Origin of the sequence: Bacillus cereus group sp. BfR-BA-01330, from assembly GCF_022663885.1 — a bacterium.
GTDB classification, from domain to species: Bacteria; Bacillota; Bacilli; order Bacillales; family Bacillaceae_G; genus Bacillus_A; species Bacillus_A cereus.
The window spans coordinates 1-438,871 of sequence record NZ_JAKUGK010000005.1; the positions used below are offsets into that span (position 1 = coordinate 1).

Genomic DNA, 438,871 nt, shown 5'->3' on the forward strand with positions numbered 1-438,871 from the left:
GTAAGATCCCTGAAAGATGATCAGGTTGATAGGTTCGAGGTGGAAGCATGGTGACATGTGGAGCTGACGAATACTAATAGATCGAGGACTTAACCATATAATATGTAGCAATGTTATCTAGTTTTGAAAGAATATAAAAAACTTGTTGACTTTAAAAAGTAAATGAGTTACAATAATTCTTGTCTTAAATGAATATAGTCTGGTAATGATGGCAGAGAGGTCACACCCGTTCCCATACCGAACACGGAAGTTAAGCTCTCTAGCGCCGATGGTAGTTGGGACCTTGTCCCTGTGAGAGTAGGACGTTGCCAGGCAAATGGAGGATTAGCTCAGCTGGGAGAGCACCTGCCTTACAAGCAGGGGGTCGGCGGTTCGATCCCGTCATCCTCCACCATTTAGCCGACTTAGCTCAATTGGTAGAGCAACTGACTTGTAATCAGTAGGTTGGGGGTTCAAGTCCTCTAGTCGGCACCAGAAATCATGGCGGTTGTGGCGAAGTGGTTAACGCACCGGATTGTGGCTCCGGCATTCGTGGGTTCGATTCCCATCAGTCGCCCCATTTTTCTTAAATAAATTAATATGCGGGTGTGGCGGAATTGGCAGACGCACCAGACTTAGGATCTGGCGCCTTTGGCGTGGGGGTTCGACTCCCTTCACCCGCACTTTTAATTAAATAACTCATACATGTCTTGCGGAAGTAGTTCAGTGGTAGAATACAACCTTGCCAAGGTTGGGGTCGCGGGTTCGAATCCCGTCTTCCGCTCCAATTTTCAATATGACATGCCGGGGTGGCGGAACAGGCAGACGCACAGGACTTAAAATCCTGCGGTGGGTGACCACCGTGCGGGTTCGACCCCCGCCCTCGGCACCATATGCGCCCGTAGCTCAATTGGATAGAGCGTTTGACTACGGATCAAGAGGTTAGGGGTTCGACTCCTCTCGGGCGCGCTTTTATTAACGGGAAGTGGCTCAGCTTGGTAGAGCACCTGGTTTGGGACCAGGGGGTCGCAGGTTCAAATCCTGTCTTCCCGATATTCCTAAAAAACATGGGGCCTTAGCTCAGCTGGGAGAGCGCCTGCCTTGCACGCAGGAGGTCAGCGGTTCGATCCCGCTAGGCTCCACTTATATTAATATCATTTATGGCGGTGTAGCTCAGCTGGCTAGAGCGTACGGTTCATACCCGTGAGGTCGGGGGTTCGATCCCCTCCGCCGCTACCATAAAGGACCTTTAGCTCAGCTGGTTAGAGCAGACGGCTCATAACCGTCCGGTCGTAGGTTCGAGTCCTACAAGGTCCACCATTAGACGTATATATCTCGGAGGTATACCCAAGTTCGGCTGAAGGGATCGGTCTTGAAAACCGACAGGCGGCGAGAGTCGCGCGGGGGTTCGAATCCCTCTACCTCCTCCATTTTTTCTAAGGTAAATATTTTATCATCGCGGGGTGGAGCAGCACGGTAGCTCGTCGGGCTCATAACCCGAAGGTCGCAGGTTCAAATCCTGTCCCCGCAACCAAATGGTCCCGTGGTGTAGTGGTTAACATGCCTGCCTGTCACGCAGGAGATCGCCGGTTCGACCCCGGTCGGGACCGCCATTTTTACATAAAGGCTCGGTAGCTCAGTCGGTAGAGCAGAGGACTGAAAATCCTCGTGTCGGCGGTTCGATTCCGTCCCGAGCCACCATTTTGAAGTCGCAAGCCGACTTAGCTCAATTGGTAGAGCAACTGACTTGTAATCAGTAGGTTGGGGGTTCAAGTCCTCTAGTCGGCACCACTTTCAAAATGAGCCATTAGCTCAGTTGGTAGAGCATCTGACTTTTAATCAGAGGGTCGAAGGTTCGAGTCCTTCATGGCTCACCATTTACAATTTAATGCGGGTGTAGTTTAGTGGTAAAACAAGAGCCTTCCAAGCTCTGGTCGAGAGTTCGATTCTCTTCACCCGCTTTTCAATTATGGGCCTATAGCTCAGCTGGTTAGAGCGCACGCCTGATAAGCGTGAGGTCGATGGTTCGAGTCCATTTAGGCCCACCATAATTGTTCCGCAGTAGCTCAGTGGTAGAGCTATCGGCTGTTAACCGATCGGTCGTAGGTTCGAGTCCTACCTGCGGAGCCATATTTATAGAGAAGTACCCAAGTGGCTCAAGGGGCTCCCCTGCTAAGGGAGTAGATCGCGAACGCGGTGCGAGGGTTCGAATCCCTTCTTCTCTGCCAGAACTGGCCCGTTGGTCAAGTGGTTAAGACACCGCCCTTTCACGGCGGTAACACGGGTTCGAATCCCGTACGGGTCATACTAAAAGAGATAGCATAATCTGCTATCTCTTTTTTGTTGTATAAAAATGGACTTTGGATAGTCTGCTTTTTTATGCAATAGAAGAAATATGAAGTATTCGCTGTTGCAGTTGGGTACATAGAGAGCCGTAAATACAATCATGTTAATTATTTGGACCTGTATGAATATGAAGGAATTAACTTCAACTTGAACTTTTACCCCAGCTGTATGGCTGTAGCCTCCTACACTTGGAGAAACCGATGAAAATGCATCTGGGAGCTACTGTGGAAAATAAATAATATATAGAAGAAGCTGCTTTCTCTCAATAGCTGTGATCTACTGAAGACAGCTTTTTTATGTTGTCAGTATTGTCGGTAAGTCGATATATTGCAAAAATCGCTGATATAATTTCACTTACCGACAAAAACCACAAGAAAATCCCTTTCACAATCTAAAGAAAACGCCTCCATTGAAATGGATTCCACACCTATTCCAATAACTTTACACTCTATGTGAAAAAGTTCACAAATAGGTCATAATTTGTGAAGTAATTCACAATAATACGTGCTACAATATGAATGTAAAGAAGTTAAACAACATTAAATTAGTATTTTAATTAATTACTTAAACAATCATAAAAAAATATATGTGAACAATAGAGAGGGGAAATTACCATGAAAAAAGGTATCAATCGTGTAGTATTAGTAGGAACAGGAGCTGTAGGTTGTAGTTACGCTTACTCAATGATCAACCAAGGTGTAGCTGAAGAATTCGTATTAGTAGATGTTAATGAAGCAAAAGCAGAAGGGGAAGCAATGGACTTAAGCCATGCGGTACCATTCTCTCCATCACCAACAAAAGTTTGGAGCGGTAGCTATGCAGATTGTAAAGATGCAGATTTAGTAGTTATCACTGCTGGATTACCACAAAAGCCAGGTGAAACTCGTTTAGACTTAGTTGAGAAAAATACAAAGATCTTTAAACAAATCGTTCGCGGTATTATGGATAGCGGATTCGATGGAATCTTCTTAATCGCAACTAACCCAGTTGACATTTTAACTTACGTAACTTGGAAAGAATCTGGTTTACCAAAAGAGCGCGTAATTGGTTCTGGTACTACTTTAGACTCTGCTCGTTTCCGTTACATGTTAGGTGACTACTTAGATGTAGATCCACGTAACGTTCATGCTTACATCGTTGGTGAACACGGTGATACTGAACTTCCAGTATGGAGCCACGCTACTATCGGTGTACAAAAACTAGAAACAATCTTAGCTAACAACGAACAGTACAAACAAGAAGACTTAGATAAAATCTTCGAAAATGTACGTGATGCAGCTTACCATATCATCGAGCGTAAAGGTGCAACTTACTACGGAATCGGTATGTCACTACTTCGTGTAACTAAAGCAATCTTAAACAACGAGAACAGCGTATTAACTGTATCTGCATACCTTGAAGGCCAATACGGTGAGAAAGATGCTTACGTAGGTGTTCCAGCTGTAATTAACCGCGAAGGTGTACGTGAAATCGTAGAGCTTGAGTTAAATGAAGAAGAAAAAGCGAAGTTCGCTCATTCTGTAAAAGTATTAAAAGAAACAATGGCACCAGTACTATAATAATTGCTAAATCATTCAGGGGCGGGACACTGCTTCCTACCTCTGAATTCATATAATTTAATATAAATTCCTTTTCCGGTTTCCCTTGTATATCCCCAATATACCCCTTTTGCTGGATCAGGGTCGTTTATAGAAAAGAGCACCCTACTTTAAGTAGAGTGCTCTTTATTATTATTTTTTAGGCGTTAATCCTAATTTCTTTAAAATATCTGCCAGTGTACCGCTTTTTGATTTTTCAACAGGTGTTTGTGATTTAGATGCATCTGGACCTTTTTTCAAGAAGTTCTTTTCAACGAAGCGAATATCTTTTTCGTCGACAATACCATCTTTGTTAAGGTCGCCGTCTTTCACAGATAGTCCTTTTTTATTATAGTTGCTAGCGATAATTTCAGCATCTTTTATATCAATTACTTTATCGCCATTTACATCACCTGCAAGGTTTTCATCAAGGCGTGCATAATAATATTGGCCAAGTAGCTTGCCGTCTTTTTCAGTACCTAGTTTCGTAGTTAGGCGGCTTGTTAAATGCCCTGGTACTTCTACATATAAGTTGTAGTCGCGTTTATTAACAGGAAGTCCATTTAATTTGAAGTATCCGTATTTATCTAGTGAGCCTTCAAACTTATGACGGTAAGAATCAGTCGCATATACTTTTACGCCAAGCTTTGTATAATCTAACTTTTCATCTAAATATCCACGTTCATTTAAGAATGCACCAGGTTTAATATTTCCTTCTACTAGTGAGTTTAAGGACATTACTGAGAATGATTGATCTTGAAGGACACGCATTCTATTTGGCTCTGTTTCTCCTGGTTTCCAGTATACAAACACTGGTGACTCTAATTGAGCAGTTGCTTCATAAAACTCATCGTTTTCTACTTTGAACGTTACATCAATGAACGGGAAATCACCATCTAATCCAGCGAAGTTTTTGTCATCGATAGCACCGCCAACTGTAACAGAGCCTGCTTCTAGCTTCGGTTCATTTACTTTTGCTGTTACCCCTTTTTCAGAAAGAAGTTTTTCAAAGGCAGGATTCAATTTCGCATTTGCAAATTTGAAGTTCTTCTCTAGGAAGTTTACATTAAATTGCCCAGCAACAAATTGTTTTACGTGTTTCGCGTTTAGTGTTACTGTGAACTCGTCATTTTTATATAATTCTTTTTTATCGTAACTAGTTTTTGCATATTGAGCACCTTGCGGGATAAACCAGTAGTTATTTACACCGTTTGGATAGTCAGGACCTGCAGTTGCATAATCGAAAATATATACGCCTGTGTTCATTGGACCTTCCGTTCTGAAGGAGTCAGGTGTAATGCCAACTTTAAAGTCGCCATTTGCATTAATCGGTAAAAACTTATGCAAGTATGGAGAATAGTCATAGTACATAACGCCATTCGCTTCTTGCGTAATGTTTAATCCTTTTCCTTTTAAGTAATCAACGTTTGAATCGTATACATTTCCTTTAATCCATAGTGCTTTTTTGCCATCTTCTACTGTATAATTTTCTTCATTTAACTCGTAAATACCAGGTTTTAATCCAGTTAATTTCACTTCTGGTGGTGTATTATCAATTACAACATAATCACCTTTTACACGTGCTTTCCCAGCCTTATCATAACCGACAAACTCAATTGTGTAGTCTCCTTCTGGTAAGTTGATTTTCTCATCACCGATTGGTTTTGCAGGATCATTTGTAAAAGGATACACTTTTCCATTAAAGAATGAATCTAAGTAGTAATACACATCAGTTTTTAGGCCACTCGTGTTTAATGTTCCAATGAAGCCAAGAGCTTTATTTGTTTTGGAATCTTTTACGATAAGATCTAACGTTTCAAGTTCGCTGTTTAATTGGAATGCTCCGTGAACATACGATTCACCGTATGGATTGAATTTAGATGTATCAGTTGAAATTGCTTTTCTTGATAGTATTGCATTTTCAATACCAGGCTCTGATACACGAATAGAGAATGGGATTTGATATGTTTCTTCTTTATTTTTTGTGTTCGTAATATGAATGTACCCTTCATATCGGCCTTGTTTCACACCGGCTGGAACATTAATTTTTGCTTCAATTTCACCTGTTTTGCCAGCATCAAGAGTAATTGTTTCTGGAGCAGAGATTTTTACACCGTTTGCGACAGCATCGTTAATAGTAGACGATGCTGGTGTATAAGAAATTTCTGTTTTAAATTCTTTTTTCTCTTGTTTATTATGATTAGTTACTTTTATATTTCGTTTTTGTTCAAGAGCTTCACCGTCTTTTTGATAAAACTTACCGAATGCAATAGATCCAGTTTCTTCGGGTGCTTCAATTACTTCATCATTTACAACAGTTTGTGTCGTATCTAATACTTTAAAGCTTGTTTCTGTACGAACGGCGTTGTAAGCATCTACTCGCCCAGCTCCAACTTCATATACGGAATATTTTTCTTTTAAATCATTAGCTGTGTTCATAAGAGACGCTTTTACATCGAACGGAGAGTAGTCTGGGTGTTCTTGTAAAATTAGAGCAGCAACGCCAGCGATATGAGGAGAAGCCATAGATGTTCCTTGCATACGCTCATAGGAAACAGCGTAGTTTTCACCCTCTTGCGGGTCGTTAATATATTCAGGAACTGTTGAAAGGATAGCGACACCAGGCGCTGTAATATCAGGCTTAATATCATCATTTGCTGTAACAGGACCGCGTGAGCTAAAGTCTGCAAGATGATCGCCTTCTGTTTGAATGTAATTAATTTCATCGAGAGTTAAGGAGGTGCTACCTTGTTCGATTTGAGCTTTTAGTTTTTCACCGTCTTCTTTCGTTAGGCGGAATGCTGGAATGTATTTTGTACTTTCGCCAACGTAGAAAGGAATTTCTCCATCCACATTGTTATAAATAATAACGGCTTTTGCACCTGCTTGTTTTGCATTAGCAATTTTTTCATCAAATGACAGTGTACCGCGTGCAACGAGAGCGATTTTTCCTTTTACATCTTTTTTACTAAACTCGTCAGGCGTACCAATTCCTACAGATTCAATAGGTAAAGTTTGTCCCTTGAAATCTTCTATTTTATCAGTGAAGTTTTTGCCGAATAGAATTAGGTTAGGAAATTGTAATTGTCCAGCATGACCTGATAGTTTCGGTAAGGAAATAGAGCTATCACTTGCTCCAACCGTAATTGCAAATGGCGAAGCACCTGGCGATCCGAGTGTTGATGGATTTGGTCCAGAGTTACCAGCAGCAACGACTGTAACAACGCCTGAAAGCATTGCATTATTAACAGCGATAGATGTTGGATCGAGTGGATTGTTGCTATCATCACCTAACGATAAGTTAATAACATTCATACCGTCAGAAATAGATTTATCAATTGCAGCGATAATACCTGAACTATCTCCACTTCCGTATGGGCCGAGTACACGATAGTTATACAGTTCAATGCCAGGTGCAACACCTTTTACTGCTGAATCAGATTGGTTCTTCTTTTGTGCAGAAACGATACCTGCTACGTGAGTGCCGTGGGCTGTGTAGAAGGAAGAACCACGGCTATCAAATTCAGGAGCACCAGATTGTTGCCATTCTGAATAAGTAGTTTCCATTGGATCTGCATCGTTATTAATAAAGTCCCAACCCTTTACTGAGTTTGGGTCTACTTTGCTAGAGTCCTCACCAGGTTTCGCGCGATAGCCTTTATATACGTCTTTTAAGTCAGGATGATTGTAATCAATACCTGTATCTAATACACCAACTTTAATTCCTTTTCCGGTAATGCCCTCACTATGTAACTTATCTACTCCAATTTGCGGGATGCTATCTGTTAGTTTTTGAGGTGCTTTTTGCTCAGCTTGTTTTGGTAAATTTAATTTCACTTCGTAATCTTTCCAAATGCGTTTTACAACGCCAATCCGTAACAATTCTTCTACTGTATTTGCTGGTAATGTCATCGCAACACCATTTATCGCATGCTTATAAGAACGTTTAATTTGTACAGACTGGAAGTTTCCTGATTTTACTGATGGGCTGAATTGATAAAGACGTTTTAGTCCTTTTTCGAATTCTTCATGTTCTTGATCAATACGTGCTTTTATATTTTCAGGAGCAGACTGTAATCCTTTTTCTTTTTGTTTTAATTCATTAATCTTTACTGGAGCAGTTTGAAATTCTACGATGATATTTACAGGCTCAGAACTACTCGTATTAATATCTGGTGAAATTGTAAAACCAGGGTTGGCATCTACCGTTTGTAATGCCAGGCGTTGTTCTTTAGAAAGCTTAGATAATATAGAATGAGCATTTGAAGATTCAATTTGGTTAATAGGATTTTCAGCAAGTACATTGAACGGAATAGCAGTTGAAAACAAAACGCCAGCTGTTACAATTCCGGTAACAAAACGATTTTTCTTTTTCATTTATAGGCCTCCGGTAATTTATATTTTTAAAAATTATTTCTCCACGCCAGCTGTTTGCTCAGCATGGAATGTCCAGTTTAGCTGCAGGGAATCACCTTGAAATTTATTTTGATCTCGGTCGTTATCTTCAAATGAGAAGAGGACGTGTAAGTAATCTGTTTCACCAGATTTAATACCATCTATTAAGTTATGACGTTCTAGAGACGTAGCGACATCTTCAGGTTTCATAGTTTTTAATTGTGATAGTTTTGTTTCCCACACAATCTCATGATCATCGTTTGGATTAGATGGCTGTCCATCATTTACTAGAAACTTGACGATAATGTGATCACCTAAATCTTCACCGTCATTATTTTGCTTTGCATCTGTAACTTCATATGATGTTTCAAGTGCTACTTTTGCGATATCCAATGTACCTTTATTTTCAAGCTTGAAGTTCCTTTCAATAAAATCACCTGGTTTTAAATCTTTCACATTAACGATTACACTTGGATTAATAGAAAGATCTAGTGTTCCAGCTTGAAATGAGTTACTTGATGTTTCTGAATCACTGAAATAGGCGAATACACCGCCGAATGTAAGGGATAAGCCAAGTGAAGCGGTGATAATTCCCATTCCTACTTTTTGTTTTAATGACATAAGAAAGCCTCCTAGTTAAATTTGTATAGCAACCGTTCGCAACAAGGATAAATAAGTAAACATAGTAGTCCGCTATGAATTATAGTTACGAAAGATCAGAGTTCTTTATTGAGAACAAGTATATGCTTATGAATTTCGCGTTTCAATAAAAATATGACAAAAAATGTTGAGAAACATTTTTTTATTACAGATTATTTTGTTTTGATTTTGAGTGGAAAATAGCATGAAAAATAGTATAAACCTAATAAAATAAAGGTTGAGAAAAAAATAATAGGAGGAAATATAGAAGTAGAATGAAGCGTTTTCAATGAATATTCGTCAAAATTCGATATTTTACACGGAAATGTGGAGAAAAACTAACGTTTTTAAGAAAAAAACGAATATTTTTTATAAATTAACAAGGATATTGCAGTTTTTCGCAGAAATAGTTAAAGTATAAAAAATTCTGTCATCTAAGTGAGGTGAGCATATTGAGTGTAATAAATTGTGAAGAAGTGAAACGAGATGAGTTTCATACAGAAAAGTACTATGAAAGTTATAACATCTTTGGCGCACATGTTGTGACGGAAGATGAGATTCAAGGGGTACGATTTACAGTGTGGGCTCCTCATGCGAAAGCAATGAGTGTTGTTGGAGATTTTAATGAGTGGGATTATGAGCAACATAAAATGCTACAAGTGACAGAAGAAGGCATTTGGTCCTTGTTTATACCGCATATTGAAGAAGGAGAAATATATAAATATGCGATTGAAACGTTGGCTGGTGACGTCATTTTAAAGGCAGATCCGTATGCTGTATATGCAGAAGTAAGACCGAATACGGCATCTGTAGTTTTTGATATAAAGGGATATGAATGGAATGATAAAAACTGGACTCGTAAGAAAAAGAAAAAATCGATTTATAAAGAAGCGATGACAGTTTATGAATTGCATTTTGGTTCTTGGAAAAAGAAAGAAGATGGAACACTGTATTCTTACAGGGAAATGGTAGAAGAACTCATTCCATATGTGGTGGAACATCAATTTACACATATTGAAATTATGCCGCTTGTTGAGCATCCATATGATCGTTCTTGGGGATATCAAGGAACGGGATATTATGCAGCGACGAGTAGATTTGGTACGCCGCATGATTTAATGCATTTTGTCGACGAATGTCATAAATATGGAATCGGTGTCATTTTAGATTGGGTGCCGGGGCATTTTTGTAAAGATGCTCACGGTTTATATTTGTTTGATGGTACACCGACCTATGAATATAAAGATAAAGATGTACAAGAAAATCCAGTATGGGGAACTGTCAATTTTGATTTAGGAAAGAGAGAGGTACGTAATTTCTTAATTTCAAATGCGTTATTTTGGATGAGATATTTCCATATTGATGGTTTCAGAGTTGATGCAGTTGCGAACATGTTGTACTGGAATAAAGAAGGACAAGAGCAAAGTAATGAGCATGCTGTTTCATTTTTAAGGGAGTTAAATGAAGCGGTGTTTGCAGAGGATGAAGATTTTCTTATGACGGCAGAAGATTCAACAGCTTGGCCACTTGTAACAACTCCAACGTATGAAGGTGGGCTTGGATTCAATTACAAATGGAACATGGGCTGGATGAATGACGTGCTGAAATATATGGAGTGTGCGCCTGAATATAGGAAACACATTCATGAGAAAATGACGTTTTCTTTACTATATGCGTACTCTGAAAACTTCATATTACCGCTTTCTCATGATGAAGTCGTTCATGGGAAAAAGTCGTTATTAAATAAAATGCCAGGTGATTACTGGGATAAGTTTGCTCAACTTCGTTTATTATATGGATATTTCTTTACTCACCCAGGAAAGAAGTTACTTTTCATGGGAGGAGAATTCGGACAGTTTGATGAGTGGAAAGACCTTGAAGATTTAGATTGGAATTTACATGATTTTGAAATGCATCGTTATATGCATGATTACTTTAATGAGCTCATAGCATTGTATAAGCGCTCAAAACCACTTTGGCAGCTTGACCATTCACCTGAAGGTTTTCAGTGGATTGATGCTAATAATAATGAGCAAAGTATTTTCTCTTTTATCCGCCAAGGGGATAAACAAGAAGATGCGTTAGTTGTCGTATGTAATTTTACGAAAGCTACATATGAAAACTATAAAGTAGGTGTACCAGATTTCGAGTATTATAACGAGATTTTAAACAGTGATGCACAGCAATATGGCGGTTCGGGGCAAGTGAATAAGAAACGTCTTAAGACAATTCTAGAACCGTACCATAATCAAGCAGCACATGTAGAGATTACAATTCCACCATTTGGCGTATCCATATTACGACCAGTGAAGACGAGAAAGGGGAGCAAAAAACAAGATGGCTCAAAAACAAAAGTGCGTAGCAATGTTACTAGCAGGGGGAAAAGGTAGTCGATTAAGTGCATTAACAAAAAATTTAGCCAAGCCAGCTGTTCCATTTGGTGGTAAATATCGCATTATTGATTTTACGCTAAGTAACTGCGCAAATTCTGGTATTGAAACGGTTGGGATTTTAACGCAATATCAACCACTAGAACTTCATAATTATATCGGAATCGGCAATGCATGGGATTTAGACCGAGTAAGCGGTGGAGTCACAGTATTACCTCCTTATGCGGAGTCTTCAGGTGTGAAGTGGTACACAGGTACGGCAAGTGCCATTTATCAAAACTTAAACTATTTAAGTCAATATGAACCAGAGTATGTTCTTATTTTATCAGGCGACCATATTTATAAAATGGATTACAGTAAGATGCTAGATTACCATATTGAGAAAGAATCGGACGTATCCATTTCTGTTATTGAAGTACCTTGGGATGAAGCGAGTCGCTTTGGCATTATGAATACAAATGAAGAAATGGAGATTGTTGAGTTTGAAGAGAAACCACAATTTCCAAGAAGTAATCTTGCATCAATGGGAATCTATATTTTTAATTGGTCAATTTTGAAAGAGTATTTAGAGATGGATGCAAGAAACCCTGAATCTAGTAACGATTTCGGAAAAGACGTACTTCCGCTTTTATTGGATGAAGGGAAGAAGTTAATGGCGTATCCGTTTGAAGGATATTGGAAAGATGTTGGAACGGTGAAGAGCTTATGGGAAGCGAATATGGATTTGCTTCGCGATGAAACATCACTGAATTTAAACGATCGTAATTGGCGTATTTACTCTGTCAATCCAAACGAACCGCCTCAATATATTGCTGAAAAGGCGAAAGTAGAAGAATCGCTTATTAACGAAGGATGCGTCATTGAAGGGGACGTGAAGCATTCTGTGTTATTCCAAGGAGTGACGGTGGAAGAAGGAAGTATGGTGATTGATTCTGTTGTTATGCCAGGGGCTAAGATTGGTAAAAATGTTGTGATTGAAAGAGCGATTGTTGGATCAGAAATGGTTATCGAAGATGGAACAATCATTCGTCCAGAAAAGAATGTTGACGATGTAGTATTAATTGCTGAAGGGAAATAGAAAAGGGGGATGAAATGAATGGGAGAAAAAATGTTAGGAATTATTAATGCAACGGGAAGTTTTCCTTCCTTAAAGAAAGTAACAGGGCATCGTTCACTAGCGGCGTTACCGTTTGGGGGCCGTTATCGACTCATTGATTTCATGCTTTCAAATATGGTGAATTCTAGTATTCATAGTGTGGCAGTTTTTACAAGCCATAAAAATCGTTCGTTAATGGACCACGTTGGTTCAGGAAAACAGTGGGATTTAGATAGAAAACGAGACGGACTATTTTTATTCCCGCCAAACTGCCAATGTGACCAAGATGAATTTGGGTCTTTTGCACACTTTAGAAGACATATTGATTATTTTCTAAGAAGCAGAGAAGAGTACGTTGTTATTACGAATAGCCATCTCGTAACAGCATTAAATTTTCAAGCGGTGTTAGAGCGACATATACATACGGCAGCTGATATTACAGAAGTTTGCCATGAAGGGGTTTCGCTTCAAACATACGTGTTAAAGAAACAATTATTGTTAGACTTATTTGAGTCATATAAAGGTGTGGAACAATACAGTTTATTTGATGTAGTGAGAGAAAAGCGCGGGAAATCATTACACATTGCTACATATGAACATACTGGATATGTAGCAATTATTGACTCGATTGAAAGTTACTATAAACATAGCTTAGAAATTTTGCAACCTGCTATTTGGAAGCAATTATTTAAGAAAGAAGCACCGATCTTTACGAAAGTAAAAGATGAGCCACCAACTCGTTATTTAAAGGGTGCAGTCGTGAAAAATACAATGATTGCAAATGGCAGTATTATTGAAGGGGAAGTCGAAAACAGTGTTGTTTCCCGTTCGGTTAAAATTGGAAAAGGTTCAATTATTCGTAACAGTATTATTATGCAAAAGAGCCAAATTGGAGATAACTGTATAATAGACGGTGTTATTATTGATAAAGACGTGAAAATTGGCGACGGTGTCGTATTAAAAGGAAGCGCCGATGAGCCGTATGTTGTAGAAAAAGGAAGCGTACAAAACAGTACGATTAATAGTTATTCCTAAAGAATCAGTGGGGGCTTTTTCCTCCACTGATTAAAGTTTTAATTTAAATGAAAACTCGAAGGGAGGAAGCTGCAAGAGGAGTAATAAAAACTTTTCGCGCAGTGGGACAACAAGTGAATATTTTATTTGCAGTATCAGAATGTGTACCGTTTGTGAAATCGGGAGGATTAGCTGATGTAGCGGGTGCGCTCCCAAAAGAGCTAAAAAAATTAGGAGTGGACGTTCGTATTATACTTCCGAATTATAGTCTCATTCCGCAAAAGTTAAGAGATGGATGTACGTTACATAAAGTAATTAACGTCCCTCTTGGGTGGAGAAATCAATATTGTGGAATTTTAAAAGGTGAGCAAGACGGAATTACGTATTACTTAATAGATAATGAATATTATTTTAAGAGAGATTCTCTGTATGGTCATTATGATGACGGAGAGCGTTTTTCTTATTTCTCAAAAGCAGTGTTAGAGTGTATTCCGCACCTTGATTTTGAAGTGGATGTTCTTCATAGCCATGATTGGCATACGGCTATGGTTAATTTCTTACTTCGTGAAAAGTATCAAGATAACCCGTTATATGAGCGTATTAAAACGGTATATACAATTCATAACTTGCAGTTCCAAGGAGTATTTCCTCCTGAAGTGATGTACGACTTGTTAGAGCTTGGTGATGAATATTTTCATAGTGAGCAGCTAGAGTTTTATGGAAACGTAAACTTTATGAAAGGCGGTATTATTGCTTCGGATCAAATTACAGCGGTGAGCCCGACGTATAAGGAAGAAATTCAATATGAATTTTTCGGTGAGAAGTTAGATGGATTACTGCGAAAATATAATGATAAGCTTAGCGGCATTGTAAATGGTATTGATACGAGCGTATATAATCCAGAAACGGATTCGTATATTAAGGCCCAGTATGATGCAGGTTCATTATATGAAAAGAGTGAAAATAAACGCGCCTTGCAGCGTTATTTTGGTTTGCCAGAAAAAGAGGATACACCAATTATTTCAATGGTAACGAGATTAACGAAGCAAAAAGGTCTTGATTTAGTACGTACTGTATTCCGCGAAATAATGGAAGAAGATGTACAATGTATTATTTTAGGTTCAGGTGATTCGGAATATGAGCAATTCTTTGAGTGGATGGCATATGAGTATCCGGAGAAGGTAAAAGTTTATATCGGATTTAATGAAGAATTAGCTCACCAAGTGTATGCGGGAAGCGATTTGTTTTTAATGCCATCGCTGTTTGAACCGTGTGGACTTGGACAACTTATCGCATTAGCATACGGTACGATTCCAATTGTAAGAGAAACAGGTGGGTTAAACGATACGGTACATTCTTATGATGAAGAAACTGGAGAAGGAAATGGTTTCAGTTTCACGAATTTTAATGCACATGACATGCTGCATACGATTCATCGTGCAATTGAATTCTATCATGATAAACCAGTGTGGGAGCAGCTTGTAAAACAAGCGATGACTGAAGATTATAGCTGGGAGCAATCGGCTCTTGCTTATAAGGAATTGTATAAAAGTCTCATGGAATAACATGTAGGTGGTGAAAAAATGTTTACTCATGTTGAAAGTTTTAAATCAACTTTTCTAGAAAAGTTAGAGACGATGTATGGTAAAAGTTTTAAAGATTCTACAACTCGTGATCAATATAATACACTCGGCCATATGGTACGTGAGTATATGAATAGTCAATGGATTGCAACGAACGAGAGTTATCGATCCGGAGAGCAAAAGCAAATGTATTACTTGTCTATTGAGTTTTTGCTTGGACGTTTGCTTGGAAGTAACATCTTGAATTTAGGTATTCGAGATGTATGCGAGCAGGGGTTATCTGAACTAGGGATTTCGTTACAAGAGTTAGAAGAAGTGGAAGCAGATGCAGGCCTTGGTAATGGTGGGCTTGGACGCTTAGCAGCCTGTTTTCTCGATTCACTCGCATCTTTAAACTTACCAGGACATGGCTGTGGAATTCGTTATAAACATGGTTTGTTTGATCAGAAAATTGTTGATGGTTATCAAGTTGAATTTCCAGAACAGTGGCTTCTTCATGAAAACGTATGGGAAGTAAGAAGGTATGATCAAGCTGTAGAAGTAAGTTATTTCGGCAGTGTTGAACCGCTAGAAATTGACGGGCGTTTAGAGTTTAGGCATACAAATGCAGAAGTCATTATGGCCGTGCCATATGATGTGCCGGTAGTTGGCTATGAGACGAGTACTGTAAATACACTTAGACTTTGGAATGCTGAACCAGTTCCTTTCCCGCAAAACTGCAAAGATATTTTGAAATATAAGCGTGAAACAGAGGCTGTATCGGAGTTTTTATATCCAGATGATACGCATGATGAGGGAAAAATACTTCGTTTAAAACAACAGTATTTCCTCGTATCAGCAAGTTTGCAAAATATCGTTCGAATGCATAGAGAAAGATATGGTGACCTTCGTCAACTACATGAAAAAATTGCGATCCACATTAACGATACACATCCGGTTTTAGCAATTCCGGAACTGATGCGTATTTTACTAGACGAAGAAAAGTTAGCATGGGAAGAAGCTTGGCACATAACGACGCAGACGATTTCTTATACGAATCATACGACGTTATCAGAAGCGCTCGAAAAGTGGCCAATTCACATTTTTAAACCGTTATTACCGAGAATTTATATGATTATTGAAGAGATTAATGAACGTTTCTGTCATGAACTGTGGGAACAGTATCCATATGAGTGGGATCGTATTGAAGCAATGGCGATTATTGCACATGGCCTTGTGAAAATGGCTCATTTAGCGATTGTCGGTAGCCATAGCGTAAACGGTGTAGCAAAAATTCATACGGAAATATTAAAGCAGCGGGAAATGCGATTGTTTTATGAATTTTATCCAGATAAGTTTAATAATAAGACGAATGGAATTGCTCATAGGCGCTGGCTTATGAAAGCAAATCCACAGTTAACAAATCTCATTTCAGAGGCGATTGGAACGGAGTGGAAGAAAGAACCGATTAAGCTTCAAGAGCTACAATTAGTTCAATATGATGCGAGTTTCCAAGAGAAATTTGCAGAGGTAAAACAAGAGCGTAAAGAGATTTTAGCGGAGCGTATTCATAATACAATGGGGATTACCATTGATCCAAATTCTATTTTTGATGTGCAAGTGAAAAGATTACATGCTTATAAACGACAATTATTAAATGTTCTTCATATTTTATATTTGTATAACCGTTTGAAAGAGGATGCTAGTTTTACATTTTATCCGCGTACTTTTATTTTTGGAGCGAAAGCATCACCTGGCTATTATTACGCGAAAAAAATTATTAAATTAATAAATGAACTCGCAAGAAAAGTAAATAATGACCCGTATGTCAGTCAATATATGAAAGTTATCTTTCTAGAAAACTATCGAGTTTCTTTAGCTGAAGATATATTCCCAGCAGCGGATGTAAGTGAACAAATTTCAACGGCGAGTAAAGAAGCATCGGGAACAGGTAATATGAAATTTATGATGAATGGTGCGATTACACTCGGAACGCTAGACGGTGCTAACGTTGAAATAAAAGACCGGGTCGGTGAGGATAACTGTTTTATTTTCGGTTTAACAGCGGAAGAGGTTCTTCATTACTATCAAAATGGTGGATATCGTGCAAGTGATTATTATCACCACAATAGGCACATTAAAAAAGTAGTTGATCAATTAACAAATGGTTTCTTTGCACAATCGGGAGCTGAATTTGAAGCGATTTACGATTCTCTCGTTATTCAAAACGATGAATATTTCGTTCTGCGAGATTTTGGTCCGTATGCTGAAAGACAAGAAGCTGTTGGTAGAGCTTATGAGAACCGAACGAAGTGGCTAGAAATGTCTATTTTAAATATTGCACAGTCTGGTCATTTTGCGAGCGATCGAACGATTTTGCAGTACAGTAATGAAATTTGGGGTATCGGTAATGCAGTTAAACAGTTTTAAAGAGGTTGCTATATTGGGAGATATATTATCAATTTACCAACAAAAATGGATATTAATAAATAAAGCGAGCTTAATAAAATTAAGCTCGTTTTATTTATTTTGCTTAAGAAAGAAATGGAACAGTGGTATATATGATACCTGCCCCATCATACTCTCCTGTCGCAAAGTATGAAAATGTAAAGAAACCTGTAACCGTAAAAATTACAATAAGAAAAAGTGCGAAGATAAATTTTAACATGTAAGGTCCCCTCATCCAAAAATAACTTCATACATTATTATAGTATACGAATATTTTATTTCCAATTGTTTACTGGTTAAAAATGAGAAGTCAGACATGTTTTGTATGTTGTAATGGAATGATTATTTGTAATGGATTTTGTGTTTTTTGTAAATGTCATGTTGTGATGGACGTGTGCATACTCCCAATCATGATCATTAAAATTTATGTTTCGGGGAGGGAGAAGTGGGACGACATCGAACAAGTTGACGAAACGAAAGCTACTAGCTACTTGTAGTTTATAATAATTTCGAAAAGCGATATCTCCTACTTTTGGAGAAGCGAATGTATAAAGTCCATACTGTGCGAAGGCAGTATTTATACGTGCATCTAATATGTGTAATGTGGCAAGCGCGCCACCTAGACTATGCCCAGTAGCTAGCAGTTTTTTATGTGCTGGCAATGATACGAGCATATCCATAATAGAATCACGACAAGACTCATAAATAGAGAGAAAACCGTTATGGACATTTCCGCCATTTAAAGCATAAGGATAAGGTTTTTGATTGACGAGAGAATCAATAATCCAATCTGGATCTGTTTGAGTGCCTCTGAAGGCAACAATAATTGTATCCTCAGATTCTAATATAAATCCGAACCATTCTGTTGTTTGAATGGCCTTTCCTTGAAACCCTTGTACATATTGAAAACCATCTGGTATTTCGAAAATGCCATTTTGTTTATATTGTTCATACGTTAACTCACAACAAGAAGCTAACAGTATGGCAGTGTCTTTATCAAAGGATAAAGGAGTACGCATTAAGGAAGCCCTCCTTAAGAAAAAGTATAGTTTAATATATGCAGTGAGGAACTTGATTCATTCTTTTGGAGGTGGGGAATAGCTTGTATCGCTTATCTAAATCAGTGGAGGAAATTATAACGTCAAAATAAAACAGTGCCTGATAAGGGCACTGTTTACTCTTTTTCATCTCAAGGAATCGACTTTTTTAGTTATTCTTAATGAACTGACGCATGCGTTAGTTGCATAAGTAAGAGGTTTGAAAAAATAGCCTGTATATATTTGAACGATGAATAACTTACCTATTTTCTTGTGTTTGTTTACACTATATACAGAAAAATTTGAAAAACAAAACGTATTATTTATCTGTTTGTTTTTGCTTCTTTTTCAAATACTCCGTACGCAATTTTTCAAGTTGTTGCTTTTTATCAAATTTGGCAGGTTTCTGTTTTTCATGGAACTTTGCCACAGCTACCTGACTTTTGGAATCCAATTGATATTTTCCCACTTTGTTCACCTACTTTTCTTGTCTCTAAAGAGAATCTATTCAACAAATATAATATACCTTATTTTCCTGAAGTAAACCTTATTACTTTATTTTAACTGCTTTTTCTCGTTTGTAGACGTAACTTAAAACACCCTTTCACTGCATTACTGCAAGCACGGGTGTTTTAAGTTTATTATTTTATTAGTTGATGGCCATGCCTACATAAGGGCCCTTTTTACTCTTTCCCATCTAATAAACGACCAAGTCCACCTAATACACTACCTTCGCCGGTACTTTGCGCTGCTGGGCTTGTAAGGCGTGCTGCTAATCGGCTAAGTGTTAAGGACTGAATCCAAACTGTTCCAGGACCTTCTAATGTTGCGAAGAATAAACCCTCGCCGCCAAATAGAGCTGTTTTTACTTTACCAACGAATTCGATATCATAGTTAATATCTTTTGTCATGGCAACGAGACAACCTGTATCAATGCGAAGTTTCTCACCAGGTTTTAATTCACGTTTATATACAGTTCCACCTGCGTGCATGAAAGCAAGGCCATCACCTTCAAGTTTCTGCATGATGAAACCTTCACCACCGAAGAAACCAGTTCCTATTTTTTTCGTAAATTCAATTCCGATGGAAACACCTTTTGCGGCACAAAGAAAGGCATCTTTTTGACAAACTACTTTTCCTTGATACTCTGTTAAATCTACAGGAATAATTTTACCAGGATAAGGAGCAGCAAATGAGACGTGGCGTTTGCCGTGACCTGTATTTGTAAATACAGTCATAAACATACTTTCGCCTGTAACGAGACGTTTACCAGCGCCCATTAATTTTCCGAATAAACCTCCAGATGGGCCAGAACCATCACCAAAGATTGTTTCCATTTCTATGTAATCTTCCATCATCATCATTGCACCAGCTTCTGCGATCACGCTTTCTTCTGGATCTAACTCAATTTCAACAAACTGCATATCATCGCCATATAACTTATACTCAATTTCATGTGCTCTCATTTTTTTCACCTCGTATGTAATAGATACTTATATTGTACAGAATTTAGTAGGATTAGAATACTTTAGTTTTGTTAATTTTCAAATAAAGTGGAACCAACCAAAACTGATTATCAGCTCCCGCTAATCAAGCTGTCCGCAAATGGCGGGATAATATATGAATATGGAAATTCAACATTATATTAAAATTATAAAAAAATGGTGGAATGAAAGTGTTCTCATTTGACGTTTTGGATATAGCGTGATATAGTGAAATCACTATTGAGCTACATAATGTGGTACGGAAATAAAGCACGTTGAATTAAAGGCTGTAAGCTTGTTATACATTCATGTCCTTTATATCCACCTTTTCATGTGGATTCATAGTTTCATTTTTATTTAGGAGGTACATGACATGCAAACAGGTAAAGTTAAATGGTTCAACAGCGAAAAAGGTTTCGGTTTCATCGAAGTTGAAGGTGGAGACGATGTATTCGTTCACTTCTCAGCTATCCAAGGTGACGGATTCAAAACTTTAGAAGAAGGTCAAGAAGTTTCTTTCGAAATCGTTGAAGGTAACCGTGGACCACAAGCTGCTAACGTTACAAAAAACTAATTAGCTAGCGATAAAAAGCATTCCGATTTTCGGAATGCTTTTTTTTATTCTTTGGAACTAGATTCATTTGAAGATAATTCACCTTTGAAGGTACGTTCTTCAAAATCATCAAGCATTTGTTCATATTCTTCATGCTCTTCTGTAGCGAAAACTTGTGGGTTTTTCCCGTACATATCCGTACCGATAAAGTTTTCAAAATCCTCCACGTAGCCTACGTTTTCTTCACTATTTACATACATGCCATTATAGTTTTTTGAATCTTGTCTTTCTAAATCAGACGGCGTTTCAGATGTTCCGTAATTTGCGACATCTTGCCACGCATCTTCCGCATCGTACTCAACAGAATTGTCCTCATCATGCTTGTGGAAAGAAGGAGACAACACTTCTTCTTCAACTGGTCGTGTATTCATATTTAACTTATTTGTCGCGTGCTGGATGCATGTTGTAGCAGTCGGCATTGCTTCCAATCTTTCAAATGGAATCTCTTCGCCAGACACTTCGCAAATGCCGTACGTACCCGCTTCTATTTTTTGCAAGGCATGTTTCGTGTCCTCAAGCTGTTTATGCCAAAGTTCAATAAGCCCGAAGTCTTTTTCCCGTTCATATAGCTCTGTAGCCATATCACCTGGATGGTTGTCATAGCTAGACAGTTCTCCTACTGAGTCACGTTCAGAAGCACGATCTGTATTTTCATGAGTTTGTATCGTTTGCTCTAGTTCTTGTTTTTGTTTTTCTAAAATGGATTTAAATTGACCTACTTGTTGTGGAGTTAACATAGTCGTCCACCTTCCTACAATTCAGTTTCTTTACATAGTATGAGCGTTGAGAGTAGGAATTATGAGATGAATTTTAGATATGAAAAAGGAGCCGCATAAGCAGCTCCTTTTATAGAAAGTATCCAAGTAATAATCCGATTCCCATTAGGAAACCGAAGATTGTATTTGTTTTTGCTGTTGCAATCATCGCAGGTACCATTTCCATCGGAATGCTTTTGCCGATAAAGCCTTTCGTCGCTTTAAATGCTTTCGGCGCACTTAAAAATACGATAAGCATCCATGGTGATACGATGCCCACGATAATTAAAGCAATTGTCCAAATGTAGGAAACGATGAACATCGAAGCAAGTACACCAACCGCTCGCTCGCGTCCAACGAGAATTGCTAACGTTTTACGACCGTTTTCTTTATCGCCATCCAAGTCACGAATATTATTGGCTAGTAAAATGGCACCAATTAAAATGGAGCTTGGAATAGATAGTAAAATGACTTCTGATGTTACAGTTCCAGTTTGAATAAAGAATGAAATCCCAATAATAATGACACCCATAAATAATCCGGCTGTCAACTCTCCAAATGGTGTATATGCAATTGGAAGTGGGCCACCTGTATAAAGGTAAGCAACGGCCATACAAACAAGACCGATTGCAGCAAGCCACCAGCTAGAATTTATACAAATATAAACACCTAATAGTATTGCGATGCCGAAAAATCCCAATGCTAAGTTAAGCACTGTTTTTGGCTGAATGCCATCGCGAACGATAGCGCCGCCGATACCAACTGAACCTTCGTGATCGAGTCCTCTTTTATAATCAAAGTATTCATTAAACATGTTTGTTGCTGCTTGAATGAGAAGACAAGCAAGAAGCATCATAAGGAAAAGAGGAAGATGTATTTGATTTATACCTCCGACCTGCATCGAATATGCTGTTCCGATGAAAACAGGTACGAAAGCGGCTGTTAATGTATGGGGACGTAGTAAACTCCACCAGATGCGCCAGCCTGTTTGCTTACTTGGCTTTGGCGCCGTAGGAGAGGAATTCGTTTTGACGTTCATTTCCATGTTGAATCCTCCTTTGGTCACATATTGTACACAACTAAGTGTAGAAAAAGCATCATTTAGTGTCAACGTTTATTTTCTAGGAAGAGAAGGTGAATTTCTCAGAAATGCTAAACGTTGACAGGCCTTTCGTTTGAGGTGTATCTTAAAATCAAGCGTAATTATGACTATTTTTCGCCCATAGGGGGGAGACAATTGTGATTCAAACGAAACAAAAAGGCTTGCAAGAAGTTCTTATTGCAGCTATCAAGCGTGCAACTAACGAAAAAACATTGGTTAGTTTTGTAAAACAAATAGACTGGGTGGATCCGCTTCTGTTCTATGCAGCAGGAAAAAGGATTTCATTCGAAAATAGATGTTATTTTGCAGACCCGGCTCAGCATGTAATATTTGCAGGAATTGGCTCTGTTTTCACTATAACAAATTCTTCTCATAAGCGCTTTCAAACCGCTCGCGACGAGTGGGAGAAAGTAAAAGAGAATGCATTTGTCCAAAGAGATGAATATGAATTTGGAACGGGTCCGCTTTTATTTGGTGGTTTTTCATTTGATCCAGAAAAAGAGAAAACGGACCTATGGAAAGAATTTAAAGATACGACATTTTCACTACCAGCATTTTTATTAACTGTAAAAAATGAAAAAGCATGGTTAACGATGAATACATTTGTTTCAGCAACAGATTGTGCAGAAACTCTTTCTAACGAAATGATTTCTTTAGAAGAGAAGATTTTGGGAGAGATTAAATGTGCGCTAAACGGATCGAAATTGACTGTTATTTCTAAAGTAGAAGTGGATCCGAAAGGCTGGATGAAAGCAATTGAAAAAGTACAAGATGAGATGAAGCAGGGTAACGTGCAGAAGGTTGTATTGGCGAGGGAGCTAAAAGTAGAGATGAATCATTCGATTGATTCTGCTCTTGTTTTAGAAGCACTTCGCATTGGTCAACCGGATTGTTACGTATTTTCTTTTGATTATAAAGGAGCATGCTTCTTAGGAGCGACGCCTGAGAGATTAATTCGCAAAGAAGATGAGAAATTTACATCGATGTGTCTTGCGGGTTCAATCGGTCATGGTCATTCTATAGAAGAAAGTAAGCGAAATAGTAATGCGCTTCTTCATGATGAAAAGAATTTAGCTGAACATGGGTATGTTGTTAACATGATCCGCTCGGTACTAAATGAACATTGCGAATACGTTAATATTCCGGAAAGCCCAGGTTTATTAACAACGAAAAACTTAATTCACTTATATACGCCTGTAGAAGCAAAAGGCGATGCGAGTCTTTTAACAATGGTAGAAGAATTACATCCAACACCAGCTCTTGGCGGGACACCTCGTTTGGAAGCGATGAAACTGATCCGTGATGTTGAATTGTTAGACAGAGGGTTGTATGGTGCACCGATTGGCTGGATAGATGATGAAGGAAATGGTGAATTTGCGGTTGCGCTGCGCTGCGGATTATTAAACGGCGAGAAAGCATCCTTATTTGCCGGTTGTGGTATTGTAATTGATTCAATCCCGCAGCTTGAATATGAAGAAACAAGTTTGAAGTTTAGACCGATGCTTGGTGCTTTGGAGGAATTAATGAAATGAACAATCATATAGAAGCATTATCATATTATTTAGGCGCGTTCGTGGATGAACTGACGCGTCTAGATGTATGTGATGTTGTCATTAGTCCAGGCTCACGGTCAACGCCGATTGCTTTACTAATGGAACAACACGAAGGAATGAACACATATTTACATGTAGATGAAAGATCAGCAGGGTTTTTCGCGCTCGGTATTGCGAAAGCAAAAAAACGCCCAGTAGCATTATTATGTACGTCAGGAACAGCAGCAGCGAACTATTATCCAGCTGTATGTGAAGCTTTTCATTCAAGGATCCCACTTATCGTCTTAACAGCGGATAGACCGCATGAATTAAGAGATGTGGGTGCACCACAAGCAATGAATCAATTTAATTTATACGGTACTTTTGTGAAACAATTTACAGAGATGGCACTGCCAGAAGCAAGTGAAGCGATGTATCATTACGCTCGTATGACGACGCAGCGTATAGTAGCAAATGCTTGTTTAGCACCGCAGGGTCCTGTTCATCTTAATTTTCCAGTTCGCGAGCCACTTATCCCTGATTTCTCACTAGAAAGCTTATGGGATAAAGGACGTAGTGAATATACAGGAGTAGTTCAGCAAGGAAACGCGGTGATGCCGAGTGAATATGTAGATTCTCTTGTAGGGCGCCTTTCACATATGGAAAAGGGGCTTATTATTTGTGGAGATGATAGTCATGCAGAAATCGCAATGTTTGCAACGCAACTAGCTGAAAAAACTGGCTATCCTATATTAGCAGACCCACTTTCTAATATTCGTAGCGGACACCACGATAAAACGATGGTAATTGACTGTTATGATACATTTTTACGAAATGAAAAGTTAAAAGAAACATGGAAACCGGACGTTTTAATTCGCTTTGGTGGTATGCCTGTTTCTAAATCATTAACGCAGTTCATAAAAAAACAAACAAAAGCAGTTCATATCGTTGTCGATGAATCAGGACAATGGAGAGATCCAGCTCTTGTTGCGACAGAAGTTGTGCAAGCAAGTGACATTGAATTCTGCAAGGCATTAATAGAAAAAATGCCAGTTATGAAAAAGAATGATTGGTCCCTAATGTGGCAACATATAAACGAAAAAACGAAGGAAACGCTTCGTGAAATGGAAACATATGAAACTGCATTTGAAGGAAAGGTTATTACAGATATTGTGCGCGTATTACCAGAAGACGCAACGTTATTTGCGAGCAATAGTATGCCAATTCGTGATACAGACTCATTCTTCTTCACATCGGATAAAAACATCCATGTGATGGCAAACCGTGGTGTAAATGGTATTGATGGAATCATTTCGACAGCTCTAGGAGCAAGCGTTATTTGCGATCCACTTGTATTAGTAATTGGTGATTTATCATTTTATCACGATTTAAACGGGCTGTTAGCAGCGAAATTACATGAATTAAACATAACAATTGTCGTTGTAAATAATGATGGTGGGGGTATTTTCTCATTCTTACCACAGTATGAGAAAAAGGAACATTTTGAATCATTATTTGGAACACCAATTGGACTTGATTATGAGCATGTTGTCAAAATGTACGGCGGTTCATTTAGCCGTGTAAATGGTTGGGAGCAATTCCGAGAAGAAGTTCGAAAAGGAACGACGACAGAAGGTTTACACGTTGTGGAAATTTGTACGAATCGTGATGAAAACTTAACATTGCACCGTACGTTATGGGCAAAAACACAGGACGTAATTACTACATCGTTGCAAGGTGAATCAAAATGAACGTAACGCTGCAAGGTGTATCGTATGAATATGAAGTAGTCGGAAGCGGGGAACCACTTCTACTTCTTCATGGTTTTACGGGAAGCATGGAAACGTGGCGTTCTTTTATCTCTTCATGGGGTGAGCAGTTTCAAGTTATTGTAGTGGATCTTGTTGGGCACGGAAAGACGGAGAGTCCTGAAGATGTTGCGCATTATGATATCCGAAATGTGGCATTGCAAATGAAAGAACTACTAGATTACCTTCATATTGAAAAAGCACATATACTTGGCTACTCAATGGGAGGAAGACTGGCGATTACGATGGCATGTCTATATCCAGATTATGTACACTCTCTTTTATTAGAAAATTGTACAGCTGGGCTCGAAGACGAAGCGGATAGAAAAGAACGTCGTGAAAAAGATGATCGACTTGCCGATAAAATTGAGCGAGAAGGCATAGAAATTTTTGTATCCATGTGGGAAAATATTCCGCTTTTTGAAACGCAAAAACGTTTAGCAAAAAACGTACAAGAAGCGGTGCGAAAAGAACGACTTGCTAACAACCCAAAAGGGCTCGCAAATAGCTTGCGCGGCATGGGAACTGGGGCTCAGCCTTCATGGTGGGATGAGCTGAAAAACTTAAAAATACCTGTTCTTTTAATGAACGGAGAATATGATGAAAAGTTCTTCCGCATATTAAAAAACATCGAAAACTGCGTGTCTGATGCGAAATTTGTCAAAATTCATGGTGCTGGCCATGCAATTCATGTGGAACAACCGGAAAAGTTTGATACAATAGTAAAGGGATTTCTAAAAACTATGCAGTGATACTTTTTTCAGTAAGAAGGAAGCCACGCTTATAGGTGAAATCAGAAATATACAAGGAGGTAGTTGTAATGGCTATTGAATGGGTAAAAGAAGGCAATTACGAAGATATTATTTATTCAACATACAATGGTATCGCAAAAATTTCGATTAACCGTCCTGAAGTACATAACGCATTCCGCCCAAAAACGGTAATGGAGTTAATCGATGCTTTTGCACAAGCTCGTGATGATGCAAATGTTGGCGTTATCATTTTAACAGGTGAAGGTGGACGTGCATTCTGTTCTGGCGGCGACCAAAAAGTTCGCGGTCATGGCGGATATGTAGGTGACGACCAAATCCCACGTCTAAACGTATTAGACTTACAACGTCTAATTCGCGCAATTCCTAAACCAGTTATCGCAATGGTAGCAGGTTATGCAATCGGTGGTGGACACGTACTTCATATCGTATGTGACTTAACAATCGCTGCAGACAACGCTGTATTCGGACAAACAGGTCCTAAAGTAGGAAGCTTTGACGGTGGATACGGAGCTGGTTACTTAGCTCGTATGGTAGGCCACAAGAAAGCTCGCGAAATTTGGTACCTATGCCGTCAATACAACGCTCAAGAAGCGCTTGATATGGGCTTAGTAAACACTGTAGTACCATTAGAAGAGCTTGAAGCAGAAACAGTACAATGGGCACAAGAAATTTTAGCAAACAGCCCAATGGCACTTCGTTTCCTAAAAGCTGCATTCAACGCAGACACAGACGGTCTAGCTGGTATTCAACAACTAGCTGGAGATGCAACGTTATTGTACTACACAACTGACGAAGCAAAAGAAGGTCGCGACGCATTCAAAGAAAAACGCAGTCCGGACTTCGGTCAATTCCCTCGTTTCCCGTGATCAAACCAAAAGCGGAAGCGGCTTGCTTAGAACAAGAGGGCGTTGGAACTCCTGACGTAGAGGCGCTTTTTGCCTCGTAGGAAGGCGTGAAACGACCGACTGTTCTAGCCGCTGTAGCTGGATGAAACCAAAAGCGAAAGCAGCTCGTTCAGAATGTGAGGGGGATGGAGCTTCTGACGTAGAGGCGCTTTTTGCCTCGTAGGAAGAAGTGAAGCCACCGAGCATTCTAGCTGCTGTAGCTGGATAAGACCAAACCGGAAACAAAACAACTAAGAGACTTGATATCATATCAAGTCTCTTTCTTTCATGAAAGGAGAATGAATGATGGAGACGATGCCAAATTGGTTAATGCAACGTGCATTTTTAACACCAGATCGCACTGCAATTGAAATAGAGGAAGAGAAAGTTACTTTTATGGAGCTGCATGAAAAAGTAGTATCTGTTTGTGAACACCTCACGCATGTTGGAGTGGAGCGAGGGCAAAAGGTGGCTGTTCTGATGAAAAATGGTATGGAGATGATTACAGTTATTCACGCCCTATCTTATGTAGGTGCAGTAGCTGTGCTTTTAAATACGCGTCTTTCAAGAGAAGAGCTACTTTGGCAAATGGATGATGCTGAAGTTGTTTGTTTAGTAACGGATCAAGATTTTGATGCTAAAGATGTTCCTGTTTATTCATTCGCCGAAGTGATGAATGGACCAAAAGAGGAAGCCTCTATACAAGAAGAGTTTTCTTTAGAAGAAGCGATGACAATTATTTATACGTCTGGGACGACAGGCAAACCGAAAGGCGTTATTTTAACGTACGGCAATCATTGGGCAAGCGCAGTCGGTTCGTCGCTTAATTTAGGACTTCGTGATGATGATTGTTGGTTAGCCTGCATGCCGATGTTCCATGTTGGCGGGCTATCTCTTTTAATGAAAAATATTATGTATGGCATGCGCATTTTACTCGTTCCGAAATATGATGCTGATTTTATTCATAAAGCACTTCAAACGAGAGGAGTAACAATTATTTCTGTCGTTTCTAAAATGTTAACTGATTTATTAGAGCGACTTGGGGCAGAGACATATCCATCTTCTTTACGATGCATGTTACTTGGCGGAGGACCAGCGCCAAAACCACTATTAGAAGCATGTGTAGAAAAAGGAATTCCTGTATATCAAACGTACGGTATGACAGAAACATCTTCGCAAATTTGTACGTTATCCGCAGATTATATGTTAACGAAAGTAGGATCAGCTGGAAAACCACTATTTCAGTGCCGACTTCGTATTGAAAAAGATGGCGTAGTAGTGCCACCATTTGCGGAAGGTGAGATTGTAGTAAAAGGACCGAACGTAACAGGCGGTTACTTTAACCGTGAAGATGCGACGCGAGAGACTATTCAAAACGGATGGCTTCATACCGGCGACCTCGGTTATTTAGACGAAGAAGGGTTTTTATACGTATTAGATCGCCGCAGTGATTTAATTATTTCTGGCGGAGAGAATATATACCCAGCTCAAATTGAAGAAGTGTTACTCTCCCATCCGGCAGTAGCGGAAGCTGGCGTTGTCGGTATGTCTGACGACAAATGGGGACAAGTACCAGCTGCTTTTGTTGTGAAAAGCGGGGCGGTAACAGAAGAAGAAATTCTTCACTTTTGCGAGGAGAAATTAGCGAAATATAAAGTGCCGAAGAAAGCATGTTTCTTAGAGGAATTACCACGTAACGCTTCGAAAAAATTGTTAAGACGAGAGCTAAGACAATTAGTGGAGGAGATGTAGGTGGAAATAAAAAAAGCGACACTGTATATAACAGAAATGCCACTCGTAATCCCGTTTGCTGCAAGCTACGGGACCTACGAAAAGCGTGAGAGTATCGTTATTGAATTAGAGGATACGGACGGGTACATTGGATTTGGGGAAGTCGTTGCATTCTCTGAACCGTGGTATACGGAAGAAACGGTGAAGACAGCGCTGCATGTACTGCAAGACTTTTTAATACCTGATTTATTAAAGGCTGAAATTTCTCATCCGAATGAGGTACCGGGTCTATTTCAACATATAAAAAGAAACCGAATGGCAAAGGCCGGAATTGAAGGGGCTGTTTGGGATTTATATGCGAAACGTCAAAAGAAATCGTTAGCGACATTGCTTGGCGGAACGAAGTCTGAAATTGAAGTCGGCGTTGTAATTGGGATCAATACAATTCCGGTTATGTTAAAACAAATCGAGAAGTACGCAGAAGAAGGATACGAGCGTTTTAAAGTAAAAATAAAACCGGGGCATGATTATGAGTTATTGAAAGAAATTCGTAAAGAGTTTCCGCATATCCCGCTAATGGCAGATGCAAATTCAGCATATACATTAGGGGATACGGAGAGGCTGAAACGACTAGATGAATTCCAATTAATGATGATTGAACAACCGTTAGCGGATTACGATTTTCTCGATCACGCGGAATTGCAAAAGAAAATTGAAACGCCGATTTGTTTAGATGAAAGTATTCATAGTTTAGAAGATGCACGCGTTGCGATTACGCTTGGTAGCTGCCAAATTGTGAACATTAAACCAGGGCGAGTGGGCGGATTAACAGAATCAATCCAAATCCATAATTATTGTATGGAACATAACGTACCCGTTTGGTGCGGTGGTATGGTAGAGATGGGGATTTCACGAGCGCAAAATGTTGCTCTTGCGTCATTGCCTAACTTTACGATTCCAGGGGATATATCTGCTTCTAGTAGACATTGGGAGCAGGATATTATTTGGCCGGAAGTGACGCTTGAGGGCGGGAAAGTGATGGTGCCGCAAAGTGTTGATGCTGAGTATGAAGTAGATCGCGGAAGATTGGCGGAAATCACGAAGCAGCGGATTGTTTTGGAGCGGTAAGTTGAGTTTTTCAAATAGCGGGCGGATTTTGTCGTTCATTGTCGGTAAGTCGATATATTTCAATAATTGCTGATATAATTTGAGTTACGGTCGATATAATTAGAAAATCGCTGATATAATTTTATTTACCAAGGTTACTCTAACGAGTAGCCTTTTTGTATTGTACAAATTGGATAGACTAGTTTACAATCGAGCGTATAAAAATGGAATGAAAAAGGGGGAGTAAAATGAAGCGCATTTCAATTTTAATAGCGGATGACGAGGCAGAAATTGCTGATTTAATTGAGATACATTTAGAAAAAGAAGGGTACCATGTTGTGAAGGCTGCGGATGGGGAAGAGGCGGTTCATATTATTGAAACGCAGCCAATCGACTTGGTAATTTTAGATATTATGATGCCGAAAATGGATGGGTATGAGGTGACGCGTCAAATTCGCACGAAACATCATATGCCGATTATTTTTTTAAGCGCGAAAACTTCGGACTTTGATAAGGTGACAGGTCTTGTACTAGGCGCGGATGATTATATGACGAAGCCTTTCACACCGATTGAATTAGTTGCACGTGTAAATGCACAACTGCGTAGGTTTTTTACGTTAAATCAACCGAAAGTAGCGGAGAGTAAATCTGCTTTAGAAATAGGCGGAGTCGTAATTAATCCCGAGCGTAGGACGGTTGATGTATATGGTGAGCAAATTGAATTAACGCCGAAAGAGTTTGATATTTTATATTTATTAGCGAGTCATCCGAAGAAAGTGTACAATGTAGAAAATATTTTTCAGCACGTATGGGCAGACGATTATTATGAAGGTGGAAATACAGTAATGGTACATATTCGTACGTTGCGGAAGAAACTTGGAGAAGATAAAAGAAAGGATAAATTAATAAAAACAGTGTGGGGAGTAGGTTATACTTTTAATGGCTAATATGATGAAAAGTTTTCGATTTAAAATGATTGCCTTATTTGCGTTAAGTATGGTACTTGCAGCAACTGTAACTTATATAATTTATAAAGGATTGCAGCTGTATTATAAAACGATGGTTCGCTACGAAGAGCCTTTAGCACAATTTAGGTCAATGGTAAGGGAATTTGGAGACATTAATTTCTTTTTAATTTTCTTTATTCCGTTATCTATTATCTTTTTCTTCTTTTTGACAAAATCGTATTTAAAATACTTTGATGAAATTTCTAATGGGATTCATCATCTTGCGAACGGTAACTTTACGAATAAAGTTCAAGTTTCATCAAATGATGAGTTTGGAAATATCGCGCGTGAAATAAATGTTGCAAGTGAAAAGTTAAAAGAAGCTGTTGAAAGAGGAGACTTTGCTGAAAGTAGTAAAGATCAGCTTGTTGTGAATTTAGCTCATGATTTAAGAACACCATTAACATCCGTGTTAGGATATTTAGATTTAATTCTTAAAGATGAAAATTTAACAAAAGAACAAATTAAACATTTCTCCACAATTGCATATACAAAATCGCAAAGACTGGAAAGTTTAATTGATGAGCTATTTGAAATTACACGTATGAATTATGGCATGCTAAAGCTGGATAAAAAGCCGATTGATATAAGTGAGTTGCTTATACAGTTAGAGGAGGAATTGTATCCGTTATTAGAAAAACATCATTTAGAAGCTAGATTGAATGTTGATCCTCATTTACCGATGCACGGTGATGGAAAATTGTTAGCTAGAGTATTTGAAAACTTGTTAACAAATGCCGTTCGTTACGGCTATGATGGACAATTTGTTGATATGAATGGGTATGTTGATAATGGAGAAGTTGTCGTACAAATTATGAATTACGGAGATAGCATCCCGGAAGAAGATTTACCGTATCTTTTTGATATGTTTTATACAGGTGATAAGGCGAGGTCAGAGAACCGTGGCGGGACAGGCCTTGGATTATTCATTGCGAAAAATATTGTCGAGCAACATAACGGTACGATTTCTGCTGAGAGCAATGTAGTTAGAACGATATTTGAAGTACGATTGCCAAAAGACGAGAATGTAACAATTTAATAAAAATTTAAACTTTACCCCACTTTTTATTTTAATAGTTTTTTCTATTCTATACGTAAGTTACGTTAAGGAGGAACTAGAAATGAAAAAGTGGGTATTTATTTCTTTTTTTATAGTATGCACAGTATGTGTAGGCTTTTATATATCACCGTTATTTCAAAAGGAAATCGACGTTAAAATTGTCGGGAAAGATGAGCTAGTAAAGGCGGCAAACACCGATGGGAAAGAGATTACGAAGGAACAAATTTATAAGGGCGATTTATTATTAGTTAACAGGGATTACCCAGTAAAAAAAGATAGTATTAGGTCTGATATTATAAATGTAAATCATAATAGTGAATTAGTGAGAGGCTATGTAATATTTGATAGAAATCTTCGTTTATCAAAGGATGTTGTGAAAAAGTTTTTGAACGTTGTCGATGCGGCTGGAAAAGAAAGTGTTAACCATTTTTTGATTAGTAGTGGCTATAGAGATTTCCAAGAGCAAAAACAGCTATATGAAAAAATGGGATCTGATTATGCACTTCCAGCAGGATATAGTGAACATAATTTAGGATTATCACTGGACATTGGGTCTACTCAAAAGAAAATGGAGAAAGCGCCTGAAGGAAAATGGATTGAAGAGAACGTATGGAAGCATGGCTTTGTATTACGTTATCCGAAAAATAAAAGTAACATTACAGGCATTCAATATGAGCCATGGCATATACGTTATGTAGGCTTACCTCATAGCGCAATTATGCAAAAAAAGAATTTCACACTAGAGGAATATTTAGAGTTTTTAAAAGAGGAAAAAGAGATTTCAACTGAAGTAGAAGGTAAGAAATATACTGTTTCTTATTATAAAATTTCTGAGAATATGAAAGTGAACGTTCCAGCAAACAAGCAGTATGAAATTTCCGGGAACAATATGGATGGGGTTATTGTGACGGTTCAGGAATAGAAAAAGAGGTTGTTCCGTTTGAAGCAACCTCTTCGTATATATAAGAAAGGGATTGATGTTTTTTGTCGGTAAATCGATATTCTTTGTCGAATCGTTAATATATTATAAGTTATGATAGATATAATTGAAAAATCGTTGATATATTGTAAGTTATGATAGATATATTCAAAAAATCGTTGATATAATTTCCTATACTATTAGCATTTTGGAGGAGCATCTTTTTATGTATTTTTAAACATTATAACGTTATATTTACTTCCCCCTTTTTTTGTGTTACGCTAAACGTGTGAAAGAGATATAAAAATGAAACTTTAATGTAAGCGTATTCTTATGGCTTCTTATAGAAAAGGGTGGAAGTACAATGACAGAACGATTCGTACTACGTAATGTGAAACGTGTGAACGGGGAAGAGATTGACATTGTAATTGAAAATAATAAAATCGCACAGGTGACGAAAGCTGGTGCTGGCGAGGGTGGAAGGATTCTTGATTACTCTGGTACTTACGTATCGAGTGGCTGGATTGATTTGCACGTTCACGCTTTTCCAGAGTTTGATCCGTATGGCGATGAAGTGGATGAAATTGGCGTTAAGCAAGGGGTAACGACAATTGTTGATGCGGGTAGCTGCGGTGCTGATTGTATTGCAGATTTAGTAAAAAGTAGAGAGCAGGCAAAAACGAATTTATTTGCCTTTTTGAATATTTCTCGCATCGGTTTAAAACGAATTGATGAATTATCCAATATGGAATGGATAGATAAAGAGAAAGTAATAGAAGCAGTAGAAAAGTATAAAGATGTAATCGTTGGGTTAAAAGCGAGAATGAGTAAAAGCGTCGTTTGTGATAGTGGAATTGAACCGCTTCATGTAGCGCGCTCTTTATCCCGTGAAACATCATTACCGATTATGGTACATATCGGTTCAGCGCCTCCTCGCATTGAGGAAGTTGTACCTCTTTTAGAAAAAGATGATGTTATTACACATTACTTAAACGGGAAAGAAAATAATTTATTTGATGAAGAAGGAAAACCGCTACCTGTGTTACTAGATGCAGTGAATCGCGGCGTACATTTAGATGTTGGTCATGGTAATGCTAGTTTTTCTTTTAAAGTAGCAGAGGCGGCGAAGCGTCACGGTATTGCCTTTCATACAATTAGTACAGATATTTACCGAAAGAATCGTATACACGGTCCAGTATATAGTATGGCTCACGTTCTTTCGAAATTCCTTTACTTAGGTTATCCGCTAGAAGAAGTGATTGATGCGGTTACGAAAAATGCGGCAGAGTGGCTTAAGAAACCAGAGCTTGGCCGTATTCAAGAAGGAGATATTGCAAACTTAACTTTATTTACGGTTAAAGATGAGAAGGTTACGTTAATTGATTCAGAAGGGGATCAGCGCATTGCTGAAAGAAGGATTGATACGAAAGGGGTTGTAATTAATGGGTCATTCATTGAATGCTAAGTACGGATTAAAAAGAGTAATTAATGCGAGCGGTAGAATGAGTATTTTAGGTGTATCTGCTCCTACAGATACAGTAATGGATGCGATGAAACATGGTGGACAAAATTATGTGGAAATTGCTGATTTAGTAGATAAAGCAGGAGACCATATTGCGAGAATTCTAGATTCAGAGGCAGCGGTCGTTGTGAATTCAGCATCGAGCGGAATTGCGCTTTCTATCGCTGGTATCGTTACAGAAGGAAATCGCCGTAAAAGTGAAAGACTTCATCAAGAAGTAATCGCGAAAAACGAAGTGATTATGTTAAAAGGTCATAACGTTCAATACGGTGCTCCTGTTGAAACGATGATTTACTTAGGCGGCGGTAAACTTGTAGAAGTTGGCTATGCAAATGAAGGGAAAGCAGAGCATATTGAAGATGCAATTGGTGAAAATACAGCAGCGATTCTGTATGTGAAATCACATCATGCAGTGCAAAAAAATATGATTTCTGTTGAAGAAGCATGGGAAGTTGCGCAGCGAAATAAAGTACCGCTTATCGTGGATGCAGCAGCTGAAGAAGACATTCAAAAATATGTGAAGTATTCAGATCTTGCTATTTATAGCGGTTCAAAGGCAATTGAAGGACCTACTTCTGGTATTGTGGGCGGTAAAAGAAAGTATATTGAATGGCTGAAAGTGCAATTACATTGTATCGGAAGAAGCATGAAAGTTGGGAAAGAAACAACTTTTGGTTTACTTCAAGCACTTGATGAGTACGGAGTAAAAGAAGATAAGAGCGAGCAAGAAAAAGAATTGCTACAAGTACTTATGCCGCTAAAAGAATTAAATGGTGTAAATGTAACGATCGTTCAAGATGAAGCTGGAAGAGCAATCTTTAGAGCACGTATTCATATTAACGAAAAAGAGTTAAATAAATCGGCAAAAGACGTTGTGGCTGCATTACGCGACGGGGAAATTGCAATTTACACACGTGATTACGGAGTAAGACAAGGGTTCTTTGATATCGATCCACGTCCACTTCAAGGTGATGACATACATGTAATTGAAGAAAAAATGAGAGCAATTGTAGGGGGAAACTAAAATGACAAACATTCAAAAACGTTTTTATAAAGGCCGCGTAGCATTAAATGTATTGGCAAACAATATAGAAAATGCGAAAGATATTTTTGAAGCAGCAGAAGGTTATGTAGTAGTGGGAGTGTTATCAAAAGACTATCCAACAGTAGAAGAAGCTGTTACAGCTATGAAAGCATATGGAAAAGAAATTGATGACGCTGTATCAATCGGACTAGGCGCAGGAGATAATCGCCAAGCGGCAGTTGTGGCTGAAATTGCGAAGCATTATCCTGGTAGCCATATTAACCAAGTGTTTCCTTCAGTTGGAGCGACACGTGCAAATCTTGGCGAAAAAGATAGCTGGATTAATAGTTTAGTATCGCCAACAGGAAAAGTAGGTTACGTAAATATTTCTACTGGCCCAATTAGTGCGGCTGGAGAAGAAAAAGCAATCGTTCCAATTAAAACAGCGATTGCACTTGTACGTGATATGGGCGGAAATTCATTGAAGTACTTCCCGATGAAAGGGCTAGCCCATGAAGAAGAATATCGCGCAGTTGCGAAAGCTTGTGCGGAAGAAGGATTCGCATTAGAGCCAACAGGCGGAATTGATAAAGAAAACTTCGAAACAATTGTACGTATTGCGCTTGAGGCAAATGTAGAGCAAGTTATCCCGCACGTGTACTCTTCTATTATTGATAAAGAAACTGGTAACACGAAAGTAGAAGATGTGCGTGAATTATTAGCAGTCGTGAAGAAGCTAGTTGATCAATATGCGTAAGAAAATTGCAGCGTTCGGCGAAGTAATGATGCGCCTGCAAGTACCTGGATATGAATTGTTGTCGCAAGCTAACACGTTAAATTACTCATTTTCAGGTACAGGTGTGAACGTTGTAGCGGCACTTTCTCACTTAGGGCATGAAGGGCTTCTTATTTCAACTTTACCGGAAAATTCGGTTGGAGATGCAGCTGTATCTTACATTCAAAAGTTAGGAATTCAAACTTCTCTTGTTTCAAGAGGTGGTAAATATGTAGGTATGTATTTTTTAGAAAATGGATTCGGTGCACGTGCAAGCCGCGTTACGTATTCGAATCGACTAGAAAGTAGCTTCAATACGGCGTCTGAAGAGATATACCAATTTGAAGAAATTGCTAAGGAAATTGATATCGTTCATTTTTGCGGTATTACACTTGCGATGAATGATACGGTGCGCCATCATATGAAGTCTTTAGCGAGAGCAGTTAAAGAAAACGGAGGAACCGTCGTTTTTGATTGTAATTATCGTCCATCACTTTGGGGAGAAGACGGATATGAACAGGCAAAACCGCATTATGAAGAAATGCTGGGACTTGCTGATATCGTTATGATGAATGAAAAAGATGCGATGTTCGTTCTTGGGATGAAAACAGAAGAGACGGAGCGTGAGGCACAGCTACTGGATCTCATTCCAAAGGTAGCTGAAACGTATCATATCGCTACAATTGCTGGTACTCATCGCTCTATTAACAGTGATAATACACATTCGCTTCGCGGGTTTATATATAAAGATGGAACGTTCACTTTTGCAAAAACACTTACGTTTACTGTATATGATAGAATAGGTGCTGGAGATGCTTATACGAGCGGAATTATTCATGGCGAGATAAAAGAGTTTGCATCAGAGAAAGCTGTTTCATTTGCGTCAGCAGCTGGAATGCTAGCACATACAATCGTCGGTGATACGCCAATGTCATCAGAGAAAGATATACTTCGGGCGATGACGGCATCAGTAGGTGATGTAGAAAGGTAGTGGGTGTAACAGTGAACGTAACGAGGAAAAAAGGACCATTATATTTACAAATAAAAAATATTATTCGTGATCGAATATTGCATGGCGTATATGCGATTCATACGAATATTCCTTCCGAACCGCAGTTAGAAGAAGAGTTCAAAGTGAGTAAAATTACAGTGCGAAATGCGATTAAAGAACTCGCTCAAGAAGGATATTTGGAAAAGAAAAGCGGTAAAGGAACGAAAGTCATCCGCAATACTTCTGCGACAAAACTGTCAAAGGGTAAGAAATTTACAGAAGTGTTAGTGGAAGAAGGATATAAAGTACAGAAGAAATTGCTAAAAGCAGAAATTGTGCAGAATGAAGAAGGAACAGTGCCATTTCGATTATTCGGTAAGGAAAGTTTTCGTATTGAACGTTTATATACGTTAAATGATGCACCGTACATTCATTATACGCACTATTTCTCAGCAGGAATGGTAAGTTCAGATTTATCGGATTTTGACTTGCAATCGCTTTATGATTTAGTTGAAGACCGAGGTATTCATTTAGAAAACTTCAGAGATGAATTCGCTGTTGGACTCGCGCCTAGTTTCGTTGCAGAAGCGCTAGGTGAAAAAGAGGGGACAGCGCTATTAAAACGCATGCGTTATTCTTACGATGAAGTTGGCGAAGTAATTGAATATAGCGAAGGCTACTACAATACAGAAATGCAGCATTATGTAGTGAATTATGACGTATAAAAAAGAGGGGATTTTCCCTCTTTTTTTATAAAGTAAGGAGAATGGGAGATGGATATATACTTATTAATCGTCACGTTACTTGCGATTGCGATTGTTATTTTAGGGGTATCATGGTGGAAATGGCATGCATTTATTAGTTTAACAGTTGCGAGTTTGTTTTTAGCTATCATGTCTGGACTGAACTTAACGAAAATAGTGACTACCTATGAAACTGGTGTTGGTAGTGTACTAGGGCATTTAGTTGGTATTTTAGCTCTCGGAACAATTTTAGGGAAAATGATGTCCGATTCAGGGGCCGGCATGCAAGTGGCAGATTTCTTTATTCGATTTTTCGGTGTAAAGAAACTACCTTGGGCTATGTTATTTGCAGGATTTGTTATAGGGATTCCAGTGTTTTTTGAAGTGGGGATCGTCATTTTATTACCACTTGTTATTTCCATTCGAAAAACGACGAAGCAAAATATATTATTAATTGCGTTACCTGTCATTGCAGGATTATCTATTGTTCACGGGCTCGTGCCTCCGCATCCAGGGGCGATGACAGCAATCGGTATTTATAACGCGAACTTAGGAAAGGTACTTTTATATTCATTAATTATCGCGTTACCAACAGCCATTATCGCAGGACCGATATTTGCAAAGTGGGTACATAAAAGGGTGATACCTGAAAATGAACCAGAGCTTATTCGGGTTACGACTGTCTCAACTGATTTGCCAAGTCGTAAAGTTTCATTCTTTATTATTTTACTACCAGTTGTATTGATGATTTTATCAGTAGTTGCACCATATATTTCATTACCGAAAAAATTGACTGAATTTTTCGTGTTTATAGGAAGTCCAGTAATCGCCTTACTTATTTCATGTTTCGCAGCATTTTATTTACTTGGTATCAAACAAGGTATTAATAAAAAGATGATTAAAAAATTAACAGATGAAAGTTTATTGCCTGTCGGTTCTATTATTTTAATAATTGGTGCAGGCGGTGGATTTAAACAAATATTAATTGAAAGCGGCGTTGGAACAGCTATTGCACAAATGGCAGAACATATTTCGTTATCACCAATCGTATTAGCTTTCATGGTAGCTGGTTTAATTCGAATTGCAACAGGTTCAGCTACAGTAGCATTAACGACAGCAGCAGGGATTGTTTCACCAGTTATTCAGCACATGTCTGGTGTGAATTTAGAGCTTCTCGTTATTGCAACCGGTGCAGGTTCATTAATGTTTTCTCACGTAAATGATGCAGGGTTCTGGCTTGTAAAAGAGTATTTAGGTTTGACGGTGAAGGAAACGTTTAAAACGTGGACGGTACTCGAGACATTGTTATCATTTATTGCATTTGGTTTTGCTCTTTTGTTGAATATGTTTCTTTAGGAGAGGAGATCAGATTTAAACGAATAAAACCTACAGAGGAAATGTAATTTCTCTGTAGGTTTTATTCGTTTTTTGTGCTTTCTATTACTTAATGGAACGGACATACTGATCTTCTCCATCGTCTTTGACAAAGACTCCTAGCTCATTCAAATCTTTGCGTAAATGCTTCTTTTTTTTCGAGTTTCCTTCTCGAAGGGCATTGCGTCTTTCATACAAAATAGTATTTATGCTTTTATTAAATCGCTCATCCTCTAATTTCCATAAGCTATACTCATGTTTATAAGGATCTTGTTCCACCCAGGGGAAGCCGTGCATTAAGAAAGTATCTTTAATTTTGCTTGGGGTAATGTCAGATGTTTCACGTAACCATTCTCGGTCTTCTTGATCAATGATAACCACTTGACGCTTATCTACAAAAACGGCTTTTACATTTAATCTGGTGATTTGTTTCTTTTGATCGTCCTTATTCACGTGAATGCTTTCCGAAGTAATGTTCATTTTTAAAGCTTCACTATAAATAATTAAAGAAAATAAAATTCCTGCAATAACACCAATTAGCATGAGGATAATAGGAAGCCAGAAGGGATTAATAAAATTTAAAAGTTCTATAATTTTTGAATCAGAAAAGAGAGGAATCTTTTTTATAATCTCTATTAATTTAGGTGAAAAATATCCAATAACGCCTAAAAGGATTGGACTTACTATAGCAAGTAATTTTTCTAAAAAACCTAATCCAATGACAGATGCCTTTTTCATGTGTAGTTCATCCTTTCATATATATTTTTTTAATCAAGGCATGTTTTAAACAGTGAGTTTCTTCACCATTTTTATGAGCTCATCTGAGTAATTTTCTATGGATATAGATGAATTTGCCTTCAGCATTCTTTCTTCGATTGCTCCTAAAATAAATGAAGCTAATGTGTCGGTTTGGAAAGAATCGGAAAACACGCCATTTTGTTGACCAGTCTTCAAAATATCTAATAACATCGTTCTAAGAGCATCCTCCTCTTCGTCGTCTTCGATTCTGTAATAAGGAACGTTCTCTTCATTTCTTGCATTAAAGACAATCTCAATTAAGGCAATATTATTTTTGTAATGAGTTTCTTGATAAGCCAAATGCGCTTCAATAAAAGCCTCTAGTTTATTTATTTCAGATTGAGCTAATAGCACTCGATTACTAATAAATTCATGTTGCTTGGCAACTAAAAATTGTAATGTGCGATTCATAAGGTAAAGCTTATCATTAAAATGATAAGAAATAAGTCCGGTACTAATCTTAGCCTTTTTTGCCACCTTCGTTAAGCTTAAGTTGTTATATCCAACCTCTTCTAATGTATCAATACATGCAAGAATAATTTGTTCACGCCTAGCCTCTGCAATAAAAGAATCAGTCACGCTATTCAACTCCTGATTTATATAATTTGAATGTATAATCAAAAAATTGATTGATCGTTCAATTAAATATTAGTAAGAAATTAAGAGTATGTCAAATGTTTTATGCTTACATCTGGATAAGGCTCATTCGCTTTTTAATAAAGCCCAATTCCTAAAACAAGCCCGTTTTTAGGTAAGCCAAGCTTCCTATTCGCCCTGAAAACATAATATAAATGGAATCCCCTCATTTAGAGCAAGGTGAACTTGTTATGAATGATACTAAAGGAGGAATAGGGTAATGAGCGAAAAGTGTGAACACAGACATGATGATTGTAACCGCAGACATGGTTGCGGAGGCGGTTTTGCGCTTCTAATTGTATTGTTTATTTTATTAATTATCATCGGTGCTAGCTGCTTCGGCGGAGGCGGCGGTTGTGGCTATGGTGGTTATGGCGGTTATGCTGGCGGCTACGGCGGATATTGCTGCTAATTATTAAAAACTATTGAAAATAGCCTTGTGCATATTGCACAAGGCTATTTTATTCATATTTTTATATGCTGTGATAATTTATTAATGTAAAGAGAACGGATTAAGAAGAAGAAAATGATCTCGATAATCCCGAAAAAGGTGAGTATGATACATGTCTCTTTTAATAAGGAGAAAGAAAACATGCTTTGTAAAAACTTAACCGCAAATAATGTGTGAACACCAGCAACGACATAAGGAACGAAAAATAAAATTCCTAATTGAATCGTTGCAGAGCGAAACATTTCTGATTCAGTTAAGCCAAGCTTTGTAATCGTAATATACTTTTGTCTTTCAGTTGTTAAGTCATTATACATACGGAAATATAAAACACTAGCTGCTCCGATAAAGAAAATAAAGCCGAGAAATGCCCAAATAAAGAATTGAGCGACTGCATTTCCTTTACTATGAACGAGTTCATCCGTAGCTGTATAAATATAAAATGGTTTAATGAAATCTTCTTCATTTTTATGTGCTTCATACAAGGTTTCTGCATCATGATTTAAGTTTTTTAATATATTTTTTGTTGGGACAATTGCATTTTCCCAATTTTCCACGAAGTAGTTATAGACTGTAATTGTTTCAATATGAGGAATCATATTTTCAATTACTTCATCTTGCATCACAATTAAGTGAGGTAATGCAAAGGGAGGCTCAATTCCTCTATTAATAAAACCTTTAATTTGAAATTCCTTTTTATTAGAGCCAAGTGTAATCGTGTTCTGCTTCGCAAATGGGTTAGACACGAGATTTAATAACACTGGTGAATAGCGAGAAATATTATAAACTTGTGAAGAATCGAGAGTGATTTTTGGTCTGTTTAATTGCTGTGCTATTGCGTTATAATCACTCATTTTCATAATGGCAATTGATTCTTTTGAAGCTGTATCTTTTAAAACGGTAAATTTATATTTGTCATATTGAAAATTAGCATTTGTAAGTTCAGTTTCAATCGTAGTAATATGCTTTTGTTCAAATGCATTAACACCTTCTGATGTATAGGTGAATGGTATTGGATATCGTTCTAGTATGGGTGCTTTCGTATTATTGTTTGCAGCAAATAACCCGATAATAATTGTAAATGCAAGTGCAGATAGCATAGAAACAATAAAGAGTACATTAATATTACTGCGTGTACGAGAAACTAAATCTGAAATCCATAACATATTTATTTGTTTTAAATAAAACTTTCTTCGTTTCTTTAAAATATAGATAAAGAGAAGAAATGTTTGTGAAAAAAATAAATACGTCCCAACTACTACAAGCGGTAAAATAGATAGCATAATTAAGAATACAGATCCATTTTGTGCATTTTTTTCCGTTATGTAGCCTTGCGGATAACCAGCAATATAATAGCATAGTCCTAAACAAGTTAAAGCAAATAGTGAAATCAGTATAGATGGTTTTTTTTCGCTCTTCTCTTTGTTAACGCCCTTAATAAGCTTCGTTGTTTTTCGAGTACGAATAAACATTGGTGTAAATGTAGAAACGATTAAAAATAAGATGATAAACGTTACGGTTGTAACGATAATCGCTTCTGTTGGCCAATATAAATAGAGACCTTTCGCATTTGTTAATTTCGAAGTGACTAATAAGAAAAAGTTAGAAAATACAAGTCCACCTTGAATGCCGATAAAGATAGACAATATCCCGATTATCATATTTTCAGTAAATAACAGTCTCTTTAATTGTCTCTGTGAGATACCGAGAATGGTGAGTATCCCGAATTGCTGCTTCCGTACATTTAAAAATGTTCCAATTGAATATAAGAGAAAGAAGAACGAGAACATAACAATCACAAGCTGTGCTGTACTAGCTAAATTCATTAGAGGATCCCGATCTTGAAAGCTTTGTACACTCTGTAACCGCGGGTGATACGCGTATACAGTAAATGAAAAGAAAACCATGATAGAAAACGCACTACTTACAAAGTAGGCGAAATATGCTTTCGAATTACGTGAGACATTTTTAAATGCGAATTGCCAAAATGTCATCCACGTCTTCCTCCTAATAATGCTAGAACATCTAATATTTCTTGATAAAATTTCTCGCGATATAATCCGCGGTGTAGTTCATTGTAAAGCTCTCCATCTTTAATAAAAATAACACGGTTACAATAACTTGCTGCAAACGGATCATGGGTAACCATTAAAATCGTTGCATCTTCTTCTTTATTTAATTTCGTAAATAGCTCCATTACGTCAATTGCCGCTTTTGAATCTAAGTTTCCTGTCGGTTCATCGGCAAGTAGAAGTGAAGGATGATGAATGACAGCACGTGCTACTGCGGTACGCTGTGCTTGTCCCCCGGAAACTTCAAAAATACGCTTGTCCAAAATATGATCAATTCCAAGCTTTTTTGAAATGTTATCAAGCTTTTCATCCATTTCTTTTAATGGAACATTATCTAATGTTAAAGGTAGTACGATATTTTCACCGATTGTTAGTGTATCTAGTAGGTTAAAGTTTTGGAAAACAAATCCTAACTCTTGGCGGCGGAAAATAGCTAACTTCTCTCTACGAAATGTGTGCGGTTTTTTTCCGTTAATCACGACATCACCAGAAGTCGGAGAATCGATTGTAGAGATAACGTTTAAAAATGTAGATTTCCCGCTACCAGATGGTCCCATAATGGCAACGAATTCACCTTTATCCACGTGTAAATTTATATTTTTTAAAGCAGTATGAGGGACTTTTCCCTCATATACTTTTGAGACGTTTTTTATGTGTAATACTTCTTCCATAGTAATCACCTTTCTACTTTTTAAAACTTAATGTGTTGTGATAATTTTTGCATATAAAAGGAACGAATTAAAAGGAAAAATAAAATTTCAACTGTTCCAAAAATCATAAGTACGACTGTAATTTCAGCGAAGAACGAGAGATGTAATATTTCTTGTAGCATCTTTGTCGCAAACATCGTATGGATTGATGCCATAATGTAAGGCACGAAGAAAAGAATCGCAAGCTGAATTGTCGCTGAACGTTTCATTTCAGTCTCAGTTAAGCCAATTTTCGTAATCGTTATATATTTTTCTTGCTCATTTGTTAAATCTGTATACATTCGGAAGTAAAGAACACTACCAGCACCGATAAAGAAAATAACACCTAAGAAAGTACCAATTAAGAAGAATGAGGCAACATTTAGTTTTTTCTTATATAGAGAATCGCTCGCTTCACTTGCATGGAAAGGTGGGTGCTCTGCTTGAATTGCTGCATTATCGTTATCAATTTTTGTTATAAACGATGAACCGATATTATGTGCTTTTTCCCAATCTGTAACTTTGAAGTTATATACACTCATTTGTTTGGAAACTGTGGATAAGGATTCTACATTTTCATCAGATAGTATGAGTAATTGGTATATTAAGCTGTTTGGGAATGGGCTATAACTTTTATATTCTTTCACTTGTAGTTGTAAATTGTTTTGAGTAAGTGTAAGAGTATTTTTCTTTTCTTCATTGTGAAGTGTTCCAATAACTTGATCATCTAAGTCTTTCATAAGAATATAAGATTCATTCTTATTTACCGTGAGTTTTTCCAAATTTAATGCTTTAGCAAGTACATTATAGTCACTTTGTTTAATTGCGTAATAGAGCTGCGTGTTATCTTCAGCTGAAGATACCTCATATATATCCGTTTTAAATTTTGTATAAGTAAAGTGCCCTTCATTAAATTTCTGCTCTAACCAGTTTAAATGTTCATCAGCTAATGTATTTTCAGTATGCGATAAATACGTAAACGGGAAAGGGTTTTGTCTAATTGCATCAAACTTTGTAAATTTCCCAAAACCGTATAAGAATGTAATCATTGTAAAAGCGAGTGTTGATAGCATCGCTACAATAAAGAGCATGTTAATGTTTGTCCGAATGCGCGCTGCTAAATCCGAAATCCAAAGCATATTAATTCGTTTCATATAAAACGTTCTTCGCGTTTTTAAAATACGAATAAGTAAAAAACTAATTTGTGAAAAGAAAAAGTATGTTCCAGCTGCAATAAGCGATGGGATGACAAATATACTAGAGACGGCGTATAAAAGCCCAATGATGTCACCTAGCGACATAAAATACAACGGATTTGCGGCTAACGCATATCCACATATTAAACACGTCGCACCAAATAGAGAGATGAGCACGGATGCTTTTCTTTCTTTTTGTTGTGTTCCTTCTTTTAAAAGACGTACGGCTTTTCTCGTACGAATGAGCATCGGTGTAAAAGATGATACGAGAATGAAGAGCCCAAGAAAGATGATGATAGTTAAAACGATAGCACTTGTAGGCGGATATAAATATAAACCAGGTACGTGTGTAATTTTGGCGGTAACTAATAAAAAGAACTGTGAAAAGACAACTCCAAGTTGAATGCCAAAAAATATAGAAAGAGCACCAATTAACATATTTTCTATAAATATGAGTCGCTTTAATTGTTTTTGAGATATGCCAAGTACTGTTAAAATCCCGAACTGTTTTTTTCGTACTTTTAAAAAGGTCCCGATTGAATACAGTAAAAAGAAAAATGAAAAGAACACAATGACAACTTCTGAAATTGTCATTAATATGTTCAGAGAATAATTCACGTCTGTCATATGCAATTTAGGATGAAATAAATAAACTGCAAATGAGAAAAAGATTGCGATGGAGAACGCACTGCTTACAAAATAGGCGAAATAAGCTCTGGCGTTCCGCGTCACGTTTTTAAATGCAAACTGCCAAAATGTCATTCACCTGAACCTCCTGATAGGGTGAAGATGAGAAGAGCATAAGAAATACTCTTTTCATCAAGTTTGTTTTAAATATTTTGTCCACTCGTGTATTGTGATAATTTTTGCATATAAAGTGAACGAATGAATATGAAAAATACGATTTCAACGAATCCAAAAATAATAAGAACGGCTGAAACCTCTTTGAACAGAGATAAACCAATTACATCTTGTAGCATTTTTGTTGCAAACATTGTATGAATGGATGCCATAATGTACGGAATGAAAAATAAAATACTAAGTTGAATGGTTGCAGATCGTTTCATCTCTGTATCTGTTACACCGATTTTAGAAATCGTTATATATTTCTCTTGTTCGTTCGTCAAATCCGTATACATTCTAAAGTAAAGAACGCTACCAGCTCCAATGAAGAAAATAACTCCTAAAAATGTCCCAATTAGGAAAAATGCAGCACTGCCTGATGTTATTTTGTATAACGATCCTGCTGATTCAAAGGAACGAATAAGAGGTCCTTCATACTGGGATTTATTTCGATCTTTTTGCACTTTTTCTATAAAATTATCAGCAATTTCATATGTCTGTTCCCAGTTTTGAATTTTGTAATTGTATGCTGATATATGCTTTACGGTGCTAGGTAAGTTATTTACGATAACATCAGGCAAAACTATCGTTTGATATGAAAAGCCAGATGGAATTGCATTCACATGCTCATAGCCTTTCACTCGTAATTTCGTATTTGTACTAGAGAGTGTAATGTAATCTCTTTTGTAGCTTTGCTCAAATTCGTTGAATATGGTGTTATAAGATGTCCCTGTTAGCACATATGCTTCGTTATCATCCATAAATAGTTGTTTCATTCGTAAAGAATCTGCAAGTTTGTTATAGTCACTTTGCTTAATTGCGTATACGTCATTATAAATAGCTATATCTTTATCTTCTTTTAGTGGTGTTTCATATATATCAGCTTTTATTTTTTGATAGGGGAAATGCTCTTTTTGTAATTGTTGCTCAAGCCAATTTAAATGCTCTGTAACAAAAGGGTTCGCATCATAAGAAAAATAAGAAATTGGAAAAGGAGAAGTTCTATTCACCTCTAGCTTAATAAATTTCCCGAATCCATATAGAAATGTAATCATTGTGAAAGCAATTGTAGATAGCATCGCTACAATAAACAGCATATTAATATTCGTTCGAATACGGCTCGCTAAGTCCGAAATCCAAAGCATATTAATCTGTTTCATATAAAACTTCCTTCTTTTCTTTAAAATATAAATAAGTAAGAAACTAATTTGTGAAAAGAAGAAATATGTTCCAATTGTAACAAGCGTTGGGATAACGAAAATACTTGAAACCATATATATAACACCGATTTGTGGGCTTACTGATACGAAATATTTAGGATTTCCAGCTAACGCATAACCACCAAATAAACAAATCGCACCAAATAATGAAACAAGTATGGATGGTTTTCTTTCTTTTTGTTTTCCACCATTTGTTTTTAAAAGGTGTACTGCTTTTTTTGTACGAATAAGCATTGGTGTGAATGCAGATACAATGATAAAAAGACTAAGGAAAACAATGGTTGTTAAAATAAACGCGTTAGTAGGCCCGTATAAATATATTCCTGGAACATGGGTAAGTTTGGCTGTTACTAATAAGAAAAATTGAGAAAAAACAACTCCAAACTGCATGCCGAAAAAGATAGATAAAATCCCGATTAACATATTCTCCATAAAAATAAGACGATGTAATTGTTTTCTCGATATTCCTAAAATGGTCAAAATACCAAATTGTTTTTTTCTAACTTTTAAAAAAGTACCAATGGAATATAGTAAAAAGAAGAAAGAGAAAAATACAATTACTACTTCTGAAAATATCATTAATCCTGAAATTTCAGAGGTCATGTCAAAGTTTTGTAATTTCGGATGGAATAAGTAAACAGCAAACGAAAAGAACACAGCAATGGAAAAGGAGCTACTTACAAAGTAAGCAAAATAAGCTCTTGAGTTGCGCGTGACGTTTTTAAATGCAAATTGCCAAAATGTCATAGATTATACCTCCGGCTAGAAGATATAGAAGTAGTTGTATTGCAAAAAATGTATGAGAGTGAGTTCTCATACATTTTGCTTGCATATGTTACGATCATGCTTCGGTCACCTTCTCCGTATGTTCTGCTTGATTATTTGCAGCGTTGTGGAAGATGATTTTAATCGTCGTTCCTTTACCAACTTCAGAATCTAGTTTGACAGAGTGACCTAAATAATCACAAATTTTACTTACAATATAAAGGCCCATACCAGTAGATTCTCCGAATGCGCGACCGTTTTTCCCAGTGTAAAATGGTTCAAATACTCTTCGAATATCTTCTTGCGGAATACCAACACCTTCATCGCGAACTTCTAAAATAATATCTTTTCCGTTTCGGTAAGCAGATAAGAATACCTTCTTTCCGCGTTCCCCAGAGTAACGAACAGCATTTGTCATTAACTGATAGATGATAAATTTTAGCCATTTCGCATCAGAAGCAACTTTTAAATCAGAATGGACTTCTAAAACAGGGAAGACACCATTACGAATGAATAGTTCTTTTAATCCGTTAATATTTTTTGTTACCGTATCTTTTAATGAAATCGTCTCGACATGGAAATCTTCATGGAAGTTATTTAACCTAGCCATGTATAAAGCCATATCAAGTCCTTGGTTTAGACGCTCTAATTCTTTTTTAAACTTTGGAATTAAATGCTCGTCTTCCATTTCTAGCACCATAAGCTGCATAACAGAAACAGGTGTCTTCATTTGATGTACCCAATGGTTAATGAATAATTGATGTTCTTGTTGTTTTACTTCATACGATTGTAGTTCTTTTTGGAATAGACGGTACTGCGTACGTACGAGTTCATTGACACCGTGAGGCATCGGAGCAGTTGCTCTTTCAATAAACGCATCTTCCATTTTTTCTGGTTGCTCACTTAATCTATGGTACATTCTACGATTGCGAACGTAACGATAAGCGAGGAAACAAATAAATAAGTATAAACTTAAAACGACGAAGTAAAATTTATTATTTTGAAATCCGTCTACTGCATCATAAAGAACGAAAATGATACCGAAGTTTAATACGTACAGTAGAAAAAATGCAAAATGATCACGTAAAAATAGCTTCATGCTTATTCACTCCAAGTTGCGTTAAAGCGATATCCAAGTCCACGTACTGTTTCAATAGAGTTCTCAATGCCAAGCTCATTAAACTTTTTACGAAGACGTGTAATGTTTACGTTTAATGTATTTTCCTCAACGAAACTTTCGTCATCCCAAAGCGCAGCTAATAAATCTTCACGGCTCGCTGTACGAGGGAATTTAGATAATAACATTTCTGCTAAAATTGCCTCTTTCTTCGTTAAAAGAACTTGTTCAGATCCAAAATGAATTTCTGGACGTTCAGGGAATAGTTTTAAACCTTCTACTTCAACGATACGTTCAGAAATATTTGGTGCATAATCACCGTAAATACGGCGTAATTGTCCTTTAATTTTTGCCATTACAACGTCGTAGTGGAATGGTTTTGTAATGTAATCATCCGCACCGCTTTCAATTGCCATAATTTGTTCCATCTCACCAGCACGCGCTGAAATGAAAATAATTGGACAAGTAGATTCATGACGAATTTGACGGCACCAGTAGAAACCATCGAATTTCGGTAAGTTTACATCAAGTAAAACAAGATGTGGTTTCACTGCGTTAAACGATTCCATAATATCATCGAAATTCTCCGCTACCACAGCCTCATAACCGTACTTCTGAATGTGAGATTGCAGTAATGATGAAATATTTGGATCGTCTTCAACGATTAAAATTTTATACATATGTATATTCCTCCTCAAAAAAACAATTGTAGCTATAGTGTATCATGTGTTTCAAGTCTTTTCATTATGTTGAAAGATAAGCTAGTAAACAGTATAGGTTAAAAGTGAGAAAAGTAAAAAGGGCGCTGGATGAAATTGACAAATAACGGTAATTGGTTTAATATTTAGATAAATATCTAAATGTCTAATTATCGAAAGGAAGAAAGACATTGAATCAAGCATTCAAAGCATTAGCAGATCCAACAAGGCGAAAAATTTTAGACTTATTAAAAGAAGGCGATCTAACCGCTGGTGAGATTGCTGAACATTTCAATATGACAAAACCAAGTATTTCACACCACTTAAATGCACTTAAAAATGCTGAACTTATTCAAGATGAAAAGAAAGGGCAATTCGTTATGTACTCTTTAAACACAACGGTCTTTCAAGATTTATTGACTTGGGTGTTTACATTTACGAATAAGGGGGAAGAGGGGAAATGAAAAAGCATCTTTTTGCAATCTTATTAATTGTTATAACTTGTTTAGCTTGGGCGTTTGCTTGGCCACATTTACCGGATACAATTGCAACGCATTGGAGCGGCGGTAAAGTAGATGGATATTCTTCTAAATTGTATGGAATGCTTTCTATGGTTGGAATTATGATTGTTTTATATATTTTTCTAAACGTGTTACCAAAGATTGATCCAAAGAAAGCGAACTACGAGAAGTTTTCTAAAGCTTTTATGATGATGAATAACGGGATACTACTGCTACTATTTGTAGGGAATATAGATATTATTACAAGTGGATTAGGATACAATTTATTCATTAATCGCGTGCCGGAATTATTAGTGGGTATTTTATTTATAGTCATCGGAAACTATTTACCACAATGTAAACCAAACTACTTTGTAGGTATAAAAACACCGTGGACATTAAGTAACGAAGAAGTGTGGAGAAAAACGCATCGTTTTAGCGGAAAGGTGTTTGTTGCATTGGGGATCATTATGATTTTAAGTGTTTTTGCACCAGTGGCGTGGAAATCTTTCGTAATGGTTGGAATTATTATTGGTGCAGTAGGATTAACGATGGGATATTCATATATTGCTTATAAAAAAGAAATAGGGGCCTAATAAAAAATTATGGGGGAGAGAGGATGAAAAGACACGTATTACCATGGAGTTTAATTAGTGGCATTGCAATTGGATGGTATATTGTATGGCCATATTTACCAGAACAAATTCCACGCCATTATAATGCAGCAGGAGTAGTAGATGGATATTTTTCTAAAATAGAAGCAAGTTCATTCTCGATAGGTAGTATGGTAGTGCTCTATATGATATGGCTAGTTTTTGGATTCATAAAAGATAAGTCTACACAGCAATCCAAAGTTCTTTCAGCGATTAATTATGCCATTCTCTTTATCGGATTTGGATGTAACATATTTGCACTATTAGCAGCGTCTAATTATATTGCATCGGGCTCAATTGCATTTAATTTTGGACTTGGAACATTGTTTCTTGTACTAGGTAATTACATGCAACAAACGAAGCCGAACGGGTTAGTAGGCATTCGAATGGACTGGACATTAGAAAATCCTGTAGTTTGGAGAAAAACACATAGATTTGCTTCGAGGGTATTTGTAATAGGTTCACTTTGTATATATGCCGGGGCTTTGCTTCCAGATCCATTTAATATTTTTATGGGGATTGGAATCATATTAATATGTATTATCGTATCAACAATAAAGTCATATAGTATTTATAAAGAAGAGTTGAAAATGTAAATAAAGCTGCTTTTCCTTTTAGGGAAGAGCAGCTTTGTTTTTTTTTATCACTTCTTCAAAACCGGTATCCAAATTTCACTTTTAAAGTTTGGAGAAGATATATCTTTCTGTTCATTCCACAATATTTCCGGTCCTTCCGCTAGTTCATAGTTCGAAGAAGGGAACCATTCAGAATAAATACGTCCCCATACATTTTGTAGTGCATCAGGAAATGGACCGACAGCTTCGAATATAGCCCATGTTGAAGCTACGACTTCGAGTTGTTTAAACTGCTCTGGACAATCCTTTGTTGTGGCTACTCCAATATAGTGATCAAGTTCTCCTTTTTCCTCCATTCTTCCTTCAGAAAAATTAGTAGAAGCACTAATAATTCCATTCGGTTCCATGTTTGAAAGTGACTTTAACATTTCAATGGACTCTGGGTTTAAACTTTTCCACATAGAAGCAATTTCTTCATTTACACCATTAAAAACGATTGGTACTCGTTTTGTAATACCTATAATTCGAAAGGGCTCTTTTTCTTCAATTCGATAGTTCATTTCATTTCCTCCTTGAATGGATAATTGGAAGGTCATTGGTGAATAAGCCTTCAAAGAATGGCTACTATTTCGGGCCTCTGAAGGTGTTATACCGTGCAAGTTTTGAAATGCACGAGCGAATGAATCTGGTGAGTTGTATCCATATTTTATAGCGATATCAATGACTTTTACATTGCTGTTTTTTAGTTCAAAGGCAGCGAGAGTAAGACGTCTACAGCGAATATATTCTGATAGTGATATGCCAGCTAAAAAAGAAAACATTCTCTTGAAATGATATTCGGAGCAGTAAGCTATTTTTGCGACTTCTTTAAAATCAATTTCATGTGTAAGGTTGTTTTCGATATACTGCATTGCAGCATTCATATTTTTAAGTGAATCCATATTATGACCTCCTCTGTACATAGAATAGCAGGAACGAAATAGCTCCATCCGACATTTCGTGCACAACTTTGTAGGTGCATTTTTTACCTTACAAAATTGTAATGTTCCTGTAAGGAGAATGAATGGATGGTATGATATCCCAATGTTATAGTAACAAAGTACTTTAATTCATTACGTTAACTTTTTGATTTCTTTACTTATGTGCCTTACATAACTGTCATGTTTGTGTAAGAAACATCGATAGTGGCAAGAGTAGAGAGTGTATATAGTTGAAAATAGAGAATAGAAGAAATGAGGGATGTCGAGATGAAAACAGTATTAGAAGCAAAAAATATTGAAAAAGTATATGACACGGGTGGTAATAAATTTGCAGCGTTAAAAGGTATTAACTTACAAGTAAAAGAAGGTGAGTTCGTTGGAATTATGGGACCTTCTGGTTCTGGTAAGACGACTTTACTAAATGTTCTTTCTACAATTGATAATGCGACGAACGGTGAAATTTTAATTGATGGAAAAGATATTGTGAAAATGAATGATGATAAGTTAGCGTTATTCCGCCGCGATCATTTAGGCTTCATTTTCCAAGATTATAACTTATTAGATACGTTAACAGTGAAAGAGAATATTGCTTTACCACTTGCGTTATCAAAGGTGAAAGCGAGTGAGATTGATCGCCGCGTTCTTGAAATCTCAAAGAAATTTGGTATTGATCATATTTTAAGTCAGTTCCCATATCAAGTATCTGGTGGACAGAAGCAGCGCTGCGCAGCATCACGTGCAATCGTTACGAATCCAAGTATGATTTTCGGAGACGAGCCAACTGGAGCGCTTGATTCTAAATCTGCAACAGATTTACTTGAAAGTATGAAGTCGTTAAACGAATATGATAACTCAACAATTTTAATGGTAACGCATGATGCATTTGCAGCAAGTTATTGTAAACGAGTTATTTTCATTAAAGATGGTGAACTATATAAAGAATTGCACCGCGGTGAATCGACGCGTAAACAGTTCTTCCAAAAAATTGTTGATGTAATGTCTTCTATTTCTGGGGGTATGGCTGATGACCTTATCTAGCATTGCCCTCCGCAACATACAGCGGAACTTTAAAGACTACTTTGTATATTTTGCATCTATGATTTTTAGTATCGTTATTTATTTTACATTTAAAGCACTGCAATACAATTCACAAATGGAAAAAGCTGCAGAAGCTTCAAAAAAAATTAGCGGAGCGTTCCAAGTTTCAAGTGTCATGCTTATCATTTTCGTAGCAGTGTTTATTATATATTCGAACGGTTTCTTTACACGTAAACGTAAAAAAGAAGTTGGCTTATATTCGTTATTAGGTATCCGTAAAAGACAAATTGGTAAAATGCTCTTTTATGAAAATATGTTAATGGGATTAATGTCTTTAATTATCGGTATTGCGATTGGTAGTGTCCTTTCAAAATTATTCCTTGAACTGCTAGTAAGCATGATGGGATTAAACTTAAATGTTCATTTTGAAGTACCGATGGCTGCCATTATTGATACAGCACTTATTTTCTTTGTGATTATTTTATATACATCACTTCAAGGATATCGTTTAATTTATCGATTTAAGCTAATTGAACTTTTCCGCGCCGAACGTGAAGGAGAAGCAATGCCAAAAGGATCAGTTATTATGGCATTAATTTCAGTTGTCTTAATTGGTTCAGGTTATTTCTTAGCATTAATGTTCATGAAAGCTGTTAAATATGCAGACTTTATGGTCGTTGCATTATACATTTTATTAGCGACAGTAGCAGGGACTTATTTACTGTTTATGTTCTTCACAGTATTTGTATTGAAACGTGCAAGAAATAATAAGTCAGCGTTTTATAACGGTATGAATATGGTAACGACGTCGCAGCTACTATATCGTATTAAAGGAAATGCAAAATCACTTGCGACAATTTCTATTTTAAGTGCGGTAACATTAACAGCGGTTGGTACGTCAGTTACGATGTATTACAACACATTTACGCAATCAAAAGCAGTTGCACCATATAGCTATTCTTATGAGAAAAAAGATGCAGCGCTTGATAAGAAAGTAAATGCGATTTTTGCAGAAGAGAAGAAAGATCATCCGATTAAAGATCAATTTGAAATTGAGACAGTTCCTGTAAAAGGGAAGTTTGAAGGAGATAAAGTTGATTTCATCTTTAATATGAACTACAGTATCTCAGAGAAATATCAATTTATGTCTCAATCTGAATTTAATAAGCTTGCTAAGAAAATCGACGCAGAAACAGTGAATGTAGCTGCTGATGAAGCATTTATATATGATAGTTCGTATATTGAAGGACATGAGTTTAGTCCACAATATAAAGGAAACAAAGCAGTATTCCAAATTGGGAACGAAACGAAACAATTAAAAATCCAAGGTGCAAATGACGTTGCGATTACAAATTTAGGTGAATTAGTTGTTGTCGTTTCAGATGAAATGTATGAACAAGCGAAACAAGCATTTGGAACACGTATTGTAAAAAATATTGATGTGAAAGATGAGAAAAACAGTAAAGTGTTAACGGAAAAATTAACAAAAGTGATGCCAGCTGGTGAATCAGAAATGGTGTTATCATTTAGAGATTTCTACACTGGTTTCCATATGGGGCTTGAAGGAACAGGATTAATGATGTTTATTGGAATGTTCTTAGGGCTTGTATTCTTACTAGCAACAGGTTCTATCATTTACTTTAAACAATTAACAGAAGCAAATGCTGATCGTGAGCGTTATGTTGTACTTCACAAAATAGGGGTCACAAAACAAGAAATGAAAAAAGCTATTGCAAAACAAGTAAGCTTTATCTTTGCAATCCCGTTAGTAATCGGAATCCTGCACAGCTTGTTTGCATTAAAAGGTTTAGGGAACATATTACCATTTGAAATTATGATTCCGCTTCTAATTAGTATCGGAGTATACGGCGCTATTTATATTGGATATTACTTCTTAACTGTTCGTTCTTATTATAAGATCGTGAGTGCGAAGTAATAAGGGGCAGCTATCGCTACAGGCGATAGCTGTTTTTTTATTCTTCATAAAATCTTAAGAAACTTCCTCAATTTTTATTAAGAAACGATAGTTATACTTAGACACAAGTTAAAAACTACCGAACGAATGAGGAGAGGTTTATATGCAACTCATAACATTCTTACATGAATTTATGAAACATCCGAAACATACTGGTGCAATTGCGCCAAGTTCAAAAATATTAGCAAAGAAAATGGTCGATGTAATTGATTTTAATAAAGCGAAATGTATTGTAGAGTTAGGGCCTGGTACAGGGGTCTTTACGAAAGAGATTATGAAGAGAAAAAAGAAGGAAACAATATTTCTTCTTATTGAAATTAATGAAGTGTTTTGCAAAGAGCTAAAGAGAAAATTTAAAGATGAGCAGAACGTCATTGTTGTGCACGGTTCAGCTGAAAATATAAAGAAGTATATGGAAGAGTTCCATATAGAATGCGTGGATTACGTTTTATCGGGATTACCTTTTACTTCTTTACCAGAAGAAGTTTCAAAACGTATTTTAAACAATGTAATGGAAGCGATACATGAGAATGGTGAATTTATTACATTTCAATATTCACTTGTGAAAAAAGGATTTATACAGCACTTCTTTCCTGAAATTACGCTAGAGAAAGTGTGGCTCAATTTCCCACCAGCGTACGTCTTTAGCTGTAAAAAAGAGCTAAGGAGAGCGTATGCATAATGGAATTACATGAATTATTATCCTATATTGAGCAGTACGGTTATTGGGCATTATTTTTCTGTTTATGGTTAGGTATTATCGGTATGCCAATTCCAGATGAAATGATTGTTATGAGCGGAGGATTTATATCTTCATTAGGTATATTAAATGTTATTCCTGCGTTTTTATTAACGTATTTAGGCGTTGTGTCCGGACTTTCTTTAGGCTATATATTAGGGAAAATATTTGGTACAAAAGTACTTGATAAGCTAATGAAAAAGAAAAAAGCAAAGTATGTTGTGAAATCGCAAGAGATGGTAGAGAAGTATGGTCATTATGCATTAGTTACAAGTTACTTCATACCAGTTGTAAGACATGTTGTACCGTATTTAGTTGGAATGAATAACATGTCATTTAAGACGTATGCTTTGTATTCTTATACGACAGGATTTCTTTGGACACTCGTTTACTTTGTGCTAGGTTCTTTATTTGGACAACATATTGAAAGAATTGTAGCAGTTGCGATAGAGTATGGTGTGTATTTTGGCGGGAGCATTGCATTGATTGTGAGTGTGTTTTATTTTTACAGACAAAAAAGAAATACAGTGATGAGTAAATAAAGGAGGCGGCAGCCTCCTTTTATTATTAATATGGATTTATTTATCGAAGTGCTGATGCAAAGCCCTGTTACATTAAGAAAAAGTTAAGAAACCGTACGAGTTTTTATTAAGAAATGCTCTCTATACTTAGAAAGGTCTTATAGAAAAACATAATGAAAGGCGGAATATAGATGAAAAGATTTATTTTAGGATCATTACTTGTCATCATAGCAGGAGCGGCATATTTGTTAAATGGGAGTGCTACAGTAGATTCCATGAATCCGTTTCTTAAATTAGAATATCGTTATGCGGTAATTGATAACGATGGAAAAGATTTAGGTGGAAATAAAGGCCGTGCATACACAGTGAACACATATGATAAGGATGGAAACGAAAAAGAGATAACAATTGATGGAGTGGATACATTGCAAAAAGGTTCCTACTGGCATGTAATTACGAGAGGAAAGTCTGTGCACGATAAGGTACAAATAGAAGAAGAAATAATTCCTGATGGCGCGAAGGTGAAGTTAGGATTGTAAGTATAAACCCGGTTCTAGATGAGAGAATCGGGTTTGTTATTTTATGGTAAAATGATAAAGGGGGAGGGCGAGAGGTATGCTACTCATTGTTAGCCTTATATTAATTGGGATTATGTGCAGTATGAGAATAGTATCCTTACATATGATAGAGCGACAAATGATAGAAGAGCGATATGTATATTGCCCAAAATGTGATGCGGAAATTAGAAAAGGGAATTCGGCTCCTTTTTGTTCGAAATGTAATTTAATATTTTAGAGAAGGTAAAAAGGCAAAAACGAACATATTTCGGTTCGTTTTTGCCTTTTTTAATGAAGAATAAGAACAATTTTTCATTTCTCACTAATAACTTTTACAGTTACCTCCGCAGGAATAGCGTATTTTTTTAATAAAATCATTTTAAATGAAATTATTTTGGAGCTACATACGTTGAAACGTAAAATTGTTACTTATTTGTATCTATAACACTTTAAAGTGCGTACTTTTTATTGTGTTGTAGATAAGACATAATTACATACGTGAGAGGGAAATGAGTAGTGAGGAGCTAAAAAGCATCTATGTTATTTTTCATAACTATCGTACTTTGATCGGCCAGTCCTTGTCACATTAATTGATATTCATTAAACATTTTTAAATAGATTTTAGGAGGAGATTTTAAATGAAAGATTTATTAAAAGGTACACTTGGTTTTGGTACGGCACCACTAGGTAATATGTACCGCAATATTCCGGAAGAAGAAGCAATCGCAACAGTGGATGCTGCTTGGGATAATGGTGTTCGTTACTTTGATACAGCGCCACTTTATGGATCTGGTTTAGCAGAGATTCGTCTTGGTGAAGCACTATCGAAAAGAAATCGTGATGAGTACTTCTTAAGTACAAAAGTAGGTCGAATTATTTCAGATGAATTAGAAGATCCATCTACACGTGATTTAGGTGAAAAAGGCGGACTGTTCGAATTTGGTCGTAAAAATAAAATTATCAACGACTACAGTGCGGAGGCAACTCTTCGTTCTATTGAAGATAGTTTAAAACGTTTAAAAACAGATCGTCTAGATTTTGTTTATATTCATGACGTAGCACAAGATTTTTATGGAGATGAGTGGATTTCACAATTTGAAATTGCTCGAACAGGAGCATTCCGTGCACTTACTCAATTGCGTGATGAAGGTGTAATTAAAGGCTGGGGCCTTGGAGTAAATAAAGTAGAATCAATTGAACTTATGCTGGACTTAGAAGAAGCAAAACCAAATGTTTCTTTACTAGCTGGTCGCTATTCATTATTAGACCATGAGCGTGCGTTACAACGCGTAATGTCTGCGGCTGTAAAAAACAATATGGACATTGTTGTTGGTGGACCATATAGCTCAGGTGTTCTTGCTGGAGGAGCTCACTTCGAATACCAAAAAGCGTCACCAGAAATCATTGCAAAAGTTAATAAAATGAAAAACCTTGCAGATCGTCATGGAATCAGTATTAAAGCTGCTGCTTTACAATTTGCATTGGCTAATCCAGCAGTTGCTGCTGTTATTCCAGGTGCAAGTAAACCGGAACGAATTGCAGAAGACCAAGCTGAATTAAAAACAGTGATTCCGGCAGCGTTCTGGGAAGAAATGCGTGAACAAAAACTAGTTGCAGCTAATGCACCACTACCAATCAACGTTAAATAAAAAGGAGAGTAATTAACATGGCAAAGACTATTACATCTATTCAAATTCCAGCTTCACCTAAGCAAGTATGGAAATTAATCGGAGGTTTTGATGCACTTCCAGATTGGTTACCGTATATTCCTAGCAGTAAAATAACTGAAGGCGGACGTGTACGCCATTTAGCTAATCCTGATGGCGATGCGATTGTAGAGCGTTTAGAAGCATTTAATGAGAAAGAACGTTACTACACATATTCAATTATGCAAGCACCATTCCCTGTAACTAATTATTTATCTACAATCCGTGTTAAAGAAGGGAAAGATGCTAACACATCATTAGTTGAATGGTCTGGTAGCTTCACTCCTGTAGAGGTTACTGATGAAGAGGCAATTAATCTATTCTATGGAATTTATAAAGATGGTTTAGAGGCGTTACAACAAGCATATTTAGCTTAATTAATTTATTAAACAAAAAAATAGAGTGAGTATTTGAAAGCCTGCAGTGTAACAGCTGCAGGCTTTTTATGAGTATAGAATTTCTTTTTAAGAAAATATATCTATACTCAATGCTGTTACTTAAAGAGAACATCACGAATTATAATAGAATGAAGAAACTGTGGATGTAAAGAGGGCAGAAGCACATATAGATCGAGAGCGTGACATCGTCCTTTGAAAACTCGGTGTCACGAAAAAAGAAATGAAAAAGGCAATCGCAAAACAAATGAGATTTATCTTCTTTATTCCTTTAGTAGTTGGTATAATACACACTTTATTTGCACTAAAAGGATTAGCGACAGTTATTCCGTATGAAATTGCAGTTCCGTTACTAATTAGCATCGGTGTGTATAGTGTTATTTATATTGGTTATTATTACTTAACGGTTCGTTCTTATTTTAGGATTTTTTGTTTATTTCACACTAATAAACAAGGTGGATATTACACTTTGTTTACAATCTATTTTTGTATAAATATATTGTAATTTGTTTTGAGTGATTATGAAATAGAAAATGGAAAAGTGTCGATAAATAGTCGGAGTAGGTATTTTTTCTTTAAAATCTTATGTTCTTTAGTTGAGTTTCTTTTTAGAATTCATTAGATTTTTAATAAAAGTGAGTAGTGCTAATTAATAGGTAGTATAAATCTTGAAGTGGAAATAACTAGAGGTTAACGTAGAGTAATATATATTAGAAACACTTGCTACATATTTCTTAAGAATTTCAAAAAAGATTAGTAGAATGTGCTTAGTCATTCAGCTTTGCTTTTTTATTACCCAAAAATATTGTAGTGATTTAAAGTGAAAAGGGAGCATATTAATGGAGACACAAATCGTTATTGGAGTACCTGGTTTATGGAAATCTAGAACAGAATTAATACAAGAAGTTGTGAGTAAAAGTAACTATATATTAGCGGGAAATGTGATGCACCATAAGGAGAAAGAGATTGGCTTTGAAATTGATATATATGAACAAGACCCTTCTTTGAGAGAGGCTTTCTTCTATGCAGGTGGGGAGCGTTTTGATGAAGAATTGCTTCAGGAGTTGGAGAAGCATACTTATACAGTGTATGTTATTGCAAAAGTTGACGATACAGAGAGATTACAAGAAGTAATTGATGTAGGAATGGAACTTTTAAATGCAGGTGGACTTGCTTTAAAAGTTGAAACAGCAGGTGTGGCTTATTCGAAAGAAGAATGGCAAGAGCTTGCAGAGAATAAGGAAATATTCCCGATGTATTCGCACCTTGTAACTTTAGTTGGAGATGAAGAGGACGGTTACTATTCATGTGGAATGCAAGCATTTAATCTACCAGACGTTGTTTTAGACGGAGGGATAGATCCGGAAGTAGCTGTAGATTTATTAAATGATTTTAACCTACATAATATATTGGAAAAACCTAATTTGAAAGATGGAGATACAATTAGTTTCACAGAAGATGCTCCAGTGTATCTTTTATCTCATTATATAGATAAACGTTATGAACAAGAGGATCCATTTTATAATCCGTGTGGGGTATGGAAGTTAGAGAGTGCTTCGGCAAAGAAATCTATCTTTCAAAAATTGGGGAGTGTGCTAAAAGGATGGAAAAATACATAAAAGAACAGAGGAGTATATGTGATAAATATAAAGCGGAGTATGTAGAATCTCCGAATGACTTGAAATTAGGAATAGCGCAAAATGTGAAAGATGGTATTTTTCCGATTAATGGGTTACGAATGCCTATAGAAAACGGAACGACAGGTTGGTACATTTGGGCTGGTGAAGAAATGGGGACAGAAGAAGATTTCTTTCTTCCTTTACACGTTCAACATATTGATGAATGGGCACCTGAAATAAAGAAGTATTTAGGGTTACCACCTGGTTGGAGATTTTTAATTGCTGGAGATTACGAGGACGTGTGGTATGATCCGAATTTGTTTGATGAAGATTTAGAAGAGGATGCAGATGAATGGGAAGAAAATATGCTAGAAGAGTATGGATGGTACATGCATAGCATATTAGCAGAAGATATTGATGGCATCCATGCTAATTATCATACGAATGGTCTAAGAGAGAACCTTAATCATCAAGATTTACAAATAACATTAAATATGGATCCTGAAGTCGCGCATAGTGTTTTTTGTTCCATAATAGAAGAAATAAAGAGCGGAAAAAAGTTTGAACAAGGGATTGAGTATACGAATATTATTGAAGGATATCCCATTATTATGAAGTCTTTCGCAGAGATGGATCGAGAAGTTTTGAGGGTTTTATTACCTGATGAAAGAGGGATTCTTCCTACGAGTCCAGAGTGTGATAAATGTTATAAGACTCAATTGGATGATATTGAGGAGAGTTGATAAAAAAAGAGCTGAAACTATTCAAGCTCTTTTTTCATGGCTATTTATGTCCTAAAATATGCTCAATCTCATGCAAACTTAATTTACTTGCCTTAGCAATCGTTTCAAGTGGTATACCAAGATCATACATATTTTTAATCATTTGAATTTTTCCCTGTTGAATGCCTTTTTCAATGCCTTTTTCAAGCCCTTTTTCAATGCCTTTTTCAATGCCTTTTTCAAGCCCTTTTTCAATGCCTTTTTCAAGCCCTTTTTCAAGTCCTTTTTTAATTCCTTGTTCCATTCCTCTTTTTATTCCTTCTGTCTCTGCATGGGCGAATTTTGCTGCTTCATCCATTAAAACTTTCTCCCTTGCGTCATAGGCTTGTCGGAAAGAAGAATCCTGACTCATACGTTCCCATTTATTTATTGCTTTTTGTAAAATAGGGTCTTGGTTCATAGCAATATCCTCCAATAGTTTAGTTAAGTGCTCATCCTCATTTGCTGAAAGCAATAAAAGCCAACGAACAAATGGATCTTTCCACGGATTTACTTTTTCTTCATGCCATTGTTCAGTTAACTTTGGAATTTCTATAATGTGGATTTCTATGTCTTCACTCAGGATTTTTTTTTGTTGTGTATTCCATAATACGCTCGTTGTATGGAAGGCTGGGTGTTCCGAAAACATTGCGAAGTTTAGTAAGTTTATGGTGATGGTTTTGTGAAGTGCACTGTAGGGCATCCCTTTTTGTAGTTGAGATGTGTATAGCCTTCCCCAATAATATAAACTGCGTTTAACCATATCGTGATTATTATTGAGTTGTATTTCTACATTAACTTTTGTTCCTGTGTCTAATGTCGCTGAAATGTCTAAAATAGATAACTTATCCTCTTCATATTCCCTGTGTAAATGTGGATCTTCTAGTTGTAGAGAAGCAATGGGCGACTCTAAAGACTCTTGTAACATAGCATTTAAAAATGCAATTAGAATATCTTCGCTACCATTCGTACCAAACAATTGTTTAAATGCAAAATCAATGCGTAAATTAACTAACTGTTGGTTGAACAAAGTTTGTCCTCTCCCTTATATGAAGGTACTTCTTTCCTTCATTGTACATAAAAAGAACTAGAGTATGCAAACAAGCCATTCTTCTATTTTTTAGTAGTTTTATTAGAATGTCACAGGTAAGTATGGTTATGTTATACTCTAGTGAAATTAAAAAAATATTTTTGTTTATATCGGGGTGAAGATGATACATATGCAAAAAGATATTTTAAAACTATTAGATAAAAAGCAAAGTAACTATGAATTTCCTGCCTTTGATAATGAATATATGGATATTTCGCAAGTGAAATTCTCTCTTTTCTTTAAAGATACTAAAGATTGGTTAATGGTGTTTCAACTTGTTGGTGTAGGTTCATTAGGTGTATGTAATGATATTCAAGTATATGGAGATAGAATTACTCATTCAATGGGTGATGATTGCATTTTACAATTAAATGATGGCAATTATGAGTTATTTAATGATGAAGGTGAATTTATGCCGAATATTTATAACGGCAGTTTAAAAATTCGTGAGCAGCATTTTGAATATGAATTTACAGAAGAGGATTATATAAATAATGGAATAGAAGTACAAACGACAGAGCATTATCCAACATACTTTATGCGTATGCTTGCTACTAATGAAGAAGTTAGAACATTATTATGGTGGAGTAAAGAAGAGATTTTAGAAGAGTTCGGTTTAGAAGGTAATTGGGAACTAGCGTATGAAACGGAAGAATGGAAACATGTTGAAGACGAAAAAGTAAGTGAAAATGAATTCTTCCAATCAGTAGCCGCTGCAATAGAGAAGAAAGATCCACGTATTATTGTGAAGAAGGATTCTAACACGCATTGGAGAAATTGGGTAGCGTTTGATTGTGACTGAAAAGGATAGGAGAAAGAATAATAAATGAAAAGAAGAAGAAAATCCGGAGAAAAAGTACAAATGCATCGTTTTGCACTACCTCTATGCTACGGAAGTGAAGCACCATATTATTATTACGAGGTAGCGCCCCATGAAAGAGAGGAACGCTTCCATTTAACATCAGAACTTTGCGTAATGGACGATGAGCATTACTTTATTAGAGGTTGTTTAGAGATTCCTATCATTGACTACCACGAAAACTTCATATGGACTGTTTGGGTATCACTTAGTAAAGAAAGTTATGATGAAGTATTAGAAAAGTGGGATGAGAGAGGCCGAGAAAATAGTGATCCTTATTTTGGGTGGTTATCTGTAGAAATACCAGTTTATCCAGAAACATTAAATTTAAAAACAAATGTACATATAAGAGAAGTTGGAACGGCACCGTATGTTGAATTAGAGCCAACCGAGCATCCTTTAGCAATCGAACAAAGAAATGGAATTACTTTAGAGAGAGTTAAAGAAATACAAGAAATGATTCAAAGACATAGCTAGATTAGAAGAGAAAAAACGAGTGCTAGCACTCGTTTTTTTCTTTACACAACCGCAGGATTATAAATCATCGTAAAGTGTCCTGGTAATAATTCAATGTGACAAGGTGTATGAAGCGAACTTTCTCCATCTGTATCTACTTCTTTTTCTTCTTTCGTTTCAATATGAATGGATTTTGCTTTTACGTGGAAGATGTCATTTTCATTTGAATCCTCGAATAGTTTCTTTCCGATGTAATCTTTAAATGCTTGAATACCTGTTGATTTGACTACGAAAATATCAAGTGTTCCGTCATCACATTTTACGTTCGGAATAAAGGATGGAATACCACCAAGATATTCACCATTTCCAACCATGACAAGGACAGCTTCGTCTTCATATACTTGTCCGTCATAAGTAATTTTTACTGGGAATGTTTCAGCATTTTTTACAGTTCGAATTGTGCTTAAATAGTAACCGATTTTACCAAGCTTTGCTTTTTCATCTGCATCGATATTGTTTGATACTTCAGATACGAGACCAATCCCCCAGAAGTTTAAGAAATGTTGTCCATTTGCTTTTGCAACGTCAACTGGTTTTATATGTTCTTTTGTAATAAGTTTTGCCGCTTCTGCAATGTTTTGCGGAACGCCAAGTGTGCGAGAGAAGTCGTTGCAAGTTCCGCCTGGAATGATTGCAAGTGTAGGTCTAGTTTCAAGAGGTGCTAAGCCATTTGTGCATTCAAATACAGTGCCGTCACCACCAAAGACGATAATTAAATCTACTTTACTAGCAAACTCTTGGCAATATTTTGTTGCATCACCTTGCTTTTTCGTATGAAGGATATGTAAGTCAGGAAAAGCTGCGGCAAGAGGTGGTACGATTTTTGTTAAATTTGTATGTAAGTCACCTTGACCAGCTTTCGGATTTACGATGAGGAGTACTTTTTCAAATTTTGTCTTTGTCATTTTTTTCTCTCCCTTTGTCTTTTACGAATTGTGATAGAAAATAAACTTCCACCAGTAATTGATGAAAGTTTATTTTATTATATTATTCCGTTACAACTGAAGCGATAAATGGTAAGTTACGATATTTTTCCGCACAGTCGATACCGTATCCAACGATGAATTCGTCTGGAATTTGGAAGCCAACATACTCAGCTGTTAAGTCTACTTTACGACGTTCTGGCTTATCAAGTAATGTACAGAACTTGAGTGCCTTTGGTTTATGCATAAAGAAGTGGTCTTTTAGGAAATGAAGTGTTAAACCAGAATCGATAATGTCTTCTACGACAATTACGTTTTTGCCAGTAATGTTTACGTCGATATCTTTTAGTAGTTTCACTTTTCCTGTTGTTTCTGTTTGATTTCCGTAGCTAGATGCAGAAATAAAGTCAATTGTTACATCGTTTTTAATGTGACGAATTAAATCAGCAGCAAATACGAATGAACCTTTTAATACTGCGATAACTACGATTTCTTCTCCTTCAAAGTCACGTTCGATTTGAAGTGCTAATTCTTTAACTTTTGCTTGTAATTGTTCTTCAGAAATTAAAGTGTCTTTTATTTCAATATTCATTGTAATCCTCCTACAGTGTAAAACTTATGAACATTTCGACTGTAAAGGATAGAATAGAAAAAGTCAAAGGAGATAGTAATTTTTTACAAAGATAACGACAAAATCATCTGATGATATGATATACTAAGTATATTAAGAAAACGCTTCCATAAAGGGTGAATATGATGAAGAAGAAACAGTACACAAGTGTAACATTTATAAAAGCATTACTTTTAACAATTGTTTTTGGCCTGTTGGCTTACGTAATTGATGTACCTGCGATTCGTATTTCATTAATTGGAATGACTTTAGTATTAGGAGCAATTTCGCACGGTATGATGTCGCAGCTAAAAGAAGCTGGACTTGATGATATGAGAGATCATATAGATAAAAAGTAAGAAACCTTCATTATATAGAGTGAAGGTTTTTTTGTTTCTTACAAAAATGTAAGGTAGTTGTAAGGCAAATCGATAGTTGCATAATAGCATTTTGGATAAACTATGGGTGTAAGGTAAAAGGCAAGCATATTTTAGGTAAATTAAGTTTTAGGCACTCTATATGTGAAAAAGGAGTAGGAGGGCATGGAGAAACGTTGGACGACCTTTTCTTTTTTAGCGACTAGTAACACCGTAATGCTAGATGGAAAAATGGATTTTTTGCACTTGTTTGATCGTGAAGATGATCATTCTTCTTCTAAATTTACAATGAAATGGAATAAATGGAGCGAGAGTTGTAGGTTTGAAGAAGAGGCCCCTAACGAAGAGCAAAAGATTATTTTAACAAACCCTATTAAAGCGTGGGTTGTTCAACGTCGTAAGTGTAACGTCAAAAATCACTTCAAGAAAACTGAGCCGAGACAATTAGTTATCGCTCCAACCCGTTCTACTTCCAAATCACGCGAAAGTAACATGTAAATAATTGAGACACACACCCGAAAAAAACATCGTACATATTGCGATGTTTTTTTCTTTTTCTACAATGAAATCTTTAAATGAAATATATTTCATCTGCATCTTATATTTATATCTCTTGCTTATTCTAGTAATACATCCGGTGCGAGTTGATGAGAATAAAATATAAGGAGAGAATGAAAATGAAAAAGAGACTATTACCAATTTGTGCAATGGCACTTTTAACAGTAGGATATTCTTCAGTAGCGAGTGCAGATACTGGAACAGTAACAAAGGAAGAAGCGCAAGTGCAACAAGATAAAGCTAAAAAAGAAGAAGCAATTAAGGAACAGCAAAAGAGTGATGAGGAGAAAAAGCAAGCAGCGCAAGTACAAGAAAAAAGTGATATGGCTAAAAAAGAGGAAGCAATAAAAGCTGAGAAAAAAAGTGAAGAAGAGAAAAAGAGAATAGCGCAAGAACAGTTAAAAAACGATATGGCAAAAAAAGAAGCAGCGATAAAAGCCGAGCAAAAGAATGAAGTAGCTAAAAAAGAAGTAGCAAAGCCAGTTGTACAAGGTGAAAAATTACCAAATACAGCATCAAATAATGTAGCAATGATGGGATTAAGTGCATGTCTTGTAGCGGTAGGTACATTATTTGGTTTGAATCGTCGCAATAAGATTAAAGCGTAAATAAAATATTTTCCTATAAAGAATGGGATAATTTCATATATTAAAAATGGTAGGTTACTCCTACCATTTTTGGCATGGAGGAATGAAGAATGAAGTTACTCAATTATATCGGTATCATATTGATGGCTATAGGGCTATTCATGGGATCCTATTATGCTGTGGAATGGTATAAAGGAAGAAGCTCTGCCGGGCAATTAACTGCAGAAGAAATAAAGAGTCTTAAAAATATACAAGATACTCAACTTTCTCGTGAAACACCTGTAACTTCTCAAGTGCCTTCTTCTCAAACAGAACATAAAGAAGGAGAAAAGGTAGCGATGTTAAACATACCAAAAATAAAGAAGAAGTTTTCTATATATTGGGGAGCGGATGATACGACTTTGAAAAAAGGAGTGGGTATGTTCGTTAGTGATTTAACGACAACTCCATCTGGAGGGGGACATACTGTACTAAGTGGGCATCGAGATACTGTATTTACAGATTTAGGAGAGTTGAAAGAAAAGGATACCCTTGTTTTAGAGTATGATAATAAAACGTACACATATGAAATTCAAAAGACATGGATTACTCATGCGGATGATCGTACTGTTATTATAAAAAAAGAAGAACCGATATTAACACTGACAACTTGTTACCCATTTAATTATATAGGGAATGCACCAGATAGATATATTATCGAGGCGAAGTTAACTGGCAGTTATTCAAAGTGAAATTATAGTTTCTGAAAGCGGGAGGGGGATATATAAATTATGTCAAAAAATATTTTAATTGTTGAAGATGAAGACATATTACGTGAAATATTAAAAGATTATTTTTTAAGTGAGCAATATGTAGTGTTTGAAGCGAGGGACGGGAAAGAGGCTTTAGTTGTATTTGAAGAAGAAGAGGTTGATTTAGTTATTTTAGATATTATGTTGCCAGAACTCGATGGATGGTCTGTTTGCCGAAGAATTCGAAAGACGTCCGAGGTGCCTATTATTATGCTGACGGCGCGCGTAGATGAAGACGATACGTTACTCGGTTTTGAACTTGGGGCAGATGACTATGTGACGAAGCCGTATAGTCCGCCAATTTTATTAGCAAGAGCGAAACGATTATTAGAAAGTAGAAAAGCATCGAAGAAACCTTTAGAGAACGAAGATGATACGTTATCGATTCATGGCATCCATGTCCATTTTCCGTCGCGTACTGTTACTGTTGATGAGGCAGATGTTAGTTTAACGCATACGGAGTTTGAAATATTGGTGTATTTCATGAAAAATCAAGGAATCGTTTTAACGCGAGAGCAACTCATTTCAAGAATTTGGGGATATGAATTTGCTGGCGATGATCGAACGGTGAATAGCCATATTCGTAATTTAAGAAATAAATTAGGAGAGAAAGCAAAGTATATTACAACTGTAGTACGCACAGGTTATAAATTTGAGGGCAATGTATGAGGAATGGAATTGTACTAAAATTATTTACTCTTACAACAGCATTATGCATGTTAATTTTAGCGACGATATTTATTGGACAAACGATATTTTTTAAACAATATTATGCGAATCGAAAAGTGGAAGATATTAAAGTGAATTTAAATTCCTTTGAGAAGAACTATTTAAATCATGCAGGAAATGCAGAAGAAATTCAGAAACTAGAGCAAGACTTTTTAAGAGAAAATAATACGTGGATTACGACATTAGATAAGAACGGGAATTTAAAACATGCAGATGATTTTTATTTTGAGGTAACGATAGATCGTAGGCAACAAAAGAGCTTTGGACAACAAATATTTAAAATTCCTTTAGGCAATCTCGTCAATATAGAGGAGATTGATAATAAATTATCGGAGCATTTTTTAGGGCAAGAAATTTATTTTTCTGGAGTGAGAAAAGAAGATAGTTTTATTCCATTCTCTTTTTCTTTATCTAAGCAGAATTTAAGCGGATCTAATAAACCGTTAGAAAAAGCATTTAATGAGAAAATGAGTAAATTAAATGAGGAGAAAAAGAAAGCAGCTGTGGAACAAGTTGGTAAGGAAAAGAAGCCGGCTGTTCGGGAGCAAGCTGCTCAAGAACCAGATGTTTACATAGGAGGGCGTGTTACGAAAGTACAGTTTCCAGATGTAAAAGGCCCCGTAAATCCAATTTATAAAAACACTTTATTTTTGGATAGTATAAAAGAATTTCAAACGGATGTGTTACTAAAAGAGAGTAATCAAATAGAGTATTCAATAAAGACAATGGACTACGAAAAGAATGATATAAAATATAAATTATTAATGAAACCAATAAAAGAAAAAGACGGATCGGTAACATATATTTATGCGATGGCTTCTTTACAGCCGGTAGATGAAGCTGTACAAATGGTGCAAGATTATTATATCTATATCATTGCATTTGTAGTCGTTCTTATTTTTTTAGCTTCGTTCTATTACTCAAAACAAATTGCAAAGCCATTATTGAAAATAAATGATACAACAAAGAAAATAGCGCATTTAGACTTCACAGAAAAAATACCGATTACTTCGAAAGATGAAATTGGAGATTTATCGAAAAATATTAATGTGCTATCAAATAAACTCCATTCGCATATTGGACAGTTAGAAGAAGATATTGAAAAGGAAAGAAAGTTAGAAAAGACGCGAAAAGAATTCATTTCTGGTGTTTCACATGAATTAAAAACACCGCTAAGTATTATGAAAAGCTGTATTTCTATTTTAAAAGACGGGGTAGCTGAACATAAAAAAGAGTATTATTTTCAGGCAATGGAGAGAGAAGTAGACAAAATGGATACGTTAATTTTGGATATGCTTGAGTTAGCTAAATTTGAATCTGGTACATATAAAATGAAAAAAGCTTCGTTTTATATTGATACAGTAATTGAAGGTATATGTGAACATCTATCTGTGGAAATAGAGAAAAAAGAACTTCATATTCATAAAAATATAAGTTCATTTGAAGTGATTGCAAATCAAGGCCGGATTGAACAAGTCATCGTGAACTTCATTACGAATGCTATACGATATACACCAAATAAAGAGGATATTATTATTTCTACAATAGATGAGAAGAATCGTATAAAAGTGTGCATTGAAAATAAAGGTACTCATATTGAAGAAGAGCAATTAGATAAAATTTGGGATCGTTTTTATCGCGTGGATACAGCTCGTCAGCGTTCACAAGGTGGGACGGGGCTTGGGCTTGCTATTTCAAAGAATATTTTAGAACTACATGATGCTGAATATGGGGCAGAAAATACAGAAGATGGTGTATTATTTTATTTCTATTTACCGAAAAAAGCGTAGACAATATGATCTATGCTTTTTTAATTTATTTTCATATTATCTTTACCTAATCTTTATTTTTAATCAGTATAATTTGTTTAGAAAATGAGGTTATGTAAGGAGTCGATGAACCGTGCATAGCAATTGGCTAAGTATAATGGTATTTATTTTCTTTTGCGCATTTATTGTATTTTTAATTGATATTACGATATGAAAAAAGAGCGCTCATTAAGCGCCCTTTTTTTGTGTATTCATTTGATAAGCACTGATGCTCTTGAATAAGCGTGGTGAAGTGATAAATAAAAATATAAGTAAAACGGTACATAAAATAAAAGAACCAAGCATTGTACTTCCATTTACGATTAATGAATATAACACAGCCGATTGACCTTTCGGCGCATATTGTCCCCAGAAAATAATGCCGGCAATAAAGTGGCAGAAATAGCGAGCAAAGCTACCGATAAATGTAGCAAGGATAATATAAGCAAGGACTTTCTTACCCTGATTTTGTTTTGATGAAGGTTTGTCTTTACGGTTACCTAAATTTGATTGTTCTAAGCTATTTTCATTGGATGTTAAAAGTGCTTTTTGAATTGGACGATAGAATAAGCCAGCAAATCCGATAAAAGCAAAGGCAATGAAGTACTCAATGAATGCTTGAACAGGTGTTAAAATATAAGCATCTCCCACGACAATTTGTAATAGTCCCCAAACTAAACCGCCTAAGAAAGCTGATTTAAAGCCCCAGCGGTAAGCAATAATAAAAATAGGAATCATAGCGAATGAGATAGAACCGCCTGTTGGAAGTTTAAGTGATAATGGTAAAATATCGATAATCATGGCGAAGGCTGCAAGAATAGCAGATTCGATCATCGCTTGTAAATTGGTGTTACGCATGTTGTCTCCCCCTAAATCCAAGTTGTACAAAAAAGAATAGATATCATAGGAGGATACGAAATACGTAAATAAAAATGAGGTATGTATTTCGGACGTTTGCACAATCCCTGCGTTAGCATTAACTAACAGGTTCGAAGGGTCGGAACGAAGTGTTCCCTCTCAGCGGCATGGCTCCCCCAGTGATAACGAAATTCTTTATTTGTTATTGTTTATTGTAAGCGAAATGGATGAGAATGGCAAACGAATACAGTATGACAATAATTGAAATAGAATTGTAGCGAAATGTTAATAAATATGAAGCAAAAGGGTATAGTACAAGAGAAATTGGGTGTGGTATAATTTTTTTGAAAATAATTATCATTCTCTTCTGAGGGGGAAGGTTATGAGCTTAGTAGATATTAAAATTGGAGAGAAAGTGTTAGTAAAAAGTATTCAGTCTTTAGATCAGCTATTAAAGCGTAGACTAGCTGCTTTCGGTCTTGCTGAAGGAAGCGAACTTCGCCTGAAACAGAAAGCGATGTTCAAAGGTCCTTGTACATTGGAGTGTCGTGGACAGTTAATTAGTATTCGTCATTGTGACGCGAAAATGATAAAGGTGGAATTAGCGTGAATAAGGTAGCTTTGCTAGGGAATCCGAATACAGGGAAGACATCATTATTTAATGCACTTACTGGTTCTTATGAATACGTAGGAAACTGGAGCGGTGTAACAGTAGAAAAAAAGGTTGGTAAATTAAAAGATAGACAAGGAACATTAATTGATTTACCAGGTGTTTATGATTTAAATCCAGTTTCACGTGATGAAGGTGTTGTAACAAACTTTCTATTAACAGAAGAATTTAATCATATGTTAAATATCGTAGATTCCTCGCAGTTTGAAAGAAATATGCATTTAACGTTGCAGTTACTTGAATTTGGTAAGCCAGTCTCAATTGGTTTAAACATGGTTGATGTGGCGAAGCAAAGAGGAATTGTCATTGATGTAAAACGATTATCAGAGCTATTAGGTGTAACAGTCGTTCCTGTTGTTGCAAGAAGTGGAAAAGGCTGTGAAGAACTGCTTACGACTCTTAAAGAAAATGACAAAAAAGAGAAAAAGCCATTCCTTATTTCATATGGTGTACAAATGGATGAAGGAATTGGAGAAGTAATTGCTCTTTTAGAGACAGCGAATTACGAGCATCCGAGATGGTTAGCACTTCAATTTTTAAGCAATAACGAAGTAGTAGAAAAAGAAATGAAAGCATTACCAATTTATAAGGAACTCATAGCCATTCGATCTCGCTTAGAAGGAAGACTTGATTGTACGTTAGAAGAGCACATTTACAAAACTCGTGAAGCGTATATTGAAAAGTTAAAAACAAATGTTATGAAGCATGAGAAAGAAGGAAAAATTCCTTTTTCAGAAAAAATTGATAGATTAATTACACATAAAATTTTAGGACTTCCAATCTTTTTAGCAGTTATGTTTTTTATTTTTCAGGTTACGTTTACGTGGATTGGTACACCTTTATCGGATATGTTAGATGAGTTTTTTGGTGGCCAGCTTACGGATTGGGTGACGGCTGGACTTACAAGTATTGGAGCTTCTGATTTTATTCAAGCACTAGTTACAGAAGGTATTATTGCCGGTGTTGGTGCTGTATTAGTATTCGTACCACAAATCTTTGCACTATTCTTTTTTATTTCATTATTAGAAGACTCAGGGTATATGGCGCGAATTGCAGTTGTTATGGATAGAATTATGGAGTTTTTCGGCTTAAACGGAAAAGCTTTTATTCCGATGATTATCGGTTTTGGATGTAACGTTCCAGGTATCATGGCTGCGAGAACGATTGAACAGGAAAAAGAACGTTTACTTACCATTTTAGTAACACCATTTATGTCTTGTTCAGCACGATTACCTGTATATGCATTATTTGCGGGCGTATTTTTCCCGCATAGTCAGGCGACTGTTGTATTTTCTTTATATGTTGCAGGGATTGTTCTTGCGTTATTAGTTACAAAAATTATGTCTCTTACAATTTTGAAAGCGGAAAAGTCTATTTTCGTAATTGAATTACCGCCTTACCGTGTGCCACAAGCAAAAACATTATGGCTAAGCACGTGGGAGAAAGGAAAAGGATTTGTTCGTAAAGCTGGTACATTCATCTTTGGTGGTTCGGTTGTCATTTGGTTATTAAACTATGCAGGTCCATCAGGATTTGGTGTTGATATGGGAGACAGTTACTTAGCGATGATTGGTGGATTTATCGCACCACTATTTGCACCGCTCGGCTTCGGAACGTGGCAAGCTGCAGCATCCCTTTTAACAGGATTTTTAGCGAAGGAAGTTGTCGTTTCTACAATGGCAATTATTTATGCAGTTAAAGAAGATGTGCTTGGAAATGTAATGGGAGCACATTATACAGCATTATCAGCTTATGCATTTATGTTCTTTATTTTATTATATGTTCCGTGTTTAGCGACGGTAGCTGTTATTAAACGTGAAACAGGATCAGCGAAGTGGACGATTTTCTCAGTCGTTTATCCACTCGTAGTTGCTTATGTATTAACGCTCATTATATACCAAGTTGGATCCTTACTCGGATTCTAGAAGGAGATGTATTGTGATGATGGTCAATATTATAATTGGAGCTATCATTTTTGGTTATGCAGCATATACGTTAGTTAATTTTGTAAAGAGAAGTAAAAAAGGAAAATGCGCGGCATGTTCTTTAAATAAGTCATGTCAGTCGCAAACTTGTAGCCCGGATATGGAGCAAATTGCTCATAATAAATAGAAAAAAGCTTTGCGAATTTCGCAAAGCTTTTTTGTTTTACTTTTTAATTTTTACAAGTTGAGAAGCTTCTACGCCTTTGTAACCAGGGAATTCTTTACTTGGGTCTTTATCAAATTTTAATACACCTACAGATTTTTCATCACCTTTTACATTGCTGTAAGTTGCGTCATCGACAATCGCATACATATCTGTATATGCACGACCACTTCCGATAATTGTGTTGCCTTCATATTTTAATTTTGCCCCATCAAGTGCAGCATTTTCTACTTTTTCTTTTGCAAATAATACACCTTGTTCTGTTGTTACAGCTGGTAATTTATCAAGTGGTTTCGTGTTGTCTTTTTCATCAACTTTGCTAAGTAACTCTTTTTTCACTAGTTCTTCACCAGTTTTCTTATCCATTACAAGAACTTTTTTACCATCTAATGTTGTCATTTTCATTTTATAGAAGTCTTTTTCTTTCACTTCTTTTTTGTTTTTATCTGTAATTTGCTGAACTTGTTCTTCTGATCCGTACAGTACAAAGCCGTTCGCTTTTTCTCCTAATAAAGAACAACCTGATAATGCTCCAAGTGAAATAGCTGCTGCTAATCCGATTCCTACTAATTTTTTCATGATGATTTCTCCTTTTATATGTTTTATAGTAAATACAATTTTTGTATCGTTGCTTACATGCGAAGAAGCTTGTTTGTTGCTTCTGATATTAGTGTATAAGAAATATCGGAATGCAACTATCGAGTTAGCTTACAGTAACATTACACTTATGTAATTTAGTGAAATTGCACAAAAGTAAGTTAATTTCAAAGAGGGATAATGAGAATATATTAGAAATACAATATTGTATATAGAATGTCATATTATAATGGATGTATTTTGGAAATAACATGTAAGGACATATTAGTTTTGTTATAATAAACACATAGGCTGTAAAATGAATATTCTTTACTGTAAAGGGAGATTTTTCAGTTTTCCAAGTAGTGAATTTGAAATATGAGGTATATCATAGGAGGAATTTAGATGTCTGTATTTAAACGATTAAGAGATTTAACAATGTCAAATGTGTATTCGTTAATTGAAAAAGCGGAAGATCCAGTTAAGATGACTGATCAATATTTACGCGATATGCAAGCCGATGTACAAGAGGCTGAGAAAAGTGTAGCAGCTCAAATCGCACTTGAGAAGAAATTCAAAATATTATTTGAAGAGCAAGAAGCACTTGTGAAAAAACGTGAAGAGCAGGCTCATATGGCTGTTCAAGCTAATAACTTAGATCTTGCGCGTCGTGCATTAGAAGAAAAACAAAATGCAGAGCAAAAAATGAATGAGTATAAAGCAAGCTACGAGCAAAATAAAACTGCTGCTGATAACCTGCGCCTAAAGCTAGAAGAAATGCGTAAGCAATTAACAGAGCTGAAAAATAAACGTGAAACACTTGTAGCACGTGTAAATGCTGCGAAAGCACAGAAAAATATTAATCAGGCGATGTCTGGATTTGATTCAAATTCAGCAAAAGCTGGTTTAAGCCGTATGGAAGAGAAAGCCCTTCAATTAGAGGCTGAAGCGGAAGCAAGCGGTGAAGTTTATAAGAAAGAAAAATCATTAGATGATGAATTCGCAAGCTTAAACAAAAATTCTGCTGTTGACGATGAATTAGCTCGTATTATGAAGCAGTATGAGAAATAATATAGAATAAAGACAAATGAACCGACATGTCTAAATATATTCATGTCGGTTTTCTATTATATTTTAGAGGAGGTTTTGCAATGACATGGATGAATGTAGTTGCCATGCTTGTATGGACTGGAGCGAGTGCAGTACTTTTATTTGCAATTATGTGGGTTGATTCAATTTTTACAAAATACAATGATTTAAAAGAAATCAAAAATGGAAATACAGCTGTAACAACTCGTTTTATTATGAAATTATTTGCACAAGGGTACATTTTATCTCAATCGATAACGAAAGCAAATGATTTATGGCAAGCACTTCTTGCATCAGCAGTTTCTTTCGTTATTTTATTAGTGGTAGAAATGTTTATCGAATTCGTATTAAAGAAAATGTCTGGTCTTGATTTAGAAGAAGGTACGAAAGAAGGTAGCGTTGCACATGCGATGTTAGCCGGATCATTACATATTGTTGGTGCACTAATTTTAGGTGCTTGTTTATAAAGAGAAAAGGAGGGGTAGATCATGAGTTTATTTAAACGAATTAAAAATATAATGAAAAGCCCAGAGCCACCGAAGCCGGAAAAGAGTCTTTTAACGTTAGCTCCTGGCGATATGATTGAAGTTTCATTAGTTATGTATGAATTAATTGGGAAAACGAGTATGCATTCGCGTAAGGAAATTGTTTTGACATTGCAAGATGGAAAAGATATTCGTTATTTAAAAATTGAAGACCGAGAAAATACGTATTACAAATTATATACTCCAATTGATGGTCGCTTAGATTCAATTGATGAAATTCCGACGACAATTGAAATGGATGATACCGAGTATCATATGGAAGAACAATATAACGGACGTGTTGTTGTGATGGGAAAAACTCCATTCTCAGCTTCAGAAGAACAGTATATATGGGAATTCCAATCAGATAATCGGAAATTATTGCGTATTGAATGGCAAAATGGTCGCACAATGATGTATGAGGGAGAAGCAATCATTCCTGCTGATGTACAAATTATAAGAGCAACGTAAGGGGGCGTAATCATGTCAAACCGATTGTTTACCATGATTAAATCGTTTGTGATCCCTATACTTGCTATCGTTATATTACTTGTTGTTGCTGGTTATGCCTTATCAGGTTGTCAAGGCGGGCAGACAAAGTCGATTCAAGACCGTTATCCACTTGAATCTGTTGCCAAGGAAGGTAAACAAGAATCTTACGTGTATAGGGCCGCCAATCGGTCAGTTCCTGAAGTCGCAAAGGAACTCATTAATGAAAGAGAACCGCAGCAAGCATCTAAAGAAGACGAAAATCAAATGTTCCTCGTTTATTCTGATAAGATTTATAACCTGCAAAAGGATAAAGAGAAACCATCTGATACGTTAATTGAAATAAGTAATAAAGAATTTGTCCGTCAAAATTACCAACCGTCCTTCTTGCAAGGATATATTATGGGTAGCATATTAAACGATATATTCGGTTCACGAAAATCATCATACGGTGATTATCGAGGATATAACGATAGACAAAATCATAAACCAGTTATTCCAGAGAGACCACCTACAAAAGAAGAAAAGAAAACCCCACCTCCAATTACGAAGGAAGGGAAAGGGTCTATCATTAAGCGGGGCGATAATGTAGATTCGAAACCATCAGTAGGTGATAAGGGAAGTATTACTGAAAAAGGAAGTAATACGACGCCCCCACCTTCTACTGGAAGCAAGGGTAAGATTACAAAAACACCAGGCGGTTCAAGCGGATCAGATGTGAAGCCAAAATCATCTATTAAAACGCCGCCAAGGAATACATCTCCTCCGAAAACGAGGGTCGGTGGTTCAGGAAAAATTACGAAGAGAAGATAGTGTAGAGACCGAAAAGTGGAATTTGCTTTTTGGTCTTTTTTTGTTATGGGAATTAATTCCTCTCATGTGGTACGATTTAGGCATAAGGGAGGAATTAAAAATATATCAGCGATTATTGAAATATATCGACTTACCGACAAAAACTGACAACGATAGCAACTTAATAATAAAAAGAGGGTGTGCCAAAATTTTGGCACACCCTCTTTTTCATAACGATTAATGAATATCACGTTTCTTAAAGTTACCGCCTTTTACTTCTGCTACGTCATAAACTGTAATAAAGGCGTGTGGATCGATTTCATTAATAAGTTCTTTCATTTTACTTTCTTCTAAACGGTTAATTACACATGAAATTTCTTTAAACTTCTCTCTTGAATAACCACCGTATACTTCGTTATATGTTGCACTTCGGCCTAAACGATCGCGAATTGTTTCTACCATTAATTCAGGCTCTTTTGTAATAATTTTAAATGCTTTTGAACCACTTAAACCAACTTCAACGATATGAATCACTTTCGAAGCGATAAAGTAAGCAATTGCCGAAAGGATAGCTCCTTGCAGGCCGAATACCGTTGATACGAAAATAAATACGAACATGTTTAAGAATAAAATAAGGTCACTCGTTCCAAATGGTAACTTACGAGAAAGCAATACAGCAAGCATATCGATTCCATCTAATGCCCCACCGTTACGTAATGCTAGTCCCATACCAAAACCGATGATAATACCACCAACAACTGTAACTAATAATGTATCGCCTTCAATAATAGCTGGTATTCCGTGCATGACAACGGTACCTACTGCTAATGAAGCAATTCCGATAATAGAATAAATCGCAAAGCTTTTACCGATTTGCTTATACCCTAACCAAACGAAAGGAATGTTAATAACTGCGATTAGAGCTCCTAATGGCAATCCAAATAATCTTGAACTAACGATACTTAAACCAGTTACACCACCGTCTGATACGTTATTTGGAATTAATACTGCTTCTAATCCGTACGCTGTGATAAATGCCCCAATAATAATCATCAAAGCTTTTGAAGCAATTCTTAGCTTATTGGGCTTGTTTTTGATAATTTTCTCCATATAATTTCCTCGTTTCAAACTAGTTTCTTATTTGTTACGTAATTCACACCTAAATTTTATTTTAACATTTAATTTGAAAAAATTCTCCTTTAATGGATGTATGCAGGGAATATTATCACCATATTATCTTTAAAATATTTTTGAAATCAGTATAAGAAATCCCATCCTTTCAAAGGATGGGATGCTATTAAGAAAATATAAAACTAAGTACTGATACGAATAAAGCGAAACCTAAAATAGTTCCACATATTTTCATATGGCGCTTGCGTCCCATTACGACAATCGCAACATATTCACGAATCATTGCGTTAGGCCAGTAATAAAATGCAGTTTTTGACCCGATTCCTTGGCTATTAAGACCAGCTTGTCTAGCGTATATACCAGCGCGGAAAAGGTGGAAATTATTCGTTGTAAAAATACTTTTATATTTACCTTCAGGTTTTAAAGAATCCATAATTTCTTTAGAGAACAACATGTTTTGATATGTGTTTACAGAGCGATTTTCCTGGACTGTATGTTCAAGAGGAATTCCTTTTTCAACAGCATAATTTTGCATTGCCTCTGCTTCCGGAAGACCTTCATCTGGACCTTGTCCACCAGAAAAAATAATTGTTGGTGGTGTATTAACAGCGGCTTGTTTCCAATAGAAGTCAATCGCTTTATTAATGCGGCTTGCAAGTAAGGGTGGTACTTTATCATTAATTAAGCCGCTACCAAGAACGATGATGAAATCTTGATTACGTCTTGGTCTGTTGAATTGGTATAAAAAATATGCACTTAAGAAGTTAGATAAGTGTATAAAGAAATATATGCTTATAAGAGAAATAGCTGCAAAAATAGGCTCTAAATGCGATGAAACCAAACTTGCTGGATTTATAATAGGGAGTAACATAAAGAATAACATCCCTAAAGCAGCAAGGAGTGTTAAACAGTTAGTGAACCGTCGTCCTTCTCGCTTCATTAAAATTCTAGCATTAAGAAATAGCCCAAACATTAAAGCAACAATACCGAAAGGAAGCATAATGAGAAGTGCTAAAAAAGGTAAAAATATAATGTAGCGTAGGACATCACTATCTGAGTTCAATGATACAATCACACAAAAAAGAAGGAAAAAACAGATAAAGGCATTAAATAAAAAGCCGTTTATTATTTTTCGCGGATCTTTTAAATATGAGATAAGAAAAATAATAAATAATATAAGAGGAATAATTCCGAAATACATCATAAATATAGTACACCTCAACTTGTATAAGAATTTGACATACCTTTTATATTACATGATTTTATAAGTGAAAATGAAAGAAAAAGGATTTTGAATTTTCTCAATAAAATATATCGATACGTATGTTACAATATATTCAAAGCGATATATTAAAAGTAAAATGGTTGAAAAGGCACTCAGTAGAGTGCTTTTTCTTTTTGTATGCAATTGTGCATATTATATTTTTTTTCAAATGAAGAGGATTACAATATAAGTTGTAGACAGACTTTATAAAGCAGAATTTCATACAAACATTTCCCTCTACTTTTTGTATCTAACAATCGTATAACAATAAATAATTCTGTTTTATAGTGTCTGTTTTTGAAAGGTGTCTTTTTTGAAGGCACCTTTTTTTATTAGTATAGATAGTTTACACTGTTAGCATAGTGTAAACTATCTATACTAAACATTAGCAATCTTCCGTATAAATATTATCAATTTACTATATATTCCAGTGGTGTTAACCTACATATGAAAGGCTTTCTTTTTCAAAATATTACCCCTAATAAAATTTTGAAGAAGTCAACTGTCTCCAAACTTGTCTTTATGCTTAAAGAAAAAGCACTCAAATTGAGTGCTTTTTCTTATTGAAACATGCTATTTTTCTAGGCGATTTTCATAAAATAAAAGTAAAGAAATGAAAGTGGGTGACAAAATGCCGGCAGTTGTGGAAGGTGTTATTATTGAAAACTGCAATGGAACAATTAATGTAGGTGACAAATATAACGTACAGCCGATTGAAAAGACGAAGGCTTATAATGGATCGGGATCATCAAATACAGGAATGAAAGTACAAACGTTTAGCGGGATTAGTACAGCTGATGTATGGGATAATGATGCGAATGATCAGGGGATACAGTTTACTTTATAGTACAGTATGTAAAATTGCATAAAATGATGAAGTTGCCCTATGATACAATCTAGCTGTGAGCTGTTAATGATTCTTCTGTAGTATAGTTGTTAGATTAGAAATATAACATCTTATCGAAAATCATACGTATAAAAAAGACACTTCAAATGAAGTGTCTTTTTTTACCTTAGTGATACCCTTTAGCAGAGTCTTTATGAATTTTATTTTTAAATATACTGTAGCTCCAAAGCTGATATCCAATAACGATTGGTACCATGATCATTGCAACGAAGAACATAATTTTTAAGTTTAATTGACTACCAGCTGCGTTGTATAACGTTGTACTGTATGCATCGTTAATACGAGATGGTAACATTCTTGGGAACATACCTGCAAAGCCAGTTGTCATAAACATTGCGATTGTTAGGCAAACGAATGTGAATGCAAGGCCAATTTTATGTTTGTACACCATAATTAGTGCGAGTACACTCATTAGCATTGCAAGTACTGGAAGAATGAATAGTACCGGATATTCCGTAAAGTTTTGGAATAAGTTTGTTCGATTAGCAGTCGCTACATAGAAAATAGCTAAAATGATAGCAGCTGCCATTGAAAACGGTCTTGCGATTTTATAAGCACGATCAGATACTTCACCAGTCGTTTTAATCATGACCCAAAGGGCACCGGATACGACAAATATAGCAGTGAAGAAAAGACCACCTAATATACCGTAATGGTTTAGTAAGCTAAGTAAATTTCCTTCATAGCCATTTTTTCCGATTTGTAGTCCGTAATACAAGTTAGCAAATGTAACACCGAATAAAAAGGCGATTAAGAAACTGCCAATTGCAAATGCCCATTTACAAGTTTTTTGCCAAATTGGTGAATCATCTTTATGCATGAATTCCAGTCCAGCGGCACGAGCAAATAGTGCAAGTAATACTAAGAATAACGGTGTATATAAATAACTAAACATATTAGCATATGTGACTGGGAAGGCAGCAAATGTTGCGCCACCAGCTGTAATTAACCATACTTCATTACCGCCCCAGAACGGGCCAATTGCTTCTTGTAATTGATTTCGTTCTTGTCGGTCTTTCGTAACGAAGGGAAAAATCATTCCGTTACCAAGTGCATACCCGTCAAGAATGAAGTAAACTGTCCAAATCACGCCCCATAAACCGAACCAGATGATTGCAAGCATATCATGAGACATGAGCCACACCTCCCTCAGTAGCAGGTTCTTCTAATGCGGCAGGTCCTTTTTTCGCGAACTTCAGCATTAAGTATACGTCTGCGATTAAAAGTAAAGTGTAGAATAAAATTAAACTAATTAATGAGAACCAAATTTGCGGGACAGATATAGGCGATACAGATTCTGCTGTACGCATTAGTTTATATACTGTCCATGGTTGGCGACCTACTTCAGCGACAATCCATCCTGCGTTAATCGCAATATAAGGAAGTAAGACAGACCATATTGTAATTTTTAAATAACGTTTTGAGTTTTCTAGTTTTCCTTTTCGGTTTAAATAGAAGCCATACCAAGTTAATGCCATAAAGAACATACCGAGTGCAACCATTAAGCGGAAGCTATAATACACGAGGTTAACATTTGGACGTTCATCTTTCGGAATATCTTTTAAACCAACAATTTCGCCATCAAATGAATTTGTGTAGAAGAAGCTTCCGAGTTTTGGAATCGTAAGGAATTCAAAGTTCTTCTCATTTTTTACATCAGGAATTTGAACAATTGAGAAGCCTTGTCCTTTTCCAGTTTCCCAAACTGCTTCCATCGCAGCTCCTTTTGCGGGTTGATATTTAGCTGCTGATACACCAGATTGATGTCCCATAAACGGTGTAATTGTTGCGGCGAATAAGCCTAACATTAAGCCGAACTTAAATGATTTTTTGAAGAATTCAACTTCATTTTTACGTAATAAGTGATAGGCACTAATTGCCATAACGAAGAAAGCACCAACAATATAACAACCAACTACAGTATGGAAGAACATATTCCAAGCGTATGGATTCGTAACGAGTGCCCAGAAATCATTTAATTCAGCGCGGCCGTTACGTACTACGTAGCCAACAGGGTTTTGCATAAAGCCGTTTGCTGTAATAATCCAAAGGGCGGAAATATTTGTTCCAAGTGCAACCATCCACATGCAGAAGGCACGGAACTTTGGTGAAATTTTGTCTTTACCGAATAACCATATTCCCATGAAAGTAGATTCTAAGAAGAAGGCAACAAGTGCTTCGATTGCGAGAGGTGATCCGAAAATGTCTCCCATATATTTGGAGTACTCAGACCAGTTTGTTCCAAATTGGAATTCCATTGTAATCCCGGTTATAATCCCCATTACGAAGTTAATTGTAAATAATTTACCCCAGAAATTTGCCATTTTGCGGTATGTTGGATTCAATGTGCGGGCGTATTGAGTTTCCATACATGCCACCAAAATAACAAGTCCGATTGTCAAAGGTACAAATAAAAAGTGATAAAAAATAGTAATTGCAAATTGAAAACGACTCAGTAACAGAACGTCGGACATAATAAATATTCACTCCTTTTTTACATTATCTACAATCAGTTTATAGTGAAAATACGTTTAAAGTATGTGAAACTTGTTACAAAGCTGTGTGTATATTTTGAAAGAATTATGTCGATTATCTGAAAATATCTTATTTTTACTATAAAGCGATATCCTTTTTGAGTTTTTCATATTTTGGTACACTATTTATGTAGTGTAAATGAGAGAAAAGAGGGTTCCTTACTATGAAGTCATTAGAAGAGATTTTGCAGTACAATGAGAAATTTGTTGAAGAGAAAAAGTATGAAGAGTTTGTAGCGGGGAAATTTCCAAACAAAAAGATGGTAATTATTTCTTGTATGGATACACGACTTGTTGAACTATTACCGAAAGCGATGAATATGCGTAACGGCGATGTGAAAATTATTAAAGTAGCAGGCGCTGTTATTTCACATCCATTCGGAAGTATTATGCGTAGTATTTTAGTTGCTGTATATGAACTTGGTGCTGATGAAGTTTGTGTAGTTGGTCACCACGATTGCGGTATGGCAAAAATTCAGGCAAGCAGTACAATTGAGAAGATGAAAGAGCGCGGTATAACAAATGAGAAATTAGATACACTCCGTTATTCTGGAATCGATTTAGAAAGATTCCTACAAGGGTTCTCTAGTGTAGAAGAAAGTGTAGAACATAGCGTATCGATACTTCGCAACCATCCGTTACTTCCAGAAGAAGTACCTGTTCACGGTCTTGTTATCGATCCTGAAACAGGAAAATTAGATTTAGTTGTGAATGGTTACGACAATTAAGAATTTACTTTGTCATCCTTTTTATCTGGGACAGGATCAAATCCTCCCGGGTGGAAAGGGTGACATTTTAATATACGCTTACAAGTAAGCCAAAAACCTTTGAGTGCACCATGTTTTTGAAACGCCTCTAATCCGTAATGAGAACAAGTCGGATAAAAACGGCATGTTGGTGGTGTCATCGGAGAAATGAATTTTTGATAAAAGCGTATAATCCCAATAAAAATCTGTTTCATAACGGTCTCCTTTTCAGCATATTCTTAAAGTATTATAGCACGACTGTACATAATACTTTACTAATGTGCATTTCCGTTATATCATATTGGATATAACGGAATTAAATTAAAAGCGGGAGAGATGTTGTATGCCATCAGTAGAAAGCTTTGAATTAGATCATACGATTGTAAAGGCACCTTATGTAAGACATTGCGGAGTTCACAATGTAGGTAGTGACGGTATTGTAAATAAATTTGATATTCGTTTCTGCCAACCGAATAAACAAGCAATGAAACCAGATGTTATTCATACGTTAGAGCATTTATTAGCATTTAATTTACGTAAATATATTGATCGTTATCCGCATTTTGATATTATCGATATTTCACCGATGGGCTGCCAAACAGGATATTATCTTGTAGTAAGCGGAACACCGACAGTACGAGAAATCATTGATTTATTAGAACTAACATTAAAAGATGCGGTTCAAATTACAGAAATTCCAGCTGCAAATGAAACACAATGTGGTCAAGCGAAGCTTCACGACTTAGAAGGAGCACAACGCTTAATGAACTTCTGGTTAAGCCAAGATAAAGATGAACTTGAGAAAGTGTTTGGATAAAAAGGAAAACTGCCTGTGAAAGGGCAGTTTTTTTATTGTACTAAGAGCGAACATACTCTTCTTTTTTATGAAAATATATTAGATACTCCAACATATAAAACAAAGGCAGAACCGAGAAAATAAACAAATGCTTTTGCTTTTTCCCGTTTCTTCATTTCATCAATTCCAAAAAGGATAAACATAATACTTAAAAGGATAAACACGTAAGGTAAAAGAATAGTGAAGTTTGCAAAGAAGCTAAATAGGGCGAGAGAAAGAGCGATAGTGGCGATTATAATTTGAATGTTTTTTAACATGGAATCCCCCTTAAGTAGAAAGAAATGGTTACTGAGAGAAAATAATTATAAATGCTAAATTGATCGAAATTTTATTCTACATGTAGCGAAAGAGTTTGATATTAAAAAGAAGAATATGAGACTAGAAACGAAAAAAATACGGGATACTCATTAATTCCTAGAAGAATAAAGGAACAACTGAGAATAAATTGTACGTATGGGAGAAGTGAAAAATTATCGGTAAAATGGACATAAGTGCTTAGAGTGAGTAAGAGAAGCATGAAAAATGCTAAAAAAATCCGTAATATAGTTAGAGTTAGCATCGTATAGCCCCCTTTAGACCATTTACTAGAATATTTCTGTGAAACCAATAAATAAAGCAGCGGCTCCTGCTAGTAGAGCGAGCACACTACCTCCTGTTTGCTGTTTTAATATTTCCTCTAAACTTATGGTGAGGGCCATACCTCCTAAAAAGATGAACATATAAGGGATTATTTCTCTATTACCAGTAAAAAATCCATAGATTGCTATAGATAAGGCAATAAGTGATAAAGTAATCCGTCCCCATTTTAGCATAAAAGACCTCCTCTATTTTATGTAGGTAATAATGAGAACAATCCAAATGAAAGCACCGGCAATAATACAAATAAGTCCAGTTGCTGATTCCCTTTTCTTTATTTGTTCAAATGCGATGAGAAACATTAAAGCCCCTAATAGAAATTGTGAAAGAGGTAAAGAATTATTTTGACCTGTATATAATCCAATTGCCGACATAACGATCACAGTGAGTGCTACTATGATGCGAAGTATACGAAGCATATTAGGAATTCTCCTTATTCTTTTTTGTATAAGGATTGTCTTCTAGTTTATCGACGGAATGTTTATAAGCATAGCCTTTATTAATTGTCATGACGGAGAGTACGAGGATGATTAGGACGATGATAATACCGATAATTAATATTTTGAACATAAAATCCCTCCTTTTCTTTATTTTACATAATTTTGTAATTGATGAAAACAATAGAAAATAAAAGGATGAAAGAAGGGTGTTACATGGAGACGAAAAAAACATATTATATATCAATAGGAAACGGTCAAATTTCACAAGTGAAGACGGCGGATACGTATAATTTTGAGATTTCCGCAAATGATGAGGAAATTACGAAATTAAGAGAGCACTTTGATCAAGCATATGTAGAAGATTTAGGGTCATTTGTACGCTCCCACGTTCCATTTGTTGAGTATCATCACGATTCAAATAATGACCGATATGATGAACAACTACAAAAAGCATATAAAATGATTTACGATTTAGGAAATCATGAGACGAAAGAATTAGTCGCACAAATGGGAATAATCAATGGATTGTAATTGGATAATATTATGCAGAAAAGCGAGAATATGCTACAATTTGTGGTAGGAAAAACTTGTAACCATCAATAGGGGAGTAATGGCATGTACAAATTTAAAGATTATTACCACAACACTGTACAATTATCGTTTGAACGTTATCCATTTTCTCCTGAGCCAAAGCATGTTTGGGTTGTATGCCGGTACGGGGATCAATGGTTATTAACGCATCATTTACGTCGCGGTCTTGAATTTCCAGGTGGTAAAGTAGAACTAGGGGAAACACCGGAAGAAGCGGCAGTTCGAGAGGTTCATGAAGAAACCGGCGGCATAGTTTCTGATTTAACTTACTTAGGACAATACAAAGTATCTGGAAAAGACAAAATAATCATTAAAAACATTTATTTTGCAACAATTAGTGCGGTAGAAGAACATACGCATTACGAAGAAACGAAAGGGTCTGTTTTATTAAAAGACATTCCTGACAACATTAAAACGAATAGAAAATTTAGCTTTATAATGCGCGATGACGTATTAGCGCGTACGATGAAACATATAGAAGAAATCGGCTGTTTTACGAAGTAAAGTAGCCGGTTTCTTTTTTTGTATGTAAGAATAAATGTAAACATATCTTTACATTATTTTGGGGATATTATACAATTTTGTAAAGATATATTTACATTTTAGGAGGGGGAAGATGGATAAAAGAAAAGAAACGACTGTTACTGTTTCGATGGTTAAATTAAACTTTTTTTTATTTTTTATAATAATTGCTTTGTCGTTTGGAATTGGTTATTTGCATATATTTCTTTCAGGTGGGGTTCAAGTCGAAGTTACATTATTAACGATGTTTCTTTTTATTATCGCAATGATTGTTCTCGTTTGTATTCATGAAGCGATACATTTAATTGGCTTTCGCTATATCGGAGGTGTTCCGTGGAGTGAACTAAAATGGGGCGTTAATTGGAAATTAGGTGTTGCATATGCTCATTCTAAACAGGCGGTTACAGTAAAGCAAATGAAGAAAGTGTTAATGCTTCCGTTTTTACCAACTGGAATTTTGCCAATTGTATTGGGATTAGCTATGAATCTGGAGCCACTCTCATTTTTAGGAATTCTACTAACAGCAGGGTGTATCGGCGACATTGCCGTATATCAAAAAGTTTCAAAGTTTCCAGATGATGCGCTAGTAAAAGATCATCCGAGTAAACCGCAGTTTACAGTATATGAATAATAAGAGGAGGCGTTTTTGAACAACTGCCTCCTCTTATTATTTTTTGTCGGTAAATCAATATATTGTGAAAATTGTTGATATAATTTAATTACTATTATTGTATTTTTATCTCCACCTCCACCTCTAAAAACGAAAGCACCTCCAACAAATCATCTACGATACGTGAATGCTTAAAATCACCCCAAAACGAATCTTTTTTCCAAACACCAAGAATCCCTACTTGTTCAGAACCAAGCACATCGTTTTCTGGATGATCTCCAATATAAAGACATTCTTCTGCCTTCACATCTAGTCTTTGCAAAGCACGTTCGAAAATTTCAGGATGAGGTTTTTTAATTCCTTCAGCTTCTGAAACGAGAATGGTGTTTGTATACGTATGTATATGTAGTGCTCGAAGGTTGCTCATCTGAAATTCAGTAAAACCGTTTGTGATAATACCAATTTTAATGTTTCGCTGTTTTAACTGTTGAAGTAGTTCATGCGTGTTTTTGAAAGGAATACAATGATGTTGGAAGTTTGTAATATAGTCGTGTAGTAGTTGCTCTTGCGTTAAAGTAGTAATGTTGTATTCGGAAAGGAGAGTAGCATATACTTTATCCTTCCACGTATAGCCATTATTATCGAGTTCAAGAAATCGAGAACAATACTCTGATTTCTCTATACTCATCAAATGTGAGGAGAAGCGATTATATTGCTCATAAATAAATTGTTCTAAAGATTGGCGCCGATCTAATAGTGTTCCATCTAAGTCGAATAAGATTGCACGAATCATGAGAAGCCTCCTTGGAGTTTTTATAATTAATTATCGCATATTCGCAAAAAAATGATTATGATATTTTGTAGAATGGAATAATGGGGGATTGTATGAAGAAACTGTATGGCAAGTTAGTGTGTTGTATTATAGCAAGCAGTTTAGTTGCAGGATGCGATAGTGCTATCGAGGTTACGAAAGAAAAAGAAATTTGTAAAACAGAAGAAGAGTGTACGCAAATAGGAGATAAAACATTACAAAAAGTATATAAAAAGATAGAGGGACTTTCAGAACTTGAAAAAGTAGAAGATTATGACATAGAAGAGTATGAAAGTGTGAATATGAAAGAGGCGGAACAGAAAAAAGAAAAGGATGACAATTATTTCTTTTTAGCTTCTTATTATATCGATGGTGATGAAATTGTAGATCCTTATTTTGAGAAATTGGATCGTAAGAGATTGAATAAAGTTTTTGCAGATGACGAAGTAGCAAAAGATGATTTGTTAAGTCAGCGACAAGATAGAGAATATCATGAAACCTTATGGGACATGTATCGCACTCTCGTCCCAGTGAAATATCGTGAGAATATAACAGGATTTGGTCTAATAACGGATGGTTATGATGGCGTTGTTGCCCATGTCATGCCAAGTATAGATGACCCGAGAGATTGGGTGCTTAGTTTAGACGTGCTTGATTCTGGGGTGAATATAGATGAAGTGATGAAAACATTAATTCATGAAACGGCTCACGTATTAACGATTGGACATAAACAAGTACCAGTGGATAGAAAGTATTTAGAGGCGTTTGATGAAGAGAAAGACATTTCATCATATCGAAATAAATGTAAAACGGTGTTCGTGAAAAATGGATGTGTGAGAAAAAGTTCGTATATTAACCAATTTTATAATGAATTTTGGAAACCAATTGAGCAAGAGTGGACAGAAAAGAAAGTAGAAGAAAGTGAAGAGGCACAAATTGAATTTTATAAAGAAAAGCATGATGATTTTGTATCGCTATATGGAACAACAAATGTAACGGAAGATATCGCAGATACATTTACAGCGTTCATTTTACAAGATTCAAAAAAAGTGAAAGAAGGAACAGAGTTAAAATATAAGAAAATTGCTTTCTTCTATCAGTTCCCTGAGCTTGTAAAAATGAGAGCGGAAGTGCTGTCAGGATTATATGATGTTTCGAAAACGATAGAACAACAAAGTGGAGACTAATGTGAGTTATGCTTTCGGTATAGTTTCGTTAAAGAAAAGCGTGAAGAATTTTTAATTCTTTGCGTTTTTTCTTATGTTGATAAAATTGAAAATTCTGTATTTTTATCAAAAAGAAGAAGGAACTGGAGGCACAAAAGAGAATTAGTATAAAAATGTCACAATTTAGACACAATTATAATGCACGTGTTGTAGGGACTATAAGTTTACTCTCGAGGAGGTAATGAAACGTATGAAAACGATTCTTGCTGTTGCTGGTCTCATTTGGGTAATGTCTCACGGTTTTCCGATTTTTGAAGGGGAGCAAATTCGTAGTGCTTTGAATGAAAAGTTTAATGATTATCATGTGATAGATCGAAAAGATAATGTCGTTACAGTACGTGTGAAAGACTGTTTCCATACAGTTACGGTTGCGGATGGAAACATTACAAATGAAACGAAAATGTGTGATAAAAGGTAAAAGAAAGAAGCTGACTATAGCGCACTGTTTTGAGTCAGCTTCTTTTTCTTTTTCCAATTAGAATTTTTTCAAATGCCTCAACAAATACATACATAAGAGTTGCAAGAACACATGTGAGTAGTACGCTAAGTAAGACGAGTGTGAAGTTAAAGACTTGGAATCCGTAGCTAATTAAGTAGCCAAGTCCTTGTTTGGAAACGAGAAGTTCTCCGAAAATAACACCAACCCAGGATAAACCAACATTTACTTTTAACGTTGAGATAATTGCTGGAAAGGATGCAGGGAGAACGACTTGCTTATAACATTGCCATTTATTTGCGCCAAATGTGTCCATTACTTTTATATAGTTAGAATCGACTTCTTGAAATGCACTGTAAATAACGAGAATGGTAATGATGATGGAAATGATTACTCCCATTGCGATAGAAGATGAAATGTTTGGACCGAAAATAACGATGATGATTGGACCGAGTGCAACTTTTGGCATTGCATTTAGGACGACGAGGTAAGGATCAAGTACGCGGGCTAGAAGTGGCATCCACCAAAGAAACGTGGCAATAATAGCACCGAGTACCGTTCCGAGAATGAAGCCTACTCCTGTTTCCAGCAATGTCGTCCATATGTGGACCCAAAGTGAACCGTCGATCCATTTCGTTAAGAAGAGATCCCAAATACTCGAAGGAGAGCTAAAGAGTAAAGGATCAATCCATTCTTTTTTGCTAGCTATTTCCCATAGTGCAAAGAAAAGAATAAGTAGTAAAAGCTGTAATGAGCGAGCAATCCAAGCACGCCTGCGTTCTTTCTTTCGAAATTGTTCATGTAGTTGTTTTATATTATCCAAGTCGTTCCAGCTCCTTCCATATATCTTGAAAGAGGGCTGGGAAATCGTAGTGATGGCGTGCTTCTAACGGTGATAAAGAACGGATACTTTCCGGGACGATAAAGATTTTCGCGATTTTTCCAGGATTCGCTTGAAGTAAATAAATACGATCACTCATCGCAATCGCCTCTTCAATATCGTGAGTAACAAGTAGTGATGTTTTCTTATATTTATTTAGTAAGTTGAAAACGAGTTCTTCTAGTTTTAATTTCGTTTGATAATCGAGTGCGGAGAATGGTTCATCTAGTAATAAAATTTTCGGATCAGTTGCTAACGTTCGAACGAGAGCGGCACGTTGACGCATACCGCCGGATAGTTCACGAGGATATTGTCCTTCTACCCCATGTAGACCGACTTGCTTTAAAAGGTTTAAAGTATGTTCTTTCATTTGTTCATCATAAATCCTTCGAATATGAAGTCCAAGCATAATATTTTCTTCAATCGTTTTCCACGGGAATAAGTAATCTTGCTGCAACATATATCCCATAGATGATGTTTTCGTTGTAATCGGTTCACCATCTAAAAAGACGATACCGTCAATTGGATCAAGTAGTCCAGCAATGATTGAGAGGAGCGTTGTTTTACCGCAACCACTTGGACCGAGTATAGAAATAAATTCGCCTTCTTCCACTTGTAAGCTCATATCTTCAAGAATAAGTTTGGCATTCTCTTTTGCAAAAAAACAGTGAGAAACGTTACGTATTTGCAAAAAACTCATACACTTCGCCTCTATTTCTTAATAACGCTTTCGGCAATTTTTGTATTGACGAGCGCTTCATGTGGGACTTCTTTTTGTAATTCACCAGCGTTTTTCATAATAGTTTGGAGCTGTTTCCATTCTTCTGCATCTAATAGTGGATTTGTCGCATAAGAATGTTGCTTTTTATACCGTTCAATTACTTTTACTGTAATGTCTTTTGAAGTGTCTTTAAATAGCGGGGAAACAGTATCAGCAATCTCTTCTGGACTATGTGTATCAACCCATTGCTGTGCTTTATAGAGCGCACGTGTGAACTTTTCAGCAGCAGCTTTATCTTTCTTTAAGAAACTTTCTTTTGCCATGAATGTTGTATAAGGAACAGTACCAGATTCATTTCCGAATGAAGCGACGATATAACCTTTACCTTCTTTTTCGAATATGCTTGCAGTCGGTTCAAAGAGCTGGACAAACTCTCCTGTACCAGATGCAAAGGCATTTGCAATATTAGCAAATTCGATATTTTGAATTAAGTTCGTATCTTTGCGAGGATCAATACCATTTTTCTTTAAAACGTATTCCCCAACCATTTGCGGCATGCCGCCTTTACGCTGTCCTAAAAATGTAACACCTTTTACGTCATTCCAATTAAAAGAGTCTAGTTTTTTACGTGAAACTAAAAATGTCCCATCTGTTTGTGTAAGTTGTGCAAAGTTAATGACAGGGTCTTTCGCTCCTTGTTGATGAACGTAAATAGATGTTTCAGAACCGACGAGAGCAATATCAATTCCGCCAGATAATAGGGCGGTCATCGTTTTATCGCCACCAGCTGTTGTTTGTAGGTCAATATTTAGTCCTTCATCTTTAAAAAATCCTTTTTCAATCCCGACATATAATGGGGCATAGAAGAGAGAATGGGTAACTTCGCCGACGCGAATGTTTTGGGTTTGTTCTTTCGTACTTTCTTTTTTACTACTACAAGCAGCAAAAGTAAAAACAGCTAGTAATATGATGCAAAAAATCGCGATTAATTTTTTCACTATATAACACCTCCCAGAAGTCACTCTACAAGCATGATATGTAGGTAAGTGCCCATATGTGAGTGTAGATAGCAGGAATTTTTTTGGAGGTAAAGAAGTACAAATATAAGGGGTGATAAAATGGAGAACGAATACGATGATAGCGTACATTTACATCTTGATTATTTCGGGACAGAATGTGATATGGAATCGATTGCTTATAAGAGAAAGAATGAAGACGTATGGGATGTGTATTTTAATTTTGGAGTATACGGTATTCAGAAAGACGATGTAGAGTTAGGGAGATTTATGGACGAATATGCTGGTCATTACGTTTTTTCTGTACATGCTCGCGATCTTAGCTGGGAATTTGGAAGTGCCCAGTTTGAAGAGTGGGTTTTGAAAAATCGGATAGTAGAAAAAACGCTACAAAAATAGGAGGAATTTTGTGATTGGATTTCTCATCTTATTATTTATTTTTGTGGCCGGATTTTTTATCATGCAAATGCTTATTTACCAATTTGCAAAGAAAAACATCCATAAATATACAAAAATAAAATGGTTTCATATGTGGCTACATATGAATATGAAAAAAGGCCCGATATTAGATTTTTTTGATTTTGTAGTTACAGTACTCGTATGTATCGTATGGAAAATAGGGCTGCTTCCTTGTATATAATACACATGCTAATCATCTTCTCTTTTATCATAAAATAACGAAAAGAACCTGTCTTGTGGCGGGTTCTTTTCGTTATAGTAATAGTTGTAAAAAACTTGCATTTATACATAAAACAGTGAGTAGTGTTGTGAAAGATATTTTGACAAATACAGAAACACATACATACGGAATTAAAGTGTAATTACAGAATGGACAAATTGGCCGTGTGTAAAGTGTGGGGAATAAGAAAGAGGTCGTCCAACGGTGGACGACCTCTTTCTTATTATGCTTGGTTAGTGCGGAAGAATGGAAGTTTCTGCACAATGTGAATTAATCCGTATGCAAGAATTAAGCACATAAGAGGATTAATGAAAAATCCATAGCGATTAATTGCTAAGAATAAGTTTGAGAAGATAATGTAAATAATAGAACTTGCTACTAGCATCATAACGCGTTTATGTTTAAATGAATTTAGCATGAAGCAGAAGCTGCTCAAGAATGTACCGATGATAAACACTCTATGACATAGTTGCATAAAGTTGTGAATACGGTATTGGTCTACAGCAGGAGCTGTTTTGAATAATTCAATTGTTTTACCGACAGTGAACCAAGAGAACCAATAAGTGAAGTCCGTCTTAAATCCGTTCTTGATTAATTCTTTTGCGTATGCACCTTTGTCATCTAAGCCTTTAGCTCTCATTTCATTTACTATATTTTCATATCCAATTTTATTAAATGGATCTGCACCGGCAATTAGTGGATCTGCACCTTGGGTTGAGAATAAAATAAATTGGTTGAGTGCTAAGTAGTTACGAACAACCCATGCGCCAATAATAAAGAAAGGTCCGATAAACCATAACAATCCGATTCGAATGGAGTCTTTAAATCCATATGTAAATAACACAACAAGAACAGGAATGAGCATCATTGGAGCTGGATTTGGACGGAACATAAGTAAAATTGAAACGACAATTCCAAACCATATATGGAATTTCACTTTATTGTATTTCCATGCGAGAACAAATACATATACACATAACGCCAATAAGAATATAGATGGAACTTCTGTTAGCAATGTACGGAAGTATGTATAGTTACTTGGATAAATAGCATATAAAATACTTGCAACAATTCCATAAATGTTTTTTTCGAACAATTCTTTTCCTATTAAGAATACTAATAGCACTGTGCAAAGGTTCATGATCATGTTAATAACAGTTGCTACGTAATAGTAAGGAATTGATGTAATATCAGAAATAATCATAGCGCCAGCTAATAGTAATGGCTGACCTGGTGTAATATATGCATTTTTTCCTGGAACTTCACTAGGTTCTAAATACACATAACCAAATACACCATGTTTTAATAGTTGTTCAGCTGTTAACGAATAGTTAAAGGCATCATTTGCACCATATGTTACTTTGACTAACTCTCCATCTAATCCCGGCTGTTTTACTAAACAAAAAACGTGCAACAGGAAAGAAAGCGCCAAAATTACATATACCGCTTTAGGCAAACTCTTAAACTTAGTAAGCAAAAATGAGCAACTCCTTTTTTATTAATTCTTTCGTATTTTTATGTGAAATCTTTAATAGTATTAAGGATTTCCAAAACATAGTTATTATATCATAAAGTGGAATGCTGAAATTAAGTTTTTCAAGAATGAGTAATTTGTATGCCACAATTTAACTGTTGATTAAGGGAATATTAAGACAATACATTTATGATAGAAACAAGTATGCAGACGAAATATGTAATATATGTTATTTTAATAGAAATAGTTCTTTCGATGCGGGGGAAATTAAGACATAGAAACGAGGGAATGAATTGAAGTATGGTTCTACACTTTTTCATCTTCCAAAAAGAAATATATTAATTTCTAGCATTATAAGTAGTATGGTGACTTTATTAGTAATAACTATGCTGTTTATGATTTTAAAGGTTTTCAATTTAGACATGATGAAAGATCATTTAAATCAAAAGCTTGTTTTAAGTGTTATGATGATTTTCGTATGGGGCATAACGTTTTATATTACGCATTTCAATAAAAAAGAGATGTCTATACTTAGAGCATCCCTACGAGTGCATTTTATATTATTTTTGCTAGCTCATACAGTAGCGTTATTTTATATTGTCATGCAAGTTAATATGAGTTTCATAGAGGCAATGAATTGGATTTACTTTTATAATATGCAGTTTATATTAAGTTTTGTAGTAATTTATGCAATATATATTCTTGTATATAATTTAATAGGTAAGGTTTTTCTAAGTATGGTTTTAACGAGCTGTACGTTAGTCATTTTATGTATTGTGAATTATTTGAAGCTTATTTTCAGAGGTGATCCGTTATATCCTTCTGATTTTACACAAATTACGCATATGCAATCTGTTATACCGATGGTGATGGACTATTTTAGTTGGAGTTATATTTTTGTCATTATCTTAAGTATCGTAGCTTGTATTGTAGCAGGGATATATATGAGAAGGTATATTCAAAATGTAAAGATTCATCTAGGAATAAGAGCCTTATTAGTAGTAGGATCTATTTTTGTTCTATATGCGTACGGTAATTTTGCGAATACATTTATGAATAAAGTATTTCAAAAATCAGGTGTAGATTTTGTTTTGTGGAATCAAAATGAGAACTATGCTTCAAATGGTTTTGTACTTGGGTTTATTAGCAATTTAGATACAACAGTTATGGAAAAACCAAAAAATTATTCTAAAGAAAATATGCTTCAAATAGCAAACGATATAAAAAAACAATATAGTGGAAATATAGGGAGCCAAAAGAAAAAAGAGAAACCGAATATTATTTTTGTAATGAGTGAATCGTTTTGGGATCCGACGAAAGTAACTAACCTTTCTTTTAGTGAAGATCCTGTACCAAATTTACATCATTATATAGAAAACTTTCCTGGTGGACAAACTATTTCTCCTACATTTGGGGGAAATACGGCGAACGTTGAATTTGAGGCATTAACAAGTTATTCAATGAGTTTGTTAAAGCCAGGTTCTATACCATATCAGCAGGTTATTACAAATAAGAAAGAAATTCCATCAATCCCTACGGCGTTGAAAAAAGAAGGTTATTATACAAGTGCAATTCATTCATTTGGTCGCACATTCTTTAAACGTGATGATGTATATAAGGTGTTAGGGTTTGATAAGTTTAATGCAGAGGACACGATGGAAAATGTGGATATTGATGGAGATTATATTAGTGATTTAGCGATGAGTAAAGAGATAATTGCTGAGTTAGAGAAACAAAAACAACCTACATTTATTCATGCAGTTACGATGCAAAATCATTTTCCATTTACAGAGGGCCGATTTGGTGAAAACCTAATCGAAATTAGCGGTCTAGAAAATGAAGACTCAAAGGGAGAATTAGAGACGTATACAGAAGGATTAAGACGTTCAGATGAGGCTCTTCAATATTTAATAGAGCAACTAGATAATTTTGATAGACCTACATTATTAGTATTCTTTGGAGATCATCTTCCATCATTAGGAACAAATAAATCTTTTTATAAAGAAAATGGGTATATAACGAATGAAAAAACACCGAATGAACGTTTAGCCATGGCGCAAACACCGCTATTAATGTATGCAAACTTTGATATGCCAAATGATAATTTAGGTTTAGTAAGCCCAATTCATTTTTCTAATCTTATTTTTGATTATGCAGGATTAAATAAATCCTTATTTTATCAATTTTTATCGGAATTTTACAAGGAAATACCAGTGCTTAGAGATGAATTAAAAGTTGATAAAAATGGAGAAGTAATCAATGATTTAACAAAGAAACAAAAAGAAATGTTAGAGCAATATAAAATGCTCCAATATGATTTACTCGTCGGAAATCAATATAGTAAAGATATCCTCTTTAAATAAAAGAAACAAAAAGAACTTGTATAACGATACAAGTTCTTTTTTCATAGTATTTAACGGGGTAACCAGACAAGCTGGGTTTAGGGAGTATTACCTGTACATTTAGTATATATGAAAATGTAATCGTTTTATTTGTGTATTTGTGAGAAATATGTGAATTTTATGTTTTGTGAAAAATCGATTGTATTAACTTTCGTTCTTGTATTGCAGTTGTTATGCATGTAAAAATTTTATCAGTTCTTTATTTAATTCATCCGCTTGATCGATTGGTGAACCATGACCACTATTTGTAAGAGCATGTAACTGAGAATTTTTAATTCGTTGTTGCGTAAGCTCGGCACTTTTGTAAGGAATTAGTTGGTCGTGAACGCCGTGGAAGATTTTTGTTGGGACGTTAATTTTATTTAAATCTTTCGTTACATCTTCATTTGCAGCTGCTTGTAAAATTTTTATAAGGGCATAAGAAGCGGACTGCATACCGAGATAAGAAAACCATTCAAGGGTTGCAGCCCCTAAGTTTCTATTAAAAAAGGATAAAGATACATCATTTAAAAATTTTGGTAAATTAGCATACATTTGATTAATGAGAGCATCTGCTTGTTCTTTCGGTACACCGTAAGGGGACTCTTGATTTTTAACGAAAGAGGGGGAGACAGCGTCAATTAATGCGAGCTTAGAAATGCGGCGCCCATTATAGCGAGACATATAGCGAATAGAAAGAGCACCACCAACTGAGAAACCGACTAATGTAGCGTTCTCTACTTGAAGTGCTTCCAGAACAATTGCGATATCATCGGCTAATCGATCATACGTGTAACCAGTCCATGGCTTATCAGATTGCCCATTCCCTCGTATATCCATGGCGATACAGCGAAAGCCATGCTCTGGTAAAACATTGAGTTGATATTGATACATTTGATGATTTAAAGGCCATCCGTGAACGAAGAAAACAGTCTTACTACCTGGACCAGGATTAACGTCTTGCACAAAAATATGCACATCTTTCTCGACAGTAACAAACATAAATTTCCCCCTATTTTATGAATATGCTCTATCCCAAAAGCGTTGTTTTGTCATAGCTTTAATAAATTCATTTGCTAGCCTCGTAGGGTCTTGTTCTATTAGAACACCAGGCTTTCCTTCGATATTTAAAGATTGAATAATAGAAGAGCCGTTTTGGAAGGAGCCAATCGGCTTAAAGTGATTATATGATTCTACGACAAATGAACTTGCTTTGTTAAGAAAATGATCATCCATCTCTCCGCCGATAAGAAGTAATCCATCATAAAGGAGTGGTGAGCCTGTTAAGAAAGTATCATTTACTTCCCACTGTCCATTTGGCGTTCCCTGCACTATGCCTAATCGTTCTGAAACGATCACTGGCAGTTAAAGAGTTTTCATCGTTTGAAATTTTAATATCTGTATTTGTTGTCATCTCCTTTCCTTCATTTTCACGCATGAAAGATTGGAGTTGTTCGATCTTTTTATTTTTTTTGCCATCCATAAAAAACACCTCCCATAATATACGTATTAATGATCATAGATTTTATGCTCTGTATATAGTCTAAATATATTGCGTTTTTGGTACGATTTTCCTCAAATGTTCGATTTATCTTTGTTTGTCTATGAAAATCATTTATTATAATAAATGGTATTCTTCGAGATATTATTTTGAAGGGGTGTTGAAGTGAAAGAAAGTTTTCTATCATATAAAGAAGAAGAAAGAAATGCAAAAATCCTTTTATGGGTGTTATATGTCATTGTTATTGTATATCAAATTTTCTATGCAATCGTATTAGAAGATAAATCAATAATGGATAAGGGATACAATATAATATGGCAAGTTATTTGCGGAGTAGCAATACTGTGCGTGAATATATATTTAATGAAAAAAGAGAAGGCAAACCTTGTTAAATATGCATGGATATTTGCATACATAGGGATAGAACTCGCTAATATATTTTCGTATGTTTTTTATAATAAGGCGGCGTTTGATGCGACAAATATAATAGAAATTATTCTCATTTTCTTTGTACCTATATTTTTAAATAAAAAATTCTATGTGTTTTTACTTTCCTCTATTGTAGGAAAATATTTAATTTATTTATTTGTATTAGAGGAAGTAAAAGCATTTATGTTCCTTATTATGTATACACTTATGTTAATAGCTGCATATATCATTTTAAACCGATTTTTACAATATCTTTCAGCTGTAAAGGAAAGTATTGCGATTGCTAGTGAATCACAGAAATTAGCAGTAATCGGAAAAATGGCAGCGACGGTTGGACATGAAATTAAAAATCCACTTGCTTCATTAAAAGGATTTACGCAATTACAACGAGAGAAGCATGAAGAGGATCCTATTTATAAACGTATGATTTTTGAAATAGAAAATATGAATAATATGATAAGTGAGTTAATGGAAGTTTCTACATGCAAACCTTCTATTTATAAGAAACATGATGTAGGAAAAATTGTATTACAAGTAATAACAAGTCTTCGTGAAAAAATAGATGAATTAAACATTCAGTTTATTTCTAATGTGGAAGAAAAAACAATAGAAGTTGAATGTGATGAACGAAAAATAAGAGGAGTCTTTTTATATACGATAAAAAATGCTTTAGAGGCAATGGGACAAGGTGGCATATTACATTTACAATTAGAAAATAAAGGGAAAGAATATGTAATGATCAGTGTGATCGATAATGGTCATGGTATTAAGCAAGAAAACTTACCCCGTGTTACAGAGGCCTTTTATACAACGAAACAAGATAAAATTGGTCTGGGACTGACGGTAGCGAATCGAATTGTCGCCGAGCACCTTGGTGAGTTGCATATTTCAAGTGAAAAAGATACTGGAACGAGAATAGACATCATTCTCCCAAGGAAGTGTGGAAATACTGAAATCCAAGTGGAAGAAAAGCTAGGAGTTACCATATGAATAAAGGCTATATATTTAAAAATGAAGAAATAAAGGCGCTGAAAGCATTTTTAAGTTTATTTTTTATTATATTTTTCGTATATGATCTTGCCTATGAATTTATCGTACCGTTAATCGGTGGAGAGCAAGAAGGTGTAGGAGAGTTTGAAGATGGTTTAGGTTTATGGCTTTACTTTTTGATGGTGGTATTGTTTTGCATTGGAATATACTTTATGAAATGGAAGAATGCTTTTGCGGTAAAGTATATTATTCTAATTGGCTATAATGTATTAGATTGTATCCATAACATTATGATTTATTATGGTAGCGATGCAGAATTTGACGGTGGAAATATAGTAGAAGGATTTTTTATTTTGTTTGCACCAATCTTTGTGAATAAAAGATATTTCTGGTTAGTTCCAGCGATACTTATCGGAAAGTATGCTCTTACAGGAATCATTATTCAATCTTCTCTCGTTTTAATCCCAATGGCATTATATAGCGTATTTACTATCATATGTTGGATTATATTTTTAAGGGTTCAGTCTTACGTTCGTACGCTTGAGATGATGGACAAAGAAATAAAACAGACAGAAAAACTAGCAGCTGTTGGAAAGATGGCAACGGTTATTGGTTATAAGATTAGAAGACCTTTAGCAAACTTAAAAAAACTTGTGAATAAACAAGCAGACAAGCATCCAGAGGATAAAATTTATAGTGATATTATGAAACAAGAAGTAGATCGGATTCATATAATTGCTACAGAACTTAGTGGATTTGAGAAATCTAAATCACTAGAATCAGAAACTCATAACATACAAGAAATTATCTCTTATGTTATTCGAGTTATGGAAAAGCCTGCTTTAAAACAAGGAGTCCACATACAGGGTATTTACAGTAAAGACTTACCATCAATTACATGTGATGAAAAACGATTAAAACAGGTCTTTTTTAATTTAATCAAAAATGCAATTGAAGCAATGTCAGTTGGCGGAACAATTACGATTAAAGTTACTGTAAAAGATGGAATCATCGTTCAAGTGAAAGATGAGGGATGCGGCATTCCGAAAGATAAAATTCCAAAGTTAAATGAAGCCTTTTATACAACGAAAGAAACAGGAACTGGTCTAGGTTTAGTAGTTACAGAAAAAATTATTAAAGACCACAACGGTAAAATGAGTTTTGAAAGTGAAGTTGGGGTTGGAACGACGGTTGAAGTTATGTTACCACTGCATTAACTACAAAAAACATCACTTATTTGGAAGTGATGTTTTTGTGTTCTTCTTAGGTAGACGTTCTAACAAAGAGGGCGATAACGAAAAATAATATATTGATAGTGTAAAAAGAAAATAATGGATGTTTTACTATGAAAAATATATAATGGCTTTGTCTGTTATTTGTTGTAGTTCATTTATATTTCTATTTGTTGACCCGAATCTCGGGTCTTTTTTTTATGAAATGAATTGCTATATGTCAGTGATTAGAAAAATAGAATATATATTCATGCTGTAATACTGGTAGCACCAGTAAACTCGGTGCTACCAGTAGGTTCGTTTTCCGGCACAACGAAAGCATTTACGTTGGTACAGGTGGTGCTTTCGCATTTCTCTATTTTTCTGTGGTCGATTGTATTGTGTATATAAATTTAAAAAATGATAGCGTTAGAGCCACCATTTCTCCTGCGGAAGCAAAATAACATCCACATCAAAATTCTCTTTAAACCAATCATACATCAATGTCTCTTTCACTAAATATTCAGAGGCAGAGTGTGACACACCAATTAGAGACATATTCGTTTCTTTTACATAATCCATAATGAGCGAGTATTTATGTCTGCCGTAATCATTGTCGATATGGCAATGGATTTCTCCTGTAATATATGCTTCAGCACCTTTTTCTTCTGCTTCCTTCATTAAAGATACAACATCGCCACATCCAGCGATAATTGCGATTTTTTTGATGGAATCATGTCGTTTACCTTCGAAGTCTGTGTAAGGAATCTGGAAGAGTTGTTTTAAATGTTTTTGGAGTGCTTCTGTTGATGTTTCATCTATTTCACAAATAAGGCCAACTGGTTCTTGCTCTGGACCTCCATATGCAAAGTCGTCCACTACAGTAGAGTTTAATGCTTTTGCAATTGAAATACTCGTTCCATGTGTTTGATGAAAATCCATTGGTACGTGACATGTATATATAGAAAGTTGTTTTTCTTTTATTCCTTGCAAATATTTTTCAGGAATTGGTATGAAACCGCGGCCTGATCTTCCAAGCGGATCACCGCACTCCATTACAAGGGGATGGTGCATAAAGAGTAAATCACCGGGTGTGGATTGTGAAATGAATGTTTCAAGAACGTCATCTGTAGGGAATACAGCTAAAAATACTTTGTTTACATTTTCAGATCCGTGCATCATAAGGCCGTTACATAAATCTACAAAATTTGCTTCGAAAAATTGTTGCCAAGGAAATTTGATAGGATCATATACGGCTGGGATAAATCGACTAAAGGCACTATCTTTTCCGTATTTTTCAATTTGGAATAAGTGATCGAGTGATTGCTCTATTTTTTTTAAGGCTGGCATGTTTGATAATCCTCCTTAAGATGATTCTTGCTTTATGAGTTGTTTGTATTCTTCGTAGCAAAATAAGAAGCGGATAGGAAACAAATAAAACCTAGAATCCAGCTAATAGAAGGAGAATAGGGAAGTACATGCTGTAATAGCATTCCGCTAGAAATGAAGAAACTACTAAATACACCTAATAACATGGGATATCGTTGTAGTTTGAAGACAGATAGTAAACATCCTTTCTCCTGCATGAACTACTCATAAAAGCTCGATTGCTGAAACTTTATCACATACATTGTATATTAGTCTTAATTTTCTGTATATAACTTTTAAGAAAAATGGTGATACAATATATGAATGATAAGAGAAGAGAGGATGAAGATTAACATATGTACGTTACTGTAACAGAAGCAGCATATAAAAAGATTATGGATACGATTCCAAGTGAAGCGAAATATATAAAGTTATTTTATGATAATGAAGGTTGCGGTTGTGTTATGAGCGGAATCATCGATTTAGTAGCTGTAGCAGAGAAAGATGAGCGCGATGTGGATATTGAATCAAGCACAATGAATTTTATCGCTGATCGTACAAAGCTTGTATTTATGGACGATAAGTTAACGGTTGATTGGCATGAAGGTGGAGGAACTTTTCAGTTGAAGAGCCCAAGCCAGTTTTATAATCCAAATATGAAATTACACGTTCGAGTATAGTAAAGGTGAGTCCAAAATGTATTTTGGACTCACTTTTTTTATTTTATAAGTCGCTATTATTGTCGATAAGTCGATATATTGAAAAAATCGCTGATATAAATGGAGTTGCGCCGATATATTCAGAAAATCGACGATATAATTTCATTTACCAAAACGTTTCATATAATAAAAAGATTTTTTCACATAATGAAATGTACATGTGATTGAATTTTCTGTATAATCTTCTTTGCGGAGGGGATACGCATGAGAAGATGGGGAATTGAGTTATTAATTTTAAGTGTTGTTATTATTTGGGGGATTAACTATACAATTGCGAAGTATGGACTTTTAGAATTTACAGCAATTGAGTTTACTGCACTTCGTATGATGGCGGCGGCACCGCTTCTGTTACTCCTTACCTTTTGTATTGAAAAGTCGGTTTATATGGAGCGAACGGATATACCTAGATTAATTATCGTTAGCGTTGTAGGTATTGTACTGTATCAAACGTTATTTATGGAAACTGTCAAATATACATCCGCTACAAATGCCTCTTTACTCATTTCTATTTCACCTATTTTTACAACTGCATTTGCGATTTTCTTGAAACAAGAAAAGTTTTCTTCTCGAAAGTTAATCGGTTCTATGACTGCCTTTGTTGGTGCAGCCTTAGTTTTAGTAGCAGGACATTCACTTACTAGTTCTTTTTATGGCAATGGAATTGGACTTATTACATCAATATGCTGGGGGCTTTATCCTGTTTTAGCAGGACCATTAATTAAAAAATATTCAGCATTACGTGTTACTGCATGGTCTGCATTAGTGGGTGCGATTCCGCTATTATTGTTAAGTGGTCCACATGTGTTTGTCATGCCATTTCACATTACTCACGGAATGACACTATTTGCTTTACTATATTCTATTTTCTTTGTAACAGTATTTGGTCTAGTAATGTGGTATGTTGGTGTTCAAAAAATTGGGGCGTCACATACGATGGTATATATGTATATAACGCCGCTTGTAGCGGTTCTATTTGCAGCTGTCTGGGCAAATGAATATGTATCGTTTCAACAAATCATCGGTGGAATTATCATTTTTGTCGGTCTATGGTTTGTGAAATCGGAGAAAGTAAAAGTTCATTCTATTGCAGGGGAACCTATATCAAAATAGGAAAACAGATCACCTATGATCTGCTTTCCTATTTTTTTATTTTTGGTAAGAAGATGAGAAACAAGATAGCAGTAATAAGTGGAATTAAGTTTAAAAATGGAATACGGAAGAGTGTAATAAGAATAATACCTGGAAGAAGAACACCGAGGACAGCGTAAAAAATGCTATGATTTTTCGTGTACCAATACAATGAAAGTCCAATAAGTGCAGGGATAATGAGGTGAATGAGAGCCATTAAAAAATAAATCATTAGACGCCCCCTTTATTTGTGTGCTTATTACATCATATCCGTATGTTCATAGATTGATATCATTTTTTTCATAAATGGACGAAAAAAGTTTGAAAAACCGTCACAAAATATGAGAATATGATGTTTGAAATCTTGTATAATATTATTTTCTAAAAACATTTAAACAACATAAACATACTGTTTATGTTGTTTTTAATTTGAATGAAATGAATGTAAGGAATATGAATTTGAAAGAAATTTTTTGTTGGATAGATAAGAACGAATGAAGAGAGGTACAGCATGATTAGTATGTCACTAAGATCATTTAAAATCCAATCGTATTATATACTAGGTATTTTGTTACTAGGTTGGATGTTAACGCCGTTTTCAGCACACTTTTTAGGCGCTGGAATTGGGCTTATTGTAAGTATGTATTGCGTTTGGCTTTTAGGCAGAAGAATTGAGAAGCTTGGAGATAGTATTGTAAAGAAGACGAAAGCACCGACACTCGGTATGTTTAACCGTTTTGCAGCTGCCATTTTGGGTGCTATTATTATGTACGAAATTGAGCACCACATGGTTATGTGGGCGTTTGCAGTAGGGATTATGGGTGGGTATTTCTTAATCGTTGTGAATTTAGGTTACTATAGCATGAAAGATGAGAAAGAACTAACAAAGAGCTAAAAAGATAAAAGACTTCTTTTTAGATGGAATAGATGATCCAGTCACGAATAGAAGCGGTCAGGGCCTTTTTTAGCCCCATACGATGTGAAACCCGAGAGATGTAGTGAGTAGGGATATAATGTATATATTCGAAGCTGTAATTTTATAATCTAGGTCACAGATGAAGAGATTAGCGTTTCACTTTATATAAGATATAGAAAGAAGCTTACGTTTTCACGTAAGCTTCTTTTTTATGTAAGTGTGTGTAACCGTTAAGCCGCATTGGGTTTTGTCGGTGAGTACGCGAAACTTTACGGTTACACGACACTTATTCATATGAGTAAAGGGTTATTCCAACAGAAAGTTTTAATTTAAGCGATTGGACCGCCTAAGTTAATAATGTCTTCAGATACGCTGTCGAACTTTTTGAAGTTAGCTTTGAATTCATTTGCAAGTTCGATTGCTTTTGCTTTGTAAGCAGCTTTATCAGCCCAAGTTTGTTCAGGCATTAACACTTCGTCAGGTACACCTGGTACGTGAAGTGGAACTTCAAGACCGAAGATATCATGTTTAGCTGTTTCAGTTTTTGCAAGTTCACCGTTTAATGCAGCTTGAATCATTGCACGAGTGTAACCTAAGTTCATACGTTTACCAACGCCGTATTCGCCACCAGTCCAGCCAGTGTTTACTAAGAATACTTTCGCATCGTGTTTCTCGATTTTTTCACCAAGCATTTCAGCGTAGCGAGATGCATCAAGTGGTAAGAATGGTGAACCGAAGCAAGTTGAGAATGTAGCTTGCGGAGAAGTAACGCCGCGCTCTGTTCCTGCTAGTTTACTAGTGTAACCACTTAAGAAATGATACATAGCTTGCTCTTTTGATAACTTACTGATTGGAGGCAATACGCCAGATGCATCAGCAGTTAAGAAAATAATTGTATTTGGGTGTCCAGCAACACTTGGCAGTACGATATTGTCGATCGCATGCATAGGGTATGCAGCACGAGTATTTTCTGTTAAAGTAGTATCGTTGTAGTCGGCGATACGTGTTTGGTCATTAATGATAACGTTTTCTAAAACAGATCCAAATGTGATTGCATCGAAAATTTGTGGTTCTTTCTCGTGAGAAAGGTTTACACATTTCGCGTAGCAACCGCCTTCAATATTGAATACACCGTTATCAGACCAACCGTGCTCATCATCACCGATTAGTTTACGGTTTGGATCAGCAGATAATGTTGTTTTACCTGTTCCAGATAAACCGAAGAATAGTGCTACGTCGCCTTCTTCACCTACGTTTGCAGAGCAATGCATAGAAAGAATATCTTGTTCAGGTAATAAGAAGTTCATAATAGAGAAGATTGATTTTTTCATTTCTCCAGCGTATTCTGTACCACCAATTAGTACGATACGTTTTTCGAATGAAACCATAATGAATGCTTCAGAGTTTGTACCGTCAACAGCTGGATCAGCTTTGAAATTCGGTGCAGAAACAATTGTGAACTCTGATTCATGAGTTGTTAATTCTTCTTCAGTTGGACGAATGAATAATTGATGTACAAATAAATTGTGCCATGCATATTCGTTAATAACTTGAATTGGTAGGCGGTAATTGCGGTCAGCGCCTGCAAATCCTTTGAAGACGAATAACTCTTCTTTTTCTTTTAAGTATTCTAAAACTTTAGTATATAATTTATTAAAATGTTCTTCAGAAATCGGTTGGTTCACAGCTCCCCAAGCAATTTTGTCAGCAACCGATGCTTCTTTCACAATAAATTTATCTTTAGGAGAACGTCCTGTATATTTTCCAGTTGAAGCAGAAACGGCACCAGTCGAAGTTAATTTCCCTTCATTTCGCATTAATACTTTTTCCACTAATTGCGGAACACTTAGTTGAATCTGTGCATTGCTTCCGTTCAATAATTCGTGTAAACCAATTTGGACATTCACAGTACTCATATTTATATACCATCCTTTTCATTTAATGAAATATTTCTCGTAATCCCCAACAAGAGTATAACACAATTATATAAATAATGTATACTATTTATTTCTTTTTGTTTGTGTGAATGCATTATTTCCCTATTAATATTTCATTTCAGGCGTATTGAGAAAAACTTTCAGGAAAATGTGAATATTAATTGACAAATGAATATCATTTCTTTAGTATAGGTTGGGACGGATACTCTCTTATCCCGAGCTGGCGGAGGGACAGGCCCGATGAAGCCCAGCAACCTCACTTGTAGTGGTAAATACAGGTGAATAGGTGCTAAAACCTGTGCGAGGCTACAGGTCTCGAACGATAAGAGCGAAGGGCAAAAAGCAGTATGCAAGTAGCAAATTAAACCTTTCCTCTATGTAAAGTAGGAAAGGTTTTTCTGTATGCTTGTGTGGGAGAATAAATGTATGTCGCAGTTTGTGGCAAATTAAGGATGAGTTCCGTACAATATATACAATTACTGTAGGGAGGTTTACCACATGACAAAAAAACGTCATCTGTTCACATCTGAGTCTGTAACTGAAGGACATCCAGATAAAATTTGTGACCAAATTTCTGATTCAATTTTAGATGCGATCTTATCAAAAGACGCAAATGCACGTGTAGCTTGTGAAACAACTGTAACAACTGGTTTAGTATTGGTAGCGGGGGAAATTACGACTTCTACTTACGTAGATATTCCAAAAATCGTTCGTGAAACAATTCAAGGCATTGGTTACACACGCGCAAAATACGGATTCGATGCAGAAACTTGTGCAGTTTTAACATCTATCGATGAGCAATCTGCTGACATCGCTATGGGTGTTGACCAAGCGCTAGAAGCACGCGAAGGTCAAATGACTGACGCTGAGATTGAGGCAATTGGTGCAGGAGACCAAGGTTTAATGTTTGGTTTCGCATGTAATGAAACACAAGAGTTAATGCCACTTCCAATCTCGCTTGCTCACAAATTAGCTCGCCGTTTAACTGAAGTACGTAAAGATGATACATTATCATACTTACGTCCGGATGGAAAAACGCAAGTTACAGTTGAGTATGATGAAAATGGTAAACCAGTACGTGTTGATACTATCGTAATTTCTACACAACATCACCCAGATGTTACATGGGAAGAAATCGATCGCGACTTAAAAGAGCACGTAATTAAAGCTGTAGTACCAGCAGAATTAATGGATGGAGAAACGAAATTCTTCATTAACCCAACTGGCCGCTTCGTAATTGGTGGACCACAAGGTGATGCTGGTTTAACAGGACGTAAAATCATCGTTGATACTTACGGTGGATACGCTCGCCACGGTGGCGGTGCATTCTCTGGTAAAGATGCAACGAAAGTTGACCGTTCTGCAGCATATGCAGCTCGTTATGTTGCGAAAAACATCGTAGCAGCTGGTCTTGCTGAAAAAGCAGAAGTACAACTTGCATACGCAATCGGTGTAGCACAACCAGTATCAATTTCAGTTGATACATTCGGCACTGGTAAAGTATCTGAAGACGTACTAGTAGAGCTAGTTCGTAACAACTTCGATCTTCGCCCAGCTGGTATTATTAAAATGCTAGACTTACGTCGCCCAATTTACAAACAAACAGCAGCTTACGGCCACTTCGGACGTACTGATGTAGATCTATCATGGGAACGTACAGACAAAGCAGCAGCTTTAAAAGAGCAAGCTGGTCTATAATATATGAAAAAAAGCTTTGCGCGGTGAGCGCAAAGCTTTTTTTATTTCGTTTTACTTATAATTTGAATACATGATTTGCAATATACTTCTCCATCTAGCTCAATATACTTTTTCATATTAGTCATGCCACTTGCTGGAAATGGCATATGAATCCATGCCTTTTCATATGCTTATATTTCCTTTTCACATGATTTACAAAGGATTGATTTCTTCTGGAACATATGTAATCAACCTTTCATTTGACGTGCTTTACCTGCGCAAAATGCACTACTTAGTAAAAATAGTGTCGCGAATATAATGCTTACTAATGTAGCGTATGGAATTGCGCCTTTTAAGGAAAAGCCGACAGTGATTGAAGCGATGAATAAGAGGATAAATGTTGTTGTTAATTTTTTATAAAGTTCCATACTATGTAGACCTCCAATTTATTTTTTAGTACAAGTTTTAAAATTGAATTCTATTATGTAGAAAATATAAAGAGTAGCTAAAGAAGTGTAGTCTAGGAGTATAAGAAAGGGCACTTTCCTTTTTGTGGGTTAGTATACTTATATTGTATCATGGCGCATGATTGGCTTCATACATAATTGTGTAAAGGTATGTATGATAAAATGAAGAAAAGTCTTTAAGAAAGGAAAGATAAAAAATGAGTGTAACTGAACATAAAAAACAAGCTCCAAAAGAAGTGCGTTGCAAGATCGTGACGATTTCCGATACACGTACGGAAGAAACAGATAAGAGCGGACAACTATTACATGAATTGTTAAAAGAAGCGGGACATAAAGTAACTTCTTATGAAATTGTAAAAGATGATAAAGAAAGTATTCAGCAAGCAGTGTTAGCTGGTTATCATAAGGAAGATGTAGATGTTGTATTAACAAATGGCGGTACTGGTATTACGAAACGCGATGTCACAATTGAAGCAGTATCAGCGTTATTAGATAAAGAAATTGTTGGATTTGGTGAGCTGTTCCGTATGATTAGTTATTTAGAAGATATCGGAAGCAGCGCAATGTTAAGTAGAGCGATTGGTGGTACAATTGGGCGCAAAGTAGTCTTCTCGATGCCAGGGTCTAGCGGAGCGGTTCGCCTTGCGATGAATAAATTAATTTTACCGGAATTAGGTCATATTACATTTGAGCTGCATCGCCAATGAGTAAGTATGCTGGAATTGTATTAGCAGGTGGTATGTCGAGTAGATTCGGTGAGCCGAAAGCGTTAGCAATTTGGAAGGGAACTACTTTTGTTGAGCATATTGTGAAAGTGATGGGAAATACTTTGCAAGACATTGTAGTAATTAGCCATACTGATATAAAAGAGCGAGTAGAGCAATTCGTACAAGTACCTGTTATAGAAGACATTCCGCACTATAAAGGGAATGGACCGCTGGCCGGCATTGTATCAGGAATGGAATACATAGAAGCAGATTGGTACGCTATTATGCCTTGCGATGCACCAAACGTGTCGCATGAATGGTTTACCATTTTACTAGAGCAAACGAACAATGAATATGATGCGGTTGTACCTATTATTAATGGAAGAAAACAACCGCTACTTGCGGCGTATCATAACCGCGTGAAAGAAAAGATTTATGCTTTACTTCAGGAAGAAAAAAGAAGTATGGGGCAGCTTTTATCACAATGTAATGTGAAGTATGTTTCTGGAGAAGATGTACAAGCGAATGCGGATTGGTTTATAAATGTAAATACGAAAGAAGAATATGTGCAGGCTCAAAAAGACCTTTCAAATGAATGAAAGGTTTTTTTGATATACAGAATTGGGGAACAATTGCTGTATAAAGGTATGTGAGTGAGTTGATTTTAAGGGGAATTCTTAAAATCATTATACAGTTAAAACACTGTATAACCATATATTAATTTTTATGGGTTTTTATTACAAGTCTGTTTAGTTATGTTTATTTTTGATATAATTAATATAGAAATAAAACAATGCTTAACCTTATGTATCATTTATTAAACTAAAATTTATGACCATGTAATAAACTCCCTTCGTTTTTTGAAGGGAGTTTTTCTATTTAAGCAAGCAACTCTGATGCGTTATGCTGAAGGACTTCTTCATATTGGTTAAGCAAGCCACGAAAGATCTCATCCCAGCTCTTTGATTTCGCAAAAGATGAAGCTGCTATTCCCATCTGCTCAAGTTTTTCTTCATTTTGTAATAAAAAATAAATGGATGATAGAAATGCATCTTCATTTTTAGGCGGACAAAGAACTCCCGTTTTTCCATCTGTAATAATATTTTTAACCCCGCCACTATTTGCACCAATAACAGGTGTACCGCATGCGAGTGATTCAAGTACGACATTTCCGAATGTTTCAGTAGCTGATGGAAATACCATTATGTTAGAACAAGCATATGCTTCAGCTAAATCTGCACTTTGTAAATAGCCAGTAAAAGTGATATTTGTTTTCGGAACAGCTTCACGTAAACTTGTTGCTAGAGGACCGTCTCCTGCTATAAGCCAATGAATGTCGCTTCGAGTATGTGCTGATTTAACGATAAGATTTTGCAACGTATCAATATCTTTCTCAGGAGCAATCCGTCCAACATAGGAAAGGACGTACTTCGCTGTAATATTATATTTTTTTCGGAATAGGTCTGTATTGTAAGATGGATGAAAGAGATTGCAATCTACACCACGTCCCCAAATAGAGAGGGCCTGAAAGCCTTTATGTTTTAATTGATGTAATGTTTCAGGAGAGGGTACAAAATTTTTTTGCATATGACTATGAAACCATTTTAAATAGTTCCACAGCATATTGGAGAGGAATTCGATTTTGTAATAACGTAAATAGGCATCGAAATCAGTATGATAAGAACCGACAACTGGGATGTTTAACTTTTTTGCATAATACAATCCACAAAGTCCCATGTTGAAAGGTGTGGCAATGTGAATAATGTCAGGTTTAAAGGAAAGTAGTTCCCGTTTAATGCGCGGAGTAGGAAAAGAAAAACGACATTCTGGATATAATATTGTTAACGGGATACTTCTCATCTTATTCACATTCGCTACAAAATTATCTTCAGCTGTATGCTGAGGGGCGAAAACAGAATAGGCGATCTGTTCTTTCTGAAAATATCGTGTTAATCGCTCTAACGTTTTCGCAACCCCGTTAACTTGTGGCGTAAAAGTATCGGTAAAAATGGCGACTCTCATCATATCACTCCTTTATGTGAAAAGTGGGATGAATTGATAAAAAGAGATGATGCCAGAGCAAGTGCCAAGGCACATACCGACGAATACATCTGACGGATAGTGAAGTCCTAAATAAATACGTGAAATACCAACGCATAATGCTAACGGTAATAGGAAAGCAAGTAAGCTTGGATTATAGCAAATAAATGGAATGAAGACAGAGAAAACGGCTGTTGTATGACCAGACGGGAAAGAGTGGTCTTTTAATGGATGGACTGGATATTTTGCATCCTGAATTGTTAAATAAGGACGTTTTCGTGGATACCATCTTTTTAATATTTGTACAGGAATATGGCTAATTGCTAAAGAAATAGCAGTTGCAATTGCTGCTTGATGTAAAGTACCTTTTGCAAAAATTAAAAAGAAAAGTGTGAGTGCGATGGAGAAAGTCGCGCCACCGATATGAGTAATATTGCTGAAAAAGATATTTAATGTTTTTTGATCAAAGTAGCGATTAATTCCTTTGAAAATGTAACATTCTATTTTATATAATCCACTGACCTTCATGAAAATTCTCCTCCCTCGTTTACATATATATGGAGATATTAGCTTTTATTTTAATAAGATTTTGTTGAGGGAGTAATAATGTTTTGTAAAGAAAAAGTTAGATTTTATATAAAAAAAGCTGCCAATCTTATGGCAGCGGAAATTTACTTCTGTAATGATTTATAATATTGACCTTTTTCAACGTATTGCGTGCGAATACGCTCCATATCTTTACGGTCTTCTGCTGTTAATTCACGAATGACTTTCGCGGGACGACCGAAAGCTAACGTGTTTGGTGGAATTTTCTTTCCTTGTGAAACGAGGCTTCCAGCGCCGATAAAAGCTCCTTCGCCAATTTCAGCACCATCTAATATAATGGATCCCATTCCAATTAAAGCATCTTTTTTAATATGACAACTATGTAAAATAACTTGATGCCCAACTGTAACATCATCTTCTAAGATAAGAGGATACTGAGGGCTTTGGTGGAGTGTACATTGGTCTTGTACATTTACTCGGTCTCCAATGATCGTTGGTGACACATCACCACGGATGACTGTATTAAACCAAATACTTGATTCCTCGCCAACGTAAACATCGCCTGTAATCGTAACATAGTCAGCGATAAAAGCACTACTCGCAATTTTCGGTTTTTTTTCTTTGTAAGGATATATCATGTAAAGTCTTCCTTTCCTAGAGACTAGTTTTAGTGTATCAAATTATGAGAAAGAGTGAAATGGAGGAGAGCCGTATGTGGAATTATGAAGCGGAGGAAGCAAAGGCTGTCATTGTTATTGTGCACGGCGCAATGGAATATCACGGACGTTACGAAGCCGTTGCGGAAATGTGGAATCATATCGGCTATCACGTCGTGATGGGGGATCTTCCGTCACATGGAACGACTTCAAGAAATAGAGGACATATTGATTCATTTGATGAATACATAGAGGAAGTTAAATTATGGGTGAAAGAAGCAAGAAAGTATAGGTTACCTATTTTTCTATTCGGTCATAGTATGGGTGGTCTTATTGTCATTCGTATGATGCAAGAAACGAAGAGAGAAGATGTAGAGGGTATTATTTTGAGTTCGCCTTGTTTAGGGGTAGTGACTGGACCCTCTGCTCCGCTTCAATTTGCTTCAAAAATATTAAATGTTGTGGCTCCAAAATTGCAATTTGCAACGAATCTTACGGTGGAAATGTCAACACGTAACCACGAAGTGAGAGATGCAATGGAGAATGATTCTTTGTTCTTGCGCAAAGTATCAGTACGTTGGTATAGTGAATTGATTAAGTCTATCGAAATTGCTCATAAAAAAATAGATGATTTTCCAGATGTTCCGCTCTTGCTAATGCAAGCTTGTGAGGATAAACTTGTAGATAAAACACGTGTCCGCACTTGGTTTGATAATGTTAAAATAAGTGATAAGGCTTTTAAAGAATGGCCGAATTGTTATCACGAGTTATTAAATGAGTATGAGCGTGATGAAATTTTGAGTTATATTCAGTCATTTACTGAAATGCATGTCAATAATATAGTAAAAACAAACAAATAAATCATTATTTGTACATTTAATAGAGGAGATGAAGGAAGAAGTGAACGTACCGAGTAATCCCATAACGCTCATGGCGAAAGTATACCGTGATGTGTTTCCGGTTGTACACCATGAGCTAGCGATGTGGAAAGAGCGTGCCTACCATATTCCGAATGATGAGCTTCATAGTCAGGCAATCGCAAGTATTGAGCATAAAACGTTTCATTGTGAGGGCGGTGGCATTTTAGCTCTGCTAGCAAATGAACACCGAGAAGAATGTATTCGTTTTATCGTAGCGTATCAAACGATCAGCGACTATTTAGATAATTTATGTGATCGCAGTACATCACTTGATCCAAATGATTTTGCCGCACTGCATGAATCGATGTTAATGGCATTATCACCTGAAGTAGAAGGTGGCGGTAATTATTATCGTTATCGTGATGATCAAGATGATGGTGGTTATTTAGATGAACTTGTTGAAACATGCCAAGATGTTTTAAAGAAAACGAAGCACTATGACAAAATTGCTCCTGTTCTTCATGAACTTGCTTGTTATTATTGTGATTTGCAAATTCATAAACACGTGAAATTAGAAGAAAGAGAGCCGCGCCTGAAAAATTGGTTTGAAGCACATAAAGAAAACTTACCTGAGATGAGTTGGTTTGAATTTTCAGCATGTGCCGGTTCTACACTTGGAATTTTCTGTCTTGTAGCATATGCATTTCATGATGAGTTACATGATGAAGATATTGCGAAAATTAGACAAGGGTACTTCCCTTACGTACAAGGACTTCATATCTTACTTGATTATTTCATTGATCAAGAAGAAGACCGTATAGGCGGAGATTTGAATTTCTGTAGTTATTATGAAAACGAGCAAGCGATATTAGATCGGATGAAACACTTTGTAGAAGAAGCGGAGAAGAGCATTGGTGATTTGCCTCATGCGAAGTTTCATCGCCTTATAAGCCGAGGGTTACTTGGTATTTATTTATCAGATCAAAAAGTATCAGCACAAAAGAATATGCACAAAATGGCACGGCGCATTGTAAAGTACGGAGGCCTCACTTCACGATTCTTCTATTGGAACGGGAAGATGTACCGAAAGAAAACAGCGCAGTGATGAAGAAAACCACTCATGTAGAGTGGTTTTCTTTTCATTATGATCGTATTTTTAAAAATACATATATAAGAAGTTCAATTGCAAAAATAACTAAAACAGATAGTCCAAATAAAGGCATGACAGCGCCTAGTATCACCATCATGATAAAGAAAACGAATATACTTTTCTTATCTCTTTGTTTTGGAGGTGCGGCTAATTTTCCTTTCGGCTTTCTTGCTAACCACATTTTTATTCCGTAATAAATGAGAAGTAGTAGAGATAATGTCGTTAGTAAGCATAATATTTTATTTGGCCATCCGAATAAATGTCCTTCATGAAGCGGGATACCGTAAGTGAACCATTGTGCAAGTAATCCATAATCACGATAGTCCGTTTTTGAAATGAGCTCCCCGCTATATTGGTCAAAGTAAGCTGTTATCTCTTCATTTGGTGCAACATGCATACCTGTAATACCAGAACCGCTCGATTTCGAAACAGTGAATACACCTTTCGGATCAGCTGGTAGTGAAATAACATATGGCTTCTTTATTTCAATTCCTTTTTGTAATTCATCGACAGAAATTGCTTTCGGTTCATTTGAATTTGATTCAGGCGGAGCTTCTTTTCTTGTTGCCCACGGCAATTCTTTTACCTTTGATTCAGGCGGAGCCATGTACAATTTTGGATATCCGAGTGATTCATTTGACGATGCGATTTTATAAATTTGGTTCCCCATAAATCCTGACCATGGCAATCCAGATGCGACTAGCAGAAAGAGAGGAATTGTAAATATAATACCGATAATAGAATGACGTCTTTTTGCTTTTTCTCGCTTATTGGATGATGGTGTGTTTTTGAATTGTCGTATACTCATGTACAATCCGGTTACGATTAAAAAGATTGTCCAGCATGCCGCGAGTTCTACAGTATAGTTTACGACAGTGCCACCAACTAAAAGAGAACTATGTAATTCCCTCATTATATTGGCAAACGTTTCACTTGCATTTTGATCCCCAACAATTTGATTATTGCTGTCTAAATACACATATTTTTGTTGCCCAGTATACTCATTTGCAATGGTAAGTCTCGTATTATAATCCCCATTAAACTCACTAATTTTCGCCACGCTATAATGTGGATATTTTTTCTCTGTTAAGGAAATAGAATCAGACATCGAAATAGATTCTGTTTGAGCACTCTTCCCAAAATATAAATCTTTATAGATGAAATCTTCAACTTCCTCCCGAAATAAATACCCAATTCCGCTCAGTGACAACGTAATAAGAAGCGGCGTAATAAAAAGCCCAGCATAAAAATGCCAACGCCAAAAAATGTAATGAAGCGAACGATTTACTTTCATACTTTCAGTTCCCCTAACCTTCCCTATATGAATAACTACTTATTTAATATAGCGAGATTAAGTGTGATTACTTTGAAAGAATTGTGAAGAAAGTTAAAAGTTTTTAGGATGATTTTCATAAAACATAAAACACATTTCAAAAGGGGTGTTTTCTATGTTTATGAAGATTTCTTTGTATTTGATAGATACATCCTAACAACCGCATTAGCAAGACATTGAGAGGAATCAACAAAATCCTCACTCGCCACCACATTCAAATCGGTGCATGCGATAATTACCGTATCAACTTCCTCTCTCAATTGTAAAACGAGCGCATTCCACAATTCGCGAGCTTCTTCAACCTCCCCAGATTTAATATAAGTAATGATTTGATTAATCATTTCCTGCCATTTTTCATGATGAATGTACTCTATATTACGTTTTGCAATCCCATCTTGGTAAATCCCAGCTTGAACAGTTGCTTCTGTTGCGAGAAGAGCGACTCTTTTTGTATTTTCAGGAATTGCTTGTAACGTTTCATCGACTATATTTAAAATCGGGATAGAAAGCGAACGCTGTAATTCTTCAAAATAAAGATGCGCCGTATTGCACGGCATAGCGATAAAGCTTGCGCCAGTACTTTCAAGTTTTTGTGCTCCTTCAATAATTGCTTTTTTCATCGCTTCGTGATCAATAGGGCGATCCATGTAAAACGGTGTTGGGCACGAATAGATCATCATATGAGGAAAGTCCATATCATACTTTGCTCCGTATATTGTTTGGCACTTTGCTACAACTGTATCGACGAATGGCCCAGTTGATTTTGGTCCCATTCCTGCTAGTATTCCGATCATTGTTTCGTCTCCTTTAAGAATGTTTACATCCATTATATAGGTGAATAACAAAAAGACGTGCAATGAATGCACGTCTTTTTTTGTTATGTTTTGTCGAACAATCGATATATCCGAGAAATCGTTGATATATTGTAAGTTATGATAGATATATCGAAAAAATCGTTGATATATTATCGCTTCTCAATCGCCACAATAAATGGCGGGTTATTTTGTTGATTAATGAAGCCATATCGCAGTACGTGTGCTTGTTTTTGGTCTAGTTCTTCGGCAAATTTAAGTACAGCGTCGCGTTCTACTTGTCCTTCTGGATGTCCGTGGTAAATGACAAGGACGATGATACCTTCAGGCGCCATTACGTCTAATAATTGCTCAATCGCCGAGATTGTTGAGTTCGGTTTTGTGACGATATGCTTGTCTCCGCCTGGAAGGTAACCTAAGTTGAAAATTGCGCCTGTTACTTTTCCTTTTGCATCTTCTGGTAATATGGATAGAAGTGTATCGTGACTATCGTGAACTAAAACAGTACGTTCGAAAAGTTCTTTTTCTTTTAGACGAGTTGTTGAGCTTTCAATTGCCTCTTTTTGAATATCAAATCCAAATACTTTTCCGTTATCTCCAACGATTTCAGCTAGGAAGCAAGTGTCATGGCCGTTTCCTAAAGTTGCATCTACAGCGTAATCGCCTTCTTTTACTGCCGTTTGCAGAAGCGAGCGAGCAAACGGTAATACACGTTCTAATTTCATTTTTGTTTCTCCTCATTTGCATATTTTCCTTGCCAGCTTCCGCGGCGTACAAATTCTGCATCAATGGAATTTAATACTTCCCATTTATTTAAGCTCCACATTGGACCAATAATTAAATCAGGCGGACCGTCACCTGTGATGCGGTGCACAATTACGTCTTCTGGAACCATTTCAAGTTGGTCAACAACGAGACTTACGTAATCCTCAAGAGAAAGGAACTCGAGTTGTCCTTTTTCATATTGCTTCACCATTGGCGTTCCTTTTAATAAGTGAAGTAAGTGGATTTTAATTCCTTGTACATCAAGCTTCGCTACTTCACGAGCTGTTTCCATCATCATGTCGTAATCTTCAAGTGGAAGGCCGTTAATAATATGAGAACAAACTTTAATGCCGTGCTTACGTAATTTATTTACACCTTCAACGTAAGAAGGATAATCGTGAGCACGATTAATAAGATTTGCAGTACGTTCATGGACGGTTTGTAGTCCGAGTTCAACCCAAAGGTAAGTGCGTTTATTTAAGTCCGCTAAATATTCAACAACATCGTCCGGTAAACAATCTGGACGAGTCGCAATAGAAAGACCGACAACGTCTTTTTCTGCTAGAAGCGGTTCGAATTTTTCTTTTAACACTTCAAGTGGTGCATGTGTATTTGTGTACGCCTGGAAATAAGCGATACATTTTCCGTCTTTCCACTTTGAGCGCATTTTTTCTTTCATTTCATGATATTGCGTTATAACATCATCGCGGCGATCGCCAGCGAAGTCACCAGATCCAGCAGCACTGCAAAATGTACAACCGCCATAAGCAACTGTACCGTCACGGTTCGGGCAATCGAAGCCAGCATCTAATGAAACTTTAAAGATTTTTTCACCAAATTCATTTCGTAAATGATAATTCCATGTATGATAACGTTTATTGTCGTTTGTATATGGAAAAGGGTTTTGAACCTTCATTACTTTCCCTCCTAAGCCGAGTCAAAATGAAACAAAATCCATTATAACATACTCATAAGGTTCAGATGGAAGGGACACACTAAAGGGGAATTGAAGCAAGGAGGGACAATTATGGCAGAGCGTCAATCACTTGAATCGTATATTACACAAGCGGAACAAGCGGTGGAATATGCGAAAGAACAATTAGATCTTGGTATGAGACAAGAGCATTATAATACGATGGAGTATTCAGATGCGCAGTTACAATTAGAACAAGCGTATAACGATTTACAAACGATGCAACAACATGCGAATGATGAGCAACGTGAGCAGTTAAATAGAGCACGTATGGCAATTCGCCAATTGCAACATCAAATGATTATTACACCGCACTAATAAGGAGTGAATGTAATGGCGAAACGTTCAGATCAAAATAACCCAGAACAAAAAACGCAAAATGGACATAACGCTGAGTTTTCGAATGAACTTGATCCGATTGTTCAAGTAAAACAGCGTAATAGTAAAAAAGGACAACCTCAAAAATCGAAACAATCAGAGTAGACCAGGTCGCAATATGACCTGGTTTTATTTTGCCATATGACAATAATGTAAGATTTATGTAAGGTTTGTCGATAGTTGTGAGCAGCTTTCTCCAGTAGAGTAAGAAAGGATTAAGTTTTATACAAGGAGTTGCTTTATGGGGAACAATATTATAAACAAGCGAATTGATGAGTTAGATTACATTCGCGGCTTTGCACTACTAGGGATTATTTTAGTAAATATTCTCGCACTACTTAACATTAAAATTCCAGATCCTAGCACAGTGGATGCTAGCTATCAAAGATTTTTATACTTATTTGTAGAAGGTCGTTTCTTCTCAATCTTCTCATTCTTATTTGGAGTGGGATTCTATATCTTTATTTCAAGAGCGATTGCGAAGGGGAAAAATGGCTATGTTTTATTTTTACGCCGCTTAGTTGCACTATTTATTTTTGGTTTAATTCATCAAATGTTTCAGCCTGGAGAAGCACTAGCGTTATACGCAATTTGCGGGTTAATCGTTTTACCGTTTTATAAAGCGAAAAAAGAAGTGAACCTAGTACTAGGACTTATTTTGACAATTGCCTTCAGTGTAATGGGAGTTAAAGAACTATTACCACTTGGTTTAATTTTATTAGGACTTGCTGCAGGACAATATCGTGTATTTGAAAATCTTTCAAAAAACATAAAGCAAGTCGCTATTTTTACAGGTATTATGTTTGTTTTAAGTGTCATAGCTGTATGGTATCAATATGGGCACGTTCCTGCTGATCCATTTGTAAATATGATACTTATGAATGAGGACGGAACAATGGACGCTGCAAGCCAATTTTTAAAAATTGGTGTTACAGTGGGACCAATTATTTCAGCTTTCTATGTTGGAGCATTAATTTTATTACTTCAATTAAAACCAGTTCAAACATTGTTAGCACCACTGAAATATTATGGCCGAATGGCTTTAACGAATTATATTGGACAAACGGCAATGATTTTAATTGCAGGCAGTGTATTTAACTTTGCAGAAAACTTAACTTACATGCAGACTTTATATGTATGTATTGCAATTTATGCAATTCAAATTGTGTTTAGTGTAATTTGGATGAAAATCTTTAAAATGGGTCCATTAGAATGGATTTGGCGAGTTGTTACGTATTGGACGGTAACACCTTTAAAGAAATAAAGAGAGAAGTGGGCTGTTCCTTTTTTGTGGAGCAGCCTATTTTTATTTTCAGCTTTTGTAGTTGCACCGATATATTTGAAAAATCGCCGATATAATTTCATTTACCGATTCAATATGTCACTAATATTCAAAGTAGTAAAAGCCAAACTTACACGCCCACCTTCTTTATATTACAAAAGTGTAAGGTAAATGTAATGTTAACAAATAGCAGTTCACTTCCAAAAGGCGCAAAATAGGTAATGGAAAAACAAGCGTAGGAGGATATATATGACGAAACCAGTTGTAGACGTGAAAAACGTCCAAAAAGTGTACGGTAAAAAAGGTGAGAACCAATCACATGCGTTAAAAGGTGTTTCATTCTCAATTCAAGAGGGTGAGTTTGTAGGGATTATGGGACCATCTGGTTCTGGTAAAACGACATTATTAAACGTAATTTCAACACTTGATAAAGCAACGGGCGGCGTTGTTGAAATTGCGGGTACGGATATTACGAAAATGAAGCAAGGTGAGCTTTCTGATTTCCGTTCACAAAAATTAGGCTTCATCTTCCAAGACTTTAACTTATTAGAAAACTTATCTATTTATGAAAACATCGCACTTCCACTATCTCTTCAAGGTGTCGCGTCACGTAATATTGGACCGAAAGTAGAAAAGGTAGCTGATATGTTAGGAATCTCAGCAATACTTCAAAAGTATCCATCTGAAGTATCTGGTGGACAGAAACAACGTTCAGCAGCAGCGCGTGCTTTAGTGCATGAGCCTGCAATTATTTTAGGGGACGAGCCAACAGGAGCGCTTGATTCTAAAAATGCAACGAGCTTACTTGATGCGATGACAAACTTAAATAAAGATCAAGGCGTATCTATTATGATGGTTACACATGATCCGTACAGTGCAAGTTACTGTCAGCGTATTTTATTCATTCAAGATGGTGAGCTATATAAAGAAATTCACCGCGGCGGTACACGTGAAGAGTTTTATAAAGAAATTTTAGATGTGCTTGCGGACTTAGGCACACAAAAAGCGTAAGAAAGGAGGTTCTAGAGCATGTTATTCAAACTTTCCATGTCAGGGCTAAAGAGTAAGCTAAAAGATTATATCGTCTTACTTGTTGGTCTTGTCATGTCGATCTCAATTTTTTATATGTTTCAAACGTTAGCACTAAATGAATCATTTCTTGAATCTAATTCAGTGATTAAATCAATCGGATTTGTATTCCAAGCAGGTTCATTTTTATTAGCAATCATAACGTTCTTCTATATTTTATATGCGAACTCTTTCTTACTATCTCTTCGTCAAAAAGAGTTTGGTATGTATATGATGTTAGGAGCAAAAAAGCATAAAGTTACATTACTTATGTTTATTGAGACAATTGTATTAGGCGCCGCGTCTCTTGCAATTGGAATTGCAGTTGGTGTAGGACTTGCAGAAGGTATCGGTCAATTATTAATGAAACAATTAGAATTTGCTGGTGAAGGCTATAAAGCATTTTACCTCCCATCTATGACTGTTACTTGCATCTTCTTCTTTGCATTATTTGTACTATCAGCAATTATGAACAGTATTAAATTATCACGTATTTCTGTATTGCAACTTGTACATGCAGATGCACAAACAGAACGTGTTGCAGTAAAAGGGAAAATGACAGGTTTAGTTGCCTTCCTTGCGGTTATTTTATTAGGAATTGGCTATGCATCAATGATTTATATGGAAAAATTAAGAGAGATGGGAATCCTTATTGCATTAATTACAACAACAGCTGGTACTTACATGTTATTTGGATCACTTCTTCCAGTTATTATTAAAAAGTTAAAAAGTAATAAAAAGCGTAGTGAAAAAGGACTTAACGCTTTTACATTTGCACAATTAAATTTCCGTATTAATAGCTTAACAAAGGTACTTGCAACAGTAGCGATGTTAGTTGCTCTTGGAGCTGGTGCAATTTCAGGTGGTATGGCGTTTAAAAATAACGTTATAAAAATGGTTGATGGTTTAGTAATCTATGATTCAGTAGTTCATAATCCGACAGCTGAAGAAAAGAAAATTTTAAACGGTATTACATTTAAAGAGAAAAGCGAATATCGTTACAAAGTAGATGATAAATACGTTTACTATGTAAAAGAAGATTTAGAGAAAAATCGTCCTTTAGTAAAAGATATGGAAAATATGAAGTCGATGAAGGATTTAGTAAATACGAAGAAGGCTTCACAGGAATTACCAGTAGGTGCAGTTTCTAGAGAAATGAATGAAAAAGATGCGAACGCTAAAGAACTTCCAGAAGAATGGGTAGATGCTTTTAGCACAATTCATCCATATTATATATACGAAGATCATGCAATTAAAATTGTAGATCAAAAAATGTACGATGGGATAAGTGGTAAAGAAGGTATAGCATTTATCGGAAAAGCAGATGATTTCTTAACATATACAAAAGAATGGAAAAAACTTGACGAGTTGCAATTAGATAAATATAAAAATGTAACAGCTGAAAGAATGAACAGTAAATATCAATCTTACGACATGTTCTATGGTGTTGCGAGCGGAACAGTGTTTATGGGCTTCTTCCTTGGAATTGCTTTCTTAGCAATGATGGCAAGTTGTTTAATGTTCAAAATTCTTTCTGGTGCATCAAAAGATATTACGCGTTATCAAATGCTTCGTAAAATCGGGGTGCGCCGTGAATTATTAACAAAATCAATTTATAAAGAGTTATTCTTAGTATTCCTATTCCCAGCAATTGTAGGTATTGCTCACGTATTAGTTGGTATGAATATTTTCGGATTTATTTTACTTGATCCGTACTTCCGTATTTGGGTACCAATCGTAATTTTCTTAGTTATTTACACGATTTATTACCTTATTACAGTTCAATTGTATAAAGGAATTGTTCTTCCGAAAGAAGATTAATAATAAAAACCGAGCAAAAACGCTCGGTTTTTATTATTTTCAGAAAAAACACTTTAATGTTACTGAAATATATAATATAATGCAAGTAAGTAACGTAATATAAAAGTAGAAGTAGCTGTATAAGGAAAGGAGGAATCCAATCTGTAGAAAGAAGCTGAACTTTTATCCCCACATTTTTTACCGCAACGTATTTATACAATCGTAAGTTTCCACATTGAAAGTTTTCAGAACCACCTGAGTATATTGTGAAAATAATGGATAACACATGGAAATCTCATAGCATGATAAGGTAAAATGGACAACATAATGAGAAAATTACCGTTCATAAGATGAGGAGAATACATGTATGGAAGTTGTAGAGGCATTAAAAGATATAAGCCAAATTGAGGCTATGAAAAAATATTTAAAAGAGCACTCCCAGCGAGATTATCTTTTATTTGTTATTGGAATTAACACAGGATTAAAAATTACAGAACTACTTAGTATGAAATTTGAAGATGTATTAAATGAAGACGGGACTGTTAAAGAGTTTTATACTCTTCCTGTGAAAGATGAAAAATTTAAACAAGATATTTATTTAAATACAAAAGTAAAAGAAGCGCTTTTAGATTACGTACAATCTATTGGCGTTAAAAGAGAAAATTACGTATTTCAATCTAATAAAACGCCAAATTCAATTACGCGCCAACAAGCGTATCGTGTAATTCATAATGCTGCAGAAGCAGTTGGAGTTGTTGGTAAGATCGGAACAAATTCAATGCGGAAAACGTTTGGATTTCATGCGTACAAAAGAGGGATAGCGATTGCGTTATTGCAAAAACATTTCCATCACGCGACTCCATCAGAGACGCTAAAGTATTTAGGCATCTCAAAGGATGAGACCTTTAAAACGGAGATTGATGTCGATTTATAAAAGCCGTAACTAAAAGAATTAGGAGGCGGAAAATATGAATATTAGAGAGAGTGAACTGCCGGGTATTGGATGTAAGTTTGAAGTGATTACAAAAGGTAATGAAAAGATGGTTATCGTTATTCATGATGATGGCCGAAGAGAAATATACCATTTTGATACTGATCATGAGGAGAGTATTTCAAGCGTCTCTCTTCGTGATTCCGAAGCGAGACAAATTGCAGCTATATTGGGCGGAATGGTATATAGACCACAAGCTTTAGATACGATTGAAATGGCCTTTGAAGGATTATCAATTGAGTGGTTTAAGGTGGAAAATAATGCACCAGTCGTACAAAAAACAATTGGTAGTTTACATGTCCGAAACACATATAATGTAACGATTATTGCCATTTTGAAAAAGAATATGAAGAAGTTCTTTAATCCAGGCCCAGATTCTATCATTGAAGCTGGCGATATGCTTGTATTATCAGGTGAAAGACATGAAGTAAAAAGAATTATTAATGAGTTACTTTCAGTAGGAGGGGATTCATAATCGATGGATACTTTAATCTTTGAAGTTGGGACTGCGTTAGTATTAGTCGCTTTTGCAGCTATTCTCGCTGCAAAGTTAAAGTTCTCGATTATTCCGTTTCTCATTATACTCGGTATGCTAGTGGGGCCACATGCGCCAGATTTAGGGCTTATCGATTTAAGATTTATTGAAAGCGGAGAAGTTATTTCCTTCCTCGGCCGTGTTGGCGTTATATTCCTCTTATTCTATTTAGGCTTAGAATTCTCAATTAAAAAATTAATTAAATCAGGAAAATCAATTGCTTTTGGGGGAACTGTTCATATATCGCTTAATTTTATATTAGGTTTACTTTACGGATATATAATGGGTTTCCCCTTATTAGAAACATTAATTATTGCTGGGATTATAACAATTTCATCGAGTGCAATTGTTGCGAAAGTAATTGTTGATTTAAGAAGATCTGGTAATAAAGAGACGGAGCTAATTTTAGGAATCATTATGTTTGATGATATCTTTTTAGCCGTATATTTATCAGTCGTTTCAGGATTAGTACTCGGAGGGGCAACGTCACTTGTAGGGGCTCTTACATCTATTTTAATCGCAGTAGGGTATATGCTACTATTCTTTGTAGTTGCTAGAAAAGCTACACGATTTTTAAATAAAATGTTAGATATTTCGTCCAATGAAATTTTTATTATCGTAATATTCGCTATTTTGTTCTTTGTAGCAGGATTTTCAGAAACGATTCATGTCGCGGAGGCGATTGGAGCATTATTATTGGGGCTCGTCTTTTCTGAAACAGAGCATAGTGATCGAATTGAACAGCTCGTTGTTCCGTTTCGTGATTTCTTTGGAGCTATATTCTTTTTCAGCTTCGGTTTAAGTATAGACCCATTTTCACTTGGAGGAGCAGTGTGGTTGGCATTAGGAGCAGTTTTCATTACTCTTATCGGTAATTTTACTGCTGGAATGGTTGCGGGGCGTAAAGCTGGGTTATCGCATAAGGCTTCTACGAATATCGGTTTAACACTTGTATCACGCGGAGAATTTTCCATTATCGTCGCGAATATTGGAATTGCGGGCGGCTTAATGGCAACTATTAAACCATTCTCAGCTTTGTATGTTTTAATATTGGCATCGTTAGGACCTTTGTTAACGAAAGAATCTGGGAGAATATATTTCTTATTAGATAAAATATTTAAATGGAGCGCTAAAGAAAGTGCGAAGCGAGAAAAGGAAGTTGGATAGTATAAAGAGGCTGCATGAAGTTCATGCAGCCTCTTTATACATTGTTACTGTTGTCATTTTTTGTCGGTAAGTCGATATATTTTAATAATCGCTGATATAATCCAAGAAGCAATCATTATAATTTCATTAACCGTCGAACCATTATCTGAATTTCATCAACTATTAATCAGTTGCCTTCCTATTTAAAAACGACTACAATTTTACTGTTATATATATGAACGAAAAAAATAGAATAGGAGGGGAAACTATGCCAAGGAAAGTATGGCTATTAGTAGCTGGGATGATTATTAATGTCACGGGTGCTTCTTTTTTATGGCCTTTTAATACAATTTATTTGCATGATCACCTAGGAAAATCTTTATCTGTGGCCGGAATGGTATTAATGATCAATTCGCTTACTGGTGTAATCGGAAACTTGCTCGGCGGTGTTTTATTTGATAAATGGGGCGGTTATAAATCAACTTTAGTAGGGATCGTGATTACACTTGTATCGATTTTAGGTCTTGTGTTCTTCCACGGTTGGCCGTTATATGTTGTGTGGCTAGCGTTAATCGGCTTCGGTTCTGGAATGGTCTTCCCATCGATGTATGCGATGGTTGGTACGGTTTGGCCAGAAGGCGGAAGACGGGCATTTAATGCGATGTACGTTGGACAAAATGTTGGTATTGCAATCGGAACGGCATGTGGTGGATTAGTTGCATCGTATCGTTTTGATTATATTTTCTTAGCGAATTTTATTTTATACTTTGTTTTCTTTTTAATTGCTTTTATTGGATTCCGCGGTATGGAAGACAAGAAAGAGCCAGGAGTGCAAAAAGAAGTCGAAACGAAAAAAGGGTGGTCACTTACACCTGGATTTAAAGCACTTCTTATCGTGTGTGTAGCATATGCTTTATGCTGGGTTACATACGTACAGTGGCAAGGAGCGATTGCAACACATATGCAAGAATTGAATATTAGCCTTCGTCACTATAGTTTACTATGGACGATAAACGGAGCGATGATTGTTTGTGCGCAACCACTTGTTAGTATGCTAATTCGTTGGATGAAGCGTTCTTTAAAACAACAAATTATGATTGGAATCTTCATTTTTGCGGCGTCATTCATTGTGTTAAGTCAAGCGCAGCAATTTACGATGTTCCTCGTTGCGATGGTAACATTAACAATTGGTGAGTTATTTGTATGGCCTGCGGTTCCAACGATTGCAAATATACTTGCACCAAAAGATAAATTAGGATTTTATCAAGGTGTCGTAAATAGTGCGGCGACTGTAGGAAAAATGTTCGGACCGGTCGTTGGCGGAGCAATTGTGGATTTATACAATATGGAAGTATTGTTTATAGCAATCATGGTAATGCTTGTAGTAGCGCTTATAGCAACGAGCATTTATGATAAACGAGTAAAAGTAGAAGAAACAGTTGAAGAAAAAATTGCAGTTTAGTTTGACGGAACATGTAACATGTTTTAGAATATATTTAAATAAAACAACCTTTAGAACAAGGGAGATAGCTCGGCTGTCTTAAGATGAATTCGTTAGTTATTAAGAGTAACGATTAACCGAGAAGTCCTCGCTTTAAGTAAGCTCTTAAGAGATACTAGGTGAAGGATAGTTCACTTAACTTATATGTGTAATAACAGTGAGAAGGAGTAGTAGTAATAGAAGCTGGTTTAGAGAGTTGACGGTCGGTGCAAGTCAATCCACGTTTCGTTATGAACTCGCCTTTGAGTTGCAGTTGTGAAACTAATAGTAGCAATTGCCGTTAATCCACGTTACGGATCTAAGCGAATGTATATTTGTACATTAATTTAGGGTGGTACCGCGGGAATCTATAACCTCTCGTCCCTTTCTAGGGATGAGAGGTTTTTTGTATTTTGGGCGGTGAAAATAAATAGAATTTCAAGGAGGGTATCTCATGAGCTTTAATCATCAAGAAATTGAGAAGAAGTGGCAAGGGTACTGGGAAGAGAATAAAACATTCCGTACGCCAGATGAGACAGAAAAACCAAAATTTTATGCACTAGATATGTTCCCATATCCATCAGGTGCAGGCTTACACGTAGGACATCCAGAAGGTTATACAGCGACAGATATTTTATCTCGTATGAAGCGTATGCAAGGATATAACGTTCTTCATCCAATGGGATGGGATGCATTTGGTCTTCCAGCAGAGCAATATGCACTTGATACTGGAAACAGCCCAGCTGAATTTACAGAGCATAATATTAATACGTTCCGTAACCAAATTAAATCATTAGGTTTCTCTTACGATTGGGACCGTGAAGTAAATACAACAGATCCAAACTACTATAAGTGGACGCAATGGATCTTCCTAAAACTATTTGAAAAAGGCTTAGCTTACGTTGATGAAGTACCTGTAAACTGGTGCCCAGCACTTGGTACAGTACTTGCAAACGAAGAAATCATTGACGGTAAGAGTGAGCGTGGTGGACATCCAGTTGAGCGTCGTCCGATGAGACAGTGGATGTTAAAAATTACAGCTTACGGAGATCGTCTATTAGAAGATCTAGATGAGCTTGATTGGCCTGAAAGCTTAAAAGATATGCAACGTAACTGGATCGGTCGTTCTGAAGGTGCAGAAGTACACTTCAACATCGATGGTACAGACGAGAAATTCACAGTTTTCACAACGCGCCCTGATACATTATTTGGTGCAACATACTGTGTACTAGCTCCAGAACATGCACTTGTTGCAGAAATTACAACAGCAGAACAAAAAGAAGCGGTAGAAGCTTACATTAATGCTGTAAAAATGAAGAGTGACCTAGAGCGTACAGAACTTGCGAAAGAGAAAACTGGTGTATTCACTGGTGCTTACGCAGTTAACCCAGTAAACGGTGAGAAATTACCAATCTGGATCGCTGACTATGTTCTTGCAACTTACGGAACAGGTGCTGTAATGGCAGTTCCAGCTCACGATGAGCGTGACTATGAATTCGCATCAGTATTTAATCTTCCAATGAAGGAAGTTGTAAAAGGCGGAGATATTACGAAAGAAGTGTACACAGGTGATGGGGCACACGTAAACTCAGCATTCCTTGATGGATTAAATAAAGAAGAAGCAATCGCAAAAATGATTGAATGGCTTGAAGCAACGAGCGCAGGAAATCAAAAAGTAACGTACCGTCTACGTGACTGGTTATTCAGCCGTCAACGTTACTGGGGTGAACCAATTCCAGTAATTCACTGGGAAGATGGTACAATGACAGCTGTGAAAGAAGAGGAATTACCATTAGTTCTTCCGAAAACAGAAAACATCCGTCCTTCAGGTACAGGTGAATCACCACTTGCTAACATTGACGAGTGGGTAAATGTTGTTGATCCTGAGACTGGTAAAAAAGGTCGTCGTGAAACGAACACAATGCCGCAATGGGCTGGTAGCTGCTGGTACTACCTACGTTACATCGATCCAAACAATAGCGAAGCACTTGTAGATCCTGAAAAAGTAAAACAATGGCTTCCAGTTGATATTTATATCGGTGGTGCAGAACATGCCGTACTTCACTTACTATATGCTCGTTTCTGGCATAAAGTATTATACGATATCGGTGTAGTTCCAACGAAAGAGCCATTCCAACAATTATTCAACCAAGGTATGATTCTAGGTGAAAACAACGAGAAAATGAGTAAATCAAAAGGTAACGTTGTAAATCCTGATGATATCGTAGCAAGCCACGGTGCAGATACACTTCGTCTATACGAAATGTTCATGGGACCATTAGATGCTTCAATTGCTTGGTCTGAAAATGGTCTTGACGGAGCTCGTCGTTTCCTAGACCGCGTATGGCGTCTATTCGTTCAAGATAACGGTGAATTAAGTGAGAAAATTACTGACGCACCAAATAAAGAGCTTGAAAAAGCTTACCATCAAACAGTGAAGAAAGTAACAGAAGACTATGCAGAGCTTCGCTTCAACACAGCGATTTCTCAAATGATGGTATTCATCAACGATGCATACAAAGCTGAAACACTTCCAAGAGAATATGTAGAAGGTTTCGTAAAAATGATTGCACCAGTTGCACCTCATATCGGGGAAGAGCTATGGAGCAAACTTGGATACAATGAAACAATCACATATGCAAGCTGGCCAACATTTGATGAGTCTAAACTTGTAGAAGATGAAGTTGAAATTGTTGTTCAAGTTATGGGTAAAGTTCGCGCAAAACTAACAATGAGTAAAGACGCATCAAAAGAAGAAATGGAACAACTTGCACTTGAAGCAATTCAAGACCAAATTGAAGGGAAAACAGTTCGTAAAGTAATTGTTGTTCCTGGAAAACTTGTTAATGTTGTTGCAAATTAATTTATTCTAAATAAAAGCTCAGAGTATGTATACTCTGAGCTTTTTTGTGTAGAAAATAATCTCTGGATCACCCTAGTCTAAGTTTTCAATTATTCCAATACGTACAAATAAAAGAGCGGAATTCCAATACAGACAAACACCTATTTTTCTATAGGAAATATGATAAAAAAGGTAGGCTAAATTGAGTAGAAGAGGTGAAAGGAATGAAAGGGATGGACAATAATGCACCACATGGCTTTTTCGGAGGTGGATCGGATAGTTATGAACAAATGATGTTAATGGGAGGCGGACAACAAGGATATGGCGGAATTCCGAGCTGGATGGGTGGAACACCTGGAGGATTTTCCACATCAGTAGCTGGAGCACAAACAGGAATCCCAACATTAACAGGAGGATTTCCATCATCAGTAGCTGGAGTGCAAACAGGAATCCCAACATTTGTAGGCGGAGCAGCCGGAGGAGTACCAGTAGGCGTACCAACTACATTCCCATCTTTCGTTGGAGGAGTACAAACAGGATTTCCGGTACCGGGAGTAGGTGTTGTGGCAGGCGGAGTAGGTGGTTATCCACAAGGTTTTTACGGTCACCATGGCCACCACGACGGTCATCATGGACACCATCATCAAGGTCACCATGGCCATCATGGACATCATCACCACCAAGGTCACCATGGCCATCATGGACACCATCACCACCAAGGTCACCATGGCCATCATGGACATCATCAACAACAAGTACATCACCACGGCCACCATCATATACATCCGCAGGCTGTTCTTTATCAAACTCACCAAGGCCAACATGGTCACCATGGACATCACCACCAAGGCCACCATCATGGACACCAAGGTCACCACCATCACCAAGGTCATCAAGGCCAACACGGTCATCATGGGCACCAAGGCCACCATCATGGACACCAAGGTCAACAGCACCAACAGCACCAACAGCACCAACAATATCAGCAATATCAACAACAACAATCTTCTCCTTGGACAGGTGGAATTGGAGCAGGAGGAGCAGGGGCAGCAGGAGCAGCTAGTATTAGTGGAGCAGCAGGACACGCAGGGCACGTGGGTCATTAATGATTGGCAGAAAAAAAGCCATAATAAAAAACTGCTAGGAAATCCTAGCAGTTTTTTTCAGCTTCTTGACGCTGACGTTCAATTTCAGCACGAAGTTGTGGTTCTGGTGCTTGCCAGCCTTCAGGTTTTAGAATTTTACCGTCACCTTCGCGGAATCGAGGTTTCCCGTCAGGGAATAGTTTTGCCATGTTTGCGTTATTTACAATTTCGAATCCTTTATCAGGACGTACGCCCATTTCGGCAAACGTGCCGAATGCAAAGTAAATAAGGTCAATCAGTGCATCATATTGATCTTCAACAGTCGTTGCTTCTAGAAATTCTTCTAGCTCTTCTTGCATAAAACTCGCACGGATTTTTGCACGTTCTTCTGTTAATTTTGTTGGAGTATTTGTCACAGGATGTCCGAATACTTCATGCATTTTCGCAACAAGTTCGTATCCTTTATCTAAACCTTTTTCGTTTGTCATGTTGTTTCATCCTTTCTTACGTTATGCCGAAGTTTATTGTAACATAAGGTGATTATGAAATGAAAAGAACATCTTATCGAAATAAGATGTTCGCTCGTTATTCTTCTTTTTTTATTAAAAGCGATGAAATAAGATCGATGCCAAAAATACCGACGAGTAACATTGGTATAACGACAAGTAAGTAACGTGTGAAGGAAACATTTTTTAAGTATGTATGAGCAAATAAAAAGACGCCGAGAAATAAAATACCATTTAAAATAGGCTTTACTAATTTTTTAGACATAAGCTCCCCCATAAATATCTTCTCTCTCTATTTGATAATAAAAAACTCCTCTCTCCGTTGTATCATGCTGGAGAGAGGAGTTCAATCATTTCTCATTCAATAACACCAGAATTTGTAATATTTACGGTGTATTTTATATGAACCGGAACATCTTTATACATTTGTCTCCATTCTTCTAATTTGAATGGGCGATAATGTTGTTTATACTTTGCACCTAGCCCGAGAGGATCGACGCCTAAAGATTTAAATTGCTTAATTAACTTAGCAGCTTGTTTATCTAATTGTTTTTGGACATCTTTTTCAATGTTTTTTGTGTTCTTGTTATTTTCTAAGTTAATTTGTTTTGATAGTTCTTGAATACGTGCATCAAGACGAACGTGAATGAAAAAAGAAGGCTTTCCGTTTTTAATTTTTATATCGTAAGTTGGAACAGAACGAATATTATTAATCATTACGTACGCAGAATCTGTTTTAAATTCATGTGAATCTAATTTATGTTTCTCTAATAGTCCTTTAAATATGAACATATCTTTTTCCGCAATTTTACCGATATATTTATCTTTTTTAAAAAGGCCAATTCCGGTAATTTTTATTTTATCACCATGCTTCTTTAGAATGGGAATATAGTAGTCTTTTCCTTCTTGATAATAGCGAAATGCTCCTATATGTAGATTATCCGCTGGTAAAGGTCCGGTCTCCATGTTATGTTCTAGCAATTTTTTTATATAAATTGCAACGTTGTATGAAGTCGAATATTTGCCCTTTAAAAGTTCAGTACCATTCCCATCTAATAAAGCAGCATATAAAGCGTTCCCTATATTCACATCTCGAAGTAATGTATCGAATGAAGTAGACATTCCTGTTTTGGCAAGCCTTATTGTATATAGAGCGACACGCATTTGTCCGCTAGCAAATGGTTGAGAAGACTCTAAAGATGTGTCTGCTTTTACTTGTTTTACTGCATTTGCACTGCCTTCAAAAACTTGAACTTTATTTCCTTTTTTCTGAATGGGACAAACGAATGTCACTTTTACTTTATTATCTTTTGCGACATCAAAAACGCTTCCTTGAATAAGTTGTACATCATCGATAATATTTTTTTGTAAACATCCAATTAGACTGAAGAATGTTATACAAGAAATAAGTATTAATTTGCTTGTGCTTTTGATTTTTTCCATTTTCTTTTCACCCACACAATAATAAATAGGATTGGGATGTATACATAAATGAGCCAAAAACTAACTTTTGATACATTACTAATAAAGTTATTAATATCGTGTCTGTTGGTTAAAAGTTGCGAAACAATGAGAGTGATAAAGATAAAAGCAATTAAAATACCCCTTTGTTTTACACGGAATATTTCATGTGTTCCTCTCATTGACGCCCATAAAGGGAGGATGAAACTTGAAATAATAACGAGTGCATAGCCTGAAATTGCAATATATTCGAGTCTTTCTATAAATGGTAATTGAATGACTTGGGTCATAGAAAGTTGGGCCCATATCGTTTTTAACAATTGTTTTTCACTAAAAAATGCAAAGGCTAAAAGGGTGCTAAATAAATATAGAAGATTTGAAAATAGTGCTCCAAACTGAGCGTATTTATGAGATTGCATAGGCTTTTTCACAAATGGATACACCATGAGGTAAATTTCAAAACCGGTCATACTGTAGATTGACAGTTGAGCGGATTTTAAAATGTCTGAAAAAGAATGTGTGAATATAGGTAGTAAATTATCCCAATGTGAATATTTCAAAACGAATAAGCTTAGAAATAAGTATCCTAATGTACCACCAACAGAGATGACGCAAATACCGGTAATTACACGAAATCCAGAAGAGATAATGTAATAGCTAACTAAGCATAAAAAGAGTGTTAACATAAAGGTGGAAGCGGTAGGAAACATCCATACTTGAATAATTTCAACATATGTTCGGATGACCGAAATACTAACGATTAAAAAATAAGCCATAAAGATGATGCTAATGCCATTTCCTAGCCATTTTCCAAATGTTTGCCGATGTAAATCAACTAAATTCCCATTTGTTTCTTTTAATAAGACATACATCATCCATATAAGAATATGGATGAAAATTCCTGTGATTATAACTCCCATCCATCCGTCGTATCCAGCGGCCTTTGCGATGATTCGAGCGAATCCGAGAACTCCAGCACCAAACTGTGCACCGTGAATTAAGAAGAAAACAAAGATAGGAGATATTTGATATTTTTCTTGAACTTTACTCATCAATGCACCTCATTTCTCAATCATCAAAATCTGATCTATGTTTTGTTGAAATTCCTTTCGCTGCTTTTTTTACATGTTGTGGTCTTGCTTGCACATCTCTCGTATCAATCATTGTTAATGGAAAACGAATCCAAGAATCTTTAACTGATTGTTGCCTTGTCGGATAAAACAAAGCGTACGGCTTACGTAAGGAAGTAAGTCTAAAGAGATGAGTAAATAAAAAGATAAATCCAAGAGAAATTCCGAGCAATCCGCCTATTTCTGCAAACATAAGAAAAGGAAAGCGTAGTAATCGAACAGCGTTTCCCATTTTATAAATAGGTGTAATAAAGGAAGCGAGTGCTGATAGTGCAACGATAATTAATAAAATGTTACTCGTTAAACCTGCTTGTACAGATGCTTGTCCGATTACGATACCCCCTACAATACCGAGCGTTTGACCAACTTTCATCGGTAACCTCGCGCCAGCTTCTCTCAGTAAGTCGATTGCAAGTTCTAAAAAGAGCGCTTCAATTAAAGGTGGGAATGGTACTTGTGCCCTTGATAAAATTAAAGTTTCAAGTAAATCACTTGGAATAAGTTCATAATGATAATTTAAAACTGCAACGTATAACGGTGTAGCGCAAATTGAAAATAGAACGGCAATTAATCTTAAAATCCTTGAAAATGTAGCGTACATCCAGGAGACGTTATAGTCTTCTGGTGAAATGAAAAAATCGAAATAGGATACAGGTGTTAGTAAAACACTTGGAGAACCATCAACGAAAATAGCGATTTTTCCATCAATTAGTGCTTTTGTAACTCTATCAGTGCGTTCTGTATTGATATAGAGAGGGAAAATCGATTTTTCACCCATCAATTCTTGTATATAAGCACTATCATTAATTTGATCATATTCAAGAGCGCGTAATGATTCCTCGAGAAAATCTACATTATCTTTTTCAGCGAGGTTGTCTAAATACATCATGACAACTTTTGTTTTGGAAAACTCGCCAATAATCATTTCTTTTGTTTGTAAATCTAAAACAGGAAGACGCTTTCGAACTAAATTAATGTTTGTATCAATATCCTCTACAAAACCTTCTTGCGGACCAATAACAGTTGATTCGTTTAAAGGAGGGGTTGGTGCACGATAATTATCAATTGCAATGTTTGCTAGCATACATTTTTGATCTTGCTGATTCAATTGAATAATCGCATGCCCCTTTAAAACCATATCCTCAATTTTTTGTAAGTCGTTCGTAATTGTAATGCCGCTCATTGGAATATGTTCTTTCAGCTCTTCTAGTGAAGCATTAGGTCGTTCCAAAAGAGTAGGCATTAAATATTTTTGTAATTTCTCTCCATCAAGCGAAGGACGATAGTAAGAAATCCAATAAGGCATCGTTTCATCGTCGGATGTATGATAATTCACAAAATCACTAGACCTTTTCAGCTTCTCTATTAAATTTTGTAAAGAATGGATACGGTCTTTTTCTGGTTTCGTAAAATCATAAATACTATTACCTTTAGAGTTTTGCTGCTGCTGTCCTTGAGAAGATTCGTCTTGTTTAGCATTTTGTTGTTGATCCTGCTCGGAGCTGTTTTGCTTAGAATGTTGCTGTTGCCCTTGCCCTTGCTCCGAGTTGTCTTGCTTAGAATGTTGCTGTTGTTCTTGAGAAGGTTCGTCTGGTGTAGCACTTTGCTGCTTATCCTGAGAAGAATCCTCTTGTGTAGCGTTTTGTTGCTTATCCTGAGAAGAATCCTCTTGTTTAGCACTTTGTTGCTTATCCTGAGAAGAATCCTCTGGTTTATCGCTTTGTTGCGTATCCTGAGAGGAATCCTCTTGTTTATCGCTTTGTTGTTTATTCTGAGAGGGATCCTCTTGTTTATCGTTTTGTTGCTTACCTTGAGAGGAATCCTCTTGTTTATCGCTTTGTTGTTTATCTTGAGACGAGTCCTCCTGTTTAGCACTTTGTTGCGTATCCTGAGAAGAATCTTTTTGTTCGTGATTTTTACCTTTATTATGTTTCATACTTCTAGTCTGTTCTTTGTTATCATCCTCTTCATTGTTAGAATGCTGCTCCTGATTATCTGTTTCGTTTGCTTCTGGTTTATTTGATTTTTTTTTCTTACGTAACCAATTCCAAATCATGTGTATACCCTCTTTAATCTTGTAATATAGTGCTATTTTGTGGCTAATTTTGTATATTATTCATTTATTTATGAAAAGAAGAAGGAGATTAGTTTGCATGGAAAAAAATCTTTAGTAAGCAGTTCATACTATAACGGGAAGAGGGAGAATCTGTGCAAATTGTAAAAAAGGAGAAGTTTGTTTTAAAAGGGTTTACGTTTGAAAATGGCAGGGAAATTCCTGTTCAAATGGGATACGAGACATATGGTACGGTAAATAGAGAAAGGTCAAATGTGATTTTGGTTTGTCATTATTTTAGTGCAACAAGTCATGCGGCAGGAAAATATACAGTGCATGATGAGGAGTCTGGTTGGTGGGATGGGCTCATTGGACCTGGAAAAGCAATTGATACAAATAAGTATTTTGTTATATGTACAGATAATCTTTGTAATGTGCAGGTGAGAAATCCATATGTGATTACAACAGGACCGAAATCGATTAATCCAGAAACTGGAGAAGAATATGCTATGGATTTTCCGGTTTTTACATTTCTTGATATAGCTCGTATGCAATATGAGTTAATAAAAGGTATGGGAATTTCAAGATTACACGCTGTAATTGGACCGTCGGCAGGGGGAATGATTGCACAACAATGGGCGGTTCACTATCCACATATGGTAGAGCGGATGATTGGCGTTATTACGAACCCACAAAATCCAATTATTACGTCAGTAAACGTAGCGCAAAATGCGATTGAAGCAATTCAACTGGATCCAAGTTGGAAAGGTGGAAAATATGGAGAAGAGCAGCCGATAAAGGGGCTTCATTTAGCAAATAGAATGATGTTTATGAACGCGTTTGATGAGCATTTTTATGAAATGGCATTTCCTCGTAATAGTATAGAGATAAAACCTTATGAAAAGTTTTCTACACTAACATCATTTGAAAAAGAGATAAATAAAGCGACATATAGAAGTATAGAGTTAGTAGATGCAAATTCATGGATGTATACTGCAAAGGCAGTTTTATTGCATGATATTACACATGGTTTTTCTTCATTAGAAGAATCTCTTTCTAACATAGAAGCGAATGTACTTATGATTCCATGTAAACAAGATTTGCTTCAGCCGTCTCGTTACAACTATAAAATGGTAGATATTTTGCAAAAACAAGGGAAGTATGCGGAAGTGTATGAGATAGAAAGTATAAATGGGCATATGGCGGGAGCATTTGATATTCATTTATTTGAAAAGAAAGTTTATGAATTTTTAAATCGGAAAGTATCTAGTTTTGTTTAGAAGACAAATGATGGGGAAAAGGTGCAATGTTTGTAGTAGGCACCTTTTTTTACATGATTTGTAGACGGAAAATATATGTGGCAATTGCTATACCGAAGAATGCGATACTAAGCAATAGAAATAAGAATGACATTTCTTGGGGTGATTTTATTTTTTTAGTATTTTTCATACTAAGAGTAATAATTGCAGCGATTAAGAAAATGATGCCCATTATGAAAAGGGAAAGTGTCATTTTCATTGGCTCCTTTCATAAGACAAGTATATTGAGGATACAATGCAAGAGTTATGTTTGTAAAGAATAAGTTTTGCGAGAAAATTGAGAAATAGTTTTTCGATTCTTTGCGTTCTTTCTTTTGCGTGCTAAAATTGGTAGAGAATGTTTGTGAAAAAGAAACTAAAGGTTTTATTGTATATAAGGAGGAACTACATATGACAGAAGTTAAAACAATTACTACAGAAGAGGTACAAGAGCGTTTAGAAAATGGAGAAACGTTATTTTTAGTAGACGTAAGAGAAGATGAAGAAGTAGCGGCAGGAAAGATTCCAGAAGCTGTACATATTAAAATGGGCGATATCCCACATAAAGTAGATTTCTTTAATAAAGAGAATGAATATATCTTTATTTGTCGTTCAGGAATGCGCAGTGAAAATGTATGTCATTATTTAAATGAGCAAGGATTTAAAACAGTGAATATGGTTGGCGGTATGCTTCAATATGAAGGTGAAACGAAATAGTTAATAGTTAAAAACTTGAAACGAGTCTGTTTCAAGTTTTTTTCTTTTGCATACAGTATAAAAAGGAGGAGGGGTAAATGGGGATTAATTTGCGTAAAGTAAAAATTATTAATAATACAGGAGCTGTTAATGTCGGCGACTGTTATGATATCTCGCCTTTAGCTGTAGCAAAAGTATATGCAGGTGCTGGAGGGTCGAGTGCGGCTATTTTTTTAAATGGGAAAAGACAGCCAGAAGCAGTCATTAGAACATCAGTGTTTCTTCCGCCGTTAGCAACAAGTACACGTACATTAGGTTCATAGAGGAAAGGTAGAGTGTAATTATGCCTGCTCATATAAAAGAATTTGTTATTGTGAATAACACTGGGAATATATTTACCGGTGATAATTTGAGTGATACTTCATTTACTGCTTCGAAATCATATAGTGGTTCAATGGGGTGCACTTGGATTGATGTTGTTACAGTAATAGGGACGGAGACGAAGCTTTGTTTACAGCCGGGTGATTCGGTGACGACAACATATACAAGAGGCACTCCTGCTGGTACTGTAACAGGAACAAATATGGGGCAAAGTGTAAATACATCGGGTATAGCACAAGCTGTCCCTAATACAGATAATATGGATTCAATTGCAGGACTCCCTTAAGGAATTAAGGGAGTTTTTATTATTTAAAATAAAAATAGTCTTGGAAATTATTTTTGTAAATAGATTAAGAAGAGGCTTATTTATTATGAAAAAGACGGTTTGTAGGTGGTGAAAGTGTGAAGAATCGTGATAATAATCGGAAGCAAAATTCGTTAAGCTCTAATTTTAGAATTCCACCAGAACTTATTGGGCCTACTTTCCCCCCTGTTCCAACTGGATTTACAGGTATAGGGATTACTGGTCCAACCGGTCCACAAGGCCCAACAGGACCTCAAGGACCAAGAGGATTACAAGGTCCGATGGGGGAGATGGGCCCGACAGGACCTCAAGGTGTGCAAGGGATACAAGGATCAGTTGGTCCAATAGGTGCAACTGGACCAGAAGGACAGCAGGGGCCACAAGGACTGAGAGGACCACAAGGAGAAACTGGAACGACAGGACCTCAAGGTGTGCAAGGGTTACAAGGTCCGATTGGTCCAACGGGAGCGACTGGGGCACAAGGTATACAAGGGATACAGGGATTACAGGGGCCAATTGGAGCGACGGGACCTGAGGGATCTCAAGGAATTCAAGGCGTCCAAGGGTTACCGGGTGCAACTGGTCCACAAGGAATACAAGGAGCACAAGGGATACAAGGAACACCAGGACCGAGTGGAAATACAGGTGCAACCGGAGCGACTGGAGCAACTGGTCAGGGGATAACAGGCCCGACTGGAATAACAGGTCCAACTGGAATAACTGGACCATCTGGAGGACCTCCTGGTCCGACGGGGCCGACTGGTGCGACAGGTCCGGGTGGCGGACCGAGTGGAAGTACAGGTGCGACTGGAGCAACGGGGAATACTGGGGCTACAGGAAGTACAGGGGTAACAGGAGCAACGGGAAGTACAGGTCCGACTGGAAGTACGGGAGCACAGGGCTTGCAAGGAATCCAAGGGATTCAAGGACTAATTGGGCCAACAGGTCCAGAAGGTTCGCAGGGTATTCAAGGTATTCCGGGTCCGACGGGAGTAACTGGTGAACAAGGAATACAAGGAGTTCAAGGTATTCAAGGGGCAACGGGAGCCACAGGAGATCAAGGTCCACAAGGTATACAGGGGGTTATAGGGCCACAAGGGGTAACAGGGGCCACAGGAGATCAAGGTCCACAAGGTATACAAGGAGTACCAGGGCCATCAGGAGCAACAGGGCCACAGGGAGTTCAAGGGATACAAGGTCCGATGGGTGATATAGGACCAACAGGTCCAGAAGGCCCAGAGGGACTGCAGGGCCCGCAAGGAATACAAGGTGTGCCAGGGCCAGTTGGAGCGACGGGTCCAGAGGGTCCCCAGGGGATACAAGGCATTCAAGGACCGGTAGGAGCAACAGGCCCACAAGGCCCACAAGGAATTCAGGGAATACAAGGTGTGCAAGGGATAACGGGAGCAACAGGAGTACAAGGAGCAACTGGAATTCAAGGGATACAAGGGGAAATAGGAGCAACGGGTCCAGAGGGGCCACAAGGAGTGCAAGGTGCTCAAGGGGCGATTGGTCCAACCGGTCCGATGGGGCCACAAGGAGTGCAAGGAGTACAAGGAATTCAAGGAGCGACGGGTGCACAAGGAGTGCAAGGTCCACAAGGAATTCAAGGAATCCAAGGTCCGACGGGGGCAACAGGAGATATGGGAGCAACTGGGGCGACAGGGGAAGGCACTACAGGCCCAACAGGAGTAACTGGTCCAACAGGGGTAACAGGCCCGTCTGGAGGACCAGCAGGACCGACCGGCCCAACGGGGCCATCAGGTCCGGCGGGAGTAACTGGTCCATCTGGTGGACCACCTGGCCCGACAGGAGCAACCGGGGCGACAGGAGTAACAGGAGATACTGGGGCGACAGGCTCAACTGGAGTGACAGGAGCGACAGGAGAAACGGGAGCAACCGGAGTGACGGGTTTACAGGGTCCGCAAGGAATCCAAGGTGTGCAGGGAGAGATAGGTCCAACAGGGCCACAAGGTGTTCAAGGTCCCCAAGGAATTCAAGGAGTAACGGGGGCCACAGGAGATCAAGGTCCGCAAGGGATTCAAGGCCCACAAGGCGACATAGGTCCAACTGGCCCACAAGGAATTCAAGGCCCACAAGGTTCTCAAGGAATCCAAGGAGCGACAGGGGGAACAGGAGCACAAGGCCCACAGGGAATCCAAGGTCCGCAAGGTGACATAGGTCCGACTGGGTCACAAGGTCCAACTGGAATCCAAGGGATACAAGGAGAGATAGGTCCAACCGGCCCAGAAGGCCCAGAGGGACTGCAGGGCCCGCAAGGAATACAAGGTGTTCAAGGGCCAGTTGGAGCAACGGGTCCAGAGGGTCCTCAGGGAATACAAGGCATTCAAGGAGTGCAAGGAGCAACCGGCCCACAAGGTCCACAAGGAATACAGGGAATACAAGGTGTGCAAGGGATAACGGGAGCAACTGGAGCACAAGGAGCAACTGGAATTCAAGGGATACAAGGGGAAATAGGAGCAACCGGTCCAGAGGGGCCCCAAGGAGTGCAAGGAATACAAGGGGCGATTGGTCCAACCGGTCCGATGGGCGCACAAGGAGTGCAAGGAATACAAGGGATTCAAGGAGCAACAGGTGCACAAGGAGTGCAAGGACCACAAGGAATTCAAGGAGTGCAAGGTCCGACGGGAGCAACAGGAGATACGGGGGCAACCGGAGCGACGGGAGAAGGAACTACCGGTCCAACAGGAGTAACCGGTCCAACAGGGGTGACTGGCCCGTCAGGAGGACCAGCAGGACCGACCGGTCCAACGGGGCCATCAGGTCCGGCAGGAGTGACAGGTCCATCAGGTGGACCACCTGGCCCGACAGGAGCAACAGGTGCGACAGGAGTAACAGGAGATACCGGGGCGACAGGCTCAACTGGAGTGACAGGAGCGACAGGAGCAACGGGAGCAACCGGAGTGACGGGTTTACAGGGCCCGCAAGGAATCCAAGGTGTTCAAGGAGAGATAGGTCCAACCGGTCCACAGGGTATTCAAGGTCCCCAAGGAATCCAAGGAGTAACGGGGGCAACCGGAGCACAAGGTCCCCAAGGAATTCAAGGCCCACAAGGCGACATAGGTCCAACCGGCCCCCAAGGAATTCAAGGTCCACAAGGTCCTCAAGGAATCCAAGGAGCGACAGGGGCAACCGGGGCACAAGGCCCACAGGGAATCCAAGGTCCGCAAGGTGATATAGGCCCGACCGGCCCACAAGGCCCCCAAGGAATTCAAGGCCCGCAAGGAATTCAAGGTCCGACGGGAGCAACAGGATCAACCGGAGCGACAGGCCCACAAGGGATTCAAGGCCCACAAGGAATCCAAGGCCCGCAAGGAATTCAAGGTCCAACGGGAGCAACAGGATCAACCGGAGCGACAGGGCCACAAGGAATTCAAGGGCCACAAGGAATCCAAGGCCCGCAAGGAATTCAAGGTCCAACGGGAGCAACAGGATCAACCGGAGCGACAGGGCCACAAGGAATTCAAGGCCCGCAAGGAATCCAAGGAGTAACGGGGGCAACAGGAGCAACCGGTTCACAAGGTCCAACTGGAGATACAGGTCCAACCGGAGCTGGAGCCACTGGAGCGACCGGGGCGACTGGAGTTAGTACAACTGCAACGTATGCATTTGCGAATAATACATCAGGAACCGCTATTTCCGTTTTATTAGGTGGTACGAATGTACCATTACCGAACAATCAAAATATTGGTCCAGGAATAACCGTTAGTGGTGGAAATACTGTATTTACAGTTGCGAATGCAGGAAATTATTATATAGCTTATACAATTAATTTAACGGCAGGATTAGTTGTAAGTTCTCGTATAACTGTAAATGGCAGTCCGCTTGCGGGAACGATAAACGCTCCGACAGTGGCTACTGGTTCATTTAGTGCAACAATAATCGCTAACTTGCCTGCTGGAGCTGCTGTTAGCTTACAGTTATTTGGAGTAGTTGCAGTAGCTACATTATCTACAGCAACGCCAGGGGCTACCCTAACTATTATTAGATTAAGTTAATAAGCAAAAAACCTTGAAACTTTTATGTTTCAAGGTTTTTTTATCTTTGTATTTGTAAGTAAACCTCGTTAACCAGGGGGGAGTGGATCCCCTCTAATTATTTAAAGTTTCACTTTATTCCCTTGAGCAAAAACATCGTAGTTCGAAAATATATTATAATAGAATGAAAAGAAAGAAATTTGGCAGAAAGGGAGGGTGGCGATGCAGGAGATGGTTAAAGATTTTTTTGGACGCCCACTTCAAGATTTACGTATATCTGTCATTGATCGTTGCAATTTTAGATGTACATATTGTATGCCAGCGGAAATATTTGGGCCAGATTATGCTTTTTTGAAAGATGAGTTTTTACTAACTTTTGATGAAATTGAGCGTTTGGCAAAATTATTTGTTAACATCGGTGTACGAAAAATTAGAATTACTGGTGGTGAGCCACTACTTCGTAAAGATTTAACAAAACTTATTGCACGTCTTGTGAAAATTGATGGGTTAATAGATATAGGGTTAACGACAAATGCTGTACATTTAACGAAACAAGCGAAGGCATTAAAAGAAGCTGGATTACATAGAGTGAATGTTAGTTTAGATGCGATAGATGATGACATATTTAAGAATATTAATGGTCGAAATATTAATACAAAACCGGTAATTAAGGGAATTATAGCAGCTAAAGAGGCGGGGCTGGAAGTAAAGGTAAATATGGTTGTAAAAAAAGGGATGAACGATCATCAAGTACTTCCGATGGCTGCGTATTTTAAAGAGCAAGGAATCACGCTTCGGTTTATTGAGTTTATGGATGTTGGTAGTACAAATGGGTGGAATTTTGATCAAGTCGTTACAAAACGAGAATTGATTGAGATGATTCATAAGATGTATCCACTTGAGCCAGCCGAAGCGCATTACTTTGGTGAAGTTGCGAAGCGATATCGGTACGTTGGAACAAATGTTGAAGTTGGTTTTATTACATCTGTTTCTGAGTCATTTTGTGTCTCTTGTACGAGGGCGAGAATTTCGGCAGATGGAAAGTTTTATACGTGCTTATTTGCGACAGAGGGTTTGGATGTAAGAGAACTTCTTAGAGGAAATCTTTCGGATGAGGAGTTATTAAGTGTTATACAAGATGTATGGATGAATAGAAAAGATAGGTATTCGGATGAACGAACAGAAGAAAGTGCAAAAAATCGTCCGAAAATCGAAATGTCTTATATAGGAGGATAAGAAAGGGGGCTATCGCATGCAGGAGCGATATTCAAGACAAATATTATTTTCTGGTGTTGGAGAAGATGGACAGAGAAAAATAAGAGAGAAGCATGTGCTTATTATTGGTGCTGGTGCTCTCGGTGCGGCAAATGCAGAAGCGATTGTTAGAGCGGGTGTTGGAAAAGTAACGATTGCTGATCGTGATTATGTAGAATGGAGTAATTTACAAAGACAACAACTATATACAGAAGAAGATGCAAAGCAGTATAAACCGAAGGCGGTAGCGGCAGCAGAGCATTTAAGAGCAATTAATTCTGAGGTGGAAATAACTCCTGTTGTGACGGATGTAACGGTGCAAGAAATGGAAGAATTAGTGAATGATGTAGATTTAATATTAGATGCGACAGATAATTTTGAAACGCGTCTTCTTATTAATGATATTTCACAAAAGTATAATATTCCGTGGATATATGGTGGGTGTGTCGGAAGCTACGGAGTAACGTATACAATTTTACCAGGGAAAACACCGTGTTTTCGCTGTTTAATGGAGCATCCAGCGAGCGGTGCAACATGTGACACAGCTGGTATTATACAACCGGCAGTACAATTAGTAGTTGCGCATCAAATTACGGAAGCGCTGAAAATATTAGTAGAAGACTTTGGTGCGCTTCGTGAAACGATGTTATCGTTTGATCTTTGGAATAATCAACAGATGGCATTTAAAGTGAATAGGCAGAAAAAAGATACTTGTTTATCTTGCGGAAGGTTACGTACATATCCGAGTTTAACATTTGAAGGACAAACGAAAACAGAAGTGTTATGTGGGCGGAATACAGTACAAATTCGCCCGGGTGTGCGGAAGAATTTTAATTTAGAAGAAATTAAAAAACGCTTACAAAGAAGCGTAGAGATAAAGGCGACACCTTATTTATTATCATTTCCGGTAGAAGAATATCGTTTTGTTTTATTTACAGATGGCAGGGCGTTCATTCATGGGACGAATGATATGAATGTAGCGAAAAGTTTATATGCAAGATATATAGGTTGAACCTAAAGGAAACCCTTTAGGCTCAACGGAGAGAGGATTATGAATTTCTCGTATAATCTCCACTTTTTCCACCTGTTTTTTCAAGTAAGTACGTTTCGCCGATAATCATACCTTTATCGACAGCTTTACACATATCATACACAGTAAGAGCGGTAGCGGAAGCAGCTGTTAAAGCTTCCATTTCAACACCGGTGCTACCTTCTGTTTTAACTTTTACTTCAATGAGTAAACGATATTGTTCTTCTGATTGTTTCCAATCGAAAGAAACGTCAACACCTTTTAATAATAAAGGATGGCACATTGGGATAATATCAGAAGTACGTTTCGCGGCCATAATGCCTGCGATTTGCGCAACTGCTAATACGTCACCTTTCCCAATTTCATTGTGAGAGATTTTATCGTAAATTTCTTTCGTAACGACAATGCTAGAGCACGCAATTGCTGTTCGAACGGTTGCTTTTTTGTCGCTTATATCAACCATTTTTGCGCGTCCTTGGTCATTGAAATGTGTAAATGAAGACATGGAATTCCTCCTTGAAGTAATTTCTATTGAATATATAAAGTTTAATCGAGATAAAAAAAATTGCAAATATGAGGTGAGAAACGATGGTAGAAAAACGAATTCCAATTCAAGTTGCTAAGGCAGTAGAACGGGTAATGAAATATGCGAAGCATGGTGAAGTAGAAGAAATTTCTATTACGGAAAGTTACGGGAGAATTCTCGGGGAAGATGTTGTCTCAGATCATGACGTTCCTCATTTTGATCGTTCCCCTTACGATGGTTTCGCCATTCGAGCAGAAGATACGAAAGAAGCAACCCAAGAGAATCCAGTTGAATTTGAAGTAATAGGAGAAATCGGGGCGGGTTCCGTTTTTTTAGAGGAAGTAGGAGCTTTTGAAGCAATTCGCATTATGACAGGAGCAGCTATTCCAGAAGATTGCAATGCAGTCGTAATGCTAGAGCTGACAGAAGGGTTTGAGAAGAACGGGAAAACATATATGAAGTTAAAACGCCCTTTTAATAACGGTGACAATGTGTCGTTTAAAGGAGAAGATATAAAACAAAATCAAGTTCTCGTTAAGAAAGGTGTTGCAATTAATCCAGGTGTTGCGGCCTTACTAGCAACGTTTGGATATAGCACGGTGAAAGTTGTAAAACAGCCTGTTGTCGGTATTGTAACGACAGGAAGTGAATTATTAGAAGTACATGAGCCGTTAGAACCGGGGAAAATTAGAAATAGTAACTCGTATATGATCGCAGCTCAAATTATGAAAGCTGGCGGGAAAGTTCGTTATTATGGTCAACTCGCGGATGAGTTAGATGCATGTTTTACAGCTGTTCAATCAGCGATCGATGAGGTCGACATTTTAATTACAACAGGCGGTGTATCAGTAGGAGATTATGACTACTTACCAGCTATTTATGAAAGATTACAGGCAAATGTACTCTTTAATAAGATAGCCATGAGGCCCGGAAGTGTAACGACAGTAGCTGAAGTTGATGGAAAGTTACTCTTTGGTTTATCAGGAAATCCGTCTGCTTGTTATGTAGGCTTTGAATTATTTGTGCATCCAATTATAAAAACGTATTTGTATGCGAAGGAACCTCACGTATATAGAGCGGATGCTATTTTACAAAAAGATTTTCCGAAGCCAAATCCATTTACTCGTTTCGTAAGAGCGAACGTAACAATTGTGGATGGGGCGTTACAAGCGATGCCGGTTGGTTTAGATAAATCGAGTGCGGTATCTTCACTTGCAGATGCGAATGCTTTTATCGTGTTACCCGGAGGAACGAGAGGATTTGAGACCGGAATGAAAGTATCCGTATTATTGTTAGAGCACTCTGAGGGATGTGAGTGGCCATGGGCGAAGCCCCTTCAATCTTACAAATAGTAGGGTATCAAAATAGCGGAAAAACGACACTTGTAGAGAAAATTGTGCATGCATTAGCCGAAAGCGAAATGAAAGTTGCTACAATTAAACATCACGGGCACGGAGGTTTTCCAGAAGTAGCGCAAAAAGATAGCGAAAGACACCGTAAAGCTGGTGCTGTCGTAAGTAGTGTAGAAGGTGCTGGATTACTTTCACTTTCTTCACTAAGAAAGAAATGGTCCTTGCAAGAAATTATTCGCTTATATGAGTTTTTTAAAGTGGATACAATTTTAATAGAGGGCTATAAAAAAGAGAACTACCCGAAAGTAGTGTTACTTCGTTCTGCGGAAGATGCTGAGCTTTTACATAAAGTAGAAAATATAGTGGCGGTTATTACGTGGTATGATGTCCCAGTAAATATACGAGAAGAATATAAAGTATTTCATATAACAGAAGAAGAGTTGTACATAGACTGGTTTTTACAAACGGTTAGGAGTGCGAAATGACAAATACATATTATGAAGTAATTGATACAGAAATCTCGATTGAAGAGGTAACGAAGAAAGTAATTCGACGTGAATGCGGTGCTGTTACAACATTTATTGGAACGGTTAGAGAGTTTACGAAAGGGCGTCGTACATTATACTTAGAATATGTCGCTTATAAAACGATGGCAGAAAAGATGCTAGAGAAAATCGGCCTGGAAGTGAAAGAGAAATGGCCGGGTACATATGTTGCGATTACACATCGCATCGGTACGTTGCAAATTTCTGATATAGCGGTTGTTGTTGCTGTTTCAACACCACACCGTAAAGCGGCTTATGAAGCGAACGAATATATTATGGAACGCATAAAACAAATTGTTCCGATTTGGAAAAAGGAGTTTTGGGAAGATGGTGACTCATGGATTGGTGATCAATTAGAAAAAACACCATATCCGGCGGGAGAGCCTGGGAAGGAGCTATAAGTATGATTCGAGTATTGTTATTTGCGCACTTGCAAGAAGAAGCAGGGACAAGTGAATTACAAATAGAGAAAGAAAATATTACGGTTGCACAGTTAAAAGATGTTGTTGCGAACGAATATAATGTACCAGTTTCAGAGCCAATTATGGTTGCGATTAATGAAGAATATGCAAATGAAGATGACAAGGTCCAATCTGGTGATGTTGTTGCACTAATCCCACCAGTGAGCGGTGGTTAATATTGGATTCATTAAAACGACTTTCCTATATAGGGAAAGTCGTTTTTTTATGGCAGTTTTGAGAACACTAATCTATAGAACAAGGAGGGAATTATGAAAAAAATATGTGTAGTTATGACAATGCTATGTGCGTCTTTTTTCTCTTCTCCAAGTGATTCTTTCGCGAAAGAATCAAGAGAACAGCTTTTAGAGAGTGCATTATCAAATAGGTACTATTCAGTTATTAGACAAGTGACAGAAGATCAATATGAATGTGCTTCAGTCATAAATATAAAGCGTCTCGGCAAGAAAGATGAATTTGTTCCTAGGTATGAAGTGAAGCTACAATTTCTTACATTTCAAGGAGCGCATAATCCCCCGAACGATAAAGTTACGCTTACTTTGGAAGACCATTTAGATCACGTAAAGATAAAGAAAGTGGAGCGAGAAAAGAATGTTTCTGACGCTATTGCAGAAAAAGTTTGTGAACGGGAAAAAGAAAAAATAAAAGCTCACTCTAATGACTTAGAGTGATAACCTATGCATTTAGTAAAGAAAGGTAATGAGTGATGGATATATTTTTAGCGATTTTACCAGCTATATTTTGGGGAAGTATTGTGCTATTTAATGTAAAACTGGGCGGGGGACCGTATAGTCAAACGCTCGGAACAACGTTTGGAGCACTTATTTTCTCAATTGTTGTTTATATTTTTATGAAGCCAGTATTAACACCTACCGTTATCGGAGTTGGAGTTGTGTCAGGTTTATTTTGGGCGCTTGGTCAGGCAAATCAATTGAAAAGTATTGATTTAATGGGTGTTTCGAGGACGATGCCAATTTCAACAGGACTTCAATTAGTCGCGACGACTTTATTTGGCGTTATCGTATTTCATGAATGGTCCACGACAATATCGGTCGTCCTTGGGATTTTAGCGCTCGTTTGTATTATTATCGGTGTTATTTTAACATCGCTTCAAAGTGAAGAAGAAAAGAATGCAGAGCAAGCAGCAAACTTTAAAAGAGGTATCGTAATTTTATTAATTTCAACAGTCGGCTATTTAGTTTACGTAGTAGTGATTAGACTATTTAACGTAGATGGTTGGTCAGCTTTGTTGCCACAAGCAGTTGGTATGGTGTTAGGTGGGATTTTGCTTACCTTTAAACATCATCCATTTAATAAATATGCAATTCGAAATATTATTCCAGGATTAATTTGGGCAGCTGGAAATATGTTTTTATTCATTTCGCAGCCGCGTGTTGGAGTAGCAACAAGTTTCTCGCTATCGCAAATGGGAATTATTATTTCCACGCTTGGTGGGATCCTTATATTAGGTGAAAAGAAAACGAAACGTCAATTAACGGGTATCGTTGTCGGTATTGTTTTTATTATCGCAGCCGGAATTATGTTAGGTATAGCCAAAAGTTAAAGGAGGTATGGAAATGTATAGTGATTTAGCAGGGAAAGTTGTCGTTATTACAGGATCAGCAACTGGTCTTGGAAGAGCGATGGGAGTGAGGTTTGCTAAGGAAAAAGCGAAAGTGGTTATTAATTATCGCTCACGAGAATCAGAAGCGAATGATGTGTTAGAAGAAATTAAAAAGGTAGGCGGCGAAGCGATTGCTGTAAAAGGTGATGTAACCGTCGAATCAGATGTTGTGAATCTCATTCAATCTGCTGTGAAAGAGTTTGGTACGCTTGACGTTATGATTAATAATGCAGGGATAGAAAACGCGGTACCGTCGCATGAAATGCCGCTTGAAGATTGGAATAGGGTAATTAATACAAATTTAACAGGTGCTTTTTTAGGAAGTCGTGAAGCGATTAAATATTTTGTAGAACATGATATTAAAGGTTCTGTCATTAATATGTCTAGTGTTCATGAGAAAATTCCGTGGCCACTATTTGTGCACTATGCAGCGAGTAAGGGTGGTATTAAACTGATGACAGAAACGTTAGCGCTAGAATATGCGCCAAAAGGTATTCGAGTAAATAATATTGGACCAGGTGCAATTAATACGCCGATTAATGCAGAAAAGTTTGCTGATCCTAAAAAACGTGCTGACGTAGAAAGTATGATACCGATGGGCTATATTGGAAACCCTGAAGAAATTGCAGCAGTAGCAACTTGGCTCGCTTCTTCAGAGGCGAGTTATGTAACGGGCATTACGCTATTTGCAGATGGTGGAATGACGTTATATCCATCGTTTCAAGCTGGGCGTGGGTAATAAAAAAGGACGAAGAGATAAAACTCTTCGTCCTTTTTTACAAAAAAAAATAGCGGCCAGCTATTTTAAATTTAGTGATTAATTGTATCTTGAAGAAATTCTGTTGCTTGATGTTCAGAAACATTTTGTACGAGTGCAACTTCACTGATCATCATTTTTCGGGCGTTATCTAGCATTTGTTTTTCACTCGCATTTAAAGTTCTCTCTTTATTGCGGCGAAGTAAATCCCGAACAACTTCTGCGCTATCTTGTAAATTGCCGTTTTTCATTTTTTCCATATTCATTGTATATCTTTGTTTCCATGAGAGTGATGGGTCTGACTCCCCGTTTTGAAATTCAAGAAGTATATCATCTAACGTACCTCGATCAACGATATAACGAATACCTGATTTTTTTAATTGATCCATCGGAAGCATTACTTGCATATCTTTACTAATGATGCGTATCACACAATATTGACGTGAAGTACCTAATATTTCTTTCTCTTCAATTGCTTCGATGATTCCTGCACCGTGCATTGGATAAACGATTTTATCACCAATTTGAAACAAATCATCCACCTCCATATGTGGTAACCACTTTTAATGATAGCATACGTATGTAAAAATGTCAAATTTTATATAATAACATAATATTTATATTCGAGTCAATAAGGTAAAGTGCTTTTTTTGTATTTTTTTCGGGTTTTATTTATAGTGATTTTTTTAGAAAAATAGTACAGGTGAAGAAAGAAGGCATATCCACTTATTTTTAAGCATAAAATGTAAAAGCGCTAATACAATATACCTAAATCCGTTCTTTGCAAAGGAGGGAGAGAAGGTGGGGCGCACAATAAAAATTGATATTACAAATAAAGTTGTAGCTAAATTTAGACCAAATTATTTGGAATTATATACGAGTAAATTTATGATAGGTAAGTTTTATGTCTATACTGAAGATAAAAAATATGTGTTAGAAGACGGATATATATATGAGAATGGAAAGTTTTATCGCATCATAGATACGCACCGTGGCAATAATCAAGCGGCGGAGGGCTGCGATCTAGGATGGTGTTAACATGATTCGTGTGAAAGTTTTTGATGAAAGCCACGAAAAAGACTTAGAAGACGCTGTGAATGTGTTTTTGAAAAAGATTGATGATAGCAACTTTGTAGATATTAAGTATCAAGTTGGTGTTTCTATTAACGACGATGAAAACCAAATTTATTGTTTTTCAGCAATGATCGTTTATAAAGCATAAAAAAGAGCTGGCTCACCCAGCTCTTTTTTATGTTTTATGTTGGGACAACATGTGTCGGTAATACGTTCATAATAGATTGGGTTGTGCCTAATTTCTTTGTCGTTAAAAGAGGCTCCCCTGTTTCATGGTTTTGGGCATCTTTACACATACCAAGGTGATAACGATCACCTAAAAATGGATCAATATAAAAACCGTTTTTGAATACTTTATCATTTGGATGTTTTTCATGATGAATATCAGAACAGTTGATGCAATAGAACATCGCTTTCATCCCCTTTTTATTTTTGTTTGAAAAAAGTGAGTCGGTAGTCATTTCGCTCCTGAGGAAATGTTGAGGAGAAGAGAAATAACTACCTACTCAAATGGTGGGCATATTCCTTCTGACTTTGTCATATCTCGCGTATTGTCCCTTGAGGGAAGGAGGAGAGACGAAGTACGCATGATATAAGTAAGGCGCTTCTTTCAATATGAATGATGGAGTTTCATGTTGAGAGAAGTTTTTATTTTGTATTGCCTTTGTGAGTATATTATGAGGAAATGCTAAGAGGGTGTTTGTCCTGTTGAAAAAATGTTGAGAATTTCTCAACAGTAAAAGAATTAGCGTTGACATGAAACTAAAAGGTGTTATATTATCAAAGTATAACCAAAAGGTGTTATGTTGTAACGCCGAGTAAAGGAGAATGAAAATGGAACAACAAAATACATTAAATGATATTAAACAAACAATCGTTTTTAACGCGTCTATTCAAAAGGTATGGAGTGTAGTATCAACTGCAGAAGGGATTGCGTCATGGTTTATGCCAAATGATTTTGTATTAGAGGTAGGACATGAATTTCATGTGCAATCACCATTTGGGCCATCACCATGTAAAGTATTAGAAATTGATGAACCAAACCATTTATCTTTCTCATGGGATACAGATGGCTGGGTTGTTTCATTTGATTTGAAAGACTTAGGAGATAACAAAACAGAATTTACGTTAATTCACGGCGGCTGGAAACATCCTGATGAAATTCTTCCGAAAGCAAATGCGAAGAGCTCTATTATTCGCGATAGAATGAGCGGTGGTTGGGTAGCGATTGTAAATGAAAAACTGAAAAAGGTTGTCGAAGGCTAAGTGTCCTCGTCAGCAGCGAAATATGATGTATTTCAAGCAATTGCTGATCCAACCCGCCGAGAAGTAATACGGTTATTAAGTGACAAAGAGTTACCGATTTCCAAAATAACGGATCATTTTCCGATGAGTCGTACTGCGGTTGTAAAGCACCTTCATATTCTTTCAGAAGCGAATTTAGTAAGTGGAAGAAAAAGCGGAAGAGAGAAGATATATCGTTTGCATCCAGAACCATTAGAAGAATTACAACAATGGCTCTCGTATTATGAACGTTTTTGGGATAATAAATTATCCATGCTGAAACATATTGTGGAGAATGAAGAATAAAAAGGATGACCAAAATGGTCATCCTTTTATTGTTGCTCACTTGTTTGTGTAGCTGGCTTTAATAAGAGCCAAGCGATAATTAATGTAAATACTGCTAATACGAAAGTGCTCATATAAATGACGTGTACGCTTGATGCTAATGCAGATTGCGATTCGGTTACTACGTTTGCTGTAGTACCGCCGTGTCCGCCAGATACAAGATCAAGGTTTTTAATACCACGTGCGTGAATCATCGTATTGAAGATTGTACCGAATATTGCAGCACCTAACGTTTGACTAAATGTATTAATAAATGTGTTTAAACCAACAGCTGTTCCGCGTGTATGAGCTGGTACAGCTGCTTGAATTGTTACCATGTAAATCGGTGTCACAAGCCCCATTCCTAAGCCGAATAATCCGACTGCTACATAAATAAGGAACGATGGTGAATTTGTTGATAGTGTAAATAATAAGAACGTAGCGACTGATAAAATGCTAGCTCCAAGTAAAATGATTTGTTTCGTTTTTAATTTGCCTACTAAGTTACCAGAGAAAATAGCGCCAAATGTCCACATAACAGGAATTGGCATTAAAATAAGTCCAGCTTCTGTAGCGTTTTTCCCTAATACACCTTGGCTCCAAATTGGAAGGTACATTGTAATACTAATAATCATTGCGCCAGCAATAAGAGTTAATATATTTATCGTAGATAATGTACGGTTAGAGAAAAGTGCTAGCGGAATTAATGGTTCCGGAGATTTCTTCTCGATGAATAAGAAAATAATAAATGAAATAGCGGCAAAGATTAATAGGCCGATAATTGTCATGTCTCCCCAGTTTTGCTTACTGCTACCTGTTAATAATGCATATAGTAGAGCGATTGTACTTAATGAGAAGACTGTTGCACCAAGATAATCGATATGATGCTTAGCAGGTTTAATAGATTCTTTGTAGTAAATTGCAATCATTAAGCAAGCGATAATTCCGAATGGAACGTTTAGGAAGAAAATATAACGCCAAGAAAGGGAATCAACTAAAAATCCACCTACTAACGGTCCGATAACACCGGATACACCCCAAACGGCACTCATCCAACCTTGTGCTTTCGCGCGGTCTTTCGCTTCGCTATATAAGTCTCCAATAATCGTCATTGTGATGGGCATAACAGCACCAGCACCGATACCTTGAAGCGCGCGGAAGAAGATTAATTGTTCCATCGATGTAACGACTCCGCAAAGTGCAGAACCGACTAAAAAGATTGTAGCTCCGATCAGTAAAACTTTTTTACGGCCAAATAAATCAGCGAGCTTTCCGTATATTGGAGTCGAAACAGCTGTTGCAAGCATATAAATTGCATATACCCAACTAACAAGTTCGACGCCTGACAAATCACTCGTTATACGAGGGATTGCTGTACTAACAATCGTTCCTTCTACCGCAGAAAGAAACGTCATTAACATTAAAGACATCATGACTTTTTTTCTCATTTGTTTTCCCCTTACCCTTTTTTAAATATTCAACAATATAAAATATAAAGGTACTAAGGTATATAAAGCAACAAAAAAGCAATGGGAAGTTAAGTGGAGCCTATATTTGTCGTTTCTTGTCGGTAAGTCGATATAAGTTGCAGAATCGCTGATAAATTTGGAAAATAGCCGATATAAGTTGCGGAATCGCTGATATATTTGTGGAATCGCTCATATAATTTCATGTACCTATAAAAAAAGAAACAGGAATCCCTGTTTCTTTTTTTAATACTGCATTTTCGCGTTTTCTCCAGCTGTCGTTCCGGCAATTCTACCAGTAACAAGGGCTGATGTAATATTATAGCCACCAGTATAACCATGAATATCAAGAACTTCTCCGCAGAAATATAAGCCGTTCGTAAATTTAGAAGACATTTCTTTCGGATTAATTTCTTTCACGGATACACCGCCGCCAGTAACGAATGCTTTTTCAATTGACTGCGTACCATTTACATTCACAGTAAACTCTTTAAAGTCTTTCACAAGTGCACGAATCTTTTCGTGAGAAACTTGTCCAGCTTGTTCGCTGCCGTCAATTTCATTTTTTTCTAATAAGAATAGGAAGTAACGTTCAGGAACATAACCTTTTAAAACGTTTTTAATTCCTTTTTTCGGATCTTCTTTCATTTGTTTCAGCATGCGCTGAAATAGTTGTTCACTATTTTCCTCTGGCAATGCATCAATACTCATTTGTATTGTATTCGTTTTAAACTTTTTCAGTGCTTTCACGACGAATTGGCTACAGCGAAGAGCAGCAGGTCCAGATAGGCCGAAATGAGTGAAGAGCATGTCCATTTTGTGAGAAATGATAGCTTTTCCTTTCGGATTTAATACACTTAAGTTTATATCACGTAAAGCAAGACCTTGTAATGAGCGGTCACGTATAAACGGCTCGTTTGAAAGGATAGGTACTTCTGTTGGGAATAATTCTGTGATTGTATGACCCGCTTTTTCAGCCCAAGCATATCCGTCTCCAGTAGATCCAGTTTGAGGAACTGATTTTCCGCCAACGGCGATAACGACGTGATTTGTTTCTAACACTTCGCCTGTTTGCAGTATAACTGCTTTTGTTTGACCATTTTCATATTCAATTGTTTCAACAGGCGTATTTGTACGAATTTTTACACCTAAGTCTTTTAATCGTGTTAAAAGTGCGTCTACAACAGATTGTGCTTTGTTTGACACAGGGAACATGCGACCGTGGTCTTCTTCTTTCAATTTAACACCGAGATTTTCGAAGAATGTAATAATATCTTCATTATTAAAAATAGAAAAAGCGCTGTATAAGAAGCGACCGTTTCCTGGTATATGTTTAACAATTTCATCAAGTGGTAGACGGTTCGTTACGTTACAGCGTCCGCCACCAGAAATTGCAAGTTTACGCCCAAGTTTATTTCCTTTATCAAGAAGTAAGACATTTGCGCCTTCTTCTGCAGCACCAATTGCAGCCATTAGCCCAGAAGGACCGCCGCCGATGACAATAACATCATAATGCATAATATATCGACCTCATTTTCTACATTTCCTGCCTAAAAGAATAGCATGTTTTCCCTTAAAAGAAAAATAGAGTGAAGTACTGCTTAATGAGAGAATTGTGGTACAATACAAAAGTTAGAGTTCAGCACTATCCTGCCATTTGTAGGCGATAAGACTAAAACCTCAAGATTTAGGAGAAGTAAATAGGGAGTCTGTTAGCCTGTAAATGCTCGAATGGTTCAACTAATAAGGAGTAGGAGAGAAGTCTCCAACTAATTATAGTTTCACTTTATGTAGATGTAGGAGGATTTTTGTATGTCCGATTCGAAATTTCTGCGCGGAACGCTTATTGTTACGCTAGGGACATTTTTAGTAAAGTTCTTAGGCATGATTTACGTCTTTCCGTTTCATGCATTAGTAGGAACAGAAGGCGGAACGCTCTATACATATGGATACATTCCATATACGATCTTTTTAAGTATCGCAACGGCAGGTGTGCCACTTGCTGTTTCAAAATTTGTTTCCAAATATAATGCGCTTGGCGATTATAAAACGAGCCGGAGAATGTTCCGCTCGGGAATGGTTATGATGATAGTAACAGGAGTTCTTTCGTTCCTAGTACTGTACATGACGGCGCCATTGTTTGCAGAAGCGATGCTTGGTAAACAAAGTATACACAATAATGTAGGAGAAGTTACGACGATCATTCGTCTTGTAAGCTTCGCGCTTATTGTTGTACCAGCAGCGAGTTTAATTCGTGGTTATTTCCAAGGTCACCAGTCTATGGGACCAACTACCGTTTCACAAATTATTGAACAAATTATTCGTATCGTCTTTTTATTAGCAGGTAGTTTTATCGTTATTAAAGTACTTGGCGGTACAGTTGCAACAGCAGTTGGAGTAGCGACATTTGCTGCGTTCGTTTCAGCGGTTGGAGCACTCGGTGTGTTAATTTGGTACTGGCTAAAACGTAAAAAATATTTGGATCAATATTTAATTGAACAAACTGTACCAGAATCAACAGTAAGCACCGTTCAATTGTTTAAAGAGTTATTTGCATATGCGATTCCTTACGTTGTAATTGGGTTAACAATTCCTTTATATCAACAAATTGATACATTGACATTTAACTCAATTATGCAGGCGATTGGTCAAGGTGATATCGCAGAGCGAGCTCTCGGTATTTTCACAATGTGGACGCATAAGTTAATTATGATTCCTGTATCACTTGCAACAGCGTTTAGTTTAACGCTTGTACCAGCAATCACAAAATCATTTACTGAAAAACAATACCGCTATTTGAAATTACAAATTACACAAACATTCCAGGCAAATATGTTTTTAACATTGCCAGCAGTTGTCGGTATTTCTTCACTTGCATATCCAATTTATACTGCGTTTTACGATTCAGATCCACTAGGTGGACAAGTATTAATGTGGTATGCACCAGTTGCGTTGTTATTCGCTTTATTTACAGTAACAGCAGCAATCCTGCAAGGTATTAACCAGCAGAAGCATGCGATTATTGCGCTTATAATGGGCGTTATTTTGAAATTTGTATGTAACGTAATCTTTATTCGTTATTTCGGTACAGTAGGAGCAATTCTAGCGACAGCAGTTGGTTTCTTAGCTTCTGTTTGGTACACAAATCAACAAATTAAAAAATACGCACACTATTCATTCGGTGTTGTATATAAAAGAACATTCCAAATTGCAGTACTGACACTTATAATGGTCGTTGCTGTAAAACTATCACAATGGATTCTATCCTTCATGATTTCGCCTGATGGCCGTATTGGTGCTCTTATAACAGTTGCGATTTGTGCAGGTATTGGCGGTCTTGTTTACGGATTGTTAGCAATTCGCACAGGAGTACTTGAAAGAGTATTTGGTGGAGAAGCATTAGATAAAATTCAACGTAAACTTGGTAGTAGATTTAAAATAAAGTTGAAATCAAGAGGGGCGTAATTACGTCCCCTTTTCTATGATAAATAAAGAAGGTGAAAAACGTGAGATTAGATAAATTATTAGCAAATATGGGATATGGAAGTAGAAAAGAAGTAAAGAAATTATTGAAAGATGGCGTTGTGAAAATTGATGGAACGCCAGTAAAAGATGCGAAAGTTCATGTAAATGTAGAAGAGCAAGAAGTTATGATTCACGGTGAAGTTGTGGAATACAAAGAATTTGTTTACTTAATGATGCATAAACCACAAGGTGTTATTTCAGCGACGGAAGATGATAATCATGAAACAGTAATAGATTTATTAGAATTAGAAGATGCAATCTTTGATCCGTTCCCAGTTGGACGACTTGATATCGATACGGAAGGCTTCTTATTGATAACAAATGATGGGAAGTTATCACATCAATTATTATCTCCGAAAAAGCATGTGCCGAAAAAATATTATGCACACGTTGCAGGAGTAGTAACAGAAGAGGATGTAAAAGAATTTGCTAAAGGTGTTATTTTAGACGATGGCTATGAAACAAAGCCAGGTGCACTTACAATATTGAAAAGCGATGATATTTCTGAAATTGAGCTTGTGATTACGGAAGGGAAATTCCATCAAGTGAAGCGTATGTTTGAAGCGGTAGGAAAAAAAGTAGTCTACCTAAAGAGAACAGAGATGGGTCCGTTAGTATTAGATGAAGAACTAGAACTTGGACAATACCGAGAGCTAACAGATGAAGAAGTAGAAATGTTAAAAACATATCAAGTAGATACTGAAAAGTAGTACCTTTATAGGCGCAGAAAAGACCCCTTTCTAATTATTAGAAAGGGGTATGTATTTATTTACCATACAATTATTTTTCGTTATGAGGTCATTCTCACTTTCTTTCCTGTTGTTGTCCACTTACCGCGGCAAGGGCTATACACGAGTTCATTAAACTGCAACACATTTAGATCACGTTGTATCGTTCGCGGTGTGATCCCGAACTCATCTACAAGGTCTTTCGTCGTTACCGTTCCGTTTTCATTGATGTACATATAAATTGATTTAATGCGTGTTAGCATACGAGTAGTTGTAGGTTTCAAGAGAAAACCACTCCTCTACTAGTTTTTTTGACCCCATTCAGGAAAGAAGGTCGTTACTACCATTGTACTCTACATGATAAAATTCATGCTTTAATCTACTTAAATTTTACAGAAATTTAACAAATATTCATATAGAAAAATATTGGTAGTTGACATTGTATATATGGTCAGTCAACTAACACATAAAATTCTACGTAAAACGCCAAATTCCTGCAAATTTTTTTGAAAAAACAAAAGAAAAACTAATAAGAAATATCTGAAATATTACAATTGTTCGGTATTTAGTTTTCGTGTATGGCATAAGAGATTTCTGTTTGTTATGATGAAAGAAACAATATAGTGAAGGATGGATGCGTGATGTCAGCGATTAATTGGACAGAAGAAGTTGCAAAACGAAAAGATGATTTAATTCGTGATACACAACAATTTTTACAAATTAAAAGTGTATGGGAAGAAGAATCTGCGAAAGAGGGCGCACCATTCGGTGAAGGTGTAGAAAAAGCTCTATCTTTCATGTTACATAAAGGAGAAGCTGAAGGTTTTGCTTCTAAAAATTTAGAAGGATATGCAGGTCATCTTGAAATGGGACAAGGAGAAGAATTAGTAGGTATTCTTTGTCACGTTGACGTTGTACCAGAAGGAGATGGCTGGACGACTCCCGCATATAGTGCGGATATTCGCGATGGAAAGATTTTTGCACGTGGTGCAATTGACGATAAAGGCCCAACGATGGCAGCATATTATGCAATGAAAATTGTGAAAGAATTAGGCTTACCTCTTTCAAAACGTGTTCGTATGATTATAGGAACAGATGAGGAAAGCAATTGGAAATGTGTAGATCACTACTTTAAAAATGAAGAAATGCCAACAATTGGTTTTGCACCGGATGCAGACTTTCCAATTATTAATGCAGAAAAAGGAATTTCTGATATACAAGTTGTGCAAAATGGTAGTGAAGAGAAAAAAGGTACATATGAACTTGTTTCATTTGATTCAGGGCGCCGTTTAAATATGGTTCCTGATTTTGCAGAAGCAGTTATTACAGGAGAAGATGTAAATGCACTTACAGTAGCATATGAAGAGTATTTACAAACTGCTAAAAAAATAGGGAAATCGACTATAGAAGGAAATACAGTGACGTTGCAAATAGAAGGAATTTCAGCGCATGGATCTACTCCTGAAAAAGGAGAAAATGCAGGTTTATTATTAGCAAACTTCTTAACTACAGTTTCACTTGATGGAAAAGCAACTGCATTTGCGACATTTGCAACAGAAACATTTACTGGTGATATTTTTGGTGAAAAAGCTACTATTGCTTACAAAGATGAAATTAGCGGTCCGTTAACAGTGAATGTCGGTCGCATTTCTTATACGAAAGAAAACGGTGGTAACTTAGGGCTAAACGTACGTTACCCAGTTACAACTAACTTTGAAGAAACAATTGTGAAGTTGAAAGAATATGTTGGTACGCATGGTTTTGAAGTGGCTGACTATTCTAATTCTCGCCCACATCACGTCGATAAAGATCACGTATTAATCCGTACGTTACAACGTGTGTATGAAGAACAAACAGGTGAAAAAGCAGAACTATTAGCAATCGGCGGCGGTACTTATGCTCGTTCATTAAAAGCTGGTGTGGCATTTGGCCCGCTATTCCCTGGAAAAGAAGAACTTGCGCATCAAAAAGATGAGTATATCGAAATTGAAGACTTATTGAAAGCAACAGCAATTTACGCGCAAGCAATTCATGAATTAGCGAAGTAATGGATATATAAATAATGTCCGCTCTCTATTTTGGAGAGCGGCTTCTTTTTACCTGAATGAGATAAGAAAGAAAAGCAACAATAGAAAAGAAGGAGAAGATGTACATGGAACTGCATTATTTTGTCGCAATTACGTTACCGAATCATATAAAAGAAATGCTGTCTAACTATAAAGAGGATATGCAAGAGGAATTACAATTTCGTTCATGGGTACATAAAGAAGACTATCATATTACCCTTTCATTTTTAGGGAGTGCAACGGGGGAACAATTAGAGGGAATAAAGAATGGATTAAAAACAATTGCAGAAACAAAAGAACTATCGTTCACATTACAAGGTTTTTCAACGTTTGGTAGGGAAGATCAGCCTCGTATTTTTTGGGCGAAGGTAAGTGAGAATCACGATTTGTTTCAGTTGCAAAAGCAAATACATGCCATTTGTGAAGAAAATGGATTTTCTCTAGAAACACGCCCATATCACCCGCATATTACCGTTGCTCGTAAATGGATAGGAGAAGAAAAGTTTCGTTTAGAAAGTATAAAAGAAGTGCCTGAAATATCATTTCAAGCAGATACAATTACTTTATACGAATCCCACGTGAAAGAAACCCCGAAGTATAAATCGATTGCTGAAATAAAATTACAAAAATAGAATGTTGAAAACGTTTTTTATGCAGGTGAATATACTATAGAGAAGAATGGAGTTACTGTATAGAGTCTTGTTGATAAGAAAAGCCTTATCATTTGCAGCTCATTTTATCTCGCCTAATTGGTGAAGGCTAATAATAAGTGAGGATGGAGAAATTTTCTCGCTCATTAAAGTTTCACTTTATTTTAACTTTGAGAATGATGGTGATTTTTTTATGTTGAAAGTAAAACGTCCATTTGATGCCTATTTAGATGAAATGAATAAAATTACAATTTTGCTCCCACATGCGTATGGAACAAGTCGGACATTTCGTTTGCAAGAAGGAAGTAATGTGAAAGATTTACCGATTGCTCATACTATTGCGCTTCCAGATGCAACGAAGTATGAGTGCTTTATAGAAGAGCCGCTAGATGTGGGGAAGTATTATACAGTACGAGATGAACGGAATGAAGAAACTGATTTACAAATAGGTGCTGTTATTCGAACAAAAAGTTTCGATGAAAAGTATTATTACGAAGGTACAGATTTAGGTGCTGTTTATCAAAAAGAAGAAACGACATTTAAAGTATGGGCCCCAACTGCAAGGCTTGCGAAAGTAAGAATTTATAAGAGCGATAAAGAATATACCGATCATGAAATGTACAGGGGAGAAAACGGAGTTTGGATTCAAACATTACAAGGTGATTTAGACGGAGCACGCTATACATTTCTTGTTTGTATTAATTTAATATGGAACGAAGCTGTGGATTCTTATGCAAAGTCGGTGACGGTAAATGGAAAACATGGTGTTGTTATCAATTTAGAAAAAACGAATGTAACAAGACGAGAGGGATTACCAACATTACAATCAATGACAGATGCCATATTGTATGAACTGCATATTCGTGATGCGACTATACATCCAAATAGTGGAGTAATTCAAAAGGGAACATATAAAGGATTGATGGAAGAGGGAACAACAGGACGGAATGGGACATTAACAGGGTTGTCCCATATAAAAGATTTAGGTGTTACACATGTTGAACTATTACCTTTATATTGTTTCGGTGGTGTAGATGAGGCGAATCCTTCGTCCGCCTATAATTGGGGATATAATCCATTATATTACAATGCACCAACAGGATATTATGCTACAAACCCCTCTGATCCGTATAACAGGATAGTTGAGTGCAAACAACTAATTGAAACATTTCATGAACAAGGTATTAGGGTGATTATAGATGTTGTCTATAATCATGTTTATGAAAGAGAGCTATCATCATTTGAAAAGCTTGTTCCAGGATACTATTTTCGTCATGGTGAAGATGGTATGCCTTCTAATGGGACGGGAGTCGGAAATGATATAGCGTCTGAACGGAAAATGATGAGGAAATTCATTGTAGAGTCTATTTTATATTGGCTTACTGAATACAATGTCGATGGATTCCGATTCGACTTAATGGGAATTTTAGATGTTGATACGATGAATATGATAGAAAAAGAAGTGCGAAACATAAAACGAGATGCTTTGTTATTAGGAGAAGGATGGGATTTGCAAACACCGCTTCCTCGTGAGGAAAAAGCAACGTTAAATAATGCGAAGAAAATGCCACATATCGCGCAGTTTAATGATCAATTTCGTGATGGGATAAAAGGGAGTACATTTCATATAAATAAGCGTGGTTTTGCATTTGGTGGGCATGTAGACTGTAATCATTTGCAGTATATTGCAGCAGGAAGTCTTTTAAGTATGAAAGAAACAGGGCTGTTTCTAGAGCCAGCGCAAAGCATTAACTATGTAGAATGTCATGATAATATGACGATGTGGGATAAACTAGTGCGCAGTAATGAAGAATCAGAAACGATTTTGAAAAAACGTCACCTGTTAGCGAGCGCAATGGTTATTCTTTCACAAGGCATCCCTTTCTTACACGCAGGGCAAGAGTTTTATCGTACGAAGAAAGGAAATGAAAATAGTTATAATGCAAATGATGAGATCAATCAATTAGATTGGGATCAAAAAGAGAAAGAGATAGAGACCGTTAACTATATAAAAGGTTTAATTGCGATTCGTAAAGAGCATGGGGCATTCCGATTACAAAGCGCAGATCTTATAAAAAAACATATGACTTTTTTACAAACATCTACAGAAGTACTTGCATATCACCTAGAGCATGCAGAAACGTTTGGGCCATGGAAAGAGATTATCGTCTTATTTAATAGCGGTTTAGAAGCTAAAACTGTGCAACTTCCGAATGAAGCAACGTGGCATGTGTTAGTAAACGAAAACGAAGCGAAAATAGAGCCAATTTCTTCATTTAGAGGAAAGGAACTTAAGCTCGCTCCAATTAGCACGTATATATTGACGATAATGTGACAAATCGCTACTTGACGATGAGAATGTAATAAATGTAGAATTGACAAAGGTGACGATTTTGATAAGTTGTCATTCTATGACAGGTTTTGTAAAATAAAATAGAGGATTTTTGGCTTAGGCTAATTTTTCTTTTCATTTACAGTAAAATATATGAATCCACAACATGTGTAGAAATGTTGCGGTTTTTCTTTTCATAACTATAAAAGATAAGGATTTGTTAACGGGTAATGAATATGGAATGGTTGGAACAATTATTAGGAAAAGAGTGGAGTCTTGTACCGGCTGGTGGAGTAACGGGCGATGCATATATTGCGCAAAACGGACAACAGAAGTTATTTTTAAAGCGGAATACATCGCCCTTTTTAGCGGTATTGTCAGCAGAAGGAATTGTTCCAAAATTACTTTGGACAAGAAGGGTAACGAATGGTGATGTAATTTCTGCTCAAAAATGGCTTCCGGGACAGAAGCTAGAGCCAGAGGATATGAAACTAGAACGTGTTGCGAAACTTTTGAAGAAAATACACTCCTCTAAAGCGCTTGTACAGATGATTCAAAGACTTGGGAAGCAGCCGCTTCACGCACAAGAGTTATTACAACAACTGCAACTCGTTTTAAGAGGAGATATAAGGGATGATGAAACAATTCAGCAAGGCCTTCAATATTTAATGGATTCATTAAAAGCTATTGAATACAATGAATTCGTTGTATGCCATTGTGATGTAAATCATAACAACTGGCTATTGTCGGATGAAGATGAATTGTTTTTAATTGATTGGGATGGAGCTGTAATTGCTGACCCAGCTCTAGACCTCGGTATGTTATTATATTGGTACATTCCGCGCCAGGAATGGAGTGAGTGGCTCGGTTACTATGATATTGAAATGGATGAATCGCTGCTTAGGCGTATGAGATGGTATGTGATAGCACAAACGATTTTGTCTATTCAATGGCATACAACAAAAAAACAGCAAGCAGAAGCTGAATATTGGCATCAATATTTACAGCAACTACTTGCTTCAGAATGATACTTAAGAAAAATTGTCCATTCCAGCAATCCACTGAGTAAGTTGTTCTTGATTATTGGAAATATGGTTGTCCAAATTAGAGGAAGATTTACCCGATTGACTATAAGAATATACATCGTTTAGCATTGTTTTAGCGTCACTACTTATATTATCGTTTGCGAGTAACGATTGAATGAGGCGCTCTAATTGCTCGCATTCTGAAACTGTCCCGCAGCAATCACTTTGGTGGTTGACTAAAATATCTTTCAGCACTTCTAATTGATGTTGTTGATTAATTGGCATGAACGGATCATCCTTTCGATTGTTTTTCTCTTCAAATGTAAGAGAAAAAGCTGTTTCGTCATGGAATGTTTAATGCTGTATGTAGTTTTTATCAAAATGGTACATCTTATACTTGAAAGAAACGGACCGAGTGCTCGTACGTACTTGGTTTTTTGTTTGGTAGATTGATTAAAAAAGAAAGAAGGAATTATTCCTTTAAAATAGCTATGTAAAGAGAGGGAAACATCTATGCGTTTAAGACATAAACCGTATGCAATGGATCGAATTAATGAATATTCACATATCGTAATCGGAAACCCAGAGGAGCGCGCTGGTAGCTGGAAAGAAGTATTTGGAAACGAACAACCAATTCACATTGAAGTAGGTACAGGTCGTGGCCGCTTCATGTATGATATGGCGAAAGCGAATCCACATATTAATTATATTGGAATTGAAAAATTCACAAGTGTTGTTGTAGATGCACTTGATAAATTAATTGAAGAAGAATTACCAAACTTAAAGTTAATTAATAAAGATGCTGAAGATTTAACAGTTTTCTTTGCGAAAGGTGAAATTGATCGCGTTTATTTAAACTTCTCAGATCCATGGCCAAAGAAACGTCATACGAAGCGTCGTTTAACGTATAAAACATTTTTACGTAATTACGAAGAAGTGTTAGTAGAAGGCGGAGAAATTCATTTCAAAACAGATAACCAAGGTTTATTTGAATATTCTCTTATGAGTATGGCTGAGTATGGTATGTTACTAACGTACTTAAGCTTAGATCTTCATAACAGCGACTTTGAAGGTAACATCATGACTGAATACGAAGAGAAATTCTCTAGTAAAGGTCATCGTATTTACCGAGTTGAAGCAAAATATCGTACAGAGCCTATGCAGTAATGCGTAGGTTTTTTTACACCTAAAATAATCAGAATTTTATGCTAAGATTAATTAAAAAGGGGGATGTGTAATGGAACAGTTACAAATTGGAGATATAAAAGTAACGTGGTTAAAAGGCGGGAATACACATTTAGATGGAGGAGCAATGTTTGGAGTCGTGCCGAAAGTACTTTGGTCACGTAAATATAAACATAATGATACAAATCATATTTATTTACGAACAGATCCGTTACTTTTGCAAACAAAAGATGGAAATATGCTCATTGATTCCGGGATAGGAAACGGTAAGTTGAATGAGAAGATGAAACGCAATCAAGGTGTAACAGAAGAATCATCGGTTTATGAATCATTAGAAAAATTAGGATTAAAGCCTGAAGATATCGACTACGTCTTGATGACACATCTTCATTTTGATCATGCATCTGGTCTAACAAAATGGGAAGATGATCACCTTGTACCGGCATTTCCAAATGCGAAAGTTTACGTAAGTGAAACAGAATGGAATGAAATGAGGAATCCAAACATTAGATCACGTAATACATATTGGAAGGAAAATTGGGAGCCAATTGTAGATCAAGTTGTTACGTTCCAGCAAGAAATAGAAATTACAGATGAAATCAAGATGGCACATACGGGTGGGCATAGTGATGGACATGCAGTTATTGCTTTAGAAAGCCAAGGAGAAACGATGCTTCATTTAGCAGACCTATTGCCGACGCACGCGCATCAAAATGTATTATGGGTAATGTCATACGATGATTATCCGATGACCTCGATTGAAAATAAGCAAAAGTGGATGAAGTATGGTGCTGAAAAAGAGGCATGGTTTACGTTTTACCATGACGCATATTATCGAGCTGTGAAGTGGAATGAGGAAGGTCATATCGTAGAAAAAATAGAACGGAAAACGAGTATAGAAGCATAAAAATAGGAGGTTGTTCCATCATATTTATTGGAGCAGCTTCTTTTTTATTGTCGGGTTTTGTCGGTAAGTCGATATATTTAAAAAATCGCTGATATAATTTTAATCAATACCCGCAATTTCAAAAAAATAAGAGGTTCACCTAATGGGAACCCTCCGTTTTATGCTGCTATAACCTCTAAAACAGTACCTGTTTTAGCATCAACTAAAAATTCAAATCGTTCTTGTATATCATCTAACATTGTTGTAAGACCGCCGCGATAAACTTCATATGCGACATCATATTTTTCAAATGTCTCTGGAACCATATGTACCCAAGAGCCAGTAATTTCACCTTTATGACTTAATGCTTGTTTCACCATTTTCAATGCTTTTTCTGAAGAAATATGGGATTGTTCTTGTACTTTGTTTGCAACGAGATAACCAGCTGCGAACCCAACGCCAAGACCTGCTACTAAACCTTTCCAGCTCATATATTCACCTCAATTCTATAAAATAAAAATAGTGTACCAATAATAATTATAAAGCAAATACAGCTAAAAAAGAAGAAACTAGAAACATTTCGAAAATTTCGTTACAATAAAAGAGGTATTCTACTAAGGTTTGAAAGAAGGGGACTTCGTGAATAAAGAGACATTGCAATTATTTCGTACGTTAACAGAATTACAAGGTGCATCAGGTTTCGAACATGATGTACGCCGTTTTATGAAACAAGAATTAAGCAAATATGCGGATGAAATTGTACAAGACGGTTTAGGTAGCGTATTTGGTCTGAAAAAAGGGGACGAAACTGGCCCGCGTGTTCTTGTAGCAGGTCATATGGATGAAGTAGGTTTCATGGTTACGCAAATTACGAAAAACGGAATGCTTCGTTTTCAAACGTTAGGCGGCTGGTGGAGCCAAGTTTTATTAGCACAGCGTGTACAAGTTATGACGAAGAATGGTCCTGTTATTGGGGTTGTTGGTTCTATTCCTCCTCATTTATTAAGTGACGCGCAACGTGCAAAACCGATGGATATAAAAAATATGTTAATTGATATAGGTGCAGATAGTTATGAAGATGCGATTGAAATTGGTGTAAAACCAGGACAACAAATCGTGCCGATTTGCCCATTCACACCGATGGCAAATGAGAAGAAAATTATGGCGAAAGCTTGGGACAACCGTTATGGATGTGGTCTTGCAATCGAATTGTTAAAAGAATTAAAAGACGAAACATTACCAAATACATTATATTCTGGTGCTACTGTACAAGAAGAAGTAGGTCTTCGCGGAGCGCAAACCGCTGCAAATATGATTCAACCAGACATTTTCTATGCGCTTGATGCAAGTCCAGCAAACGATGCATCTGGTGACAAAACGCAGTTCGGTCAATTAGGAAAAGGTGCCCTTCTTCGTATTTACGATCGCACGATGGTAACACATAGAGGAATGCGCGAATTCATTTTAGATACAGCAGAAACAAACAACATTCCGTACCAATACTTTATTTCACAAGGTGGTACAGATGCTGGTCGTGTACATACAAGTAACTCTGGTATCCCATCAGCAGTAATTGGTGTTTGTGCACGCTACATTCATACACATGCTTCAATTTTACATGTTGATGATTATGCAGCGGCGAAAGAATTAATTACGAAGCTTGTAAGAACAACAGATAAAACGACGTTAGAGACAATTAAGAATAACGCGTAGAGAGGAAGAAGGGCTGAAGAGCCTTTCTTTTTTTAGCTTGAATAGATGACCCATCCATGAGTGGGAGCGGTCAGTGCCTAATTGGTGCTCGAATGGTGTATTAAGACCCTGGATAGGAAAAGAGAGGAAGGCTGTTTTTGTTTTTGAAGACGGTAATGTTGTTAGAAAAAACCTTCTTTTTTAGATTGAATAGATGACCCAGCGATGAGTGGGAGCGGTCAGTGCTTAATTGGTGTTCGAATGATGTATGAAGACTCCAAGTAGGAAGTGAGAGGAAGGCTGTTTTTGTTTTTGTTTTTGAAGACGGTAATGTTGCTAGAAAAAACCTTCTTTTTTAGGCTGAATAGATGACTTGGTGATATGTGGTAGTGGTTGATGCTTAATTCGTATCTGATAGGGATATTAGAATAGAATGATGAATTTTTATAGAGGTGAACGAAATGAAAGTAGTAGTAGGATCAAAGAATAAAACGAAGGTTGGCGCTGTGGAGAAGGTTTGGAAAGATGCTGAAATTACATCTCTTTCTGTTCCGTCAGGAGTATCAGCTCAGCCTTTCTCAGATGAAGAGACGATGCAAGGAGCGATTAATAGAGCGAAGCGAGCGCTAGAGGAAGGAGAAGCTCCAATTGGTATTGGGCTAGAAGGCGGCGTAATGAAAACGGAGCACGGTTTATTTATGTGTAACTGGGGCGCGCTAGCAACAATGGATGGGAAAGTATTTGTGGCCGGAGGAGCGCGTATTACGTTACCAGACGATTTTTTAGCACCTCTTGAAGATGGTAAGGAATTAAGCGAAGTGATGGAAGAGTTTGTGCAGCGAAAAGATATTCGTAGTCACGAAGGTGCTATCGGTATTTTTACAGATGATTATGTCGACCGCACGGAATTATTTGTACACGTTGTTAAGTTGTTAGTTGGGCAATATAAGTATGACAAAAAGCAAGCATAAACCTTGCACCGTACGCGATGTATGGTAGTATAAAAGAAAGATTATAACATGAAAAATGCACCCGTTAGAGGAGGAAATATAGATGAAGTCATTAGAAAGCATGGAGCAATTCCAACAGTTAAAAAATGAAGAGAATGTAGTCTTTATGTTCTCAGCAGAATGGTGCCCAGACTGCCGCTTTGTAGATCCATTTATGCCAGAAGTAGAAGAGAAATATAGTGATTTCTCATTTTACTATGTAGATCGTGATGAGTTTATTGATCTATGTGTAAAATTAGACGTATTTGGCATTCCGAGCTTTGTAGCGTACAATAAAGGTGAAGAAACTGGTCGCTATGTAAACAAAGATCGTAAAACACAAGAACAAATCGAAGAGTTCATTGAAGGTTTAAAATAAGGCAATTTGCCAATTGAATTGTAAAACAACCTCTACCTTCGCGGGGGAGGTTATTTTTTTGGAAGGGAGGAAAAAAGAGATGAAGATGACAAGTAAAAAGATGAAAGATGAGTTAATAAAGAAATTATCTCGCCCAGAATGGGACTTTCAGTATGATAGTGAGAAAGAAGTTTTACGTATTGAACAAACAGACTCCAAAAAAGGTATTAACGTATCGCTTCCAGGAGTTGTGGCAAAATGGGAAGTGAACAAGGAAAAGGCAATTGAAGAAGTTGCTTATTACGTACAAGAAGCGCTAATTGCGATGCATAAAGAAGAAAATAGCGGAGCGAAAATTTTACCTGTTATTCGCTCTACTTCTTTCCCGAAACAAGCAGAAGAAGGAAATCCGTTTATTATGACGGATCATACGGCGGAAACACGTATTTACTACGCGCTAGATTCGAATAAAACGTATCGACTAATTGATGAGCGTCTATTACAAAAATTAGAACTTACAGAACAGCAAGTGCGTGAAATGGCATTATTCAACGCACGCTCATTAGGTTATGAATTTAAACAAGACACAGTAGCGGGTAATACATTCTACTTTTTAAACACAAATGATGGGTATGACGCGACTCGTATTTTAAACGAATCGTTACTACAATCGATGCGTGAAAAGATTTCTGGTGACATGGTTGTTGCTGTTCCTCACCAAGATGTATTAATTATTGCTGATATCGTCAACGAAATCGGTTATGATATTATTGCACAAATGACAATGAAATTTTTTGCCGAAGGGCATGTTCCGATTACATCACTTTCATTCGTATATGAAGATGGAGAATTTGAACCAATCTTTATTTTAGCGAAAAATCGGAAGAAGACAGATGGAAAAGAGAAAGGATGAACGAAGTGAACGTTTTTTACAACCTTGAAGGAATTGGTGACACTTTAATTGTTGCCTTACAAGATATTACTTTAGAGAACCGTACTTTTGATCGCAAAGGAGATGTTGCACGCGTATATGATCGTGAAAGCAATGTAACAGCAGGATTCAACATCTTTAATGCATCTTCTTACTTAGAAGTAAAAGAAACAGGCAACCTTACATTAACGAAAGAGCTTGTAGAGAAAATCAACGAAATTTTAGCGAAGAATGGCTTTGAAGAAACAGTAGAAGCAGATCTTTCTCCGAAATTTGTTGTAGGCTATGTAGCTGAAAAAGAAAAGCATCCAAATGCTGACAAGCTAAACATCTGTAAAGTAGAAATCGGTACAGAAACATTACAAATCGTATGTGGTGCACCAAACGTTGATGCAGGACAAAAAGTTGTCGTTGCAAAAATTGGTGCTGTAATGCCAAGTGGTATGTTAATTAAACCAGCAGAACTTCGCGGTGTTCCTTCTTCTGGAATGATCTGCTCTGCACGTGAATTAGAGCTTCCAGATGCTCCACAAGAAAAAGGTATTCTTGTATTAGAAGATAGCTTTGAAGTTGGACAAGAGTTTAAATTTTAATTGATATAAGAAAAGAGAGGTTGTCCTTTTGGGCAGCCTCTCTTTTTGTTTTGTCATTTTTTGTTGGTAAGTCGATATTCCGTGTCGAATCGTTGATATATGTAGAGTTACGATAGATATATTTGAAAAATCGTTGATATATGTAGAGTTACGATAGATATATTTGAAAAATCGTTGATATATGTAGAGTTACGATAGATATATTTGAAAAATCGTTGATATATGTAGAGTTACGATAGATATATTTGAAAAATTGTTGATATATTGAGAGTTTTGACAGATATATTCAAAAAATCATTCATATTATAAGGATGTCACCTTTTTTCTTAAAATCTATATTGTATTTTATAAACAAACTAGTTAAAATTTAGAAAAATAGAAGGGGATAGACGTATGAAACAACAAATAAAAATCGCAGAACTTCTAAAACGAATTGAAACTTCAAAACAGCAAGATATTGAGCTAGGTACTTATGAAATATATGTGTTTAGTGAAAGTGAATTAGAAAAAGGACAAATCGGTTACCGATACGATAAACATAAAAATTCATTAATAAGTGAAGAAAACGGAAAGTGGCAAGAAGGATGGATTACAATTGGATATGAAACGGATATGGGCGATCCAGTTTTCGTAAATATAGATGATGACGCTTATCCGGTTTATACTGCAGAACGTGGTACAGAAAAATGGCAGCCAGTTTATATTGGAAATATGGATGAGATTATAGGGCAATTATAAGAAAAACTTTGAATCTGGTGCAAAGTGATGGGAGAGAAGTATGAAGTATATAAAAATAATGAGCATGATTGCATTCATTGGAATATATATGGCCGGTTGTTCACAAGAGCAGCCGAAAAAAGAAACTACATCTTCTATACAAGAGAAAAACAAAGATACCAAAGAAGACGCACCGGTAGAAAAACAGCAAGAACAAGAAATAAACGAAGAATTGCAAGCAATTCAAACGAATGAGCAAGTAGAACATAAGCAAGAGGAAGTATCATCTGAGGAAAAGAAAGAAGAAACTACGCCAGTACAGCCAACTGAGCAACCAGTGCAAAATAATGAACAAAAAGTAGGGAGTAATGAAAAACAAGAGAAGTTTCTCGTCGTTATTGATCCAGGACATCAACAAAAAGCGAATTTAAATTTAGAGCCAATTGGACCAGGGGCAACAACGCAAAAATATAAAGTGACAGACGGTACAACAGGTGTTGTGACGAAAAAGAGAGAGGCTGTACTTGTATTAGAAATGGCTTTTTTATTAAAAGAAAAGCTTGAAGCAAAAGGGATACAAGTATTAATGACGAGAACATCACAAGACGTTGATATAAGTAATAAAGAACGGGCGACATTCGCAAATAATCATAAGGCGAATTTATTTTTACGTCTTCATGCAGATGGTTCTGAAAATCCAAACGAAAGTGGGTTTGCTGTATTGACGCCGGCAGAAGGAAGTCCGTATACGAAAGAGATTTATGCGGAAAGTCTTCAAATCTCTCAAATGATTGTAAATAAAATGAGGGAGAACCAGCAAGTAAAAGTAAATGGAATTAAATTTCGGGATGATCTTTCTGGATTTAATTGGGCAAAGGTTCCTGGTGTGTTATTAGAACTTGGGTTTATGTCAAACCATGAAGAAGATAAAAAATTATCTGACCCGCAGTATGTAAATTCTTTATTGCAAAGTGTAACGGATAGTATAGATGCATATCGGAAGAGTAAAGCTTAAGCGCAGTCTTACATGAAAGGCTGCGTTTTTTCATATGAAACACTCGTAAATTAGAATATTGTGGATAAATATGACATGCTTAATTTTACCTGCACTTTTTGCCGAATGCTGATACAATAAAGGATGTTACTATTTAGTAGAAAGAGTGGTAAGCATGTTAGATTGGATGAAAAAGCTGTTTAACAAAGAGGAAGAACAAACAGCGATGAATAAAGAAGTACCAAAGCAAATTGAAAGTCAGCCGAAAATTCCTCGTGTAAACCACTACACTGAAGCAAGAGAAGCACAAATGGCAAGTAGGAATGCAGGTAAATGCCGTTTTCCTTTAGTACCGGATAATGGGTTCGATGAAGAGGATGAAAGCGAAGTAAATCGCTTCGAAGAACAACCTATTCAAGGAGTAACATATGAAGAACCTACTGCCCAAAGAGGAATAAAGGTGGAAAGAAGCAGACGACCGTATGTGGAAAAGGTAGTTTCTACATATGAAGAGCCGGAAGTGCAATATGAACCGGTGCGGGAGTCTGTCGTTAAAAAGGCATCTGCACCTTCGCAAGAGAGTAACCGTAGACCATTTCGTCCAACAGAAATGATTTCGCCAATTTATGGATATAATCGTCCTTCGGTAGAGAAAAAGGAAGAAAAGCAGGAGGAAGTAAAGGAAAGAGAAGACCTTGAAATATCTGTAGAGGGTAAATCAGTCGTTGATGCATGGTTAGAGAAAAAAGGATATAAATTATCTGATTTCTCAGAAGGACAAGCACCAACTTCTTCTAGTCATAGAGCTGCTAACCAGCAAGGAGAGCAACAATATGAAGAGAATAAAAAGGAAGAAAAGTCAGTAGTTGATCAATGGCTAGAGAAAAACGGTTATGAAATTGAACGCCAAGTGCCTTTAGTAGAAGAAAAAGAAGTGATTCAAGAAATGAGTACACCGCAGGAAGTTTCAGCGGATGAATTACTTCATAAAACAGTAGCTGAGCAGATGGAAAGTGCTAAGCTAGAAAAAGATGTAGTGGTGTTAAACGAAAACAATCTACAAGAAGAATTAGTAGCTTCTAAAGTAGAGCACGAGGATACAATATTATCAGAAGAAATTAAACGTAACACAGAAATAAAACAACCTACTATTGAAGTAGAAAAGCAAGCTCCAGAAGAATCAGTGATTGTCAAAGCAGAAGAAAAACTTGAAGAAACAATCATTGTGGAAATACCAGAAGAAGTGTCAAAAGTAGAAGTAATTGCAGAAACGGAAGAGCTTGAAGAAGTAGTTATGGAAACAGAGGCACCTGAAGAAGTGGAAGCAGAAGGGTCAGAAGAAGTGGAAGCAGAAGGGTCAGAAGAAGTGGAAGTAATTGCGGAAGCGAAAGAGTCAGAAGAAGTGGAAGTAATTGCAGAAACGAAAGAGCCAGAAGAAGTAGAAGTGATTGTAGAAACAGAAGAGTCAGAAGAAGTGGAAGTAATTGCGGAAGCGAAAGAGTCAGAAGAAGTGGAAGTAATTGCGGAAGCGAAAGAGTCAGAAGAAGTGGAAGTAATTGCGGAAGCGAAAGAGCTAGAAGAAGTGGAAGTAATTGCGGAAGCAGAAGAAACAGAAGTGATTGCAGAAACAAAAGCGCCTGTAGTAGAGACATTTGTAGCACTTGAGGAAATTCAGCAAGAAGATGAAGCAATTGAACAAAAGAGTGAATTCATACATGTTGCTGAGGCTGATGAACAAACGAAGAAAGATGTTCAAAGCTTTGCGAATGTTTTAATTGCAGAAACAGAGGAAAATAGACGAGTTGTAGAAGAAGCACAGGTCGCAGAAGAGCAACGAGTTGTAGAAGAAGCGCCAGTCGTAGAAGAGCAACGAGTTGTAGAAGAAACACCAATCGCAGAAGAGCAACCAGTTGTACAAAAAGAAGAACCAAAACGTGAGAAAAAGCGCCATGTACCATTTAATGTTGTTATGTTGAAACAAGATAGAACACGATTAATGGAAAGACATGCAGCTAGAGCAAATGCAATGCAGCCTTCTGCTAATGTACGAGTAGAGAATAAGCCAGTACAACAAGAGGTAGCAGAACCACAAGTGGAAGAACGCCCAGTGCAGCAAGTAGTAGCAGAACCACAAGTGGAAGAACGCCCAGTGCAGCAAGTAGTAGCAGAACCACAAGTGGAAGAAAACCCAATGCAGCAGGTGGTAGTAGAACCACAAGTGGAAGAACGTCCAGTGCAGCAGGTGGTAGTAGAACCACAAGTGGAAGAGCGCCCAGTGCAGCAGGTGGTAGTAGAACCACAAGTGGAAGAGCGCCCAGTGCAGCAAGTAGCAGAACCACAAGTGGAAGAACGCCCAGTGCAGCAAGTAGTAGCAGAACCACAAGTGGAAGAGCAACCAATGCAGCAAGTAGTGGTAGAGCAAGTACAAAAGCCAATTTCAAGTACGGAAGTACAAGAGAAAGCATATGTTGTAAATCAAAGAGAGAACGATATGCGAAATGTATTGCATACACCACTGACATATACTGTTCCACCATTAGCGCTGTTGTCGATTCCACAGCAATCAGCGTTAGATAATACAGAATGGTTAGAGGAGCAGAAAGAATTATTAGATACAACGTTTAATAATTTTCACGTTGGCGCACATGTTATTAATGTATCGCAAGGGCCAGCGGTAACTCGTTTTGAAGTACAGCCAGACCCAGGTGTGAAAGTAAATAAAATTACAAACTTAAGTGATGATATTAAGTTAAGTTTAGCTGCGAAAGATATTCGTATTGAAGCGCCGATTCCAGGGAAGAGTGCAATTGGAATTGAAGTTCCAAATAAAGAAAGCAAGCCAGTATTTCTTCGCGAAATTTTAAGAAGTCCTGTATTCACAAAGAGTGAATCACCGCTTACTGTTGCGCTTGGACTTGATATTTCAGGGGACCCAATTGTAACGGATATTCGAAAAATGCCGCACGGACTTATTGCGGGTGCAACGGGTTCAGGTAAAAGTGTGTGTATTAACGCGATTTTAACGAGTATTTTATATAAAGCGAAACCACATGAAGTGAAGTTAATGTTAATTGATCCGAAGATGGTTGAGCTTGCACCATACAATTCTGTTCCGCATCTTGTAGCACCTGTTATTACGGATGTAAAAGCAGCGACAGCTGCATTAAAATGGGCAGTTGAGGAAATGGAACGCCGTTATGAATTGTTTGCACACGCAGGTGCTCGTGATTTAACTCGCTACAATACGATTGTAAGTGAGCGAGAAATTCCAGGAGAGACATTACCTTATATCGTTATTGTCATTGACGAGTTAGCCGATTTAATGATGGTAGCACCTGGTGATGTTGAGGAAGCGATTTGTCGTATTGCGCAAAAAGCACGTGCTTGTGGTATTCATTTATTAGTAGCGACGCAGCGTCCATCTGTAGATGTTATTACAGGTTTAATTAAGTCAAACATTCCAACGCGTATTGCGTTTACTGTATCATCTCAAGTTGATTCGCGTACGATTATTGATATTGGGGGCGCGGAGAAATTACTTGGCCGTGGTGATATGTTATTCTTAGGGAACGGTACATCTAAACCAGTTCGTGTACAAGGTGTATACGTATCGGATGATGAGATTGAAAAAACAGTTGATCATGTGAAAAAGCAAATGAAGCCGAATTACTTATTTAAGCAAGAGGATTTATTAGCGAAAACAGAACAAGCTGAGTCGGAAGACGAATTGTTCCTTGATGCATGTCAATTTGTTGTAGAACAAGGGGGAGCGTCCACATCTTCTGTACAGCGAAAATTCCGCATCGGTTATAATCGCGCGGCACGTCTCATTGAAGAGATGGAATCGCAAGGAATTATTTCTGAAGGTAGAGGAACGAAACCGAGAGATGTCCTTATTTCTGAGGATGAATTTGCCGCTATGCAGGAAACAAATGTATAGTAAACGGTTTTGCTGTATACTAAGAGAAAATGTTGGATAGTAAAGTAGGGAGTAAAGCGACATGAAAGAAATTGAATTAAAATTAAAAGGTGAAATAAATAGACTAACAAATAAAACATTTAAATTTGACGAACGTGTTGGAGAAGGTTGGTTCTCTGCCGTTTACTTTTTAAAGACTAGAGAAATCATCGAAGAATTTCGCCCGAAAAGTGTTGTAACGATGCAATTTTTCCAAAAGGAAAATGCAGTTCTTTGCGGAACGGATGAAGTAATTGCATTGCTACAAACATTCGCTAAAAATCCTGAGGAACTTGAGATTAACTCTTTAAAAGATGGCGATAAAATTAGTCCATTTGAAACAGTGTTAACAATTCATGGCCCTTATGAAAATTTCGGATTTTTAGAAGGTGTCATTGATGGGATTTTAGCTCGTCGTACATCGGTTGCGACAAACGTATATAACGTTGTCCAAGCTGCGCGTAGCGTAGATAAAGAAAAACCAGTTATTTTCATGGGAGACCGTGATGATCATTATACACAACAAGCTGGTGACGGTTATGCAGCATACATCGGAGGTATGAGCGCACAAGCGACGCATGCGATGAATGAATGGTGGGGCAAAAGTGGTATGGGGACGATGCCTCACGCATTAATTCAAATGTTTAATGGTGATGTTGTGGAAGCGGCAAAAGCATATCATAAGAAATTCCCAGAAGATGAATTAGTTGTATTAATTGATTACAACAATGATGTCATTACAGATGCACTTCGCGTAGCGCGTGAATTTGGATCAACATTAAAAGGTGTACGTGTAGATACGTCCCGCACGATGATTGATCAATACTTTATTCGCCACCCAGAAGTACTTGGAACATTCGATCCACGCGGTGTAAACCCATCGCTTGTATTCGCACTTCGTAAAGCACTTGATGAAGAAGGATTCCAGCATGTAGACATCGTTGTAACTGGTGGATTTGATGAGAAGCGTATTCGTGAATTTGAAGCTCAAAACGTACCTGTTGACATATACGGGGTAGGAAGTAGCTTATTAAAAATGAATATTGGCTTTACTGGTGATAATGTAGAACTAAATGGGAAACCAGAAGCAAAAGCTGGTCGTAAATATCGTCCAAACCCACGTTTAGAGCGTGTTCAATTAGAAAAAAGAGAAGAGATGTAAAAGAGAGAAAAACTGATAGGTGATTGACCCTATCAGTTTTTCTGTTATCATAGTATAGCGGCTTCTTTTTTGCTATAATGGACTTATTATGGACATATAAAGAAGTACGTACGAGTTTATCCTGATAAGTGAAGGGAAAGAATAACTTCACTACATCAAAAATGTATGATGATTACCAAAATAAGAAAAGATTCATATACTGTCTTATAGATAGGCCGTTGTATTAGTTCGAAATGTTGGAGGTTCTTTAAGATGACAGTTTACCATTTTGTAGGAATTAAAGGAACAGGAATGAGTTCATTAGCGCAAATTCTTCATGATATGAAGCATACTGTTCAAGGGTCTGATTATGAAAAGCGTTTCTTTACACAAACAGCGTTGGAAAAGCGTAGTATCTCGATCCTTCCTTTTGATAAGAATAATGTAGAAGAAGGACAAGTGATTATTGCAGGAAATGCATTTCCTGATACGCATGAAGAAATCGTAGCAGCAAAAGAATTAAACATCCCAGTCCATCGTTACCATCATTTCTTAGGTGACCTGATGAGCCAATACACAAGTGTTGCTGTAACTGGTGCACACGGAAAAACATCAACAACAGGTTTGTTAGCCCATGTAATGCAAGGTGCACACCCAACATCTTACCTTATTGGAGATGGAACAGGGCATGGGGTAGAAAATAGTAAGTATTTTGTATTTGAAGCTTGTGAGTATCGTCGTCATTTCTTGTCTTATAATCCAGACTATGCAATTATGACGAATATTGATTTTGATCATCCAGATTATTTTGCAGACATCAATGATGTATTCAGTGCATTCCAAGAGATGGCATTGCAAGTGAAAAAAGGCATTATTGCATGTGGAGATGATGAAGAACTTCAAAAAATTCAAGCGAAAGTACCTGTTATTTTCTATGGATTTGGAGAAGATAATGATTTCCAAGCACGCAACATTCAAAAGAGAACAGATGGTACGATATTTGATGTATTCGTTCGTAACACGTACTATGATACGTTCAAAATTACAGGATACGGCAATCACAGCGTATTAAATGCGTTAGCAGTAATCGCGCTTTGCCATTATGAAAATGTTGATGTAGAAGCAGTAAAACATCAATTAACAACTTTTGAAGGCGTAAAACGTCGCTTTAATGAAAAGCCGATGGGAGAGCAAGTAATCATCGATGACTACGCACACCATCCGACAGAGATTAATGCAACGATTGAAGCTGCTCGTCAAAAACATCCAGAGCGTGAAATTGTCGCTGTATTCCAGCCACATACATTCTCACGTACAGAAAAGTTCTTAGATGAGTTCGCAGAAAGCCTAAGCAAAGCTGACCAAGTATACTTATGTGATATTTTCGGATCAGCACGTGAAAACAAAGGTGAATTAACAATCGAAGATCTGCAAAAGCGTATTGACGGTGCAGAATTAATTACAGATACAACAACGGATGTATTAAAGAAACATAAAAACGGCGTTCTAATTTTCATGGGCGCAGGTGACATCCAAAAATTCGAAGCGGCTTACGTAAAAGAAGTTCAAGTTGCAGAGAAATAATAGAAAAGACGCATAGCTTGGCTGTGCGTCTTTTTTATGTTGTCGTGGTTGTGCATTAATGTTGAAACGTCGATATATATGGAGTTGTGTTCGATATATTTCAAAAATCGTTGATATATTGGTACGCGTTTTGAAATATAAATGTTAGAATAATAAGAAAACTAAAAAGGGGACTAAAAAACATGTTCACACTCCGAGTAGATGACGAAATCGAACTACAATTACTAGAAAAACATCATAAAGAGGAATTATATCAATTATTAGATCAAAACCGTAATCATTTACGGAAATGGCTCCCTTGGGTAGATGGGACAAAATCTGCTGATGCTTATGATGAAATTTTTCCGATGTGGTTAAAGAAGTTTGCAGAGGGAGACGGTTTTGAAAGTGGTATACGTTACAAAGGAAAGCTCGTTGGGATGGTAGGCATTCATCCAGTGAGCTGGGGGAAGAAAGCGACGAGTCTTGGGTATTATCTTGCAGAAGATGCTGGCGGGAAAGGTATTATGACGCGTAGCGTAAAGGCTGTACTTCACTATGCATTTGAAAATTTAAAGCTGAATAAAATTGAAATTCGGTGCGGTGTTGGAAATGCGAAAAGCCGCGCAATTCCAGAACGTTTAGGATTTAAGTTAGATGGTATTTTACGAGATGAAGAATGGCTATATGATCATTTTCATGATATCGCTGTATATAGTTTACTAGCTTCAGAATGGAAAGAGATTCGATGAACGAGAAGATTCGTATTGTTCCATATGAAAGTACGTTTCAAGAGGAAGTAGTAGATCTTATCGTTCATATTCAGCAAAAAGAGTATAATGTTTCAATTACGAAAGAAGAGCAACCTGATTTACTTGAAATAGGAACATTCTATCAAAAGGATCACGGAAACTTTTGGGTAGCAATTTATGATGGTAAAGTAGTTGGAACAGTAGCTTTATTAGATATTGAGAATCATCAAGTAGCGCTAAGAAAAATGTTCGTACAAAAAGAGTTTCGCGGAAAAGAATGGGGTGCATCACATATGTTGCTTCAAACAGCAATTTCATGGGCTGAGGATAAAAAATTGAAAGATATTTACTTAGGAACAACAGTAAAATTTTTAGCGGCACATCGTTTTTATGAAAAGAATGGTTTTCAAAGTGTGAGTATAGACGAGTTGCCGAAAAACTTTCCGGTGCTACAGGTAGATAAGAAATTTTATAGGTACATTGTGTAAAAGGTCATTTAGAAATGGCCTTTTTCTATGAACTAAAATGGAAATAGTGGTATAATTTGGATTAGGGGGGTGTAGGTATGAACTTTCCAATTCAAAGAAGTAAGTCAGTAGTCATTTTCGTTTGCCTTACGTTAGTTTTTATGTTTATATATCCAATTGTCATGCTTTTCACTAATAAAGCGCATTGGATGTCAGCGTTGATTGGGATGGGTTTATGCTTCATTGTAAATGTACCACTCGTTTGGGAAGTATTTATTAAAAAACATAAAGTAGAAAATGGCGTATTAAAGTACGGTATTTTAAATGATGATATTGTATTAAAAGATGTGAGAATTATACGTCAGGTCGGAAAGTCTCTTGAAATTACGACGAATGCATATAAAGTACATATGGTTGCGATGCCGCAAAATATGGATGAATTCTTGGCGCTTATAGAGAAAGAAAATCCACATGTGAAAATAGAAATGGTAGGAAAGAAATGAAATATGTAAAACCTTTGTTTTGTTTAGAAATATTATTTGTGCTTGTTGGTTGCACTAGAGTATATATGAAATGGGATCTTCCTTTATATGTTCCGATATCAATCGGTACTATCGCAGTGGCACTTTTATATTATTTTCATTTTCAGCAAACAAAAAGTAAGAACAGTAGCTCGATATAGAGTGAGGATAATAAAAAAACGCTCGGATATAATTCTAACGGGTTCGGATTAGGAGTACAATAACTTAAATAGCGTAATAATTTTAGGTTCAAATCGTATATGATTTGAACCTTTTGTTTTTGTTGATTTAATAAGGTTTATTGGTAATTAACGTATTGACAATAGCCAATATCATATGTTTGGAAATCATGCTAAAATAGATTCCGATATTGTTGCTACACCTGCTCAGAGGCTTCGTATAAGTAGAAAAAAATATGAGTTAAATGATATTATCTATTTAAGAAAATCATTTCTTTCAAAAAGAAGGGGGATTGAGATGAACACAATGAAAAAAATAATAAAAAAACTATTTTTTAGCGATTTGGAAAAGTTTAGCCAAAGTCTTGGATATTCTACTTGGAATGAGTTAATGGACAATTCCTTTCACATATTCATTATCCCTCCCGATGCAGAATGGTTTGCAACCCAATTACCTAATAAAAATTGGGCAGTATGGAATGATGAAGGACAACCTCCTTTCGAATATAAAGAGTTCGTGAAATGGGCAGAAGCTATACGGTATTTAAGAGATATTTTTGAAAAGAATGGCTACCCAGAGGAGAATTGGGAACCAGAAGGTTTTGAACAAAATGACGACTGTTATTCTCAAGAACCTGGTAAAAACAAACGTATAGAGGATTAAAAAGACATCTTGTTATGTTGTCTTGAAAACAGAAAAAAGCATCTGAAATTGATGCTTTTTTCTATGCTATTAAATGTATTAGTTTAGGTACAAAATTCAAGCTAAATCAGTTGTTTTTTGCATTGCTTTTTCTGATTTTGTACCTCAAAACCGAACCCGTTAACATAATTCCGAGTGTTTTTTATTATTTTAAGTTCTCTGGGTTTAAAGCTTCTAATTCAGGTACAACGAAGCGCCCGTCTTTACGGATTAGTACGTCGTCAAAGTAAATTTCGCCGCCGCCGTATTCAGGGCGTTGGATACATACTAAGTCCCAATGGATGTTCGAGTTGTTACCGTTCCATGCATCGTCGTAAGCTTGTCCAGGAGTGAAGTGGAAGCTGCCATCGATTTTTTCATCGAATAGGATGTCTCCCATTGGATGTAAGATGTATGGGTTTACGCCGATTGCGAACTCACCAACGTAGCGTGCGCCTTCGTCTGTATCGAAGATTTTGTTAATGCGTTCTGAATCGTTTGCAGTTGCTTCAACGATTTGGCCGTTCTCGAACTTAAGTTGTACATTTTCAAATGTATAACCGTTGTAAGGAGATGGTGTGTTGTAAGAAACTGTACCGTTAACAGAATCACGAACTGGTGCAGAGTATACTTCACCGTCTGGAATGTTTAAATGACCGGAGCATTTAATTGCTGGAATGTCTTTAATAGAGAATGTTAAGTCAGTTCCAGGACCAGTTAAACGAACTTTATCTGTTTTATTCATTAATGTAACAAGGCTGTCCATCGCCTTATCCATTTTACCGTAGTCTAAGTTACATACTTCAAAGTAGAAGTCTTCGAAAGCTTCTGTACTCATTTTAGCAAGCTGTGCCATAGAAGCATTTGGGTAGCGAAGAACAACCCAGCGTGTTTTTGGAACGCGAATGTCTCTATGAACTTTTTTACCAACTGTTTGGCCATGAACTTTCATACGCTCACTTGGAACGTCAGCTTGTTCATTAATATTATCGCCAGAGCGAAGGCCGATATAAGCGTCCATGTCTTTCATTACGCTTGCTTCATATGCAGCGATTTGTTCGAAATGTTCTTCAGTAGCACCCATTAATAAAGAGCGATCTACTTGATGATCTTTTAAAGAGACGAATGGGAAACCACCAGCTGCATATGCTTCTTTTACAAGTGCAGTTACAAGTTCTTTTTGTAAGCCAAAGTTTTCAATTAATACTTTTTCACCTTTTTGTAAGCGGATAGAGTAGTTAATTAAATTGTATGCTAACTTTTCAATACGTGGATCTTTCATATGTAAAGCCTCCCTACTAATTATGTATCCTCTCCTATTGTAACCTACTTAGTGGAATTTGTTGAATGATTTATGTTACAGTTAACGAATAAGTATGAAAATTCTAATGATGAGATAGGGATTAGAATGAAACGGAAAATGATTGTATAATAGGGGAAAGTATGAAAAAGATAAAGGAAGTGATGAAATGCAAGTTCTTTTATATGTAAGTGCGGCTATTATCGCGGTTGCTTTCGCAGTATTAGTAGTGTATGTATGTAGAACGTTGTTATCGGTTCAGAAGACGTTAGAAAACGTTGCAAGCACGTTAGAAGGTTTAGAAAAACAAATGCAAGGAATTAGCGTAGAGACAGAGCAATTATTACATAAAACGAATGCGTTAGCTGATGATATTCAACAGAAGTCACAGTCATTAAATAAAGTGGTAGCGGGTGTAGATGGGATTGGAACGACAATCCAATCTTTAAATACGAAGCTTCGTAATGTATCAGACTCTGTAACGGACGAAATTGAAAATAACGCTGATAAAGTAGCGCAAGTTGTACAGTGGAGCAGTGCGGCGATTGAAGTATACAATCATTACCGTGCGTCGAGACAAGAGAAGAAGGTTGAAAAAGAAGAGCGTAAATTAGAAAGAATTGAGAAAAAAGCTGAAAAGAAAGAGAAACGCTCTAGATTTCGTATGAGAGGTGAATCGTGATGAATATGACAAAACTTGAAACAATTGAAGAGCTTGAAGTCTTAGTAGAAAAGAACGAGCCGTATGTTCTTTTTAAACACAGTACGACATGCCCAATTAGTCACGGTGCATACACAGAATTTCAAGCGTATTGCAGCGAAGAAAGAGAAGTACCAGCGTATTACTTATACGTACAAGATGCGAGAGATGTGTCAAATCGTGTTGCAGAACAATACAGTATTAGACATGAATCACCGCAAGTGTTATACATAAAAGATGGGATGGTAGTATGGAATACATCTCATTGGAATATTAAAAAAGATGCTTTAGAAGAGAATATAAAGTAAAAAGAAGCAAGCTAAAGGTGCTTGCTTCTTTTTTTTGTTTTTGTTGAAATATATTTAGTGGTACACTATTAATAGTTCAAACTAAATAACTAGATTGTTGAAAGTAGGTTTTAAGTAATGAAGAAAATGGCATTATCCTTCGCAGTCGTAAGTTTATTACTGGGAGCTTGTAGTAACAATAGTAATACGATTAGTAAGAAGGATGAAGTTATACAAAAAGATACAAAAGAAAAAAGTATGATTCCGAGAACTGCTGTTTCTAAAGATTATTATAGAACTGTTATTCCTTTAAAAGAACAAAAGGTTATTAATACAGCTAATATAAAAACAAATTCTAAATTAGATTTAGCAGAGTATGAAAATGGTTTAATAAATATTGCAACGCAGCAATTTGATACAGAGAGTCACGTACTGCAATTAAACCAGTATATTCCAGAGAAACTAATTGATGAACTAGTTGCGAAAGTAGAAGCGCCAGTTTTGACAAATATTATAGAACAAGATTATTTCGGAAAACAGAATTCAAATGAATTAAGTTTATCTGGTGTTATGATTGGCTTAGCTATGTCTTCAAGTGTATCGAATGAAGAGGCTATGTCTAAAGGGACTGAAGTTGCTAAACAACTTATTGAAGCTATTAACAAAAATGATAAATATAACAAATCTCCAATTACGTTTGCTATCTTTAAGCAAGAAAGTACAAGTTCTTTAAAAAATGGTACGTATATTGCTAGTGCTACTGTTCAAAAGAATGATACGAACCTTGGAAATTGGAGTACGATCGATGAAAAGTCGTATTCATATCCTTCTGATGAATTTACACAAGCACATGGAGAAGATAATACAAAAATAAATAACTTTGCTAAGGAAATAAAAGGTTTTTCTAATGGAGATTTTATTCCAGTCAACGCTAAAGTTTCTTATAAGAAAGATCAAATGGATACATTAAATATGAATATTGTTATTAAATATAACGGTAAAACAGAATTAATGGCTCTTACCCAATTGGCTGCTCAAGGCATGTTAGACAAATTGCCTAAAGATGCGAAAGTACAATTACAGATCAAGTCTGAGAGTAAAATTGAGGCCGTTATTATAAAAGAGAAAAACAGTGATAAACCGTTTGTTTCCTTCTTGTAAAAAAAGACAGTATGTAAACTGTCTTTTTTTTATTTTAAATGAAAATATATAATGTTTTTTGATAGTAATTCCTTGCTGTATATCGTGTGACAATCGTATATGTATCAGCTATAATAAATTATCTTAAAAAAGTAACATATAGGAATTTGAAAGAGGTGGCTTTCTTATGGCATCACAACAATTAGGTCGTTTACGTTCTGAAATTGATCAACTTAATTTACAAATATTAGAGTTACTAAACGAAAGAGGTCGTCTCGTACAAGAAGTTGGTAATTTAAAAGAAGTACAAGGTGTGAAACGTTTTGATCCTGTACGTGAAAGAAATATGCTGGATTTAATTGCAGAGAATAATAATGGTCCATTTGAAACTTCGACTTTACAACATATTTTCAAACAAATTTTTCAAGCTGGTTTAGAATTACAAGAAGACGATCATCGTAAAGCATTACTTGTTTCTCGTAAGAAAAAAACAGAAGATACGATTGTTGAAATTAATGGTGAAAAAATTGGTGACGGAAATCAGCATTTTATTATGGGACCGTGTGCAGTGGAAAGTTATGAACAAGTACGTCAAGTTGCTGAAGCAATGAAAGGGCAAGGTCTGAAATTAATGCGTGGTGGTGCGTTCAAACCACGTACTTCACCGTATGATTTTCAAGGTCTTGGATTAGAGGGATTACAAATTTTGCGCCAGGTAGCAGATGAATATGGTTTGGCTGTCATTAGTGAAATTTTAAATCCGAATGATATTGAGATGTCATTAGATTACGTTGATGTTATTCAAATTGGTGCTCGCAATATGCAAAATTTTGATTTGCTAAGGGCAGCTGGTGCTGTGAATAAACCAGTATTATTAAAACGTGGTCTATCAGCAACGATTGAAGAATTCATTAATGCGGCAGAATATATTATGGCAAAGGGAAATGGGAACATTATTTTATGTGAACGAGGTATTCGCACGTATGAAAGAGCGACGCGTAATACGCTTGATATTTCCGCTGTGCCGATTTTAAAGAAAGAAACACATTTACCTGTCGTTGTCGATGTAACGCATTCTACAGGGCGACGTGACCTTCTCTTACCAACTGCAAAAGCAGCGATGGCAATTGGTGCAGACGCAATTATGGCTGAAGTACATCCAGATCCAGCTGTAGCTTTATCTGATGCAGCGCAACAAATGAATATACCGCAGTTCAATGATTTTATGAATGAATTAAAATCATTTGGAAGTAAATTATAAAAACTTTTAATGAGCTGTTCCAAAAAGGCATTTTGGAACAGCTTTCTCCTATTGTATAGCGACTGTCATTGTCGATTTTTGTTGGTAAGTTGATATATTTAAAAAATCGCTGATATAATTAGAGTTGCGGTCGATATATTTGGAAAATCGCTGATATATTTCGAGTTACAGTCGATATATTCGAAAAATCGCCGATATAAATTTCATTTACTATCGTACTGCTTAAAATAAGATTTCTACTAAGGAAACATCTATTTTTTTACAAAAAATGCCCTTTTTTCATAAAAAATACGAAAATACGAGAAAAGAAGCGAATTTTTTCGAAACTTTTGCGGGAAAATATTGTATGAGCCTGCGTTTTTATCGTATCATTAGTAAAAGGAAGAACTCGGGACGATTGGTGGCATCTGCAAATAGAGTTGATGTCTTTTTTTCATTCAAGTAACCGATACATAAAAATAGATAACAAAAATAGAAGGAGTGTGCGATGAGATGAACGTAACAATATATGATGTAGCGCGTGAAGCGAACGTTTCAATGGCTACCGTATCACGCGTTGTGAACGGTAACCCAAATGTAAAGCCTACAACAAGAAAGAAAGTATTAGAAGCAATTGATCGTTTAGGATACCGCCCAAATGCGGTAGCACGTGGACTAGCAAGTAAGAAGACAACTACAGTAGGTGTTATTATTCCTGATATCTCAAATACGTTTTATGCAGAACTAGCTCGTGGAATTGAAGATATCGCAACAATGTACAAATATAACATCATTTTAAGTAACTCTGACCAAAACAAAGAGAAAGAGTTCCATTTATTAAATACGATGCTTGGAAAACAAGTGGACGGAATTGTTTTCATGGGTGAAGATATTACAGACATTCACATTGAAGAATTTAAAAAATCTCCAGTACCAATTGTATTAGCAGCATCATTTGATGAGCAAAATGAAACGCCATCAGTAAATATTGATTATACACAAGCAGCTTATGATGCAATGAAGCACTTTATCGAGCAAGGACATAAACGTATCGGTTTCGTCTCTGGTCCTTTCATTGATAAAGCGGGAAGCGCGAAGAAGTTACAAGGTTACAAAAAAGCTTTAGAAGAAGCAGGTATTTCATATGATGAAAATCTTGTAATCGATGGAGATTACACATATGACTCAGGTATCGAAGCATTCGAAAAGCTTTGGAGCAATGATGAAAAGCCAACAGCAATCTTCGTATCTTCTGATGAAATGGCACTAGGTGTAATCCATGCAGCACAAGACGCTGGATTAAACGTACCAACTGACGTAGAAGTACTTGGTTTCGATAATACACGCCTTGCATTAATGGTTCGTCCGCAGCTTTCAACAGTTGTTCAACCGATGTATGATATCGGTGCAGTAGCAATGCGTCTATTAACAAAGTATATGAACAAAGAAAAAGTGGAAGATCACACTGTTATCTTACCTCACCGTATCCAATTTAGAGATTCAACGAAGTAAGTATAAAAAAGCTCACAGCGATTGCTGTGAGCTTTTATTCGTATTCAGGATAGTATTTTTGTACGACTGCATTTACCATTTCGTCTTTCTTAACGTGTAAAAATCTTGCATACAATTCTTTTCCGGTTTCAAATGGGGTATCGTCTAATTCAAACACATGCAATAGTTTTCGAAACGTCCATGTTATTTGCTCGCCGTACATATTATCGTACGTATGCTCAGACTGTATAGCAATTTGTTCACCTAGTGCATGAGCTTCTTCCAAACTGTTTGCTTTAACAAGAATAATACTTTCTTCAAAAAGTGTATCGTGATTCTCTTCATAATGCTCATCAATTTTCGTAGAATCAGGCTCACTAGAATGAACAGACTCAAGCAATAATTTTACAGCGTACATATTATGCTGCATGGTTCACTTTATAAATAATACTTGCGACAAGCGAAGCAGGTATTGTAAATACGTTACTTTGATAATGGTAATGTACTTGGGATTCTTCATAAGACATGTTGTCATATAGTTCATTTTGTAAGACACTCATTTTTTTCTGTTTTTCTTTGAGCATTTTAATGTAGTTGTACTGTATTGGGACGAGAATGATGAAATAAGCTAATACGATTAGTGAAATCCAAATCATTATGAACACTCCCTTATAAAGAATATTTCTATATAACAATTATATCAATAAAAAGAAAAAATAACCATTTTTTTGTTAGAGCTAATTTTCTTCTAAAAATGCAAACAGTTCCTTTTGATTTTTTAAATTGTGATCAATACATGTTCGAGCAACATATTTCAATCCTTGTAATAATGCATCTACGTGAAAAGTATCATAATGAATTATATTTCCCTCTACCATCGTTTCGTCTTTTTGCAAGTTAATTGATATTTTTAGTACAGTTATATTACTTTGTAAATTTACAACTTCGATGTAAAAAAACTGTTTGTCTAAGTCAATCGTAACATAATCGAATCGTTCGGATAGCTCTAATTTATATGCAGTAGTATATTCCAAATGAAAGCCTCCTTATTGTATAAGTGTATGTTATAATGCCTTCGCTATAGATGGGGCTATTCCTTGTTATATGTCACATAAGTGCAAATTTAACTATTATAGGGCAATGTCATGTATAATAGAAAGAAAAGGCTTGTGAGGGGGGAAAAGAGATGATCGTTCTTTGGATAATTACGCTTTGTATGACTGCTATTTTTGCATATATGACGTTAAAACAAAATGGTTTAAAGCGATTTGTTCCAGGAAGTATTCTTGCAGGAATTGCCCTTATCACGTATGTAATTTCTATTTTTATTGAAAGTGTATCAGTAGATATGAGCACAAGTTTAATGTTTATTGGTATTACACTATTTGCAGGTAGCATTATGGTACTTATGGTTGCTGGTATTATTTTATTTATTCATATGAATTCGGAAACGTTATAGCATATAGAAAAGGCATGTCCCGAGGGGACATGCCTTTTTATCCGTTCAATTATGCTCTATCTTTAGAAGAGTTTTGCTGTTTTAGTAAGTCGCGAATTTCGCCAAGAAGTTCTTCTTCTTTTGTTGGTTCTGGAATTTCTTCCTCTTTTTCTTCTTCTTTTTTAGATGTTAGTTTGTTGAAAACTTTAACAAACATAAAGATAGAAGCTGCGATAATTAAGAAGTCAAAAATTGTTTGGATGAAGTTACCATACATAACAGCAGATTTACCGTATCCAAAGTGTAAACTTGTAAAGTCAACGCCACCTAATACCATACCAAGTAATGGTGTGATGATATCTTTTACTAAAGAACTAACGATTTTACCGAATGCAGCACCGATTACAACCCCGACAGCTAAATCAACGACATTCCCTTTGAAAGCGAATTTTTTAAACTCGTTCCACATGTGTTAATCCCATCCTTTCCACGATTCATTATGAAATTTATAATTCCTATCAACATATTCTATAGAAATTTACGAGAGAAATAAAGAGGGAATGGGAATGAAAGTAAATTCTGAAAAATGTATCCGTTTTAATTTTTGTTTACATCATCTAGTAAAGATTGTAGCATTTGCTGCGTTTTTAATCCTTCTAATCCATCTACAACAGGCTTTGTATCGCCTTGTACACACTCAATAAAATGATGAACAGCATCTTCAAAACCACGTTGTTTTAACGTCGTATCCCATGATGGGGAACCACTTTGTGAAACTGAGTTTTCCTGTTCAATTTCAAATGTATTCATATTTTTTACGCGAATGATTTTCCCTGGCGTTACAAGTTCAATTTGTTCTAAATTTGTACCGGCATGGCGATGCATTGCAGTAGAAAGTAACAGTCCACTTGGAGTTGTATATGTATGATGTCCGTAAAGAAGTTCATTCTTTTCATTGATTTGCATCATATTGTGAACGGCGTTAAGGTCATCATTAGCTAACCAGCGAGCGGTATCTACAATGTGTAAATAATCATCTAACATAGTGAAGTCGTACGTATATGGCCCGACTTTATTTGTACGATGCTTTTCAATTCGAATCCATGAAATATCATTAGCCTGTTCTTTGGCAGCGACATACATAGGAACGAATCTGCGATTAAATCCGACCATTAATTTTCGGTTATACTGCTTGCTTAACTCGACTAGTTGCTCAGCTTGTTCCACTGTAGCTGCTAGCGGTTTATCAACATAAACGTCGATCCCTTTTTTTAGAAGTTCAGAAACGATTTCATAATGCGATGCAGTTGAACTATGAACGAAGATTGCATCGCATTCCGAAGCTAACATTTCAATAGAATGAAAGTCTTGAATTCGGTATTGCTGGCAAACTTGTTTTCTTTTCTCTGCGTTAGGTGTAAACGCCCCTACAAAATTCCAATCAGTTTCTTTTGTAAGTGTTGGAAGATAGGCCTTTTGCGCAATACTTCCAAGTCCAATCATCCCAATTTTAGGTTTGTTCATGTTTATTCCCCCCACCCTATTAATAGTAATGTAACGGCTTAAATGTAGCATAGGGTGGGGGAGGAAGGCAAAAATTAGCTTTTTACTTACGGCCTTCTAACAAAATCTTCTCTATCTCTTCAAAGTGATGAGTGCGAGCATGCTCTAACGGGGTAACACCATCATTGTCTGGAATATTTACATCTGCACCGTGCTCAATAAGAAGGCGAATGACTTGTTGCTGTGTTTCGTTTCCGTTACTTAGTACGATGGCTTCCATTAAAGCTGTCCATCCCAGGTTATTTACATGATTTACATCAATATTTGTTCGAGTGAGGAGTTCTTTTATAACGTCAATATAGCCATGTTCTGAAGCTGGGATAAGAGCTGTACCGCCGTAACGATTTGTAATCGTAGGATCTGCACCAGCATCAATTGTTAGCTTTAAAATGTCTAAGTAACCTTCCGCACCGGCGTATAGAAAGGGATTGTTTTTCATGTCATCTTGGATATTTACGTCAGCACCAGCTTCGATAAGCGCTTTTGCGGTTTTTACATCATTTTTGTATGTAGCAATCATAAGCGGAGTGCGTCCTTGACTATCCGTCGCATTTATATTTGCGCCTTTTTTTAGTAAAGATATAACAGTATTCGTTTCATTTTTTTCAGTAGCTGCTAGTAGTGCAGTCTCCATGTTTGTCATCTCCTTTTTTACTTCTTGTTCTTGCGAGCATCCTTGTAAAAAAATTACGCAACATATGATACTGAATGTTTTTTTGAACATGGAATTTCAACCTCCTAATTTCAACTGTAAAATAGGAACATTAAATTTTTATAAACTGGCGCTAAAATTACTATAAAATCGCTTGAGTAATTGAACATATATTTTTATGCTTATAAATAATAAGGTTTGATAAAGTGAGGATTTAAGATATGTCTATTAAAACAAGGTTTTTATTTTCTTATATTGCTGTTATCCTCGTTTCCATTACGCTTATATTAGTCGCGGGATTTTTAATCGTTTTTTCGATAACAGGTGACTTGGAAGCAGTGAAAAATTTCTATAAAAGTTCTTACATTCAAAAGCCGCTTACACCAGAAGAAGAGAATGCCTATCTTGAGTTGAAGTCAGCAGCCAAACAGCATCAATCTCAATTGTTAGATGAGTCGTTTGTCTCAGCAATAGAAAAAGAGGGTGTGAAAATAGTAGTAAGAAAAGGAGAAACACTTTCATATGCTTCAAACGTATTTGAAAGTGTATCTTTAAAAGAAGCCCTTCCGAAATTTGAATCAGCAAATATTAATAGTCGTGGTACAACGGAACTAGGCGATACATTTTATCGATATGTAAAGTTTGATTTTTATTTTCCTCAGGAAGAAGAGGGAAGTATATTTGTATTAAAAAGGCAAAGTTCATTTGTAGATCTTACACAAAAATTATTTCCGATTTTGTTCGTATCACTTTTACTGTTAGCCATCTTGCTTATTGGATTATTAAGTTACCTCGTTTCAAGAAGTGTAATAAAACCAATTTTTGTATTGAAAGGCGCAACGGAGAAAATTAAAGAAGGAAATTTAGATTTTCAAATACCAGTTACATCACACGATGAAATAGGGCAATTAAATCAAGGATTTGAGGAAATGAGGAAGAGATTAAAAGAATCGATAGAGATGCAAACGCAGTATGAAGAAAATCGAAAAGAGCTTATTTCAAACATCTCTCATGATTTAAAAACACCGATTACATCAATTATCGGATATGTAGAAGGAATAAAGGACGGAGTAGCAAATACGCCAGAAAAAATGGATAAGTATTTAACAACTATCCATACGAAGGCAAAACATATGGACACACTCATTGATGAACTCTTTTTGTTTTCGAAGCTCGATTTGAATCGAGTTCCCTTTCAGTTTGAAACGGTTGAATTAAATATGTTTATGCAAGAGTTAATCGAAGAGATGCAAATGGATTTAAGTAAAGAAGGTATAGAAGTTAACTTGCAATTACATGCATCACCACTATATGTAACGGCTGATTGCGAAAAGATAAATAGAGTTATATCAAATTTAATTCATAATAGTGTGAAATACATGGATAAAGAAGAGAAGAAAATTACTGTAACAGTATCGAGTAATAATAATAAAGTTATTGTGAAAGTGATGGACAATGGATCAGGTATAGAATCTGATACGCTACCTTATATCTTTGAACGTTTTTATCGTGCAGAACAATCGCGGAATTCTAGCACAGGTGGAAGTGGACTTGGTTTAGCAATAGCGAAGCAAATTGTTGAAGAACATGGCGGGAAAATTTGGGCGGAAAGCGAGCTTGGTAAAGGCACAAGCATTTTCTTCTCATTGGAAAAAGTAGAGGAATGTGGTGAGTAAATTGAAAAGAATTTTATTAATAGAAGATGAAGTAAGTATTGCAGAATTACAGCGAGATTATTTAGAAATTAATGATTTCCAAGTTGATGTAGAGCATTCAGGAGAAATAGGTTTACAAACAGCCTTGCAAGAAGACTATGATTTAATTATTTTAGATATTATGCTTCCGAAAATGAACGGATTCGAAATTTGTAAACAAATACGTGCTGTAAAAGATATTCCGATTCTACTTGTTTCAGCAAAAAAAGAAGATATAGATAAAATTCGCGGACTCGGATTAGGAGCGGATGATTATATAACGAAACCGTTTAGTCCGAGTGAATTAGTCGCAAGAGTAAAAGCGCATATTGCCCGTTATGAAAGATTATTAGGAAATGTAAGTAAGCAACGTGATACGTTATATATTCACGGAATTTCTATCGATCAACGAGCGAGAAAAGTTTTTATAAACAATGAAGAAGTGGCATTTACAACGAAGGAATTTGATTTATTAACATTCTTTGTCACACATCCAAACCAAGTATTAAATAAAGAACAGTTATTTGAACGCATTTGGGGATTAGATTCCGCTGGTGATTTAGCCACTGTTGTCGTCCACATTAGAAAGCTACGTGAAAAAATTGAAAGAGATCCTGCTCACCCGCAATATATTGAAACTGTATGGGGAGCTGGTTATCGTTTTAACGTGTAATATACCTGCCGAGTAATTGGCAGGTTTTTTGTATGTTATTCGAATGAAAAGGAAGAAATAGGTAATTTGTGTTAAAATGTAAAGAGAAACAAAACAGAGGAGAGCATAGGGAGCGAGCTATATGTTGGGGGATATATTAAAAGATAATAAATCAAATAAGACTTTAAAGATTGGAACTAATATCGTACTTATCTTATTGATTATTGGTGCAATACAAATGTTTTATGATGAAGATTCTACGAATGATCATTTCGGTTGGTTCTTTTTTGCGATCTTTTGGGTAATTAAAAGCATTTCTAGCTCTAAGGTAAGTTTAAAAGATAGAGATAAAAAGTCGGTATTACTTGATGTGGGTTTAGTGGTTATTTCTTTTGTTTTTTTAGTTGTTTTTAGTGTGAAATATTTCTTTTGAAAAAAGCTCATAGTCGTATAGAGGCTATGAGCTTTTTATCAGTGTTTAGGTTTTCTTAATAATAATGGTACTAACGATTTATAAAATGTTTGAGTAGTAGAAGTAAACTGAGCAGCTTCTTCTAAAAAAGGATAATGGTTGCTGTTTTCGAATGGAATGAAGATAGAATTACGTATCCCATCATGTATCTCGATAGAATATTGAATTGGGCACTGTACATCATATCTTCCGCATATAATAAGTGTCTTTGTTTGGATGGAAGGTAAATTCTCTCTTAAATCAAATGAAGGATATTCATTGGCGAAAGCATTCATCCGGCTAATGGACATTGTTTTATTGATTGGTTTACAAAAATAAGAGTTGTAGTTTTCTGGTTTATACAATGATAATTTTGTTCTCTTAGTAGATAGTTCTTTCCGTTCTTCATTTGTAAGGTGAGGGCTTTTTAAGTTTTCGATGAGTCTTTGCATATAATGAAACTGTGGATGTGCTGGGTGATAAATGCAGAATGGTGTTTCGGTATAGTTACTTGCTGCAGCTCCTGCTACGACTAATGATTGTAAGGAATGTGGATATGTAATTGCATATAAAAGTCCAAGCATACCACCTGTTGAATGGCCAGCGAAATGCCATGTTGGAAGTTGTAATGCTTCTCGTATGGCTTCCAAGTCGTGGATTGTTTCAATCATGCTTAATTCTTTTTCTGAATTGGCTTTTAACGAGTTACCAGCGTCTCGTAAATTAATGAGAAATACACGATGCGTAGCAGTAAAAACATCCGCAAAGTAATCACCAGTTTCATTAAATTGTGAATAGTGATGTGTAATACAAAGCGATTCGCCATCTCCTTTTGTAAAGAGTTCAAATGTACCACGTTTCGTGTGGATCATTTGTCGTTTCCACATAATATCACTACCTTTTCTCATAAAAGTTGGGCCAGGCTGTTATGAAATGAAAATATATCGGCGCATTTCGAAATATATCAGCGATTATTAAAATATATCGACTTACCGACAGAAACCGACAATAAATAAAAGGAGGCTATTCAAAAACGAGCCTCCTTTTCGTTTAGTACAAAGATTTTGTCATATTATTCCGAATAATTTCAAGGGATTTCGCTACAGTTAATGCGTTTTTTTCTTCAATTTCTGGTTTACGGGGGATAGGTTTATACATGTTGTCTGGATCTTCCCATGTGAGGGGAAGTTCTGTTTCTGCTTGTCCTTTCCAAGCTTCAATCCATTCTGGAGGGAGATAACCTGAGATGTTTTGGATGTTGTTCATTTCGAGCCAAATGAGTGCCCAAGCTCTTGGAACGACGCGCCAGTGATCATAGCCACCGCCACCGACAGCGATCCAGCGACCGTCGCAATATTCATTTGCAATTTCACGAGCGAGCTTCGGTATTTCACGGTAAATATTCATTGTCGCACAAAGATGCGTAAGTGGGTCATAATAATGTGCGTCAGCACCATTTTGCGTTAAAATAATATCCGGTTTAAAGTACGCTGCAACTTCTTTTACAACAGTTCGATATGATTCTAAGAACGATTCATCTTCTGTAAAAGCATCGAGTGGAACGTTAAAAGAATAACTATAACCATTACCTTGTCCACGTTCGTTTACAGCGCCAGTTCCAGGGAATAAATAGCGACCAGTTTCATGCAGTGAAATGGTGCATACGTTAGGGTCATCATAAAACGACCACTGTACGCCATCACCGTGATGAGCATCTGTATCAATATATAAGACGCGTAAACCGTATTTCTTTTGAATATATTTCATTGCGATAGAACTGTCGTTATAAATACAAAAGCCAGATGCTTTGCCGCGAAAGCCGTGATGTAAGCCGCCACCTAAATTGAGAGCGTGCTTTACTTTCCCAGAAAGAACAGCATCGACAGCTGTTAATGTACCACCAACGAGCAATGCGCTTGCTTCGTGCATATTTGGGAACATCGGTGTATCTTCTGTTCCGAGTCCATATGTCATTGCAATTGATTTTTCTAACTTTCCTTCTCCAGCACGTTTTACCGCATTTATGTACTCCTCTGTATGAACGTAGGCGATTTCTTCATCTGTAGCCGTCCGTGGTGAGATGATTTGAGAGGGAGAGATGAAACCGCCCTTTTGTAATAAATCATACGTAAGTGTGACGCGCAGTTGGTTAAAAGGATGATCAGGGCTAAATGAATAGCCCCGGAAGTCATCCGAATAAATAAACGCGCTACTCATGCCTGCATCCCCATGATGTTTGGCCATAATACGCGGTAGCCTTCTGCTTCAAGTGCATCAATCACTTTTAGAGGATTCATCGTTTGAATGCGGAAAACGAGTACTTTATCATTCTCATCTTTTGCTGGATAGACGAGAACGCTCACGATATTTATTTGTAAATCACTAAAAATAGCAACGACTTTTCCAAGAATACCAGGTTCGTTTTTTACTTGAATTTCAATTTGCGAACTTGGTTGATGTGCTCCTGTTAATTTTACTAACGTGTGTAATACTGTAGATTCAGAAATGATTCCAACTAACTTCCCGGCCTTTGTAACAGGAAGACAGCCAATTTTATTTTCAAAAAATAAAGTAGCAATTTCCTCAACAAAATCGAGAGGATGGCAAGTCATAACAGGATGTTTCATAATAAGTTCGAGCGGTTGCTGTAGCATATCGAGTGAAACTTGTTCATCTAGAATAGACGGACTTGCATCTCTTACATCCCGATCAGAAATAATGCCTACGACGTGATTATTTTGATCGACAATTGGAATGTGCCGAATGCCTTTCGTGCGTATCGTTCGGATTGCTGTTTCGATTGTATCGTTTGGATGTAATGTAACTACATTTTGATTCATAATTTCTTCTACAATCATTCCAGTTGCCCCCTTTATTAATACATAAAACGATTGTGAAAACGTAGACGATCAAAAGCTTGAATAGAATCCGTATCAACGCGTTTACCGATGCGGACCATTAAACAGTTGGCAGGATGTGAACAAATTTCAGGATCGTCTGTAGCCATCCATTGTAACCCGCCAGCATTCATCATCTTCTCCATTACTTTTCGGTATTCCCACACATTCAATCCTGTTTGTTTCAAATCCCAGTGCCAATAATATTCAGTCGTCAATATAATGTAATCTTCCATATAATCGTCCATCATAGAAACCTCTAGTAAGTTCTTTCCGACAGAACTCCCACGGAAGGCTGGGACTACTTCAATTGCCCCAAGCTCAATTAAGTTTTCCATTTTTCCTTCTGACCATCGTTCAAGTGGATCAGGATACAAGTATGTAACATATCCAACAATTGTTTGGTCATGTCTAGCAATAATGAGACGAGCTTCTGGTAATTTAGAAATTTCGACAATTGCTTTATATTGTTGCTCGGCAGGACGAAACGCAATTAAGTCTGGATGAAACTCATACATTTCTAAGTTATGTGTAGAGACAGGACCTTCAATAATTAAAGTGCCTTTCGCTGTTTTTAAGTTTCTAGCATTATATATTTTTTTATGAATCAATGTATTGCTCACCACCTTGAGGGTTTGTGAATCTATTAATATCGTACTTTATAATATATGCGATGTGAATCGAAATTTGTCATTAAAAATTTGTCTAAAAATCAACAAATATACTGAAAATTTTAAATAATGTCATTATAATAGATAATAGAATACATAGGAGGGGGATGTAAAGTATGAAAGTAGAAACGCTTCCTGTCATTAAAGGAGAAAATAATTTGCCGAATTATGATGAGGCATACGCGAATTTTAACTGGGAAGAGGTTAATAAAAACTTTACTTGGAATGAAACAGGCCGAGTAAATATGGCGTATGAGGCAATTGATAAGCATGCGAAATCCGATCGAAAGAATAAAGTAGCTCTTTATTATCAAGATGGATCGCGAAAAGAGAAATATACATTTAAGGAAATGAAGGATTTTTCTAATAAAGCAGGAAACGTCCTTAAGAATTATGGCGATGTAGAAAAAGGCGATCGCGTTTTTATTTTTATGCCACGTTCTCCAGAGTTATATTTCGCACTTTTAGGTGCAGTGAAATTAGGAGCAATTGTTGGACCGCTATTTGAAGCATTTATGGAAGGCGCAGTTCGCGATCGCTTAGAAGATAGCGAAGCAAAGGTGTTAATTACAACGCCTGAATTATTAGAGCGCGTACCATTAAATGATTTACCGGCTTTAAAAACAGTTTTCCTTGTTGGAGATAATGTAGAAGAAGGCGGTAAAACGGTAGCGTTCAATCCGTTATTTGAACAAGCTTCAAAAGAATTACATATTGAATGGTTAGGCCGTGAAGACGGTTTGATTCTACATTACACGTCTGGTTCTACTGGTAAGCCAAAAGGTGTGCTTCATGCGCAAAACGCAATGGTTCAGCACTATCAAACGGCGAAGTGGGTATTAGATTTAAAAGAAGACGATGTATATTGGTGTACTGCTGACCCGGGCTGGGTAACTGGAACAGCTTACGGTATTTTCGCACCGTGGTTAGTTGGAGCGTCAAACGTTATTTTAGGTGGACGCTTTAGTCCAGAAGCTTGGTATGAAGCACTGCAAGATTATGGTGTGACGGTTTGGTACAGCGCACCAACAGCATTCCGTATGTTAATGGGAGCTGGACAAGACGTAATTAAAAAATATGACTTATCACAAGTTCGTCACGTATTAAGCGTTGGTGAGCCGTTAAATCCAGAAGTAATTCGCTGGGGTATGAATGCATTTGGACTTCGTATTCATGATACGTGGTGGATGACAGAAACAGGTGGACAAGTAATTTGTAACTACCCTTGTATGGAAATCCGTCCAGGTTCAATGGGGAAACCAATTCCAGGTGTGAAAGCAGCGATTGTTGATAATGAAGGAAATGAAGTGCCTCCTTACACAATGGGTAACTTAGCAATTGCGAAAGGTTGGCCATCTATGATGCGCGGGATCTGGAATAACCAGCAAAAATATGAATCTTATTTCATGCCGGGAGATTGGTACGTATCAGGTGACTCTGCTTATATGGATGAAGATGGATACTTCTGGTTCCAAGGACGTATTGACGATGTAATTATGACGTCAGGTGAGCGCGTTGGTCCGTTTGAAGTAGAAAGTAAATTAATCGAGCATGCTGCTGTTGCAGAAGCTGGTGTAATTGGTATTCCTGATCCGGTGCGCGGCGAAATTATTAAAGCATTTATCGCACTTCGAGCAGGATACGAACCATCTGATGAATTAAAAGAAGAAATTCGTCAATTTGTAAAGAAAGGCCTAGCAGCTCATGCAGCGCCACGACAAATTGAATTTAGAGATAAATTACCGAAAACGAGAAGTGGTAAAATTATGCGCCGCGTATTAAAAGCGTGGGAGCTGAATTTACCAACAGGTGACTTATCAACGATGGAAGATTAAGAGAGAAAGGTCTGAACGAAAAATGTTCAGGCCTTTCTTTTTTATGATATCATGAACTCATATATATAAGTTAAAGGGGATAGTATGATGAAAACAGAAAAGGAAAAGATGATACTAGGAGAAATGTACATACCGGCTGATCCAGTTTTAGTACAAGAAAGAGAGCAAGCACGTATATTAACGAGAAAATTAAATGATACGCCAGAAGAGCAATTGAAAGAGCGTAGCGAAATCGTAAAAGAATTATTCGGAACGACAGGAGATAATATTCATCTTGAATCTTCTTTTAGATGTGATTACGGCTATAACATTCATGTCGGTGAAAATTTTTACGCGAACTTTGACTGTACGATTTTAGACGTATGCCCGGTAACAATCGGAGTGAACTGTATGTTAGCTCCAGGTGTTCACATTTATACAGCAACGCACCCGCTTGATCCGGTAGAGCGTATAAGCGGATCAGAATACGGAAAACCAGTTACAATTGGCGATAACGTATGGATTGGCGGAAGAGCAATTATTAATCCAGGTGTAACAATTGGAGACAATGCGGTGATCGCATCTGGTGCTGTCGTAACGAAAGATGTGCCTAATAATGTAGTAGTTGGCGGGAATCCTGCAAAGATTATAAAAAAACTAAAATAATATTTGAACGAAGTGCCTTCCTCGTCTGTATACATTTATGAAAGAATAGATGAGGGAGGCTTTTTTATGTCTAATAAATTACTTCTTGCTTTTGCTTTAATTGGAATTATAGTTGTATTTTCTTGTGGTCTTTTCTTACCGATACCAATTGGATATAGAGTATCAATGCTTACAGCTGGAGTTATAATGGGTGTTCTGTTTTCAATCATTATTCCATTTGATAGAAAACATATAGTACGGAAAAATGGATATAAAATTGATTTTACAAAAACAAAAGTGTATTTTCGCTGGAATGTATTTGACACTATTTCTGTCTGCCTTGCGTTGTATGCATGCATATGTGTGCAAGCGTTAAATACTTTAGTTGCAATGGGATTTACGATTCAAAACCCATATGTGCAATTTTTTACAAATCAATCACAATTGTGGATTTTTATTGCGATTGCATATTTAATTTCCCGTATTTCATTAACGTTAAAAGGAATAAAGGAGATCAAAAATCATGGCGCAGATTGGGATTGAGGAGGAGCTCATGCTTGCGTATCAAAGTGGGGATAAGCAGGCTGGGGAAAAACTATACGTTTTAATCAAACCAGCGCTATACACATTTTTATATCGATTTAACCGAGATGAACAATTAAGTATCGATCTTGTGCAAGATACGTTTTTGACGCTAGAGCGTAAGAAACATATGTATGAACTTGAAAAAGGTAAAATAAAAACGTATTTATTTCAAATTGGTTATCGTCTTATGATTAATAAATTAAATAGGAGAAAAAAGTGGCGTACGCTTTTGCCATTTTTAGTGCCGATTCCGGAAAAAGAATTTTCTCACGAAGATCGGCTCACAGTAAGAGAAGCAATTTTGAAAGTTCCAGAAGAGCAAAGAGCGGTCCTAATCCTTTCTTATTATCATGACATGCAGCAAAAAGAAATTGCAGAGATATTAAACATTCCGATTGGAACCGTGAAATCGAGACTTCATAACGGGATAAAGAAATTGAAACAATTGCTGGAGGTGGACGAAATTGAGCGAAAATCCCTTTAAGAGTGAATATAAGTTAAAACAACATTTAGATAGTGATCATGTAGAAATACCAGACTTTCCAAAAACGGTAAGTCGATTCGATCGATTAATCGGGTTTCTTGGTTCCCCGGCGAAAGATCCTGTGGAGGCGACCATTGGGAATGATTTATCGGTTGTGTTTCATGTATCGTTATTAGTTGGGGTTCCAATTCTTTCTCTTATTACGATACTCTTTATGGCGTTGTAAAGGATTGGCAAGGAGGGAAACCCGACCTCTATTTGACACGCCTATATAAATGATGGTATAAAGAAAAGTATATGAATAATTGAGCGTGGAAAGGGAGAAGTAGTGATCATTTCCCTGTTTTAGAGAGCTGATGGCCGGTGAAAATCAGCACATAGATGATCGCGAATTACGCCCCTAGAGCATCTTTTTTCGATTGAATTGTATTCAAAAGGGAAAAGACGGTGCTAAGCCGTTATGTAAATAAGGTGGTAGGCTTTTTTTTGCTTGCAACTAGGGTGGTAACGCGATAATCAAAATCGTCCCTTATTTGAAGGGGCGATTTTTTTATGTTTTCAACCTTCACGCCAGTAATGAACTTAAAGGAGAGTATGTAGGATATGGGTATTTTACAAGATCTTGAATTTCGCGGTCTAATTAATCAGCAAACAGATGCTGAGGGCCTTGAGCAATTATTAGAAAAAGAAAGCGTTAAATTATACTGTGGTTTCGACCCGACAGCAGATAGCTTACACATTGGCCATATGTTACCAGTATTAATGTTACGTCGTTTCCAATTAGCTGGTCACCAACCAATCGCACTTGTTGGCGGTGGTACTGGTATGATCGGTGATCCAAGTGGTAAAAAAGCAGAGCGTACATTAAATACGAAAGATACAGTTGCTTACTACACAGAAAGCATTAAAAACCAACTTTCAAACTTCTTAGAGTTTGAAAACGTGGACAACCCAGCAACGATGGCTAACAACTATGACTGGCTTGGTAGCTTAGATGTCATTTCATTCTTACGCGATATTGGTAAAAACTTCGGTTTAAACTATATGTTAGCAAAAGATACGGTAGCATCTCGTTTAGAAACTGGTATTTCATTCACTGAGTTCAGTTACATGATTTTACAATCATACGACTTTTTAAACTTATACCAACAACATAATTGCCGTCTGCAAATCGGTGGTAGTGACCAATGGGGTAACATTACAGCTGGTCTTGAATTAATCCGTAAATCAGAAGAAGATGCGAAAGCATTCGGTTTAACAATTCCACTAGTTACTAAATCTGACGGTACGAAGTTTGGTAAAACAGAAGGCGGCGCAATTTGGTTAGACCCAGAGAAAACAACTCCTTACGAGTTCTACCAATTCTGGATTAACACAGATGACCGCGACGTTGTTAAATACTTAAAATACTTCACATTCTTATCTCATGAAGAAATTCTTGAGCTTGAAAAGCAAGTAGCTGAAGCGCCAGAAAAACGTGCAGCACAAAAAGCGTTAGGTTCTGAAATGACAAAACTTGTTCACGGTGAAGAAGCATTAGAGCAAGCGATTAAAATTTCAGCTGCATTATTCAGCGGTTCTGTAGCAGAACTAACTGCAAGCGAAATCGAGCAAGGATTCAAAGACGTACCATCTGTAGAACGTACTGCAGAAGATACAGTATTAATCGACTTACTTGTAGAAAGCAAAATCTCTCCATCAAAACGTCAAGCACGTGAAGATGTAACGAACGGCGCAATCTATGTAAACGGTGAGCGTACACAAGCATTAGACTACGTTGTAACAGAAAAAGACCGCATCGAAGGTAAATTCACAATCATTCGCCGCGGTAAAAAGAAATATTTCTTAATTCGTTACTAATCCGAAACGAATATAAACAAATAGTACCCCGAATTGTAGGCTGAAAAGTTTATGATTCGGGGTTTTTATGTATGGATTTAAAACGCCACATCTTTTCTTTTGAATAGAATATAAAGAATTAATATGAGCATATAAAGTAAACTCACTAGCATAACGATAAATGCTGTTGGATAAAATTTTGCTGCATATATAAAGAAGTCGATTTGATAAATATCTTCGTAATTTGAAACGGTACCTTTAAAGTAATTCGTAAATTTAGCGCTATATTTCCATTCATCAGGATCATCTATTAAATTACTTCCCTGATACCAATTAATAAGTGCGGAAGTAATAAATAGCATAAATGAACTTCCGAGTTGAACCATTTGATTTATTGTCAAAAAGAATCCACCTCCCATTTTATGGTTAATATAGCGTGCATTCATATGCTTGTAACCATTTTGTTGTAATCTCCTTTTCGAGTTCATACGGAAATCACATGTAAGCGGTATGATAAATGTATAACAACTAGAAAGGAGTGGTAAAACAAAATGTCACTAGAAGCGCTCATTATTTTTTCTTTGCTAAATGCGGGTCAGCTTGCAGAGAATTCGAAGGTGGATGTACATAAAGAGCAGAAAGATGCTTATGTATATGTTCAGAAAGAGGAAAATAAATAATTTTATTTTATATATAAACGAAAAAAGCCAATCCACAGGATTGGCTTTTTGTCATTAACGAGAGTAGAACTCTACGATTAATGCTTCGTTGATTTCAGCTGGTAACTCAGCACGCTCAGCGTGACGAGTGTAAGTAGCTTCTAATTTGTCAGCATCGAAAGTTAAGTATTCTGGTACGAAGTTGTTAACTTCGATCGCTTCTTTAACAACAACAAGGCTGTTAGATTTTTCGCGAACGCTGATAGTTTGACCAGGTTTTACACGGTAAGATGGGATATCTACGCGAGCGCCATCAACCATGATGTGACCGTGGTTTACTAATTGGCGAGCTGCACGACGAGTGCGAGCTAAGCCCATACGGTAAACTAAGTTGTCAAGACGAGCTTCAAGAAGGATCATGAAGTTTTCGCCGTGCTTACCAGGCATTTTACCTGCTTGGTCAAATGTGCGACGGAATTGACGCTCAGTCATGCCGTACATGTGACGAAGTTTTTGTTTCTCTTGTAATTGTAAACCGTATTCTGAAAGTTTCTTACGTTGGTTAGGACCGTGAGGACCTGGTGCGTAAGGGCGTTTTTCTAATTCTTTTCCTGTGCCGCTTAGAGAGATTCCAAGACGACGAGACAGTTTCCAAGCTGGACCTGTATAACGAGCCATAGTTGACTCCTCCTTTAAAAATGTTTTTATTTACGTAAAATAAAAACAGACGTAATCGATATTTACGGGCATTTTGTTTTCATGTACCTTCGCTCCAGCAGCAGGGAGTTACGAGATACACCTCCGTAGAGGAACAAAATACAAACGATAAACTCACATTACAAGGCTGCCTTTTTATTTTACACAAACGCTATTATATCTTTTACCCAGAGTTTCGTCAAGCGAGTACGTTTTTGTTTTATGCATATAAATTTTGGAAATTAATATAAGAAGGAATTTAAAACAATATAGAAGAAGAGATAGAAACACAAATAAAACGCTTACATAAAATGAAGTAAAACGTTCATCAAATTTTTATGGATGAATATGCGGCAATAAAAACATAAGGGGGATGTTTTTATGAAAAAGAAGCATATGGAGACAGCGTTAATTCATCACGGTTATACACCTGAGGAACATAAAGGAAGTTTAACACCACCTTTATTTCAAACTTCTACATTTACATTTGAGACTGCGCAGCAAGGAGAGGCGAGTTTTGCGGGAGTGGATCCATCTTATATTTACTCACGGCTTGGAAATCCAACTGTGAAATTATTTGAAGAACGTATGGCGGTGTTAGAAGAAGGAGAAGAGGCACTTGCCTTCGGATCTGGTATGGCAGCTATTTCAGCGACTTTAATCGGTTTTTTAAAGGCTGGAGATCATATTATTTGTTCAAATGGATTATACGGATGCACGTACGGTTTTTTAGAAGTGTTAGAAGAAAAATTTATGATTACGCATTCGTTTTGTGATATGGAAACAGAGGTTGATATTGAAAATAAAATTCGCCCAAATACAAAGCTTATTTTCGTTGAAACACCAATTAATCCGACAATGAAATTAATTGATTTAAAACAAGTGATTCGGGTTGCAAAGCGAAATGGCTTACTTGTTATTGTTGATAATACATTTTGTTCACCTTATTTACAAAAACCGCTTGAGCTTGGCTGTGACGCTGTTGTGCATAGTGCGACAAAATATATTGGTGGTCACGGTGACGTTGTAGCGGGCGTAACAATTTGTAAAACGAAAGCATTAGCTGAAAAGATTCGCCTGATGCGAAAGGATATTGGCGGTATTATGGCACCGTTTGATGCGTGGTTATTATTACGCGGGTTAAAGACGTTAGCAGTAAGAATGGATCGTCATTGTGATAATGCAGAAAAAATTGTATCGTTCCTAAGAAAACATGATGCGGTAGAAGGTGTTTGGTATCCAGAAGGGGAGTTAGCATCTCGTCAAATGAAACGCGGGGGCGGTGTTATTTCTTTTTCAGTAAAAGGCGGAAAAGAAGAGACGCAAGCGTTTATTAATGATCTTCACTTTATTACAATTGCGGTGAGTTTAGGAGATACAGAAACGTTAATTCAGCATCCAGCAACGATGACGCACGCTGCGATTCCAGCTGAACTAAGAAAAGAAATGGGCATTTTCGATAATTTAATACGCTTATCAGTCGGTTTAGAATCGTGGGAGGATATCGTTTCTGATTTAGAGCAGGCATTAAAGAAAATATCTACTGTAAATCAATGAAAAAAGAGTGAGCTATCGGTTTTGTACAGGGCGTACTAAATCGATAACTCGCTCTTTTCTTTTTACATATGTTTTAGGAGTGTTTCCACAAACTTTTCTAAATAGCGCTGATCTACTTCATCAAAACGATTCTTTTCAGGACTATCAATGTCAAGTACACCAATGACAGCTCCTTCTTTCACAATCGGTACAACGATTTCTGAATTAGAAGCACTATCGCAAGCGATGTGACCTGGGAATTGGTGAACGTCTGCTACAAGCTGTGTTGTTTTCGTTTCAGCTGCTACGCCGCAAACGCCTCGTCCAAATGGAATGCGTACGCAAGCAGGCATTCCTTGGAACGGTCCAAGGACAAGCTGATTTCCTTCTGTTACGTAAAAGCCAACCCAATTAACGCGATCTAAAAATTGGTTTAATAATGCGGACGCATTTGATAAGTTTGCGACTACGTTTGATTCGCCAGTTAATAACGCATCCAGTTGTTTAATTACTGTCTCATATTGCTGCACGCGAGATCCTGCATAACTTTCTTTAGTAAACATGGAAACAGCTCCTTTTTTATCGAGATGTGTAAAATATTAGCAAAATACGATGTATTTCACATGACTTTGTCGATAGAAAATTAAAGGAATTTGTCTTAAAAGTCAAGAAATTTAAACTATAGCTGTTCAGTGAGGGGAAGTGAGCGCATGAAGCAGACGAAACAAAAAGTAATTGATGCGGCAATATCGTTGTTTAATACGAAAGGGTATGATGGAACATCGGTGCGAGACATTGCAAAGCGAGCGGATGTTAATGTAGCGAATATTTCATATTATTTTGCTGGGAAGCAAGGTTTATTAGAACAGCTTATTACTGATTTTTTAGAAGGATATATTCATGTGATTGAAATGTCGTTTGAACAGAGAGAGTATTTGTCGGCTAAAGATGTGATGGTGCAAATGATGCGCGGGATTTTACGATATCAATTTGAAAATAGAGAACTAACACGTTTCTTCTACCGAGAGCTTTCGCTTGATACGACATTAATTCGTGAAGTGATGACCGTTTATTTTTCTAAAGAAAGATATTATATAGAACAAATGATTAGACAAGGACAAATGAAAAAAGAATTTCAGAAAGTATCATTTACAATGTTTATGACGCAATTAAAAGGTATGATAAATATGCCGTTTTTATATCCACAATATATATCAGAAGTACTGCATTCTTTCCCGTCTGAGACATTTTTCATAGAAATGTACACGAAAGAGATTGAGCAATGGATGGAACAAGCATTATGTAAGGCGAATATGTACCATGAATGGCCAAGAGCTGTTCATATGTGAAGAATCCCCACCTAACGAACTGAGGTGGGGGTTTTTATGTTTACTTTTCTTTGCCATAAATTGTTACATAATAGCGCTATAATTGTTAATGCAGCTCCAGCGATTTCAATTTTATCGACTGTATAACCTCGAAAGATAGAACCGATCAGTGCAAGGATAGGAACTAAATTCATAAATAATATGCCGTTAATAGATGAAATATAGCGATTTCCCATATTCCAGCAAAATACAGCGATAACGCCTGCGATAATCGACATATAAAAGAGCTCAAAACGAACGCTCACAACTGTACGCAGTGACGGCATAGTAACTATATTTGTGTACGTTAAGAAAGTAACAATAACGATGAGTGAAATGGAGCCAAATAAACAAGTTAATGTCGTGTACCTAAGTGGTGACCAAGATTGAAAACGAGCACCCCCGTTTGTATAAATGACCCAGCAAGTAACGCCGCATAGCATCAATATGTTTGTTGATAAGTGGCTTGCAGCTCCAAATAATAAGTGAATATTTCCTTTTGAAATGACAAGCATAACACCAAGTAATGCAACAAACATACAAAGGAATGTATAGTTTTGTGGGCGGCGATTTTTCGTTATCCATTGCAGTGATAAGGCAATCAGTGGCATAAGGGATTGAATCATAGCTGCATGGATTGCTCCGGAAGGTCCGGCAAGTTGTTGTCCGTAGAAAACGAGAAAACCATACCCCGCGAAACCGACTGTCCCGTAAAAGAATAGAGAAAGTGTTCTTTTTTCTAAGCGGAGTGAAGTCTTTCCTTCAGTAATTAATAGCAAAATAAGAAAAATAATAGCTGCTGATCCATAGCGAATCGTTGTGAAGAAGAATGGATCGATAAATTGCAGAGCATTTGCCATTACAGGAAACATAAATCCCCAGGCAGTGACAGCGAGTAAGCATAGAAAGGATCCGAGTAGCATTTGTTTTTTGTTCAAGAGTATCTTTCCCCTTTACATTTCGTTATAGTAAGTTGATGAAATAAGTATAAAGAGTAATTGTTTATAGGAGGAAATATCGATTTCTTATAACGGTTATAACTTTTTGTTAGAGGTGTGTACGATGGATTTGGAGGCAGTACGATCGTTTATTGAAGTGAAGCATACGCGAAGTTTATCAAAGGCAAGTAAGATTTTACATATATCGCAACCAGCGCTTAGTAAACAAATTCAAAAGTTAGAAGCGGATTTAGAGGTTACGTTACTTAAGCGTTCTGCGCAAGGAGTAGAGTTAACGGAGGCAGGAGAGTTATTTATAAAAAGAATGTTACCGATTTTGGAGCAAATAAATGAAGTGAAAACAGAAATGAGGGGGTATCAAGAGAACCGGAAGTTTTCAATTGGTATACTACCGAGTTTAGCGGAGCATTACATATCAGAATGTAAAGATATATTAGGTGGTGAGTTCGAAGTGGAATGGCAAATCGGGCATACGGAAGTATTAAGAGATTTATTTAAAGCGCGGGAGATTGACGCGATGTTCATCGATTCAGTAGTAGAAGGTGCTACGTATATAAAAGAAGTGCAACAAGAGAAAATTGTTTGTGCCGTTTCAAATAATCATCCGTACAAAGAGAAGATAGTCATTCAAATAGAAGAGCTACACAATGAAAAATTAATTGTATATCCAGAAATATGTGATGTAAGGAAAATGATTATGAACATGTTTCATGAAATAGGTGTAAAACCAACTATAGCTGTGGAAACATCTTACGCAGAACCGATGCTTGCAATGGTAAAAGCTGGCCTTGGTATCACGTTACTTCCAGAAAGGGCAGTGGAGCAATCTGTAAGGCAAGGAAATGTACATGTAATTTCTGTTGAACCACCACTCATGCGGAAAATTTATTTCGTATCCCATACGAAAGATTGTTTGTTATTACAATCATTTGAGGATAGGTAGTGAGGTAGGCGGAATATTGAGAAAGATTACAATCACATTGAAAGAAACATGAAATTTTAAAAAAAACTAGGTCAAAAACAAACCATTACATGGTATGATTAGTACATTGTTAGTTGTTAAATATAGGGGAATTCCCTTTTTATACATAATGCCTTCCATTTCATAAACGGAACGGACAAAAAAAGAGATATAACTAGGAGGCTTTTTTGCATGGATTCTATCCTGACGATCGTTATCATTGTAGTAAGCTCTATTCTAGTGCTGCTCATGATAGAGCTTGTGATAAGAAATCGTTCATATAAAGATATTGAAGCACTGGAGCAGTGGAAACAAGAGATAAAAGATAAACCTGTGGCAGATGAACTAAAACGGGTAAAAGATTTAAACATGACGGGTCAAACAGAAGAACTGTTTGGTAAATGGCGTGAAGAATGGGATGAAATTGTATCAACAACCCTTCCGAAAGCTGACAAAGATTTAGCGCAAGCGCGAAAATTCGCCTCGCAATTCTCCTTCCGAAAAGCAAAGCATGCGATGAACGAATCCATAAGTGGTTTAGATGACGCTGATAATCGTATTACTGACATTTTAAATGAATTACAGCAATTGTTAGAAAGCCATGAGAAAAATAGCTCGGAAATTGAAGGGTTACGTGATACATATCGTAGTATGAAAAAGAGTGTTCTTGCTCATAGACATATGTATGGAGCAGCAGAGCAGAAAATCGAAGAGATGCTAGACGCTGAATCTGAGAAATTTAAAACCTTTGAAGAAGCAACAAACAATGGCGACTATTTAAAAGCGAGAGAAATTGTTATTAGTTTGGAAGAAGGTTTAGCAGATTTAGAAATCATTATTCACCAAATTCCAGATTTATTGGTAGAGTGTCAAGCGACGTTACCAGTTCAGCTGGAAGATTTATTACACGGACATAATGATATGGTAAGACAAGGTTATGTATTAGATTATTTGGAAGTCCCTAAAGAAGTTCGCGATATGACGAAACAACTACAAACATGTTTAATGGATATACAGGAGCTTCATATAACAGAAGCGGCTGAAAAAGTAGAAAATTTAAAAACACGTTTAGATGGCTTCTACGATCAATTGGAACAAGAAGTACATGCGAGACATTATGTGGAGCAAAAAACACTTTCTGTTTACGATGACTTAGAAGAAATGCGTATCGAAACGATTGAAACGAAAACAGAAACACAACTTGTGAAACAAAGCTATCAGTTACAAGATAAAGACATTGAGTCTCAAAAAGTAATTGAAAAGCAAATGCACATTTTAACGAAACGTTTTGAAATGCTACAATTACGCGTTGCAGAACAAGATATTGCCTTCTCTATTATTCGTGAGGAACTAGAAGAGGTTTATGAGCAATGTGAAACGTTAAAAGTACTTCATGCAGAATATAAAGAAATGCTGCAAGCGATGCGCAAAGAAGAATTTGAAGCACGTGAGAAGTTACAAGAAATGCGAAATACTATTTTCGAAACGAAACGCTTTATGCAAAAGTCGAATTTGCCAGGTCTTCCAGAGAGTATTATGGAAGATTTAAAAAGAGGGCAAATGGCAATGCAAGCTGTATATGAACAATTAGAAGTGAAGCCGTTAAATATGAACGCTGTAAATAGCAGTTTAGAAGAAGCATACACAACTGTGAACGGTGTGGCTGAAATGACAGAAGAGTTAATTGGACAAGCATATTTAGTGGAAAAATTAATTCAGTACGGTAACCGTTACCGTAGTCATGATGAAAACCTAGCAGAAAGTTTAAATTATGCTGAGAAATTATTCCGTGAATATCAATATGATGCAGCTTTAGAACAAGCGGCTTCAGTATTAGAGCAACTTGAACCTGGCGTTGTTCAAAAAATAGCTGAATATGTAGACAATGAACAAACCCTTTCATAAAAGGGTTTGTTTTTTTGTGTAATTTTGCAGACGATGTTGCTATAATGAATAGCGGAATACAGCAAGGTTATTCGTTTCAAAATAAAGTGAAACTGTAATCAGTAGGAGGATTCATCCCCATTGATTACTAGCCTTCACCAATCGGGCATTTACGGACAGCCCGACTCCTACCTAACTTCTTTGCTCTAACTGGATTTTAAGGTGAGAGTCTTATTGCCTGTTCATGCGGGATAAAGTGAAACTGTAATAGGAGGGCATCCTCGACAATTATTAGCCTTCACCAATCGAGATAAAACGGAACCTTTGCGTAGTCTTAGCGTAATGACACGTATTTATGATATGATTATACGATGTGATAGCGCTGAAAGGGGAAGAACGATGATCTATTTTGATAATAGTGCGACGACGAAGCCATATCCAGAAGCTCTTCAATCGTACGTGACGGTTGCTGGGAAATATTTTGGTAATCCTTCTTCTATTCATTCGCTTGGAGGAGAGGCAGAGCGTCTATTAACACAATCAAGAACGATTGCAGCGCAGCTTCTTCGTGTTAAACCTTCTGAAATTATTTTCACATCAGGTGGAACAGAAGGGAATAACCTTGCGATTAAAGGGATAGCGATGAGGAATCGTTCGCGTGGCAAACATATCATTACAACAAATATTGAACACGCGTCTGTGTTTGAGGCATATAAGCAATTAGAAGAACTCGGGTTTGATGTAACATATTTACCGGTTAACGAGCATGGTGTTGTGTCGGTAGAAGATGTGAAACGAGCACTTCGTGAAGATACGATTCTTGTGTCAATTATTCATGTGAACAACGAAACTGGAGCAATTCAGCCCGTTGCTGAAATTGGAACGTTATTATCGAATCATCCGAAAATAAGATTCCATGTAGATCATGTACAAGGGATAGGGAAAGTACCGCTTGATTTATATGCGTCTCATATTGATCTTTGCTCAATATCTGGACATAAATTCCACAGTGTAAAAGGAACGGGTCTTCTATATGTACGCGATGGCGTAAGATTAGATCCGATTTTATCAGGTGGTCAACAAGAGCTTAAGTATCGCTCTGGTACAGAGAATTTACCTGGCATTGTAGCGATGGTGAAAGCACTTCGCATGACAATGGAACAAGTGAAAGAAAAGGTAGCTCATTTGCAAAGTTTACAAGCAGAGCTTGTTCGTTTCTTTAAAGAGATGGAAGATGTAACGATTAACACGTCGCTTGCATATGCAGCACCGCACATTTTAAATGTATCATTTGTTGGTTTAAAACCAGAAGTAGTCGTTCATGCTTTAGAAGAACACGGTGTATATGTGTCAACGAAATCTGCTTGTTCTTCAAAAGCAAATGAAGTGAGCAGAGTGTTAGTGTCAATGGGAGTGCCGCATGCAGCAGCTGCAAGCGCTATTCGTATTAGTTTGGCACCAGAAAACACAATGGAAGAAGTAAAACAATTTGAAGGTATTGTAAAAGAGACGATGCCAAAATTATATGAAGTGATGAGGTAAAGAAATTATGTTGAAATATGAATATATTTTAGTGCGTTACGGAGAAATGACGACAAAAGGTAAGAACCGTTCTAAGTTTGTAAGCACATTAAAAGATAACGTGAAGTTCAAACTGAAAAAATTCCCAAATATTAAAATCGATGCAACACATGATCGTATGTACATCCAGTTAAATGGTGAAGATCATGAAGCAGTCTCTGAAAGATTGAAGGATGTATTTGGTATTCATAAGTTTAACTTAGCGATGAAAGTACCATCAGAATTAGAAGACATTAAAGAAGGTGCATTAGCAGCTTTCTTACAAGTAAAAGGTGATGTGAAAACATTTAAAATTACTGTACACCGTTCTTATAAGCATTTCCCAATGAGAACGATGGAATTATTACCTGAGATTGGCGGACACATTCTAGAAAATACAGAAGATATTACAGTAGATGTTCATAATCCAGATGTAAATGTACGCGTAGAGATCCGCAGTGGCTATAGCTATATCATGTGCGATGAGCGTATGGGAGCTGGCGGTTTACCAGTTGGCGTTGGCGGAAAAGTAATGGTACTTCTTTCTGGTGGTATTGATAGCCCAGTAGCAGCTTACTTAACGATGAAACGCGGCGTATCTGTGGAAGCAGTTCACTTCCATAGTCCACCTTTCACAAGTGAGCGTGCAAAACAAAAAGTAATCGATTTAGCACAAGAGTTAACGAAGTATTGTAAACGAGTAACGCTTCACCTTGTTCCGTTTACAGAAGTGCAAAAAACGATTAATAAAGAAATCCCATCTAGCTATTCAATGACGGTTATGCGCCGTATGATGATGCGTATTACAGAACGTATTGCTGAGGAGCGTAACGCACTTGCAATTACGACTGGTGAAAGTCTTGGACAAGTAGCAAGCCAAACGTTAGATAGTATGCATACGATTAACGAAGTAACAAACTACCCAGTTATTCGTCCGCTTATTACGATGGATAAATTAGAGATTATTAAAATCGCTGAAGAAATCGGCACGTATGATATTTCAATTCGTCCATATGAAGATTGCTGTACTGTATTCACACCAGCAAGCCCAGCGACGAAGCCGAAACGTGAAAAAGCAAATCGTTTTGAAGCGAAATACGATTTCACACCATTAATCGATGAAGCTGTAGCGAACAAAGAAACAATGGTATTACAAACGGTAGAAGTAGTGGCGGAAGAAGAAAAATTTGAAGAACTTTTCTAAAACCATAAATTACCATATCTAAAACGTGTATGAAGTCATGTTATTTATCACACTCTATACTCACAAGGAGGTGATATAACATGTCACGTAGCACAAATAAATTAGCGGTTCCTGGTGCTGAATCAGCATTAGACCAAATGAAATACGAAATCGCTCAAGAGTTTGGTGTTCAACTTGGAGCTGATGCAACAGCTCGCGCTAACGGTTCTGTTGGTGGTGAAATCACTAAACGTCTAGTTTCACTAGCTGAGCAACAATTAGGCGGTTACCAAAAATAATCCCATATGATGGCTTAGAAAGAGCGGGTTCTCCCGCTCTTTCTTTTTTGTGTTGTGTCGCTATTTGTCGGTAAGTCGATGTAATTTCGTTTACTAATTCGACAGAACTGAAAAATTTGTCAAAAGAAGAGGGTTCAAAATTAACTGAAAATTCTTTATTATATAAAGGAGGCATAAAGAAAAGGGAGGATATTTTATGAAGCGAGAAGAATTGTTGGCGCCACCGTCTTATAATTTAGTTTCTGAAATAGAGAAATATACAGGTGATAAAGGGAAGTTAGCTTTAATTTGGCAAGATGATAAAGGGAATCGAAGGGAAGTTACATACGCTGAATTAATGCAAGGTGCGAATAAAATTGGAAACGCTTTTATAAAAAGTGGTTTGCAAAAAGGGGACAAGCTTCTCATTATGATGCCGCGTTTAATTGAAGCGTACATGACGTATATTGCTGCTATTAAAGCAGGATTTGTCGTAATTCCAAGCTCGGAAATGTTACGTAAAAAAGATATAGAATATCGAATTGGACATGGAGAAGTAAAAGCGATAGTAAGCTATGAGCCGTATATTAGGCAGTTTGATGATATAGAAGCGATGGAATCTCTTCGAAAATTTGTCCTGAGCGAGCAGTCAGTAGATGGATGGATTAATTTAAAAACAGCGTTAGAAACAGAGAGTGACATGTTAGAAATGGCGAAGACAGATAAAGAAGATATGGTCTTTTTATCTTACACGTCAGGAACGACAGGAAATCCAAAAGGTGTCGTTCATACACATGCGTGGGCATACGCTCATTTACGTACGAGCGCTCCAAATTGGCTGGGAATTGAAGAGAATGATATTGTATGGGCAACAGCTAGTCCAGGCTGGCAAAAGTGGATTTGGAGCCCGTTTTTAGCAACTTTAGGATCAGGGGCAACAGGGTTTGTATATCACGGTAAGTTTGAACCGAAAACGTACCTAAACTTATTAGACGATAATAAGGTGAATGTACTTTGTTGTACACCGACTGAGTATAGATTAATGGCAAAGGTAGAAGATTTAAGCCAGTACAATTTAGAGGCATTACATAGCGCTGTATCGGCAGGTGAGCCGTTAAATAGAGAAGTCATTGAAACGTTCAAAAAGCACTTTCATATTACAGTGAGAGACGGCTATGGGCAAACGGAAAACACATTACTTGTTGGTGTAATGAAAGGGATGGATATTAGACCAGGATCAATGGGGAAACCAACGCCAGGTAACCATGTCGATATCGTAAATGAGGAAGGTACTCCAGTTAAAGTAGGCGAAGTTGGTGATATTGCAGTTCACATTGAAACGCCGGCCCTCTTTAAACAATATTACAAAGACGATGAGCGTACAGCGATGCAATTTCGCGGTGATTATTATATTACAGGTGATAAAGCGAAGAAAGATGAAGACGGCTACTTCTGGTTTGAAGGGCGCGGCGATGATATCATTATTAGCTCTGGTTATACAATCGGGCCGTTTGAAGTAGAGGATGCACTTGTAAAACATCCTTACGTAAGAGAATGTGCAGTTGTCGCAAGTCCTGATGAAATTCGTGGAAGTGTCGTGAAGGCATTTATCGTATTAAGAGAGAATATAGAAAAGAACGAAGAAACACTAATTCCAACACTCCAACAACACGTCAAAGAACTCACTGCACCATATAAATACCCTCGCAAAATTGAATTTGTAGATGAACTACCAAAAACGATTTCTGGGAAAATTCGCCGTATTGAACTTAGAAAACAAGAGATGGAGATTCCGTCAAAATAATTTTGAAAACAGTGAAGTAAATAGTTGAATGAAATGTAAATCAATGATAAAATAAAAACGAACACAAGTTCGATTTTATAAATTTAAAAAAGAGGTGTCCGTATGATTTTAGGTATTAATCCGTACTTAGTTTTAGATGGTAGTGGGCAAGAAGCTGTACAGTTTTATAAAGAGGCTTTAGATGCAAAAGTAGAAGTCATGCAAACTTTTAGTGACATGCCTGAAAATCCAGAATACCCGATTCCAGCTGAAGCGAAAGAGCGCGTTTTACACGCTACTTTAAAAGTTGGTAATACGGATCTTATGATTTCTGATACATTCCCAGGTCAAGGGCATGCAATCGGATCTCAAGTAACAATCGCAATTCAAATTAGTAATGCAGAAAAAGCAAAAGAAGTATTCGATAAGTTACAAGAAGGTGGAGAAGTTATCATGCCACTTCAAGAAACATTCTGGAGCCCAGCATACGGACAAGTGAAAGATAAATTTAATATTGAATGGCAAGTTACAACGTCTACTACTGAACAAAAGTAATTTTTAGAAAAGCACCATGTTTTGAAATGGTGCTTTTTTTTATACAATAAAAAATAAAGGAGATGGGATATATGGGAGAAATTTGGTATGGCGGCACCATTTACACAATGAGAGAAGAAAATGAAAAAGTGGACGCTGTTTACATTGAAAACGGTACGATCGTTGATGTTGGAAGTAAAGAAGAGTTAGAAAACCAATATGCCGCGGTTACATTGTACGATTTAAAAGGCAAAACAATGATCCCAGGTCTCGTTGATAGTCATATGCATCTTATTGGGCATGGAGAGAGATTACTCCGTCTAGATTTATCAAATTGTACATCTTATGGCGAAGTGCTTACTCTTGTTCAGAAGCGAGTGGAAGAAGCTCCTAAGGGCTCTTGGATTATTGGAGAAGGATGGAATGAAAATAACTTTACAGATACGAAAGATGTTCACGCGCGTGATTTAGATGAAATTTCGAAAGAACATCCCATTTTATTAAAGAGAGTTTGTCGTCACGTTACATGGGTGAATGCATACATACTGCAAGAAGCGAATATAACAGCAGCGACAGAAGATCCAAAAGGCGGGAAAATTGGTAGGGATTCATCAAATAAGTTAACAGGGCTTTTATATGAACAAGGGCAAGAATTAATTAAACATGTTCAGCCAGAAATTGATGAAGCTTATTTACAAAGAGCTCTGCAAACAGCGATTAAAGATTGCTGGAAATACGGACTTGTTGGCGGGCATACGGAAGATTTAAATTATTATGGTGGTTTTAGAAAAACATATAATGCGTTTTCTCACGTTATAAAAGAAATGCCATTTAAAGCCCATTTGCTCGTTCACCATGAAGTAGCACATGAACGAAAAGAATATGAAAATGAACATTATATTGAATTTGGAGCAATGAAAATTTTCTCTGACGGTTCTTTTGGCGGAAGAACAGCATTATTAAGTGAACCGTATGAAGATGCGAAGGAAACAAATGGAGTTGCGATTTTCTCACGTGAAGAACTTGCGGAATTAGTAAAGAAAGCACGAGATTTACATATGCCAGTTGCGATTCATACTATCGGTGACTTATCGCTTGAATATGTCATTGATGCACTCGAATTATATCCACCAGCAGAAGGGTTACGTGACCGCATTATTCATTGTCAGCTTGCTCGTGAAGAGTTGATAGAAAGAATGAAAAACTTGCAAGCCATTATCGATATACAGCCAGTCTTTCTTTCATCAGATTTTCCGTCAGTCATTGAAAAACTAGGCGAGCACCGTCTTCGTTATGCGTACGCTTGGAAGACGTTACTGGAAGCAGGATTACACTGCAACGGTGGCTCAGATGCTCCCATTGAACAAGTAAATCCGTTTCTAGGCATATATAGCGCTGTTACACGTAGAAGTTTTATTGACGGTGTATGCTATATGCCTGAGGAGAGATTAATGGTATATGAGGCTGTTTCTTTATTTACAACAGGAAGTGCCTATGCAATTGGAAAAGAAGCGAAGCGAGGGCAAATTACAAAAGGATATGAAGCAGACTTTACAATATTAGACCGCAATATTTTTGAAATTGAGGCAGAAGAAATAAAAGAAGTACAAGCAGAAATGACCGTAATAGATGGCCAAGTTGTCTATAGAAAAGATGCGTAAAAATATATGAGCGGTTTTCGGAATATATCGAATTACCGACAAAAACTGACAAGAATAACGGCCGGATAGTAAGAGAGTATTGTTCGCGTCAATCGGGGTAAATAAATAACCGCAGAATTATGGAATTCCATAATTCTGCGGTTATTTTAATCTTATAAAAACGTTCTCTGTACTTTTTCCCAGAAAGAATTGTTTTTTAATTTAACTGTTTTAATTTGTTTATCGCTTAAGCGTACAACAGCTTTTTCCACTTGTTTAATGCTAAGCGCTTCGTTATCCATGCCGATAACAGGATAATCGTTACCGTCTGGTCTTAGTTTTAAAGTTAATGTACGTTCGTGATTTAAAATGAAAGGTGAACCGAGCGTACGGTAAGTGTTGTTGTTTAAAGATGCTAGTTCGCTTACTTGGAAACATGGGATAAGCGGGTCAACAACTGCACCATGCAATGATTTATTGTAAGCAGTACTTCCTGTTGGGGTAGAAACTACTAAACCGTCCCCTCTAAATGTTTCGAAATATAAATCATCAACATGAACATCTACAACGAATGTTTTAATAATGCTAGAACGTAATGAGAACTCATTTAAACAATGGAAAGATGTACTGTGATCTACATCTACCTGAATTGTTGGATATTTTCGCACTTCAATTTCATTTTTTGTAATTTCTTGAAGGGCTGTATCAACGTGATCAATATGGAAATCGCAGTAGAACGAAATTTCATCTTTCGTAGAAATCCCTGCATATAAGCAATCTTCCCTAAAACCAGTTTTACGAACGGCTTGTAAGAAGGTTGCATCATCTCCAACACTGACGATAGCGTTTGCATTTTTTGGATGATCTAATATGGTAAATCCATTCTCTTCTAAAATACGATAGATTGGTTTCATTTTTTCAACGAGCGTTGCTTTGTCATCACCATAAAAGAAAAATAAATTGCGACGATCTGCCATTATGTATCCCTCCACTGCAGTTAAATTTTCTGTTTTTCGTGCTACATATCATTAGAGTCCGTTCCCTGATGATATGTTCAAATAATATATTTCGATATAAATTGTCAAAATACCTTTTTATTTTTAGAAAAATTTTTATATTCAATCTTATAGAACTCTGTTTAACGATGAATAAACTTGTCGATAATGGGTACGGAGTGAAAGGATGATACGTATGAAGTGGCTCGTAATTGGAATAATAATTCTTCTTCTTTTTATTTTGTTTATACTATTGTCGAAAATAAAGCTTAAGGTGACATTTTTATATTCAGAAATGGAAAAGCAATGTTTGCTTCAAGTGAAAATATGGATGATTCGATATACATTTGATGTGTTGGAAAGAATTGAAAAACAGCAGAAAAAGACAGGACAGAAAATCGAAAAAGCTGAAGAGGACGGCGGACTCGATAATAAAATTATGGCGCAACTTGACAGCATTGGTGAACTGATAAAAAAGCTTCAAGAAGTTCATACTATTGTTAAAGATTTTCTCAAACGAGTGAAAATCAATGGTTGGAAATGGCATACACAAATTGGAGCAGGCGATGCAGCTAGTACTGGAATTGTCACTGGATATGCATGGGGGACAAAAGGTATGGCTGCTGGAGTTGTCGGACAATATATGCATATTGTCGACGTACCAGAATTTGAAATTACCCCAGTTTTTCAAGGGAAAGGATTTGCATCAAGATGCGAGTTAACAGCATCTTTTCGTATATTCCGCGCTATAAAAACTGGCGTCAAATTACTCGTATTTATGAGAAGACAAAGATCTGGTATGACAGAAAAATCTGTTCAAGCATAGGGGGGATATAGAATGGACCATCCAATTCAAGGTTTAATGACAACAGCAATGCAGCATTTAAAACAAATGACTGATGTAAATACAATTGTTGGTGACCCAATTAAAGCGGCAGATGGAAGCGTAATTCTTACAGTTTCGAAAGTAAGTTTCGGATTTGCTGCTGGTGGAAGTGAATTTGGTAAAGTAGAACATTCAGGTCGTCATCCATTTGGCGGGGGAAGTGGTGGAGGAGTTTCTATTAATCCTGTTGCCTTTCTTGTTATAAATGGAGATGGTGTGAAAGTATTGCACTTAGATAAACAAACACACGTCATCGATAAAATAATTGAATTAGCGCCACAAGCTGTTGATAAAGTGAAAGAAATGATGGATAAACGAAAAGAAGATGATCCTGAATTTCAAATTTAACGAATAAAGAAGCTAATCAATAGGTTAGCTTCTTTAATTTTTTTGTAAATAAAGCGATTTTATTTGCATTATCGATAGGGACAAACTATTATTTACATTGTACATATTTTGTTTAAATAAGGGAGGATTTTCAAGTGGCAAACGTAACTTTTAAAGGTAATCCAATGACTTTAGTTGGAACAGAAGTTAAAGTTGGCGATCAAGCGCCAAACTTCCAAGTATTAGCAAACGACTTATCTCCAGTAAGTTTAGAAACATACAAAGGCGAAGTGAAATTAATTAGTGTTGTACCTTCAATCGACACAGGTGTGTGTGATGCACAAACACGTCGTTTTAACCAAGATGCAGCAGGTATTGAAAACGCGAAAGTATTAACAATTAGCGCTGATTTACCATTCGCTCAAAAACGCTGGTGTGCAGCAAACGGTTTAGAAAATGTTGTTACACTTTCTGACCACCGCGACCTTTCATTCGGTGAAGCTTATGGCTTAGTAATGAAAGAGCTTCGTTTACTTGCTCGTGCAGTATTCGTAGTAGATAGCAATGACAAAGTAGTTTACGCAGAATACGTAAGCGAAGGTACAAGCCATCCAAACTATGAAGAAGCATTAGAAGCAGCTAAATCTGCGAAGTAATGTGAAGAGAATGACCTCTTATAAAGAGGTCGTTTTTTCTCATATATTGCTCTGTAACAGCATCGATATATGAGAAAAAACGTTATATCATATATAACTAAAGGGGAGCTCTTTACAGGAGGTCGCTTTTTCTTTTTGGAAAAAATCACTTTGTGGTATGATATAAGTTATGTGTAAAAGAGAGAAGGAGGAATGTACGTGAGTCAGACAGTAGAAACATTATTTTCTATTTTTGATTCTTCTGCGGTAGTTTTACGTAAAGAATTAGATGTAACATATTTAGAGGCGCTTGTAGAAACAGGTGATAACTTGTTTGAGGGAGCGATTTTACAAGAGGAATTATCCGAATCAGCAATTGAAAGGCTGAATCGTGAATATAGTACGTTTAATGAAGAAACATATAAAGGTGAAGAAATTCGTAAAGCATTTCAGTTAGCCATCTTAAAAGGAATGAAAGAAGGCGTACAAGCGAATCATGAAATGACGCCTGATGCAGTTGGAATGTTCATGAGTTACTTATTCCATAAATTTATGCAAGGTCAAAACGAGATCACAGTTTTAGATCCTGCAATTGGAACAGGTAATTTAATGACTACAGTGTTTAATAGCGCCAAAGAAGGACTAACAATGAGTGGATTTGGTGTAGAAGTGGATGAAGTGCTAATTAAACTTGCTTTAGTAAATGCAAATTTACAAAAGCATGCAATCGAATTCTTCCATCAAGATGGACTAGCACCACTTTATATCGATCCAGTTGATGCAGTCGTTTCAGACTTACCGGTTGGTTATTATCCAAACGAAATCGGTGCAAGTGAATATAAATTAAAAGCAGATGAAGGAATGTCGTATGCCCATCACTTATTTATTGAACAAAGTGTGAAACATACGAAAGAGGGCGGTTACTTATTCTTCTTAGTACCAAACTTCATTTTTGAAAGTGACCAGGCACCAAAATTACATGCATTTATTAAAGAAACATGCTTTATTCAAGGGTTATTACAGCTTCCTGTTTCCATGTTTAAAAACGAGAAAAATGCAAAAAGTATATTTGTTCTCCAAAAGAAAGGCGCTAATGTAACAATGCCAAAACAGGCATTATTAGTGGAGTTGCCTAAATTCTCTAACATGAAGGCGATGGAAGACATTATGGATCAATTAAATACTTGGTTTGCAACACATAAATAAAGCTGGGTATATGTAACAGCATTAGTGATTCATGTAGTACAGTTTTATATAATATGTCATATTTTTAAATATATACAAGATTTAACTGAATTTTTTTGAAATCTGTAATATATATTTTTTCTTGGTGTTACAATTTTTTCACTTGAAATATATGTCGGACGATGTTTAAATTAAAATCGTGAGTATAAAATTTGCTAATGATGAAACGTTTTCATATTTGGTGAATTTGATCAGATAAAATCGAGCGGTTTGTGGAAACATCCACACAACTACCAAGAGAAAAAGGGGCGAAAGACTAGATGTCAAAAATCATCGCGATTAACGCAGGAAGCTCTTCCTTAAAATTCCAATTATTTGAAATGCCAAGTGAAACAGTATTAACAAAAGGTTTAGTAGAACGTATCGGTTTAGAAGATAGTATCTTCACTATTACTGTAGATGGCGAAAAACAAAAAGAAATTACAAACATTCCAGATCACGCAGTAGCAGTTAATATGCTTCTTAAAAAGTTAACTGAAAACGGAATCGTTAAATCTCTAGATGAGATTGGCGGTATCGGTCACCGTGTTGTTCACGGCGGCGAAAAATTTGCTGACTCTGTTTTAATTACTGATGAAGTATTAGCTGATATCGAAGAATTAAGCGATTTAGCACCACTTCATAACCCAGCAAACGTTGTTGGTATTAAAGCATTCCAAGAAGTATTACCAAACGTACCAGCAGTAGCAGTATTCGATACAGCATTCCACCAAACAATGCCGGAATCTGCATTCCTATACAGCTTACCATATGAGTACTATGAAAAATTCGGCATCCGTAAATACGGTTTCCACGGAACTTCTCATAAATATGTAACTGAGCGTGCGGCTGAATTATTAGGTCGTCCAATTGAAAGCTTAAGCTTACTTTCTTGTCACTTAGGTAACGGTGCAAGTATCGCAGCAGTAGAAGGCGGTAAATCTATCGATACTTCTATGGGCTTCACACCACTTGCTGGTGTAACAATGGGTACACGTTCTGGTAACCTTGACCCTGCGTTAATTCCATACATCATGGAAAAAACAGGCCAAACAGTAGAAGAAGTAGTTAACGTATTAAACAAGAAGAGTGGTATGTTAGGTCTTACTGGTTACTCTAGTGACCTACGTGACATCATTGCGAAAGAAGAAGAAGGCGACCACCGTGCGAAAGTAGCACTTGATGTATTCGTAAGCCGTATCCACAAATACATCGGTTCTTACACTGCTCGTATGAAAGGTGTAGACGCAATCATCTTCACAGCTGGTGTAGGTGAAAACAGTGCGATTATTCGTGAGCGTGTATTAGAAGGCCTTGAGTACATGGGCGTATACTTCGATGCAAAACGTAATAACGTATTCGGTGAAGAAGCATTCATCAGCTTCCCACACTCTCCAGTAAAAATTATCGTAATTCCAACTGACGAAGAAGTTATGATTGCTCGTGACGTACTACGTCTTGGAGATATTGGTTAATATATGAAAAGAAAGACGAGATCCTATAGGATTTCGTCTTTTTTCTTTTGGATGTATTTTAAAACTCCATCTGGATATAATATTTTTTCTTTCTGAATGAATGCCGTAATAGGAATCCATTTCGCATACGCTACTGTTTCTTCATCTTGTATATTTAATATTTTCATTTCATATAGTGACGTGTCTAATAAACGCAAAGAATATAGTTGAATGATTTCATGACCAATGTCTCCATCGAGATGAAAGACATTTTCTAAACACCCTAAATAATTGGTGATTTCTATCTCCGTATGAAGCTCTTCTTTAAACTCCCGAATAACAGTATGTGCTGATTTTTCACCAAGTTCAATTGAACCGCCAAGAGGACGATAATATATTTCGCCTTCTGTATAATATTCTTGTACGAGAAGGCGATCTTGATGTATAGCAAGACCGAAAGCTTTTGCACGTGGATACATATAGAATCACTCCTTATTTGTTTTGTATAAGGACGATTATAATGTATGGTGTGATAAAAGTATCGTGTATTTAAGTGTGCGGTCTAATTGTAATTCCATCAAATAAGTCTTTCCAAAATGCTTCATTGTATTGGTATACATCCATAATAGGACATTTCATAACGCAAATACGTTGTAATCCCCAATCTTCTTGGGTGATAGTTGGTATATCGGCAGGAATTAGTAACAGGACAGAGAATGTATGTGTAACGATTTGAGATAAAATTTGTTCTAGGGAACATGCTTCTTCATATGTTCCTCCAGTTCGAATAAATAATATGGATTCTGCCGTTTCAATTGTAGCTAGAAAACGATTAATACGATGTTCATAGTTTAACTTAATTTCTGTATAAGAAGGCCAAGAAGTTGGTGTATTTACATCTGTTTTAAAGTCATGACAGGAGTCAATTTCATAAAGGTTGTCCCTTAATCTTAATTTTGCATCATCATCCCAAAATGAGATGAAGGATAAATTTTCGAAATTTAAAAAGCGGTCAAATCGATTTTGTAATAATACATTCACTTTTTCTAATGAGGGACTTAGCATAAAATCAATAACGCCAAAAAATGGTGATAATTCTAATTGATATAATGCCCAAGCGGGCCAGCAGTTTTGTCCTAAGCTGAATACCGCATTATATTCTTTTTTTATATCGGATAGATTCATGTGATTTATCTCATCCTTTTTGTTAATATTTTATGCCATTCAAAAATGGTATGTGAATAAAGATAGACAAGCATATTTGCAAAGAATAAGCAGAAATATGTTACAATAGAAAAAAATCGAACGAGGTGGTTGTTACGATGCGATCGAAGCGAGAACAAGCCATTTTAGACAATATAAAAGAATGGGAAGCGCAATTAGTTGAGCAAGAAGCGACCGATTTTCAAAAAGTGTTTGATAAATGGTTACATGCTACAGTTGCGAAATTACCTGAGAAAAAGCGAAAAGAATTCTTCACGAAAGCAGATGGATGGCTCTTTCATTTGCATGCATTTATTCAAAGTTCACAAGCACAGTTAGATGCACGTAATCGGATTTTAGGAACATCAAGGTTATTTGATGAATCGATTGAACAGCTTGAAGATTTGAAAGCATTATCTATTGATCAATTAACATACATAGCAGAGCAGCAAACAGCACGTCATCGTCTATATTCATTTGTACAAGGTGGGGCAACAGGTGCTGGAGGTTTATTATTATTAACGGCGGATTTTCCGGTTATGATCGCGTTAAATGTGAAGGCAGTCCAACTTATTGCAACATCATTTGGACATGATGTGAACAAGCCGTATGAAATGATGCTTGCGTTAAAGGTGTTTCATGCGTCATTACTACCAGGAAGACTTCAGCAATATGCATGGTACAATTTATTGCAAGAGCTGGAGCAAGAAGATTCGTTCTTTTACGAAGGAGACGAAGCAGTGCTACAAACAGCTTCTACTGAGGTTGTGTTAAAACAAATTTTGAAGACATTTTCGATTTATGCTCTTCGTCGTAAATTATTCCAAGGTATACCGGTAATTGGAATGGCAATTGGATCTACAGTGAATTATCGTTTAACAAGAAACGTTACTGAATTTGCAAATAGATTTTATCAAGTGCGCCATATAGTCGAGAAAGAAAAAAGAGCATAAAAAAAGCGAGAGGCCGAAGCCTTTCGCTTTTTTAATTCGTTGCATGTTTTTTGGACATTGGAACAGATACTGGCTGCTTTTCTGCTGTTTTTTCTGTTTTTGGATAATAAATTAAATCCAATGTTTTTGCCTGTACGGCAATCGAAAGAATAGTAAAAGCAATTTCTGTCCAATTTAAATAATATAATGAAAGCGCAAGAACAATCGCGTCAAAGACGAAGAAAATTTGCCCAATTGTAAAACGAGTTCGTTTACTTAATACAATTGTTAAAATATCGTCTCCACCGGTTGCACCGCCAAATCGTAATATAAAACCGAGTCCAATACCAGCTAACGCACCGCCAACTACTGCAGCTATAAATAAGTTATTTGATAAATCTACCGTAAATGGAGAATAATTTTCCATAAAGGAATAAAATACTCCGAATGAAATTGAACCTAGGAATGAATAACCAACCATTTTTCTACCTAAAAATGAAGCGCACAGTAAAATAATTGGGATATCCATTAATACAGTTGAAATAGATGGTGAAATATCATAAAAGTTTTGAATGAATAGTGCAATTCCTACAAAGCCACCTTCTGTTAAGTGGTTTTGGAAGTGAATGTGATATAGCGCTGCTGCTAAAATAAATGAACCGATTAAAACCATAAAAATTTCTTTAATAATTTGCCGACTTTGGATGTTCCTCATCGTTATTCCTTCTTTCCGTAGTTAGTAGTCCTTTTTGTGTTGTAAACTAACTACGAGCTCACATGTAGCTTTCAGTTAGTTTACGAAAAAACTAACTACGCTATATGTCGCTGAAGAAATAACGAATAATCCTCTCGTCCATCAATTCTCCCTACCTTCGTTTTAGTTTAAGTCTTAAAACGACTAAACAAAACGTGGAGTAGGATTCGTCATTTAGCAATCCTGCTCTTCTTTGTTTTGTTTAGTTAGTAACAATTAAGTCCTAAACAAAACGCTATGTGTAAGAAGAGTCTTTTTTTTGCCAAATTATCCTTCGGGCAATCATAATTTCCCCACTCTCGTATTTTTTTCGCTAGACTAAAGTATCTGAGCTAAAAAATACGCTACGTGTATGATTCGTCAATACGATGCCACATGCTCCTTCGAGCGATCATGATATCAAAATCCCTTCCTTCAAGATTTATACTATTATATCATACTTTTAAAAAATGTATGCGGATGGAAACCGACAATAAACGGAGGGAATCTACAAAAAATGTTATGTTTAAATATTTTTGTAGAAAAGCCTAAGTTATTTCGGAGGATTGGACAGTTTGTAACGGTTTGTCCAATAAGTAAGAAAAAAAGGGTTTTATTCAGTTGTATTCTTTTCATCACTTTTATCTTTAAAAAACGCATCCCAACTAATCACACTTAAAAAAGTTAAAGCAATAATAACGAAAGCACGCATAAGCTTTAGACCCCCCTTTGTACATAGTATATGAATCATTCGATTCGGAATGTGTCATTTTTTTACAAGTCTTAACTGTTATGAGATTATATTAATATAGATAGATGAAGGGGAGAGTGAAGGTATGCTAAAAGACATGTTCAAAAGAAAAGAATTAATATGCATTTCATGTCAGAAAAAAATTCAATATGAAGAAGAGCTTGTTGCTTTTGTAAAGTTGCCGGAAGAAAGAAGTATATTAGTTGGTCCATTCGATGTATGTTTGGCGAAAACAGCACAAGAAATATATTGTAAATCATGTTACGACAAAAAAGCATGACCCAAAGTAATTGAGGGGCATGCTTTTTTCATTGGTGTGCTTTCCCCTCAGATACATTTTGAGTGAGTCGATACCAAAGCCAAAGGTCATTAATGATGGAAGCGAGATCGGCAATTTCTGAATTCAATTTGCAAGAAATTTCGAAGTCTTCTTCGTTATTTAAATGATGCTGTTTTGCATTAATAGAGTGCTCGAGTTCTTTTATTCGATCAGGAATCTTTCCGCGAACTTGTTCCCACCTTAGTAAAATAGCATGCTGCATTTTTTCGGGGATATCTTCCCAATCTTCTTGTAAATGAGGAATTTCAATTCCTAGATGATCATCGTATAAGAAATACTTTTCCATAAGTTCACCCCCGTTGTCCTGCTTATATTGTACAGAAAAACAGAAAGAAGTTCGACGAAATTGTTTGAAAAAATTTGAAAATGACTCTTGATACATTTTGTGAAAGGTGGTAAAGTGTGAATTATTATAAAAGAAAATGAATATTTATTCTTAGGGGGATGCAAAATGGAGAAGAAAAAAGTTGTATTAGCATATTCCGGAGGTCTTGATACTTCCGTTGCAATTAAATGGTTACAAGAGAAGAATTATGATATTATCGCGCTTTGTTTAGACTTAGGGGAAGGTAAAGACTTAGCATTTGTAAAAGAAAAGGCACTTTCAGTAGGTGCAATTAAATCATATATGATTGATGTTCAAGAAGAATTCGCGAATGAATATGCATTGATGGCGATGCAAGCACACACATTATACGAAGGGAAATACCCTCTTGTCTCTGCATTATCTCGTCCGCTTATTGCGAAGAAATTAGTAGAAATCGCAGAACAAGAAGGCGCAACTGCAGTTGCACACGGATGTACAGGGAAAGGAAATGATCAAGTTCGTTTTGAAGTTTCTATTCAAGCATTAAATCCTTACTTAGAAGTGATTGCACCTGTACGTGAATGGAAGTGGTCACGTGAAGAAGAAATTGCCTATGCAAAAGAAAACGATGTACCAATTCCGATTAATTTAGATAGCCCGTTTTCAATCGATCAAAACTTATGGGGACGCAGCAACGAATGTGGAATTTTAGAAGATCCATGGGCAGCGCCGCCAGAAGATGCATATGAGATGACATTGGCATTAGAAGATACACCGAATAAACCAGAGTTTGTAGAAATCGGATTTGAAGCAGGCGTACCGACTACTTTAAATGGCACTGCATATTCACTTGCAGAATTAATTAAAACGTTAAATGCGCTTGCTGGAAAACACGGCGTTGGACGTATTGATCACGTAGAAAATCGTCTTGTCGGTATTAAATCTCGTGAAGTATACGAATGCCCAGCAGCAATGACGTTAATCACTGCGCATAAAGAGTTGGAAGATTTAACACACGTAAAAGAAGTAGCACATTTTAAACCAGTGATTGAACAGAAAATAACAGAACTTATTTATAATGGTTTATGGTTCTCGCCTTTAAAACAAGCGCTTCATGCATTTTTACAAGAAACGCAAAAGAATGTAACAGGTACAGTGCGTGTGAAATTATTTAAAGGTCATGCGATTGTAGAAGGACGTAAATCTGAATACTCTTTATACGATGAAAAATTAGCAACATATACTGCTCAAGATGAATTTAATCATGATGCAGCAGTTGGATTCATTTCATTATTCGGTTTACCGACGAAAGTATACAGCCAAGTGAATCAAAAGAAGGTGGAAGCGTGAGCAAACTTTGGGGCGGACGTTTTACAGAAGAAGCGGAAGCATGGGTTGAAGAGTTCGGAGCATCCATCTCCTTCGATCAACAATTAGTAAATCAAGATATAAAAGGAAGTATTGCGCACGTCACGATGCTAGCAAAGCAAGGCATCGTGACGCAAGAAGAAGCAGAGAAAATAAAGATAGGTCTTCAATATTTATTGAAAGAAGCAAAAGAGAATAAGCTACAATTTTCAGTAGAAGCAGAAGATATTCATTTAAACATCGAAAAAATGTTAATTGAACAAATTGGCGAAGTAGGAGGAAAACTTCACACTGGCCGAAGTCGTAATGATCAAGTAGCGACAGATATGCATTTGTATTTAAAAGAAAAGGTAGAACATATTATAAAAGCTACAAAGCAATTGCAAACTGTTCTTGTTCATCAAGCAGAAAATAATATTGAAACCATTATGCCTGGCTATACGCATTTGCAGCGTGCTCAGCCGATTTCATTTGCTCATCATATTCTCGCTTACTTTTGGATGTTAGAGCGTGATGTGAATCGTTATGAAGATTCGTTAAAACGTATTAACATTTCGCCATTAGGAGCAGGAGCGTTAGCTGGAACGACATTCCCCATTGACCGAGAGTATAGTGCGGAGCTTCTTGGATTTAATGGAATCTATGAAAATAGTTTAGATGCAGTAAGCGATCGTGATTTCATACTGGAGTTCCTAAGTAACTCCTCTATGCTTATGATGCACTTATCACGCTTTTGCGAAGAACTTATTTTATGGAGTAGCCAAGAGTTTCAATTTATTGAAATGAGCGATCAATATGCAACGGGAAGCAGCATTATGCCGCAAAAGAAAAACCCGGATATGGCGGAACTAATCCGTGGTAAAACAGGCAGAGTATACGGTAATTTATTCAGTTTACTCACAGTAATGAAAGGATTACCGCTCGCTTACAATAAAGACTTACAAGAAGATAAAGAAGGAATGTTTGATACAGTTAAAACAGTAGAAGGATGCCTTCATATTATGGCGGGCATGCTTGAAACGATGACTGTAAACAAAGAAAAAATGGGGCAAGCTGTGACGCAAGATTTCTCCAACGCAACAGAAATTGCTGACTATTTAGCGAACAAAGGACTACCATTCCGTCAAGCTCATGAAATTGTTGGAAAGTTAGTGCTATATTGCACACAAAAAGGAATTTATTTATTAGATGTCTCTCTTGAAACATATAAAGAAATGAGCTCCTTATTTGAAGAAGATTTGTATGAAGTGCTGTCACCATATGCAGCTGTAAAGCGTCGTAACAGTGCTGGCGGGACTGGGTTTGAACAAATCAAAAACGCTTTGGAGAAGGCGAAGGGGTTAACGAAAGAAGTTATTAAGAATTGAGTTGGGAAGTACGCCAGTCTAGTAAAGTCTGGCGTACTTTATTTTTTACTAGCATTTAAGTTACAATGTAGTAAAAAATAACAATTTAGGGGAAGTCTATGAAAAAAATAGTGTTTATCATTGTACTGTTAATTAGTTTAATTGCAAATGCTAAAGTGTTTCTTTTGGACAAATATATGTATGTTGGTGAAAAAGAAAAGCGAGAAGAAGCGGTTATCGCAACGATGTGGCATTTACAAGATAAAGGATATAAAGAAAGTGATATTTTATATATAAAACCGGCCTTTTATAGCAAAATGGATTCGTATGGTATGAATGTACAGTTTAAAGATGAACCAAATGAATCATATACATATAGAGTTTTAAAAGATGCGAAAACAAATAAACTAACTGTACACCAAGATAGCAATGAGTCTGGTGGTATGGGCGGGAAACATCAAGAGCTTAAATAAAGAAAGAAAACGACTGATGGCATTCGCCTGCAGTCGTTTTCTTTTAATCATACTTATGTCGATCTTCCGTAATTCGAATATACTCAATATCCATCAAATCACGAAGTAATGCACCATTACTTAGTTCAACGCCGTGCTTCTCTTTAAAATGAGTGCGAATCGTATCTAGCATTTCAATTTCTTTGCCGTTCACATCTAAAATAATACGTTCAGAATCATCCATATAGCATCCTCCTTCTTTACACATATATATTTTGTCCGTCTATTTCTAAAAAATGTATGTTAACGTAATGTTAGGAAATAAGAAAGGGATGGAAAATGAGACGTATTTATTTTATAGGGCTAATTTTGTACACATTCATTGTATTACATGTTGCATTCCCAAATATCTTTTCATTTGAGGATTTAGAAACAGTACACGTTGCGATATTTATTTTTGCTCTATTTGTAGTAGATTGCTTTATTTCTATATGGCTTTCGAAAAGAAAAGATATACAAGGCAAAAAAGAAATGGAACGGAAAAAGAGAAAACGTTCCTTTTGGATGATGACATACTGTTTGTCTTTAGTGCTTACTGCTGCTTTTTTTAGTGAACATATTCCATTAGAAAGAGTAAATATTGGATTTGGAGCATTCGTATTCGCATACTATTTTTTTATGCACTTTCTTCCTTATATGAAAGAAAAGCGAGGAGAAGAGGAAAATCCGCTTGTAGAAGAAGCGAAAGAACAAGAGCATAAGAGAATAGAAGGGGATATAAAGAAACTTGGAGAACAAAAGTGGTATTTAAAATCAAAAATCATATACGTTCTTTGCTTTATTACGCCGCCAATTGGTTATTTGTATGTTTTCTTATTTCGTAAAAAAATGACAGAAGGTGCAAGGCGAACGTACTTAACGGTTGCGACGATTATGATGGCATTATGGTCTTTGAAGTTTCTTCCGCCTTATGTGTTGGCAATTACCGTTGTTGTCGTAGCATGTCTTTTGTTTATAGTGAAGTTTATAAAATGAAAAACACCAAGCCTATGTGGACTTGGTGTTTTATCTATAAATTAAAGCTCACCTTGCTCTTCATCACCACGAACAACAAGGACATCGCATTTCGCATAGCGAATAATATGTTCAGAGACGCTACCAATTAGGAAACGCTCAACAGCATTTAAACCAGTCGCACCACACATAATTAAATCTACTTTATGGTTTGGAGCGATTTCTTTTGAAATTTTTGATTTAGGATTACCGAATTCTAATACAGTTTCAATTTTTTCAAGACCAGCTTCAAGCGCAGTTTTTTTGTAGTCTTCTAATAGGTCTTCTGCAAATAGATTTGCACGTTCCGCAATTGCACGGCTATAAGCTTCTACTGCTGAGTATGCTTTTACATCAACGATATGAGCAATTGTTAATGTTGCATTGTTGCGCTTTGCGACTTGAATTGCTTTTTTAAAGGCTTTTTCTGCTTCTTTAGAACCATCCACCGCGATTAAAATATTTGTATATGTATTATTCATAGTAAATTCCTCCCAATCTGTTTTATAACTGTTTACAACTTAATTATAAAACAAATTTTGGTAACGTGCTTGCCAGAAACGTTACAGAATTTTGAAAACTCTGTTTCGATTCATTTTAGTTGTAATTGGAGCGAGAACTTGTTACATATGAAGTATAGCAATTTAAAAGGGGGCAGTTTTGTGAGACATGCGCTCATTACAGCCGGTACGAAAGGTTTAGGAAAGCAAGTAACAGAAAAGTTATTGGCTAAAGGCTATTCAGTAACAGTAACGTACCATAGCGATATCACGGCTATGGAAACGATGAAAGAAACATATAAAGATGTGGAAGAGCGTCTACAATTCGTGCAAGCGGATGTCACGAAAAAGGAAGATTTACATAAAATAGTAGAAGAAGCGATGAGCCGTTTTGGCAAAATTGACTTTTTAATTAATAATGCTGGTCCATATGTATTTGAACGAAAAAAGTTAGTTGATTATGAAGAAGATGAATGGAATGAAATGATTCAGGGAAATTTAACAGCGGTATTTCATTTATTAAAACTTGTCGTTCCGGTCATGAGAAAACAGAACTTTGGCCGTATTATTAATTACGGATTTCAAGGGGCGGATAGTGCACCGGGATGGATTTATCGTTCAGCTTTTGCCGCAGCGAAAGTAGGACTTGTTTCATTAACGAAAACAGTTGCTTATGAAGAAGCGGAGTATGGTATCACTGCGAACATGGTATGTCCTGGTGATATTATTGGCGATATGAAAGAGGCAACTATTCAAGAAGCACGTCAGCTGAAAGAGCATAACACACCGATTGGTAGATCTGGAACAGGTGAAGATATTGCAAGAACCATTTCGTTTTTATGTGAGGACGATTCCGATATGATTACCGGTACAATTATTGAAGTGACTGGTGCAGTGGATGTTATTCATAGACATCGATAGAATAAAATAAGATGAAGTTTCGAATAATTGGACAGTTTATCTATTGTGCTGAGAGGTGCGGATAATACTGTCCTTTAATATAAAATTAAATCTATCGGAAAACTCGTGTTATTTTTTTGTCAAATATTGAGATATTATGTTAAAATATAAGAGCGTAGAAAGCGCTTTAAAAAATGATTCAGGGGTCATTTCATAACTCAAGGGGGAACTAATCATGCGTATCGGTATTCCAACAGAAATTAAAAACAATGAAAACCGTGTGGCAATGACGCCAGCGGGAGCAGTACATTTAGTACAAAATGGTCACGAAGTTTTTGTTCAAAAAGGAGCAGGTTTAGGATCTGGCTTTACAGATGAAGAATACGTACAAGCTGGTGCGAAACTTGTAGAAACTGCTGAAGAAGCATGGAATCAAGATATGGTTATGAAGGTAAAAGAGCCAGTAGCAAGTGAATACGGCTATTTCCGTGAAGGCTTAATCTTATTCACATACTTACACTTAGCTCCAGAACCAGAATTAACGAAAGCATTAATCGATAACAAAGTTGCATCAATCGCATACGAAACAGTACAATTAGACAATCGTTCTTTACCATTACTTGCACCTATGAGTGAAGTGGCTGGTCGTATGTCTGCACAAATCGGTGCACAATTCCTTGAGAAAAACAAAGGCGGTAAAGGTATTTTACTTGCAGGCGTTCCAGGGGTAAAACGCGGCAAAGTAACAATCATTGGCGGTGGTCAAGCTGGTACAAACGCAGCTAAGATTGCAGTAGGTTTAGGTGCAGATGTAACAATCATTGACTTAAGTGCAGAACGTCTTCGTCAATTAGATGATATTTTCGGTAACCAAGTAAAAACATTAATGTCTAATCCATACAATATTGCAGAAGCTGTTAAAGAATCTGACCTTGTTATTGGAGCAGTATTAATTCCGGGTGCAAAAGCGCCAAAACTTGTAACTGAAGAAATGATTCAATCAATGGAACCAGGTTCTGTCGTTGTAGATATCGCGATTGACCAAGGTGGTATTTTCGAAACAACTGATCGTATTACAACTCATGACAACCCAACTTACGAAAAACATGGCGTTGTTCATTATGCAGTTGCTAATATGCCAGGTGCAGTTCCACGTACGTCAACTCTTGCATTAACAAACGTAACAGTACCATATGCAGTACAAATTGCTAACAAGGGCTACAAAGAAGCTTGCTTAGGCAACACTGCATTATTAAAAGGTATTAACACATTAGATGGTTATGTAACATTCGAAGCAGTTGCGGAAGCTCACGGCTTACAATACGCTGATGCAAAAGAGCTTCTTGAAAAAGCTCCTGCTTTATCATAATAGAAATACATTTGAGACCTTCCTTTTCGTGAGGAGGGTCTTTTTTATATGGAGAAATAACATGTGAATAATTGTTATTTATTGGTGTAAATCGATTTTTATTATGATAATTTAGAATTATATAATAAAAAGAGGGGATTCGATGGGGAGCAAAAAGAGGAAGAAAAAACAGGCAAAGAGACAAAGGTATATAAAGAACAAAAAGGAACAGAACATACCTTTTTCACAAAAAGTAGTCATTACGATAGAGAAAACATTTCGGTATATTTGTATGGCTCTGTATGTAATTTTGTGTATGTATTCATTTGGAGTGTTTTACAGTTTTGGGATAACTCCCAATATTATTGAGAGCATTCTAGAATTTATACTTGTTGTAATAGAATTAGCCTTATTCGTTATACTCTTTGCTACAGTATGGCCTAGTCATGAAAGTAAAAAAGATAGAAAAAGAAGCAAAAAATCTTCATACGCTTCAAGCTCATCAAGTGGATTCGGTGACTACAGTAGCAATGACTGTAGTAGCTCAAGTGATGGTGGAGGAGATTGCGGAGGTGGTGGAGATTAAGTTAGTTTTTTAGAAGAACGACTAATGAAAGGATGGGACGAAAGATGGAGACTGTGAACTTAATAGAATTAACAAAGGATATTAAAGATCAACATAAAAACTTCGTCGTTTCAAATATAAACAGTCATTGCTTACGAATCGCTGTATTTACTGGTGAATATGATTGGCACTATCATTCTAATTCGGATGAATTATTTATTGTGTTAGAGGGAGAATTACTTATTGATTTTGAAGATGGAGAAACAGCGGTTTTAAAGCCAAATGATTCAATCTTAATTCCAGCATGTAAGATTCATAGAACGAGAGCATTAAAGAGAACTGTAAATCTTTGTTTTGAACATATAGAGGCGGATACGATTAAAGTGGAGCAATTATGAAAAAATTATCCGTAGCCGAGTATAGAAAAATCCTTCCGATTTTAGAAAGTCATACAAAAACGACGACGTTTGCTTATGCGGTATGTGATCAAGTGATAGATGGTGAGGTTTTTGCAAACGAGAAATTAACAGCAGGACTAATTCGTACAGCTAACGGTATTTATTATTTATTTGGTGATACTGATGATCAAAATTATAACGAAGATTTATTTTCTTTTATAAAAAAGGCTATTGAAAAAACAGAGAAGAGATTTACATTGTTCTCTTCGAGTAACGAGTGGGAAATGATGATAGAAGAACGTTTTAGTCATGTACTTCGAAACATTCCGCGAATGAAATTTCAAAGCGTAACCTTTGAAGAGAGAAAACGAGATTGTAACAAAAATACATATGAAGTGAAGCGTATTGATAGAAGAGATATAGAACGAAGCAGTGAATTTACAGAGGAGTACTACAAAGAATATTGGGGATCAAAAGAAACGTTTTTAAACGGTGGTTTTGGATTTTGTATAGAACTAGAAGGAATGATTGTAGCGGAATGTGTTTCAATATTTAGTGGGAACGGATTTGCTGAAATTGATATTGTGACGCATAAAGCATATCAAGGGAAAGGATTAGCCCAAGCTGTTGCAGCAAGGTTTATTGAACATTGCATACAAAATGATATTATACCGTGCTGGGATTGTTATGTAGACAATATTCCTTCGCAAAAATTAGCTAGTAAATTAAGTTTTTATCATCCAATAGAATATAGATTGTTTGTACGTAAGAAAACGGGGGAATAAAAATGAATGTGGAGTTAACGAGATTTAAAGTGAAACAAGATAAAAGTCATCGTGTAGATGAATGGATGCAGCTTCTGAATGACAATATGAAAGAAGTACTTTTGACATTAAACGACGAAAAGATGTACGTTGAGACAATTTTCCGGGAAATAAGAGATGGAGAAGAGTACTTATATTGGTATTCTATGCAAGGAGAAGCTGGTATTTTTGTCGAAAATTCGCATCATGAAATTGATAAAAAGCACTTAGCATTTTGGTATGAATGTATCGATGAAGAAGCACCGTCTATTGATATGAAAACAGAAGTTGTTATGATTCAAGATGTTGTGAAGGACGCGATGAAATAATAGATTGGTATTTTATAACCGTAAAATGGTCATCTTTTTGGTTGGAATATATATTATTGGAGATGCTGTAGGATGAGAATTAGTAATAAATATATCACTCTCGATGAAATAGAAGTAATAAGAGAACCTTTAAATAAATTGCATGAATATCATAATAATACATCAAGGCATTTTTCTGGTGACTATCCAAGAATGACATTTGAGGAACGTATTGAAATTTATAAACAAAATTCAAAGTATGGAGAGTATAGAATTGAATTATTAGTTGAGGCGGAAACAGATAATATATTAGGATGTTGTATAGCGTATAGCAAAAGTGTAAACGGAAAGATTGAAGTTTTATTCGTTGATGAAAGATACCGAAGAAACGGATTTGGTTTGAAATTAATGAATAGTGCAGTGGAATGGTTTAAAGCGAAGAAGATAGATGAAATTGAATTAACAGTAGTGTACGGAAATGAAGCTGTATCGTTTTATGAAAAGCTGGGGTTTTATCCTCGTTCAATTATTATGGAAACTAAGTCATAACGATAGTATGGAGAGAGATGAGTGAGAGTTTTTGTTTCAAAAAAGTGATTTATATGTTAATAAAATATATGTGAAGGGCGCATCAAAATAGATGTGCTTTTTATTATGATAAAAATGTAGAACAGCTGTATTTGGATATCTTTAAGTAAAAATAAAAGGGATATTAGAATCTTTTAGGACAAACTATAAAGAAATAAAAAACACCAAACCAAAAGACCTACCAATATACGGTGTAGTCGTAACAGGCAAAACAGAGGATTTACAAAGTTTACAAGGAGCACCATATATTAAGGCTGCTGTAAGAGGTGTAACAGTTGAGAAATATTGATTACAAGCAATTAATGTGAATAATCAGAAAATTTATGTTATAATATGGGAAAAGGAGGTTTATATGAGGCAAATACATGGAGCAATTTATATTTACATAACAATGTTTTTCGTGGCGGTATCCTATGGATTGGGGCACGTGTATTCGCATCCTATACTAACTTTTTTAAGCGGAGCATGTATGGCGTTTGCGCTTCTTGTCCACCTTTTCTCAGTTTGGATCGTGAAATTTCAATTAAATATTAGTGAAATAGAAGAAGGCACTTTTTGAGTGGCCTTCTTTTTTTAATAATATTTTGGAAGTTCTTGTAGCAATTTTTCAATTTCGCATTCTGTTTCTTCACATATAGAAAGCTTGCGCAGTCTGAAAAATAAGCTGCGTAAGAAAGATTTTATATTTCCGTATAGAAACTCGTATGATTCAATATGTAATGTTTGTTTTTGAACGGGTAATTGAGCTACTAAATCACGAAGGGCTAATATGAGTGCTTCTTCCTTTAAGCCATTTTGTAGCATTGCGACAATCGGATAAACGATACGTTCATCTTCTTCATATTTGTAATAGATGGAATGAACACAAACTTTGTTTAATAAAGTTTGTAATATTTCTTGGTAATATAAAGTTTCCAGTTTAGGACTATTCACAAGCGCCTCAAATGTATCAGAAGCATGAGCGATACTATGTGCCCAGCCGTGTTTTTGCACATATCCCCGGAAATCATGTTCGTTGTTCATATATAGAATTAGTTGATCTTTTACATTTGAAATATCAGTCTGTGATAAGAAATTATGATTTGTATCAGCATCAATAAGGAGGGCAATTAATAATGTTGTAAATGCTCGGGTAAATACCGCATCTTCATCATCTGAATGAATCTTATACAATAAATATTTTTCACCGATGCTTTCTAATAATAGTTTCTGTAATTGTGTGTGTGAAAGATATTCCTTCTTGATGAGATGAAAAAAAGTAGAGTAGATGAGTTTGTCCCTTAAATAGCTATCAGTATCGCCAATTTGCTCAAGCATATTGGAACTTAAAGAATCAATGTTAAGTGTGTTATCCAGTATGTAATTATTATTACGAATTTCTTCTAACTGTTGTTGTGACATATAAACCCCCTATTTTAGAAAATTCTGTATTTTAATAGTATAATAGAAGGAAGAAATAGACAATAAATAAGTGCATTTGAATGGAGGGGCATGATGAAGAGAGCGTTATTCTTTTTCATTAGTATTTTCTTTTTAGGAAGCTGCTCGATTTGGTATTTTACTTTTTCTAGCGAGAGCAAAAGTTGGACTGGACAATATAAAGGGCATATTAAGGATGACAGTGAAGATGGAATGTTTACGTTTCAATATAAGGGCGGGGATGGAAAGACAGAATTTAAAAACTTAGAGATTGCTATTAATGGAGCCTTTAGTACAATGACACAAACGTCAGAAGTTCATAGAGGAGCAAAGGTTGAAATGAAGTCTTCTTGTGTAAGTTGCGCGCCTATCTCTAAAGATGAACCTATAGAAGTTGTGATTAAATGGGATGATAAGTATGAGGAGAAGATGGTGTTAAATTTGAAATAGCCTAGAGTAAGGAGTTAAAAATGAATAGGCATATGAAAATTGTTATGTTTTTAAGTGTATTTCTAGTCGTATTATCAGCGTGTGATACAAAACAAGTAGAGCAAGTAACGGTAAAAGAAGTACCTAAAGAAGGGTATATCATATTAAGAAATGACACGATGTTTTTTGCCGATGATAAAACGGTTGAAACAAAAGTAGAGTTGCAACATTATATAGAACAACAAATGAATAAAGAGCATCCAGCACATATAGTCTTGAGCTTTAAGGACAAAGACGCATATAAACAGTTAAAAACAGGGGATAAAATAAAAGTATGGTTTTCTCAAATACTTGAAAGTTATCCAGCAAAAATGATTGTAGAGAAATTTGAAATAGTAGGGAAATAGAAAAAGGCAGCACTCCCGCTGCCTTTTTCTATTATTTTACAAATTGTAACTCTTTCGGGAATTTCGTTAAAATTTCTGATCCGTCTTTTGTGATGTAAATATCATCTTCAATACGAACGCCACCTACGTTTGGTACGTAAATACCAGGTTCGATTGTGAAGACCATACCTTCTTTTAATGGAGACTCGTTACCAGCTTTTACATCTGGATATTCGTGTACGCTAATTCCAAGTCCGTGACCAAGTCGGTGTGGGAAGAAGTCTCCGTAACCTGCATCTGCGATAACAGAACGAGCAGCGTTGTCGATTGCGCCAAGTGTAACACCTGGTTTACATGCTTCAACTGCTTGTAGTTGTCCAGCAAGTACAGTGTTGTAAATACGAGTTTGTTCTTCAGAAATCTCGCCGAATGCCACTGTACGTGTAATATCAGAGCAATAACCGTCAATGATTACGCCTAAATCAAATAGTACGAAATCACCGCGTTTCATTTTGTTTGCGCCAGGAATACCGTGTGGAAGAGCTGAGTTCGCACCTGCTAATACCATCGTATCAAATGACATTTTATGTATGCCTTTTGTTTTTAATTCGTGTTCAATAATTGCTAATACTTCTAGTTCACTACGATCTTCTTTAATTGCATTTACACCAACTTCAACAGCATAGTCCGCCATTTTAGCTGCTTCGCGTAAAATAGAAAGTTCTTTTTCATCTTTAATTAAACGAAGTTCGCGAACTTTCTCCTCAGCTGATTTGAAAGCTGCATTTGGGAATAATTTCGTTAATTCTTCGTAGCGCTCTACGTTTAAATGTTCTTTTTCAATTGCAACTGCATTTGCATTGATGCCGCGGTCTTTAATTGCTTTTGCAATCATATCCCATGGTCTGTCAGTATCAGTAAATCCGATAATTTCATGTGCCCAGCCAGCGTTACGTGCTTGACCTTCTTCCATTTTAGGGCAAATTAAAATAGGTTCTTTTTCTTGGAATACAAACATACCAAGTAATCTTTCGTGTGGTTCACAGTGGAAGTTTGTCATGTAGAAGACGTTTGGTGTAGAAGTTAAGAACGCAGCTTCTACGTTTTTTTCTTTTAGCCATTGCATTAAATTTTCTAATCTAGCATTCATCGATTGGCACCCCCGAGATATTTAATTACAAATATAACTTTAACTCGGAAGAAAGTGTTATGACAAGTAAATAGATGTTAGAAAAGACAGGGAATTGAAAAATCATGTAGAATAAAAAGTGAGAATGTGAATAGGGGAGGAATGTAATAATGAAAGTATCTTATCATGGACATTCAGTTGTGAAAATTGAGGCGAATGAAAAAGTTATTTTAATTGACCCGTTTTTAACAGGTAATCCGAAAACAGATTTAAAAGCTGAAGATGTAAAAGTGGATGCAATTCTTTTATCGCATGGACACGGTGATCATGTTGGAGATACAGTAGAGCTTGCGAAGAAAAATAATGCAGTTGTTGTAGCGCCATTTGAACTAGCAACATTTTTAAGTTGGCAAGGTGTAAATACACACCCGATGCATATTGGGGGTTCACATGAATTTGACTTCGGAAAAGTGAAGTTTACACAAGCATTCCACGGTTCTAGTTATATTGATGAAGCAAATAAGACGATTACATATACAGGTATGCCAGCAGGTATTTTATTTACAGCAGAAGAGAAAACTGTATACCACGCAGGAGATACTGCACTATTCTCTGATATGAAGTTAATTGGGGAATTAAATAAAGTTGATCTAGCATTTTTACCAATTGGTGATAATTTCACAATGGGGCCAGAAGATGCTGTACTAGCGGCAAAATGGATTAATGCGAAAACTGTTGTACCGATGCATTACAATACGTTCCCAGTTATTGAACAAGATCCATATCAATTTGTAGAAAAGCTACAAAATTGTACAGGGAAAGTATTAGAAGCTGGAGAAAGTATTACACTATAGAAAAGAAACCCTTCATTTGAAAAGAAAAGTGAAGGGTTTTTTACGTGTGTAGGACAGCTTTTAATGCTTGTATTTGTTTTGGTGATTCTTCTCTTTTGGTACGTGGTTGTTCAGGTGTTTCATTCAATTCCATTGCAACTTTTTTCCCATCTACGAAAGCTAAAAATACAGCACCTACAACCTCTAAAAGTTTTTTCATCATGTGTTCGCTCCTCTGTTTTATTTCTTGTCTTAATTGTATAGGCAATTAAGTGGGCGAACTATCGAATGAGATGACAATAGCATTACATTGTTGTAATAGAATGACTGGTGGAATGTAAGTGTCATTTTGTTATAAAAAAAATAGTACAGGTATGCAAAGAGAGAGTGTAACAGTTTTGAAAATATAGTATACTGAAAGTACAACACATGAAGAATTTAGGGAAAAGAAAGTATGGTGAAACCATTTGGCTACCAAGCATAACCAAATTTTAGAACATATTAATAGCCTGCCAGTAGGCCATAAAATTTCTGTAAGACAAATTGCGAAAGATTTGAGTGTAAGTGAAGGTACCGCTTACCGTGCAATTAAAGATGCAGAAAATAAAGGATATGTTAGTACAATTGAACGTGTCGGAACAATTCGAATTGAACAAAAGAAGAAAGAGAATATCGAAAAACTGACATATGCAGAAGTCGTTAACATTGTCGACGGTCAAGTACTTGGGGGCAGAGAAGGACTACATAAAACATTAAATAAATTCGTAATCGGAGCTATGAAATTAGAAGCGATGATGCGCTATACAGAAGCTGGGAATTTACTCATTATTGGTAACCGTACCAATGCACATGAATTAGCGCTAGAAACTGGAGCCGCTGTATTAATTACGGGCGGATTTGATACGGAAGATCATGTGAAGAAATTAGCAGACGAATTAAAGCTGCCGATCATTTCAAGTAGCTACGATACATTTACGGTCGCAACGTTAATTAATCGTGCAATTTATGACCAACTTATTAAGAAAGAAATTGTACTCGTTGAAGATATTTTAACGCCAATTGAAGAAACGTTATATTTAAAGCCGAGTGATACAGTACAGCAATGGCATGCATATAACGAAGAGACAATGCACGGAAGATATCCAATTGTCGATGAAAGTAACAAAGTACTAGGAATCGTAACTTCAAAAGATATGATCGGAGTAGCGAAAGAAACACCAATTGATAAAGTAATGACAAAACACCCAATTACAGTGAACGGTAAAATGTCTGTCGCAGCTGCGGCACGTATGATGGTGTGGGAAGGAATTGAATTACTTCCTGTCGTTGAGGAAGGAAACAAACTGCAAGGTATTATTAGCCGTCAAGATGTACTTCAGGCACTGCAAATGATTCAACGTCAGCCACAAGTTGGAGAAACCATTGATGATATTGTAACGAATCAATTTATGACACCAAAAGAAGCGAAGAATGAGCATCTATATCAATTTTCGGTGACGCCGCAAATGACGAACTCAATCGGGACGTTATCGTACGGTGTATTTGCAACAATTGTGACAGAAGCGACAAATCGCGTCATTCGTGCGCAAAAGAAGAGTGATTTAATTGTTGAAAACTTAACGATTTATTTCGTAAAGCCGGTTCAAATTGATAATGTTGTATCTGTTCATCCGAAAGTATTAGAAATTGGACGTAAATTTGGTAAGGTCGATGTAGAGGTGCATCATGAAGGTAATGTTGTTGGAAAAGCATTACTTATGGTTCAGTTAATCGATAAATAAAAAGATGGAACAAATCGTTTTGATTTGTTCCATCTTTTTTTGTTGTTTTAAATTTGAAAGGCATGATTTTAGATGGGAGTTTTAGTGAAATATGTATGGGATGGAGTGGAAAAGTAATGTGAGAAAAGACGGAATAATAATTCAATTTAGTTGTATATTGTGTTATGATTATATTGTAAGAAAATGGAATCGTGAGAGGTGGTATGCATTATGTCGTCAGCCGTACTCTTTTTTGGTAGTATCGCACTATTTTACTTTCTTGTAATGATACCGATTCAATATTTATATTTACAAGGTTTACATGAAAAAAAGGAAAAGACAGGATTATCTCAGCGAGAGCTATATGAAAAAATGTCTTTTGGAGAAGAACAATTACATTTTCACGTACAAGGGAACCCATTTAATATACCATCTGCGTTTGTTGCGTATATGATTTTGAAAGTTAAGGGACGTAAAAAAGCATCACAATATTGATGCTTTTTTACGTTGCTTCATAGACTTCAGCTTCTTTAACTGCTAATGGCAAGAAATGTTTGTATTGGCGAAACCCGTTAAATACACTTGCACTACCAAATAGAACGAATAAAACACCAACGATAATACGAGCGGTTGAAAGTTCTAAAAAGAATTGGTTTATCCCGAAAAATAAAACGAATGAACCGAGTGCCATTGCGGATTTTCCTGAGAGCCAACCTTTCTCCATTGGGCGGTTTGTACGAAAGTATTTTGTTTTGTAAAAGAGGTACAACATAAATGAGACGATAATACAGAAGACTAATACTGGCATAATGAACACTCCCATCGCTTTGTGAAAAATAATAGAAAAGAAAAAGAAATATCTAAACTTTCTAACTTTTATTATAAAGCAATTGTTCGCATGTATGAAATACTTTCCGTTATAATGGAGGATAAAGTGAAGAAGTTGATTAAAAAGGAGATTATACATATGCATGAGCAAATTTTAGGAGCAATTAAAGAGTTTGATACAATTATTATTCATCGCCACGTGCGTCCGGATCCAGATGCGTTAGGTTCACAGGGTGGTCTTGGTACAATTCTACAAGAATCGTTTCCAGAGAAAAATATTTATACGGTTGGGTACAATGAGCCGTCACTAGCATACTTACGAGTAATGGATGATATTGAAGATAGTGTATACGAAAATGCGCTTGTTATTGTTTGTGATACTGCGAATCAAGAACGTGTTGACGATCAACGCTATACAAAAGGGAAGATGTTAATTAAAATTGATCATCATCCAAATGAAGATCCATATGGAGATATTACGTGGGTAGATACGACAGCGAGTTCTACAAGTGAAATGATTTATGAGTTTTATAACTATGGGAAAGATAAAGGATTAAAAATAACAAAAGAAGCAGCCCGCCTTATTTTAGCAGGAATTGTTGGAGATACAGGTCGTTTCTTATTCCCGAATACGACAGCAAAAACACTTCGTTACGTAAGTGAGCTTGTTGACATGGGTGTGAAATTCACAGATTTATACAATGAGATGTATAAGACAAAAGAAAAAATTGCTCGTTTAAACGGTTATATTTTACAAAACTTTACGATGGTAGAAGAAGGAGCAGCTTACATTAAATTAACGAAAGAAGTATTAGAAGAGTTTGATGTACTTCCTTCTGAAGCATCTGGTGTTGTTGGAGCGCTTGGCAATATTGATGGATTAAAGGCGTGGGTTCTATTTTTAGAGGAAGACGACGTAATTCGTGTTCGTCTTCGTTCAAAAGGACCAGTTATAAACAAATTAGCAATGCAATATAACGGCGGGGGGCATCCGATGGCTTCTGGTGCGAAGGCATCTTCTTGGGAAGAAGCGGATCGTCTTTTTGCTGATTTACGTGAGATTTGTAAATAAGAGACTATATGTTAGAACGAAAAGAAGGAGCGGCGCTAAAGCCCTCCTTCTTTATTTTTCTTTCTCTATAGTAATGCTAATTTCAAGCACTGTATCAAAAGATATTGTATCGACTTTAAAACGGTATAGCCGATCGTAATGTTTGTACGTTTTATTTTCGATTACCTTTTTAAGTAGGTCTTTATTTTTTGCGATACTTTGAATGTTTTTCGTTAAAAGATGTTGGAGGTCATTATGGATAGATGTAGTCATATTTTCGAGTGTGAGATTGTCTAAATCGTATTTTTCTCGATTGATAAGTTTTATTTTAATCTCTTGAATGGTTAAGAGCCGTTTATTTTCAGTGTTCAATTTTTCTTGATCTTCGAGAAGGACGTGGAGCTTTGCTTCTTGTTTTTCTATAATTTCTCTTTGTTCTGCTATTTTACTAGCTTGTTCTTCTTGAAAAACACCGTATATGTACAAAAAAATAAACCAGCTCAACACGCCTCCAACAGCAGCCCCAGCTAATACTAAGTACCATCTTTTTGCTGTATTGGCACTTGGTACTCTCATACATGTTCCTGAGTTAGCCATTTAATAATAATGAGACCTGTTTGCATACCACCAGTTGCGAAAAAAATAAGGAGAATTTGCTTTACGATATCTTTCATATCTCCGCCAAAGAAACTTCTTTCAAAGCTATAAAAGGTATCGAATGTTCCGCCGATTGCTGCAACGAGTGCCCAAATTCTTAAATTTTGGGCGAATTGATTAATGTAAGTTAGAGCTGGTTTTCCGATAAGAAACGCACCAAATCCACCAATTAATGAACCGCCAAGTATAACCCCAAAGGCAATAAAATAACTAATAATAAGCAGAGAGAAAAAAGTATGTTCTCTTACATCCATCGTCATTCCCCTTTCTTCTTCATATATATGGACAAAGTATAAGAAGTATGTTTTGATTTCCGCTTTCCTCATCACCTATAATAAAAGTAGTCAAATAGGTAAAGAGAGGGTACAACAGTGAAGTTTGTGCATTTACAATGTCAAACCGTTTTTAGTTTATTAAAAAGTGCTTGTAAAATTGATGAGCTTGTAGTCAGGGCGAAAGAACTCGGTTTTTCATCGCTGGCTATTACGGATGAAAATGTTATGTATGGCGTTATTCCGTTTTATAAAGCATGTAAGAAACATGGTATACAGCCTGTTATTGGATTAACCGCTTCTATTTTTAGTGAAGAAGAAGAAAGGTCTTATCCGCTTGTATTACTTGCTGAGAATGAAATAGGCTACCAAAATTTATTAAAGATTTCTAGCAGTATTATGACAAAGTCCAAAGAAGGTATTCCTAAGAAGTGGCTTGCGCATTATGCGAAAGGATTAATTGCAATTTCACCAGGTAAAGATGGCGAAATTGAGCAATTATTACTAGAAGACAATGAGAGTCAGGCTGAAGAAGTAGCTCGCACATATCAAAATATGTTTGGCCATTTTTATATGAGTTTGCAGCATCATGCGATTCAAGATGAGTTGCTTTTACAAGAGAAACTACCTGAATTTATTAGTAGGGTTAATATTCCAGTCGTTGCAACAAACGATGTGCGCTATATCAATCAAAGTGACGCGCTTGTTCACGAATGTTTACTATCTGTTGAAAGTGGAACGAAAATGACTGATCCAGATAGGCCGAGGCTGAAAACAGATCAGTATTATTTAAAGTCATCGGATGAAATGGAAGCACTATTTTCCCATGCGCCGGAAGCAATCCAAAATACAATAAAAATTGCAGAGCGTTGCCAAGTAGAAATACCGTTCCATGTAAATCAACTTCCGAAGTTTCCTGTTCCGTCTAATGAAACGAGTGATATATACTTGCGTCGTGTTTGTGAAGAAGGTTTGCGGAAACGATATGGTGAACCGAAAGAAGTGCATATAAAGCGTTTGGATCATGAATTAAATGTTATTTCTCGTATGGGATTTAGTGATTATTTCCTCATCGTATGGGATTTTATGAAGTATGCACATGAAAATCATATTCTAACAGGACCAGGTCGTGGATCGGCAGCTGGTTCACTCGTTTCATACGTATTAGAAATTACAGATATTGATCCAATTGAATACGATCTATTATTTGAAAGGTTTTTAAATCCTGAACGTGTGACGCTTCCCGATATTGATATTGATTTTCCAGACGTAAGACGTGATGAGATGATTCGCTATGTGAAAGATAAATACGGTCAGCTCCGTGTTGCGCAAATTGTAACGTTTGGTACGCTTGCAGCAAAAGCGGCAATTAGAGACATTGCCCGCGTAATGGGGCTTCCGCCGCGAGATATTGATATATTTTCAAAACTTATCCCATCAAAGCTTGGTATAACGTTAAAAGATGCATATGAAGAATCACAATCACTTCGTGAGTTTATACAAGGGAATCTTCTGCATGAGCGTGTATTTGAAATCGCAAAACGTGTAGAAGGTTTACCACGTCATACGTCTATTCATGCGGCTGGTGTTATTATGAGTCAAGAACCGCTAACAGGAAGTGTAGCAATTCAAGAAGGACATAACGATGTTTATGTTACGCAATATCCAGCCGATGCGCTAGAAGAACTTGGGTTGCTTAAGATGGACTTTTTAGGATTACGTAATTTAACGTTACTTGAAAATATTATAAAATTTATCGCGAACAAAACAGGGAAAGAAATCGATATAAGAAACTTACCTCTTCAAGATGAAAAGACGTTCCAATTATTAGGGAGAGGGGATACAACGGGTGTATTCCAACTTGAGTCGGGTGGTATGCGAAATGTACTTCGCGGGTTAAAACCGAATGAGTTTGAAGATATCGTAGCTGTTAACTCGTTATACAGACCAGGACCGATGGAACAGATACCGACTTTTATTGAATCGAAACATGGAAAAAGAAAAATTGAATATTTACATCCGGATTTAAAGCCAATTTTAGAAAGAACATACGGCGTCATTGTATACCAAGAACAAATTATGCAAATTGCATCGAAGTTAGCTGGTTTTTCGCTCGGAGAAGCAGATTTACTGCGCCGTGCGGTGAGTAAAAAAAATCGTGATATTTTAGATCAGGAACGTAAGCATTTCGTCCAAGGATGTTTGCGAAATGGTTATGATGAGACATCCGCAGAGAAAATTTATGATTTAATTGTAAGATTTGCGAATTACGGTTTTAACCGAAGTCACGCTGTAGCTTACAGTATGATCGGATATCAGCTTGCCTATTTGAAAGCGAATTATACGCTGGAATTTATGACGGCATTATTATCAAGCGCAATTGGAAATGAAGATAAGATTGTACAGTATATACGAGAAACGAAGCGGAAAGGTTTTCACGTTTTGCCACCGTCTCTTCAGAGGAGTGGCTACAACTTCCAAATAGAAGGGAATGCGATACGTTACAGTTTACTTTCGATCCGAAATATTGGAATGGCTACAGTGACGGCATTATTAGAAGAACGAGAGAAAAAAATGTTCGAAGATTTATTTGAATTTTGTCTTCGTATGCCGTCAAAGTTCGTAACGGAGCGTAATTTAGAAGCTTTCGTCTGGTCGGGATGTTTTGACGATTTTGGTGTTTCGAGAACGAATTTATGGAAAAGTATTAAAGGGGCGTTAGAGTACGCGAATCTCGCACGTGATTTAGGAGATGCTGTTCCAAAATCAAAATATGTACAAGGAGAAGAGTTATCTTTTATTGAACAACTAAATAAAGAGAAGGAAGCACTTGGCTTTTATTTATCAAGTTATCCGACAGCGCAATATGTGAAGTTAGCAAAAGAATTAGAAATTCCATCTCTCGCTCAGGCGATGCGACACAAGAAAAAAGTACAAAGAGCTATTGTGTATATAACAAGTGTGAGAGTGATTCGTACGAAAAAGTTTCAAAAGATGGCATTTATTACATTCTGTGATCAAAATGATGAAATGGAAGCGGTCCTCTTCCCGGAAACGTATATACATTTCTCGCATAAGTTGCAAGAAGGAGCAATTGTTTTAGTTGACGGTACGATTGAGCTAAGAAATCATAAGCTGCAATGGATTGTAAATGGACTATATCCGCTAGAGGAAATGGATGTTTATGAAGAAAAGAAAGACGCATCTGTTTACGTGAAATTGCCGTCTCAGTATGAGAAAAAGCTTTTAAATCAGGTTACGAAAATATTGTTCGACTATTCAGGTTTTGCGAAAGTACTAATTTATTATGAAAAGGAACATAAAATGGTACAATTATCTCGGAGTTTATCGATTCATCCAAGTGAAGAATGTTTAGGAGCACTTCGTGAAATTGTCGGGGAAGAAAATGTAGTTGTGAAAATATAATGGACAATTTCCCTACACTTCGATTATTATAGTAGTAGTGTTCGTGGTCAGACCACTTGGAGAAATTGATATCAGCAAGAATAATTTGAGGAGAGTGGATAGTTTGTCAACACTTCGTGAAGAAGCACTTCACATGCATAAAGTGCATCAAGGAAAATTAGAAACTGTATCAAAAGTAAAAGTAGAAAATGCAAAAGATTTAAGTCTTGCATATTCTCCAGGGGTTGCAGAACCTTGTAAAGAAATTTATGACGATAAAAGTAAGGTATATGAATATACGATGAAGGGAAATATGGTAGCAGTTGTGACAGATGGAACAGCTGTACTTGGTCTTGGTAACATTGGACCTGAAGCATCTCTTCCAGTAATGGAAGGTAAAGCTGTATTATTCAAGAGCTTTGCTGGTGTAGATGCATTCCCAATTGCCTTAAATACAAACGATGTAGATAAAATTGTTGAAACTGTAAAATTAATGGAGCCAACTTTTGGCGGCGTTAACTTAGAAGATATCGCAGCACCAAACTGCTTCATTATTGAAGAGCGTTTGAAAAAAGAAACAAATATTCCTATCTTCCATGATGATCAACACGGAACAGCTATTGTAACAGTAGCAGGTCTTGTAAATGCACTGAAATTAGTTGGAAAGAAAATGTCTGACATTAAAGTTGTCGCAAATGGCGCAGGTGCAGCAGGTATTGCAATTATTAAACTTTTATATCGCTATGGTGTACGCGACATTATTATGTGTGACCGTAAAGGCGCAATCTATGATGGTCGTCCTACAGGTATGAATCCGGTGAAGGATGAAGTTGCAAAATATACAAATAAGAATCGTATAGAAGGTTCTTTAGCTGATGTTGTACAAGGTGCGGACGTATTCATTGGTGTATCTGCAGAAGGTGCATTAACAGAAGAGATGGTTCGTACAATGAATGACGATGCGATTATTTTTGCAATGGCGAATCCAGTTCCAGAAATTATGCCAGAATTGGCAAAAGCAGCGGGCGCAGCTGTTGTTGGAACAGGTCGTTCTGACTTCCCGAACCAAGTAAATAATGTACTGGCGTTCCCTGGTATTTTCCGCGGTGCACTTGACGTACATGCGACACAAATTAACGAAGAAATGAAGATGGCAGCTGTACAGGCTATTGCTGAGCTTGTAGCAGAAGATGAGTTAAATGCAGACTATATCATTCCGGCACCATTTGACGCGCGTGTAGCGCCTCAAGTAGCGGCTTACGTTGCAAAAGCAGCAATGGAGACAGGAGTAGCTCGCCGTCAAGTAGATCCAAATGAGATCGCTGAAAAAACAAAACAATTAGCGCTGATTGGTAAAGAATAAGCGAGGAATTTCCATTGACATCATCAAATACAAAAGTATATCTCGAAATTGTAAAAAAAATCCGTTCCATTATGGAAGAGGATGGTTTGGTGGCGGGGGATCGTTTGCCGTCTGAGCGTGAGTTAAGTTCACGCTTAAACGTAGGACGTTCCTCTGTAAGAGAAGCATTGCGTGCTTTAGAACTGGTAGGATTGATTGAAACGAGACGTGGTGAAGGGACGTTTATTCGAAACTTTTATGATAACGGTCTTGTACAATTAATTGCTCCGTTCTTATTGCAAGATGAGAAAACAATTCGTGATTTATTACAAACGAAACGATTACTTGAGAAAGATATGATTCGAATTGTATGTAATTTACCGAAAGAAACGTTTTCTAAAGTACTAAGTAGATTACACCAAGTACTTGAAGGAAATGAAAGCTCAGTCCCAACGCTTCATCAAACGTTCTTTAAAACACTTATTGAACAAGTCGATAATTATTTACTATATCGCATTTGGATGATCGTAAATGATTACGTAGCAACTCTTTCTTGTAAAGTTTCAAGAGATTCTATCGATATGTATAGAAAGCTTTATGCTACTTTGGAAGAAAAACAAGAAAATGATGCACTAAAAATTTACGATGAATTAGTAGAGAATATACAGTTTCACTCGTAATGTATAAAATTTGTCGAAATGACCATGACACGTTATGACAAACATTCTACCGCGTAGCGGTTAAAGTTAAACGTAAAGAGTGAGGTTATTAGACAGATTGAGAAGATAAGGCTAACATCAAACTTTGGTGTTAGCCCCATTTTCTTCTTACGCTAACCTTAGCTCTCAACGAAGGGGGTCAAATTGTGCTAAGAGATTTATTCGTGAAAAAGAAAAAGTACGCTGCAATACCTTCAGAACAAGTACGAAAAGATGTACCAGATGGCGTTATGACAAAATGTCCGGAATGTAAAAAAATCATGTATACGAAAGAACTTCTAAAAAATTTAAAAGTATGTGTGAATTGTGGATATCATCATCCTATGAATGCATGGGAACGTCTTGATAGTATATTGGACGAAGGGTCATTCCGTGAGTATGACAAAGAAATGGTTTCATTAAATCCACTCGAGTTTCCAGGTTATGAAGAGAAACTAGAGAGCGATCGTAAGAAGACTGAATTGAACGAAGCGGTTGTAACTGGTGAAGGAACAATTGATGACATGCTTGTTGTTGTTGCAGTAATGGATTCTCGTTTTCGAATGGGGAGCATGGGCTCTGTAGTAGGAGAAAAAATCGCCCGTGCGGTTGAAAAGGCGTACGACTTACAAGTTCCATTTATTATCTTTACTGCTTCGGGTGGTGCCCGTATGCAAGAAGGTATATTAAGTTTAATGCAAATGGCAAAAACAAGCGTAGCTTTGAAAAAGCATAGTAATGCAGGAGGATTATTTATTTCTGTTATGACTCACCCAACGACGGGCGGGGTTTCAGCGAGTTTCGCTTCACTTGGTGATTATAATCTTGCAGAACCAGGTGCACTTATCGGATTTGCTGGTAGACGTGTAATTGAACAAACGGTGCGTGAGAAACTACCAGAAGATTTCCAAACGGCAGAATTCTTACTAGATCATGGTCAATTAGATGCGGTGGTGCATCGTGATGATATGAGAGAATCACTTCGCAAGATTTTAGAAGTTCATCAAGGAGGGGAAATGGCTGTATGGCAGAGCTAGAATTTGAAAAACCAGTTGTTGAGCTAAGAAATAAGATTCGTGAACTGAAAGACTATACGAAAAACAGCCAGATGGACTTCAGTGAGGAGATTCGTATTTTGGAAGAAAAGCTAGAAAATTTAGAGGAAGATATATACGGCAATCTGAAAGTATGGGACCGTGTTCAAATTGCTCGTCATGCTGAACGACCGACAACGCTCGATTATATTGAGCACTTATTTACTGATTTTTTCGAATGTCATGGAGATCGTCTATTTGGCGATGATGCAGCGATTGTCGGCGGCATTGCGAAATATAAAGGGATGCCTGTAACTGTAATTGGGCATCAGCGCGGAAAAGATACGAAAGAAAATATTCGCCGTAACTTTGGAATGCCTCATCCAGAAGGATATCGAAAAGCATTACGTTTAATGAAGCAGGCGGAAAAGTTCAATCGTCCTATTATTTGTTTTATTGATACGAAAGGAGCTTATCCTGGTAAAGCTGCTGAAGAACGTGGTCAAAGTGAAGCTATCGCCCGCAATTTATTTGAAATGGCAGGTTTAACGGTACCTGTTATTTGTATCGTTATCGGCGAAGGTGGTAGTGGTGGTGCGCTAGGCCTTGGAGTTGGAGATTACATTCATATGCTAGAAAATTCCACTTATTCTGTTATTACACCAGAGGGTGCAGCGGCAATTCTTTGGAAAGATGCAGGAAAAGCAAAGGAAGCTGCAGAGGCAATGAAAATTACAGCAGCAGATTTGAAAGAATTAGGTGTAATTGACGAAATTATTCCAGAAGCAAGAGGCGGAGCTCACCGTAATATTTTGAAACAGTCAGAAAATATAGACTTAATGATTCGAAAAACTTTTGAACAATTAAACGGAATTTCGAAAGATGAATTAATCGAAAAACGTTATGAAAAATATATGAAAATTGGGCAAGTTTCGTTTTCAAACGCTTCCATTTGGATAAAATAAGAAAAGCGTGCGTTCCACTTCGCGAATGCACGTTTTTATTATGAAAAGACACATCTTCTCCATTGTATTTTTATATTTTTTCGTGTTATTTTATTATAAGGCAAATAATCTTTATGAGGTGAGTACAAATGAAACGTATTGGTGTATTAACAAGTGGTGGAGATTCACCTGGTATGAATGCTGCCATTCGTGCAGTTGTTCGTAAAGCGATTTTCCATGATATTGAAGTATATGGTATTTACCATGGATACGCTGGATTAATTTCTGGTCACATTGAAAAATTAGAACTTGGTTCTGTTGGCGATATTATCCACCGCGGTGGTACAAAATTATATACAGCAAGATGTCCTGAGTTTAAAGATCCAGAAGTACGACTAAAAGGTATCGAGCAATTAAAGAAACACGGTATCGAAGGACTTGTTGTTATTGGTGGAGATGGTTCTTACCAAGGCGCTAAAAAATTAACTGAACAAGGATTCCCATGTGTTGGTGTACCAGGTACAATCGACAATGATATCCCTGGAACAGACTTCACAATTGGTTTCGATACAGCTTTAAACACTGTTATTGATGCAATTGATAAAATTCGTGACACAGCTACATCTCATGAACGTACATATGTTATCGAAGTAATGGGACGTCACGCTGGTGATATCGCATTATGGGCTGGTTTAGCTGATGGTGCGGAAACAATCTTAATTCCAGAAGAAGAGTATGACATGGATGATGTTATCGCTCGTCTGAAGCGTGGTAGTGAACGTGGTAAAAAACACAGTATTATCGTTGTAGCTGAAGGTGTTGGAAGTGCAATTGACATCGGTAAGCACATTGAAGAAGCAACAAACTTTGATACTCGTGTAACTGTATTAGGTCACGTACAACGTGGTGGATCACCGAGTGCACAAGACCGTGTATTAGCAAGTCGTCTTGGCGCAAGAGCAGTTGAATTGTTAATTGCTGGTAAAGGCGGACGTTGTGTAGGTATTCAAGATAACAAACTTGTTGATCATGACATTATCGAAGCGTTAGCTCAAAAGCATACAATCGATAAAGATATGTATCAATTATCTAAAGAATTATCCATCTAATCGGCGTAATGTCAGATATTTGGGAACGGTTTCATAATTTTCGGAGGTGCAATATGCGTAAAACTAAAATTGTATGTACTATAGGTCCTGCTAGTGAAAGTATTGAAAAATTAGAGCAATTAATCGAAGCAGGTATGAACGTTGCTCGTTTAAACTTCTCTCATGGTAGCCATGAAGAGCACGGAGCTCGTATTAAAAACATTCGTGAAGCTTCAAAGAAAACTGGTAAAACAGTTGGTATCTTACTTGATACAAAAGGTCCAGAAATCCGTACTCACGACTTCGTAGACGGACAAGCTGAGCTTGTAACAGGTGCAGAAGTAGTTCTTTCTACTGAGCAAGTATTAGGTACTGCAGAGAAGTTCTCTGTATCTTATGCTGGTCTTTATGATGATGTAGACCCAGGTTCTCGTATTCTAATCGATGACGGTCTTATCGAACTAGAAGTAATCGAAAAAGCTGATGGAAACATCCGTACAAAAGTTCTTAACAGCGGAACTGTAAAAAATAAAAAAGGTGTTAACGTACCAAACGTAAGCATTAAGCTTCCTGGTATCACTGAAAAAGACGTAAAAGATATCATCTTCGGTATCGAGCAAAAAGTTGATTTCATTGCAGCTTCATTCGTACGTAAAGCGTCTGACGTATTAGAAATCCGTGAATTATTAGAAGAACATAACGCTCAATACATCCAAATCGTACCAAAAATCGAAAACCAAGAAGGTATCGACAACATCGATTCAATCTTAGAAGTTTCTGACGGTTTAATGGTAGCTCGTGGTGATATGGGTGTGGAAATTCCACCAGAAGAAGTACCGTTAGTACAAAAACGTCTAATTAAAAAATGTAACGTGTTAGGTAAACCAGTTATTACTGCAACACAAATGTTAGATTCTATGCAACGTAACCCACGTCCAACTCGTGCGGAAGCAAGTGACGTAGCTAATGCAATCTTCGATGGTACAGATGCAATCATGCTTTCAGGTGAAACAGCTGCTGGACAATACCCAGTAGAAGCAGTAACAATGATGGCTAACATTGCGGTACGTGTTGAAAAATCATTACAATATGAAGATATGTTCAAAAAACGTATTAAAGAGTTCACTCCAACAATTACAGATGCAATTAGCCAATCTGTTGCACATACAGCACTTGCTCTTGATGTAGCTGCAATCGTAGCTCCAACAGAAAGTGGATATACTGCGAAAATGATCTCTAAATACCGTCCAAAATCTCCAATCGTAGCTGTAACATCTGACGAGCAAGTAGGACGTCGTCTTGCACTTGTTTGGGGTGTACAAGCATTTATGGCTGAGAAGCGCGCAGCTTCAACTGACGAAATGTTAGATACAGCAATTCAAACAGGTATGGATGCAGGTCTAATCGGACTTGGAGATACTGTAGTGATTACTGCTGGTGTACCAGTTGCTGAAACTGGTACAACAAACTTAATGAAAATCCACGTTGTTGGTGAAGAAATTGCTAAAGGACAAGGAATCGGTCGTAAAGCTGCAAAAGGTAAAGTAGTTGTAGCGAAAACAGCTGCTGAAGCTGTAGCGAACGTAAACGAAGGTGATATCCTTGTTACAACAAGCACTGATAAAGATATGATTCCTGCAATCGAAAAAGCTGCAGCTTTAGTTGTAGAAGAAGGTGGCTTAACAAGCCATGCAGCTGTTGTAGGTGTATCAATCGGTATTCCTGTTATCGTTGGTGTAAACGGCGTAACAGCAACTTTAAAAAATGGCCAAGAAGTAACAGTTGATGCAGCACGCGGAATTGTTTATAATGGACATGCGGAAGTGCTATAAGTAATACGGAGAGAAGGATCGGAGTCCTTCTCTTTTTTTTTACACAAAAACGAGATAAAATTAGCTTAAAGCGCCTAGAATTGCTTTTAAAAGCTGTTTGTTATGGGTTTTAATATGAAAGGGTATCTATATTTCATGTGATGTATATAGGCATTGTGAGGGCGTTAAAAGTGAGATGTGAGAGAGGTGTAGAACTATGAAGTGGTTACTATTCTTGTTTATTTTAATACCGGCGATTGAGATTACGGTCTTAATTGGATCAAGTCATGTAATAGGTTTATGGTCTACGTTCGCTATGATTGTATTTACAGGTGTTGTAGGTGTGTATTTGGCCAAAAGACAAGGGTTTAAAGTGCTTGGAGAGATTCAATCTAAGTTGAATAGAGGGGAAATGCCAGGTGAGGCGGTACTAGATGGTATTTTTGTATTTGTAGGAGGTATTCTCTTAGTGCTTCCTGGGTATGTGACAGATATGCTAGGGTTTATCTGCGTGATCCCTATTACGAGAGCTTTATTGAAGCCGCTTGTTATGAAGTGGATGGAATGGAAATTTAGAAAGAATTCTACTATTATTATTCAGAAATAGCACTTAGATTGTAGAAATCTAAGTGCTATTTTTTTGTCTTGTAAAAGGAGAGGAACTTGCTGATTGAAGCTTTGTTTTACCGCGCTATTTGTGGGGTGGAATTTCTATCTCAAAGCTGGGCTGCTCGTAAGTGTCTGATGTGGGGCGAATGATGAGTGGGGATGAACAAAACGTTCGCTTATTATATTTGCTATATAATTTTCGTTTGAACTCTTGTGTGTACTTCGATTAAACTTGTGATTTTTTAGTGCTATTAATTTAGATGAATAAGATGGAGGGAAACACTGCTAAATTAAAGTTTTGCTTTCTTATATAGAGGAACGATTGGTGTAAAAAATTCATATAAAAGGCGGAGATTGTTAGTTGAAGTCTTATTTTATGCTATTTTGTATATTTATTCATTTACATAAAAAGTAATAAATGTAAATGATAATTATAAAATAAATAGAATAAATATGTAAAAACACCACGGAATATGCGTTTTTCATGCAAAAAAACAAGAGAATTATCTTTTTTGAGTGCAATTCTCTTGTTTTATGTAATAAGTATGAAAAATAAGTACAAGGAATAATCAGTGGGAATTTCCCACTGATTACATGTAAGTTTTTTGTTGTGTATGAATTAGAAACTATTATTTTGAAGGTGAACCTTTAATATATTTCCACAAGTCATGGAAGACATTAGCTTTGTGTAATGTATTAAGTAGTACTAAGGTGACTGGGCCGATGATTAATCCTAAAAAGCCAAAAAGTTTAAAGCCGACAAATAGAGCGACGAGTGTTGCTAATGGATCGAGACCGATGTTAGATGAAAGTACTTTCGGCTCCATAATTTGTCTTTGGACAATCACGACGATGTATAAAATGAGAAGACCAATGGCGAATGCGGTATCGCCAGTGAAAAATACGTATATAACCCATGGAACAAAGACTGCGCCTGTTCCTAAATATGGTAGTAAATCTACAACCCCTGTAATAATCGCGATAGTAATGGCGTATGGTACGCGTAATATTAAAAGCCCGATTAGTACAATGACAGTTGTCATAGATACGAGTGTAAGTTGTGCTTTCACAAAACCAAACAAAGCTTTTCTTAAGTCGACAAAAATAGTTTTTCCATAGCCATGTACACGATTCGGTAGCAATTTTCTTGCTTTCTGAGCAAGACGGTGCCAATCGTAACTAATGAAGAAAGTGGCTAATAAAATGAATACAAGGACAGTTAAAGTTGTTGGCAGTGCACTAATGAAATTCGTTAACCCGCTTATAATGGCGGTTAAAAGTTCTTTCATTTGTGTTGTCGCTTCTGTTCCTAAGTTTTGAATGTTTTGTGTAATTGTATAGCGCTGTGGTTCTCCAAGATGATTAAATTTAGAGATTAAATCATCGTAGAGAGGCATAATATGATTAAGTGCAAATTGCTGAGCGAATGTAACGATATCTGGAAACTTTACTGTAACAAGTTGTAGTAAGTATGTTGTGGCAGATATTGCTTCAGTCACAAGATATGTAACAAGTCCAACGATAGCTCCAAATACGAGAATTAAGCTAACGAGTACTGCTAGTGCGCGAGGAAATTGTAGTTTTTGATTAAGGAAATTGACGACAGGATTAATCAAATAAGCAAATGCAAAAGCGATAATAAAAGGATAGATAAGCCCTGACATGTATAGTAATACATAGAACCCAGCTACCGTTGCTACAATGACAAATATGAGTCGCAATATCATATATAGTAAGTTTCGGTTCAAAGATGTATACCTCCCATTCCAATTTGGATTATCCTAATTCGTTCAACTTATAACGAGTGTGCCCCACTGATTAAAGTTTCACTTTATGTTATAGTGGAATGATGGATTTTTCCTGCTTTTTCAGTATGTGAGTGACTGTGAAAGCTTGGTGTTGATGCTTCTACTATATGGTAAAAAATTCATTTTCTCTTCTTTTTATTTTACCTGTTTCTAATTAGAAAAGAAAGAAGAGACGCCTGTTTTTTAAAATGTATACACGCTTAAATTTTTATGGTGAAAGTCTCAATTTATCATTTTAAAATACATAAAAAATGAAGTGATTCATGTTGAATAGGCATCGATATATCATGTATAACGATAGGTTTAAAGGTATTTTTGTTTGGAAATGAGTTCATTATTTTCAGAAAGGAAGTGCAAACATGATTAGTCAGTCAACGTTATTTTTATTCATACTACTTATTATAGGACTTATTGCGAAAAACCAATCGCTTACTGTGGCTATTGGTGTGTTATTTTTATTGAAGTTTACGTTTTTAGGAGATAAGGTCTTTCCTTATTTACAAACGAAAGGAATTAACCTAGGTGTAACGGTCATTACAATAGCGGTGCTCGTACCGATTGCGACGGGGGAAATAGGTTTTAAACAACTTGGAGAAGCGGCAAAATCTTATTATGCGTGGATTGCTTTAGCTTCAGGTGTAGCGGTCGCTTTGTTAGCGAAAGGCGGCGTACAATTGTTGACAACGGATCCTCACATTACAACTGCGCTTGTTTTTGGGACAATTATAGCGGTTGCGCTATTTAATGGGGTTGCTGTTGGTCCGTTAATTGGGGCTGGAATTGCCTATGCGGTTATGAGTATTATACAAATGTTTAAATAAGGAATTTTATAGTAATATAAAATTTTTGAATTCTTTCTGTTCACAAAAGTCAGATAATTGTTTATAATAGGATTAGAAACTTTGAAAAGTTACATAACAGCAGAGACTTTACACCAGATAAAATAAAAACAACATAAAACAATTTTATAATGATATTGTTTTATGTTGTTTTTATCATAAAACTCTTCGGAATGTATTTTCCTCACTAACTTGTTGTTTTGAGCGTGAGGATTCGGGGAGACATTCACGCTCATGCTTTCCATGTAAACAATGGACAATAAGAGGGGAACATCGCAACAAATTTGCATGATCGTGCATTTTGCTTGCCTAAAGAGTGAACGGGCGTTCATAATTCATAAGGGGAGCAAATAGATATAAGGAGCAAGGTTGGGAGAATTTTCAGGAAAAGGAGAGAATGTCATGACTGTTATTCGAGGTTTAGAAGGGGTAGTAGCAACAACATCATCTGTGAGCTCTATTATTGATGATACATTAACTTATGTTGGGTATAATATTGATGATTTAGCTGAGAATGCTACGTTTGAAGAAGTAGTGTACTTATTATGGCACCGCAAGCTTCCTAATGAAAAAGAACTAGCGGAATTTAATGAAATTGTATCAGAATACTATAAAGTTCCAGGTGAGATTTTAACATATTTGAAACAAGTAGATTTAAAAATTGCACATCCGATGTCTGTTTTACGAACTGCAATTTCCATGCTATCATTATACGATGAGAGCGCTGAAATTATGGACGAAAAGTCCAATTATTTGAAAGCGGTTAAATTACAGGCGCAAGTGGGAACTTTAGTTGCTGCTTACGCGAGAATCCGTAAAGGTTTAGATATTGTTGAGCCAAGAAAGGATTTATCATTAGCTGCAAACTTCTTGTACATGTTAAATGATCGCGAGCCAAATGAAGTTGAAATTGAAGCTTTTGATAAGGCGCTTGTACTTCATGCAGATCATGAGTTAAACGCTTCTACATTTACTGCACGTGTTTGCGTAGCTACACTTTCAGATGTATATTCTGGTATTACAGCAGCAATCGGTGCATTAAAAGGTCCTCTTCACGGTGGGGCAAATGAGAATGTAATGAAGATGTTAACTGAGATTGGTGAAGAAGAAAATGTGGAGTCATATATTCATAATGCTCTTCAAAATAAAGTGAAAATCATGGGCTTTGGCCACCGTGTGTATGAGCAGGGTGATCCACGTGCAAAACACTTACGTGAAATGTCTAAGAGATTATGCGTGCTTTTAGGAGAAGAGAAATGGTATAATATGTCTATCAAAATTGAAGACATTGTAACAAAAGAAAAAGGTCTTCCACCAAATGTTGATTTCTATTCAGCTTCTGTATACCATTGTTTAGGAATTGACCATGACTTATTTACACCTATTTTTGCAATTAGCCGTATGTCAGGCTGGTTAGCTCATATTCTAGAACAATATGAAAACAACCGTTTAATTCGTCCGCGTGCTGATTATAATGGACCAACGCATCAAGTGTATGTTCCAATTGCACAACGATAAGCGAATAACACTATTTTGATAGTGAAAATACGCTTTCAAAAGTCTGATTTTTTCGGAAAGATGTAATGATTAGAATATTTTAATTTGACTAACGGTTTGAACTGAGGGGTTATTCCCTCAGTTTCATACATATGAAATTTCAAACATGGGGGTTATCACATTGACGACAGGTGAAAAAATTACTGTAACTAATGGTGTTATGAATGTACCAAACAATCCGATTATTCCATTTATCGAGGGAGATGGAATTGGTCCTGATATTTGGGCAGCTGCATCTCGCGTACTAGAAGCAGCAGTTGAAAAAGCTTATGATGGTGAGAAGAAAATCGTTTGGAAAGAAGTGCTTGCAGGGGAAAAAGCATTCAACCAAACAGGCGAGTGGTTACCAGAAGAAACTTTAAACTTAATTCGTGAATATTTAATCGCGATTAAAGGTCCACTTACAACTCCAGTTGGCGGTGGTATTCGTTCTCTAAACGTAGCACTTCGTCAAGAATTAGATTTATATGTATGTCTACGTCCAGTTCGTTATTTTGAAGGTGTTCCTTCACCTGTAAAACGTCCGGAAGATACTGATATGGTTATTTTCCGTGAAAATACAGAAGACATTTATGCTGGAATTGAATATGCGCAAGGATCTCCAGAAGCAGAAAAAGTTCTTGCTTTCTTAAAAGAAGCAATGGGTGTTAATAAAATCCGCTTCCCAGAAACATCTGGTATTGGTATTAAGCCAATTTCAGAAGAAGGGACAAAGCGTCTTGTTCGTGCTGCAATTCAATATGCAATTAACGAAAAACGCTCTTCTGTTACATTAGTTCATAAAGGAAACATTATGAAATTTACAGAAGGTGCTTTCAAAAACTGGGGTTACGAAGTAGCGGAACAAGAATTCGGCGACAAAGTATTTACTTGGGCTGAATACGATCGTATCGTTGAAAAAGATGGTAAAGATGCAGCGAATAAAGCGATGGCAGACGCTGAAGTGGCTGGAAAAATCATCGTAAAAGATTCTATTGCAGACATCTTCTTACAACAAATTTTAACTCGTCCACGTGAGTTCGATGTTGTTGCAACAATGAACTTAAATGGTGACTATATCTCTGATGCACTTGCTGCACAAGTAGGTGGAATTGGTATTGCACCTGGTGCAAACATTAACTATGTGACTGGACATGCTATCTTTGAAGCTACACACGGTACAGCTCCAAAATATGCAGGTTTAGATAAAGTAAACCCATCTTCTGTTCTTCTTTCAGGTGTATTATTATTAGAACACTTAGGATGGAACGAAGCTGCGAAATTAGTAACTGCTTCTGTTGAGAAAACAATTGCTTCAAAAGTAGTAACTTATGATTTCGCACGCTTAATGGAAGGTGCAACAGAAGTGAAATGTTCTGAGTTCGCTAATGAACTTATTAAAAACATGGATGTAGCGATAATCAAAAACGCATAATTAAAGCGGGGGGTAAATTATGACAATCAAACGCAAGAAGGTTTCAGTCATCGGTGCAGGGTTTACAGGGGCAACAACGGCATTCTTATTAGCACAAAAAGAACTTGCAGATGTTGTATTAGTGGACATTCCACAACTGGAAAATCCAACAAAAGGGAAAGCGTTAGATATGTTAGAAGCGAGCCCAGTACAAGGTTTTGATGCTAACATTATTGGAACATCTGATTACGCAGATACTGCTGATTCTGACGTTGTCGTTATTACAGCAGGTATTGCACGTAAGCCTGGTATGAGCCGTGATGACTTAGTAGCAACAAACTCTAAAATTATGAAAAGTATTACGCGCGACATTGCAAAACATTCACCAAATGCAATTATTGTTGTGTTAACAAATCCAGTTGATGCAATGACATATTCTGTATTTAAAGAAGCAGGATTCCCGAAAGAGCGTGTAATCGGCCAATCGGGTGTATTAGATACAGCTCGTTTCCGTACATTCATCGCACAAGAATTAAATCTTTCTGTAAAAGACATTACAGGATTTGTTCTTGGCGGACACGGTGACGACATGGTACCTCTTGTGCGTTATTCTTATGCAGGCGGTATTCCGTTAGAAACGTTAATTCCGAAAGAGCGTTTAGAAGCAATCGTAGAACGTACACGTAAAGGTGGCGGTGAGATTGTAGGCTTATTAGGAAACGGTAGTGCATATTACGCACCAGCAGCTTCTTTAGTTGAAATGACAGAAGCAATCTTAAAAGATCAACGCCGTATATTACCAGCTATTGCGTACCTTGAAGGTGAGTATGGTTATAGTGACCTTTACTTAGGGGTACCAGTAATTCTAGGTGGTAACGGAATTGAAAAAATTATTGAATTAGAACTTCTTGCAGATGAAAAAGAAGCGTTAGATCGCTCTGTAGAATCTGTACGTAATGTAATGAAAGTTCTTGTTTAATAATTGAATAGTAGTGAAAAAGATTCGGGATTCCGAATCTTTTTCTACTATTTACCGAATTGTTTTTTTGAAATAATATGAAAACGCTATCATTTGTAATATCCTATAATGAAACTGTAGATTTATACTATACATTGCCCTCATCATAGTAAATTTCGGATAAGGTATCGCTTTTAGTAGGATAATAAGGTGAAAAAATCGGAGGGGGTTGTAACATGTTAAAGAAAAAAGTTCAAATTGGTCGTAAAATGGATGAAATTACAGTAGGAGAGAAATTATCTATCACTGAAAAAATTGAGGATAAAGATTTGTTATTGTACTTAGGGTTAACGAATGATGCCAATCCATTATATATTCAGCATGATTACGCATCCCAAACTCCGTATGAAAAGCCGATTGTACCAAGCATTATGCTAACGGGAATGATTACAACGGCGGTTACGAAATATTTACCGGGTCCAGGAAGTCATATTACGAGAAAGGACCTTACATTCGTGAAACATGTTCACCATTATGAAACGTTACAAATCCACTTTGAAGTTGTGGCTGTTTCTGAGGAGGAACATACAATTGATATGCTTGTATCTGCTCATGATGAAAAAGGAGAAACTGTTGTGGAAGGTTCATTAACAGTAACGCCACCTTTTAAATCAGTCTCTATTATGGAAAAAGCATTAGATAATTTTTAAAAGATGAAAATATGAATAGCGCTAGCATACCTTTAATAAGGATGCTAGCGCTATTTTTAGTTGAAGAATCCTTCTTTGAACCCTTCAGCAAATTCTGAGCACCCCGTTTTAATCGTATCCCAGCTCGGAGCGTTAAAAGCAAGGATACATGTGACTGCTAAAGATAGAATGGATAGTATTAGTCGCATAATAGACCTCTTCATATTATTGATTTATATATTAAGATTAATAATATAATTATCGGTAATTGAAGTCAATTAAAGGAGTGTTTTTTAGGTGAGGTGGAAAAGAGAAGACGTGATCTTTGAAACGGTAAGAGAAGCTGAAGTGTGGGCAGACGGGGTTGCGAATGAAATGTACGGGAGAGTATTTGATGGATATGAAACACCAGATTATAAAATAGCGTATGCTCTTTCGTTTTTCCTAGCACAAAATCAAGATTTTATAGTTCATACGGAAGTGAGCTTTAAAGAAGAGAGAGCAATCTATAAAGTTTGGCAAAATCCTGTGTAGTTGCAGGTGAATCGTAATTACTTCTATTTTCTCAATTCTACACAAACGATCTCCATGAATAGACAATTATATTGAGAGGGACCTTGTTTTCTAGTATGATGAGAATAACGGGGAAAATACTAGGATGAAGAAGGTTTCAAGTCTATAACTTGGAGGAAAAGAATGAACAATCGTATTTTAGTAGTTGATGATGAGGAATTTATCTTAACTTTAATCGAATTTAATTTACAACAAGCTGGGTTTGAAGTTATAACAGCGATGGATGGAGAAATGGCGCTTCAAAAAGCGACAACAGAACGCCCAGATTTAATTATATTAGATTTAATGCTTCCGAAAATGGATGGTATGGAAGTGTGTAAAGAATTACGATTGCAGCGCGTTATGACGCCGATTTTAATGTTAACGGCAAAAGATGATGAGTTTGATAAGGTGCTAGGCCTTGAACTTGGGGCGGATGATTATATGACAAAGCCATTTAGTCCAAGAGAAGTTGTTGCTCGTGTGAAGGCGATTTTGCGTCGTACGAAATTACAACAAGAAGAACAAGTTGCAGAAGCGCCAGATGAAGATAGCATCACAATTGCAGAACTTAAAATTTTACCGGAATTTTATGAGGCTTATTTCCAAGGAAGAAAGCTTGAATTAACACCAAAAGAATTTGAACTACTTGTGTATCTTGCGAAAAATAAAAGTCGCGTGTTAACACGTGATCAATTACTAAGTGCTGTATGGAATTACGATTTTGCTGGTGATACACGAATTGTTGATGTTCATATTAGCCATTTGCGCGATAAAATTGAACAAAATACGAAAAAACCGACGTACATTAAAACGATACGTGGTTTAGGATATAAATTAGAGGAGCCAAAAGGGAATGAATAAATTTCGTTCCAGGCTTCTTTTTACATTTGTTTCTCTTATTGTATTTATTTTAGTTGGACTAGGTTTATTACTAGAAACTGTGTTTGAAAACTACTATATAGATCATGCTAAAGAGAGAATGGTAAAAGAGACAGAGTATGTTGCGACGTTAGCAGAAGAGCAAGGGTTTGATAATGTCTTAAAAAATCCATACGTATTTGAAAAGTTAGAAGAAAAAATACCAGCTTCTATCGTATTTTTGGATGAAAAAAAGAAAGTTCAATATAGAAAAGGACAAGAATTGGCATTTAGTCCAGAGACGATTAAAGAACTTTCTTCGGAAGTGGCAAAACAACGAAGTAAAGTGATTACGAAAGAAACGGATCGAAAGAATGAATTTTATCATGCGGTGTTCGTTCAAGATGTAGAAGGAAAACAAGGATACATTTTGGTGAAAAGTATAATTGATCCTTTGAGAGACGTACATCAAAAAACGTGGGGATTATTAATTATCGGATTTGTCATTGCTTGTCTCGTAGTTGTATTTTTAGGTATGAAAATTACAGGGCAATATATTAGGCCAATTGAATCGGTTACGAAAGTTGCAATTGAATTGGCAAAGGGTAATTATAAAGCACGTGCATACGAAAGTCATTCGGATGAAACAGGGATGCTGAGTAAAGCGATTAATATTTTAGCTCGAAATTTACAAGAAATGACACTTGAACAAGAAATGCAGCAAGATCGTCTGCATACGTTAATTGAAAATATGGGAAGCGGAATGATTTTAATTGATAGCCGAGGATATATAAACCTTGTAAACCGCTCTTATAAGGAAACTTTCCACGTAACAGATGAAGAATATTTAGATCGCTTATATTATGAATCGTTTCATCATACAGAAATTATTGAGCTTGTAGAAGAAATCTTTATGACAGAAGTGAAAGTGCGTAAACAAATGTTATTGCCACTTGGAATTGAACGGAAGCATTTCGAAGTATATGGAGCGCCGATTATCGGGACAAACCATGAATGGAAAGGGATTGTTCTCGTATTCCATGACATAACAGAGTTAAAGAAATTAGAACAAATGAGAAAAGACTTTTTAGCGAATGTTTCTCATGAATTAAAGACACCGATTACTTCTATTAAAGGTTTTTCAGAAACACTCTTAGACGGAGCGATGGATAATAAAAAATTCTGCGAACATTTCTTGCACATTATTTTAAAAGAAAGTGAGCGCATGCAAGGATTAATTGAAGATTTATTAGATTTGTCGAAGATCGAACAACAAGGATTTAAATTAAATATGGGAACCGTTGATATGAAGGGGCTGCTTGAAGATATTCATATGGTACTTGATAATAAAGCAGGAGAAAAAGAAATCTCTTTACAAGTTAATGTATTAAAACGTGCCTCTGTTATTGGAGATCCAAGTCGTTTGAAACAAATCTTTATTAATTTAATTAATAACGCAATCGTATATACACCGGCTGGAGGCGTTGTTTCAGTAGAGTTAGCGGAAGATAAATATAATGCTTATATAAAAGTATCGGATACTGGAATTGGTATTAGTAAAGAGGAAATTCCGCGTATTTTTGAACGTTTCTACCGGGTGGATAAAGCAAGAAGTAGAAATACTGGTGGTACCGGCCTTGGATTGTCGATCGTAAAGCATTTAGTTGAGGCGCATCAAGGTACGATTACAGTAGATAGTGAAGTTGGAGAAGGGACAACGTTTACAGTTGTTTTACCGAAATCAGCAACTGAAAAATAGGATGAAGGATGTTTACAATATATTAACAATGGCTTAATTAAATATTAATAAAGCTCTGTTAATATAATACATGAAAACCCCTTCATCCAAGGAGTAATTTTGGACGAGAATAGTTAAGCTGTTCTCGTCACTTCCCTTTATGCCAATATAAGTCTGTTTTATATATGAAAGAAAATAGCCGTTATTTTTCTTCTCTCTATTAGTCATGTTAATATAGAGAGAGGAAAGGAACGGTTTTTTTCTGTGAAAAAAATCATTTCAAATTTGTATGGGGAGGTTTCAATTTTGGAAAAAAAGGTCGTATTAGTAGATGGTAATAATATCGCGTATCGTGCTTTCTTTGCACTACCGCTTTTAAATAACGACAAAGGTATACATACGAACGCAATTTACGGTTTTACAATGATGTTAATGAGAATATTAGAGGAAGAAAAGCCAACTCATATGTTAGTGGCGTTTGATGCAGGCAAAACAACGTTCCGTCATAAAACGTATAGTGAGTATAAAGGAGGACGTCAAAAGACTCCACCTGAATTATCAGAGCAGTTCCCGTTTATTCGTGAGATGCTGGATGCGTTCAATGTACCGCGTTATGAATTAGAAAATTATGAAGCGGATGACATCATGGGAACGTTAGCGAAAGAAGCGAGTGAGCAAGGGGCAAGTGTAAAAGTTATTTCAGGAGATAAAGATTTACTTCAACTTGTTTCTGATAACACGCTTGTATGTATTCCGCGAAAAGGGATTACAGAAGTGGATGAATATACGAAAGAAGCTTTATTTGAAAAATACAGCTTATCACCAAAGCAAATTATCGATATGAAAGGTTTAATGGGAGACCAGTCAGATAATATACCGGGTGTACCAGGAGTTGGTGAAAAAACGGCAATTAAATTGTTAACACAGTTTGGAACGGTTGAAGCGGTGTATGAAAATATAGATCAAGTAAGTGGGAAGAAATTAAAAGAAAAACTGGAAGAAAATAAAGAACAAGCTCTTATGAGTAAGGATCTTGCAACTATTATTACAGATGCGCCGATTACAGTTCATGTGGATGATATGGCGTATAAAGGATATGAAGCAAGTGATGTCATTCCAATGTTCGAGAGTTTAGGATTTACATCTCTTTTAAATAAATTAGGCGTTACGCCAGAAGAAACAGCTCCAGCTGAATTAGATGATATTACATTTGATATTGTGGAAGAAGTTACAGAAGAAATGCTTCAGCAAGATAGTGCGCTTATCGTTGAAGTACAAGAAGATAACTATCATAAAGCAGACATTCAAGGTTTCGGTATTCAAAATGAAAATGGATGTTACTTTATTCAGACAGACATTGCTCTTAAGTCAGATGCTTTTAAAGAGTGGCTTGCAGATGGAGAGATGAGAAAGCATACATTTGATGCGAAGCGTGCAATCGTTGCACTGAAATGGAATGGGATAGATATGCAAGGGATTGACTTTGATCTATTAATCGCTGCTTATTTACTTGACCCGGCTGATACAGATAAAGATTTCCGTACTGTAGCGAAAATGAAAGAAACGCATGCTGTGAAATCAGATGAAGAAGTTTACGGAAAAGGTGCGAAGCGTGCTGTTCCAGAGTTAAAGGTAGTCGCGGAGCATGTGGCTCGTAAAGTGCATGTATTATATGATGTAAAGCAAACATTCGTTGAAGAGTTAAAGAAGAATGAGCAATATGAACTGTTTACAGAGTTAGAATTGCCGCTTGCACGTGTATTAGCTGATATGGAAGTAAAGGGTGTAAAAGTTGATACAGAGCGTCTTCGTAATATGGGAGAAGAACTTGCGGGTAGATTAAAGGAAATGGAACAGGAAATCTATAAGCTTGCGGGAACAGAGTTTAATATTAATTCACCGAAGCAGCTTGGTGTTATTCTGTTTGAGAACTTAAACTTACCGGTTATTAAAAAGACGAAAACAGGTTATTCTACGTCAGCTGATGTACTAGATAAGCTTATGAATCACCATGAAATTATTCCAAATATTTTACATTATCGTCAATTAGGGAAACTAAATTCAACTTACATTGAAGGTTTACTGAAAGTTGTACATGAAGATTCATCTAAAATTCATACTCGCTTTAATCAAGTGTTAACGCAAACAGGTCGATTAAGTTCAACGGATCCGAACTTGCAAAATATCCCGATTCGATTAGAAGAAGGAAGAAAGATTCGTCAGGCATTTGTTCCATCAGAAGAAGGATGGATTATGTATGCGGCTGATTATTCACAAATCGAACTGCGTGTATTAGCTCATATTGCAAATGATAAAGGGCTAGTTGAAGCGTTCCAACATGACATGGATATTCATACGAAAACAGCTATGGATGTATTTGGCGTTGAAAAAGATGAAGTAACTTCAAATATGAGACGACAAGCGAAAGCTGTTAACTTCGGAATTGTGTATGGTATTAGTGATTATGGTCTTTCACAAAACTTAGGAATTACAAGAAAAGCAGCAGCGGAATTTATTGAAAAGTATTTAGAAAGTTTCCCTGGTGTACAAGAATACATGGAGGACATCGTAAAAGATGCGAAACAAAAAGGATATGTAGCTACATTATTAAATCGTCGCCGTTATATTCCAGAAATTACGAGTCGTAATTTTAACTTGCGTAGCTTCGCTGAGCGTACAGCGATGAATACACCAATTCAAGGTACTGCAGCAGATATTATTAAAAAAGCGATGATTATTATGGCAGATCGTTTAGAAGAAGAAGGATTACAAGCGCGTCTTCTTCTGCAAGTACACGATGAATTAATATTTGAAGCACCAAAAGAAGAAATCGAAAAATTAGAGCAGCTTGTACCTGAAGTAATGGAACATGCGATTGAACTTGCAGTTCCGCTGAAAGTTGATTATTCTTACGGTCCAACTTGGTACGACGCAAAATAAGGAAGTGATGAAATGCCTGAATTACCAGAGGTTGAAAACGTCAGACGGACACTTGAAAATCTTGTAACAGGAAAAACGATTGAAGATGTTATTGTTACTTATCCAAAAATAGTGAAACGACCGGATGATGCAGAAATCTTTAAAGAAATGCTAAAAGGCGAGAAGATTGAAAATATAAAGCGAAGAGGAAAGTTTTTGCTTTTATATGTAACGAATTATGTCATTGTTTCACATTTGCGTATGGAAGGTAAGTTTTTATTACATCAAGAGGATGAGCCGATTGATAAACATACGCACGTCCGTTTCTTATTTACAGATGGAACGGAATTACATTATAAAGATGTGAGAAAGTTTGGTACGATGCATCTCTTTAAGAAAGGTGAAGAAATGAACCAAATGCCTCTTGCTGACTTAGGTCCGGAGCCATTTGATGCTGAAATGACACCGCAGTATTTACAAGAAAGATTACAAAAGACAAATCGTAAAATAAAAGTTGTGCTACTGGACCAGCGTCTTTTAGTAGGGCTTGGAAATATATATGTAGATGAAGTTTTATTCCGTTCTCAAATCCATCCAGAACGAGAAGCTTCGTCTTTAACAGTAGAAGAAATTGAGCGAATTTATGAGGCTACCGTTACAACGCTAGGCGAAGCAGTAAAGCGTGGCGGAAGTACAATTCGGACGTATATCAACTCACAAGGGCAAATTGGTTCGTTCCAAGAACTCCTAAATGTATATGGGAAAAAAGGAGAGCCGTGCGTAACTTGTGGCACGATATTAGAAAAAACAGTTGTTGGCGGGCGAGGAACGCATTACTGCCCAATTTGTCAGCCTAGAATATAGAAAAGAGATAACATCGGATAGGCATTTGTCATATACATACAGCAGAGCTATGTATAAGGGAGGAGCTTACCGATGTACCTTTATTTATCTCTTATTTTATTAGCTTTTACATTAAGCTTAGATAGCTGTAGTGTAGGGCTAACATATGGTTTAAGAAGCGTAAGAATTCCACTAAGATCAATTATAATTATCGGAATGTGTTCAGCGGCTGTTATGCTTGTTTCAATGGGAATTGGACATATGATCGCGAAAGTATTTTCACCTGTTATCGCAACGCGTATCGGTGGGCTTGTTCTTATTGGAATAGGGATTTGGGTATTATATCAATTTTTTCGAAGTGAGAGAAAAGAAGAACCGAAGCAAGAGGAGAAGGTCTGGAAATTAGAGATTGCCTCGCTAGGCCTAGTGATTCAAATTTTACGGAAACCGACTGTTGCAGATTTTGATAAATCAGGCACCATTTCTGCAGGAGAAGCATTACTTCTTGGTATAGCTCTTTCTGTAGATTCATTTGGTGCCGGAATTGGTGCATCTTTATTAGGGTATGCACCCGCTATGATGGCGATATTAGTTGCAGTTATGAGTTCTTTGTTTTTATTTATTGGAATGAAACTTGGAACGGTTTTATCAAATATGAAGTGGTTACAAAAATTTACATTCCTGCCTGGAGTATTACTCATCATTATTGGAATTTGGAAAATGTAAGTATGGGCGTGGAACATTAGTTTCGCGCCTTTTATTATGAGGAGGATTATTATGACAGTAGTAATTGGATTAACGGGAGGCATTGCAAGCGGAAAAAGTACAGTGTCTCAAATGTTTCGTGAACTGAGCATACCGGTTATTGATGCAGATATTATCGCAAGAGAAGTTGTAGAGCGAGGAAAACCAGCATATAACAAAATAGTAGAAGTATTTGGAACGGAAGTGTTACAAGAGGATGGAGAACTAGATCGTCCAAAACTAGGAAGTGTCGTTTTCTATAATGAAGAAAAACGATTGCAGTTAAATAAAATTGTTCATCCTGCAGTGCGTGAGGAAATGAATAGGCAAAAGGAAATGTACATAAAAGAAGGTATGCAAGCGGTTGTGTTAGATATTCCTCTCTTATTTGAAAGTAAATTAACAAGTCTCGTTGACCGCATTTTAGTTGTAGCGGTTAAGCCGCATACGCAATTAGAACGTTTAATGAAACGAAATAACTTTTTAGAAGAAGAAGCAACAGCTCGTATTCAATCTCAAATGCCGTTAGAAGAAAAAGTGAAAAATGCAGATGAAGTGATAAATAATGATGGCACAATTATGGGAACGAAAACACAATTGCAGGTAATTTTAAAAAAGTGGAACATTATTGACTAAAAAATTGTGAAATTAATGAAAATGCTTAGTGACATATCCCCTTTTTGTGTTATACTATTATTGGGATTGGAGATAAATAGTATAACGCATTCAAGGGGGATAACATATTATGACTCGTGTGGCAATTAATGGATTTGGACGTATTGGGAGAATGGTATTTCGTCAAGCAATAAAAGAAAGCGCATTCGAAATTGTAGCAATCAATGCAAGCTATCCATCTGAAACGTTAGCACACTTAATTAAATATGATACAGTTCATGGCAAGTTTGACGGAACAGTAGAAGCATTTGAAGATCACTTATTAGTTGATGGAAAAATGATTCGCCTTTTAAACAACCGCGATCCAAAGGAATTGCCTTGGACAGATTTAGGTGTTGAAGTTGTAATTGAAGCAACTGGTAAATTTAATTCGAAAGAAAAAGCAATTCTTCACGTTGAAGCTGGAGCGAAAAAAGTTATTTTAACAGCGCCTGGTAAAAATGAAGATGTAACAATTGTAGTTGGTGTGAACGAAGACCAATTAGATATTACAAAACATACTGTTATTTCAAATGCATCTTGTACAACAAATTGTTTAGCGCCTGTTGTGAAGGTGTTAGATGAGCAGTTTGGAATTGAAAACGGTTTAATGACGACAGTTCACGCTTATACAAATGACCAAAAAAATATTGATAACCCACATAAAGATTTAAGAAGAGCACGTGCTTGCGGACAATCAATCATTCCGACAACGACAGGTGCTGCGAAAGCGCTAGCAAAAGTTCTTCCACATTTAAACGGAAAACTTCATGGTATGGCACTTCGTGTACCAACACCAAACGTGTCTCTTGTTGATTTAGTAGTAGATGTAAAACGCGATGTGACAGTTGAAGCTATTAACGATGCATTCAAAACTGTTGCAAACGGTGCGTTAAAAGGTATTGTAGAATTCAGCGAAGAGCCTTTAGTATCTATCGACTTTAATACAAATACACACTCAGCTATTATCGATGGTTTATCTACAATGGTAATGGGTGATCGTAAAGTGAAAGTACTTGCTTGGTATGATAACGAGTGGGGTTACTCTCGTCGTGTTGTAGATCTTGTAACGTTAGTTGTTGAAGAGTTAGCGAAACAAGAAAATGTGCAACACATTTAAGTGAATAAGGGAGGAGAGGGCAAGGCGATATTTGCCCTCTTTTTTTAATTTTTTCTGAAAAGGAAAAAAATTATATAAGTATATTTTAAAAAGTGGACATACCACGAAACGTTGTGATTACTGCATTTGTGAATCGTTTATTTTTTTTAGGGAAAAGTAAAGAGGAAAATATGACAGAAAATCGAAAAAACTGTTGTTGCAAAATGAAAATAAACAAAGTATACTAACACTCGTAAACTTAAGAGCTGAGGTACGTAGTCACTACTTAAAGGGTTAGGACCTCTCTGGACTAACTTTCCCCCGTGGTAGTGGAGCAAGCCAAATTGCAAATTAGTTTTCAATTCGAACAGTTAGAATAAATTTACAAGGGGGAACTGTAGAATGGATACTATGGATACGATGGGTCGTCACGTGATCGCTGAACTTTGGGATTGCGATTTCGACAAGCTTAATGACATGCCGTATATTGAACAATTATTTGTGGATGCAGCACTAAGAGCTGGTGCTGAAGTGCGTGAGGTTGCTTTCCATAAATTTGCACCACAAGGTGTAAGTGGAGTAGTAATTATCTCAGAATCACATTTAACAATTCATAGCTTTCCGGAGCACGGTTACGCAAGTATTGATGTTTATACTTGTGGGGATCGTATTGATCCAAATGTTGCTGCAGAATATATTGCAGAAGGTTTAAACGCGAAAACGCGTGAGAGCATCGAGCTTCCTCGAGGCACTGGTAGCTTCGAAATTAAGCAGAGAGAAACAAAAGCTCTTTAAAAAAGAACATAATTGATTTAAAATGTAAAGAGGTGTATAATGCACCTCTTTTTTAGTTTATAAAAAAGGGAAAATATAACGTACTCGTTAGTTGAATAAATTGGACTCTTGCAAATGAGGTAGTGCCCTATATACCATCTTATTTTTAAGGATGAGATGATAAAGTGATGCGCTGGAACTTAAAGTGGTAAGAGAGTTAGAATGAGTTATATAATATTGTATATATATTTTAGGTGAAGTGAGTAGAGAAAAATAAAGAGTATAGTGTAAAGGAGTGAATGAATTGCGTTGTCCATCCTGTTCTCATAATGGTACAAGAGTGTTAGATTCGCGTCCGGTAGACGAGGGGCGCTCTATTCGAAGAAGGAGAGAGTGTGAAAGCTGCTTAAGTCGCTTTACGACCTTTGAAAGGGTAGAAGAGTCACCTCTTATCGTTGTAAAAAAAGAAGGCACACGAGAAGAGTTTAATAAAGAAAAGATTTTACGCGGTTTAATTAAAGCGTGTGAAAAAAGACCAGTATCTTTAAGACAATTAGAAGAAGTAACACAAAGCGTGGAACGTGAACTGCGTAATTTAGGTATATCAGAAGTGAAAAGTGATATGATTGGTGAAATTGTTATGGAAGAACTTCGCGATATTGATGATGTTGCTTACGTACGTTTTGCTTCTGTATATCGTCAATTTAAAGATTTAAATGTATTTATTGAAGAATTAAAAGATATACTGCAAAAAGAAAGAGAGTAGAAGTTGTATTTTATTCTCTTTACATACCGTAAGTAATAGGATAAGAGAGCTAGAAGCGCAAGCTAATAGCTCTTTTTCACTAAGAATTTATATAATGAAGATAGAACGAATGAAGTAGAGGATAGATTGGATGAGAGAAAGGAAAAGCAAGAATGGAAAAACAGTCATGGATGGAGCTATTGCCGATTGATCGTTATAAAGTAAGTGCGAAAGGACTACTGCACAATTACGACCGAAAAGTGTTAACGATGTTGTATCAGCCGTTAATAGGTAGTAGAGCTTTTAGCTTATACATGACACTATGGGGAGAGCTTGAGCAAGATCGTGTATTTGGAAAAGAGAATACGCATCATTCCCTTATGGTGACTATGCAAATGCAACTTCCTGAAGTATATGAGGAACGAGTAAAGTTAGAGGCAATTGGGCTTTTGAAGGTATATATTAAGAAAGAAAAAGATATTCGAATGTTCATATATGAGTTGCAACCACCTTTATCTCCGAAGCAGTTTTTTGATGATATTGTTTTAAGTATCTTTTTATACAATCGATTGAGCAGGACAAAATATAATCAAGTAAAGCAATATTTCTTAGAAGAAGAATTTGATTTTGCTTCTTATGAAAATGTTACGCGTTCTTTCAATGATGTGTTTGGTTCGTTTAATCCAGGACAACTTGAGCATGCGCAAGAAGACCTTCGTATTCCAAAAACGACAACTATGCCAAGTAACGAGAAGGGAGACGCTCCGAAAGTTTGGAATGATTTCTTTGATTTCTCTTTATTTGTAGATGGATTGTCCGCTCTTGTTCCTAAAAAGGCGATTACAGATCAAGTGAGAGACTGCGTTATAACACTTGCTTACGTGTATGGTGTAGATGTGTTATCGATGCAAAATATCGTTCTTGGTGCAGTGACAGAGATGCAAACAATTGATATGGAAAGGCTTAGAAAAGGAGCGCGCGATTGGTATCAATTTGAAAATGGTCAAGCATTACCGGTATTAAGTGAAAGAGTACAGCCTCATGCTGCACGTACGATGAAAGAGAAAGAGCCTTCATCGCAAGAGGAGATGCTAATAAAGCAGCTAGAGGAAATCTCACCAAAACAACTATTGAAAGAGATTTCTGGTGGTGCAGAGGCAACGAAAGCGGACTTGCAAATCGTTGAAGATGTCATGATTAATCAAAAATTGACACCAGGAGTTGTGAATGTACTTATTTATTACGTTATGCTACGCTCAGATATGAAACTTGCGAAAACGTATGTCGAGAAGATTGCTGGGCATTGGGCACGTAAAAAGGTCGGTACAGTAGCGGACGCGATGGCGTTAGCGAAAGAAGAGAACCGTCAATATCAAGAGTGGGCTGAGACGAAGAAAAAAGGCCGTACGGCGAAGAAAACGGTGCGGAAAGAAATGGTGCCAGATTGGCTTAAGGAAGAAGAGCCGAAAGAACAAGAGAAAGAAACAGTGAAGAAAGATGTAAGTGTAGAAAAAGATGCAAGTACGCTAGAAGATGAACGAAAACGACTAGAAGAAGTGTTAAAAAAATATAAGCGTGATTAATAGAAGAGAATGAACGCTCTTTGAGGTGAGAAAATGGAGCATATTCAAAATTCATTTGCAAAATTAATGGAAAATGAAAACTTTAAAAATAGATATGAAGTATTAAAGGCAGAAGTAATGGCGCATCCGCGTGTGAAAGAATTTATAGATGAACATAAGGGTGAAGTAACGACTTCTATGATTGAGCGCAGTCTTGTGAAGTTATATGAATATATTGGACAAAGTGTAGGTTGCGTGGATTGTCCGGATTTAGGCTCATGTAAAAATATGCTACAAGGGTACGAGCCAAAGCTTGTTATTCAAGGGAAGATGATTGATATTCAATACGATCGCTGCGTTAGAAAAGTAGCGCATGACGAGAGAAAGAAATATGAAAAACTTGTTCAAAGTGTATATATGCCAACGGATATTTTACAGGCAACTATGGAAAACTTAGATCCTTCTGATTTAAATGCACGTATCGATGCGATTGGTGCAGCGAATGAATTTTTAAGTACATATGAACCAGGTAAAAAAGCACAAGGTTTATATTTGTACGGTAAATTTGGTGTAGGAAAAACGTATTTGTTAGGAGCAATAGCGAACGAGCTTGCTCGAAAGAAAATAAGTTCGATGCTCGTATACTTCCCGGAATTTTTACGTGAAATTAAAAGTTCAATTCAAGATAATTCGATTGGTGAGAAGATTGATGCGGTTAAACGCGTACAAGTTTTAATGTTAGATGATATCGGGGCAGAAGCGATGTCAAGCTTTGTCCGTGACGATGTACTCGGTGCAATCTTACAATTCCGTATGTTAGAAAACTTACCGACGTTCTTTACGTCTAATTTTGATTTTAAACAACTGGAACACCATTTAACGTATACGCAGCGTGGCGAGGCTGAAGAAATGAAGGCAGCACGTATTATGGAACGAATTAAATATTTAGCGAAACCAATTCCGATTGGTGGGAAAAACCGTCGTCATAAGTAAAAGAGCAAGCTGAGAAGCTTGCTCTTTTGTATTATAGTGATATTTTCTTTTCAAATATGAGGTCGAAATATTCAGGTTGTCCAGAACTGCCAAACGTAGGGGCAACAATCTGTACGAACCTCCAGCCATCTCTAGCATGTTCTTGAATAATTTCTTGGTAGTCTTCAGCTGGTTTTGAGCGAGTGAACCCCCAATGTAATTCGACTTTTACGAATTTATATTCAAACATTCAGATACCCCCTTTTATTGATAAGTAAAGTATACAATAAAAATTCATAGTAGCTTGTATCATTTTTTTCTCCCTCCCTTAATATATATAAAATTAGCAAGCCATATTGAGTGGATTTTCTAACGATAGGAAATGTGATTCTACTAAGAGTGAAATTCACGCGGGACGGACTCTTATAGGATTTGTAACGTATAGATACAGTCCTTTAGAGCGGGGATAAAAGGGGGGACAAAAGTGATTGAAATTTGCTTCGAAGAAAAAAATGATGCTATGCACGTATATAGACAATTGCTGAAAAGAGCGGAAGTGTTATATAAGGAAACGAGTGTGTATTTACAGGAACAAAAAGTGGTGATTCACATACCAGTACGTGAATCGAATTATATTGAAAAAATCTTATTGCCAGTAATGGTGTATTTCATTGTGAATGTGAAACAAAATGAGTGGATTTATACGATTTTAAAAGAAAAGTTTTTTTATGAAGAACAAGAAGAGTGTCATCAAATATTGCACATGGCACATGAGATTTTAAAGGGAAGAAGAAAAGGTGTAGCTCAGGATTTAACGCGTAACGCATTTGAGTCATATATTAAGTCTTCTTTAAATAATTGGCTTTGTGATCCGCTCTCATTCTCGTTTTCATCATATATCCGTTTTCGTCTTCGTACATATAGGGAAATGGTGGCTAAACTTGCGGAAGTGGCAATTGATGAATATAAGATGGAGCAAGAATACCAAATGTTCATTGAGACGCTTCGGCAACAAGTAAGTAGCCGTAAATCACGTTTGTCTTGCGTGCATCTTATTTTTGATGAAAGCTTTATCTTTTATGATGATAAAGGTAGACGTTTAAAACAGGAGAAGTTGGTCCAATATATAGATGAGGAATTATTAAAGCAAAATGATGTATATATTGATACGAAAGTAATTGCGCCGCTTCTTTCTATTTCGCCTAAAAAGATTTATTTATATACGAAAGAACAAGACCATAATATGATTATTACTTTGCGAAATGTGTTCCAAGAACGGGTCCAATTACATGGATTACATGATTTTGAGCGCAATGTGAAAAATTTAAAAAATAAAGGTAACGCCCTTGATTTTCTAAGTTTTTGAGCATATAATTACCTACATAAATGAAATATATTGAAATGTTATGATGAGGACATGAGTAGTTTTCTACGATTTTCAGAGAGGGAAGCCTTAGGGTGTGAGCTTCCTAGTACGGGATTATTACTTACCACCTCTAAACTTTAGCAGTGAACGGTTTTTCTAGTAATTGCTAACGGACAACACCGTTATGTTGAACTTGAGCAATTAACAATTATGTTAATTGGAACAAGGGTGGAACCACGAATTCAACACTCGTCCCTTTTTACGGGATGAGTGTTTTTTATTTTGAGAAAAAGAGGAGTGACCAGTGATGGCAGATGTAGTTAAAATTACTTTCCCTGATGGAGCTGTGAAGGAGTTTCCAAAAGGCGTAACAACTGAAGAAATCGCAGCTTCTATTAGCCCAGGCTTAAAGAAAAAAGCTGTAGCTGGAAAATTAAACGATGAGATGATCGATCTTGTTACACCAATCGAAGAAGATGGTGCAGTTTCTATCATTACATTAGATTCTGAAGATGGCCTATATATTTTACGCCATTCAACAGCCCACCTTTTAGCACAAGCGTTAAAACGTTTATATAAAGATGTTAAGGTTGAGCTCGGCATTGGTCCAGTAATTGAAAATGGCTTCTACTACGATATTGATATGGAAGAAGCAATTACAGTTGAAGACTTCAAGAAAATCGAAAAAGAAATGCAAAAAATCGTGAACGAGAACTTAGAAATCGTTCGTCATGAAGTACCACGTGCAGAAGCAATTCGTCGCTTTGAAGAAATCGGCGATGAGTTAAAATTAGATTTAATTAACGATCTTCCAGAAGATGCAGTTATTTCAATCTATGAGCAAGGCGAATTCTTCGACCTTTGTCGTGGTGTTCACCTTCCATCTACAGGGAAAATTAAAGTGTTTAAATTATTAAGCGTTGCAGGTGCTTACTGGCGCGGCGATAGCAATAATAAAATGCTACAACGTATTTACGGTACTGCATTCGTTAAAAAAGCGGAATTAGATGAGCACTTACGTATGCTTGAAGAAGCGAAAGAGCGCGATCACCGTAAATTAGGTAAAGAATTAAAACTATTTACTAATAGCCAAAAAGTAGGACAAGGTTTACCACTTTGGTTACCAAAGGGTGCAACAATTCGTCGTATTATCGAGCGTTATATCGTTGATAAAGAAGCAAGCTTAGGCTATGATCACGTATATACTCCAGTACTAGGAAGCAGAGAGCTTTATGAAACTTCTGGTCACTGGAACCACTACCGTGATGGCATGTTCCCATCAATGGAAATGGATAACGAAGAATTAGTTCTTCGTCCAATGAACTGTCCTCATCATATGATGGTTTATAAAAATGATATTCACAGCTACCGTGAATTACCAATCCGTATTGCGGAACTTGGAACAATGCACCGTTATGAAATGTCAGGTGCGTTATCTGGATTACAACGTGTACGCGGAATGACTTTAAACGATGCGCATATTTTCGTTCGTCCAGATCAAATTAAAGAAGAGTTAAAACGTGTTGTAAACTTAACTCTAGAAGTGTACAAAGATTTCGGTTTAGAGAACTACTCATTCCGTCTATCTTACCGCGACCCAGCAGATACTAAAAAGTATTATGCGGATGATGAGATGTGGGAAAAAGCACAAGGTATGTTAAAAGAAGCTATGGATGAAATGGGTCTTGATTACTATGAAGCTGAAGGTGAAGCGGCATTCTACGGTCCAAAACTTGACGTTCAAGTTCGTACTGCTCTTGGAAAAGACGAAACACTTTCAACTGTACAATTAGACTTCTTGCTTCCAGAACGCTTTGAATTATCATACGTCGGTGAAGACGGTAAACAACATCGTCCAGTTGTAATTCACCGTGGTGTTGTATCAACTATGGAACGTTTTGTAGCCTTCTTAATTGAAGAATACAAAGGTGCATTCCCAACATGGTTAGCTCCAGTTCAAGTACAAGTAATTCCAGTTTCTCCGCAAGTACATTTAGACTATGCGAAGAAAGTACAAGACGAATTGCGTCGTGCTGGTATCCGTGTTGAATTAGACACTCGTGAAGAGAAAATCGGTTACAAAATCCGTGAAGCACAAATGCAAAAAATTCCGTACATGCTTGTAGTAGGTGACAATGAAGTAACTGAAAACGGCGTAAACGTACGTAAATATGGTGAACAAAAATCAGAAACAATCGCATTAGATGCTTTTGTTGACATGATTAAAGTAGAAGGAAAACGATAAGAAAAAGCCGCGGTATACCGCGGCTTTTTTATGTAATATACTTGAGAAAAATTAGAAAAAATAACCATGTAATACTTATCATAAAAAAGTATTGCAAGTATGTTAGTTGTTTGTTACAATATTTCTTGTTGTTAGTAAAACACATCGCGTCTTCTTGACAGACGTCATGTCCTATGATAAACTCATCAAGGATAATAGAATATTGTTTTGTGGAACAAGTAGAAGCACCCGCTTCTCACCTGATGGACGCATTCGCAGTTAACAGGTAAATGTATTTCTTACTTAAGATTTTACAAGTGTGGGTGTCGTATGCCCGCACTTTTTTTGTTCGGGTTCTATGACTACAAAATATGTTCTGAGAAAACCTTGGAGGTGGCTTACTATTAGCAAGGATATGATGATTAACGAGCAAATTCGTGCACGTGAAGTACGTTTAGTTGGCGCAAATGGCGATCAACTTGGAATCAAGTCTCGTAATGACGCTTTAGACTTAGCTGCAAATCTTAATCTTGATTTAGTATTAGTTGCTCCAAATGCGAAACCGCCAGTATGCCGCATTATGGACTACGGTAAATTCCGCTTTGAGCAACAGAAGAAAGAAAAAGAGCAGCGCAAAAATCAAAAAGTAATTAGCATGAAAGAAGTTCGTTTAAGTCCAACAATTGATGAACACGACTTTAACACAAAACTTCGTAATGCTATCAAGTTTTTAGAGAAAGGCGACAAGGTTAAAGCATCAATTCGCTTTAAAGGACGTGCCATTACTCATAAAGAAATCGGTCAACGTGTTTTAGATCGCTTCTCAGAAGCTTGTGCTGAAGTTAGCACAGTTGAATCTAAGCCTAAAATGGAAGGACGCAGTATGTTCTTAGTTTTAGCACCGAAAAACGATAAGTAATAGATAGAGGAGGAAATACCTATGCCTAAACAAAAAACTCATCGCGGCGCTGCAAAGCGTTTCAAAAAGACTGGATCAGGTAAACTGAAACGTTCTCACGCTTACACAAGCCATTTATTCGCTAACAAATCTACAAAAGCTAAACGTAAACTACGTAAAGCTGGTGTAGTAAGCGCTGGTGACTTCAAACGCATTCGTCAAATGCTTGACAACTTAAAATAAGTTCGGCTGATATATAGAACAATTAGGAGGTAATATTATGCCAAGAGTAAAAGGTGGTACAGTTACTCGTCAACGTCGTAAAAAAGTAATTAAATTAGCAAAAGGTTACTACGGTTCAAAAAATACATTATTCAAGGTTGCTAACCAACAGGTTATGAAATCTCTAATGTATGCATTCCGTGACCGCCGTCAAAAGAAACGTGACTTCCGTAAATTATGGATTACACGTATCAACGCAGCAGCTCGTATGAATGGTCTTTCTTACAGCCGCTTAATGCACGGTCTTAAAAATGCTGGCATCGAAGTTAACCGCAAGATGCTTGCTGACTTAGCTGTTCATGACGAAAAAGCTTTCGCTGAATTAGCAACAGTTGCAAAAAACAACATTAACTAATTAATTAGTTGAAACCTTAGAAGAATTTTCTTCTAAGGTTTTTTTATTTGTATTCAAATAGAAGTTAGAAGTGAAAGAAATTCTAAAGATTAACGGCTATGTTGTTATCAATATGACAAAATCAATATAAAAGTTATAGCAGTATAGAAGAATATACATATGAAGTCAGGAGAATACTCCTGGCTTTTTTCAATTCTGCTCGTTTGGAAAGAAGAGTATCTTTCCTAGCTGAAACGACACTGCTATAATGGAAAGATGATATGGAACTTTCATCAGATGAACAATTTAAGAGCGATGACTGAAACGTATTTGTAAATTAAGGACAAGCTATTTTATAAAGAGTTAGATAGCTGACTTATTCATAAGAACTGAAACATAATAATGAACTTTGAGATGAAACAACATTGTTGCGTAAAATGCGATGTTGGAGGAGGACAATAGAATGGACTTACTACAACTATTTAAATTACAAAAAGAATTAGATGACCGTATTGCAAAAGAACATGACTTACAACCGAAAAAATTGTTAAAAGAAAAAATGTTAGCTCTTCTTGTAGAAATTGGAGAACTTGCAAATGAAACACGTTGTTTTAAATATTGGAGCAACAAACCAGCATCAGAACGTGAAGTAATATTAGAAGAATACGTAGATGGTTTGCATTTTATTTTATCAATCGGAATTGATTTAGGTATTGATAAAAACTTCCTATTCTATAAATGTGCACAGACGAATAAAACACAAGTGGAAATTTTCTTAGACACATATGCGAAAGTAATTCGTTTTACAGATCAACCATCTATTACAAACTATATTGAATTATTTACGAGCTATCTTCGACTTGGACAAGCACTTGAATTTGAACAAGAAGAGATTGAAAAAGCATATTTAGATAAAAATGAAGTAAATCATCAGCGTCAAACACAAGGATACTAATTTAATTTTTGAATATTTCAATTTAATTATTGTATAATGAATTGACTGAAGAAAAAGGAGGGTGTTGGCAATGACAAAATTAGACGCGACATTGACAATGCTAAAAGAATTAACAGATGCACGTGGTATTGCTGGTAATGAGCGTGAACCACGTGAAGTAATGAAGAAATATATTGAGCCGTTTGCGGACGAACTTTCTACTGATAATTTAGGGAGTTTAGTTGCGAAAAAAGTAGGGGAAGAAAACGGCCCGAAAATTATGGTTGCAGGTCATTTAGATGAAGTTGGATTTATGATTACACAAATCGATGACAAAGGTTTCCTTCGCTTCCAAACGGTTGGTGGCTGGTGGTCACAAGTTATGCTTGCGCAACGCGTGACGATTGTAACGCGTAAAGGAGATGTAACAGGTGTAATTGGTTCAAAACCACCGCACATTTTACCTCCAGAAGCTCGTAAAAAGCCAGTTGAAATTAAAGACATGTTCATCGATATCGGTGCTTCTAGCCAAGAAGAAGCGATGGAGTGGGGCGTACGACCAGGAGATCAAGTTGTACCTTACTTTGAATTCCAAGTGATGAAGAATGAAAAAATGTTACTTGCAAAGGCATGGGATAACCGAATCGGTTGTGCAATTGCAATTGACGTATTAAAACAATTAAAAGATGAAAAGCATCCAAACGTTGTATATGGCGTTGGAACTGTACAAGAAGAAGTTGGTCTTCGTGGCGCAAAAACATCTGCGAATTATATTAAACCAGATATCGCGTTCGCAGTAGATGTTGGTATCGCTGGAGATACACCGGGTGTAACGTCAAAAGAAGCACAAAGTAAAATGGGCGATGGGCCACAAATCATTTTATATGATGCTTCTGTTATTGGACATACAGGTTTACGTGATTTCGTAGTTGATGTTGCTGATGAATTACAAATCCCGTATCAATATGATTCAGTAGCAGGCGGAGGAACGGATGCGGGTGCGATTCACATTGCTGTAAATGGTATTCCTTCTATGGCAATTACAATTGCAACGCGCTATATCCATTCTCATGCGGCAATGTTACATCGTGATGATTATGAAAATGCAGTGAAGTTAATTGTAGAAGTTATTAAACGTCTTGATAAAGAGGCTGTACATAACATTACATTTAATTAATAGAAAAAGCGAAGGAGCTTCTCCTTCGCTTTTTTATGTTTTAAAAAGGCCTTTCTAATCCTGCAGCAGTATGAGCCCCTAAAATAATTAAACGAGTTAATTGCATCGCCATAAAATGCGGGGTATATATCATTCCTCTTTTTAACCATGACATAATCATTCCGATGTGAGCCCCTGTCACATAACTAATCAAAATATCACGAGGAACCATAAGATCTTCATCATCTGGTTGTGAAATAGACAAGCTTAATGTTAAATGCACTTGTATTGTTTTCATCATTTTATAAGAGTAGTTTCCGGCAGCTTTATCCCCAAGCATAACGTTATAAAAGTTTACATTTTCTGCGATATGTTCGAATAAAGCCAAAAATGTAGGATGAGGTGAATCAAATGTAAGTTGAAAATCTTCTTTATTTCTATTTTTCGGTTTAATTACTTCTGCTAGCTTCTCTAACATTTCTTCAATGCTTTTGTCTAATAGGTCATATTTATCATGGTAATGGCTATAAAATGTAGCGCGGTTTACAGGAGCGCGTTCTGCGATATGTTGCACAGTTACATTTTCAAAGCCTTTTTCGCCTACTAAAGCGACAAAAGCATCCTGAATGAGTTGTCTCGTTCGCTTTACACGTGGATCATTTGTATTTTTAATAGACATTTTCCTTCTCCTCGTTTAATTTTCTATACTTAAACAACATATTGGTATTATATTGTTGTTTAAGCAACATTTCATACGTAAATTGTCGGTTGTAGATTCAAAATAATTATTTATAATTATAAACGATAGTCCTTCAGAAATCAGCACCGCTCGCAGGTAGATAAATTTCGATTTACGCTGCAGATGGTGTGATTTTTTTGTTAAAAGGTTAATATAATTAACAATTAAACAATCTAAACAATAAGGACATAAATAGTTTAGAAAAAAATTATATGCGATATAAGGAGAGGAATGCAATGAATCAGTTTCGAAGAATGGTAATTATCAACATTATCACATTAATTGTACTAGTTGGCGGCGGTATTGGCGGTTATTACTATTACAATCAAACGGAAAATTACTTAAAAACAGACAATGCAAAGATTGATGGAAAGGTAATTCCGGTTGCTTCACCAGTAGCAGGTAAACTAACTGACTGGAAAGCTGAAGTAGGAAAAAATTATAATGAGAACGATAAATTAGGTACTGTTACTGTAGCGGCAGCTAATGGAGAACAAACAGTAGATGTAACAATTCCACAAAATGCAACAGTTGTACAATCAAACGCGACAACAAATGCTTTCGTTGGAGCGGGTAGCCCAATTGCTTATGCATTTGATATGAACAATTTATGGGTAACAGCAAACATTGAAGAAACAGATGTTGATGATGTTCAAAAAGGTCAAGATGTAGATGTGTATGTAGATGCATACCCAGATACAACGTTAACAGGAAAAGTAGAACAAGTTGGCTTAACAACAGCGAATACATTCTCTATGTTGCCATCAAGCAACGCAACAGCGAACTATACGAAAGTAACACAAGTAGTACCAGTTAAAATTTCTTTAGATCATAGCAAATCAGTAAATATTGTTCCTGGCATGAATGTGACAGTTCGTATTCATAAGTAAGGGGGAGATGAGATGTCCTCAATTGTAATTGCAGGATATGCACTATTTTGTATAATCGTCTTCTTCCTTGTAAATCGTCTTTTACGAAAGAAAAAAACGAAAATGGGAGAAGAACAAGTCCCAGCCGTAAGTAAAATAGAAGTAAGTAAAGTTGAAACAAAAGAGAAAGAAATTGAACGAAAGCAAGAATCGGAAATTTCTAATGTAGTTGAGTTAGAAACAGGAAAGCAAGAAGAAGTAAAACAAGAAAAAGAAGTGCCGAAAAAACAAATGTCTATGCCTGTAGAGAATGTGAACGTAAAAGCAGTTGTAGCTGTATTAATTCTAGGCATGTTCGTTTCTATTTTAAACCAAACAATCATTAATGTTGCATTACCTCCGTTAATGAATGAATTTAATGTATCAACTTCAACAGCACAATGGTTAATTACAGGCTTCATGCTTGTAAATGGTATTTTAGTACCGATTAGTGCCTTTTTAGTTTCACGATTTACGTATCGTAAATTATTCGTAGCAGCAATGTTATTCTTCACGGTAGGATCTATCATTTGTGCTACTTCAGGAAACTTTACAATGATGATGACAGGTCGCGTAATTCAAGCAGTTGGTGCGGGTATTTTAATGCCGGTTGGTATGAATATCTTCATGACGTTATTCCCGCCTCATAAACGCGGAGCGGCGATGGGATTACTAGGTGTAGCGATGATTTTAGCACCAGCTATCGGACCAACTGTAACAGGTTGGGTGATTGAAAACTATAGCTGGAACTTAATGTTCTATGCGATGTTTATTATTGGTTTAATTATTACGTTCCTATCTTTAAAATTCTTTACACTAGCTCAGCCGGTGTCTAAAACGAAATTAGATATATTCGGTGTGGTTAGTTCAAGTATTGGACTAGGAAGCTTATTGTACGGATTTAGTGAAGCTGGAAATAATAGTTGGACTAGTGCAGAAGTCATTATTTCACTTGTTATCGGTGTAATTGGTTTAGCGTTATTTATTTGGAGAGAGTTAACAACGGACAATAAAATGCTTGATTTACAAGTATTTAAATATCCAGTATTTACTTTTACTTTAGTAATTAATGCAATCGTTACGATGGCATTATTCGGAGGTATGTTATTGCTTCCAGTATATCTGCAAAACATTCGTGGCTTTACGCCAATTGAATCTGGTTTACTACTTCTTCCAGGATCATTAATTATGGGGATCATGGGACCAGTAGCGGGTAAATTATTCGATAAATATGGTATTCGTCCATTAGCGATAATTGGATTGGCAATTACGACGTATGCGACATATGAATTTACAAAATTATCGATGGATACGCCGTATAGCGTTATTATGACGGATTACATTATACGTTCAATTGGTATGTCATTCATTATGATGCCAATTATGACAGCTGGTATGAACGCGCTGCCGATGAAATTAATTTCTCACGGTACAGCAACGCAAAATACGTCAAGACAAGTAGCGGGTTCAATCGGAACAGCTATTTTAATTACACTTATGACGCAACAAACGACTGCTCACGTAGCTGATTACGGCAACATGTTAACAACATCAAACCCAATTTTAGTTGATAAAGTACACGGCATGGGTCAAAGCTTAGCGGCCTTAGCTGGATCAGCTCAAGCAGGAGACGCGATGAGCACACAACTATTATATGGACAAATTTCAAAGCTATCTGCAATTAACGGTATTAACGATGCCTTCTTAATCGCAACGATACTAGCAGGTATCGCTTGGGTGTTATCGTTCTTCTTACAATCAGGCAATAAACCAAATAGAAAAGCAGGGAATTAATTTCCCTGCTTTTTTGTTTTCTTATACAAGGATTCAATTAGATATAGAATGAATCACCTGCAGACATGAGAACCCAGAAAATAACCCCCAGTAGTCCCGCAATAAAAATAATAAATCCTATGTTGTGTATACTTTTACATTGTGCTTGTAATCCATTTATCCTCGCTAATAAGACAATTAAAGAAATTAAAATTAGTATAAAGAAGTTGTTATAAAAAGAGTAAAGAGAGGTATCATCATGATACCTCTCTTTATCCTAAGAATGCTAACATATTATTCATAATATGAAATAACATAGCTGGAATAATGGATTTTGTTTTCAGGCGTAATATTTAAATATTACATATAAAGGTGTATTTTCCATAAAATAATAAAAGAGGTATCACCCTGTAGTGATGCCTCTTTCTCATTGATAACTATGTTCTGTCTTGTTATTCAATTTTGCTTGCTCTATTTGCAATTCACGCTCTACCAATCGATCTAATTGCTGAATTGCTTTAAGTGCTTTTTCATAAGAAATTGTTCGATAATGATGCGCTCCGCCCGGTTCTTCATCTGCTTCGTCTGCCCATTTAATAATATTTTGAAGAGATGTTCTTTCAATTTCTTGTTCCACTAAGAAAGAATCTGTATGAAGAAGAATTGCAATAGAAATTTCTTTTGCTAGTTTTGGATGTTCTCCTAATCTAATAAGTAATTTATGTGCTCTTTCAGCGCCTTTAATTGCATGGATATCATTCTTTTTATATAAGTCATAATCCCATTCGCCGCCTGTGTACCACGTATGATGTCCGATATCATGAAGGAAGCCAGCTTTTGTGGCAGCATCGACTGAGGCGTGATGCTTTTTGGCTAGGTGAAACGCATGGTAAGCGACAGCGATCGCGTGGACCATTCCAGAACGGTTTACGTATTTTTGTGTAATGTGGTGTTTAAAAATTTGTTCAAGCGTAATACGGTGCATAAAACATTCACTCCTTTTATCTTATGGTGTATATGAAGAAAAATCGATCGGTTTAAATGTATTTTGAACATTGTACTCCATCATAGTTCGTTAGTAAAGTAGAAATGTTTAGGAGAAGAAAAAATTTTTCTGCAAAAAAATCACCTTAGCTTATGCAAAGGTGATTTTCAAATTGCTTATTTTTTTAATCCTTGCTCTAGTGTTTCTAACATTTCGTGCTTTTCATTTTCATCAGCGTTTTTCCAAATGACTTCAAATAAAACGCCAAGACCTGGAAGCATTTTTTCTTCACCGCTTTGAATTGCATCGACGATTGTTTCTTGTAATTGATCTTGTGAATTTCCAGATACATTCGCTAATACGGCACCGCGTAAATTAAAACTCATTGCTTTCACCTCTTCTTCAGAATTGAAACTGACGTTAGTTTTTGTTCTTTTTTATGTAAATATGTATGAAAAATAGGCTATAATGATAAGACAAGAAGAGAGGGAAATACATATTATGAAAAACATTGATTCAGTACAAAATCCGCGTGTAAAGCAGTGGAAAAAGCTGCAAACGAAAAAAGAACGCGATAAAAAAGGTTTATTTTTTGTAGAAGGATTCCACTTAGTCGAGGAAGCTTTGAAGACAGGAATTGTAACAGAACTTATCGTTTCAGATCAGACAGACCTTCCGAAAGATTGGACAGTTAATGATGTGGAAATGTACATCGTACCTGAGGCGATTGTAAAAATACTTCGTGAAACAGAAACGACGCAAGGTGTATTTGCTGTTTGTGAGAAGCATGAGAAAGAAGTAGCTCTTACTGATGGGAAATTCCTTTTATTAGATGGCCTGCAAGACCCAGGTAATTTAGGAACAATTATTCGTACAGCTGATGCAGCTGGTATTCACGCCGTTGTGCTTGGAGAAGGTTGTGTTGATGTTTACAATAGTAAAGTACTCCGCTCTACACAAGGCTCTATTTTCCACTTACCAATTGTAAAAGGGAACTTAGAAGAATGGGTAGACAAGTTAAAAGAAAATAACGTTCCTGTATATGGAACAGCTCTTGAAAATGGAGTTCCGTATGGTGAAGTAACGCCGGCTGGCAGTTTTGCATTAATTGTAGGAAATGAAGGAAATGGCGTACGCCAAGAAATTCTTGCAAAAACGGATCAAAACTTGTATATTCCGATTTACGGCGGGGCAGAATCATTAAATGTTGCGGTTGCAGCAGGGATTTTAACGTATTATTTGCAAAGCCCGGTTGCGAACAAATAAAAAACTTCTTATAATAAGTTGAAGTACATTATATTAAAAGTTAAATAACGAAAAACGTTGATAGAGAAGAGTAGCTTACAAAATCGCCATATAGGGAGAGAGTGCCGTAGACTGAAAGCATTCTTATGGTAGACGGAAGTGAATTCACCTCTGGAGTTGACGCCAGGACCATGTATATGTAAAGGCGTTCCGGTCAGAATTGATCGTTATAACTAATGAGTGGGCAGACTTGTTCTGTCAATTTAGGGTGGTACCGCGAATTTACCTCGTCCCTTTTTGGGAGCGAGGTTTTTTTATTTTTAAAATTAGGAGGGTTCCAAAATGGAAGCACGTTTAAAAGAGCTAAAGCAAAAAGCGTTAGAGCTTATTGAAGAAGCGAAAGAGCTAAAGGGCTTAAACGACGTACGCGTAGCGTATTTAGGAAAAAAAGGCCCAATTACAGAAGTATTACGCGGCATGGGAAAATTATCAGCAGAAGAGCGTCCACGTATGGGAGCATTAGTAAATGAAGTACGTGAAGCGATTCAAACGCGTCTAGACGACAAAATTAGTAACTTAGAAAAAGCAGTAATTGAAGCGAAATTAGCTACTGAAACAATTGATGTTACATTGCCAGGTCGTCCTGTTGAAACAGGTTGTCACCATCCGTTAACAGCTGTTGTTGAGCAAATTGAAGATGTATTCATCGGTATGGGTTATGAAGTAGCTGAAGGAACAGAAGTAGAAAAAGACTACTACAACTTCGAAGCACTAAACTTACCGAAAGATCACCCAGCGCGTGATATGCAAGATACATTCTACATCACAGAAGAAACGTTACTACGTACACATACATCTTCTGTGCAAGCACGTACGATGGAAAATAATAAAGAAAAAGGCCCAATTAAAATTATTTGTCCTGGTAAAGTGTATCGCCGTGATGACGACGATGCGACGCATTCACATCAGTTCATGCAAATTGAAGGTCTTGTAATTGATAAAAACATTCGTATGAGTGACTTAAAAGGTACACTGCAAGTATTCGTGAAAAAGATGTTCGGTGAAGATCGTGAAATCCGTCTTCGTCCAAGTTTCTTCCCATTCACAGAGCCATCTGTAGAGATGGATATTTCTTGTATGATGTGTCATGGCAAAGGTTGCGGCACTTGTAAAGGAACTGGCTGGATTGAAATTCTAGGCGCAGGTATGGTTCACCCGAACGTACTTGAAATGGCTGGTTATGATTCAAAAGAATATCAAGGCTTCGCATTCGGTATGGGCGCAGAGCGTATCGCAATGTTGAAATACGGAGTAGATGACATTCGTCATTTCTATACAAATGATGTACGTTTCTTACAACAATTCAAACGAGCGTAAGGGAAGGAGAGGATAGGTATGTTCGTATCATATCGTTGGTTACAAGAGTATGTAGATATTAAAGATGTAACAGCACAAGAACTAGCAGACAAAATCACGAAAAGTGGTATTGAAGTAGAAGGCGTTGAAGTATTAAATAAAGGTGTAAAAGGTGTTGTAGTTGGTCACGTATTAGAATGTGAAAAACACCCAGAAGCTGATAAATTAAGCAAATGCTTAATCGATATCGGTGAAGAAGAGCCAGTTCAAATTATTTGTGGAGCTGCTAACATTGCAAAAGGCTTAAAAGTACCAGTTGCAAAAGTTGGAGCTGTACTTCCTGGTAACTTCAAAATCAAAAAAGCAAAACTACGCGGTGAAGCTTCTCACGGTATGGTTTGTGCTCTTCAAGAGCTTGGTATTGATGGAAAGTTAGTTTCAAAAGAATACGCAGATGGTATCTTCATCTTCCCAAGTGACGCTGAAGTTGGTGCAGATGCACTTGAAATTTTAAACTTACACGATGAAGTACTTGAGCTTGGCTTAACACCAAACCGTGCAGATTGCTTAAACATGTTAGGTGTTGCTTACGAAGTAGCTGCTATTTATGGCCGCGAAGTAAAACTTCCAGCTATCGACTTACAAGAAACAGCAGAAAAAACTTCTGATTATATTTCTGTAAGTGTAGAAGCGAAAGAAGAAAACCCATTATACATTGCGAAAATGGTTAAAAACGTAAAGATTGGTCCATCACCAATGTGGATGCAAACTCGTCTTATGGCAGCTGGCATTCGTCCAATTAGCAACGTAGTTGATATTACAAACTACATTTTAATGGAATACGGTCAACCGTTACATGCATTCGATTACGATAAATTAGGTTCAAAAGAAATCGTTGTTCGTCTTGCAAAAGAAGGCGAAAAAATTGAAACGTTAGATGATCAAGAGCGTACATTACAAAGCCACCACCTTGTAATTACAAACGGCACGAAAGCTTTAGCTGTTGCTGGTGTAATGGGCGGGGCGGATTCTGAAGTTACAAATGAGACAGTAAACGTTCTAATTGAGTCTGCATACTTTGCAGGTCAAACAGTACGTCGTACATCAAAAGACTTAGGTCTTCGTAGTGAATCAAGTGCACGTTTCGAAAAAGGAATCGACCCAACACGTACATTTGAAGCAATTCAACACGCAGCTGCTTTAATGGCGAAATATGCTGGCGGTGAAGCACTTGAAGGTGTAGTAGAAGCTGACAACTTACAAGTACAAGAGCGTACAGTATCTGTTACTGCTGAAAAAGTAAACCGTGTATTAGGTACAAATATTTCTGCGAGTGAAATGGGTACAATGTTCACAAACTTGAAATTCCCATTCACAGAAGTAGAAGGAACATTCCACGTGAATGTACCAGCACGTCGTCCTGATATTACAATTTCAGAAGACTTAGTAGAAGAAGTGGGCCGTCTATACGGTTATGACCACATTCCAGTTACATTACCTTCTGGAACGATGACTCGTGGTAAATTAACATCAGCACAAACGAAACGTCGTAAAGTACGCCGCTTCTTAGAGGGTGCTGGTTTATATGAAGCAATCACATATTCATTAACAAGCGCTGATAAAGCGAAACAATATATGGTTGAGCCAAACGAAAAGGCGCCTGTAGGTCTTGCACTTCCAATGAGTGAAGAACGTAGCCAACTTCGTTTAAGCTTAGTACCGCAATTACTAGAAGCAGTTTCATACAATGTCGCTCGTAAAAACGACAGCGTTGCTTTATACGAAGTAGGTTCTATCTTCTTACCGACAGAAGAAGGAGAACTTCCGAAAGAAGAACAACATCTTGCAGGTGTTATGACAGGTCTTGCTCTTCACCATGCATGGCAAGGTGAGAAGAAAGTAGTAGACTTCTTCGTTGTGAAAGGTGTACTAGAAGGACTATTCGACGTACTTGGCGTTGCAAATCAAATCACATATGCACCAGCAAAACGTGGAGGTATGCACCCAGGTCGTACAGCTGACATCGTATTAGATGGCGAAGTAATTGGTTTCATCGGTCAATTGCACCCAGAAGCAGAAAAACAATTAGATGTGAAAAATACATTCGTATTCGAACTATCTCTTGTAAAAGTATTCGGTGCAGACGCAGAAGAAACTTACTACTCAGCGATTCCACGTTTCCCATCTATGACACGTGATATGGCTGTTGTCGTAACGAAAGAAACAAAAGCTGGCGAAATGAAGCAAGTTATTGCTGAAGCTGGTGGAGAACTTCTGAAAGATGTAACACTATTTGACTTATACGAAGGTGAAAAAATGGAAGAAGGCAAGAAATCACTTGCATTCTCTATGAACTACTTCGATGCAGAGCGTACGTTAACAGACGAAGAAGTAACAGAAGCACATAACCGTGTATTAACAGCGGTAGAAGAGAAATTTGGTGCGGAGTTACGTAAGTAATTTAAAAATAAAAAGGTTGAGTACCCATTGAAGGGGACTCAACCTTTTTATTTTTAATTACATTGTATCTGTTTTTCGTTCTGTAAATACTTCGGTAGCAACCGTTAAAATGGTGTTTAATGCTACAGGAAATCCGGCATATATAATCATTTGCATCATTACTTCAATGATTTCTTCTTCTGTCCATCCGACGTTTAAAGCTCCGTTTATATAAAATTTCAGTTGTTCAGTATTCCCTAAAGCTGTTAATCCAGCAACGGTCGCAAGTAATCGAGATTTCAAGTCAAGACCTGGTCTGGCAAAAATTTGACCGTAGTTAAATTCTACAGCTAATGTTCCTAAATCAGGTGCAACAGAATCTGCAAGGTTATTTACGATGTTTTGGTAATGTTCAGGAGAGATTTTTGCTAAAATTCCCATCCCTTTTTCATAATTCACACTAGTTTCTTTCATTACATACATCTTCCCTTCTAGTATAATTGGGCATTTTTATAAATGAGATTAGTGTAATACTTATCATGGAAATTCCAAGAATACATACTCCGGTCCACTGCCATTTGCTCCAGACGAGCAGTCCGAAGTAAGAGCCTATAGACCCACCGAGAAATGTTGCCACCATGTATATGCCGTTCAAACTACTTCGTTTCTCAGGATGTAATTGGAAAAGGTGTGCTTGACAAGCTACTTGATTTGCTTGAGTGCCAGCTGTAAGTAAAAGAGCCCCTACAATGAGTCCTGGTAACCAGTACCCTGAAAACAAAAATAGTAAAAAAGAAAAAAATGAAATAGACGTACATAAAGCGTTTGCAAATATGGCTCCTTTTTTATCTATAATGCGCCCGATAATAGGTGTTGCAAATGCTCCTACTATTCCTACTAAACCGATTAATCCAACAGTAGAGCTTCCGTAATGATAAGGATGTGTAGTTAATAAGAAAATAAGTGTAGTCCAAAAAACACTGAAAGCTCCAAATACCATCCCTTGACTTAAACAAGCCTTTCGTAACATTTTCTCTTGCAACAAGAGTGGAATGAAAGAAAAGAGAAGCTTTTTATATTGCATGTGATGAGTCTGATCTCCTTTAGGGAAATACATTTTCACTAATAACATAAGAATGAAAGTACTTATGAAAAAAATCCCATAAACAGTTCGCCATCCGAAGTGAATATCAATTAATCCGCTAATTAATCGAGCTCCTAAAATGCCGCAAACTAGACCGATAGATACATTTCCTAAAATTTGACCTCTATTTTGATCAGTGGCGTATTGAGAGACGAAAGGGATTACAATCTGGGGGATGATTGTAACAAATCCAAGAATAAAATTAGCTGCAATTAGCCAAGTCATATCTGTTGAGAAAGCGGCTAAAGCTAAGTTAATACAAATGAGAGACAATAAAATTAAAATTAATTTTTTTCTCTCAAGTATATCCCCTAAAGGAACTATGAAAAGATTTCCTAATGCATATCCGACTTGGGTTACGGTAGCAACAATACCGATTCTAGTTTCTGAAACATGAAAAGTATGGGCTATGCTTACTAAAAGGGTTTGATTTATATACACGTTTGCTACTGTAAAACCACATATTACCGCCATAAATAAAACAAATCGCTGTGTTAGTTCAAAAGAATGTGTTTCTATATTTTTTATTATCATAAAATTCACCTCCTTTACTCATTAAGATAAAGGTAGGTTTATAATGAAAATAGGAGTGTATTTATACTGGTATAAAAACTACCACTAATAAAGGGGAATATTATATGTTAAGCGATGCAGATAGAAGGAAGGAACTAGCAGATTTTTTGAAAAGCCGCCGAGCTAGGTTGACTCCTGAGCAATTTAATTTACCAATTGGTCAGCGAAGAAAAACAAAAGGATTAAGACGGGAAGAAGTTGCACAATTAACTGGAATTGGATTGACATGGTATACATGGTTAGAACAAGGGCGTGATATCCAAGTTTCTCAAGAAGTTATAGAGTCAATTTCTCGTGTGTTTCGGTTGGAGGGAGAAGAAAGAAATCATTTGATTTTATTGGCAAATCTTTCACTACCTTCTCAAATAAGGAAGCCGATTGCTGGACATATAAATGGGGTTTTAGAGGGGTTACTAGATCAATTACAATTTTGTCCTGCTTATGTAATTGATGAAAAACTTAACATTGTTCATTGGAATAAGGCTGCTAGTGTTGTATTTGGTGATTTTGGTGAAATGGATGAGAGAAATCGAAATGCGGTTTGGCGTTGTTTTACATCAAAAGAATACCGTAAACTATTTGAAAACTGGGAAAATCATGCACAACGTTTAATTGCACAGTTCCGTGCTACATATACACAATTTATTGGGGATGAGTGGTTTAAAAATGTGATTGAGGAACTTACGGAAAGAAGTAGCGAATTTCGTATGTGGTGGTCAAATCATGAAGTGCAAGGAACACCTATTGGTCGGAAAGTACTTTTACATCCTGCCATAGGGACGTTGGTCATGGATCATGTTACACTCCAGGTTTATGATGCACCTGAATTAAAGCTTACAATTTATCAGCCACGTATAGAGGAAGATACAAAAATGAAGATGAAAGAATTATTAAAAGGAAATTAGGATAATACAGTAGGGAATTAATCTCTCATGGAAATCGTTTAAATATATGTTGTTGAAAAAAGAAAAATACTGATATATTTTCCGACATCTTGCATCTTTCTCTCGAATGTAGTACATTAATTTTAGTTTAACAAAATGAAAGACGATGATAAGGAAAAGTAGTATATACTATAATCCAAAGCGAGTCAGGGACGGTGAGAGCCTGATGAGGCGGTATATGTGAAGAACACCTTGGAGTTGCTAACCGAAATTGAATCTCGTATTCAAGAGTAGACTTAGACGGGAATCCGGCCTGTTACAAACCGGGAAGTATGTATTACATACGAGTTAAAGTTGGTCTTTATGACAAATTGGGTGGTACCGCGAAGTTTAACCTTTCGTCCCTTTATGGATGAAAGGTTTTTTTGTATTTAAATATATGAGCAAAGGAGAATTTCACTATGGAAAACACATTAGTAAAAAGTCTGTATAGAGATACAGAAAAGTATGCAGATCAAACAGTACAAGTATCAGGGTGGATTCGTAACTTACGTGATTCAAAAGCATTTGGTTTCATCGAATTAAACGACGGTAGCTTCTTCAAAAGCGTTCAAATCGTTTTCGATACAGAATTAGAGAACTTCAAAGAAATTGCAAAACTTCCACTTAGCTCTTCAGTTAAAGTAGAAGGTAAAGTAATTGCAACGCCTGGAGCGAAGCAACCATTTGAAATTAAAGCAGAAAAAATTGATATCGAGGGCTTATCAGATTCTGATTACCCACTTCAAAAGAAACGTCATACATTTGAATACTTACGTACAATCGCTCACTTACGTCCAAGAACAAATGCATTCTCTGCAACGTTCCGCGTACGTTCTATCGCAGCATTTGCGATTCACCAATTCTTCCAAGAGCGTGGATTCGTACATGTTCATACACCTATCATCACTGGTAGTGATACAGAAGGTGCTGGCGAAATGTTCCGCGTAACAACGCAAGATTTAAATAACCTACCAAAAGGTGAAGACGGAAAAGTTGATGAGTCAAAAGACTTCTTCGGTAAAGAAACAAACCTAACAGTAAGTGGACAGCTGAACGCTGAAGCTTATGCATTAGCATTCCGTGATGTATACACATTCGGACCTACATTCCGTGCAGAAAACTCAAACACAACTCGCCACGCTGCTGAGTTCTGGATGGTTGAGCCTGAGATTGCATTCGCGGAACTAGGGGATGTAATGAACCTTACAGAAGATATGCTGAAATATGCAATGAAATACGTATTAGAGCATGCACCAGAAGAAATGGAATTCTTCAACAGCTTCGTTGATAAAACAGTTCTTGAGCGCATGAACAACGTAATTAACTCAGACTTCGGTCGCATCACTTATACAGAAGCAATTAAAGTACTTCAAGAATCAGGTGCTGACTTCAAATACCCAGTAGAATGGGGAATTGACTTACAAACAGAACACGAAAGATACTTATCAGAAGAAATCTTCAAACGCCCTGTATTCGTAACTGACTATCCGAAAGACATTAAAGCATTCTACATGCGTTTGAATGAAGACGGTAAAACAGTAGCTGCTACTGACCTTCTAGTTCCTGGCATCGGCGAATTAATCGGCGGAAGTCAACGTGAAGAAAGAATGGACGTTTTAGTAGACAGAATTAAAGAATTAGGTATGAACGAAGAGGACTACTGGTGGTACTTAGAACTTAGAAAATACGGCGGTACAAAACACGCTGGATTCGGTCTAGGTTTCGAGCGCTTCCTAATGTACATCACTGGCATGGCTAACATCCGTGACGTAATTCCATTCCCAAGAACTCCAGGTTCTTCTGAGTTTTAAGATATAAAAAAAGCGAGAGCAACTGCTCTCGCTTTTTTTATTGAGAAAGGTTGTAATTGCAACCTGAACTTTATAAAGTATTTCACGACTAGAAAAGATGTTGTTCATAGTTCAATTCCCACTTCATATATAAGTAAAACGAATGCGACATTTATATAGGGAAGGGGTTTTTATACAATGGGGGAAATTCCAAGTCATACAAAGTGGACATTGCGTGACAAGTATATAGTAATCACTGGTGCAACAAGTGGTATTGGATTAGCGGCAGCTAAGATGTTTGCAAAAAGCGGTGCTAAGCTAGGAATCATTGCACGTAATGAAGCAAAAGCGAATGATGTTATGACTCAACTTGAAAATATAACGGATGGGAATGCAGTGGTAGATATATTTTTCGCTGATATGTCTTCCCAACAATCTATACGCCAGGTAGCTACCGATATTTTAGAAAGATGTCCGAGAATTGATATATTAGTAAATAATGCGGGTGCTTTATTTCAAACAAGACAAATTACAGAGGACGGTTTGGAGATGACCTGGGCGGTAAACCATTTAGGTCCATTCTTACTTACAGATTTGTTGTTGGAGCGTTTAAAAGAAAGTGCTCCTGCTCGCGTCATTACCACTGCATCTCACGGTCATAAAATGGCTAAAAAGGGAATTGATTTCGATGATCTAGATGCAGAACAACTGTATCGCGGTATTAAGAAGTTCATGGGCGGTCCTACAATGCGTTATGCACAAACAAAACTAGCTAACATTTTATTCACCTCTGAATTGGCACAGCGGTTGGAGGGAACGGGTGTTAGTGCTTATAGCTTTGACCCGGGGCTAGTGAATACAAATTTTAACCAGGATAATGGTCTAGCTGCTCGCTTAACTATGGCAGCAATGAAACCTTTCTCCCGTACGCCGGAGAAAGGTGCTGAAACTTTAGTATGGCTAGCAGAATCAACTGGATTTACTAATCAGAGTGGTTATTACTATGCCGATAAACAAGTAGGGGAAATGTCTGAAGCTGCCTTGGATAAGGATGCAGCAAAGCGGCTATGGGACATAAGCGAAAACCAAACACGAGAGTAAAAGAGTAGCGAGTATATGTTCAGATTATTATGTTGAATAGTTTTTTACCCTTAAGTAAAAAGTAACCTTGGGGGTGAGTGCAATGAGTAAAAAAGTGAAAAAAGACCATTCAAGATCAATCCTAGGTTCTCCAGAAGTGGAAGGACAAGGGACAACAACACATGAAACGGGTTCTCATAAAGTATCTTCATCAAATAAGAAGCAGAAACGAAGCTAATATAAAAAAGGGAGAGTCTTGGCGGCTCTCCTTTTTTATAGGGGAATTACTAAAAATGAGTTAATTTAGCGATATAGTTAGAAGAGGAAAATAGTAAATGCAATTACATTGAATCGAGAACACATGAAACAAAAAACAGGAGTTTGTAGGCTCCTGTTTTTGTCGATACTATCTTAATAAGCGAAGCGCCTTCTCCGTATTAGCGAAATGCAGTTTCACAAACTCAGGTAATCGTTCTTTACCAAGCTTTTGAATTAATTTAGCAGCAGCGATATCAACTTGTTTACCAGCACCTTTTGGAAGTGGCATACCAGCTTTTTTACTTAGTTCGTCAAACTGTTTTACGAATGAGTAGCGAGCTAAAATGGAAGCGGCGGCAACAGCTAAATGAACACTTTCACCTTTCGTAGCGAAGTAAACATTTTCACGCTGTACCTGTTTTTGTTTTGCTAAATATTTATAGTATGTATCAGGTTGTGTGAATTGATCGATTAAGACGCCTTCAGGTTTTGTAGGTGCCATTTTAGCTAATAAGTTTGTAATAGCTTTATTGTGTAGTAAAGCTTTTAACTTACCTTGGTTGTTTCCTTTATCAAATAGCTCGTTATATTTTTCGTTATGAAGGACAAGAGAGCTATAAGGAACAACGTGTAGAAGTTGTTTCGCAATGGCAGTAATTTGATCGTCATTTAAGTTTTTAGAGTCTTTTACATCAAGTTCTTTTAGTAGTGGAATTTGCTTTGCATCCACATATACAGCAACGACTGTCATCGGTCCGAAGAAATCACCAGTACCAACTTCATCAGACCCTACAATAGACATTGTACCGATGGAAGCAGGCGGTGCATAACGGTGTGAATCAACAGATTTTTTTGCAGCTGTTTTCGGTGTTTGAGAGACAGTTTGCCAACGAGAAGCTTCTGCTTCAGCGCGGCCTCCTTGGAACATTACTTTTCCAGATTTATACGCTGTAATCGTGCAAGATGGTACCTTTGCCATGAAGATCCCGCCTTGCGGAGTTTTCGGGCTAAGCGAATGTTTATATTGTTGTTTCATGTCTTCAATTACTGTAGAATTTGTTTGAATTACGATAGAATTTGACATAATGGTCGCCCCTTTTTTTATATTGTTATTTTTATCATATCGGATTGTTCTTTCTGTTTCCATATTATGAAGGTTCATGGTATGATAAACTTTAGGATTCTGTACGTGATTGGAGGCCGGTGAGTTGTCACAACAAAAGGGAAAGAAAAGTCGAATTAATGTAGAAATCTATGGTCAGCAATATTCAGTTGTTGGCGATGAAAGTACAAGTCATATCCGCATGGTAGCAGCGATTGTGGATGATAAAATGCGCGAACTCAATGCCAAGAATCCTTCGCTTGACACGAGTAGACTAGCGGTATTGACGGCGGTAAACGTCATACACGATTACATAAAATTAAAAGAAGAACATGAGAAATTGAAAGAAAGTATGACAAAAAAAGGAATGGAATAACATGATTGATATTATTATCATTTTACTGCTTGTTATGGGATTTTTCCTCGGCTTACGCAGAGGGTTTATTCTGCAACTTGTAAAGTTAACAAGCTTTATTATCGCATACCTTGTTGCATACTGGTACTGTAAAGATTTAGCGCCAGCACTTGCGAAATTTATTCCGTATCCATTTGATAAAAACGTATCTGTTCCAGAATGGATTGATGCAAATAATATTGAGACAGTATTTTATCAAGCGCTTGCGTTTATCATATTGTTTATTATCACTAAAATTGCACTTTCATTACTTGGTAATTTGTTAAATATGTTTGCAGAAATACCGGTTTTAAAGCAAGTAAATGCGTTTGCGGGGGCAATCCTCGGATTTTTAGAAGTATATATTATTTTGTTTGTCTTAATTATCATTGGAAATATTCTTCCGATTGAACAAGTACAAACACCATTACAAAAATCATCAATTAGCAAAATAATTGTAGACGATACACCGATTCTATCTGAAAAGGTGAAGGAACTATGGCAGACAGGTAGCAGAGTATAACTTCTCTTTTTTCGGAAAGAGAAGTTTTTTTCTATGAAAGAAAGGCGGGGCAATGATGAAAGTAAATAAAAAACAAGTGATCAAATTATTAGAGACAATCGGGCTTTTTATGGAACTAAAGGGTGCGAATCCATTTAAAATATCTGCATTTCGTAAAGCGGCAGCAGCATTAGAAAGTGACGATCGTAGTCTTTCTGAAATTGAAGATTTCACAAAGATTCCAGGAATCGGAAAAGGAACAGCAGCCGTTATACAAGAATATATAGAATCGGGAACATCTGAAGTATTACAAGAACTTGAAAAAGAAGTACCAAGTAGCTTATTGCCGTTATTAAAACTACCAGGTCTTGGTGGTAAAAAGGTGGCTAAGTTATATAAAGAGCTAGGCGTTATTGATATGGAGACGTTAAAAGCTGCTTGTGAGGAAAATAAAGTACAAGCTTTAGCTGGTTTCGGTAAGAAGACAGAAGAGAAAATATTAGAAGCAATCGATCAAGTAGGCTCTCGTCCAGAGCGTTTACCAATTGCGATGGTATTGCCTATTGCCGGGGAAATAGAGGAGAAATTGTCGAATATTGCTGAAGTAATTCGTTTCTCTCGCGCTGGTAGTTTGCGCCGTGTTCGTGAAACAGTGAAAGATTTAGATTTTATCATTGCAACGACAGAACCAGCAGCGGTACGTGAGCATTTACTACAATTTGATAATATGATTGAAGTAATAGCAAGTGGAGATACGAAAGTTTCTGTCCGTCTTCAATATGAATATGATATTTCAATTGATTTCCGTTTAGTAAAACCAGAAGAGTTTATTACAACTCTTCACCATTTCACAGGATCAAAAGATCATAACGTAAAAATGCGTCAAATCGCAAAAGATAAAGGCGAGAAAATTAGTGAGTACGGTGTAGAGAACTTGGAAACAGGTGAAGTGAAAACATTTGAGACTGAAGAAGACTTCTTTGCTCATTTCGGTTTGCCATTTATTCCGCCAGAAGTGCGTGAAGATGGAAAAGAAATTGAATTAATTAAAGAGTATCCGAACTTAATTCAGTTTTCCGATATACAAGGTGATTTACATATGCATACAACTTGGAGTGACGGTGCTTTTTCTATTGAAGAAATGGTACAAGCGTGCCGTGCTCGTGGATATAAGTTTATGGCGATTACTGATCACTCGCAATACTTAAAAGTGGCGAACGGTTTAACGAAAGAGCGTCTTCGTGAGCAAGCGAAAGAAATTGAACGTATGAATGAAAAGTATCCAGACATTACAATTTTACGCGGAATTGAAATGGACATTTTACCAGATGCCTCGCTTGATTTTGATGATGAAGTATTAGCAGAATTAGATTATGTCATTGGAGCGATTCACTCTAGCTTCTCACAAGACCGTGAAACGATTATGAAGCGTCTACGTACTGCACTTGAGAATAAACATGTCACAATGATTGCCCATCCTACAGGACGTCTTCTCGGGCGTCGTGAGGGTTATGATGTAGATACAGATTTATTAATCGAACTAGCAAAAGAGACAAATACAGTTTTAGAATTAAATGCGAATCCGAACCGTCTAGATTTAAGCGCGAAATTATTAAAACAAGCACAAGATGCTGGTGTGAAAGTAGCGATTAATACGGATGCTCATACGCTTGAAATGTTAGAAGATATGGAAACAGGTGTAGCAGCAGCACGTAAAGGTTGGATTCAAAAAGATAACGTGATTAACACGTGGGATATTGAACGTTTATTAGACTATATTAAACGTAATAAGTAATACAAGGGGGACCTGCAACATGTTAGAAAGAACGTTGCGTGTATTAGAATACAATAAAGTAAAAGAACAATTACTTGAACATACAGCATCTTCACTTGGTCGTGACAAAGTGAAGCATTTAGTGCCGAGCACTGATTTTGAAGAAATTGTAGAAATGCAAGATACAACGGATGAAGCAGCGAAAGTTATTCGTTTAAAAGGTAGTGCACCATTAGGTGGTATTACGGATATTCGCTCAAATGTGAAGCGTGCAAAAATTGGGAGTATGTTAAGTCCAAATGAATTACTTGATATTGCAAATACGATGTATGGTAGTCGTAATATGAAACGCTTCATTGAAGATATGGCTGATAACGGTGTCGAGCTTCCGATTTTAGAAACTCACGTCGCTCAAATTGTATCTTTATATGATTTAGAAAAGAAAATTACAAATTGCATCGGTGACGGCGGTGAAGTAGTCGATAGCGCAAGTGATAAACTGCGTGGTATTCGTACTCAAATTCGTACTGCGGAAAGTCGTATTCGTGAAAAGTTAGAAAATATGACGCGCTCTTCAAACGCGCAAAAGATGCTGTCTGATTCGATTGTAACGATTCGTAACGAACGTTACGTAATCCCAGTAAAACAAGAATATCGCGGCGTATATGGTGGTATTGTTCACGATCAATCGGCTTCTGGACAAACGTTATTTATTGAGCCACAAGTCATTGTAGAATTAAATAATGCACTGCAAGAAGCACGTGTGAAAGAAAAACAAGAAATCGAACGCATCTTATTAATGTTAACAGAAGAAGTGGCAGTAGAAGCGGATATCGTTTTATCAAACGTAGAAGTAGTTGCAAATCTTGATTTCATCTTTGCGAAAGCTTTTTATGCGAAGCGAATTAAAGCGACAAAGCCGATTGTAAATAACGAGCGTTACATGGACTTAAGACAAGCACGCCATCCGCTTATCGATCCAGAAATAATCGTGCCAAATAACATTATGTTAGGTAAAGATTTCACGACAATTGTTATTACAGGACCGAATACAGGTGGTAAAACAGTTACGCTGAAAACAGTTGGTATTTGTGTGTTAATGGCGCAATCTGGCCTTCACATTCCAGTAATGGATGAGTCAGAGATTTGTGTATTCAAAAATATCTTTGCTGATATCGGTGATGAGCAATCGATTGAACAGAGTTTAAGTACGTTCTCCTCACATATGGTGAACATCGTTGATATTTTAGAAAAAGCTGATTTTGAAAGCTTAGTTTTATTCGATGAATTAGGTGCTGGAACAGACCCACAGGAAGGGGCTGCACTTGCCATTTCAATTTTAGATGAAGTATGTAATCGCGGTGCTCGCGTTGTTGCAACGACGCATTATCCAGAATTAAAAGCATACGGATATAACCGTGAGCAAGTTATTAATGCGAGTGTTGAGTTTGATGTAAATACATTAAGTCCAACTTATAAATTATTAATCGGTGTACCAGGCCGTAGTAATGCCTTTGAAATTTCGAAACGTCTTGGATTATCTGATCGCGTTATTGAGCAAGCACGCAATCACATTAGTACAGATACGAATAAAATTGAAAATATGATTGCGAAGTTAGAAGAAAGCCAGAAGAACGCAGAGCGTGACTGGAACGAAGCAGAAGCGCTTCGCAAACAATCTGAAAAACTGCATCGTGAATTACAACGTCAAATTATTGAATTTAACGAAGATCGTGATGAACGATTATTAAAAGCGCAAAAAGAAGGAGAAGAAAAAGTCGAAGCTGCAAAGAAAGAAGCAGAAGGCATTATTCAAGAACTTCGTCAATTGCGTAAAGCACAGCTTGCAAATGTGAAAGACCACGAGCTAATTGAAGCGAAGAGTCGTCTAGAAGGCGCAGCGCCAGAGCTTGTTAAGAAACAAAAAGTAAATGTGAAAAATACTGCACCGAAACAACAGTTACGTGCAGGTGATGAAGTGAAAGTATTAACGTTCGGTCAAAAAGGTCAACTACTTGAAAAAGTAAGCGATACAGAGTGGAGCGTACAAATCGGTATTCTGAAGATGAAAGTGAAAGAATCTAATATGGAATACATTAACACACCGAAGCAAACAGAGAAAAAAGCAGTTGCAACGGTAAAAGGTAGAGACTATCACGTTTCATTAGAACTTGATCTTCGTGGTGAACGATTTGAAAATGCAATGGCGCGCGTTGAGAAATACTTAGACGATGCCCAGCTTGCAAGCTATCCTCGCGTATCAATCATTCACGGTAAAGGGACAGGAGCACTTCGCCAAGGTGTACAAGATTACTTGAAGAAGCATCGCGGTGTAAAAACCTTCCGTTACGGTGACATGGGCGAGGGAGGCCTAGGCGTAACAGTTGTCGAATTAAAATAGAAAACAACGAAACAAAGGGGAAACCATTATATGTTTATGGACAAACTTGCAAAAGTATTGTTAGCTTGTTGTGGAATATTTTTGGTGATTGGGGTTATTTATTTAGTTGTTTTTGCGAAGTGAAAAAGCGTCAATCGTGGCAGAATGATATTGCCATAGATTGACGCTTTTAATATATGTGAAAAGGAATAGAACATGAAAATCAACCAATACATAAGCGAAGCAAAATTATGCTCCAGACGTGAAACAGATCGTCTCATTAAAGCTGGACGCGTGGCTATTAACGGCGAAATATGTACGCACGGTGCACTCGTAAGCGATGGTGATAGGGTAACGATTGATGGGCAAGTTATTGTAAAAGAAGAGAAAGAAAAAGTGTATATCGCATTTCATAAACCAGTCGGAATTACTTGTACAGCAGCCGATCATATTGAAGATAATATTATTGATTATATCAATTACCCAGAGCGAATCTTTCCAGTTGGGCGATTAGATAAAGCATCAGAAGGACTTATCTTATTAACGAATGACGGCGGCATTGCGAATCAAATTTTACATGGTGATCATGAGCACGAGAAAGAATATGTTGTCACAGTCGATAAACCTTTTACGGACTGGTTTATTGATGAGATGTCCCGCGGTGTAAAGATTAAAGATGGAATGACGAAGCCGTGCAAAGTGACAAGAGTCGATCAATCAACATTTCGTATCGTTTTAACGCAAGGAATGAACAGGCAAATTCGTAGAATGAGTCGTGCTTTCGGATTTACTGTAATAAAGCTAAAGCGAGTACGCATTATGAATATAGAGCTAAATGAGCTTGAAGTTGGAAAGTGGCGGAGCGTTACAGCTGAAGAGTTAGAAATTTTAATAGGGCAGTTATAGGGAGGAAAAATTTTCTCCCTATATTTTTTTGTCAGAAAAAATAAAACTATTGATTTTTTAAAAAATAGCCCATATAATAAAAAACAACAAGTTTCGACAAGATATTTTATAAAAGTAATGATGAGGACATGAGTTGTATTTTACGATTCTCAGAGAGGGAAGCCTTAGGCTGTGAGCTTCCTAATACGAAAAGACAAGCTTACCACCTCTAAACTTCAAGAGTGAACTGCATACATGATGCATTGTAATTCTTGGCGGATAAAACCGTTATCAATTTACACGAGCTATAAAATGAGCTTATTTCGTTATAAATTCATTTTATTAGAATAAGGGTGGAACCACGATTTCAACACTCGTCCCTTTATTAGGGACGGGTGTTTTTTGCGTTCTTTTACGGGGAAGTATGCTTGAAAGAGGATATGTGACGGATTTTAATTCAGAATATTTTGTTAATTTATTATTTTAGGAGGTTAGTAGAAATGAAATCATCTTTAAAGTTTTCAGAGATGTTTGCAATAAGTTTAATGTTATTTGCACTGTTTTTTGGTGCGGGTAATATGATTTTTCCACCAGCATTAGGACAAGGCGCTGGAACAGACGTATGGATTGCGTTGTTTGGTTTTATCGTAACAGGCGTTGGACTACCTTTATTAGGAGTAATTGTTATAGCTTTAAAGGGAGATATTAATGAGCTAGCAGGACGTGTACATCCTATATTCGCACTTGTTTTTATCACTGCAATTTATTTATGTTTAGGCGTATTCGTAAGTGTGCCGCGTACAGGAACAGTAGCTTATGAGATGAGTGTTGCACCGTTTTTACCAAGTGAGATAGCTGGTCAGTCATATCCACTTGTTATCTTTACACTTATTTTTTTTGCAGTCACTTTCTATTTAGCTTTAAATCCTTCGAAATTAGTGGGTCGTATTGGTAAAGTGCTAACTCCAATACTATTAGCTGTTATTGCAATTATCGTAGGTAAAGCACTTATTACACCAATTGGAGAATTTGGTGCACCGACAGAAGCGTATAGTGCTCCTCTCTTTAAAGGATTTATTGATGGATATTTAACTTTAGATGGACTTGCAGCACTGGTATTCGGAAATGTTGTAATTCATGCGTTAAAAGAAAAAGGCATTACAAATAAAAACAGTATTGCAAAAGTAACAATCTTTGCAGGATTTATTGCAGCGCTTGGTCTACTACTTGTGTATTTAGCACTTGCTTATCTTGGAGCTTCTAGTGTGTCACTTGGAATGGGCGCAAACGGAGGAATTATTTTAACAAATGTCGTGAATCATTTATTTGGTAGCTACGGAACTTTATTACTAGGGATCGCAATTACAGCAGCATGTTTAACAACTTCTGTAGGTATTGTTGCAGCTTGTGGTGATTACTTCTCTTCTTTATTACCAAAGCTTTCTTATCAAAAAGTCGTTTTCATTTTCTGTGTATTAGCATTTATGGTAGCAAACCTTGGGTTAACTCAGTTAAATGCATTAGCATTACCAATCTTAATCGCAATTTATCCAATTGGAATCGTACTTATCGTATTATCACTTGTTGAAAACTACGTTCGTCTTCCATTAGCAATGTATGTGGGCGGGATTGTAGGAGCATTTGCAATAAGTTTCTTTGATGGGTTACACAATGCAAACCTTCAAATTGCAGCGCTAGCACCTATTTTAGATAAGATTCCATTATATAGTGTAGGAATTGGTTGGTTAGTTCCAGGCATAATCGGTATAGGATTTGGTTATATAGTTTCTAAGTTTCAAAAGCAGGAAATTGCTGTAGAAAAATAGAGAAAAGAGGCTTTCTATAATAGAAAGTCTCTTTTTTTGTAAAAAAAGCCGCATATAGAGAAATTTAGATATTAAAAATTTTATACGTAATATAGTTGACAAAAAATTTATGAGTAGGCTAAGATTGACTTAGTTGTGGAAATATTGGAAGGGAAGTGAGGGAAACGGGGTTTCTATAACTATAGTGTTGTTATGGGAAGAGGTGAGAGAAGAGGAGAAGAGAAAGTTTATTTTTTTTGACCTACATTGAGAATGATAATCAATAAATACGTTTAATAATTTTTTCTCAGTTTCTATGCCTTCGTATAAGGAATAGGGTGAGATATTATTTTTAATATTAAATGAGAATGATAATCAATAACGCTTATGTTACATAAAAGAATGCTAATTAAATAATAGGTAGAAGAGATTATTTTTTTCTTATGAATTGAGAATAATTATCATTTTCGTAAAAAGTGAAATGAAAGATAACCAAGGAGGAAACAAAAAAAATGAAAAAGGTTTCTGTATTACCCGCTTTTATTATAACGTTCGTATGTATGCTAGCTTTTCTTGTAATGCCATACGGGAATGCTTCAGCAAAACTAGCTGATGGTACTTACGATATTAATTATGTAATTCAAAAAGCGGAAAATGATTCAGCTTCAATGGCAAATGACTATTTTGAAAAGCCGGCAAAATTAATAGTGAAAAACGGTGAGATGAGAGTACAAGTTCCGATGAATCATAGTGCTTGGATTACAGAATTTAAAGCACCAGAGAACGGAAATTTTGTTGATGCGAAAGTTGTTAATAAAGATGAATCGGCAGATAAAAGAACAGTAGAGTTTAAAGTAGATGATTTATCCAAACCGGCAGCTGTAAAAATTCATGTTGTTGTACCAAGTGCAAACTATGACCACCACTACACAATTCGTTTTGCTTTTGATGCAAATGTAAAAGCTGTAGGTGGCGATAATGGCGTAGCTGCTACAACAAAAAATAATGATCAAGCGAAAACAGATACACAAGTAAAAGAAGAAAAAACAAAAGTAGAGAGTAAGGAAACAGCTAAAGAAGTGAATAAAGAAACAAAAAATGAAAATGGAAAAGCTGAAAAAACAGATAACCCAAAAACAGGCGATGAAGCACGTATTGGATTGTTTGCAGCGTTAATTCTTATTTCAGGTGCTTTCTTAATTCGTAAAGTGAAATTGAGTAAATAAATCTTTTGAAGGGTGATGAATATATGTTTAAACAATTTAAAATGATTATTGCCGTATTTGCTGTTTTATTTACATTTATCGCAACACTAGGTTTACAAGATGCAAAGGCTGCTACAAAACTAGCTGATGGAAAATATAATATTGCTTTTACTGTATGGAAAGGCGATAAAGATGAATCGTCTAGAATGAATAGTTATTTTGAAAGCCCAGCAACATTAACAGTTAAAAATGGAAAACAATATGTTTCATTTAAAGTGAAAGATAGTGCTTCTATTAAAAGTTTCCAAGTAGAAAAAGATGGTCAATTTGTAGAAACAACCGTGTTAAGTGAAAACAAAAAAGATAATACTAGAGTTGTAGAATTTGAAGTTGCTGACTTGTCAAAAAAACTAAATGGCAAGGTGAAAATTAATATTCCAATTATTAATTATAATGCTTCGTATGATATTCGCTTTGTATTTGATGGGAACAGTATTAAATAATTTTCAAAAGGGAGAGTCGTTCCATTGAACAGGTATACAAAAATTATTGTTGCTATGTTTTTAATGATATTTACATTCGTATCAACATTACAACCACTTGCAGTTCAAGCAGCTACCAAGTTGGCTGACGGTGAATATTCAATTGGCTTCAAAGTTTTAAAAGATACATCAGATGAAGAATCGATGATGAATCAATATTCAGTAAGTCCGGGAACTTTAAAAGTGAAGGATGGGAAAAAGAAAGTATCCTTTACATTAACAAATAGTTCATGGATTACGAAATTTGAAACAGAAAAAGCAGGTAAGCTAGTTGCGACAAATGTAATTAGTGAAGATAAAGAAAAAGATACAAGAGTAGTAGAATTTGATGTAGAAGATGTAGAGAAGGTATTAAATGCAAAAGTAAAAGTAGATATTGATTTTTTAAATTATCATCATGAGTACGACGTTCGTATTGCATTTGATCAAAATAGCATTACACCAATTCATGTAGAAAAACCAAATGAAAAAGAGGACCCAGCTAATAAGCCAGATCCAAATGAAACTACCGATCCAGGTCAGAAGCCCGACCAAAAGCCTGACCCAGATCAACAACCAAATTCTAACACAATTACAGATGGTGCGTACAGCATTCCATTTAAAGTGTTAAAAGATCAAACAGATGAAGAATCTAAGATGAATAGTTACATGGTAAATCCAGGAGTATTAAAAGTAGAAAACGGTAAGAAAAAAGCAATTGTAACACTAAAAAGTAGCTCATTAATTAAAAATTTCCAAACGGAAAAAGATGGCGCATTTGTTGATGCAAAAGTAGTGAGTGAGGATAAGGAAAAAGATACAAGAGTAGTAGAGTTTGAAGTAAACGATTTATCTAAAAAACTAAATACAAAAGTATTTATCGAAATGGCATCAAGAAATTATAAGCAAATGCATGATGTACAACTTTTATTTGAACAAGATAAACTTGAACAAATTAAAAATGAAGAGAAACAACCGGAAGCAGAAAAACCGGAAGCAGAAAAACCAGAAGTAGAAAAACCAGATGAAAATAAAAAAACAGATGCTGAAACAATTAAAGATGGTGAATACAGCATCAATTTTAAAGCATTAAAAGATCAAACAGACGAAATTTCAATGATGAACACATATACAAAAAGTCCAGGTGTGCTAAAAGTAAAAGATGGTAAGAAGTATGTATCATTTACGTTAACGAACAGTTCTTGGATTACAAAATTTGAATTTGAGAAAAATGGTTCGTTTGTTGATGCAAATGTAATAAGTGAAGATAAAAAAACTGATACACGCGTAGTGGAAGTAGAAGTACCAGATTTATCGAAAAAGTTAAATGCAAAAGTAAAAGTAGATATCGATTCAATGAATTATCACCATTTTTACGATATTCAATTTGCATTTGATAAAGGTAGCATTAAGTCGTTAGATAACCAAGGTGAAAACAACAACCAAGGTGAAAACAACAACCAAGGTGGAAACAACAACCAAGGTGGAAACAACAACCAAGATAATAACACAACAATTGATCCAAAAGCTCTTAAAGATGGTGAATACAGAATTGGCTTTAAAGTGTTAAAAGATCAAACAGATGAAATCTCAATGATGAACACATACACAAAAAGCCCAGGTGTATTAAAAGTAAAAGATGGTAAGAAATACGTATCGTTTACATTAAAAAATAGTACATGGATTACGAAATTTGAATTTGAGAAAAATGGTTCTTTCGTTAATGCAAAAGTGTTAAGTGAAAATAAAGAACAAAATACAAGAGTAGTAGAAGTAGAAGTAAACGATTTGTCTAAAAAATTAAATGCAAAAGTAAAAGTAGATATTGATTCAATGAATTATCACCATTTCTATGATGTTCAATTTGTATTTGATCAAGACAGTATTAAAGCCTTAGGGAACCAAGGCGGAAACGACAACCAAGGCGGAAGCGACAACCAAGGCGGAAACGACAACCAAGGCGGAAGCGACAACCAAGGCGGAAACGACAACCAAGGCGGAAGCGACAACCAAGGCGGAAACGACAACCAAGGTGGAAATAATAACCCGAAAGTAATAGTTGATCCGAAAAATTTAGTAGATGGCCAATATGATATTACATTTAAAGTATTAAAAGATAAAACAGATGAGATTTCAAAGATGAATGACTATGTTGTAAATCCAGCGAAATTAATCGTAAAAGATGGTAAAAAATATATTGAGATGACGCTGAAAAATAGTGCGTGGATTACGAAATTCCAAACGGAAAACAATGAACTATTCGCTGATGCGAAAGTAGTAAGCGAAGATAAAAATGTAAATACGCGAGTAGTACAGTTTGAAGTAGAAGATCTATTTAAAAAATTAAACGCAAAAGTAAAGGTAGACATCGATGAGATGAACTACCATCATTTCTACGATGTGCAAATTCAATTTGATACAAATAATATCGGCGCGTTAGGAACTCTTAAAGAGGAACCGAAAAATGAACCGAAAAATCCAGTGACTACACCGAAAGTAGATAATGTAAAAACAGTAGGTACTCCTGATTTTAACCGAAATGCAGATGGTCAGAAGAAAAAAGAAGATACAAAAAATGATTCGAAAAAAGAGAAAAACTCAAAAACTGCAGATACAGCACAACTTGGTTTATATATGGTGTTACTGCTAGGTTCACTTGCTTTACTAGTTCGTAAATATAGAGCAGGTAGATTGTAATTTTTGGAGTCTTGATGCATATTCGCGTGCATCAAGACTTGTTTCATATTGTATGGAAAGGAGTGGTGATTGAGAGTGAAGAAAATTGCAAGTGTACTAATGGCTATCATTTTGTTAATGAGTATAGCTGGGTGCTCATCACCAAAAAAAGAAACAGCAAAGCAGGTAAAGAGTGAGAGTAAAGAGCGCGTTGTTGCAACAACAGTGGCTGTTACTGAAATTATGGATGCGTTAGAAGTAGATTTAGTTGGCGTTCCAACAAGCTCTAAAACTTTACCGAAGCGATATAAAGGTTTACCTGAAGTTGGGAATCCAATGAGTCCAGATATGGAAAAGGTAAAGTCATTAAAGCCTTCAGAAGTGTTATCTGTGACAACACTTGAATATGAATTAAAGCCAGTTTTTGATGGTGTGGGTATGAAAGCAAACTTTTTAGATTTAACGAGTTTGAAAAATATGCAAAGTTCTATTAGCGATTTAGGTAAGAAATATGGGCGTGAAAAACAGGCCGAAGCAGTAGTAACTAAATTAGATAAAAAGGTTGCTAGCATTCAAAAAGAAGTAAAAGGAAAGAAAGAACCGACAGTACTTATTTTATTAGGTGTGCCGGGAAGTTATTTAGTAGCAACAGAGCATTCTTATATTGGAGATTTAGTGAAACAACTAGGTGGTAAAAATATTGTGCAAGGTGAACAAGTAGAATATTTAGCTTCTAATACAGAGTATTTAAAGAAAGCTGATCCAGATATTATTTTACGAGCAGCTCATGGTATGCCTGATGAAGTTGTAAAAATGTTTGATAAAGAATTTAAAACAAATGATATTTGGAAACACTTTGCTGCGGTTAAAAATAACCGTGTTTACGATTTAGAAGAGCGTTTATTTGGAACGACAGGCAATTTAGCAGCAATTGAAGCGTTAGATGAATTGAAAAAAATGATGTATCCGTGATGCATTTTAATATAAAGGAAGAGTAGAATGAATAAAAAAACTTGGAGTTTCCTCATTGTTACTGCATTGCTTATTGTTATGACATCATTGTCAGCGATGAAAGGGAGTTTAGAAGTAGGTATTGTTGAACTTGTACAAGGGATATTTACAGGTGGAAATGAAGATGTTGAAGTCATTAAAGATTTACGTTTCCCGCGTATTATTATTGCGTTGTTCACTGGAGCGGCTCTCGCTGTTTCAGGTGTGCTTTTTCAAGCTGTTATGAAAAATCCACTCGCTGATGCTGGGGTAATCGGTATATCTTCAGGAGCAAGTTTTATGACACTCGTTATTATTACGCTGTTCCCGCAATTCTTTTTCTGGACACCCGTATTCGCCTTTTTAGGTGGTGCGCTTGCATGTTATCTCGTTTATTCGTTTTCATGGAAATCAGGATTAAGCCCGCTTCGCATTATTTTAATTGGTATTGCCATTAATGCAATGTTTACTGGATTAAATGAATCATTCGTTACGATTTGTGGGTATTTTATTAAGAGTATTAAGCAAACGACGACTTCTAACATAACAATGAAGACGTGGGGCGATGTAGAAATAATGGTGACTTATGGAACGATTGGTCTTATTCTTGCTTTGTTCGTAGGAGCTTGGTGTAACTTATTATCGCTACAAGATAAGACTGCGAAAAACTTAGGCTTGCACGTGACGAGAGTTCGTCTTATTATTTCTGCCATTGCAGTACTCTTAGCGGCAGTATCAACAGCGATTGCAGGTGTTATTGCTTTTGTAGGATTACTAGTTCCGCATATTTCAAGACAATTAGTCGGTTCAGACCATAAAGTATTAATTCCATTTTCTGCTCTTGCAGGGGCGTTATTAATTTTGACGGCAGATACAATTGGAAGGTTAATTGTGCCACCTAACGAAATTCCAGCAGCAACAATTATGGCGGTTATTGGTGGTCCATTCTTAATATTTTTGCTTAGAAAGAGTGATAAAGTTCATGGAAATTAAAAATGTAACCTTTTCATACGATAACGTAACAAATAGTTTAAAGTCTGTTAGTAGTGAAATAGAAATTGGGAAAATTACAACAATCATTGGACCGAATGGATGTGGGAAATCAACATTACTTAGTGTCATGTCTAGAAACCACGCTCCTAGCAGTGGAGAAGTAATACTTGATGGGAAAGCGATTGGTGAATATAAACCGAAAGAGTTTGCTAGAAAGCTAGCAGTTGTCCATCAACAAAATGAGGCTCCAGCAGATATTACAGTGGAAAAGCTAATAAGCTTCGGGCGTATGCCATATAAAAATATATTCTCTCCGCAAACAGATGAAGATAGAGAAGCGATTGAGCGTGCACTAGTATGTACGAATTTACAAAGTAAGCGTGATAAGCCAATTTATGCTTTATCTGGTGGAGAGAGGCAGCGAGTTTGGATCGCGATGACATTAGCTCAAAATACACCAATGCTCTTCTTAGATGAGCCGACCACATATTTAGATATTTACTATCAGTTAGAAATATTAGAGTTAGTGAAAGAGTTAAATGAAGTGCATGGACTAACGATTGTAATGGTATTACATGATATTAATCAAGCCATTCGTTATAGCGACCATATTATCGTTATGAAAGATGGAGAAATCATTACGAAAGGTATTCCTAATGATGTAATAACAGAAGAAATGGTTAAAGCAATATATGGTGTAGATGTCATTGTAAAGCAGGATGAAGATACCGGATTGTACATGGTACCTATGGGAATCTAAAGGCTGAGCATAATCCGTTTTGAGGTGATAATTTGAATAGTAAGAAAGGACGGAAAAAGAATTCTTTTTTTCAACGCATACTTACAATTGTGTTTTTAGGAATCTTTTTCTATTCAATGTATGAGTTGGGCGGGATTTTCATGGATTATTATGAAAATCGTAAAGTAATGGCTGAGGCACAACATATTTATAAAAGAAGTCCAATGGAAGAAAAATCAGAAAATGGAGAGGTACGTAAACAGTTTCAGGATCTCCAGAAAATTAATCCAGAGATAGTCGGATGGATTACGATGGATGATACACAAATTAATTATCCAATCGTTCAAGCAAAAGATAATGATTACTATTTATTTCGTAATTACAAAGGTGAAGATATGAGAGCGGGAAGCATTTTTATGGACCATCGTAATGATGTGAAATCTCAAAATCGAAATACGATTTTATATGGCCATCGTATGAAAGATGGTTCTATGTTTGGTAGTTTTAAAAAAATGTTGGATGAAGACTTTTTTATGTCTCATCGTAAATTATATTACGATACATTATTTGAAGGATACGACGTTGAAGTTTTTTCAGTATACACGACAACAACGGACTTTTATTACATTGAAACGGATTTTGGAAATGATGCAGCATATGCATCGTTCTTAAAGGGAATTCAAGAAAAATCACTGTACAAAACGGATACGGAATTGACGGCTAATGATGAAATCGTAACACTTTCTACTTGTGATTATGCTCTTGATCCAGAGGCTGGAAGGCTAGTTGTACACGCAAAATTAGTAAAAAGAAATTAAAGAAAAAAGTATAGAATATGAGAAGTGATAGATAACGCTTCTCATATTCTATACTTTAAAAAAGGACTGTTCTTACTGTGCTGCAGCCATTGGCATACGTACAACTTTTACATCATAGTAAGCAATTTTATTATCAAGAATATATTCGGGCATTCCGCCTTGATGTGAGTGAGCATCTTTAAATGCAGCGCTCTTTGTCCAACCTTGGAAATCTTCTTTTGCATTCCAGCGAGTGCTAATTGTTACTTCATCATAATCAACTGTATTTTGTGTTAAAAGAACTTCTAGACCTAAAAAGCCTGGCATCGTTTCAACTTTACCTACTTTATTAAAACGCTCAATTAATTTATGCCCATTTCCCTTTGTAATTTTAGCTGTATTTGTAACAATAATCATGTTTATTCCTCCTATAAATGTAGCTATATTTTCAAGAACTCACATACATCAAATGATAATGAAAATCATTATCATTGTCAATGGTAAATGTGAAATATATAAGTTTTTTTCTATTATTTTGGACAGTGAGATTTTCATTTCAAAACGTAGTAAATATGTGGCGGTTAAGTGCGAGAATGAGCTAGTTGTACTAGCAAAGCAATAATATGGTATAGTGAAACGAGGCTGTTTTTTCAGTCTCGTTTTTCAAATGCTTCCTGTAGAGAAAGCATGCAAATGGAAAGGAAGTTATTATATGCGATTAGAAGTAACTGTAAAAATAAAACCGAAATTTATAAAAGAAATTAAAAGTGGATATCCGCTTATTTTAAAAGATGCGATTCAAAATTTAAATGATGTTCGTGAAGAAGGAACAATCATCAAAGTAGTAGATGAGAAGAACAACTTTGTCGGAAAAGGTTATTATGGAAAGCAAAATAAAGGATACGGCTGGATTTTAACGAGAAAAGAGAGTGAACAAATTAATCAATCTTTCTTTGAAAGTAAAATCAAATCTGCCCTACATAAACGAAAGCAATTTTATAAATCAAGTGATACGACAGCATTCCGTGTGGTGAATGGCGAAGGTGATGGTCTTGGAGGACTAATTATCGATTATTATGATGGCTACTACGTAGTAAGTTGGTATAGTGAAGGGATTTACACTTTCAGAGATGAGATTATAGCCGCTCTTCAAAAAGTAGCAAACTTTAAAGGTATTTATGAGAAAAAGCGTTTTGATACGAAAGGGAAATATATTGAGGGTGATGATTTCGTAGCAGGAGAGCGCGGCGAGTTCCCACTTATCGTAAAAGAGAACGGTGTGAACTTTGCGGTTTATTTAAATGATGGGGCAATGGTTGGTGTATTTTTAGATCAACGTAACGTTCGAAAACAAATTCGTGATAAATATGCAAAGGGAAGAACAGTGTTAAATATGTTCTCTTATACAGGTGCTTTCTCTGTATTTGCAGCGCTTGGCGGAGCAAGTAAAACGACGAGTGTTGACCTTGCAAATCGTAGTTTAAGTAAAACGATTGAGCAGTTTAGTGTAAATGAAGTTGATTATGAAGCACAAGATATTATTGTAGAAGATGTATTTCTTTACTTCAAATATGCAGCTAAGAAAAAGATGAAATTTGATATGGTCGTACTTGATCCTCCAAGCTTCGCCCGCTCAAAAAAATATACATTTAGTGCAGCAAAAGATTATAAAAATTTATTAAAAGAAACAATTGCTATTACAGAAAATAACGGTATTATCGTTGCTTCTACAAATTGTAGCGCATTCGATATGAAAAAGTTTAAAGGCTTTATCGATACAGCCTTTAAAGAAATGAATGGCAAATATAAAATATTAGAAGAACATTCTTTACCAGAAGATTTCCGTACCATTGATCAATTTAAAGAAGGAGACTACTTAAAAGTAGTTTTCATCGAGAAAATTAAAGGTTAATAAAGAAAAGGAGCTCGAGTTTACTTGAGCTCCTTTTCTTATTGAACGATATTTTGTACTCTACCGACTTGTCCGTCCTGCAATCGCACTTTAATGCCATGCGGATGGGAAGGGGAGTTTGTTAAAATATCTTTTACAATTCCACGTGTTAATTTGCCTGTTCGTTGATCTTGTTTTAATACAATATCAACTTCAAGACCGGGCGCGATATTAGAACGTTTTTGTCCGTTCATTTACACACCTGTACGTCTACGTTGGTTGTTTGTTTTCTTTGTTTGTTGGTTTTGTAATTTTTTCGTTTCTTGGCTTTGATTTTTTGCATTTTGACCATTTCCATTTCCTTGCTTTTTCTTAGCAAGTTGTTCGCGCATTAAATCAGCTAAGCTTACTTTTTTGTTTTCTGACATGATAAGTCTCCTTTATATAAAGTTAATTATGAACAATCGTAGTGAATTTCATCATATCATTGTTAAGGAAGGAAGGGAAGTTGGTTTGAAAATTCATATAATTGTTTCCAGTCTGTAGTAGTTACGATACAATTGGATTGTTAACGTTTGTAAAAAGGGGATAGACATATGTCACATCATATTTTATTAGTTGAAGATGATATCTCAATTCAAGAGATGGTGGAAAAGTATTTAATAAAAGAGGGTTTTCAAGTAACAATTGCGTCTGATGGAGAGGAAGGCGTGAACACATATTTAAAAGGTTCATTTGATTTGATTATCCTTGACATTATGATGCCAAAGCTAGATGGCTTAGAAGTTGTACGAATCATTCGAGAAAAAAGTGCTGTTCCGATTTTAATGATGTCGGCAAAAGATACAGATGTTGATAAAGCTGTTGGATTAGGACTTGGAGCAGATGATTACATTTGTAAGCCGTTTTCTATGATTGAATTAGCTGCACGTGTAAAAGCGGGTATTCGGAGGTCTACGAAATATTCGGCTACAGAAACAACAGAAAAGATGATTCAAATTGGTGATTTAACAATTGATCCAATTAATTTTACAGTTGAAAAAAACGGGAAGTCTCTCAAACTTACTTTAAAAGAATTTGAGATTTTAAAGCTATTCGTAAAGAACCAAAATCGTGTATTTACGAAAGCGCAAATATATACATTAGTTTGGAATGAAGAGTATTACGGTGACGATAACGTTATTAATGTTCATATGAGAAGATTGCGTGAGAAAATCGAAAGTGATCCATCTAATCCAGAATATATTAAAACGTTATGGGGCATCGGCTATAAGTTGGAAGTGATGTAATATGGTCAATTTGTTAATAGTTATTATTTTTATATTGTTATGTGTTATTTATATGCAATATAGAATGAGAAAAAATAGTAGTGAAAATTTACGATACACATATGAAAAGTTAGAAAGTATTGTAAATGACAAAACAGGCGAGACGTTACTCGTTATGACAGATGATCTAGAATTGCAAAAATTATTAGTGGCAATTAATCAATTATTAGATGCAAAACAGAAAACGAATGCAGATCATGCAAAAGTAGAAATTTCGATGAGAAAAATGCTTTCAAATATTTCGCATGACTTGAAAACACCACTAACAGTTATTCTTGGATATACAGAAATGTTAAATAAGGATAAAACGATAAATAAAGAAGAACAACAAATATTACTTGAAAAAGTGCATACGAAAACACTAGAAGTGATGGAGTTAATTCATAAGTTTTTTGACTTGGCAAAATTAGAATCTGGTGACAAAGCAATTGAAATGACAAAAGTAAATATGAATGAAGTTTGCCGCGAGAAGATTTTATCATTTTATGATTTAGTGACGACGAAAGGTTTTCAGGTTCATATTGATATACCAGAAAGAAATATATACGCACTTGGAAATGTAGAAGTATTAGGTAGGGTATTGAATAATTTAATATCAAATGCAATTACATATGGAGACGATGGAAAGGCACTTGGTATGACGTTAAGAGATGATGACACGGGCGTGTATATAGATGTATGGGATAAAGGAAAAGGGATTGATGAATCTCATATTGATAAAGTGTTTGAGCGTATGTACACACTTGAAGATTCAAGAAATAGATTGTACCAAGGAAGTGGTCTCGGATTAACGATTACGAAACGGCTTGTGGAAGCGATGGACGGGAAAATCCATCTTTCTAGTAAACCGTATGAAAAAACAATTTTTACAATTGTATTAACAAAGATACAGTTTTAGCTTGTAGAGCAGTAGATTCTACAAGCTTTTTTTCAGCGTAAGGAATTTGTAAGAAACGGGTAAGAAAAAAGAGATTTCCGTTGTCTATTATAGAAATATAGAGTATTGCGAAAGGGGAAAGTAACATGACATATATATTAAAAACAAATCAGTTAACGAAAGTGTTTAAAGGGAAAGAAGTTATTTCCGGTGTTAACATGCATGTGAAAAAAGGAGAAATTTACGGTTTTTTAGGACCAAACGGTGCTGGTAAAACAACGATTATGAAAATGATTACAAATTTAATAAAACCGACGAGTGGTGATATTGAAATCTTCGGTGAGAAATTAACAGATACATCTTATGAAGTATTAAAAAGAATGGGGACAATTATTGAATACCCAATCTTTTATGATAAATTAACGGCGAAAGAAAACTTAGACCTACATTGTGAATATATGGGCTACTACGATAAAAATGCAATTGACCATGCTTTACATTTAGTGAAACTACAAGGGATAGATAATAAAAAAGTAAAAGATTTTTCATTAGGAATGAAACAACGACTCGGTATTGCAAGAGCAATCGTGACAAAGCCAGAATTGCTCATTTTAGATGAACCCATTAACGGTTTAGATCCAATTGGTATTAAAGAGTTACGAGACTTATTTAAAATGCTCTGCAAAGAATATGGCATTACATTATTAGTTTCTAGTCATATTTTAGGTGAGATGGAACTAATGGCGGATACAATTGGTGTGATTCAAAATGGAAAACTAATAAAAGAAGTTTCAATGAAGAGTATTAACGGAAAACAAACAGAGTATATTGAAATCACTGTTCCTGATGTGAAACGTGCAACTTATATTTTAGAAGATAAACTTGGTATAAAAAACTACAAAATAATGAGTGGAAACATGATTCGGGTTTATGATACGTTAGCGTCTCAGCAGGCCATTTCAAAAGCACTTATTATGAACGATGTGGAAATTGAAAGTATTAATAAGAAACATAGTTCCTTAGAAGAATATTTCTTAAATGTAATGGATGGAGAAGGTATTCATGCTTAATGGACTGTGGCTGAACCTGGTAAGTGGATTTATCGTAATGCTAATAAGTGGAATTTTATATTATAGAAAACCAGGGCGGAAATGGTTGTTCAGTGTACTAGTGATAGGAATGTTAAGCTTCGTTACTGCTGGAATTAGAATGTTAGTAGCATAGAGACAGGTATATAAAGAATGGAGGCGTAATTTATATGTTTAAATTAATGAAGCTCGAATGGAAGAAACATAAATTATCTAGTTACTTTAAAGGGGTAGCAATTTGTATTATAGCAATTTTCGCTGCAGTAAGCCTTATGGCGTGGGGAATGAAAGCCGAGGGAGACGTGCTCTTCTTTGACTTCACGCAACAAATGGTTTTAATAAACACTTTTATTAGGATAACATTCATTATTTTTAGTTCGGTCATTTTATCACGTTTAGTAATTGATGAGTATAAGAACAAAACAATGCAACTACTATTTATGTACCCATTGCAACGAAAAATGCTAATGAGAGCGAAATTAACAATTGTTTTTTGTTTTTGTTTTGTGAGCACGATTATCGCTACTTTCAGTATCAGTTTGCTCGTATATTTTGTGAGTCCAATGATGGGACTGATTGAAACACCAGCTACGATAGGTGAAATAATATCTATCGTTCCAACTACTTTTATAAGTGCATTTATGATATCTGGTATAAGTTTAATTCCTTTATTTTTTGGGATGAGAAAGAAATCGACACCTACAACAATTACTTCTGCAGTAATAATCGGAATGATAATTAGTAGTAACTTTGGTCCTGGAAACGGTCAAGTAAGTCTGTTTAATTTTATAGCTATCCCAATCGTGCTCTGTTTATTAGGAATTTTCATTAGTTATCTATCGTTTCGTAAAATCGACAAGATCGATGTGGCGTGAAGCAAGCTTAAAACAAAAACGAACTGGGGTATGAATAGTGAAAAAAATGATAGTAATTGCAATATTATTCATTACAATTGCTAGTGTAGTTTTTGGTATTAAGGTATTTCAGGGGAAAGATTTTAAGAAAGAAAAGTCTTTTGAGATAAATAATATAAAAGAAATACAAGTAGACAATGAAAACTGGAATCTTGAGTTTAAAAGTACAGACGCTAATAAAATAGTAATTTCTGCTCAAGGTGAACAAGCAGATAAAGAGATAGATCCTGTCAAAATAGAAAATGACGAAAATAAAATTGTGATTAAGCAAAAACAAAAGGTGAACAGATTTTTTTATGGTTTTACGTTTAGAAAGAAAAATAGTATATGTATAGCTATTCCGAAGAAAGAGATAGATAAAATTGTATTAAATAATAAATCGGGTGATGTGAAAATAAACGATATAGTAGTAAAAAGCATCGTGATAAAAGGCAAATCTGGAGATGGAATGATTACAGGACTATCGGCAGAGAAGGGTGAATTTACATCCGAAAGCGGAGATTTAATGTTAAAAGATAGTTCATTACAAGAATTAAATATAAAGTCTACGACTGGTGATAACTATATCACAAATGTAAGTAACTCAAATATGAACATCACTTCAACATCTGGGGAAGTATTGCTGAAAGATATGATAGAAGGAAAATCATTATTTATAGAAACAAAATCAGGGGATATTGGCGTACGGTATAAAGGTGTCCCGGCATCATTGAAGCTTATGGCTAAAAGTAATTCGGCTGACGTAATAGTAGATTTAAAAGGACTTAAGAAAGATAAAAGTACAGAAAAAATAAAAGTAGGAACGATTGGTGATGCAAAAAACAAAGTGGAGATTTTAAGTAAGACAGGGGTCATTTATATTGATTAAGTCTTAGGAGGAGGGAGGACTATCATGCTACGTCTTATGAAGCTAGAACTGAAGAAAATTAAACTTGGCTGGTACGTGAAGAGAGCAGTAATTGCAAATCTTGCTATACTGGCATTATTGATTTTTGTTAGCATCGTTTCTCAAATAGAGGGAGATCCAGAAATAAGAGATCCGCAGGCCATTTTGTTAATGGCTAGTTCAATAGTGAGAGCAACATTTATTATTTTTGGTGCTGTACTAATAGCTAAGTTAATAATTGATGAATATAAAAACAAAACAATATTATTGATGTTTTCTTATCCAATTAATCGAAAGAAAATAATGATTAGTAAGTTGGCTATTACAGCAATATTAACATTCATAACAGTTATTTTATCTAATATTTTTGTAGTGGGAATTTTCATTGGAATAGATAGTTATTTTTCGATTCTTCCTAATTCATTCGCAGTAGATCAATTGATTCAAGAAGGGATAAATCTCGTTCCTTTAGCCATTGCCACTGCGGGAATAAGCTTAATTCCTCTATACTTCGGAATGCGTAAACGTTCAGTGCCAACTACTATTGTTTCGTCTATTATCGTTGTGCTAATCGCAATTAATAACCCACCAATATTTCCTATAGCGACCTTTCTTCCTCTTCAATTCGCATTTGCAGTGATTGGTGTGGCGATTGCTTATTATGGAATTAAAAATATTGAGAGGGAAGATGCAATATAAAGTTTCACATGAAACAAGTTACAGAAAAAGACAAGATGTGTAAACACCTTGTCTTTTTTGTCGTTACATTTTAGGAGCTTCCATTCCAGCCGCAGCCCATTCTTCTTTTGCGGGGCCATATACGCCAGGAACTGTTAAGCCGGCTTGTCGCATTAAAACCGTCATTTGCCCGCGGTGATGATTTTGATGATTAATAAGTGTCATTAAAAATATAGAATTCGGCATAGGGTGACCAAAGAAGTCATTAATAGTTGCTAAATCTTTATTAGTCCATTCGCTTTGAAGTGCTTCAACAAAAGCCGCATTCACTTTACGGTACTCATCTGCAATTGTTTTTGCAGAAGTTGGAACAGGATAATCTTTCGTTGCTCCTTCAAACTTTAGCCCTGTGCCAGATAGTATAACAGGAATTGCCGTCACGATATGCCAAGCAACTCTTCCTAAGGTCCAGTGCCCAGGTGCAATTTCTTGTGATAAAGATGCATCGGTTAATGAATCAAGCATTTTCTGAGTAGACTCAGCTTCGTATGTCCATGATTGCAAGAAGCCGTCAATTGTTTGGTACATAGTTATCCCTCCTATTTTTGTTCATAGATTAAATTCGTGAGAGATAATATAATCCCTGTTCCACAAGAAATAATTAATTAAGCATTGCTACAATATGAAAACAATATTAGACCGTAAAGGGGGAAGTGAATTTCTTTATATAAAGTATAAAAATAATAAAGAATATATATTGTTAGGAAATGCTGATGATTACAGAGAGCTATTTCAAATAATAGGTGGATTGAAAATAGCAAGCGGAATAGAACTAAGGTTACAGGATAAGAAATTAAAGAGACAGTTAACTTTAAAACGAACTGTGTTCAATATAATCATGTATTCACTTGTTATATATATTATGTACAAAGCTTATATTAATTTTATGCTGTAATAGGAAAAGGCGGCTTCACATATATGAAGTCGTCTTTTAATTAACTTTCTTCCCACTTTTCCTCATCAACCATAAGAAATAAGGTGTTCCAAGTATAGCAACTTTTTTCGCCGGTTTATCTAATTTTGTTTCCCCTTCAGTATGTTTAATTGTTATAGTTTGCTTTTTATCTTCTATCGTTGTTACCTTTTTCTCCTCTTTTTTGCTGTCCGCATTCAACAGCGAATAGAAGAACAACCATGAAAATACTAAGAATTTTCTTCATCTTCTTTCCTAAAATAAGTTTTTTATTCGTAATTATATTTTTAAAATTTTGCTGAAAAATAACGAATTATACGGATATCGTTATGTAAGATTAAAATCCATATGTGTATGAAGAATTTAGAAAAGGAATTTCATTTAACTAGAGAGGCGAAAGTACAAGCAAAAGGAGATAGTATCGCATGTAATAATTATTAGAATGTACGGGATAAATCTATATTTATCTCCACTGAATAAAGCTTTCGGTCTGATTTGATAAATGTTTTTTAATTTCTTACTTGTACTTATAAGATTGAATTTGAAGGAAGGAATCAACATGTCTTCATGGCTCAATAATACAAATGGATATTGTAGTTGTAATAATCAAAATGGTGTACATGTTGATTCGTGTTGTTTTAGTTGTGATGGGACAGTCCCTAAGCTTGGTCCAACAGGTCCAACAGGTCCAACAGGTCCAACAGGTCCAACGGGTTCAACAGGTCCAACGGGTTCAACAGGATCAACGGGTTCAACAGGTCCAACCGGAGCGACAGGTTCAACAGGTCCGACGGGAGCAACAGGTCCAACGGGATCAACAGGTTCAACAGGAGCAACAGGTCCGACGGGAGTGACAGGATCAACAGGATCAACAGGCCCAACGGGAGCGACAGGCGACACAGGTCCAACGGGATCAACAGGTCCAACAGGAGCGACAGGAATAACAGGATCGACGGGAATAACAGGAGCAACGGGAATAACAGGATCAACGGGTTCAACAGGATCAACAGGTCCAACGGGAGCAACGGGTCCAACGGGAGCGACAGGAGTAACGGGAGCAACGGGTCCAACGGGAGCGACAGGCCCAACAGGAGCAACAGGCGATACAGGAGCAACAGGCCCAACAGGAGCGACAGGTTCAACAGGGGCAACGGGAGCGACAGGAATAACCGGGGCAACGGGAGCGACAGGTTCAACAGGGGCAACGGGAGCGACGGGTTCAACAGGTCCAACGGGAGCGACAGGATAAACAGGAGCAACGGGTCCAACGGGAGCGACAGGAATAACAGGAGCAACGGGTCCGACGGGAGCAACCGGGGCAACGGGAGCGACGGGTTCAACAGGAGTGACAGGCCCAACGGGAGCAACAGGCTCAACAGGTCCAACGGGAACGACGGGTTCAACCGGTCCGACAGGAGCAACAGGAGCGACGGGCTCAACGGGTTCAACCGGGGCTACAGGTACAAGTATCACGGCGACATATGCATTTGCAAATAATACGTCGGGAACAGCGATATCGGTAGTTCTTGGTGGAACGAATGTCCCGCTTCCAAATAATCAAAACATCGGTCCAGGAATTACTGTTTCTGGTGGAAACACAGTATTTACGGTTGCAAATGCTGGTAATTATTATATTTCATATACAATTAATATAACGGCTTCATTATTAGTCAGTTCACGGATTACAATTAATGGAGGGGCACTTGCTGGGACAATAAATTCTCCTGCGGTAGCAACCACATCATTTAGTGCAACAATTATTACAACTCTTGCAGCAGGAGATGCTATTAGCTTACAATTATTTGGTTTGTTAGCTGTCGCAACATTATCAACAACTACCCCAGGAGCAGTGTTAACGATAATAAGATTGAGCTAAGCCATAACTCTCTTACTCTTTTAAGATTAAGAGAGTTTCTACATATAATAAGAAGTTAATGAAGTAAAGCATAGTTATATAAAAGTCAGAATATTATGATTGTAACGCTATGGTGACTATAATATAATGAAAATAACCATCATGAATGAACATTCATTTATTTTTTATGTATTTGAAGGGGGAATGAAGGTGGAAAAACCATGGTTGAAAAGTTATCCAGAGGAAATTCCGAGTACGGTTTCTTATGATATTCAGCCGCTTCATAGATATGTAGAACAGATGGCTTCTCGCTACCCAGAAAAGAAAGCGCTTCACTTTTTAGGGAAGGATATTACGTTTTCGGACTTCCATGATAAGGTGAAGCGGTTTGCAAATTATCTTCAAAAGCTCGGTGTGGAAAAGGGTGATCGAGTTGCTATTATGTTGCCGAATTGTCCGCAAGCTGTAATTGGTTATTACGGTACATTACTTGCGGGAGGTATCGTAGTACAAACCAATCCACTGTATACAGAAAGGGAATTAGAATATCAGCTTCATGACTCGGGAGCAAAAGTAATTCTTTGTCTCGATTTAGTGTTTCCAAGAGTAACGAATGTTCAATCTGCTACAAAAATTGAGCATATTATCGTAACTCGTATTGCAGACTTTTTACCATTCCCTAAAAATCTATTGTATCCATTTGTGCAGAAAAAACAGTCGAATTTAGTTGTGAAAGTATCAGAGAGTGAAACGATTCATCTTTGGAATTCAGTAGAAAAAGAAGTGAATACGAATGTTGAGGTGCCTTGTGATCCTGAAAATGATCTAGCTCTTTTACAGTACACAGGAGGAACAACCGGATTTCCGAAAGGAGTTATGTTAACGCATAAAAACCTCGTCTCTAACACGTTAATGGGAGTTCAATGGTTATATAATTGCAAAGAAGGAGAAGAAGTCGTTCTTGGGGTTCTTCCATTTTTCCATGTTTATGGTATGACAGCTGTTATGAATTTAAGTATTATGCAAGGATACAAAATGGTCCTTATTCCAAAGTTTGATATGAAAATGGTTTTTGAAGCGATTAAGAAGCATAAAGTGACATTGTTTCCAGGGGCACCAACTATTTATATCGCTCTTTTAAATAGTCCGCTTTTAAAAGAATACGATATTTCTTCTATTCGTGCTTGTATTAGTGGATCAGCACCACTGCCAGTAGAAGTACAGGAAAAGTTCGAAAAAGTTACAGGTGGTAAACTAGTAGAGGGATATGGTTTAACAGAATCTTCTCCGGTTACACATAGTAATTTTTTATGGGAAAAGCGAGTGCCAGGTAGCATCGGAGTTCCGTGGCCAGATACAGAAGCAATCATTATGTCGCTTGAAACTGGTGAGGCATTACCGCCAGGAGAAATAGGTGAAATTGTAGTGAAAGGCCCTCAAATTATGAAAGGATATTGGAATAAGCCAGAGGAAACAGCGGCTGTATTGCAAGATGGCTGGCTCCATACAGGTGATGTTGGCTACATGGATGAAGATGGATTCTTCTATGTAAAAGATCGCAAGAAAGATATGATTGTCGCGAGTGGATTTAATGTGTATCCTCGTGAAGTTGAAGAAGTATTATATGAGCATGAAAAAGTGCAAGAAGTAGTGACAATTGGAGTTCCAGATCCGTACCGAGGAGAGACGGTTAAAGCATTTGTTGTGTTAAAAGAAGGTACGGAGTGCTCTGAGGAAGAATTAAATCAGTTTGCACGTAAATATTTAGCGGCTTATAAAGTGCCGAAAGTATATGAGTTTAGAGATGAATTGCCAAAAACGACAGTAGGGAAAATTTTACGCCGTGTTCTAATAGATGAAGAGAAGAGAAAGAATGAGGATGAGCAAACGGGCTAAGGCCCTTTCTTTTTGAAAAAATAGGATTGACACTTTTCTAAATAGTCAGTATTATAAGAATATGAATGACTATTCATTCAGTCATCTTCTTGAAGGGGACAGTAAAGTGAAGAAAAATAGACCGAAATACAATCAAATTATTGATGCGGCAGTCATTGTGATTGCGGAGAATGGGTACCACCAAGCGCAAGTTTCTAAAATCGCAAAGCAAGCTGGGGTAGCTGATGGCACGATTTATTTATATTTTAAAAATAAAGAAGATATATTAATATCCTTATTCCAAGAGAAGATGGGAGAATTTGTCGAAACAATTCGTCAAAAAACAGCAGGAATTGAAAGCGCTGTATCGAAGTTATTCATGTTGGTAGAAACGCACTTCTTGCTGTTGTCGCAAAATGATCCTCTTGCTATCGTTACGCAATTAGAGCTAAGGCAGTCCAATCAAGACTTGCGCCTTAAAATAAATGAAGTATTAAAAGGCTACTTACAAGTTATGGATGAGATTTTAGAGACTGGTATAAAACAAGGTGAATTTCAAGCAGATTTAAATGTTCGCGTGGCAAGACAAATGATCTTTGGAACAGTAGATGAAGTTGTGACCAATTGGGTAATGAGCGATCATAAGTATGATCTGGTCGCACTTTCAAAAACGGTACACGGGCTACTTATTGCAGCTTGTGGTTATCGTCAATAATGGGAGGGATCATGTTGAAATTCCTATCTGTAAGAGTTGAAGATCATATCGCGGTGGCGACATTAAATCACGCACCAGCGAATGCGATGTCTTCACAAGTTATGCATGATGTTACTGAATTAATTGATCAAGTGGAAAAGGATGATAACATTCGTGTTGTTGTTATTCACGGTGAAGGACGTTTCTTCTCAGCGGGGGCAGATATTAAAGAATTTACATCTGTTACTGAAGCGAAGCAAGCAACAGAATTAGCACAGCTTGGACAAGTTACGTTTGAGCGTGTTGAAAAATGTTCAAAACCAGTTATTGCGGCAATTCATGGAGCGGCACTGGGCGGCGGCCTTGAGTTTGCTATGTCTTGCCACATGCGCTTTGCAACTGAAAGTGCAAAACTTGGTTTACCTGAATTAACACTTGGATTAATTCCTGGCTTTGCAGGTACACAGCGCTTACCACGTTATGTTGGGAAAGCGAAAGCTTGTGAAATGATGTTAACAAGTACACCAATTACTGGTGCAGAAGCATTAAAGTGGGGACTTGTTAACGGATTGTTCTCTGAAGAATCTCTTTTAGATGATACGCTTAAAGTTGCAAAACAAATTGCTGGAAAAAGTCCAGCAACAACTCGTGCTGTACTAGAGTTATTGCAAACGACAAAATCGTCTCATTACTATGAAGGTGTACAACGTGAATCACAAATTTTTGGTGAAGTATTTACGAGTGAAGATGGAAGAGAAGGTGTAGCCGCATTTTTAGAAAAGCGTAAACCTTCATTTAGTGGCAGGTAGTTCAATTATTTTTTTAATATAAATTAACAGAAAATTAAAATTGATAGAATCTTTCTGAAAAACAAGGGGGTAAATGGAATGAACATCTACGTACTCATGAAACGAACATTTGATACAGAAGAAAAAATCGTAATTAAAAACGGTGCAATTTACGATGGCGAAGCGGAATTCATCATCAACCCTTACGATGAATATGCAATTGAAGAAGCAATTCAAGTAAGAGACGCACAAGGTGGAGAAGTTACAGTTGTAACAGTCGGTGGCGAAGATAGTGAGAAAGAACTTCGTACTGCATTAGCAATGGGCTGTGATAAAGCGGTATTAATTAATATTGAAGATGATGTAGAAAATGGTGACCAGTTCACGACAGCAAAAGTACTTGCTGAGTATTTAAAAGATAAAGATGCAGATATAATTTTAGGCGGAAACGTTGCAATTGATGGTGCATCTGGACAAGTAGGGCCACGCGTAGCTGAAGCGTTAAATATTCCATATGTAACGACAATTACAAAACTTGAAATTGACGGTACAAATGTGAAGATTGAGCGTGATGTTGAAGGTGATACAGAAGTGATTGCAACTTCATTACCAGTTTTAGTAACGGCACAGCAAGGTTTAAATGAACCGCGTTATCCATCGCTTCCAGGTATTATGAAAGCGAAGAAAAAGCCGCTAGAAGAATTAGAATTAGATGATTTAGATTTAGAAGAAGATGATGTGGAAGCAAAGACAAAAACAATTGAAATCTATTTGCCTCCTAAGAAAGATGCAGGAAAAGTGTTACAAGGCGAGCTGCAAGATCAAGTAAAAGAACTTGTATCGTTGCTCCATACAGAAGCGAAAGTAATCTAATAAAATACGAAATTATATATGCAGGAGGGAAAATCTATGGCTCGTAAAGTATTAGTAATGGGTGAAGTTCGTGATGGATCGCTACGTAACGTTTCTTTTGAAGCGGTAGCAGCAGCAAAAACAATTGCAGAAGGCGGTGAAGTAGTAGGTCTTCTAATTGGAGACAGCGTTGCCTCTTTTGCAAATGAATTGATTCATTACGGTGCAGATCGCGTTGTGACAGTTGAAAATGATAAATTAAAATCATATACATCTGATGGTTATGCACAAGCGTTTTTAGCTGTACATGCTGAAGAAAATCCAGAAGGTATCGTTTTTGGACATACAGCACTTGGTAAAGATTTATCACCAAAATTAGCAGCGAAGCTTGAAGTTGGTTTAGTTTCTGACGTAACTGCTTTAGAGGTTGAAGGTGGAAATGTTATCTTCACTCGTCCAATTTACTCTGGTAAAGCATTCGAGAAGAAGATTGTAACAGACGGCATCTTATTTGCGACAGTGCGTCCAAATAACATTGCAACTCTGGAAAAAGATGAGTCTCGCAGCGGTGACGTATCTTCTATTACAGTTGATGTGAAAGATTTACGTACAATCATTCAAGATGTTGTCCGTAAAACAGCAGAAGGTGTGGATCTTTCTGAAGCAAAAGTTATTATCGCTGGCGGACGTGGTGTGAAGAGTGAAGAAGGCTTTAAGCCATTAAAAGAGTTAGCAGACGTACTAGGCGGCGCTGTTGGGGCATCTCGTGGTGCTTGTGACGCTGAATACTGTGATTACTCATTACAAATTGGTCAAACTGGTAAAGTTGTTACGCCAGACTTATACATTGCATGTGGTATTTCTGGTGCGATTCAGCATTTAGCAGGTATGTCTAACTCAAAAATAATCGTTGCGATTAATAAAGATCCAGAAGCAAGTATCTTTAAAGTAGCTGACTATGGTATTGTCGGTGACTTATTCGAAGTTGTACCTCTTTTAACAGAAGAGTTTAAAAAGTTAAAAGTACATTCATGATTTAAGTACCCTTGAGTTCCAAGTGAAGTACCCCTATATATAGAAAAAGGTGAGAGATCCCCTGTCTCTCATCTTTTTAGTATTTAATCCGTATTTTTATATAGTATAAAGGAACATTTTTTTGTTACAATACATAACGATACATATTATTCGCCACGTATATAAGTTAATGATATACTCTTGGTAGAATATACTTGAAGGAGGAAATAAAATGGCAATTGTAAACGCAAATGACCAAAGCTTCGCAGCAGAAACTAGCGAAGGTGTTGTATTATTAGATTTCTGGGCACCTTGGTGTGGACCTTGTAAAATGATCGCTCCTGTATTAGAGGAAATTGATGCAGAACTAGGCGAAAAAGTAAAAGTAGTAAAAGTAGACGTTGATGAAAACCAAGAAACTGCTCGTCAATTCGAAGTAATGAGCATTCCAGCTCTTTTCGTATTAAAAGACGGTAAAGTAGTTGATCAAGCGTTAGGTTACAAACCGAAAGAAGCGTTAGTAGAATTAGTTTCTAAACACTTCTAAAATAAAAAAAGCTACCATTTGGTAGCTTTTTTTATTTTCTTTTTTACAGTCTTTCCGTTACAATAAAAGAACGTATGTTGGGTGTTTGGGCATAGTATGTTTTCAAGGGAAAATAAAAATGCTAAGTATGTAGAAATGGAGGGAGACGAGTGCACGAACATTTGAAAGAGAAGTTGGCTATTTTACCAGATCAACCTGGTTGTTATTTGATGAAAGATAAGCAAGGAACGGTTATATATGTCGGAAAGGCAAAAGTGCTTAAAAATCGTGTGCGCTCGTACTTTACTGGTTCACATGATGGGAAAACACTGCGGCTTGTAGGAGAAATTGTTGATTTTGAATATATTGTAACCTCTTCGAATTTAGAAGCACTTATTTTAGAGTTAAATCTAATTAAAAAATATGATCCGAAATATAATATTCAATTAAAAGATGATAAAACATATCCTTTTATTAAAATTACGGCGGAGAAGCAACCGCGCTTACTCATTACTCGAAACGTAAAAAAGGATAAAGGGAAATATTTTGGTCCTTATCCAAATGCACAATCTGCTCATGAAACGAAAAAACTGCTAGATCGTATGTATCCACTTCGGAAATGCACGAATATGCCAGATAAAGTTTGTTTGTATTATCATATGGGTCAATGTTTAGCGCCTTGTGTGAAAGAAGTGACGGAAGAACAAAATAAAGAAATTGTAGATGAAATTATTAAGTTTTTAAATGGTGGACATAAAGAAGTTCGTTCAGAACTAGAAATAAAAATGTATGAGGCCTCAGAGAAACTAGAGTTTGAACGTGCAAAAGAGTTGCGTGATCAAATTGCTCATATTGATGCGATTATGGAAAAACAAAAGATGATTATGAGTGACTTAGTAGATCGTGATGTGTTTGGATATGCAGTGGATAAAGGATGGATGTGTGTTCAAGTTTTCTTCGTTCGAAAAGGAAAGCTAATTGAACGTGATGTTTCTATGTTTCCAATTTACGATGAACCAGAAGAGGGTTTTTTAACGTTTATCGGCCAATTTTATGAAAACAGTAGTCATTTTAAGCCGAAGGAAATTGTCGTTCCAGGAAGTATAGACTCGGAATTAGTAGAGCGCTTTTTAGAAGTGGAAGCGACGCAGCCGAAACGTGGTAAGAAAAAAGACCTTGTAGAATTGGCAAATAAAAATGCGAAGATTGCTCTTGAAGAGAAGTTTTACTTAATTGAACGTGATGAAGAACGAACGATTAAAGCGGTAGATCATTTAGGGAAGCAGCTTGGGATTGAAACGCCGTATCGTATTGAAGCGTTTGATAACTCAAATATTCAAGGAACAAATCCCGTTTCTGCAATGATTGCTTTTATCGATGGGAAACCGGCGAAGAAAGAGTATCGAAAATATAAAATTAAAACGGTTCAAGGGCCAGATGATTATGAGTCTATGAGAGAAGTTGTGAGGCGCCGTTATACAAGGGCGCTTAAAGAAAATTCACCTTTACCTGATTTGATTATTATTGATGGAGGAAAAGGCCATCTAGCGGCTGCAGGTGATATTTTAGAGAATGAGCTCGGATTATATATTCCGATGGCAGGTCTTGTAAAAGATGATAAACATAAAACCTCCCATTTAATTATTGGGGATCCACCGGAACCTGTGATGCTTGAGAGAAATAGCCAAGAATTTTATTTATTGCAGCGTATTCAAGATGAGGTGCATCGATTTGCGATTACATTCCATCGTCAATTACATGGGAAATCTGTCATTCAATCAGCATTGGATGATATTCCAGGAATCGGTGATAAACGGAAAAAGGTATTGTTAAAACATTTTGGTTCATTAAAGAAGATGAAAGAAGCTTCTATAGAGGAATTTGTCGAAGCGGGTATGCCGAAAAATGTTGCGGAGACGATTTATACGTATTTAACAGATAAGAAGACGTTGTAGTTTACAACGTCTTCTGTTTTTTGGTATAATTTCTGAAGATTTAAAATAAACTCATCTGAATGAAAATACAAAAAAGTCAACTAAACTGATATGTCTAGTTGACTGTAGGTAATGCTTACACTTCAATGAGATCTTTTATATCCCATTTTACAAGAAATGTAATAGAGTCAGAACGTTTTTTCTTTTCTTCGTATGACTCTGCAACGACGTTCCGTTGCTTTTGGATTTGTTCAGCGATGAATCCGGCTTCTAGTTGATAAGAAGAATGTCGTTTTTGTTTTTGACGTTCTGCGATGAGTGTGCCTTTAAGTTGGAACTGCATTTCACGACGCTTATGTTCAACAATGCTTAAAGTGCCCCAGCCAGCCTTTTCAAAGAACTGAATGACTTCTTCAATTGTTTCTAGCGGATATTTTCTTGCAAGGTTTCTACCAGACCAGTATAAAATACCATCTAAATCGTTGCCGATTAAATCAGGTAGTAATTCTTCACGTAGCAATTCATAAGCGAAGGCGTTCAATGAAACATCTTCTAAAGATGTTGTATCGATTGTATTTTTACTCACAATATTCCCCTCTTTCTATAGGGATTATTATATAACATTTCACATTTATAAAAACAGATTTTTCTTTAGGAAAATCTGAATATATAAGAAGAAAAAAAGAATTGGCAAATTATATGCAAATTATGTATACGTTTTCTTGACGCTTCGACAAAAATAGGAGTAAAATGAACTTGGTATCAAATTATGCTGAAATATTTCGAATAATTTTTTCAGTTTTTCTTATGCCAATAGTGAAAAAACATTATTGTCATAAACTAATCTGAAAACAGCAGTCAAACATTCAAGGGGGGTAATGGGGACATGAAAGGCCGCGAGTATACGTTTCGTAAGTGGCACTCATTAATGGGGGTCATCCCGGTTGGTGTCTTTTTGACGCAACATTTAATTGTAAACAACTTTGCAACACGAGGAGCAGAGGCTTTTAACAAAGCTGCAGGCTTTATGGAGCTCCTTCCATTCCGGTATGCGCTAGAAATTTTCATCATCTTTTTACCGATACTGTACCATGCTATATATGGCTTATATATTGCATTTACAGCTAAGAACAATGCGGTTTCTTACGGTTATTTCCGTAACTGGATGTTCGTCTTCCAAAGAATTTCAGGTATCGTTACGCTGATCTTCATTTCTTGGCACGTCTGGGAAACTCGTATTCAAGCAATGTTAGGTAAAGAGGTAAACTATGATATGATGGCAGATATTTTAAACAATCCAGCTATGTTTGCATTCTACTTAGTTGGTGTTGTTTCAACAATTTTCCACTTTGCAAATGGACTATGGACATTCTGCATCAGCTGGGGAATTACAGTATCTCCACGTTCACAAAGAATCTCTACTTATGTAACATTAGCTATTTTCTTAGGTTTATCTTATGTAGGTGTGAGTGCATTATTAGCGTTCATCGATCCACAGCTAGCAAACCAGTAAGGAGTGGGAGAGCATGAAAGGGAAACTTATAGTAGTCGGCGGTGGCTTGGCTGGCTTAATGGCAACGATTAAAGCGGCAGAAGCAGGAGTAAATGTTGAACTGTTTTCTTTAGTACCAGTAAAACGTTCACATTCTGTATGTGCTCAGGGCGGAATTAACGGTGCCGTAAATACGAAAGGTGAAGGGGATTCTCCGTGGATCCACTTTGACGATACAATTTATGGTGGGGACTTCTTAGCGAACCAACCACCAGTTAAAGCAATGTGTGAAGCAGCACCTGGTATCATTCATTTAATGGACCGTATGGGTGTTATGTTCAACCGTACGGAAGAAGGACTTCTTGATTTCCGTCGATTTGGTGGAACGCAACATCACCGTACAGCATTTGCTGGTGCAACAACTGGACAGCAATTACTTTACGCATTAGATGAGCAAGTACGTCGTCACGAAGTAGCAGGACTTGTAACGAAATATGAAGGTTGGGATTTCTTACGAGCTGTTGTTGATGATGAAGGTGTGTGCCGAGGAATCGTTGCACAAGACTTACAAACTATGGAGATTAGAAGTTTCGGAGCAGATGCCGTGATTATGGCAACAGGGGGCCCTGGTATCATTTTCGGAAAATCAACAAACTCCATTATCAATACAGGTACAGCAGCTTCTGCTGTATATCAACAAGGCGCATATTATGCAAACGGTGAGTTCATTCAAATTCACCCAACGGCAATTCCTGGAGACGATAAATTACGTCTTATGAGTGAATCTGCACGTGGTGAAGGTGGACGTGTTTGGACATATAAAGATGGTAAACCATGGTACTTCTTAGAAGAAAAATATCCGGCTTACGGAAACCTTGTACCTCGTGACATCGCAACGCGTGAAATCTTTGATGTTTGCGTAGAGCAAAAACTAGGTATTAACGGTGAAAACATGGTGTACTTAGATCTTTCTCATAAAGATCCAAAAGAACTAGATATTAAACTAGGTGGAATTATTGAAATCTATGAGAAATTTACAGGGGATGATCCTCGTAAACTACCGATGAAAATCTTCCCAGCTGTTCACTATTCAATGGGCGGACTATGGGTTGATTATAAACAGATGACAAATATTCCAGGTTTATTTGCAGCAGGTGAGTGTGATTATTCTATGCACGGTGGTAACCGTCTTGGTGCGAACTCACTATTATCAGCAATTTATGGTGGTATGGTAGCAGGACCAAACGCAATTGAGTATATGAAAGGTCTTTCTAAATCATCTGATGCTGTTTCATCTACTGTATATGAGCAAAATGAATTAATCGAAACAGAGAAATTTAACAATATTTTAACGATGGATGGTAACGAAAATGCGTATGTTCTTCATAAAGAGCTTGGAGAATGGATGACAGATAACGTTACAGTAGTTCGTGAAAATAAAAAATTATTAGAAACAGATGCGAAAATTGAAGAATTAATGGCTCGTTACAAACGTATTAACATTAACGATACAGCAAGATGGAGTAACCAAGGTGCTTCATTTACACGCCAACTTGCAAATATGTTTGAGTTAGCACGTGTTATTACAATTGGCGCATATAACCGTAATGAGAGCCGTGGGGCGCATTACAAACCTGAATTCCCAAATCGTGATGATGCAAACTTCTTAAAAACTACGATGGCAAAATTTGAGGGAGAAGGAAATGCACCAGCATTCCATTACGAGGACGTTGATATTTCGTTAATTAAACCGCGTAAACGTGATTATTCTTCAAAACACGATGTAGCTGCTAAGGGTGAAGAGAAGGGGGATAAACAACATGTCTGAGAAAACAATCCGCCTCATCATTACGAGACAAGACGGGCCAGATGCGCAAGCGTTTGACCAAGAGTTTGAAATTCCATATCGTCCGAATATGAATATTATCTCAGCACTTATGGAAATCCGTCGTAATCCTGTTGATTCAAAAGGGAACCAAACAACTCCGATTGCATGGGATATGAACTGCTTAGAGGAAGTATGTGGTGCATGTTCGATGGTGATTAACGGAAAACCACGTCAATCATGTACGGCACTTATTGATCAATTAGAGCAACCAATTCGCTTAAAACCGATGAAGACATTCCCGGTTGTACGTGACTTACAAGTTGATCGTAGTCGCATGTTTAATGCTCTAAAACGCGTTAAAGCGTGGATTCCAATTGATGGTACGTATGACCTAGGTCCAGGACCAAGAATGCCTGAGAAAAAGCGTCAATGGGCTTATGAGCTTTCAAAATGTATGACATGTGGTGTTTGCTTAGAATCATGTCCAAACGTAAACAGTAAGTCTGACTTTATTGGACCAGCACCGTTATCACAAGCTCGCTTATTCAACTCACATCCAACGGGTGAAATGCATAAAGCAGATCGCTTACGTGCAATTATGGGAGATGGAGGACTAGCAAACTGTGGTAACTCTCAAAACTGTGTGCAATCATGTCCGAAGGGTATTCCTTTAACAACTTCAATTGCGGCATTAAACCGTGATACAACAATTCAATCGTTCAAAGATTTCTTTGGTAGCGATAATAACTATTAATAAATATTGCCTCTTCATATCGAAGAGGCAATATTTATAACTATATTTTTCTGTTTATTCTGTTTATTTCAAGGTGAAAAGGAGAGATAACAATGAAGAGGATTTCTTATATTGAAGACTTTGAGCAATGGGAAAGTGGTTTTTCGTTTTACAACCTTGTAAAGGTTCGTTTTGGTGAAGTAGATATGTTTGGACATGTAAATAATGTCGTTGCTTTTACTTATTTTGAAGAAGCTCGTATTGCGTTGTTTAAAGAACTTGGATTTATGCAAGAGTGGACACATGCATCATCAGAAACGATGATCGTTGTTGCGGATTTACAATGTAATTTTATTAAGCAAATATATTTTGATGAACAGCTGAAGGTGTATGTAAAGGCAGGATCGGTCGGGAATTCTTCTTTAGATTTACATTATATGGTGAAAAATGCAGCAGGAGAGGTTTGTTTAGTAGGTCGCGGAATGATGGTTCAAGCTTCGAAAAAAACAGGAAGAGGCGAACCATGGCCTGAAGAATGGAAGAAGAAATTACTACAATAATAGAGTGAAAGAAAAATAAGAGAGCAATTTGCTCTCTTATTTTTTGTCTTCCATCGCTTCTTCTAATGTTAAGTGATGTTTATATAGGTATGTAGCGTATGGATTACCAACGTAGCGTAAGTGCCATGGTTCATAGGCATATTCTGTTGTATCTGTTTTATCTTCTAAGTAACGAATGACAAAGCCGAATTCATGAGCATGTTCCGCGACCCATTTTCCTTCTGCTGTCTCTCCGAAGATAGGCTCTAATTGAAATTTAGCTGATTTTGAACTAATATCCATTGCTAAACCCGTTTGGTGTTCACTTGTACCAGGAATTGCGCTTACCGAATTAGCTTCGGCTTTTCCTTGACGTCTAACGTATGTATCATGCAACGATTTTTGGCGTTTGTATGAACGATAACCAGATACAGCTGTAAGATCAAGCCCTTCTTTTTTCGCAGCTTTGAACATGTTTTCAAGTGCCTCGGCAGCATCTTTGCGCAGCAATGTTTTTTCTTTATCTTTTGGACTAATAAATGGTACATTTGGTCTCGTTAAGTCTTCAGGAATGTATCCATCTGGTAGTTTTCGATGTTTATTAATTAAGACAAGATTAGATTTTGGATTTGTTACAACTGAAAAGTCATTGTCTATTTTCTTTGCATTATGATCAGCTTTTGGAAAAGCAGGAATCTCTTCTTTTTTATGGTTATTATGCTTTTGACTTTCGACAGCTTTTGCTTCATTATGTAGTGGTGTTTTAGAACCAAAGTAAGCGAAAGATGTGATCCCGATTACAATAGTAGTGGCAGAAATAATTATTATCTTTTTCATGATGCCTTGTAATCACAGTCCCTTCTTCATAAAATGTGTATTGTTTTTTTTATTATAAATCTAGTTTGTTGGAAAAGGAATATAAGAGTCATAACGTAATAGAAATGCAAAGAAAATGTCAGAAAATGTGTGAATTTGTAGTATTTTTTTATATAATTCATTTCTTATCTTTCATGATTTGCATTTTTTATGTAATATATATACATAAGAAGATGTAGCGATTATCGAGAATAAAGAACTTCTTGTATAGACTAGGAGTGAATGGGAATGGATTTTGCAACAATTATTGGACTTATTTTAGGATTTGTAGCAGTGGTAGTAGGGATGGTCGTCAAGGGCGCTGACGTAACAGCCTTATTAAATCCTGCCGCAGCATTAATTATTTTTATCGGTACATTTGCTGCAGTATGTATTGCATTTCCGATGAATCAACTAAAAAGGGTTCCAAAACTATTTAAAGTTCTTTTTGGTTCAAATAAAAAGGATTTAAGTTATGAACAGTTGCTAGAATTATTTGTTCATTGGACATCTGAAAGTAGAAAATACGGTATTTTGTCTTTAGAGCAACAATTAGACAAAATTCAAGATGAATTTCTTTTGCGCGGTATGAAATTTGTGATTGATGGCGTATCCGCAGAAGATTTAGAGCAGATTTTGGAATCTGAATTAGAAGCAATTGAAGAAAGACATGCAAAGGGAGCTGCTATTTTTTCACAAGCTGGTACGTATGCACCGACATTAGGAGTTTTAGGTGCTGTTATCGGTCTTGTAGCTGCGCTTGGTAACTTAACTGATATTGAAAAGTTAGGTCATGCTATTTCGGGTGCGTTTATTGCAACGATTTTTGGTATTTTTTCAGGTTATGTATTATGGCATCCATTTGCAAATAAGTTAAAGCAAAAATCTTCAGCTGAAATTGAGAAAAAACGTTTAATCATTGATTGTTTATTAATGTTACAAGAAGGTACATATCCGTTTATTATGAAGAACCGCATTTTAGGTGCACTTTCTGCAACTGAGCGTAAAAAGCTAGAAAAAGGAGCAGAAAAAAATGCGGAGTAAGAAAAATAGAAGAGGCAAAAAGAAAAAACATGATGAGCATATCGATGAAACGTGGTTAATCCCATATTCTGATATGTTAACGTTGTTATTTGCATTGTTTATCGTTTTATTCGCAATGAGTAGTATAGATGCTGCGAAGTTTAAACAGATGGCAGTTGCTTTTCGAAGTGAATTAGCTGGGGGAACAGGTAACAAAGAATTTTTAAGTGATCAAAAGCCAAATGATGAAAAAGAATTATCAGCAAGTAGCCTTGAGGCAGAACAAGCAAAAAAACAAGAAGAAGCTAGAGCTAAAGAAAAAAAAGAGATGGATGAATTGAAAGCATTACAAAAAAAGATTGATCAATATATTAATGAAAAACAATTATCTTCTTCTTTTCAAACTAAATTAACTGAAAAGGGATTAATGGTGACAATATTAGAAAATATACTGTTTGATTCGGGGAAAGCAGATGTGAAATTAGAATCTTTAGGGATTGCAAAAGAGATGTCTAGTTTACTTGTTTCAGCGTCACCTCGTGAAATTACAGTATCGGGTCATACGGATAATGTCCCTATTGCCAATGCGCAGTTTGCGTCGAATTGGGAATTAAGTACGCAGCGGGCAGTTAATTTTATGCAAGTATTACTGCAAAATAAAGAATTACAACCAGAAAAATTTAGTGCGATTGGATACGGAGAATACCGTTCAATTGCTCCAAACGATACACAAGAAGGAAAGGCAAAGAATAGACGTGTGGAAGTATTTATCTTGCCTTTAACAGAGAAAGTAAAATAAAAGAGGATGGCGAATGCCATCCTCTTTTATTTTACATCAAATGATTTTAAGTTGTCGCGACGGATTTTATCTTTTTCTGCATCTGCTTTTTTGAAATCATAATCATATAAAGCGCCTTCCCAATCGCCATACATTGGATTCGGGAAAATAATGAATTTCTCACCAAATTGTGCTTTTGAATCTGCTACTGTTTGGTTACGATCTTTTACAGATTTTCCATCAAAACCTGTGAAATCAGATAAGTTATCACCGAAGAATAAGACAATATCATGGGTTTGAGAAACGAGTTCACGGCGTTTTTCTTTTCCTTTTTCTTTCGGATCTTGTAGTAATATATGTTCTTTCGTTGCTTGAGGAGCACCTACACGCTCAAGATTTTTAATTGTTGCATCTAGTTGATTCGTTTTACGATTTGAGATGTAGTAAATATCTACACCTTTAGACTCTGTATATTTTAAGAAATCAATTGCGCCTGGAAGGGCTTCAGCCTCAGCTTTGTTAATCCAATCATCCCATTTGTAAGGATAGCCTTTGCCTGTTTTTACGCTCATTGCCTGATGAGGACTGTTATCTAAAACAGTTTCGTCTAAATCAAGCACGATAGCAGGTTTTTTCTCTGTCCCTTTTGCAAGAATTGCATCAAGCTTTAATTGACCAATGTTGTACCCTTGGTAGTAAAGTGCTTTCGTTTCACCGGCTGTTTGATACCATAAATCAGCCATTAATTGTTGTTCTGTTAATTTTACTTTCTCTTCTTTCGCCACTGTTTTCTCTGGTGTTCCTGAACATGCTACAAGTGATGTAGATAGAACCGCTACAGATAATAAAGTGGTAATGCCCCTCTTCATCTTCATATGTATCCTCCTTGATGTTAGAAAATCATTTTATATTATATATTAAAATATAATATTTTTATATGAACATTTGCATATTGTCTTTTGTATATATAGTAGTATGTCCTATATTAGAAAGATGAGCAAAATAATAATAGCTGTTTTGACAAGTTTTATTGTCGTAATGACAATTATAATTGACAAAAAGAACTTTGTTATTTACAATTTTAACTAAATAGAACAAATGATGGATTCATGACGATGTTTACATATAAGAGGATGAAGCGTGGTGCTATATTTTGTCTTGAATAAACATAGTCTTTGAAAGAGAGTACGAATGATACTAAAGGGGAGGCTTTATACTTGAGTTTACAAATTCAAAACTTAACGAAACAATTTGGGGAATCAAAAGCAGTTAACGGTTTGCAAATTTCGTTACCAAAAGGTGAAGTACTAGGGTTACTTGGACGAAATGGTGCAGGGAAAACAACAACAATCAAAATGCTTCTCGGATTATTAACGCCTAATGAAGGTTCGATTACATGGGATGGAAAAGCATTTGGAAATAGTGGTGTAACAATTGGGTATTTACCAGAAGAAAGAGGTTTATATACAAAAAGTAGAGTAATAGATCAGCTGCGATATTTTGGTAGATTAGAAGGAATGTCGAAGAAAGAAGTGGATCACGCTATTGATCACTGGTTAGAGCGTTTAGCGATACCAGAATATAAATTTAAAACGGCTGGAGAGCTTTCAAAAGGGAATCAGCAAAAAATCCAATTAATTGCTGCTCTTCTTCATAATCCGGAACTTCTCATTCTAGATGAACCATTCAGCGGCCTTGATCCAGTTAATGCTGGGATGTTAGCTAGTATTATTGAAGAACAAGTACAGAGCGGAAAGACGATTATTTTATCAAGTCATCGTATGGAACAAGTAGAGGCTTTTTGCCAACATGTATGTATTTTGAAAAAAGGTGAAGCAGTCGTAAAAGGACAGCTAAGTGATATTAAGAAAGAATACGGTTTCCGTAATTTAACGATTGAAGATACAGTAGAGAATGAAAAGGGATTAGAAGCTATACATGTATCGTATGAAAAACAACAAGGCCTTCTTTATGTGAAAGTACAAGACGATGCGGAAGCTCTCAAGATTTTGCAACAGTTGCAAGAGCAAGGTGTTAGCTTACGACAATTCAAAATGTTAGAGCCGACGTTAAACGAAATCTTTGTAGAGAGGGCGAAATAACGATGCGTAAATTTTCTCACGTATTTTCATTTTATTTTAGGGAAGCGTTTTTATCTAAGAAATCATTAATTACGAGTGCGATTTTATTTTTAGTTGTGTTTGGGATTTTTGCATTTAATCATTTTACTTCAGGCGATGATAAAAATAAGGATAAAGATAAAATTGCAGTTGTAGTAGAGAGTTCCGCATATAAAGTACAAAAAGATGAGCTAAATAAGCTATTGCCATCAGCAAAAATAACAATTGGTTCAAAGGATGATTTTGATAAACTGCATAAGCAAGTAGAAGAAGGCGATTTAGATGGTCTATTCCATGTGACGGAAAAGGGTGGGGCTCCATCGATTACATATATGTATAATGGATTTCCAAGCCAAGCAACTTCTGCAATTATGGCAGGATATTTAAAGCAACAATATACGATGGTGACGATTGCCAAAAATAATGTTTCACCAGAAATTGCACAGCAATTACAAACAGAAATTCAAGTAAAGCAAGAAGCGATAAAAGATCGTACATCTTCTTTCGGAATTGCCTATTTCTTTACATTTGCTTTATATATGTTTATTGTAGCGTTCGGAAATACAATCGCAATGAATATTGCATCTGAAAAGGCGTCACGTGTAATGGAAGTAATGCTTCCGAAAGTGAAGCCTCTTACGATGATGTATGCGAAAATTTTAGCGGTTGTTTCAACGGCGTTATTGCAACTTGTCATATTGGCGTGTGGTTATCTTATTCCATATTTGTTAGGTTGGGTCGATTTAGAAAGTGCCTCACTATTTGGTATTCCAATTGACTTTACGAAATTAGATGCAAAAGTTATCAGCATGTTTCTTGTTTATTTCATTACGGGATATTTACTTTATGCGATGATGTATGCTGCTGCTGGAGCTGTCGTGTCTAAGACGGAGGATTTACAAGCTGTATCTTTCCCGGTAATGATTTTAATTATGGCTGCATTCTTTATTAGTATTAAATCATTAAGTGATCCGAATAGTACTATCGTTGTTGTAAGTTCTTACGTTCCATTTTTTACACCGATGGTTACCTTCTCACGTATTGTAGCTGGTGAAGCAGGTATGCTAGAAATTACGATAACATTAGCAGTCTTATTGGCGACAATTGCAGTATTAAATGCTGTTACAAGCCGCATTTACGTAAACGGCGTAATGAATTACTCAGATAAAGTGAAATTTAAAGATTTAGCGAAATTTATAAAGCGTCAATAATGAGAGAAAAGCATGATTTCCTATTGAAATCATGCTTTTTCTTTATGTATAAATTAAAAATAGTATATAATAATAAGAGTCGTCTTTTAATAGAATGAATAAAAAGGAGGGTGTGCAGATGGGGATTAGTAGTCGTTTTACAGTAGGTGTTCATATGCTGACATTACTTGCGATAGATCGAAACTCTCGCTGTACCTCTGAATGGATTGCCGGTAGTGTGAATACAAATCCAGTTGTGATTCGTCGCATTACAGGAATGTTGAAGAGAGCAGGACTTGTTGATGTACAAGCTGGTAAAGGTGGTACGACACTTGCTCGAGATTTAGAAGAAATTACATTACTTGATGTATATAAAGCAGTGGAAGTTGTAGAAGAAGGACAACTATTTTCCTTCCATGAAAATCCCAACATTGAATGTCCAGTAGGAGCTAATATTCAATCAGTATTAGAAATTATTTTAATGCAAGCGCAAGAAGCGATGGAAAACGTACTTGCAAATGTAACGGTAGATCAATTAGTTACAAATTTAAAGTCTAAAATGAAAGAATAAAAAAAGCGAGCTTCCTCATAATGAGGGCTCGCATTTTTTTATTCAGAAATATTGAAAATTCTATTTTTCAGTATTTAAAATGAATTTACCTACGATAGCTGCGAAGATACCACCAAGAATTGGTGCTACGATGAATACCCATAGTTGAGAAAGTGCTTCTCCACCAACAAATAAAGCTGGTGCGATACTACGAGCTGGGTTAACAGATGTTCCAGTTAACGGAATTCCTAATAAGTGAATTAAAACTAATGTGAAACCAATTACTAGTCCAGCTAAAGAAGAACTTCCTTTTTTACCTGTTACAGCAACGATAACTAAAATAAATACGAAAGTTAAAATGAACTCAACTAAAAATGCTCCAGATAAACCAAGAGTTCCGAAACCATTTTGTCCTAAATTATCTAAAGGTGTTTTAGCAGATTTTAAAATTGTTACTAACGTTGCAGTTCCTAATAAACCACCTAAAATTTGAGCTAATACATAATAACAAAGTTCCATAGCGTTCATTCGTTTATTGATGAACATAGCTACTGATACTGCTGGGTTAATGTGACATCCAGAAATTGTTCCGATGCTATATGCCATAGCTACAATAGATAAGCCGAAAGCCATAGCGATTCCTAATGTTCCAATTCCTTCAATTCCGCCGCCAGTGACAGCTACTCCAGTTCCGAATAATACAAGTACAAATGTACCAATAAATTCAGCGATTGCTTTTTTTAACATAATTTACCTCCTATTAATGCGCATGAAACGTATTATAACATAAGTTTTAGTATAAACAGCCAATGAAATACTATTCTGATAAGGCGAAATAGGGGGACAATAAAAAAGAGTATGGTTCATCCCTATAGAACCATACCCTTTTTTTATGCCGATTTTTTCTGTTTAACGACTGGAACAGAACGGTTTAAAATACTATTTGCAACCATTCCTAACATGATAATAATCATTCCGATGAGAGAAAGTCCTCCAGGGAGTGAACCATTTAAGAAAATGATTTCTCCAAGTACGGTAAAGACCATCGTTCCAGCTTGTGTTGCTTCAACAGCTCCAAGTAGAGCGAGGTTATCTTTTGCTAAGTCAGTAGCAAAGAAAAATGTCATCGTTGCAATAACGCCGGAACATAATGCTAACAAAAATCCTTGAAGCATTTGGTTGGATGTTGGAATGCCAGTAGTAGAAAATCCGTATATACCAAGCAAGATTGTTATAGGAAGACTTCCAATTGCCATTCCTAATACACGTTGGAACGTATCAAGGCGTCCACCAACAAGCTCCATCATTTTTCGGTTACCGAACGGATATAAGAAAGCGGCTAATACGACAGGTAAAAAACCTGAAATGAACTGAGTCATTGTAATATGGCCTGCGGCAGTTGCTTGCATACAAATTACACCAAGTAAAATAAATAATGCAACATATAAGCTACGAAGTGGAATTTTTCCGCGTACAAGTTTCGTACCTGATTTTGTTTCTATTTTCACGAAAAATAGTGGTGATAGTAGTAAACCAGCTAAAATCGTAACTTGCCAAGTTCCAGCAACGAGCCAAGCTGGAGAAAAGACAGCTGAGAAACTTAATAAAGAATAAAAACCAATACCGGCAACAGAACCCCATCCGATCCATGCCAATGGATGTTTTTTTAACTCTTCCCATAATCCCCTAAAGTTTTTGCGAAATAAAACGATAAGGAATAAAATAGGAAGAGCAAATAAAAAACGGAAGGAAGCTGTCCAAGCCCAGCTCGTTCCAGATACATTCATTGCTCTATTAATAATAAAGGTTGCAGAAAAAAAGGCCGATGATAAAAGACCTAATAAAATTGCGCGCATGAAGTATAGCACTCCTTTCGAAAATAAATAATTATGTATAGTATGATATACTTTTAATTGTTAAAAGTAAACTATTTTATACTTTGAGGTGGTTTTATATATGAAAGAAAATGAAGATATGCAAACGAAAGAAGTCATTCAACAAGTTGGACAGTTATTGAGACAAATTCGAAATGAACAGAAATTAAGTTTAGAAGAATTAGCCCATAAAACAGGAGTTAGTAAATTAACATTAGGAAAGATAGAAAGAGGGGAAACAAATCCGACACTAGCTGTCATTTGGAAAATAACGAAAGGGTTATCAATTCCTTTATCCAGATTAATGGTTGTTGGAGAACCTGTAGCTGTTGCGCGCTGTGGAGAAGGATTTGCAGTAGATGAAGGACAAGCGTGGCATTTAGAAACGATGTTCCGTTATACGAAAGAAACAGGGATGGAAATGCACCGTGCTTGTTTACGATCAAATAGTATATATGAGCCAGAAGCTCATCATGAAGGTGCGATTGAGCTTGTAACGGTAATGAAAGGGAAAGTGTCTATTCAAGTGGAGAATGATGTATACGAATTAAATGAGTTTGATTCCATTCAATTTGAAGCGAATAAGAAGCATATTTATAAAAATGAAGAAGAGGAAGTGGCGGTATTACATTTAACGATGAAATATTCTTCATGAAAAAATCACCTATAGGATTCTATAGGTGATTTGCTCTTCTTAAGTATGTGAAATAATGCCGTTAGTACGAACGTGGCATAAGTAATAAACAAATGAAATAAACTAAAAATCCTGTCCCAAAACATAAAACAGCAATAACCCAAATGATACGAATAAGAGTAGAGCTAATATCAAAATATTCTCCTAAACCACCACATATACCAAATAGCATTTTATCAGTTTCGGATTTACATAACTTTTTTGACATATTCCAATCAACTCCTTTTTATATCAAACTGCATACTTTTATTCTATATGGAAATTTATGAGAAGACTATGGGGTTGTATTACATTTTTTTGTGAGAAGTGATCGTATTAATTGTCTTAATTTTCAGTGGATATTAAACTTGTAGTTATGAGGTGATTTTTAATAAAGGGTGGGGAAATAGAGATGACAGTATATTGGTTGACTAACGTAATGCTTGAATCAGGATATACATATGAAGAAGAGAGAATTTCACAAACAGAAACAGAATTATGCAGTTTACTTATTGAAGATGGTCGAATTAAAAAAATTATAAAAGGGATTGTTCAAGAGGAAGATATAGTAACTTTTGATGCTAAGAACTTATTAATGTTGCCAGCTTTCAAAGAGATGCACATTCACATTGATAAAACATATTATAGTGGCCCATGGAAAGCTTGTATGCCAGCAGAAAGTATTTTTACACGTTTTAATGAAGAAGAAAAAATTTTACCAAAGCAATTAGCGACTGCTCAAAATAGAGCGGAAAATATGCTAGAGTTACTACTGCAAAATGGTGCAACGAATATTAGAACGCATTGTAATGTTGATCCAATTATTGGGCTTGGTAATTTGGAGGCGACGTTAGCGGCATTAGAAACATATAAAAATCGAGTATCTAGTAGAATTGTTGCGTTTCCGCAACATGGATTATTGCGCAGTAATTCTGTGCAACTCGTGAAAGATGCGATGCGTATGGGTGCTCATCTAGTCGGAGGAGTAGATCCAGCTACAGTGGATAATGACATTGAAAAGTCATTACATACAATTATGGATATCGCAGTAGAATTTAATGCGGATGTTGATATTCATTTGCACGATGCGAATAATCTTGGAACGTTTACGATGAAGAGATTGGCAAGTTTAACAGAAGAAGCAGGATGGCAAGGCCGTGTAACGATTAGTCATGCACTTGGACTTGGTGGTGTTACTGATAAAGAGGCTGAAGAAGTGGCAGAAAGACTCGCAAATGTAAATATTGATATTACTTCAACAGTGCCAATTGGTAAACAAGTAATCCCAATTCCGTTATTAGATAAAAAAGGTGTTACGGTTTCATTAGGCAATGATAGCATTACAGATCATTGGTCACCGTTTGGAACAGGTGATATGCTTCAAAAGGCGAATCGATTAGCAGAGCGTTTTGGGTGGAGTGACGAAAGGTCTTTAGGAAAAGCACTCCGCTTTATTACAGGAGGAAAAGAAACGTTAAATAAGGAAGGGAAGCGAGTATGGCCGAATGTAGGGGATGAAGCGAGCTTTGTTTTGACGAATGCGACATGCGCTGCTGAAGCAGTGGCGCGTCAAACAGAAAAACGTTTAGTCGTGTATAAAGGAAATATTGTTGTTGGAAGTTTAAATGAGGTGGAATTAAATAATCTTGTGTAGAAGAATCGTTTAAATATTTTGAGGAGGGTTCTAATGGTGAGTATAGAACTCTTCTTTTTTATTCTTACAATATATTTTTATAGGAAAGCTAGAAGGGATGAAAAAATTGGACAATCAACATAACCAAAATCATATTATGGGAACTTTGCAATGGTTTATATTTTTATTAGCAAATTCAATCGCACTACCAATTGTCGTTGGCGGATTATTTCATCTTACGACGGAAGAAATATTTTATTTAATGCAGCGTACGTTTTTTGTAGTTGGTATATCTTCTTTTTTACAAGGATGGCTTGGGCATAGACTACCAATTGCGGATGGGCCGGCTGGATCTTGGGTTGGTGTATTTACCGTACTTGCTTATGCAACGGCCGGACAAGATCAATTACATAGTACACTGCAAATTTTAGAATTAGGAATGATAATCTCCGGTATTATTTTAATAGGATTAGGAGTAACTGGTTTTATAGGACGTATTTTATTTTTATTTACGCCGCTTGTAACAGGGACGTTTTTACTTTTATTATGTTTACAATTAAGTGGTGTATTTTTAAAAGGAATGTTAGGAATTACAGCTACTATTTCTCAAATCGACGGATTTACAGCAATGATCGCGTTTAGTATATTTCTGTTCGTTATTATACTATCTAATTTTGGAAAAGGCTTTGTCAAAAGTTATGCAGTTTTAATAGGATTAATTAGTGGGTGGATTATTTTTCTCATTGCAGGAAAAGTGACAATCCCATCTCAAGTAACTCATTTTGTGCAACTTCCACATATATTTGCTTGGGGACTTCCAAAATGGAATACAGGTATGGCTTTATCAAGTTTCGTTATGGTATGTATTTTAGTTTCGAATACGGTGGCAGCTATTATAGCAATTAATCAAGCAACTATTCATAAAGCGACTATTGAACAAAAACAGTTGAAAGATGGAACATGGGTTGGGGGGATTTCGCATATCATCTCTTCTGTATTTTCAACTGTAGGTGTCGTTCCGTTACCAGCAACGGCAGGATTTATACGTTTAACAAAACAAAAATATATCCGATCGTTCTTAATGGCATGTGCGTTACTAGTCGTAATGTCTCTTTTTCCAAGTATTATTCGTTACTTAGCATCTTTACCATCAGCTGTCGCATCGGCTGTTTTAATGGCTTCGTTCGTACAGTTAATTGGAATTGGATTTAATAATATAAAACAAGTGCCGATGAGTGAAAGGAATGTAACGATTTTAGGCGTTGCAGTATTATTTGGCAGCGGCGTTATGTTTTTACCGTCTGGAGCACTCCAATCCTTGCCGTCTGTTATGCAATATATATTCGGTAATGGCTTATTTGTAGGTACGGTTGTAAGTATATTGCTAGAACAAATATGGCGCGTTGGAAAGTAAGTGGATAAAAAGAGTGTACGCACTGTATAAAAGTCTAAAATAACATAGGAAATAAAGCCCATTTTCATTCACCACCTGCACATTTCGTTCATACAATATCTTGACTAAATAAACACCCAACTTACACATACACAGCTCTGGCTTAAGCAAGGAGGGTTATACCAGTTGAAGGAAAAAGCGTATCAATCTAAACCTTTACTCACAAAGAGAGAGAGAGAAGTATTTGAATTGCTGGTTCAAGATAAAACAACGAAGGAAATTGCAGGTGAACTTTTTATAAGTGAAAAGACAGTTCGCAACCACATCTCAAACGCAATGCAAAAGCTAGGGGTTAAAGGACGTTCACAAGCAGTTGTGGAGCTTCTTCGTATGGGAGAGCTCGAATTATAAGAAAGCAGCCGACTTTTATATAAAAGTCGGCTATTTTTTTGTTTGCTTCACTTGCTATATGAATGATAAAAACGTTTCATACATAAATAGGTAATAAGGAGGGGATATGTTGAAAAGGATATTGTTAGTTTCAACAAGTGCTCATGATATGAATGGACACCCGACTGGTTTGTGGCTTGAAGAGCTCGCAGCTCCTTATCATGTATTAAAAAAGGCTAAGTTTGATGTTGATATTGTGTCAATAAAAGGCGGGAGAGTACCTATAGATAGAGTGTCTATTCCGAATGGTATACCTCGCGAATTCAAGCATGTAGCTTCTTTATTGCAAAATACGAGGCCGATTTCAAATGTTCATTTTTCGGATTATGATGCGGTTTTATTTGGTGGTGGGCACGGGGCGATTGTAGATTTTCCAGGTAATCCATATGTAGCAAATTTGATTGAGAATATGTATAACAATAACCGGATTGTAGCGGCTGTTTGTCACGGAGTAAGCTCTTTAGTCGGTGTGAAAAATAAGGATAGCTCGTTTTTTGTTGCGGGTAAGCGTATAACAGGTTATACAAACGATGAAGAAAGAGCTGTACATTTAGAAAAGCGCGTTCCGTTTTTGCTAGAAAGTAAGTTGAAAGAAGAAGGAGCTTTGTTTTATGTAGCCCCCAATTTTACGCCGCATGTAGTAGTAGATGGTCATTTAATTACAGGACAAAATCCACAGTCTAGCGTGGAAATAGGTAAGGCTATAAAAAGGGCTGTAAATAAATTATAGAAAAAGTACCCGCTACTAACAAAGGTAGTGGGTATTTTTATCCCTCTATTTGCCGGGCAGTAGGACCCCCACTGATTAAAGTTTCACTGTATTCTAAAATTCCCGCCTCGAAATTGGTTTGTAACCGTCCAGTTGGTAATAATTGATTATAGTTTTTTATGTATAGTATATGAAAATGTAATAAACTAAAAAGGCATAGTGAGTATAATAACTTCATTTATAATCATTCGTGAATTTGCTATACTATTTTGTATGGACAAAAGGGGAGGCTCTTTTAAATGAGAAAAGTCGCATGTGCAAATACTTATATTAATAAAATAAAGCCCATTATTAGAAAGACAAGTTTTAGCCAATTGAAAATAGATGAAATTGCGAAATATATGGATATTAGTAAAGCTACTTTATATAAACGTTTTTCTTCGAAAGATGAAATTATTGAGGTGGTAGTAGAGGATTTCATGAACTATCTACTTGAAGGTGATGCGGATAATCAAGATGAAAGTATGTCATTTACAGAACGTTTCCAAAAGACGTTTATCCATTCTTTAAAATGTGTGACATATATTTCGGATGTTTTTTTGCAAGATTTGAAAGAAGCATATCCGCATTTGTCGGATCAATTAGTCGCTGCCCAACAAAATCGTAACCATAATTTGCAAATGTTTTTTGAAGCGGGTATGGAACAAGGTTATTTTAATAAAATGAATGCACAATTATTTATGGTACAAGATGATGTGATGTTAAGACGTATTATAGATCATTCTTTTTGTATTCAGTACGATATTACGTTAAAGAAAGCGATACTTGATTTTTATCAATTAAAGAAGTATCAACTTTTTAAACCAGAGTATATAGAAGCAATTGATGATTCTGAAATTGAAAAAGAAGTTATTGCTATTTTGCAAATGATTTCGTAAAAAAGCAGATCTCCCTTAATAGAGGAGAATCTGCTTTTTTAGTACATATTATTTTTGCAACTGTTTTAATACTAATTCGGCTACTAGACCACCTGAAGCTGGGTTTTGACCAGTGATAACACGATTATCTTCTAGAGCATAAGCTTCCCACGGTTGCGCGGCTTTTTCGTAAAGTCCTCCATTTTTAATGAGTTCATCTTCTGTTAAAAATGGAACGAATTGATCTAATTCAGCTAATTTTTCTTCTTCATTTGAAAAGCCTGTTACCTTCTTACCGCTAATTAAACGATCTCCGTTGCTTAATGTAATATGAAATAAACCAGCAGCTCCATGACAAACCGAAGAAACAATTCCGCCGTTTTCATAAATATTGCGGCTAATATTTTGAAGTTCTTTATTTTCTGGGAAGTCCCAAATAACCCCGTGGCCACCTGCGTAATAAATAACAGCGTAGTCTTCTGGATTCACTTCACTTGGTTTCATTGTAGAACCGAGGCGATTCATAAACTCTTTCTTTTGATACCATTCCCAATCGATACTCTCCGCCATTGCTAAACTATGTGGATCAATTGGTGTATAACCGCCTTGTGGACTGACGTAATCAACTTCGTAACCCGCTTCTTCTACTTTTTTTACGAAATGTACAGCTTCACCAAGCCAAAGTCCGGTAGCCCTATTTAAATTTGGGTATTTTTCTACGCTTGTTAATACAACTAACATTTTTCTCTTCATCATAATCCTCCTATAATGTCTCTTCTATATAAAAGTTCTGTATGCGTTTCATTTTATTAAGTTAAAAAATGTAAATTTGAATAATCATGCCAGTCCTCCTTATATCGGCTTCGAAATTAGTGTATAATAACTTTCGAACAAGGTAAACTAAAAAGGCTTAATTAGTTTACTTTGTATATTTTTCGTTGACAAACTGTAATGCTGAAACTATGATAGTTCCATGAATATCGAACAACATACGTGTTTCGTTTCGAATTCAATTTACCCCGCATTAACGGGCAGTAAGACCTCCATCTCAAAATTCAGCGGAAGCAAAGAAGTTAGGTGGGGGTTGGGCTGCCCGTAAAAGCCCGATTGGTGAGGGCTAATAATCAGTGGGAGATGAACACAAACCTCACTGATTAAAGTTTCACTTTATCGCGCGATAAATTAGCAACTTTTACACATTTAATGAAGTTGTTTAGTGGTGATACAACATTTAAATAAGTTCATTTTTTTATCTATAGTTTGATAGTTTTAAAATTGCAATCAGGAGAGTGTTACACATGGGGAAAGATATAAGAAACCATTCGAAATGGTTTGTTTTTACATTATGTTTTATTGTTTTGTTAGGACCGATGAACGCTGTGTTATTTAATGTAGCGCTAGAGGATATTGCCAATGATTTATCAATTAGTCAATCGAAAGTAAGTTGGGTTGTAGTAGGGTATTCTTTAGTTGTCGGTATTGGTTCGATAATATATGGAAAGCTGGCTGATCGTTACAGTGTAAAAAGACTATTAATTATTTCTATTATCATATTTGTAGCTGGTTCTATTGTTGGATTTATGAATCAATCTTATGAAATTATCATTTTCGCAAGGTTAGTGCAGGCGAGCGGGGGAGCAGCGTTTATTGCGCTTAGTATGATTGCGGTGGCGAAATTAGTTGCTCCAGCTAAAAAACCAGGTGCGTTAGCAATGATTAGTTCTTCTATTGCATTAGCGGTTGGTATTGGACCTTTAGTAGGTGGGGCAATTACAAATACGTTAGGGTGGCCGTATTTATTTTTATTTATGGTTATTTCAATGATTGGTATTTTCTTACTCGTAAAATTTATGCCAGAAGAGGCGCGACATACAGATGAAGTGTTTCGCTTTGATTTCATTGGAGCAGTTTTATTATTTGTATTGATTACGACCATTTTATTAGGAGTTAATATTAATAGTTGGCTTTTTGTGTTATCTGTTGTTTTTCTATTTTTATTTAAGGCTCATATGAAGAGAACAGAGTCGCCGTTTATTGATATTGAGTTATTTACAAATAAACCATTACTTCGTTTAATAGCGGTCGGATTTATCATTAATGTGGCGTTATGTGCTAGTTTATTATTATTACCATTACTGTTAGGAAGAGGACATGGATTGTCTCCATTCGTTATTGGAATTGTATTGTTTATTGCATCTCTCTTTGGTATTGTATCTAGTTTTATTACCGGAAAGATTATTCCTTCGTTTGGGAATGTGAAGATGATGTATGTAGCTTCTGTAGTTATGATCATTGGCTTTTTAATTTTAGGGATTATTCCGGACGGGAACTTACTCTTTATTTTATTTGCGGTTATTTTAACATTTATGAGTTATTCGGCAATTCAAGTATCATTAAACACATTTATCCCGAAAACATTAAATCTAGCTAAAGTTGGAGTCGGTCTTGGTTTATATAATTTAATTAACTTTTTCGGTATGGCATTTGGACCAGCTGTAGCGAGCAAAATTATGGAATCTACAAATAGTTATCGATTGAATTTTATTTTGATCGTCATTTTAATTGCTGCTCATTTTTTCTTATTGATGGGAATGTCTTCTTTTCAAAAAAAGATGGAGCAATGAATATGCACTTTATATAGAAGAAACCGACTTTCTTATAGAAGGTCGGTTATTTTTCTATCTTGCAAATTACGAAAAAAAGGAGCAAAATAAAAAAGGTCCTAGTCTATACATGGGAAAATGAAAATTTTCATACAGAAGTATTTGAAGTGAGCGAACTTAAAGTGTGTAAAATATAATGATAAACATAAAAGATGATGAATGAGAAAACGGGTGATGAAGTTGAATAGAGCAATCGGTGTTATCGATTCAGGAGTTGGCGGTTTAACAGTAGCGAAGGAATTAATTCGTCAGTTGCCGAAAGAGCGTATCATATATTTAGGAGATACAGCACGTTGTCCTTATGGTCCACGTTCTCGAGAAGAAGTACGTCAATTTACGTGGGAAATGACAGAGCATTTACTAGACTTAAATATTAAAATGTTAGTTATTGCGTGTAATACAGCAACTGCAGTTGTATTAGAAGAGATGCAAAAACAATTACCAATTCCAGTAGTAGGAGTTATTCACCCAGGATCACGTACAGCTTTAAAAGTGACAAACACGTATCACGTTGGGATTATTGGAACGATTGGAACGGTGAAAAGTGGTGCATACGAAGAGGCGTTAAAGTCTATTAATAACCGTGTTATGGTAGAAAGTTTAGCTTGTCCACCTTTCGTTGAACTTGTAGAGAGTGGGAATTTCGAAAGTGAAATGGCGTATGAAGTTGTAAGAGAAACGTTGCAACCACTGAAAAGTACCGATATTGATACACTTATATTAGGGTGTACACATTATCCGATTTTAGGACCTGTTATTAAAAAAGTAATGGGAGATAAAGTGCAACTAATTAGTTCTGGTGATGAAACAGCACGTGAAGTAAGTACAATCTTATATCATAGTAAAATGTTGAATGAAGGAGAAGAACAAAGCGATCATCTCTTCTTAACAACAGGAAAAATAGGCTTGTTTAAAGAAATTGCATCAAAATGGTTCGGTCAACCGATTGAAAATGTGAAGCATATTCATTTAGAAAAAGAATAATAGTAGAATTTATATAAGTGAGCTCCTGAGAAATCAGGAGTTTTTGTTTTATCTTGCTATTTGCTGGGGAGTAAGACCCCTACTGATTAAAGTTTCAATTTATAAGAGGCGCAGCTTGTTCTAAAACGTGAAACAGCTCGTATACATAATAGTACAAACTTAGATTTTAGGGGGGAATGGCATGCCTAAATCCACTTTTAAATGGGTTGTTGGTGCTACTGTGAGCGCTGTTTTACTAACAGGGTGTGGCTTTATAAATCAAGAGAAAGCAACTGAACAAATTGATCCGCCAAAACAAGTTACGTATACAGAGGGTGGGAAGAAAGAAGTAGCTAAAAAAGATAAGCAAGGGCAAATGGTAAACAGAGAACTATACCTTGTTGATAAAAATGGTTATGTTGTACCACAAACGTTAGCTATACCTACTCCGAAAGCAAATGAGACTGTGAAGCAAACGTTAGAATACCTTGTGAAAGATGGACCGGTAACGAATTTATTACCGAATGGGTTTCGTGCAGTCATTCCGGCGAATACAACGATGACTTTAGATTTGAAAAAGGACGGAACGGCAGTTATTGATTTCTCTAAAGAAATGAAAAACTATGCGAAAGAAGAAGAGCGTCAAATCGTTGAATCTATAGCTTGGACGTTGACGCAATTTACAGAGATAAAACAAGTGCAGTTCCAAATAAATGGTGAGAAATTGGCAAAGATGCCGGTTGGTGGTACACCGCTTGGTGAAGGAGTGAGCCGTGCAAATGGTATTAACTTCGATGATGAACAAGTAGCAGATGTAACAAATACAAAACCAGTCACACTGTATTTTATGGCGCAAAATAATAATAAACAGCAATACTACGTACCAGTCACACGCCGCGTTGCGGAAGGTAAAGAAAATGACTATGCAGCAATTATAGATGAACTTGTAAAAGGTCCGATCCATCAATCGCTCCTGAATGATTTTAATCCAGGCGTTAAGCTTATTACGAATCCGAAATTACAAGACGGAAATCTTACATTAAACTTTAATGAAAATATATTTGTAAACCCAGATAAAAATATGATCTCAAATTACGTATTGAAGTCGTTAGTTTTATCTTTAACAGAAAAGAAAGGTGTGAAAAATATTTCTATTGAAGTGAATGGAAAAGCAAATCTTATAGATGAAAAGGGCGGAAAGTTAATAAAACCTGTAGATCGTCCAGAAAACGTGAATACAGGTAGTTTTTAATCTTGAATAATTTGATATACTTAAGTAAGAAAGGAGAATTGCTTTTTGGGTTCTCCTTCTTTTATTGTATACATATCATACATTTAAATTTGGCTATACTAACGAGTAGTAATTAAGAGGAGGTTATTTTTATGCGAGTAGATGGTAGAGAGAAAACAGAATTACGCCATATACATATTCATACGAATTATTTAAAACATCCAGAGGGATCTGTATTAATTGAAGTTGGGGATACAAAGGTAATTTGCTCAGCAACAATTGAAGAGCGTGTACCACCGTTTATGCGTGGAGAAGGAAAAGGATGGGTAACAGCTGAATACGCGATGATTCCGCGTGCAACAGAACAACGTACGATTAGGGAGTCAAGCAAAGGGAAAGTAACAGGGCGTACAATGGAAATCCAGCGCTTAATTGGACGAGCATTACGTGCGGTAGTTGATTTAGAAGCGCTTGGCGAGAGAACAGTTTGGATTGACTGTGATGTCATCCAAGCAGATGGTGGAACGAGAACAGCTTCTATTACAGGTGCATACGTAGCGATGGTATTAGCGTTTGAGAAGTTATTACAAGCAGAAAAAGTATCTAAAATTCCAGTAAAAGATTATTTAGCAGCAACGTCAGTAGGAATTGTTGAAGAGCAAGGTGTTGTTTTAGATTTAAACTATGCAGAAGATTCTAAAGCAGACGTTGATATGAATGTAATTATGACTGGAAAAGGTCAGTTTGTTGAAGTGCAAGGAACTGGAGAAGAAGCGACGTTTAGTAGAGCGCAGTTAAATGAATTACTTGATGCAGCAGAACAAGGCATTTTCCAACTGATTGATATGCAAAAAGAAGCGTTAGGTGACATCGTATCTCATATAGAGTAGAGGTGGAAAGTATGAAACAAGTTGTTGTAGCGACAAAAAATATGGGGAAAGTACGTGAATTTGCTGAGTTATTTGAGCGATTTGATTTAGAAGTGAAATCATTACACGATTTTCCTCATATTGAAGAAGTCGAAGAAACTGGTGAAACATTTGAAGAAAATGCGATCTTAAAAGCGGATAGTTTGAGTAGACAGTTGAATGCAATTGTAATTGCGGATGATTCAGGTCTTATTGTAGATGCGTTAAACGGGAAACCAGGCGTGTATTCAGCTCGTTTTGCTGGAGAGCCAAAAGATGATCAAGCGAATATTGATAAAGTTTTACAAGAATTAAATGAAATACCGTTTGATAAGCGTAAAGCTCGCTTCTACTGTGCATTAGCAGTAGCTTTCCCTGAAGGTGATAAAAAGCCTGTCATTGTAAACGGGACATGTGAAGGATTTATTTTAGAACAACGCCGCGGAGAAAATGGCTTTGGATACGATCCGATCTTTTATGTGGAAGAATACAAAAAAGCAATGGCGGAATTAAGTTCAGATGAAAAAAATGCTATTAGTCACCGCGGACGTGCTCTTCGTAAGCTAGAAGAAAAAATCCCTGAATGGTTTTTAGGAGAATAAGGGAGAGAGATTGATGAAAGCTTTAATCGTAAGCGATAGTCATAGCTCTGTGAAGGAATTACAGCAGTTAAAAGAGAAGTATGAAGGGAAAGTAGATACCATGATTCATTGCGGTGATTCAGAGCTAACGCCTGCTCATGAAGAGCTGCAAGGTTTCCATGTTGTAAAAGGAAATTGTGATTATGCTAACTTTCAAGATGAAATTGTAACTGATGTAGATGGAATTCGCTTCTTAGTTGTACATGGGCATCGACATAATGTAAAAATGACATTACAAACGCTAGCGTACCATGCTGAAGAAGTGGGAGCGCAAGTTGCATGCTTCGGACATTCTCACGTATTAGGTGCGGAATTAATCGAGGGCGTTTTATTTATTAATCCAGGCAGTATTTTATTACCACGTCAGCGTGTAGAAAAGACATTTGCTTTATTAGAAATGGATGAAAATCAAATGGAAGTTCGTTTTGAAACGTTAGACGGACAACTAGTTGAACAGGCAGTTTTTAAAAGAGGATAAGAAAATTTATCCTCTTTTAAAAAAGGTGTTGACTTTATGTGTGGTTATACATATAATAAATATTGTCGATAGGGCAACGGCGCTAACGAAGAAAAGAAAATAACATATGCGGGTGTAGTTTAGTGGTAAAACAAGAGCCTTCCAAGCTCTGGTCGAGAGTTCGATTCTCTTCACCCGCTCCATGTCCCAGTAGCTCAGCCGGATAGAGCATACGCCTTCTAAGCGTACGGTCGGGAGTTCGAATCTCTCCTGGGACGCTAAAAAAACCTTGTTATCAAAAGATAACAAGGTTTTTTGTTTGTCTAAAATTTGATGTTTGGGTTATAAGTGTAGTTCATGCTTAATATTTGCGACCTTTCCTTTGATATTAAGCAGTTGCATATGTACTTTTTTTCTTAAATAAAAAGAGCGCCATTTATGCGCCCTATTCATCTTATTTAATTTAAAGAATTAATAGGTTTATGATGGAACTCAAATCCATATCCAGATTCTCTTAATTGTTTACTTGCAATATTATAAAATTCTTTACCATTCTAGTACGGTTGAGCAGCAGTTATCGGAACTTATCCCCGGCAGTGTGTTACAATTAATAGAAGCGGAAAATGAGAATCTCCAATTGACTGGACCTGTGATTGGTTAGATGGTTTAAGAAGGTCGTATAAAAAAGGGAGATGGCGCAAAGATGGCGAGATCAAATGAGAATGATTTAACGGAGAAATTGGCAGAAGGCCACCGAAAATATGGTGATGGCAATTTTACAGTACAGAACATCGGTGATGAAACTAACCCGAATTGGACTGTCGTAAAAAATGTGAGGAAGGGATCGGCAGGCATTCGCGAAGGAGAAGATATATTAAGACTGCGATCAAAATATATAAAATAGTACGGAAATGGGCGGAGCGGGAGTTCGAATTTCTCCTGGTACGCTACAAAAACCTTGTTATCTTTTGATAACAAGGTTTTCTGTTTAGTTATTAATAAACTTCTCAAATACAAAACCATAATCTTTCACATTATATTGTTTCTTCGTATCAACAAGCCAGTTAAAGGCAATCTCGTTCATTTCTTTAAATTGCTCTGCTAAATTTACTTGTGCGTTTGAAATGCGGCTAAAGGCATTAGATGCCATATCTAAACTTTTATGTGCATATTGTAATGTAATATCGTTGTCGTATGAAATTTCTTCGATTTTAAGTAAAGCCTTATATAAATCTTTTAATTCTTCAATATGTTTTTTATGAACATCAATTGAGTAATGTTCATCGCCCATTTGAAACTTAATTTCTACATCTAAATCAATCGTTCCTGCAGTTTCGAGTGCTACGTTTTTAATTTGATATTTACTATAACGAAAGCGGCGTAGTGTACGTTTTTTACTTGTTGCGCTTGTACCGTCCAAGTGAATTAACCCTTTGTTTGTGAAGCAATATTCATCTGATTTCGATTTAATTAGAAAGTAAATTTTCTCTCCATCTTCATGCATTACATAATCATCGGCATCGACCTTATCATAGTCTTTAGGTGTAATAACAGAACCTACATCGCTTAGTCCTAATACATCTGCGGCCATTTTTTTAAACATATATAATCCCCCTTGTAAATTAAATTCTTAATTGTATAAAAATATATTAACATGATTTTCATCCTTTGTTTTCTTGTAATACGAAAATATCTGAAGGTAAGTTAAGAAAAGTAATGAATAATTATTTTGATCCTAAATTATTTAGTAAATCTATTAGTTTAAGATTGGATTCTCCGAAAAATAACCAAGAGAAAAAAGTTAATTTTGCAAGTGATTATAGAGAAATTCCGTGAAAGCACCTCAAGCTATGTGAGGTGTTTTTCTATCCTCTTTTGAAATCTTACAATTCTGTAAGGTAACTGTAAGGTAGTTCGATGGTAACAAATTGCTAATCTTTTATAATGAAGATAACAACGATAAAACGAGGAGGCAGAAATGATGAAAGGATTAGTTGTAACGGGCTTAACGGTTGCTTTTGGATTTGTAGCGTATGAGAAATTAACGTATGTAGTTGATGTTGTGAAACATTTGATTGCTTAGAGAAAACAGCCATGAGAGGGAAAGGGAATGAGTGAATGAATGGAATGGTTATTTGGAATTATAGGTACTTGTAGTGTAGTGTTATTGTTCTTTGTCCCAAGTGGTATACTTAGTTCGACAACAAGTTTGTTCTTCTTAAGTTTGTTTGCTTGTACGATGCTTATTATTATGTTTTTAATGAAGCGAAGTAAACCAATCTTCTATTTTAGCATGATTGTTATGGCAATTATTGTTCTCCAAATTATTACCCTTGTAATATACCCCACAATTATAAAAGCTTTCCATTAATGATGAATCCTCTGCGCTTGTTGCTGGGGATTTTTATTTGTACAATTTTAATTTTTAGTAGAGATTTATTCGTATTGGAATGTAAAAATTAAATATTTTTATATTTCAAACAAATAGTTTTGGGATGTTGTGTTCTCATTACGCATTTGATATATTTACTTTGAACATAATTAAAATCAAGAAAAAGAGGCGGACGTATGGATAAAAAAGAAAATACGGTCGTATTGTTTCCACAACTATCAGAGCGCTATATTGATGAAGGTTTTTTAGCGCTGAAAGAGCGGAAGTTCGAAGATGCATTGCGCTGCTTTGAAATATTACGTCAGTATAATGCGGAAACGGAACAAACGGAATTAGCTTCAGTTATTTGTTTACTCGAATTAAAACGTATGGAAGAAGCGAAAGACAAATGTGAACAGTTGCTTAAAACAGGAGTTGTCTTATTTGGTGATATTCTTGAAACGTACGTGACTATTTTAGTTCAAACAAATGATTATGAAGGTGTTATTGAAACTGTTGAAAAGGTTTTACAAACGAAAGATATAATGCCTGATCAAAAGGAAAAATTAGCGCAACTTGCTTTATTTGCAGAAGGTATGCTCAATGAGGGAGACGCATCGCTAGTCGATTCAAATTTTGAGTTGGATGAGTTTACTAATGAAATTTTTGGAGAAAACTTTGGACAGAAGCTAAGAGCGATTCAGCGACTTTCGTTAAAAGACTTAGATCTTGCATTACCTGTTTTAAAGAAATTTTTAATAGAAGAAGAGCAACACCCCTATTTGAAAACTTCTATTTTGTATAAAATGATAGAAAGTCAGGTAGAAGAGGAAATAGAGGTAGAAAAGTTTGGGAATACGATTAAGGTAATTCCAGCATTTACAGGTCATAATGAGGAGCAATCCAATAACATTATACATAAATTATCAAGTCGATTAGAGCAAAATTATCCCGATATATTTGAAGCAACGGTTACATATTGGAAAGAATTGCAAATTAGTATTTTCCCATTTGCTCTATTAATGGATAAAGAAGAGATTTGGTCAGCTGTTTTAGAGAGAATTGGAAGAAAGCGTTTCGGATTGGCTATTGATGAAGAAGAGCTTATGGCAGCATACAATATCGAATTGGAAGAGTTTCATATTGCCTATCAATGGTTATTACGTGTTGAAAGAGAAGGATATTTGCCCGTATAATTATGAAAAAGAATCGTTCAGTTCTTGAAACGAGCATATTCTATGTTATAATGTAAGGGTTGCAAAAGGCAGAAAACTGCCTGTTTGTAAGAGAAGAGAAGTGTAATTCTCTTACTTAATATGTTTCATATTATTCTCGAACAAAATATACCGTAGTTGTCTTCTGGGCAATTAGTAGATTGGAACATTATATCTGAAAGCTTTTGCTAGAGGATTATTTGTGTATTTGTTATTTCAAAAAAGAGATAATGAAGATCTTAATCTATAGAGGTATGTGCATACATTATTATAGTTGGAGGGAAAGAATAAATGTCTACAAAATGGGAAAAATTAGAAGGTAACGTTGGCGTTTTAACAATCGAAGTTGATGCTAAAGAAGTAAACAACTCTATCGACGCTGCGTTCAAAAAAGTAGTAAAAACAATTAACGTACCAGGTTTCCGTAAAGGAAAAATGCCTCGTCCATTATTCGAACAACGCTTTGGTATTGAATCTTTATACCAAGATGCTTTAGATATCATTTTACCAAAAGCATACGGTGAAGCGATTGAAGAAGCTGGTATCTTCCCAGTTGATCATCCTGAAATCGACATCGAGAAGTTCGAAAAAAATGCTAACCTTATCTTCACTGCAAAAGTTACAGTGAAACCTGAAGTTAAATTAGGTGAGTACAAAGGTTTAGCAGTAGAAAAAGTTGAAACAACTGTAACTGACGAAGATGTAGAGAACGAATTAAAATCTTTACAAGAACGTCAAGCTGAACTAGTTGTTAAAGAAGAAGGAACTGTTGAAAACGGTGATACAGCTGTAATCGACTTCGAAGGTTTCGTTGATGGCGAAGCATTTGAAGGCGGAAAAGGCGAAAACTACTCTCTAGCAATCGGTTCTGGTACATTCATCCCAGGTTTCGAAGAGCAAGTAATCGGTCTTAAATCTGGTGAGTCTAAAGACGTTGAAGTATCATTCCCAGAAGAGTACCATGCTGCTGAATTAGCTGGCAAACCAGCAACATTCAAAGTAACAATTCACGAAATCAAAACAAAAGAACTTCCTGAGTTAAACGACGAGTTCGCTAAAGAAGCAGACGAAGCGGTTGCAACTCTTGATGAATTAAAAGCAAAACTTCGCACAAACTTAGAAGAAGGCAAAAAGCACGAAGCTGAGCACAAAGTACGTGACGAAGTAGTAGAATTAGCTGCTGCTAACGCTGAAATCGAAATTCCAGAAGCTATGATCAACACTGAGTTAGATCGTATGGTTCGTGAATTCGAGCAACGTTTAAGCCAACAAGGTATGAACCTTGAGCTTTACTACCAATTCACAGGTACTGATGCTGACAAATTAAAAGAGCAAATGAAAGAAGATGCACAAAAACGTGTAAGAATCAATCTTGTTCTTGAAGCTATCATTGAAGCTGAAAACATCGAAGTTACTGAAGAAGAAGTAACTGCAGAAGTTGAAAAAATGGCTGAAATGTACGGTATGCCAGTAGACGCTATCAAGCAAGCTCTTGGAAGCGTAGACGCTTTAGCTGAAGATCTTAAAGTGCGTAAAGCTGTAGACTTCTTAGTAGAAAACGCTGCATAATAAAATAACAAGGCACGATTAAAATCGTGCCTTGTTTTATAAATATAGAAATATATTTATAAAACTTTTCGATGGAGAAGGAAAAGTTCCTTTACAAGTCGAATATACATATTTCAAAAGTTTTAAAAATTTTTTATTTGTACATAACTAGTCATATTATTTGTATTTCTCGCCACGTAGTGACATAATATGTATTTACATACGATACATTTATCGTGTACATACGAAGGCAAGAGGTTAGCACTTTGTAAGGGGTGTGAAAATATGTTTAAATTTAATGATGAAAAAGGGCAATTAAAATGTTCTTTCTGTGGTAAAACACAAACGCAAGTTCGAAAGTTAGTGGCAGGTCCAGGTGTTTACATTTGTGATGAGTGTATCGAACTTTGTACTGAAATTGTACAAGAGGAGCTTGCGAAGGACGAAGAAGTAGAATTCAAAGATGTACCGAAACCGGTAGAAATTCGTGAAATCTTAGATGAGTATGTCATCGGGCAAGATAGCGCGAAAAAAGCACTAGCGGTAGCGGTATATAACCATTACAAACGCATTAATTCTAACAGCAAAATTGATGATGTAGAATTAGCGAAGAGTAATATCGCACTTATCGGGCCAACAGGTAGTGGTAAAACATTACTTGCACAAACGTTAGCGCGTATTCTAAATGTTCCATTTGCAATCGCGGACGCAACATCTTTAACAGAAGCTGGATATGTTGGGGAAGATGTAGAAAATATCTTACTAAAATTAATTCAAGCAGCTGATTATGATGTTGAGAAAGCGGAAAAAGGAATTATTTATATTGATGAGATTGATAAAGTGGCACGTAAGTCCGAAAATCCATCAATTACACGTGATGTATCTGGTGAAGGTGTGCAGCAGGCACTTCTGAAAATTTTAGAAGGTACTGTAGCAAGCGTTCCACCTCAAGGTGGTCGTAAGCATCCGCACCAAGAGTTTATTCAAATTGATACAACGAACATCTTATTCATTTGTGGTGGAGCGTTTGATGGCATTGAGCCGATTATTAAACGTCGCCTTGGTGAAAAAGTAATTGGATTTGGTTCTGAGAAGAAAAATGCTGATGTGAATGAGAAGCATGTTTTATCTCACGTATTACCAGAGGATCTTTTAAGATTTGGTTTAATTCCAGAGTTTATCGGTCGTCTTCCAGTTATTGCGAACCTAGAGCCACTTGATGAAGATGCTCTTGTTGATATTTTAACGAAACCGAAAAATGCACTTGTTAAGCAATTCCAAAAATTATTGGAGCTTGACGATGTTGAGTTAGAGTTTGAAGAAGGTGCACTAATCGAAATTGCGAAAAAAGCAATTGAACGTAAAACGGGTGCTCGTGGACTTCGTTCTATTATTGAAGGCTTAATGCTTGATGTAATGTTCGAACTTCCATCTCGTAAAGATATCGAGAAGTGTATTCTTACAAAAGAAACAGTAGCTGATAATGAGCCGCCAAAATTGGTGTTACAAGACGGTACTGTACTTGATACAAAAACATCTGCATAATGCGAAAGGGAAACAGCAATTTTTATAATTGCTGTTTTTCTTTATGTTTAGCTACGTTCCTCCGCGGAAATACTAAGAGATAAAATATTGCGGGAGGAAATAAATAATGAGCTGGACAAATATATTTTTAGTTGTTCAACTTGTTTTTGGTGTAATTGTCGGATTGTATTTCTGGCATTTACTTCGAAATCAACGAACACAAAAAGTTTCAATTGATCGAGAATCGAAAAAAGAATTAGAACAGCTTCGTAAAATGCGTGAGATTTCTTTAACAGAGCCGCTAGCAGAAAAGGTGCGTCCTACAACCTTTTTAGATATTGTAGGGCAAGAGGACGGAATTAAGTCGTTAAAAGCGGCTCTTTGTGGTCCGAATCCGCAACATGTAATCATATATGGCCCGCCAGGTGTTGGGAAAACAGCGGCAGCACGTCTTGTATTAGAAGAAGCGAAACGAAATCCTAAATCTCCATTTCGTACGAATGCAACATTTATTGAACTTGATGCGACAACAGCTCGGTTTGATGAACGTGGTATTGCAGACCCTTTAATAGGTTCGGTGCATGATCCGATTTATCAAGGTGCTGGGGCGATGGGGCAAGCAGGTATTCCGCAACCGAAAAAAGGTGCTGTAACAGATGCACATGGTGGTATTTTGTTTATTGATGAGATTGGCGAGCTCCATCCGATTCAAATGAACAAAATGTTAAAGGTGTTAGAAGATCGAAAAGTATTTTTAGAAAGTGCGTACTATAGTGAAGAAAATACGATGATCCCAACATATATACATGATATTTTCCAAAAAGGCTTACCGGCAGATTTTCGCTTAGTTGGAGCAACGACACGTTCGCCAGAGGAAATTCCTCCTGCTATTCGGTCACGTTGCTTAGAAGTATTTTTCCGTGAATTAGATACGGAAGAAATTCAAAAAGTAGCGAAAAATGCCGCGGAAAAAGTGGAAATGCAAATAGGTGAAAATGGTATTGAAATGATCGGGATGTATGCAAGGAATGGACGAGAAGCGATTAATCTCGTGCAAATCTCTGCTGGTATGGCGATAAATGAAGAACGTTCTTTCATTAAGGATGAAGATATAGAGTGGGTTGTTCACTCAAGTCAGCTTACACCGAAATATGAAAAGCGCATTTATCCGATTCCAAGGATTGGTCTTGTAAATGGTCTTGCTGTATACGGACCAAATACAGGTGCGTTATTAGAAATTGAAGTAACAGCAATCAAGGCGAAAGATAAAGGATCGGTAAATGTTACCGGAATTGTGGAAGAAGAAAGTATTGGTAGTCAAACGAAATCGATTCGTCGTAAAAGTATGGCGAAAGGCTCTGTTGATAATGTATTAACAGTACTTCGTTCTTTAGATGTGTTGCCAGAAGGATATGATATACATATTAATTTTCCAGGTGGTATCCCGATTGATGGCCCTTCTGCAGGAATCGCTATGGCAACAGGTGTATATTCTGCGGTGCACCGCACGTATGTAAATAATGAAGTAGCGATGACAGGGGAAATAAGTATACACGGAGAAGTAAAACCTATTGGTGGCGTGTACGCAAAAATAAAAGCTGCGAAAAAAGCGGGAGCTAAGAAAGTCATTATTCCTGCTGAAAATATGCAACCATTTTTGTATACGATCAAGGGAATTGAAATTATTCCTGTCCGTAAGTTAAAAGAAGTATTTGAGTTAACGTTTATGCAAGAAAATATGCATAGAGAGCTAGATGTACATACTAAGGTAGACGAAACTGATGCACAATCTATGTGAAAATAAACAATAATAAAATTTGCCAGACTTCGTTTAAGTTTGTATGCTTAATCGGAGTCTTTTTTCTTTTCGTGAGGTAGAAAAACAAGCTATTTACAATTGCGCGGAATCTCAGCAATTGCATCTAGGTGTATTGTAATATAAAATAGTTGAACAGGAGTTTAATTTATTATGGAGGTGCTATGTCTAGTATGAATACGAACGAAAGAATCGTGCCCCTCCTACCATTAAGAGGCGTTCTCGTATATCCAACGATGGTTTTGCATCTTGATGTAGGACGTGATAAATCGATACAAGCACTAGAGCAGGCGGCAATGGATGAAAATATCATCTTTTTAGCAATGCAAAAAGAAATGAATATCGATGATCCGAAAGAAGATGACATATATAGTGTAGGTACGGTGGCGAAAGTGAAGCAAATGTTAAAATTGCCGAACGGTACGCTTCGTGTCCTTGTGGAAGGTTTACATAGAGCAGAAGTAATAGAGTTTATCGAAGAAGAAAATGTAGTACAAGTGTCGATTAAAACGGTAACTGAAGAAGTAGAAGATGATTTAGAAGAGAAAGCTCTTATGCGTACGTTACTGGAGCATTTCGAACAATATATTAAAGTTTCGAAAAAAGTTTCAAATGAAACATTTGCAACGGTAGCTGATGTGGAAGAACCAGGGAGATTAGCTGATCTAATTGCTTCTCACTTGCCGATTAAAACGAAGCAGAAACAAGAGATTCTAGAGATTGTATCTGTAAAAGAACGATTACAAACACTTATTTCAATTATTCAAGATGAACAAGAGTTACTTAGCCTAGAAAAGAAAATTGGGCAAAAAGTGAAACGTTCCATGGAGCGCACGCAAAAAGAATATTTCTTACGTGAGCAAATGAAGGCGATTCAAACTGAACTTGGCGACAAAGAAGGCAAGGGCGGAGAAGTAGAAGAACTTCGTGAGAAAATTGAACAGTCAGGAATGCCGGAAGAAACAATGAAGGCTGCGCTGAAAGAATTAGATCGTTATGAAAAGTTACCAGCAAGTTCTGCGGAGAGTGGTGTTATTCGCAATTATATTGATTGGTTATTAGCGCTTCCGTGGACAGAGGCAACAGAAGATATAATTGATCTTGCTCATTCGGAAGAGATTTTAAATAACGATCATTACGGTCTTGAAAAAGTGAAAGAGCGTGTACTTGAATATTTAGCTGTACAGAAGTTAACGAATTCATTAAAAGGACCTATCCTTTGTTTAGTAGGCCCTCCTGGGGTCGGCAAAACTTCGTTAGCGCGTTCAATTGCAACATCATTGAATCGTAACTTCGTCCGTGTATCTCTTGGTGGTGTGCGTGATGAATCTGAAATTCGTGGTCACCGCCGTACATATGTTGGAGCAATGCCAGGACGCATTATTCAAGGTATGAAAAAGGCGAAAACAGTTAATCCAGTCTTCTTATTAGATGAGATTGATAAAATGTCTAACGATTTCCGTGGAGATCCATCAGCGGCATTACTTGAAGTATTAGATCCAGAACAAAACCATAACTTCAGTGATCATTACATTGAAGAACCATATGATCTATCAAAAGTTATGTTTGTAGCAACTGCTAATACACTTTCAAGTATTCCAGGTCCATTACTTGACCGTATGGAAATCATTTCGATTGCTGGCTATACAGAACTTGAAAAAGTACACATTGCTCGTGAGCATTTATTGCCGAAACAATTAAAAGAACATGGCTTACGAAAAGGTAATTTACAAGTGCGTGATGAAGCGCTGCTTGAGATTATTCGTTATTATACACGTGAGGCTGGTGTTCGTACGCTAGAGCGCCAAATTGCAAAAGTTTGCCGTAAAGTAGCGAAGATTATCGTTACAGCAGAACGTAAACGTATCGTTGTGACAGAGAAAAAGATTGTTGATTTACTTGGTAAACACATATTCCGTTATGGGCAAGCTGAAAAAACAGACCAAGTTGGTATGGCAACAGGTCTAGCTTACACAGCAGCAGGCGGCGATACACTTGCCATTGAAGTTTCTGTAGCGCCAGGAAAAGGGAAACTAATTTTAACAGGGAAACTTGGGGATGTTATGAAAGAATCAGCACAAGCTGCGTTTAGTTATATACGTTCTCGTGCAGAAGAGCTTCAGATCGATCCGAATTTCCATGAGAAAAATGATATTCATATTCACGTTCCAGAAGGAGCAGTTCCAAAAGACGGACCGTCAGCAGGTATTACGATGGCAACGGCACTTATTTCTGCGCTAACAGGTATTCCTGTAAGTAAAGAAGTCGGTATGACAGGTGAAATTACACTTCGTGGTCGTGTATTACCAATTGGTGGTTTAAAAGAAAAAACATTAAGTGCTCACCGCGCAGGCTTAACAAAAATTATTTTGCCAGCAGAAAACGAGAAAGATTTAGATGATATTCCAGAGAGCGTAAAAGAAAACCTTACGTTTGTGCTTGCATCTCATTTAGATGAAGTATTGGAGCACGCATTAGTAGGAGTGAAACAATGAAAGTAACAAAAGCAGATATTGTAATTAGTGCTGTTAAACCAGAACAATATCCAGACAGTGATTTACCAGAAATTGCATTAGCAGGTCGTTCAAATGTGGGGAAGTCTTCCTTTATTAATAAAATTTTAAATCGTAAAAAGTTAGTACGTATTTCTTCTAAACCAGGAAAAACGCAAACGCTGAACTTTTTCTTAATCAATGAGATGATGCACTTTGTTGACGTTCCAGGTTATGGATATGCGAAAGTATCTAAATCGGAGCGCGCTGCATGGGGGAAAATGATTGAAACGTACTTTACAACGCGTGAACAATTAGACGCAGCTGTATTAGTAGTTGATTTACGTCACCAACCAACAAGTGATGACGTGATGATGTATGATTTCTTAAAGCATTATGAAATCCCAACAATTATTATTGCGACGAAAGCCGATAAAATTCCGAAAGGAAAATGGCAAAAGCATTTAAAAGTTGTAAAAGAAACGCTTGCTGTTGAAATTGGCGATGAAATTGTTCTATTCTCTTCTGAAACAGGACTTGGAAAAGAAGAAGCGTGGAAAGCAATTCATAAATTTACAAAAACAAAAAACGCGTGACGAATGTCGCGCGTTTTTGTTTTGCTAAATTTTTTAGCGTACGTTTAATGTAACTTCAATATTTCCTCTTGTTGCTTTCGAGTAAGGACATACACCGTGAGCCGCTTCTACAAGTTCTTGTGCTTCGCTATGTGAAACGCCAGCCACATGTACATCAAGTACAGCAGATAGGCCGAAACCACCATCTGTATCTTTTCCGATAGAAACGTGAGCAGTTACTTCTGTACTTTCTACTTTCACACGTTTTGTACGAATGACAAGTTGTAATGCACTATCGAAACAAGCTGCATAACCAGCTGCAAATAGTTGTTCTGGATTTGTTGCTTCTCCGCCTGCACCACCTAGTGCTTTCGGCATTTTTACATCAAGATTTAATATGCCATCATCTGAAACTACTTTCCCATTTCTTCCACCTGTTGCTGTTACTGAAGCAGTATATAATTTATCCATATTTATTCCCCTTTTCCATCATTAATTGTTTTCATTGTGTCAATCAGTTTATTTAGTTGAATTAATAAAGAGCGATATTCTTGCTCTGTAATTCCTAAGTTTGTAGCCATCGTTGTCGGTAATGAACAAGCCTTTTCCTTTAAATCTTTGCCCTGTTCTGTTAATTCAATACAAACTTTTCGCTCGTCTTCTTTGGAACGAACACGTTTTACAAGTTTTAATGATTCCATACGTTTTAACATAGGTGTTAACGTACCAGAATCTAAAAATAGACGTTCTCCAATTTCTTTTACTGTTAGTCCATCTTGCTCCCATAGTACGAGTAAAGTAATGTACTGGGGATACGTAATACCCATTTCTTCTAAATAAGGTCGATAAAAACGAGTAACCTCTCTAGAGCAGGCGTAAATAGAAAAACAAAGTTGGTTATCTAGATGCAAAGAGTCTTCTGTCATAAATAACTCCCTTCTAATTAAGTTGTGCACAATTTAATTTTGTAAAACTAATATAACGAAAAAGAAATGCAATGTCAAATACATTGTATTGAGAAAGTCTTTGTTACATTTTGGAACAATCATACATATTTTCCTTCATGATGAAAGAAGATAGGGAAGATGATGTTATAATTTATATGGAATAGTTTCCATCACTTGATTATGAGGGCTTTTTTTGGTAACGTACAAATAGAGTTATTAATTTATAATCATTATAAAGTAGAATTTTTTTTATTAGTGTTATTGAATCTCCTTTATTACATACGGAGAATAATTAAAAAATAATCGGTTGTTCACACGATTGTCAGATTCATAAGAGGAAAGTTGTATTATGATAGTAGATAAAGTGATAAAACGGGTGAAGGGGGACATGCTGCGTGCATATTCTTGTTGTTAGTGTAAATTATCGAACAGCCCCTGTAGAATTTCGTGAGAAACTCACATTTCAGGCAGCAGAACTAGAGCGAGCGATGACTACATTACAAAATCAAAAGAGCGTGTTAGAGAATGTCATTGTGTCAACTTGTAATCGCACTGAGATTTATGCTGTTGTCGATCAATTACACACGGGACGGTATTATATTAAGAAGTTTTTAGCTGATTGGTTTCAGCTTGAAATAGAAGAAGTCGCGCCATATTTAACTATTTTTGAACAAGATGGCGCAATAGATCATTTATTCCGCGTAACGTGCGGTTTAGATTCAATGGTAGTCGGAGAAACGCAGATTTTAGGTCAAATAAAAGATAGCTTTTTAGAAGCGCAACAAGTTAAAGCAACAGGCACAATTTTTAATGAATTGTTTAAGCAAGTCATTACATTAGCAAAACGTGCCCACTCAGAAACAACAATCGGGGAAAGTGCAATGTCTGTTAGTTATGCTGCTGTTGAGCTTGGAAAGAAAATATTTGGCGAGTTAACAGATTGTCATGTGCTTATTCTTGGTGCTGGTAAAATGGGCGAACTTGCACTACAAAACTTATATGGAAGTGGTGCTCGTAAAGTAACAGTTATGAATAGGACGCTTTCGAAAGCAGAAGTAATGGCTGAGAAATATATGGGACATGCAAAATCGTTAAGCGAATTACAATGTGCATTATTAGAAGCAGATATTTTAATTAGTTCAACTGGTGCATCTGAGTATGTCATTACGAAAGAGATGATGACAAAGGTGGAGAAAATGCGCTCTGGTCGTCCATTATTTATGGTTGACATTGCAGTGCCGCGTGATATTGATCCAGCGATTGATGAGCTAGAAGGTTCTTTCTTGTATGATATTGATGATTTACAAGGAGTAGTGGAGGCAAACCGTGCTGAGCGTTTGAAAGAGGCAGAGAAAATTCAATTTATGATTGAAGAGGAAATTGTTCTATTTAAAACGTGGTTAAGTACACTTGGTGTTGTTCCATTAATATCAGCTCTTCGTGATAAGGCACTTGCAATCCAAAGTGAAACGATGGTAAGCCTAGAGCGAAAAATACCAAACCTTAGTGATCGTGAGAAAAAAGTTATTAGTAAGCATACGAAAAGTATTATTAATCAATTATTAAAAGACCCAATTTTAGTAGCGAAAGAAATAGCTGCTGAAGAGGGAGCGAGCGAAAAATTAGCGTTATTTGCAAAGATTTTTGATTTAGAAACGGAAGAAGTAGAGAGTCGTGCGGAAGAAGTAGAACATAAAAGAGTGTGGACACCATCCGTTCCATCTTTATAATTTGGAAGGATGATCGGATGAGTTTTTTAAATAACAGTATTATTTATCATATTGCAATTATTTTATATGCTTGTAGCATTAGTTTATATTTTATAGATTATTTCCAAAGTAACCGAAAGGCGAACCGATTTGCTTTTTGGTTACTTGCGATTGTATGGGTCCTGCAGTCTATTTTTATGTTGCTTAGAGCTACAGATTCAGAAACGAATCCTATTTTAACTTTATTATCAGGGATTTATTTTTATGTTTGGTTATTGATTACGATGTCGTTAGTTATTAATCGATTTATGAGAATTGACTTTTTAGTCTTTTTTACAAATGTTGTAGCATTTGGCGTAAGCGCTTTTTCTATTTTTACACCGCTCGGAAAGATGTCGCCAGTACTTGCGGAACAATTAGTTTCAGAACTTGTATACGTGCATGTCGGTATGGCAATTATTTCTTACGCAACGTTTACTGTATCGTTCATTTTTTCTATTATGTATTTATTGCAATATCGCCTATTAAAAAAGAAAAAATGGAATGCGAGATTAAGAAGGTTAGGGAATTTACCGAAGCTAGAATCTATGTCTTACGGATTAAATTTATTTTCTGTTCCATTTTTCTTACTAGCAATTTTATTAGGATGTATATGGGGATATACAAAATTGGATAATTTCCATTGGTATGATACGAAAGTAATCGGATCTTTTGTCGTTCTATTTGTGTATTGCACAGGTTTATATTTACGAGCGGCAGATGTGTTGCAAGGTAAGAAAATTGTACAGTGGAATATCGGATCGTTTCTCGTAATGCTAGTAAACATTTTTCTATTAAGCAGTTTGTCCAATTTCCACTTTTGGTATTTATAATGAGGAGAGAGAATTATGCGCAAAATTATTGTAGGGTCACGAAAGAGTAAACTAGCATTAACGCAAACAAACTGGTTTATTGATCAGTTAAAAGCCCTAGGTCTACCATATGAATTTGAAGTGAAAGAAATTGTCACAAAAGGTGATGTTATTTTAGATGTTACTCTTTCAAAAGTAGGCGGAAAAGGCTTGTTCGTTAAAGAAATTGAGCATGCGTTACTTACGAAAGAAATCGATATGGCTGTACATAGTATGAAAGATATGCCAGCCGTACTTCCAGAAGGTTTAATGATTGGCTGTACACCAAAGCGTGTTGACCCTCGTGATGCTTTTATCTCAAAAAATGGAGCATCGTTTAAAGAGTTAGCGGAAGGTGCTATTTTAGGTACGAGTAGTTTAAGACGTAGTGCACAGCTACTCGCTGCGAGACCAGATTTACAAGTGAAGTGGATTCGCGGGAATATCGATACACGTTTACGTAAATTAAAAGAAGAAGATTACGATGCGATTATTTTAGCGACAGCTGGATTACAAAGAATGGGCTGGGATAATGATGTTATTACAGAACATTTAGATGATACGTTATGTGTACCTGCTGTAGGACAAGGTGCATTAGCGATTGAGTGTCGTGAGGATGATAAGGATTTATTGCAGTTGTTAGCGCATATTAATGATACGATAACAGAAAGAACAGTGGCAGCGGAGCGAGTATTTCTTCATAAACTTGAAGGTGGATGCCAAGTTCCAATTGCTGGATATGCAACCCTTACAGAAAACGATGCAATCGAATTAACAGCTCTTGTCGGCTCTATGGATGGCTCTGTTTTATTAAAAGAGACAGTAGTGGGTACTAATCCTGAGGAAGTAGGGTTAGAGGCCGCGGACCGTTTAATTAAACAAGGCGCCAAAGAACTCATTCTTGCTGCAAATAAGGAGCAACAATAAATATGAACGCTCTCGCTGGAAAAACGGTATTGATTACACGTGCCCAGCATCAAGCGAAACAAATGAGTGTAGCAGTGAAAGAAAAGAGCGGAATTCCATTGGAAATTCCGCTTTTGCGTATGGAAGGTATGTCTCATAGGCAAATTCAACATATTGAAGAGCAGCTACATTCATACGACTGGGTTATTTTTACGAGCAGAAATGGTGTAGCTTTTTTTCTAGATAGTTTAAAAAAGAAACTACCGCTAACCATTAGAATCGCTGCGGTAGGTGTGAAAACAAAATTAGAGTTAGAAAAAAGGGGCTATCAAGTTCATTTTGTTCCGACTTCATTTGTTGCAGAAGCATTTGCAGAAGAGTTTCTAAAAGAATTAAGTGGAAACGAACGTATTTTATTTCCGAAAGGGAATTTAGCAAGAGAGGTAATTCCGGTTGCACTTCGGGAAATTGGTGTTTCTCTAGATGAGCTAATCGTATACGGTACGAAAGTGAATATAGAAAAAAAGCAAGAACTTATAGCAGCATTGAAGTTAGGGAAAGTAGACATTATTACATTTACGAGCCCTTCAACTGTTACTAGTTTTGTTCGTTTACTTGAGGGTACAAACTGGAGAGAATGGACAAAAAAATGTACAATTGCTTGTATAGGACCTATTACGGAAAAAGAGGCAAGTCTTTATTTTCCGTCTGTTATTGTGCCGAAAGAGTACACTGTAGAAGCATTACTACAATATGTTTGTGAATCTATAAAATGAAAGAATGGGGATAGAAATCTATGAACTCTTTACAATTTAATCGTCATCGTCGTTTAAGACAAAGCGGGGGCATGCGTGCACTTGTGCGTGAAACGTTTTTACATACGGAAGATTTTATTTACCCTATTTTTGTATTAGAAGGTGAAAATGTTCGTAATGAAGTTCCTTCTATGCCGGGCGTATATCAAATGTCTTTAGATTTATTGCAAGCTGAAATGCAAGAAGTTGTTGATTTAGGTATTCGTTCTGTTATTGTATTTGGTTTACCTGCTGAAAAGGATGAAGTTGGATCATCAGCATATTGTGATCATGGAATTGTACAACGTGCTATTCAGCAAATTAAAGGTGATTTCCCTGAGCTAGTAGTAGTTGCAGATACATGTTTATGTCAATTTACAAGCCATGGTCATTGCGGTGTAATTGAAGATGGGATTATTTTAAATGACGAGTCTCTTGCAGTTCTTGCGAAAACAGCTGTAAGTCAAGCGAAAGCAGGAGCGGATATTATTGCGCCATCAAACATGATGGACGGCTTCGTAACAGCAATTCGTCATGCATTAGACGAAAATGGTTTTGGACACGTGCCAGTTATGTCGTACGCTGTGAAATATTCATCAGCATTTTATGGACCATTCCGTGATGCTGCGCACGGTGCACCGCAATTTGGTGACCGTAAAACATATCAAATGGATCCGGCAAACCGTATGGAAGCATTCCGTGAAGCAGAATCAGATGTAATGGAAGGTGCAGATTTCTTAATCGTAAAACCAGCTCTTTCTTACTTAGATATCGTTCGTGATGTGAAAAATAACTTTAATTTACCAGTTGTCGCTTATAATGTAAGTGGTGAATATTCGATGATTAAAGCGGCAGCGCAAAATGGTTGGATTAATGAAAAAGAAGTTGTTCTTGAAAAATTAATTAGTATGAAACGTGCAGGGGCAGATTTAATTATTACGTATCATGCAAAAGATGCAGCAAGATGGTTACAAGAAGGAGGCGCTAAATAATGAAAAAGTTTGATAAGTCAATTGCAGCGTTTGAAGAGGCGCAAGACTTAATGCCTGGTGGCGTAAATAGCCCGGTTCGTGCCTTTAAGTCTGTTGGGATGAATCCGTTGTTTATGGAGCGTGGAAAAGGCTCTAAAGTATATGATATCGATGGGAATGAATACATCGACTACGTATTATCATGGGGTCCTTTAATTCATGGTCATGCAAATGATCGTGTTGTAGAAGCGTTAAAATCTGTTGCTGAAAGAGGTACAAGCTTCGGTGCACCAACAGAAATTGAAAATAAATTAGCAAAACTTGTTATTGAGCGCGTGCCATCAATTGAGATTGTGCGTATGGTTAACTCTGGAACGGAAGCAACAATGAGTGCACTACGTTTAGCTCGTGGTTATACAGGTCGTAATAAAATCTTGAAATTTATTGGTTGTTACCACGGTCATGGTGATTCGTTATTAATTAAAGCTGGTTCTGGTGTGGCGACTTTAGGGTTACCAGATAGTCCTGGTGTACCAGAAGGTGTAGCGAAAAATACGATTACAGTAGCTTATAACGATTTAGAAAGCGTAAAATACGCGTTTGAACAATTCGGTGATGATATTGCTTGTGTAATTGTAGAACCAGTAGCAGGAAATATGGGGGTTGTTCCTCCGCAGCCTGGATTTTTAGAAGGTCTTCGTGAAGTAACAGAACAAAACGGTGCATTGCTTATTTTTGATGAAGTAATGACAGGGTTCCGAGTAGCTTATAATTGTGGCCAAGGTTATTATGGCGTAACGCCTGATTTAACATGCCTAGGTAAAGTAATCGGTGGTGGTTTACCGGTAGGAGCATACGGTGGTAAAGCAGAAATTATGCGCCAAGTTGCGCCAAGCGGACCGATTTACCAAGCTGGTACTTTATCAGGTAATCCACTTGCAATGGCGGCAGGTTATGAAACGTTAGTACAGTTAACGCCAGAATCATATGTAGAATTTGAGCGTAAAGCTGAAATGTTAGAAGCTGGATTACGTAAAGCAGCTGAAAAACATGGCATTCCGCATCATATTAACCGTGCAGGCTCTATGATTGGTATTTTCTTTACAGATGAACCCGTTATTAATTACGATGCAGCAAAATCTTCAAACTTAGAATTCTTTGCGGCTTACTATCGTGAAATGGTAGAACAAGGTGTATTCTTACCACCATCTCAATTCGAAGGTTTATTCTTATCGACAGCACATAGTGATGCAGATATTGAAGCGACGATTGCAGCAGCTGAAATTGCAATGTCAAAATTAAAAGCGTAGTGTATTAGAGAAAATCGCTCTCCATAAGGGGAGCGATTTTTTTTATTCATAAAGTAAGCTTCCCACACATAAATCTGTAATGACATATAGTTTGGGAGGGGGAAAAGAAGTGGCTACAGATCATTCATTACGATTTTCATTAAAAGAATCTGTGTGGTTCCAAAAAGGACAGGAAGTCGAAGAACTTTTGTCAATTTCGTTAGATCCAGACGTTGAGATAGAAGAGCTTGATCATGAAGTAATCGTGAGAGGACAATTAGATTTAACGGGAGAGTATGTTGCACGAAAAGATGATTCCGCGTATTCATTAAGAGAACTATCGCCAGCAAAGTCAATTGATTATGTAGAAACAAGAGAAGATGGGGTTAATGAACTTGTTCATTCCTTTCCACTTGAAATATCAATTCCGAGAAATCGAGTGAAAGTAATTGAAGAGCTATATGTATCAATCGAGGAATTTGATTATGAATTAAAGGAAAATGGTTGCTTACAATTATTAGCGGATATATCTATTACCGGTTTGTGTGATGAAGAGAGAAGCGAGGATGAAGTTGAAGAGGAAGAAACGGTGTATGCTGAGTTAGAAGAAGATTCAGCGCAAGAGGATGAAAATAGACCGGCGCCGCATGTAGAAGAACCAGCATATAAGGAATCAGATGAGTGGGAAGATTACGCATTTGAACCGTTCCAATTAGAGGAAAGAAAAGAGCAGGAATTAGAAGAAGAGAAAATAGAAGAACATGAATTTGTGGAACGTGAAGAGGAGCAAGAAACAACGCCGCAATTTGAACTGTTCGGACGAAAAGATTTCAAGAAAGAAAAAGCGAAAAAGCAGGAAGAACAAGAAGAAGAGTACTCACAGCGAGATGAAAATGCGCTTTATTTAACAAAACTATTTACGAAAGAACCGGAAGAAGAATTTACAAAGTTAAGAATGTATTTCGTGCAAGAAGGGGATACAATTGAATCTATTGCAGACCGTTATGAAACGTCTGTACAAAATTTATACCGTGTCAATCAAACAGAAGATATATTTTTAAATACGGGGCAAATTATTTATATTCCCGTTTCAAGGGTAAAGGCGAAATAAGGAAGTGAGTGTTTTCACTCACTTCCTTTCTTAGAGGCTATGTTTTGAATAGAAAGGGTTATTCGTATGGATATTGAGTTGCGAAATCACTATGAACCTATCGTGAGGCAATATAGATTGGATACGCAGCATATGGAAGAGCACGGAAATGTAATGAAAATTTATACGAATCAAGGTCCATATGCACTCAAGAAAATAGAAGGCAGAAAGTTAGAGCGGAATAACTTTCTGCATCATATTCAATATTTGAAGGAGAAAGGTTTTTCAAATTATGTACCTATATATCATGCGACGGATGGAAGTTATATTTTAAGTGACGGGACGTATAATTATTATTTAATGCCTTGGTTAGAACGTGCAGAAGGAAACGGTGAGGACAATGATCAATACCATAAAATGTTTCAGACACTTGGAACGTTGCATCAAAAAACTGTGAAGGAAGAAACGTATACGGAAGAAGATTTAGAAAAACATTATACAAGTATATCCGATCGTTGGGAAAATGATGGTGAGATGTTAGAAGAGTTTCTCGTAGAATCTGAATCAAAATGGTATATGTCCCCGTTTGAATTGCAATATTGTACGTACTATCATCATGTAATGAGAGCGCGTGAATTTGCAACGAAGCAATTAAATGAGTGGAACGATGCGATGAAAGAAAAGGAGAAAACGCGTATTACTTTTGTGCATGGTAATGTGTCACTGAATCATTTTTTATTTGACTATGAACGGAATGGCTATTTTATTAGTTTAGAAAAATCGAAGTTTGCAACGCCTGTGCAAGATATAGTAGGTTTTTATTCACGGTCTTTAAACACATATCCAATCGCAAGAAGTGATCGGTTTGAATGGTTTCAAATGTATCAAAAAAATTTCCCTTTTACGAAAGAAGAGCAACTACTTATGTTTGCGTATATGACGTATCCATCGCAATTTATTCGGCAAATCCAGTCTTATAAGAAAAGAAGAGATAATCGTAACGAGGAAAATGAACTGCGCGGAGTAAAGAGTTTGCAACAATCGCATTGGCTCGTTAGCAATATAGAATATTTCCTGTCACAATTACAAGCTGCCCAGCAAGGGAACGGATAAAGTAAACATTCCCCGCTGATGATTAGCCTTCACTAATTGGGCGTTTACGGGCACCAGGGCTCCCATCTAACTTCTTTGCTTCAGCTGAGTTTTGAGGTGGAGGTCTTACTGCCCACAAATAGCGGGGTAAAGAAGATAAGTAGAGGATTCTACTTATCTTCTTTTTGGCACCAAAAGCTGTAGTTTTAAATTTATCTTGACGAATAAGGTTTCGTTTTTTACACTATTGTATATAATAATTAACAATCATATAAATGCCTTGAAGGGGAAGAGTATAACATGAAACGTCTTCAGAGAGGAGAATCATTAGCTGGGAGATTCTCTAGATAGTTATGTTAGAAGGTAGCCCTGGAGCATCTTTTCTGAACGGAATAGTTCTTATTAGGAAAAGACGGATTTGTCCGTTATCAAATTAAGAGTATAAGCAAATTATGAATTTGTTTGTAAATAAAGGTGGTACCGCGATGTCCCTCGTCCTTTTTGGATGAGGGACATTTTTTATTTTAAGGAGGGAAAATAATGTCAAACACGGAAAAGAATTTACCAACTAAATATGATCATATGTCCGTTGAAGAAGGCCTTTATCAATGGTGGCTTGAAGGCAAATATTTTGAAGCAACAGGAGACGAGAAGAAACAACCGTATACAATTGTAATTCCACCTCCGAACGTAACTGGTAAGTTACACTTAGGTCATGCTTGGGATACAACTCTTCAAGATATTTTAACTCGTACGAAGCGTATGCAAGGATACGATGTACTATGGCTTCCAGGAATGGACCATGCTGGTATCGCAACACAAGCGAAAGTAGAAGGAAAACTTCGTGAAGAAGGTATTTCACGTTACGATCTTGGCCGTGAAAAATTCCTTGAAAAAGCTTGGGAGTGGAAAGAAGAGTACGCTTCTCACATTCGTCAACAATGGGGGAAAGTTGGTTTAGGACTAGACTATTCTCGTGAACGCTTCACATTAGACAAAGGTTTATCAGATGCGGTTAATAAAGTATTCGTTCAATTATACGAAAAAGGCTTAATTTACCGTGGTGAATATATCATCAACTGGGATCCAGCAACACGTACAGCTCTTTCTGATATTGAAGTAATTCATAAAGAAGTTCAAGGTGCATTCTACCATATGAACTATCCGTTAACAGATGGTTCTGGTCACATTCGTCTTGCTACTACTCGTCCAGAAACGATGCTTGGTGATACAGCAGTAGCAGTTCATCCAGAAGACGATCGTTACAAACATTTAATCGGAAAAACAGTTACACTTCCAATCGTAGGCCGTGAGATTCCGATTATTGCTGATGAGTACGTAGAAAAAGATTTCGGAACGGGCGTTGTAAAAATTACACCAGCTCATGACCCGAATGACTTTGAAGTAGGTAACCGTCATGACTTACCACGCATCTTAGTAATGAACGAAGATGGATCGATGAACGAAAAAGCTGGTAAGTATAACGGTATGGATCGTTTCGAATGCCGTAAAGAATTAGTAAAAGACTTACAAGAAGCTGGCGTATTAGTAGAAATCGAGCCACATATGCATTCAGTAGGTCATAGTGAGCGTAGCGGTGCGGTTGTTGAGCCTTATTTATCAACACAGTGGTTCGTAAAAATGGCTCCACTTGCTGAAAAAGCAGTAGCGCTTCAACAAAAAGAAGAAGAAAAAGTAACGTTCGTACCAGAGCGTTTTGAAAACACATATTTACGTTGGATGGAAAATATTCATGACTGGTGTATTTCTCGTCAATTATGGTGGGGACACCGTATTCCAGCTTGGTACCATAAAGAAACTGGTGAAGTATACGTAGGTACAGAAGCACCAGCAGATATTGAAAACTGGAATCAAGATAACGATGTACTTGATACATGGTTCAGTTCAGCATTATGGCCATTCTCCACACTTGGTTGGCCAAATGAAGATTCAGCAGACTTCAAACGTTACTATTCAACAGATGTACTAGTAACGGGTTATGATATTATCTTCTTCTGGGTATCTCGTATGATTTTCCAAGGTTTAGAGTTTACAGGCGAGCGTCCATTTAAAGATGTATTAATTCACGGTTTAGTTCGTGACGAGCAAGGTCGTAAAATGAGTAAATCTCTTGGTAACGGTATTGATCCAATGGATGTTATCGAGAAGTACGGTGCAGATGCAATGCGTTTCTTCTTATCAACAGGAAGTGCACCAGGTCAAGATTTACGTTTCAGCATGGAAAAAGTAGAATCTACTTGGAACTTCATTAATAAAATTTGGAACGCATCACGTTTCGTATTAATGAACATGGATGATATGAAGTATGAAGAAATCGATTTAACTGGCGAAAAATCAGTTGCGGATAAGTGGATCTTAACTCGCTTAAACGAAACAATCGAAAGCGTAACACGTAACATGGATAAATATGAGTTCGGTGAAGCTGGTCGTTCATTATACAACTTCATTTGGGACGATTTCTGTGATTGGTATATTGAAATGGCGAAACTTCCACTATACGGTGAAGATGAAGCAGCTAAGAAAACAACTCGTTCTATTTTAGCTTACGTATTAGATCAAACAATGCGTCTATTACACCCATTCATGCCATTCGTAACAGAGAAAATTTGGCAACATTTACCGCATGAAGGCGAGTCTATTACAGTAGCTGCGTGGCCAACAGTTCGCGAAGATTTACAAGATACGGAGGCTGCGGCAGAAATGCACCTTCTAGTTGATATCATTCGCTCTGTTCGTAACATCCGTGCAGAAGTAAATACGCCAATGAGCAAAAAAGTTCAAATGCAAATTAAAGCAAAAGATGAGGCTGTACTTGCTCAACTTACGAAAAACAGCTCTTACATTGAGCGTTTCTGTAACCCAAGCGAATTAACAATTCAAACAGACTTACAAGCGCCAGAAAAGGCAATGACTGCAATCGTATCAGGTGCAGAGTTATTCTTACCGTTAGCTGATCTTATCAATCTTGATGAAGAGAGAGCTCGTCTTGAGAAAGAACTTGAGAAGTTCGATAAAGAAGTAGAACGTGTACAGAAGAAACTTTCTAACCAAGGTTTCGTAGCGAAAGCTCCTGCAGCGGTTATTGAAGGAGAGCGTGCGAAAGAGCAAGATTACCTAGAAAAACGCGAAGCAGTTCGTCAACGTCTAGCAGATCTTGAAAAGTAAAAATGTTTTTAGAGACTCACTATATTGGTGAGTCTCTTTTCTTTGCGTATAATAGAACTATGAAAGTTGTCTTTTGAAAGGGGAAAAATATACGTGATACATACATACGAAGAAGCGATAGGGTGGATCCATAGCCGATTGAAATTTGGAATTAAGCCAGGATTAGAAAGAATGAGATGGATGTTAGAAGAACTTGGAAATCCAGAGCGTCATATCAAATGTGTTCATCTTGCTGGTACAAATGGAAAAGGTTCAACGTTAACATATATGCGTTACATGTTAGAAGGCGCGAAATATAAGGTAGGAACGTTTACCTCTCCTTACATCGAATCATTTAATGAACGCATTAGTGTGAATGGAACACCAATTGCAGACGAAGAGATTACTGAACTTGTAAAGCTGGTAAAACCAGTCGTGGAAAAACTAGATGAAACGGATTTAGGGGAAGCGACAGAGTTTGAAATTATTACTGTTATGGCGATTTGCTATTTCGGCAAATTCAATTTCTGTGATGTTGTTTTATTTGAAACAGGGCTTGGTGGACGTTTTGATTCTACCAATGTTATACACCCTGTTCTCACGATTATTACGAATATCGGTCACGATCATATGCATATTTTAGGAAATACACTAGGAGAAATTGCATATGAAAAGGCGGGGATTATTAAGTCTGGCGTGCCGGTAATTACTGGTGTACAAGATGAAGAAGCTTTGCAAGTCATTCAAAATGTTGCAAAGGAAAATCATGCAAACTTATACGAGATGGGCAACCATTTTACAGCATTACATAAACAGTCTAGTGAAGATGGAGAACAGTTCGATTTCACTTGTCCTTTCGCCTCTTTTGAAGATGTGCGAATCACAATGAAAGGCAGCCACCAAGTAGGAAACGCAGCACTTGCGCTTATGGCAGTCATGTATGTAAAAACATACTTATCATTTTTAATTGAGGAAGAAGAAATAAGAACTGGATTACAGGAAGCGTATTGGGTGGGGCGCTTTGAAAAACTGCAAAGTAATCCAGATATTATTATAGATGGTGCTCATAATCCAGAAGGTATCGAAAGCCTTGTGAAAACAGTAGAAGCGCATTACAAAGATAAAAATGTAATAGTGTTATTTACTGCCCTTGGTGATAAACAATTACATAACATGGTAGGCCAATTAGAAACCATTGCAGATGAAATTATTTTTACAACATTCGCCTTTGATCGTGCTATTTCTGCTGATAAGCTTGCATCATATTCACAGAAAGAATCAAAATTAGTTTTTGAAAATTGGAAAGAGGCAATTGATACAAAAGTTGAAATGATAGCAGAAAATGATGTTTTTATCATAACAGGTTCTCTTTATTTCATTTCTGAAGTACGAAAATATATTTGCGAGAAAAACTAGATAGTCTTTGCTATCTAGTTTTTTTGTTCTACAAATGAAGTCAAATGCATACATATAAGATAAATATATAGGGTTATTTGGCGAATTCCTCTGACAAATATCTCGTTTTTTTATGAAATGAATATGATATGATGCGGACAACGATAAGAGGTGAGGTGTGAGTGTATGGACAAGCAATCACGAACGATCTCAGTGAAAGTGAATGGAACAGAAGCGAAGTATGAGGAAAAAAAGAAAGATGAATTTGAATGGATGGTAGTAGAAAGTGAACGACCGAAAAATGTTGTTCCGTTTCAAAAAGCGAAATCAATGTCTGTGGAAAAATACCGAAAGAAGTGGAGTAATACATTAATTGTAATCGTTGCAACTGCAATCATTATCGGTACGGCGTTTGGAATGGGGATGCTTCATTTACTTACTGGACAAGGAACGACAGGAGGAAGTGAAGTGACAGCTTCAAGGCCGACTGGAAATGGAGAATCAAAGGTGGGTGGAACGGCAGAACAAACACCAGCACCGAAAGAAGAAAAACAAAAAGCACAAGCAGGAACGTCATTGGATCCAATGAAATTATTTTTTGTTCAAGGAGGGCTTTATTCTTCTGAAGAAAAGGGACAGGCAGCTCTTGAAGAATGGAAAGGCAATGGGGGCATTGGTGCTTTGAGACCGAGCGGTGATAAGTATGCAATAGTTGTTGGTATTGCTAGCGATGAACAGTCTATAGATCAATTAATGACTAAGTATAAAAATGATGGTGTCTCCGTTTTAAAAAAGAACTGGGATATAACAGATAAAGCATTGCTGAAAGATGATAAAGAAGTAGGAACATTTTTAACAAAAGTGCAGCCATTATACACTCATTTAGCAAAATATGCTTCTAGCGTACAAGTTGGTGGAAAAAGTAGCGCAAAAGATATAGAAGTAATTGAAAAAGAATGGAAAAAGGTTGAAAAAGAAGGGAAAAGTATGAAACAAGAAGAAGCAAAGAAACTGTATATGTATACGTCGGTAGCTGTACAAACAGTAAAAGATGGGAAGATGGATAAGGAATCTTTGGCGAAATTAAATCAAGTTATTATTGATGGTTTACTCTCGTATGAAAAAATTGTTTCGTAGAAAGTGAAATGATAGGATAATAAAATGAGTAAGAAAGAAGTACATGTACTTCTTTCTTTTCTTTTGAATTTAGAGCAAAGTGCTTTCTCTATGACAGGAATATAATCGTATGCAATAAAGAAGTGTTATTTTAGTTAGAGAAATTAATATTTCTTTCATTTGTGGACAAACTATTCCTTTGATACGATTAATATAAATTGTTCTGCTTCATGTGAGAAAGGAAGGAGAAAATATGAGAAAAATAATTTTAGCTTCAGGGTCACCTCGGAGGAAGGAATTGCTTGAGTTAGCTAGTGTGCCATTTGAAATCGTTGTAAGTGAAGTAGAGGAAACAATTGGTGCATATTCATCGCCTTCTGATATTGTAATGTCGCTTGCCTTGCAAAAAGCATCAGCGGTGGCAGAAAATAATAGTGATCACATTGTGTTAGGTGCAGATACAATTGTTACATATGAGTCGCGTATTCTTGGTAAGCCTTCTAATGAGGATGAGGCGAAAGAGATGTTGCAATTACTATCAGGGAAAACACATGAAGTGTATACAGGTGTTGCAATTATAGCAAAAGAAAAAACGGTTACTTTTTATGAGCGTACAGAAGTTACATTTTGGGAGTTAACAGAAGAGGAAATTGATACATACGTCGCGTCGAAAGAACCTTTTGATAAAGCCGGTAGTTATGGGATTCAAGGTAAAGGATCTATTTTCGTTCAAAATATTCAAGGGGACTACTATAGTGTAGTTGGCTTACCAATTGCACGTCTCGTTCGGGAATTAAAACAATTTGATATTGATGTAACCCATGCGTAAAATTGCATGGGGTTTTCTTTGAGAGAACAAATAAAGGGGTGGAGAGATGAACGGTATTCGTGATGTTGTAAGAGAAGAACAGCCACGGGAGCGTTTATTGTTAGAAGGTGCTGGAAGTTTATCAAATCGAGAGCTTCTCGCAGTGTTACTCAGAACAGGTTCTAAAGAAGAAACAGTTTTAAAGTTGTCAGATAAAATTTTACATCAATTTGATGGCTTACGTATGTTGAAAGATGCAACATTAGAAGAGCTAATTAGTATACATGGTATTGGGATTTCAAAGGCATCGCAACTTATGGCAGCCTTTGAACTAGGCAGAAGAATGGTACGTTTAGAATATCAAAATAGATATAGTATTCGAAGTCCAGAAGATTGTGCGAAATACATGATGGAAGAAATGCGTTTTTTACAACAAGAGCATTTTGTTTGTTTATATTTAAATACAAAAAATCAAGTTATACATAGGCAAACGATCTTTATTGGAAGTTTAAACACGTCAATTGTACACCCGAGGGAAGTTTTTAAAGAAGCCTTCCGTCGTGCAGCAGCCTCTATCATATGTCTTCATAACCATCCCTCAGGAGATCCCACGCCGAGCCGTGAAGATATTGCAGTAACAAAACGCTTAGTAGAATGCGGCCAGATTATCGGAATTGAAGTGCTTGATCATATTATAATAGGTGACCATAAATTCGTGAGTTTAAAGGAAAAAGGTCATATTTAAGACTATGCTTTTTACTTATTTTGTTTTATAATGTGATTTATGAGTTTTTTGTAGAAATTTATCTACAAAAAGGATAAAGATATAAAAAACGTACTGTTTTTATAATATAAAGTAAGAAAAAATGAGTCCGTGAAAACAAGAAAGGAAGATAAATAATATGTTTGGATTTGGTGGATTTACTCGCGATCTTGGAATAGACTTAGGAACTGCGAACACGCTTGTATATGTAAAAGGAAAAGGTGTAGTTTTACGTGAACCTTCAGTAGTTGCGTTACAAACTGATACGAAACAAATCGTTGCTGTAGGTAGCGATGCAAAACAAATGATTGGTCGTACACCAGGGAACGTTGTGGCACTTCGCCCGATGAAAGACGGTGTAATTGCTGATTATGAAACAACTGCAACAATGATGAAATATTACATTCAACAAGCTCAAAAATCAAACGGTTTCTTCTCACGTAAGCCGTATGTAATGGTATGTGTACCATCTGGTATTACAGCTGTAGAAAGACGTGCAGTAATCGATGCGACTCGTCAAGCGGGTGCTCGTGATGCTTATCCTATCGAAGAGCCATTTGCAGCAGCAATTGGTGCAAACTTACCTGTTTGGGAACCAACTGGTAGTATGGTTGTTGATATCGGTGGCGGTACAACAGAAGTTGCAATTATTTCTCTAGGTGGTATTGTAACAAGCCAGTCAGTCCGTGTTGCTGGTGATGATATGGACGATTCAATCATTCAGTACATTAAGAAAAGCTATAACTTAATGATCGGTGAAAGAACAGCTGAAGCATTAAAATTAGAAATTGGTTCTGCAGGCGAGCCAGAAGGTATCGAGCCTATGGAAATTCGCGGTCGTGATTTAGTAAGTGGTTTACCAAAAACAGTACTAATTCAGCCAGAAGAAATTGCAGATGCATTAAAAGATACAGTAGATGCGATTGTAGAATCAGTTAAAAATACGTTAGAAAAAACTCCACCTGAATTAGCGGCTGATATTATGGACCGCGGTATCGTATTAACAGGTGGCGGGGCATTACTACGTAATTTAGATAAAGTAATTAGTGAAGAAACGAAAATGCCAGTTCTTGTTGCAGAAGATCCATTAGATTGCGTAGCAATTGGAACAGGTAAAGCATTAGACAATATCGATCTTTTCAAAACTGCTGCTCGATAATATTGCAAAATAAAAATCAGTGAAATTAAGAGGGTGTGAACGTGCCACAGTTTTTCTTAAACAAAAGATTAATTGTTTTGTTGGTTAGTATTATTCTTCTCGTGGCATTGATTGGAATCTCATTGAAAGAACGGAACAGTTTAACATGGCCAGAGCAGTTTGTTAAAGATACTGTCGGTGTTGTAGAACGTGTATTCCAAAAGCCAGCGAAATACGTAGCTGGATTCTTCGAAAATGTAGAGGATGTAAAGCGCACGTATGAAGAGAATAAAGAATTAAAAGCAAAATTAGATAATTATGCAGGTCTATCAGGGAAAGTAAAACAATTAGAAGATGATAACAAGAAGTTACAAGAGCTAACTGGTAAAAAAGAGTTAAATAGCGGGTATACTGAAATTCCAGCTACTGTTGTTTCTCGTAATCCAGATAAATGGTACGATTTAATTGGAATTGATAAAGGGGCACAGCAAGGAATTAAAAAAGATATGGCTGTAGTAACTTCACAAGGGTTAGTTGGAAGAGTGAAAAGTGTATCTCAGTTTACATCATCAGTAGAATTACTAAGTTCTATGAGCCGAACAAATCGCGTTTCTGCTATTGTACAAGGGCAAGAGAAAATCTTTGGATTGATTGAAGGTTATGACAAAGAAAAGCAATTACTTCTTTTCACAAAGATTGGCTCTGATGCACCGGTAGAGAAAGATCAACTAGTTGTAACATCTGGACTGGGTGATATTTTCCCGAAAGGTCTTGTAATTGGAAAAATCGTTGAAGTTCAGCCGGATGCATATGGCTTAACAAAAACAGCTTATGTAAAACCTGCCGCTGATTTAAATGACGTAGAGCATATTACGGTTGCTAAACGTGCAACACCTTCAGCGCCATTAGAATAGGAGGAGAAGAAGAGATGATGAAGATATTAAAAAGAGCAGCTCTTCCTCTTTTGCTCCTTTTTGTGTTTCTATTTGAAAATATGTTTGCTACTGTTGTTCCAACGGATGTGTTTTGGAAAGACAGCATAGCAGCACCGCATTTCTTTATAATCGTCTTATGTTTTATTACAGTGTATTATAGTCCGGTCCAAGGGATTTATTACGGACTATTATTTGGCTTCTTATTTGATACCGTATACACAGAACTTGTCGGGATATATATTTTTGCTTATCCGATTTTAGCTTATTTAGTATATAGTGTGATGAAAGTACTACAATTGAATTTATTTATTGTTGTTTCTATCATATTAGCTAGCGTTGTAGCACTAGAGTATTATGTGTATGGATTCTTAACTTTATTAGGGCGTACTCATATGCCAGCGTATGTCTTTTTCACAGATCGTCTCCTTTCTACTTTATTGTTAAATGCTATTTTCTTATTGATAGTTTGTTTCCCACTGAGACGATATATAGTGCGTCTTTCAAAAGCGATGGAAGAAAAAGAAAAAAGGATTTTCTAATTTTATGTCGAATTGAATCGGTGGGGTGAACTTTAGTGGAAGAAAAAAAGCAACAAAATGTAACGATAAAAGGGACAAAAGATGGGATAACGCTTCATTTAGATGATTGTTGTTCATTCTCAGAATTATTGATGGAATTAGACGAAAAACTTTCTACACATTACTACGATGGTGATGGGCGCTCTTTAATTGAAGTGCATGTGAAAGTAGGAAATCGTTATTTAACAGAAGTCCAACAAGAAGAGATTCGTACGTTAATTCGTAATAAAAAGAATCTTGTTGTGGATTCAATTGAAAGTGATGTTATCACTAAAGCAGAAGCAATAGCTTGGAAAGAAGAAACAGAAATTGTCCCTATTTCCAAAATTGTTCGCTCTGGACAAGTTTTACATGTAAAAGGAAATTTGTTGTTAATTGGAGATGTTAATCCAGGCGGAACGGTTATCGCTGGGGGGAATATTTTTGTCGTAGGATCATTAAGAGGAATTGCACATGCTGGGTATTATGGGGATTCGGATGCTGTAATCGCTGCATCTGTTATGAACCCGATGCAACTTCGAATTAGTGATGTGGCAATGCGGGCTCCGGAAGAGAAAGAAGACGGAGCGGAGGCGGCAGAATGTGCGTATATTAATGAGAACAATCACATTGTTGTCGATCGCCTGCAACTTCTCACTCATCTTAGACCTAATTTAACAAAGTTAGAAAGGGGAATTGTATAGCTGTGGGAGAGGCAATAGTAATTACATCTGGAAAAGGCGGAGTAGGTAAAACTACTACATCTGCGAACATTGGTACGGCCCTAGCGTTATCTGGAAAGAAAGTGTGCTTAATTGACACAGATATCGGTCTTCGAAATTTAGACGTAGTAATGGGGCTGGAAAATCGTATTGTATTTGATCTTGTTGATGTCGTTGAAGGGCGTTGCCGTTTACCTCAGGCTCTTATTAAAGACAAACGTTTTGATGATCTTTATTTATTACCTGCAGCACAAACGAGTGATAAATCAGCGGTAACACCTGAACAAATGGATGAATTAATACAAGTATTACGTCAAGATTATGATTACATATTAATCGATTGTCCTGCGGGGATTGAGCAGGGATTTAAAAATGCGGTAGCTGGTGCGGATAAAGCAATCGTTGTTACGACTCCAGAAGTATCCTCAATGCGCGATGCGGATCGTATTATTGGGCTTTTAGAAAAAGAGGATATTGAACCACCCAAACTTGTTATTAACCGTGTACGTAGTCATATGCTTCATGAACAGGATATGTTAGATGTTGATGAAATTGTACGTACATTGTCAATCGAGCTTCTTGGTGTTGTCGAAGATGACGATGAAGTTATTCGAGCTACAAATACAGGTGAACCTGTGGCGTTGCAACCAAGCGGAAAAGCAGCGTTGGCTTATCGTAATATTGCAAGACGCTTGTTAGGTGAGAATGTACCATTACAAGCATTTGAACAAGAAAAGGTATCGGTATTTGCAAAGGTGAAAAACTTCTTTGGAATCCGTTAAGAGCACTTCGCACATATGCGAGGTGCTTTCTTTTTTCTTCACACGAATATCTTTCTTTCTTAGCTCATACATATGTACAAACTGTATACAACTGTTTCTAATGAAATTAGCTTAACGAAAGAAAGGAGACAGTATGAAGAATAGACGCGTAGAAGAAATTAAAAAGCGGATTGCAAAAAGGAAGGCCGAGCAAGAAAGGATGGAGGAAGAGCAGTATTTTAACGGAGGGAATTTTGATAGTGAAGCAGTATTTATTGAAGATGGAGAAAAGGAAATGCATCCTTTATTTCGAAAGGAAGTCTTTTTCTTCAAAGTTTTATTATCAGCAATATTAGTTCTTTCGGTTGCTATTTTATATAAGAATGCTCCTTCTTCATTCAATGGAGCTAAAGCTGTTACAGAAAAAGTGATGAAAGAGGAATTTCAGTTTGCTACTGTAGCGAAATGGTACGAAAAGCAATTTGGAAAACCGCTTGTATTCTATTCGCCGAACGAGAAAAAAGAAGGAAGTATTCAGCAAAAAGATTATGCAATTCCTGCTTCTGGAAAGGTAATGCAAGGGTTTCAAAAAAATGGCCAAGGTGTATTTGTCCAAACAGCTACAAATGCAAAAGTGGAGTCAGTAAATGAAGGGTTAGTTGTTTTTGCAGGCAAGAAAGAGGAACTTGGAAATACAGTTCAAATTCAACATGCAGATGGTACGGAGTCATGGTATGCAAACTTAAACGATATGTCAGTGAAATTATATGATTACGTTTCAAAGAAACAAAAAATTGGAACGGTGAGTAATGATACAAATGATAAAAATGGAAAGTTTTATTTCGCGATAAAAAAGAATGAGAAATTTATTGATCCGATCCAGGTGATATCATTTGATTAAATATAGGGACGTTTTAACGAAAATTTCCGTGCATCCATTATTTTGGGTTATTATTGTCATTGGTATTTTTACTGCGCGTTTTAAAGAGTTACTACTGTTATTTTGTATTGTTCTTATTCATGAACTTGGGCATGCTTTTGCAGCAGCACACTATAATTGGCGTATAAAAAGAATTCAGCTTTTGCCGTTTGGTGGCGTTGCCGAGCTTGAGGAACATGGTAATAAGTCATTGAAAGAGGAACTTGTTGTCGTAATTGCAGGACCGATTCAACATGTTTGGATGATGCTGGTAGGTTATATGTTGTTCAAAGCTGGTTGGCTGAATGCAGATTTATATTATTTCTTCATGTGGAATAATATAATTATTTTAGCATTTAATTTACTTCCTATTTGGCCGTTAGATGGCGGGAAAGTATTGTTTAATGTATTATCATATCGTTTCCCTTATTTACAAGCACATGAAAAGATGATGCAATTGTCATGTGTTTTTTTTAGTGTAATATTAGGATGGCAGTTACTCTGGAATAGTAACAATATTATGATGTGGGTACTACTCATATTTTTAGCAGTGTCATTATATCAAGAGTGGAAACAAAGACGGTATGCATTTATGCGTTTTTTATTAGAACGTTATTATGGAAACAAAAGAGGAATCGAAAAGATTGCACCTATTGAAGTGCAAACGGAAGATCGTTTATATACGATCTTCACAAAATTTCGTAGAGGATATAAGCATTCTATTATCGTCCGTGGAAAATATAAAGAGCATTACACATTGGATGAAAATGAATTGCTCTATGCATATTTTACTGAAAAACGAACAACTTCATCAGTTGAAGAATTAATCGGTTAGTGTTGACGATAGCACTAACCTTTTATTATTGTAAAAGCAAAGAAGATTATAAAGTGAGGAAATAATTTTGAAAACGTTATATGTGAATTACGCTGGTTCGGAAAAGCGCGTTGCAATTGAAGAGAAGAAAAAGATTGTTGAGTTTTTATGGAAACGTAATGAAGAGCAAGAGATTGTTGGGCATATTTATGTTGGACGTGTCGTAAGAACAATTGCTGGAATGAATGCAGCTTTTGTAAACATCGGTTTAGAAAAACATGCTTACCTTTCATACGATGATGTACCATCTTCTTATCGTATACATGAAGGGCAAGCGATACTCGTACAAGTTGTGAAAGAGGCAATTGATACGAAAGGGCCTAAATTGACAGCGAATATAGAATTTACCGGGAAATATGTCGTTTATATGCCGTTTGATGAGATGCGCGCTGTTTCTCGAAAAATAAAAAATAATAAAAGAAGACAACAGTTACTCCAAATTGAAATAGAGGGAACGGGGGGGTACATTTTCCGTTCTGCTTCTGAAAAAGGAGCAATTGAAGAAATACAAGCTGAAATGCAAGGGTTACAACAGTTGTATGAAGAGTTAAAAAGAAAAGAGGGTCAAGGAAAGGTGCCGTTATTACTTCATCGACCGGCGACCTTTTTAGATCGTGTATTTCAAGAGAACCCAATTGAAACAATTGAAAAAGTAGTTGTAGATACAAGAAGTATAGTAAAGGAATTAGAAGACAAAGTTGGAAAAGAAAAAGTATCTTTTTATAATGAAAAGTCTTCGATGTTTAACCATTTTGGAATAGAGCGTGAGATTGAGAAAGCACTCCAAAAAATTGTTTGGCTTCCAAATGGTGCTTATTTAATTGTAGAACAAATGGAGACGATGACTGTAATTGATGTGAATACGGGCAAGTTTACGGGAAAACAAAATTTACAAGATACAGTACTTCGCACAAATGAGCTAGCCGCTGAAGAAATTGCACGCCAATTAAGACTTCGTGATATTGGTGGTATGATATTAATTGATTTTATTAATATGAAAAAAAGAGAAGATAAAGAAAAGGTAAGAGAATGTCTCATAGCTGCTATGCAAGATGACCGCACATATACAAGGGTGCTCGGCTTTACGGAGCTAGGGATTTTGGAAATGACACGTAAACGTAAAAAGCATTCTTTACGGGACGTATTATTAAAAGAGTGTGTACCTTGCAAAGCGACGGGTTATGTGATGTCGCATGAAACAATTGCGTATGAGTTAGAGAGAGAGCTAATCACATATGGCAATATAGAAGATGAAGCAGTATTAATCGCTGCGCCTAAAGAACTGCAAAAACAGTTTTTGCAAAAAGGATTACAAAAAAATATTCCATTTGAAATTTATTTCAAAGATGATATTATCGAAAAGTATGCTATCGTTCGTTTTGGAAGTAAAAAAGAAATTTTAGAACGGAAAAAATAGTTAGCAGAACATTTATTGACAACCGTCTATGATTCATGATAACATCTTTATGTTATAGTTTATAGCACCTAAACGGCTATATGCTACAACCGCACAAGACAGGTTCCCTAAAGGCATTTATGTCTACCTCGTTTTTGGCGAGTCTTAGTAATTAAGAGGAGGTGCAAGTATGTACGCAATTATCGAAACAGGTGGAAAACAAATTAAAGTTGAAGCTGGTCAAGCAATCTACATTGAAAAATTAGATGTTGAAGCTGGTGAAACTGTTACTTTTGACAAAGTTCTTTTCGTTGGTGGCGAAAACGTTAAAGTTGGTAGCCCAGTTGTAGAAGGTGCAACAGTTACTGCGAAAGTTGAAAAACAAGGTCGCGCTAAGAAAATCATCGTTTTCAAATACAAAGCGAAAAAGAACAATCGTAAGAAACAAGGTCATCGTCAACCTTACACTAAGCTAGTTGTTGAAGCTATCAACGCTTAATTCTGGTTAACATGATTAAAATTACGATAAGTCGCACGAAATTAGGAAGTATCCAATCATTTAAAATGACTGGACATGCCGATTATGCGCCACATGGACAAGACCTTGTCTGTGCTGGAACTACAGCGGTTGTGTTTGGTTCTATAAATGCAGTGGAACAACTTTGTAATGTGCAAGCAACTATTGAACTCGGAAGTGATGGCGGATTTTTAACGTATGAATTGCCTAATGATTTAGATGTTCATGCAGCAGAAAAAGCACAAACGCTTTTAGAAGGATTAGTTGTTTCGCTTAAGACGATCGAACTTGATTACGGAAAGTATATCCGTTTAATAGAAAAAGTGCAGGAGGTGTAACGTATGTTAAGATTAGATCTTCAGTTTTTCGCATCTAAGAAAGGTGTAGGTAGTACAAAGAACGGTCGTGACTCTCAGTCAAAACGTCTTGGTGCTAAACGCGCAGATGGTCAAACGGTTACAGGTGGTTCAATTCTTTACCGTCAACGCGGTACAAAAATTTATCCAGGTGTTAACGTTGGTCGTGGTGGCGATGACACTTTATACGCGAAAGTTGACGGCGTAGTACGCTTTGAGCGTCTTGGTCGTGACCGCAAACAAGTGAGCGTATATCCTGTTGCTCAAGAAGCATAAGAACTCACGGAAAACTCTAACCTGAGTGCAGGTTAGAGTTTTTCTATATTAAGGGGTATCTAAATGAATGAAAAATGGACAATTATAGATGCATTGCGCCATTCAAGACATGATTGGCTCAATCGTATGCAGATGGTGAAAGGAAACCTTTCCCTTGGAAAAGTGGAAGAAATTCATAGTCTCATCGATCGTTTTGTCCAAGAAGCGAGACAAGAATCCAATCTGATGGGGCTATCAATGCCTTTATTTTCAGAGTGGATTTTAACATATAATTGGAAACAGCAGCCGTGCTTATTGGAGTACGAAGTATTAGGGAAATTACATAACTTATCTCACTTAGATGAGACTGTATGTACATGGACGAATCAATTTTTCTCGATGCTTCAGCATAGTTTAGACGTATATGTTGAAAATTATGTTTGTATCACAATTGAATGTGACGCGGATAATGCTCGTTTCTTTTTTGATTTTCGTGGTAAGCTAACGAGTGTAGAAGAACTACAGAATTGGCTTGCGACCCAAAACAATAAATGGTATTCCATTTCTTATACAGTGCGAGACGAAGAAGTCTCAGTTATATTACAACCAATTGAAAAAAGTGTGGTGAAATAATGTTTGTAGATCAGGTCAAGATATATGTAAAAGGCGGCGACGGTGGTAATGGTATGGTTGCGTATCGTCGTGAGAAGTATGTACCAAAAGGTGGCCCAGCAGGTGGCGACGGAGGTAAAGGTGCAGATGTTGTTTTCGTAGTTGAGGAAGGCTTACGTACATTAATGGACTTCCGCTACCAACGTCATTTCAAAGCTGATCGCGGTCAGCACGGAATGAGTAAAGGTCAGCACGGACGTAAATCTGAAGATTTACTTGTAAAGGTTCCGCCAGGAACAGTAGTAAAAGATGAAAAAACTGGTCAAATTCTTGCCGATTTAGTAACGCATGGACAAACTGCTGTAATTGCAAAAGGTGGCCGTGGTGGCCGTGGTAACTCACGTTTCGCAACAGCTACGAACCCAGCGCCAGAAATCGCTGAGAACGGGGAACCAGGTCAAGAGCGTGATGTTATTCTAGAACTTAAAGTACTAGCAGACGTTGGACTTGTTGGATTCCCAAGTGTAGGTAAATCTACATTATTATCTGTTGTATCATCAGCGCGTCCGAAAATTGCAGAGTATCACTTCACAACAATCGTTCCGAATCTTGGTGTTGTTGAAACTGGTGATAACCGTAGCTTCGTTATGGCTGACCTTCCAGGACTAATTGAAGGCGCACATGCTGGCGTCGGACTTGGACACCAATTCTTACGTCATATTGAGCGTACACGTGTAATCGTGCATGTTATTGATATGTCTGGTTTAGAAGGCCGTGATCCATATGAAGATTACGTAACGATTAATAATGAATTAAAAGAATACAATCTTCGCTTAACTGAGCGTCCGCAAGTTGTTGTTGCAAACAAAATGGATATGCCAGATGCAGAAGAAAACTTACAAGCATTTAAAGAGAAAGTGGGAGAAGAAGTAAAAATCTTCCCAATCTCAGCTGTAACAAGACAAGGTGTTCGTGACTTACTGTTTGAAGTAGCGAACTTAATAGAAACAACACCAGAATTCCCAATACATGAAGTTGCGGATGAGTCTGATACAAGTGTAATGTACAAATTTGATACTGAAGGTGTTAAATTTGAAATTACACGTGAAAGTGATGGCACGTTTGTTATCTCTGGTTACGATATCGAGAAAACATTCAAGATGACAGACTTCTCACGTGATGAATCTGTACGTCGTTTCGCTCGTCAAATGCGCGGAATGGGTATTGATGAAGCGCTTCGTGCACGTGGTGCAAAAGACGGAGATATTGTAAAAATTCTTGAATATGAATTTGAATTTATCGATTAAGACTGCCGAAATACGGCAGTCTTTTTTTATATCGTAAAAATCGGATTTGTATAGGAAAAAATCCCCACTAATTAAATTTTCAATTTATAATAAAAAGGGGAGTGGTTTTAGAAGAATTTTTTTATGGGGAGAAAACGAGCATGTATAAAATATTAATTGTAGAAGATGATGAGAAAATCGCGGGAATATTAGAAGAGCATTTAGAAAGATATGGCTATCAATCATTTAGAGCAAGTGATTTACGTCAAATAAAAGATGAGTTTGTAAAAATAAATCCTCATCTTGTGTTACTTGATATTAATTTACCGTACTTTGACGGTTTTTATTGGTGTCGTCAAATTCGTACTGTATCGAATGCACCGATTATTTTTGTTTCTGCAAGAACAGGAGAAATGGACCAAGTAATGGCGATTGAAAATGGCGGCGATGATTATATTACGAAGCCATTCCATTTAGATATCGTAATGGCAAAGGTGAAGAGTGCGCTTCGCCGTGGTTACGGAGAGTATGCCTCTGCTGCTGAGAGTGATTGTTTAGGTGTAAATGGACTGTTGTTATTCCCGTCTCAGCATATTGTTGAGTGGCAAGGACAACAAACTGAACTGACAAAAAATGAGTTTTACTTATTAGAGTGTTTAATGAAACAGGTGAATCAATATGTAACGCGCGAAGAACTGTTAGAAGCTCTATGGGATGAAGTAGCATTTGTGGATGATAATACATTAACCGTAAATGTAAAACGTGTAAGGAAGAAACTAGAGGAGTTAGGCATTAAAAATGCAATTGTAACGAAACGTGGATATGGTTATGCGCTTCTTACGGAGTGGGGCGAAGGGCATGAAGGTTAAAAATTACCTCATGGACCGCTTTTCTTTAATTCTTTCTTACATTGTTAGCCTTTGTTTATTTGGGCTCGTTTTACAGTTGCAAAGTCTTTTAGAAAAGCGATCCATTGATTGGAGTACGTGGTTATATGGACTTTTATTAGGAACAGTTGTGTTTACTGTATACCTCATTTACGATTACCGAAAACGGAGTGTGTTTTTAAATAGGATCGAAAAGTATGTTACTGGTGGAAATACATTACATGACTCTTTACTTATTGATGAATCTTATACATCAGAGCAAGAAATGGTCGTTGAATCTTTTACGTTATTAAGACAGCAATATATGAATGAAGTTCATAAACAGCATGCGAAAGAGCAACAGCAAATGATATTTATGAACCAATGGATTCACCAAATGAAAACACCAGTATCTGTTATTGAATTATTGCTGCAAAAGTTTGGCAAAGAGCATCGTGAGGCAAGAGCAACAGTTGAAAGTATTCGTGAAGAAAATAACCGTATACTAAATGGTTTAGATTTAGCGTTACATATGGCAAGACTAGAGCAGTTTGCGAAAGATTATAAGATAGAAGTAGTAAATGTTATAGATGTCGTGCGAGGTATTATTAATGAAAATCGGAAATCCTTTATTCAATCGTCTGTATTTCCGAAAGTGATGTTTGAAGAAGATACTTGTATGGTTGCATCTGATAGAAAATGGCTAAGTATTGCTATAGGTCAAATTGTTGTAAACGCAATCAAGTATACAAAAATTTCAGCGGCAGAGAAAAAGGAAATTCAATTTCAAATTGAAGAGAAAGACCAAAAGGTGTTATTACATATTAAGGACAATGGAATCGGTATTCCAGAGCAAGATGTAAAGCGCATATTTGATCCATTCTTTACGGGGGTAAATGGCCGTAAAACGAGAGAAGCGACTGGAATGGGTTTATATATTACGAAGGAAATTTGCGATAATTTACATCATGGAATGTATGTTCAATCGGCTGAAGGAGAAGGGACAACATTCACGTTCCAATTTGCAAAAGATGAAGAATATCATACATTGATGAGAAAAATGACAAAACTGTAAGATAACAAAACGTTTTGTAAGGGAAATCACTCGTTTCTTTTTCTTATTTTTCTTATAGTAAATGTAAGAAGAAAACACGTAGGGGGATTAGAAATGAGTGTTCTTGAAGTAAAAGGATTAACGAAGGTGTACCAATCAAAAGGTTCAGTAGCGACGACTGCTTTAAACGATATAAATTTTAAAATAGAAGAAGGCGAATTTGTAGGGATTATGGGTCCTTCAGGAAGCGGGAAAACGACGCTTTTAAATTTATTAGCAACAATTGATAAGCAAACTTCAGGTCATGTGCTTGTAAATGGTGAAGAAATTAATCAAATGCGTGCTGCAAAATTAGCGGAGTTTCGCCGTACACATTTAGGGTTCATCTTTCAAGATTTTAATTTACTTGATACGTTATCCATTAAAGAAAATATTATTTTACCACTTGTAATGGCGAAGAAATCTGTAAATGAAATCGATGCGAAAGTACTGGAAATTGCGAAGTTTTTAAACATCGAAGAAATTTTAAATAAAAAAGTATACGAAGTATCTGGGGGACAACAACAACGTGCAGCAGCAGCGAGAGCAATCATTCATGAACCGACGTTAATTTTAGCAGATGAGCCAACTGGAAACTTAGACTCGAAGTCAGCGAAATCGCTAATGGGCGCTCTGCAAGATTTACACGAGCAAAAGAAAGTAACGATTGCAATGGTTACGCACGATCCAGTAGCGGCTAGTTATTGTGAACGTATCCTTTTCATACGCGATGGGGAAATTTTCTCGGAAATACATAAAGGAAGAACGAAACAAGCCTTTTTCCAAGAAATTCTGGACGTACTTGCGATGCTAGGAGGAGAATATCATGAACTTTCGCCAGCTCGCGCTTAATAACGTAAAAGGAAATTGGCGTAACTATAAAGCGTTTCTTATAAGTAGTTGTTTATCGATTGTCGTATTTTTCATGTATGCTTCTTTTATTTATCATCCAGATGTCGTAAGCGGTAATATTAGTATGAGAAAGATGATCACAAAAGGATTAGAATCGATGAATTATATTGTGGTCATCTTCTCGGCACTCTTTATTTTATATGCAAATTCAACGTTTTTACGAGCAAGAAAAAAAGAGTTTGGTCTACTAACATTAATAGGCGGAACGAAATCGCAGCTCGGCCGAATGATTATATTAGAGCAACTGATGTTAGGTAGTATTGCAATTGTAATTGGTATTGGGGTTGGAATGCTTTGTTCAAAATTATTTTTCCAAGCGTTAAGCGTATTATTGAAAATAGATAAGACACTTCCACTTGTTTGGAATAGTAAAGCAGTTCTTATTACAGCTGGCGTATACTTTATCCTATTTTTAATCCTATCATTGTTTAGCGTTTGGACGGTAGGACGCTTGCAAATTATTGATTTATTAAGAGAAGCTAGAAAGCAAAAAGTAGAGCCGTTTGCATTTACATGGTTATGTGTAGTTGGTATAGGATGTATTATTGCTGCATATGTACTTAGCTTCCAAGTAACGTTTCTGAATTTCCTCATCCTCTTTTTACCGGTGGTAGGACTGACAATTGGCGGAACGTATTTATTATTTACACAAGGTAGTACAGTTGTATTAAAAGCATTACAAAAAAGAAAGCAATCTTTCTATACGTATCCAAATATGTTTGTTCTTAGCAATCTTATTTATAAAATGAAAGATAATGCTCGTTTTCTATTTGTAATTTCTATTATTACGGCGGTAGTATCTTCAGCAGTAGGTACACTGTACGTATATTTTGAAAATATGAGTGCGAAAACGGTAGAACTTACACCACATGCTATTTCATATGAGGAAAAGGGGTTAAATACGCATAATCTTATTAATGAAGAAAAGGTACAGGAGCTTGTGAAGAGACACGGGTTTGAAGATGCGCGAAAAGTAACCTACGTTAAACTACCGGCAACACAGAAAATAACGTTGTTTAATAGTGAACATGAAGTACCGATGATGATTATTTCAGAAAAAGAATATAATGCAGAAGTGCGCAAACAAAAGAGAGAGCAACCTACAGAAGTTCATAATGCACCAGGTAGTGCAACGATGGTTATGGTTGATATGTCAAATGAACTGATGAAGATAGATCGTACGAAACCGTATGAATTTACAATTAACGGGCAAAAGCAGTCTGTTCAATTAAATAATCCAACGCAGTATTCTGTTTTTAATGATAGTGAATATCTTATTGTAAATGATCAAGATTTTGAGAAATATGCAAAACTCGTACCAGATGAAGAAAAGACGAAATATTACGGTTATTATATCGAGGATTGGAAAAATACAGAAAATCTTGTATTAGATTTGAAAAATGAAATTGCACCAGAAAAGCAAGGAGAATTGAGAAATTCAGTGTTTGCGTATAAGGATATAAGAGAAGGTGGAGCAATTACAATGTTCATCGGTTTCTTCGTAGCGGTACTGTTCTTCTTCTTCGCTTGTAGTATGACATACTTTAAATGGTTTAACGATAAAGAACAAGATCGTATTCAATTTAAATCGTTAAAGAGAATCGGTATGACAGATAAAGAAATTCGCAAAATTGCGATTCGACAAATGGGAGTTATCTTCTTTATCCCAATTTTAATCGGTTCCATTCATAGTGGAGTTGCTCTTCATACGTTAGGGAAAATGCTTTATATTGATTTATGGAAATCAGGTGCGCTTGTAATTGGAGCATACATTTTAGCTTCTGCCATTTACTTTATGATCGCGCAAAGAGGATATTTAAAACACGTAAAAAGCTAGGGGAACCTCTAGCTTTTTGCCTATGTAGTAAGTTACAGGAGGACGATAGATGAACATTTGGCAACTAGCGCTGCAAAATATAAAAGGAAATTGGCGTAATTATAAAGTGTTTTTCTTAAGTAGTTGTTTTGCAATATTTGCTTCTTACGCATATATGTCTGTCATTGTGCATCCGTATATGCAAGAGACGATGTGGTATCAAAACGTACGTTGGGGACTTATCATATGTAATGTTATAATCATTTCTTTTTTCGTCATATTTATTTTGTACTCTACTTCTATTTTCATAGAAGCACGTAAGAAAGAATTAGGGTTATATATGTTAATGGGAGCAACGAAATCTAACGTAATAGGAATGATTATGACCGAACAAATTTTAATCGGGGTCTTCGCGAATATTTTCGGTATTGTGCTCGGTATGATATTTTTAAAACTCTTTTTTATGGTATTTAGTATGTTACTGGGGCTTCCGAAAGAACTCCCTGTGATATTTGACGTAAGGGCGATTGGTGTAACATTTATTACATATATGGTCGTTTTTATTTTGTTATCTTTTATAAGTGCTTTACGTATATGGAATATAAAAATCATTCGGTTATTGAAAGAATTTCGAACAGATAAAAAAGAGAAGAAAACATCAAAGTGGCTTTGTTTATTCGGTTTTGCTTGTTTAGTGGGCGGGTATGCGTTGGCGCTACAAGTGACGATGACTACGATAGCAATATACTTTTTCCCTGTGTCTATACTTGTCTTTTTTGGAACGTACTTTTCTTTTACACATGGAGCTACCCAAGTGTTAGAAATGATAAAGCGAAATAAAAAGATTATGTATACATATCCGTATTTATTTATAGTGAATCAATTGTCACATCGAATGAAGGAAAATGGTCGCTTTTTCTTTCTGATGTCTATGGCAACGACGTTTGTAGTTACAGCAACAGGTACGGTGTTCTTATATTTTTCTAGCATGCAAGATATGTGGCGAACTGGAGGGGTACACTCGTTTTCGTACATAGAAAAAGGTATTTCTACTCATGAAGTCTTTGAGGAAGGTGCGGTTGAAAAATTACTGCATCAATATGAGTATGATGATTTTCAATATATGAGTTTTGTTGGAGTTTATGCATCCTTTCAGTCTAATAAGGGAGAAACAACAATAGTACCGCTTATAAAAGAAAGTGAATATAACCAAGAAGCAAGGAAACAAAGACAGAAAACGTATCGTCCTAAAAAAGGTACAGTGACACTCGTTTATTATAATAAATACAATAATTCGAATGTATATAATCAAAAAGAGATTCAATTGCAAGTAATGAATCAACCATATCAATTCGTATTTAACGGTCAGAAAGAAGGGGTTCAATTTAACCATCACCCTTCGTACATTAATGGTCTGTTCTTCGTTATGAATGATGAAGATTTTGACAGTATAGCAAATCAGGTTCCTGATTCTGAAAAAATGATATATAGAGGCTACACATTATCAAATATCGAAAAGACGAAGAAATTAAATGAAGATTTACGGAGACATATAAAACAAGATAATAATAATGCATTTCGAAGCAATATGGAGTTGTATGTAAATATGAAAGAAGGCGGCGATATTACTCTATTTGTAGGCTCATTTATTAGTATATTATTCTTTCTCACTTCATGTAGTATCGTGTATTTTAAATGGTTCCATAATATTGCATCGGACCGAAAGCAGTATGGTGCACTCTCTAAACTTGGAATGACGAAGGAAGAAGTATGGAAAATTTCTCGTTGGCAATTATGTATGCTATTTTTTGCGCCAATTATAGTAGGGAGTATGCATAGTGCAGTTGCATTATATACGTTTCATAATACGCTTTTTATGGATGGATCATTAAGAAAAGTAGGTTTGTTCATTCTGTTTTATATCGCAGCATGTATCATTTATTTCTTCTTCGCTCAAAGAGAGTATAAGAAACATTTAGACTAGCGAATGCTAGTCTTTTTTAAATATTCGAAATTTACATAGAAGAATATAAAAAAGTATGGTATAACAGTAAGAAAACGAAAAAGAGGGGAAAAGACGATGATTCGAGTAGGATATTTAGGACCAGAAGCAACATTTACAAATATGGCGGTGAGTCGTTTTTTTCCGGAAGCAGAGCATGTACCGTATCGAACGATTCCAGATTGTATAGATGCAGCTGCAAATGAAAATGTAGACTTCGCAGTTGTACCGTTAGAAAATGCAATAGAAGGTTCAGTGAATATAACGGTTGATTACCTTGTACATGAGCAGCCGCTTTCCATTGTAGGAGAAATTACAGTACCAATTCAGCAGCATTTACTTGTACATCCGCAGTATGCAGAAGTGTGGGATGAAGTATATGCAGTGCATTCTCATCCGCATGCCATTGCACAGTGCCATAAATTTTTAAATGAAGAATTAAAAGGAGTAACTGTTCGAGATATGACATCTACAAGTGCTGCTGCACAATATGTGAAAGAACATCCTGAAGAGAAAATTGCCGCTATTGCAAATGAAGCGGCTGCAGAAAAATACGGATTAACAATTGTGAGACGTAGTATTCATACGCATAAAAATAATCACACGCGTTTCTTAGTACTCCATAAGAAAAAGAAAGCAGTACTCCCGAATAACGGAGAGAACCGCGGAGAGAAAACGACGCTTATGATAACGTTACCTGCAGATTATGCAGGTGCCCTATATCAAGTGTTATCAGCTTTCGCATGGAGAAAATTAAACTTATCAAAAATCGAATCGCGTCCGATGAAAACAGGTCTTGGAAATTACTTTTTCTTAATCGATGTCGATAAAGCATACGATGACGTATTATTGCCAGGCGTAACGATGGAACTTGAAGCACTCGGTTTTTCTGTTACTGTGCTGGGGAGTTATTCTTCTTATTGGTTGTAAGATGTAGATGGAATGTTGGTGTTTGTCTAATCGTCAATATCATTTCATTGCCTAATATATTTTTTAATAGATTAATAAAATCCCACCTGCAGAAGGTGGGATTCTTTATTTTAACTTCGCAAGACGATCTTCTAATTGACCACGCCAAATATCAGCTAGTTCTGGAACAGCAAGAATCTTCTCGATGCCATCTTTATCTTTTCTATTATGAAAATAAATTTCGTTAGAGAATAAAACAGAAACATTGCTTGATGGACGTTCTAGTAATGTAATTTTTGAATCTTTACGTACAGTACCTTCTTGAAGAACGCGGCATAGGTAGCCAGTAAATCCAGTTGCTACAATACGCGGCAGTATGCCAGGGATGCCAAGGCGTTTTGAAATTGTGCTACAAGGTACGCGCGCTTGTGTCACTTGAATAATCGCTTCACCTAATTTGTATGTATCTCCGATGCAAACATCATGCTCTAACATATTTGTTACGGTAATGTTTTCACCAAATGTGGAAGCGGGAAGCGTAGTTTGAAATTCCTCTTCCCATAGTGCGTAATGCTCGTGTGGGTACACACAAACAGCGCGATCAGGTCCGCCGTGATGTTTTAAATCCGCTACGTCATCACCACGAAATCCGTCTTTTGAGAGAAAGGCCTCTTCTGTAGGATCTTTACATATACCTGTTATCATTTCTTTATCTTCGCCATATTTCATTTGTTTCGGTTTGCCAATGCTAAAGTGAACGAGTTCAATTCCCATATTTGATCTCCTTTACGATTGATTACAATATTATAGCATTAAAAAAGCACAGAGAATGATAAAAACTCTGTGCTTTACATTAATAAACGAGAAATCCTGCTTTATCTAACGCCTCACAAGCAGCATCTAATTTTTCTTTAGAATCTGCCTCGATTGTATGTAAGTGAATACCATCTGTTAGTTGTGAAAGATAGGAAGCATTTGTGTTTTCGATTTTTTGTAAATATTGCTCTACATCAAAGCGATTGCTTACCATAATGGAGGCTGTTAAGTCACCGTATACAGGATGCTCAACTTTTACGTCTTTAATCGTAACGCCATGGTCAACAAGCATTGTAAGTTCCTGACGTACTTCTGCTGGTTTATGTTGGCATACGATTACGCGTTCAAAAGTTTGTTGCTTCTCTTGCGGCTTTAAATATAAATAACCTTGAGCAGTCGCAATAATTGGTTCGTTTCGTGCTTTAAGCAAGGAAATATCTTGCACGATAACTTGTCTACTTACGTTCGTCTTTTTCGATAGTTCATTCCCCGATAACGGTTCATTTGCAGCAAGAAGCCACTGGAGGATAAGTTGTCGTCTTTCTTCACCTAAAATCTTTTTTTGTTCATTTTGTTTCATTATGATTTAACACCTCTATAAAATTGATTTCCAATTGTGTGTAGTGCATGAATAGTAGTATCAATTTGATCTTTCGTTGTTTGTTGTCCGAAAGAGAAGCGGACATATTGTTTTGCCTCTTCATACGTTTTTCCAATTGCAAGCATAGTTTTCGAAGGTTCTTGTTTACCGACTTGGCAAGCACTTCCGGTGGAAATGGCGATACCATGGCGATTACATTCTAGCATAGTATATTGACCTTCTATTCCTTTTATTGTAACCCCAACAATATGTGGTAAACAAGAAGTAGAATGACCTTCTACTTCAATTTCTAGCGGAAGTGTTTGTATTTGTTCTAAAAAGTAGGATCGTAACTCTTTAAAACGTAAACTTTCTTCCCATTGAGTTTTTAATATATTTTCAGCAGCTGTTAAAAAAGATGCGATGCCGGGAACGTTCACTGTACCTGGGCGAAATCCTTTTTCGTGAGAAGTTCCTGGAAATACTTGTTCCCAGCGAGTTTGCGGATTTATGTAGCAAGCGCCGACACCTTTTGGTCCGTATATTTTATGTGCTGAAACAGAAAGACTATCAATCCCCATCTCAAAAACATGGATAGGCAGTTTACCAAACGTTTGCACACAATCCGTATGAAATAAAACATTATATTTTTTTAAAAGTGCCCCGATTTCTGTAATGTTTTGAACGGTTCCGATTTCAGAGTTTCCATGCTGTATACTTGCTAGCACAGTATCTTCCGTAATAGCTGCCTCTAAATCTACTAAACAAATGAGTCCATTTTTATCAACAGGAATTTCAGTGATCGTATAGCCTTTTGATTTTAGAGATTGAAAATAACTTCGAATGGATGCATGTTCCATAGGTGTCGTAATAATATGCTTCTTATTTCGGGCATTTAGAAGTGATTGAATCGCAAGATAGTTCGATTCCGATCCACCGCTTGTGAAAAATACTCCTTGTTCTTTGCCTCCAATCATTTCCGCAAATGTTTTTCGGCAAACTTGTAATAAAGAAGAAGCCGTTCCTCCAATATCATGTAAACTTTGTTCATTTCCGAAGTATTGTGAAGCTGCTTTCATATATGTTTGTAACGCTTCCTCGCTCATAGGTGTAGTAGCTGCATAGTCAAGATATATCATCATGTAAGTTCCTCTCTCTAGTAAGAGTTACATTTCTTTTACTTTTAAAATGGTAGTGAAAATAAGAATTATAAAAAAACTCTTGTCATTATTTTAAAACTATGTAAATATAGGTGTCAAGACAGTTGAAAAGTGTAAAGTAGGAGGCAACAATTATGCCAAGCGCAGATGTCTTAATTATTGGAAGTGGCGTTGCGGCACTTCGTGTTGCAAAAGAGATTTGTCACGAAAAGAATGTGATTATTATCACAAAGGAGACGAAACATAATAATAATACACATTTAGCTCAAGGTGGAATTGCCGCAGCGGTAGCTACATACGACAATCCTAATGATCATTTTGAAGATACGCTAGTAGCAGGGTGTCATTATAACAATGAAGAAGTGGTCCGTTATTTAGTCGAGGAAGGACCGAAAGAAATTAATAACCTTATTGAAAATGGAATGAAATTTGATGGAGATGAAACAGGTCCTCATCTTGGAAAAGAAGGAGCGCATCGAAAACGTCGTATTTTACATGCAGGTGGCGATGCAACAGGAAAGAATTTATTAGAGCATCTTATTCAAGAAGTAGCTCCATACGTTACGGTAGTGGAACAGGAAATGGTGCTCGATTTTATTATAGAAAAAGATAAATGTGTTGGGGCTTTAACTCGCAACAATAAAGGAGAATTGAAACGTTACAATGCAGATTATACGGTGTTAGCTTCAGGCGGTATTGGCGGTTTATACGCCTTTACTTCTAATGATGAGACGATTACAGGCGATGGACTTGCAATGGTGTACCGTGCAGGCGGAGAGCTTGTAGATTTAGAGTTTATACAATTTCATCCGACGATGTTATACGCGGGTGGGCGTTGTTCTGGTCTTGTGTCCGAAGCTGTTCGCGGAGAAGGAGCTGTCCTTATAAATGGAAAAGGGCAGCGTTTTATGATGGATATACATTCCGAACAGGATTTAGCGCCTCGTGATGTAGTCGCAAGGGCTATTCATGAACAGCTACTTGCGGGTGAAAAAGTGTACTTAAACATCGAAATGATTCAAAACTTTGAACAACGCTTTCCGACCGTGTCATCGATATGTAAAACAAATGGAGTCGATATAAATAAAAAACTTATTCCAGTCGTGCCTGGTACTCATTTTCACATGGGCGGCGTGAAAACGAACTGTGATGGAGAGACGTCTATTCCGAACTTATACGCAGTCGGTGAAGTAGCTTGTAACGGGGTTCATGGTGCAAATAGATTAGCGAGTAATTCATTATTAGAAGGTCTTGTGTTTGGAAAAAGAATCGGACGACACATTTTATCTAGAGAGACAAAAGAAAAGGTGAACATGCTAGCCGAAAAGGAAGCAAAGTTTATCGTTCTGAATCATTTACCGACGAAAGAAGAAATACAAAAATGCATGATGAAATATGTTGGGATTGTGCGAACAGAGCAAAGTTTATCTTATGCGAAGAGATGGCTTAGTAAGTATGGTGTTCGAAATATGATATTACAACATGATGTTCTTACGAATGAAGAGATAACGCTTATTAATATGTTAACGGTTTGTGAGCTTATAGTTGTGTCAGCCTTGCAAAGAGAAGAAAGTATTGGCGGGCATTACCGGAGTGATTATCCAGATAGAAATATAGGAAAGAAAGAGATTGTTCGAGTAAAGAGAAAACGACAACTTGTGTGATGAGGGGAAGAGGGGCTTTATGAACACGATAAAAGTTAAAGAAGCATTAAATCGATTTTTTTTAGAAGATATAGGGGAAAGAGATGTAACATCTCAGCTTATTTTTCCAGATAACTTGCTTTCGAAAGGAACGTTTCTTGCGAAGGATACAGGGGTCTTTGCAGGACGTTTAGTAATTGAATCAGGATTTAAATTAATTGATGAGAGAATTGAAGTAGAGCTTCATAAAAAAGATGGGGACCTTGTAGAAAAAGGCGAAATCATTGCAACTGTGCAAGGCCCAATTGCATCGTTATTAACAGCAGAGCGCGTTATATTAAATATTATTCAGCGTATGAGCGGAATAGCGACGATGACGCGTAAAGCGGTTCTTGCTTTAGATAGCAGTCATACTCGCATTTGTGATACGCGAAAAACGATGCCAGGACTACGTATGTTTGATAAGCATGCAGTCGTGTGCGGCGGTGGATTTAATCATCGCTTCGGTTTATATGATGGTGTCATGATTAAAGACAATCATATTGCGTTTGCTGGTTCTATTACAAAAGCTGTTACATCAGTGAAAGAGAAGTTAGGACATATGGTGAAAGTAGAAGTAGAAACAGAAACTGAGGAACAGGTGAGAGAGGCTGTTGCTGCTGGTGCTGATATTATTATGTTCGATAATCGTACGCCAGATGAAATCCGGGAGTTTTCAAAAATTGTACCAAGTGCTATCGTTACAGAAGCTTCAGGGGGCATCACAATTGAAGATTTACCGAAATACGGAAAAACAGGGGTAGATTATATTTCACTTGGAGCGTTAACACATTCAGTGAAAGCACTTGATATTAGTTTCAATATTGAAGGATAAGGAAAGTGGCTTAGAGGGGAGAAACGTATATGAGTATTTTAGAACAAGTACAGCCAATTGAAACGATGTTACCAGAGCGTTATTACACGATGTCAACGGAAGATATGGAAAAGCGTGTTCGTGAAATTAAAGAGAAAATGGGGAAAATGTTATTCATTCCAGGGCATCATTATCAAAAAGATGAAGTGGTACAATTTTCAGATGCAGCAGGGGATTCACTTCAGCTTGCACAAGTTGCAGCGAGCAATAAAGACGCAAAATATATTGTGTTTTGCGGGGTGCACTTTATGGCGGAAACAGCAGATATGTTAACGACAGATGATCAAGTTGTCATCTTACCAGATATGCGTGCAGGTTGTTCGATGGCGGATATGGCAGATATTGAACAAACAGAAAGAGCATGGAAAGAGCTCACGAAATTATTTGGAGATACGATGATTCCGTTAACATATGTGAACTCTACAGCTGCAATTAAAGCGTTTTGTGGTCGTAACGGAGGAGCAACAGTAACATCTTCTAATGCAAAGCAAATGGTATCTTGGGCGTTTACTCAAAAAGAACGTCTCGTCTTTTTACCAGACCAACATTTAGGGAGAAATACAGCGTACGATTTAGGTATCCCGTTAGATAAAATGGCAGTATGGGACCCACACACAGATTCATTAGAGTACGATGGGGATATAGAAGAAATTCAAGTAATTTTATGGAAAGGGCATTGTTCTGTTCATCAAAATTTTACAGTGAAGAACATTGAGAGCGTACGAAAAAATCATTCTGATATGAATATTATTGTACATCCAGAATGTTGTTATGAAGTTGTAGCTGCTTCAGATTATGCAGGCTCAACGAAATATATTATTGATATGATTGAATCAGCGCCATCTGGTAGCAAATGGGCGATTGGTACAGAAATGAATTTAGTGAACCGAATTATTCAGCAACATCCAGATAAAGAAATTGTTTCACTTAATCCATTTATGTGTCCGTGCTTAACGATGAACCGAATTGATCTGCCTCACTTATTATGGACACTTGAAACGATAGAAAGAGGAGAAGAAATTAACGTTATTAGCGTAGACAAACAAGTAACGGCAGAAGCGGTTCTTGCATTAAATCGTATGTTAGAGCGTGTGTAAAGCAACGGTATTCCTGTTGCTTTTTTTCATACATATAATCATAACGAGAACGAAATGGGCATACATTGTTTTGAAGAAATCATTGTGGTTCTTTATGCTTATTCCGCTTCGAATGATATTGAAAATCGAAGAAGTGATAAAAGTGAAAAGAAGTTAATGTTATTTAGAAAGAGTTACTTCATGAGATTTGTTACTTATAGATAAGTTATACAGGAGGGGGAAAATTTGAAAATTCATATCGTGCAAAAAGGGGATACCCTTTGGAAAATTGCGAAAAAGTACGGAGTGGATTTTGACACGTTGAAAAAAACAAATACACAACTTAGTAATCCAGATTTAATTATGCCAGGTATGAAAATTAAAGTGCCATCCAAGAGTGTTCACATGAAACAACAGGCTGGAGCAGGTTCAGCGCCTCCAAAGCAATACGTAAAAGAAGTGCAGCAAAAAGAATTTGCAGCAACACCAACTCCGCTTGGAATAGAAGATGAAGAAGAAGTTACGTATCAATCAGCACCAATTACACAGCAGCCAGCTATGCAACAAACACAAAAAGAAGTGCAAGTAAAACCGCAAAAGGAGATGCAGGTAAAGCCGCAAAAAGAAGTACAGGTGAAACCACAGAAGGAGATGCAGGTAAAGCCACAAAAAGAAGTACAGGTGAAACCGCAAAAAGAGGTGCAAAAAGAACAGCCAATTCAAAAAGAAAAACCAGTTGAAAAACCTTCTGTTATTCAAAAACCACCTGTGATAGAAAAACAAAAACCGGCGGAAAAAGAAAACACGAAGTTTTCGGTAAATGTATTACCGCAGCCGCCACAACCACCAATAAAACCGAAAAAAGAATATAAAATTTCAGATGTAATAAAAAAAGGAAGCGAGTTAATTGCTCCTCAAATTAGTAAAATGAAACCTAACAATATCATTTCTCCGCAAACGAAAAAAAACAATATAGTATCGCCGCAAGTGAAGAAAGAAAATGTAGGAAATATAGTATCGCCGCAAGTGAAGAAAGAAAATGTAGGAAATATAGTATCGCCACAAGTGAAGAAAGAAAATGTAGGAAATATAGTATCGCCGCAAGTGAAGAAAGAAAATGTAGGAAATATAGTATCGCCACAAGTGAAGAAAGAAAATGTAGGAAATATAGTGTCACCGCAAGTGAAAAAAGAAAATGTAGGGAATATAGTGTCACCGCAAGTGAAAAAAGAAAACGTAGGGAATATAGTATCGCCAAATGTATCGAAAGAAAATGTAGTTATTCCACAAGTCATACCGCCAAATATTCAAATGCCAAATATTCAAATGCCAATCATGGATAACAACCAACCACCGAATATAATGCCAATCATGGATAACAACCAGCCACCGAATATAATGCCAATCATGGATAACAGCCAGCCACCGAATATAATGCCAATTATGGATAACAACCAGCCGCCGAATATAATGCCGAATATGATGCCGATTATGGATAACAATCAAATGCCGAATATGATGCCGATCATGGATAACAATCAAATGCCGAATATGATGCCGATTATGGATAACAATCAAATGCCGAATATGATGCCGATTATGGATAACAATCAAATGCCGAATATGATGCCGATTATGGATAACAATCAACCACCCAATATGATGCCCTATCAAATGCCGTATCAACAGCCCATGATGCCGCCGAATCCGTATTATCATCAAATGCCATATCAGCAAGGAGCGCCGTTTGGACCGCAATATACGTCTATGCCAAACCAGAATATGATGCCAATGGATAATAATATGCCGCCGCTTGTGCAGGGTGAGGAAGATTGTGGATGCGGAGGAGAAAGTAGACTATATAGTCCACAACCAGGCGGTCCGCAATATGCGAATCCTTTATATTACCAACCAACTCAGTCTGCATATGCACCACAGCCAGGAACGATGTATTATCAACCAGATCCACCGAATGTATTTGGAGAGCCCGTTTCAGAAGAAGAGGACGAAGAAGAAGTTTAAAAAGGCGGGAGTATTCCCGCCTTTTTTACATTCCTGTTAATTAAGAAAATGAAGTTTTTTTATGAAGTGCTAGAAAATTCCCAGTGAAATATTAACAGTGTAAAAACCTTCTCGGTTACTCATCATAAGAGGGAGCTTTTCAGTAGAGAAGCTCATTCTAACAGAGGGGGTTTTTGTATTGAATACGAAAGTAAAAGTGATTGCTGCTTCTTTGTTAGTTACCAGTGCATTAGCTGCATGTGGTACACCGAAAGATAACAATGCAATGGATGGACGTAACTACAATTACGAGCGTACATCTTATAATGATACACACCAGTATCGTGATAATGTGACACGTAATGATCGTTATACAGATTATGTAACATATAGAAATGGTCGTAACGATACAGGATACAATTATTATCGAGATGTAAATTACAATGGACAAATTGCTAATCCGCATCCAACTCGTAATATTACAATGAACAATTCATACATTAACAATGATGGTAAAACAGCTGAAAGAATAACAAATCGTGTGAAACGTATGAATAACGTAGACCGTGTGTCTACAGTTGTATATGGAAACGATGTAGCGATTGCGGTAAAACCACGTAACACAGTGACAAATGAAACGGCGATGGCTAACGAAATTCGTCAAGCTGTTGCAAATGAAGTTGGAAACAGAAACGTATATGTTTCTGTAAGAAATGATATGTTTACTCGTGTCGATGCAATGAGTACGCGTCTACGTAACGGTACAGTTACAAACGATTTTAATCGTGACATAGTGAATATGTTCCGAGACATTCGTTACGGTTTAACTGGTACAGTGCGATAACAAAACAAAAGAGGAAGGGATAGCCCTTCCTCTTTATTCATCGTTGTCTTGTAAGCGACGTTTTTTAATAAAATAACTAACGGAATAAGAAACTAAAAAGCATATGAAAAGAATACTACCTGTTGAAATAGCTTCAAATAGAGGTCTTTCTGGACTGAAAATAATATAAATAATAGCCGTAACGATTCCTACAATAAGGGAGTGGAAGACAAGTTTGTAATAAGGAGTTAACTGTATTTCCTTTTCGCCTTCTTCTACATCGATTGAAACACTTAACTGTAAATAAGCAAGTAAAATACTTGTAAACATAAATAATAGCCACAATGGAGATTTCGTAATTTGATCAATGCCTTCAGTGAATCCGATATAGCCTAAAATTCCAACTACGCCAATGTATTGAAAAAGAAAGACAATACGTATGTTTTTTAACATTTGAAGAATGAGGCGTTCATCCTTTATTTTTTTCATAATATTCATCCCCTGCTTATTATGATTTCGCTGTCACATTAATTGTAACATATATATTGCAATTATCAATTTATAATTTACATAAAATAATTTGGATGAAAGAGGAAATAAAATATTTTTATAAACATGTTGCACTTATACTTTATTAATGTTATATTAGCAAAGCGATGAGCTAATTTACGTAAGACGAGAGATATGCTTAAGTGCTAAACACGCGAATGTGGTCGCCTGGTCTCTCGCCGTAAACGCATCAAGACGCCTGCTTTGCAGGCGTCTTTCATTTTATATAAAAGTAAATGATACATGCAGATGAGGTAAACCCTTATCTGCATTTTTTATTTTTCGAAAGAAATGTAATATGGATAAAACCCCCATTTCCGGAAAAACTACTAATGAAAGTATGATCTTGCCTAAAAGAGGTGAACGGAAATGAAATGGATACTGATTGCGATGCAAGCTTTCGTTATGATGTTTTGTTTCGTTTATGAAACGAATGTGAAGGCGGAAGGGCCAGTACCAGAAGTAACGAAAAAAGAACCTGAGGTTACAATTTTATTAGAGCGTATGTATGTTGATGGCGAAGTAAGCGAAGAAATACTTACAGAAAAAGTGACGGATTTAGAAAAGTTTTTACAGCAGTATAAAGAATGGCAGCTCGTTGATCGTGATGATGTACAAATTGTATTGCAAAAGAAAGTTGATGATATTTCTCCGTTATTGAAAACGAGCGGGTATTTTGGTGTTTCAGAGGAAGGGATATTACAAATTTTCAAAGGTGTACCGAAAAGTGATAATGCGATCCATTCTTTCTTTCAAATTGATATGAAAAAGCTTGAGAGCTATGAACGTGCGAAATTGAAACGTGGCATTCGTATTAAATCAAAAGAAGGTTTTGTGAAGACGATTGAAAAAATGAAGCAATACGCAGTTCAAAGTAAGAAAAAAAGCAGCTCATGGTGAGCTGCTTTTTTCTTATTTATTTTTAGCTAAAATTTCTTTTGCGATTTCATCAATTAGCATATCTTTTCCGATTGGATTGAATGCTTTCGTATTGAAGACTTCATTTGATACTTCATATACGTGATTGTTTTTAACTGCTTTATTGTCTTTCCAAACAGCACTGTTTTTGTAGTCTTCGTAAACTTTATCAGCTTCGCCGCCGAAGTTTACAACGAACATTTGATCAGGTTGGAATGCAACAAGACCTTCTAGCGATACTTGCGCCATCGTTTGTTTTAAATCTGTGCCTTTTGTTGCTGGAAGTTTTAAGTCGTTAAAGATGATGTCACCGTATCCGAAGCTACCGTATACACGGAAGTTTTGTGGTGTAACTGCGACGAACATAAAGTTCTCATCTTTTGTTTTCTCTTTAATTTTTTTAGATAAAGAGTCTGCTTTCTTATCGTAGTCTGCAATCCATTTGTCCGCTTTCTTCTCTTCGTCAAATAGCTTACCTACTTCTTTAAACTTACCACGCCAGTCTTCTAAGTTTGTTTCTAGAACAACTGTAGGTGCAACCTTTTCTAGTTGATCATAAATTTTCAATTGACGGTTGTTTAAAATAATTAAGTCTGGTTTTAAAGCAGTAACAGCTTCTAAATCAACTTTAGGTGCCCAGTACCAACCTACTGCTTTTACTCCATCTAACTTGTCTGTTAAGTGATCTTGGATTTTATCTTTATATGTATTTGCTGTACCAACAGGTTTGTGTCCAAGAAGTAATAGTTCTTCTGTTGATCCAGATAAGTCAACAATTCTCTTTGGATTTACTGGAATTGTAGCTTCACCTTTAGCATGTTTTACAACTTTTGTTTTCGGTTGTTCTTTTGCCTTCGATTCTTCTTTTTGAGAAGAACAGCCAACGATAGAAAGAACAACGAGCATAATAGTAAATAAAATAAATAGCTTACGTTTCATCCTGATGTAACCCCTTTAATTAGTATTGATAATCATTATCGACTTCTGTATATTAAGGTGCTTTAACCTTTCTGTCAATGGAAAATAACAGAAGTTTCAAGTGGAGAACATTTGTTGGGGCAGTCTCGCTTTTCTATCATTAAATATGTTAAAATGGAATACATGATTTAAGAGGGAGAGATCGTATTTTGTTTGAATATGTTACAGGTTACGTGGAGTATGTAGGGCCGGAATATGTCGTAATTGATCATAATGGAATTGGTTATCAAATTTTCACACCAAATCCGTATGTATTTCAAAGAAGTAAGCAAGAAATCCGTGTCTATACATATCATTATGTGAGAGAAGATATTATGGCACTTTACGGGTTTAAAACACGTGAAGAGCGTTTATTATTTACAAAGTTGTTAGGCGTGTCTGGCATTGGGCCAAAAGGAGCTCTTGCAATTTTAGCTTCTGGTCAAACAGGACAGGTCGTTCAAGCGATTGAGCATGAAGATGAGAAGTTTTTAGTGAAATTCCCAGGCGTCGGAAAGAAAACAGCACGCCAAATGATTTTAGATTTAAAAGGAAAACTAGCAGATGTCGTACCAGATGCATTTGTTGATTTATTCTCAGACACAGAACGTTTTGATGAGAAGAAAGGTTCATCAGCTGAGCTTGATGAGGCACTGGAAGCTCTCCGCGCACTTGGATACGCAGAACGCGAAGTTTCTCGTGTTGTACCAGAGTTATTAAAAGAATCATTAACGACGGATCAGTATATTAAAAAGGCACTTAGTCTTTTACTAAATGGTAAGAGGTGAGTATAATGGACGAACGTCTCCTTTCAGGGGAATCTGCATATGAAGATGCGGATTTAGAATATTCATTACGGCCACAGACGCTCCGTCAGTATATTGGCCAAGATAAAGCAAAACATAATTTAGAAGTATTTATTGAAGCGGCGAAAATGCGTGAAGAAACGTTAGATCACGTGCTTTTATATGGACCACCAGGTCTTGGTAAAACGACGCTTGCGAATATTATTGCCAATGAGATGGGCGTTAATGTTAGAACAACTTCAGGTCCCGCAATTGAAAGACCAGGAGATTTAGCTGCTGTATTAACAGCGCTTCAGCCAGGGGATGTATTATTTATTGATGAAATTCATCGTTTGCATAGATCAATTGAAGAAGTATTGTATCCTGCGATGGAAGACTTTTGCCTTGATATTGTAATTGGAAAAGGGCCTTCAGCACGTTCTGTACGCCTAGATTTACCGCCATTTACATTAGTTGGAGCAACAACACGTGCTGGAGCATTATCGGCACCGCTTCGTGACCGCTTCGGTGTACTTTCAAGGTTAGAGTACTACACAGTAGATCAGCTTTCTGCGATTGTTGAACGTACAGCAGAAGTATTTGAAGTTGAAATCGATTCGTTAGCTGCATTAGAAATTGCAAGACGTGCTCGTGGTACACCTCGTATTGCGAATCGTCTTTTAAGACGTGTACGTGATTTCGCGCAAGTTCGTGGTAACGGAACGGTTACGATGGAAATTACACAAATGGCATTAGAGCTACTGCAAGTAGATAAATTAGGTCTAGATCATATTGATCATAAATTACTGCTTGGTATTATTGAGAAATTCCGTGGCGGTCCAGTTGGATTAGAAACGGTTTCAGCAACAATTGGAGAAGAATCTCATACGATTGAAGATGTGTATGAGCCGTATTTATTACAAATTGGCTTTTTACAACGAACGCCAAGGGGCCGAATTGTAACGCCGCTTGCGTATGAACATTTCGGAATGGAGATACCAAACGTATGACGGAGATGCCAAAGCTGCTTATTACAGCCGGGATCTTACTCATCGTTGTTGGATTAGCTTGGAAGTTCATTGGAAGGCTTCCAGGCGATATTTTTGTGAAAAAAGGAAACGTTACCTTTTATTTTCCTATCATTACATGTATTGTGTTAAGTATTGTATTATCTTTTATTATGTATATAATAAATCGATTTAAATAAGAAATAGGTGGATATAGCTATGGATATAAATCTGTTTGATTTTCATTTACCAGAAGAACTTATTGCACAAGTCCCGTTAGAAGATCGTGAAACATCAAGATTAATGGTGTTAGACCGTGAAACAGGTGATATTGAGCATAAACATTTTACGGATATTCTTTCTTACTTACATGAGGGGGATTGCTTAGTTTTAAATGAAACGAAAGTTATGCCTGCTCGTTTGCACGGTGTGAAAGAAGATACAGGCGCGCACATTGAAGTACTTCTTTTAAAACAAGAAGAAGGTGATAAGTGGGAAACGCTTGTAAAGCCAGCGAAACGTGTAAAAGAAGGAACTGTTATCTCTTTTGGCGAAGGGAAATTAAAAGCAACTTGCACAGGAACTGCAGATCAAGGTGGACGCCAGCTTGAATTTTCATATGATGGCATCTTCTATGAAATTTTAGATGAACTTGGGGAAATGCCGCTTCCTCCATATATTAAAGAGACGCTGGAAGATCGCGATCGCTATCAAACAGTATATGCGAAAGAAATCGGTTCAGCAGCAGCGCCGACTGCGGGACTTCACTTTACAGAAGAGTTACTTGAGAAGTTAAAGCAAAAAGGCGTTCAGTTAGCATTCATTACACTTCACGTAGGACTTGGAACATTTAGACCAGTTTCTGCAGACACGATTGAAGAACACCATATGCACGCAGAATATTATCATATGTCTGAAGAGACAGCGGCATTATTAAATCGTGTGAAAGAGAATGGTGGACGTATTATTACTGTAGGTACGACATCAACTCGTACGTTAGAAACAATTGCAACAGATCATGACGGTAAGCTCTGCGCCGCTTCTGGGTGGACAGATATTTTCATGTATCCGGGATATGAATTTAAAGCAATTGATGGTTTAATTACAAACTTCCATTTACCGAAATCAACATTAATTATGCTTGTAAGTGCATTTGCAAATAGAGATAATGTACTTCATGCTTATAATGAAGCAGTAAAAGAAAAATATCGTTTCTTTAGCTTCGGTGATGCAATGTTCGTTGCATCTCACGCTAAAATGAGAAACAAATAAAAGGAGTAAGTTATGACAGCAATTCGTTATGAATTTATTAAGACATGTAAACAAACGGGTGCCCGTTTAGGTCGTGTGCATACGCCGCACGGTTCATTTGATACACCAACATTTATGCCAGTTGGTACACTTGCAACAGTTAAGACAATGTCACCAGAAGAATTAAAAGCAATGGATTCTGGCATTATTTTAAGTAATACGTATCATTTATGGCTACGTCCAGGTCATGAAATTATTCGTGAAGCAGGCGGCTTGCATAAATTTATGAACTGGGATCGTGCAATCTTAACAGACTCTGGTGGTTTCCAAGTATTCAGTTTAAGTGACTTCCGTCGTATTGAAGAGGAAGGCGTTCACTTCCGTAATCACTTAAATGGAGATAAATTATTCTTATCACCAGAAAAAGCGATGGAAATCCAAAATGCATTAGGTTCAGATATTATGATGGCATTTGATGAGTGTCCACCATTCCCAGCTACTTTTGAATATATGAAGAAATCTGTAGAGCGTACGAGCCGCTGGGCAGAACGTTGCTTAAAAGCGCATGAACGTCCGCAAGATCAAGGTTTATTCGGTATTGTACAGGGGGGAGAGTACGAAGAGCTTCGTCGTCAAAGTGCGAAAGATCTTGTTTCAATGGACTTCCCTGGTTACGCTGTAGGTGGTTTATCTGTAGGCGAACCGAAAGATATTATGAACCGTGTACTTGAGTTTACAACACCACTTCTTCCAGATAATAAGCCTCGTTACTTAATGGGAGTAGGTTCTCCTGACTCGTTAATCGATGGCGCAATTCGTGGTATTGATATGTTTGACTGCGTACTTCCAACTCGTATCGCTCGAAATGGTACATGTATGACAAGTGAAGGTCGCCTCGTTGTAAAAAATGCGAAATTCGCAAGAGACTTCGGTCCGCTTGATCCAAACTGTGATTGCTACACATGTAAAAACTACTCTCGTGCGTACATTCGTCACTTAATGAAATGTGATGAAACGTTCGGAATTCGTTTAACGTCTTATCACAACCTTCATTTTCTGTTAAACTTAATGGAGCAGGTGAGACAAGCTATTCGTGAAGACCGTCTTGGCGATTTCCGCGAAGAGTTCTTTGAACAGTATGGCTTTAATAAACCGAATGCTAAAAACTTCTAATACATAATTTAAAAGGAGGAACAAAAGATGAATGCAGGTATGATGAATATCGTTATGATCGTTGCGATGTTTGCGATTTTCTATTTCTTATTAATTCGCCCGCAACAAAAACGTCAAAAAGCAGTTGCTCAAATGCAAAGTGAGTTAGCAAAAGGTGATGCTATCGTAACAATCGGTGGTTTACACGGTACAATCGAATCAGTAGATGAGACGAAAATTGTTATTAAATCTGGTGGTTCACACTTAACGTTCGATCGCAATGCGATTCGTGAAGTTGTGAAAAACTAATTTGGAAGGCCCTGCATGAAATATGCAGGGCCTTTTTTAGTTACTTTGCTTTGACATATTTACACCGAAAATACCACCGAGTGTACTCGCCCCCATTAATGCTAATTGATAAAGTAATTGTGAGTTCGATAAAGTTTGAGAAAAGCCTAAATAGTTAACTAGAAAAACGAGTATAGTGAACGTGAGACCTGTTGTGAGACCTACTAGCCAACCTTTTCCTTGAGCCTTTTTGCCGGCAGTAAATCCAGACATAAGCATAGATAAAAGAGCGAGTATAAAAATAGTAACGGTTAATGTCCCTTCGTTTATATTCGTAAACTTTAATAAAAGAGCCATAATCATACTAGTAATAGATGCGAGAATTAGTAGTGTAACAATACCGAAGCCAATTGCAGTTGATAATTTTTTCGTTCCATCCATTTATGCATTCCCCCTTTTTAATACAAGCATATTTTCCTTTTGTCTAAGTTAGACTAGTTTCTTTTTTATAGGGGAGTCTATACGTAAAAAAGGAGATGTAGAAATGGAATGGATATCAATAATTGGACGGACAATGCTTTTGTATATCATCATCTTAATTATTTTTCGTCTTATGGGTAAACGTGAGATAGGAGAGCTAAGTGTATTAGATTTAGTCGTATTTATTATGCTTGGAGAAATGGCTGTAGTGGCAATTGAAAATACCGATAAATCACTTTGGCATCAATTAGTTCCGATGACTTTTCTTATGTGCATCCAAATTATTTTGTCAGTCATTTCCCTAAAGTATCAACGCTTTCGGCATTTAATAGAAGGTGAGCCGGCTATTCTTGTAAACGCGGGAAAGATTGATGAAAAGAAGATGAGAAAGCAACGTTATAATATAGATGATTTAATGATGCAATTAAGGGAACAAGGAGTTGGAGATATTCGGGATGTAGAATATGCTATTTTGGAACCGTCTGGGAAGTTATCTGTCTTTCAAAAACAAAAAAATAAACAAGATACATTGCAGTTTACGCTTCCTCTTATTATTGATGGAGAAATTCAATCTAGTCATTTACAAATGATTGAACATACAGATGCATGGCTTATTGAGAAATTAAAAAACTTAGGTTATAACGATGTAACACAAATTTTATACTGTAGTTTTCAAAACGGAAAATTTTTTGTTGATGTAAAAGAAAATTAGAGACTTATTCTTTGAAAGAGTAAGAATGATTAGTGTAACTAATAATCAGTGGAGATTACCCCACTGATTAAAGTTTCACCTTATTTCAAAAATGAAAGTTTACGAATGATAGGGAGACGACTTAACTCTTCTTTTCGAATGAGTTTGAAAGTGAAGAGAAGTACGATATAAACAATTGTTGTTAAAGTGATTTCCCATAATGTTTGTATGCCAAGGGCATGAGAGAAAATAATATATTTATGAAGATAAAAACCGAAGGCGCCTGCGATACCGATGGCAAGTCCGCCGAAAATATAGTCTTTTGCGTAAATGGTAAATGTAATCTTTTTTAAAACAGTAGCGTAGTGAAGAAATGTTACTGTTACAATATTTGCTGCAATAGCGAGAGCAACCCCCATCATTTGAAATTCTGGCCTTGATGCTAGTACAAAAATAACGATTAATTTCACGATGGCTCCAATAAATGTATTCATCATTGCAGCTCTTGCTAAGTTTAAAGCTTGCAAAACAGAGGTAAGTGGACTTTGGAAATAATGAAATAAAAAGCAAGGCGCAAGAAGTTGAATGAATGCTGTTGCGCTGTCTGATCCATACATAAGAGTTAAAACAGGAGAAGCGAATACGTATAATATAACGACAGACCATCCGCCGGTAATTAATGAAATTCGAAGTGCTTGTTGTAAACGGTGCTCCACTAATTTATGTTGTCTTTTTGCCATTGCTTCACTAATAGAAGGGACGAGCGCTGTAGAGAGAGCGTATGTAATAAAGGCGGGTAGTGATAGAAGCGGGAATGCATAACCGTTTAATATACCGTATTGCTGGGTTGCAACAGAAGCAGCGACACCAGCGATTGCTAAGCTTTGCATAACGACAATAGGTTCAAAAAAATATGAAACGGAGCCGATTAAACGACTTCCTGTAGTTGGAAGGGCAATATCCATCAGAGAATAAAATGTCCCTTTGCTTTCCTTTACAGTAGTGAAAAATCCAGAGCGTATTGATAAATGTTTTTCTCGCTGAAATAACGTGAGTAAAAATAATAACGATGCAACTTCACCGAGAACAGCTGATAACATAGCGCCGGCTGCAGCGTATTCTATGCCGTAAGGTAAAAATAATTGAATGCATATAGCGATAATGGTAATGCGGACGACTTGTTCTAGAACTTGCGCATAAGCGCTAGGTTTCATGTTTTGTTTCCCTTGAAAATAACCACGCAAAACAGAAGAAACAGCAATAACAGGAACAACGGGCAAAATGGCCATTAATGGATAGTACGTTCTTTCGTCGGTTAATAATGTTTTTGCTAAAATAGGTGTGAGGAACATAATTCCGATTGTTAAAATAATACTAATAACGGATGTAACAGCTAGTGATACGGTTAATATTTTTTTAACTCTTTGTTTATCGTTCACAGCTTCCGCTTCTGCTACAAATTTTGCGATTGCGACAGGAAGACCAATTTGTGTCAATGTAATTGCTAAAATGAATGTAGGAACGGCCATCATATAAAGACCAACGCCTTCTTCTCCCAAAATACGTGCCATTACTATGCGGTTGATAAAGCCGAGTATTTTTGTAATAAAGCCGGCTATCATTAAAATAAATGCGCCTTTTAAAAAGCTTTGTCTCGTCATGTTCTTCTCCTACCTTCTCAAAATCAATGGAATGATTTACAATAATTTATATGCACGTACGAGACAAGAATGACAAGCATTTAAGAGAGTGAAATATGATAGTGCTCTTGAAAGTAGTTATTGCTGTCCATTAGAGCGGGAATAAAAGCGACTTTTCGTGCGAAATAAGAAGGAGATGTTATAGATGTTAGATAGAGAGGCTTTGGTAGAATCATACCGCGGACAGTTACAAGTCGTTTTAGAAAGTAAAGTAGAAGAGTTTCAAATGTTCGGCTACGACAGAGTGACAGATGATGACATTTGGAAGTTTCTTAAAGTGAAAAAGTGGAAGAAGATAGACAGCGATGTTAGATTGTATGAATTAGTTAATGACGTATTAACAGTAAGTGCTAATGAATATATGACATATTTAACTGTTGAAGCATATCAAGCGCCACTTTGGTCATTTGATGAATATGAAAATAAATAACCGACTGCAATTGGTTTGTTCTTCCTTTTGCAGTATAATGATAGGTATTGATAATCAGGAAATAATTATGTCTAAGATCATATATAAAGGAGGTAGTGAAGAGAGAAAACAAATAATGAAAGTGCAGGTATCGTGAAAACGTACCGGCACAGCTAGTGATGAGCTAGCAAAATTATAGAAAGGAAGTCTACTAACTAGACGTATGCACACGTGTAAAAGTGAATCGTAAGAGATTTATTTAAAGTGTTAGTAGCGGAAAGAGGGTACATATGGCAAAGCGTGGTACGAGAATTGCCGCCTTTTTCCTCATCGTTTTATTAATCGGTGGAGTAATTGGTGCGGCAGGAAAAGACATAGCAAAAGGAATTAGTCTAGGACTAGACCTTCGCGGTGGTTTTGAAATTCTGTATGAAGTAAAACCAGCCAAAAAAGGTGACAAAATCGATCGAGACGTACTTGTAAGTACAGTAGGTGCTCTTGAGAATCGTGTCAATGTTCTCGGTGTAAGTGAGCCGAACATTCAAATCGAAGGGCAAGATCGAATTCGTGTACAGCTTGCTGGTGTACAAGATCAGCAAAAAGCACGTGAAATGTTATCAACACAAGCGAAATTAACATTCCGTGATGTAGATGATAATCTTCTTATGGACGGAACGGATTTAAAAGGCGGCGGAGCGAAGCAAACATTTGATGAGCAAGGCCGTGCGAGCGTAGGTCTTACACTAAAGAGCGCTGAAAAATTCCGTGAAGTAACTGAAAAAATTTCAAAAATGCCACCACCAACGAATTTAATGGTAATTTGGCTTGATTTTGAAGAAGGAAAAGATTCGTACAAAGCAGAATCTGCAAAACCGAATCCGAAGTTCTTATCAGCAGCAACAGTAAACCAAGTATTTAACCAAGCTGAAGTATCTATCGTAGGTGGAAACTTCACAGTTGAAAGTGCGAAACAACTTTCATCTTTATTAAATGCAGGTGCACTTCCTGTTGATTTAAAAGAAATGTATTCAACATCTGTTGGAGCGAAATTTGGTCAACAAGCGTTAGAGCAAACGATTTTCGCTAGTGCGATTGGTATCGCTCTTATTTTCTTATTTATGCTTGTATTCTACCGTTTACCAGGACTTGTAGCGGTTATTATGTTAGGTTTATACATTTTCGTTACATTACTTGTCTTTAACTGGATGCATGCAGTTCTTACGTTGCCAGGTATTGCGGCGTTAGTGCTCGGAGTAGGTATCGCAGTTGATGCGAATATTATTACGTACGAGAGACTGAAAGAAGAGTTGAAAATTGGTAAGTCCATGATGTCGGCATTCCGCGCTGGTAACCATCGTTCATTAGCAACAATTCTAGATGCAAACGTTACAACTCTTGCAGCAGCTGGTGTGTTATTCGTTTATGGTAATAGCTCTGTAAAAGGATTCGCAACAAGTTTAATCGTAAGTATTTTAGTTGGTTTTATTACGAACGTATTCGGTACTCGTTTCTTACTAGGTTTACTTGTAAAGAGCCGTTACTTTGATAAAAAACCAGGATATTTTGGTGTGAAACAAAAGGATATTATTCCATTAACAAAAGGGGTAGTACATCCGCCAACGAGATTTGATCGTATTAATTTCGTAAATATCGGTCATAAATTCCTTATCTTCTCGATTGTAGTTGTAATTGCGGGTGCAATTATCTTACCAATTTTCAAATTGAATCTTGGTATTGACTTTGCGAGTGGTACACGTATCGACTTGCAATCAAAACAAGCCGTTACTGTGTCTGATGTTCATAAAGATTTTAAAGAATTGAACATTGATGTGAAGGAAGAAAATATTGTACCGACTGGAGATGACAATAAAGGTTTCGCAGTTCGTACATTAGGTGTTTTATCAAAAGATGAAATTGCGAAAACAAAAACATTCTTCCACGATAAATATGGTACAGATCCAAACGTAAGTACAGTTTCACCGACAATTGGTAAAGAAATTGCACGAAATGCATTTATCGCAGTATTAATTGCTTCTGCGGTTATCATTTTATACGTAAGTATTCGTTTCCGATTTACGTATGCGTTATCTGCAGTGCTTGCATTATTACATGACGCATTCGTTATGATTGTTATGTTTAGTATTTTCCAACTAGAGGTAGACTTAACGTTTATTGCTGCAGTACTAACAATCATCGGTTATTCTATTAATGACTCGATTGTTACATTTGATAGAAACCGTGAATTATACAAACAGAAAAAACGAGTGCGCGATATAAAAGATCTAGAAGAAATCGTAAATGCAAGTATTCGCCAAACGCTTGGTCGCTCGATTAACACCGTATTAACAGTGTTATTCCCAGTAATTGCACTGCTTATCTTCGGTAGTGAGTCACTACGTAACTTCTCGTTTGCGTTACTTGTTGGATTAATTGTAGGTACGTACTCTTCTGTTTTCGTTGCCTCTCAAATTTGGTTAATGCTTGAAAACCGTCGTTTGAAAAAGGGAAAAAACAAGAAGAAGGTTGAGAAAGTAGAATCTGAACCGCAAGTATAGAAAAGATGATGTCTCTTTATGAGGCATCTCTTTTTTCGTTTGTGGATACAATAAGATAGCAACTTTTTAACAGAAAGAAGATGGAAGAAAGTGGTGGTGCTATCGCTGTTTTTGTTAAAATAAAAAGATAGGTTAAGAAAAGAAGGGATTTTAATTATGGAAAAAGATGAACGTTTTAAACAGGCCGAGTTTGGTGCTATTGTCGGGATCGTTGGTAATATTATATTAGCGATTGTAAAGGCGGTAATTGGTTATATTGGGAACAGTAAAGCGCTATTAGCGGATGCCGTGCATTCTGCATCAGATGTAATAGGTTCGCTAGCTGTACTTTTTGGATTGCGAGCGGCAAAGCAGCCACCTGATGAGGATCATCCGTATGGTCATGGTAAAGCGGAATCGATTTCAGCGATTATTGTTGCGGTATTATTATTTATTGTGGGACTTGAAATCGCGATTTCGTCTATAAAAGCTTTTTCGCAAGAACTAGAACCGCCGAAAGGAATTACGATATTTGCTGTTGTTCTTTCAATCGTCGTGAAAGAAGGAATGTTTCAATATAAATTCCGATTAGGGAAAAGAGTAAACAGTGATGCAATTATTGCAAATGCATATGAGCACCGTTCGGATGTATTTTCTTCAATTGCAGCTTTAATCGGTATTTGTGCAGCTATAATAGGTGGTGAGCTTGGTATAGACTGGCTTGTATACGCTGATCCAATTGCGGGATTAATTGTTTCACTTCTTGTTGTAAAAATGGCATGGAGCATTGGAGCGGAAGCAATTCATGCAACGCTTGACCATGTTCTTCATGAGGAGGATGTTATTCCGCTTAGAGAAGCAGTTCTTCAAGTAGATGGTGTGAAAAAAATTGGTTCTTTATATGCACGGGAGCATGGTCATTATGTTATTGTCGATATTAAAGTGTCCGTAGATCCATACATTACTGTAGAAGAAGGACACCGTATTGGAAAACATGTGAAAGAAATACTTATGAAACAAGATAATGTACAAAATGTATTCGTACATATAAATCCGTATTCTCCAAATTAAACATCATTAACATTTTAGTATATAGATATTGCATCGTAGTTTGCATTATATTGTCACCCCTTAATCTGTCTTGTATAATGAACAGGTTAAGGGGTGATTTCGTGTTACAACCGAAGACGCGTTGGAAAGAAAAAGAATATAATGACGAGCGAGTGAGTGAATTAGCAAGTAAATTACAGTTATCGCCACTTGTCGTTTCGTTATTCCTCGGTAGAGGACTCGATACAGAAGATAAGATTTTAGATTTTTTAAATACAGAAAATCAAGAATTTCATGATCCATTTTTATTAGAAGGAATGGATAGAACGGTAGAACGTGTAAATAAGGCGATTCAAAATGGAGAGCAAATATTAATATTTGGTGATTACGATGCGGACGGAGTAAGTAGTACGACAGTTTTATATCTTGCTCTTCAAGAATTAGGTGCAGAAGTAGAATTTTACATTCCAAATCGTTTTACAGAAGGGTATGGACCGAACGAAGAAGCATTTCGTTGGGCGCATAGCGCAGGGTTCTCGCTAATTATTACTGTCGATACTGGTATTGCAGCGGTACATGAAGCGAATGTAGCGAAAGAGCTTGGAATAGATCTAATTATTACAGATCACCATGAGCCACCGCCAGAATTGCCAGAAGCACTTGCGATTATACATCCGAAATTAGATGGCGGTGTATATCCGTTTCACTATTTAGCTGGTGTAGGTGTTGCGTTTAAAGTTGCGCATGCACTATTAGGCCGTGTACCAGAACATTTATTAGAGATCGCAGTAATTGGTACAGTAGCCGATTTAGTATCACTTCATGGTGAAAATAGGTTGCTAGTGAAACGCGGTTTAAAACATATGCGTATGACGAGAAATATTGGTTTGAAGGCATTGTTTAAAGTTGCTAACGTTTCGCAAAGTGAAATTACCGAAGAGAGTATTGGTTTCTCAATTGCACCTCGTATTAATGCGGTTGGGCGTTTAGAAGATGCTGCGCCGGCTGTACACCTTTTATTATCAGATGATCCAGAGGAAGCGAAAGAGCTAGCTGAAGAAATTGATGAGCTGAACAAACTGCGAAAAGATATTGTAAAGCAAATTACAGAAGAGGCTATCGCTGAAGTGGAAAATAACTTCCCACCAGAAGAAAATAAAGTATTAGTACTTGCGAAAGAAGGCTGGAACCCAGGGGTAATTGGAATTGTTGCTTCGAAATTAGTTGAACGTTTTTATCGTCCGACGATTGTATTAAGCATTGATCCTATAAAAGAAACAGCAAAAGGCTCAGCACGTAGTATTGCAGGATTTGATTTGTTTGCAAATTTATCAGATTGTAGAGAGTTATTACCACACTTCGGAGGGCATCCGATGGCAGCGGGAATGACGCTACATATGAATGATGTAGATGAATTACGTCGCCGCTTAAATGAACAAGCAGATGCAATTTTAACAGAAGAAGATTTTATTCCAATTACAGCAGTTGATGTTTTTTGTAAAGTAGAGGATGTAACGCTAGCGGCAATTGAAGATATGCAAAAACTAGCCCCGTTTGGTGTTGGAAATCCGAAACCACGTATTGCAGTAAAAGATGCAGAGTTAGAAAGCATTCGCGCAATCGGATCAGATGGCTCTCATTTAAAAATGGCTCTTCGTGATGGACAAGCAACACTGGATACAATTGGATTTGGCTTTGGTGCATATGCGAAAGAAATCTCTCCAGTTGCAAAAGTATCTGTAATAGGAGAAGCGTCTATTAATGAATGGAATAACTTTAAGAAGCCACAACTAATGGTACAAGATATTGCTGTAGAGGCGTGGCAATTATTTGATTGGCGTAGTATGCGTAATGCAGAAGCAAATTTAGCAGAACTTCCGAAAGAAAAAATAACAATGGTGTATTTTTCTGAAGAGGTATTGAATAAATTTTCTTTAGAGAGCTATAAAGAAAAGCTCATGCATGCTTCAGAAGTAACGCATTTAGATGATCAATATATCGTGTTACTTGATTTACCAAAAGGAACAGATGAATTACGTGAGCTATTTAAGGTAGGATTCCCAGCGCGAATTTATACGCTATTTTATCAAGAGAATAACCACTTATTTAGTACAGTTCCGACGAGAGAACACTTTAAATGGTACTATTCTTTCTTAAGCCAAAAAACACCATTTTCTTTAAGACAATATGGAGAACAACTATGTCGTCATAAAGGTTGGTCAAAAGATACAGTAAATTTCATGACACAGGTGTTTTTTGAGTTAGAATTTGTTACAATAAAAGATGGCGTCATTTTTATGGCAGACAAAAAACAAAAGCGTGATTTAATTGAATCGAACACATATCGTGAGAAAATGAACCACTTACAATTAGAAAAAGAATTGGTTTATAGCACATATCAGCAACTATATACATGGTTTGAAACGATTCGTAATCATAAAGAAGTAGAACAGTTAGGGTAAAGGATTTGTATTTACAAACCTTTTAGATCTGAGGAGGATTCAGAAATATGGATTTCAAGCAACATATCGCAATTGTACCGGATTATCCGAAAGAAGGTATTGTGTTTAAAGACATTACACCTTTAATGAATGACGGTAAAGCATACAAAGCAGCAACAGACGCAATCGTTGAGTACGCAAAAGAAAGAGATATCGATGTTGTAGTAGGACCAGAAGCTCGTGGTTTCATTATCGGTTGCCCAGTTTCTTATGCGTTAGAAGTAGGATTTGCGCCAGTTCGTAAATTAGGAAAATTACCACGTGAAGTAATTACAGTTGACTACGGTAAAGAATATGGTAAAGATGTTTTAACAATCCATAAAGATGCAATTAAGCCAGGTCAACGCGTATTAATTACAGATGATCTATTAGCTACAGGTGGAACAATCGAAGCGACAATTAAGTTAGTTGAAGAGCTAGGCGGAGTTGTAGCAGGAATTGCATTCTTAGTAGAACTTACTTACTTAGATGGTCGTAAAATGTTAGATGGTTACGATGTATTAGTATTAGAAAAATACTAATCACTATATAGGTAAAACTACGGTGATAAAAAGTACCCGTGAATCTCTTGGAGAGGAGCGGGTACTTTTGTATAATTGAACAAAAAATTATGGTGAAATGTCAGTAAAATCTTTTCCTTTTCACAATTCACAATCATTGGGTTATAATGATAGAATATAATTTATTCTATTAAATAAAGATAAAGTCAATTTTCAATAAAAGGTGATTCGATGGCAAATGAGCAGGTACTAACAGCTGAACAGGTACTCGAGAAAGCAAGTCAATATTTAGCGGATGAAGATATTGAGCTAGTGGCACGTGCCTATGAATATGCACGTGATGCGCATAGCGAACAATATAGAAAATCGGGTGAACCGTATATTATTCATCCGATTCAAGTTGCAGGTATTTTAGTTGATTTACACATGGATCCAGCTACGGTATCAGCAGGTTTCTTACATGATGTAGTGGAAGATACAGAGATTACGTTAGAAGATATTGAACGGGAATTTAACAAAGAAATTGCTATGCTTGTTGATGGCGTTACAAAGCTTGGGAAGATCAAATATAAATCTCACGAACAACAACAAGCAGAAAACCATCGCAAAATGTTTATTGCAATGGCTCAAGATATTCGAGTTATTTTAATTAAACTAGCTGATCGTCTTCATAACATGCGTACATTGAAACATTTGCCTCAAGAGAAGCAGCGTCGCATAGCGAATGAAACGTTAGAAATCTTTGCACCTTTAGCACATAGACTCGGAATTAGTACTATTAAATGGGAGCTAGAGGATACGTCACTTCGCTATTTAAATCCCCAACAATATTATCGTATTGTAAATTTAATGAAGCGTAAACGTGCAGAACGTGAAGAATACTTAGACGAAGTAATGACTGGTATTCGTGAGAAATTAAAAGAAGTTGCAATTCAACCTGAGATTTCTGGAAGACCGAAACATATTTACAGTATTTATCGTAAAATGGCACTGCAAAATAAGCAGTTCAATGAAATTTACGATTTATTAGCTGTACGTGTCGTTGTAAATAGTATTAAAGATTGTTATGCGGTGCTTGGAATTATTCATACGTGCTGGAAGCCGATGCCAGGTCGTTTTAAAGATTATATTGCAATGCCAAAAGCAAATCTATATCAATCTCTTCATACGACTGTAATTGGACCAAAAGGTGATCCACTTGAAGTGCAAATTCGTACGAAAGAAATGCACGAAATTGCAGAATTCGGGATCGCGGCACACTGGGCGTACAAAGAAGGAAAAACAGCAGAAACAACAGGTACATTAGAGAAGAAACTCACATGGTTCCGTCAAATATTAGAATGGCAAAATGAAGCTTCTAATGCAGAAGAATTTATGGAGTCATTAAAAATTGATTTATTCTCTGACATGGTATTCGTCTTTACACCGAAAGGCGATGTAATGGAATTACCACTTGGATCGGTTCCGATTGATTTCGCGTATCGTGTCCATTCGGAAATTGGGAATAAAACAATTGGTGCAAAAGTAAACGGTAAAATGGTGACGTTGGATTATAAATTAAAAACAGGCGACATCATTGAAATTTTAACGTCGAAACATTCATATGGCCCAAGTCAAGATTGGGTAAAACTTGCTCAAACATCTCATGCGAAAAATAAAATTCGTCAATTCTTTAAGAAACAACGTAGAGACGAAAATATTGAAAAAGGCCGTGAACTTGTTGAAAAGGAAGTACGTGGTCTAGAGTATGAGATGAAAGAAGTATTGGCGCCGGATAACTTAAAACGCGTCGCTGAGAAATTTAACTTTGCAAATGAAGAAGATATGTTTGCAGCAGTTGGATATAGCGGAATTACAGCTTCGCAAATTGTTACGCGACTAACGGACAAGTTCCGCAAACAACGCGAAGAAGAAGAAATTGTTGAAGTTAAAGAAGTCCGTAAACCGATGAAAATTCGAAAATGGGATTCTGGTGTAAAGGTAAGCGGTGCTGATAATTTATTAATCCGTTTATCGAAATGCTGTAACCCAGTTCCGGGCGATGATATCGTTGGGTATATTACGAAAGGCCGAGGTGTATCAATTCACCGCCGTGATTGTGTAAATGTTCATACAGAAGAAGCTGTAGAACGATTATTAGAGGTAGAGTGGGAAGGTAGCCCTGAAAAAGAAATTGAGTATAACGTTGATATTGAAATTTCAGGTTACGATCGCCGCGGTTTATTAAATGAAGTACTGCAAGCTGTTACAGAGACGAAAACATACATTTCAGCTGTTTCTGGTAGAAGTGACCGTAATAAGATGGCAACAATTAATATGTCAATCTCGATTCGTAACTTACAACACTTGAAAAAAGTAGTAGAACGCATTAAACGCGTTCCAGAAATTTATGCAGTACGACGCATGATGCATTAATAGGGAGTGTAGAAAGATGAGAGTTGTTTTACAACGATCAAAGAAAGCGTCTGTCACAGTAGACGGTGAGATCGTAGGACAAATTCCGTTCGGTTTAACATTACTAGTTGGCATTACGCACGAAGATACAGAAAAAGATGCAACTTACATTGCGGAAAAAATTGCAAACTTACGTATTTTTGAAGATGAGAGCGGAAAGATGAATCATTCTGTACTTGATGTAGAAGGACAAGTTCTATCTATTTCGCAATTCACATTATACGGAGATTGCCGCAAGGGCAGACGTCCAAACTTTATGGATGCTGCGAAACCTGATTATGCAGAGCGTTTATACGATTTCTTTAATGAAGAAGTTCGTAAACAAGGATTACATGTGGAAACAGGGAAGTTTGGAGCAATGATGGACGTTTCTTTAATCAATGATGGTCCGGTGACCTTAATTGTAGAAAGTAAATAGTGTTCATAAAAAAGAGAGGGTTATATTAAAATGTACCCTATAGAATAGACACTTAAAAAAAGTCTATTCTATAGGGTATTTCTTGTATAATGAGAGAAAAATGAGAATCGGAGAAATTTTAAAATGACGAAAAAAT

The 438,871-nt window shown here is 36.6% G+C and carries 445 protein-coding genes, 24 tRNA genes, 2 rRNA genes, 12 pseudogenes, 2 riboswitches and 9 other annotated features; of the genes and pseudogenes, 356 read left to right on the forward strand and 127 right to left on the reverse strand.

Annotated elements, in window-relative coordinates; all coding sequences use genetic code 11:
- From MR112_RS15030 to MR112_RS15150, 25 genes are all read left to right on the forward strand, one after another.
- Positions 1 to 97, forward strand: a 23S ribosomal RNA gene (locus MR112_RS15030); the annotation flags it as partial.
- A 101-nt stretch (positions 98 to 198) separates the two neighbouring features.
- Positions 199 to 314, forward strand: a 5S ribosomal RNA gene (gene rrf, locus MR112_RS15035).
- A 4-nt stretch (positions 315 to 318) separates the two neighbouring features.
- Positions 319 to 394, forward strand: a tRNA-Val gene (locus MR112_RS15040).
- Between the two features lie 4 nt (positions 395 to 398).
- Positions 399 to 474, forward strand: a tRNA-Thr gene (locus MR112_RS15045).
- Between the two features lie 9 nt (positions 475 to 483).
- Positions 484 to 559 (forward strand) — tRNA-His (locus tag MR112_RS15050).
- Positions 560 to 581: 22 nt separating this feature from the next.
- Positions 582 to 662: transfer RNA gene (locus tag MR112_RS15055), tRNA-Leu, on the forward strand.
- Positions 663 to 691: 29 nt separating this feature from the next.
- Positions 692 to 766, forward strand: a tRNA-Gly gene (locus tag MR112_RS15060).
- Between the two features lie 16 nt (positions 767 to 782).
- Positions 783 to 871: transfer RNA gene (locus MR112_RS15065), tRNA-Leu, on the forward strand.
- Between the two features lie 3 nt (positions 872 to 874).
- Positions 875 to 948: transfer RNA gene (locus MR112_RS15070), tRNA-Arg, on the forward strand.
- A 10-nt stretch (positions 949 to 958) separates the two neighbouring features.
- Positions 959 to 1,032, forward strand: a tRNA-Pro gene (locus MR112_RS15075).
- Between the two features lie 16 nt (positions 1,033 to 1,048).
- Positions 1,049 to 1,121: transfer RNA gene (locus MR112_RS15080), tRNA-Ala, on the forward strand.
- 20 nt (positions 1,122 to 1,141) lie between these two features.
- A tRNA-Met gene (locus MR112_RS15085) sits at positions 1,142 to 1,218 on the forward strand.
- Positions 1,219 to 1,222: 4 nt separating this feature from the next.
- Positions 1,223 to 1,299 (forward strand) — tRNA-Ile (locus MR112_RS15090).
- Positions 1,300 to 1,316: 17 nt separating this feature from the next.
- A tRNA-Ser gene (locus tag MR112_RS15095) sits at positions 1,317 to 1,409 on the forward strand.
- A gap of 27 nt (positions 1,410 to 1,436) precedes the next feature.
- A tRNA-Met gene (locus MR112_RS15100) sits at positions 1,437 to 1,513 on the forward strand.
- A gap of 3 nt (positions 1,514 to 1,516) precedes the next feature.
- A tRNA-Asp gene (locus MR112_RS15105) sits at positions 1,517 to 1,592 on the forward strand.
- Positions 1,593 to 1,604: 12 nt separating this feature from the next.
- Positions 1,605 to 1,680: transfer RNA gene (locus MR112_RS15110), tRNA-Phe, on the forward strand.
- Positions 1,681 to 1,694: 14 nt separating this feature from the next.
- Positions 1,695 to 1,770: transfer RNA gene (locus tag MR112_RS15115), tRNA-Thr, on the forward strand.
- A 10-nt stretch (positions 1,771 to 1,780) separates the two neighbouring features.
- Positions 1,781 to 1,856, forward strand: a tRNA-Lys gene (locus MR112_RS15120).
- Between the two features lie 13 nt (positions 1,857 to 1,869).
- A tRNA-Gly gene (locus MR112_RS15125) sits at positions 1,870 to 1,940 on the forward strand.
- A 10-nt stretch (positions 1,941 to 1,950) separates the two neighbouring features.
- Positions 1,951 to 2,027 (forward strand) — tRNA-Ile (locus tag MR112_RS15130).
- A gap of 7 nt (positions 2,028 to 2,034) precedes the next feature.
- Positions 2,035 to 2,109 (forward strand) — tRNA-Asn (locus MR112_RS15135).
- Positions 2,110 to 2,116: 7 nt separating this feature from the next.
- Positions 2,117 to 2,207: transfer RNA gene (locus tag MR112_RS15140), tRNA-Ser, on the forward strand.
- Between the two features lie 5 nt (positions 2,208 to 2,212).
- Positions 2,213 to 2,284 (forward strand) — tRNA-Glu (locus MR112_RS15145).
- 655 nt (positions 2,285 to 2,939) lie between these two features.
- Positions 2,940 to 3,884 (forward strand): L-lactate dehydrogenase, encoded by a 945-nt coding sequence (locus tag MR112_RS15150; RefSeq protein ID WP_000715339.1) that lies wholly within the window; start codon positions 2,940 to 2,942, stop codon positions 3,882 to 3,884.
- A gap of 171 nt (positions 3,885 to 4,055) precedes the next feature.
- On the opposite strand, the gene MR112_RS15155 is transcribed toward MR112_RS15150, so the two are convergent.
- Positions 4,056 to 8,279, reverse strand: coding sequence for a S8 family serine peptidase (locus MR112_RS15155; RefSeq protein WP_078187657.1), 4,224 nt, complete (start codon positions 8,277 to 8,279; stop codon positions 4,056 to 4,058).
- A gap of 33 nt (positions 8,280 to 8,312) precedes the next feature.
- Entirely contained in the window at positions 8,313 to 8,918 is a 606-nt protein-coding gene (locus MR112_RS15160; protein ID WP_000053927.1) for a CalY family protein, read from the reverse strand.
- Between the two features lie 470 nt (positions 8,919 to 9,388).
- Here MR112_RS15160 and glgB point away from each other — a divergent pair, with 470 nt between their 5' ends.
- The 5 genes from glgB to glgP all read left to right on the forward strand — a co-directional run bounded on the left by glgB (position 9,389) and on the right by glgP (position 17,428).
- On the forward strand, positions 9,389 to 11,326 hold the full coding sequence (gene glgB, locus MR112_RS15165; protein WP_242245093.1) for a 1,4-alpha-glucan branching protein GlgB: 1,938 nt from the start codon (positions 9,389 to 9,391) through the stop codon (positions 11,324 to 11,326).
- Complete coding sequence (gene glgC, locus MR112_RS15170; protein ID WP_000057619.1) at positions 11,274 to 12,404, forward strand: glucose-1-phosphate adenylyltransferase; 1,131 nt, start codon at positions 11,274 to 11,276, stop codon at positions 12,402 to 12,404. Before glgB ends, glgC begins: the two co-directional genes overlap by 53 nt.
- Positions 12,405 to 12,422: 18 nt before the next feature.
- A complete protein-coding gene (glgD, locus tag MR112_RS15175) occupies positions 12,423 to 13,457 on the forward strand; it encodes a glucose-1-phosphate adenylyltransferase subunit GlgD (protein ID WP_000504168.1) in 1,035 nt (344 codons plus the stop codon).
- Between the two features lie 113 nt (positions 13,458 to 13,570).
- Positions 13,571 to 15,001 carry a glycogen synthase GlgA gene (gene glgA, locus MR112_RS15180; RefSeq protein ID WP_242245094.1) on the forward strand — a complete coding sequence of 477 codons (1,431 nt, stop codon included), beginning with the start codon at positions 13,571 to 13,573 and terminating at the stop codon, positions 14,999 to 15,001.
- A gap of 18 nt (positions 15,002 to 15,019) precedes the next feature.
- Complete coding sequence (gene glgP / locus MR112_RS15185; protein WP_242245095.1) at positions 15,020 to 17,428, forward strand: glycogen phosphorylase; 2,409 nt, start codon at positions 15,020 to 15,022, stop codon at positions 17,426 to 17,428.
- 103 nt (positions 17,429 to 17,531) lie between these two features.
- Here the strand turns inward: glgP and MR112_RS28780 are convergent, their stop codons facing one another.
- From MR112_RS28780 to MR112_RS15200, 4 genes are all read right to left on the reverse strand, one after another.
- On the reverse strand, positions 17,532 to 17,666 hold the full coding sequence (locus MR112_RS28780; RefSeq protein ID WP_000911075.1) for a hypothetical protein: 135 nt from the start codon (positions 17,664 to 17,666) through the stop codon (positions 17,532 to 17,534).
- A 76-nt stretch (positions 17,667 to 17,742) separates the two neighbouring features.
- On the reverse strand, positions 17,743 to 18,465 hold the full coding sequence (locus MR112_RS15190) for a lipase family protein (protein WP_001260111.1): 723 nt from the start codon (positions 18,463 to 18,465) through the stop codon (positions 17,743 to 17,745).
- Positions 18,466 to 18,802: 337 nt separating this feature from the next.
- Positions 18,803 to 18,952, reverse strand: coding sequence for a hypothetical protein (locus MR112_RS15195; RefSeq protein ID WP_000521639.1), 150 nt, complete (start codon positions 18,950 to 18,952; stop codon positions 18,803 to 18,805).
- A gap of 214 nt (positions 18,953 to 19,166) precedes the next feature.
- A complete protein-coding gene (locus MR112_RS15200; RefSeq protein WP_025709976.1) occupies positions 19,167 to 19,949 on the reverse strand; it encodes a TIGR00266 family protein in 783 nt (260 codons plus the stop codon).
- A 391-nt stretch (positions 19,950 to 20,340) separates the two neighbouring features.
- Between MR112_RS15200 and cspD the strand changes: the two genes are divergently transcribed.
- Positions 20,341 to 20,541 (forward strand): cold-shock protein CspD, encoded by a 201-nt coding sequence (gene cspD / locus MR112_RS15205; protein ID WP_001193054.1) that lies wholly within the window; start codon positions 20,341 to 20,343, stop codon positions 20,539 to 20,541.
- Positions 20,542 to 20,585: 44 nt separating this feature from the next.
- Here cspD and MR112_RS15210 read toward each other — a convergent pair whose 3' ends face one another.
- Positions 20,586 to 21,317, reverse strand: a complete 732-nt coding sequence (locus tag MR112_RS15210) for a yteA family sporulation protein (RefSeq protein WP_000957396.1) — start codon at positions 21,315 to 21,317, stop codon at positions 20,586 to 20,588.
- 109 nt (positions 21,318 to 21,426) lie between these two features.
- Complete coding sequence (locus tag MR112_RS15215; protein ID WP_242245096.1) at positions 21,427 to 22,380, reverse strand: 1,4-dihydroxy-2-naphthoate polyprenyltransferase; 954 nt, start codon at positions 22,378 to 22,380, stop codon at positions 21,427 to 21,429.
- Positions 22,381 to 22,574: 194 nt separating this feature from the next.
- On the opposite strand from MR112_RS15215, the gene MR112_RS15220 reads away from it, so the two are divergent.
- From MR112_RS15220 to gntP, 15 genes are all read left to right on the forward strand, one after another.
- The gene (locus tag MR112_RS15220) at positions 22,575 to 23,969 is read left to right on the forward strand and encodes an isochorismate synthase (protein WP_242245097.1); all 1,395 of its coding nucleotides are present in this window, start codon (positions 22,575 to 22,577) and stop codon (positions 23,967 to 23,969) included.
- Complete coding sequence (gene menD, locus MR112_RS15225) at positions 23,966 to 25,720, forward strand: 2-succinyl-5-enolpyruvyl-6-hydroxy-3-cyclohexene-1-carboxylic-acid synthase (protein WP_001059189.1); 1,755 nt, start codon at positions 23,966 to 23,968, stop codon at positions 25,718 to 25,720. The genes MR112_RS15220 and menD overlap by 4 nt, the downstream gene beginning before the upstream one ends.
- Positions 25,717 to 26,529 (forward strand): 2-succinyl-6-hydroxy-2,4-cyclohexadiene-1-carboxylate synthase, encoded by an 813-nt coding sequence (gene menH, locus MR112_RS15230; protein WP_144560725.1) that lies wholly within the window; start codon positions 25,717 to 25,719, stop codon positions 26,527 to 26,529. The genes menD and menH overlap by 4 nt, the downstream gene beginning before the upstream one ends.
- Positions 26,530 to 26,597: 68 nt before the next feature.
- Entirely contained in the window at positions 26,598 to 27,416 is an 819-nt protein-coding gene (menB, locus tag MR112_RS15235; protein WP_000963881.1) for a 1,4-dihydroxy-2-naphthoyl-CoA synthase, read from the forward strand.
- 324 nt (positions 27,417 to 27,740) lie between these two features.
- A complete protein-coding gene (locus tag MR112_RS15240) occupies positions 27,741 to 29,186 on the forward strand; it encodes an o-succinylbenzoate--CoA ligase (RefSeq protein WP_242245098.1) in 1,446 nt (481 codons plus the stop codon).
- Positions 29,187 to 30,293 (forward strand): o-succinylbenzoate synthase, encoded by a 1,107-nt coding sequence (gene menC / locus MR112_RS15245; protein WP_242245099.1) that lies wholly within the window; start codon positions 29,187 to 29,189, stop codon positions 30,291 to 30,293.
- A gap of 227 nt (positions 30,294 to 30,520) precedes the next feature.
- Entirely contained in the window at positions 30,521 to 31,219 is a 699-nt protein-coding gene (locus MR112_RS15250; protein ID WP_000822509.1) for a response regulator transcription factor, read from the forward strand.
- Positions 31,212 to 32,318 carry a sensor histidine kinase gene (locus MR112_RS15255; protein WP_048656656.1) on the forward strand — a complete coding sequence of 369 codons (1,107 nt, stop codon included), beginning with the start codon at positions 31,212 to 31,214 and terminating at the stop codon, positions 32,316 to 32,318. The genes MR112_RS15250 and MR112_RS15255 overlap by 8 nt, the downstream gene beginning before the upstream one ends.
- A gap of 82 nt (positions 32,319 to 32,400) precedes the next feature.
- A complete protein-coding gene (locus MR112_RS15260; RefSeq protein ID WP_242245100.1) occupies positions 32,401 to 33,261 on the forward strand; it encodes a M15 family metallopeptidase in 861 nt (286 codons plus the stop codon).
- Positions 33,262 to 33,622: 361 nt separating this feature from the next.
- A complete protein-coding gene (locus MR112_RS15265; protein ID WP_242245101.1) occupies positions 33,623 to 34,723 on the forward strand; it encodes an amidohydrolase/deacetylase family metallohydrolase in 1,101 nt (366 codons plus the stop codon).
- On the forward strand, positions 34,701 to 35,804 hold the full coding sequence (locus MR112_RS15270) for a DgaE family pyridoxal phosphate-dependent ammonia lyase (RefSeq protein ID WP_242245102.1): 1,104 nt from the start codon (positions 34,701 to 34,703) through the stop codon (positions 35,802 to 35,804). The genes MR112_RS15265 and MR112_RS15270 overlap by 23 nt, the downstream gene beginning before the upstream one ends.
- Position 35,805: 1 nt before the next feature.
- The gene (gene dagF, locus MR112_RS15275) at positions 35,806 to 36,561 is read left to right on the forward strand and encodes a 2-dehydro-3-deoxy-phosphogluconate aldolase (RefSeq protein ID WP_000181907.1); all 756 of its coding nucleotides are present in this window, start codon (positions 35,806 to 35,808) and stop codon (positions 36,559 to 36,561) included.
- Positions 36,554 to 37,570: a sugar kinase gene (locus tag MR112_RS15280; protein WP_242245103.1), complete on the forward strand. Its 1,017-nt coding sequence runs from the start codon at positions 36,554 to 36,556 to the stop codon at positions 37,568 to 37,570. The genes dagF and MR112_RS15280 overlap by 8 nt, the downstream gene beginning before the upstream one ends.
- Complete coding sequence (locus MR112_RS15285) at positions 37,570 to 38,295, forward strand: GntR family transcriptional regulator (RefSeq protein ID WP_242245104.1); 726 nt, start codon at positions 37,570 to 37,572, stop codon at positions 38,293 to 38,295. Before MR112_RS15280 ends, MR112_RS15285 begins: the two co-directional genes overlap by 1 nt.
- A 48-nt stretch (positions 38,296 to 38,343) precedes the next feature.
- Positions 38,344 to 39,669, forward strand: a complete 1,326-nt coding sequence (gene gntP / locus MR112_RS15290) for a gluconate permease GntP (protein ID WP_242245105.1) — start codon at positions 38,344 to 38,346, stop codon at positions 39,667 to 39,669.
- Between the two features lie 84 nt (positions 39,670 to 39,753).
- On the opposite strand, the gene MR112_RS15295 is transcribed toward gntP, so the two are convergent.
- The gene (locus tag MR112_RS15295) at positions 39,754 to 40,425 is read right to left on the reverse strand and encodes a YqeB family protein (protein ID WP_000710354.1); all 672 of its coding nucleotides are present in this window, start codon (positions 40,423 to 40,425) and stop codon (positions 39,754 to 39,756) included.
- Positions 40,426 to 40,470: 45 nt separating this feature from the next.
- A complete protein-coding gene (locus MR112_RS15300) occupies positions 40,471 to 41,064 on the reverse strand; it encodes a TetR/AcrR family transcriptional regulator (protein WP_000132248.1) in 594 nt (197 codons plus the stop codon).
- A gap of 277 nt (positions 41,065 to 41,341) precedes the next feature.
- Here MR112_RS15300 and MR112_RS15305 point away from each other — a divergent pair, with 277 nt between their 5' ends.
- Positions 41,342 to 41,533 (forward strand): YjcZ family sporulation protein, encoded by a 192-nt coding sequence (locus MR112_RS15305; RefSeq protein ID WP_001290392.1) that lies wholly within the window; start codon positions 41,342 to 41,344, stop codon positions 41,531 to 41,533.
- A 53-nt stretch (positions 41,534 to 41,586) separates the two neighbouring features.
- Here the strand turns inward: MR112_RS15305 and MR112_RS15310 are convergent, their stop codons facing one another.
- From MR112_RS15310 to MR112_RS15335, 6 genes are all read right to left on the reverse strand, one after another.
- A complete protein-coding gene (locus MR112_RS15310; RefSeq protein ID WP_242245106.1) occupies positions 41,587 to 43,563 on the reverse strand; it encodes an FtsX-like permease family protein in 1,977 nt (658 codons plus the stop codon).
- Positions 43,560 to 44,312, reverse strand: coding sequence for an ABC transporter ATP-binding protein (locus MR112_RS15315; RefSeq protein WP_000393250.1), 753 nt, complete (start codon positions 44,310 to 44,312; stop codon positions 43,560 to 43,562). The genes MR112_RS15310 and MR112_RS15315 overlap by 4 nt, the downstream gene beginning before the upstream one ends.
- A gap of 20 nt (positions 44,313 to 44,332) precedes the next feature.
- Positions 44,333 to 46,288, reverse strand: coding sequence for an ABC transporter permease (locus MR112_RS15320; RefSeq protein ID WP_078187175.1), 1,956 nt, complete (start codon positions 46,286 to 46,288; stop codon positions 44,333 to 44,335).
- 68 nt (positions 46,289 to 46,356) lie between these two features.
- The gene (locus MR112_RS15325) at positions 46,357 to 48,336 is read right to left on the reverse strand and encodes an FtsX-like permease family protein (RefSeq protein ID WP_173602655.1); all 1,980 of its coding nucleotides are present in this window, start codon (positions 48,334 to 48,336) and stop codon (positions 46,357 to 46,359) included.
- A gap of 94 nt (positions 48,337 to 48,430) precedes the next feature.
- Positions 48,431 to 49,453 carry a sensor histidine kinase gene (locus tag MR112_RS15330; RefSeq protein ID WP_000765341.1) on the reverse strand — a complete coding sequence of 341 codons (1,023 nt, stop codon included), beginning with the start codon at positions 49,451 to 49,453 and terminating at the stop codon, positions 48,431 to 48,433.
- Between the two features lie 2 nt (positions 49,454 to 49,455).
- A complete protein-coding gene (locus MR112_RS15335; protein ID WP_000276738.1) occupies positions 49,456 to 50,151 on the reverse strand; it encodes a response regulator transcription factor in 696 nt (231 codons plus the stop codon).
- Between the two features lie 209 nt (positions 50,152 to 50,360).
- On the opposite strand from MR112_RS15335, the gene MR112_RS15340 reads away from it, so the two are divergent.
- From MR112_RS15340 to MR112_RS15350, 3 genes are read left to right on the forward strand one after another with little or no spacing between them, the layout of a single operon-like run.
- Positions 50,361 to 50,633, forward strand: coding sequence for an autorepressor SdpR family transcription factor (locus MR112_RS15340; RefSeq protein WP_001070523.1), 273 nt, complete (start codon positions 50,361 to 50,363; stop codon positions 50,631 to 50,633).
- Positions 50,630 to 51,265: an SdpI family protein gene (locus MR112_RS15345; protein ID WP_000716355.1), complete on the forward strand. Its 636-nt coding sequence runs from the start codon at positions 50,630 to 50,632 to the stop codon at positions 51,263 to 51,265. The genes MR112_RS15340 and MR112_RS15345 overlap by 4 nt, the downstream gene beginning before the upstream one ends.
- A 23-nt stretch (positions 51,266 to 51,288) precedes the next feature.
- Complete coding sequence (locus tag MR112_RS15350) at positions 51,289 to 51,918, forward strand: SdpI family protein (protein WP_000820681.1); 630 nt, start codon at positions 51,289 to 51,291, stop codon at positions 51,916 to 51,918.
- Between the two features lie 47 nt (positions 51,919 to 51,965).
- Here the strand turns inward: MR112_RS15350 and MR112_RS15355 are convergent, their stop codons facing one another.
- Complete coding sequence (locus MR112_RS15355; RefSeq protein WP_000377709.1) at positions 51,966 to 52,838, reverse strand: AraC family transcriptional regulator; 873 nt, start codon at positions 52,836 to 52,838, stop codon at positions 51,966 to 51,968.
- Between the two features lie 306 nt (positions 52,839 to 53,144).
- Between MR112_RS15355 and MR112_RS15360 the strand changes: the two genes are divergently transcribed.
- The 11 genes and pseudogenes from MR112_RS15360 (at position 53,145) to MR112_RS15410 (ending at position 62,170) form a co-directional block, all read left to right on the forward strand.
- Positions 53,145 to 53,915: an ABC transporter ATP-binding protein gene (locus tag MR112_RS15360; RefSeq protein ID WP_000859655.1), complete on the forward strand. Its 771-nt coding sequence runs from the start codon at positions 53,145 to 53,147 to the stop codon at positions 53,913 to 53,915.
- The gene (locus tag MR112_RS15365) at positions 53,902 to 55,851 is read left to right on the forward strand and encodes an ABC transporter permease (protein WP_048656647.1); all 1,950 of its coding nucleotides are present in this window, start codon (positions 53,902 to 53,904) and stop codon (positions 55,849 to 55,851) included. Before MR112_RS15360 ends, MR112_RS15365 begins: the two co-directional genes overlap by 14 nt.
- Positions 55,852 to 55,993: 142 nt before the next feature.
- Positions 55,994 to 56,572 carry a class I SAM-dependent methyltransferase gene (locus MR112_RS15370; RefSeq protein WP_001176087.1) on the forward strand — a complete coding sequence of 193 codons (579 nt, stop codon included), beginning with the start codon at positions 55,994 to 55,996 and terminating at the stop codon, positions 56,570 to 56,572.
- Entirely contained in the window at positions 56,572 to 57,171 is a 600-nt protein-coding gene (locus MR112_RS15375) for a DedA family protein (protein WP_242245107.1), read from the forward strand. The genes MR112_RS15370 and MR112_RS15375 overlap by 1 nt, the downstream gene beginning before the upstream one ends.
- Positions 57,172 to 57,341: 170 nt before the next feature.
- Complete coding sequence (locus tag MR112_RS15380) at positions 57,342 to 57,689, forward strand: YxeA family protein (RefSeq protein WP_000819387.1); 348 nt, start codon at positions 57,342 to 57,344, stop codon at positions 57,687 to 57,689.
- A gap of 76 nt (positions 57,690 to 57,765) precedes the next feature.
- Positions 57,766 to 57,945 (forward strand): hypothetical protein, encoded by a 180-nt coding sequence (locus MR112_RS15385; protein ID WP_242245108.1) that lies wholly within the window; start codon positions 57,766 to 57,768, stop codon positions 57,943 to 57,945.
- Between the two features lie 400 nt (positions 57,946 to 58,345).
- Positions 58,346 to 59,356 carry an aldo/keto reductase gene (locus tag MR112_RS15390; protein ID WP_242245109.1) on the forward strand — a complete coding sequence of 337 codons (1,011 nt, stop codon included), beginning with the start codon at positions 58,346 to 58,348 and terminating at the stop codon, positions 59,354 to 59,356.
- A 17-nt stretch (positions 59,357 to 59,373) separates the two neighbouring features.
- Positions 59,374 to 59,790 (forward strand): SRPBCC family protein, encoded by a 417-nt coding sequence (locus tag MR112_RS15395; RefSeq protein WP_113304349.1) that lies wholly within the window; start codon positions 59,374 to 59,376, stop codon positions 59,788 to 59,790.
- A gap of 178 nt (positions 59,791 to 59,968) precedes the next feature.
- Positions 59,969 to 60,235: pseudogene (locus MR112_RS15400) on the forward strand (FtsX-like permease family protein); the annotation flags it as partial.
- Positions 60,236 to 60,647: 412 nt separating this feature from the next.
- Positions 60,648 to 61,427: a DUF4261 domain-containing protein gene (locus MR112_RS15405; RefSeq protein ID WP_242245110.1), complete on the forward strand. Its 780-nt coding sequence runs from the start codon at positions 60,648 to 60,650 to the stop codon at positions 61,425 to 61,427.
- A complete protein-coding gene (locus tag MR112_RS15410) occupies positions 61,412 to 62,170 on the forward strand; it encodes a DUF4262 domain-containing protein (RefSeq protein ID WP_242245111.1) in 759 nt (252 codons plus the stop codon). The genes MR112_RS15405 and MR112_RS15410 overlap by 16 nt, the downstream gene beginning before the upstream one ends.
- Before the next feature lie 40 nt (positions 62,171 to 62,210).
- Here MR112_RS15410 and MR112_RS15415 read toward each other — a convergent pair whose 3' ends face one another.
- On the reverse strand, positions 62,211 to 63,218 hold the full coding sequence (locus MR112_RS15415; RefSeq protein WP_242245112.1) for an Rpn family recombination-promoting nuclease/putative transposase: 1,008 nt from the start codon (positions 63,216 to 63,218) through the stop codon (positions 62,211 to 62,213).
- 190 nt (positions 63,219 to 63,408) lie between these two features.
- Here MR112_RS15415 and MR112_RS15420 point away from each other — a divergent pair, with 190 nt between their 5' ends.
- Both MR112_RS15420 and MR112_RS15425 read left to right on the forward strand, forming a co-directional pair.
- Complete coding sequence (locus MR112_RS15420) at positions 63,409 to 64,080, forward strand: DUF7003 family protein (RefSeq protein WP_001168101.1); 672 nt, start codon at positions 63,409 to 63,411, stop codon at positions 64,078 to 64,080.
- A gap of 24 nt (positions 64,081 to 64,104) precedes the next feature.
- Positions 64,105 to 64,614: a DUF2199 domain-containing protein gene (locus MR112_RS15425; RefSeq protein WP_053563486.1), complete on the forward strand. Its 510-nt coding sequence runs from the start codon at positions 64,105 to 64,107 to the stop codon at positions 64,612 to 64,614.
- A 41-nt stretch (positions 64,615 to 64,655) separates the two neighbouring features.
- On the opposite strand, the gene MR112_RS15430 is transcribed toward MR112_RS15425, so the two are convergent.
- The gene (locus MR112_RS15430; protein WP_000167897.1) at positions 64,656 to 65,558 is read right to left on the reverse strand and encodes a diacylglycerol/lipid kinase family protein; all 903 of its coding nucleotides are present in this window, start codon (positions 65,556 to 65,558) and stop codon (positions 64,656 to 64,658) included.
- 82 nt (positions 65,559 to 65,640) lie between these two features.
- Positions 65,641 to 66,168 (reverse strand): hypoxanthine phosphoribosyltransferase, encoded by a 528-nt coding sequence (hpt, locus tag MR112_RS15435; RefSeq protein ID WP_001019295.1) that lies wholly within the window; start codon positions 66,166 to 66,168, stop codon positions 65,641 to 65,643.
- A gap of 161 nt (positions 66,169 to 66,329) precedes the next feature.
- Between hpt and MR112_RS15440 the strand changes: the two genes are divergently transcribed.
- The 6 genes from MR112_RS15440 to MR112_RS15465 all read left to right on the forward strand — a co-directional run bounded on the left by MR112_RS15440 (position 66,330) and on the right by MR112_RS15465 (position 71,018).
- Positions 66,330 to 66,545, forward strand: coding sequence for a hypothetical protein (locus MR112_RS15440; protein ID WP_048656638.1), 216 nt, complete (start codon positions 66,330 to 66,332; stop codon positions 66,543 to 66,545).
- A 183-nt stretch (positions 66,546 to 66,728) separates the two neighbouring features.
- Positions 66,729 to 67,061 (forward strand): hypothetical protein, encoded by a 333-nt coding sequence (locus MR112_RS15445; protein WP_000415614.1) that lies wholly within the window; start codon positions 66,729 to 66,731, stop codon positions 67,059 to 67,061.
- 179 nt (positions 67,062 to 67,240) lie between these two features.
- Positions 67,241 to 67,729, forward strand: a complete 489-nt coding sequence (locus MR112_RS15450) for an LPXTG cell wall anchor domain-containing protein (RefSeq protein ID WP_000746708.1) — start codon at positions 67,241 to 67,243, stop codon at positions 67,727 to 67,729.
- 89 nt (positions 67,730 to 67,818) lie between these two features.
- Positions 67,819 to 68,439, forward strand: a complete 621-nt coding sequence (locus tag MR112_RS15455) for a class D sortase (RefSeq protein WP_000771595.1) — start codon at positions 67,819 to 67,821, stop codon at positions 68,437 to 68,439.
- A 39-nt stretch (positions 68,440 to 68,478) separates the two neighbouring features.
- The gene (locus tag MR112_RS15460; protein WP_000041848.1) at positions 68,479 to 69,168 is read left to right on the forward strand and encodes a response regulator transcription factor; all 690 of its coding nucleotides are present in this window, start codon (positions 68,479 to 68,481) and stop codon (positions 69,166 to 69,168) included.
- The gene (locus MR112_RS15465) at positions 69,165 to 71,018 is read left to right on the forward strand and encodes a sensor histidine kinase (RefSeq protein WP_242245113.1); all 1,854 of its coding nucleotides are present in this window, start codon (positions 69,165 to 69,167) and stop codon (positions 71,016 to 71,018) included. Before MR112_RS15460 ends, MR112_RS15465 begins: the two co-directional genes overlap by 4 nt.
- A gap of 207 nt (positions 71,019 to 71,225) precedes the next feature.
- Here MR112_RS15465 and thiT read toward each other — a convergent pair whose 3' ends face one another.
- Positions 71,226 to 71,894, reverse strand: a complete 669-nt coding sequence (thiT, locus tag MR112_RS15470; RefSeq protein ID WP_001246588.1) for an energy-coupled thiamine transporter ThiT — start codon at positions 71,892 to 71,894, stop codon at positions 71,226 to 71,228.
- Between the two features lie 86 nt (positions 71,895 to 71,980).
- Positions 71,981 to 72,082: riboswitch (TPP riboswitch) on the reverse strand.
- A gap of 194 nt (positions 72,083 to 72,276) precedes the next feature.
- On the opposite strand from thiT, the gene MR112_RS15475 reads away from it, so the two are divergent.
- From MR112_RS15475 to MR112_RS15485, 3 genes are read left to right on the forward strand one after another with little or no spacing between them, the layout of a single operon-like run.
- Entirely contained in the window at positions 72,277 to 72,504 is a 228-nt protein-coding gene (locus tag MR112_RS15475) for a FeoA family protein (protein ID WP_000060512.1), read from the forward strand.
- Complete coding sequence (gene feoB / locus MR112_RS15480) at positions 72,501 to 74,489, forward strand: ferrous iron transport protein B (RefSeq protein WP_001044840.1); 1,989 nt, start codon at positions 72,501 to 72,503, stop codon at positions 74,487 to 74,489. The genes MR112_RS15475 and feoB overlap by 4 nt, the downstream gene beginning before the upstream one ends.
- A 16-nt stretch (positions 74,490 to 74,505) precedes the next feature.
- Positions 74,506 to 74,676, forward strand: coding sequence for a FeoB-associated Cys-rich membrane protein (locus tag MR112_RS15485; RefSeq protein WP_000989598.1), 171 nt, complete (start codon positions 74,506 to 74,508; stop codon positions 74,674 to 74,676).
- 36 nt (positions 74,677 to 74,712) lie between these two features.
- Here MR112_RS15485 and MR112_RS15490 read toward each other — a convergent pair whose 3' ends face one another.
- Positions 74,713 to 75,291, reverse strand: coding sequence for a lipoprotein BA_5634 family protein (locus MR112_RS15490; RefSeq protein ID WP_000737501.1), 579 nt, complete (start codon positions 75,289 to 75,291; stop codon positions 74,713 to 74,715).
- A 402-nt stretch (positions 75,292 to 75,693) separates the two neighbouring features.
- On the opposite strand from MR112_RS15490, the gene MR112_RS15495 reads away from it, so the two are divergent.
- From MR112_RS15495 to MR112_RS15510, 4 genes are all read left to right on the forward strand, one after another.
- Positions 75,694 to 76,359 (forward strand): PspA/IM30 family protein, encoded by a 666-nt coding sequence (locus tag MR112_RS15495; protein WP_025687310.1) that lies wholly within the window; start codon positions 75,694 to 75,696, stop codon positions 76,357 to 76,359.
- 80 nt (positions 76,360 to 76,439) lie between these two features.
- Complete coding sequence (locus MR112_RS15500) at positions 76,440 to 76,844, forward strand: DUF350 domain-containing protein (protein ID WP_000220087.1); 405 nt, start codon at positions 76,440 to 76,442, stop codon at positions 76,842 to 76,844.
- Between the two features lie 21 nt (positions 76,845 to 76,865).
- A complete protein-coding gene (locus tag MR112_RS15505) occupies positions 76,866 to 77,372 on the forward strand; it encodes a DUF4178 domain-containing protein (RefSeq protein ID WP_000051745.1) in 507 nt (168 codons plus the stop codon).
- Between the two features lie 12 nt (positions 77,373 to 77,384).
- Positions 77,385 to 78,203 carry a DUF4247 domain-containing protein gene (locus tag MR112_RS15510; RefSeq protein WP_000071199.1) on the forward strand — a complete coding sequence of 273 codons (819 nt, stop codon included), beginning with the start codon at positions 77,385 to 77,387 and terminating at the stop codon, positions 78,201 to 78,203.
- 216 nt (positions 78,204 to 78,419) lie between these two features.
- Here MR112_RS15510 and MR112_RS15515 read toward each other — a convergent pair whose 3' ends face one another.
- A complete protein-coding gene (locus MR112_RS15515) occupies positions 78,420 to 79,292 on the reverse strand; it encodes a YitT family protein (protein WP_000411246.1) in 873 nt (290 codons plus the stop codon).
- A gap of 187 nt (positions 79,293 to 79,479) precedes the next feature.
- A complete protein-coding gene (locus MR112_RS15520) occupies positions 79,480 to 80,517 on the reverse strand; it encodes a YdcF family protein (RefSeq protein ID WP_071739801.1) in 1,038 nt (345 codons plus the stop codon).
- 673 nt (positions 80,518 to 81,190) lie between these two features.
- On the opposite strand from MR112_RS15520, the gene MR112_RS15525 reads away from it, so the two are divergent.
- Entirely contained in the window at positions 81,191 to 81,424 is a 234-nt protein-coding gene (locus MR112_RS15525) for a spore germination protein (RefSeq protein WP_002001299.1), read from the forward strand.
- Positions 81,425 to 81,590: 166 nt separating this feature from the next.
- Here the strand turns inward: MR112_RS15525 and cydB are convergent, their stop codons facing one another.
- Complete coding sequence (gene cydB, locus MR112_RS15530) at positions 81,591 to 82,619, reverse strand: cytochrome d ubiquinol oxidase subunit II (RefSeq protein ID WP_000017661.1); 1,029 nt, start codon at positions 82,617 to 82,619, stop codon at positions 81,591 to 81,593.
- Positions 82,609 to 83,958 carry a cytochrome ubiquinol oxidase subunit I gene (gene cydA, locus MR112_RS15535; RefSeq protein ID WP_001286188.1) on the reverse strand — a complete coding sequence of 450 codons (1,350 nt, stop codon included), beginning with the start codon at positions 83,956 to 83,958 and terminating at the stop codon, positions 82,609 to 82,611. The genes cydB and cydA overlap by 11 nt, the downstream gene beginning before the upstream one ends.
- A 224-nt stretch (positions 83,959 to 84,182) precedes the next feature.
- On the opposite strand from cydA, the gene MR112_RS15540 reads away from it, so the two are divergent.
- Positions 84,183 to 84,746, forward strand: coding sequence for a beta-class carbonic anhydrase (locus MR112_RS15540; RefSeq protein WP_048656633.1), 564 nt, complete (start codon positions 84,183 to 84,185; stop codon positions 84,744 to 84,746).
- Here the strand turns inward: MR112_RS15540 and yidD are convergent.
- Positions 84,743 to 84,979 carry a membrane protein insertion efficiency factor YidD gene (gene yidD / locus MR112_RS15545; protein ID WP_000809334.1) on the reverse strand — a complete coding sequence of 79 codons (237 nt, stop codon included), beginning with the start codon at positions 84,977 to 84,979 and terminating at the stop codon, positions 84,743 to 84,745. The genes MR112_RS15540 and yidD overlap by 4 nt on opposite strands.
- A gap of 128 nt (positions 84,980 to 85,107) precedes the next feature.
- Between yidD and luxS the strand changes: the two genes are divergently transcribed.
- Positions 85,108 to 85,581, forward strand: coding sequence for an S-ribosylhomocysteine lyase LuxS (gene luxS, locus MR112_RS15550; RefSeq protein ID WP_001141371.1), 474 nt, complete (start codon positions 85,108 to 85,110; stop codon positions 85,579 to 85,581).
- Between the two features lie 65 nt (positions 85,582 to 85,646).
- On the opposite strand, the gene MR112_RS15555 is transcribed toward luxS, so the two are convergent.
- From MR112_RS15555 to ytzI, 4 genes are all read right to left on the reverse strand, one after another.
- Entirely contained in the window at positions 85,647 to 85,877 is a 231-nt protein-coding gene (locus MR112_RS15555) for a YczI family protein (RefSeq protein WP_000916668.1), read from the reverse strand.
- 327 nt (positions 85,878 to 86,204) lie between these two features.
- Positions 86,205 to 86,432, reverse strand: a complete 228-nt coding sequence (locus MR112_RS15560) for a DUF3953 domain-containing protein (RefSeq protein ID WP_000922253.1) — start codon at positions 86,430 to 86,432, stop codon at positions 86,205 to 86,207.
- A gap of 12 nt (positions 86,433 to 86,444) precedes the next feature.
- Positions 86,445 to 86,675, reverse strand: coding sequence for a DUF3953 domain-containing protein (locus tag MR112_RS15565; RefSeq protein WP_000944458.1), 231 nt, complete (start codon positions 86,673 to 86,675; stop codon positions 86,445 to 86,447).
- A 1-nt stretch (position 86,676) separates the two neighbouring features.
- Complete coding sequence (gene ytzI, locus MR112_RS15570) at positions 86,677 to 86,826, reverse strand: YtzI protein (protein ID WP_000472794.1); 150 nt, start codon at positions 86,824 to 86,826, stop codon at positions 86,677 to 86,679.
- Between the two features lie 83 nt (positions 86,827 to 86,909).
- On the opposite strand from ytzI, the gene MR112_RS15575 reads away from it, so the two are divergent.
- The 3 genes from MR112_RS15575 (at position 86,910) to MR112_RS15585 (ending at position 88,440) form a co-directional block, all read left to right on the forward strand.
- A complete protein-coding gene (locus MR112_RS15575; RefSeq protein ID WP_242245114.1) occupies positions 86,910 to 87,227 on the forward strand; it encodes a hydrolase in 318 nt (105 codons plus the stop codon).
- An 84-nt stretch (positions 87,228 to 87,311) separates the two neighbouring features.
- Entirely contained in the window at positions 87,312 to 87,791 is a 480-nt protein-coding gene (gene mutTA / locus MR112_RS15580; RefSeq protein ID WP_000276385.1) for an antimutator 8-oxo-(dGTP/GTP)ase, read from the forward strand.
- Positions 87,792 to 87,903: 112 nt separating this feature from the next.
- Entirely contained in the window at positions 87,904 to 88,440 is a 537-nt protein-coding gene (locus MR112_RS15585; RefSeq protein ID WP_242245115.1) for a DUF3267 domain-containing protein, read from the forward strand.
- A 94-nt stretch (positions 88,441 to 88,534) separates the two neighbouring features.
- On the opposite strand, the gene MR112_RS15590 is transcribed toward MR112_RS15585, so the two are convergent.
- A complete protein-coding gene (locus MR112_RS15590) occupies positions 88,535 to 89,212 on the reverse strand; it encodes an HAD family hydrolase (RefSeq protein WP_065212183.1) in 678 nt (225 codons plus the stop codon).
- Between the two features lie 92 nt (positions 89,213 to 89,304).
- On the opposite strand from MR112_RS15590, the gene MR112_RS15595 reads away from it, so the two are divergent.
- Positions 89,305 to 90,417 carry a hypothetical protein gene (locus MR112_RS15595; protein WP_071740510.1) on the forward strand — a complete coding sequence of 371 codons (1,113 nt, stop codon included), beginning with the start codon at positions 89,305 to 89,307 and terminating at the stop codon, positions 90,415 to 90,417.
- Positions 90,418 to 90,646: 229 nt separating this feature from the next.
- The gene (locus MR112_RS15600; protein WP_000849112.1) at positions 90,647 to 90,874 is read left to right on the forward strand and encodes a hypothetical protein; all 228 of its coding nucleotides are present in this window, start codon (positions 90,647 to 90,649) and stop codon (positions 90,872 to 90,874) included.
- 34 nt (positions 90,875 to 90,908) lie between these two features.
- Here the strand turns inward: MR112_RS15600 and MR112_RS15605 are convergent, their stop codons facing one another.
- Genes MR112_RS15605 through MR112_RS15615 form a run of 3 tightly spaced genes read right to left on the reverse strand, consistent with a single transcriptional unit; the run spans position 90,909 to position 93,491 of the window.
- A complete protein-coding gene (locus MR112_RS15605) occupies positions 90,909 to 91,715 on the reverse strand; it encodes an ABC transporter permease (RefSeq protein ID WP_000368771.1) in 807 nt (268 codons plus the stop codon).
- Positions 91,708 to 92,472 carry an ABC transporter ATP-binding protein gene (locus MR112_RS15610; RefSeq protein ID WP_000009033.1) on the reverse strand — a complete coding sequence of 255 codons (765 nt, stop codon included), beginning with the start codon at positions 92,470 to 92,472 and terminating at the stop codon, positions 91,708 to 91,710. Before MR112_RS15610 ends, MR112_RS15605 begins: the two co-directional genes overlap by 8 nt.
- Positions 92,473 to 92,483: 11 nt before the next feature.
- Positions 92,484 to 93,491, reverse strand: coding sequence for an ABC transporter substrate-binding protein (locus MR112_RS15615; protein ID WP_078186548.1), 1,008 nt, complete (start codon positions 93,489 to 93,491; stop codon positions 92,484 to 92,486).
- Positions 93,492 to 93,611: 120 nt separating this feature from the next.
- Between MR112_RS15615 and MR112_RS15620 the strand changes: the two genes are divergently transcribed.
- From MR112_RS15620 to MR112_RS15630, 3 genes and pseudogenes are all read left to right on the forward strand, one after another.
- A complete protein-coding gene (locus MR112_RS15620; protein ID WP_000426897.1) occupies positions 93,612 to 93,908 on the forward strand; it encodes a DUF3986 family protein in 297 nt (98 codons plus the stop codon).
- Positions 93,909 to 93,918: 10 nt separating this feature from the next.
- Positions 93,919 to 94,149, forward strand: a complete 231-nt coding sequence (locus MR112_RS15625; protein ID WP_078186549.1) for a hypothetical protein — start codon at positions 93,919 to 93,921, stop codon at positions 94,147 to 94,149.
- A gap of 109 nt (positions 94,150 to 94,258) precedes the next feature.
- A pseudogene (locus MR112_RS15630) lies at positions 94,259 to 94,330 on the forward strand (DUF2196 domain-containing protein); the annotation flags it as partial.
- 81 nt (positions 94,331 to 94,411) lie between these two features.
- On the opposite strand, the gene MR112_RS15635 reads toward MR112_RS15630, so the two are convergent.
- The gene (locus tag MR112_RS15635; protein ID WP_000956221.1) at positions 94,412 to 95,665 is read right to left on the reverse strand and encodes a glycosyltransferase family 39 protein; all 1,254 of its coding nucleotides are present in this window, start codon (positions 95,663 to 95,665) and stop codon (positions 94,412 to 94,414) included.
- 290 nt (positions 95,666 to 95,955) lie between these two features.
- On the opposite strand from MR112_RS15635, the gene MR112_RS15640 reads away from it, so the two are divergent.
- Entirely contained in the window at positions 95,956 to 98,025 is a 2,070-nt protein-coding gene (locus MR112_RS15640; protein ID WP_000873634.1) for an LTA synthase family protein, read from the forward strand.
- A gap of 210 nt (positions 98,026 to 98,235) precedes the next feature.
- Here MR112_RS15640 and MR112_RS15645 read toward each other — a convergent pair whose 3' ends face one another.
- The 3 genes and pseudogenes from MR112_RS15645 to MR112_RS15655 all read right to left on the reverse strand — a co-directional run bounded on the left by MR112_RS15645 (position 98,236) and on the right by MR112_RS15655 (position 99,526).
- Complete coding sequence (locus tag MR112_RS15645) at positions 98,236 to 99,045, reverse strand: alpha/beta fold hydrolase (RefSeq protein WP_000498278.1); 810 nt, start codon at positions 99,043 to 99,045, stop codon at positions 98,236 to 98,238.
- Between the two features lie 15 nt (positions 99,046 to 99,060).
- Positions 99,061 to 99,405, reverse strand: a pseudogene (locus tag MR112_RS15650) (catalase); the annotation flags it as partial.
- Positions 99,338 to 99,526: a catalase gene (locus tag MR112_RS15655; RefSeq protein WP_078186551.1), complete on the reverse strand. Its 189-nt coding sequence runs from the start codon at positions 99,524 to 99,526 to the stop codon at positions 99,338 to 99,340. The gene MR112_RS15655 and the pseudogene MR112_RS15650, both read right to left, overlap by 68 nt.
- Before the next feature lie 183 nt (positions 99,527 to 99,709).
- Here MR112_RS15655 and MR112_RS15660 point away from each other — a divergent pair, with 183 nt between their 5' ends.
- A complete protein-coding gene (locus tag MR112_RS15660; protein ID WP_078186552.1) occupies positions 99,710 to 100,963 on the forward strand; it encodes an ATP-binding protein in 1,254 nt (417 codons plus the stop codon).
- Entirely contained in the window at positions 100,960 to 102,180 is a 1,221-nt protein-coding gene (locus tag MR112_RS15665) for an ATP-binding protein (protein ID WP_078186553.1), read from the forward strand. The genes MR112_RS15660 and MR112_RS15665 overlap by 4 nt, the downstream gene beginning before the upstream one ends.
- Before the next feature lie 423 nt (positions 102,181 to 102,603).
- Here MR112_RS15665 and MR112_RS15670 read toward each other — a convergent pair whose 3' ends face one another.
- A complete protein-coding gene (locus MR112_RS15670) occupies positions 102,604 to 103,524 on the reverse strand; it encodes a Nif3-like dinuclear metal center hexameric protein (protein WP_071740516.1) in 921 nt (306 codons plus the stop codon).
- Positions 103,525 to 103,898: 374 nt separating this feature from the next.
- Here MR112_RS15670 and MR112_RS15675 point away from each other — a divergent pair, with 374 nt between their 5' ends.
- A complete protein-coding gene (locus MR112_RS15675; protein ID WP_000289570.1) occupies positions 103,899 to 104,222 on the forward strand; it encodes an iron-sulfur cluster biosynthesis family protein in 324 nt (107 codons plus the stop codon).
- A gap of 243 nt (positions 104,223 to 104,465) precedes the next feature.
- Positions 104,466 to 105,371, forward strand: a complete 906-nt coding sequence (locus tag MR112_RS15680; RefSeq protein ID WP_001255411.1) for a DMT family transporter — start codon at positions 104,466 to 104,468, stop codon at positions 105,369 to 105,371.
- 28 nt (positions 105,372 to 105,399) lie between these two features.
- Here the strand turns inward: MR112_RS15680 and MR112_RS15685 are convergent, their stop codons facing one another.
- Positions 105,400 to 105,621, reverse strand: coding sequence for a hypothetical protein (locus tag MR112_RS15685; protein ID WP_000639042.1), 222 nt, complete (start codon positions 105,619 to 105,621; stop codon positions 105,400 to 105,402).
- A gap of 279 nt (positions 105,622 to 105,900) precedes the next feature.
- Here MR112_RS15685 and MR112_RS15690 point away from each other — a divergent pair, with 279 nt between their 5' ends.
- The gene (locus MR112_RS15690; protein WP_000624926.1) at positions 105,901 to 106,284 is read left to right on the forward strand and encodes an ATP synthase subunit I; all 384 of its coding nucleotides are present in this window, start codon (positions 105,901 to 105,903) and stop codon (positions 106,282 to 106,284) included.
- Between the two features lie 350 nt (positions 106,285 to 106,634).
- On the opposite strand, the gene pckA is transcribed toward MR112_RS15690, so the two are convergent.
- Complete coding sequence (pckA, locus tag MR112_RS15695) at positions 106,635 to 108,221, reverse strand: phosphoenolpyruvate carboxykinase (ATP) (protein ID WP_000108802.1); 1,587 nt, start codon at positions 108,219 to 108,221, stop codon at positions 106,635 to 106,637.
- A 228-nt stretch (positions 108,222 to 108,449) separates the two neighbouring features.
- A riboswitch (SAM riboswitch) is annotated at positions 108,450 to 108,571 on the forward strand.
- Between the two features lie 169 nt (positions 108,572 to 108,740).
- On the opposite strand from pckA, the gene metK reads away from it, so the two are divergent.
- Entirely contained in the window at positions 108,741 to 109,940 is a 1,200-nt protein-coding gene (metK, locus tag MR112_RS15700; RefSeq protein WP_000163123.1) for a methionine adenosyltransferase, read from the forward strand.
- Positions 109,941 to 109,981: 41 nt separating this feature from the next.
- Here metK and MR112_RS15705 read toward each other — a convergent pair.
- A pseudogene (locus MR112_RS15705) lies at positions 109,982 to 110,161 on the reverse strand (hypothetical protein).
- A 6-nt stretch (positions 110,162 to 110,167) separates the two neighbouring features.
- The gene (locus MR112_RS15710; RefSeq protein WP_000424797.1) at positions 110,168 to 110,347 is read right to left on the reverse strand and encodes a hypothetical protein; all 180 of its coding nucleotides are present in this window, start codon (positions 110,345 to 110,347) and stop codon (positions 110,168 to 110,170) included.
- Positions 110,348 to 110,583: 236 nt separating this feature from the next.
- Here MR112_RS15710 and MR112_RS15715 point away from each other — a divergent pair, with 236 nt between their 5' ends.
- Both MR112_RS15715 and MR112_RS15720 read left to right on the forward strand, forming a co-directional pair.
- Entirely contained in the window at positions 110,584 to 111,093 is a 510-nt protein-coding gene (locus tag MR112_RS15715) for a MogA/MoaB family molybdenum cofactor biosynthesis protein (protein ID WP_000117124.1), read from the forward strand.
- On the forward strand, positions 111,090 to 111,692 hold the full coding sequence (locus MR112_RS15720; protein WP_000049596.1) for a molybdenum cofactor guanylyltransferase: 603 nt from the start codon (positions 111,090 to 111,092) through the stop codon (positions 111,690 to 111,692). The genes MR112_RS15715 and MR112_RS15720 overlap by 4 nt, the downstream gene beginning before the upstream one ends.
- 280 nt (positions 111,693 to 111,972) lie before the next feature.
- Here MR112_RS15720 and MR112_RS15725 read toward each other — a convergent pair whose 3' ends face one another.
- From MR112_RS15725 to MR112_RS15735, 3 genes are all read right to left on the reverse strand, one after another.
- Positions 111,973 to 113,115: a glycosyltransferase family 4 protein gene (locus MR112_RS15725; RefSeq protein ID WP_001261646.1), complete on the reverse strand. Its 1,143-nt coding sequence runs from the start codon at positions 113,113 to 113,115 to the stop codon at positions 111,973 to 111,975.
- A gap of 12 nt (positions 113,116 to 113,127) precedes the next feature.
- On the reverse strand, positions 113,128 to 113,661 hold the full coding sequence (locus MR112_RS15730; RefSeq protein WP_000868582.1) for a phosphatase PAP2 family protein: 534 nt from the start codon (positions 113,659 to 113,661) through the stop codon (positions 113,128 to 113,130).
- A gap of 143 nt (positions 113,662 to 113,804) precedes the next feature.
- The gene (locus MR112_RS15735; protein WP_000640188.1) at positions 113,805 to 114,317 is read right to left on the reverse strand and encodes a gamma carbonic anhydrase; all 513 of its coding nucleotides are present in this window, start codon (positions 114,315 to 114,317) and stop codon (positions 113,805 to 113,807) included.
- 74 nt (positions 114,318 to 114,391) lie between these two features.
- Here MR112_RS15735 and MR112_RS15740 point away from each other — a divergent pair, with 74 nt between their 5' ends.
- Positions 114,392 to 115,195, forward strand: a complete 804-nt coding sequence (locus MR112_RS15740) for an alpha/beta hydrolase (RefSeq protein WP_000267421.1) — start codon at positions 114,392 to 114,394, stop codon at positions 115,193 to 115,195.
- 40 nt (positions 115,196 to 115,235) lie between these two features.
- On the forward strand, positions 115,236 to 116,300 hold the full coding sequence (locus tag MR112_RS15745; protein ID WP_001102461.1) for a tetraprenyl-beta-curcumene synthase family protein: 1,065 nt from the start codon (positions 115,236 to 115,238) through the stop codon (positions 116,298 to 116,300).
- Between the two features lie 37 nt (positions 116,301 to 116,337).
- Here MR112_RS15745 and MR112_RS15750 read toward each other — a convergent pair whose 3' ends face one another.
- The 4 genes from MR112_RS15750 to mnmL all read right to left on the reverse strand — a co-directional run bounded on the left by MR112_RS15750 (position 116,338) and on the right by mnmL (position 120,171).
- Positions 116,338 to 117,639: a PepSY-associated TM helix domain-containing protein gene (locus MR112_RS15750; RefSeq protein WP_048538442.1), complete on the reverse strand. Its 1,302-nt coding sequence runs from the start codon at positions 117,637 to 117,639 to the stop codon at positions 116,338 to 116,340.
- A 158-nt stretch (positions 117,640 to 117,797) separates the two neighbouring features.
- Positions 117,798 to 118,472 (reverse strand): aspartate/glutamate racemase family protein, encoded by a 675-nt coding sequence (locus tag MR112_RS15755; RefSeq protein ID WP_017656637.1) that lies wholly within the window; start codon positions 118,470 to 118,472, stop codon positions 117,798 to 117,800.
- A 170-nt stretch (positions 118,473 to 118,642) separates the two neighbouring features.
- Positions 118,643 to 119,215: a tRNA 5-(aminomethyl)-2-thiouridylate-methyltransferase MnmM gene (gene mnmM, locus MR112_RS15760; protein WP_017656636.1), complete on the reverse strand. Its 573-nt coding sequence runs from the start codon at positions 119,213 to 119,215 to the stop codon at positions 118,643 to 118,645.
- Positions 119,212 to 120,171 (reverse strand): tRNA modification radical SAM protein MnmL/YtqA, encoded by a 960-nt coding sequence (gene mnmL, locus MR112_RS15765; protein WP_242245116.1) that lies wholly within the window; start codon positions 120,169 to 120,171, stop codon positions 119,212 to 119,214. The genes mnmM and mnmL overlap by 4 nt, the downstream gene beginning before the upstream one ends.
- 111 nt (positions 120,172 to 120,282) lie before the next feature.
- On the opposite strand from mnmL, the gene MR112_RS15770 reads away from it, so the two are divergent.
- From MR112_RS15770 to MR112_RS15820, 11 genes are all read left to right on the forward strand, one after another.
- Positions 120,283 to 120,546, forward strand: a complete 264-nt coding sequence (locus tag MR112_RS15770; RefSeq protein WP_000840865.1) for a YtzC family protein — start codon at positions 120,283 to 120,285, stop codon at positions 120,544 to 120,546.
- Between the two features lie 15 nt (positions 120,547 to 120,561).
- Positions 120,562 to 120,711 carry a hypothetical protein gene (locus MR112_RS15775; RefSeq protein ID WP_001129340.1) on the forward strand — a complete coding sequence of 50 codons (150 nt, stop codon included), beginning with the start codon at positions 120,562 to 120,564 and terminating at the stop codon, positions 120,709 to 120,711.
- A 136-nt stretch (positions 120,712 to 120,847) separates the two neighbouring features.
- Positions 120,848 to 121,870, forward strand: coding sequence for a DUF418 domain-containing protein (locus tag MR112_RS15780; RefSeq protein ID WP_242245117.1), 1,023 nt, complete (start codon positions 120,848 to 120,850; stop codon positions 121,868 to 121,870).
- 267 nt (positions 121,871 to 122,137) lie between these two features.
- Complete coding sequence (locus MR112_RS15785; protein WP_048656104.1) at positions 122,138 to 122,899, forward strand: ABC transporter ATP-binding protein; 762 nt, start codon at positions 122,138 to 122,140, stop codon at positions 122,897 to 122,899.
- Between the two features lie 18 nt (positions 122,900 to 122,917).
- Positions 122,918 to 124,777: an FtsX-like permease family protein gene (locus MR112_RS15790; RefSeq protein WP_078186558.1), complete on the forward strand. Its 1,860-nt coding sequence runs from the start codon at positions 122,918 to 122,920 to the stop codon at positions 124,775 to 124,777.
- 346 nt (positions 124,778 to 125,123) lie between these two features.
- Positions 125,124 to 125,690, forward strand: coding sequence for a tyrosine-type recombinase/integrase (locus MR112_RS15795; protein WP_000454210.1), 567 nt, complete (start codon positions 125,124 to 125,126; stop codon positions 125,688 to 125,690).
- Between the two features lie 34 nt (positions 125,691 to 125,724).
- Entirely contained in the window at positions 125,725 to 126,222 is a 498-nt protein-coding gene (locus MR112_RS15800) for a cation:proton antiporter regulatory subunit (protein ID WP_078186559.1), read from the forward strand.
- 3 nt (positions 126,223 to 126,225) lie between these two features.
- Complete coding sequence (locus MR112_RS15805) at positions 126,226 to 127,449, forward strand: cation:proton antiporter (RefSeq protein ID WP_242245118.1); 1,224 nt, start codon at positions 126,226 to 126,228, stop codon at positions 127,447 to 127,449.
- Positions 127,450 to 127,696: 247 nt separating this feature from the next.
- Positions 127,697 to 128,890, forward strand: a complete 1,194-nt coding sequence (locus tag MR112_RS15810) for an MDR family MFS transporter (protein ID WP_001137561.1) — start codon at positions 127,697 to 127,699, stop codon at positions 128,888 to 128,890.
- 187 nt (positions 128,891 to 129,077) lie between these two features.
- Positions 129,078 to 129,297, forward strand: a binding site (T-box leader).
- A gap of 65 nt (positions 129,298 to 129,362) precedes the next feature.
- A complete protein-coding gene (gene leuS, locus MR112_RS15815; RefSeq protein ID WP_000009461.1) occupies positions 129,363 to 131,771 on the forward strand; it encodes a leucine--tRNA ligase in 2,409 nt (802 codons plus the stop codon).
- A gap of 203 nt (positions 131,772 to 131,974) precedes the next feature.
- Complete coding sequence (locus MR112_RS15820) at positions 131,975 to 132,856, forward strand: hypothetical protein (protein WP_242245119.1); 882 nt, start codon at positions 131,975 to 131,977, stop codon at positions 132,854 to 132,856.
- Between the two features lie 44 nt (positions 132,857 to 132,900).
- Here the strand turns inward: MR112_RS15820 and MR112_RS15825 are convergent, their stop codons facing one another.
- The 5 genes from MR112_RS15825 to MR112_RS15845 all read right to left on the reverse strand — a co-directional run bounded on the left by MR112_RS15825 (position 132,901) and on the right by MR112_RS15845 (position 137,988).
- Entirely contained in the window at positions 132,901 to 133,323 is a 423-nt protein-coding gene (locus tag MR112_RS15825; RefSeq protein WP_000180554.1) for a pyrophosphohydrolase domain-containing protein, read from the reverse strand.
- Positions 133,324 to 133,420: 97 nt separating this feature from the next.
- Positions 133,421 to 133,606 carry a hypothetical protein gene (locus tag MR112_RS15830; RefSeq protein WP_000038781.1) on the reverse strand — a complete coding sequence of 62 codons (186 nt, stop codon included), beginning with the start codon at positions 133,604 to 133,606 and terminating at the stop codon, positions 133,421 to 133,423.
- Between the two features lie 92 nt (positions 133,607 to 133,698).
- Positions 133,699 to 134,784 carry a spore germination protein GerHC gene (gene gerHC, locus MR112_RS15835; protein WP_000411387.1) on the reverse strand — a complete coding sequence of 362 codons (1,086 nt, stop codon included), beginning with the start codon at positions 134,782 to 134,784 and terminating at the stop codon, positions 133,699 to 133,701.
- Positions 134,754 to 135,854, reverse strand: coding sequence for a spore germination protein (locus MR112_RS15840; protein WP_000049053.1), 1,101 nt, complete (start codon positions 135,852 to 135,854; stop codon positions 134,754 to 134,756). Before MR112_RS15840 ends, gerHC begins: the two co-directional genes overlap by 31 nt.
- Positions 135,855 to 135,870: 16 nt before the next feature.
- Positions 135,871 to 137,988, reverse strand: a complete 2,118-nt coding sequence (locus tag MR112_RS15845; RefSeq protein ID WP_242245120.1) for a spore germination protein — start codon at positions 137,986 to 137,988, stop codon at positions 135,871 to 135,873.
- Positions 137,989 to 138,140: 152 nt separating this feature from the next.
- Here MR112_RS15845 and MR112_RS15850 point away from each other — a divergent pair, with 152 nt between their 5' ends.
- Positions 138,141 to 139,265, forward strand: coding sequence for a homoserine O-acetyltransferase family protein (locus tag MR112_RS15850; protein ID WP_078186257.1), 1,125 nt, complete (start codon positions 138,141 to 138,143; stop codon positions 139,263 to 139,265).
- Between the two features lie 49 nt (positions 139,266 to 139,314).
- On the opposite strand, the gene MR112_RS15855 is transcribed toward MR112_RS15850, so the two are convergent.
- On the reverse strand, positions 139,315 to 139,497 hold the full coding sequence (locus tag MR112_RS15855) for a hypothetical protein (RefSeq protein WP_000175905.1): 183 nt from the start codon (positions 139,495 to 139,497) through the stop codon (positions 139,315 to 139,317).
- A 197-nt stretch (positions 139,498 to 139,694) separates the two neighbouring features.
- Between MR112_RS15855 and MR112_RS15860 the strand changes: the two genes are divergently transcribed.
- The 6 genes from MR112_RS15860 to MR112_RS15885 all read left to right on the forward strand — a co-directional run bounded on the left by MR112_RS15860 (position 139,695) and on the right by MR112_RS15885 (position 146,928).
- The gene (locus MR112_RS15860) at positions 139,695 to 140,000 is read left to right on the forward strand and encodes a rhodanese-like domain-containing protein (protein WP_000141207.1); all 306 of its coding nucleotides are present in this window, start codon (positions 139,695 to 139,697) and stop codon (positions 139,998 to 140,000) included.
- A gap of 77 nt (positions 140,001 to 140,077) precedes the next feature.
- Entirely contained in the window at positions 140,078 to 140,302 is a 225-nt protein-coding gene (locus MR112_RS15865) for a spore germination protein (RefSeq protein WP_000512463.1), read from the forward strand.
- A 20-nt stretch (positions 140,303 to 140,322) separates the two neighbouring features.
- A complete protein-coding gene (locus tag MR112_RS15870) occupies positions 140,323 to 140,646 on the forward strand; it encodes a hypothetical protein (RefSeq protein ID WP_001110855.1) in 324 nt (107 codons plus the stop codon).
- 170 nt (positions 140,647 to 140,816) lie between these two features.
- Positions 140,817 to 144,683, forward strand: coding sequence for a BclA-related collagen-like exosporium protein (locus tag MR112_RS15875; protein ID WP_472926400.1), 3,867 nt, complete (start codon positions 140,817 to 140,819; stop codon positions 144,681 to 144,683).
- Between the two features lie 201 nt (positions 144,684 to 144,884).
- Positions 144,885 to 145,898, forward strand: a complete 1,014-nt coding sequence (moaA, locus tag MR112_RS15880) for a GTP 3',8-cyclase MoaA (protein ID WP_001157114.1) — start codon at positions 144,885 to 144,887, stop codon at positions 145,896 to 145,898.
- Between the two features lie 16 nt (positions 145,899 to 145,914).
- Positions 145,915 to 146,928, forward strand: a complete 1,014-nt coding sequence (locus MR112_RS15885; RefSeq protein ID WP_102955988.1) for a molybdopterin-synthase adenylyltransferase MoeB — start codon at positions 145,915 to 145,917, stop codon at positions 146,926 to 146,928.
- Between the two features lie 37 nt (positions 146,929 to 146,965).
- Here MR112_RS15885 and moaC read toward each other — a convergent pair whose 3' ends face one another.
- Entirely contained in the window at positions 146,966 to 147,451 is a 486-nt protein-coding gene (gene moaC, locus MR112_RS15890; RefSeq protein ID WP_000094146.1) for a cyclic pyranopterin monophosphate synthase MoaC, read from the reverse strand.
- Between the two features lie 83 nt (positions 147,452 to 147,534).
- Here moaC and moeA point away from each other — a divergent pair, with 83 nt between their 5' ends.
- The 7 genes from moeA to MR112_RS15925 all read left to right on the forward strand — a co-directional run bounded on the left by moeA (position 147,535) and on the right by MR112_RS15925 (position 152,211).
- Positions 147,535 to 148,824 carry a molybdopterin molybdotransferase MoeA gene (moeA, locus tag MR112_RS15895; RefSeq protein ID WP_000229713.1) on the forward strand — a complete coding sequence of 430 codons (1,290 nt, stop codon included), beginning with the start codon at positions 147,535 to 147,537 and terminating at the stop codon, positions 148,822 to 148,824.
- Positions 148,794 to 149,309, forward strand: coding sequence for a molybdopterin-guanine dinucleotide biosynthesis protein B (gene mobB / locus MR112_RS15900; RefSeq protein ID WP_000503325.1), 516 nt, complete (start codon positions 148,794 to 148,796; stop codon positions 149,307 to 149,309). The genes moeA and mobB overlap by 31 nt, the downstream gene beginning before the upstream one ends.
- Entirely contained in the window at positions 149,306 to 149,770 is a 465-nt protein-coding gene (moaE, locus tag MR112_RS15905) for a molybdopterin synthase catalytic subunit MoaE (RefSeq protein WP_000185943.1), read from the forward strand. The genes mobB and moaE overlap by 4 nt, the downstream gene beginning before the upstream one ends.
- 2 nt (positions 149,771 to 149,772) lie before the next feature.
- The gene (gene moaD, locus MR112_RS15910) at positions 149,773 to 150,006 is read left to right on the forward strand and encodes a molybdopterin converting factor subunit 1 (RefSeq protein ID WP_000621777.1); all 234 of its coding nucleotides are present in this window, start codon (positions 149,773 to 149,775) and stop codon (positions 150,004 to 150,006) included.
- A 93-nt stretch (positions 150,007 to 150,099) separates the two neighbouring features.
- Entirely contained in the window at positions 150,100 to 150,519 is a 420-nt protein-coding gene (locus MR112_RS15915) for a DUF3888 domain-containing protein (protein ID WP_000717684.1), read from the forward strand.
- A 35-nt stretch (positions 150,520 to 150,554) separates the two neighbouring features.
- On the forward strand, positions 150,555 to 151,412 hold the full coding sequence (gene glcU, locus MR112_RS15920; protein ID WP_000350861.1) for a glucose uptake protein GlcU: 858 nt from the start codon (positions 150,555 to 150,557) through the stop codon (positions 151,410 to 151,412).
- 13 nt (positions 151,413 to 151,425) lie between these two features.
- Entirely contained in the window at positions 151,426 to 152,211 is a 786-nt protein-coding gene (locus MR112_RS15925) for a glucose 1-dehydrogenase (protein ID WP_000286674.1), read from the forward strand.
- A 71-nt stretch (positions 152,212 to 152,282) separates the two neighbouring features.
- Here MR112_RS15925 and MR112_RS15930 read toward each other — a convergent pair whose 3' ends face one another.
- On the reverse strand, positions 152,283 to 152,777 hold the full coding sequence (locus MR112_RS15930) for a CarD family transcriptional regulator (RefSeq protein ID WP_000451443.1): 495 nt from the start codon (positions 152,775 to 152,777) through the stop codon (positions 152,283 to 152,285).
- 253 nt (positions 152,778 to 153,030) lie between these two features.
- On the opposite strand from MR112_RS15930, the gene MR112_RS15935 reads away from it, so the two are divergent.
- Both MR112_RS15935 and MR112_RS15940 read left to right on the forward strand, forming a co-directional pair.
- Positions 153,031 to 153,267 carry a DUF2553 family protein gene (locus tag MR112_RS15935; protein ID WP_000533804.1) on the forward strand — a complete coding sequence of 79 codons (237 nt, stop codon included), beginning with the start codon at positions 153,031 to 153,033 and terminating at the stop codon, positions 153,265 to 153,267.
- A gap of 1 nt (position 153,268) precedes the next feature.
- Positions 153,269 to 153,451: a sporulation protein Cse60 gene (locus tag MR112_RS15940; RefSeq protein WP_000621751.1), complete on the forward strand. Its 183-nt coding sequence runs from the start codon at positions 153,269 to 153,271 to the stop codon at positions 153,449 to 153,451.
- Between the two features lie 34 nt (positions 153,452 to 153,485).
- Here MR112_RS15940 and MR112_RS15945 read toward each other — a convergent pair whose 3' ends face one another.
- Positions 153,486 to 153,713, reverse strand: coding sequence for a DUF3973 domain-containing protein (locus MR112_RS15945; protein ID WP_000498989.1), 228 nt, complete (start codon positions 153,711 to 153,713; stop codon positions 153,486 to 153,488).
- Between the two features lie 424 nt (positions 153,714 to 154,137).
- Here MR112_RS15945 and MR112_RS15950 point away from each other — a divergent pair, with 424 nt between their 5' ends.
- A complete protein-coding gene (locus MR112_RS15950; protein WP_000437765.1) occupies positions 154,138 to 154,569 on the forward strand; it encodes an SRPBCC family protein in 432 nt (143 codons plus the stop codon).
- Positions 154,570 to 154,893 (forward strand): ArsR/SmtB family transcription factor, encoded by a 324-nt coding sequence (locus tag MR112_RS15955; RefSeq protein WP_000098837.1) that lies wholly within the window; start codon positions 154,570 to 154,572, stop codon positions 154,891 to 154,893. It begins immediately after the preceding gene.
- 26 nt (positions 154,894 to 154,919) lie between these two features.
- Here the strand turns inward: MR112_RS15955 and MR112_RS15960 are convergent, their stop codons facing one another.
- Together MR112_RS15960 and MR112_RS15965 are read right to left on the reverse strand one after the other, a co-directional pair.
- Positions 154,920 to 156,359: an MDR family MFS transporter gene (locus MR112_RS15960; RefSeq protein WP_001228021.1), complete on the reverse strand. Its 1,440-nt coding sequence runs from the start codon at positions 156,357 to 156,359 to the stop codon at positions 154,920 to 154,922.
- 264 nt (positions 156,360 to 156,623) lie between these two features.
- Positions 156,624 to 157,895, reverse strand: coding sequence for a BaiN/RdsA family NAD(P)/FAD-dependent oxidoreductase (locus tag MR112_RS15965; protein ID WP_000558859.1), 1,272 nt, complete (start codon positions 157,893 to 157,895; stop codon positions 156,624 to 156,626).
- 294 nt (positions 157,896 to 158,189) lie between these two features.
- Here MR112_RS15965 and MR112_RS15970 point away from each other — a divergent pair, with 294 nt between their 5' ends.
- On the forward strand, positions 158,190 to 159,842 hold the full coding sequence (locus MR112_RS15970) for a putative polysaccharide biosynthesis protein (RefSeq protein ID WP_001284028.1): 1,653 nt from the start codon (positions 158,190 to 158,192) through the stop codon (positions 159,840 to 159,842).
- A gap of 41 nt (positions 159,843 to 159,883) precedes the next feature.
- Positions 159,884 to 160,612 carry a pseudouridine synthase gene (locus MR112_RS15975; RefSeq protein ID WP_001234947.1) on the forward strand — a complete coding sequence of 243 codons (729 nt, stop codon included), beginning with the start codon at positions 159,884 to 159,886 and terminating at the stop codon, positions 160,610 to 160,612.
- 80 nt (positions 160,613 to 160,692) lie between these two features.
- Here MR112_RS15975 and MR112_RS15980 read toward each other — a convergent pair whose 3' ends face one another.
- Positions 160,693 to 160,914, reverse strand: coding sequence for a DeoR family transcriptional regulator (locus tag MR112_RS15980; protein WP_000805512.1), 222 nt, complete (start codon positions 160,912 to 160,914; stop codon positions 160,693 to 160,695).
- Between the two features lie 357 nt (positions 160,915 to 161,271).
- On the opposite strand from MR112_RS15980, the gene pepV reads away from it, so the two are divergent.
- The 4 genes from pepV to MR112_RS16000 all read left to right on the forward strand — a co-directional run bounded on the left by pepV (position 161,272) and on the right by MR112_RS16000 (position 166,706).
- Positions 161,272 to 162,678: a dipeptidase PepV gene (gene pepV, locus MR112_RS15985; protein ID WP_001274236.1), complete on the forward strand. Its 1,407-nt coding sequence runs from the start codon at positions 161,272 to 161,274 to the stop codon at positions 162,676 to 162,678.
- A gap of 104 nt (positions 162,679 to 162,782) precedes the next feature.
- A complete protein-coding gene (gene thpR / locus MR112_RS15990; protein WP_000418986.1) occupies positions 162,783 to 163,328 on the forward strand; it encodes an RNA 2',3'-cyclic phosphodiesterase in 546 nt (181 codons plus the stop codon).
- A 211-nt stretch (positions 163,329 to 163,539) separates the two neighbouring features.
- Positions 163,540 to 165,681 (forward strand): type I pullulanase, encoded by a 2,142-nt coding sequence (gene pulA, locus MR112_RS15995; protein ID WP_137396716.1) that lies wholly within the window; start codon positions 163,540 to 163,542, stop codon positions 165,679 to 165,681.
- Positions 165,682 to 165,908: 227 nt separating this feature from the next.
- Positions 165,909 to 166,706 (forward strand): phosphotransferase family protein, encoded by a 798-nt coding sequence (locus MR112_RS16000; RefSeq protein ID WP_001986674.1) that lies wholly within the window; start codon positions 165,909 to 165,911, stop codon positions 166,704 to 166,706.
- A 3-nt stretch (positions 166,707 to 166,709) separates the two neighbouring features.
- Here the strand turns inward: MR112_RS16000 and MR112_RS16005 are convergent, their stop codons facing one another.
- Complete coding sequence (locus MR112_RS16005; protein ID WP_001122235.1) at positions 166,710 to 166,988, reverse strand: YtzH-like family protein; 279 nt, start codon at positions 166,986 to 166,988, stop codon at positions 166,710 to 166,712.
- Between the two features lie 228 nt (positions 166,989 to 167,216).
- On the opposite strand from MR112_RS16005, the gene trmB reads away from it, so the two are divergent.
- The gene (gene trmB / locus MR112_RS16010; RefSeq protein ID WP_001239385.1) at positions 167,217 to 167,870 is read left to right on the forward strand and encodes a tRNA (guanosine(46)-N7)-methyltransferase TrmB; all 654 of its coding nucleotides are present in this window, start codon (positions 167,217 to 167,219) and stop codon (positions 167,868 to 167,870) included.
- 70 nt (positions 167,871 to 167,940) lie between these two features.
- Entirely contained in the window at positions 167,941 to 168,795 is an 855-nt protein-coding gene (locus MR112_RS16015) for a YtnP family quorum-quenching lactonase (RefSeq protein WP_000436848.1), read from the forward strand.
- A 158-nt stretch (positions 168,796 to 168,953) separates the two neighbouring features.
- Here MR112_RS16015 and MR112_RS16020 read toward each other — a convergent pair whose 3' ends face one another.
- A complete protein-coding gene (locus MR112_RS16020; protein WP_000118541.1) occupies positions 168,954 to 169,265 on the reverse strand; it encodes a PepSY domain-containing protein in 312 nt (103 codons plus the stop codon).
- A 148-nt stretch (positions 169,266 to 169,413) separates the two neighbouring features.
- Here MR112_RS16020 and MR112_RS16025 point away from each other — a divergent pair, with 148 nt between their 5' ends.
- From MR112_RS16025 to MR112_RS16095, 15 genes are all read left to right on the forward strand, one after another.
- Positions 169,414 to 170,487, forward strand: coding sequence for a M42 family metallopeptidase (locus MR112_RS16025; RefSeq protein ID WP_001031517.1), 1,074 nt, complete (start codon positions 169,414 to 169,416; stop codon positions 170,485 to 170,487).
- 440 nt (positions 170,488 to 170,927) lie between these two features.
- Positions 170,928 to 171,437 (forward strand): DUF84 family protein, encoded by a 510-nt coding sequence (locus MR112_RS16030; protein WP_000869940.1) that lies wholly within the window; start codon positions 170,928 to 170,930, stop codon positions 171,435 to 171,437.
- A gap of 82 nt (positions 171,438 to 171,519) precedes the next feature.
- On the forward strand, positions 171,520 to 171,834 hold the full coding sequence (locus MR112_RS16035; protein WP_000838193.1) for a thioredoxin family protein: 315 nt from the start codon (positions 171,520 to 171,522) through the stop codon (positions 171,832 to 171,834).
- A 79-nt stretch (positions 171,835 to 171,913) separates the two neighbouring features.
- On the forward strand, positions 171,914 to 172,726 hold the full coding sequence (locus tag MR112_RS16040) for a DUF1444 domain-containing protein (protein ID WP_002180003.1): 813 nt from the start codon (positions 171,914 to 171,916) through the stop codon (positions 172,724 to 172,726).
- Positions 172,723 to 173,337 (forward strand): YtpR family tRNA-binding protein, encoded by a 615-nt coding sequence (gene ytpR, locus MR112_RS16045; RefSeq protein WP_001006770.1) that lies wholly within the window; start codon positions 172,723 to 172,725, stop codon positions 173,335 to 173,337. The genes MR112_RS16040 and ytpR overlap by 4 nt, the downstream gene beginning before the upstream one ends.
- Before the next feature lie 393 nt (positions 173,338 to 173,730).
- The gene (locus MR112_RS16050) at positions 173,731 to 174,075 is read left to right on the forward strand and encodes a hypothetical protein (protein WP_000813166.1); all 345 of its coding nucleotides are present in this window, start codon (positions 173,731 to 173,733) and stop codon (positions 174,073 to 174,075) included.
- Between the two features lie 40 nt (positions 174,076 to 174,115).
- The gene (locus tag MR112_RS16055; RefSeq protein ID WP_071740566.1) at positions 174,116 to 175,069 is read left to right on the forward strand and encodes an N-acetylmuramoyl-L-alanine amidase; all 954 of its coding nucleotides are present in this window, start codon (positions 174,116 to 174,118) and stop codon (positions 175,067 to 175,069) included.
- Positions 175,070 to 175,223: 154 nt separating this feature from the next.
- Positions 175,224 to 178,988 (forward strand): DNA translocase FtsK, encoded by a 3,765-nt coding sequence (locus tag MR112_RS16060; RefSeq protein ID WP_242245122.1) that lies wholly within the window; start codon positions 175,224 to 175,226, stop codon positions 178,986 to 178,988.
- A 61-nt stretch (positions 178,989 to 179,049) separates the two neighbouring features.
- Complete coding sequence (locus tag MR112_RS16065) at positions 179,050 to 180,168, forward strand: nicotinate phosphoribosyltransferase (protein ID WP_000658370.1); 1,119 nt, start codon at positions 179,050 to 179,052, stop codon at positions 180,166 to 180,168.
- A 252-nt stretch (positions 180,169 to 180,420) separates the two neighbouring features.
- On the forward strand, positions 180,421 to 181,731 hold the full coding sequence (murC, locus tag MR112_RS16070; RefSeq protein ID WP_000219468.1) for a UDP-N-acetylmuramate--L-alanine ligase: 1,311 nt from the start codon (positions 180,421 to 180,423) through the stop codon (positions 181,729 to 181,731).
- A 182-nt stretch (positions 181,732 to 181,913) separates the two neighbouring features.
- Positions 181,914 to 182,462: a GNAT family N-acetyltransferase gene (locus MR112_RS16075; RefSeq protein ID WP_000494681.1), complete on the forward strand. Its 549-nt coding sequence runs from the start codon at positions 181,914 to 181,916 to the stop codon at positions 182,460 to 182,462.
- The gene (locus tag MR112_RS16080; protein WP_173600469.1) at positions 182,459 to 182,950 is read left to right on the forward strand and encodes a GNAT family N-acetyltransferase; all 492 of its coding nucleotides are present in this window, start codon (positions 182,459 to 182,461) and stop codon (positions 182,948 to 182,950) included. The genes MR112_RS16075 and MR112_RS16080 overlap by 4 nt, the downstream gene beginning before the upstream one ends.
- A 77-nt stretch (positions 182,951 to 183,027) precedes the next feature.
- A complete protein-coding gene (locus tag MR112_RS16085) occupies positions 183,028 to 183,432 on the forward strand; it encodes a PH domain-containing protein (RefSeq protein ID WP_001010643.1) in 405 nt (134 codons plus the stop codon).
- A complete protein-coding gene (locus tag MR112_RS16090) occupies positions 183,429 to 183,611 on the forward strand; it encodes a hypothetical protein (RefSeq protein WP_071740266.1) in 183 nt (60 codons plus the stop codon). Before MR112_RS16085 ends, MR112_RS16090 begins: the two co-directional genes overlap by 4 nt.
- Before the next feature lie 316 nt (positions 183,612 to 183,927).
- Positions 183,928 to 184,293 (forward strand): hypothetical protein, encoded by a 366-nt coding sequence (locus MR112_RS16095; protein WP_242228497.1) that lies wholly within the window; start codon positions 183,928 to 183,930, stop codon positions 184,291 to 184,293.
- 184 nt (positions 184,294 to 184,477) lie between these two features.
- Here the strand turns inward: MR112_RS16095 and MR112_RS16100 are convergent, their stop codons facing one another.
- On the reverse strand, positions 184,478 to 185,593 hold the full coding sequence (locus MR112_RS16100) for an aminopeptidase (RefSeq protein WP_000654729.1): 1,116 nt from the start codon (positions 185,591 to 185,593) through the stop codon (positions 184,478 to 184,480).
- Positions 185,594 to 185,780: 187 nt separating this feature from the next.
- On the opposite strand from MR112_RS16100, the gene MR112_RS16105 reads away from it, so the two are divergent.
- The 5 genes from MR112_RS16105 (at position 185,781) to ccpA (ending at position 190,490) form a co-directional block, all read left to right on the forward strand.
- Entirely contained in the window at positions 185,781 to 186,293 is a 513-nt protein-coding gene (locus MR112_RS16105) for a DUF948 domain-containing protein (RefSeq protein WP_001197720.1), read from the forward strand.
- A complete protein-coding gene (gene ytxJ / locus MR112_RS16110) occupies positions 186,293 to 186,619 on the forward strand; it encodes a bacillithiol system redox-active protein YtxJ (RefSeq protein ID WP_001057469.1) in 327 nt (108 codons plus the stop codon). The genes MR112_RS16105 and ytxJ overlap by 1 nt, the downstream gene beginning before the upstream one ends.
- A gap of 117 nt (positions 186,620 to 186,736) precedes the next feature.
- Positions 186,737 to 187,759 carry a CamS family sex pheromone protein gene (locus MR112_RS16115; RefSeq protein ID WP_000738025.1) on the forward strand — a complete coding sequence of 341 codons (1,023 nt, stop codon included), beginning with the start codon at positions 186,737 to 186,739 and terminating at the stop codon, positions 187,757 to 187,759.
- Positions 187,760 to 187,925: 166 nt separating this feature from the next.
- Entirely contained in the window at positions 187,926 to 188,999 is a 1,074-nt protein-coding gene (locus MR112_RS16120; protein ID WP_000168210.1) for a bifunctional 3-deoxy-7-phosphoheptulonate synthase/chorismate mutase, read from the forward strand.
- A 492-nt stretch (positions 189,000 to 189,491) separates the two neighbouring features.
- Complete coding sequence (gene ccpA, locus MR112_RS16125) at positions 189,492 to 190,490, forward strand: catabolite control protein A (RefSeq protein WP_001103297.1); 999 nt, start codon at positions 189,492 to 189,494, stop codon at positions 190,488 to 190,490.
- A gap of 34 nt (positions 190,491 to 190,524) precedes the next feature.
- On the opposite strand, the gene MR112_RS16130 is transcribed toward ccpA, so the two are convergent.
- The 3 genes from MR112_RS16130 to dhp61 all read right to left on the reverse strand — a co-directional run bounded on the left by MR112_RS16130 (position 190,525) and on the right by dhp61 (position 191,503).
- Positions 190,525 to 190,887, reverse strand: coding sequence for a DUF4288 domain-containing protein (locus MR112_RS16130; protein ID WP_242245123.1), 363 nt, complete (start codon positions 190,885 to 190,887; stop codon positions 190,525 to 190,527).
- 1 nt (position 190,888) lies between these two features.
- Entirely contained in the window at positions 190,889 to 191,125 is a 237-nt protein-coding gene (locus MR112_RS16135; protein ID WP_242245124.1) for a DUF3949 domain-containing protein, read from the reverse strand.
- Positions 191,126 to 191,206: 81 nt separating this feature from the next.
- Positions 191,207 to 191,503: a protein Dhp61 gene (gene dhp61, locus MR112_RS16140; protein ID WP_048656121.1), complete on the reverse strand. Its 297-nt coding sequence runs from the start codon at positions 191,501 to 191,503 to the stop codon at positions 191,207 to 191,209.
- A 152-nt stretch (positions 191,504 to 191,655) separates the two neighbouring features.
- On the opposite strand from dhp61, the gene MR112_RS16145 reads away from it, so the two are divergent.
- Entirely contained in the window at positions 191,656 to 191,928 is a 273-nt protein-coding gene (locus tag MR112_RS16145; protein ID WP_000636589.1) for a DUF3917 domain-containing protein, read from the forward strand.
- A 49-nt stretch (positions 191,929 to 191,977) separates the two neighbouring features.
- On the opposite strand, the gene mscL is transcribed toward MR112_RS16145, so the two are convergent.
- From mscL to MR112_RS16160, 3 genes are all read right to left on the reverse strand, one after another.
- On the reverse strand, positions 191,978 to 192,376 hold the full coding sequence (gene mscL, locus MR112_RS16150) for a large conductance mechanosensitive channel protein MscL (RefSeq protein WP_000267011.1): 399 nt from the start codon (positions 192,374 to 192,376) through the stop codon (positions 191,978 to 191,980).
- Between the two features lie 128 nt (positions 192,377 to 192,504).
- On the reverse strand, positions 192,505 to 193,431 hold the full coding sequence (locus MR112_RS16155) for a Gfo/Idh/MocA family protein (RefSeq protein WP_242245125.1): 927 nt from the start codon (positions 193,429 to 193,431) through the stop codon (positions 192,505 to 192,507).
- 82 nt (positions 193,432 to 193,513) lie between these two features.
- Complete coding sequence (locus MR112_RS16160; protein WP_088363263.1) at positions 193,514 to 194,194, reverse strand: ankyrin repeat domain-containing protein; 681 nt, start codon at positions 194,192 to 194,194, stop codon at positions 193,514 to 193,516.
- A gap of 149 nt (positions 194,195 to 194,343) precedes the next feature.
- Between MR112_RS16160 and MR112_RS16165 the strand changes: the two genes are divergently transcribed.
- The 3 genes from MR112_RS16165 (at position 194,344) to MR112_RS16175 (ending at position 196,901) form a co-directional block, all read left to right on the forward strand.
- Positions 194,344 to 195,798, forward strand: a complete 1,455-nt coding sequence (locus MR112_RS16165) for a sensor histidine kinase (protein WP_071740269.1) — start codon at positions 194,344 to 194,346, stop codon at positions 195,796 to 195,798.
- Between the two features lies 1 nt (position 195,799).
- Positions 195,800 to 196,489, forward strand: coding sequence for a response regulator transcription factor (locus MR112_RS16170; protein WP_001986686.1), 690 nt, complete (start codon positions 195,800 to 195,802; stop codon positions 196,487 to 196,489).
- 121 nt (positions 196,490 to 196,610) lie between these two features.
- A complete protein-coding gene (locus tag MR112_RS16175) occupies positions 196,611 to 196,901 on the forward strand; it encodes a hypothetical protein (protein ID WP_000900161.1) in 291 nt (96 codons plus the stop codon).
- Between the two features lie 38 nt (positions 196,902 to 196,939).
- Here MR112_RS16175 and MR112_RS16180 read toward each other — a convergent pair whose 3' ends face one another.
- The 4 genes from MR112_RS16180 to acuA all read right to left on the reverse strand — a co-directional run bounded on the left by MR112_RS16180 (position 196,940) and on the right by acuA (position 200,427).
- Positions 196,940 to 197,827: an alpha/beta fold hydrolase gene (locus MR112_RS16180; RefSeq protein ID WP_142243886.1), complete on the reverse strand. Its 888-nt coding sequence runs from the start codon at positions 197,825 to 197,827 to the stop codon at positions 196,940 to 196,942.
- Between the two features lie 142 nt (positions 197,828 to 197,969).
- Entirely contained in the window at positions 197,970 to 199,136 is a 1,167-nt protein-coding gene (gene acuC, locus MR112_RS16185; protein ID WP_017674370.1) for an acetoin utilization protein AcuC, read from the reverse strand.
- Entirely contained in the window at positions 199,133 to 199,777 is a 645-nt protein-coding gene (locus MR112_RS16190) for an acetoin utilization AcuB family protein (protein WP_000634583.1), read from the reverse strand. The genes acuC and MR112_RS16190 overlap by 4 nt, the downstream gene beginning before the upstream one ends.
- Before the next feature lie 17 nt (positions 199,778 to 199,794).
- Positions 199,795 to 200,427 carry an acetoin utilization protein acetyltransferase AcuA gene (gene acuA, locus MR112_RS16195; protein ID WP_000581388.1) on the reverse strand — a complete coding sequence of 211 codons (633 nt, stop codon included), beginning with the start codon at positions 200,425 to 200,427 and terminating at the stop codon, positions 199,795 to 199,797.
- Positions 200,428 to 200,603: 176 nt separating this feature from the next.
- On the opposite strand from acuA, the gene acsA reads away from it, so the two are divergent.
- The 6 genes from acsA to tyrS all read left to right on the forward strand — a co-directional run bounded on the left by acsA (position 200,604) and on the right by tyrS (position 205,875).
- The gene (gene acsA, locus MR112_RS16200; RefSeq protein ID WP_242245126.1) at positions 200,604 to 202,322 is read left to right on the forward strand and encodes an acetate--CoA ligase; all 1,719 of its coding nucleotides are present in this window, start codon (positions 200,604 to 200,606) and stop codon (positions 202,320 to 202,322) included.
- 84 nt (positions 202,323 to 202,406) lie between these two features.
- Positions 202,407 to 202,967 carry a maltose acetyltransferase domain-containing protein gene (locus tag MR112_RS16205; RefSeq protein ID WP_002026426.1) on the forward strand — a complete coding sequence of 187 codons (561 nt, stop codon included), beginning with the start codon at positions 202,407 to 202,409 and terminating at the stop codon, positions 202,965 to 202,967.
- Positions 202,968 to 203,033: 66 nt separating this feature from the next.
- Complete coding sequence (locus MR112_RS16210; protein ID WP_000066429.1) at positions 203,034 to 203,489, forward strand: hypothetical protein; 456 nt, start codon at positions 203,034 to 203,036, stop codon at positions 203,487 to 203,489.
- Positions 203,470 to 204,015: an RNA polymerase sigma factor gene (locus tag MR112_RS16215; RefSeq protein ID WP_000057185.1), complete on the forward strand. Its 546-nt coding sequence runs from the start codon at positions 203,470 to 203,472 to the stop codon at positions 204,013 to 204,015. The genes MR112_RS16210 and MR112_RS16215 overlap by 20 nt, the downstream gene beginning before the upstream one ends.
- Positions 203,996 to 204,241, forward strand: a complete 246-nt coding sequence (locus MR112_RS16220) for a hypothetical protein (protein ID WP_001293782.1) — start codon at positions 203,996 to 203,998, stop codon at positions 204,239 to 204,241. Before MR112_RS16215 ends, MR112_RS16220 begins: the two co-directional genes overlap by 20 nt.
- Positions 204,242 to 204,318: 77 nt before the next feature.
- Positions 204,319 to 204,548 (forward strand) — a binding site (T-box leader).
- 70 nt (positions 204,549 to 204,618) lie between these two features.
- Positions 204,619 to 205,875 (forward strand): tyrosine--tRNA ligase, encoded by a 1,257-nt coding sequence (tyrS, locus tag MR112_RS16225; RefSeq protein ID WP_242245127.1) that lies wholly within the window; start codon positions 204,619 to 204,621, stop codon positions 205,873 to 205,875.
- Positions 205,876 to 205,952: 77 nt separating this feature from the next.
- On the opposite strand, the gene MR112_RS16230 is transcribed toward tyrS, so the two are convergent.
- Complete coding sequence (locus tag MR112_RS16230; protein WP_242245154.1) at positions 205,953 to 206,300, reverse strand: YjdJ family protein; 348 nt, start codon at positions 206,298 to 206,300, stop codon at positions 205,953 to 205,955.
- A gap of 105 nt (positions 206,301 to 206,405) precedes the next feature.
- Between MR112_RS16230 and MR112_RS16235 the strand changes: the two genes are divergently transcribed.
- Positions 206,406 to 206,534: a hypothetical protein gene (locus tag MR112_RS16235; protein WP_000050944.1), complete on the forward strand. Its 129-nt coding sequence runs from the start codon at positions 206,406 to 206,408 to the stop codon at positions 206,532 to 206,534.
- A gap of 54 nt (positions 206,535 to 206,588) precedes the next feature.
- On the opposite strand, the gene rpsD is transcribed toward MR112_RS16235, so the two are convergent.
- Positions 206,589 to 207,191: a 30S ribosomal protein S4 gene (rpsD, locus tag MR112_RS16240; RefSeq protein WP_000135315.1), complete on the reverse strand. Its 603-nt coding sequence runs from the start codon at positions 207,189 to 207,191 to the stop codon at positions 206,589 to 206,591.
- A gap of 399 nt (positions 207,192 to 207,590) precedes the next feature.
- On the opposite strand from rpsD, the gene megL reads away from it, so the two are divergent.
- Positions 207,591 to 208,766 (forward strand): methionine gamma-lyase, encoded by a 1,176-nt coding sequence (gene megL, locus MR112_RS16245; RefSeq protein WP_025689072.1) that lies wholly within the window; start codon positions 207,591 to 207,593, stop codon positions 208,764 to 208,766.
- Positions 208,767 to 208,828: 62 nt separating this feature from the next.
- On the opposite strand, the gene MR112_RS16250 is transcribed toward megL, so the two are convergent.
- Positions 208,829 to 209,308 carry a GAF domain-containing protein gene (locus MR112_RS16250; RefSeq protein WP_000494340.1) on the reverse strand — a complete coding sequence of 160 codons (480 nt, stop codon included), beginning with the start codon at positions 209,306 to 209,308 and terminating at the stop codon, positions 208,829 to 208,831.
- Positions 209,309 to 209,455: 147 nt separating this feature from the next.
- On the opposite strand from MR112_RS16250, the gene refZ reads away from it, so the two are divergent.
- Positions 209,456 to 210,094, forward strand: coding sequence for a forespore capture DNA-binding protein RefZ (gene refZ, locus MR112_RS16255; RefSeq protein WP_242245128.1), 639 nt, complete (start codon positions 209,456 to 209,458; stop codon positions 210,092 to 210,094).
- 11 nt (positions 210,095 to 210,105) lie between these two features.
- Here the strand turns inward: refZ and MR112_RS16260 are convergent, their stop codons facing one another.
- The gene (locus tag MR112_RS16260) at positions 210,106 to 211,050 is read right to left on the reverse strand and encodes a DMT family transporter (RefSeq protein ID WP_242245129.1); all 945 of its coding nucleotides are present in this window, start codon (positions 211,048 to 211,050) and stop codon (positions 210,106 to 210,108) included.
- Positions 211,051 to 211,174: 124 nt separating this feature from the next.
- On the opposite strand from MR112_RS16260, the gene MR112_RS16265 reads away from it, so the two are divergent.
- The 8 genes from MR112_RS16265 to MR112_RS16300 all read left to right on the forward strand — a co-directional run bounded on the left by MR112_RS16265 (position 211,175) and on the right by MR112_RS16300 (position 220,915).
- The gene (locus MR112_RS16265) at positions 211,175 to 212,014 is read left to right on the forward strand and encodes a LysR family transcriptional regulator (RefSeq protein WP_000362534.1); all 840 of its coding nucleotides are present in this window, start codon (positions 211,175 to 211,177) and stop codon (positions 212,012 to 212,014) included.
- 210 nt (positions 212,015 to 212,224) lie between these two features.
- Positions 212,225 to 213,937: a septation ring formation regulator EzrA gene (gene ezrA / locus MR112_RS16270; RefSeq protein ID WP_000377303.1), complete on the forward strand. Its 1,713-nt coding sequence runs from the start codon at positions 212,225 to 212,227 to the stop codon at positions 213,935 to 213,937.
- A 378-nt stretch (positions 213,938 to 214,315) separates the two neighbouring features.
- On the forward strand, positions 214,316 to 215,458 hold the full coding sequence (locus MR112_RS16275) for a cysteine desulfurase family protein (protein WP_000638992.1): 1,143 nt from the start codon (positions 214,316 to 214,318) through the stop codon (positions 215,456 to 215,458).
- 7 nt (positions 215,459 to 215,465) lie between these two features.
- Complete coding sequence (gene thiI / locus MR112_RS16280; protein ID WP_000922337.1) at positions 215,466 to 216,680, forward strand: tRNA uracil 4-sulfurtransferase ThiI; 1,215 nt, start codon at positions 215,466 to 215,468, stop codon at positions 216,678 to 216,680.
- An 80-nt stretch (positions 216,681 to 216,760) separates the two neighbouring features.
- Positions 216,761 to 216,958, forward strand: a complete 198-nt coding sequence (locus MR112_RS16285; RefSeq protein WP_000091640.1) for an alpha/beta-type small acid-soluble spore protein — start codon at positions 216,761 to 216,763, stop codon at positions 216,956 to 216,958.
- A 196-nt stretch (positions 216,959 to 217,154) separates the two neighbouring features.
- The gene (mbcS, locus tag MR112_RS16290; protein WP_000817767.1) at positions 217,155 to 218,741 is read left to right on the forward strand and encodes an acyl-CoA synthetase MbcS; all 1,587 of its coding nucleotides are present in this window, start codon (positions 217,155 to 217,157) and stop codon (positions 218,739 to 218,741) included.
- A gap of 102 nt (positions 218,742 to 218,843) precedes the next feature.
- Positions 218,844 to 219,275, forward strand: coding sequence for a VOC family protein (locus MR112_RS16295; RefSeq protein ID WP_242245130.1), 432 nt, complete (start codon positions 218,844 to 218,846; stop codon positions 219,273 to 219,275).
- A gap of 71 nt (positions 219,276 to 219,346) precedes the next feature.
- A complete protein-coding gene (locus tag MR112_RS16300; protein WP_000503978.1) occupies positions 219,347 to 220,915 on the forward strand; it encodes an amidohydrolase in 1,569 nt (522 codons plus the stop codon).
- A gap of 152 nt (positions 220,916 to 221,067) precedes the next feature.
- Here MR112_RS16300 and MR112_RS16305 read toward each other — a convergent pair whose 3' ends face one another.
- Positions 221,068 to 221,871 carry an NAD kinase gene (locus MR112_RS16305; RefSeq protein ID WP_000785180.1) on the reverse strand — a complete coding sequence of 268 codons (804 nt, stop codon included), beginning with the start codon at positions 221,869 to 221,871 and terminating at the stop codon, positions 221,068 to 221,070.
- 205 nt (positions 221,872 to 222,076) lie between these two features.
- Here MR112_RS16305 and MR112_RS16310 point away from each other — a divergent pair, with 205 nt between their 5' ends.
- The 5 genes from MR112_RS16310 to ackA all read left to right on the forward strand — a co-directional run bounded on the left by MR112_RS16310 (position 222,077) and on the right by ackA (position 226,436).
- Positions 222,077 to 222,715: a DUF2953 domain-containing protein gene (locus tag MR112_RS16310; RefSeq protein WP_002164419.1), complete on the forward strand. Its 639-nt coding sequence runs from the start codon at positions 222,077 to 222,079 to the stop codon at positions 222,713 to 222,715.
- 12 nt (positions 222,716 to 222,727) lie between these two features.
- Complete coding sequence (gene ytfJ / locus MR112_RS16315) at positions 222,728 to 223,123, forward strand: GerW family sporulation protein (protein WP_000350003.1); 396 nt, start codon at positions 222,728 to 222,730, stop codon at positions 223,121 to 223,123.
- A 134-nt stretch (positions 223,124 to 223,257) separates the two neighbouring features.
- Positions 223,258 to 223,758: a thiol peroxidase gene (tpx, locus tag MR112_RS16320; protein WP_000024526.1), complete on the forward strand. Its 501-nt coding sequence runs from the start codon at positions 223,258 to 223,260 to the stop codon at positions 223,756 to 223,758.
- 198 nt (positions 223,759 to 223,956) lie between these two features.
- Positions 223,957 to 224,943: a class I SAM-dependent methyltransferase gene (locus tag MR112_RS16325; protein WP_000084367.1), complete on the forward strand. Its 987-nt coding sequence runs from the start codon at positions 223,957 to 223,959 to the stop codon at positions 224,941 to 224,943.
- A 299-nt stretch (positions 224,944 to 225,242) separates the two neighbouring features.
- The gene (ackA, locus tag MR112_RS16330) at positions 225,243 to 226,436 is read left to right on the forward strand and encodes an acetate kinase (protein ID WP_000034575.1); all 1,194 of its coding nucleotides are present in this window, start codon (positions 225,243 to 225,245) and stop codon (positions 226,434 to 226,436) included.
- A gap of 23 nt (positions 226,437 to 226,459) precedes the next feature.
- Here the strand turns inward: ackA and MR112_RS16335 are convergent, their stop codons facing one another.
- Together MR112_RS16335 and MR112_RS16340 are read right to left on the reverse strand one after the other, a co-directional pair.
- Positions 226,460 to 226,894 carry an NUDIX hydrolase gene (locus MR112_RS16335; RefSeq protein WP_000283485.1) on the reverse strand — a complete coding sequence of 145 codons (435 nt, stop codon included), beginning with the start codon at positions 226,892 to 226,894 and terminating at the stop codon, positions 226,460 to 226,462.
- 70 nt (positions 226,895 to 226,964) lie between these two features.
- On the reverse strand, positions 226,965 to 227,600 hold the full coding sequence (locus MR112_RS16340) for a DUF1796 family putative cysteine peptidase (protein WP_001053728.1): 636 nt from the start codon (positions 227,598 to 227,600) through the stop codon (positions 226,965 to 226,967).
- A 137-nt stretch (positions 227,601 to 227,737) separates the two neighbouring features.
- On the opposite strand from MR112_RS16340, the gene MR112_RS16345 reads away from it, so the two are divergent.
- Positions 227,738 to 228,571 (forward strand): EcsC family protein, encoded by an 834-nt coding sequence (locus MR112_RS16345; RefSeq protein ID WP_001256850.1) that lies wholly within the window; start codon positions 227,738 to 227,740, stop codon positions 228,569 to 228,571.
- Positions 228,572 to 228,602: 31 nt separating this feature from the next.
- On the opposite strand, the gene MR112_RS16350 is transcribed toward MR112_RS16345, so the two are convergent.
- Positions 228,603 to 229,265: a YitT family protein gene (locus MR112_RS16350; RefSeq protein ID WP_001244515.1), complete on the reverse strand. Its 663-nt coding sequence runs from the start codon at positions 229,263 to 229,265 to the stop codon at positions 228,603 to 228,605.
- Positions 229,266 to 230,119: 854 nt separating this feature from the next.
- Between MR112_RS16350 and MR112_RS16355 the strand changes: the two genes are divergently transcribed.
- Entirely contained in the window at positions 230,120 to 230,314 is a 195-nt protein-coding gene (locus MR112_RS16355) for a hypothetical protein (RefSeq protein ID WP_000910272.1), read from the forward strand.
- Between the two features lie 28 nt (positions 230,315 to 230,342).
- Here MR112_RS16355 and MR112_RS16360 read toward each other — a convergent pair whose 3' ends face one another.
- Positions 230,343 to 230,660 carry a hypothetical protein gene (locus tag MR112_RS16360; RefSeq protein ID WP_000417207.1) on the reverse strand — a complete coding sequence of 106 codons (318 nt, stop codon included), beginning with the start codon at positions 230,658 to 230,660 and terminating at the stop codon, positions 230,343 to 230,345.
- A 165-nt stretch (positions 230,661 to 230,825) separates the two neighbouring features.
- On the opposite strand from MR112_RS16360, the gene MR112_RS16365 reads away from it, so the two are divergent.
- The 3 genes from MR112_RS16365 to MR112_RS16375 all read left to right on the forward strand — a co-directional run bounded on the left by MR112_RS16365 (position 230,826) and on the right by MR112_RS16375 (position 233,868).
- Entirely contained in the window at positions 230,826 to 232,031 is a 1,206-nt protein-coding gene (locus MR112_RS16365; RefSeq protein WP_000412315.1) for an argininosuccinate synthase, read from the forward strand.
- Positions 232,028 to 233,416 (forward strand): argininosuccinate lyase, encoded by a 1,389-nt coding sequence (gene argH / locus MR112_RS16370; RefSeq protein ID WP_088344521.1) that lies wholly within the window; start codon positions 232,028 to 232,030, stop codon positions 233,414 to 233,416. The genes MR112_RS16365 and argH overlap by 4 nt, the downstream gene beginning before the upstream one ends.
- 98 nt (positions 233,417 to 233,514) lie before the next feature.
- Positions 233,515 to 233,868 carry a DUF3139 domain-containing protein gene (locus MR112_RS16375; protein ID WP_088344523.1) on the forward strand — a complete coding sequence of 118 codons (354 nt, stop codon included), beginning with the start codon at positions 233,515 to 233,517 and terminating at the stop codon, positions 233,866 to 233,868.
- Positions 233,869 to 233,911: 43 nt separating this feature from the next.
- On the opposite strand, the gene MR112_RS16380 is transcribed toward MR112_RS16375, so the two are convergent.
- The gene (locus MR112_RS16380) at positions 233,912 to 234,091 is read right to left on the reverse strand and encodes a hypothetical protein (protein WP_000342760.1); all 180 of its coding nucleotides are present in this window, start codon (positions 234,089 to 234,091) and stop codon (positions 233,912 to 233,914) included.
- A gap of 95 nt (positions 234,092 to 234,186) precedes the next feature.
- Between MR112_RS16380 and MR112_RS16385 the strand changes: the two genes are divergently transcribed.
- Positions 234,187 to 234,882 (forward strand): hypothetical protein, encoded by a 696-nt coding sequence (locus MR112_RS16385; RefSeq protein ID WP_001252877.1) that lies wholly within the window; start codon positions 234,187 to 234,189, stop codon positions 234,880 to 234,882.
- 41 nt (positions 234,883 to 234,923) lie between these two features.
- Here the strand turns inward: MR112_RS16385 and MR112_RS16390 are convergent, their stop codons facing one another.
- A complete protein-coding gene (locus tag MR112_RS16390; RefSeq protein WP_001066673.1) occupies positions 234,924 to 235,382 on the reverse strand; it encodes a universal stress protein in 459 nt (152 codons plus the stop codon).
- Positions 235,383 to 235,529: 147 nt separating this feature from the next.
- Between MR112_RS16390 and MR112_RS16395 the strand changes: the two genes are divergently transcribed.
- The 9 genes and pseudogenes from MR112_RS16395 (at position 235,530) to MR112_RS16435 (ending at position 240,869) form a co-directional block, all read left to right on the forward strand.
- Entirely contained in the window at positions 235,530 to 236,321 is a 792-nt protein-coding gene (locus MR112_RS16395) for an SDR family oxidoreductase (RefSeq protein WP_002024902.1), read from the forward strand.
- 214 nt (positions 236,322 to 236,535) lie between these two features.
- The gene (gene ald, locus MR112_RS16400) at positions 236,536 to 237,669 is read left to right on the forward strand and encodes an alanine dehydrogenase (protein WP_001219403.1); all 1,134 of its coding nucleotides are present in this window, start codon (positions 236,536 to 236,538) and stop codon (positions 237,667 to 237,669) included.
- A gap of 142 nt (positions 237,670 to 237,811) precedes the next feature.
- Positions 237,812 to 238,234, forward strand: coding sequence for a hypothetical protein (locus MR112_RS16405; RefSeq protein ID WP_000534945.1), 423 nt, complete (start codon positions 237,812 to 237,814; stop codon positions 238,232 to 238,234).
- 44 nt (positions 238,235 to 238,278) lie between these two features.
- Positions 238,279 to 238,611, forward strand: a complete 333-nt coding sequence (locus MR112_RS16410; RefSeq protein ID WP_000450925.1) for a cupin domain-containing protein — start codon at positions 238,279 to 238,281, stop codon at positions 238,609 to 238,611.
- On the forward strand, positions 238,608 to 239,396 hold the full coding sequence (locus MR112_RS16415) for a GNAT family N-acetyltransferase (RefSeq protein ID WP_000736747.1): 789 nt from the start codon (positions 238,608 to 238,610) through the stop codon (positions 239,394 to 239,396). The genes MR112_RS16410 and MR112_RS16415 overlap by 4 nt, the downstream gene beginning before the upstream one ends.
- Positions 239,397 to 239,398: 2 nt before the next feature.
- Positions 239,399 to 239,743 (forward strand): DUF6176 family protein, encoded by a 345-nt coding sequence (locus MR112_RS16420; protein WP_242245131.1) that lies wholly within the window; start codon positions 239,399 to 239,401, stop codon positions 239,741 to 239,743.
- A 72-nt stretch (positions 239,744 to 239,815) separates the two neighbouring features.
- A complete protein-coding gene (locus MR112_RS16425) occupies positions 239,816 to 240,271 on the forward strand; it encodes a GNAT family N-acetyltransferase (protein WP_001222930.1) in 456 nt (151 codons plus the stop codon).
- A 138-nt stretch (positions 240,272 to 240,409) separates the two neighbouring features.
- Positions 240,410 to 240,599 (forward strand): annotated as a pseudogene (locus MR112_RS16430) (anti sigma factor C-terminal domain-containing protein); the annotation flags it as partial.
- Positions 240,600 to 240,662: 63 nt separating this feature from the next.
- Positions 240,663 to 240,869 (forward strand): hypothetical protein, encoded by a 207-nt coding sequence (locus MR112_RS16435; RefSeq protein ID WP_001248908.1) that lies wholly within the window; start codon positions 240,663 to 240,665, stop codon positions 240,867 to 240,869.
- Positions 240,870 to 240,883: 14 nt separating this feature from the next.
- Here the strand turns inward: MR112_RS16435 and MR112_RS16440 are convergent, their stop codons facing one another.
- Positions 240,884 to 241,711, reverse strand: coding sequence for a DUF2785 domain-containing protein (locus MR112_RS16440; RefSeq protein ID WP_242245132.1), 828 nt, complete (start codon positions 241,709 to 241,711; stop codon positions 240,884 to 240,886).
- Between the two features lie 93 nt (positions 241,712 to 241,804).
- On the opposite strand from MR112_RS16440, the gene MR112_RS16445 reads away from it, so the two are divergent.
- Together MR112_RS16445 and MR112_RS16450 are read left to right on the forward strand one after the other, a co-directional pair.
- Positions 241,805 to 242,179 (forward strand): hypothetical protein, encoded by a 375-nt coding sequence (locus tag MR112_RS16445; protein ID WP_000816717.1) that lies wholly within the window; start codon positions 241,805 to 241,807, stop codon positions 242,177 to 242,179.
- A gap of 20 nt (positions 242,180 to 242,199) precedes the next feature.
- Complete coding sequence (locus tag MR112_RS16450; protein WP_001079377.1) at positions 242,200 to 242,565, forward strand: DUF3221 domain-containing protein; 366 nt, start codon at positions 242,200 to 242,202, stop codon at positions 242,563 to 242,565.
- Between the two features lie 31 nt (positions 242,566 to 242,596).
- Here the strand turns inward: MR112_RS16450 and pepQ are convergent, their stop codons facing one another.
- On the reverse strand, positions 242,597 to 243,694 hold the full coding sequence (pepQ, locus tag MR112_RS16455; RefSeq protein ID WP_000994026.1) for a Xaa-Pro dipeptidase: 1,098 nt from the start codon (positions 243,692 to 243,694) through the stop codon (positions 242,597 to 242,599).
- Positions 243,695 to 243,843: 149 nt separating this feature from the next.
- Between pepQ and MR112_RS16460 the strand changes: the two genes are divergently transcribed.
- Positions 243,844 to 244,527, forward strand: coding sequence for a metal-dependent hydrolase (locus tag MR112_RS16460; RefSeq protein ID WP_000868918.1), 684 nt, complete (start codon positions 243,844 to 243,846; stop codon positions 244,525 to 244,527).
- A 40-nt stretch (positions 244,528 to 244,567) separates the two neighbouring features.
- On the opposite strand, the gene MR112_RS16465 is transcribed toward MR112_RS16460, so the two are convergent.
- Positions 244,568 to 244,729 (reverse strand): hypothetical protein, encoded by a 162-nt coding sequence (locus MR112_RS16465; RefSeq protein ID WP_000976303.1) that lies wholly within the window; start codon positions 244,727 to 244,729, stop codon positions 244,568 to 244,570.
- Positions 244,730 to 244,973: 244 nt separating this feature from the next.
- On the opposite strand from MR112_RS16465, the gene MR112_RS16470 reads away from it, so the two are divergent.
- On the forward strand, positions 244,974 to 246,287 hold the full coding sequence (locus MR112_RS16470; RefSeq protein ID WP_000201572.1) for a CBS domain-containing protein: 1,314 nt from the start codon (positions 244,974 to 244,976) through the stop codon (positions 246,285 to 246,287).
- A 210-nt stretch (positions 246,288 to 246,497) separates the two neighbouring features.
- Positions 246,498 to 246,761, forward strand: a complete 264-nt coding sequence (locus MR112_RS16475; protein ID WP_000093045.1) for a DUF3949 domain-containing protein — start codon at positions 246,498 to 246,500, stop codon at positions 246,759 to 246,761.
- A 7-nt stretch (positions 246,762 to 246,768) separates the two neighbouring features.
- Here the strand turns inward: MR112_RS16475 and MR112_RS16480 are convergent, their stop codons facing one another.
- On the reverse strand, positions 246,769 to 247,074 hold the full coding sequence (locus MR112_RS16480) for a YtpI family protein (protein WP_001144776.1): 306 nt from the start codon (positions 247,072 to 247,074) through the stop codon (positions 246,769 to 246,771).
- A gap of 159 nt (positions 247,075 to 247,233) precedes the next feature.
- On the opposite strand from MR112_RS16480, the gene MR112_RS16485 reads away from it, so the two are divergent.
- Positions 247,234 to 248,166 carry a DHH family phosphoesterase gene (locus MR112_RS16485; protein ID WP_000545136.1) on the forward strand — a complete coding sequence of 311 codons (933 nt, stop codon included), beginning with the start codon at positions 247,234 to 247,236 and terminating at the stop codon, positions 248,164 to 248,166.
- Positions 248,167 to 248,217: 51 nt separating this feature from the next.
- Here the strand turns inward: MR112_RS16485 and ytrI are convergent, their stop codons facing one another.
- Positions 248,218 to 248,721: a sporulation membrane protein YtrI gene (ytrI, locus tag MR112_RS16490; RefSeq protein ID WP_001265736.1), complete on the reverse strand. Its 504-nt coding sequence runs from the start codon at positions 248,719 to 248,721 to the stop codon at positions 248,218 to 248,220.
- Positions 248,718 to 249,131, reverse strand: a complete 414-nt coding sequence (locus tag MR112_RS16495) for a YtrH family sporulation protein (protein ID WP_002005839.1) — start codon at positions 249,129 to 249,131, stop codon at positions 248,718 to 248,720. Before MR112_RS16495 ends, ytrI begins: the two co-directional genes overlap by 4 nt.
- A 42-nt stretch (positions 249,132 to 249,173) precedes the next feature.
- On the opposite strand from MR112_RS16495, the gene dnaE reads away from it, so the two are divergent.
- The 8 genes from dnaE (at position 249,174) to MR112_RS16535 (ending at position 260,003) form a co-directional block, all read left to right on the forward strand.
- A complete protein-coding gene (gene dnaE / locus MR112_RS16500; RefSeq protein WP_242245133.1) occupies positions 249,174 to 252,500 on the forward strand; it encodes a DNA polymerase III subunit alpha in 3,327 nt (1,108 codons plus the stop codon).
- 133 nt (positions 252,501 to 252,633) lie between these two features.
- Positions 252,634 to 253,842, forward strand: coding sequence for an NADP-dependent malic enzyme (ystJ, locus tag MR112_RS16505; protein WP_161508111.1), 1,209 nt, complete (start codon positions 252,634 to 252,636; stop codon positions 253,840 to 253,842).
- Positions 253,843 to 253,856: 14 nt separating this feature from the next.
- Entirely contained in the window at positions 253,857 to 254,501 is a 645-nt protein-coding gene (locus tag MR112_RS16510; RefSeq protein WP_000204448.1) for a FadR/GntR family transcriptional regulator, read from the forward strand.
- Positions 254,502 to 254,686: 185 nt separating this feature from the next.
- The gene (accD, locus tag MR112_RS16515) at positions 254,687 to 255,556 is read left to right on the forward strand and encodes an acetyl-CoA carboxylase, carboxyltransferase subunit beta (RefSeq protein ID WP_000942856.1); all 870 of its coding nucleotides are present in this window, start codon (positions 254,687 to 254,689) and stop codon (positions 255,554 to 255,556) included.
- The gene (accA, locus tag MR112_RS16520) at positions 255,544 to 256,518 is read left to right on the forward strand and encodes an acetyl-CoA carboxylase carboxyl transferase subunit alpha (protein WP_000818804.1); all 975 of its coding nucleotides are present in this window, start codon (positions 255,544 to 255,546) and stop codon (positions 256,516 to 256,518) included. Before accD ends, accA begins: the two co-directional genes overlap by 13 nt.
- A 128-nt stretch (positions 256,519 to 256,646) precedes the next feature.
- Positions 256,647 to 257,606: a 6-phosphofructokinase gene (pfkA, locus tag MR112_RS16525; RefSeq protein WP_000821157.1), complete on the forward strand. Its 960-nt coding sequence runs from the start codon at positions 256,647 to 256,649 to the stop codon at positions 257,604 to 257,606.
- A gap of 53 nt (positions 257,607 to 257,659) precedes the next feature.
- Complete coding sequence (gene pyk / locus MR112_RS16530; protein ID WP_001232673.1) at positions 257,660 to 259,417, forward strand: pyruvate kinase; 1,758 nt, start codon at positions 257,660 to 257,662, stop codon at positions 259,415 to 259,417.
- Positions 259,418 to 259,613: 196 nt separating this feature from the next.
- Positions 259,614 to 260,003, forward strand: coding sequence for an FxsA family protein (locus MR112_RS16535; protein ID WP_000871628.1), 390 nt, complete (start codon positions 259,614 to 259,616; stop codon positions 260,001 to 260,003).
- Positions 260,004 to 260,634: 631 nt separating this feature from the next.
- Here the strand turns inward: MR112_RS16535 and ytvI are convergent.
- Positions 260,635 to 261,753, reverse strand: coding sequence for a sporulation integral membrane protein YtvI (gene ytvI, locus MR112_RS16540; RefSeq protein ID WP_001081388.1), 1,119 nt, complete (start codon positions 261,751 to 261,753; stop codon positions 260,635 to 260,637).
- A 419-nt stretch (positions 261,754 to 262,172) separates the two neighbouring features.
- On the opposite strand from ytvI, the gene MR112_RS16545 reads away from it, so the two are divergent.
- The 5 genes from MR112_RS16545 to MR112_RS16565 all read left to right on the forward strand — a co-directional run bounded on the left by MR112_RS16545 (position 262,173) and on the right by MR112_RS16565 (position 267,270).
- Positions 262,173 to 262,634 (forward strand): DUF441 domain-containing protein, encoded by a 462-nt coding sequence (locus tag MR112_RS16545; protein ID WP_000625507.1) that lies wholly within the window; start codon positions 262,173 to 262,175, stop codon positions 262,632 to 262,634.
- A gap of 387 nt (positions 262,635 to 263,021) precedes the next feature.
- On the forward strand, positions 263,022 to 264,170 hold the full coding sequence (citZ, locus tag MR112_RS16550) for a citrate synthase (RefSeq protein ID WP_000503652.1): 1,149 nt from the start codon (positions 263,022 to 263,024) through the stop codon (positions 264,168 to 264,170).
- A 160-nt stretch (positions 264,171 to 264,330) separates the two neighbouring features.
- Positions 264,331 to 265,623, forward strand: a complete 1,293-nt coding sequence (gene icd, locus MR112_RS16555; protein WP_000206898.1) for an NADP-dependent isocitrate dehydrogenase — start codon at positions 264,331 to 264,333, stop codon at positions 265,621 to 265,623.
- A gap of 19 nt (positions 265,624 to 265,642) precedes the next feature.
- A complete protein-coding gene (mdh, locus tag MR112_RS16560; protein ID WP_000153230.1) occupies positions 265,643 to 266,581 on the forward strand; it encodes a malate dehydrogenase in 939 nt (312 codons plus the stop codon).
- Between the two features lie 215 nt (positions 266,582 to 266,796).
- Positions 266,797 to 267,270 (forward strand): MaoC family dehydratase, encoded by a 474-nt coding sequence (locus tag MR112_RS16565; protein ID WP_000914179.1) that lies wholly within the window; start codon positions 266,797 to 266,799, stop codon positions 267,268 to 267,270.
- A 56-nt stretch (positions 267,271 to 267,326) separates the two neighbouring features.
- Here MR112_RS16565 and MR112_RS28785 read toward each other — a convergent pair whose 3' ends face one another.
- Positions 267,327 to 267,458 (reverse strand): hypothetical protein, encoded by a 132-nt coding sequence (locus tag MR112_RS28785; protein ID WP_001237022.1) that lies wholly within the window; start codon positions 267,456 to 267,458, stop codon positions 267,327 to 267,329.
- A gap of 88 nt (positions 267,459 to 267,546) precedes the next feature.
- On the opposite strand from MR112_RS28785, the gene MR112_RS16570 reads away from it, so the two are divergent.
- The 12 genes from MR112_RS16570 (at position 267,547) to dnaI (ending at position 280,733) form a co-directional block, all read left to right on the forward strand.
- Positions 267,547 to 267,783, forward strand: coding sequence for a hypothetical protein (locus MR112_RS16570; RefSeq protein WP_001267383.1), 237 nt, complete (start codon positions 267,547 to 267,549; stop codon positions 267,781 to 267,783).
- A gap of 162 nt (positions 267,784 to 267,945) precedes the next feature.
- Entirely contained in the window at positions 267,946 to 268,665 is a 720-nt protein-coding gene (phoP, locus tag MR112_RS16575; RefSeq protein WP_001065220.1) for a two-component system response regulator PhoP, read from the forward strand.
- Complete coding sequence (gene phoR / locus MR112_RS16580) at positions 268,658 to 270,421, forward strand: sensory box histidine kinase PhoR (protein WP_001032106.1); 1,764 nt, start codon at positions 268,658 to 268,660, stop codon at positions 270,419 to 270,421. Before phoP ends, phoR begins: the two co-directional genes overlap by 8 nt.
- Positions 270,422 to 270,706: 285 nt before the next feature.
- Positions 270,707 to 273,340: a DNA polymerase I gene (polA, locus tag MR112_RS16585; protein WP_000412802.1), complete on the forward strand. Its 2,634-nt coding sequence runs from the start codon at positions 270,707 to 270,709 to the stop codon at positions 273,338 to 273,340.
- A 12-nt stretch (positions 273,341 to 273,352) separates the two neighbouring features.
- Positions 273,353 to 274,183 carry a DNA-formamidopyrimidine glycosylase gene (gene mutM / locus MR112_RS16590; protein WP_001114478.1) on the forward strand — a complete coding sequence of 277 codons (831 nt, stop codon included), beginning with the start codon at positions 273,353 to 273,355 and terminating at the stop codon, positions 274,181 to 274,183.
- A gap of 72 nt (positions 274,184 to 274,255) precedes the next feature.
- Positions 274,256 to 274,888, forward strand: coding sequence for a sporulation membrane protein YtaF (gene ytaF, locus MR112_RS16595; RefSeq protein ID WP_000281747.1), 633 nt, complete (start codon positions 274,256 to 274,258; stop codon positions 274,886 to 274,888).
- A gap of 51 nt (positions 274,889 to 274,939) precedes the next feature.
- Positions 274,940 to 275,542 carry a dephospho-CoA kinase gene (gene coaE, locus MR112_RS16600; RefSeq protein ID WP_000219314.1) on the forward strand — a complete coding sequence of 201 codons (603 nt, stop codon included), beginning with the start codon at positions 274,940 to 274,942 and terminating at the stop codon, positions 275,540 to 275,542.
- 109 nt (positions 275,543 to 275,651) lie between these two features.
- Positions 275,652 to 276,680: a glyceraldehyde-3-phosphate dehydrogenase gene (locus MR112_RS16605; protein ID WP_000198974.1), complete on the forward strand. Its 1,029-nt coding sequence runs from the start codon at positions 275,652 to 275,654 to the stop codon at positions 276,678 to 276,680.
- A gap of 390 nt (positions 276,681 to 277,070) precedes the next feature.
- The gene (gene speD / locus MR112_RS16610) at positions 277,071 to 277,454 is read left to right on the forward strand and encodes an adenosylmethionine decarboxylase (RefSeq protein WP_002003660.1); all 384 of its coding nucleotides are present in this window, start codon (positions 277,071 to 277,073) and stop codon (positions 277,452 to 277,454) included.
- A 283-nt stretch (positions 277,455 to 277,737) separates the two neighbouring features.
- The gene (nrdR, locus tag MR112_RS16615; RefSeq protein WP_001203687.1) at positions 277,738 to 278,199 is read left to right on the forward strand and encodes a transcriptional regulator NrdR; all 462 of its coding nucleotides are present in this window, start codon (positions 277,738 to 277,740) and stop codon (positions 278,197 to 278,199) included.
- 152 nt (positions 278,200 to 278,351) lie between these two features.
- A complete protein-coding gene (locus MR112_RS16620; RefSeq protein ID WP_000415049.1) occupies positions 278,352 to 279,761 on the forward strand; it encodes a replication initiation and membrane attachment family protein in 1,410 nt (469 codons plus the stop codon).
- Between the two features lie 33 nt (positions 279,762 to 279,794).
- Positions 279,795 to 280,733 carry a primosomal protein DnaI gene (gene dnaI / locus MR112_RS16625; protein ID WP_000400104.1) on the forward strand — a complete coding sequence of 313 codons (939 nt, stop codon included), beginning with the start codon at positions 279,795 to 279,797 and terminating at the stop codon, positions 280,731 to 280,733.
- A 31-nt stretch (positions 280,734 to 280,764) separates the two neighbouring features.
- Here dnaI and MR112_RS16630 read toward each other — a convergent pair whose 3' ends face one another.
- A complete protein-coding gene (locus MR112_RS16630; RefSeq protein WP_000464456.1) occupies positions 280,765 to 280,962 on the reverse strand; it encodes a DUF4177 domain-containing protein in 198 nt (65 codons plus the stop codon).
- 234 nt (positions 280,963 to 281,196) lie between these two features.
- Between MR112_RS16630 and ytxC the strand changes: the two genes are divergently transcribed.
- The 7 genes from ytxC to MR112_RS16665 all read left to right on the forward strand — a co-directional run bounded on the left by ytxC (position 281,197) and on the right by MR112_RS16665 (position 287,927).
- The gene (ytxC, locus tag MR112_RS16635) at positions 281,197 to 282,078 is read left to right on the forward strand and encodes a putative sporulation protein YtxC (protein ID WP_000569629.1); all 882 of its coding nucleotides are present in this window, start codon (positions 281,197 to 281,199) and stop codon (positions 282,076 to 282,078) included.
- Positions 282,079 to 282,109: 31 nt separating this feature from the next.
- Positions 282,110 to 282,338, forward strand: a binding site (T-box leader).
- Positions 282,339 to 282,385: 47 nt separating this feature from the next.
- Positions 282,386 to 284,323 (forward strand): threonine--tRNA ligase, encoded by a 1,938-nt coding sequence (gene thrS / locus MR112_RS16640; RefSeq protein WP_000786083.1) that lies wholly within the window; start codon positions 282,386 to 282,388, stop codon positions 284,321 to 284,323.
- Positions 284,324 to 284,533: 210 nt separating this feature from the next.
- Positions 284,534 to 284,654: a sequence feature (ribosomal protein L20 leader region), on the forward strand.
- Between the two features lie 63 nt (positions 284,655 to 284,717).
- The gene (gene infC / locus MR112_RS16645; RefSeq protein ID WP_000973215.1) at positions 284,718 to 285,221 is read left to right on the forward strand and encodes a translation initiation factor IF-3; all 504 of its coding nucleotides are present in this window, start codon (positions 284,718 to 284,720) and stop codon (positions 285,219 to 285,221) included.
- A gap of 21 nt (positions 285,222 to 285,242) precedes the next feature.
- Positions 285,243 to 285,443, forward strand: a complete 201-nt coding sequence (rpmI, locus tag MR112_RS16650) for a 50S ribosomal protein L35 (RefSeq protein ID WP_001125945.1) — start codon at positions 285,243 to 285,245, stop codon at positions 285,441 to 285,443.
- Positions 285,444 to 285,480: 37 nt separating this feature from the next.
- Positions 285,481 to 285,837, forward strand: coding sequence for a 50S ribosomal protein L20 (rplT, locus tag MR112_RS16655; RefSeq protein WP_001138362.1), 357 nt, complete (start codon positions 285,481 to 285,483; stop codon positions 285,835 to 285,837).
- Between the two features lie 442 nt (positions 285,838 to 286,279).
- Positions 286,280 to 286,771, forward strand: coding sequence for a dUTP diphosphatase (locus tag MR112_RS16660; protein ID WP_000365050.1), 492 nt, complete (start codon positions 286,280 to 286,282; stop codon positions 286,769 to 286,771).
- A gap of 70 nt (positions 286,772 to 286,841) precedes the next feature.
- Positions 286,842 to 287,927: a M42 family metallopeptidase gene (locus tag MR112_RS16665; RefSeq protein WP_000163555.1), complete on the forward strand. Its 1,086-nt coding sequence runs from the start codon at positions 286,842 to 286,844 to the stop codon at positions 287,925 to 287,927.
- Positions 287,928 to 287,967: 40 nt separating this feature from the next.
- On the opposite strand, the gene MR112_RS16670 is transcribed toward MR112_RS16665, so the two are convergent.
- Entirely contained in the window at positions 287,968 to 288,585 is a 618-nt protein-coding gene (locus MR112_RS16670; RefSeq protein WP_000023661.1) for a TetR/AcrR family transcriptional regulator, read from the reverse strand.
- A 296-nt stretch (positions 288,586 to 288,881) separates the two neighbouring features.
- On the opposite strand from MR112_RS16670, the gene MR112_RS16675 reads away from it, so the two are divergent.
- Together MR112_RS16675 and MR112_RS16680 are read left to right on the forward strand one after the other, a co-directional pair.
- On the forward strand, positions 288,882 to 289,535 hold the full coding sequence (locus tag MR112_RS16675) for an HlyD family secretion protein (RefSeq protein ID WP_001071419.1): 654 nt from the start codon (positions 288,882 to 288,884) through the stop codon (positions 289,533 to 289,535).
- A gap of 12 nt (positions 289,536 to 289,547) precedes the next feature.
- Positions 289,548 to 291,347, forward strand: coding sequence for a DHA2 family efflux MFS transporter permease subunit (locus tag MR112_RS16680; RefSeq protein ID WP_173602386.1), 1,800 nt, complete (start codon positions 289,548 to 289,550; stop codon positions 291,345 to 291,347).
- Between the two features lie 37 nt (positions 291,348 to 291,384).
- Here the strand turns inward: MR112_RS16680 and MR112_RS16685 are convergent.
- From MR112_RS16685 to sspI, 4 genes and pseudogenes are all read right to left on the reverse strand, one after another.
- Positions 291,385 to 291,540: pseudogene (locus MR112_RS16685) on the reverse strand (DNA-binding protein); the annotation flags it as partial.
- A 58-nt stretch (positions 291,541 to 291,598) separates the two neighbouring features.
- Positions 291,599 to 291,679, reverse strand: a pseudogene (locus MR112_RS16690) (CPBP family intramembrane glutamic endopeptidase); the annotation flags it as partial.
- A 74-nt stretch (positions 291,680 to 291,753) separates the two neighbouring features.
- Positions 291,754 to 292,311: an HD domain-containing protein gene (locus tag MR112_RS16695; RefSeq protein WP_000554786.1), complete on the reverse strand. Its 558-nt coding sequence runs from the start codon at positions 292,309 to 292,311 to the stop codon at positions 291,754 to 291,756.
- A gap of 176 nt (positions 292,312 to 292,487) precedes the next feature.
- Complete coding sequence (sspI, locus tag MR112_RS16700) at positions 292,488 to 292,697, reverse strand: small acid-soluble spore protein SspI (RefSeq protein ID WP_000009509.1); 210 nt, start codon at positions 292,695 to 292,697, stop codon at positions 292,488 to 292,490.
- An 82-nt stretch (positions 292,698 to 292,779) separates the two neighbouring features.
- Here sspI and MR112_RS16705 point away from each other — a divergent pair, with 82 nt between their 5' ends.
- The 3 genes from MR112_RS16705 to pheT all read left to right on the forward strand — a co-directional run bounded on the left by MR112_RS16705 (position 292,780) and on the right by pheT (position 297,372).
- Positions 292,780 to 293,577, forward strand: coding sequence for a TrmH family RNA methyltransferase (locus MR112_RS16705; RefSeq protein WP_002026395.1), 798 nt, complete (start codon positions 292,780 to 292,782; stop codon positions 293,575 to 293,577).
- 48 nt (positions 293,578 to 293,625) lie between these two features.
- Positions 293,626 to 293,854 (forward strand) — a binding site (T-box leader).
- Between the two features lie 44 nt (positions 293,855 to 293,898).
- Positions 293,899 to 294,933: a phenylalanine--tRNA ligase subunit alpha gene (gene pheS, locus MR112_RS16710; protein ID WP_000388219.1), complete on the forward strand. Its 1,035-nt coding sequence runs from the start codon at positions 293,899 to 293,901 to the stop codon at positions 294,931 to 294,933.
- An 18-nt stretch (positions 294,934 to 294,951) separates the two neighbouring features.
- Positions 294,952 to 297,372, forward strand: coding sequence for a phenylalanine--tRNA ligase subunit beta (pheT, locus tag MR112_RS16715; RefSeq protein ID WP_048656148.1), 2,421 nt, complete (start codon positions 294,952 to 294,954; stop codon positions 297,370 to 297,372).
- 57 nt (positions 297,373 to 297,429) lie between these two features.
- Here pheT and MR112_RS16720 read toward each other — a convergent pair whose 3' ends face one another.
- Positions 297,430 to 297,825 (reverse strand): carboxymuconolactone decarboxylase family protein, encoded by a 396-nt coding sequence (locus MR112_RS16720; RefSeq protein WP_078187115.1) that lies wholly within the window; start codon positions 297,823 to 297,825, stop codon positions 297,430 to 297,432.
- Positions 297,812 to 299,029 carry an MFS transporter gene (locus MR112_RS16725; RefSeq protein ID WP_173602387.1) on the reverse strand — a complete coding sequence of 406 codons (1,218 nt, stop codon included), beginning with the start codon at positions 299,027 to 299,029 and terminating at the stop codon, positions 297,812 to 297,814. The genes MR112_RS16720 and MR112_RS16725 overlap by 14 nt, the downstream gene beginning before the upstream one ends.
- A gap of 104 nt (positions 299,030 to 299,133) precedes the next feature.
- On the opposite strand from MR112_RS16725, the gene MR112_RS16730 reads away from it, so the two are divergent.
- The 4 genes from MR112_RS16730 to MR112_RS16745 all read left to right on the forward strand — a co-directional run bounded on the left by MR112_RS16730 (position 299,134) and on the right by MR112_RS16745 (position 303,102).
- A complete protein-coding gene (locus MR112_RS16730; RefSeq protein ID WP_048656150.1) occupies positions 299,134 to 299,973 on the forward strand; it encodes a helix-turn-helix transcriptional regulator in 840 nt (279 codons plus the stop codon).
- A 136-nt stretch (positions 299,974 to 300,109) separates the two neighbouring features.
- Positions 300,110 to 300,361: a binding site (T-box leader), on the forward strand.
- A gap of 52 nt (positions 300,362 to 300,413) precedes the next feature.
- Entirely contained in the window at positions 300,414 to 301,805 is a 1,392-nt protein-coding gene (asnS, locus tag MR112_RS16735) for an asparagine--tRNA ligase (protein ID WP_000432177.1), read from the forward strand.
- A gap of 177 nt (positions 301,806 to 301,982) precedes the next feature.
- Positions 301,983 to 302,885, forward strand: a complete 903-nt coding sequence (locus MR112_RS16740; protein WP_000503910.1) for an SDR family oxidoreductase — start codon at positions 301,983 to 301,985, stop codon at positions 302,883 to 302,885.
- 82 nt (positions 302,886 to 302,967) lie between these two features.
- Positions 302,968 to 303,102: a YuzL family protein gene (locus tag MR112_RS16745; RefSeq protein ID WP_000039591.1), complete on the forward strand. Its 135-nt coding sequence runs from the start codon at positions 302,968 to 302,970 to the stop codon at positions 303,100 to 303,102.
- Between the two features lie 168 nt (positions 303,103 to 303,270).
- On the opposite strand, the gene rnhC is transcribed toward MR112_RS16745, so the two are convergent.
- Positions 303,271 to 304,206: a ribonuclease HIII gene (rnhC, locus tag MR112_RS16750; RefSeq protein ID WP_242245134.1), complete on the reverse strand. Its 936-nt coding sequence runs from the start codon at positions 304,204 to 304,206 to the stop codon at positions 303,271 to 303,273.
- A 124-nt stretch (positions 304,207 to 304,330) separates the two neighbouring features.
- Here rnhC and zapA point away from each other — a divergent pair, with 124 nt between their 5' ends.
- The 13 genes from zapA (at position 304,331) to srtB (ending at position 319,906) form a co-directional block, all read left to right on the forward strand.
- On the forward strand, positions 304,331 to 304,600 hold the full coding sequence (gene zapA, locus MR112_RS16755) for a cell division protein ZapA (protein WP_000082701.1): 270 nt from the start codon (positions 304,331 to 304,333) through the stop codon (positions 304,598 to 304,600).
- Position 304,601: 1 nt separating this feature from the next.
- Entirely contained in the window at positions 304,602 to 305,141 is a 540-nt protein-coding gene (locus MR112_RS16760; protein ID WP_000565409.1) for a CvpA family protein, read from the forward strand.
- Positions 305,142 to 305,196: 55 nt separating this feature from the next.
- The gene (polX, locus tag MR112_RS16765; protein WP_000867515.1) at positions 305,197 to 306,915 is read left to right on the forward strand and encodes a DNA polymerase/3'-5' exonuclease PolX; all 1,719 of its coding nucleotides are present in this window, start codon (positions 305,197 to 305,199) and stop codon (positions 306,913 to 306,915) included.
- A 19-nt stretch (positions 306,916 to 306,934) separates the two neighbouring features.
- Positions 306,935 to 309,295, forward strand: a complete 2,361-nt coding sequence (locus MR112_RS16770; protein WP_000893715.1) for an endonuclease MutS2 — start codon at positions 306,935 to 306,937, stop codon at positions 309,293 to 309,295.
- Between the two features lie 195 nt (positions 309,296 to 309,490).
- A complete protein-coding gene (locus MR112_RS16775; RefSeq protein WP_000700716.1) occupies positions 309,491 to 310,180 on the forward strand; it encodes a 23S rRNA pseudouridine(2604) synthase RluF in 690 nt (229 codons plus the stop codon).
- Positions 310,181 to 310,288: 108 nt separating this feature from the next.
- Positions 310,289 to 310,544: a binding site (T-box leader), on the forward strand.
- Between the two features lie 115 nt (positions 310,545 to 310,659).
- Positions 310,660 to 311,985: a branched-chain amino acid transport system II carrier protein BrnQ6 gene (gene brnQ6, locus MR112_RS16780; RefSeq protein WP_000842650.1), complete on the forward strand. Its 1,326-nt coding sequence runs from the start codon at positions 310,660 to 310,662 to the stop codon at positions 311,983 to 311,985.
- 491 nt (positions 311,986 to 312,476) lie between these two features.
- A complete protein-coding gene (gene isdC / locus MR112_RS16785; protein ID WP_048656156.1) occupies positions 312,477 to 313,190 on the forward strand; it encodes a heme uptake protein IsdC in 714 nt (237 codons plus the stop codon).
- A 23-nt stretch (positions 313,191 to 313,213) separates the two neighbouring features.
- Positions 313,214 to 313,672 (forward strand): NEAT domain-containing protein, encoded by a 459-nt coding sequence (locus MR112_RS16790; RefSeq protein ID WP_000476164.1) that lies wholly within the window; start codon positions 313,214 to 313,216, stop codon positions 313,670 to 313,672.
- A gap of 24 nt (positions 313,673 to 313,696) precedes the next feature.
- On the forward strand, positions 313,697 to 316,387 hold the full coding sequence (locus MR112_RS16795; RefSeq protein WP_242245135.1) for an NEAT domain-containing protein: 2,691 nt from the start codon (positions 313,697 to 313,699) through the stop codon (positions 316,385 to 316,387).
- 69 nt (positions 316,388 to 316,456) lie between these two features.
- Positions 316,457 to 317,338 carry a heme ABC transporter substrate-binding protein IsdE gene (gene isdE, locus MR112_RS16800; RefSeq protein ID WP_002182955.1) on the forward strand — a complete coding sequence of 294 codons (882 nt, stop codon included), beginning with the start codon at positions 316,457 to 316,459 and terminating at the stop codon, positions 317,336 to 317,338.
- A 27-nt stretch (positions 317,339 to 317,365) separates the two neighbouring features.
- A complete protein-coding gene (locus tag MR112_RS16805) occupies positions 317,366 to 318,349 on the forward strand; it encodes a FecCD family ABC transporter permease (RefSeq protein ID WP_001036848.1) in 984 nt (327 codons plus the stop codon).
- Positions 318,339 to 319,109, forward strand: coding sequence for an ABC transporter ATP-binding protein (locus MR112_RS16810; protein ID WP_226368623.1), 771 nt, complete (start codon positions 318,339 to 318,341; stop codon positions 319,107 to 319,109). Before MR112_RS16805 ends, MR112_RS16810 begins: the two co-directional genes overlap by 11 nt.
- A 32-nt stretch (positions 319,110 to 319,141) precedes the next feature.
- Positions 319,142 to 319,906 (forward strand): class B sortase, encoded by a 765-nt coding sequence (gene srtB, locus MR112_RS16815; protein ID WP_242245136.1) that lies wholly within the window; start codon positions 319,142 to 319,144, stop codon positions 319,904 to 319,906.
- A 72-nt stretch (positions 319,907 to 319,978) separates the two neighbouring features.
- On the opposite strand, the gene isdG is transcribed toward srtB, so the two are convergent.
- Positions 319,979 to 320,302 (reverse strand): heme oxygenase, encoded by a 324-nt coding sequence (isdG, locus tag MR112_RS16820; protein ID WP_000587818.1) that lies wholly within the window; start codon positions 320,300 to 320,302, stop codon positions 319,979 to 319,981.
- Between the two features lie 295 nt (positions 320,303 to 320,597).
- Here isdG and MR112_RS16825 point away from each other — a divergent pair, with 295 nt between their 5' ends.
- Positions 320,598 to 321,797, forward strand: a complete 1,200-nt coding sequence (locus MR112_RS16825) for a class I SAM-dependent rRNA methyltransferase (RefSeq protein ID WP_001235507.1) — start codon at positions 320,598 to 320,600, stop codon at positions 321,795 to 321,797.
- Positions 321,798 to 321,835: 38 nt separating this feature from the next.
- Here the strand turns inward: MR112_RS16825 and MR112_RS16830 are convergent, their stop codons facing one another.
- Together MR112_RS16830 and MR112_RS16835 are read right to left on the reverse strand one after the other, a co-directional pair.
- On the reverse strand, positions 321,836 to 322,030 hold the full coding sequence (locus MR112_RS16830) for a YwbE family protein (RefSeq protein ID WP_001014310.1): 195 nt from the start codon (positions 322,028 to 322,030) through the stop codon (positions 321,836 to 321,838).
- Positions 322,031 to 322,204: a hypothetical protein gene (locus MR112_RS16835; RefSeq protein WP_001293578.1), complete on the reverse strand. Its 174-nt coding sequence runs from the start codon at positions 322,202 to 322,204 to the stop codon at positions 322,031 to 322,033.
- A gap of 168 nt (positions 322,205 to 322,372) precedes the next feature.
- Between MR112_RS16835 and MR112_RS16840 the strand changes: the two genes are divergently transcribed.
- The 7 genes from MR112_RS16840 to MR112_RS16870 all read left to right on the forward strand — a co-directional run bounded on the left by MR112_RS16840 (position 322,373) and on the right by MR112_RS16870 (position 327,568).
- Positions 322,373 to 323,065: a response regulator transcription factor gene (locus tag MR112_RS16840; protein ID WP_000018035.1), complete on the forward strand. Its 693-nt coding sequence runs from the start codon at positions 322,373 to 322,375 to the stop codon at positions 323,063 to 323,065.
- Position 323,066: 1 nt separating this feature from the next.
- Positions 323,067 to 324,002 (forward strand): HAMP domain-containing histidine kinase, encoded by a 936-nt coding sequence (locus tag MR112_RS16845; protein ID WP_242245137.1) that lies wholly within the window; start codon positions 323,067 to 323,069, stop codon positions 324,000 to 324,002.
- Positions 324,003 to 324,127: 125 nt separating this feature from the next.
- A complete protein-coding gene (locus MR112_RS16850) occupies positions 324,128 to 325,051 on the forward strand; it encodes an ABC transporter ATP-binding protein (protein ID WP_000221062.1) in 924 nt (307 codons plus the stop codon).
- Positions 325,044 to 325,205 (forward strand): hypothetical protein, encoded by a 162-nt coding sequence (locus MR112_RS16855; protein ID WP_000931816.1) that lies wholly within the window; start codon positions 325,044 to 325,046, stop codon positions 325,203 to 325,205. The genes MR112_RS16850 and MR112_RS16855 overlap by 8 nt, the downstream gene beginning before the upstream one ends.
- A 34-nt stretch (positions 325,206 to 325,239) precedes the next feature.
- Positions 325,240 to 325,944: an ABC transporter permease gene (locus MR112_RS16860; RefSeq protein ID WP_242245138.1), complete on the forward strand. Its 705-nt coding sequence runs from the start codon at positions 325,240 to 325,242 to the stop codon at positions 325,942 to 325,944.
- Positions 325,945 to 325,981: 37 nt separating this feature from the next.
- A complete protein-coding gene (locus tag MR112_RS16865) occupies positions 325,982 to 326,851 on the forward strand; it encodes a DUF4097 family beta strand repeat-containing protein (RefSeq protein ID WP_242245139.1) in 870 nt (289 codons plus the stop codon).
- 24 nt (positions 326,852 to 326,875) lie between these two features.
- Positions 326,876 to 327,568 carry an ABC transporter permease gene (locus MR112_RS16870; protein ID WP_000945198.1) on the forward strand — a complete coding sequence of 231 codons (693 nt, stop codon included), beginning with the start codon at positions 326,876 to 326,878 and terminating at the stop codon, positions 327,566 to 327,568.
- Between the two features lie 63 nt (positions 327,569 to 327,631).
- Here MR112_RS16870 and MR112_RS16875 read toward each other — a convergent pair whose 3' ends face one another.
- The gene (locus tag MR112_RS16875; protein ID WP_242245140.1) at positions 327,632 to 328,135 is read right to left on the reverse strand and encodes a DinB family protein; all 504 of its coding nucleotides are present in this window, start codon (positions 328,133 to 328,135) and stop codon (positions 327,632 to 327,634) included.
- A 91-nt stretch (positions 328,136 to 328,226) separates the two neighbouring features.
- Between MR112_RS16875 and MR112_RS28905 the strand changes: the two are divergent.
- A pseudogene (locus MR112_RS28905) lies at positions 328,227 to 328,502 on the forward strand (hypothetical protein); the annotation flags it as partial.
- Between the two features lie 78 nt (positions 328,503 to 328,580).
- Here the strand turns inward: MR112_RS28905 and MR112_RS16880 are convergent.
- Positions 328,581 to 328,767, reverse strand: a pseudogene (locus MR112_RS16880) (ABC transporter substrate-binding protein); the annotation flags it as partial.
- 312 nt (positions 328,768 to 329,079) lie between these two features.
- On the opposite strand from MR112_RS16880, the pseudogene MR112_RS16885 reads away from it, so the two are divergent.
- From MR112_RS16885 to uvrC, 8 genes and pseudogenes are all read left to right on the forward strand, one after another.
- Positions 329,080 to 330,396 (forward strand): annotated as a pseudogene (locus MR112_RS16885) (BclA C-terminal domain-containing protein).
- Positions 330,397 to 330,585: 189 nt separating this feature from the next.
- Positions 330,586 to 332,271, forward strand: a complete 1,686-nt coding sequence (locus MR112_RS16890; protein ID WP_000414746.1) for a long-chain-fatty-acid--CoA ligase — start codon at positions 330,586 to 330,588, stop codon at positions 332,269 to 332,271.
- Positions 332,272 to 332,377: 106 nt separating this feature from the next.
- Positions 332,378 to 332,965, forward strand: a complete 588-nt coding sequence (locus MR112_RS16895) for a TetR/AcrR family transcriptional regulator (RefSeq protein ID WP_000742223.1) — start codon at positions 332,378 to 332,380, stop codon at positions 332,963 to 332,965.
- Between the two features lie 11 nt (positions 332,966 to 332,976).
- Positions 332,977 to 333,753: an enoyl-CoA hydratase gene (locus MR112_RS16900; RefSeq protein WP_000911292.1), complete on the forward strand. Its 777-nt coding sequence runs from the start codon at positions 332,977 to 332,979 to the stop codon at positions 333,751 to 333,753.
- Positions 333,754 to 333,831: 78 nt separating this feature from the next.
- Positions 333,832 to 334,605, forward strand: coding sequence for an electron transfer flavoprotein subunit beta/FixA family protein (etfB, locus tag MR112_RS16905; RefSeq protein ID WP_242245141.1), 774 nt, complete (start codon positions 333,832 to 333,834; stop codon positions 334,603 to 334,605).
- A gap of 36 nt (positions 334,606 to 334,641) precedes the next feature.
- The gene (etfA, locus tag MR112_RS16910; RefSeq protein ID WP_242245142.1) at positions 334,642 to 335,619 is read left to right on the forward strand and encodes an electron transfer flavoprotein subunit alpha; all 978 of its coding nucleotides are present in this window, start codon (positions 334,642 to 334,644) and stop codon (positions 335,617 to 335,619) included.
- A 211-nt stretch (positions 335,620 to 335,830) separates the two neighbouring features.
- Positions 335,831 to 336,145 (forward strand): thioredoxin, encoded by a 315-nt coding sequence (gene trxA / locus MR112_RS16915; RefSeq protein ID WP_001018943.1) that lies wholly within the window; start codon positions 335,831 to 335,833, stop codon positions 336,143 to 336,145.
- Between the two features lie 149 nt (positions 336,146 to 336,294).
- Entirely contained in the window at positions 336,295 to 338,079 is a 1,785-nt protein-coding gene (uvrC, locus tag MR112_RS16920; protein WP_242245143.1) for an excinuclease ABC subunit C, read from the forward strand.
- Positions 338,080 to 338,194: 115 nt separating this feature from the next.
- Here the strand turns inward: uvrC and MR112_RS16925 are convergent, their stop codons facing one another.
- A complete protein-coding gene (locus tag MR112_RS16925; RefSeq protein WP_000042226.1) occupies positions 338,195 to 338,644 on the reverse strand; it encodes a YslB family protein in 450 nt (149 codons plus the stop codon).
- A 300-nt stretch (positions 338,645 to 338,944) separates the two neighbouring features.
- Between MR112_RS16925 and sdhC the strand changes: the two genes are divergently transcribed.
- The 4 genes from sdhC (at position 338,945) to MR112_RS16945 (ending at position 342,671) form a co-directional block, all read left to right on the forward strand.
- Positions 338,945 to 339,571 (forward strand): succinate dehydrogenase cytochrome B558, encoded by a 627-nt coding sequence (gene sdhC, locus MR112_RS16930; protein ID WP_000678354.1) that lies wholly within the window; start codon positions 338,945 to 338,947, stop codon positions 339,569 to 339,571.
- Positions 339,572 to 339,584: 13 nt separating this feature from the next.
- On the forward strand, positions 339,585 to 341,378 hold the full coding sequence (gene sdhA / locus MR112_RS16935) for a succinate dehydrogenase flavoprotein subunit (RefSeq protein WP_000676750.1): 1,794 nt from the start codon (positions 339,585 to 339,587) through the stop codon (positions 341,376 to 341,378).
- Positions 341,371 to 342,132 (forward strand): succinate dehydrogenase iron-sulfur subunit, encoded by a 762-nt coding sequence (gene sdhB, locus MR112_RS16940; RefSeq protein ID WP_001291827.1) that lies wholly within the window; start codon positions 341,371 to 341,373, stop codon positions 342,130 to 342,132. The genes sdhA and sdhB overlap by 8 nt, the downstream gene beginning before the upstream one ends.
- A gap of 92 nt (positions 342,133 to 342,224) precedes the next feature.
- Positions 342,225 to 342,671, forward strand: coding sequence for an acyl-CoA thioesterase (locus MR112_RS16945; RefSeq protein WP_000822730.1), 447 nt, complete (start codon positions 342,225 to 342,227; stop codon positions 342,669 to 342,671).
- A 36-nt stretch (positions 342,672 to 342,707) separates the two neighbouring features.
- Here the strand turns inward: MR112_RS16945 and MR112_RS16950 are convergent, their stop codons facing one another.
- Positions 342,708 to 343,487 (reverse strand): M15 family metallopeptidase, encoded by a 780-nt coding sequence (locus MR112_RS16950; RefSeq protein ID WP_000720201.1) that lies wholly within the window; start codon positions 343,485 to 343,487, stop codon positions 342,708 to 342,710.
- A 267-nt stretch (positions 343,488 to 343,754) separates the two neighbouring features.
- On the opposite strand from MR112_RS16950, the gene motA reads away from it, so the two are divergent.
- Both motA and motB read left to right on the forward strand, forming a co-directional pair.
- Positions 343,755 to 344,549 carry a flagellar motor stator protein MotA gene (gene motA / locus MR112_RS16955; RefSeq protein WP_000344859.1) on the forward strand — a complete coding sequence of 265 codons (795 nt, stop codon included), beginning with the start codon at positions 343,755 to 343,757 and terminating at the stop codon, positions 344,547 to 344,549.
- A complete protein-coding gene (gene motB / locus MR112_RS16960; RefSeq protein ID WP_001256734.1) occupies positions 344,539 to 345,327 on the forward strand; it encodes a flagellar motor protein MotB in 789 nt (262 codons plus the stop codon). The genes motA and motB overlap by 11 nt, the downstream gene beginning before the upstream one ends.
- A gap of 26 nt (positions 345,328 to 345,353) precedes the next feature.
- Here motB and MR112_RS16965 read toward each other — a convergent pair whose 3' ends face one another.
- Positions 345,354 to 346,181, reverse strand: a complete 828-nt coding sequence (locus tag MR112_RS16965) for a 5'-nucleotidase, lipoprotein e(P4) family (RefSeq protein WP_242245144.1) — start codon at positions 346,179 to 346,181, stop codon at positions 345,354 to 345,356.
- Between the two features lie 342 nt (positions 346,182 to 346,523).
- Between MR112_RS16965 and MR112_RS16970 the strand changes: the two genes are divergently transcribed.
- The 3 genes from MR112_RS16970 (at position 346,524) to MR112_RS16980 (ending at position 349,187) form a co-directional block, all read left to right on the forward strand.
- A complete protein-coding gene (locus MR112_RS16970) occupies positions 346,524 to 347,408 on the forward strand; it encodes an ABC transporter ATP-binding protein (RefSeq protein ID WP_000058117.1) in 885 nt (294 codons plus the stop codon).
- Between the two features lie 2 nt (positions 347,409 to 347,410).
- Positions 347,411 to 348,637 carry an ABC transporter permease gene (locus MR112_RS16975; RefSeq protein ID WP_242245145.1) on the forward strand — a complete coding sequence of 409 codons (1,227 nt, stop codon included), beginning with the start codon at positions 347,411 to 347,413 and terminating at the stop codon, positions 348,635 to 348,637.
- A gap of 118 nt (positions 348,638 to 348,755) precedes the next feature.
- Entirely contained in the window at positions 348,756 to 349,187 is a 432-nt protein-coding gene (locus MR112_RS16980) for an Rrf2 family transcriptional regulator (RefSeq protein ID WP_000512998.1), read from the forward strand.
- Positions 349,188 to 349,247: 60 nt separating this feature from the next.
- Here the strand turns inward: MR112_RS16980 and MR112_RS16985 are convergent, their stop codons facing one another.
- A complete protein-coding gene (locus MR112_RS16985) occupies positions 349,248 to 349,913 on the reverse strand; it encodes an aquaporin (RefSeq protein ID WP_000913213.1) in 666 nt (221 codons plus the stop codon).
- Positions 349,914 to 350,056: 143 nt separating this feature from the next.
- Positions 350,057 to 351,022, reverse strand: a complete 966-nt coding sequence (locus MR112_RS16990) for a DMT family transporter (protein WP_001201636.1) — start codon at positions 351,020 to 351,022, stop codon at positions 350,057 to 350,059.
- 100 nt (positions 351,023 to 351,122) lie between these two features.
- On the opposite strand from MR112_RS16990, the gene MR112_RS16995 reads away from it, so the two are divergent.
- Entirely contained in the window at positions 351,123 to 351,695 is a 573-nt protein-coding gene (locus MR112_RS16995) for a helix-turn-helix domain-containing protein (protein WP_000661924.1), read from the forward strand.
- A gap of 61 nt (positions 351,696 to 351,756) precedes the next feature.
- Here MR112_RS16995 and MR112_RS17000 read toward each other — a convergent pair whose 3' ends face one another.
- The gene (locus MR112_RS17000) at positions 351,757 to 351,942 is read right to left on the reverse strand and encodes a PspC domain-containing protein (RefSeq protein ID WP_000038411.1); all 186 of its coding nucleotides are present in this window, start codon (positions 351,940 to 351,942) and stop codon (positions 351,757 to 351,759) included.
- Between the two features lie 183 nt (positions 351,943 to 352,125).
- On the opposite strand from MR112_RS17000, the gene MR112_RS17005 reads away from it, so the two are divergent.
- The 5 genes from MR112_RS17005 (at position 352,126) to MR112_RS17025 (ending at position 356,836) form a co-directional block, all read left to right on the forward strand.
- Positions 352,126 to 353,367, forward strand: coding sequence for an amidohydrolase family protein (locus MR112_RS17005; RefSeq protein ID WP_061457734.1), 1,242 nt, complete (start codon positions 352,126 to 352,128; stop codon positions 353,365 to 353,367).
- Positions 353,368 to 353,464: 97 nt separating this feature from the next.
- Complete coding sequence (locus tag MR112_RS17010; RefSeq protein WP_242245146.1) at positions 353,465 to 354,760, forward strand: purine/pyrimidine permease; 1,296 nt, start codon at positions 353,465 to 353,467, stop codon at positions 354,758 to 354,760.
- Positions 354,761 to 354,925: 165 nt separating this feature from the next.
- Positions 354,926 to 355,150: a spore germination transcription factor GerE gene (gene gerE / locus MR112_RS17015; protein ID WP_000659484.1), complete on the forward strand. Its 225-nt coding sequence runs from the start codon at positions 354,926 to 354,928 to the stop codon at positions 355,148 to 355,150.
- A 106-nt stretch (positions 355,151 to 355,256) separates the two neighbouring features.
- Positions 355,257 to 355,919: a type 1 glutamine amidotransferase domain-containing protein gene (locus MR112_RS17020; protein ID WP_033695592.1), complete on the forward strand. Its 663-nt coding sequence runs from the start codon at positions 355,257 to 355,259 to the stop codon at positions 355,917 to 355,919.
- A gap of 278 nt (positions 355,920 to 356,197) precedes the next feature.
- Positions 356,198 to 356,836: a TetR/AcrR family transcriptional regulator gene (locus MR112_RS17025; RefSeq protein ID WP_001233008.1), complete on the forward strand. Its 639-nt coding sequence runs from the start codon at positions 356,198 to 356,200 to the stop codon at positions 356,834 to 356,836.
- Positions 356,837 to 356,884: 48 nt separating this feature from the next.
- Here the strand turns inward: MR112_RS17025 and MR112_RS17030 are convergent, their stop codons facing one another.
- Complete coding sequence (locus tag MR112_RS17030; protein ID WP_000823847.1) at positions 356,885 to 357,568, reverse strand: type 1 glutamine amidotransferase domain-containing protein; 684 nt, start codon at positions 357,566 to 357,568, stop codon at positions 356,885 to 356,887.
- Positions 357,569 to 358,113: 545 nt separating this feature from the next.
- On the opposite strand from MR112_RS17030, the gene MR112_RS17035 reads away from it, so the two are divergent.
- The 8 genes from MR112_RS17035 to MR112_RS17070 all read left to right on the forward strand — a co-directional run bounded on the left by MR112_RS17035 (position 358,114) and on the right by MR112_RS17070 (position 363,956).
- Positions 358,114 to 359,439, forward strand: coding sequence for an MFS transporter (locus MR112_RS17035; RefSeq protein ID WP_242245147.1), 1,326 nt, complete (start codon positions 358,114 to 358,116; stop codon positions 359,437 to 359,439).
- A 213-nt stretch (positions 359,440 to 359,652) separates the two neighbouring features.
- Complete coding sequence (racE, locus tag MR112_RS17040) at positions 359,653 to 360,462, forward strand: glutamate racemase (protein WP_000774005.1); 810 nt, start codon at positions 359,653 to 359,655, stop codon at positions 360,460 to 360,462.
- A 181-nt stretch (positions 360,463 to 360,643) separates the two neighbouring features.
- On the forward strand, positions 360,644 to 361,693 hold the full coding sequence (gerM, locus tag MR112_RS17045; protein WP_001126746.1) for a spore germination protein GerM: 1,050 nt from the start codon (positions 360,644 to 360,646) through the stop codon (positions 361,691 to 361,693).
- Between the two features lie 131 nt (positions 361,694 to 361,824).
- Positions 361,825 to 362,562, forward strand: coding sequence for a ribonuclease PH (rph, locus tag MR112_RS17050; RefSeq protein WP_001261765.1), 738 nt, complete (start codon positions 361,825 to 361,827; stop codon positions 362,560 to 362,562).
- Positions 362,563 to 362,573: 11 nt separating this feature from the next.
- Positions 362,574 to 363,182 carry an XTP/dITP diphosphatase gene (locus MR112_RS17055; RefSeq protein WP_000815939.1) on the forward strand — a complete coding sequence of 203 codons (609 nt, stop codon included), beginning with the start codon at positions 362,574 to 362,576 and terminating at the stop codon, positions 363,180 to 363,182.
- A gap of 13 nt (positions 363,183 to 363,195) precedes the next feature.
- Positions 363,196 to 363,699 (forward strand): metallophosphoesterase, encoded by a 504-nt coding sequence (locus tag MR112_RS17060; protein ID WP_078186332.1) that lies wholly within the window; start codon positions 363,196 to 363,198, stop codon positions 363,697 to 363,699.
- A 108-nt stretch (positions 363,700 to 363,807) separates the two neighbouring features.
- A tRNA-Gly gene (locus tag MR112_RS17065) sits at positions 363,808 to 363,881 on the forward strand.
- Between the two features lies 1 nt (position 363,882).
- Positions 363,883 to 363,956, forward strand: a tRNA-Arg gene (locus MR112_RS17070).
- Positions 363,957 to 364,136: 180 nt separating this feature from the next.
- Here MR112_RS17070 and MR112_RS29060 read toward each other — a convergent pair.
- Positions 364,137 to 364,229, reverse strand: a pseudogene (locus MR112_RS29060) (DUF6572 domain-containing protein); the annotation flags it as partial.
- 152 nt (positions 364,230 to 364,381) lie between these two features.
- Between MR112_RS29060 and MR112_RS17075 the strand changes: the two are divergent.
- On the forward strand, positions 364,382 to 364,582 hold the full coding sequence (locus MR112_RS17075; RefSeq protein WP_000124460.1) for a hypothetical protein: 201 nt from the start codon (positions 364,382 to 364,384) through the stop codon (positions 364,580 to 364,582).
- Between the two features lie 84 nt (positions 364,583 to 364,666).
- Here MR112_RS17075 and MR112_RS17080 read toward each other — a convergent pair whose 3' ends face one another.
- Positions 364,667 to 365,281, reverse strand: a complete 615-nt coding sequence (locus MR112_RS17080; RefSeq protein WP_000473863.1) for a PH domain-containing protein — start codon at positions 365,279 to 365,281, stop codon at positions 364,667 to 364,669.
- A 519-nt stretch (positions 365,282 to 365,800) separates the two neighbouring features.
- Between MR112_RS17080 and MR112_RS17085 the strand changes: the two genes are divergently transcribed.
- The 7 genes from MR112_RS17085 (at position 365,801) to ysxC (ending at position 375,239) form a co-directional block, all read left to right on the forward strand.
- Entirely contained in the window at positions 365,801 to 366,049 is a 249-nt protein-coding gene (locus MR112_RS17085; RefSeq protein WP_001983650.1) for a hypothetical protein, read from the forward strand.
- A 197-nt stretch (positions 366,050 to 366,246) separates the two neighbouring features.
- Positions 366,247 to 367,245, forward strand: coding sequence for a hypothetical protein (locus tag MR112_RS17090; protein ID WP_078186331.1), 999 nt, complete (start codon positions 366,247 to 366,249; stop codon positions 367,243 to 367,245).
- 309 nt (positions 367,246 to 367,554) lie between these two features.
- Complete coding sequence (gene tig, locus MR112_RS17095) at positions 367,555 to 368,832, forward strand: trigger factor (RefSeq protein WP_000105215.1); 1,278 nt, start codon at positions 367,555 to 367,557, stop codon at positions 368,830 to 368,832.
- A gap of 264 nt (positions 368,833 to 369,096) precedes the next feature.
- Positions 369,097 to 370,356: an ATP-dependent protease ATP-binding subunit ClpX gene (gene clpX / locus MR112_RS17100; protein ID WP_000472289.1), complete on the forward strand. Its 1,260-nt coding sequence runs from the start codon at positions 369,097 to 369,099 to the stop codon at positions 370,354 to 370,356.
- A 106-nt stretch (positions 370,357 to 370,462) separates the two neighbouring features.
- A complete protein-coding gene (gene lonB, locus MR112_RS17105) occupies positions 370,463 to 372,133 on the forward strand; it encodes an ATP-dependent protease LonB (protein WP_000119176.1) in 1,671 nt (556 codons plus the stop codon).
- A gap of 182 nt (positions 372,134 to 372,315) precedes the next feature.
- Positions 372,316 to 374,646 carry an endopeptidase La gene (gene lon / locus MR112_RS17110; protein WP_000097289.1) on the forward strand — a complete coding sequence of 777 codons (2,331 nt, stop codon included), beginning with the start codon at positions 372,316 to 372,318 and terminating at the stop codon, positions 374,644 to 374,646.
- Positions 374,643 to 375,239, forward strand: coding sequence for a ribosome biogenesis GTP-binding protein YsxC (gene ysxC / locus MR112_RS17115; protein ID WP_000869116.1), 597 nt, complete (start codon positions 374,643 to 374,645; stop codon positions 375,237 to 375,239). Before lon ends, ysxC begins: the two co-directional genes overlap by 4 nt.
- A gap of 33 nt (positions 375,240 to 375,272) precedes the next feature.
- Here the strand turns inward: ysxC and MR112_RS17120 are convergent, their stop codons facing one another.
- Positions 375,273 to 375,689, reverse strand: coding sequence for an organic hydroperoxide resistance protein (locus MR112_RS17120; RefSeq protein WP_000359781.1), 417 nt, complete (start codon positions 375,687 to 375,689; stop codon positions 375,273 to 375,275).
- A 2-nt stretch (positions 375,690 to 375,691) separates the two neighbouring features.
- On the reverse strand, positions 375,692 to 376,144 hold the full coding sequence (locus MR112_RS17125) for a MarR family winged helix-turn-helix transcriptional regulator (RefSeq protein WP_000133916.1): 453 nt from the start codon (positions 376,142 to 376,144) through the stop codon (positions 375,692 to 375,694).
- 416 nt (positions 376,145 to 376,560) lie between these two features.
- Here MR112_RS17125 and hemA point away from each other — a divergent pair, with 416 nt between their 5' ends.
- From hemA to pheA, 32 genes are all read left to right on the forward strand, one after another.
- Positions 376,561 to 377,895, forward strand: a complete 1,335-nt coding sequence (hemA, locus tag MR112_RS17130; protein ID WP_000547868.1) for a glutamyl-tRNA reductase — start codon at positions 376,561 to 376,563, stop codon at positions 377,893 to 377,895.
- Between the two features lie 17 nt (positions 377,896 to 377,912).
- On the forward strand, positions 377,913 to 378,746 hold the full coding sequence (locus MR112_RS17135) for a cytochrome c biogenesis protein (protein ID WP_000008991.1): 834 nt from the start codon (positions 377,913 to 377,915) through the stop codon (positions 378,744 to 378,746).
- 15 nt (positions 378,747 to 378,761) lie between these two features.
- Positions 378,762 to 379,691 carry a hydroxymethylbilane synthase gene (hemC, locus tag MR112_RS17140; RefSeq protein ID WP_001226407.1) on the forward strand — a complete coding sequence of 310 codons (930 nt, stop codon included), beginning with the start codon at positions 378,762 to 378,764 and terminating at the stop codon, positions 379,689 to 379,691.
- Positions 379,692 to 379,693: 2 nt separating this feature from the next.
- Positions 379,694 to 380,446: a uroporphyrinogen-III synthase gene (gene hemD / locus MR112_RS17145; protein WP_000992353.1), complete on the forward strand. Its 753-nt coding sequence runs from the start codon at positions 379,694 to 379,696 to the stop codon at positions 380,444 to 380,446.
- Between the two features lie 20 nt (positions 380,447 to 380,466).
- Positions 380,467 to 381,456 (forward strand): porphobilinogen synthase, encoded by a 990-nt coding sequence (gene hemB, locus MR112_RS17150; protein WP_001087065.1) that lies wholly within the window; start codon positions 380,467 to 380,469, stop codon positions 381,454 to 381,456.
- The gene (gene hemL, locus MR112_RS17155; protein ID WP_000712943.1) at positions 381,456 to 382,745 is read left to right on the forward strand and encodes a glutamate-1-semialdehyde 2,1-aminomutase; all 1,290 of its coding nucleotides are present in this window, start codon (positions 381,456 to 381,458) and stop codon (positions 382,743 to 382,745) included. The genes hemB and hemL overlap by 1 nt, the downstream gene beginning before the upstream one ends.
- 79 nt (positions 382,746 to 382,824) lie before the next feature.
- Entirely contained in the window at positions 382,825 to 383,835 is a 1,011-nt protein-coding gene (gene spoVID, locus MR112_RS17160) for a stage VI sporulation protein D (RefSeq protein WP_002024850.1), read from the forward strand.
- A 66-nt stretch (positions 383,836 to 383,901) separates the two neighbouring features.
- A complete protein-coding gene (ysxE, locus tag MR112_RS17165) occupies positions 383,902 to 384,927 on the forward strand; it encodes a spore coat protein YsxE (protein WP_000350658.1) in 1,026 nt (341 codons plus the stop codon).
- A gap of 250 nt (positions 384,928 to 385,177) precedes the next feature.
- Positions 385,178 to 385,409: a binding site (T-box leader), on the forward strand.
- A 37-nt stretch (positions 385,410 to 385,446) separates the two neighbouring features.
- Complete coding sequence (locus tag MR112_RS17170) at positions 385,447 to 388,092, forward strand: valine--tRNA ligase (protein WP_242245148.1); 2,646 nt, start codon at positions 385,447 to 385,449, stop codon at positions 388,090 to 388,092.
- Between the two features lie 93 nt (positions 388,093 to 388,185).
- The gene (locus MR112_RS17175; RefSeq protein ID WP_000582064.1) at positions 388,186 to 389,487 is read left to right on the forward strand and encodes a bifunctional folylpolyglutamate synthase/dihydrofolate synthase; all 1,302 of its coding nucleotides are present in this window, start codon (positions 388,186 to 388,188) and stop codon (positions 389,485 to 389,487) included.
- Between the two features lie 165 nt (positions 389,488 to 389,652).
- On the forward strand, positions 389,653 to 390,603 hold the full coding sequence (locus MR112_RS17180; RefSeq protein WP_078186328.1) for a stage II sporulation protein B: 951 nt from the start codon (positions 389,653 to 389,655) through the stop codon (positions 390,601 to 390,603).
- Between the two features lie 232 nt (positions 390,604 to 390,835).
- Positions 390,836 to 391,411, forward strand: coding sequence for a Maf family protein (locus tag MR112_RS17185; protein ID WP_001226290.1), 576 nt, complete (start codon positions 390,836 to 390,838; stop codon positions 391,409 to 391,411).
- A gap of 46 nt (positions 391,412 to 391,457) precedes the next feature.
- Positions 391,458 to 392,135, forward strand: coding sequence for a RadC family protein (radC, locus tag MR112_RS17190; RefSeq protein WP_001013390.1), 678 nt, complete (start codon positions 391,458 to 391,460; stop codon positions 392,133 to 392,135).
- A 157-nt stretch (positions 392,136 to 392,292) separates the two neighbouring features.
- Positions 392,293 to 393,312 carry a cell shape-determining protein MreB gene (mreB, locus tag MR112_RS17195; RefSeq protein ID WP_000466736.1) on the forward strand — a complete coding sequence of 340 codons (1,020 nt, stop codon included), beginning with the start codon at positions 392,293 to 392,295 and terminating at the stop codon, positions 393,310 to 393,312.
- A 41-nt stretch (positions 393,313 to 393,353) separates the two neighbouring features.
- Complete coding sequence (gene mreC, locus MR112_RS17200) at positions 393,354 to 394,205, forward strand: rod shape-determining protein MreC (protein WP_001135488.1); 852 nt, start codon at positions 393,354 to 393,356, stop codon at positions 394,203 to 394,205.
- 14 nt (positions 394,206 to 394,219) lie between these two features.
- Positions 394,220 to 394,765 (forward strand): rod shape-determining protein MreD, encoded by a 546-nt coding sequence (gene mreD / locus MR112_RS17205; RefSeq protein WP_000975766.1) that lies wholly within the window; start codon positions 394,220 to 394,222, stop codon positions 394,763 to 394,765.
- Between the two features lie 35 nt (positions 394,766 to 394,800).
- Positions 394,801 to 395,487 (forward strand): septum site-determining protein MinC, encoded by a 687-nt coding sequence (gene minC / locus MR112_RS17210; protein ID WP_000391521.1) that lies wholly within the window; start codon positions 394,801 to 394,803, stop codon positions 395,485 to 395,487.
- A 2-nt stretch (positions 395,488 to 395,489) separates the two neighbouring features.
- Positions 395,490 to 396,287, forward strand: coding sequence for a septum site-determining protein MinD (minD, locus tag MR112_RS17215; protein WP_000503309.1), 798 nt, complete (start codon positions 395,490 to 395,492; stop codon positions 396,285 to 396,287).
- 133 nt (positions 396,288 to 396,420) lie between these two features.
- Entirely contained in the window at positions 396,421 to 397,167 is a 747-nt protein-coding gene (spoIVFA, locus tag MR112_RS17220) for a stage IV sporulation protein SpoIVFA (protein WP_000797471.1), read from the forward strand.
- Positions 397,160 to 398,020: a stage IV sporulation intramembrane metalloprotease SpoIVFB gene (spoIVFB, locus tag MR112_RS17225; protein ID WP_000599058.1), complete on the forward strand. Its 861-nt coding sequence runs from the start codon at positions 397,160 to 397,162 to the stop codon at positions 398,018 to 398,020. Before spoIVFA ends, spoIVFB begins: the two co-directional genes overlap by 8 nt.
- A gap of 67 nt (positions 398,021 to 398,087) precedes the next feature.
- Complete coding sequence (locus MR112_RS17230) at positions 398,088 to 399,476, forward strand: Rne/Rng family ribonuclease (RefSeq protein WP_242245149.1); 1,389 nt, start codon at positions 398,088 to 398,090, stop codon at positions 399,474 to 399,476.
- Positions 399,477 to 399,553: 77 nt separating this feature from the next.
- Positions 399,554 to 399,631: a sequence feature (ribosomal protein L21 leader region), on the forward strand.
- Between the two features lie 14 nt (positions 399,632 to 399,645).
- Positions 399,646 to 399,954: a 50S ribosomal protein L21 gene (gene rplU, locus MR112_RS17235; protein WP_000270907.1), complete on the forward strand. Its 309-nt coding sequence runs from the start codon at positions 399,646 to 399,648 to the stop codon at positions 399,952 to 399,954.
- Between the two features lie 11 nt (positions 399,955 to 399,965).
- Positions 399,966 to 400,310: a ribosomal-processing cysteine protease Prp gene (locus MR112_RS17240; RefSeq protein WP_002164192.1), complete on the forward strand. Its 345-nt coding sequence runs from the start codon at positions 399,966 to 399,968 to the stop codon at positions 400,308 to 400,310.
- Between the two features lie 3 nt (positions 400,311 to 400,313).
- Positions 400,314 to 400,604, forward strand: coding sequence for a 50S ribosomal protein L27 (gene rpmA, locus MR112_RS17245; RefSeq protein WP_000944958.1), 291 nt, complete (start codon positions 400,314 to 400,316; stop codon positions 400,602 to 400,604).
- 63 nt (positions 400,605 to 400,667) lie between these two features.
- Positions 400,668 to 401,216, forward strand: coding sequence for a sporulation initiation phosphotransferase B (locus MR112_RS17250; RefSeq protein ID WP_001003584.1), 549 nt, complete (start codon positions 400,668 to 400,670; stop codon positions 401,214 to 401,216).
- Positions 401,216 to 402,502: a GTPase ObgE gene (obgE, locus tag MR112_RS17255; protein ID WP_000497129.1), complete on the forward strand. Its 1,287-nt coding sequence runs from the start codon at positions 401,216 to 401,218 to the stop codon at positions 402,500 to 402,502. Before MR112_RS17250 ends, obgE begins: the two co-directional genes overlap by 1 nt.
- 140 nt (positions 402,503 to 402,642) lie before the next feature.
- The gene (locus MR112_RS17260) at positions 402,643 to 403,350 is read left to right on the forward strand and encodes a response regulator transcription factor (protein ID WP_012593337.1); all 708 of its coding nucleotides are present in this window, start codon (positions 402,643 to 402,645) and stop codon (positions 403,348 to 403,350) included.
- The gene (locus MR112_RS17265) at positions 403,340 to 404,422 is read left to right on the forward strand and encodes a HAMP domain-containing histidine kinase (protein ID WP_242245150.1); all 1,083 of its coding nucleotides are present in this window, start codon (positions 403,340 to 403,342) and stop codon (positions 404,420 to 404,422) included. The genes MR112_RS17260 and MR112_RS17265 overlap by 11 nt, the downstream gene beginning before the upstream one ends.
- A 93-nt stretch (positions 404,423 to 404,515) precedes the next feature.
- The gene (locus MR112_RS17270) at positions 404,516 to 405,292 is read left to right on the forward strand and encodes an ABC transporter ATP-binding protein (protein WP_000114529.1); all 777 of its coding nucleotides are present in this window, start codon (positions 404,516 to 404,518) and stop codon (positions 405,290 to 405,292) included.
- Positions 405,267 to 407,189 carry an ABC transporter permease gene (locus MR112_RS17275; RefSeq protein ID WP_242245151.1) on the forward strand — a complete coding sequence of 641 codons (1,923 nt, stop codon included), beginning with the start codon at positions 405,267 to 405,269 and terminating at the stop codon, positions 407,187 to 407,189. Before MR112_RS17270 ends, MR112_RS17275 begins: the two co-directional genes overlap by 26 nt.
- Positions 407,190 to 407,238: 49 nt before the next feature.
- Positions 407,239 to 409,152, forward strand: coding sequence for an ABC transporter permease (locus tag MR112_RS17280; protein WP_016123402.1), 1,914 nt, complete (start codon positions 407,239 to 407,241; stop codon positions 409,150 to 409,152).
- A 96-nt stretch (positions 409,153 to 409,248) separates the two neighbouring features.
- Positions 409,249 to 410,100 (forward strand): prephenate dehydratase, encoded by an 852-nt coding sequence (pheA, locus tag MR112_RS17285; RefSeq protein ID WP_000621701.1) that lies wholly within the window; start codon positions 409,249 to 409,251, stop codon positions 410,098 to 410,100.
- Positions 410,101 to 410,205: 105 nt separating this feature from the next.
- Here pheA and MR112_RS17290 read toward each other — a convergent pair whose 3' ends face one another.
- From MR112_RS17290 to MR112_RS17300, 3 genes are all read right to left on the reverse strand, one after another.
- Positions 410,206 to 410,853, reverse strand: a complete 648-nt coding sequence (locus tag MR112_RS17290) for an MOSC domain-containing protein (protein WP_078186497.1) — start codon at positions 410,851 to 410,853, stop codon at positions 410,206 to 410,208.
- 79 nt (positions 410,854 to 410,932) lie between these two features.
- Positions 410,933 to 411,475 carry a transcription repressor NadR gene (locus MR112_RS17295; RefSeq protein WP_000812275.1) on the reverse strand — a complete coding sequence of 181 codons (543 nt, stop codon included), beginning with the start codon at positions 411,473 to 411,475 and terminating at the stop codon, positions 410,933 to 410,935.
- Positions 411,475 to 412,617 (reverse strand): IscS subfamily cysteine desulfurase, encoded by a 1,143-nt coding sequence (locus MR112_RS17300; RefSeq protein ID WP_000973777.1) that lies wholly within the window; start codon positions 412,615 to 412,617, stop codon positions 411,475 to 411,477. Before MR112_RS17300 ends, MR112_RS17295 begins: the two co-directional genes overlap by 1 nt.
- 152 nt (positions 412,618 to 412,769) lie before the next feature.
- Here MR112_RS17300 and nadB point away from each other — a divergent pair, with 152 nt between their 5' ends.
- The 5 genes and pseudogenes from nadB to MR112_RS17325 all read left to right on the forward strand — a co-directional run bounded on the left by nadB (position 412,770) and on the right by MR112_RS17325 (position 419,112).
- Entirely contained in the window at positions 412,770 to 414,299 is a 1,530-nt protein-coding gene (nadB, locus tag MR112_RS17305) for an L-aspartate oxidase (RefSeq protein WP_001138522.1), read from the forward strand.
- A gap of 19 nt (positions 414,300 to 414,318) precedes the next feature.
- Positions 414,319 to 415,152, forward strand: coding sequence for a carboxylating nicotinate-nucleotide diphosphorylase (gene nadC / locus MR112_RS17310; protein WP_069358209.1), 834 nt, complete (start codon positions 414,319 to 414,321; stop codon positions 415,150 to 415,152).
- A 29-nt stretch (positions 415,153 to 415,181) separates the two neighbouring features.
- Positions 415,182 to 416,288 (forward strand): quinolinate synthase NadA, encoded by a 1,107-nt coding sequence (gene nadA, locus MR112_RS17315; protein WP_000025339.1) that lies wholly within the window; start codon positions 415,182 to 415,184, stop codon positions 416,286 to 416,288.
- A 225-nt stretch (positions 416,289 to 416,513) separates the two neighbouring features.
- Positions 416,514 to 416,670: pseudogene (gene safA, locus MR112_RS28910) on the forward strand (SafA/ExsA family spore coat assembly protein); the annotation flags it as partial.
- Between the two features lie 1,797 nt (positions 416,671 to 418,467).
- Positions 418,468 to 419,112, forward strand: a complete 645-nt coding sequence (locus MR112_RS17325) for a YhcN/YlaJ family sporulation lipoprotein (protein ID WP_001093536.1) — start codon at positions 418,468 to 418,470, stop codon at positions 419,110 to 419,112.
- Positions 419,113 to 419,145: 33 nt separating this feature from the next.
- On the opposite strand, the gene MR112_RS17330 is transcribed toward MR112_RS17325, so the two are convergent.
- Positions 419,146 to 419,580 (reverse strand): hypothetical protein, encoded by a 435-nt coding sequence (locus MR112_RS17330; protein WP_000721223.1) that lies wholly within the window; start codon positions 419,578 to 419,580, stop codon positions 419,146 to 419,148.
- 429 nt (positions 419,581 to 420,009) lie between these two features.
- Between MR112_RS17330 and MR112_RS17335 the strand changes: the two genes are divergently transcribed.
- Positions 420,010 to 420,540 carry a BofC C-terminal domain-containing protein gene (locus MR112_RS17335; protein WP_000871175.1) on the forward strand — a complete coding sequence of 177 codons (531 nt, stop codon included), beginning with the start codon at positions 420,010 to 420,012 and terminating at the stop codon, positions 420,538 to 420,540.
- A gap of 12 nt (positions 420,541 to 420,552) precedes the next feature.
- On the opposite strand, the gene MR112_RS17340 is transcribed toward MR112_RS17335, so the two are convergent.
- Positions 420,553 to 421,497 (reverse strand): iron-hydroxamate ABC transporter substrate-binding protein, encoded by a 945-nt coding sequence (locus tag MR112_RS17340; RefSeq protein WP_078186499.1) that lies wholly within the window; start codon positions 421,495 to 421,497, stop codon positions 420,553 to 420,555.
- A 188-nt stretch (positions 421,498 to 421,685) separates the two neighbouring features.
- On the opposite strand from MR112_RS17340, the gene ruvA reads away from it, so the two are divergent.
- The 6 genes from ruvA to yajC are packed head-to-tail and all read left to right on the forward strand — an operon-like array spanning position 421,686 to position 426,019.
- Positions 421,686 to 422,303: a Holliday junction DNA helicase RuvA gene (gene ruvA / locus MR112_RS17345; protein ID WP_000464511.1), complete on the forward strand. Its 618-nt coding sequence runs from the start codon at positions 421,686 to 421,688 to the stop codon at positions 422,301 to 422,303.
- Positions 422,304 to 422,308: 5 nt separating this feature from the next.
- Positions 422,309 to 423,310 (forward strand): Holliday junction branch migration DNA helicase RuvB, encoded by a 1,002-nt coding sequence (gene ruvB / locus MR112_RS17350; RefSeq protein WP_078186500.1) that lies wholly within the window; start codon positions 422,309 to 422,311, stop codon positions 423,308 to 423,310.
- Positions 423,307 to 423,507, forward strand: a complete 201-nt coding sequence (locus MR112_RS17355) for a DUF2905 domain-containing protein (protein WP_000138162.1) — start codon at positions 423,307 to 423,309, stop codon at positions 423,505 to 423,507. The genes ruvB and MR112_RS17355 overlap by 4 nt, the downstream gene beginning before the upstream one ends.
- A gap of 19 nt (positions 423,508 to 423,526) precedes the next feature.
- A complete protein-coding gene (queA, locus tag MR112_RS17360) occupies positions 423,527 to 424,579 on the forward strand; it encodes a tRNA preQ1(34) S-adenosylmethionine ribosyltransferase-isomerase QueA (protein WP_000354014.1) in 1,053 nt (350 codons plus the stop codon).
- Between the two features lie 12 nt (positions 424,580 to 424,591).
- Positions 424,592 to 425,731: a tRNA guanosine(34) transglycosylase Tgt gene (gene tgt / locus MR112_RS17365; RefSeq protein ID WP_000125365.1), complete on the forward strand. Its 1,140-nt coding sequence runs from the start codon at positions 424,592 to 424,594 to the stop codon at positions 425,729 to 425,731.
- 27 nt (positions 425,732 to 425,758) lie between these two features.
- Positions 425,759 to 426,019 (forward strand): preprotein translocase subunit YajC, encoded by a 261-nt coding sequence (gene yajC / locus MR112_RS17370; RefSeq protein WP_000991115.1) that lies wholly within the window; start codon positions 425,759 to 425,761, stop codon positions 426,017 to 426,019.
- A gap of 36 nt (positions 426,020 to 426,055) precedes the next feature.
- Here the strand turns inward: yajC and MR112_RS17375 are convergent, their stop codons facing one another.
- Positions 426,056 to 426,439, reverse strand: coding sequence for a TIGR04086 family membrane protein (locus tag MR112_RS17375; RefSeq protein WP_000349150.1), 384 nt, complete (start codon positions 426,437 to 426,439; stop codon positions 426,056 to 426,058).
- Between the two features lie 103 nt (positions 426,440 to 426,542).
- On the opposite strand from MR112_RS17375, the gene MR112_RS17380 reads away from it, so the two are divergent.
- A complete protein-coding gene (locus tag MR112_RS17380; protein ID WP_000454818.1) occupies positions 426,543 to 427,190 on the forward strand; it encodes a DUF421 domain-containing protein in 648 nt (215 codons plus the stop codon).
- Between the two features lie 80 nt (positions 427,191 to 427,270).
- Here MR112_RS17380 and spoVB read toward each other — a convergent pair whose 3' ends face one another.
- Positions 427,271 to 428,830: a stage V sporulation protein B gene (gene spoVB, locus MR112_RS17385; RefSeq protein ID WP_000198300.1), complete on the reverse strand. Its 1,560-nt coding sequence runs from the start codon at positions 428,828 to 428,830 to the stop codon at positions 427,271 to 427,273.
- A gap of 184 nt (positions 428,831 to 429,014) precedes the next feature.
- On the opposite strand from spoVB, the gene MR112_RS17390 reads away from it, so the two are divergent.
- The 7 genes from MR112_RS17390 to MR112_RS17420 all read left to right on the forward strand — a co-directional run bounded on the left by MR112_RS17390 (position 429,015) and on the right by MR112_RS17420 (position 438,735).
- On the forward strand, positions 429,015 to 429,299 hold the full coding sequence (locus MR112_RS17390; protein WP_000886978.1) for a post-transcriptional regulator: 285 nt from the start codon (positions 429,015 to 429,017) through the stop codon (positions 429,297 to 429,299).
- 269 nt (positions 429,300 to 429,568) lie between these two features.
- Positions 429,569 to 431,833 (forward strand): protein translocase subunit SecDF, encoded by a 2,265-nt coding sequence (gene secDF / locus MR112_RS17395; RefSeq protein ID WP_001119066.1) that lies wholly within the window; start codon positions 429,569 to 429,571, stop codon positions 431,831 to 431,833.
- Between the two features lie 156 nt (positions 431,834 to 431,989).
- Positions 431,990 to 432,883 carry a cation diffusion facilitator family transporter gene (locus MR112_RS17400; RefSeq protein ID WP_242245153.1) on the forward strand — a complete coding sequence of 298 codons (894 nt, stop codon included), beginning with the start codon at positions 431,990 to 431,992 and terminating at the stop codon, positions 432,881 to 432,883.
- 101 nt (positions 432,884 to 432,984) lie between these two features.
- Positions 432,985 to 435,324, forward strand: coding sequence for a single-stranded-DNA-specific exonuclease RecJ (gene recJ / locus MR112_RS17405; RefSeq protein ID WP_000941229.1), 2,340 nt, complete (start codon positions 432,985 to 432,987; stop codon positions 435,322 to 435,324).
- 47 nt (positions 435,325 to 435,371) lie between these two features.
- On the forward strand, positions 435,372 to 435,884 hold the full coding sequence (locus MR112_RS17410) for an adenine phosphoribosyltransferase (RefSeq protein ID WP_000346215.1): 513 nt from the start codon (positions 435,372 to 435,374) through the stop codon (positions 435,882 to 435,884).
- A 210-nt stretch (positions 435,885 to 436,094) separates the two neighbouring features.
- On the forward strand, positions 436,095 to 438,278 hold the full coding sequence (gene relA, locus MR112_RS17415) for a GTP diphosphokinase (protein WP_001262795.1): 2,184 nt from the start codon (positions 436,095 to 436,097) through the stop codon (positions 438,276 to 438,278).
- A 16-nt stretch (positions 438,279 to 438,294) separates the two neighbouring features.
- The gene (locus MR112_RS17420; RefSeq protein WP_001266965.1) at positions 438,295 to 438,735 is read left to right on the forward strand and encodes a D-tyrosyl-tRNA(Tyr) deacylase; all 441 of its coding nucleotides are present in this window, start codon (positions 438,295 to 438,297) and stop codon (positions 438,733 to 438,735) included.
- Positions 438,736 to 438,871 lie beyond the last annotated feature (136 nt).

What these genes read in the sequence shown, in the direction of transcription:
- MR112_RS15785 (WP_048656104.1), top strand. Translation starts at nt 122,138, where the DNA reads ATGACGAAACCAGTTGTAGACGTGAAAAACGTCCAAAAAGTGTACGGT.
- MR112_RS16680 (WP_173602386.1), top strand. Translation starts at nt 289,548, where the DNA reads ATGTCCTCAATTGTAATTGCAGGATATGCACTATTTTGTATAATCGTC.
- MR112_RS15960 (WP_001228021.1), bottom strand. Translation starts at nt 156,359, where the DNA reads ATGAGAAAAAAAGTCATGATGTCTTTAATGTTAATGACGTTTCTTTCT.
- secDF (WP_001119066.1), top strand. Translation starts at nt 429,569, where the DNA reads ATGGCAAAGCGTGGTACGAGAATTGCCGCCTTTTTCCTCATCGTTTTA.
- megL (WP_025689072.1), top strand. Translation starts at nt 207,591, where the DNA reads ATGAAAAAGAAGCATATGGAGACAGCGTTAATTCATCACGGTTATACA.
- MR112_RS16120 (WP_000168210.1), top strand. Translation starts at nt 187,926, where the DNA reads ATGGCATCACAACAATTAGGTCGTTTACGTTCTGAAATTGATCAACTT.
- MR112_RS17075 (WP_000124460.1), top strand. Translation starts at nt 364,382, where the DNA reads ATGGCGAGATCAAATGAGAATGATTTAACGGAGAAATTGGCAGAAGGC.
- MR112_RS16095 (WP_242228497.1), top strand. Translation starts at nt 183,928, where the DNA reads ATGAACACAATGAAAAAAATAATAAAAAAACTATTTTTTAGCGATTTG.
- MR112_RS15585 (WP_242245115.1), top strand. Translation starts at nt 87,904, where the DNA reads ATGGATAAAAGAAAAGAAACGACTGTTACTGTTTCGATGGTTAAATTA.
- MR112_RS16075 (WP_000494681.1), top strand. Translation starts at nt 181,914, where the DNA reads ATGTTCACACTCCGAGTAGATGACGAAATCGAACTACAATTACTAGAA.
- MR112_RS15190 (WP_001260111.1), bottom strand. Translation starts at nt 18,465, where the DNA reads ATGCGTACTCCTTTATCCTTTGATAAAGACACTGCCATACTGTTAGCT.
- ysxE (WP_000350658.1), top strand. Translation starts at nt 383,902, where the DNA reads ATGGATATTGAGTTGCGAAATCACTATGAACCTATCGTGAGGCAATAT.
- MR112_RS15965 (WP_000558859.1), bottom strand. Translation starts at nt 157,895, where the DNA reads ATGCATTATGATGTTATTGTCATCGGCGGCGGTCCTTCTGGGCTAATG.
- MR112_RS15740 (WP_000267421.1), top strand. Translation starts at nt 114,392, where the DNA reads ATGTGGAATTATGAAGCGGAGGAAGCAAAGGCTGTCATTGTTATTGTG.
- MR112_RS15915 (WP_000717684.1), top strand. Translation starts at nt 150,100, where the DNA reads ATGAAAAAAATATGTGTAGTTATGACAATGCTATGTGCGTCTTTTTTC.
- glgD (WP_000504168.1), top strand. Translation starts at nt 12,423, where the DNA reads ATGGGAGAAAAAATGTTAGGAATTATTAATGCAACGGGAAGTTTTCCT.
- trxA (WP_001018943.1), top strand. Translation starts at nt 335,831, where the DNA reads ATGGCAATTGTAAACGCAAATGACCAAAGCTTCGCAGCAGAAACTAGC.
- MR112_RS15380 (WP_000819387.1), top strand. Translation starts at nt 57,342, where the DNA reads ATGAAAAGATTTATTTTAGGATCATTACTTGTCATCATAGCAGGAGCG.
- MR112_RS16695 (WP_000554786.1), bottom strand. Translation starts at nt 292,311, where the DNA reads ATGCACCGTATTACGCTTGAACAAATTTTTAAACACCACATTACACAA.
- tgt (WP_000125365.1), top strand. Translation starts at nt 424,592, where the DNA reads ATGACAGCAATTCGTTATGAATTTATTAAGACATGTAAACAAACGGGT.
- MR112_RS16790 (WP_000476164.1), top strand. Translation starts at nt 313,214, where the DNA reads ATGTTTAAACAATTTAAAATGATTATTGCCGTATTTGCTGTTTTATTT.
- MR112_RS17275 (WP_242245151.1), top strand. Translation starts at nt 405,267, where the DNA reads ATGAACTTTCGCCAGCTCGCGCTTAATAACGTAAAAGGAAATTGGCGT.
- MR112_RS16825 (WP_001235507.1), top strand. Translation starts at nt 320,598, where the DNA reads ATGCGATTAGAAGTAACTGTAAAAATAAAACCGAAATTTATAAAAGAA.
- murC (WP_000219468.1), top strand. Translation starts at nt 180,421, where the DNA reads ATGACAGTTTACCATTTTGTAGGAATTAAAGGAACAGGAATGAGTTCA.
- MR112_RS15645 (WP_000498278.1), bottom strand. Translation starts at nt 99,045, where the DNA reads ATGTTTGTTACTGTCGAGAAAGATGTGCATATTTTTGTGCAAGACGTT.
- queA (WP_000354014.1), top strand. Translation starts at nt 423,527, where the DNA reads ATGGATATAAATCTGTTTGATTTTCATTTACCAGAAGAACTTATTGCA.
- isdC (WP_048656156.1), top strand. Translation starts at nt 312,477, where the DNA reads ATGAAAAAGGTTTCTGTATTACCCGCTTTTATTATAACGTTCGTATGT.
- MR112_RS16160 (WP_088363263.1), bottom strand. Translation starts at nt 194,194, where the DNA reads ATGTTCAAAAAAACATTCAGTATCATATGTTGCGTAATTTTTTTACAA.
- MR112_RS15540 (WP_048656633.1), top strand. Translation starts at nt 84,183, where the DNA reads ATGAAGTCATTAGAAGAGATTTTGCAGTACAATGAGAAATTTGTTGAA.
- MR112_RS16380 (WP_000342760.1), bottom strand. Translation starts at nt 234,091, where the DNA reads ATGGATGATTCTGAACGTATTATTTTAGATGTGAACGGCAAAGAAATT.
- MR112_RS15515 (WP_000411246.1), bottom strand. Translation starts at nt 79,292, where the DNA reads ATGGAGAAAATTATCAAAAACAAGCCCAATAAGCTAAGAATTGCTTCA.
- MR112_RS16015 (WP_000436848.1), top strand. Translation starts at nt 167,941, where the DNA reads ATGGAACAGTTACAAATTGGAGATATAAAAGTAACGTGGTTAAAAGGC.
- MR112_RS15930 (WP_000451443.1), bottom strand. Translation starts at nt 152,777, where the DNA reads ATGGAGGTGGATGATTTGTTTCAAATTGGTGATAAAATCGTTTATCCA.
- sdhB (WP_001291827.1), top strand. Translation starts at nt 341,371, where the DNA reads ATGTCTGAGAAAACAATCCGCCTCATCATTACGAGACAAGACGGGCCA.
- mdh (WP_000153230.1), top strand. Translation starts at nt 265,643, where the DNA reads ATGACAATCAAACGCAAGAAGGTTTCAGTCATCGGTGCAGGGTTTACA.
- MR112_RS17300 (WP_000973777.1), bottom strand. Translation starts at nt 412,617, where the DNA reads ATGATGATATATCTTGACTATGCAGCTACTACACCTATGAGCGAGGAA.
- MR112_RS15795 (WP_000454210.1), top strand. Translation starts at nt 125,124, where the DNA reads ATGGAAGTTGTAGAGGCATTAAAAGATATAAGCCAAATTGAGGCTATG.
- sdhA (WP_000676750.1), top strand. Translation starts at nt 339,585, where the DNA reads ATGAAAGGGAAACTTATAGTAGTCGGCGGTGGCTTGGCTGGCTTAATG.
- pepV (WP_001274236.1), top strand. Translation starts at nt 161,272, where the DNA reads ATGTCAGCGATTAATTGGACAGAAGAAGTTGCAAAACGAAAAGATGAT.
- MR112_RS16295 (WP_242245130.1), top strand. Translation starts at nt 218,844, where the DNA reads ATGATTTTAGGTATTAATCCGTACTTAGTTTTAGATGGTAGTGGGCAA.
- motB (WP_001256734.1), top strand. Translation starts at nt 344,539, where the DNA reads ATGCGGAGTAAGAAAAATAGAAGAGGCAAAAAGAAAAAACATGATGAG.
- nadB (WP_001138522.1), top strand. Translation starts at nt 412,770, where the DNA reads ATGCCAAGCGCAGATGTCTTAATTATTGGAAGTGGCGTTGCGGCACTT.
- MR112_RS16545 (WP_000625507.1), top strand. Translation starts at nt 262,173, where the DNA reads ATGATTAGTCAGTCAACGTTATTTTTATTCATACTACTTATTATAGGA.
- MR112_RS16365 (WP_000412315.1), top strand. Translation starts at nt 230,826, where the DNA reads ATGGAGAAGAAAAAAGTTGTATTAGCATATTCCGGAGGTCTTGATACT.
- MR112_RS17060 (WP_078186332.1), top strand. Translation starts at nt 363,196, where the DNA reads ATGAAAGCTTTAATCGTAAGCGATAGTCATAGCTCTGTGAAGGAATTA.
- MR112_RS15455 (WP_000771595.1), top strand. Translation starts at nt 67,819, where the DNA reads ATGAAGTTACTCAATTATATCGGTATCATATTGATGGCTATAGGGCTA.
- tyrS (WP_242245127.1), top strand. Translation starts at nt 204,619, where the DNA reads ATGGGTATTTTACAAGATCTTGAATTTCGCGGTCTAATTAATCAGCAA.
- MR112_RS16005 (WP_001122235.1), bottom strand. Translation starts at nt 166,988, where the DNA reads ATGCCAATTAATCAACAACATCAATTAGAAGTGCTGAAAGATATTTTA.
- MR112_RS16390 (WP_001066673.1), bottom strand. Translation starts at nt 235,382, where the DNA reads ATGAATAATACATATACAAATATTTTAATCGCGGTGGATGGTTCTAAA.
- asnS (WP_000432177.1), top strand. Translation starts at nt 300,414, where the DNA reads ATGGAAAACACATTAGTAAAAAGTCTGTATAGAGATACAGAAAAGTAT.
- MR112_RS15330 (WP_000765341.1), bottom strand. Translation starts at nt 49,453, where the DNA reads ATGAAGCTATTTTTACGTGATCATTTTGCATTTTTTCTACTGTACGTA.
- MR112_RS16420 (WP_242245131.1), top strand. Translation starts at nt 239,399, where the DNA reads ATGAATGTGGAGTTAACGAGATTTAAAGTGAAACAAGATAAAAGTCAT.
- ytfJ (WP_000350003.1), top strand. Translation starts at nt 222,728, where the DNA reads ATGGACCATCCAATTCAAGGTTTAATGACAACAGCAATGCAGCATTTA.
- MR112_RS16425 (WP_001222930.1), top strand. Translation starts at nt 239,816, where the DNA reads ATGAGAATTAGTAATAAATATATCACTCTCGATGAAATAGAAGTAATA.
- MR112_RS17180 (WP_078186328.1), top strand. Translation starts at nt 389,653, where the DNA reads ATGGACAAGCAATCACGAACGATCTCAGTGAAAGTGAATGGAACAGAA.
- MR112_RS17340 (WP_078186499.1), bottom strand. Translation starts at nt 421,497, where the DNA reads ATGAAACGTAAGCTATTTATTTTATTTACTATTATGCTCGTTGTTCTT.
- acuC (WP_017674370.1), bottom strand. Translation starts at nt 199,136, where the DNA reads ATGAGTAGCGCGTTTATTTATTCGGATGACTTCCGGGGCTATTCATTT.
- pheT (WP_048656148.1), top strand. Translation starts at nt 294,952, where the DNA reads ATGTTCGTATCATATCGTTGGTTACAAGAGTATGTAGATATTAAAGAT.
- MR112_RS15355 (WP_000377709.1), bottom strand. Translation starts at nt 52,838, where the DNA reads ATGGATTCACTTAAAAATATGAATGCTGCAATGCAGTATATCGAAAAC.
- brnQ6 (WP_000842650.1), top strand. Translation starts at nt 310,660, where the DNA reads ATGAAATCATCTTTAAAGTTTTCAGAGATGTTTGCAATAAGTTTAATG.
- MR112_RS16810 (WP_226368623.1), top strand. Translation starts at nt 318,339, where the DNA reads ATGGAAATTAAAAATGTAACCTTTTCATACGATAACGTAACAAATAGT.
- MR112_RS16605 (WP_000198974.1), top strand. Translation starts at nt 275,652, where the DNA reads ATGACTCGTGTGGCAATTAATGGATTTGGACGTATTGGGAGAATGGTA.
- MR112_RS15950 (WP_000437765.1), top strand. Translation starts at nt 154,138, where the DNA reads ATGGAACAACAAAATACATTAAATGATATTAAACAAACAATCGTTTTT.
- MR112_RS16105 (WP_001197720.1), top strand. Translation starts at nt 185,781, where the DNA reads ATGCAAGTTCTTTTATATGTAAGTGCGGCTATTATCGCGGTTGCTTTC.
- clpX (WP_000472289.1), top strand. Translation starts at nt 369,097, where the DNA reads ATGTTTAAATTTAATGATGAAAAAGGGCAATTAAAATGTTCTTTCTGT.
- MR112_RS16435 (WP_001248908.1), top strand. Translation starts at nt 240,663, where the DNA reads ATGAGGCAAATACATGGAGCAATTTATATTTACATAACAATGTTTTTC.
- MR112_RS15775 (WP_001129340.1), top strand. Translation starts at nt 120,562, where the DNA reads ATGGCGAAACGTTCAGATCAAAATAACCCAGAACAAAAAACGCAAAAT.
- infC (WP_000973215.1), top strand. Translation starts at nt 284,718, where the DNA reads ATGATGATTAACGAGCAAATTCGTGCACGTGAAGTACGTTTAGTTGGC.
- rpmI (WP_001125945.1), top strand. Translation starts at nt 285,243, where the DNA reads ATGCCTAAACAAAAAACTCATCGCGGCGCTGCAAAGCGTTTCAAAAAG.
- MR112_RS17270 (WP_000114529.1), top strand. Translation starts at nt 404,516, where the DNA reads ATGAGTGTTCTTGAAGTAAAAGGATTAACGAAGGTGTACCAATCAAAA.
- MR112_RS16155 (WP_242245125.1), bottom strand. Translation starts at nt 193,431, where the DNA reads ATGAACAAACCTAAAATTGGGATGATTGGACTTGGAAGTATTGCGCAA.
- MR112_RS17260 (WP_012593337.1), top strand. Translation starts at nt 402,643, where the DNA reads ATGTATAAAATATTAATTGTAGAAGATGATGAGAAAATCGCGGGAATA.
- MR112_RS16985 (WP_000913213.1), bottom strand. Translation starts at nt 349,913, where the DNA reads ATGTTAAAAAAAGCAATCGCTGAATTTATTGGTACATTTGTACTTGTA.
- MR112_RS17020 (WP_033695592.1), top strand. Translation starts at nt 355,257, where the DNA reads ATGTTGAAAAGGATATTGTTAGTTTCAACAAGTGCTCATGATATGAAT.
- MR112_RS15680 (WP_001255411.1), top strand. Translation starts at nt 104,466, where the DNA reads ATGAGAAGATGGGGAATTGAGTTATTAATTTTAAGTGTTGTTATTATT.
- MR112_RS16215 (WP_000057185.1), top strand. Translation starts at nt 203,470, where the DNA reads ATGGCGCAGATTGGGATTGAGGAGGAGCTCATGCTTGCGTATCAAAGT.
- MR112_RS17375 (WP_000349150.1), bottom strand. Translation starts at nt 426,439, where the DNA reads ATGGATGGAACGAAAAAATTATCAACTGCAATTGGCTTCGGTATTGTT.
- spoVB (WP_000198300.1), bottom strand. Translation starts at nt 428,830, where the DNA reads ATGACGAGACAAAGCTTTTTAAAAGGCGCATTTATTTTAATGATAGCC.
- gerHC (WP_000411387.1), bottom strand. Translation starts at nt 134,784, where the DNA reads ATGGAAAAAATCAAAAGCACAAGCAAATTAATACTTATTTCTTGTATA.
- pfkA (WP_000821157.1), top strand. Translation starts at nt 256,647, where the DNA reads ATGAAACGTATTGGTGTATTAACAAGTGGTGGAGATTCACCTGGTATG.
- MR112_RS15715 (WP_000117124.1), top strand. Translation starts at nt 110,584, where the DNA reads ATGAGTGTAACTGAACATAAAAAACAAGCTCCAAAAGAAGTGCGTTGC.
- MR112_RS15365 (WP_048656647.1), top strand. Translation starts at nt 53,902, where the DNA reads ATGACCTTATCTAGCATTGCCCTCCGCAACATACAGCGGAACTTTAAA.
- MR112_RS15420 (WP_001168101.1), top strand. Translation starts at nt 63,409, where the DNA reads ATGCAAAAAGATATTTTAAAACTATTAGATAAAAAGCAAAGTAACTAT.
- MR112_RS15590 (WP_065212183.1), bottom strand. Translation starts at nt 89,212, where the DNA reads ATGATTCGTGCAATCTTATTCGACTTAGATGGAACACTATTAGATCGG.
- MR112_RS17085 (WP_001983650.1), top strand. Translation starts at nt 365,801, where the DNA reads ATGGAATGGTTATTTGGAATTATAGGTACTTGTAGTGTAGTGTTATTG.
- MR112_RS15520 (WP_071739801.1), bottom strand. Translation starts at nt 80,517, where the DNA reads ATGATGTATTTCGGAATTATTCCTCTTATATTATTTATTATTTTTCTT.
- MR112_RS17400 (WP_242245153.1), top strand. Translation starts at nt 431,990, where the DNA reads ATGGAAAAAGATGAACGTTTTAAACAGGCCGAGTTTGGTGCTATTGTC.
- MR112_RS17030 (WP_000823847.1), bottom strand. Translation starts at nt 357,568, where the DNA reads ATGAAGAGAAAAATGTTAGTTGTATTAACAAGCGTAGAAAAATACCCA.
- MR112_RS16180 (WP_142243886.1), bottom strand. Translation starts at nt 197,827, where the DNA reads ATGAGAAAAGGTAGTGATATTATGTGGAAACGACAAATGATCCACACG.
- MR112_RS15755 (WP_017656637.1), bottom strand. Translation starts at nt 118,472, where the DNA reads ATGATCGGAATACTAGCAGGAATGGGACCAAAATCAACTGGGCCATTC.
- MR112_RS16950 (WP_000720201.1), bottom strand. Translation starts at nt 343,487, where the DNA reads ATGAAAAAGATAATAATTATTTCTGCCACTACTATTGTAATCGGGATC.
- MR112_RS15675 (WP_000289570.1), top strand. Translation starts at nt 103,899, where the DNA reads ATGTACGTTACTGTAACAGAAGCAGCATATAAAAAGATTATGGATACG.
- MR112_RS15845 (WP_242245120.1), bottom strand. Translation starts at nt 137,988, where the DNA reads ATGATTTGGAATTGGTTACGTAAGAAAAAAAAATCAAATAAACCAGAA.
- cydB (WP_000017661.1), bottom strand. Translation starts at nt 82,619, where the DNA reads ATGTCTCATGATATGCTTGCAATCATCTGGTTCGGTTTATGGGGCGTG.
- MR112_RS16000 (WP_001986674.1), top strand. Translation starts at nt 165,909, where the DNA reads ATGAATATGGAATGGTTGGAACAATTATTAGGAAAAGAGTGGAGTCTT.
- MR112_RS16055 (WP_071740566.1), top strand. Translation starts at nt 174,116, where the DNA reads ATGAAGTATATAAAAATAATGAGCATGATTGCATTCATTGGAATATAT.
- MR112_RS16305 (WP_000785180.1), bottom strand. Translation starts at nt 221,871, where the DNA reads ATGGCAGATCGTCGCAATTTATTTTTCTTTTATGGTGATGACAAAGCA.
- MR112_RS17135 (WP_000008991.1), top strand. Translation starts at nt 377,913, where the DNA reads ATGAGTTTTTTAAATAACAGTATTATTTATCATATTGCAATTATTTTA.
- MR112_RS17010 (WP_242245146.1), top strand. Translation starts at nt 353,465, where the DNA reads ATGAAAAAATTGGACAATCAACATAACCAAAATCATATTATGGGAACT.
- MR112_RS15735 (WP_000640188.1), bottom strand. Translation starts at nt 114,317, where the DNA reads ATGATATATCCTTACAAAGAAAAAAAACCGAAAATTGCGAGTAGTGCT.
- ytrI (WP_001265736.1), bottom strand. Translation starts at nt 248,721, where the DNA reads ATGAGAGTACCAAGTGCCAATACAGCAAAAAGATGGTACTTAGTATTA.
- mutTA (WP_000276385.1), top strand. Translation starts at nt 87,312, where the DNA reads ATGTACAAATTTAAAGATTATTACCACAACACTGTACAATTATCGTTT.
- MR112_RS16235 (WP_000050944.1), top strand. Translation starts at nt 206,406, where the DNA reads ATGTCACTAGAAGCGCTCATTATTTTTTCTTTGCTAAATGCGGGTCAG.
- etfA (WP_242245142.1), top strand. Translation starts at nt 334,642, where the DNA reads ATGGCTCGTAAAGTATTAGTAATGGGTGAAGTTCGTGATGGATCGCTA.
- MR112_RS16460 (WP_000868918.1), top strand. Translation starts at nt 243,844, where the DNA reads ATGAAAGTATCTTATCATGGACATTCAGTTGTGAAAATTGAGGCGAAT.
- ytxJ (WP_001057469.1), top strand. Translation starts at nt 186,293, where the DNA reads ATGAATATGACAAAACTTGAAACAATTGAAGAGCTTGAAGTCTTAGTA.
- MR112_RS15360 (WP_000859655.1), top strand. Translation starts at nt 53,145, where the DNA reads ATGAAAACAGTATTAGAAGCAAAAAATATTGAAAAAGTATATGACACG.
- moaE (WP_000185943.1), top strand. Translation starts at nt 149,306, where the DNA reads ATGACAAATACATATTATGAAGTAATTGATACAGAAATCTCGATTGAA.
- metK (WP_000163123.1), top strand. Translation starts at nt 108,741, where the DNA reads ATGACAAAAAAACGTCATCTGTTCACATCTGAGTCTGTAACTGAAGGA.
- MR112_RS16115 (WP_000738025.1), top strand. Translation starts at nt 186,737, where the DNA reads ATGAAGAAAATGGCATTATCCTTCGCAGTCGTAAGTTTATTACTGGGA.
- MR112_RS16385 (WP_001252877.1), top strand. Translation starts at nt 234,187, where the DNA reads ATGAGACGTATTTATTTTATAGGGCTAATTTTGTACACATTCATTGTA.
- MR112_RS16065 (WP_000658370.1), top strand. Translation starts at nt 179,050, where the DNA reads ATGAAAGAAATTGAATTAAAATTAAAAGGTGAAATAAATAGACTAACA.
- MR112_RS17410 (WP_000346215.1), top strand. Translation starts at nt 435,372, where the DNA reads ATGGATTTCAAGCAACATATCGCAATTGTACCGGATTATCCGAAAGAA.
- menD (WP_001059189.1), top strand. Translation starts at nt 23,966, where the DNA reads ATGAACAATCATATAGAAGCATTATCATATTATTTAGGCGCGTTCGTG.
- MR112_RS16565 (WP_000914179.1), top strand. Translation starts at nt 266,797, where the DNA reads ATGTTAAAGAAAAAAGTTCAAATTGGTCGTAAAATGGATGAAATTACA.
- MR112_RS16275 (WP_000638992.1), top strand. Translation starts at nt 214,316, where the DNA reads ATGATCTATTTTGATAATAGTGCGACGACGAAGCCATATCCAGAAGCT.
- MR112_RS15335 (WP_000276738.1), bottom strand. Translation starts at nt 50,151, where the DNA reads ATGTATAAAATTTTAATCGTTGAAGACGATCCAAATATTTCATCATTA.
- MR112_RS15825 (WP_000180554.1), bottom strand. Translation starts at nt 133,323, where the DNA reads ATGACAAACGAAAAAGGTTTAGATAAAGGATACGAACTTGTTGCGAAA.
- MR112_RS17290 (WP_078186497.1), bottom strand. Translation starts at nt 410,853, where the DNA reads ATGGGAATTGAACTCGTTCACTTTAGCATTGGCAAACCGAAACAAATG.
- glcU (WP_000350861.1), top strand. Translation starts at nt 150,555, where the DNA reads ATGGATATATTTTTAGCGATTTTACCAGCTATATTTTGGGGAAGTATT.
- tig (WP_000105215.1), top strand. Translation starts at nt 367,555, where the DNA reads ATGTCTACAAAATGGGAAAAATTAGAAGGTAACGTTGGCGTTTTAACA.
- MR112_RS17330 (WP_000721223.1), bottom strand. Translation starts at nt 419,580, where the DNA reads ATGAAAAAAATAAAGGATGAACGCCTCATTCTTCAAATGTTAAAAAAC.
- MR112_RS17280 (WP_016123402.1), top strand. Translation starts at nt 407,239, where the DNA reads ATGAACATTTGGCAACTAGCGCTGCAAAATATAAAAGGAAATTGGCGT.
- sspI (WP_000009509.1), bottom strand. Translation starts at nt 292,697, where the DNA reads ATGAGTTTTAATTTACGCGGTGCCGTATTAGCGAATGTATCTGGAAAT.
- MR112_RS16265 (WP_000362534.1), top strand. Translation starts at nt 211,175, where the DNA reads ATGGATTTGGAGGCAGTACGATCGTTTATTGAAGTGAAGCATACGCGA.
- MR112_RS15425 (WP_053563486.1), top strand. Translation starts at nt 64,105, where the DNA reads ATGAAAAGAAGAAGAAAATCCGGAGAAAAAGTACAAATGCATCGTTTT.
- moaC (WP_000094146.1), bottom strand. Translation starts at nt 147,451, where the DNA reads ATGTCTTCATTTACACATTTCAATGACCAAGGACGCGCAAAAATGGTT.
- MR112_RS17170 (WP_242245148.1), top strand. Translation starts at nt 385,447, where the DNA reads ATGTCAAACACGGAAAAGAATTTACCAACTAAATATGATCATATGTCC.
- MR112_RS16745 (WP_000039591.1), top strand. Translation starts at nt 302,968, where the DNA reads ATGAGTAAAAAAGTGAAAAAAGACCATTCAAGATCAATCCTAGGTTCT.
- MR112_RS15830 (WP_000038781.1), bottom strand. Translation starts at nt 133,606, where the DNA reads ATGTCTAAAAAATTAGTAAAGCCTATTTTAAATGGTATTTTATTTCTC.
- MR112_RS15375 (WP_242245107.1), top strand. Translation starts at nt 56,572, where the DNA reads ATGGAATTACATGAATTATTATCCTATATTGAGCAGTACGGTTATTGG.
- MR112_RS16845 (WP_242245137.1), top strand. Translation starts at nt 323,067, where the DNA reads ATGGTCAATTTGTTAATAGTTATTATTTTTATATTGTTATGTGTTATT.
- MR112_RS15485 (WP_000989598.1), top strand. Translation starts at nt 74,506, where the DNA reads ATGATGGTCAATATTATAATTGGAGCTATCATTTTTGGTTATGCAGCA.
- spoVID (WP_002024850.1), top strand. Translation starts at nt 382,825, where the DNA reads ATGACATATAGTTTGGGAGGGGGAAAAGAAGTGGCTACAGATCATTCA.
- MR112_RS15430 (WP_000167897.1), bottom strand. Translation starts at nt 65,558, where the DNA reads ATGACAAAGACAAAATTTGAAAAAGTACTCCTCATCGTAAATCCGAAA.
- MR112_RS15860 (WP_000141207.1), top strand. Translation starts at nt 139,695, where the DNA reads ATGACAGAAGTTAAAACAATTACTACAGAAGAGGTACAAGAGCGTTTA.
- MR112_RS15925 (WP_000286674.1), top strand. Translation starts at nt 151,426, where the DNA reads ATGTATAGTGATTTAGCAGGGAAAGTTGTCGTTATTACAGGATCAGCA.
- speD (WP_002003660.1), top strand. Translation starts at nt 277,071, where the DNA reads ATGGATACGATGGGTCGTCACGTGATCGCTGAACTTTGGGATTGCGAT.
- MR112_RS15720 (WP_000049596.1), top strand. Translation starts at nt 111,090, where the DNA reads ATGAGTAAGTATGCTGGAATTGTATTAGCAGGTGGTATGTCGAGTAGA.
- MR112_RS16360 (WP_000417207.1), bottom strand. Translation starts at nt 230,660, where the DNA reads ATGGAAAAGTATTTCTTATACGATGATCATCTAGGAATTGAAATTCCT.
- MR112_RS16705 (WP_002026395.1), top strand. Translation starts at nt 292,780, where the DNA reads ATGATAAGACAAGAAGAGAGGGAAATACATATTATGAAAAACATTGAT.
- MR112_RS16980 (WP_000512998.1), top strand. Translation starts at nt 348,756, where the DNA reads ATGGGGATTAGTAGTCGTTTTACAGTAGGTGTTCATATGCTGACATTA.
- MR112_RS15295 (WP_000710354.1), bottom strand. Translation starts at nt 40,425, where the DNA reads ATGAAAAAGGCATCTGTCATTGGATTAGGTTTTTTAGAAAAATTACTT.
- ruvB (WP_078186500.1), top strand. Translation starts at nt 422,309, where the DNA reads ATGGACGAACGTCTCCTTTCAGGGGAATCTGCATATGAAGATGCGGAT.
- rpmA (WP_000944958.1), top strand. Translation starts at nt 400,314, where the DNA reads ATGTTAAGATTAGATCTTCAGTTTTTCGCATCTAAGAAAGGTGTAGGT.
- MR112_RS16665 (WP_000163555.1), top strand. Translation starts at nt 286,842, where the DNA reads ATGACAAAATTAGACGCGACATTGACAATGCTAAAAGAATTAACAGAT.
- MR112_RS15370 (WP_001176087.1), top strand. Translation starts at nt 55,994, where the DNA reads ATGCAACTCATAACATTCTTACATGAATTTATGAAACATCCGAAACAT.
- etfB (WP_242245141.1), top strand. Translation starts at nt 333,832, where the DNA reads ATGAACATCTACGTACTCATGAAACGAACATTTGATACAGAAGAAAAA.
- yajC (WP_000991115.1), top strand. Translation starts at nt 425,759, where the DNA reads ATGAATGCAGGTATGATGAATATCGTTATGATCGTTGCGATGTTTGCG.
- ysxC (WP_000869116.1), top strand. Translation starts at nt 374,643, where the DNA reads ATGAAAGTAACAAAAGCAGATATTGTAATTAGTGCTGTTAAACCAGAA.
- ytzI (WP_000472794.1), bottom strand. Translation starts at nt 86,826, where the DNA reads ATGTTCAAAATATTAATTATCGGTATTATCATCGTCCTAATCATCCTC.
- MR112_RS16130 (WP_242245123.1), bottom strand. Translation starts at nt 190,887, where the DNA reads ATGTACGCTGTAAAATTATTGCTTGAGTCTGTTCATTCTAGTGAGCCT.
- MR112_RS16035 (WP_000838193.1), top strand. Translation starts at nt 171,520, where the DNA reads ATGAAGTCATTAGAAAGCATGGAGCAATTCCAACAGTTAAAAAATGAA.
- mreD (WP_000975766.1), top strand. Translation starts at nt 394,220, where the DNA reads ATGATGAAGATATTAAAAAGAGCAGCTCTTCCTCTTTTGCTCCTTTTT.
- gerM (WP_001126746.1), top strand. Translation starts at nt 360,644, where the DNA reads ATGCCTAAATCCACTTTTAAATGGGTTGTTGGTGCTACTGTGAGCGCT.
- racE (WP_000774005.1), top strand. Translation starts at nt 359,653, where the DNA reads ATGAAGTTGAATAGAGCAATCGGTGTTATCGATTCAGGAGTTGGCGGT.
- MR112_RS16860 (WP_242245138.1), top strand. Translation starts at nt 325,240, where the DNA reads ATGTTTAAATTAATGAAGCTCGAATGGAAGAAACATAAATTATCTAGT.
- ytpR (WP_001006770.1), top strand. Translation starts at nt 172,723, where the DNA reads ATGAACGAAGTGAACGTTTTTTACAACCTTGAAGGAATTGGTGACACT.
- hemL (WP_000712943.1), top strand. Translation starts at nt 381,456, where the DNA reads ATGAAAAAGTTTGATAAGTCAATTGCAGCGTTTGAAGAGGCGCAAGAC.
- nadA (WP_000025339.1), top strand. Translation starts at nt 415,182, where the DNA reads ATGAGTATTTTAGAACAAGTACAGCCAATTGAAACGATGTTACCAGAG.
- MR112_RS16250 (WP_000494340.1), bottom strand. Translation starts at nt 209,308, where the DNA reads ATGTTTACTAAAGAAAGTTATGCAGGATCTCGCGTGCAGCAATATGAG.
- MR112_RS17250 (WP_001003584.1), top strand. Translation starts at nt 400,668, where the DNA reads ATGAATGAAAAATGGACAATTATAGATGCATTGCGCCATTCAAGACAT.
- MR112_RS15490 (WP_000737501.1), bottom strand. Translation starts at nt 75,291, where the DNA reads ATGAAAAAATTAGTAGGAATCGGATTAGCAGCAGCTATTTCACTTGGA.
- MR112_RS15475 (WP_000060512.1), top strand. Translation starts at nt 72,277, where the DNA reads ATGAGCTTAGTAGATATTAAAATTGGAGAGAAAGTGTTAGTAAAAAGT.
- accA (WP_000818804.1), top strand. Translation starts at nt 255,544, where the DNA reads ATGGCAGAGCTAGAATTTGAAAAACCAGTTGTTGAGCTAAGAAATAAG.
- MR112_RS16450 (WP_001079377.1), top strand. Translation starts at nt 242,200, where the DNA reads ATGAATAGGCATATGAAAATTGTTATGTTTTTAAGTGTATTTCTAGTC.
- MR112_RS15510 (WP_000071199.1), top strand. Translation starts at nt 77,385, where the DNA reads ATGTCAAACCGATTGTTTACCATGATTAAATCGTTTGTGATCCCTATA.
- MR112_RS17380 (WP_000454818.1), top strand. Translation starts at nt 426,543, where the DNA reads ATGGAATGGATATCAATAATTGGACGGACAATGCTTTTGTATATCATC.
- MR112_RS15670 (WP_071740516.1), bottom strand. Translation starts at nt 103,524, where the DNA reads ATGCCAGCCTTAAAAAAAATAGAGCAATCACTCGATCACTTATTCCAA.
- MR112_RS16670 (WP_000023661.1), bottom strand. Translation starts at nt 288,585, where the DNA reads ATGTCTATTAAAAATACAAATGATCCACGTGTAAAGCGAACGAGACAA.
- moaA (WP_001157114.1), top strand. Translation starts at nt 144,885, where the DNA reads ATGCAGGAGATGGTTAAAGATTTTTTTGGACGCCCACTTCAAGATTTA.
- MR112_RS16475 (WP_000093045.1), top strand. Translation starts at nt 246,498, where the DNA reads ATGTCGTCAGCCGTACTCTTTTTTGGTAGTATCGCACTATTTTACTTT.
- lonB (WP_000119176.1), top strand. Translation starts at nt 370,463, where the DNA reads ATGAGCTGGACAAATATATTTTTAGTTGTTCAACTTGTTTTTGGTGTA.
- MR112_RS16405 (WP_000534945.1), top strand. Translation starts at nt 237,812, where the DNA reads ATGGGGAGCAAAAAGAGGAAGAAAAAACAGGCAAAGAGACAAAGGTAT.
- hemD (WP_000992353.1), top strand. Translation starts at nt 379,694, where the DNA reads ATGAACGCTCTCGCTGGAAAAACGGTATTGATTACACGTGCCCAGCAT.
- MR112_RS16875 (WP_242245140.1), bottom strand. Translation starts at nt 328,135, where the DNA reads ATGTACCAAACAATTGACGGCTTCTTGCAATCATGGACATACGAAGCT.
- MR112_RS16050 (WP_000813166.1), top strand. Translation starts at nt 173,731, where the DNA reads ATGAAACAACAAATAAAAATCGCAGAACTTCTAAAACGAATTGAAACT.
- dnaI (WP_000400104.1), top strand. Translation starts at nt 279,795, where the DNA reads ATGGAGCATATTCAAAATTCATTTGCAAAATTAATGGAAAATGAAAAC.
- MR112_RS15350 (WP_000820681.1), top strand. Translation starts at nt 51,289, where the DNA reads ATGAAAAGACACGTATTACCATGGAGTTTAATTAGTGGCATTGCAATT.
- acsA (WP_242245126.1), top strand. Translation starts at nt 200,604, where the DNA reads ATGAAAGTAGAAACGCTTCCTGTCATTAAAGGAGAAAATAATTTGCCG.
- MR112_RS15215 (WP_242245096.1), bottom strand. Translation starts at nt 22,380, where the DNA reads ATGGAAATGAACGTCAAAACGAATTCCTCTCCTACGGCGCCAAAGCCA.
- MR112_RS15780 (WP_242245117.1), top strand. Translation starts at nt 120,848, where the DNA reads ATGGGGAACAATATTATAAACAAGCGAATTGATGAGTTAGATTACATT.
- MR112_RS16730 (WP_048656150.1), top strand. Translation starts at nt 299,134, where the DNA reads ATGTTAAGCGATGCAGATAGAAGGAAGGAACTAGCAGATTTTTTGAAA.
- MR112_RS16175 (WP_000900161.1), top strand. Translation starts at nt 196,611, where the DNA reads ATGTTGGGGGATATATTAAAAGATAATAAATCAAATAAGACTTTAAAG.
- cspD (WP_001193054.1), top strand. Translation starts at nt 20,341, where the DNA reads ATGCAAACAGGTAAAGTTAAATGGTTCAACAGCGAAAAAGGTTTCGGT.
- mscL (WP_000267011.1), bottom strand. Translation starts at nt 192,376, where the DNA reads ATGTGGAACGAGTTTAAAAAATTCGCTTTCAAAGGGAATGTCGTTGAT.
- rnhC (WP_242245134.1), bottom strand. Translation starts at nt 304,206, where the DNA reads ATGTCAAATTCTATCGTAATTCAAACAAATTCTACAGTAATTGAAGAC.
- MR112_RS15855 (WP_000175905.1), bottom strand. Translation starts at nt 139,497, where the DNA reads ATGACACTTTCCCTTTTCATAATGGGCATCATTTTCTTAATCGCTGCA.
- MR112_RS16805 (WP_001036848.1), top strand. Translation starts at nt 317,366, where the DNA reads ATGAATAAAAAAACTTGGAGTTTCCTCATTGTTACTGCATTGCTTATT.
- glgC (WP_000057619.1), top strand. Translation starts at nt 11,274, where the DNA reads ATGGCTCAAAAACAAAAGTGCGTAGCAATGTTACTAGCAGGGGGAAAA.
- glgP (WP_242245095.1), top strand. Translation starts at nt 15,020, where the DNA reads ATGTTTACTCATGTTGAAAGTTTTAAATCAACTTTTCTAGAAAAGTTA.
- MR112_RS15395 (WP_113304349.1), top strand. Translation starts at nt 59,374, where the DNA reads ATGGCAAAGACTATTACATCTATTCAAATTCCAGCTTCACCTAAGCAA.
- pckA (WP_000108802.1), bottom strand. Translation starts at nt 108,221, where the DNA reads ATGAGTACTGTGAATGTCCAAATTGGTTTACACGAATTATTGAACGGA.
- MR112_RS15525 (WP_002001299.1), top strand. Translation starts at nt 81,191, where the DNA reads ATGAAAGTGGGTGACAAAATGCCGGCAGTTGTGGAAGGTGTTATTATT.
- MR112_RS15790 (WP_078186558.1), top strand. Translation starts at nt 122,918, where the DNA reads ATGTTATTCAAACTTTCCATGTCAGGGCTAAAGAGTAAGCTAAAAGAT.
- MR112_RS17120 (WP_000359781.1), bottom strand. Translation starts at nt 375,689, where the DNA reads ATGGATAAATTATATACTGCTTCAGTAACAGCAACAGGTGGAAGAAAT.
- MR112_RS16775 (WP_000700716.1), top strand. Translation starts at nt 309,491, where the DNA reads ATGAAAATCAACCAATACATAAGCGAAGCAAAATTATGCTCCAGACGT.
- MR112_RS15465 (WP_242245113.1), top strand. Translation starts at nt 69,165, where the DNA reads ATGAGGAATGGAATTGTACTAAAATTATTTACTCTTACAACAGCATTA.
- MR112_RS17390 (WP_000886978.1), top strand. Translation starts at nt 429,015, where the DNA reads ATGTTAGATAGAGAGGCTTTGGTAGAATCATACCGCGGACAGTTACAA.
- MR112_RS15445 (WP_000415614.1), top strand. Translation starts at nt 66,729, where the DNA reads ATGGAGAAACGTTGGACGACCTTTTCTTTTTTAGCGACTAGTAACACC.
- MR112_RS16375 (WP_088344523.1), top strand. Translation starts at nt 233,515, where the DNA reads ATGAAAAAAATAGTGTTTATCATTGTACTGTTAATTAGTTTAATTGCA.
- MR112_RS15870 (WP_001110855.1), top strand. Translation starts at nt 140,323, where the DNA reads ATGCCTGCTCATATAAAAGAATTTGTTATTGTGAATAACACTGGGAAT.
- MR112_RS15385 (WP_242245108.1), top strand. Translation starts at nt 57,766, where the DNA reads ATGCTACTCATTGTTAGCCTTATATTAATTGGGATTATGTGCAGTATG.
- MR112_RS17265 (WP_242245150.1), top strand. Translation starts at nt 403,340, where the DNA reads ATGAAGGTTAAAAATTACCTCATGGACCGCTTTTCTTTAATTCTTTCT.
- MR112_RS28785 (WP_001237022.1), bottom strand. Translation starts at nt 267,458, where the DNA reads ATGCGACTAATACTATCCATTCTATCTTTAGCAGTCACATGTATCCTT.
- MR112_RS15325 (WP_173602655.1), bottom strand. Translation starts at nt 48,336, where the DNA reads ATGACATTTTGGCAATTTGCATTTAAAAACGTCACGCGCAACTCAAGA.
- MR112_RS16900 (WP_000911292.1), top strand. Translation starts at nt 332,977, where the DNA reads ATGTTGAAATTCCTATCTGTAAGAGTTGAAGATCATATCGCGGTGGCG.
- MR112_RS15655 (WP_078186551.1), bottom strand. Translation starts at nt 99,526, where the DNA reads ATGGATGGCAAAAAAAATAAAAAGATCGAACAACTCCAATCTTTCATG.
- MR112_RS15620 (WP_000426897.1), top strand. Translation starts at nt 93,612, where the DNA reads ATGGAGAACGAATACGATGATAGCGTACATTTACATCTTGATTATTTC.
- MR112_RS17420 (WP_001266965.1), top strand. Translation starts at nt 438,295, where the DNA reads ATGAGAGTTGTTTTACAACGATCAAAGAAAGCGTCTGTCACAGTAGAC.
- MR112_RS15265 (WP_242245101.1), top strand. Translation starts at nt 33,623, where the DNA reads ATGACAGAACGATTCGTACTACGTAATGTGAAACGTGTGAACGGGGAA.
- MR112_RS15405 (WP_242245110.1), top strand. Translation starts at nt 60,648, where the DNA reads ATGGAGACACAAATCGTTATTGGAGTACCTGGTTTATGGAAATCTAGA.
- MR112_RS16395 (WP_002024902.1), top strand. Translation starts at nt 235,530, where the DNA reads ATGAAGTATAGCAATTTAAAAGGGGGCAGTTTTGTGAGACATGCGCTC.
- rplU (WP_000270907.1), top strand. Translation starts at nt 399,646, where the DNA reads ATGTACGCAATTATCGAAACAGGTGGAAAACAAATTAAAGTTGAAGCT.
- hemB (WP_001087065.1), top strand. Translation starts at nt 380,467, where the DNA reads ATGAACTCTTTACAATTTAATCGTCATCGTCGTTTAAGACAAAGCGGG.
- MR112_RS16145 (WP_000636589.1), top strand. Translation starts at nt 191,656, where the DNA reads ATGATCGTTCTTTGGATAATTACGCTTTGTATGACTGCTATTTTTGCA.
- motA (WP_000344859.1), top strand. Translation starts at nt 343,755, where the DNA reads ATGGATTTTGCAACAATTATTGGACTTATTTTAGGATTTGTAGCAGTG.
- mnmL (WP_242245116.1), bottom strand. Translation starts at nt 120,171, where the DNA reads ATGAAGGTTCAAAACCCTTTTCCATATACAAACGACAATAAACGTTAT.
- MR112_RS15320 (WP_078187175.1), bottom strand. Translation starts at nt 46,288, where the DNA reads ATGACATTTTGGCAGTTTGCATTTAAAAACGTGACGCGGAACGCCAGA.
- MR112_RS15685 (WP_000639042.1), bottom strand. Translation starts at nt 105,621, where the DNA reads ATGATTTATTTTTTAATGGCTCTCATTCACCTCATTATCCCTGCACTT.
- MR112_RS15495 (WP_025687310.1), top strand. Translation starts at nt 75,694, where the DNA reads ATGTCTGTATTTAAACGATTAAGAGATTTAACAATGTCAAATGTGTAT.
- ccpA (WP_001103297.1), top strand. Translation starts at nt 189,492, where the DNA reads ATGAACGTAACAATATATGATGTAGCGCGTGAAGCGAACGTTTCAATG.
- MR112_RS16205 (WP_002026426.1), top strand. Translation starts at nt 202,407, where the DNA reads ATGATGAAAACAGAAAAGGAAAAGATGATACTAGGAGAAATGTACATA.
- dagF (WP_000181907.1), top strand. Translation starts at nt 35,806, where the DNA reads ATGACAAACATTCAAAAACGTTTTTATAAAGGCCGCGTAGCATTAAAT.
- rpsD (WP_000135315.1), bottom strand. Translation starts at nt 207,191, where the DNA reads ATGGCTCGTTATACAGGTCCAGCTTGGAAACTGTCTCGTCGTCTTGGA.
- obgE (WP_000497129.1), top strand. Translation starts at nt 401,216, where the DNA reads ATGTTTGTAGATCAGGTCAAGATATATGTAAAAGGCGGCGACGGTGGT.
- moeA (WP_000229713.1), top strand. Translation starts at nt 147,535, where the DNA reads ATGGTAGAAAAACGAATTCCAATTCAAGTTGCTAAGGCAGTAGAACGG.
- moaD (WP_000621777.1), top strand. Translation starts at nt 149,773, where the DNA reads ATGATTCGAGTATTGTTATTTGCGCACTTGCAAGAAGAAGCAGGGACA.
- pheS (WP_000388219.1), top strand. Translation starts at nt 293,899, where the DNA reads ATGGAAGCACGTTTAAAAGAGCTAAAGCAAAAAGCGTTAGAGCTTATT.
- MR112_RS15390 (WP_242245109.1), top strand. Translation starts at nt 58,346, where the DNA reads ATGAAAGATTTATTAAAAGGTACACTTGGTTTTGGTACGGCACCACTA.
- MR112_RS16620 (WP_000415049.1), top strand. Translation starts at nt 278,352, where the DNA reads ATGGAAAAACAGTCATGGATGGAGCTATTGCCGATTGATCGTTATAAA.
- MR112_RS15460 (WP_000041848.1), top strand. Translation starts at nt 68,479, where the DNA reads ATGTCAAAAAATATTTTAATTGTTGAAGATGAAGACATATTACGTGAA.
- MR112_RS15725 (WP_001261646.1), bottom strand. Translation starts at nt 113,115, where the DNA reads ATGAGAGTCGCCATTTTTACCGATACTTTTACGCCACAAGTTAACGGG.
- MR112_RS16230 (WP_242245154.1), bottom strand. Translation starts at nt 206,300, where the DNA reads ATGAATGCACGCTATATTAACCATAAAATGGGAGGTGGATTCTTTTTG.
- menH (WP_144560725.1), top strand. Translation starts at nt 25,717, where the DNA reads ATGAACGTAACGCTGCAAGGTGTATCGTATGAATATGAAGTAGTCGGA.
- MR112_RS16210 (WP_000066429.1), top strand. Translation starts at nt 203,034, where the DNA reads ATGTCTAATAAATTACTTCTTGCTTTTGCTTTAATTGGAATTATAGTT.
- MR112_RS16355 (WP_000910272.1), top strand. Translation starts at nt 230,120, where the DNA reads ATGCTAAAAGACATGTTCAAAAGAAAAGAATTAATATGCATTTCATGT.
- MR112_RS15575 (WP_242245114.1), top strand. Translation starts at nt 86,910, where the DNA reads ATGGAGACGAAAAAAACATATTATATATCAATAGGAAACGGTCAAATT.
- mreB (WP_000466736.1), top strand. Translation starts at nt 392,293, where the DNA reads ATGTTTGGATTTGGTGGATTTACTCGCGATCTTGGAATAGACTTAGGA.
- MR112_RS16480 (WP_001144776.1), bottom strand. Translation starts at nt 247,074, where the DNA reads ATGCCAGTATTAGTCTTCTGTATTATCGTCTCATTTATGTTGTACCTC.
- MR112_RS16440 (WP_242245132.1), bottom strand. Translation starts at nt 241,711, where the DNA reads ATGTCACAACAACAGTTAGAAGAAATTCGTAATAATAATTACATACTG.
- MR112_RS17335 (WP_000871175.1), top strand. Translation starts at nt 420,010, where the DNA reads ATGAAATGGATACTGATTGCGATGCAAGCTTTCGTTATGATGTTTTGT.
- MR112_RS17240 (WP_002164192.1), top strand. Translation starts at nt 399,966, where the DNA reads ATGATTAAAATTACGATAAGTCGCACGAAATTAGGAAGTATCCAATCA.
- MR112_RS16090 (WP_071740266.1), top strand. Translation starts at nt 183,429, where the DNA reads ATGAAATATGTAAAACCTTTGTTTTGTTTAGAAATATTATTTGTGCTT.
- MR112_RS17355 (WP_000138162.1), top strand. Translation starts at nt 423,307, where the DNA reads ATGACGGAGATGCCAAAGCTGCTTATTACAGCCGGGATCTTACTCATC.
- MR112_RS15270 (WP_242245102.1), top strand. Translation starts at nt 34,701, where the DNA reads ATGGGTCATTCATTGAATGCTAAGTACGGATTAAAAAGAGTAATTAAT.
- ackA (WP_000034575.1), top strand. Translation starts at nt 225,243, where the DNA reads ATGTCAAAAATCATCGCGATTAACGCAGGAAGCTCTTCCTTAAAATTC.
- MR112_RS16720 (WP_078187115.1), bottom strand. Translation starts at nt 297,825, where the DNA reads ATGAAAGAAACTAGTGTGAATTATGAAAAAGGGATGGGAATTTTAGCA.
- pepQ (WP_000994026.1), bottom strand. Translation starts at nt 243,694, where the DNA reads ATGAATGCTAGATTAGAAAATTTAATGCAATGGCTAAAAGAAAAAAAC.
- menB (WP_000963881.1), top strand. Translation starts at nt 26,598, where the DNA reads ATGGCTATTGAATGGGTAAAAGAAGGCAATTACGAAGATATTATTTAT.
- relA (WP_001262795.1), top strand. Translation starts at nt 436,095, where the DNA reads ATGGCAAATGAGCAGGTACTAACAGCTGAACAGGTACTCGAGAAAGCA.
- MR112_RS15730 (WP_000868582.1), bottom strand. Translation starts at nt 113,661, where the DNA reads ATGAAGGTCAGTGGATTATATAAAATAGAATGTTACATTTTCAAAGGA.
- MR112_RS16135 (WP_242245124.1), bottom strand. Translation starts at nt 191,125, where the DNA reads ATGATTTGGATTTCACTAATCGTATTAGCTTATTTCATCATTCTCGTC.
- spoIVFA (WP_000797471.1), top strand. Translation starts at nt 396,421, where the DNA reads ATGAAGAATAGACGCGTAGAAGAAATTAAAAAGCGGATTGCAAAAAGG.
- MR112_RS16675 (WP_001071419.1), top strand. Translation starts at nt 288,882, where the DNA reads ATGAATCAGTTTCGAAGAATGGTAATTATCAACATTATCACATTAATT.
- MR112_RS16660 (WP_000365050.1), top strand. Translation starts at nt 286,280, where the DNA reads ATGGACTTACTACAACTATTTAAATTACAAAAAGAATTAGATGACCGT.
- MR112_RS16945 (WP_000822730.1), top strand. Translation starts at nt 342,225, where the DNA reads ATGAAGAGGATTTCTTATATTGAAGACTTTGAGCAATGGGAAAGTGGT.
- sdhC (WP_000678354.1), top strand. Translation starts at nt 338,945, where the DNA reads ATGAAAGGCCGCGAGTATACGTTTCGTAAGTGGCACTCATTAATGGGG.
- MR112_RS16335 (WP_000283485.1), bottom strand. Translation starts at nt 226,894, where the DNA reads ATGTATCCACGTGCAAAAGCTTTCGGTCTTGCTATACATCAAGATCGC.
- MR112_RS15210 (WP_000957396.1), bottom strand. Translation starts at nt 21,317, where the DNA reads ATGTTAACTCCACAACAAGTAGGTCAATTTAAATCCATTTTAGAAAAA.
- MR112_RS15155 (WP_078187657.1), bottom strand. Translation starts at nt 8,279, where the DNA reads ATGAAAAAGAAAAATCGTTTTGTTACCGGAATTGTAACAGCTGGCGTT.
- coaE (WP_000219314.1), top strand. Translation starts at nt 274,940, where the DNA reads ATGACAGTAGTAATTGGATTAACGGGAGGCATTGCAAGCGGAAAAAGT.
- ezrA (WP_000377303.1), top strand. Translation starts at nt 212,225, where the DNA reads ATGGATTCTATCCTGACGATCGTTATCATTGTAGTAAGCTCTATTCTA.
- MR112_RS15240 (WP_242245098.1), top strand. Translation starts at nt 27,741, where the DNA reads ATGGAGACGATGCCAAATTGGTTAATGCAACGTGCATTTTTAACACCA.
- MR112_RS17000 (WP_000038411.1), bottom strand. Translation starts at nt 351,942, where the DNA reads ATGTCAAAAAAGTTATGTAAATCCGAAACTGATAAAATGCTATTTGGT.
- MR112_RS15345 (WP_000716355.1), top strand. Translation starts at nt 50,630, where the DNA reads ATGAAAAAGCATCTTTTTGCAATCTTATTAATTGTTATAACTTGTTTA.
- pyk (WP_001232673.1), top strand. Translation starts at nt 257,660, where the DNA reads ATGCGTAAAACTAAAATTGTATGTACTATAGGTCCTGCTAGTGAAAGT.
- MR112_RS15310 (WP_242245106.1), bottom strand. Translation starts at nt 43,563, where the DNA reads ATGACATTTTGGCAATTCGCATTTAAAAATGTCTCACGTAATTCGAAA.
- MR112_RS15610 (WP_000009033.1), bottom strand. Translation starts at nt 92,472, where the DNA reads ATGAGTTTTTTGCAAATACGTAACGTTTCTCACTGTTTTTTTGCAAAA.
- ystJ (WP_161508111.1), top strand. Translation starts at nt 252,634, where the DNA reads ATGCATAAAGTGCATCAAGGAAAATTAGAAACTGTATCAAAAGTAAAA.
- MR112_RS15200 (WP_025709976.1), bottom strand. Translation starts at nt 19,949, where the DNA reads ATGAGAGCACATGAAATTGAGTATAAGTTATATGGCGATGATATGCAG.
- MR112_RS15565 (WP_000944458.1), bottom strand. Translation starts at nt 86,675, where the DNA reads ATGCTTCGTATACTTCGCATCATAGTAGCACTCACTGTGATCGTTATG.
- MR112_RS16040 (WP_002180003.1), top strand. Translation starts at nt 171,914, where the DNA reads ATGAAGATGACAAGTAAAAAGATGAAAGATGAGTTAATAAAGAAATTA.
- isdG (WP_000587818.1), bottom strand. Translation starts at nt 320,302, where the DNA reads ATGATTATTGTTACAAATACAGCTAAAATTACAAAGGGAAATGGGCAT.
- MR112_RS16020 (WP_000118541.1), bottom strand. Translation starts at nt 169,265, where the DNA reads ATGAGCTGGAAAGGTTTAGTAGCAGGTCTTGGCGTTGGGTTCGCAGCT.
- MR112_RS16415 (WP_000736747.1), top strand. Translation starts at nt 238,608, where the DNA reads ATGAAAAAATTATCCGTAGCCGAGTATAGAAAAATCCTTCCGATTTTA.
- trmB (WP_001239385.1), top strand. Translation starts at nt 167,217, where the DNA reads ATGCGTTTAAGACATAAACCGTATGCAATGGATCGAATTAATGAATAT.
- MR112_RS17055 (WP_000815939.1), top strand. Translation starts at nt 362,574, where the DNA reads ATGAAACAAGTTGTTGTAGCGACAAAAAATATGGGGAAAGTACGTGAA.
- MR112_RS16350 (WP_001244515.1), bottom strand. Translation starts at nt 229,265, where the DNA reads ATGAGGAACATCCAAAGTCGGCAAATTATTAAAGAAATTTTTATGGTT.
- MR112_RS17125 (WP_000133916.1), bottom strand. Translation starts at nt 376,144, where the DNA reads ATGACAGAAGACTCTTTGCATCTAGATAACCAACTTTGTTTTTCTATT.
- MR112_RS15865 (WP_000512463.1), top strand. Translation starts at nt 140,078, where the DNA reads ATGGGGATTAATTTGCGTAAAGTAAAAATTATTAATAATACAGGAGCT.
- MR112_RS15280 (WP_242245103.1), top strand. Translation starts at nt 36,554, where the DNA reads ATGCGTAAGAAAATTGCAGCGTTCGGCGAAGTAATGATGCGCCTGCAA.
- MR112_RS16165 (WP_071740269.1), top strand. Translation starts at nt 194,344, where the DNA reads ATGTCTATTAAAACAAGGTTTTTATTTTCTTATATTGCTGTTATCCTC.
- leuS (WP_000009461.1), top strand. Translation starts at nt 129,363, where the DNA reads ATGAGCTTTAATCATCAAGAAATTGAGAAGAAGTGGCAAGGGTACTGG.
- MR112_RS16410 (WP_000450925.1), top strand. Translation starts at nt 238,279, where the DNA reads ATGGAGACTGTGAACTTAATAGAATTAACAAAGGATATTAAAGATCAA.
- rph (WP_001261765.1), top strand. Translation starts at nt 361,825, where the DNA reads ATGCGAGTAGATGGTAGAGAGAAAACAGAATTACGCCATATACATATT.
- MR112_RS16870 (WP_000945198.1), top strand. Translation starts at nt 326,876, where the DNA reads ATGCTACGTCTTATGAAGCTAGAACTGAAGAAAATTAAACTTGGCTGG.
- MR112_RS16975 (WP_242245145.1), top strand. Translation starts at nt 347,411, where the DNA reads ATGCGTAAATTTTCTCACGTATTTTCATTTTATTTTAGGGAAGCGTTT.
- MR112_RS15555 (WP_000916668.1), bottom strand. Translation starts at nt 85,877, where the DNA reads ATGTTAAAAAACATTCAAATTATAATCGCCACTATCGCTCTTTCTCTC.
- MR112_RS15410 (WP_242245111.1), top strand. Translation starts at nt 61,412, where the DNA reads ATGGAAAAATACATAAAAGAACAGAGGAGTATATGTGATAAATATAAA.
- MR112_RS16445 (WP_000816717.1), top strand. Translation starts at nt 241,805, where the DNA reads ATGAAGAGAGCGTTATTCTTTTTCATTAGTATTTTCTTTTTAGGAAGC.
- MR112_RS15305 (WP_001290392.1), top strand. Translation starts at nt 41,342, where the DNA reads ATGAGCGAAAAGTGTGAACACAGACATGATGATTGTAACCGCAGACAT.
- MR112_RS16535 (WP_000871628.1), top strand. Translation starts at nt 259,614, where the DNA reads ATGAAGTGGTTACTATTCTTGTTTATTTTAATACCGGCGATTGAGATT.
- MR112_RS15150 (WP_000715339.1), top strand. Translation starts at nt 2,940, where the DNA reads ATGAAAAAAGGTATCAATCGTGTAGTATTAGTAGGAACAGGAGCTGTA.
- hemC (WP_001226407.1), top strand. Translation starts at nt 378,762, where the DNA reads ATGCGCAAAATTATTGTAGGGTCACGAAAGAGTAAACTAGCATTAACG.
- MR112_RS16300 (WP_000503978.1), top strand. Translation starts at nt 219,347, where the DNA reads ATGGGAGAAATTTGGTATGGCGGCACCATTTACACAATGAGAGAAGAA.
- MR112_RS15810 (WP_001137561.1), top strand. Translation starts at nt 127,697, where the DNA reads ATGCCAAGGAAAGTATGGCTATTAGTAGCTGGGATGATTATTAATGTC.
- MR112_RS16100 (WP_000654729.1), bottom strand. Translation starts at nt 185,593, where the DNA reads ATGAAAGATCCACGTATTGAAAAGTTAGCATACAATTTAATTAACTAC.
- luxS (WP_001141371.1), top strand. Translation starts at nt 85,108, where the DNA reads ATGCCATCAGTAGAAAGCTTTGAATTAGATCATACGATTGTAAAGGCA.
- MR112_RS16770 (WP_000893715.1), top strand. Translation starts at nt 306,935, where the DNA reads ATGTTAGAAAGAACGTTGCGTGTATTAGAATACAATAAAGTAAAAGAA.
- MR112_RS16030 (WP_000869940.1), top strand. Translation starts at nt 170,928, where the DNA reads ATGAAAGTAGTAGTAGGATCAAAGAATAAAACGAAGGTTGGCGCTGTG.
- MR112_RS16345 (WP_001256850.1), top strand. Translation starts at nt 227,738, where the DNA reads ATGCGATCGAAGCGAGAACAAGCCATTTTAGACAATATAAAAGAATGG.
- MR112_RS16285 (WP_000091640.1), top strand. Translation starts at nt 216,761, where the DNA reads ATGTCACGTAGCACAAATAAATTAGCGGTTCCTGGTGCTGAATCAGCA.
- thrS (WP_000786083.1), top strand. Translation starts at nt 282,386, where the DNA reads ATGGCAGATGTAGTTAAAATTACTTTCCCTGATGGAGCTGTGAAGGAG.
- MR112_RS28780 (WP_000911075.1), bottom strand. Translation starts at nt 17,666, where the DNA reads ATGTTAAAATTTATCTTCGCACTTTTTCTTATTGTAATTTTTACGGTT.
- MR112_RS15250 (WP_000822509.1), top strand. Translation starts at nt 30,521, where the DNA reads ATGAAGCGCATTTCAATTTTAATAGCGGATGACGAGGCAGAAATTGCT.
- MR112_RS15750 (WP_048538442.1), bottom strand. Translation starts at nt 117,639, where the DNA reads ATGAAAGTAAATCGTTCGCTTCATTACATTTTTTGGCGTTGGCATTTT.
- ytaF (WP_000281747.1), top strand. Translation starts at nt 274,256, where the DNA reads ATGTACCTTTATTTATCTCTTATTTTATTAGCTTTTACATTAAGCTTA.
- MR112_RS16855 (WP_000931816.1), top strand. Translation starts at nt 325,044, where the DNA reads ATGCTTAATGGACTGTGGCTGAACCTGGTAAGTGGATTTATCGTAATG.
- mbcS (WP_000817767.1), top strand. Translation starts at nt 217,155, where the DNA reads ATGAAGCGAGAAGAATTGTTGGCGCCACCGTCTTATAATTTAGTTTCT.
- MR112_RS16085 (WP_001010643.1), top strand. Translation starts at nt 183,028, where the DNA reads ATGAACTTTCCAATTCAAAGAAGTAAGTCAGTAGTCATTTTCGTTTGC.
- MR112_RS16740 (WP_000503910.1), top strand. Translation starts at nt 301,983, where the DNA reads ATGGGGGAAATTCCAAGTCATACAAAGTGGACATTGCGTGACAAGTAT.
- MR112_RS15600 (WP_000849112.1), top strand. Translation starts at nt 90,647, where the DNA reads ATGAAAACGATTCTTGCTGTTGCTGGTCTCATTTGGGTAATGTCTCAC.
- MR112_RS16760 (WP_000565409.1), top strand. Translation starts at nt 304,602, where the DNA reads ATGATTGATATTATTATCATTTTACTGCTTGTTATGGGATTTTTCCTC.
- phoP (WP_001065220.1), top strand. Translation starts at nt 267,946, where the DNA reads ATGAACAATCGTATTTTAGTAGTTGATGATGAGGAATTTATCTTAACT.
- mobB (WP_000503325.1), top strand. Translation starts at nt 148,794, where the DNA reads ATGGGCGAAGCCCCTTCAATCTTACAAATAGTAGGGTATCAAAATAGC.
- nadC (WP_069358209.1), top strand. Translation starts at nt 414,319, where the DNA reads ATGAACACGATAAAAGTTAAAGAAGCATTAAATCGATTTTTTTTAGAA.
- MR112_RS16060 (WP_242245122.1), top strand. Translation starts at nt 175,224, where the DNA reads ATGTTAGATTGGATGAAAAAGCTGTTTAACAAAGAGGAAGAACAAACA.
- MR112_RS16190 (WP_000634583.1), bottom strand. Translation starts at nt 199,777, where the DNA reads ATGATTGTAGAAGAAATTATGAATCAAAATGTAGTTACATTACATCCA.
- MR112_RS17185 (WP_001226290.1), top strand. Translation starts at nt 390,836, where the DNA reads ATGAGAAAAATAATTTTAGCTTCAGGGTCACCTCGGAGGAAGGAATTG.
- radC (WP_001013390.1), top strand. Translation starts at nt 391,458, where the DNA reads ATGAACGGTATTCGTGATGTTGTAAGAGAAGAACAGCCACGGGAGCGT.
- MR112_RS15315 (WP_000393250.1), bottom strand. Translation starts at nt 44,312, where the DNA reads ATGGAAGAAGTATTACACATAAAAAACGTCTCAAAAGTATATGAGGGA.
- MR112_RS15840 (WP_000049053.1), bottom strand. Translation starts at nt 135,854, where the DNA reads ATGAGTAAAGTTCAAGAAAAATATCAAATATCTCCTATCTTTGTTTTC.
- MR112_RS15160 (WP_000053927.1), bottom strand. Translation starts at nt 8,918, where the DNA reads ATGTCATTAAAACAAAAAGTAGGAATGGGAATTATCACCGCTTCACTT.
- MR112_RS17005 (WP_061457734.1), top strand. Translation starts at nt 352,126, where the DNA reads ATGACAGTATATTGGTTGACTAACGTAATGCTTGAATCAGGATATACA.
- MR112_RS15500 (WP_000220087.1), top strand. Translation starts at nt 76,440, where the DNA reads ATGACATGGATGAATGTAGTTGCCATGCTTGTATGGACTGGAGCGAGT.
- thiT (WP_001246588.1), bottom strand. Translation starts at nt 71,894, where the DNA reads ATGCGTAACACCAATTTACAAGCGATGATCGAATCTGCTATTCTTGCA.
- MR112_RS16850 (WP_000221062.1), top strand. Translation starts at nt 324,128, where the DNA reads ATGACATATATATTAAAAACAAATCAGTTAACGAAAGTGTTTAAAGGG.
- MR112_RS15440 (WP_048656638.1), top strand. Translation starts at nt 66,330, where the DNA reads ATGATGAAGAAGAAACAGTACACAAGTGTAACATTTATAAAAGCATTA.
- refZ (WP_242245128.1), top strand. Translation starts at nt 209,456, where the DNA reads ATGAAGCAGACGAAACAAAAAGTAATTGATGCGGCAATATCGTTGTTT.
- cydA (WP_001286188.1), bottom strand. Translation starts at nt 83,958, where the DNA reads ATGTCCGACGTTCTGTTACTGAGTCGTTTTCAATTTGCAATTACTATT.
- MR112_RS15710 (WP_000424797.1), bottom strand. Translation starts at nt 110,347, where the DNA reads ATGGAACTTTATAAAAAATTAACAACAACATTTATCCTCTTATTCATC.
- MR112_RS16830 (WP_001014310.1), bottom strand. Translation starts at nt 322,030, where the DNA reads ATGAACGGACAAAAACGTTCTAATATCGCGCCCGGTCTTGAAGTTGAT.
- yidD (WP_000809334.1), bottom strand. Translation starts at nt 84,979, where the DNA reads ATGAAACAGATTTTTATTGGGATTATACGCTTTTATCAAAAATTCATT.
- MR112_RS17035 (WP_242245147.1), top strand. Translation starts at nt 358,114, where the DNA reads ATGGGGAAAGATATAAGAAACCATTCGAAATGGTTTGTTTTTACATTA.
- MR112_RS16465 (WP_000976303.1), bottom strand. Translation starts at nt 244,729, where the DNA reads ATGATGAAAAAACTTTTAGAGGTTGTAGGTGCTGTATTTTTAGCTTTC.
- MR112_RS16835 (WP_001293578.1), bottom strand. Translation starts at nt 322,204, where the DNA reads ATGTCAGAAAACAAAAAAGTAAGCTTAGCTGATTTAATGCGCGAACAA.
- MR112_RS15450 (WP_000746708.1), top strand. Translation starts at nt 67,241, where the DNA reads ATGAAAAAGAGACTATTACCAATTTGTGCAATGGCACTTTTAACAGTA.
- lon (WP_000097289.1), top strand. Translation starts at nt 372,316, where the DNA reads ATGTCTAGTATGAATACGAACGAAAGAATCGTGCCCCTCCTACCATTA.
- thpR (WP_000418986.1), top strand. Translation starts at nt 162,783, where the DNA reads ATGGAACTGCATTATTTTGTCGCAATTACGTTACCGAATCATATAAAA.
- MR112_RS15770 (WP_000840865.1), top strand. Translation starts at nt 120,283, where the DNA reads ATGGCAGAGCGTCAATCACTTGAATCGTATATTACACAAGCGGAACAA.
- MR112_RS15560 (WP_000922253.1), bottom strand. Translation starts at nt 86,432, where the DNA reads ATGCTAAAATGGGGACGGATTACTTTATCACTTATTGCCTTATCTATA.
- pheA (WP_000621701.1), top strand. Translation starts at nt 409,249, where the DNA reads ATGATTCGAGTAGGATATTTAGGACCAGAAGCAACATTTACAAATATG.
- MR112_RS17025 (WP_001233008.1), top strand. Translation starts at nt 356,198, where the DNA reads ATGAGAAAAGTCGCATGTGCAAATACTTATATTAATAAAATAAAGCCC.
- MR112_RS15260 (WP_242245100.1), top strand. Translation starts at nt 32,401, where the DNA reads ATGAAAAAGTGGGTATTTATTTCTTTTTTTATAGTATGCACAGTATGT.
- MR112_RS17090 (WP_078186331.1), top strand. Translation starts at nt 366,247, where the DNA reads ATGGATAAAAAAGAAAATACGGTCGTATTGTTTCCACAACTATCAGAG.
- MR112_RS15885 (WP_102955988.1), top strand. Translation starts at nt 145,915, where the DNA reads ATGCAGGAGCGATATTCAAGACAAATATTATTTTCTGGTGTTGGAGAA.
- MR112_RS16995 (WP_000661924.1), top strand. Translation starts at nt 351,123, where the DNA reads ATGAAAGAAAATGAAGATATGCAAACGAAAGAAGTCATTCAACAAGTT.
- MR112_RS15820 (WP_242245119.1), top strand. Translation starts at nt 131,975, where the DNA reads ATGAAAGGGATGGACAATAATGCACCACATGGCTTTTTCGGAGGTGGA.
- MR112_RS15505 (WP_000051745.1), top strand. Translation starts at nt 76,866, where the DNA reads ATGAGTTTATTTAAACGAATTAAAAATATAATGAAAAGCCCAGAGCCA.
- MR112_RS16965 (WP_242245144.1), bottom strand. Translation starts at nt 346,181, where the DNA reads ATGAAGATGAAGAGGGGCATTACCACTTTATTATCTGTAGCGGTTCTA.
- MR112_RS15945 (WP_000498989.1), bottom strand. Translation starts at nt 153,713, where the DNA reads ATGTTCTATTGCATCAACTGTTCTGATATTCATCATGAAAAACATCCA.
- MR112_RS16080 (WP_173600469.1), top strand. Translation starts at nt 182,459, where the DNA reads ATGAACGAGAAGATTCGTATTGTTCCATATGAAAGTACGTTTCAAGAG.
- polX (WP_000867515.1), top strand. Translation starts at nt 305,197, where the DNA reads ATGAAAGTAAATAAAAAACAAGTGATCAAATTATTAGAGACAATCGGG.
- thiI (WP_000922337.1), top strand. Translation starts at nt 215,466, where the DNA reads ATGTTGAAATATGAATATATTTTAGTGCGTTACGGAGAAATGACGACA.
- pulA (WP_137396716.1), top strand. Translation starts at nt 163,540, where the DNA reads ATGTTGAAAGTAAAACGTCCATTTGATGCCTATTTAGATGAAATGAAT.
- MR112_RS16725 (WP_173602387.1), bottom strand. Translation starts at nt 299,029, where the DNA reads ATGATAATAAAAAATATAGAAACACATTCTTTTGAACTAACACAGCGA.
- MR112_RS15255 (WP_048656656.1), top strand. Translation starts at nt 31,212, where the DNA reads ATGGCTAATATGATGAAAAGTTTTCGATTTAAAATGATTGCCTTATTT.
- ald (WP_001219403.1), top strand. Translation starts at nt 236,536, where the DNA reads ATGCGTATCGGTATTCCAACAGAAATTAAAAACAATGAAAACCGTGTG.
- MR112_RS15940 (WP_000621751.1), top strand. Translation starts at nt 153,269, where the DNA reads ATGATTCGTGTGAAAGTTTTTGATGAAAGCCACGAAAAAGACTTAGAA.
- MR112_RS16630 (WP_000464456.1), bottom strand. Translation starts at nt 280,962, where the DNA reads ATGTTTGAATATAAATTCGTAAAAGTCGAATTACATTGGGGGTTCACT.
- gntP (WP_242245105.1), top strand. Translation starts at nt 38,344, where the DNA reads ATGGATATATACTTATTAATCGTCACGTTACTTGCGATTGCGATTGTT.
- MR112_RS16340 (WP_001053728.1), bottom strand. Translation starts at nt 227,600, where the DNA reads ATGAATCTATCCGATATAAAAAAAGAATATAATGCGGTATTCAGCTTA.
- MR112_RS17080 (WP_000473863.1), bottom strand. Translation starts at nt 365,281, where the DNA reads ATGTTTAAAAAAATGGCCGCAGATGTATTAGGACTAAGCGATGTAGGT.
- MR112_RS15690 (WP_000624926.1), top strand. Translation starts at nt 105,901, where the DNA reads ATGATTAGTATGTCACTAAGATCATTTAAAATCCAATCGTATTATATA.
- mnmM (WP_017656636.1), bottom strand. Translation starts at nt 119,215, where the DNA reads ATGAAATTAGAACGTGTATTACCGTTTGCTCGCTCGCTTCTGCAAACG.
- rplT (WP_001138362.1), top strand. Translation starts at nt 285,481, where the DNA reads ATGCCAAGAGTAAAAGGTGGTACAGTTACTCGTCAACGTCGTAAAAAA.
- MR112_RS15805 (WP_242245118.1), top strand. Translation starts at nt 126,226, where the DNA reads ATGGATACTTTAATCTTTGAAGTTGGGACTGCGTTAGTATTAGTCGCT.
- MR112_RS15970 (WP_001284028.1), top strand. Translation starts at nt 158,190, where the DNA reads ATGTCCGATTCGAAATTTCTGCGCGGAACGCTTATTGTTACGCTAGGG.
- MR112_RS16990 (WP_001201636.1), bottom strand. Translation starts at nt 351,022, where the DNA reads ATGCGCGCAATTTTATTAGGTCTTTTATCATCGGCCTTTTTTTCTGCA.
- MR112_RS15800 (WP_078186559.1), top strand. Translation starts at nt 125,725, where the DNA reads ATGAATATTAGAGAGAGTGAACTGCCGGGTATTGGATGTAAGTTTGAA.
- MR112_RS17295 (WP_000812275.1), bottom strand. Translation starts at nt 411,475, where the DNA reads ATGAAACAAAATGAACAAAAAAAGATTTTAGGTGAAGAAAGACGACAA.
- mutM (WP_001114478.1), top strand. Translation starts at nt 273,353, where the DNA reads ATGCCTGAATTACCAGAGGTTGAAAACGTCAGACGGACACTTGAAAAT.
- phoR (WP_001032106.1), top strand. Translation starts at nt 268,658, where the DNA reads ATGAATAAATTTCGTTCCAGGCTTCTTTTTACATTTGTTTCTCTTATT.
- MR112_RS16485 (WP_000545136.1), top strand. Translation starts at nt 247,234, where the DNA reads ATGCATGAGCAAATTTTAGGAGCAATTAAAGAGTTTGATACAATTATT.
- MR112_RS16310 (WP_002164419.1), top strand. Translation starts at nt 222,077, where the DNA reads ATGATACGTATGAAGTGGCTCGTAATTGGAATAATAATTCTTCTTCTT.
- MR112_RS15595 (WP_071740510.1), top strand. Translation starts at nt 89,305, where the DNA reads ATGAAGAAACTGTATGGCAAGTTAGTGTGTTGTATTATAGCAAGCAGT.
- MR112_RS16840 (WP_000018035.1), top strand. Translation starts at nt 322,373, where the DNA reads ATGTCACATCATATTTTATTAGTTGAAGATGATATCTCAATTCAAGAG.
- MR112_RS15665 (WP_078186553.1), top strand. Translation starts at nt 100,960, where the DNA reads ATGAATAAAGGCTATATATTTAAAAATGAAGAAATAAAGGCGCTGAAA.
- hpt (WP_001019295.1), bottom strand. Translation starts at nt 66,168, where the DNA reads ATGAATATTGAAATAAAAGACACTTTAATTTCTGAAGAACAATTACAA.